At 63.3% G+C, this 461,373-nt stretch carries 356 protein-coding genes, 2 tRNA genes, 22 other RNA genes, 5 pseudogenes and 1 riboswitch (1 of these 386 running past the window's edge); of the genes and pseudogenes, 171 read left to right on the top strand and 214 right to left on the bottom strand.

Going from position 1 to position 461,373, the window contains the following annotated elements; translation table 11 throughout:
* From ABQU90_RS08360 to pilG, 5 genes are all read right to left on the bottom strand, one after another.
* On the bottom strand, positions 1-2,979 hold the 5' portion of the coding sequence (locus tag ABQU90_RS08360) for an Hpt domain-containing protein (protein ID WP_323521388.1). Its footprint begins 4,137 nt before the window's first position; only the first 2,979 of its 7,116 coding nucleotides appear in the window; its start codon is at positions 2,977-2,979; the stop codon falls past the left edge of the window.
* Between the two features lie 113 nt (positions 2,980-3,092).
* Positions 3,093-5,129, bottom strand: coding sequence for a methyl-accepting chemotaxis protein (locus ABQU90_RS08365; protein ID WP_115554354.1), 2,037 nt, complete (start codon positions 5,127-5,129; stop codon positions 3,093-3,095).
* A 39-nt stretch (positions 5,130-5,168) separates the two neighbouring features.
* Positions 5,169-5,699: a chemotaxis protein CheW gene (locus tag ABQU90_RS08370; protein ID WP_046962985.1), complete on the bottom strand. Its 531-nt coding sequence runs from the start codon at positions 5,697-5,699 to the stop codon at positions 5,169-5,171.
* The gene (locus ABQU90_RS08375; RefSeq protein ID WP_006450735.1) at positions 5,699-6,061 is read right to left on the bottom strand and encodes a response regulator; all 363 of its coding nucleotides are present in this window, start codon (positions 6,059-6,061) and stop codon (positions 5,699-5,701) included. Before ABQU90_RS08375 ends, ABQU90_RS08370 begins: the two co-directional genes overlap by 1 nt.
* A 17-nt stretch (positions 6,062-6,078) precedes the next feature.
* Entirely contained in the window at positions 6,079-6,480 is a 402-nt protein-coding gene (gene pilG, locus ABQU90_RS08380; RefSeq protein ID WP_005913706.1) for a twitching motility response regulator PilG, read from the bottom strand.
* Between the two features lie 237 nt (positions 6,481-6,717).
* On the opposite strand from pilG, the gene gshB reads away from it, so the two are divergent.
* Both gshB and ABQU90_RS08390 read left to right on the top strand, forming a co-directional pair.
* A complete protein-coding gene (gene gshB / locus ABQU90_RS08385; protein ID WP_055849199.1) occupies positions 6,718-7,668 on the top strand; it encodes a glutathione synthase in 951 nt (316 codons plus the stop codon).
* Positions 7,665-8,540, top strand: a complete 876-nt coding sequence (locus tag ABQU90_RS08390; RefSeq protein ID WP_323521389.1) for an energy transducer TonB family protein — start codon at positions 7,665-7,667, stop codon at positions 8,538-8,540. The genes gshB and ABQU90_RS08390 overlap by 4 nt, the downstream gene beginning before the upstream one ends.
* 220 nt (positions 8,541-8,760) lie before the next feature.
* Here the strand turns inward: ABQU90_RS08390 and ABQU90_RS08395 are convergent, their stop codons facing one another.
* The 5 genes from ABQU90_RS08395 to mrcB form a co-directional block, all read right to left on the bottom strand.
* Complete coding sequence (locus ABQU90_RS08395; RefSeq protein ID WP_323521390.1) at positions 8,761-9,678, bottom strand: ADP-ribosylglycohydrolase family protein; 918 nt, start codon at positions 9,676-9,678, stop codon at positions 8,761-8,763.
* Positions 9,675-10,394, bottom strand: coding sequence for a tRNA (adenosine(37)-N6)-threonylcarbamoyltransferase complex dimerization subunit type 1 TsaB (tsaB, locus tag ABQU90_RS08400; RefSeq protein WP_311240119.1), 720 nt, complete (start codon positions 10,392-10,394; stop codon positions 9,675-9,677). The genes ABQU90_RS08395 and tsaB overlap by 4 nt, the downstream gene beginning before the upstream one ends.
* 32 nt (positions 10,395-10,426) lie before the next feature.
* Complete coding sequence (yoaA, locus tag ABQU90_RS08405; RefSeq protein ID WP_055849187.1) at positions 10,427-12,436, bottom strand: DNA repair helicase YoaA; 2,010 nt, start codon at positions 12,434-12,436, stop codon at positions 10,427-10,429.
* Between the two features lie 597 nt (positions 12,437-13,033).
* Complete coding sequence (locus tag ABQU90_RS08410) at positions 13,034-13,558, bottom strand: tetratricopeptide repeat protein (RefSeq protein WP_323521391.1); 525 nt, start codon at positions 13,556-13,558, stop codon at positions 13,034-13,036.
* 13 nt (positions 13,559-13,571) lie between these two features.
* Complete coding sequence (gene mrcB, locus ABQU90_RS08415; protein ID WP_323521392.1) at positions 13,572-16,016, bottom strand: penicillin-binding protein 1B; 2,445 nt, start codon at positions 16,014-16,016, stop codon at positions 13,572-13,574.
* Between the two features lie 237 nt (positions 16,017-16,253).
* Between mrcB and ABQU90_RS08420 the strand changes: the two genes are divergently transcribed.
* Both ABQU90_RS08420 and ABQU90_RS08425 read left to right on the top strand, forming a co-directional pair.
* Positions 16,254-18,359 (top strand): glycosyltransferase, encoded by a 2,106-nt coding sequence (locus ABQU90_RS08420; RefSeq protein WP_323521393.1) that lies wholly within the window; start codon positions 16,254-16,256, stop codon positions 18,357-18,359.
* A gap of 301 nt (positions 18,360-18,660) precedes the next feature.
* Positions 18,661-18,737: non-coding RNA, sX9 sRNA (locus ABQU90_RS08425), on the top strand.
* A 212-nt stretch (positions 18,738-18,949) separates the two neighbouring features.
* Here ABQU90_RS08425 and ABQU90_RS08430 read toward each other — a convergent pair.
* Positions 18,950-20,464 carry a hypothetical protein gene (locus ABQU90_RS08430; protein WP_323521394.1) on the bottom strand — a complete coding sequence of 505 codons (1,515 nt, stop codon included), beginning with the start codon at positions 20,462-20,464 and terminating at the stop codon, positions 18,950-18,952.
* 359 nt (positions 20,465-20,823) lie between these two features.
* Positions 20,824-22,995 (bottom strand): RelA/SpoT family protein, encoded by a 2,172-nt coding sequence (locus tag ABQU90_RS08435; RefSeq protein WP_311240123.1) that lies wholly within the window; start codon positions 22,993-22,995, stop codon positions 20,824-20,826.
* A 304-nt stretch (positions 22,996-23,299) separates the two neighbouring features.
* Between ABQU90_RS08435 and pqqA the strand changes: the two genes are divergently transcribed.
* The 8 genes from pqqA to ABQU90_RS08475 all read left to right on the top strand — a co-directional run bounded on the left by pqqA (position 23,300) and on the right by ABQU90_RS08475 (position 30,544).
* On the top strand, positions 23,300-23,380 hold the full coding sequence (pqqA, locus tag ABQU90_RS08440; RefSeq protein ID WP_002812057.1) for a pyrroloquinoline quinone precursor peptide PqqA: 81 nt from the start codon (positions 23,300-23,302) through the stop codon (positions 23,378-23,380).
* A gap of 81 nt (positions 23,381-23,461) precedes the next feature.
* On the top strand, positions 23,462-24,361 hold the full coding sequence (pqqB, locus tag ABQU90_RS08445; protein WP_323521395.1) for a pyrroloquinoline quinone biosynthesis protein PqqB: 900 nt from the start codon (positions 23,462-23,464) through the stop codon (positions 24,359-24,361).
* Complete coding sequence (gene pqqC / locus ABQU90_RS08450; RefSeq protein ID WP_323521396.1) at positions 24,358-25,110, top strand: pyrroloquinoline-quinone synthase PqqC; 753 nt, start codon at positions 24,358-24,360, stop codon at positions 25,108-25,110. Before pqqB ends, pqqC begins: the two co-directional genes overlap by 4 nt.
* Positions 24,996-25,385 (top strand): pyrroloquinoline quinone biosynthesis peptide chaperone PqqD, encoded by a 390-nt coding sequence (pqqD, locus tag ABQU90_RS08455; protein ID WP_503064411.1) that lies wholly within the window; start codon positions 24,996-24,998, stop codon positions 25,383-25,385. The genes pqqC and pqqD overlap by 115 nt, the downstream gene beginning before the upstream one ends.
* Complete coding sequence (gene pqqE / locus ABQU90_RS08460; RefSeq protein WP_323521397.1) at positions 25,382-26,509, top strand: pyrroloquinoline quinone biosynthesis protein PqqE; 1,128 nt, start codon at positions 25,382-25,384, stop codon at positions 26,507-26,509. Before pqqD ends, pqqE begins: the two co-directional genes overlap by 4 nt.
* A gap of 63 nt (positions 26,510-26,572) precedes the next feature.
* Positions 26,573-27,085, top strand: coding sequence for a hypothetical protein (locus ABQU90_RS08465; protein ID WP_055849156.1), 513 nt, complete (start codon positions 26,573-26,575; stop codon positions 27,083-27,085).
* 479 nt (positions 27,086-27,564) lie between these two features.
* Positions 27,565-29,055, top strand: a complete 1,491-nt coding sequence (locus ABQU90_RS08470) for a PhoPQ-activated pathogenicity-related family protein (protein WP_323521398.1) — start codon at positions 27,565-27,567, stop codon at positions 29,053-29,055.
* Positions 29,056-29,509: 454 nt separating this feature from the next.
* Complete coding sequence (locus ABQU90_RS08475; RefSeq protein WP_323521399.1) at positions 29,510-30,544, top strand: glucokinase family protein; 1,035 nt, start codon at positions 29,510-29,512, stop codon at positions 30,542-30,544.
* A gap of 43 nt (positions 30,545-30,587) precedes the next feature.
* On the opposite strand, the gene ABQU90_RS08480 is transcribed toward ABQU90_RS08475, so the two are convergent.
* A non-coding RNA gene (locus ABQU90_RS08480) (sX9 sRNA) lies at positions 30,588-30,664 on the bottom strand.
* 126 nt (positions 30,665-30,790) lie between these two features.
* Here ABQU90_RS08480 and ABQU90_RS08485 point away from each other — a divergent pair.
* On the top strand, positions 30,791-33,427 hold the full coding sequence (locus ABQU90_RS08485) for a TonB-dependent receptor (protein WP_323521400.1): 2,637 nt from the start codon (positions 30,791-30,793) through the stop codon (positions 33,425-33,427).
* Positions 33,428-33,729: 302 nt separating this feature from the next.
* Here ABQU90_RS08485 and hrpA read toward each other — a convergent pair whose 3' ends face one another.
* Positions 33,730-37,842 (bottom strand): ATP-dependent RNA helicase HrpA, encoded by a 4,113-nt coding sequence (gene hrpA, locus ABQU90_RS08490; RefSeq protein ID WP_323521401.1) that lies wholly within the window; start codon positions 37,840-37,842, stop codon positions 33,730-33,732.
* A 105-nt stretch (positions 37,843-37,947) separates the two neighbouring features.
* On the opposite strand from hrpA, the gene ABQU90_RS08495 reads away from it, so the two are divergent.
* From ABQU90_RS08495 to ABQU90_RS08515, 5 genes are all read left to right on the top strand, one after another.
* Positions 37,948-38,496, top strand: coding sequence for a Dps family protein (locus ABQU90_RS08495; RefSeq protein ID WP_055849144.1), 549 nt, complete (start codon positions 37,948-37,950; stop codon positions 38,494-38,496).
* Between the two features lie 325 nt (positions 38,497-38,821).
* Positions 38,822-40,618: a DNA helicase RecQ gene (gene recQ, locus ABQU90_RS08500; RefSeq protein WP_055849142.1), complete on the top strand. Its 1,797-nt coding sequence runs from the start codon at positions 38,822-38,824 to the stop codon at positions 40,616-40,618.
* Between the two features lie 137 nt (positions 40,619-40,755).
* Positions 40,756-41,238, top strand: coding sequence for a hypothetical protein (locus ABQU90_RS08505; RefSeq protein WP_055849139.1), 483 nt, complete (start codon positions 40,756-40,758; stop codon positions 41,236-41,238).
* 78 nt (positions 41,239-41,316) lie between these two features.
* Positions 41,317-41,721, top strand: coding sequence for a response regulator (locus ABQU90_RS08510; RefSeq protein ID WP_055849136.1), 405 nt, complete (start codon positions 41,317-41,319; stop codon positions 41,719-41,721).
* A 156-nt stretch (positions 41,722-41,877) separates the two neighbouring features.
* The gene (locus ABQU90_RS08515; RefSeq protein WP_323521402.1) at positions 41,878-42,636 is read left to right on the top strand and encodes a hypothetical protein; all 759 of its coding nucleotides are present in this window, start codon (positions 41,878-41,880) and stop codon (positions 42,634-42,636) included.
* A gap of 1,216 nt (positions 42,637-43,852) precedes the next feature.
* Here the strand turns inward: ABQU90_RS08515 and ABQU90_RS08520 are convergent.
* Complete coding sequence (locus ABQU90_RS08520) at positions 43,853-44,563, bottom strand: rRNA pseudouridine synthase (RefSeq protein WP_055849133.1); 711 nt, start codon at positions 44,561-44,563, stop codon at positions 43,853-43,855.
* Positions 44,564-44,785: 222 nt separating this feature from the next.
* Here ABQU90_RS08520 and ABQU90_RS08525 point away from each other — a divergent pair, with 222 nt between their 5' ends.
* From ABQU90_RS08525 to ABQU90_RS08535, 3 genes are all read left to right on the top strand, one after another.
* Complete coding sequence (locus ABQU90_RS08525; protein WP_055849131.1) at positions 44,786-44,992, top strand: hypothetical protein; 207 nt, start codon at positions 44,786-44,788, stop codon at positions 44,990-44,992.
* Positions 44,993-45,629: 637 nt separating this feature from the next.
* The gene (locus tag ABQU90_RS08530) at positions 45,630-47,798 is read left to right on the top strand and encodes a methyl-accepting chemotaxis protein (protein WP_323521403.1); all 2,169 of its coding nucleotides are present in this window, start codon (positions 45,630-45,632) and stop codon (positions 47,796-47,798) included.
* Positions 47,799-48,463: 665 nt separating this feature from the next.
* Complete coding sequence (locus tag ABQU90_RS08535) at positions 48,464-49,720, top strand: lipase family protein (RefSeq protein WP_323521404.1); 1,257 nt, start codon at positions 48,464-48,466, stop codon at positions 49,718-49,720.
* A gap of 72 nt (positions 49,721-49,792) precedes the next feature.
* On the opposite strand, the gene ABQU90_RS08540 is transcribed toward ABQU90_RS08535, so the two are convergent.
* Positions 49,793-50,143, bottom strand: a complete 351-nt coding sequence (locus ABQU90_RS08540; protein WP_115513616.1) for a response regulator — start codon at positions 50,141-50,143, stop codon at positions 49,793-49,795.
* Positions 50,140-51,147 carry a sensor histidine kinase gene (locus ABQU90_RS08545; RefSeq protein WP_311240201.1) on the bottom strand — a complete coding sequence of 336 codons (1,008 nt, stop codon included), beginning with the start codon at positions 51,145-51,147 and terminating at the stop codon, positions 50,140-50,142. The genes ABQU90_RS08540 and ABQU90_RS08545 overlap by 4 nt, the downstream gene beginning before the upstream one ends.
* A gap of 448 nt (positions 51,148-51,595) precedes the next feature.
* Here ABQU90_RS08545 and ABQU90_RS08550 point away from each other — a divergent pair, with 448 nt between their 5' ends.
* Positions 51,596-51,907 carry a hypothetical protein gene (locus tag ABQU90_RS08550; protein ID WP_238692167.1) on the top strand — a complete coding sequence of 104 codons (312 nt, stop codon included), beginning with the start codon at positions 51,596-51,598 and terminating at the stop codon, positions 51,905-51,907.
* 1,339 nt (positions 51,908-53,246) lie between these two features.
* A complete protein-coding gene (locus ABQU90_RS08560; protein WP_323521405.1) occupies positions 53,247-54,149 on the top strand; it encodes a trypsin-like serine protease in 903 nt (300 codons plus the stop codon).
* Positions 54,150-54,307: 158 nt separating this feature from the next.
* Here the strand turns inward: ABQU90_RS08560 and ABQU90_RS08565 are convergent, their stop codons facing one another.
* Positions 54,308-55,015, bottom strand: coding sequence for a DNA-methyltransferase (locus ABQU90_RS08565; RefSeq protein WP_323521406.1), 708 nt, complete (start codon positions 55,013-55,015; stop codon positions 54,308-54,310).
* Complete coding sequence (locus tag ABQU90_RS08570) at positions 54,933-55,226, bottom strand: Com family DNA-binding transcriptional regulator (RefSeq protein ID WP_323521407.1); 294 nt, start codon at positions 55,224-55,226, stop codon at positions 54,933-54,935. Before ABQU90_RS08570 ends, ABQU90_RS08565 begins: the two co-directional genes overlap by 83 nt.
* Positions 55,227-55,271: 45 nt before the next feature.
* On the opposite strand from ABQU90_RS08570, the pseudogene ABQU90_RS08575 reads away from it, so the two are divergent.
* A pseudogene (locus ABQU90_RS08575) lies at positions 55,272-55,406 on the top strand (integrase); the annotation flags it as partial.
* A 122-nt stretch (positions 55,407-55,528) separates the two neighbouring features.
* On the opposite strand, the gene ABQU90_RS08580 reads toward ABQU90_RS08575, so the two are convergent.
* From ABQU90_RS08580 to aspS, 20 genes are all read right to left on the bottom strand, one after another.
* Positions 55,529-55,604: transfer RNA gene (locus ABQU90_RS08580), tRNA-Lys, on the bottom strand.
* A gap of 47 nt (positions 55,605-55,651) precedes the next feature.
* Entirely contained in the window at positions 55,652-56,326 is a 675-nt protein-coding gene (queC, locus tag ABQU90_RS08585) for a 7-cyano-7-deazaguanine synthase QueC (protein WP_323521408.1), read from the bottom strand.
* A 492-nt stretch (positions 56,327-56,818) separates the two neighbouring features.
* Positions 56,819-56,895, bottom strand: a non-coding RNA gene (locus ABQU90_RS08590) — sX9 sRNA.
* Between the two features lie 61 nt (positions 56,896-56,956).
* On the bottom strand, positions 56,957-57,640 hold the full coding sequence (queE, locus tag ABQU90_RS08595) for a 7-carboxy-7-deazaguanine synthase QueE (RefSeq protein WP_115528669.1): 684 nt from the start codon (positions 57,638-57,640) through the stop codon (positions 56,957-56,959).
* A 42-nt stretch (positions 57,641-57,682) separates the two neighbouring features.
* Positions 57,683-58,501 carry a tol-pal system protein YbgF gene (ybgF, locus tag ABQU90_RS08600; RefSeq protein WP_323521409.1) on the bottom strand — a complete coding sequence of 273 codons (819 nt, stop codon included), beginning with the start codon at positions 58,499-58,501 and terminating at the stop codon, positions 57,683-57,685.
* Positions 58,502-58,507: 6 nt separating this feature from the next.
* Positions 58,508-59,026 carry a peptidoglycan-associated lipoprotein Pal gene (gene pal / locus ABQU90_RS08605; RefSeq protein ID WP_039423449.1) on the bottom strand — a complete coding sequence of 173 codons (519 nt, stop codon included), beginning with the start codon at positions 59,024-59,026 and terminating at the stop codon, positions 58,508-58,510.
* Between the two features lie 57 nt (positions 59,027-59,083).
* Positions 59,084-60,403, bottom strand: a complete 1,320-nt coding sequence (gene tolB, locus ABQU90_RS08610) for a Tol-Pal system beta propeller repeat protein TolB (RefSeq protein WP_115513619.1) — start codon at positions 60,401-60,403, stop codon at positions 59,084-59,086.
* A 267-nt stretch (positions 60,404-60,670) separates the two neighbouring features.
* Positions 60,671-61,708, bottom strand: coding sequence for a cell envelope integrity protein TolA (tolA, locus tag ABQU90_RS08615; protein WP_323515486.1), 1,038 nt, complete (start codon positions 61,706-61,708; stop codon positions 60,671-60,673).
* On the bottom strand, positions 61,698-62,147 hold the full coding sequence (gene tolR, locus ABQU90_RS08620) for a protein TolR (RefSeq protein WP_323518468.1): 450 nt from the start codon (positions 62,145-62,147) through the stop codon (positions 61,698-61,700). Before tolR ends, tolA begins: the two co-directional genes overlap by 11 nt.
* A gap of 178 nt (positions 62,148-62,325) precedes the next feature.
* Positions 62,326-63,105: a protein TolQ gene (gene tolQ / locus ABQU90_RS08625; RefSeq protein ID WP_323521410.1), complete on the bottom strand. Its 780-nt coding sequence runs from the start codon at positions 63,103-63,105 to the stop codon at positions 62,326-62,328.
* 11 nt (positions 63,106-63,116) lie between these two features.
* Positions 63,117-63,575, bottom strand: coding sequence for a tol-pal system-associated acyl-CoA thioesterase (ybgC, locus tag ABQU90_RS08630; RefSeq protein ID WP_055849094.1), 459 nt, complete (start codon positions 63,573-63,575; stop codon positions 63,117-63,119).
* A 52-nt stretch (positions 63,576-63,627) separates the two neighbouring features.
* Positions 63,628-64,668 (bottom strand): Holliday junction branch migration DNA helicase RuvB, encoded by a 1,041-nt coding sequence (gene ruvB, locus ABQU90_RS08635; RefSeq protein WP_323521411.1) that lies wholly within the window; start codon positions 64,666-64,668, stop codon positions 63,628-63,630.
* Between the two features lie 39 nt (positions 64,669-64,707).
* Positions 64,708-65,829, bottom strand: coding sequence for an SMI1/KNR4 family protein (locus tag ABQU90_RS08640; RefSeq protein ID WP_323521412.1), 1,122 nt, complete (start codon positions 65,827-65,829; stop codon positions 64,708-64,710).
* A gap of 2 nt (positions 65,830-65,831) precedes the next feature.
* Entirely contained in the window at positions 65,832-67,739 is a 1,908-nt protein-coding gene (locus tag ABQU90_RS08645) for a potassium transporter Kup (protein ID WP_055849087.1), read from the bottom strand.
* A 54-nt stretch (positions 67,740-67,793) separates the two neighbouring features.
* Positions 67,794-68,378, bottom strand: a complete 585-nt coding sequence (ruvA, locus tag ABQU90_RS08650) for a Holliday junction branch migration protein RuvA (protein ID WP_055849084.1) — start codon at positions 68,376-68,378, stop codon at positions 67,794-67,796.
* A 157-nt stretch (positions 68,379-68,535) separates the two neighbouring features.
* Positions 68,536-69,060: a crossover junction endodeoxyribonuclease RuvC gene (ruvC, locus tag ABQU90_RS08655; RefSeq protein WP_115528674.1), complete on the bottom strand. Its 525-nt coding sequence runs from the start codon at positions 69,058-69,060 to the stop codon at positions 68,536-68,538.
* Positions 69,061-69,189: 129 nt separating this feature from the next.
* Positions 69,190-69,918, bottom strand: coding sequence for a YebC/PmpR family DNA-binding transcriptional regulator (locus ABQU90_RS08660; RefSeq protein ID WP_055849077.1), 729 nt, complete (start codon positions 69,916-69,918; stop codon positions 69,190-69,192).
* A gap of 89 nt (positions 69,919-70,007) precedes the next feature.
* The gene (locus ABQU90_RS08665) at positions 70,008-70,685 is read right to left on the bottom strand and encodes an alpha/beta fold hydrolase (RefSeq protein WP_323521413.1); all 678 of its coding nucleotides are present in this window, start codon (positions 70,683-70,685) and stop codon (positions 70,008-70,010) included.
* 322 nt (positions 70,686-71,007) lie between these two features.
* Complete coding sequence (locus ABQU90_RS08670) at positions 71,008-71,535, bottom strand: GNAT family N-acetyltransferase (protein ID WP_323521414.1); 528 nt, start codon at positions 71,533-71,535, stop codon at positions 71,008-71,010.
* A 425-nt stretch (positions 71,536-71,960) separates the two neighbouring features.
* Positions 71,961-73,712, bottom strand: coding sequence for an aspartate--tRNA ligase (gene aspS, locus ABQU90_RS08675; RefSeq protein ID WP_323521415.1), 1,752 nt, complete (start codon positions 73,710-73,712; stop codon positions 71,961-71,963).
* A 156-nt stretch (positions 73,713-73,868) separates the two neighbouring features.
* Here aspS and ABQU90_RS08680 point away from each other — a divergent pair, with 156 nt between their 5' ends.
* Positions 73,869-74,645, top strand: a complete 777-nt coding sequence (locus tag ABQU90_RS08680) for a DUF3011 domain-containing protein (RefSeq protein WP_115554379.1) — start codon at positions 73,869-73,871, stop codon at positions 74,643-74,645.
* Positions 74,646-74,857: 212 nt separating this feature from the next.
* On the opposite strand, the gene ABQU90_RS08685 is transcribed toward ABQU90_RS08680, so the two are convergent.
* The 3 genes from ABQU90_RS08685 to ABQU90_RS08695 all read right to left on the bottom strand — a co-directional run bounded on the left by ABQU90_RS08685 (position 74,858) and on the right by ABQU90_RS08695 (position 75,964).
* Positions 74,858-74,932, bottom strand: a non-coding RNA gene (locus ABQU90_RS08685) — sX9 sRNA.
* Between the two features lie 73 nt (positions 74,933-75,005).
* Entirely contained in the window at positions 75,006-75,614 is a 609-nt protein-coding gene (locus tag ABQU90_RS08690; RefSeq protein WP_407078771.1) for a hypothetical protein, read from the bottom strand.
* Between the two features lie 32 nt (positions 75,615-75,646).
* On the bottom strand, positions 75,647-75,964 hold the full coding sequence (locus ABQU90_RS08695; RefSeq protein WP_055849062.1) for an FmdB family zinc ribbon protein: 318 nt from the start codon (positions 75,962-75,964) through the stop codon (positions 75,647-75,649).
* A 116-nt stretch (positions 75,965-76,080) separates the two neighbouring features.
* Between ABQU90_RS08695 and ABQU90_RS08700 the strand changes: the two genes are divergently transcribed.
* From ABQU90_RS08700 to ABQU90_RS08720, 5 genes are all read left to right on the top strand, one after another.
* A complete protein-coding gene (locus ABQU90_RS08700; protein ID WP_323521416.1) occupies positions 76,081-76,416 on the top strand; it encodes a hypothetical protein in 336 nt (111 codons plus the stop codon).
* A 110-nt stretch (positions 76,417-76,526) separates the two neighbouring features.
* Positions 76,527-76,602, top strand: a non-coding RNA gene (locus ABQU90_RS08705) — sX9 sRNA.
* A gap of 192 nt (positions 76,603-76,794) precedes the next feature.
* Positions 76,795-78,039: an MFS transporter gene (locus ABQU90_RS08710; RefSeq protein ID WP_323521417.1), complete on the top strand. Its 1,245-nt coding sequence runs from the start codon at positions 76,795-76,797 to the stop codon at positions 78,037-78,039.
* A gap of 755 nt (positions 78,040-78,794) precedes the next feature.
* Positions 78,795-81,206, top strand: coding sequence for a TonB-dependent receptor (locus tag ABQU90_RS08715; RefSeq protein WP_323522388.1), 2,412 nt, complete (start codon positions 78,795-78,797; stop codon positions 81,204-81,206).
* A 163-nt stretch (positions 81,207-81,369) separates the two neighbouring features.
* The gene (locus tag ABQU90_RS08720; protein WP_323522387.1) at positions 81,370-83,517 is read left to right on the top strand and encodes a phosphocholine-specific phospholipase C; all 2,148 of its coding nucleotides are present in this window, start codon (positions 81,370-81,372) and stop codon (positions 83,515-83,517) included.
* Between the two features lie 86 nt (positions 83,518-83,603).
* Here the strand turns inward: ABQU90_RS08720 and ABQU90_RS08725 are convergent, their stop codons facing one another.
* Positions 83,604-84,551, bottom strand: coding sequence for an alpha/beta hydrolase (locus tag ABQU90_RS08725; RefSeq protein ID WP_323522386.1), 948 nt, complete (start codon positions 84,549-84,551; stop codon positions 83,604-83,606).
* A gap of 143 nt (positions 84,552-84,694) precedes the next feature.
* A complete protein-coding gene (bla, locus tag ABQU90_RS08730; RefSeq protein ID WP_323522385.1) occupies positions 84,695-85,606 on the bottom strand; it encodes a class A beta-lactamase in 912 nt (303 codons plus the stop codon).
* 100 nt (positions 85,607-85,706) lie between these two features.
* Between bla and ampR the strand changes: the two genes are divergently transcribed.
* Positions 85,707-86,582, top strand: coding sequence for a LysR family transcriptional regulator AmpR (ampR, locus tag ABQU90_RS08735; RefSeq protein WP_323522384.1), 876 nt, complete (start codon positions 85,707-85,709; stop codon positions 86,580-86,582).
* An 18-nt stretch (positions 86,583-86,600) separates the two neighbouring features.
* Here ampR and ABQU90_RS08740 read toward each other — a convergent pair whose 3' ends face one another.
* Complete coding sequence (locus ABQU90_RS08740) at positions 86,601-87,098, bottom strand: YcxB family protein (RefSeq protein ID WP_323522383.1); 498 nt, start codon at positions 87,096-87,098, stop codon at positions 86,601-86,603.
* A 50-nt stretch (positions 87,099-87,148) separates the two neighbouring features.
* Positions 87,149-89,008, bottom strand: a complete 1,860-nt coding sequence (locus ABQU90_RS08745; RefSeq protein ID WP_323522382.1) for an ABC-F family ATP-binding cassette domain-containing protein — start codon at positions 89,006-89,008, stop codon at positions 87,149-87,151.
* 181 nt (positions 89,009-89,189) lie between these two features.
* On the opposite strand from ABQU90_RS08745, the gene ABQU90_RS08750 reads away from it, so the two are divergent.
* The 4 genes from ABQU90_RS08750 to ABQU90_RS08765 all read left to right on the top strand — a co-directional run bounded on the left by ABQU90_RS08750 (position 89,190) and on the right by ABQU90_RS08765 (position 97,737).
* The gene (locus ABQU90_RS08750; RefSeq protein WP_323522381.1) at positions 89,190-91,568 is read left to right on the top strand and encodes a TonB-dependent receptor plug domain-containing protein; all 2,379 of its coding nucleotides are present in this window, start codon (positions 89,190-89,192) and stop codon (positions 91,566-91,568) included.
* Positions 91,569-91,917: 349 nt separating this feature from the next.
* Positions 91,918-92,343 carry a VOC family protein gene (locus ABQU90_RS08755; protein WP_161964717.1) on the top strand — a complete coding sequence of 142 codons (426 nt, stop codon included), beginning with the start codon at positions 91,918-91,920 and terminating at the stop codon, positions 92,341-92,343.
* Positions 92,344-92,618: 275 nt separating this feature from the next.
* Positions 92,619-95,006 (top strand): TonB-dependent receptor plug domain-containing protein, encoded by a 2,388-nt coding sequence (locus tag ABQU90_RS08760; protein ID WP_323522380.1) that lies wholly within the window; start codon positions 92,619-92,621, stop codon positions 95,004-95,006.
* A 325-nt stretch (positions 95,007-95,331) separates the two neighbouring features.
* Positions 95,332-97,737 (top strand): TonB-dependent receptor plug domain-containing protein, encoded by a 2,406-nt coding sequence (locus tag ABQU90_RS08765; RefSeq protein ID WP_323522379.1) that lies wholly within the window; start codon positions 95,332-95,334, stop codon positions 97,735-97,737.
* A gap of 166 nt (positions 97,738-97,903) precedes the next feature.
* Here ABQU90_RS08765 and ABQU90_RS08770 read toward each other — a convergent pair whose 3' ends face one another.
* Entirely contained in the window at positions 97,904-99,097 is a 1,194-nt protein-coding gene (locus ABQU90_RS08770; RefSeq protein ID WP_323522378.1) for a cytochrome P450, read from the bottom strand.
* A 769-nt stretch (positions 99,098-99,866) separates the two neighbouring features.
* Between ABQU90_RS08770 and ybaL the strand changes: the two genes are divergently transcribed.
* From ybaL to ABQU90_RS08815, 9 genes are all read left to right on the top strand, one after another.
* Positions 99,867-101,561, top strand: coding sequence for a YbaL family putative K(+) efflux transporter (ybaL, locus tag ABQU90_RS08775; protein WP_055849022.1), 1,695 nt, complete (start codon positions 99,867-99,869; stop codon positions 101,559-101,561).
* A gap of 346 nt (positions 101,562-101,907) precedes the next feature.
* A complete protein-coding gene (locus ABQU90_RS08780; protein WP_323522408.1) occupies positions 101,908-102,669 on the top strand; it encodes an HpcH/HpaI aldolase family protein in 762 nt (253 codons plus the stop codon).
* On the top strand, positions 102,670-104,811 hold the full coding sequence (locus tag ABQU90_RS08785; protein WP_323522377.1) for a TonB-dependent receptor family protein: 2,142 nt from the start codon (positions 102,670-102,672) through the stop codon (positions 104,809-104,811). It begins immediately after the preceding gene.
* A 341-nt stretch (positions 104,812-105,152) separates the two neighbouring features.
* Positions 105,153-106,379, top strand: a complete 1,227-nt coding sequence (locus ABQU90_RS08790) for a siderophore biosynthesis protein PvsA (RefSeq protein WP_323522376.1) — start codon at positions 105,153-105,155, stop codon at positions 106,377-106,379.
* Complete coding sequence (locus tag ABQU90_RS08795) at positions 106,376-108,178, top strand: IucA/IucC family protein (protein ID WP_323522375.1); 1,803 nt, start codon at positions 106,376-106,378, stop codon at positions 108,176-108,178. Before ABQU90_RS08790 ends, ABQU90_RS08795 begins: the two co-directional genes overlap by 4 nt.
* Complete coding sequence (locus tag ABQU90_RS08800) at positions 108,175-109,359, top strand: MFS transporter (protein WP_323522374.1); 1,185 nt, start codon at positions 108,175-108,177, stop codon at positions 109,357-109,359. The genes ABQU90_RS08795 and ABQU90_RS08800 overlap by 4 nt, the downstream gene beginning before the upstream one ends.
* On the top strand, positions 109,337-111,106 hold the full coding sequence (locus ABQU90_RS08805; RefSeq protein ID WP_323522373.1) for an IucA/IucC family protein: 1,770 nt from the start codon (positions 109,337-109,339) through the stop codon (positions 111,104-111,106). The genes ABQU90_RS08800 and ABQU90_RS08805 overlap by 23 nt, the downstream gene beginning before the upstream one ends.
* Positions 111,103-112,299, top strand: a complete 1,197-nt coding sequence (locus ABQU90_RS08810) for a type III PLP-dependent enzyme (RefSeq protein ID WP_323522372.1) — start codon at positions 111,103-111,105, stop codon at positions 112,297-112,299. Before ABQU90_RS08805 ends, ABQU90_RS08810 begins: the two co-directional genes overlap by 4 nt.
* A gap of 61 nt (positions 112,300-112,360) precedes the next feature.
* Positions 112,361-112,436, top strand: a non-coding RNA gene (locus ABQU90_RS08815) — sX9 sRNA.
* Positions 112,437-112,555: 119 nt separating this feature from the next.
* Here ABQU90_RS08815 and ABQU90_RS08820 read toward each other — a convergent pair.
* From ABQU90_RS08820 to ABQU90_RS08920, 21 genes are all read right to left on the bottom strand, one after another.
* On the bottom strand, positions 112,556-113,461 hold the full coding sequence (locus ABQU90_RS08820; RefSeq protein WP_323522371.1) for an AraC family transcriptional regulator: 906 nt from the start codon (positions 113,459-113,461) through the stop codon (positions 112,556-112,558).
* A gap of 103 nt (positions 113,462-113,564) precedes the next feature.
* The gene (locus ABQU90_RS08825) at positions 113,565-114,299 is read right to left on the bottom strand and encodes an adenosylcobinamide-GDP ribazoletransferase (protein ID WP_323522370.1); all 735 of its coding nucleotides are present in this window, start codon (positions 114,297-114,299) and stop codon (positions 113,565-113,567) included.
* Positions 114,296-114,910, bottom strand: coding sequence for a histidine phosphatase family protein (locus ABQU90_RS08830; protein ID WP_323522369.1), 615 nt, complete (start codon positions 114,908-114,910; stop codon positions 114,296-114,298). The genes ABQU90_RS08825 and ABQU90_RS08830 overlap by 4 nt, the downstream gene beginning before the upstream one ends.
* Positions 114,907-115,953: a nicotinate-nucleotide--dimethylbenzimidazole phosphoribosyltransferase gene (gene cobT / locus ABQU90_RS08835; protein WP_115562687.1), complete on the bottom strand. Its 1,047-nt coding sequence runs from the start codon at positions 115,951-115,953 to the stop codon at positions 114,907-114,909. The genes ABQU90_RS08830 and cobT overlap by 4 nt, the downstream gene beginning before the upstream one ends.
* Positions 115,950-116,471 carry a bifunctional adenosylcobinamide kinase/adenosylcobinamide-phosphate guanylyltransferase gene (gene cobU / locus ABQU90_RS08840; RefSeq protein ID WP_323522368.1) on the bottom strand — a complete coding sequence of 174 codons (522 nt, stop codon included), beginning with the start codon at positions 116,469-116,471 and terminating at the stop codon, positions 115,950-115,952. Before cobU ends, cobT begins: the two co-directional genes overlap by 4 nt.
* Positions 116,459-117,934, bottom strand: coding sequence for a cobyric acid synthase (locus tag ABQU90_RS08845; RefSeq protein WP_323522367.1), 1,476 nt, complete (start codon positions 117,932-117,934; stop codon positions 116,459-116,461). Before ABQU90_RS08845 ends, cobU begins: the two co-directional genes overlap by 13 nt.
* Complete coding sequence (gene cobD, locus ABQU90_RS08850) at positions 117,931-118,914, bottom strand: threonine-phosphate decarboxylase CobD (RefSeq protein WP_323522366.1); 984 nt, start codon at positions 118,912-118,914, stop codon at positions 117,931-117,933. Before cobD ends, ABQU90_RS08845 begins: the two co-directional genes overlap by 4 nt.
* Before the next feature lie 84 nt (positions 118,915-118,998).
* Entirely contained in the window at positions 118,999-119,913 is a 915-nt protein-coding gene (gene cbiB / locus ABQU90_RS08855) for an adenosylcobinamide-phosphate synthase CbiB (protein WP_323522365.1), read from the bottom strand.
* Between the two features lie 72 nt (positions 119,914-119,985).
* On the bottom strand, positions 119,986-120,597 hold the full coding sequence (cobO, locus tag ABQU90_RS08860) for a cob(I)yrinic acid a,c-diamide adenosyltransferase (RefSeq protein WP_323522364.1): 612 nt from the start codon (positions 120,595-120,597) through the stop codon (positions 119,986-119,988).
* The gene (locus ABQU90_RS08865; protein WP_323522363.1) at positions 120,594-121,205 is read right to left on the bottom strand and encodes a hypothetical protein; all 612 of its coding nucleotides are present in this window, start codon (positions 121,203-121,205) and stop codon (positions 120,594-120,596) included. Before ABQU90_RS08865 ends, cobO begins: the two co-directional genes overlap by 4 nt.
* Positions 121,202-121,795, bottom strand: coding sequence for a hypothetical protein (locus tag ABQU90_RS08870; protein ID WP_323522362.1), 594 nt, complete (start codon positions 121,793-121,795; stop codon positions 121,202-121,204). The genes ABQU90_RS08865 and ABQU90_RS08870 overlap by 4 nt, the downstream gene beginning before the upstream one ends.
* Positions 121,796-122,042: 247 nt before the next feature.
* The gene (btuB, locus tag ABQU90_RS08875) at positions 122,043-123,920 is read right to left on the bottom strand and encodes a TonB-dependent vitamin B12 receptor (protein WP_323522361.1); all 1,878 of its coding nucleotides are present in this window, start codon (positions 123,918-123,920) and stop codon (positions 122,043-122,045) included.
* A gap of 115 nt (positions 123,921-124,035) precedes the next feature.
* A riboswitch (cobalamin riboswitch) is annotated at positions 124,036-124,261 on the bottom strand.
* A 708-nt stretch (positions 124,262-124,969) separates the two neighbouring features.
* Positions 124,970-125,046: non-coding RNA, sX9 sRNA (locus ABQU90_RS08880), on the bottom strand.
* Between the two features lie 67 nt (positions 125,047-125,113).
* Complete coding sequence (locus tag ABQU90_RS08885; RefSeq protein WP_323522360.1) at positions 125,114-126,400, bottom strand: O-acetylhomoserine aminocarboxypropyltransferase/cysteine synthase family protein; 1,287 nt, start codon at positions 126,398-126,400, stop codon at positions 125,114-125,116.
* Between the two features lie 821 nt (positions 126,401-127,221).
* Positions 127,222-129,807, bottom strand: a complete 2,586-nt coding sequence (gene clpB / locus ABQU90_RS08890) for an ATP-dependent chaperone ClpB (protein WP_323522359.1) — start codon at positions 129,805-129,807, stop codon at positions 127,222-127,224.
* Between the two features lie 201 nt (positions 129,808-130,008).
* Entirely contained in the window at positions 130,009-130,842 is an 834-nt protein-coding gene (locus ABQU90_RS08895; protein WP_323522358.1) for an ATP-binding cassette domain-containing protein, read from the bottom strand.
* The gene (gene ssuC / locus ABQU90_RS08900) at positions 130,839-131,633 is read right to left on the bottom strand and encodes an aliphatic sulfonate ABC transporter permease SsuC (protein ID WP_323522357.1); all 795 of its coding nucleotides are present in this window, start codon (positions 131,631-131,633) and stop codon (positions 130,839-130,841) included. The genes ABQU90_RS08895 and ssuC overlap by 4 nt, the downstream gene beginning before the upstream one ends.
* 46 nt (positions 131,634-131,679) lie before the next feature.
* The gene (locus ABQU90_RS08905; protein WP_323522407.1) at positions 131,680-132,642 is read right to left on the bottom strand and encodes an aliphatic sulfonate ABC transporter substrate-binding protein; all 963 of its coding nucleotides are present in this window, start codon (positions 132,640-132,642) and stop codon (positions 131,680-131,682) included.
* A gap of 17 nt (positions 132,643-132,659) precedes the next feature.
* A complete protein-coding gene (gene mgrA, locus ABQU90_RS08910; RefSeq protein WP_055848948.1) occupies positions 132,660-133,700 on the bottom strand; it encodes an L-glyceraldehyde 3-phosphate reductase in 1,041 nt (346 codons plus the stop codon).
* Positions 133,701-133,716: 16 nt separating this feature from the next.
* A complete protein-coding gene (locus tag ABQU90_RS08915; RefSeq protein ID WP_323522356.1) occupies positions 133,717-135,045 on the bottom strand; it encodes an LLM class flavin-dependent oxidoreductase in 1,329 nt (442 codons plus the stop codon).
* Positions 135,046-135,112: 67 nt separating this feature from the next.
* A complete protein-coding gene (locus ABQU90_RS08920) occupies positions 135,113-137,368 on the bottom strand; it encodes a TonB-dependent receptor (RefSeq protein ID WP_323522355.1) in 2,256 nt (751 codons plus the stop codon).
* Between the two features lie 249 nt (positions 137,369-137,617).
* Between ABQU90_RS08920 and ABQU90_RS08925 the strand changes: the two genes are divergently transcribed.
* Together ABQU90_RS08925 and ABQU90_RS08930 are read left to right on the top strand one after the other, a co-directional pair.
* Positions 137,618-137,947: a GIY-YIG nuclease family protein gene (locus ABQU90_RS08925; RefSeq protein WP_323522406.1), complete on the top strand. Its 330-nt coding sequence runs from the start codon at positions 137,618-137,620 to the stop codon at positions 137,945-137,947.
* 47 nt (positions 137,948-137,994) lie between these two features.
* Positions 137,995-138,702 carry a glutathione S-transferase gene (locus ABQU90_RS08930; RefSeq protein WP_323522354.1) on the top strand — a complete coding sequence of 236 codons (708 nt, stop codon included), beginning with the start codon at positions 137,995-137,997 and terminating at the stop codon, positions 138,700-138,702.
* Between the two features lie 209 nt (positions 138,703-138,911).
* Here the strand turns inward: ABQU90_RS08930 and ABQU90_RS08935 are convergent, their stop codons facing one another.
* The 6 genes from ABQU90_RS08935 to ABQU90_RS08960 all read right to left on the bottom strand — a co-directional run bounded on the left by ABQU90_RS08935 (position 138,912) and on the right by ABQU90_RS08960 (position 144,609).
* Entirely contained in the window at positions 138,912-139,727 is an 816-nt protein-coding gene (locus tag ABQU90_RS08935) for a DUF3014 domain-containing protein (RefSeq protein ID WP_323522353.1), read from the bottom strand.
* Between the two features lie 256 nt (positions 139,728-139,983).
* Positions 139,984-141,153, bottom strand: coding sequence for a lysozyme inhibitor LprI family protein (locus ABQU90_RS08940; RefSeq protein ID WP_323522352.1), 1,170 nt, complete (start codon positions 141,151-141,153; stop codon positions 139,984-139,986).
* A complete protein-coding gene (locus ABQU90_RS08945; protein ID WP_323522351.1) occupies positions 141,150-142,751 on the bottom strand; it encodes a SulP family inorganic anion transporter in 1,602 nt (533 codons plus the stop codon). The genes ABQU90_RS08940 and ABQU90_RS08945 overlap by 4 nt, the downstream gene beginning before the upstream one ends.
* Before the next feature lie 240 nt (positions 142,752-142,991).
* A non-coding RNA gene (locus ABQU90_RS08950) (sX9 sRNA) lies at positions 142,992-143,070 on the bottom strand.
* A gap of 151 nt (positions 143,071-143,221) precedes the next feature.
* Complete coding sequence (locus ABQU90_RS08955; protein WP_407078772.1) at positions 143,222-144,067, bottom strand: XAC2610-related protein; 846 nt, start codon at positions 144,065-144,067, stop codon at positions 143,222-143,224.
* Between the two features lie 62 nt (positions 144,068-144,129).
* Positions 144,130-144,609, bottom strand: coding sequence for a DUF3574 domain-containing protein (locus ABQU90_RS08960; protein ID WP_055850323.1), 480 nt, complete (start codon positions 144,607-144,609; stop codon positions 144,130-144,132).
* 317 nt (positions 144,610-144,926) lie between these two features.
* Between ABQU90_RS08960 and ABQU90_RS08965 the strand changes: the two genes are divergently transcribed.
* The 6 genes from ABQU90_RS08965 to ABQU90_RS08990 all read left to right on the top strand — a co-directional run bounded on the left by ABQU90_RS08965 (position 144,927) and on the right by ABQU90_RS08990 (position 157,976).
* The gene (locus ABQU90_RS08965; protein ID WP_323522349.1) at positions 144,927-147,362 is read left to right on the top strand and encodes a TonB-dependent receptor plug domain-containing protein; all 2,436 of its coding nucleotides are present in this window, start codon (positions 144,927-144,929) and stop codon (positions 147,360-147,362) included.
* Positions 147,363-147,923: 561 nt separating this feature from the next.
* Positions 147,924-148,688 (top strand): trehalose-phosphatase, encoded by a 765-nt coding sequence (gene otsB / locus ABQU90_RS08970; protein ID WP_323522348.1) that lies wholly within the window; start codon positions 147,924-147,926, stop codon positions 148,686-148,688.
* A 40-nt stretch (positions 148,689-148,728) separates the two neighbouring features.
* A complete protein-coding gene (locus tag ABQU90_RS08975; protein ID WP_323522347.1) occupies positions 148,729-150,507 on the top strand; it encodes a glycoside hydrolase family 15 protein in 1,779 nt (592 codons plus the stop codon).
* Positions 150,504-151,871 carry an alpha,alpha-trehalose-phosphate synthase (UDP-forming) gene (gene otsA, locus ABQU90_RS08980; protein WP_055848926.1) on the top strand — a complete coding sequence of 456 codons (1,368 nt, stop codon included), beginning with the start codon at positions 150,504-150,506 and terminating at the stop codon, positions 151,869-151,871. The genes ABQU90_RS08975 and otsA overlap by 4 nt, the downstream gene beginning before the upstream one ends.
* Before the next feature lie 1,069 nt (positions 151,872-152,940).
* Complete coding sequence (locus tag ABQU90_RS08985) at positions 152,941-155,379, top strand: membrane-bound PQQ-dependent dehydrogenase, glucose/quinate/shikimate family (protein ID WP_323522405.1); 2,439 nt, start codon at positions 152,941-152,943, stop codon at positions 155,377-155,379.
* Between the two features lie 728 nt (positions 155,380-156,107).
* Positions 156,108-157,976, top strand: coding sequence for a methyl-accepting chemotaxis protein (locus ABQU90_RS08990; RefSeq protein ID WP_115528725.1), 1,869 nt, complete (start codon positions 156,108-156,110; stop codon positions 157,974-157,976).
* A 426-nt stretch (positions 157,977-158,402) separates the two neighbouring features.
* On the opposite strand, the gene ABQU90_RS08995 is transcribed toward ABQU90_RS08990, so the two are convergent.
* The 4 genes from ABQU90_RS08995 to rluD are packed head-to-tail and all read right to left on the bottom strand — an operon-like array spanning position 158,403 to position 161,163.
* Positions 158,403-158,837 carry a thiol-disulfide oxidoreductase DCC family protein gene (locus ABQU90_RS08995; protein WP_323522346.1) on the bottom strand — a complete coding sequence of 145 codons (435 nt, stop codon included), beginning with the start codon at positions 158,835-158,837 and terminating at the stop codon, positions 158,403-158,405.
* Positions 158,824-159,354 (bottom strand): DUF4166 domain-containing protein, encoded by a 531-nt coding sequence (locus ABQU90_RS09000; protein WP_055850321.1) that lies wholly within the window; start codon positions 159,352-159,354, stop codon positions 158,824-158,826. Before ABQU90_RS09000 ends, ABQU90_RS08995 begins: the two co-directional genes overlap by 14 nt.
* A complete protein-coding gene (gene pgeF / locus ABQU90_RS09005) occupies positions 159,351-160,160 on the bottom strand; it encodes a peptidoglycan editing factor PgeF (protein WP_407078763.1) in 810 nt (269 codons plus the stop codon). The genes ABQU90_RS09000 and pgeF overlap by 4 nt, the downstream gene beginning before the upstream one ends.
* A 7-nt stretch (positions 160,161-160,167) precedes the next feature.
* Positions 160,168-161,163, bottom strand: coding sequence for a 23S rRNA pseudouridine(1911/1915/1917) synthase RluD (gene rluD / locus ABQU90_RS09010; RefSeq protein ID WP_055848915.1), 996 nt, complete (start codon positions 161,161-161,163; stop codon positions 160,168-160,170).
* A 120-nt stretch (positions 161,164-161,283) separates the two neighbouring features.
* Between rluD and ABQU90_RS09015 the strand changes: the two genes are divergently transcribed.
* The 3 genes from ABQU90_RS09015 to ABQU90_RS09025 all read left to right on the top strand — a co-directional run bounded on the left by ABQU90_RS09015 (position 161,284) and on the right by ABQU90_RS09025 (position 163,551).
* Entirely contained in the window at positions 161,284-162,165 is an 882-nt protein-coding gene (locus ABQU90_RS09015; protein ID WP_323522345.1) for an outer membrane protein assembly factor BamD, read from the top strand.
* 284 nt (positions 162,166-162,449) lie between these two features.
* A non-coding RNA gene (locus ABQU90_RS09020) (sX9 sRNA) lies at positions 162,450-162,525 on the top strand.
* A 48-nt stretch (positions 162,526-162,573) separates the two neighbouring features.
* The gene (locus ABQU90_RS09025; protein ID WP_323522344.1) at positions 162,574-163,551 is read left to right on the top strand and encodes a glycoside hydrolase family protein; all 978 of its coding nucleotides are present in this window, start codon (positions 162,574-162,576) and stop codon (positions 163,549-163,551) included.
* Here ABQU90_RS09025 and ABQU90_RS09030 read toward each other — a convergent pair.
* The 5 genes from ABQU90_RS09030 to sucC form a co-directional block, all read right to left on the bottom strand.
* On the bottom strand, positions 163,545-165,185 hold the full coding sequence (locus ABQU90_RS09030; RefSeq protein ID WP_323522343.1) for an NAD+ synthase: 1,641 nt from the start codon (positions 165,183-165,185) through the stop codon (positions 163,545-163,547). The two genes, ABQU90_RS09025 and ABQU90_RS09030, sit on opposite strands and share 7 nt — an antisense overlap.
* A 21-nt stretch (positions 165,186-165,206) precedes the next feature.
* A complete protein-coding gene (locus tag ABQU90_RS09035) occupies positions 165,207-165,578 on the bottom strand; it encodes an endonuclease domain-containing protein (RefSeq protein ID WP_323522402.1) in 372 nt (123 codons plus the stop codon).
* 24 nt (positions 165,579-165,602) lie between these two features.
* Entirely contained in the window at positions 165,603-165,908 is a 306-nt protein-coding gene (locus tag ABQU90_RS09040; protein WP_323522342.1) for a hypothetical protein, read from the bottom strand.
* A gap of 139 nt (positions 165,909-166,047) precedes the next feature.
* Entirely contained in the window at positions 166,048-166,923 is an 876-nt protein-coding gene (gene sucD, locus ABQU90_RS09045) for a succinate--CoA ligase subunit alpha (protein ID WP_055848897.1), read from the bottom strand.
* A gap of 24 nt (positions 166,924-166,947) precedes the next feature.
* The gene (gene sucC / locus ABQU90_RS09050; protein ID WP_055848894.1) at positions 166,948-168,117 is read right to left on the bottom strand and encodes an ADP-forming succinate--CoA ligase subunit beta; all 1,170 of its coding nucleotides are present in this window, start codon (positions 168,115-168,117) and stop codon (positions 166,948-166,950) included.
* A gap of 232 nt (positions 168,118-168,349) precedes the next feature.
* Between sucC and ABQU90_RS09055 the strand changes: the two genes are divergently transcribed.
* Together ABQU90_RS09055 and ABQU90_RS09060 are read left to right on the top strand one after the other, a co-directional pair.
* The gene (locus ABQU90_RS09055; protein ID WP_055848891.1) at positions 168,350-169,966 is read left to right on the top strand and encodes a sensor histidine kinase; all 1,617 of its coding nucleotides are present in this window, start codon (positions 168,350-168,352) and stop codon (positions 169,964-169,966) included.
* A 496-nt stretch (positions 169,967-170,462) separates the two neighbouring features.
* Positions 170,463-171,857 carry a sigma-54-dependent transcriptional regulator gene (locus ABQU90_RS09060; protein WP_055848888.1) on the top strand — a complete coding sequence of 465 codons (1,395 nt, stop codon included), beginning with the start codon at positions 170,463-170,465 and terminating at the stop codon, positions 171,855-171,857.
* A 554-nt stretch (positions 171,858-172,411) separates the two neighbouring features.
* On the opposite strand, the gene pilB is transcribed toward ABQU90_RS09060, so the two are convergent.
* The 3 genes from pilB to ABQU90_RS09075 all read right to left on the bottom strand — a co-directional run bounded on the left by pilB (position 172,412) and on the right by ABQU90_RS09075 (position 175,155).
* Positions 172,412-174,145 (bottom strand): type IV-A pilus assembly ATPase PilB, encoded by a 1,734-nt coding sequence (pilB, locus tag ABQU90_RS09065; protein WP_323522341.1) that lies wholly within the window; start codon positions 174,143-174,145, stop codon positions 172,412-172,414.
* Between the two features lie 58 nt (positions 174,146-174,203).
* Positions 174,204-174,605 carry a pilin gene (locus tag ABQU90_RS09070; protein ID WP_407078773.1) on the bottom strand — a complete coding sequence of 134 codons (402 nt, stop codon included), beginning with the start codon at positions 174,603-174,605 and terminating at the stop codon, positions 174,204-174,206.
* Positions 174,606-174,717: 112 nt separating this feature from the next.
* A complete protein-coding gene (locus ABQU90_RS09075; protein WP_323514585.1) occupies positions 174,718-175,155 on the bottom strand; it encodes a pilin in 438 nt (145 codons plus the stop codon).
* Positions 175,156-175,481: 326 nt separating this feature from the next.
* Between ABQU90_RS09075 and ABQU90_RS09080 the strand changes: the two genes are divergently transcribed.
* From ABQU90_RS09080 to ABQU90_RS09135, 12 genes and pseudogenes are all read left to right on the top strand, one after another.
* A complete protein-coding gene (locus ABQU90_RS09080) occupies positions 175,482-176,738 on the top strand; it encodes a type II secretion system F family protein (protein ID WP_407078774.1) in 1,257 nt (418 codons plus the stop codon).
* Positions 176,739-176,744: 6 nt separating this feature from the next.
* Positions 176,745-177,608 carry a prepilin peptidase gene (locus ABQU90_RS09085; RefSeq protein WP_323522340.1) on the top strand — a complete coding sequence of 288 codons (864 nt, stop codon included), beginning with the start codon at positions 176,745-176,747 and terminating at the stop codon, positions 177,606-177,608.
* Between the two features lie 13 nt (positions 177,609-177,621).
* Entirely contained in the window at positions 177,622-178,260 is a 639-nt protein-coding gene (gene coaE / locus ABQU90_RS09090) for a dephospho-CoA kinase (protein WP_323522339.1), read from the top strand.
* Positions 178,261-178,423: 163 nt separating this feature from the next.
* Positions 178,424-183,109: an RHS repeat-associated core domain-containing protein gene (locus ABQU90_RS09095; RefSeq protein WP_323522338.1), complete on the top strand. Its 4,686-nt coding sequence runs from the start codon at positions 178,424-178,426 to the stop codon at positions 183,107-183,109.
* Positions 183,099-183,509: a hypothetical protein gene (locus ABQU90_RS09100; RefSeq protein WP_153066776.1), complete on the top strand. Its 411-nt coding sequence runs from the start codon at positions 183,099-183,101 to the stop codon at positions 183,507-183,509. The genes ABQU90_RS09095 and ABQU90_RS09100 overlap by 11 nt, the downstream gene beginning before the upstream one ends.
* Before the next feature lie 30 nt (positions 183,510-183,539).
* Positions 183,540-184,166, top strand: a pseudogene (locus ABQU90_RS09105) (RHS repeat-associated core domain-containing protein); the annotation flags it as partial.
* A 328-nt stretch (positions 184,167-184,494) separates the two neighbouring features.
* Positions 184,495-184,794 carry a hypothetical protein gene (locus ABQU90_RS09110; protein ID WP_115554434.1) on the top strand — a complete coding sequence of 100 codons (300 nt, stop codon included), beginning with the start codon at positions 184,495-184,497 and terminating at the stop codon, positions 184,792-184,794.
* Between the two features lie 233 nt (positions 184,795-185,027).
* Positions 185,028-185,264 (top strand): hypothetical protein, encoded by a 237-nt coding sequence (locus ABQU90_RS09115; RefSeq protein WP_153066777.1) that lies wholly within the window; start codon positions 185,028-185,030, stop codon positions 185,262-185,264.
* Positions 185,265-185,275: 11 nt separating this feature from the next.
* Positions 185,276-185,777 (top strand): annotated as a pseudogene (locus ABQU90_RS09120) (RHS repeat-associated core domain-containing protein); the annotation flags it as partial.
* A 460-nt stretch (positions 185,778-186,237) separates the two neighbouring features.
* Positions 186,238-186,564, top strand: coding sequence for a hypothetical protein (locus tag ABQU90_RS09125; protein ID WP_323522337.1), 327 nt, complete (start codon positions 186,238-186,240; stop codon positions 186,562-186,564).
* 17 nt (positions 186,565-186,581) lie between these two features.
* Positions 186,582-187,220, top strand: a pseudogene (locus tag ABQU90_RS09130) (RHS repeat-associated core domain-containing protein); the annotation flags it as partial.
* A 1,299-nt stretch (positions 187,221-188,519) separates the two neighbouring features.
* A complete protein-coding gene (locus ABQU90_RS09135; protein ID WP_115554435.1) occupies positions 188,520-188,915 on the top strand; it encodes a SymE family type I addiction module toxin in 396 nt (131 codons plus the stop codon).
* A gap of 99 nt (positions 188,916-189,014) precedes the next feature.
* Here ABQU90_RS09135 and ABQU90_RS09140 read toward each other — a convergent pair whose 3' ends face one another.
* The 4 genes from ABQU90_RS09140 to rimK all read right to left on the bottom strand — a co-directional run bounded on the left by ABQU90_RS09140 (position 189,015) and on the right by rimK (position 192,585).
* Positions 189,015-190,349, bottom strand: a complete 1,335-nt coding sequence (locus tag ABQU90_RS09140) for a sensor histidine kinase (RefSeq protein ID WP_323516394.1) — start codon at positions 190,347-190,349, stop codon at positions 189,015-189,017.
* The gene (locus tag ABQU90_RS09145; protein WP_003490678.1) at positions 190,342-191,019 is read right to left on the bottom strand and encodes a response regulator transcription factor; all 678 of its coding nucleotides are present in this window, start codon (positions 191,017-191,019) and stop codon (positions 190,342-190,344) included. The genes ABQU90_RS09140 and ABQU90_RS09145 overlap by 8 nt, the downstream gene beginning before the upstream one ends.
* 24 nt (positions 191,020-191,043) lie before the next feature.
* Entirely contained in the window at positions 191,044-191,484 is a 441-nt protein-coding gene (locus ABQU90_RS09150) for a hypothetical protein (RefSeq protein ID WP_323522336.1), read from the bottom strand.
* A 225-nt stretch (positions 191,485-191,709) separates the two neighbouring features.
* Positions 191,710-192,585, bottom strand: a complete 876-nt coding sequence (rimK, locus tag ABQU90_RS09155) for a 30S ribosomal protein S6--L-glutamate ligase (protein WP_055848862.1) — start codon at positions 192,583-192,585, stop codon at positions 191,710-191,712.
* A gap of 502 nt (positions 192,586-193,087) precedes the next feature.
* On the opposite strand from rimK, the gene glgX reads away from it, so the two are divergent.
* Positions 193,088-195,220, top strand: coding sequence for a glycogen debranching protein GlgX (gene glgX / locus ABQU90_RS09160; protein WP_323522335.1), 2,133 nt, complete (start codon positions 193,088-193,090; stop codon positions 195,218-195,220).
* Positions 195,221-195,778: 558 nt separating this feature from the next.
* Here the strand turns inward: glgX and ABQU90_RS09165 are convergent.
* The 4 genes from ABQU90_RS09165 to ABQU90_RS09180 form a co-directional block, all read right to left on the bottom strand.
* Positions 195,779-196,171: an H-NS histone family protein gene (locus ABQU90_RS09165; RefSeq protein ID WP_055848856.1), complete on the bottom strand. Its 393-nt coding sequence runs from the start codon at positions 196,169-196,171 to the stop codon at positions 195,779-195,781.
* An 88-nt stretch (positions 196,172-196,259) separates the two neighbouring features.
* Positions 196,260-196,652, bottom strand: a complete 393-nt coding sequence (locus ABQU90_RS09170) for a hypothetical protein (protein WP_055848853.1) — start codon at positions 196,650-196,652, stop codon at positions 196,260-196,262.
* A 544-nt stretch (positions 196,653-197,196) separates the two neighbouring features.
* On the bottom strand, positions 197,197-197,742 hold the full coding sequence (locus ABQU90_RS09175; RefSeq protein WP_323522334.1) for a hypothetical protein: 546 nt from the start codon (positions 197,740-197,742) through the stop codon (positions 197,197-197,199).
* Positions 197,743-198,222: 480 nt separating this feature from the next.
* Positions 198,223-199,386, bottom strand: coding sequence for an acetamidase/formamidase family protein (locus ABQU90_RS09180; RefSeq protein ID WP_323522333.1), 1,164 nt, complete (start codon positions 199,384-199,386; stop codon positions 198,223-198,225).
* Positions 199,387-199,679: 293 nt separating this feature from the next.
* Between ABQU90_RS09180 and ABQU90_RS09185 the strand changes: the two genes are divergently transcribed.
* On the top strand, positions 199,680-200,084 hold the full coding sequence (locus ABQU90_RS09185) for a hypothetical protein (RefSeq protein WP_323522332.1): 405 nt from the start codon (positions 199,680-199,682) through the stop codon (positions 200,082-200,084).
* A gap of 189 nt (positions 200,085-200,273) precedes the next feature.
* Here ABQU90_RS09185 and ABQU90_RS09195 read toward each other — a convergent pair whose 3' ends face one another.
* On the bottom strand, positions 200,274-201,455 hold the full coding sequence (locus ABQU90_RS09195) for an MFS transporter (RefSeq protein WP_323522330.1): 1,182 nt from the start codon (positions 201,453-201,455) through the stop codon (positions 200,274-200,276).
* Here ABQU90_RS09195 and ABQU90_RS09200 point away from each other — a divergent pair.
* The 6 genes from ABQU90_RS09200 to ABQU90_RS09225 all read left to right on the top strand — a co-directional run bounded on the left by ABQU90_RS09200 (position 201,454) and on the right by ABQU90_RS09225 (position 207,834).
* A complete protein-coding gene (locus ABQU90_RS09200) occupies positions 201,454-201,600 on the top strand; it encodes a hypothetical protein (protein WP_323522329.1) in 147 nt (48 codons plus the stop codon). The genes ABQU90_RS09195 and ABQU90_RS09200 overlap by 2 nt on opposite strands.
* Positions 201,601-201,628: 28 nt before the next feature.
* Positions 201,629-202,075: a winged helix-turn-helix transcriptional regulator gene (locus ABQU90_RS09205; RefSeq protein WP_323522328.1), complete on the top strand. Its 447-nt coding sequence runs from the start codon at positions 201,629-201,631 to the stop codon at positions 202,073-202,075.
* 940 nt (positions 202,076-203,015) lie between these two features.
* The gene (locus ABQU90_RS09210; RefSeq protein ID WP_154844503.1) at positions 203,016-203,609 is read left to right on the top strand and encodes a hypothetical protein; all 594 of its coding nucleotides are present in this window, start codon (positions 203,016-203,018) and stop codon (positions 203,607-203,609) included.
* A complete protein-coding gene (locus tag ABQU90_RS09215) occupies positions 203,593-204,957 on the top strand; it encodes a 7-cyano-7-deazaguanine synthase (RefSeq protein ID WP_154844502.1) in 1,365 nt (454 codons plus the stop codon). Before ABQU90_RS09210 ends, ABQU90_RS09215 begins: the two co-directional genes overlap by 17 nt.
* Entirely contained in the window at positions 204,954-206,162 is a 1,209-nt protein-coding gene (locus tag ABQU90_RS09220; protein WP_154844501.1) for a helix-turn-helix domain-containing protein, read from the top strand. The genes ABQU90_RS09215 and ABQU90_RS09220 overlap by 4 nt, the downstream gene beginning before the upstream one ends.
* Before the next feature lie 562 nt (positions 206,163-206,724).
* Positions 206,725-207,834 carry a hypothetical protein gene (locus ABQU90_RS09225; RefSeq protein ID WP_233363663.1) on the top strand — a complete coding sequence of 370 codons (1,110 nt, stop codon included), beginning with the start codon at positions 206,725-206,727 and terminating at the stop codon, positions 207,832-207,834.
* 328 nt (positions 207,835-208,162) lie between these two features.
* Here ABQU90_RS09225 and ABQU90_RS22765 read toward each other — a convergent pair whose 3' ends face one another.
* The 6 genes from ABQU90_RS22765 to ABQU90_RS09260 all read right to left on the bottom strand — a co-directional run bounded on the left by ABQU90_RS22765 (position 208,163) and on the right by ABQU90_RS09260 (position 217,265).
* Positions 208,163-209,806 carry a MobA/MobL family protein gene (locus tag ABQU90_RS22765; protein ID WP_407078764.1) on the bottom strand — a complete coding sequence of 548 codons (1,644 nt, stop codon included), beginning with the start codon at positions 209,804-209,806 and terminating at the stop codon, positions 208,163-208,165.
* A gap of 467 nt (positions 209,807-210,273) precedes the next feature.
* Complete coding sequence (locus tag ABQU90_RS09240) at positions 210,274-213,957, bottom strand: peptidoglycan-binding protein (RefSeq protein WP_323522326.1); 3,684 nt, start codon at positions 213,955-213,957, stop codon at positions 210,274-210,276.
* Complete coding sequence (locus ABQU90_RS09245; protein WP_084217866.1) at positions 213,954-214,412, bottom strand: hypothetical protein; 459 nt, start codon at positions 214,410-214,412, stop codon at positions 213,954-213,956. The genes ABQU90_RS09240 and ABQU90_RS09245 overlap by 4 nt, the downstream gene beginning before the upstream one ends.
* A gap of 25 nt (positions 214,413-214,437) precedes the next feature.
* Positions 214,438-214,899: a hypothetical protein gene (locus ABQU90_RS09250; protein WP_323522325.1), complete on the bottom strand. Its 462-nt coding sequence runs from the start codon at positions 214,897-214,899 to the stop codon at positions 214,438-214,440.
* Between the two features lie 45 nt (positions 214,900-214,944).
* Positions 214,945-216,648: a type IV secretory system conjugative DNA transfer family protein gene (locus ABQU90_RS09255; protein WP_323522324.1), complete on the bottom strand. Its 1,704-nt coding sequence runs from the start codon at positions 216,646-216,648 to the stop codon at positions 214,945-214,947.
* Between the two features lie 263 nt (positions 216,649-216,911).
* A complete protein-coding gene (locus tag ABQU90_RS09260) occupies positions 216,912-217,265 on the bottom strand; it encodes a helix-turn-helix domain-containing protein (RefSeq protein WP_226426463.1) in 354 nt (117 codons plus the stop codon).
* A gap of 190 nt (positions 217,266-217,455) precedes the next feature.
* Between ABQU90_RS09260 and ABQU90_RS09265 the strand changes: the two genes are divergently transcribed.
* From ABQU90_RS09265 to ABQU90_RS09275, 3 genes are all read left to right on the top strand, one after another.
* Complete coding sequence (locus tag ABQU90_RS09265; protein ID WP_023903641.1) at positions 217,456-217,767, top strand: hypothetical protein; 312 nt, start codon at positions 217,456-217,458, stop codon at positions 217,765-217,767.
* A 39-nt stretch (positions 217,768-217,806) separates the two neighbouring features.
* On the top strand, positions 217,807-218,199 hold the full coding sequence (locus ABQU90_RS09270; RefSeq protein WP_184518034.1) for a hypothetical protein: 393 nt from the start codon (positions 217,807-217,809) through the stop codon (positions 218,197-218,199).
* An 88-nt stretch (positions 218,200-218,287) separates the two neighbouring features.
* Positions 218,288-218,497, top strand: a complete 210-nt coding sequence (locus ABQU90_RS09275; RefSeq protein WP_323522323.1) for a hypothetical protein — start codon at positions 218,288-218,290, stop codon at positions 218,495-218,497.
* A gap of 133 nt (positions 218,498-218,630) precedes the next feature.
* On the opposite strand, the gene ABQU90_RS09280 is transcribed toward ABQU90_RS09275, so the two are convergent.
* Together ABQU90_RS09280 and ABQU90_RS09285 are read right to left on the bottom strand one after the other, a co-directional pair.
* Complete coding sequence (locus ABQU90_RS09280; protein WP_323522322.1) at positions 218,631-219,311, bottom strand: MobA/MobL family protein; 681 nt, start codon at positions 219,309-219,311, stop codon at positions 218,631-218,633.
* 337 nt (positions 219,312-219,648) lie between these two features.
* Positions 219,649-220,356: a hypothetical protein gene (locus ABQU90_RS09285; protein ID WP_323522321.1), complete on the bottom strand. Its 708-nt coding sequence runs from the start codon at positions 220,354-220,356 to the stop codon at positions 219,649-219,651.
* 214 nt (positions 220,357-220,570) lie between these two features.
* Between ABQU90_RS09285 and ABQU90_RS09290 the strand changes: the two genes are divergently transcribed.
* The 4 genes from ABQU90_RS09290 to ABQU90_RS09305 all read left to right on the top strand — a co-directional run bounded on the left by ABQU90_RS09290 (position 220,571) and on the right by ABQU90_RS09305 (position 228,450).
* A complete protein-coding gene (locus tag ABQU90_RS09290) occupies positions 220,571-223,534 on the top strand; it encodes a TrlF family AAA-like ATPase (protein ID WP_104613917.1) in 2,964 nt (987 codons plus the stop codon).
* A 222-nt stretch (positions 223,535-223,756) separates the two neighbouring features.
* Entirely contained in the window at positions 223,757-224,386 is a 630-nt protein-coding gene (locus ABQU90_RS09295; protein ID WP_104613918.1) for a hypothetical protein, read from the top strand.
* A gap of 119 nt (positions 224,387-224,505) precedes the next feature.
* Positions 224,506-226,527: a DEAD/DEAH box helicase family protein gene (locus ABQU90_RS09300; RefSeq protein WP_323522320.1), complete on the top strand. Its 2,022-nt coding sequence runs from the start codon at positions 224,506-224,508 to the stop codon at positions 226,525-226,527.
* A 747-nt stretch (positions 226,528-227,274) separates the two neighbouring features.
* Complete coding sequence (locus ABQU90_RS09305) at positions 227,275-228,450, top strand: site-specific integrase (RefSeq protein WP_407078775.1); 1,176 nt, start codon at positions 227,275-227,277, stop codon at positions 228,448-228,450.
* Positions 228,451-228,492: 42 nt separating this feature from the next.
* Here the strand turns inward: ABQU90_RS09305 and ABQU90_RS09310 are convergent, their stop codons facing one another.
* Positions 228,493-230,307 (bottom strand): hypothetical protein, encoded by a 1,815-nt coding sequence (locus ABQU90_RS09310; protein ID WP_323522318.1) that lies wholly within the window; start codon positions 230,305-230,307, stop codon positions 228,493-228,495.
* 228 nt (positions 230,308-230,535) lie between these two features.
* Positions 230,536-231,573, bottom strand: a complete 1,038-nt coding sequence (locus ABQU90_RS09315; RefSeq protein WP_323522317.1) for a hypothetical protein — start codon at positions 231,571-231,573, stop codon at positions 230,536-230,538.
* 591 nt (positions 231,574-232,164) lie between these two features.
* Between ABQU90_RS09315 and ABQU90_RS09320 the strand changes: the two genes are divergently transcribed.
* A complete protein-coding gene (locus ABQU90_RS09320) occupies positions 232,165-233,433 on the top strand; it encodes an HAD hydrolase-like protein (RefSeq protein WP_323522316.1) in 1,269 nt (422 codons plus the stop codon).
* Positions 233,430-234,419 carry a DNA-processing protein DprA gene (locus tag ABQU90_RS09325; RefSeq protein WP_323522315.1) on the top strand — a complete coding sequence of 330 codons (990 nt, stop codon included), beginning with the start codon at positions 233,430-233,432 and terminating at the stop codon, positions 234,417-234,419. Before ABQU90_RS09320 ends, ABQU90_RS09325 begins: the two co-directional genes overlap by 4 nt.
* Before the next feature lie 67 nt (positions 234,420-234,486).
* Here ABQU90_RS09325 and ABQU90_RS09330 read toward each other — a convergent pair whose 3' ends face one another.
* From ABQU90_RS09330 to ABQU90_RS09340, 3 genes are all read right to left on the bottom strand, one after another.
* A complete protein-coding gene (locus ABQU90_RS09330) occupies positions 234,487-235,341 on the bottom strand; it encodes a hypothetical protein (RefSeq protein WP_323522314.1) in 855 nt (284 codons plus the stop codon).
* Between the two features lie 1,181 nt (positions 235,342-236,522).
* On the bottom strand, positions 236,523-236,951 hold the full coding sequence (locus ABQU90_RS09335) for a hypothetical protein (protein ID WP_323522313.1): 429 nt from the start codon (positions 236,949-236,951) through the stop codon (positions 236,523-236,525).
* Between the two features lie 44 nt (positions 236,952-236,995).
* Positions 236,996-237,295: a hypothetical protein gene (locus ABQU90_RS09340; protein WP_323522312.1), complete on the bottom strand. Its 300-nt coding sequence runs from the start codon at positions 237,293-237,295 to the stop codon at positions 236,996-236,998.
* A gap of 701 nt (positions 237,296-237,996) precedes the next feature.
* Between ABQU90_RS09340 and ABQU90_RS09345 the strand changes: the two genes are divergently transcribed.
* The 4 genes from ABQU90_RS09345 to ABQU90_RS09360 are packed head-to-tail and all read left to right on the top strand — an operon-like array spanning position 237,997 to position 244,936.
* Positions 237,997-240,693 carry a tellurite resistance TerB family protein gene (locus tag ABQU90_RS09345; protein WP_349780879.1) on the top strand — a complete coding sequence of 899 codons (2,697 nt, stop codon included), beginning with the start codon at positions 237,997-237,999 and terminating at the stop codon, positions 240,691-240,693.
* Positions 240,690-241,988, top strand: a complete 1,299-nt coding sequence (locus tag ABQU90_RS09350; protein ID WP_323522310.1) for an ATP-binding protein — start codon at positions 240,690-240,692, stop codon at positions 241,986-241,988. The genes ABQU90_RS09345 and ABQU90_RS09350 overlap by 4 nt, the downstream gene beginning before the upstream one ends.
* A 3-nt stretch (positions 241,989-241,991) precedes the next feature.
* The gene (locus ABQU90_RS09355; protein ID WP_323522309.1) at positions 241,992-244,190 is read left to right on the top strand and encodes a DEAD/DEAH box helicase; all 2,199 of its coding nucleotides are present in this window, start codon (positions 241,992-241,994) and stop codon (positions 244,188-244,190) included.
* A gap of 14 nt (positions 244,191-244,204) precedes the next feature.
* Positions 244,205-244,936 carry a hypothetical protein gene (locus tag ABQU90_RS09360; protein WP_323522308.1) on the top strand — a complete coding sequence of 244 codons (732 nt, stop codon included), beginning with the start codon at positions 244,205-244,207 and terminating at the stop codon, positions 244,934-244,936.
* A 54-nt stretch (positions 244,937-244,990) separates the two neighbouring features.
* On the opposite strand, the gene ABQU90_RS09365 is transcribed toward ABQU90_RS09360, so the two are convergent.
* The 5 genes from ABQU90_RS09365 to ABQU90_RS09385 form a co-directional block, all read right to left on the bottom strand.
* Entirely contained in the window at positions 244,991-246,058 is a 1,068-nt protein-coding gene (locus ABQU90_RS09365) for an ankyrin repeat domain-containing protein (protein WP_323522307.1), read from the bottom strand.
* A gap of 93 nt (positions 246,059-246,151) precedes the next feature.
* A complete protein-coding gene (locus ABQU90_RS09370) occupies positions 246,152-246,385 on the bottom strand; it encodes a hypothetical protein (protein WP_057672860.1) in 234 nt (77 codons plus the stop codon).
* Between the two features lie 159 nt (positions 246,386-246,544).
* Complete coding sequence (locus ABQU90_RS09375; RefSeq protein ID WP_323522306.1) at positions 246,545-247,195, bottom strand: hypothetical protein; 651 nt, start codon at positions 247,193-247,195, stop codon at positions 246,545-246,547.
* Between the two features lie 102 nt (positions 247,196-247,297).
* On the bottom strand, positions 247,298-247,936 hold the full coding sequence (locus ABQU90_RS09380; RefSeq protein WP_323522305.1) for a DUF6988 family protein: 639 nt from the start codon (positions 247,934-247,936) through the stop codon (positions 247,298-247,300).
* 233 nt (positions 247,937-248,169) lie between these two features.
* Positions 248,170-248,649, bottom strand: a complete 480-nt coding sequence (locus tag ABQU90_RS09385) for a JAB domain-containing protein (RefSeq protein WP_323522304.1) — start codon at positions 248,647-248,649, stop codon at positions 248,170-248,172.
* 658 nt (positions 248,650-249,307) lie between these two features.
* Here ABQU90_RS09385 and ABQU90_RS09390 point away from each other — a divergent pair.
* Entirely contained in the window at positions 249,308-249,586 is a 279-nt protein-coding gene (locus tag ABQU90_RS09390; RefSeq protein WP_152025525.1) for a hypothetical protein, read from the top strand.
* A gap of 432 nt (positions 249,587-250,018) precedes the next feature.
* Here the strand turns inward: ABQU90_RS09390 and ABQU90_RS09395 are convergent, their stop codons facing one another.
* The 6 genes from ABQU90_RS09395 to ABQU90_RS09420 form a co-directional block, all read right to left on the bottom strand.
* Complete coding sequence (locus ABQU90_RS09395) at positions 250,019-250,243, bottom strand: hypothetical protein (protein WP_043889134.1); 225 nt, start codon at positions 250,241-250,243, stop codon at positions 250,019-250,021.
* A 601-nt stretch (positions 250,244-250,844) separates the two neighbouring features.
* Positions 250,845-251,240, bottom strand: coding sequence for an H-NS histone family protein (locus ABQU90_RS09400; RefSeq protein ID WP_233363314.1), 396 nt, complete (start codon positions 251,238-251,240; stop codon positions 250,845-250,847).
* A gap of 481 nt (positions 251,241-251,721) precedes the next feature.
* On the bottom strand, positions 251,722-252,144 hold the full coding sequence (locus tag ABQU90_RS09405) for a hypothetical protein (RefSeq protein WP_323522303.1): 423 nt from the start codon (positions 252,142-252,144) through the stop codon (positions 251,722-251,724).
* Between the two features lie 27 nt (positions 252,145-252,171).
* On the bottom strand, positions 252,172-253,518 hold the full coding sequence (locus ABQU90_RS09410; RefSeq protein WP_323522399.1) for a tyrosine-type recombinase/integrase: 1,347 nt from the start codon (positions 253,516-253,518) through the stop codon (positions 252,172-252,174).
* A 251-nt stretch (positions 253,519-253,769) separates the two neighbouring features.
* A tRNA-Gly gene (locus ABQU90_RS09415) sits at positions 253,770-253,843 on the bottom strand.
* Between the two features lie 116 nt (positions 253,844-253,959).
* The gene (locus ABQU90_RS09420; RefSeq protein WP_323522398.1) at positions 253,960-255,744 is read right to left on the bottom strand and encodes an autotransporter outer membrane beta-barrel domain-containing protein; all 1,785 of its coding nucleotides are present in this window, start codon (positions 255,742-255,744) and stop codon (positions 253,960-253,962) included.
* 188 nt (positions 255,745-255,932) lie between these two features.
* Between ABQU90_RS09420 and thiS the strand changes: the two genes are divergently transcribed.
* The 5 genes from thiS to ABQU90_RS09445 all read left to right on the top strand — a co-directional run bounded on the left by thiS (position 255,933) and on the right by ABQU90_RS09445 (position 260,256).
* Entirely contained in the window at positions 255,933-256,133 is a 201-nt protein-coding gene (gene thiS / locus ABQU90_RS09425) for a sulfur carrier protein ThiS (protein ID WP_055848833.1), read from the top strand.
* Positions 256,134-256,150: 17 nt separating this feature from the next.
* Entirely contained in the window at positions 256,151-256,432 is a 282-nt protein-coding gene (locus ABQU90_RS09430; RefSeq protein WP_153066276.1) for a hypothetical protein, read from the top strand.
* 61 nt (positions 256,433-256,493) lie between these two features.
* Entirely contained in the window at positions 256,494-257,288 is a 795-nt protein-coding gene (locus ABQU90_RS09435; RefSeq protein ID WP_055848831.1) for a thiazole synthase, read from the top strand.
* Between the two features lie 254 nt (positions 257,289-257,542).
* Positions 257,543-258,328 (top strand): tRNA (guanosine(46)-N7)-methyltransferase TrmB, encoded by a 786-nt coding sequence (gene trmB / locus ABQU90_RS09440; RefSeq protein ID WP_115513712.1) that lies wholly within the window; start codon positions 257,543-257,545, stop codon positions 258,326-258,328.
* 65 nt (positions 258,329-258,393) lie between these two features.
* The gene (locus ABQU90_RS09445; RefSeq protein ID WP_115513713.1) at positions 258,394-260,256 is read left to right on the top strand and encodes an SLC13 family permease; all 1,863 of its coding nucleotides are present in this window, start codon (positions 258,394-258,396) and stop codon (positions 260,254-260,256) included.
* Between the two features lie 162 nt (positions 260,257-260,418).
* On the opposite strand, the gene ABQU90_RS09450 is transcribed toward ABQU90_RS09445, so the two are convergent.
* The gene (locus ABQU90_RS09450; protein WP_323522302.1) at positions 260,419-260,760 is read right to left on the bottom strand and encodes a Rieske (2Fe-2S) protein; all 342 of its coding nucleotides are present in this window, start codon (positions 260,758-260,760) and stop codon (positions 260,419-260,421) included.
* A 263-nt stretch (positions 260,761-261,023) separates the two neighbouring features.
* Here ABQU90_RS09450 and ABQU90_RS09455 point away from each other — a divergent pair, with 263 nt between their 5' ends.
* The 4 genes from ABQU90_RS09455 to ABQU90_RS09470 all read left to right on the top strand — a co-directional run bounded on the left by ABQU90_RS09455 (position 261,024) and on the right by ABQU90_RS09470 (position 264,260).
* Positions 261,024-261,299: a hypothetical protein gene (locus tag ABQU90_RS09455; RefSeq protein WP_323522301.1), complete on the top strand. Its 276-nt coding sequence runs from the start codon at positions 261,024-261,026 to the stop codon at positions 261,297-261,299.
* Between the two features lie 226 nt (positions 261,300-261,525).
* The gene (locus tag ABQU90_RS09460; RefSeq protein ID WP_115513714.1) at positions 261,526-262,239 is read left to right on the top strand and encodes a fumarylacetoacetate hydrolase family protein; all 714 of its coding nucleotides are present in this window, start codon (positions 261,526-261,528) and stop codon (positions 262,237-262,239) included.
* 61 nt (positions 262,240-262,300) lie between these two features.
* Complete coding sequence (mscL, locus tag ABQU90_RS09465) at positions 262,301-262,732, top strand: large-conductance mechanosensitive channel protein MscL (protein WP_055848817.1); 432 nt, start codon at positions 262,301-262,303, stop codon at positions 262,730-262,732.
* A gap of 109 nt (positions 262,733-262,841) precedes the next feature.
* Positions 262,842-264,260: a M20/M25/M40 family metallo-hydrolase gene (locus tag ABQU90_RS09470; RefSeq protein ID WP_323522300.1), complete on the top strand. Its 1,419-nt coding sequence runs from the start codon at positions 262,842-262,844 to the stop codon at positions 264,258-264,260.
* Between the two features lie 37 nt (positions 264,261-264,297).
* On the opposite strand, the gene ABQU90_RS09475 is transcribed toward ABQU90_RS09470, so the two are convergent.
* A non-coding RNA gene (locus tag ABQU90_RS09475) (sX9 sRNA) lies at positions 264,298-264,373 on the bottom strand.
* 83 nt (positions 264,374-264,456) lie between these two features.
* Here ABQU90_RS09475 and ABQU90_RS09480 point away from each other — a divergent pair.
* Positions 264,457-265,509, top strand: a complete 1,053-nt coding sequence (locus tag ABQU90_RS09480) for a LacI family DNA-binding transcriptional regulator (protein WP_311238918.1) — start codon at positions 264,457-264,459, stop codon at positions 265,507-265,509.
* A 159-nt stretch (positions 265,510-265,668) separates the two neighbouring features.
* Here the strand turns inward: ABQU90_RS09480 and ABQU90_RS09485 are convergent, their stop codons facing one another.
* The 5 genes from ABQU90_RS09485 to ABQU90_RS09505 all read right to left on the bottom strand — a co-directional run bounded on the left by ABQU90_RS09485 (position 265,669) and on the right by ABQU90_RS09505 (position 276,189).
* A complete protein-coding gene (locus ABQU90_RS09485) occupies positions 265,669-266,709 on the bottom strand; it encodes a cytochrome P450 (protein WP_323522299.1) in 1,041 nt (346 codons plus the stop codon).
* Between the two features lie 117 nt (positions 266,710-266,826).
* Positions 266,827-266,916 carry a tryptorubin family RiPP precursor gene (locus ABQU90_RS09490; protein WP_064629343.1) on the bottom strand — a complete coding sequence of 30 codons (90 nt, stop codon included), beginning with the start codon at positions 266,914-266,916 and terminating at the stop codon, positions 266,827-266,829.
* A 331-nt stretch (positions 266,917-267,247) separates the two neighbouring features.
* Positions 267,248-268,891 (bottom strand): glycoside hydrolase family 6 protein, encoded by a 1,644-nt coding sequence (locus ABQU90_RS09495; RefSeq protein WP_323522397.1) that lies wholly within the window; start codon positions 268,889-268,891, stop codon positions 267,248-267,250.
* A 749-nt stretch (positions 268,892-269,640) separates the two neighbouring features.
* On the bottom strand, positions 269,641-272,577 hold the full coding sequence (locus tag ABQU90_RS09500; protein WP_323522298.1) for a TonB-dependent receptor: 2,937 nt from the start codon (positions 272,575-272,577) through the stop codon (positions 269,641-269,643).
* A gap of 141 nt (positions 272,578-272,718) precedes the next feature.
* The gene (locus ABQU90_RS09505) at positions 272,719-276,189 is read right to left on the bottom strand and encodes a glycosyl hydrolase 2 galactose-binding domain-containing protein (protein ID WP_323522297.1); all 3,471 of its coding nucleotides are present in this window, start codon (positions 276,187-276,189) and stop codon (positions 272,719-272,721) included.
* Positions 276,190-276,406: 217 nt separating this feature from the next.
* Between ABQU90_RS09505 and ABQU90_RS09510 the strand changes: the two genes are divergently transcribed.
* Together ABQU90_RS09510 and ABQU90_RS09515 are read left to right on the top strand one after the other, a co-directional pair.
* Complete coding sequence (locus ABQU90_RS09510) at positions 276,407-278,371, top strand: glycoside hydrolase family 97 protein (protein WP_323522296.1); 1,965 nt, start codon at positions 276,407-276,409, stop codon at positions 278,369-278,371.
* A gap of 451 nt (positions 278,372-278,822) precedes the next feature.
* On the top strand, positions 278,823-280,313 hold the full coding sequence (locus ABQU90_RS09515; RefSeq protein WP_323522295.1) for a neprosin family prolyl endopeptidase: 1,491 nt from the start codon (positions 278,823-278,825) through the stop codon (positions 280,311-280,313).
* A gap of 273 nt (positions 280,314-280,586) precedes the next feature.
* Here the strand turns inward: ABQU90_RS09515 and ABQU90_RS09520 are convergent, their stop codons facing one another.
* The 9 genes from ABQU90_RS09520 to cysD all read right to left on the bottom strand — a co-directional run bounded on the left by ABQU90_RS09520 (position 280,587) and on the right by cysD (position 295,340).
* Positions 280,587-282,098: a carboxylesterase/lipase family protein gene (locus ABQU90_RS09520; RefSeq protein ID WP_323522294.1), complete on the bottom strand. Its 1,512-nt coding sequence runs from the start codon at positions 282,096-282,098 to the stop codon at positions 280,587-280,589.
* The gene (locus tag ABQU90_RS09525; protein ID WP_323522293.1) at positions 282,098-283,003 is read right to left on the bottom strand and encodes a TrmH family RNA methyltransferase; all 906 of its coding nucleotides are present in this window, start codon (positions 283,001-283,003) and stop codon (positions 282,098-282,100) included. The genes ABQU90_RS09520 and ABQU90_RS09525 overlap by 1 nt, the downstream gene beginning before the upstream one ends.
* On the bottom strand, positions 283,000-284,493 hold the full coding sequence (locus ABQU90_RS09530) for an alanine/glycine:cation symporter family protein (protein ID WP_115554452.1): 1,494 nt from the start codon (positions 284,491-284,493) through the stop codon (positions 283,000-283,002). Before ABQU90_RS09530 ends, ABQU90_RS09525 begins: the two co-directional genes overlap by 4 nt.
* Before the next feature lie 216 nt (positions 284,494-284,709).
* Positions 284,710-284,792: non-coding RNA, sX9 sRNA (locus ABQU90_RS09535), on the bottom strand.
* 68 nt (positions 284,793-284,860) lie between these two features.
* Positions 284,861-287,536, bottom strand: a complete 2,676-nt coding sequence (locus ABQU90_RS09540; RefSeq protein ID WP_323522292.1) for a M1 family metallopeptidase — start codon at positions 287,534-287,536, stop codon at positions 284,861-284,863.
* Positions 287,537-288,009: 473 nt separating this feature from the next.
* Positions 288,010-291,135, bottom strand: a complete 3,126-nt coding sequence (locus ABQU90_RS09545; RefSeq protein ID WP_055848786.1) for an efflux RND transporter permease subunit — start codon at positions 291,133-291,135, stop codon at positions 288,010-288,012.
* On the bottom strand, positions 291,132-292,202 hold the full coding sequence (locus tag ABQU90_RS09550; RefSeq protein WP_055848782.1) for an efflux RND transporter periplasmic adaptor subunit: 1,071 nt from the start codon (positions 292,200-292,202) through the stop codon (positions 291,132-291,134). The genes ABQU90_RS09545 and ABQU90_RS09550 overlap by 4 nt, the downstream gene beginning before the upstream one ends.
* Positions 292,203-292,455: 253 nt before the next feature.
* On the bottom strand, positions 292,456-294,369 hold the full coding sequence (gene cysN, locus ABQU90_RS09555) for a sulfate adenylyltransferase subunit CysN (protein WP_323522396.1): 1,914 nt from the start codon (positions 294,367-294,369) through the stop codon (positions 292,456-292,458).
* A 62-nt stretch (positions 294,370-294,431) separates the two neighbouring features.
* Positions 294,432-295,340 carry a sulfate adenylyltransferase subunit CysD gene (gene cysD / locus ABQU90_RS09560; RefSeq protein WP_323522291.1) on the bottom strand — a complete coding sequence of 303 codons (909 nt, stop codon included), beginning with the start codon at positions 295,338-295,340 and terminating at the stop codon, positions 294,432-294,434.
* A 180-nt stretch (positions 295,341-295,520) separates the two neighbouring features.
* Here cysD and ABQU90_RS09565 point away from each other — a divergent pair, with 180 nt between their 5' ends.
* The 3 genes from ABQU90_RS09565 to ABQU90_RS09575 all read left to right on the top strand — a co-directional run bounded on the left by ABQU90_RS09565 (position 295,521) and on the right by ABQU90_RS09575 (position 299,905).
* A complete protein-coding gene (locus ABQU90_RS09565) occupies positions 295,521-297,368 on the top strand; it encodes an assimilatory sulfite reductase (NADPH) flavoprotein subunit (protein ID WP_323522290.1) in 1,848 nt (615 codons plus the stop codon).
* Between the two features lie 108 nt (positions 297,369-297,476).
* Complete coding sequence (gene cysI / locus ABQU90_RS09570) at positions 297,477-299,183, top strand: assimilatory sulfite reductase (NADPH) hemoprotein subunit (RefSeq protein WP_323522289.1); 1,707 nt, start codon at positions 297,477-297,479, stop codon at positions 299,181-299,183.
* Positions 299,180-299,905: a phosphoadenylyl-sulfate reductase gene (locus ABQU90_RS09575; protein WP_323522288.1), complete on the top strand. Its 726-nt coding sequence runs from the start codon at positions 299,180-299,182 to the stop codon at positions 299,903-299,905. The genes cysI and ABQU90_RS09575 overlap by 4 nt, the downstream gene beginning before the upstream one ends.
* A 321-nt stretch (positions 299,906-300,226) precedes the next feature.
* On the opposite strand, the gene ABQU90_RS09580 is transcribed toward ABQU90_RS09575, so the two are convergent.
* From ABQU90_RS09580 to ABQU90_RS09590, 3 genes are all read right to left on the bottom strand, one after another.
* The gene (locus ABQU90_RS09580; protein ID WP_323522287.1) at positions 300,227-301,966 is read right to left on the bottom strand and encodes a PepSY-associated TM helix domain-containing protein; all 1,740 of its coding nucleotides are present in this window, start codon (positions 301,964-301,966) and stop codon (positions 300,227-300,229) included.
* Positions 301,966-303,969, bottom strand: coding sequence for a TonB-dependent receptor (locus ABQU90_RS09585; RefSeq protein WP_323522286.1), 2,004 nt, complete (start codon positions 303,967-303,969; stop codon positions 301,966-301,968). Before ABQU90_RS09585 ends, ABQU90_RS09580 begins: the two co-directional genes overlap by 1 nt.
* 192 nt (positions 303,970-304,161) lie before the next feature.
* The gene (locus ABQU90_RS09590) at positions 304,162-304,596 is read right to left on the bottom strand and encodes a DUF2946 family protein (RefSeq protein WP_323522285.1); all 435 of its coding nucleotides are present in this window, start codon (positions 304,594-304,596) and stop codon (positions 304,162-304,164) included.
* A 304-nt stretch (positions 304,597-304,900) separates the two neighbouring features.
* On the opposite strand from ABQU90_RS09590, the gene ABQU90_RS09595 reads away from it, so the two are divergent.
* Entirely contained in the window at positions 304,901-306,097 is a 1,197-nt protein-coding gene (locus ABQU90_RS09595; RefSeq protein ID WP_161963934.1) for a sensor histidine kinase, read from the top strand.
* 670 nt (positions 306,098-306,767) lie between these two features.
* Here ABQU90_RS09595 and ABQU90_RS09600 read toward each other — a convergent pair.
* Both ABQU90_RS09600 and ABQU90_RS09605 read right to left on the bottom strand, forming a co-directional pair.
* Positions 306,768-307,052, bottom strand: coding sequence for a hypothetical protein (locus ABQU90_RS09600; RefSeq protein WP_323522284.1), 285 nt, complete (start codon positions 307,050-307,052; stop codon positions 306,768-306,770).
* A gap of 10 nt (positions 307,053-307,062) precedes the next feature.
* Positions 307,063-308,043 (bottom strand): LysR family transcriptional regulator, encoded by a 981-nt coding sequence (locus ABQU90_RS09605; protein ID WP_323522283.1) that lies wholly within the window; start codon positions 308,041-308,043, stop codon positions 307,063-307,065.
* Between the two features lie 163 nt (positions 308,044-308,206).
* Here ABQU90_RS09605 and cobA point away from each other — a divergent pair, with 163 nt between their 5' ends.
* The 4 genes from cobA to ABQU90_RS09625 all read left to right on the top strand — a co-directional run bounded on the left by cobA (position 308,207) and on the right by ABQU90_RS09625 (position 312,372).
* Positions 308,207-309,409 carry a uroporphyrinogen-III C-methyltransferase gene (cobA, locus tag ABQU90_RS09610; RefSeq protein ID WP_323522282.1) on the top strand — a complete coding sequence of 401 codons (1,203 nt, stop codon included), beginning with the start codon at positions 308,207-308,209 and terminating at the stop codon, positions 309,407-309,409.
* A 16-nt stretch (positions 309,410-309,425) separates the two neighbouring features.
* Positions 309,426-310,385 carry a cysteine synthase A gene (cysK, locus tag ABQU90_RS09615; protein ID WP_323522281.1) on the top strand — a complete coding sequence of 320 codons (960 nt, stop codon included), beginning with the start codon at positions 309,426-309,428 and terminating at the stop codon, positions 310,383-310,385.
* A gap of 671 nt (positions 310,386-311,056) precedes the next feature.
* Positions 311,057-311,563: a methyltransferase family protein gene (locus ABQU90_RS09620; RefSeq protein WP_055850303.1), complete on the top strand. Its 507-nt coding sequence runs from the start codon at positions 311,057-311,059 to the stop codon at positions 311,561-311,563.
* Positions 311,564-311,832: 269 nt separating this feature from the next.
* A complete protein-coding gene (locus tag ABQU90_RS09625; protein ID WP_055848754.1) occupies positions 311,833-312,372 on the top strand; it encodes an O-acetyl-ADP-ribose deacetylase in 540 nt (179 codons plus the stop codon).
* Between the two features lie 148 nt (positions 312,373-312,520).
* Here the strand turns inward: ABQU90_RS09625 and ABQU90_RS09630 are convergent.
* From ABQU90_RS09630 to gap, 8 genes are all read right to left on the bottom strand, one after another.
* A non-coding RNA gene (locus ABQU90_RS09630) (sX9 sRNA) lies at positions 312,521-312,592 on the bottom strand.
* A gap of 194 nt (positions 312,593-312,786) precedes the next feature.
* The gene (locus ABQU90_RS09635; protein ID WP_055848751.1) at positions 312,787-313,791 is read right to left on the bottom strand and encodes a class I fructose-bisphosphate aldolase; all 1,005 of its coding nucleotides are present in this window, start codon (positions 313,789-313,791) and stop codon (positions 312,787-312,789) included.
* Between the two features lie 695 nt (positions 313,792-314,486).
* A complete protein-coding gene (pyk, locus tag ABQU90_RS09640; RefSeq protein WP_055848745.1) occupies positions 314,487-315,953 on the bottom strand; it encodes a pyruvate kinase in 1,467 nt (488 codons plus the stop codon).
* Between the two features lie 256 nt (positions 315,954-316,209).
* Positions 316,210-316,857: an HAD family hydrolase gene (locus tag ABQU90_RS09645; RefSeq protein WP_323522280.1), complete on the bottom strand. Its 648-nt coding sequence runs from the start codon at positions 316,855-316,857 to the stop codon at positions 316,210-316,212.
* Positions 316,854-318,029, bottom strand: a complete 1,176-nt coding sequence (locus tag ABQU90_RS09650; RefSeq protein WP_323522279.1) for a phosphoglycerate kinase — start codon at positions 318,027-318,029, stop codon at positions 316,854-316,856. The genes ABQU90_RS09645 and ABQU90_RS09650 overlap by 4 nt, the downstream gene beginning before the upstream one ends.
* Positions 318,030-318,478: 449 nt before the next feature.
* On the bottom strand, positions 318,479-319,825 hold the full coding sequence (locus ABQU90_RS09655; RefSeq protein ID WP_323522278.1) for a DUF3999 domain-containing protein: 1,347 nt from the start codon (positions 319,823-319,825) through the stop codon (positions 318,479-318,481).
* Positions 319,822-322,635 (bottom strand): DUF2339 domain-containing protein, encoded by a 2,814-nt coding sequence (locus ABQU90_RS09660; RefSeq protein WP_323522277.1) that lies wholly within the window; start codon positions 322,633-322,635, stop codon positions 319,822-319,824. Before ABQU90_RS09660 ends, ABQU90_RS09655 begins: the two co-directional genes overlap by 4 nt.
* 327 nt (positions 322,636-322,962) lie before the next feature.
* Positions 322,963-323,964, bottom strand: a complete 1,002-nt coding sequence (gap, locus tag ABQU90_RS09665; protein WP_005988872.1) for a type I glyceraldehyde-3-phosphate dehydrogenase — start codon at positions 323,962-323,964, stop codon at positions 322,963-322,965.
* Positions 323,965-324,414: 450 nt separating this feature from the next.
* On the opposite strand from gap, the gene ABQU90_RS09670 reads away from it, so the two are divergent.
* The 9 genes from ABQU90_RS09670 (at position 324,415) to modC (ending at position 330,638) form a co-directional block, all read left to right on the top strand.
* On the top strand, positions 324,415-324,927 hold the full coding sequence (locus ABQU90_RS09670) for an SgcJ/EcaC family oxidoreductase (protein WP_311260603.1): 513 nt from the start codon (positions 324,415-324,417) through the stop codon (positions 324,925-324,927).
* 302 nt (positions 324,928-325,229) lie between these two features.
* Positions 325,230-325,853 (top strand): OmpW/AlkL family protein, encoded by a 624-nt coding sequence (locus ABQU90_RS09675; RefSeq protein WP_055848732.1) that lies wholly within the window; start codon positions 325,230-325,232, stop codon positions 325,851-325,853.
* 61 nt (positions 325,854-325,914) lie between these two features.
* Positions 325,915-325,991, top strand: a non-coding RNA gene (locus ABQU90_RS09680) — sX9 sRNA.
* Positions 325,992-326,117: 126 nt separating this feature from the next.
* A complete protein-coding gene (locus tag ABQU90_RS09685) occupies positions 326,118-326,732 on the top strand; it encodes an OmpW/AlkL family protein (protein ID WP_115513737.1) in 615 nt (204 codons plus the stop codon).
* A gap of 22 nt (positions 326,733-326,754) precedes the next feature.
* Positions 326,755-327,633 (top strand): S1/P1 nuclease, encoded by an 879-nt coding sequence (locus ABQU90_RS09690; protein WP_407078777.1) that lies wholly within the window; start codon positions 326,755-326,757, stop codon positions 327,631-327,633.
* A 13-nt stretch (positions 327,634-327,646) separates the two neighbouring features.
* Positions 327,647-328,471, top strand: coding sequence for an MBL fold metallo-hydrolase (locus tag ABQU90_RS09695; protein WP_323522275.1), 825 nt, complete (start codon positions 327,647-327,649; stop codon positions 328,469-328,471).
* A gap of 73 nt (positions 328,472-328,544) precedes the next feature.
* Complete coding sequence (gene modA / locus ABQU90_RS09700; RefSeq protein ID WP_323522274.1) at positions 328,545-329,321, top strand: molybdate ABC transporter substrate-binding protein; 777 nt, start codon at positions 328,545-328,547, stop codon at positions 329,319-329,321.
* Between the two features lie 16 nt (positions 329,322-329,337).
* Entirely contained in the window at positions 329,338-330,024 is a 687-nt protein-coding gene (gene modB, locus ABQU90_RS09705; protein ID WP_323522273.1) for a molybdate ABC transporter permease subunit, read from the top strand.
* Positions 330,024-330,638 carry a molybdenum ABC transporter ATP-binding protein gene (gene modC, locus ABQU90_RS09710; RefSeq protein ID WP_323522272.1) on the top strand — a complete coding sequence of 205 codons (615 nt, stop codon included), beginning with the start codon at positions 330,024-330,026 and terminating at the stop codon, positions 330,636-330,638. The genes modB and modC overlap by 1 nt, the downstream gene beginning before the upstream one ends.
* A 134-nt stretch (positions 330,639-330,772) precedes the next feature.
* Here modC and ABQU90_RS09715 read toward each other — a convergent pair.
* The 11 genes from ABQU90_RS09715 to ABQU90_RS09765 form a co-directional block, all read right to left on the bottom strand.
* Positions 330,773-330,848: non-coding RNA, sX9 sRNA (locus tag ABQU90_RS09715), on the bottom strand.
* A gap of 161 nt (positions 330,849-331,009) precedes the next feature.
* Positions 331,010-331,594 carry a hypothetical protein gene (locus ABQU90_RS09720; protein ID WP_323522271.1) on the bottom strand — a complete coding sequence of 195 codons (585 nt, stop codon included), beginning with the start codon at positions 331,592-331,594 and terminating at the stop codon, positions 331,010-331,012.
* Positions 331,591-332,880, bottom strand: a complete 1,290-nt coding sequence (locus ABQU90_RS09725; protein ID WP_323522270.1) for a TonB family protein — start codon at positions 332,878-332,880, stop codon at positions 331,591-331,593. Before ABQU90_RS09725 ends, ABQU90_RS09720 begins: the two co-directional genes overlap by 4 nt.
* A complete protein-coding gene (locus tag ABQU90_RS09730; RefSeq protein WP_115562764.1) occupies positions 332,870-333,235 on the bottom strand; it encodes a BlaI/MecI/CopY family transcriptional regulator in 366 nt (121 codons plus the stop codon). The genes ABQU90_RS09725 and ABQU90_RS09730 overlap by 11 nt, the downstream gene beginning before the upstream one ends.
* Before the next feature lie 273 nt (positions 333,236-333,508).
* Complete coding sequence (locus ABQU90_RS09735; protein ID WP_323522395.1) at positions 333,509-334,870, bottom strand: ATP-binding protein; 1,362 nt, start codon at positions 334,868-334,870, stop codon at positions 333,509-333,511.
* A 17-nt stretch (positions 334,871-334,887) separates the two neighbouring features.
* On the bottom strand, positions 334,888-335,577 hold the full coding sequence (locus tag ABQU90_RS09740) for a response regulator transcription factor (protein WP_323522269.1): 690 nt from the start codon (positions 335,575-335,577) through the stop codon (positions 334,888-334,890).
* 22 nt (positions 335,578-335,599) lie between these two features.
* Positions 335,600-336,262 carry a hypothetical protein gene (locus ABQU90_RS09745; RefSeq protein WP_323522268.1) on the bottom strand — a complete coding sequence of 221 codons (663 nt, stop codon included), beginning with the start codon at positions 336,260-336,262 and terminating at the stop codon, positions 335,600-335,602.
* Positions 336,249-337,082, bottom strand: a complete 834-nt coding sequence (locus ABQU90_RS09750) for an SDR family oxidoreductase (RefSeq protein WP_323522394.1) — start codon at positions 337,080-337,082, stop codon at positions 336,249-336,251. The genes ABQU90_RS09745 and ABQU90_RS09750 overlap by 14 nt, the downstream gene beginning before the upstream one ends.
* Positions 337,082-337,756, bottom strand: a complete 675-nt coding sequence (locus tag ABQU90_RS09755) for an iron-containing redox enzyme family protein (protein WP_323522267.1) — start codon at positions 337,754-337,756, stop codon at positions 337,082-337,084. Before ABQU90_RS09755 ends, ABQU90_RS09750 begins: the two co-directional genes overlap by 1 nt.
* Positions 337,753-339,249 carry an AMP-binding protein gene (locus tag ABQU90_RS09760; protein WP_323522266.1) on the bottom strand — a complete coding sequence of 499 codons (1,497 nt, stop codon included), beginning with the start codon at positions 339,247-339,249 and terminating at the stop codon, positions 337,753-337,755. Before ABQU90_RS09760 ends, ABQU90_RS09755 begins: the two co-directional genes overlap by 4 nt.
* The gene (locus ABQU90_RS09765) at positions 339,246-339,929 is read right to left on the bottom strand and encodes a thermostable hemolysin (protein ID WP_407078765.1); all 684 of its coding nucleotides are present in this window, start codon (positions 339,927-339,929) and stop codon (positions 339,246-339,248) included. Before ABQU90_RS09765 ends, ABQU90_RS09760 begins: the two co-directional genes overlap by 4 nt.
* A gap of 142 nt (positions 339,930-340,071) precedes the next feature.
* Here ABQU90_RS09765 and ABQU90_RS09770 point away from each other — a divergent pair, with 142 nt between their 5' ends.
* The 3 genes from ABQU90_RS09770 to ABQU90_RS09780 all read left to right on the top strand — a co-directional run bounded on the left by ABQU90_RS09770 (position 340,072) and on the right by ABQU90_RS09780 (position 343,484).
* Positions 340,072-342,030, top strand: a complete 1,959-nt coding sequence (locus ABQU90_RS09770) for an acetyl-CoA hydrolase/transferase C-terminal domain-containing protein (RefSeq protein WP_323522264.1) — start codon at positions 340,072-340,074, stop codon at positions 342,028-342,030.
* Between the two features lie 73 nt (positions 342,031-342,103).
* Positions 342,104-342,180: non-coding RNA, sX9 sRNA (locus ABQU90_RS09775), on the top strand.
* Positions 342,181-342,308: 128 nt separating this feature from the next.
* Positions 342,309-343,484, top strand: coding sequence for a phosphatidylinositol-specific phospholipase C1-like protein (locus ABQU90_RS09780; protein WP_323522263.1), 1,176 nt, complete (start codon positions 342,309-342,311; stop codon positions 343,482-343,484).
* Between the two features lie 118 nt (positions 343,485-343,602).
* Here ABQU90_RS09780 and ABQU90_RS09785 read toward each other — a convergent pair.
* Positions 343,603-343,678, bottom strand: a non-coding RNA gene (locus ABQU90_RS09785) — sX9 sRNA.
* Positions 343,679-343,754: 76 nt separating this feature from the next.
* Here ABQU90_RS09785 and ABQU90_RS09790 point away from each other — a divergent pair.
* The 3 genes from ABQU90_RS09790 (at position 343,755) to ABQU90_RS09800 (ending at position 348,486) form a co-directional block, all read left to right on the top strand.
* A complete protein-coding gene (locus ABQU90_RS09790) occupies positions 343,755-346,469 on the top strand; it encodes a TonB-dependent receptor (protein WP_323522262.1) in 2,715 nt (904 codons plus the stop codon).
* Between the two features lie 374 nt (positions 346,470-346,843).
* A complete protein-coding gene (locus ABQU90_RS09795; protein WP_323522393.1) occupies positions 346,844-347,773 on the top strand; it encodes a L,D-transpeptidase family protein in 930 nt (309 codons plus the stop codon).
* A 2-nt stretch (positions 347,774-347,775) separates the two neighbouring features.
* Entirely contained in the window at positions 347,776-348,486 is a 711-nt protein-coding gene (locus ABQU90_RS09800) for a M23 family metallopeptidase (protein ID WP_323522261.1), read from the top strand.
* 117 nt (positions 348,487-348,603) lie between these two features.
* On the opposite strand, the gene ABQU90_RS09805 is transcribed toward ABQU90_RS09800, so the two are convergent.
* Positions 348,604-349,368: an SDR family NAD(P)-dependent oxidoreductase gene (locus ABQU90_RS09805; protein WP_323522260.1), complete on the bottom strand. Its 765-nt coding sequence runs from the start codon at positions 349,366-349,368 to the stop codon at positions 348,604-348,606.
* A 33-nt stretch (positions 349,369-349,401) separates the two neighbouring features.
* On the opposite strand from ABQU90_RS09805, the gene ABQU90_RS09810 reads away from it, so the two are divergent.
* A complete protein-coding gene (locus ABQU90_RS09810) occupies positions 349,402-350,379 on the top strand; it encodes a LysR family transcriptional regulator (protein WP_323522392.1) in 978 nt (325 codons plus the stop codon).
* A 283-nt stretch (positions 350,380-350,662) separates the two neighbouring features.
* Here the strand turns inward: ABQU90_RS09810 and fhuE are convergent, their stop codons facing one another.
* Positions 350,663-352,846, bottom strand: coding sequence for a ferric-rhodotorulic acid/ferric-coprogen receptor FhuE (gene fhuE / locus ABQU90_RS09815; protein WP_323522259.1), 2,184 nt, complete (start codon positions 352,844-352,846; stop codon positions 350,663-350,665).
* A 738-nt stretch (positions 352,847-353,584) separates the two neighbouring features.
* Between fhuE and ABQU90_RS09820 the strand changes: the two genes are divergently transcribed.
* Positions 353,585-354,526: an alpha/beta fold hydrolase gene (locus ABQU90_RS09820; protein ID WP_407078778.1), complete on the top strand. Its 942-nt coding sequence runs from the start codon at positions 353,585-353,587 to the stop codon at positions 354,524-354,526.
* A 277-nt stretch (positions 354,527-354,803) separates the two neighbouring features.
* On the opposite strand, the gene tkt is transcribed toward ABQU90_RS09820, so the two are convergent.
* The 13 genes from tkt to ABQU90_RS09885 form a co-directional block, all read right to left on the bottom strand.
* Positions 354,804-356,804: a transketolase gene (tkt, locus tag ABQU90_RS09825; protein WP_055848685.1), complete on the bottom strand. Its 2,001-nt coding sequence runs from the start codon at positions 356,802-356,804 to the stop codon at positions 354,804-354,806.
* 242 nt (positions 356,805-357,046) lie between these two features.
* On the bottom strand, positions 357,047-358,327 hold the full coding sequence (locus tag ABQU90_RS09830; protein WP_323522257.1) for a dicarboxylate/amino acid:cation symporter: 1,281 nt from the start codon (positions 358,325-358,327) through the stop codon (positions 357,047-357,049).
* Between the two features lie 1,301 nt (positions 358,328-359,628).
* Positions 359,629-361,401 carry a BatD family protein gene (locus ABQU90_RS09835; protein WP_323522256.1) on the bottom strand — a complete coding sequence of 591 codons (1,773 nt, stop codon included), beginning with the start codon at positions 361,399-361,401 and terminating at the stop codon, positions 359,629-359,631.
* On the bottom strand, positions 361,398-363,227 hold the full coding sequence (locus ABQU90_RS09840; RefSeq protein WP_323522255.1) for a vWA domain-containing protein: 1,830 nt from the start codon (positions 363,225-363,227) through the stop codon (positions 361,398-361,400). Before ABQU90_RS09840 ends, ABQU90_RS09835 begins: the two co-directional genes overlap by 4 nt.
* Positions 363,224-364,231, bottom strand: coding sequence for a vWA domain-containing protein (locus ABQU90_RS09845; protein WP_323522254.1), 1,008 nt, complete (start codon positions 364,229-364,231; stop codon positions 363,224-363,226). Before ABQU90_RS09845 ends, ABQU90_RS09840 begins: the two co-directional genes overlap by 4 nt.
* Positions 364,228-364,689 carry a DUF4381 domain-containing protein gene (locus tag ABQU90_RS09850; RefSeq protein WP_323522391.1) on the bottom strand — a complete coding sequence of 154 codons (462 nt, stop codon included), beginning with the start codon at positions 364,687-364,689 and terminating at the stop codon, positions 364,228-364,230. Before ABQU90_RS09850 ends, ABQU90_RS09845 begins: the two co-directional genes overlap by 4 nt.
* 2 nt (positions 364,690-364,691) lie before the next feature.
* Positions 364,692-365,654, bottom strand: a complete 963-nt coding sequence (locus tag ABQU90_RS09855) for a DUF58 domain-containing protein (protein WP_323522253.1) — start codon at positions 365,652-365,654, stop codon at positions 364,692-364,694.
* A gap of 22 nt (positions 365,655-365,676) precedes the next feature.
* Complete coding sequence (locus ABQU90_RS09860; RefSeq protein WP_055848668.1) at positions 365,677-366,696, bottom strand: AAA family ATPase; 1,020 nt, start codon at positions 366,694-366,696, stop codon at positions 365,677-365,679.
* A gap of 372 nt (positions 366,697-367,068) precedes the next feature.
* Positions 367,069-369,018, bottom strand: coding sequence for a type IV pilus secretin PilQ (locus tag ABQU90_RS09865; RefSeq protein ID WP_323522252.1), 1,950 nt, complete (start codon positions 369,016-369,018; stop codon positions 367,069-367,071).
* Between the two features lie 19 nt (positions 369,019-369,037).
* On the bottom strand, positions 369,038-369,571 hold the full coding sequence (locus ABQU90_RS09870) for a pilus assembly protein PilP (protein WP_055848662.1): 534 nt from the start codon (positions 369,569-369,571) through the stop codon (positions 369,038-369,040).
* The gene (locus ABQU90_RS09875) at positions 369,568-370,233 is read right to left on the bottom strand and encodes a type IV pilus inner membrane component PilO (RefSeq protein WP_323522251.1); all 666 of its coding nucleotides are present in this window, start codon (positions 370,231-370,233) and stop codon (positions 369,568-369,570) included. The genes ABQU90_RS09870 and ABQU90_RS09875 overlap by 4 nt, the downstream gene beginning before the upstream one ends.
* Complete coding sequence (locus tag ABQU90_RS09880; protein ID WP_115513762.1) at positions 370,230-371,015, bottom strand: PilN domain-containing protein; 786 nt, start codon at positions 371,013-371,015, stop codon at positions 370,230-370,232. Before ABQU90_RS09880 ends, ABQU90_RS09875 begins: the two co-directional genes overlap by 4 nt.
* On the bottom strand, positions 371,015-372,073 hold the full coding sequence (locus ABQU90_RS09885; RefSeq protein ID WP_055848653.1) for a pilus assembly protein PilM: 1,059 nt from the start codon (positions 372,071-372,073) through the stop codon (positions 371,015-371,017). The genes ABQU90_RS09880 and ABQU90_RS09885 overlap by 1 nt, the downstream gene beginning before the upstream one ends.
* Before the next feature lie 215 nt (positions 372,074-372,288).
* Between ABQU90_RS09885 and ABQU90_RS09890 the strand changes: the two genes are divergently transcribed.
* Both ABQU90_RS09890 and ABQU90_RS09895 read left to right on the top strand, forming a co-directional pair.
* Positions 372,289-374,718: a penicillin-binding protein 1A gene (locus ABQU90_RS09890; RefSeq protein WP_503064412.1), complete on the top strand. Its 2,430-nt coding sequence runs from the start codon at positions 372,289-372,291 to the stop codon at positions 374,716-374,718.
* Positions 374,719-375,210: 492 nt separating this feature from the next.
* The gene (locus ABQU90_RS09895) at positions 375,211-375,858 is read left to right on the top strand and encodes a hypothetical protein (RefSeq protein WP_323522250.1); all 648 of its coding nucleotides are present in this window, start codon (positions 375,211-375,213) and stop codon (positions 375,856-375,858) included.
* 175 nt (positions 375,859-376,033) lie between these two features.
* Here the strand turns inward: ABQU90_RS09895 and ABQU90_RS09900 are convergent, their stop codons facing one another.
* The 11 genes from ABQU90_RS09900 to kdgD form a co-directional block, all read right to left on the bottom strand.
* Complete coding sequence (locus tag ABQU90_RS09900; protein ID WP_039409911.1) at positions 376,034-377,323, bottom strand: citrate synthase; 1,290 nt, start codon at positions 377,321-377,323, stop codon at positions 376,034-376,036.
* Between the two features lie 229 nt (positions 377,324-377,552).
* Positions 377,553-377,795, bottom strand: coding sequence for a type B 50S ribosomal protein L31 (locus ABQU90_RS09905; RefSeq protein WP_010364531.1), 243 nt, complete (start codon positions 377,793-377,795; stop codon positions 377,553-377,555).
* 71 nt (positions 377,796-377,866) lie between these two features.
* Positions 377,867-378,805 carry a nucleoside hydrolase gene (locus ABQU90_RS09910; RefSeq protein WP_323522249.1) on the bottom strand — a complete coding sequence of 313 codons (939 nt, stop codon included), beginning with the start codon at positions 378,803-378,805 and terminating at the stop codon, positions 377,867-377,869.
* Between the two features lie 146 nt (positions 378,806-378,951).
* Complete coding sequence (gene recG / locus ABQU90_RS09915) at positions 378,952-381,096, bottom strand: ATP-dependent DNA helicase RecG (RefSeq protein WP_323522248.1); 2,145 nt, start codon at positions 381,094-381,096, stop codon at positions 378,952-378,954.
* A 39-nt stretch (positions 381,097-381,135) separates the two neighbouring features.
* A complete protein-coding gene (locus ABQU90_RS09920) occupies positions 381,136-381,516 on the bottom strand; it encodes a RidA family protein (RefSeq protein ID WP_022972872.1) in 381 nt (126 codons plus the stop codon).
* Positions 381,517-382,122: 606 nt separating this feature from the next.
* A complete protein-coding gene (gene garD, locus ABQU90_RS09925; protein WP_323522247.1) occupies positions 382,123-383,664 on the bottom strand; it encodes a galactarate dehydratase in 1,542 nt (513 codons plus the stop codon).
* A gap of 35 nt (positions 383,665-383,699) precedes the next feature.
* Complete coding sequence (locus ABQU90_RS09930; RefSeq protein WP_323522246.1) at positions 383,700-384,971, bottom strand: OprD family porin; 1,272 nt, start codon at positions 384,969-384,971, stop codon at positions 383,700-383,702.
* Between the two features lie 76 nt (positions 384,972-385,047).
* Complete coding sequence (gudD, locus tag ABQU90_RS09935) at positions 385,048-386,403, bottom strand: glucarate dehydratase (protein ID WP_323522245.1); 1,356 nt, start codon at positions 386,401-386,403, stop codon at positions 385,048-385,050.
* Between the two features lie 19 nt (positions 386,404-386,422).
* Positions 386,423-387,802, bottom strand: coding sequence for an MFS transporter (locus ABQU90_RS09940; RefSeq protein ID WP_115513770.1), 1,380 nt, complete (start codon positions 387,800-387,802; stop codon positions 386,423-386,425).
* 116 nt (positions 387,803-387,918) lie between these two features.
* The gene (locus ABQU90_RS09945) at positions 387,919-389,499 is read right to left on the bottom strand and encodes an aldehyde dehydrogenase (NADP(+)) (protein WP_323522244.1); all 1,581 of its coding nucleotides are present in this window, start codon (positions 389,497-389,499) and stop codon (positions 387,919-387,921) included.
* Positions 389,499-390,416 carry a 5-dehydro-4-deoxyglucarate dehydratase gene (gene kdgD, locus ABQU90_RS09950; protein WP_055848625.1) on the bottom strand — a complete coding sequence of 306 codons (918 nt, stop codon included), beginning with the start codon at positions 390,414-390,416 and terminating at the stop codon, positions 389,499-389,501. The genes ABQU90_RS09945 and kdgD overlap by 1 nt, the downstream gene beginning before the upstream one ends.
* A 298-nt stretch (positions 390,417-390,714) precedes the next feature.
* On the opposite strand from kdgD, the gene ABQU90_RS09955 reads away from it, so the two are divergent.
* Positions 390,715-391,584 carry a LysR family transcriptional regulator gene (locus ABQU90_RS09955; protein WP_055848622.1) on the top strand — a complete coding sequence of 290 codons (870 nt, stop codon included), beginning with the start codon at positions 390,715-390,717 and terminating at the stop codon, positions 391,582-391,584.
* A 76-nt stretch (positions 391,585-391,660) separates the two neighbouring features.
* On the opposite strand, the gene ABQU90_RS09960 is transcribed toward ABQU90_RS09955, so the two are convergent.
* Together ABQU90_RS09960 and ABQU90_RS09965 are read right to left on the bottom strand one after the other, a co-directional pair.
* Positions 391,661-391,737, bottom strand: a non-coding RNA gene (locus ABQU90_RS09960) — sX9 sRNA.
* A 55-nt stretch (positions 391,738-391,792) separates the two neighbouring features.
* Entirely contained in the window at positions 391,793-393,964 is a 2,172-nt protein-coding gene (locus tag ABQU90_RS09965; protein WP_055848620.1) for a RelA/SpoT family protein, read from the bottom strand.
* A gap of 199 nt (positions 393,965-394,163) precedes the next feature.
* Here ABQU90_RS09965 and ABQU90_RS09970 point away from each other — a divergent pair, with 199 nt between their 5' ends.
* From ABQU90_RS09970 to ABQU90_RS10010, 9 genes are all read left to right on the top strand, one after another.
* The gene (locus tag ABQU90_RS09970; RefSeq protein WP_323522243.1) at positions 394,164-394,862 is read left to right on the top strand and encodes an HAD family hydrolase; all 699 of its coding nucleotides are present in this window, start codon (positions 394,164-394,166) and stop codon (positions 394,860-394,862) included.
* Between the two features lie 25 nt (positions 394,863-394,887).
* Positions 394,888-395,841, top strand: coding sequence for a sugar-binding transcriptional regulator (locus ABQU90_RS09975; protein ID WP_055848614.1), 954 nt, complete (start codon positions 394,888-394,890; stop codon positions 395,839-395,841).
* Between the two features lie 185 nt (positions 395,842-396,026).
* On the top strand, positions 396,027-397,370 hold the full coding sequence (locus tag ABQU90_RS09980; protein WP_082473468.1) for an ABC transporter substrate-binding protein: 1,344 nt from the start codon (positions 396,027-396,029) through the stop codon (positions 397,368-397,370).
* A 130-nt stretch (positions 397,371-397,500) separates the two neighbouring features.
* Positions 397,501-398,796, top strand: a complete 1,296-nt coding sequence (locus tag ABQU90_RS09985) for a carbohydrate porin (RefSeq protein WP_323522242.1) — start codon at positions 397,501-397,503, stop codon at positions 398,794-398,796.
* Positions 398,797-398,898: 102 nt separating this feature from the next.
* Positions 398,899-399,768, top strand: a complete 870-nt coding sequence (locus tag ABQU90_RS09990; RefSeq protein WP_055848611.1) for a carbohydrate ABC transporter permease — start codon at positions 398,899-398,901, stop codon at positions 399,766-399,768.
* A 1-nt stretch (position 399,769) separates the two neighbouring features.
* Positions 399,770-400,600, top strand: a complete 831-nt coding sequence (locus tag ABQU90_RS09995) for a carbohydrate ABC transporter permease (RefSeq protein WP_055848609.1) — start codon at positions 399,770-399,772, stop codon at positions 400,598-400,600.
* A gap of 25 nt (positions 400,601-400,625) precedes the next feature.
* On the top strand, positions 400,626-401,645 hold the full coding sequence (locus ABQU90_RS10000) for an ABC transporter ATP-binding protein (protein WP_055848606.1): 1,020 nt from the start codon (positions 400,626-400,628) through the stop codon (positions 401,643-401,645).
* 83 nt (positions 401,646-401,728) lie between these two features.
* On the top strand, positions 401,729-402,508 hold the full coding sequence (locus ABQU90_RS10005) for an SDR family NAD(P)-dependent oxidoreductase (protein WP_202974316.1): 780 nt from the start codon (positions 401,729-401,731) through the stop codon (positions 402,506-402,508).
* A 3-nt stretch (positions 402,509-402,511) separates the two neighbouring features.
* Positions 402,512-404,173: an FGGY-family carbohydrate kinase gene (locus ABQU90_RS10010; protein WP_323522241.1), complete on the top strand. Its 1,662-nt coding sequence runs from the start codon at positions 402,512-402,514 to the stop codon at positions 404,171-404,173.
* 559 nt (positions 404,174-404,732) lie between these two features.
* Here ABQU90_RS10010 and rpoZ read toward each other — a convergent pair.
* The 3 genes from rpoZ to ABQU90_RS10025 all read right to left on the bottom strand — a co-directional run bounded on the left by rpoZ (position 404,733) and on the right by ABQU90_RS10025 (position 406,924).
* Complete coding sequence (gene rpoZ / locus ABQU90_RS10015) at positions 404,733-405,032, bottom strand: DNA-directed RNA polymerase subunit omega (protein ID WP_002812428.1); 300 nt, start codon at positions 405,030-405,032, stop codon at positions 404,733-404,735.
* Between the two features lie 308 nt (positions 405,033-405,340).
* Positions 405,341-405,952 (bottom strand): guanylate kinase, encoded by a 612-nt coding sequence (gene gmk / locus ABQU90_RS10020; protein ID WP_055848600.1) that lies wholly within the window; start codon positions 405,950-405,952, stop codon positions 405,341-405,343.
* Between the two features lie 111 nt (positions 405,953-406,063).
* Complete coding sequence (locus ABQU90_RS10025; RefSeq protein WP_055848598.1) at positions 406,064-406,924, bottom strand: YicC/YloC family endoribonuclease; 861 nt, start codon at positions 406,922-406,924, stop codon at positions 406,064-406,066.
* A 113-nt stretch (positions 406,925-407,037) separates the two neighbouring features.
* Here ABQU90_RS10025 and rph point away from each other — a divergent pair, with 113 nt between their 5' ends.
* The 9 genes from rph (at position 407,038) to ABQU90_RS10070 (ending at position 414,840) form a co-directional block, all read left to right on the top strand.
* Entirely contained in the window at positions 407,038-407,763 is a 726-nt protein-coding gene (rph, locus tag ABQU90_RS10030; protein WP_055848595.1) for a ribonuclease PH, read from the top strand.
* Positions 407,760-408,152, top strand: a complete 393-nt coding sequence (locus tag ABQU90_RS10035) for a VOC family protein (protein WP_323522240.1) — start codon at positions 407,760-407,762, stop codon at positions 408,150-408,152. Before rph ends, ABQU90_RS10035 begins: the two co-directional genes overlap by 4 nt.
* Positions 408,149-408,748 (top strand): RdgB/HAM1 family non-canonical purine NTP pyrophosphatase, encoded by a 600-nt coding sequence (gene rdgB, locus ABQU90_RS10040; protein ID WP_161963132.1) that lies wholly within the window; start codon positions 408,149-408,151, stop codon positions 408,746-408,748. The genes ABQU90_RS10035 and rdgB overlap by 4 nt, the downstream gene beginning before the upstream one ends.
* Before the next feature lie 16 nt (positions 408,749-408,764).
* A complete protein-coding gene (gene hemW, locus ABQU90_RS10045) occupies positions 408,765-409,922 on the top strand; it encodes a radical SAM family heme chaperone HemW (protein ID WP_311240264.1) in 1,158 nt (385 codons plus the stop codon).
* Positions 409,923-410,117: 195 nt separating this feature from the next.
* Positions 410,118-412,544: a DUF1631 domain-containing protein gene (locus tag ABQU90_RS10050; RefSeq protein WP_323522239.1), complete on the top strand. Its 2,427-nt coding sequence runs from the start codon at positions 410,118-410,120 to the stop codon at positions 412,542-412,544.
* Entirely contained in the window at positions 412,541-412,888 is a 348-nt protein-coding gene (locus ABQU90_RS10055; protein ID WP_055848580.1) for a PilZ domain-containing protein, read from the top strand. The genes ABQU90_RS10050 and ABQU90_RS10055 overlap by 4 nt, the downstream gene beginning before the upstream one ends.
* Before the next feature lie 58 nt (positions 412,889-412,946).
* Complete coding sequence (pepQ, locus tag ABQU90_RS10060) at positions 412,947-414,272, top strand: Xaa-Pro dipeptidase (protein WP_323522238.1); 1,326 nt, start codon at positions 412,947-412,949, stop codon at positions 414,270-414,272.
* Positions 414,273-414,336: 64 nt separating this feature from the next.
* A non-coding RNA gene (locus tag ABQU90_RS10065) (sX9 sRNA) lies at positions 414,337-414,413 on the top strand.
* A gap of 31 nt (positions 414,414-414,444) precedes the next feature.
* Complete coding sequence (locus tag ABQU90_RS10070) at positions 414,445-414,840, top strand: XVIPCD domain-containing protein (RefSeq protein ID WP_323522237.1); 396 nt, start codon at positions 414,445-414,447, stop codon at positions 414,838-414,840.
* A 99-nt stretch (positions 414,841-414,939) separates the two neighbouring features.
* Here ABQU90_RS10070 and ABQU90_RS10075 read toward each other — a convergent pair.
* From ABQU90_RS10075 to ABQU90_RS10085, 3 genes are all read right to left on the bottom strand, one after another.
* Positions 414,940-415,016, bottom strand: a non-coding RNA gene (locus tag ABQU90_RS10075) — sX9 sRNA.
* A 211-nt stretch (positions 415,017-415,227) separates the two neighbouring features.
* Positions 415,228-416,559 carry an aminopeptidase P N-terminal domain-containing protein gene (locus ABQU90_RS10080; RefSeq protein ID WP_323522236.1) on the bottom strand — a complete coding sequence of 444 codons (1,332 nt, stop codon included), beginning with the start codon at positions 416,557-416,559 and terminating at the stop codon, positions 415,228-415,230.
* Positions 416,560-416,572: 13 nt separating this feature from the next.
* Positions 416,573-417,115, bottom strand: coding sequence for a YecA/YgfB family protein (locus ABQU90_RS10085; protein ID WP_115513786.1), 543 nt, complete (start codon positions 417,113-417,115; stop codon positions 416,573-416,575).
* A gap of 237 nt (positions 417,116-417,352) precedes the next feature.
* Between ABQU90_RS10085 and ABQU90_RS10090 the strand changes: the two genes are divergently transcribed.
* The 8 genes from ABQU90_RS10090 to ABQU90_RS10125 all read left to right on the top strand — a co-directional run bounded on the left by ABQU90_RS10090 (position 417,353) and on the right by ABQU90_RS10125 (position 422,428).
* Positions 417,353-417,574, top strand: coding sequence for a TIGR02449 family protein (locus ABQU90_RS10090; protein WP_055850286.1), 222 nt, complete (start codon positions 417,353-417,355; stop codon positions 417,572-417,574).
* Complete coding sequence (locus ABQU90_RS10095; RefSeq protein ID WP_055848567.1) at positions 417,571-417,870, top strand: cell division protein ZapA; 300 nt, start codon at positions 417,571-417,573, stop codon at positions 417,868-417,870. The genes ABQU90_RS10090 and ABQU90_RS10095 overlap by 4 nt, the downstream gene beginning before the upstream one ends.
* A gap of 96 nt (positions 417,871-417,966) precedes the next feature.
* Positions 417,967-418,150: non-coding RNA, 6S RNA (gene ssrS / locus ABQU90_RS10100), on the top strand.
* A gap of 846 nt (positions 418,151-418,996) precedes the next feature.
* Positions 418,997-419,587: a 5-formyltetrahydrofolate cyclo-ligase gene (locus tag ABQU90_RS10105; RefSeq protein ID WP_323522235.1), complete on the top strand. Its 591-nt coding sequence runs from the start codon at positions 418,997-418,999 to the stop codon at positions 419,585-419,587.
* The gene (locus tag ABQU90_RS10110) at positions 419,584-420,054 is read left to right on the top strand and encodes an EVE domain-containing protein (protein WP_323522234.1); all 471 of its coding nucleotides are present in this window, start codon (positions 419,584-419,586) and stop codon (positions 420,052-420,054) included. The genes ABQU90_RS10105 and ABQU90_RS10110 overlap by 4 nt, the downstream gene beginning before the upstream one ends.
* 106 nt (positions 420,055-420,160) lie before the next feature.
* A complete protein-coding gene (rpiA, locus tag ABQU90_RS10115; RefSeq protein WP_055848559.1) occupies positions 420,161-420,808 on the top strand; it encodes a ribose-5-phosphate isomerase RpiA in 648 nt (215 codons plus the stop codon).
* Positions 420,809-421,059: 251 nt separating this feature from the next.
* Positions 421,060-421,506 carry a DUF192 domain-containing protein gene (locus tag ABQU90_RS10120; protein ID WP_323522233.1) on the top strand — a complete coding sequence of 149 codons (447 nt, stop codon included), beginning with the start codon at positions 421,060-421,062 and terminating at the stop codon, positions 421,504-421,506.
* 40 nt (positions 421,507-421,546) lie between these two features.
* Positions 421,547-422,428 carry a SirB1 family protein gene (locus tag ABQU90_RS10125; protein WP_055848554.1) on the top strand — a complete coding sequence of 294 codons (882 nt, stop codon included), beginning with the start codon at positions 421,547-421,549 and terminating at the stop codon, positions 422,426-422,428.
* Between the two features lie 29 nt (positions 422,429-422,457).
* On the opposite strand, the gene ABQU90_RS10130 is transcribed toward ABQU90_RS10125, so the two are convergent.
* Positions 422,458-422,913, bottom strand: coding sequence for a hypothetical protein (locus tag ABQU90_RS10130; protein WP_323522232.1), 456 nt, complete (start codon positions 422,911-422,913; stop codon positions 422,458-422,460).
* A gap of 213 nt (positions 422,914-423,126) precedes the next feature.
* Positions 423,127-423,339 carry a rubredoxin gene (locus tag ABQU90_RS10135; RefSeq protein ID WP_372365861.1) on the bottom strand — a complete coding sequence of 71 codons (213 nt, stop codon included), beginning with the start codon at positions 423,337-423,339 and terminating at the stop codon, positions 423,127-423,129.
* Positions 423,340-423,390: 51 nt separating this feature from the next.
* Here ABQU90_RS10135 and thiE point away from each other — a divergent pair, with 51 nt between their 5' ends.
* Together thiE and ABQU90_RS10145 are read left to right on the top strand one after the other, a co-directional pair.
* Complete coding sequence (gene thiE / locus ABQU90_RS10140) at positions 423,391-424,014, top strand: thiamine phosphate synthase (RefSeq protein ID WP_323522231.1); 624 nt, start codon at positions 423,391-423,393, stop codon at positions 424,012-424,014.
* 1,042 nt (positions 424,015-425,056) lie between these two features.
* Positions 425,057-425,131: non-coding RNA, sX9 sRNA (locus ABQU90_RS10145), on the top strand.
* 4 nt (positions 425,132-425,135) lie between these two features.
* Here ABQU90_RS10145 and ABQU90_RS10150 read toward each other — a convergent pair.
* A complete protein-coding gene (locus tag ABQU90_RS10150; RefSeq protein WP_323522230.1) occupies positions 425,136-428,312 on the bottom strand; it encodes an outer membrane beta-barrel protein in 3,177 nt (1,058 codons plus the stop codon).
* A 305-nt stretch (positions 428,313-428,617) separates the two neighbouring features.
* Here ABQU90_RS10150 and hemL point away from each other — a divergent pair, with 305 nt between their 5' ends.
* The gene (hemL, locus tag ABQU90_RS10155; protein WP_323522229.1) at positions 428,618-429,907 is read left to right on the top strand and encodes a glutamate-1-semialdehyde 2,1-aminomutase; all 1,290 of its coding nucleotides are present in this window, start codon (positions 428,618-428,620) and stop codon (positions 429,905-429,907) included.
* Positions 429,908-430,549: 642 nt separating this feature from the next.
* Positions 430,550-433,318, top strand: a complete 2,769-nt coding sequence (locus ABQU90_RS10160) for a winged helix-turn-helix domain-containing protein (protein ID WP_323522228.1) — start codon at positions 430,550-430,552, stop codon at positions 433,316-433,318.
* Between the two features lie 152 nt (positions 433,319-433,470).
* On the opposite strand, the gene azu is transcribed toward ABQU90_RS10160, so the two are convergent.
* From azu to ABQU90_RS10195, 7 genes are all read right to left on the bottom strand, one after another.
* The gene (gene azu, locus ABQU90_RS10165; RefSeq protein ID WP_055848532.1) at positions 433,471-433,920 is read right to left on the bottom strand and encodes an azurin; all 450 of its coding nucleotides are present in this window, start codon (positions 433,918-433,920) and stop codon (positions 433,471-433,473) included.
* A gap of 160 nt (positions 433,921-434,080) precedes the next feature.
* A non-coding RNA gene (locus ABQU90_RS10170) (sX9 sRNA) lies at positions 434,081-434,157 on the bottom strand.
* Between the two features lie 130 nt (positions 434,158-434,287).
* Entirely contained in the window at positions 434,288-435,490 is a 1,203-nt protein-coding gene (locus ABQU90_RS10175) for a pyridoxal phosphate-dependent aminotransferase (RefSeq protein WP_323522227.1), read from the bottom strand.
* Positions 435,491-435,520: 30 nt separating this feature from the next.
* Positions 435,521-436,024, bottom strand: coding sequence for a RidA family protein (locus ABQU90_RS10180; RefSeq protein ID WP_323522226.1), 504 nt, complete (start codon positions 436,022-436,024; stop codon positions 435,521-435,523).
* Between the two features lie 22 nt (positions 436,025-436,046).
* Positions 436,047-436,472 carry a c-type cytochrome gene (locus ABQU90_RS10185; protein WP_323522225.1) on the bottom strand — a complete coding sequence of 142 codons (426 nt, stop codon included), beginning with the start codon at positions 436,470-436,472 and terminating at the stop codon, positions 436,047-436,049.
* Complete coding sequence (locus tag ABQU90_RS10190) at positions 436,469-438,076, bottom strand: NAD(P)/FAD-dependent oxidoreductase (RefSeq protein WP_323522224.1); 1,608 nt, start codon at positions 438,074-438,076, stop codon at positions 436,469-436,471. Before ABQU90_RS10190 ends, ABQU90_RS10185 begins: the two co-directional genes overlap by 4 nt.
* Before the next feature lie 55 nt (positions 438,077-438,131).
* Entirely contained in the window at positions 438,132-440,414 is a 2,283-nt protein-coding gene (locus ABQU90_RS10195) for a TonB-dependent receptor (RefSeq protein ID WP_323522389.1), read from the bottom strand.
* Between the two features lie 391 nt (positions 440,415-440,805).
* Here ABQU90_RS10195 and ABQU90_RS10200 point away from each other — a divergent pair, with 391 nt between their 5' ends.
* Positions 440,806-441,423, top strand: a complete 618-nt coding sequence (locus tag ABQU90_RS10200; protein ID WP_115555112.1) for an HAD-IA family hydrolase — start codon at positions 440,806-440,808, stop codon at positions 441,421-441,423.
* A gap of 238 nt (positions 441,424-441,661) precedes the next feature.
* Here the strand turns inward: ABQU90_RS10200 and ABQU90_RS10205 are convergent, their stop codons facing one another.
* Positions 441,662-442,888 carry an acetylornithine transaminase gene (locus ABQU90_RS10205; RefSeq protein ID WP_323522223.1) on the bottom strand — a complete coding sequence of 409 codons (1,227 nt, stop codon included), beginning with the start codon at positions 442,886-442,888 and terminating at the stop codon, positions 441,662-441,664.
* Positions 442,889-442,960: 72 nt separating this feature from the next.
* On the opposite strand from ABQU90_RS10205, the gene ABQU90_RS10210 reads away from it, so the two are divergent.
* Entirely contained in the window at positions 442,961-443,833 is an 873-nt protein-coding gene (locus ABQU90_RS10210; protein ID WP_115584534.1) for an ion transporter, read from the top strand.
* A gap of 276 nt (positions 443,834-444,109) precedes the next feature.
* Here the strand turns inward: ABQU90_RS10210 and ABQU90_RS10215 are convergent, their stop codons facing one another.
* From ABQU90_RS10215 to ABQU90_RS10235, 5 genes are all read right to left on the bottom strand, one after another.
* The gene (locus tag ABQU90_RS10215) at positions 444,110-445,051 is read right to left on the bottom strand and encodes a YiiG family protein (RefSeq protein WP_323522222.1); all 942 of its coding nucleotides are present in this window, start codon (positions 445,049-445,051) and stop codon (positions 444,110-444,112) included.
* Positions 445,052-445,186: 135 nt separating this feature from the next.
* Positions 445,187-446,173, bottom strand: a complete 987-nt coding sequence (locus ABQU90_RS10220) for a YiiG family protein (RefSeq protein WP_323522221.1) — start codon at positions 446,171-446,173, stop codon at positions 445,187-445,189.
* A 21-nt stretch (positions 446,174-446,194) separates the two neighbouring features.
* A complete protein-coding gene (locus tag ABQU90_RS10225; RefSeq protein ID WP_323522220.1) occupies positions 446,195-446,338 on the bottom strand; it encodes a hypothetical protein in 144 nt (47 codons plus the stop codon).
* Positions 446,339-446,511: 173 nt separating this feature from the next.
* Positions 446,512-447,327 carry an SDR family oxidoreductase gene (locus tag ABQU90_RS10230; protein ID WP_323522219.1) on the bottom strand — a complete coding sequence of 272 codons (816 nt, stop codon included), beginning with the start codon at positions 447,325-447,327 and terminating at the stop codon, positions 446,512-446,514.
* Positions 447,328-447,468: 141 nt separating this feature from the next.
* Positions 447,469-448,128, bottom strand: coding sequence for a serine/threonine-protein kinase (locus ABQU90_RS10235; protein ID WP_115562814.1), 660 nt, complete (start codon positions 448,126-448,128; stop codon positions 447,469-447,471).
* Positions 448,129-448,290: 162 nt separating this feature from the next.
* On the opposite strand from ABQU90_RS10235, the gene ABQU90_RS10240 reads away from it, so the two are divergent.
* On the top strand, positions 448,291-450,354 hold the full coding sequence (locus ABQU90_RS10240; RefSeq protein WP_311240361.1) for a bifunctional DedA family/phosphatase PAP2 family protein: 2,064 nt from the start codon (positions 448,291-448,293) through the stop codon (positions 450,352-450,354).
* Positions 450,355-451,018: 664 nt separating this feature from the next.
* Here the strand turns inward: ABQU90_RS10240 and ABQU90_RS10250 are convergent.
* The 4 genes from ABQU90_RS10250 to ABQU90_RS10265 form a co-directional block, all read right to left on the bottom strand.
* Positions 451,019-451,903 carry a bestrophin family protein gene (locus ABQU90_RS10250; protein WP_115562816.1) on the bottom strand — a complete coding sequence of 295 codons (885 nt, stop codon included), beginning with the start codon at positions 451,901-451,903 and terminating at the stop codon, positions 451,019-451,021.
* Positions 451,904-452,188: 285 nt separating this feature from the next.
* Positions 452,189-452,785, bottom strand: coding sequence for an LON peptidase substrate-binding domain-containing protein (locus ABQU90_RS10255; protein ID WP_323522218.1), 597 nt, complete (start codon positions 452,783-452,785; stop codon positions 452,189-452,191).
* Positions 452,785-454,152, bottom strand: coding sequence for a UDP-N-acetylmuramate:L-alanyl-gamma-D-glutamyl-meso-diaminopimelate ligase (gene mpl / locus ABQU90_RS10260; RefSeq protein WP_323522217.1), 1,368 nt, complete (start codon positions 454,150-454,152; stop codon positions 452,785-452,787). Before mpl ends, ABQU90_RS10255 begins: the two co-directional genes overlap by 1 nt.
* A gap of 339 nt (positions 454,153-454,491) precedes the next feature.
* The gene (locus tag ABQU90_RS10265; RefSeq protein WP_055848486.1) at positions 454,492-455,055 is read right to left on the bottom strand and encodes an adenylate kinase; all 564 of its coding nucleotides are present in this window, start codon (positions 455,053-455,055) and stop codon (positions 454,492-454,494) included.
* 159 nt (positions 455,056-455,214) lie between these two features.
* Here ABQU90_RS10265 and ABQU90_RS10270 point away from each other — a divergent pair, with 159 nt between their 5' ends.
* The 7 genes and pseudogenes from ABQU90_RS10270 to ABQU90_RS10295 all read left to right on the top strand — a co-directional run.
* Entirely contained in the window at positions 455,215-456,471 is a 1,257-nt protein-coding gene (locus tag ABQU90_RS10270; RefSeq protein ID WP_323522216.1) for a 6-phosphofructokinase, read from the top strand.
* A gap of 565 nt (positions 456,472-457,036) precedes the next feature.
* A complete protein-coding gene (locus ABQU90_RS10275; protein ID WP_323522215.1) occupies positions 457,037-457,798 on the top strand; it encodes a hypothetical protein in 762 nt (253 codons plus the stop codon).
* A gap of 50 nt (positions 457,799-457,848) precedes the next feature.
* Positions 457,849-458,973, top strand: a complete 1,125-nt coding sequence (locus ABQU90_RS10280; RefSeq protein WP_323522214.1) for a TrbL/VirB6 family protein — start codon at positions 457,849-457,851, stop codon at positions 458,971-458,973.
* A 45-nt stretch (positions 458,974-459,018) separates the two neighbouring features.
* Positions 459,019-459,540 carry a DUF4189 domain-containing protein gene (locus ABQU90_RS22770; RefSeq protein WP_407078766.1) on the top strand — a complete coding sequence of 174 codons (522 nt, stop codon included), beginning with the start codon at positions 459,019-459,021 and terminating at the stop codon, positions 459,538-459,540.
* 353 nt (positions 459,541-459,893) lie between these two features.
* On the top strand, positions 459,894-460,424 hold the full coding sequence (locus ABQU90_RS10285; RefSeq protein WP_323522213.1) for a hypothetical protein: 531 nt from the start codon (positions 459,894-459,896) through the stop codon (positions 460,422-460,424).
* Positions 460,421-461,080 carry a hypothetical protein gene (locus tag ABQU90_RS10290; protein ID WP_323522212.1) on the top strand — a complete coding sequence of 220 codons (660 nt, stop codon included), beginning with the start codon at positions 460,421-460,423 and terminating at the stop codon, positions 461,078-461,080. Before ABQU90_RS10285 ends, ABQU90_RS10290 begins: the two co-directional genes overlap by 4 nt.
* Before the next feature lie 26 nt (positions 461,081-461,106).
* Positions 461,107-461,292: pseudogene (locus ABQU90_RS10295) on the top strand (hypothetical protein); the annotation flags it as partial.
* Between the last annotated feature and the right edge of the window lie 81 nt (positions 461,293-461,373).

Genomic DNA, 461,373 nt, shown 5'->3' on the forward strand with positions numbered 1-461,373 from the left:
GATCGCTGCGGCCGTGGCCGTGATCGCATCGATCCCGTCCTGCGATGGCGTTTGCGACGCCCCCAGCAGACGCTTGACATAACTTTCGGCCGGCGAGGTCACCAAGGTGATTTCCGGCACATCGGTCATCGCGAACGCGCCACTCATGGTGTGCACGGCGCGCAACAATTCTTCGGTTGCCAGTTGCGGCTCGGCCTGGGTGGCCTGCAACCAGGCGTTGACCGTTTCCAGATGCGTGGCGACTTCGGCTTCGAGGATCTCGCGCAGCACGCTGTCCACCGATGCGGGGGTCCCGCCGCTGGCGACAAACGCACCGGCAATCGCAGGAATCGCAGGAATCGCAGCAGTCTCGTCAGCCACCGGCGTGACCGGGGCTGGCACGTAATAGATCTCTTCACCAGCGGCAACCCGCTCGGCGATTGCCTGGATTTCCGGCAGATCGGCACTGATGCGGCCCTGGTCGCGCAGCGCTGCATTGAATTGCGGCAGCACCTCGTAGGCAAGCTCGACCATCGCCACGACCGCCGGGCTGGCCGGGCGCGAGTTGTCGAGCACGCGGTTGAGCATGCTCTCGACCTTCCAGCTGAACTCGCCGAGCACATTGGCACCCACCAGACGCCCACTGCCCTTCAAGGTGTGGAAGACGCGGCGGATCGGGCGCAGATGTTCCGGGCTATTCGGCGCAGCGCGCCAGACCGGCAGCAACTGCCCGAGGTTGACCAGCTCTTCGTCGAATTCTTCGAGGAAGACATCGCGGATATCGTCGTCGATATCGCTGTCGCCAAAGCCGCCGAAAATGCCGGCATCGGCATCGGCAGCAGCCGGTTCGCTCACGGCCTGCACCGGCGTGGCGTCGGACGCTGCGTCGCTGCGTGCCGATGCATCCTGCGGACGCTCCACGTCGAATTGCGCGGCGGCAGCGTCGAGCTGTGCCAGGAAGGCAGACGATGCATCGTCCAGTTCGAACTCGCTGACGGTCGCCTGCTGCACACGCGCAGCGGTCTGCTCGGCAGTGGCGTCGGTCGGCGCATCCTGTGCGTCATCGGGCGCGGACTCGACGAACGGATCGTCCAGTTCCTGCGGCGGAGCCGGCGGCGGCGAGAACGCATCGTCGATGCTGATCTGCGCGCGGCGCGCTTCGTTCTCGGCAATGAAGTCCAGCGGCGCGTCGACCTGGTCCGCATCGCCGGGCAGATCGATCTGCTCGATATGCAGCGTCGTCTCGGCCACCGCAGGCGCAGCGGCCTGCTCCTGTTCCAGCGCGCTCAGATCCACGGTGTAGCTGACCTGCGCGGCCTCGCTCGGCGCGTGGCTGTCCTGCTCGGCCGATACCGGGTCGAACGCAGACGTGGCGATCGGTGTGGTCTGTTCGGTGGTTTGCAGCTGCCAGTCACCGGGCGCGTGCGCACCGTCGTCGGACAGATCCAGCGGCGCAACCGTAAACGGCACGTGCGCCTGCCCGGAGAGGGTTTCTTCTGCGGCCACCGGGTCGAACGAGAACACCGTATCGGTGGCCGCAGCGCCGGTGTCGTGCACCACGCTGGCCGCGAACGGCGTTTCGACCACGGTTTCGTTGGCCCATTCCAGCGACGCGACAGGCGCCGCATCGTTGGCCGCCGCTTCCGGCGTGCCGGCGTGCTGGGTGAGCGACGCAGCGACCGGCTGCGACTCTGCCACGTTGCCCGGCTGGTCGGCACCGACCGGCAATTCGGACGGCTGGCCCGACGGCAGCGGCCAATAACGCAGCGTTTCCAGGCTATTGCGGGTGATGTCCAGAATCTCTTCGCGGCCGGGACGGCGCTCGCGCAGGGCTTCCAGGTAGTACTCCAGGCTGGCCATCGCGTCGGCCAGCGTATCCAGCTGGCGGCCGCTGGGCACGCGCTGCTTACCGATCAACTCCAGATCGACGTAGCGACGCACACCTTCCAGATAATCGGCGGCCTGCGGCAGTTCGAGGATGCGCAAGGCACCACCGACTTCGCCGAGCAAATGCGGCACATCGGTCAGACGCGCGTGATCCCAATTGGTTTCGATGAAGGCGACGAAATGCTCGCGCGCCGCACCGAAATTGGCGATCGCTTCCTGCGCCAGCACATCCACGGTGCGGCGCACTTCTGCCGAGGTGGCGCTGTTGCCGGCCTCATTGCCGTCGCCGATGTCGGCACCAAGACTGGCGACCTGATCGTCCAGCGACGCATCCACGTACAACAGCGCGCCGGCGATATCCAGCAGCACGCCTTCGTCCATCTGCACCTGGCCATCGACCACGCGTGCCAGTGCATCGCGCTGCTGCACGACGACGTTGCGTGCCACGCCCAGACCCATCATGCCCAGGGTGTCGGCAACGCTGCCGAGGTCCTTGACCTGGGTCTGCAGCTCGGCGATGTCGCCGCCGGTGCGCAGGTGCAGGTCCAGCGCGTCTTTCACGCGCAGCAATTCTTCCTTGACCGCACTGCCGACGGTATCGAGCAGTTCGCGGTTGCGGCCAGACAGGCTGCCGCGCGCGTGATCCAGCTCGGCTTCGGTGGCAACACCGGCCTGCGGGTCGAATGCGAACAACACGCTCTCGTTGAGACCCGGCTGGCCACGGGTGGCGCGGATTTCATTGAGCAGCGGCAGCAGCACAATCGGAATATCGCGGTGGCCGTTCTGCAAGCGCTCCAGATAATCGGGCAGCAGCACGGTGCCACGCATCAGCATGGCGCAGGCTTCGTCGCGGTCGGCCACTTCGCCGGCCTGTACGGCCTGGGCGAGCAGCTCGAGCTCCTCGGCCACCATCGCCGGCGCGTACAGCTCGACCATGCGCAAGGTGCCCTGCACTTGGTGCAGGTAACCGGCGCAAAGCCGCATCCGACTGGTATCGGACGGTTCTTCGGCGAAGTATTCGATCTCGTTGCGCGCCTGGCGCAACGTTTCGTCCAGCTCCGGCTTGACCCAGCCCAGTGCGGCGTGGCTCATCGCATCGCGAAGCGCACTCATTGCAGCCCCCTGACAACGGCCGGCTCACCGCTTGCGCGGTCACCGGTCACTTCCTGCATCGACGTAATGCGACTACGCGCCATCTGCTGATCCTTTCCCGTTCCGCGTCGTGGTCACGCCGGCAGCTTGAAGTCGGCGACCGAACGGCGCAGATCGGCAGCGAGCTGAGCCAGGTTGCCGATCGAGTCGGCCGTCTGTTCCGCACCCTGCGATGTCTGGCTGGTGATCTGACGGATCACGCCCATGGTCTGTGTGATATCGGTCGCCGCCGCCGACTGCTGGTGTGCGGCGATGGAGATGTTCTTGATGAGGTTGTTCAGTGCGTTGGACACGCGCTCGATTTCGGTCAGCGCGGTGCCGGCGTCTTCGGCCAGGCGTGCACCGGACACCACTTCGGAGGTGGTCTGCTCCATCGAGCTGACCGCCTCGTTGGTATCGGCCTGAATGGTCTGCACCAGGCCTTCGATCCGGCGCGTCGCACCAGAGGTGCGTTCGGCCAGGCGTTGCACTTCGTCGGCCACCACGGCGAAACCGCGACCGGCCTCGCCTGCCGAGGCCGCCTGCACCGCGGCGTTGAGCGCCAGGATGTTGGTCTGCTCGGAAATGTCGTTGATCAGTTCCACGATCGAGCCGATTTCCTGGGTCGATTCGCCCAGGCGCTTGATGCGCTTGGAGGTTTCCTGGATCTGGTCGCGAATCTGGTCCATGCCCTGAATCGTTTCGCGCACCACGCCAGCACCTTCGGCAGCGATGACCACCGAGCGCTGCGCCACTTCGGCCGACTCGGTGGAGTTGCGCGACACCTGTTCGATGCTGGCAGCGATTTCGCTGATGCGCTCGGACGCGGTGGTGATCTGGTTGGCCTGCTGGCCGGCGGCTTCGGCCAGCTGCATCGCAGTGGCCTGGGTTTCCTGAGTCGACACGGCCACCTTGGCGGAGGTGTCGTTGATGGTGGTCACCAGGTGACGCAGCTCGTCCACGGCGTAGTTGATGGCGTCTGCGATGGCGCCGGTCATGTCTTCGGTCACCGAGGCCTTGACGGTCAGATCGCCTTCACCGAGCGAGCTGATTTCGTCCAGCAACCGCATAATCGCCTGCTGGTTGCGGCTGTTGAATTCCACCTGTGCCTGGTAGCGCACGTCCTGCTCGCGGGTCCGTACGCGCACCGAGCTCCACACGAAACCGACGATGGCCAGCAACGCGATCAGGCCGGAGACCACACCCAGCCAGAAGTTCGGAAACAAGCGCGTATCGCGCACCGAACCGAAGGCGGAGAACGCATCGAACAGCTTCTTGCTGTCGTCGAGCATCTTGTTGGAGCCGGCTGTCAGCGCGGCGGCCGACGACTGCGCGGCGAACAGGTTGCGCGAGGTGGCGAGGATGGCGTCGATGTCCTTCTTCATCGTCGTCCACTGCGCCTGCGACTGCTCCAGCGCCGACAACGCGGCCGGGTTGCGCACCGCGGCGATGCCCATTTCTTCGTTACCTGCGCGCAGGCCTTCCAGCATCTGCGTGAACACCACCGAGTCGCGTGCCAGCGCGTCGCCCGAGGCGGCGGCATTGGCGCCACCGGCGCGCATTTCGGTCACCCGACGCGCCATGGTGCCGGCAACCACGACCTGCTGCAGCGTGTTGTAGATCTGCGATGCGGGTGCGCCGCTGACCGTCATCGCGCGCACCACTTCATTCAACTGCGCCTGCAGCTGCGGCACGTTGCCGGAAAAGCGTTCGGCGTTGCCGGCCAGACCGAGCACCGCCGGTTCGCTGGCGATGACCTGGTCGGCGTTCTTGCTGAGCGGCACCCAGGTTGCCTTGAGCTGCGCCATCGAACTGGCCACCGAGCCTTCCTGGCCGTACCGGCCATCCAGTTCGCTCACCGTGCTGTCGATGCGGCCCTTGGTTTCCTTGAAGGCCGCAAACGCCTTGGCATCGCCGGACACCGCTTCGCGGCCGTAGTTGGCCAGCTGCTGCGAGAGCACCTGCAAGTCGGCCGCGCCGGTGCCGGCACCGGCAAGACGACTGCCTTGCCAGGTCGCGACGCCGGTATTGGCGCCAAACACGATCATCGACAACACCAGCAAGCCAAGCCAGAAGCTGGTGCTGACGCTGCCGAGCTTGTTGGTCTTGCGGGCGTCCGGGGCGGTACTCATGGTTCGACCTCGATCTGTATGACGTGGCGGGGTCGCGGCTTAGGCCGCGGCCTGCCGGAATTCAGGAGTGCGCGACAGCAACGCCAGGGAGAACACACCCCAGTCCTGCGTCTCGTTGCGGAAGGCACGGTCGATAAAGTGCGCGTAGCGGCCCTGGGCCAACTCGCCGGGCTCGACCGCCTGTGACTGTTCGAAGCTGCGTTGGCCGTACAGCTCATCGATGGTCAGCGCGACGTCGCCGCCGCTCTGCCGCATGATCAGCACACGCTGGCCTTCCTGCAGCACCGTGCGACGGCCCTCCAGGAACTGCTTCAGATCGATCACCGGAAACAGATTGCCGCGCAGGTTGCCCACGCCCAGCAACCAGGGCTGCCCGCCGGGCACCGGCGTCACCGGCGGCATCGGCACGATTTCCGCCACTTCGCGGAAATCCGACACCAGTCGCCGGGTACCGACCCGGTAGCCGACGCCACGCCAGATATCGACCGAGAACTGGCGTTCCGGCAGCGGCGTGGCATGCGCAAGACTACGACGCTCGTAGTCTTCAAGAATATCGAATGGAGAACGCATCAACGCACCAGTTGTTTGATGCGTGCGATCAAATCGTCTTCGCGCGGCGGCTTGACGATGTAGTCGCTGGCACCTTGTCGCAAACCCCATGCCTTGTCGGTTTCCATGCCCTTGGTGCTGACCAGCAACACGGGAATGTCCTTGGTGGCCTGGTCGCGTGCAAGTGCACGCGTTGCCTGGAAGCCGCTCATGCCGGGCAGCACCACATCCATCAACACCAAATCGGGCGCCTGGCTGCGAATCAGCTCAAGTCCCGCTTCGGCGTTGTCGGTGGCGACAACCGTATGGCCAGCTTTTTCCAGCCATTGACTGAAGACTGCCCGATCGGTGGGCGAGTCCTCGATCAATATAATTCGAGCCATGTTGCCTTTCCCCCTGGTCAGGCGTGGACGTACGTGCGGATCGCGCTCAGTAGTTCTTCACGGGTGAATGGCTTGGTCAGATATTGCTCGGAGCCGACGATGCGGCCGCGTGCCTTGTCGAACAGGCCATCCTTGGAAGACAACATGATCACCGGCGTCGACTTGAAGAGCTGGTTGCCCTTGATCAACGCACACGTCTGGTACCCATCCAGGCGCGGCATCATGATGTCGACGAAAATGATCTGAGGTTGCTGGTCCGCAATTTTGGCCAGTGCCTCGAAACCATCCGTCGCTGTCACTACTTCACAACCTTCCCGCTTCAGCAGCGTTTCGGCGGTGCGGCGAATGGTCTTCGAATCATCGATCACCATCACCTTCAGTCCTGCGAGTTCCCCACCCGCAGCAATGTTTTCACTCATGCAAATATCCCCGGACGCGCAACGCTTCATCCCTTCCGACGTCGCTACGAAACTGCATGTATATCCCAAGACCCGCATTGACTGTCAAGGGCGCATTGCCGGGCCCCCGCCAGGCGGACGTTCCGACCGCGTCTGGGTGCGTCCGGACCGGCAAGTCGCGCATTTGCGACCCGCCAGACACGCCATCGCCCACCGCTTGAAGTTACCATCGGCAGCTTGTTCGAAAGGTTTAGCCCCATGTTGCTCGACGTCGTTGTGGTGATGGATCCCATCGCCTCCATCAAGATCGCCAAAGACACCACCTTCGCCATGCTGCTGGAAGCCCAGCGCCGTGGTCATCGCTTGCATTACGTCCGTCCGGGCGGGCTCAGCCTGCGCGAGGGCCGCGCGGTGGCGCAGGTCGCGCCACTGAGCGTGCGTGAGGACAAGGCCGGCTGGTTCACCCTGGGCGAGTTCGCCGAACTGGCATTCGGGCCCGGCCAGGTGGTGCTGATGCGCAAGGATCCGCCGGTGGATGCCGAGTTCGTCTACGACACCCAGGTGTTGAGCGTGGCGCAGCGCGCCGGCGCGCAGATCGTCAACGACCCGCAGGGCCTGCGCGACTACAACGAGAAGCTGGCGGCGCTGCTGTTTCCGCAGTGCTGCCCACCGACCCTGGTCAGCCGCGATGCGGCGGCGCTGAAAGCCTTCGTGCTGGAACACGGTCAAGCGGTGCTCAAGCCGCTGGACGGCATGGGGGGGCGTTCGATCTTCCGCAGCGGCACCGGCGACCCCAACCTCAACGTGATCCTGGAGACGCTGACCGACGGCAACCGCAAGCTGACCCTGGCGCAGCGCTTCATTCCCGACATCACCGCCGGCGACAAGCGCATCCTGCTGGTGGATGGCGAGCCGGTGGACTACTGCCTGGCGCGGATTCCGCAGGGCGATGAATTCCGCGGCAATCTGGCCGCCGGCGGGCGTGGCGAAGGCCGGCCCTTGTCCGAGCGCGACCGCTGGATCGCCGCGCAGGTGGGCCCGGAAATGCGCCGGCGCGGCATGCGCTTTGTCGGCCTGGACGTGATCGGCGATTACCTGACCGAGGTCAACGTCACCAGCCCCACCTGCGTGCGCGAGTTGGACGCGCAGTTCGGCCTGAACATCGCCGGGCTGCTGTTCGACGCGATCGAGGCCGGCGCCGCGCAATGAGCACGGCCGCGGCGCAGCCTGCTGCGATGGATGAGCGCCAGCGCCTGAGTGCGATGCTGGTGATCTCGCTGTTGCTGCACGCCGCGCTGATCCTGGGCGTGGGTTTTACGATCAGCGAAGACGCGCCACTGGTACCGACGCTGGATGTGATCTTCAGCCAGACCAGCACGCCGTTGACGCCCAAGCAGGCCGACTTCCTGGCCCAGGCCAACCAGCAGGGCGGCGGCAACCACGACACCGCCCAGCGCCCGCGCGACAGCCAGCCTGGCGTGGTGCCGCAGGACCGTACCGGGCTTGCCCCACAGGCGCAGCGCGCGACCAGCGTGCAGGCCCCGGAGCCGACCCAGACCCGCGTGGTGAGCAGTCGTCGCGGCGAGCAGACGGTGCCGACGCCGCAACCCAATCCGCAGACCGACCCGCTCACCCCGGCCGATGCGCAACGCGTGCAGCGCGATGCGGAAATGGCCCGACTTGCGGCCGAAGTGCATCTGCGCTCGGAGCAATACGCCAAGCGCCCGAACCGCAAGTTCGTGTCAGCCAGCACCCGCGAATACGCTTACGCCAACTATCTGCGCGCTTGGGTGGATCGCGCCGAGCGCGTGGGCAATCTGAATTATCCGGACGACGCGCGTCGGCGCCGACTGGGCGGCAAGGTGGTCATCAGCGTGGGCGTACGCCGCGACGGCAGCGTGGAAAGCAGTCGCGTGCTGATCTCCAGCGGCGTGCCGGCGCTGGACGATGCCGCGCTGCGCGTGGTGCAGCTGGCCCAGCCCTTCCCGCCCCTGCCCAGGACCAAAGACGACGTGGACATTCTGGAAGTCACGCGCACCTGGTTGTTCCTGCCCGGCGGCGAGCTGCACGACGACCGCTGAAGGTGCGGTGGGGCGCGACCGATCTGCGCGCGACATGCGAAGTGTTGCGGTTCGGGCAAGACGCGGATTTTACCCTTGGGCTGGTGCGGCTTCCCTTCAGGCGGGTGCGACCTGCAGGCCGGCCCGATCGCCTTGCCCGCGCTGATTGAGCGGAGCATTGACAAGGATCGCAGCCGGCCGCGGCCGCCAGTGTGTTCAGCCAAGCGGTCGCCCGCGTAAGTCAGGCCACCTGCGCCGCGGCATGCAACTGGTCGGCCAATGCCACAATCTCGGCAGCATCCTGGACCCGCTCGCCCCAGGCCGCCGGAATGCCGTCGACGCCGTAGAACGCGCCGGCCAGCTGGCCGCAGATCGCAGCGGTGGTGTCGGCATCGTCGCCCAGGTTGGCCGCGCGTAGCACCGCATCGGCGAACGTCTCGGTGGTGGCGAAGCACCAGAGCGCGGCCGACAGCGAATCGACCACATAGCCGGTGCCGCGGATCTGCGCCGCGGGCACGGACGCGTGGTCGCGCGTGGCCAATGCGCGCACTGCCGGCGTCACCAGGGTGTCGCACTGCGTCTGCAGCACCGCATGACGCTCGCCACCGAGCAGCGCAGCACGCAGCTGCAACGCGAACAGCCGGCAGGCATCCAGCGCTTCGGCGGCGGCATGCGTGGTGCGCGAACTGTCGGCGGCACGCGCGCACAATTCATCGGGACGATGCGCGTAATACATCGGCACCGGGGCCAGCCGCATCAACGCGCCGTTACCGGCCGTGCGCGGGTCCTCGCTGCCGCTGAAGGCCGGGCCGCCATCCAGATACCGCTCCAGCGCCTGCCGCACGGTGCCGCCGATATCGAAACAGGTGCCGGTGCTGCTCAGGTAACCGTGCTGGTACCAGTTGCAGTAGCGATTCATCTGATCGGCGGCATCGAATCCGTGCCGATACAGCAGACTGTGCGCCAGGCACAGGGCCATCGAGGTGTCGTCGGTCCATTGGCCGGCACGCAGCGCGAACGGGCCACCGCCGCGCATGTCGTCGATCGGGGCAAAGCTGCCGGGCGCGCAAAATTCCAGCGTGGTGCCAAGCGCATCGCCGACCGCCAGACCCAGCAGACAGCCGCGAAACCGCGCACGCTCGCTATCGCCGCGTGTCATGGCGCGGCTGCGGCCGCCTTCGCTGCGCGTGCGGCCTGTTGCTCGACCAGCGTCAGCGCGACGTTATCGCGCAGATAGGCCGGTTCCACGCGTTCCGGCGCCACGCCTTCGCCGCGCTGCAACGCCGGTACCGCCAGCGTGAGCAGGTCGGCGGCGTGCGGCAAGGCGCTGGCATCGACGCTGCTCAACTGCGTTGCAAAACGCTGCTGCAGGAGACCATCGGCGGCAGCGAACCCGGTGCCCACTCCGGCGAAGCGGTGCAGTGTTTCAGGCACGACCAGCGTATCGGGCGTGCAAACCACTTCCGGCGCCAGTTCCAAAAACCCATTGCCATGACGCGCGAAGACGCCGGCATACACCTCGCCCATGCGCGCATCGATGCAGGCCAGCACATGCGTGGCATCGGCAGGCGCACGCAGCGCCAGTACCTGCAGCGTGGAGACCGCCAGCACCGGTCGATCCAGACCCAATGCAATGCCCTGCGCGATGCCGATGGACAGGCGCACGCCGGTAAACGCGCCGGGCCCACGACTGACCGCAATCGCATCGAGCTGACGCCGCGTGATGCCGGCTTCGGCCAGCAACTGCTCGGCCCACGGCAACGCCAGTTCCGCGTGGCGACGTGGCGCCAGTTCGAAACGCTCGATGACGCGCCCGCCTACGGACAGCGCGACGGAACAGGCTTCGGTAGAGGTTTCGAATGCGAGAACGTTCATGGCAGGACCGCAGCAGGAAGTAAGGAGAAAGATCAGCCGTCGCCGAACGGCAACGTCAATCCGGCATTGTCGCCCAGCGGCGCGGAGACGCCAAAAAACGCCCGCACATCGGCGATTTCACGCGTGCGCGCAAACGGTGGCAGCGACTTCATGAAAGTGCGTCCGTAGCTCTTGTTCACCAATCGCGGGTCGCACAGCACCAGCACGCCGCGGTCGGTCTCGCTGCGAATCAGCCGCCCAACACCCTGCTTGAGCGCGATGACCGCCTGCGGCAATTGCTCGTCGCGAAAGGGGTTGCCGCCCTCGCGGCGGATCGCATCCAGGCGCGCTTCGAACACCGGGTCGTCGGGCGCGGCAAACGGCAGTTTGTCGATCACCACCACGCTCAATGCATCGCCGACCACGTCCACGCCCTCGCGGAAACTGGCCGACCCCAGCAGCACGCCGTTGCCGGAATCGCGAAAGCGCTGCAGCAGCGTGGCGCGCGGCGCTTCGCCCTGTACGAACAACGGCCATGGCGCACCACGCAATGCTTCGGCCGCTTCGCGCAGCGCGCGGTGCGAGGCAAACAACAAGAACGCACGGCCGTTGGAGGCGTCCAGCACCGGGGTCAACGCCGCGATCAAGGCGGTACCGAAACCGCGCGCGGCCGGATCGGGCAGATTGGGTGGCAGGTAGCACAACGCCTGACGTTCCCAGTCGAAGGGACTCGGCTGCAGCAAGGTCACCGGGTCGCTCAAGCCCAATCGCAGCGCGATGTGGTCGAACTCGCCACCCACCGCCAGCGTGGCCGAGGTGAACACCCAGGCTGCCTGCGATTTTTCGCGGTGCTCGCGTAGCGGCCCGGACACGTCCAGCGGCGTGCGCTGGCAGCGGAATCCACGCGGGCTGAGCTCATACCAGAGCACATCGTTGTCGACGGCCTGTTCCGGCAGATCCTGGGCAAAATCCGCCACGGGCACGTCTTCGCCCAGCCAGCGCGACAAGCGGTTCAGCGCTTCCTGCGCACGTGCGGTGCAGCCATCGAATCCCGGTGAGGCCTCGCGCAACGGCAGCAGCGATTCGCCCAAGCGCGCCAATGCCGACAGCACCGCATCGAACCCTTCGCGCACCTGCGGTTTGGCCAGTGCACGCCATTGCGTGCCGCGCGGCGGCAGGCCTTCCATGCCGGCGCGCAGGCCGCGCAAGGCCTCGTCCAGGGCGAGGATCGGCTCTTGCAGACTGGCCTGCGCACCCGCGACCAGACGCGCTTCGACCATGCAATCGCGCGCCAGCTCCTGCCACGGCCGCATGCCGAAACTTTCGCCGAAGAAATTGGCTGCAAGCTCCGGCAGCTGGTGCGCTTCGTCGATGACAAAGGCCTGCGCGCCCGGCAGGATCTCACCGAAGCCTTCCTGCTTGAGCGCCAGATCGGCCAACAGCAGATGGTGATTGACCACCACCAGATCGGCGGCCTGCGCACGCTGGCGTGCCTGCACCACGAAGCACTCGCTGTAGAACGGGCACTCGGTGCCCAGGCAGTTGTCGACGGTGGAGGTCACCATCGGCAGCAGCGGCGAATCGTCCGGCAAGGCTTCCATCTCGGCCATGTCGCCGTACTGGGTGCGCCCGCTCCAAGCCACGATGCGCTGGAATTGCGACACCTGCTCGGGCGTGGCGAAGCGCGGCTCGCCGCGCGCCTGCTGGGTGCGGTATTTGCACAGGTAATTGGCGCGGCCTTTCAACAGCGCACTGCGCAACCCGATGCCCAACGCGGCGCGCACACGCGGCAGATCGCGATGGAATAGCTGATCCTGCAGCGCACGCGTGCCGGTCGAGACGATGGTCTTGAGCCCGGACAGCAATGCCGGCACCAGATACGCATAGGTCTTGCCGGTGCCAGTGCCGGCCTCGGCCAGCAGCACGTCGCGCTGTTCGAACGCCTCGGCGATGGCGCCGGTCAGGCGCAACTGCGCATCGCGCGGCGCAAACGCATCGAGCTGACGCGCAAGCGCCCCGCCCTCGCTGAGCGCCTCGATGCTGGCAGTGGCAAGTTGGGACATGAGACCGACGGATGCGGAAGAAGAAGCACGACAGCCTAGCGCGTGCGCGGTGATGCTGCCTGGATCGGGCCTGCAGCAGTCGGTAAACACTTCATCGCGGTAAGGCGACTGCGGCAGACGTGAGAGGGGGATGCATCGATTTTACAGCTGCGTTGTGCCATGCGCGGCTGATGCCGCTTGCCAGCGAGGATCAAGCGCCTTCGATGCAGTTGGCGCGCGGTGATCGCTGCGTCATCCGTGCGGTCCGATGCGCTGTTATGTTTTTGTCGCTAGAGATGCGCTGCCCCATCCGGACACAGATTGCATCCCGATCGGCGATGCAACCTTCGTCACCCAGCTGCTTGGTTGGCATGCATCGGCGACTTGCAGACAACAAGGCAGGTTACCCGTGCCACGCGCGTGGTCACACATCACCCATAAGCGGCCAAAGGCACGCAACCACGAACGCATACCACTCGAACACCAGACCTGCTGCGGACGAGGCAGAGGGTGCTGTTATCGAGTGACCTATGAGAGGCACGCTACTCGCTCAACCGCGCATGACGCAGCCAGCCCAACCGGTCGCGCTGCTGGCAGCGCAACCGGTGCCACCCGCACTCAGTACCGCTTCACGCCCGGCACGGTGCAGCCGGCGATCTGCGACTTGGCCGAGGCGGCATTTTCCTTTTCGCCACGCGCCAGCCGCGATTGTTCGATGGTGGCCCAATGGCGACGGCACAGCGGGCCGGTCTTGGAGCCAAGCTCCACCGCCTGGTTGGCAAAGCGTTCGGCGGCCGGCCAATCGGCCTGCAGCACGGCCACTTCGGCACGCTCCTGCAGGATCGCCGGGTCGCCGGACACCAGCCCCAGCGCCTGATCCAGTGCCGCCGCCGCGCCGGGCAGATCGCCGGCCTGGCGCTTGGCCTTGGCGCTCTCGCGCAGATCGTCCACCTGCGGGTCGCGCAGCGGCTGCACCGACAACTCGGTGTCGTCCACGCCGGCTTCGCGTTCGATCAGCAACAGCCGTTGTGTGGGCGTAGTCGGGTCCACCGGGGTCGGCGGCGGCGCGGGCGGCGCACTGACGCAGGCAGTGACTGCGGCGAGCACGCCGACCAGGACAACAAGGCGGTGCAATCGGATCATGGGGTCACTCCACTCAATGTGCAGGGGGCGCCGACGCAGGCGCCGGGGCGGGCTCTTCCGGCTTCTTTTCCAATCCGAAGAAACGCCGCCAGCCGCCGCCGCTGGATTGCTCGGCGGGTGCGGATCCATCGTCCGGCACGTCTTCGATGGAGGGCGCATTACCGGCACACGGCGCATAGGCCGGCGTGAAGCCGACCACGAACGGGAACTGGCGTGCGCCCGGGCAGCCAGCATCGGTGACGCCTGTGCCGGCCGCATCTACCGACTGCCAGTCCAGGCCCTTGCCACTGACCTTCAATGGTGCGCTGGGCAGGCGCGCGAAAATGCTCGACCACACCCGCATCGCGCCGGTCGCGCCGTACAGGCCGGTCTGCTCGTTCTGATCGTTACCCATCCAGATCACCGCCAGATGGTCGCCGGTGTAGCCGGCATACCAACTGTCGCGGCCGTCGTTGGAGGTGCCGGTCTTGCCGGCCGGCGACAGGCGCCCGAGGCCATCGCCCAGCAGCTGCCGCGCAGTACCGCCACTGACCACCTGCTGCAGAGCGACGCTGATCAGGTTGGCCGCCACCGAATCGCCTTCCTGCGCCGGCGCCGGGGTCTTGTCATAGCGCTTGAGCAACTTGCCCTGCGGGTCGAGCACGCCACGCACCGCATGCAGTGGCTGGATCTCGCCACCGGCGGCCAGGAACTGGTACAGCTGCGCCATGCCGTACGGACTCTGATCGGTGGCGCCCAGGATCAGCGATGGGTTCGGGTCGGCCTTGATGCCGGCCAGCACCTGGATCAATTGCGCCACGCGGTCGGCGCCGACCTGCATGCCCACCCGCACCGTGGCCTGGTTATAGGAATGCGCCAGCGCATCGATCAGGCGCACCGTGCCGTGGCTGCGGTTGTCGGAATTGCCCGGCGACCAGGTCTTGCCCCGACTGAGCTGCACCGTGACCGGCGCATCGTCGACCCAGCTGGACAACGCCCAGCGATCCGGCGAGGCCAGCGCCAGCAGATAGACGAACGGCTTGAGCAACGAGCCAACCTGCCGCTGCGCTTCGACTGCGCGATTGAAGCCCGGCTTGGCCACATCGCGGCTGCCGACCACTGCCAGCACATCGCCGTTGTGCACGTCGGTCATCACCAGGCCCGCCTGCAGCGGCGGGCGCTTTTTGTTGTCCAGCCGCTTGATGGTGCCGGTCACCGCGCCTTCGGCATAGGCCTGCGCGGACGGCGACATGCCGGTGAGCACGCTCATGCCGGCGCCTTGCAGCACGCCTTCGGGGTAATCGTGGGCCAGCTGCCGGCGCACCAGATCCACATAGGCCGGGAAGCGGTTGGCCGCGACCAGACCCGGCTCGGTAGGCACACCCAGCGGCGCGGCCAGCGCGCGCTTGTATTCGGCGTCGTCGATCAGCTGGTTCTCGTGCAGCTTGCCCAGCACGAAGTTGCGTCGATCCAGCGCGCGCTCCGGATTGCGCCGCGGGTCGTAATACGACGGCCCCTTGACCAACCCGATCAGCAGTGCGATCTGCTCGGTGGTCATCGAATTGAGCTCGCGGCCGAACCACAGCTCCGCACCCGATGACACGCCGTGGATGGCCTGCCCGCCGCGCTGACCCAGATAGACCTGGTTGAGGTAAGCCTCCAGGATGGTGCGCTTGTCGTAGCGCGCCTCCATGATCACCGCGTACATAATTTCGTTGAATTTGCGCGTGACCGTCTGTTCCTTGCCGATGCCGAGCAGCCCGCTGCGCGCCAGCTGCTGGGTCAAGGTGCTGGCGCCCTGACGGACCTGGCCGCCGGAGCGCACCATGATCCACGCCGCACGCACCATGCCGCTCAGATCGATGCCGTGGTGGCTATTGAAATCGCGGTCTTCTACGGCCTGCAAGCCGGTGACCAGCAGTTCCGGCACTTCTTCCATGCGCACCAGGCGGCGCTCTTCCTGCTTCTGGCCGTAGAGCGTGGCGATACGCGCCGGATCCAGGCGTGCGCTCTTGAGCGTCTTGCGATCGGCAGCATCGCGCAGGTTCGCCACGCGGCCGCCAGCCAGGCTGACCTCGATACGTCGGGCAGGCACGCGCCCGTCCACATCGTTATAGCCGCGGCTGGCGATGGTGAAGCGGCTGCCATCCTGCTGATAGGTGCCGGCCAGCTTGGCCTGGCCGTCGTCGCGGTAGGACGCCGCATCCAGCTCGGTCTTCAGCGTGGCCGCATCCAACGCATTGCCGGGCACCAGCACCAACGGGCGCCCGTACACACGGGTCGGGATCTGCCAACGCAGCTCGCCGAAGCGTTGCGTGACCTGCTTGTTCAGATACACCGTGTAAGGAATCAGGAAACCGAGCGCCAGCGCGATCGCGGCAAATCCCCAGACAATCAGTCTGCGTTGCCAGCGGGGGCCTTGCGCGTTGGAGTCGTCCTGAAAGTCGTCGGAATCGTCGTGGTCGTAGCGTCGGGGCACAGGGATGCGAGAATGTAGAGTCGGGCGAGTCTAGCGCAGCGCTGTCATGGTTGCGGCCCGCTGGCCCCGCCGACTTAAGCGCGGCTAACAAACGTCCACGCTCACCGCCGCGCCGCCGCGGCCGGTGCTCGGCGCGGCCAGTGCTCCTCGGTACACTGGCGGCGGTTGTCTGCCGGCTGCGCCATCGCACTCCCTGCTGACTCCATTCACCCGTCTCTCCGCTGGAGTTTCAACGCAATGTCGATGTCCCTGGCCGATGCGCGCTATCTGTTCAATCGCGTGCTCGGCCTGATCCACCGCAGCGTGGCCAGCATGCGTACACGCGGATGGCGGGCCACCTGGCAGCGCATTCGCGTACACACGCAGGCACCGCCGGTGGCGCTCGGCACACCGCTATGGCTGCCCGATACCGCGCCATTTGCTGCATTCGCAGTACCGCACAGCGCCGCGCCGCGCGTGACGGTGGTGATCCCGGTCTACAACCACATCGCCCATACGCTGGCCTGTCTGCGTGCGCTGGCTGCGCATCCACCAACGCTGGAGGTGGAGATCGTCGTGGTGGACGACGGCAGTAGCGATGCCACCGCCGTGCAGCTGCCGCAGATTGCCGGCCTGCACTACCACCTGCGCGCCAGCAACGGCGGCTTCATTGCTGCCTGCAACGACGGGATTGCGCTGGCGCTTGGCGAATACGTGGTGTTGCTCAACAACGACACCATTCCGCAACCCGGCTGGCTGGATCGACTGATCGGCACCTTCACAGCGCATCCGAACGCCGGCCTGGTCGGCGCGCAATTGGTGTATCCGGACGGGCGCCTGCAGGAATCTGGCGGTGTGGTCTTCGGCGACGGCAGCGCATGGAGCTACGGCCGCTTCGAGTCTGCCGACGACCCGCGCTATGCCTATGTGCGCGCGATGGACTACTGCTCGGGTGCGGCGATCGCGCTGCCACGGGCGCTGTTGCTGCAGACCCTGGGCGGGCTGGATCGCCGCTACATGCCGGCCTATTACGAAGACACCGACCTGGCCTTTGCAGTGCGCGCCGCCGGGCACCAGGTTCTGGTGCAGCCGGCCAGCGTGGTGGTGCATGACGAAGGCACCAGCAACGGCACCGACACGCGCACCGGAGTAAAGGCCTACCAGGTGCGCAATCAAGCCGTTTTCGCGGAAAAATGGCAGCAGGCGCTGGCGACGCAGTTGCCGGTCGGCACGGTGCCAGGGCCGGCGCAGCTGCATCGCGGGCAACGCCAGGTGCTGATTCTGGACGAAGGCGTGCCGCACCCGGATCGCGATTCCGGTTCGTTGCGGCAGTTCAATCTGATCCGGCTATTGCGCGAAGAAGGCGCCCATGTGGTGTTCGTGCCGACCCGGCGCGAACATGCAGGACGCCACACCCAGGCGCTGCAGCAACTAGGCGTGGAGGTCTGGTATGCGCCGTTCCTGGACGGCATCGGCAGCTGGTTGCGCGCGCACGGCCCGCGCTTTGCGGTGGTGCTGCTGGTGCGGCACCACGTTGCCCACGCCTGCCTGCCATTGTTGAAACAGTACGCGCCGCAGGCACGCACCTTGTTCGACACCGTCGACCTGCATTACCTGCGCGAACGCCGCGGCGCCGAGCTTGCCGGCGATGCCAATCTGCTGCGCAGCGCAGAACGCACCCGCGTACGCGAACTGGAAATCATGGCGGCCACCGACGTCACCCTGCTGGTGTCTGCCGCCGAACAGGCGCAATTGCGCGCGGATGCGCCGCAGATCCGCACTGCCCTGCTCTCCAACCTGCACGAGGTCGCCGGCAGCGGGCACAGCTTTGTGCAACGCCGCGACCTGGTGTTCGTGGGCGGCTTCCGCCATCCGCCCAATGTGGATGCGGTGCAGTGGTTCATCAGCGCGATCTTTCCGCAGGTGCGCGCGCAACTGCCCGACGTGGAGTTTCATTGCATCGGTGCGGATCTGCCGGCGGCGCTGAAGCTGCTTGCAGACGAATGCCCCGGTGTGCGACTGCATGGCCATGTGCCGGATTTGGTGCCGTTCATGGACAGCGCCCGCATTGCGGTCGCCCCGCTGCGCTTCGGCGCCGGCGTCAAAGGCAAGATCAATCTGAGCATGGCGCATGGTCAACCGGTGGTCGGCACCACCTGCGCGGTGGAAGGCATGCATCTGCGCGATGGCGACGATGTCTGCGTGGCCGACGAAGCCGATGCCTTTGCCAGCGCCATCGTGCGGCTGTATCAGGATGCAGCGCTATGGCAGAAGCTGGCCGACAACGGGCTGCGCAACGTGGCCGAGCACTTCTCGCTGGACGCAGCGCGCGCGACGGTCCGCGAGCTGTTTATCGCGGGGTGAGGTGGCGCCCCTGGTGACTCACGGGTGCTTTGCGGATCGGGTACTTGCCTTCGTACCACGCAGATCATTGCGGGCTGCATCGATGTCTTGGCGCGCAGGACGCGGGACTTTGCACAGTTCGCTTACCGCGACGACGGACGACGAACGCGCACATGCATCGCGACGCTTCGCTCGTGCCCTCATCCGCCCTTCGGGCACCTTCTCCCGGTGGGAGAACGGAGCAACAACCGGTACGGACTGCGGGCAACTAACAAAACTACTTTGCTGCGCCAGGCGAGCGCGTCCGGTACTCGGAATGCTCATGTACCACGCGCACGCTCCTGTTCTGAGCGCGCCGTCCATACCCACTTGATGACTGCGCACTACGTCTTGCTAGCCGCTCTGCGGTCATCTTCTGCGCGACAGGGGCAGTGCTGAGGGTGTGGCCAGCCGCCAGGGTTATCTCGCCCAGAGCAATCGCCTGATGCACCCAAGCTGGTCGGCCATTGCCTTCGGCGAAGATGACGTCGAAGCGCTCCTCGATGTCTCCGGTCGATCACCATCCACTACCGGCATGCACAGGCCAAACGCCGACCAAAACAGCGCACGCCTCAGCGCTGCTCGGCCACCGCCCTGACCCGGCGCGTGAATTCGGCCAGCTCCGGCAAGCCGGGATCTAGTTGATGGGCTTCGTCCTGGGCACGGCGCGCGAACGCCGCATCCTCCTGGCCCAGGCGCTCGCTGCCGACTGCGACCCAGCGCTGGGCCAAGCGTCGACGCGCGCCGGGCAACGCATCGCCATTCGGCGTCAGCGCCTGCCAGGCATCCAGGCAACCGCGCGCGGCGCGCAGCCGGTTATTGCGCAGCTCGTCTTCGAAACAGCGCTGGCTGGCCGGCACCACGCGTGCGGCGGCCTGCAGCACGCGTGGATCGCGCGGTGCCAGCGCTTGCGCCGCGCGCACCGCGTCGTACGCACTGGCGCCGGGCGGCGTCATCCATTGCTGCCGCGCTTCGGCATCGGCGACGCGTTGCAACAGCAGGCGCAAGCGGCGCTCGCGCACGCCACGCGACAGCCCGGTTTCCGGGCTGCGCTGGGCGTCGCGTGCGCGGGCAATAGCCTGCTCGGCCTGGGCGATGGATGCGGCGCCCGGTACCAGCGACTGCGCCTGTTGCAACGACTGCATCGCCGCGTCGAACTGAAAATCTGCGGCCTGCCGGCCTGCCTGCGCGGCGTATTCGTTGGCCACCCGTTCCAGCCCGCGCTGCGCGCCGACATCGGCCGGCTCGGCCGCCAGCACGGCGTTGAAATCGCGTGCAGCGGGGGCCAATCGACCGCGGCGCAGCAATGCCTCGGCACGTTGCCGGCGCTGGTCCAGCACACGGTGATAATGCCCTTCGGTCGACGGCACGTCGGCATGCCCGGCGTCGTAGCGTTTGGCCGCTGCCAGCAGGCGCGCCGCCTCGCCGAGTGCGTCGCGCGCCAGCGCGTGACGCGCCTGCGCCAAGAGATCGGTCAGGGCATCTTCGCGCCCCTCCAGCGCGTCGGTGCGGTCGGGCGCCAGGGTCAAAATGCGCTGATACAGCGGCAGCGCGCTATCGGGCGTGCCATCCAGGCGACCTTGCTGCTGAGCGGCAACGGCCTGCGCCAGCAAGGCATCCAGCCCGGCGCGGCGCGCCTGCAGTTGACGCAGCCGCAGCGCAACCGGCGCCACCTGTGCCTGCGGCACCTCCAATGCAGTTGCCAGTGCCAGCGTGCGCTGCGCGGCGTCCGCATCGCCGGCCGCGATGGCGGCGCGCGCCTGCACCACGGCAGCCACGCCGGTCCGGGCCAACCCGACCCGCGCCTCGCTACGATCGTTGTCCAACGCAAGCGCCGCGGTGAACAGTTCGCGCGCACCGCTGCCATCAGCGGCACTAAGCTTGCCGCGCGACAGCGCAACATCGCCACGTTGCAGCAGTTGCTGGATCCGGGTATCCGGCCACAGCACATCGCCCAGCGGCTTGCGCAGCGCGATGACGCTCAACAGCAGACAGGCGGCCAGCGCCAGCACCACGCGCCACAGCGCACGGCTGCGCAACGGCGCCCAGAGGCGCGGCGACCTGACCCAGCGCGGCAGCGGGAACATACGGTAGCGTCCATCCTTGGCGCGACCTGACGGGGGCGCGTTCACGTGCGTATGGTAGCTGGCCGTGTTGCGAAGACGGTGTAGGGGCGGGATTGGCGGATTCGGAATTGGTCAAGGCAAGCGCTGCGGGTGCGGGTGCGCTGTCCGGACTGCTCTGGTGAATCGATACGTCGTAAAGGCAGTTGCACGACGCCTGGGTTGGCTGACACGTGGGGCCCGCAGCACGGAGACCGCGCAAGCGACTCCCGAAGCGCAGCACACCGAGAGTCAGCCGATGCTCTGCGCCATCCCAAGATGATGTGCGCCACCCCAACCACCAGCAGCATTCGCCAGAAACACGCAACGCCGCTTGACCGCGCTCAGCCCAGTCGCCGCACCTCATTCACGCCGGGCAAGGCATCCAGTTTGCCAAGCAGCGCGGACAGCTGGTCGTAGTCGCTCACCTTGAGCCGCAACCGCAGCTGCGCCCTGCCGGTGTCGCGCACGTTGTCGCTGTTGATTTCCAGCACGTGGGCATCTTCCTGCGCGATCAGGTTGGTGATGTCCTTGAGCAGCCAGCGGCGGTCCACGGCACGCACCTGCACATCCACTTCGTACCCGCTGCCGGCCTTGCCCCATTCCACCGGCAACACGCGTTGCGGGTGGGCAGCCGCCAGGCGTGCCAATGCCGCGCAGTCGGTGCGGTGCACGGTGATGCCGCGCCCGCGGGTGAGGTAGCCGGCAATCGGTTCGCCGGCCACCGGTTGGCAGCACCGCGCCAGTTGCACCAGCAGATTCCCCACGCCCTGCACGGTGAATTTGGATTTCCCCAAGCTCTCGCGGCGCGCAGTCGGTCGCGGTGGCGCCGGCACCGCAGGTTGCGAGGCCGCGCGCTCGGCTTCCAGCAGCGCACGGCTGACCTGGTTTGGCCCGGTATCGCCCAGCGCCACCTGGATATACAAATCGTCGACATTTTCAGCATGGAACTTGCGCGTCGCCACGCTTAGATCGGCATGCTGCAGACCCAGACGCTTGAGCTCGCGATCGAGCAACTCCTTGCCCGCCTGCACATTGCGCGCACGGTCGAGCTTGTGGAACCAGGCGCGCACCTTGTCGCGCGAACGCCCGCTGGCCAGAAAGCCGTTGGACGCCAGCAGCCAGTCGCGACGCGGGTCGGCTTCCTTGGCGGTCATGATTTCCACGCGGTCGCCGCTGCGCAGCCGATAGGTCAGCGGCACGATGCGGTCGTTGACCCGCGCGCCACGGCAGCGGTGCCCCACCATGGTGTGCACGTGGTACGCAAAATCCAGCGGGGTGGCGCCCTGCGGCAGATCGATGACCTCGCCCTTGGGCGTCAGCGCATACACGCGGTCTTCGATCAGCTCGGCATCCAGCGCACCGGCCAACTCGCCGTGGTCGCCTTCCTGCACCTGTTCCAGCAACTGGCGCATCCACAGGATCTTGCGGTCGAACGCCTTTTCGGCACCCTTGCCGCCTTCCTTGTACTTCCAGTGAGCGGCCACGCCGAGCTCGGCCTGGGCATGCATCTCGTGGGTGCGGATCTGGATCTCGATCGTGCGCCCTTCCGGCCCAACCACCGCGGTATGCAGCGAGCGGTAGTCGTTGGCCTTGGGCCGGGCGATGTAATCGTCGAACTCGCTGGGCACCGGCGCCCACAGCGAATGCACCGCGCCTAACGCCGCATAGCAGGCCGCCACGTCGTCGACCATGACGCGCACCGCGCGCACGTCGTAGAGCTGGTCGAACGACAGCCGCTTTTTCTGCATCTTCCGCCAGATGCTGTAGATGTGCTTCGGCCGCCCACTCACCTCTGCGCGCAGGCCCTGCTCTGCCAATGCGCTCGACAAGGTGCGCTTGACCGCCTCGATGTAACGCTCGCGCGCCACCCGTGTTTCGTCCACTTCGCGCGCGATGCGGCGATAGGTATCAGGTTCCAGGTGCCGGAAGGCCAGGTCTTCCAGCTCCCACTTCACCTGCCAGATGCCCAGACGGTTGGCCAGCGGCGCATGGATGTCGCGGGTGAGCTGGGCCAGCGCGCGGCGCTGCTCCTCGCTGAGGCGGTCGCCCACGCGCATGCGCGTCAGCTGCCGCGCCAGCAGGATTGGCACCACGCGCAGGTCGTGGATGATGGACAACAGCAGGCGCCGCAAGCCCTCGCTGTTGCGCCCGGCCTCGCGTCCGGCATGCAGCGCCCAGACCTGATCGGCCGCATCCAGGCCATCCAGCAATCCTTCCACGACCACGCGCCGCTCCGCCGGTTGCCAGGGCAAGCCGGCCACCGCACCGCGTAATGCCGGCAGATCGAACAGCAAGGCCGCAATCAGCGTGGCCTCGTCGGCTGCCAGCGACGCCAGCACGTCTAACGTGTCGGCCAGCAGCGCCCACGGCACGCTGTCTGCCTGCGCGGGCGGCGCCTCCTGCCAGGCCTGCGCCAATGCATCGCGTAATGCCGGTGCGATCGACGCAACGGCCGGGCGCTGCAGCAAGGCATGCAGGCGTTCGAATGAGGAACTGGTCACAACGGTGGACACGGCGGCCGGCGATCACTGGGGTCTGACAGCTACGGTAACGTGCGCGTCACCTTCTCTACAACGCGCAATTTCGGCGCAAATGCCGGCCGGCGGCATGTTTGCGCTTATGGTCGGTTCACCCGCCAAGGTCTTGATTCGCAACCGCTCTGCGATGGATAGGCGCTCGCGCGGCGTGCCAATTGCGACGCAATGCCGGCTTTTTACAAGCTCTTTACAATTGGAATAAATCGGCTGCCTATGCTCGGCTCACGTCATCGCTGCATTACGCCGCGACGGCGTTTTTCCACCCACTGCGAGGTAGCCGATGAAGACCTGGAAGAAGCCTGTCGTTCGTGAAGTCAACTGTGGCGCCGAAATCAACTGCTACGTCTCTGGCGAGTTTTGATCCGGCACGTCTCAATCGCACCAGCCGCCCTTCCTTTTGATGCATGACCGGCAACTGCCGGCAGAGTAGGTAACAGTTTCCATGCGCATCATCGTTTTGGGATCGGCGGCCGGCGGTGGGCACCCGCAGTGGAATTGCCATACACCCGCAAGTCAGCGGGCCTGGCAACAAGCAGACGGTGCCCAACGTCGTACCCAAGCCAGCATCGCGGTCAGTGCCGACGGCGAGCGTTGGGTTCTGATCAATGCGTCCCCCGATTTCCGGCAGCAGATTCTCGCTACACCTGCGCTCTGGCCGCAGCACGGCCTGCGCCATTCGCCGATCGAAGCGGTGCTGCTGACCAGCGGCGAGATCGACCATATCGCCGGATTGTTGTCGATGCGCGAAAGCCAGGCCTTCTCGCTGCATGCCAGCAGTCGCGTGCTGGACCTGCTGGCGCAAAACCCCATCTTCGACGCGGTGAATCCAAACTACGTGACGCGCCAGCCATTTGCGCTGGACACGCCGGTGTCGCTGCTCGGCCTGCAGCTGACGCCCTTCTCGGTGCCGGGCAAGGTGCCGCTGTTCATGGAATCGCGCAGCGGCGGCGATCTGGCCGGCTCCAACGAAGAAACCCTCGGGCTCACCATCGACGATGGCCAGCACCGCGTGCACTACATTCCCGGCTGCGCGGCGATGACCGATGCACTGCGCGCGCGCCTGCGAGGAGCCGAATTGGTCTTTTTCGACGGAACACTGTGGCGAGACGACGAGATGGTGCAACTCGGCATCAGCCAGAAGACAGGCCAGCGCATGGGCCACATGAGTATCGATGGCGCCGACGGCACCATCGCTGCGTTCGCCCCGTTAAATGTAGCGCGCAAGATTTTCATCCATCTCAACACCACCAATCCCGTGCTCGACATCCACTCGCCGGAGTACGCCAGTGCGCGTGCCAGCGGCTGGGACGTTGCCCACGACGGCCTGGAGATCACGCTGTGACCGCCCTGCTCACCCCCGACCAACTGGAAGCGGACCTGCGCGCGATCGGCGCACGCCTGTATCACGATCAGCACCCGTTTCATGCGCTGCTGCACCACGGCAAGCTCGATCGTGGCCAGGTGCAGGCCTGGGCGCTGAATCGCTTCGAATACCAGCGCTGCATTCCGCTGAAAGACGCGGCGATCCTGGCGCGCATGGAAGACCCGGCGCTGCGGCGAATCTGGCGCCAGCGCATCCTCGACCACGACGGTAATAGCGCCACCGATGGCGGCATCGCACGTTGGCTGCATCTGACCGACGCGCTGGGCCTGGATCGCGGCCTGGTCGAATCCGGGAGCGCCTTGCTGCCCGGCACGCGGTTTGCGGTGCAGGCCTATCTGCACTTCGTCCGCGAAAAAAGCCTTCTTGAGGCGATTGCCTCCTCGCTCACCGAACTGTTCGCTCCCAACATCATCGGCCAGCGCGTGGCCGGCATGCTCAAGCACTACGACTTCGTCTCGTCCGAGGCGCTGGCGTACTTCGAGCATCGCCTGACCGAGGCGCCGCGCGATTCGGATTTCGCGCTCGATTACGTCAAGCAGCACGCCGATACGGTCGAAAAACAGCAGCTGGTCAAGGCCGCGCTGCATTTCAAATGTTCGGTGTTGTGGGCACAGCTGGATGCCTTGCACGTGGCCTATGTCACGCCGGGCATCGTGTGGCCGGACGCGTTCGTGCCCGACCGCGACGCCCGCCGGGCCGCTGCGTGAGCGACATTACCCGCGAGAGTCAGCCAGCACTGCGCGCAGGCGTGCGTCTGCAGCACGACCGCACACGCGACCAGTGGGTGCTGCTTGCGCCCGAACGCGTTGTCGAACTCGACGAGATCGCCCAGGTGGTGGCGCAGCGCTTCGATGGCGCGCGTTCGCTGGCGCAGATTGCGCAGGAATTGGCCGCAGAGTTCGATGCCGACGCCGCCGAGATCGAAGTGGATGTGATCGAACTGACCAACACACTGCACCAGAAACGTCTGTTGCGGCTATGAACACTGCACCGCCACCGCTGTCGGTCCTGCTGGAGCTGACCCATCGCTGCCCGCTGGCATGCCCGTATTGCTCCAACCCGATTGCACTGGCGGCACTACGCGAAGAAATGGATACCGCCGGCTGGCGCTCGCTGCTGCAGCAGGCCGCCGACATGGGGGTGCTGCAGGCGCATTTTTCCGGCGGCGAACCGATGTTGCGCAAGGATCTACCCGAGCTGGTGGCGCATGCGCGTGAGCTCGGGCTGTACAGCAACCTGATCACCTCCGGCGTGGCCGGCGGCGAACCGATGCTGGACCAACTGCAAGCCGCCGGACTGGAGCATGTGCAGCTGAGCGTGCAAGACGTCGACCCGGCCGGCGCCGACCGCATCGCAGGGTATCGCAATAGCCTGTCGAAAAAGCGCGACTTTGCCGCGGCTGTGCGTGCTCGCGGCCTGCCGCTCACGCTCAACGCGGTGCTGCACCGGCACAACGCCGAACGCGTGCCCGGCATGATTGCGCTGGCGCTGGAATGGCAGGCCGAGCGCATCGAAGTGGCGCACACCCAGTACTACGGCTGGGGCCTGCGCAATCGTGCTGCGCTGATGCCCAGCCGCGAGCAGCTGATGGCGACCATTACCGCGGTGGAAACCGCGCGGCGCGAGCTCGGCGACCGTCTGGCGATCGACTTTGTCACCCCCGACTACTACGCGCGCCTGCCAAAGCCCTGCATGGGGGGCTGGGGCCAGCGCTTCGTCAATATCTCTCCGCGCGGCGACGTGCTGCCCTGCCACGCGGCCGAAACCATCGACGGCATGCGCTTCGACAACCTGCGCGAGCGCTCGCTGGCCGATATCTGGAACAACGGCGAGGCGTTCGTGCGGTTTCGCGGCACCGCCTGGATGCCCGAGGTCTGCCAGGAGTGTCCCAAACGCGAGATCGATTGGGGCGGTTGCCGCTGCCAGGCGCTGGCGCTCAGCGGCGATGCCGCCACGCTGGACCCGGTCTGCGAACGCTCGCCCGACCATGCGCAGGTGCGCGCCATTGCCGACACCGAGGCGGCTGCGTCGGCGCCGGAGTTCATCTATCGCCGCCCCGCCCGCCCCGCGCAGGCACCATCGGCCACTGCCGACCGCGTGGACTGACCGGCGTCGGCTGGCACGGCACAGCGTCTACACTAGCCACCTCTTCCCTGTCGGATGGCTTCCATGTCGCTCGTGCGCCGCATTCCCCTGCTGGTCTGCCTGTCTCTTGCATTGACCGCCACCCCGGCCCTGGCGCAGCGCGCAGTCCACGGCGATCTGCAGTCGCAGATGAGCGCCGAACAGTTCAAGGCTGCTGGCCTGGACAAGCTCGATGCCAGCGAACTGGCTGCGCTCAACGACTGGCTGCAGGGCAAGGTCGCCAAGGAAGCCGCCGTCGTGGTCGAACAGGCAAAGGAAGCCGGCCGCCAGGAAATCATCGTCAAGAACCGTGGTTTCTTCGACTTCGGCAGCAAGGAGCCGATCGAGAGCAACATCGTCGGCGAGTTCAAGGGCTTCTCCAAAGGCCGCGTCTATACGCTGGCCAATGGTCAGGAATGGGAACAGACCGATGTGGCCAGCCTCTCCGGCGTGCGCAAGGAGGCTCCCAAGGTCAAGATCAAGCCAGGCCTGGTCGGCGTGTGGTATCTGCAGATCGAGGGGTACAACACCCCGGCCAAGGTGCGGCGGATCAAGTAAGCGCGGCCAACAAAACGACTGCGCTCGCCGTCAGGCGGGCGTAGCCGGTGCTCGGTGCGGCATGGGCCAGTCGTACGCTTCGGTGCTGAGTACGCCGTCAATGCATCGCTGACGACCGCTCGCTGCGTTTTTTACCCTTGCAAGTGTTAGCCCGTAAAAGCAGTGCCGATGGCGGAAAGGTGCTGCAGAAGCAGAGAAACGCTGCCCCTTGCCGGCGCGCGCGGATGTGCGATGAAGACTGGCCGGCACTGTCCGATCGCTTGTAAGCGCGCTTCTGCGAGAAGCTGGTAAGTCAATGTAGCTGCCTCTGTTTGCCGACAAGCTTGACTTCGTTTTCGCCGGCATCTGGTGTGGGCACTGCAAAGGATGGATGCGTCCTACGTGCCAGACTGGCCACCGACAACAGGCTTGATCTGCGCATCTGGCGCGGGCCAGGCCCTTGATCGCGCTGCCCCCAGCGCCGCTGACGGAGAATGCCGATGCGCCTGATGACACGCTGCGGGATTGCATTGCTGGCCTTGATCGCAGGGCCAGCACTGGCGTCCACTGCTACCGAACGCTGCGCCACCGCGCCCGAGGTCGGGTTTGATCAAGCTCTGATCTGCTATCGCGATGCAGTAGAACAGCAGCCGCTGGTCTACAGGCGAGGGGCCACCAGCCGCATCGCCGGTGTCGAGCGGCGCGACTACCTGTTGACCTCGCAGACATGGTCGCCTGAAGGGCTCGTCACCCCGGCCACCTGGCAGCATGACGTGGCGATGTATGTGCCCGCCGATGCGCTGCCGACGCGCGCATTATTGATCTCCACCAATGGCACGCGTCACCCGGTCGCCGGCAGTGCGGCGCAGCCGGCCAGCGAGTTGCCGCCTGAAGCGCTGGCGGCGCTGGCGCAACGCAGCCGCACCGTGGTCATCGCGCTGAGCGACATCCCCAATCAGGCGCTGCAGTATCAGGGCGATGCCGCCCCGCGCCGCGAGGACGACAGCGTCGCCTACAGCTGGTCGCTGTTTCTGCAATCGCCGCAGCAGCGCAAGACCATGCCGCTGCATGTACCGATGGCCGCGGCGATCGCGCGCACCATGAGTCTGGCCGAGCGCGAGTTGGCACCGCTGCAGATCCATCGCTTCATTCTTGCTGGCGCGTCCAAGCGCGGCTGGGCCAGCTGGCACGCCACCATCGCCGACCCACGCGTGGACGCTGTGGTGCCGTTCGTGATCGACATCCTCAACATGCCGGCCGTGCTGGACCACATGTATCGGGCATACGGCGGCAACTGGCCGATTGCATTCAACGCCTATGCGAAGCAGGGAATCACCGGGCAATTGCAGACCCCGGCGTTCGCGCAACTGGTGCAACTGCAGGACCCGCTGAGTTATCTGCACACGCCCTATCGCAAGCGCCTGAGAGTGCCCAAGTACATCGTCAACGCCAGCGGCGATGATTTTTTTCTGCCAGACAACACGCAGTTTTTCTATGACGCGCTGCCTGGCAGCAAGGCCTTGCGCATGGTGCCCAACAGCGCGCACAACGGCATCCGCGCATCGATCGTCGATAGCTTGGTGCCGTTCATTGCGCGGCTGCAGCAGCAACGCTCGCTCCCCAATGTGAGCGACACGTTGCGCGCAGGCGACGCACCGCACATTCGCTTCCGCTCGTCGGAACGACCGACGCAAGTGCGGCTGTGGGTGGCCACCAATCCGCAGGCGCGCGACTTCCGCTATGCCTGCGGCATCCGCTACCACGCCACCCCGATTGCGCTTGCACGCGGCAACACCGTTTCGGTGCCGGTGCAGACTCCAGATGCCGGTTGGAACGCCTATTTCGTCGAAGCCACCTATGCGGACGGATTCGTCGCCACCAGCCAGACCTATGTGCTTGGCAAGCAGCAATATCCCTCTACAGCACCTCCCACCGACAATGCCGCGTGCAGCACGTTGCCCGGCATTGCGAGTCGCGCTGCTGCGGGTTGAACGGTGATTGCTGTTGCAGGGAGCGCGGGCAACGCATCGCGCGGCGCGCCGTTCGGCATCTTGCATAGCCAACCTTGATCCGCAAACGGTAGTGACGCTGGGCCTGCCAATGGCTTTGGCTTCACCAGACAGTAGGTCGCGATGTCGCGTAGCGCTCCCAAATAAAGACAGGTGGTCGGTGGACTCGCACCTCACGGCCACCGCATGCATCCGCACCAGCTGAGCACGCCTGCACACCGTCACCGCGCCAACTGCAAACGCACCAACTGCACCGTCTTGTCCACGTTGCGCAATGAAGTCCGCATAGAACCGGTCCAAAGCGCGGTTTTTGCACTTGAGCCTGCCAACAAGATCGATCCAACCCGACTGGACCATTGACATCGTTGTCACCAACTTCTAAACAGGCCGCTACGCGCTGATGGCATCGGCTGATCAGACGGACTAAGGACTGCATGTGGCTGCGACTTCGCGTTCTGCTCACGCTTCTGCCACGCCTGCTGCTCCTGTCGCCGCCGGCTTTATTGCGGCCGATGTCGGCGGCACGCATGTGCGTCTTGGCCATGTGCTGCAAACAGAGCGCGCGGCGATTGCGCTTGCCCACTACCGCACCTATCGCTGCGGCGACTACGCCAGCCTGGACGCCATCCTGGCCGACTTCCTGCCGCAGGTGAGCCGTGTTGAAACGGTCGTGATCGCCAGCGCTGGCGTTGCGCTGGACGACGGCAGCTTCATCAGCAATAACCTGCCATGGAGTATCTCGCCCAGCCGCCTGCGCGCCGCGTTGGAACTGCGCAACGTGCATCTGGTCAACGACTTCGAAGCGGTCGCCTATGCGGCGCCGCAGATGGAAGCGCGTGCAGTGCTGCAACTGAGCGGGCCTACGCCGCGGCACGCACGCAGCGCTGGGCCGATCCTGGTGGTCGGTCCCGGTACCGGGTTGGGCGCGGCGGTGTGGATCGATGCCAAGCCGCGCCCCATCGTGCTGGCGACCGAAGCAGGCCAGGTTGCATTGGCCAGCACGCACGCGCACGAACAGCAGTTGCTGCGCATCCTGCTGCGCGACCAGCACTATCTGCCGCTCGAGCACGTGTTGTCCGGCCCTGGACTGTTGCGGCTGTATGCCGCGGTGTGTGCGCTGCACGGTTCGCCGCAACGTCATCAGCAGCCTGCGGCAATCACGCATGCGGCATTGCATGAAGACGACGCACTGGCGCGCGAAACCCTGCACGTGTTCTCCGCCCTGCTTGGCCACGCCGTCGGCGACATGGCGCTGGCCTACGGCGCTGCCGGCGGCATCTATCTGGCCGGCGGCATCCTGCCGACGGTCGGACACTTTCTGGCATCCAGCACGTTCGGCGCGCGTTTTCTGGACAAGGGCAACATGCGCGCGGTGCTCGAACGCATCCCGGTCAAGCTGGTCGAGCACGGGCAGCTGGGCGTGCTCGGTGCGGCCAATTGGTATCTGCAACACCACGCTGACGTGTCGTAAGCGTTCCACCGCGCGTTTTCCCGAACGTGCGGTTACTAAAAGTGGCTAACAAAACGTAGCGAGCAGTCGTCAGGTGGGTGTGGACGGCGCGCTCAGAACCGGAGTGTACGAGGGGTACATGAGGATTCCGAGCACCGGCCGCGCCCGCCTGGCGGCTGCACAGTAGTTTTGCTAGCTACTTTCAGCCCCCGCATCCGGCGAGCCACGGCCCGCCATCCATCCCTGTGCGTGATGAGGAGAGACATCATGAAATACAGCACCACCCTGCTGTGCAGTGCGATTGCGTTGTCGTTGGCGGTCACCGCGCAAGCCCAGGACAGCCCTGGCCAGCAAGCCACCGAGCTGGACGCCGTCCAGGTGGTCGGCATCCGTGCCAGCCTGGAAAAATCGCTGGATACCAAACGTAACAACACCGGCATTTCCGAAGCGATCACTGCCGAGGACATCGGCAAGTTTCCCAGCACCAATGTGGCCGAAGCGCTATCGCAGATTCCCGGCGTCACCTTGGACCGACGCTTCGGCCAGGGCGAGCGCGTAAGCATCGACGGCACCGACCCCAGCTTGAATCTGTCGTTCCTGGATGGCCACCCGGTGGCACAGGCGATCTGGCTGTACGGCGAGCAGCCCAGCCGCGGATTCGATTACACCTTGCTGGCGCCGCAGATCCTGGGCCGCGTGGAGATCCTCAAGTCCTCCGAAGCGCGGCTGACCGAAGGCAGCCTCGGCGGCACGGTGCTGATGCACACGCGCCAACCGCTGGATCTGAAAGCCAACGAGATCGCCGGCTCCATCGGCTACAGCTACAGCGACCAGGCCAGCAAGGGCAATCCCAATGCGGCCCTGCTCTATAGCTGGAAAAATCCCGCAGAAACCTTCGGCATTGCCGTGTCCGCGCAGCACTATGAAGAACGCGTGGACCGCCGCGGCATGGAAGTATTCGGCTATGCGCCTGCCAGCACCTTCGCCAACGCCGCAGGCACGGTTCCGGCCGATGCAGACGTGCCCAACTCGATCAACGCTGCGTGGTTTCAGCAGGACCGCGAGCGCGACAGCGCAGTGGTCAACCTGCAACTCAAACCCAGCGACGCGTTGGAATTCAATCTGAGCGGCGTGTACATCAACGAGAAGTTCGACAACTACAACCAGTCGATGTACAGCTTTTTGACCTGGAATGCCGGCACGGTGGCCGCGGTGGACCAGCTAGGCGATGTGCGCAACGGCGTGGTGACCAGCGGCCATTCCAGCGCCAATACCGATCCGCTTGGCGGCACGGTGATCTACGACAACAACGTGCGCGAATCGGAAGTCACCACCAAAGGCCTGGATCTGCGCGGCGCGTTCCGCGGCGATGGCTGGGGTGTGAAGGGACAGATGGGACAGAGCAAATCCGAAAACAAGGATCTGTCGCAATACTTCATCGAGCCGTTCTACAACGGCGGCTTCCGTTGGGACACGCACCGCGGCATCCAGTTCGATGACCCTGCGCGCGCACGCGACCCGGTCAATTGGGGCTCGGCCGGCGGCTGGTTCGGCAACAACGGCATCTTCTCCACCGAGAGCAAGGACACCTACGGCCAACTGGATCTGGATGTGCAGTTCGATAGCGTGTTCAACCAGTTACTGCTGGGCGTGCGTCATGGCAAACATGAGGAACGTTTCGAGCTCAACGTCTACGGCGGAGTGACCCCTGGCACATTGGCCGATGTTGGCACGATCGGTCTGACCGACCTGCAGGATTTTTATCCCGACCACGGCCAGCACGTGCAGGCCGGGCGCAACAATGTGCTGAACTGGATCCGCAACAGCCCGGTCGATTACAACGCGCCGGATCCTGCCAGTTATCTCAACAACAGCTGGGCGCTGGAGCAGACCAATAACGCGGCCTACGCGCAGCTGAATTTCTCCGGCGGCGGTCTGCGCGGCAATCTGGGCGTGCGCTATGTGGACTCCAAGACCGAGGGCAGCGGCTTTGTCTATAGCGGCACACCGTCGCTGGCCAACGCCGACAGCCTGTGGCAGACGCGCACCCGCAAAGAGGACTTTCTGCTGCCGTCGCTGACCGTGTCCTACGACACCAACGAGGACTGGGTGTTCCGCTTTGCCGCGGCCAAGGTGATCGCCTGGGCACCCTACAACCAGATGGTCAACAATACCTTCCTCAACGACACCACGCTGACCGGCAGCGGCGGCAACGCCGAGTTGTCACCGTACGAATCGTGGAATTTCAATCTCTCGGCAGAGTATTACTTCGCACAGCAATCGGTGGTGGCGTGGTCGGTGTTCTACAAAAAGATCGACAACTACATCGACACCAGCACCAGCGTGGAGCGTCAGTACAACGCGCTGCGCGATACCGCACCGCAGAGTTGGGCGCAATTGCTCGGCAGCAACGGCTGCACCGCCGACGGCTACTGCGACTACAGCGTGCAGCGGCCGCGCAATGCCGGCGACGGCAAGGTCAAGGGCTTCAACCTCTCGTTCCAGCAACCCTTCGGCGACAGCGGCTTTGGCCTGACCGCCAACTACACCTACGCCAACGGCGAAAACAACACCGGCGATGCGCTGCCGTACCAGTCACGCAACAGCGTGGCCTTCAGCCCGTACTTTGAGAAAGGCCCGCTCAACGCGCGACTGACCTACAACTGGCGCGACAGCTATCTCGCCGGCGGCTATGTGGCCGGTGCGGCACCGGCCAGCGTGGACGACTACGCCGAACTCGGCGCCAGCATCGGCTATGCATTCAGCCCGAACTGGTCGCTGCAGATCGATGGGCAGAACCTGCTGGATAAAGAGTATCTGCAGTATCTGGGGGACAAGGACCATCTGGCCGGCCGCTACAAAAGCGGGCGGCGCTATATGGCGAGCCTGCACGTGAAGTTCTGAGGCTGCGACGTTCTGAGGCTGGCGTCTTCGTGGGTGCGGCCACTGCCATGTGGCCGCACCGCGCGGGGTGCGTTGGAAGCCTGCATCGGCCAGTACCGCTGGGCCATGCGTGGCGGACGCCACGCATGGCTCGTCCAAGCAATATGATCTACACGTCACGTCACGTCACGCATGGCACGGCAGGCGACCGACATGCCCTTGCGGCGGCCAAGCGCATGGCCCATCACTCGTCGCCAGGTAAGTGCGAACGGATCACGCTACAGCGGGCTGCAAGCAGCCGTACGCAATCCGCCGACAACTCATCAGCGCAACGCCGCCACCCGCTGCGACAATTTCTTCGCCGACACGCCGGACCTGGCACCGAGCTCCTGCGCGAACACCGACACCCGCAGTTCTTCCAGATCCCAGCGCAGCGCCTGCCAGTCGGCACGTTGCTGCAAGCCACGCGCAGCCGCATCGCCCAACGCATCCACAAACGGCTTGAGCTCGAGCATGCGCGACTGATCGCGCGCCGGGTCGCGCTTGGCACGCTCGGTCCGCAGGATCATCGCCTTGAGATAGCGCGGATAATTGGCCAGCGCCTCGGCAGGTGTGTCACGCAGGAAGCCGGCATGCACCAGCGCGCGCAACTGCTGCTCCATGTCGTCAAGATTGCCGCGTGCCCAGCCCATCAGTGGCGCTTCCAGCAACGGTTTGAGCTCGGCCACGGCGCCCAGGATGCTCTCGGCCAATTTGAGCCGTTCCATCGCTTCGCCGAACAGGCGCTTGGTCGCATCGTCGCGGCGTTGCGCAAACGCACCCGGGTCGCGGATCGCGCCCAGCCCGTCGGCCAGCACCGCATTGAGCGCGGCATCGACCAGATCGCCACGCAGCCGCTCTTGCGATTCGATCGCTGCATACAGCAGACCGGTTTTGGGCGAGACCGGCAACTGTTTGCGCGCGTGTTTGATCTTGTCGGCCAACGCGATTTCCAGCAGGCGACGCACGCCGCGCGGATGCGCCTGCGCGGCGTCGTTGCGGTCAGCAAAGATGCGTAAGGCAGCATCGTCGCCCTGATCCACCAAGGCCGGGTACGCCGGCACGCCAGCCTCGCCGGCGACCTGTTCGGGAATCGGCGTGGCGGGGAAATCGCGCAATCCTTCCGCAGCCAACGCGCGCCCGGCACGCGCAGCAAACGCCTGCCCGGCGCGTTCGCCGAAGCGCGCACGCAGCCCGTCCAGATCGCGCGATTCGGCCAGCACCTTGCCATCGTCGTCGCGCAGACGCAGGTTCATCAGTAGATGCGTGTCCAGCGATTCTTCATCGAAATCCAGCGCCGCGACCTGCACCCCGGTGGCTTTGGACAGAAAGCGCGCCAGCTCGCCACGGATATCGTCGGCAGACGGCAGGCTGTAGGCCTCGTAGAACGCACGCCCGAAATCCGGCGCTGGCACAAAATTGCGCCGCTGCACCTTGGGCAGGCTGCGGATCAGCGCCGATGCCTTGTCGGCGACAAAGCCGGGCGCCAGCCATGACAGGCGCGCCGGGTCCAGCGCATTGAGCAGGTGCAGCGGCACGTCCAGGGTGACGCCGTCATCGATCGCACCCGGCTCGAAGCGGTACTGCAACGGCAGCCGCGCATCGCCCAGCGGGAAATACTTGGGAAAGCGATCGGCCTCGCTGCCTTCGCCGGGCAGCAGATCGTTCAAGGTCCAGTGCAGGCCGCGGCGCTTGTCTGGCGGCAAGGTTTTCCACCATGCATCCAGGCCGCTGGCCGAATGCAGCTCGGCCGGAATGCGGTCCAGATACCAGCGCGCCTGCCAGCCTTCGTCGGCCACGATGCCGGCACGGCGCAGCTTGGCCTCTTCCTCGCGCGCCTGTTCCAGCACCTTGAGGTTGTCGGCCACAAACGCCGCGCGCGTATTGATTTCGCCGGTCACCAGGGCTTGCCGCACGAACAGATCGTGCGCGGCGGCCGGGTCGATCTTGCCGAAATGCACCGGCTTCTTCGGCGCCAGCACCAGCCCGAACAGGCTGATCTGCTCCGAGGCCACCACCTGCCCTTGCGCGCGCGACCAATGCGGGTCGAAATGCTTGCGTGCCAGCAGATGCGGCAGCTCAGCGATGGCCCAATCCGGCTCGATCGCGGCGTTGGTCATGCCCCACACTTTTTGCGTGTCCAGCAAGGTCGCCGCAAGAATCCACGGCGGTGGCTTGCGTGCCAATGCCGAACCCGGGAACGGCACGAACCGGCGTTGCCGCGCCGCCAAAAAGTCGCCCTTTTCGGTGCGATGGCCGATCTGCGTAGGCAGGCCCGCCAGCAGCGCGCGGTGCAGCGATTGGTACGCGGCAGCGCGTTCGCGCTCGCTCGCGCGCGCCGAGCCTTCAGCGGCCTCGGCTTGTTTGTTCGATGCCGCCGCAGCGGATTGCGTCGGTGGCGCAGTCGGATCGGGTTTGCCTTCGCGCGCAAGACGCGCGGCGCGATGCAGCTGCCCGCGCGTCGGCCGGTTGGCGTTATGTCCATCCTCGCGCGCAGGCGCGCTGGCGCCCGCCAGCAGCGGCGCCAGCATCACGTTGGCCGGCTCTTCGCTCCAGCCAAGTTCTTCGCACAACAGGCGCAACTGCCGATGCAGCTCGCGCCACTCGCGCATGCGCAAAAAGCCCAGAAAATGCCGGTTGCACCAATCGCGCAACTTGGACTGGGTGAGGTCTTCGTGCACCTGCCGGTACGCATCCCACAGGCGCAGGATGCCGACGAATTCCGAGCGCGCATCGGCAAACAATGCATGCGCATTGTCGGCCGCCTCGCGCGCTTCCGGCGGTCGTTCGCGCGGGTCCTGGATGCCCAAAAACGCGGCGATGATGATCATCTCGCGCAGGCAGCCGTGCTGCTGCGCGGCCACCAGCATGCGCGCCAGCTTGACGTCCACCGGCAGGCGCGCCATCTGCCGACCGATGGCGGTCAGACGGCGCTCGGCGTCGATCGCGCCCAGCTCCAGCAACTGCTGCCACCCATCGGCCACCGCACGCTCGTCGGGCGCTTCCAGAAATGGAAAGTCTTCGATCCGTCCCAGCCCGAGTTGCAGCATGCGCAGAATCACGCCCGACAACGACGCGCGCCGGATTTCCGGATCGGTAAACGCCGGCCGCGCGGCAAAGTCCGCTTCGGCATATAGCCGGTAGCAAATGCCTTCGGCGATCCGCCCGCAACGGCCCATGCGCTGATTGGCGCTGGCCTGCGAGATCGGCTCGATATGCAGGCGGTCCAGCTTCTGCCGCGGGCTGTAGCGCTTGACGCGCGCAAAGCCCGGGTCCACCACATAGCGGATGCGTGGCACCGTCAACGAGGTTTCGGCCACGTTGGTGGCCAGCACCAGACGCCGGCGCGGGCCAGGATTGAACACGCGGTCCTGGTCGGCCGCCGATAGCCGCGCATACAGCGGCACCACTTCGGTCTCGCGGTATTTGCGCCGTTCCAGCGAATGATGCGCATCGCGAATCTCGCGCTCGCCCGGCAGGAACATCAGCACATCGCCACGTGGATCGATGCGAGTGATCTCGTCAATTGCCGCCACGATCGCATCGTTGACGCTGCGCTCGCCGTCGCGGCCGGCATCCTGCGCATCGTCGCCGCCGCTTTCGCCTTCGAGCGGGCGATAGCGCACTTCGACCGGAAAGGTCCGCCCTTCCACATTGATCACCGGCGCATTGTCGAAATGCTGCGCAAAGCGCTCGGTATCGATGGTCGCCGAGGTCACGATCAACTTGAGATCAGGGCGTTTCTTCAGCAGCTGCTTGAGGTAGCCGAGCAGGAAGTCGATGTTGAGGCTACGCTCGTGCGCCTCATCCACGATGATGGTGTCGTAGGCCGACAACCAGCGGTCGCTGGCGATCTCCGCCAATAGGATGCCGTCGGTCATGAACTTGATGCGCGACTGCTCGCTCACCCGGTCGGTGAAGCGCACCTGGAAGCCCACCACGGTGCCCAACGGCGTCTTCAGCTCGTCGGCCACCCGCGCGGCCACCGCACGCGCGGCGATCCGGCGCGGCTGGGTGCAGCCGATCATGCCTGCGGCACCGCGCCCGGCGGCCAGACACAGCTTGGGCAGCTGGGTGGTCTTGCCGGAGCCGGTTTCGCCAGCGATGACCACCACCTGGTGGTCGCGGATCAACCCGATGATGTGCTCGGCTTCGCGTGCGATCGGCAGTTGCGTGTCGAGCGTGATTGCCGGCTGCTGCTCGGCGCGCGCCTGCCGCTGCGTCAGCGACGCCGCCAACGCCTGCTCGAACGCGTCGCGCAGCTGCGGGTTGCCGGGTTTGCCCTGCCAGCGCGACCATAGGCCAAGCAGGCGGCCCCGGTCTCGGCTCATTGCGCCATCCACGGCGTGGCGGCGCTCACGCAGCAGCGTGGCAAGGTCGGTGTCGATAGCGCTCATTGATGGAAAAATGTGAAAGATTGAATGACGTTTGATCCTTTAGCCTGTCTATTGTGACGCCATATCTGTTCCATCAGACATCCACTTCCTCAGAAGGGCCATCCCATGTCCAAGAAAAAGAACGCCAACAAGCCCGTCGTCATCAACGATGCCCTGCCGGTCGCTGCCGCGTCGGCGCCGCATATCGATATCGGGATCAAGGACGGCGATCGCAAGAAGATCTCCGACGGTCTGGCCCGCTACATGGCTGACGCCTTCACTTTGTATCTGAAGACCCACAACTTCCATTGGAACGTCACCGGGTCGATGTTCAACTCGCTGCACACCATGTTCGAAACCCAGTACACCGAGCAGTGGGCCGCGCTGGACGAAGTGGCCGAGCGCATCCGCGCCCTGGGCTATAACGCACCGGGCTCCTACAGCGAGTTCGTCGCATTGACCTCGATTCCGGAAGAGCCGGGCCTGAGCGACAGCGCCGACTGGCGGGAGATGGTGCGCCAGCTGGTCAGCGGCAACGAAGCGCTCTGCCGCACCGCGCGCAAGGTACTGGGCACCGCCGACGATGCCGGCGACGACCCGACCGTGGACCTGCTGACCCAGCGTCTGCAGACCCACGAAAAGTACGCCTGGATGCTGCGCTCGCTGCTGCAGTAACCCCTTGGGCTTGGCCCCTGCGGGTTTGCCCAAGGTTTCGCCGCGCCGAAACCTTGGGCGCCTGCTCACTGCCTGCCATACCCAGCGCCTTCGGCGCGCCCCCTGAGTCAGGGGGTGCTTTGTGCTGTCAGTTGTTGAGCCCCTCTCCCTCCGGGAGAGGGGTTGGGGTGAGGGTACGGTGCGAAGCTTCATCCAGCTCAACCTCACAAGACCTCACACACCGCTGATCAACCGCCATCACCTCGCGGCGTTCCCCGACCAGCCAGTACGCAACACTGCCGGCATGACACCGACCAGAGCTTGACCCGCACGGTATCCTAGGCGGATGTCTTCCCCCGCCCACGAACTGCTCAGCCGCGTCTTCGGTTACGACGACTTCCGCGGCCCGCAACAAGCCATTGTCGAACACGTCGCTGCCGGCAACGACGCCCTGGTACTGATGCCCACCGGCGGCGGCAAGTCGCTGTGCTACCAGGTGCCAGCGCTGTTGCGCGACGGCATCGGCATCGTGGTGTCGCCATTGATCGCGCTGATGCAGGACCAGGTCGAAGCCCTGCGCCAGCTGGGTGTGCGCGCCGAATTCCTCAATTCCACGCTGGATGCGGAAAACGCGCAACGGGTCGAACGCGCCCTGCTGTCAGGCGATCTGGATCTGCTCTACGTCGCACCGGAGCGCCTGCTCACCCAGCGCTTCCTGTCGTTGCTGGAACGCAGCCGCATCGCGCTGTTCGCCATCGACGAAGCGCATTGCGTATCGCAATGGGGCCACGACTTCCGCCCCGAATATCGCCAGCTCACCGTGCTGCACGAGCGCTGGCCGCACATCCCGCGCATGGCCTTGACCGCCACCGCCGACCCGCCCACCCAGCGCGAAATCGCCGAGCGTCTGGATCTGGTGGACGCACGCCACTTCGTCAGCTCCTTCGACCGCCCCAACATCCGCTACACCGTGGTGCAGAAGGACAACGCGCGCAAGCAGCTGCAGGAATTTCTCACCCGCCATCGCGGCTCGGCCGGCATCGTCTATGCGATGTCGCGGCGCAAGGTCGAAGAAACCGCCCAGCAGCTGTGCGCGCAAGGCTTCAACGCGCTGCCCTATCACGCCGGCCTGCCCGCCGAAGTGCGTGCGCAGAATCAGCGCCGTTTCCTGCGCGAGGACGGCATCATCATGACCGCCACGATTGCTTTTGGCATGGGGATCGACAAGCCGGACGTGCGCTTCGTGGCGCATGTGGACCTGCCCAAATCGCTGGAGGGCTACTACCAGGAAACCGGCCGCGCCGGCCGCGATGGCGACCCGGCCGAAGCCTGGCTCTGCTACGGCCTGGGCGATGTAGTGCTGCTCAAGCAGATGATCGAACAGGGCGAAGCGGCCGAGGAGCGCAAGCGCCTGGAACGCGCCAAGCTCGATCACCTGCTCGGCTACTGCGAATCCATGCAGTGCCGCCGCCAGGTACTGCTGGCCGGCTTCGGCGAGACCTATCCCAAACCCTGTGGCAACTGCGACAACTGCCTGACCCCGGCAGCGGCGTGGGATGCCACGGTGGCCTCGCAGAAAGCGCTGAGCTGCGTGTACCGCAGCGGGCAGCGCTTCGGTGTCGGTCACCTGCTCGACATCCTGCGCGGCAGCGAGAACGAGCGCATCAAACAGCTTGGCCACGATCAACTGAGCACCTACGGCATCGGCCGCGACCTGGACGAGCGCACCTGGCGCGGCGTGTTCCGCCAGCTGGTGGCGGCCAGCCTGCTGGAAGTCGACAGCGAAGGCCACGGCGGCCTGCGCCTGACCGACGCCAGCCGCCAGGTGCTCAAGGGCGAGCGCCAGGTGATGATGCGCCGCGAGAATCCGGCCGCCGGACGGGATCGCGGCGCGCAGCGCACCGGCCTGCCGGTGCAGCCGCAGGATCTGGTGTTGTTCAACGCGCTGCGCGGTTTGCGCGCGGAACTGGCCAAGGAACAGAACGTGCCGGCCTTCGTGATCTTCCACGACAGCACGCTGCGCAATATCGCCGAGCAACGGCCCACCAGCATCGATGCGTTATCGCGGGTCGGCGGCATCGGTGGCGGCAAACTGGCCCGCTATGGTGCGCAGCTGATCGAGATCGTGCGCGAGCAAGGCTGATGCAACAGCGTGTGTCAGCGCCATGCCTGTCTCGACACAACAATCGGCCGAATCGACAGCGCGCATTCAATCAGCCGTTGCTAGTTTCACAAGGCGAGCTGGCACGCGCTGCCAGTCATTCCTATAGAGTCCAACCGATGAAACGCAGCCTGCTTCTCCTGGCCACTCTATTTGCCGCCGGTGGCGCGCTCGCCCAGACCGGCGATGTCAGCGCCGAACCGGCCACCGCCCGCTCGCTGGACCTGAGCGTCCCCCAGGCACCGCTGCAATACCGCTCCGACCCGGAGTACAGCACCGACCCGCCCGGCACGTTTTACGGCGACAAGAGCGGCCCCCGCCCGGCGCTGGCACGCCCCAGCGCCGCATCGATCGCGGCCGAACGCGCCGAGCAATGCCAGGGCAAGCTGCATGGTGCGGTCGAGACCGGCATGGGCTATTCCAACCGCGGCGGCAACAGCAACTGGCAGGCGGTCAATCTGAACTCCTGCAAGACCTATTACGACGACGACGGCAAGGCGCATCAGATCGGCGTCAGCATCAGCGTCGGCCGCGGCGAAGGCCCAGTGTTCGGCCCACGCTACGCACCCGGCGGTTATGGCCCGGGCCCGTTCGGCTGGTAACCATACGGCTGCGTCTGCGTTGACGGGGGGTTCACTGCCGCATCGCTGAAAATGTGGCTTGCCTTACGAGACGTGCTCATGTCACAGAACAAGGAACGGCCAGTTGTATTCGTCGTTGAAGACGGCGACGGCACCCGACAACTCAGCTGCCTTGTCCTGGAAAGTTACGGCTTTACCTGCCGCAGCGCCGGATCGGTCGAAGAAGCCCTGACCCTGATCGACAGCGACCCGCGCGTCGATGTGTTGTTTTCCGATATCCACTTCCCCGGCGGCCTGACCGGCGTGGATCTTGCGTTGAAGACTGCGTATGCGCCATACAACCTGCCCGTGCTGCTGACCTCCGGCCTGGCGGTCGAGTACGTGGAAGAGATACTGCCTGACGGCGTGGCCTTCCTGGAAAAGCCCTACACCCCCGAACAACTGCTCACCGCGATCCGCAGCGTGATGGCGAAACGCCGCGTGCTCGCCACCCCGGGCGTGTAACGCGGACGCCGCAGCTGGACGGCGGCCCACAATCCCGGTATGAAATGCCAGCCGTCGCGCGATGCGGCGGCAACGGGGATTGATCACGACATAGCTGTGCCAAGGCCGCGGTGCAATGCCCGCCTGGTGCCGCTGTGCTTTACGCCAGGGGACAACATGAAACAGCTAGTGACCGCAGCCATTGCCATGGCTGCGTTGAGTGGTTGCGCAACGGTGATGAACGACGCGACCCAGCCGATACGCGTCGATACCAAGACCGCCGACGGACAAACCGTCACCGGCGCCGACTGCGCCATCGGCAACGACAAGGGGCGCGTCACCCTGAAGTCCGGCCAGACCGCACAGGTGCGCCGGTCCGCGCACGATCTGGAGGTCACCTGCGTGCTGCCCGGTCAGCGCGATGCGGCGGGCCGCTCCATCTCGCGTGCCAACATGGGCATCTGGGGCAACATCCTGATCGGCGGCGCGATCGGCGCCATCGTCGACCACAATAAGGGCACCGGCTATACCTACCCGAGCTGGATCCAGCTGGTGTTCGGGCAGACGCTGAGCTTCGACCGCCGTCGCGAGGAACGTGGGCAGCCACTGCAAGGCGAGACCGCGCAAGGCGGTGTGGTGGCGGCAAGCGGCCGCACGCACAACGAAGCGGTGACAACGCCACTGGCAACCGATGCCCCCACCGTCGCGCCTGCCCGCGTTGCGGCATCGCCCGTCGTCGCTGCGGCTCCGACGACGCCTGCAGGCCCGGCGATGTCGAGCGAATCGTCCATGGCACGCGCTCAAAGCATCAGCAGCGGTTTGAACTGTGGCCCGGTGCAAGCGGCTGGCCCCACCCGCTTCACTGCGACCTGCCAGAGTGGCAGCACGGTGCAGATCGATTGCGCCGGCTTCCGCTGCACGCCCGCGTTTCAGTGACCTTCGGCGACTGCGCTCCGCTGCGAGCGCAGTCGCACCAGCATGGTTGTCGGGAACACCCCGACAGCCTGTAGGCGCGCCCCCGATTTACGTGATGCGCGTCTCATTTAAACTGCAACCTCCGGACGCGAGGCCTGTTGGGCCGCTCAACTCGCGGGGCGCTGAGCACGCCCCTGCCGGTACATTGCTGGTGCAGACCTGCCGTGGCGCAGTGCTGTCTTGCATCGGCCAACGCGCTCGTCAGAACGTTGCGACGCGATGAGCGCGCTCCGTTGGCTTTTCATCTGTGTGCCTGCGCGCGTCGTTTCCGTGTGCCAACAGTTGCGTCTGCTGATGGAAACCTGCACTTCACTTGATGTCGCGAAGCGCGTCCAGCGATGCGAACGGCATCGTTGCTGCAGTCGACACACGTGGCGACCATCGCTGATCTGCTGACTGATCCAATCGATCTCGTCTGCTGGCTGATCTCATTGGTGCAGTACGCATCCTGCTCGCGCCTGCGTCGCACGGTTCGAATATCGCTGGCTGCTGGTCGCAGTACCGCAGTTGCTGACACGTCTGTCTGAAGTTGGTTGACCTGCGATGGCTCTGACTGCGCACGTGGCCTCCGTGCTAGTTGCACCAAACGCCGCAGAGCAAGCGCCTCCACTGCAGCAATGCACTCCTAGCCGCACGACAGTGCTCCTGGCCTTCGAGCTAAGTAAGCGTGCGTCGATGCATGCGTGCTTGCATTGATGCGTGCTTGCAAGCAAGCAAGCGCATTTCACGCGATCACGCAGACCGCTCGCTAGGCTAACGTCAGTGCAGCGCTTCGCTGCAATGACTTTCAGGAGATTCTCATGGGCGACAACGCGTTTCTGACACCGGCATTCGCCATCTTGGTCATCGGGATCATCGCCGTGGTGTTCTGGCTGGTGACCCGCGCCAAGAAAAGGCGCAACAAGAAGTAAGCGAACCAAGCGTCAGCCTGCGACGTCCTTGCGCGGTACGCATCGCTCCGTGCGATGCGGCCGGTCGGGCGTCGGCCGACGTGAGTCGGCGCGTGCTTGGTACACGCCTCATGATGTTAGATGTCGACATCGCGAAGGCCGCAGCAAAGACGCTTGGTTGCCGTACAGCAATCCGCGTTTGCCGAAACGCATCGCTGTGTCGGTGCGGCCACCGTAGTCAAGTGCGCTACGTGCAGACACCGTACGCACACTGGCCAACACGTCTCTTAGAAACGTTCGCCCGACGGCAGATAACGCCACTGGCCGATGGCCAGCTTGCCCAGCGACACGCGGCCCACGCGCAGCCGGCGGATGCTCACCACGTCCAGCCCCACCTCGCCGCACATGTAGCGCAGTTGGCCGGGCTGCACGTGCTTGATCGCAAAGCGCAGCCGCTCTTCGTTCTGCCAGCTCACCTTGCACGGCGGCAGGCTGCGCTGCTGATACACCAGACCGTGCGCCAGACGCGCCATGCCATACGGGCGCAGCTCGCCGCGCACTTCCACCAAAAATTCCTGCTCGATCGAGCTGGCGTCGGCCGTCAGCCTGCGCAGTACGCGGCCGTCCTGGCTCAACACCAGCAAGCCGCTGGCGTCGTCTTCCAGCGGCAGCGGCGCGCTGAGGCGCAGAAAATGCCGCTTGAGCACGCGCAACTCGGCGTTGTCCAGCTCGCTCCGGCTTGCCGGGTTGGCCAGCGCCAGCGCAGCGTCGGCGGTCATGCCTGCCGGCTTGTGCAAGAGCAAGGTGGCAGGCTCGGCAGGTTCAAGCACTGCATCCGGTGCAAGCGTCACCTGCACGGCGGTTGCCAGGGCCTGCGGCTCTTCGACAACGACCCCGTCCACGCTGACCCAGCCACCCTCGATGTACTGCTGCGCCTCGCCACGCGAGCAGCCAAACTGCGCGGCAACGCATTTATCGAGACGAATGGGATCGGACATCGGGCAAGCTCAGCATCAGGGCACGGCAGTGTACGTGCTGGGTCGCCGAATGCGTGAGGCGAGCGCCTTTCCAGTCACCCGCTCCACAGGTGGCCACGCCACGAAAAGCGCAAGGACGCTGCGGCACTGCCTGGCGTCACCCCACCGACGCGCTTTCATCCGTGCATGCTTCTGCCCAGCAGCACAAAGTGGGAAACTCAGCGCTCACACAGGAGCTCGCAGATGTTCATCAAGTTCGGCACCACCCGGGTCCGCGTCACCCATATCTCCGTCATCAGCGATCCGTTCAACGCCGGCGAAAGCTTCGGCTCGTATTGCCACTCGGTCCGGGTCGGCATGATCTCTGGCGAAGAGGTCTTCGCGCGGTTCAACAGCGAGTCCGATGCACGACAGTTGCACGCCGACGTACTGGCTGCGCTGGAAGCCTGATGCCGGTTGGTAGCGCGGCGCGCGTGCTCGGCTGCTGAGGTTCGCCTCGTCACCAGATGCAGTGCGCGCTGCCGACAGTGCTTCACGCTCGCACGCAGTGCCCTGCACTGCGGGGCACTGGCGCAACATCGATCGACGCAGGTTGACAGCATCCCTCGCTGACGCTCCAACGAATCTGCGCAAGGTCCATTGCAGGTGGTGGGCAAGACGCAATCCGACGCGCGTACCAGCGTGTCACGCGCGGCAGAACGAGCGTTCTGCAGGTGACACGCATCGATCCAGTCAGACGTTACAAGTGCGACTAACAAATGGCGCGCGCGATCAGTGATCGATGCGGATTCCTGCACATACGCTGCGACGACATGCGTATTGCGAGCACTATTTCCAGCATCGGCAACATCTATTTAACGTGCACGCAAAAGCGGCGTTAGCTGCGCTCCATGCCTCTGACGCCATCAAGATGTCAGGCGCCGATGGACAGCTGTCGGGGAATCTCTTCCGCGCAATGAATCCGCTGTAACTATTACAGAACGGAAGGCTTTAGCACACCCGTCTCCAGCCGCTAGCTGGGCAAGAGGCTTGAGTGGATGCACCCCGCATCCACTGGCCCCTTCAGCTGCGCTAACTGGATGCGGTTATGAACAATTATTTGCAACGCTTCAATGTCGGTCGTCGCTTGGGCATGGCCTTCGGCATTTTGATTCTCTTGTCGGGTCTGCTTGTGGCGACCGGCCTGATCACCATGTCCAACGCCCGCTATGAGCTGGACACCATCGTCAACAACAACATGGAGCGCATCCGGCTCTCGAACGACATGCTCGACGCCAATACCAACGTGGCGATCGGCCTGCGCGACATCGTGATGGTGTCGGGCGATGCAGCAAACCGCAGCGCAATGGAGATGGTCCAAGACAATCGCGCGCGTTACAAGGAGTCTCAGGCTGCACTGGCGGCCATGCCCAGCAGCGACGTAGAAAAGGCTGCGCTCAAGCTGGTGCAGGAAAAACGCGACATCTCGGTCAAGTTCAACAACCAGATTCTCGACTACGGCATCCACGACCAGAACCAGGAGGCCATGGGCTTGTTGCAAGGTGCGGCCGCCACTGCGATGAATGAGCAGCAGGCCGCCATTCGCGACAACGCCGCGTTGGAGCGGCGCCTGAGCAAGGAAGCATATGCCGCGGCTGTGCAATCCATGCATCGCGGCAAGGTCATCCTGGCAAGTGGCGGCATCGCGGCGCTGGTCATCAGCACCTTGCTGGCGTGGTTGATCACGCGCAGCCTGACAACACCATTGAGTCAGGCCACACGCACCGCTGAAGCCATCGCCGCCGGCAACCTGCACAACGACGTCCACACCACCGCCACCGACGAAACCGGCCGCCTGCTGCAGGCCATGGACAAGATGCAACTGCAGGTGCGCAACCTGATCGCTGCACAGACCGATATGGCCAGGCATCACGACGCCGGCACGATCAGCTTCCGCATCGATGCTTCGGCATTCCCCGGCGACTACGGCCGCATGGCCAACGACACCAATCTGCTGGTGGCCTCGCACGTTGCCGTGCAGACCGATCTGGCACGCATCATGGGCCGCTATGCGGTTGGCGAACTATCCGAAGACATGCAGCCGTTGCCCGGTGAAAAAGCGGTGTTCAGCGACACCATGTCCCAAGTCAAGCTCAACCTCTCGGCGATGAATCACGAGATCAAGCATCTGGCGCAGTCGGCCGCCAACGGCGACTTCAGCGCGCGCGGCGATGTCGAGCGTTTTCAATTCGACTTCCGCATCATGGTCGAAAGCCTCAATCATCTGATGTCCACCGCCGACGGCAATCTGCAGTCGTTGTCGTCGTTGCTGCAATCGATCGCCGCCGGCGATCTCACCGCGCGCATGAGCGGCGACTTCCGTGGCGTGTTTGCGCAAATGCGCGACGACGCCAATGCCACCGCCAGCCAGCTGGCGCAGATCGTCGGCAACATCCAGCAGTCGGCGGTATCCATCAACGCGGCTGCCAGCGAGATCGCGGCCGGCAACCAGGATCTGTCGCAACGCACCGAGCAACAGGCGGCCAATCTCGAAGAGACCGCAGCGTCGATGGAAGAACTGACGTCCACCGTCAAACAGAATGCCGAGGGCGCACGCCAAGCCAATCAACTGGCGATCGGTGCCGCACGCGTTGCCTCGCAAGGTGGCGAGGTTGTGGGCAAGGTCGTCGACACCATGAGCGGTATCGAAGCCTCCTCGAAGAAGATCGCCGACATCATCAGCGTCATCGATGGCATTGCGTTCCAGACCAACATCCTCGCGCTGAACGCAGCGGTGGAAGCCGCACGTGCCGGCGAACAAGGCCGTGGCTTTGCCGTGGTCGCCTCCGAAGTGCGGACGCTCGCACAACGCTCCTCCGCTGCGGCCAAGCAGATCAAGGATCTCATCGACGACTCGGTGCAGCGCGTGGCCGATGGCTCGGCGCTGGTCCACAGCGCCGGCAAGACCATGAGCGAAGTGGTCGCGAGTGTGCAACGCGTCACCGACATCATGGGCGAGATCTCCGCCGCATCGCAGGAACAATCGGCCGGCATCGAACAGGTCAACCAGACCATCACTCACATGGACGAAACCACGCAACAAAATGCAGCGCTGGTGGAAGAAGCCACCGCCGCCGCACGCTCGATGGAAGAGCAGGCAGCGCAGCTCACCGATGCGGTGGCCATCTTCAGAATCGATGCACGACAGGCGCATGACGCCAACACGCGCACGGCCGCTCCGGTCGCACGGCTGCTCCACAAAGTCGCCAACGCCTGATCGATCCACGGCGGCAAGTTCGCCGCGATATCTCCAGCACCGCCGCGTGCAACATGTCAGCAAAAGAGCGCCGCCTGGCGCTCTTTTGCTTTGGCTATTCACGCATCACGCCATCGGCAAGCGCTTGCGCGTGACACGGGTGCGCGAGCGCGAGCGAACCTTCGCTATGGCGCATCTGCTCGACCAAGCACGCGCGCGATAGGCACTGCCTAACAACTTCGCAGTGCCGCAACCGTCGACGCAACCACTACTCCCGCTACCGACACATGGCATCGCCCTCACCCCAGCGCGCTTCACCGGCGCGTCGTATCGCGCTTCGCTTATGACTTCACAAGTTCGCACTCTGGTGCGCCTGCGGTACAGATGTGACCCATCATCATTACTTCATCAGTTGACCTTCGAGAAGTGGTTATTTATTTCCTATCACTGTGAACAGTCATTGCATTACAGATAGGTATTACCTAACACGCATGACTGGGACGAATGCCGTGCAGCAGAAGCCGCTGGATTGCAGGCTCCGACGCTCTCCGCCGATGGCTGCACACCCCGCACGATGACCGGCTGATAGTGCTGCGCGCGCGACGTTCCCACCCATGCTCATTCCGACGGCCCCGACCGTCATCCCCCTGCCGCTTGCCCAGGGCGTCATGTAGCGAGGTCTTTACATGGAATTGCGAGTCAACATCGGCACGGCATTGGGCATCGCCCTGCTGGCCACCGCCGGCGCTTCGCAGGCGTCCCCCTTCGGCACCCATCCGGCCCGTGGCACGGTCTTGTCGAGCAACGTTCTGACCAGCTACACCCGCGATGCCATTGCGAACATGCTGCGCGACGACCCATCGCATGAGCAGCCCAGTTGCAACGTTCGCGTAGCGGAATTCACCTACGCCACCATCGGCGTCGAAGGCGAACCGGCCACCGCCTCGGCCGCGCTACTGGTGCCGGGCGGTCCACAGTGCCAAGGCCCATATCCCCTGCTGGCATGGGGCGAAGGCACCCAGACGTTGCGCAGCACGGAACAGGCCAAGGACATCCGCGACGCGCGCGGGAACGACCCGTTGGTCACCCGACTTGCCAGCCAGGGCTACGTCGTCGTCGCCACCGACTATCTCGGCCTTGGCAAATCGAATTACCCCTATCACCCCTACATGCACAGCGCCTCGCAAGCCAGCGCCATGATCGATGCGATGCGCGCCGCGCGCAGCGTCCTGCGCCGTTTGAACACGCCGCTGTCGGGCAAGGTGATGCTCTCCGGCAACTCGGCCGGCGCCCACGCCGCGCTGGCAACACAACGCGAGATCGAAGCGCACCTATCGCAGGAATTCAACCTGGCGGCCAGCTCGGGGATCTCCGGACCTTACGCGCTGAGCGAATCGGTATTGGACGATCTGACTGGGCGTAACACCGTGGCCGAAAGCACCTTTGCCTTGGTCTTTTTGAGCTACGCAATCACCTCCATGCAGCGCACTTACCACAACGTCTATCTGGCGCCCTCGCAAACGTATCAAGACCCCTGGGCCGCACAGGTGGAAGCGTTTTTCCCCGGTACGCGTAGCGTGGGCGATCTGGTCACCACGTTGCCGCCGGTCGGCAAGATCAAGGACTACTTCACCGCGGCCTTTCTTCAGGACGTCGCAAACAATCCGTTCAACCCGTTGCGGCAAGACTTGCAACGCAACGACCTGCTCGATTGGCGCCCGCGCACCCGCACCCTGCTGTGCGGCTCATCCAACGATGCGAGCGTGCCGTTCAAGAACGCCACCAGAGCGATCGACACGTTCAAGCGCAATGGAAGCAACCAGGTGACAGCGCTCGATCTCGGCACGGGCAAGCGGGAAGACAATAGCGCCTTCGTGCATCTGGCAGTCGAGGAAAGCTGCATCGTGGCCGTGCGTCAGCAGTTGCTGGACCACAGCCGCTGACCGTTGCGAACACGCGCGTCTGCGCCTTGCCACCATCCCGCAGGCAGCTGCGGGATGGTCGATCATGATTGCTTACTCAGGCCGCAGCTGCGCCAGCGCATCCTTCAGGTCGCGAAACTGAAAGGGTTTTTGCAACCCATGCCGATGGCGGAACTTCTCCGGAATTCCGCTTTTCGCATATCCGGTGACGAAGATGTAAGGCACTCCGCGCGCATCGAGTTCCTCTGCGATCGGAAAGGACAACGTTCCACCCAGGTTGACGTCGAGCACGGCCAGATCCAGGTTGCCCTGCTGTACCACCGCAAGCGCGGTATCGACATCGCCTACCGTCGCGGCAATTTCATACCCCAGCTCGGACAGACAATCTTCCAGCAGCATGGCAACCAGCGATTCGTCCTCGACCAACAACACACGCATGGTCACGGACGCACCTCGGCGAGTTCAATCGGCAGCGGAATGGAAACGCAAAAACGCACGCCCGTCGGCTCGAACGAAAGCTCTACATCGCCCTTGAGGTCGTGCTTCAAACCGCGTTCCAACATGCGCGACCCAAAACCCTTGCGCGTGGGCGGTTGCACAGCGGGGCCACCCGACTCCTGCCAGATCAGCTCAAGCATCTCTTGGCCGTCTTGGGTGTGGCGTTTCCACGCAATCTGCACAGCCCCCTCGGCCGACGACAGCGCGCCATATTTGAGAGCATTGGTGCACAGCTCATGTAGCGCCATCGAGAGCGCCAACGCGCGCCGCGGATCGAGACGGCAGGAATCGCCCAGCAGCGTAAAGCGCTCACTGTCGCGCGGTGCGTGCAGCGCCGCCGCATCGCGGGTCAGCTCCAGAATATCTGCACTGACCCAGTTCTCCCGGGTCAGCGTGTCGTGCGCACGCGACAGCGCGAGCAAGCGCGCATCGATTTTTTCCTGCGCATCGGCAAGGCTATCGGCATTGTTGAACGACTGACGCGCCAACGACTGCACCATCACCAACGAATTCTTGACCCGATGGTTGAGCTCGTTGATCAACAACTGCAGATGCTGCTCGTGCTGTTTGTGCTCGGTAATGTCGCGCGTGGCGCCGGCGATTGCCTCGACGTTGCCATCCGGCCCGAACACCGGCGTAAAGATGTAATCGTAGACCCGCAATCCCTTGACCGCATGCGGAAACGGCACCTCGCCCCGAATCGGCTGACGCGTGGCAATAACGCGCTCGATCTCCTCGTCATGCATCGCGGCATGCCACGGCTCATAGCCCAGCTCCAGGCACGTCTTGCCGCACGCGTCTTCCCAGCGCATGCCCCACATCGTCAATAGCGCATGGTTGGCGTAGACGAAGCGATGCTGGGTGTCGAACACGTATAGAAGGTCCGGCGTGGCCTGTAGCAAAGCCTCGTAAATACGCGACTTTGCGGCGTCTTCCTGATACTCGGCCATTCCCGTCATGGTCCTGAAGTTGGGTCGCACAATAGAACGATTGCCGTGAACGCTCGATCATGCCGGCACCGGGATCTTGACCGCCTAGAAATGCATACCTGCCGCGCGCCTTATGCCCGGCGAATCAGACAGACACGCCAACTGCTGCGAAGCGGCCCCGACCAATGCATGCGCCGGCACCGCTGTGCCAGAGGTTGCCCGCACTGAGGTTTGGCGCGACCTCCACGCCACCTTCGCCCTGCCATCCAGGTAGTTGAAAGGTCTGACGGATCAGCACCTGGACGCCCGGGCGCGGCGGCTTGCGCTGCGATCGCCGTCGGGCGATGAACCCCGGAATAACCCATTCGATTCGCAAACCCACGGTCACCGGGGCGTCTTATGTGCACCGTAGCCTCCCGCCGAAAGTGACCAACATCCCCACCCTTCCATCACTCGAATCGGCCAGACCATGTCTTCGTTCTCGCGCAAAAACTCCCGTCACACCTCGATGCTGGCGTTCGCAATCATCCTCTGCTCCAGCGTGGCCACGACTGCCGCCGCAACATCGCTGCATGTCGTCTCCCGCACCGAGCAGATGACATCGTTCACCCACACCGGGCCGAGCAGGACCGAGGTGTTCAATCAGCAATGGGCAGACAGCGCCGCGCAATGCCGCGACACGTTTCCGCAGACCACCTCGGTGCAACTCGGCCAGGTCAATACACGTGCGATCAACGCAAAGACCTTCAAGGTCACCGGCAAGTGGATCTGCAGGGGCTGATCGCCGCGGCAGGCGAGCAGTGCTGATTGAAGAGTCAGCCTGCTTCAGGCGTAATCCCCAGTCGGGAAAAAACATCGCGGCGACTGAGCATTCCATGCTTAGGCGCACGTCACGAGAACGCACGCCAGCCCGCTAATCGCGGGGCGGATGAGAGATTGCAGCGCGGGGAGTTTGGTTAAAGCGTTGATGTAGATGGTGGGCCGTGATGGATTCGAACCATCGACCAAAAGATGAAAAGTTAGCTTTGCTGAGCTTAAGAATCAGCAACTTGCATGGCTTACTTTTCCTGACGGCTAGCGCCGGAGGCCTAGTGCGCGCTGGGGCGTCCTGCAAATTTTCCCGATCCTTGCGGGCACTTACCTCGCGCTATATGGATCGAACACTCGGCCTCCGGGTGGTAACTGCAGCTCGGATCCTCACCTCGTGCCGCGCGGCCCACATGGCGGAGGCCTCACAGCGGAAATCGGAAATCGCCTGTCTGGATCGGGTCGCGCGCGCCAATCTGATTCCATGTGGCGAAGACAGGCTGTGCGCAGAGCTGGAGAAGAAAGGACCACGCTATGGTGATAGCGCGCAATATCGGGCCATCATCTTGCGCCCGTCCACCCCGCAATAAGAACCGCGCCGCCACATGGGACGGCGCGGTGACTTCGACCACAGGGCAGTCAACCGGTCACGGGTAACGGGTAACGGGTAACGGGTAACGGGTAACGGCGGCATATTGATCGGTCTTCTTGATGCCGACCGCCTCCAAGCCTGCTAATTGAGCCACCACCAAAGTGGTGCGCCCCGGCACACGGATCGAGCACCTGTGCACCTGATTCGCAGATCCGCACTGAGAGCTTACGTCAGCTTACTGCGCTGGTTCAGAGGGCAACAAAAACCTTGGAGCCTCACAGCTAGGTCGCAGCTGCCCATGTGTTGCTGAGCTCCTGTAGGTAGACGATGCCCGCAAGCAGGCACTGAACGCACAGCGGCCACATCGCAGCCTCGCCCCAACTTGATCGTCGCTGCATCAATTGTGACAGTGCGGTACTTGCCACGTTGCGCCGAAGCCGACGTCGCACTAGTCGCCGCCTTCGTTGCACGACCCCACAGTTCGTAGGCAAGCAGCGCGGGCCAGGCGATGACGCAGATGATTTGGTTCTTAGAACAACGACCAAGAAGTTGAGGCTGGGAATGCCGATCATCTTGTGCGTTGGCGGCACCAAGGATGGCGATATGGGGCACCGTTTCGATCCTGCTACTGCAAGGACGCAACCTATCTAAAGTTCGCGCATGGGACTCGCGTAACACCACTTTCCCAATCCCGACACCCCTGAGAAAAACTCGATACCTGATGAAGAATCTATTGCTGCAAAAGCATGCGGCAGCCCTGGCAATTGGCATTGCAACCATCCTTGCATCCTCCCTCGCCACCGCTCAAACCCCCGGCATCGTGGCGCCTCGAAATCCCGATCGCGCGGTCCTCCCGGTTATCTCCGGCTCAAAAGTCAGCGTTCCCTTTGGGTCATGCACCGTAGGTGCGGTACTGGTGCCCACGAGCATCTTTCACAGACTGACGCCTTACCAACGTGCAACGCGATGGATCGTACTGGCTAAGCACTGCGCGCCCATGTACGCGAGCATCCACGTGGGTACGGATTCCATCGGTAACGTCGTGTGGCAGTCGGCTACCTCTGACATTGAGCTTGTACGAGTTTCTCCCCAGCCGGATCAGGCGGCGGTACTGTACTGCGCTTCCCATCGCAGCGTGGCGTTCTGCAATCCAATCCAGTCCTACACTCCTCGGGCGAACAACCAAGTCTTCATGCCGCGCGCCGGGCGGGAGGCACGGCTTGCTGTTACCGGGTGGTCGAACGCACCGGATGGGCAGTTCTGCACAAGCGGATGGCGCACTGGCGTCCGCTGCGTGTGGCAAGGATTCTCGCTCGTACCGGGAATTTGGAGACCGGCTTATGAGCACATCAGTACGGCCCACTCGTCCGAGCTCAATAGCATTGACAACGGCGACTCCGGCGGACCAGTCGTCACCTATGACCGGCATCTAGTCGGGATTATTTCCTCCGGTGAACCTGAGGGCCGTTCGATCGTCTACTACACGCCGATGCAACAGGTGCTGCACGAGCTGTATAGCTACACCCTCGCTCCGGCCAACCTGCCTACCGCTGCCGGCGACGACAACCCGCTCTCTCCGGGTGGCGAAAACGCTGGGTGGGAACTGGCACCGGCCGACGGCTGAGGCGAGCGGTTGACGTCTAATGCGGAATGGAGTGGCACAGGTCAGCAATCAGGAAATCGCCTGTACCGTCAGCATCCCGTGTGGCATTCGGGGTAGCTCTTCAGATAGCACGGCGCCGCCTCCGTGCGGCGCTTTGCTATGAGGTGCCTGCAAGGCCCTCAGTTGCTAAGCCGCGCCCTTGCAATATCAGCGTAAGGCGAAGTCATCTCCATACCTGTAAAACCGTATACCTCCACCTGCGCCGCCACCAGGGTCGTTCCGCTTCCGGCGAACGGATCTAGCACCCGTCCTCCGGACTCACAGATCCGGACCAACTGCCGCATCAACTCCGTTGGTTTGCCTGTTAAGTGATGCTTGTCAGTCTTGCGCACTGGCTCGCGGATCACTCCCGGCAGCACGGGCGCGCGACGGTCTAGCGGCATGTTGCCCTTGCTGCCCCACACGATGTATTCGGCCTGGTTGCGGAAGCGGCCCAACTGCGGGCGCACGCCTTCGGTCTTGTCCCAAACAGTGATGCCGCGCCAGGTGAAGCCGGCGATCTGCAGCGCGTCGGTGGCCAGCGGCACCTGCCGCCAGTCGGTGAACAGCAATACCGGCGCGCCATCCCTGAGCACGCCCGCGCACTCGGACAACCACAAGTGCATCCATTTCAGGTGCCAGCGTTGCTCGCGTTCGTCGCCAACAAAGTCGGCATGCAGTTGCGCGCCACCGCCCTGGACGTACTTCTGCGATGGTGGCTTGGCCCGTGCCGCAGCGGTGAGGCCACCGCTCGCATAGGGCGGATCAGTGATCAGCGCGTCGAACGAATTCGCTTCGAGCGTGGGCAGGATGGTCAGGGCGTCGCCCTGGAGCAGCTGGTTTTTCATGGTGAGAGCCTTGTTGGATTCGCTCGCGGCGATCGGAGGTGAGGCTCTCGGCCTTCAGGTGATTGAGCGTGCCGCAACGCGGGCACTTGATCTGGATTTCATCGAAGGCGCCGGCCTTGCACAGCAGGCGGGCGCCTTCGCCACAACGGAGGTTCTTGAGCATTGCGTGGTCTTGCAGTGGGAAAGGATTACGCGGCCGCTGGCGGCGCATAGGCGGCGAAGGCGATCACCTCATCGCCCACTCAATCGTTATGAACTGAAGCACCGGGGCATCACGGATACCGAGGGCACGCGTGCCGACAAGCAGGAAGCTGCCGGTCACAGAACGCAGAGAATGACGCAACATTATTCCCACGATGTGCCAGCAGTGAAGCCGCCTCGCCGGCCTTGATCGGCCGTGGTCTTCGACACAATTGCGGCCGAGGAACGCATCTCCGCTCAATTATTTTCCCGGCAATTTTCCCGGAGACACAAAAAAGGCGCCTACGGCGCCTTCTAAGCTGCTGATTTAGTTGGTGGGCCGTGATGGATTCGAACCATCGACCAAAAGATTAAAAGTCTTCTGCTCTACCGACTGAGCTAACGGCCCACTGACCCGACTTTGCGTCGGGGTGCGCATTCTACCCTACACAGGCGTCAAGACGAAATCGCGTAATGCGTGGGGTCCTGAACGCCGGCGTCGGCAAAGCCGGCGGCGCGCAGCCGGCAGGCGTCGCAGTGCCCGCAGGCGCGTCCGTCGGGGTCGGCGCGGTAGCAGGACACGGTGAGGCCGAAGTCCACGCCCAGGCGTACGCCTTCGCGCACGATGTCGGCCTTGCTGAGGAATTGCAGCGGTGCGTGGACGCGCAAGCCGGCGCCTTCCACGCCGGCCTTGGTGGCCAGGTTGGCCAGTACTTCGAAGGCGCGCACGAATTCGGGGCGGCAGTCCGGATAACCGGAGTAGTCCACCGCATTGACGCCGCAGAATAGGTCGTTGGCGCCGACCACTTCGGCCCAGCCGAGCGCCAGCGACAGCATGATGGTGTTGCGCGCGGGCACGTAGGTGACCGGGATGCCGTCGCCGCCGGCCTCCGGCACCTCGATGTCGTCGGTGAGCGCCGAGCCGCCGATGCTGCGCAGATCCACGTCGACCACCTTGTGCGCGACGACGCCCTGCGCCGCGGCAACGCGTGCGGCCGCATCCAGTTCGGAGGTATGACGTTGACCGTAGCGCACGCTCAGCGCGTACACGGCAAAGCCCTGCTCCTGCGCGAGCGCAATGACAGCGGCGGAGTCCATGCCTCCGGACAACAGAACGACAGCTTTTTTCATTTCAGGGCAGCATCGACAACAGAAGACGCAAAGGCTAGCAGGGTCGGCGCCGGGCCGCGATGGCGAGCGGTCTGTTTGGCACACACATCCGCCGAGACGACATGGCGCAGGCGCTGGAGACTGCTTGGTAGCCGAGGTCAGAATGCAGACGCTAGTGCATCAACAGCACACCGCTGGCGATGACCAATCGCGCCTCGCCTGCTTGCAGCGCCATCGCGTTGATCGACCAGCACTATCCGTCACGACGACCATGCACGTGCGTCCCTTCGGCATGCCGTTTTCCAGGCAGATTGCAGGCCGTCTGTGCGGACCACTGTCAGCTACCGATACGACTCAAAGCATCACCTCGCCATTGCTTCTGACGGCACGCAAGCTGATTGGTGCCGCGCGAGCACGGCAGACGTCGGACGTTGCCGCCGCGGCGGATACAGTCTCCTTCTTCCGGCCACACCCGCGCCAACGCGTCTGCAACGCAACCGGCGTACTCAGGACGGCCGACAAAACGGAGCGAGCAGCCGTCAGGTGGGGGTTGGCGGCGCACTCAGAGCAGGCATGGAAGCGTGGTCGATGCCGCCCCGAGCGCCGGCCGCGCCCGCCTGGCGGTGCGCGCAGTCGTTTTACTAGCCGCTCTTAGCGGCCCGGCTCGTCATCCCAGAGAATCTTGTGCAGCTGCATCTGGAAGCGGACCGGCAGGCGGTCGGCCACGATCCAGTCGGCGAGCTGGCGCGGCGTGACTTCGCTCTTGCTGGGCGAAAACCACACCGTGCAACGGCGGTCGAGCGCGTGCGTCGCAACGATCTCGCGCGACCACTCGTAATCGGCGCGGCTGCAGATCACGAACTTGATCTGGTCGCGTGCGGTCAGCAATGCCAGATTGTCCCAGCGGTTGCGCAGTTCTTCGCCGGAGGCAGGCGTCTTGATGTCGACTACACGCGAGACGCGGGCATCGACCTCGGAAACATCCAGTGCGCCGGAGGTTTCCAGCGACACATCGAAACCGGCATCGCACAGCTTCTGCAGCAGTACCAGGCAGCGCTTTTGCGCCAGCGGCTCACCGCCGGTCACGCAGACATGCCGCACACCATGACTGGCGACCTCGGCCACGATCGCGTCGATGTCATGCCACTGGCCGCCGTGGAAGGCGTAGGCGGTGTCGCAGTAGTTGCACCGCAACGGGCAGCCGGTCAGGCGCACAAACACGGTTGGCCAGCCAGCCGCTTCGGCTTCGCCTTGCAGGGACAGGAAGATTTCGGTGATCTTCAATCGCGGCAACGGCGACTGGACGATCTCGCTGGGGACGGCGGCGGCGTTCATGGGCAAAGTATGCGCCGCGCCAACAGGCGACGACGCGCGGGCTCAGCGCAGTTGCTGGCCGAGACGGATGGACTGCAGGCGTTCCTGGGCGACACGTGCTGCGTCCGAGCCCTGGTACTGCGAGACGACCTGCTGCAAGGTTTGCTGGGCTTCGTTGTTCTTGCCTTCGCCGTACTGCGACAGGCCGAGCTTCAACAGACCGCCAGCGGCCTTGTCATGCGTGGGATAGCGGCTGACGAGATCGCGGAACTGCGCCTCGGCAAGCTGGAAATTGCGGGTGGCGTAATAACTCTCACCCAGCCAATACAGCGCATTGGGGGTGTAGACACCATTGGGATAGAGCTCGAGAAAGCTCAAGAACAGCTGCGACGCGTCGTCGTATTTGCCGTTCTTCAATGCATCGAACGCGACGTTGTAGGCAGTGCGCTCATCGTTACTGACAGCCAGGGTGCCTGCGTCGCCATGAACGGACGGCGGCTTCTCGGAAGTGGCCGCCGCTGCAGGCCGCGCGGCCGGAGCCGGGGCTGGGGTGACGCTGCCGGTGGCAGAAGGCAGCGGAGGCGTTGCGCCACCTGCACCCTCCAACCGGTTCAGACGTCCGTCCAGGTCCAGATACTGGTCCTTGGACTGTTGCTTGAGTTGCTCGTTGTCGTGCTGCAGCTGTTCAACGGTCGCTCGCAAGCCCTGCAGGTCCGAACGCGCCTGCTGCAACTGGTTGAGAAGATCGTTGTTGGCCTGACTATTGGCCTGCTGCTGCTCAAGCACCGCCAAACGATCAGCGAGACTGGCTCGCTGGGCGTATGCCGGCGCGGCGACCACAAGGGCCGCCGCGACGAACAGAGATGTCACTCGAAAGCGCATCGTTTCTTACTGAGCCGTGTACACGATTTCGACGCGACGGTTCTGCGACCAGCAGCTTTCGCTGGTTTCGGTGCAGACCGGACGCTCTTCACCGTAGCTGACGACGGTCAGCTGGCTGGCCGAACCACCGGCAGCCTGCAGCGACGACGACACTGCGTTGCCGCGGCGCTCGCCCAGGCCCATGTTGTACTCGCGCGAACCGCGCTCGTCAGCATTGCCCTGCAGGGTGATGCGCGAGGACGGACGGTCGCGCAGGTACTTGGCGTGGCACGCCATGATGGCCTGGAATTCCGGCTTCAGGGAGTCCTGATCCAGATCGAAGTAGACAACGCGCTGGCGCAGGCAAGCATCGGTATCCAGGTCGCCCGGGCCGTACAGGCCAGAGGTGGCCGGGCCGGTGGGAACGGAGGAACCGGCGGTGGTGTCGGTTGCAGGAGGCGGAGTTTCCTTCACCTTCTTCGAGCAACCAGCCAGCACGGCAACGGACAACAGGGAGACAAGCAAGACGCGGGTGGACTTGTTCATGGGATACCTATGGAGGCTCTGGGCCAATGAGTGGTTTAACGCAGCGAAATATTAACATTAATGCGCGGTTCGGTAAGGCCCCCAAGCGGGTTCTCTCACATCACCATCGGCCAGAACCAGACGCTGGCGAACCCGAGCGTCGGCGGATACGGCGTAAAGCACGCCCCGGCCACCCTCACGTGCGGCGTACAACACCATGCTGGCGTTGGGCGCAAAGCTCGGCGATTCGTCCAGCGAACCCGGCGAGAGCGTGCTCCAGCTGGGCGAACCCAGGCTGCGATCCATCATGGCGATGCGGTAGCTATTGCCACTGCCCTGCGCCACGGCAATCTTCTTGCCGTCGAACGACACGCTGGCGGTCGCGTTGTAATTGCCCTGGAAGGTCACGCGGTTGGCGCTGCCGCCGCTGGCAGCCACCTGGTAGATCTGCGGACGACCGCCGCGATCGGAGGTGAAATAGATGCTGCTGCCATCCGGCGCCCAGGTCGGCTCGGTATCGATGCCGAAGTGGTTGGTCAGCTGGGTCAGCTGCTTGCTGCCCAGATCCATCACGTAGATCTCCGGATTGCCGCTGCGCGACAGCGCCAGCGCCAGGCGACGGCCGTCCGGCGAGAACGACGGTGCGCCATTGATGCCGCGGAAGCTGGAGACCAGCTCACGTGCGCCGGTGGCGATGTCCTGCAGGTAGATCGAGGAATTGCCACGCTCGAAGCTCACGTAGGCCAGCTTCTTGCCATCCGGGCTCCAGTTCGGCGACAGCAACGGCTCGGCCGAGCGCACGATGGTCTGCGGGTTGTAGCCATCCGAATCGGCCACCATCAGCGCGTAGCGCATGGCGCCACCCTTGCCGCTGGCGGTCACGTAGGCGATACGGGTCCAGAACGCGCCGCGCACGCCGGTGATTTTTTCGTAGATCGCATCGGCCATCTGGTGCGACACGTCACGCATCGCATTGGCGCGCGCGGTCATCGCCAGGCCGAGCATGCGCTCGCCCTTGGCCACGTCGAACAGTTCGTACTCCACGCGATATGCGCCCTCGCCCGCATCCATCACGCGGCCGACGACGATGTAGTTCTGCTTGAGGGTGCGCCAGGTCTGGAACTGCACCTCGGTGCCGCGGGTCGGCTTTTCGACGATCTGCGCTGCCGGCAACGTGCGGAACTGGCCGGAACGATCCAGGTCGGCGCCGACGACGGCAGACACATCGGTCTGCGGTGCGGTGCCGGAGCCTTGGTAGGGCATGGGGATGACAGTGATCGGCGTCGCCGAGGCGCTACCGCCCACGATGTCGATGGTGAGCCCTTGCTGTTGCGCGAGTGCGCTCAGCGGCAACAACAGGGCGGTCAAGGCAGCTAGCCAACGCAGCGGTTTTTTCATGGACGGCTCGGATCGGGCAGGAAAAGTGTGCAAGGGATACCAATCAGCGAGTGAACATACTCGCAATCATGAACGAGACAACGTGAAAATGGAGCGAGCGGTCGAGCGGCGAGGCAACTTCGTCAGGCCTGAATCTGGTCAGGCGCTACCAAGCCGCAATCGACGCCGGCAAGACATGAGACGACAACGCATTGACCCGGTTGTCATCAAACGCCTCGTCCCCCGGTGCAGCGCTCGCAAGCTGCCGCACCGCGATCCACCCAACGATTACTGATCCTGCGCGGTGAATACGAAGGTCAGATTGCGCTGGAACACCGATTCGAACCCGCGATACGGCAGCGGCTGTGCGCTCAACACGGCAGCCTCGATCGAGCGCTGGCCGGCCTCGTCGTACGGGCAACCCGGCGCGACCTTGGCTTCCATCACGCTGCCACCAGGCAACTGACGGATGTTGATGGTGCACTTCTGCCCCGGCGGCACCGATGGCGGGCGCACCCACTGGGCAAGCACCTTCTGCTGGATCGCAGCAGCGTACTTGGCCGACAGGTCGGTACTGGTGCCGCCCTGCCCTGCAGTTGGCTGCGCACTGGTCGCTGCTGCGGCAGAAGCCTGCTGCGCGCGCGCAGCCGCAACCTGACGCAGCTTCTGCTCGGCCAGCGTAGCTTCCTTGGTGGCCTGCTCGCGCTGGCGGCGGATGTCGGCGATCTTCTTCTGGCGCTCGGCGTCGGCCGCCTGCTCGGCAGCCGCCTGCTTCTTCTTGGCGTCGGCCTCTTCCTGCTGCTTGGCCAGGCGCAGTTTCTGCTCGGCCTCTTCCTGACGCTTACGTTCGGTCAGGTCGATCTGCTCCTGGCGGCGCTTGGCTTCCTGTTCCTGCTTGGCCTTCTCTTCGGAAATGGCCAACGCATCGACCTTGTCCTGGTCGACCTTGTCCGGCTGGGCAACGCGTTCCTGCGCCTGTGCCTGCTGCTGCGTAGGCGCATCCTGCGGGCGCAGCTCCGGGATCGGCTGCGGCGGCGGCACACTTTCTTCCGGCGCGGGCTCGGGCAACGGTGCCGGCGGCGGGGGTGCTTCCACCGGCGTGGCCTTCAGCGCCTGACGCGCGACGCGTGCCTCGGCGGCGGAGACATCCAGCGAGGCTTCCATGCTGGGGTCGCCCGCAGCCGGTTCGACCGAGCGTTCGGGCGACCACAGCCAGCCGGCGATGAACACCAGCGCGACCAGAATATGCACGACCAAGGCCAGCATGACCGGTCGCAGCCAGCCATCCTCGCGCGCGCCCTGGGTGGGGAGTGCGTCAGCGTGCATCGCTGCCTGCAGTGCCGCCGGAGTCGGAGATCAGGCCGACTTTCTCGACCTTGGCCTGCTTGAGCACGTCGATGGCGTCCATGATCTTTTGATATGGCGCGGCGCGATCGCCAGCCACCACCACGCGTGCATCCTTGTCCTGCGCCACGATGGCGGCCAGCTGCGCTTGCAGCGCAGTGACGTCCATGGCCTGCGGCTTGCCCTTGGGCAGCTGCAATGCCAGTTGGCCATCGGCGGCAACCACCACCACGATCGGGTCCTGCTTGCTTTCCAGCGCCTTGGCGCGCGAGCTCGGCAGGCTGACGTCGGTGCTCAGGGTCAACAGCGGCGCGGTCACCATGAAGATGATCAGCAGCACCAGCATCACGTCGATGTATGGCACAACGTTGATGTCGGATTTGAGCTTGCGCTTCTTACGGCGGGAAATACCGGAAATCATCGCGAAACGTTCCTAATTAATCCCTCGCACAGACGTGTGCGATCTGTCGCCAGTGGCTCGCCTGTCCAGGTGCTGCAGACCAGTGCGTGCGCATTGGCGGTGGACGTATCCAGCTGCCGCGCTGTGCAGGTTCCTGCAACGCGCGCGCGCAGGCCAGAGAGCTTGCGAGAGAGGCGCATTACTCGTCCGCGCCAGCCTGGCGCTGCAGGATGGAGCTGAACTCGTCGGCGAAGGTTTCGTAGCGCACCGACAGCCGTTCCACGCGGGTGGTGAAGCGGTTGTAGGCCCACACCGCCGGGATCGCCACGAACAGGCCGATGGCGGTGGCGAACAAGGCTTCGGAAATACCCGGTGCCACGGCCGCGATACCGGCCTGCTCGCCGCTGCTGACCATGTCGTGCATGGTCACCATGATGCCGAACACGGTACCGACCAGGCCGACGTACGGCGCAGTGGAGCCGATGTTGGCCAGCAATTCGAGATTGCGCTCCAGCTGATCGACCTCACGGGTGAAGGCGGTCCGCATGGCGCGCTGTGCGCCTTCGAGCTGCACGCGCGCATCCAGGCGGCGGCGATCGCGCAGCCGCGAAAATTCGCGAAACCCGCTTTCGAACATCGATTCCAGACCGCCGACGGTGCGGTTGCGGTCGGTTGCCGAAGAGTAGAGCTTGGCAAGATCGGCGCCGGACCAGAAGCGGTTTTCGAACTCATCCGCCTCGCGGTTGGCCTGCTTGAACGCACGCGCCTTGCGGAAAATGATCACCCAACTGATGAACGAGCCGATCAACAGCAACAGCACGATGATCTTCACCGGGATGCTGGCGCGCAGGATCAGATCAACATAGTTGATGCTGCTGTTATGCGCCGCCGTGGCGGTTTGCGCCGCGGCCGCGGTGACTTCCTGCGGTAGTGCTTCCACTACCGTGTCCTGCAGGGCCAGGAGCAATGCAATCGACATCCGTTGGTTCCTCAGTAATCTGATTCTGGGGTTTCTAAAGCTTTCAACACGTCATACAGCGCATCGTCCATGCCGCGCGGGCGGAAGTCGCTGGTGCCGAGTGCGGCGATGCGCACCTCGGCAGTCAACAGCACCTCGCCTTCGCGACGGACCGACTGCGCAAACAGCAGGCTGGCCCGTTTGCATTTCAGCAATACCGCCGACACAGACAGCGCGTCGTCGAGCCGGGCCGGCTTGAGGAAATCCAGTTGCATCGAGCGGACCGCAAACACCAGACCGTGGTCCTGGCGCATCAGATCCTGCCCGTAACCGACCGCGCGCATCCACTCGGTGCGCGCGCGTTCCATGAAAGCAACGTAGCGCGCGTGGTAGACCACCCCGCCGGCGTCGGTATCTTCCCAGTAGACGCGTGTCGGCCAACTGAATACAGGCGGGGAATCGGGAGACGGGAATCGGGAATCGGTGGTCATGGGGACGGATTATTGGTCGAGACGGCCTGAGCAAGCGACAAGCGGAGCGTCATCAGAACAGGTCTCCCGGCTCGCAGATGGCTGGTGCGCGGTCGCGCGGCGGCTTCAGGCCCAGGTGCAGATAGGCCTTGGTGGTGACCATGCGGCCGCGCGCGGTGCGGATCAGAAAACCCTGCTGGATCAGGTAGGGCTCGATCACGTCTTCCAGCGTGCCGCGCTCTTCCGACAACGAGGCGGCCAAGGATTCCACGCCCACCGGGCCGCCGTCGAAATGTTCGACGATGGTGCGCAACATGCGGCGATCGAGCTCGTCGAAGCCTTCCGGGTCGACCTTGAGCATCTGCATGGCGGCCTGCGCCACCGGCAGATCGATATGGCCGGCGGCCTTGACCTGGGCGAAATCGCGCACGCGGCGCAGCAGACGGTTGGCGATACGCGGGGTGCCACGTGCGCGACGCGCGATCTCGGCGGCGCCGTCGGGCGTGCAGTCGATGCCCAGAATCGCGGCCGAGCGGATCACGATGCGGGTGAGCTCTGCCGGCGAATAGAACTCCAGCCGCTGCACGATGCCGAAGCGGTCGCGCAACGGCGCGGTGAGCAGGCCGGCGCGGGTGGTGGCGCCAATCAGCGTGAACGGCGGCAGATCGATCTTGATCGAGCGTGCGGCCGGGCCGTCGCCGATCATGATGTCGATCTGGAAATCTTCCATCGCCGGGTACAGCACTTCTTCCACCACGGGCGACAGCCGATGGATTTCGTCGATGAACAACACATCGTGCGGCTGCAGGTTGGTCAGCAACGCGGCCAGATCGCCGGCCTTTTCGATCACCGGCCCGGAGGTGGAGCGCAGGTTGACGCCCAACTCATTGGCGATGACGTGACTGAGCGTGGTCTTGCCCAGGCCGGGCGGGCCGAAGATCAGCACGTGATCCATCGCCTCGCCACGCGCCTTAGCAGCCTGGATGTAGATCTCCATCTGCTCGCGCACCGGCTGCTGGCCGAGGTAATCGGCCAGGCGTTTGGGGCGGATGCTCGCATCGGCGGCATCGTCTTCGCGGGTGGCGCTGCTGGCGATGATGCGCTGTTCGGTCATCCCGCCATCTTCGCATGCCGCGCGCGGGCGGCGCAGCTTCTAGAAATCAAGATCGGCCTGCCGCAGCACGCTGAAGAACGCATCGAAGCTGGGCGCGCGCCAGGTCGGGACCAGCCCCTCCCATTTCTCGAAATAGACGACTTCCGGCTCGCACTGCGGGCCGCGCGCGCGATAGTCCAGGCACAGCAGGCAATCGACGTTGTGGCACGACAGCACCAGCACCTGGTCCAGGCCGGCATGCAGGCACGCCGCCGCACTGAAGTCGTCCGGGTCTTCGAAGGCCGCGGCCAGGTCCAGCACGCTGCCGATCTGCGCAAGTGGCGATAGATACCGATCCACCAGCACGCATTCCCAATCCACGTGATGCGCGGAAGCAAAGCGCGTGCGCGGCACCCAGCACCAGCCCGTGTCGCCGCCGTCCTGGACGCTGTAAAGCCGCTTGAACAACGCCGGCAAGCGCACGCCCAGCCGCGCTTCGGCAGCGGCCAGCGCACCGGCATCTGCGGCCGCTGCGGTGTCGTTCCAATGCCCGGGGCCTTTCCAGAAGGTGCGCAATGCCGGTGGCTGAGGCTGCCAGTGCACCAGCTCGTTCTCATCGTGCTTGGCTTGCAATGCAGGTGACCAGTACACGACATCGACCAGCTGCGACAGCAAAGCGTCCACGTTATCGAACACGATCAGCCGGCGGTTTGCACCGACGTCGACATAGACGATGGCGGGCTCGGCGCCGGGCACGGAATCATCCAGACACAAGGCCCGGCTGGGTGAGCGGTGGTCGGCGGCGATGACGATCAGGCGGCGGTCGTCGCCACCGGCGGCCAGACCGGCAAATGCGTCATCGCGGTAGTCCTCGCGGGCACGCACCTGCGCGAAGGAAAACAGCTCCGCGCTGCCAAGCAGGCGTGCACGCGGGATCAGCCATTCGGCCTTGAGCCAGTTGTCAGGCTCATCGAGCGACTGACCACGCGCCATCTGCACCGCGCCGCCGTCATAGCGCGCATACAACGTGCGTAGCCATGTCGGCAGATGCACCTTGAGCCGCGCTTGCGCGGAGGCGATGGCGGCCTCGCTGGCCGGTGTGCGCCCGAGATTCAGCGCTTCGTCCCAGAAGGTGTCCAGGCTCGGCGAACGGCCGTAGACCATCCACTGCAGACCAGCCACGCTCAGATCTCCACTTGCGCGCCCAACTCGACCAGGCGGTTACCGGGAATGCGGAAGAAGCCGGTGGCCGGGGCGGCGTTGCGATGCATCAGCGCGAACAGCTTGTCGCGCCAGATCGGCATGCCGCGGTTGGCGCTGGCCACGATGGTTTCGCGGCTGGCGAAGAAGGTGGTGTCCATCGGGTCGAAATGGATGCCGCCCTGGTCGCAGGAGCGCATCAGCGCCAGCGGCACGTCGGGCGTTTCCATGAAGCCGAAGCGCACGTAGACGCGGTAGAACTCGTCGCCGATCGATTCGATCTGCAGGCGCTTGTCCACCGGCGCATACGGGATCGGCAAGGTATCGACGTTGAGGAAGATGTTGCGTTCGTGCAGCACCTTGTTGTGCTTGAGGTTGTGCATCAGCGCATGCGGCACGACCATCGGGTCGGCGGTCAAGAACACCGCCATGCCCGGCACGCGCGCCGGCGGGGCCAGCATCAGGCCAGGCAGGAAGCTGTCGATGCGGATGCCGTCCTTGCGGATCTCTTCACGCAGCAGCGCGCGGCCACGCCGCCAGGTGCGCATCAGGGTAAACACCACGATGCCCAGCGCCAGCGGGAACCACGCACCCTGCAGCAGCTTGGCGCCGTTGGCGATGACAAACGCCAGCTCGATGATGAAGAACACCACGCACAGCGGCAGCACCCAGTTGCGCCAGCGCGGCCACAACGAACGCGCCACCAGGGCCAGCAGCAAGGTGTCGATCAGCATCGTCATCGAGACCGAGATGCCGTACGCCACGGCCAGATTGGTGGAGCTGCGGAAGATCAGCACCAGCGCGATCACCATCACCATCAACAGCCAGTTGATGCCTGGCACGTAGATCTGGCCGATGGTGGTGCGCGAGGTGTGCTTGATCTGCATGCGCGGGATGTAGCCCAGCTGCATGGCCTGGCGGGCCACCGAATACGCACCGGTGATCACCGCCTGCGAGGCGATCACCGCCGCCAGCGTGGCCAGGATGATCATCGGGTACAGCGCCCAGCTGGGCACCGCTTCGAAGAACGGGTTTTTCAGTGCGGCAGGGTGATTGAGCACCAGTGCGCCCTGGCCCAGGTAATTGAGCAGCAGCATCGGCAGCACGAAGAAGTACCAGCCATGCCGGATCGGGCGTGCGCCGAAGTGGCCCATGTCTGCATACAGCGCTTCACCGCCGGTCACCGCCAGCACCACCGCGCCGAGGATGAACACCCCGTGCCAGCCGTGCTCCATGAAGAAGCGGATCGCCCACCACGGATTGAAGGCTTTCATCACTTCCGGCGCATCGACGATGTTCCAGATGCCGATCGCGCCCAGCGACAGAAACCACAGGCAGGTGATCGGGCCGAACACCTTGCCGACCGTTTCGGTGCCGAAGCGCTGCACCATGAACACGATCAGCAGCACCACCACGGTGATCGGCACGATGAAGGGATGCAGGCTGGGCGCGGCGATTTCCAGGCCTTCCACCGCGCCCATCACCGAGATGGCCGGCGTGATCACGCCGTCGCCGAAGAACAGCGAGGCGCCGAAGATCCCGAGGATGCCAACCACGTACGCCGATCGCGAGCCCTGTTTGAGGGTGCGCTGGGTCAGCGCCATCAGCGCCATGATGCCGCCCTCGCCCTCGTTGTCGGCACGCATGATGATGGTGACGTACTTGAGCGTGACGGTGATCATCAGCGCCCAGAACGCCAGTGACAGCACGCCCAGCACGGTGTCGTGATCGCTGGTCAACCCGTAGTGCGGCGAAAACGCCTCCTTGAGGGTGTACAGCGGACTGGTGCCGATATCGCCGAAGACGACGCCGATGGCGCCGACGACCAAGGCCATATGGCTGTTGGCAGGCGCGTGGCCGTGGCCAGCTGCGGGAGTGGAGGTCTGTGACATTGAGTGGGCAGGTTATCGCTGAAGGGCGTGAAGAATGAGAAAGGCCGAGCTCGCTTAACGCAGCGCGGCCTGGAGTGCCTTGCGAATGACCGTGGCGACTTCGTCGCCTTCTGCCCCGGCCTCGCGTGCCATGCGTGCAGCCTCGGCCGGCTTGTAACCCAGTTGCTGCAAGGCGACCGTGGCTTCGGACACCGCATCCGGACCCAGCTGGCCGGTGATCGGCGCGCCGCTGCTGAAGTCGGCGGCGCGGTCGCGCAGCTCAACCACCATGCGCTCGGCGGTCTTCTTGCCAATGCCCGGAATGCGCGTCAGCGCGGTGATGTCGCCGCCGGTAACCAGGCGCGCGAACTCGTCCACGCTAACCCCGGAGAGCACCGCCAGCGCGATCTTGGCGCCGATCCCGGTGACTTTTTGCACGTCGCGAAACAGCCGCCGCTCGCCCTCGCGCAGGAAGCCATACAGCGCGACGCTATCTTCCTTTTGCGCGTAATGGGTGAACAGGATGACGTCGCGACCGACATCGGGCAGATCGTAGAAGGTGCTCATCGGCGCCTCCAGCTCGTACCCCACCCCGCCCACGTCGATCACCAGCCACGGCGGCTGCTTGTAGGCCAAAATCCCGCGCAGACGGCCGATCACGCGGCACCGCCGCTGCGGTGCCGGGATTGGGCATTGGGGATTTGGGATTGGCTGGATCCCTCGCTGCCGTTAACCACGGCCGCGCACCGCCGCATCGGCACAGCACGCGCGGACCCGCCTTTGCGAATCCCCAATCCCGACTCCCAAATCCCTGCTCTCATTTCTTCCGGCTCCAGGCCTGTTGGGTAGTGACGCCCAGACGCTGCGCGGTGGCGCGGACGTGGGCGTGGGTGATGGCAACCGCCAGTGCATCGGCGGCGTCGGCCTGCAGCTTGCCTTTCAGGTTGAGCATGATGCCGACCATGTGCTGCACCTGCACCTTGTCCGCGCCGCCCTTGCCAACTAGCGCGAGCTTGATTTCAGTGGCAGCGTACTCGTGCACCGGCAGATCGCGCATGACGACCGCGCAGATCGCCGCGCCACGTGCATGGCCGAGCTTGAGCGCCGAATCGGCACTTTTGCCCATGAAGACCTTTTCGATCGCCACTTCATCCGGCCGGTAGGTCTCGATCAACTCGCCCAACCCGTGCAGCAGGCGCTTGAGCCGCTGCGCAAAGTCGCCCTCGCCCAGCAGCACCAGCGGCGCGTGATGCACATGCCGGCTGCGACCGCCCTCGTCGATGTCGATGATGCCGACCCCGGTGCGCTGGGAGCCGGGATCGATGCCCAGGATGCGGGTCATCGAGGGGCCGGGAATCGGGAGTCGGGAATCGGGAATGGGTAAAGCGGCCTACTGGCGTGCTCGACGTCGCCGAGCACCGCAGGATGCAGTCGTTTCGATTCCCGATTCTCCATTCTCAATTCCCGGCGCCTACGCGCCGAAACTTGATTGATCGACGTTCGAATACACGTCCTGCACGTCGTCCAGGTCTTCGAGCAGGTCGAGCAGCTTGCGGACCTGCAGCGCGGTGTCACCATCGACGGCGATGTCGTTTTCGGCGCGGAAGGTGACTTCGGCGTGGGCCGGTTCCAGGCCGGCCGCGGCCAGAGCGTCCTTGACCTGGGCGAAGGCATCCGGGGCGGTCAGCACGTCGATGGCGCCGTCTTCCGGGTACACCACCACGTCGTCGGCGCCGGCTTCGATGGCCGCGTCGGTGAGGGTGTCTTCATCGATGCCGGCGGCAAAACTGAGCACGCCCAGGCGCTTGAACATGAAAGCCACCGAGCCATCGGTGCCCATGTTGCCGCCGCATTTGCTGAAGGCATGGCGCACGTCGGCCACGGTGCGCACGCGGTTGTCGGTCAGGCAGTCCACGATCACCGCCACGCCGCCGGGCGCGTAGCCCTCGTAGCGCACTTCTTCGTATTCCACGCCTTCCAGCTCGCCGGTGGACTTCTTGATGGCGCGTTCGATCACGTCCTTGGACATGTTCGCCGACAGGCCCTTGTCCATGGCGGTGCGCAGGCGCGGATTATTGGACACATCGCCGCCGCCGGCGCGCGCAGCGACGCTGATCTCGCGGATGATCTTGGTGAACATCTTGCCGCGTTTGGCGTCGGAGGCGTTCTTGCGGCCTTCGATCGAGGGGCCTCTACCCATGGGTGATTCCAGACTGGCTTGGATGACAGGGCGCGGATTTTACCTGATTGCTTGCACTCACCGGGGGTGCGACATCCGCCAGCGGATGTTCAAGACGAAAAGCGGCCGCTGCGCAGGAAGGCCAACGCCAGCCGGGCGGCCTCGGGCGAGCGCAACAGCCCGCTGTGGCTGGCGTGCACCACGCAGTGGTCGCGCAGCCCCGGCAGACGGGTTTCGGCCAGCGCCACGGTGCCGTCCGAGCCCTCGGCCAGCGGCGCCAGCCAGCGGCCGACCCCGCGCGGCACGCACCCGGCGATCTGGCCGATCTCGACCGGCCCGTCCCAGCGCGCAAACCCTTGCTGCAGCAGGGCGGCGCTGCGCCCCATCGCCCAGACGCCCCCGCGCCGCGCCAGCCCGCGCGCAGCGGCGCTGCCGCACAGGGGCGAGCCCAGGCAGACCACGCGGCGCACCGGCAGGTCGGGGGCATCGCACAAGGCCTGCAGGGCCATCAGCCCACCCAGGCTGTGACAGACCAGCAATTGCGCGCGGCTGGTGCGCAGGCGTTCGATCAAGCGCGGCACCGCCTGCGCCGGCCCGCCGAGCACGCTGGCATAGCCGAACAGCGCGGGTGCCAGCCCATCGGCGCGCATCCGGCGCGCAAGCGGCAACAGCCAGTGCGCGGTATTCCAGATGCCGTGCACCAGCAGCACATCGGCGGTGGCGGCGGCCGCGTGCTTGCGCGGACTGCGCCGACGGATGACAGGGATGGCCGACGATGCGTTGGACAAGGACGTGGTTACCGGAAGGGGAGGTGAGCGTCAGGCGAATGTCTGACGCGCATGGGGTCTGCAGCACCGACTACGCGATTGCGGTCGCAGGCTCGCTGCGCCGATTTTGCGGCAAGCGCAGCCGCGCCGGAGAAGGACAGAATGCCTTGCCTTGCCGCAGCGGCAAGGCAGGCCTGGCTTGGAGCGGCGAATACACCGTAGCGAGCGGCTGCCAGGCGGGTGTGCACGGCGCACGGGAGACGGCCTGCCCGAGCGATCCATGCCGATTCCGCGGCACCGGCCGCGCTGGTGCGATGCGCGTACAGTCGTTTGGTCGTCGCGCTTAGTCGGCCGCCAGCACCGGCTTGCGGCGCAGGATGAACTCGCGGTCGACGATCTTGCCCACCGGGAAATCGTATTCGCCGATTTTTTCGAAACCGTAGCGGGCGTAGAAGCGCTGCGCACCGAAATTCTCCGACCACACACCGATCCACAAGGTGTGTGGGCCGTCGCGTTCGAGCCATTCCAAGGCGGTTTCGAACAGCCGGCTGCCCCAGCCGCTGCTCTGGTAGCCCTTCAATAGATACAGGCGCTTGAGTTCCCTGTCGCCGGGGCGCACCTCGTCGTGCGGCAAACCGCATGGGCCGGCGGCGGCGTGGCCGACCAGCAGGTTGTCCAGCTCCAGCAACCAGATCGCATAGTCCGGATGCGCCAGCACGATGCGCGCACGCTCCACCGCATAGGTCTCTTCCAGAAAACCGCGCAGGTCTTCTTCCGGATACAGATGTCCGAAGGTTTCGGTAAACGTCTGCGCAGCCAGAAGCGACAGCGCTTCGGCATCGTCCGGCGTGGCGCGGCGGATGCGGGTCATGCGGGCCTCTCGTGCCGGGTGGACGTGGCAGCTTCTCGCATGCGGCGGCGGTTCTGCAAGTTGGGGAATCGGGAATCGGGAATCGGGAATCGGACAAGCATCTGCGGTGCGTGGATTACCCGTGTGCAGGATTCGGTGTGGGCGCTGATGGTTTTGGCAAAGCGCGCGACGCTTGCTGCATCGGCGGCACGTCGGAAAGATAACCACCATGTGCGAGGCACGGCCATGTACTAGCGCAACTCGGGACGGTTTGAAACGGGCCTGCAGGCGCACCGCCGCCGATTGATCGGCGGCGATTGGATGGCTGTGATACATGCACAGCCTCCGGCCCTGGCGCTGACGGTTCCGCCAAAGTGCGCAGCGCTGGCTGCGCCGGGCGACTTGTACAGATGACCACGCATACCGCGGCCATCTGCTCGCGCAGGTCAGACCTGCTTGGGGCGCACCTGCACGTGCACTTCGGCCAGCTGCTCGGCGGCGATCGGCGATGGGGCGTCGGTCATCAGATCCTGCGCGCCGGTGGTCTTGGGGAACGGGATCACGTCGCGGATCGATTCGGTGCCGGCCATCAGCGCGGCGATACGGTCGATACCGAAGGCGATGCCGCCGTGCGGCGGGGCGCCGTAGTTCAACGCATCCAGCAGGAAGCCGAACTTGGCGCGCGCTTCTTCCGCGCCGATGCCGAGCAATTCAAACACGGCGCTCTGCATGTCCGGGCGGTGGATACGGATCGAGCCGCCGCCGATTTCATTGCCGTTGAGCACCATGTCGTAACCGCGCGACACCGCAGTGCGGGCATTGGCGCGCAGGTCGGCGATATCGTCCACCGCCGGTGCGGTGAAGGGGTGATGCAGGGCGACGTACCGCTGTGCTTCGTCGTCCCACTCGAACATCGGGAAATCAGTGACCCACAGCGGCGCCCAGGTATCGGCGACCAGCTTGAAATCCTTGCCGGCTTTCAGGCGCAGCGCACCCATGAAATCGGACACCTTGTTGTAGCCGCCGGCGCCGAAAAACACGATGTCGCCGCTGCTTGCACCCACGTGCTTGAGCAGCGCGGCAAACGCCTCTTCGGAAAAGAACTTTGCGATCGGCGAGCTGACTTCGCCGGTTTCCGACAGCTTGATGTAGGCCAGCCCCTTGGCGCCGTATTTGGCGGCATGCGCGGCATAGTCGTCGATCTGCTTGCGCGACAGCGCTGCGCCACCGGGAATACGCAGCGCGGCCACGCGGCCGTCGGCATCGTTGGCGGCGGCGGTGAACACCGGGAATTCGCTGGATTTGACCAGCTCGGCCACATCGATCAGTTCCAGCGCGATACGCAGGTCCGGCTTGTCCGAGCCATAGCGACGCATCGCCTCGGCCCAGGTCATGCGCGGGAACTGCGCGGCCAACTCGACGTCCACCACTTCCTTGAAGATGGCGCGGATCATGTCTTCGACGAAATCCTGCACGTCGCGCTCGCGCACGAAGGCAAACTCCATGTCCAGCTGAGTGAATTCCAGCTGGCGATCGGCGCGCAGCGCTTCGTCGCGGAAGCAGCGCGCGATCTGGTAGTAACGGTCGAAGCCGGCCACCATCAAAATCTGCTTGAACAGCTGCGGGCTCTGCGGCAAGGCGTAGAACTCGCCCGGATGCATGCGCGCCGGCACCAGGAAGTCGCGTGCGCCTTCCGGGGTGGCCTTGGTCAGGATCGGGGTTTCGATATCCAGGAAATCGCGCGCATCCAGGTGGCGGCGCAGCGCCTGCACCAGCTTGATGCGGGTGCGCTGCATGCGCTGCATTTCCGGACGGCGCAGATCGAGATAGCGGTACTTCAGGCGGGTTTCTTCGCCCGGATTTTCGTGCGCATGGAACGGTAGCGGCGCCGCCTTGTTGAGGATGGTGATGCGGGTGGCGATCACTTCGACCTTGCCGCTGCGCAGCTTGTCGTTGACCGCATGCCGCGCACGCACCACGCCTTCGACCTGCAACACGTCTTCGTAGCCCAGGCTGGCGGCCACCGGGAACACTTCGGCGTTCTCCGGTTCCACCGTCACCTGCACGATGCCTTCGTGGTCGCGCAGGTCGATGAAGCACACGCCGCCCAGGTTGCGGGCCACGTCGGTCCAGCCGGCGAGAGTGACGGTTTGGCCGATCATGGTCTCGTCGACCAGGCCGCAGAAGTGGGTACGCATCGAAAGCTCCGCTGAAAACCCGACGCAGGCAGCGCCGGAAAGCCGGATATTCTGGGGCCGGCGGGCGGCAGGAGCAAATGCGGCGACGGTCACCGGCGCTTAAGTCAGCGCCCGGCTGAATAGGCGCCACGCCCCTCCCGTACCAAGGACGTCACGATGCTGCGAACCGCCCTGCTGATCTCCGGCTTCAGTCTTGTCGCCCTCGCCGGCGCCCTGGTCAGCCGCCCCGCCGCCGCGCAGGACCGCGGCTTCAATGGCCCCAGCATCACCTGCTCCAGCAACGATAACCGCCGCCGCGAGTGCGACACCCCGTTCCGGGGGCGCGCCGCGCTGGTGGAAAACATCTCCGGCACCCGCTGCATTGAAGGCCGCAACTGGGGCAGCGACCGTGGCCGCGTCTGGGTGGACAACGGCTGCCGCGGCCGCTTCGTCGAGGCCCGCGGTGGCTGGGGCGGTGGCGGCTGGAATGGCGGCGACGACCGCCCCGGCAACGCAGCCGCCGGCACCGTGCGTTGCGAAAGCCGCGACCAGCGCCAGGCGATCTGCAACACCGGCTGGCGGCGCGCGACGATCGTGCGTCAGCTCTCCGGCACGCCCTGCGTGGAGGGCCGCAACTGGCACCAGGAAAACGGCCGGATCTGGGTGGATGACGGCTGCCGCGCCGACTTTGCGCAGGCCCGTGGCGGCGGTTGGGATCGCGATGACGGCTATGGCGGCCGTGACGATCGCCCGCGTGGCGACTACTCGGTGACCTGCAGCAGCGACGACCGTCGCCTGCGCAGCTGCGACTGGGACGTGCGCGCCGGTCGCCCGGTGCTGACCCGCCAGTTGTCGAACACCCGTTGCGAAGAAGGTCGCACCTGGGGCTTCGATCCGCGCCGCTCGGCGGTGTGGGTCAACGATGGCTGCCGCGCGCGGTTCGACGCGCGCTGAGGTTTCCAGGCTTGGCGTCTTTTGTGTTTGTCGCAACAGGCCGGTTCGTGATGAGCCGGCCTGTTTGCGTTGGTGCTTTGCGGTTTTGCAACAAGATGGGCGGCCGCGCTACCTGAGCGACAGGTTGGCGGTGACAGGACCGAGGACCTATTTGCTGCCGGCCGGGCGGCTCAGTCACGCGCAACCAAGCGTCGCTATCCACTCTTGCGATCGGCCGACCAAACGTAGCGCGCCGTTGTCAGGTGCGCGTGGACGGCTTACAGGAGCCAAAGTCTGCGCGTGGCAATAAGGATACCGGGCAACTGCCGCGCCCGCATGGCGGTCAGCGCCGTCGTTTTGTAAGCCGCTTTTGGCCGGCTCTCAACTTCCCCACGGCGCCGGAGGCAAGGGCACCGGCCGGGTGAGATCGAACTCCACCCGAAACAACCGCCCGCCCGGGCGACTCAGCTCATACACCACGCTGCGCCCGGGCTGGACCTCCATCGCCCAGGTGTTCTGCAGCGAGGCGGTGGCGCCCAATCGCTTGAACAAGGCAATCGACTCGGCATCCACCGGGAATTCCTGACGCGTGGCACTGCCCGCGCCACGGCTATCGCCGCCGTACTGGGTCAATGCATCCGCATTGCCATCGGCATGCCGGTGATCGTGTTTGAGGCGTAAACCGGCCTGCGTGCGGGTCAGCACCCAGGTGCGCGAGTGGTCGTCGCCCACATGGAACGGCACCCGCAGCTCGCGGCGCGGGTGGGCGCAACCGCGCACATGCATCACCAGCGCCTTGCCAGCGAACGGACTCGGCGTTGTCGATGCGGGCGTGTCGACCAGGACACGACCGGCAAACGCCTGCCCGCAGTGCGCCGCAAGCGCGGAAAGAAAGCGGTCGACTGGCACGACGGCGGTGCTGGGCGGCGGGACGGAGCTGGCGCAGCCGCTGATCGCGATGGCCAGCAGCCACGGGGCCAAGCGCGACATCGTGCTGACGACGCTGCCGCGCATATCGACCATCACGCCGCGCCGGATGCCGGCTTTGCGGCAGGCGCGGCCGGTGCGGCTGCCGGCTTGCTGTCGCTGGCCGCCGCCGGCTTGGCATCGCCGCCGCCTGCGCTGCTGCTCTCGGTGAGGTTCTTCTTCTTTTCGCCAGCCGACTTGAAATCGGTCTCGTACCAGCCGCTGCCGGACAAGCGGAATGACGGCGCGGTGACCTGGCGCTTGATGGTGGCCGCCGCGCAGGACGGGCAGGTCTGCGGATCGGGGTCGGCCATCTTCTGCAGGCGGTCGAACGAGTGGCCGCAGGTGGTGCACTGAAACGCGTAGATGGGCATGACAGATTCGCTGAAGACGATGCAAGGGCGCCGATTCTAGACGGATGCGGGTATGTCGGCGCAATGATCGAATCGCGCGCTGGCGCATGGCCGGGCTGGCGGGAGAGTGCTGGGCAGTGACCGACGCATTGCGGATGCACGTGCGGCGCGTCGGGCCTCTTTGCACGCTGGGGCGTCTCGCGGGCTGGACGCTTGAGGCTGCTGGCTGCTGGCTGTTGGCTGTTGGCTTCTGGCTTCTGGCTTCTGGCGTCTGGCTTCTGGCTGTTGGCTTCTGGCTTCTGGCTGTTGGCGGTTGGCTTCTGGCTGTTGGCGGTTGGCGGTTGGCGGTTGGCGGCGGCATCGAGACGAGTAGCGGATTCGCTGCGTCAACGAAGACGCTTTCGGCCTGCTCGTCAGTTACGGCCTGGAACGCTTTCCTCTCTGTAGAAAGCGGCTTGACCACGCCATTTTGATCTTGCACTTCCGGCGGCGCTCTTTCACCAGCGCGGACCTGGCACTCAGAGCAGCCAACAAAACTCCTTCGCTCACCGCCAGGCGGGCGCGGCCTGTCCGCGGAATTCTCATCTGCCACTAGTACACACCGGTTCCTGCGTGCCGTTCGCAACCACCTGACGACTGCTCGCCACGTCTTGTTGGCCGCTCTAAATGCACGCCGGCGTGCGTCTCCGCCAACACATGGTGATAGCGCAACCCCATTCCATCGGCAGCGAGCTGCTCAGCCATCGCCACATGATCGCGTTATGCGAGCCACATCGATCGAGTCGCAGCAGCGCGGCTGCTACACTCGATCACGTGATCGACGCGCCTTTCCCCCCACGAGGGCCGCATCCATGTTGCGGCTGACTGCCCTGTTGCTGGGCGTTGCCCTGCTGCTGACCGGCAGCGGGCTGCTCGGTACGTTGCTTGCCGTGCGCGGCGGTCAGGCCGGGTTCGATGCGCGTGCGCTGGGCCTGATCATGTCCGGCTACTTCGCCGGCTTTTTTCTCGGCACGTTTTTCGCGCCGCCGTTGATTCGACGCATCGGGCATATCCGCGCATTTGCGTTCTACGCATCGCTGGCGGCCATTGCCGTGTTGTTGCATCCGATCTGGCTCGATCCCTGGGGTTGGGGTGTGTTGCGCTTGTTCACCGGCGCTGCCCTGGTGGGCTTGTACACGGTGATCGAAAGCTGGCTCAACGCCGAGCCGGATGCACGCCGACGCAGCCGGGTTTTCTCGGTGTACATGGCGATCAATCTGTCGGCGCTGGCGCTGGGCCAGATTCTGCTGACCGCCGGAGACGCGCGAGCACCGGCCATGTTTACGCTGACCGCCATCCTGATCTGCGCGGCGGTGATGCCGGTCGTCACCACGCGCTTGATTCCGCCGGAGGTGCCGCAGGTGTCGCGCCTGCGCCTGAAAACGCTGTATGCGCTGGCGCCGGTCGCCACCGTCGGCGCCGGGTTGTCGGGCTTGGCGATGGGTGCGTTCTGGGGCTTATTGCCGGTGTATGCCAACCGCATCGGACTGGATGCCGATGGCGTGGCGATGTTCATGCTCACCGCAATCGTGGGCGGTGCCATGCTGCAATGGCCGATCGGGCGCATCAGCGACGGGCACGACCGACGCATCGGCCTGGTCACGGTGAGCGTCCTGGCCGCCGCCATCGCCATCGCTGGCGCCGTGCCGATGGTGCAGTCGCAGACCACCGTCTTGTTTATGCTGTTTTTCGTGTACGGCGGGCTGGCGTTTTCGCTGTACCCGTTTGCGGTGGCGCACATGCTCGATTACCTGCCACGCGAAGACCTGCTATCAGGCTGCAGCAGTCTGTTGCTGGTGCATGGCGTGGGCGCGGCCATCGGCCCGGCGCTGGCGGGCGGGGCGATGCAGAAGTTTGGCCCTGCGGCGCTCCCGGTCTATTTCGCAGTGATGTTGTTGGCGCTGGCAGGTTTCACGCTGTCGCGCTTGCTGCGGTTTGCACGTCGTCGCACGCATCCCATCGCGTTCCGGCCGATGCTGCGCACCACGCCATCGGCACTGGAATTGATGCCGGAAACCCAACAGATCGAAGCAGCGCCAAACGCCAAGAAGCGCTGAGAACGCGATGTCTGGGTCGTAAGCTACCGACGCTGGTGCGATACGCGGGATACAGCTCGCAGCGGCATGTATCTTTCGCACAGATCTGGGCTGCGTGAGCTGCCTACACGCCCTACCGGTTGCTCGCGATGTTTTGTCAGCCGCTTCAAGACTTGGAGCAGGCGTTGTGGTGCGGCTGGACGCTTTGCATGCGTCGAGTGCAGAGCGTGGATCTGCGCTTTGCTGCAGGGCCCTTGCCCGCCCACCATCGCAGGACACGCTGCAAGTACGTCCATGTAAGCTCTTTGGCGGCATCCATGCCGCCAAAGGTCCCGCGACGGTGGGCGGGCAAGGGCCAGTGAAGAGGGTCGGTGTGCGCGGCTTTCAATAAAGCGAGCAGCACACTTTCTGGTGCGGTGTCCTTACCGCTTGCGGGACCCTGTGGCGGCATGGATGCCGCCACGGAGCGTCCATGGATGGATTCACAGCGTGTCCCGCAAGCGGTAAGGACATCGCGCCCTCGACCAACCGACAAAGCAGCTTGCGCATCTCCCAAACAGTGTTGAATCGCGCGCGGTAAAGACACCGCCCCCCCCCCCCCCCGACCAACCGACCACACTGCTTACGCACTCCAAATAGCGCTAAATCGCACTCGGCCTAGAGGCAGAGAAGCTGCGCACATCCACCCAGTGATCGCAGCCCATCTGTAGCGCGGTCATCATCACGCAATGCAAGCACGGCAGTCTGCGGCCACCTCCCCCGCTCGTTGGATTGCAATGGATTTGACCACCTGCCCGCGCGTGCGACATCCGGCCACGCTTGCCCTGCTGCTGGTTCCATTCGCCCTGCCCGCTTACGCGCAGCAGGCACCGGATGGCGCCACGCCGGCAGCGCCAAGTTCAGAAGTGCTTGCCAGCGGCGAGCAGGTGTCCACGCTCGATCAGGTACAGGTGGTCGGGCAGGCAATGACGTACTCCAAGACCACCGTGAGCAAGGAGATGCTCGACCGTCAATTCGTGCTGGGCAGCGTCAACGACGCGCTCAACGAACTCCCCGGTGTGGTGGTCACCGAAGCCGATGCATTCGGCTCGTCCGATTGGGGCACGCAGATCAGCATGCGTGGCTTTGTCAGCAACCGCGACACGCAGCAGATCGGCACCACTATCGATGGCGTGCCCAACGGTGGCTCGGCGTATGGCGGCGGCTCCAAGGCCAACCGCTTTATCGACATGCCGGACCTGGAAACGGTGGAAGTGAGCCAGGGCACCGCCGATATCGCATCGCGCTCGAACGAAGCGCTGGGCGGCACACTGAATTACCTCACCGGCGAGCCGCTCGAAGAACAGCGTGTGCGCGTGATCGGTGGCATCGGCGACAACCAGGCGCGCAAGTATTACGCGCGCTACGACACCGGCCTGCTGGGTGGCAACACGCGTGCCTGGATCAGCGGTTCGTCGGCGCGCAACGACGACTGGATCGACGGCAGCGGCCACACGAGCCGCGACCACCTGGCCGGCAAGTTCGTCAGCGCGTTGAACAAGTGGACGCTCAGCGGCTACGCGTCCTACGACGATGCCGACGAATCCGAATACACCAGCGTGACGCCTGAGCAGTTCGCGCGCGACCCGGAACACGATTTGTTGACCGGCACGCTCACCGGCATTCCGTATCTGGATCAGAACTACCGCTCCGGCTCGCGCGCCCTGCGCAAGAACACCTTCGGTTATTTGCGCGGCGCCTTCGATGGCGGCAATGGGTTCAAGGCCACGCTTACCGGCTACGCGCATCGCATGCAAGGCCGCGGCGACTGGATTCCGCCGTATCTGGTGGACGTCACCAACGATGGTACCGGCGCGCCGGAATCGGAGGCGCGCGGCGGCAACACCGTGTATGCCGGCAGCGACCTGGGCAAGCTGTATTACCTGACACCAGGCGGTGCGGCGGCGACGCTGCTGGCCGGTTGCGCCGGCAGTGCGGCGGTACCAGCCGAATCCAATCCGGCCTGCTATCCGGCAGGTTCGGTGCCGGTGCAGTCGTATCGCCACAGCCATTACGACAATCACCGCGCCGGTGCGATGGCCGATGTGGAATGGCGCCACGATCTGGGCCCGATCGAAAACACCGTGCGTGCCGGCGCCTGGCTGGAGCGCGTTGAGCGCAGCGTCACCCGCGACTGGCATCGCCTGCTCAACGTCGGCACCAACATCAGCTTTGACCATCAGCCGTACTGGGTGCAATTCAAGGACAACTACCAGACCGACGAGCAGATGTATTACGTCGAAGATGTGATGCGTTACGGCGCCTTCGCCTGGCGCGTGGGTGTGAAGCAGTTCTTCCTCGACCAGACCCGCGACCGCCGCATCGGCGATGCGCAGCATGTGGAGTCGGATGCGCACTCCGACCCGCTGCTGTCGGCGGGCCTGACCTGGACCACGCCGGTGCAGGGGCTGGAAGCCTTCGCCGGGTATTCACAGAATTTTGCCGCGATTCCGTCCGGCGTGCTGGGCGAAACCGACCCGGTCGCACTCAGCCGCGTGCAACCGGAAACTGCCGACAATATCGAGCTCGGCCTGCGCATCAGCCGCTGGCCGTTGACCGGCAGCGTGACGCTCTACGACATCCGCTTCGACAATCGCATCGTGTATGTGCCAGCCAACTTCGTCAGCGGCATCGACTATCTGGGCGAGACCGACGGCGTGTATGAAAACTTCGGCGGCGTGCATGCGCGCGGCGTGGAAGCGGCGCTGGGCTACGGCTGGGACAACGGCTGGCGCCTCAATGGCGCCTACACCTACAACAAGGCCGATTACCTGGGCAGCGGCGATGCCGCGCGCGATACCGCCCTGGATATCACGCCCGGCGCGCAGGTGATCGGCCAGCCGCGCAACACCTTGGTGGTCTCGGCCGACTGGCGTGGGGAAGCATGGCGCTTCGGTGTGTCCGGCCGGTATCTGGGCAAGCGCTATCTGGATGCGTCCAACCGCGCCGCGCTCGATGGGGTGACCACCTTCAATGCGAATCTGGGCGTGGAGCTGTCGCAGCTGTCGGCGCAACTCAAGGGCCTGCAACTGGCGCTCAATGTCAGTAACCTCACCGACAAGCGCTATCTAGAAGGCGTGGACGGCAGCGATAGCGCCTTCATCGCCGCGCCGCGCACGCTGGGGCTGACGCTGACGCTGGATCTGTAACGGCCACCTGCCATGCTGACGTGCACGCCGGGACTGTCTTCCTCTCCCGCTGTGCGGGAGAGGGCTGGGATGAGAGCACAGCTCCCCCATCCGCCCTTCGGGCACCTTCCCCCGCAGGCGGGGGAAGGGAATCGGACGGGTTCAGCCACTCAGAGGTGACACGATGATCGACCTGCCCCGCCGCCGTTTGCTGCAAGCCGGCCTGACCAGCGGTGCGGCCGCACTGTTGCCCAGCATCGCGCGTGCCGCCGCCATCGCGCCGGACCGCCGCAGCGGCACACTGGACGACCTGCAGCACGTAGTGATCCTGATGCAGGAAAACCGCGCGTTCGATCATTACTTCGGTTCGCTGCCCGGCGTGCGCGGGTTCGGCGATCGCTTTCCAATCCCGGCCCCACCGCTGCCGGGTGCGCCCTCGCGCACGGTGTGGTTGCAGCCCAGCGAAGACGGCATGCAATGGCTCACGCCGTTTGCATTGGATACCGCAGCGCAATTCGGCTTCATGCGCGTCAAGGGCACGCCGCATAGCTGGCCGGATGCACAACAGGCCTGGGATCACGGCCGGCTCGGGCAATGGGCGGCAGCCAAGCACAATCACGCGCTGGGCTACTACGGGCGGGCGGATATTCCCTTCCAATACGCGCTCGCCGATGCGTTCACCATTTGCGATGCGTACCACGCCTCGATCCAGACCGGCACCAATTCCAACCGCGTGTTCCTGTGGACCGGCAGCAACGATCCGCAGGGTCGCCATGGCGGGCCGGTGATCGGTAACTCGCACGACAACTTTCCGGAGCTGGGCGGGTTTGCCGAGCCGTATCGATGGACCAGCTATGTGGAACAGCTGCAGCGCGCGGGTGTGAGCTGGCAGATCTACCAGGACATGGCTGATAACTTCACCGACAACCCGCTGGCCGGGTTCGAGGCGTTTCGGCAGGCTTACAGCAACGCGCCCGGTCACGATGCACAGCTGCGTGCGCGCGGCATCAGCACGCGGGGCGTGGAGCAGTTGCGCGCAGACGTGATGGCCGATCGGCTGCCGTCGGTGAGTTTTGTCATTGCCGATGCGGCCGGCAGCGAACATCCGGACCCGTCCAGCCCGGCGCAAGGCGCGGCCTACACCGCACGCGTGCTGGATGCACTCACCGCCAATCCGGCGGTGTGGAGCCGCACTGCATTGCTGCTGATGTTCGATGAGAACGATGGATTTTTCGATCACATGCCGCCGCCGGCACCGCCATCGCCGGACCCGCGCGCAACCAGCGGGTTTGCCGGCGCCTCCACCGTCGCCACCGACGACGACTACCATCGCCAGCCTGCACCCGGTGAGCAAAAAGTGGATCTGCCCGCACTGCACGGCCGCCCCTACGGGCTTGGTCCGCGCGTGCCGCTGTATGTGATTTCGCCGTGGAGTCGCGGTGGCTGGGTGGATTCGCAGGTATACGACCACACCTCGGTGCTGCGCCTGCTGGAACGACGATTTGGCGTACAGGCGTCGGAGATCACGCCATGGCGGCGCGCGGTGTGTGGCGACCTGACCAATGCGTTCGATTTCCGCAATGCCGATGCACGCCCATTCGTCGCATCGCTACCCGATGTGGGCGATGCGGCAGCGCGCGCAGCAGCCTTGCGCGAGCACACGCTGCCGCCGCTGCCGGCCACGTTGCAAGCGCCCGAGCAACCGTTCGGCGTGCGCCGTTCGCGCGCTGTGCCGTATCGCCCGAGCGTGCAACTGGCGCATGTGCAAGCGCGCGGCGAGGTGCAGCTACGCCTGCGCAACAACGGCGCAGCGGCGGTGCTGCATGTCTACGACCGCTACGACCTGGCGGCGATCCCGCGCCGCTACACGGTGGGCAACGGTGCCACGCTGGACGGCGACTGGACCACCTACGATGGCCGCTACGATCTGTGGCTGATCGGCCCCAATGGATTCCATCGCCACTATCGCGGCGACCTGAGCGCTGCATTGCTGGTAGCCGACATCACCCAGGCAGCGGACGACCCGGCGGCGCTGTCGTTGTCGTTGCACAACACCGGCACCACGCCGATCCAGATCGCACTGCAACCGGCCGCGTATGCGCAGGCGCAACCGCGCGAGCAACTGCAGCTTGCGGGCGGCCAGACCTGGCAACGCAGCTGGAAGGCGGCAGCCAGCGGCGGATGGTACGACCTGTGGATCGAATACGACGGCGCAAGCCAACGCCTGGCAGGTCGCATCGAAACCGGCGCAGACAGCGTCAGCGATCCGGCGATGGGTGGGCCGGCGCGGCTGCAGCAGGACAAGCCTATCGTGATTGGCCCACTGGGCTGAGCCGTGCGGCCTTGCGCCGTGCGAAGGCTGCGCGCAAGTGCGGGATCGCGAGCGAAGGTCACTCCGTGCAAGCAGGGGAGCGGCGGTCAGTGCACTGCGGCCGGGGCCAACACGCCGATAGTCCCCAGCCACGTCTCCACCAGACTTGGCCAGTGCGCGATCGGCAGCCCCTTGGCGCGCAGACCGAAGGCATGCCCGCCCTGCGCGTAGAGATGCATTTCTGTCGGCACGCCGGCCTGCTTCAGTGCAACGTAGTAGGCCAGCGACTGCGTTACCCCATCCACCTCGTCGTCCTCGGCCTGCAGCAGAAAGGTCGGCGGGGTATCGGCGCTCACGGTGATGTCTGGACGCAGCTGTAGGTGGGTTGGATCGCGCTTGGCATGATCCTCATCTTCGTGCGCCCACAGATGGCCCGGATAGACCGCGATGGCAAAATCGGGACGGCAACTTTCCGCATCCGCCGCGTCCACCGGCTGATAGGTGCGCTTTGCGAAATGCGTGCTGGCCGCGGCGACCAGATGCCCGCCGGCGGAAAACCCGATCACCCCGACCTTGTGCGGATCGATCCGCCACTCCACCGCATGCAGGCGCACCAGTCCCAGCGTGCGCTGCGCGTCCTGCAGCGCGGTCTGTATCTTCGGATAGTAGCGGCCGCCGTTGACCCAGGTCGGCCCCGAGTTGGGTACGCGGTACTTCAGCAACACAAAAGTGATGCCGCGCCCGGTCAGCCAATCACAGATCTCCGTCCCTTCCAGATCCATGGCCAGGACTTGATAGCCACCACCGGGGAACACCAGCACCGCCGCACCGGTGTTGCGATTTTTTGGCAGATACACCGTCATCGTTGGGCGGCTGACATCGCTCACCTTGGTCCACGGAAATCGCCCTTCACCGGTGCCCACCATTTCGGGCTTTGGATTGCGCAAGGCATCAGGCACCGCCTGCGGCCAGAGCGGTATCTCTACCTGGCCAGGCGCCGGTTGCCAGGCACGTGCCGGCACAGACCCATGAACAAGTAGCAGCGCAACTGCCATACACCAATGACTCAACTTTGTTTGCACCCTCGAACCTCAAGAGTGGAAGCGGAATAGGAAGAACATTGCGGACTGACACGCGAAATAAAGCCGGTAAACGCTGGGGCGTTGCGATCCGATGGCGAGCACCGCCACGCCGGCCGTCATCGCGCGAATAGGTCCACCGCAGTGACAGCGCCCGCGACGGCGGCTGCGACCGCCTTCAACGCTGCATCGCGCCCAGCGTCGTCGACCTTGGCGCCGTTCAAATACGTCGTCAGCAACAGCGGCGCCCTGCCCTTTGGCGGCCACAGGATCGCGATGTCGTTGCGGGTGTCGGTGCCGTTGCTGCCGGTCTTGTCGCCGATCTTCCAGTCGCGCGTGAGCCCTGCCCGCAGGCAGGCGTCGCCGGTGCGGTTGTCGATCATCCAGTCGGCCAGCCGCTTGCGCGAGGCAGGTTGCAGGGCATCGCCGAGCAGCAGCGTGCGCAGCGTGGACGCCATTGCCGCAGGCGTGGTGGTGTCGCGCGGGTCGCCTTCGGCATAGCGGTTCATTTCCGGCTCGTGGCGGTCGCTGCGGGTGCGCGTATCGCCGATGCCACGCAAAAACGCAGTCAGCCCGGCCGGCTCGCCAACCAGCGGAAACAGTAGATTGGCGGCCGGGTTGTCGCTGTAGATCATGGTGGCCCGGCACAGCTCGCCCACGCTCAGCGACCCGCCGACATGGCGCTCGGTGACCGGCGCATGCGAAAGCATGTCGGAGGCGCGGATATTGACCCGCTGCGCCAGCGTCAGTTCCCCCTTGTCCACCCGCTGCAGCACCGCCGCAGCTAATACAAATTTGAAGGTACTGCACATTGGGAAGCGCTCGTCCTCACGCTGGCCGATGCGTTTGCCGGTGGCGCTGTCGAGCAGACCGATGCCCAGGCGGCCGCCACTGCGACGTTCGATCCGGGCCCATTCGTCCCGCAACTCAGCGACCGGGGTCGCCACCAGACTGACCGCCTGACTGGGCCTGGACGCTGCTAACAGCACGCTCGCGCCGGTTGCGCACAAGAATTGTCGACGGTTCAACATAGGCCAGCCTCCTCGGGAGAGCCCGCAGTATCGGCGCAGGCCGGCAGCCGGAGAATTGCGATGTTTCGATCCCTGGCATGAATTGAACTAATCTCTGCGCATGCCCCGCCCTCGCCTTCCACTCAATGCCCTGCGCGCCTTCGAGGCGGCCGCACGTCATCAGAACCTGACCCGCGCAGCCGGCGAGTTGTGCGTGAGCCAGGCCGCGCTCAGCCACCAGATCAAGGCATTGGAACAGCAGCTGGGCACCAGCCTGTTTCACCGCCTGCCACGCGGCGTGGCGCTCACCGACGAAGGTGCGGCGCTGGCACCGGTGCTCGGCGAGGCCTTCGACCGCATCGCCGCCACCCTGGAGCGCTTTGCCGATGGGCGCTATCGCGAAGTGCTCAGCGTGGGCGTGGTGGGCACCTTCGCCACCGGCTGGCTGCTGCCGCGATTGCCGGCGTTTCATGCCGCGCATCCGGATATCGAATTGCGCCTGTCCACCCACAACAACCGGGTCGATCTGGCCGGCGAAGGACTGGATCTGGCAATCCGTTTCGGCGACGGCGACTGGCAGGGCCAGATCGCGCAGGCGCTGATGGAGGCACCGTTTGCACCGGTATGTGCGCCCAGCATGGCGCGTGGCTTGCGTACGCCGGCCGATCTGGCGCAGCTGCCGTTATTGCGCTCGTATCGTCTGGACGAATGGCCGCAGTGGTTTCGCGCGGCGGGCGTGGCCGAGGTCGCCGCACGCGGGGCGATGTTCGATTCGTCGTTGACCCTGGCCAGCGCGGCGGCGGCCGGGAGCGGTGTGGCGTTGCTGCCGTTGCCGATGTTTCGCCAGGATCTCGACGCGGGGCGCCTGGTGTGCCCGTTCCCGATCCAGATCGACGCCGGGCGCTACTGGCTCACCCGGCTGCGCTCGCGCCCGGAGAGCGATGCCGATGCCCGATTGCGCGCTTGGCTGGTGGCGGAGCAACAGCGCTCCGGTTAAGCGAGCTCAAGGTGCCGCTCAGCGGCGCGCCGCCTCGATCCCCTGCACCGCCACGCGGCGAAACGCCTCGTAGTGCGCCTGGTCGGCGAACCAGTGCGGGGCGAACAGCTCGAACAAGCGGTCGTTGTGATACAGCAACAGCACGCGCTCGTTCTCGCGGTAGCGGATGTAATCGGACCAGGGCCGGCGCAGCCGCCCGTCCACCCAGGTGATCTCCAGCCCGGTCTCGTCCCACGCAAACGTATAGGCATACCGCAGCGAGGCCTGCTGGGCGTGTAGGCGTTTGATCTTTCGCGGCAAGCCCCACGCGTACAACGCCGCCAGGCCGATCAAGCCGCCGCCACCGCCGCCGAGCAGCACCGACCCGATAATTTCGCTGGCCCCGATCAGTTGCAGCATGCCTGCCCCGATCAGCAGCAGGACCACTAGGATCACGATCAACAGCTTGCCCGTCTGCCGCGCATGCAGGCGCTGTGCGGCCAGGTGGTCTTCCAGACTGATGGTGGCGCTGATCATGTTCGCTCCTTCCTTGTGCTTGGCCCGACGCGCATCGTAACGCCTGCGCGTTACGCGCCCTCGATCAACTCCATCCACGCCGCTTCCGCTGCGGCCAGCTGCTGCGCCGTCGCCTCACGGTCGCGGCCCAGCACCGCCATCTTGTCGGTGTCGGCATAGTTGCCCGGGTTGGCCAGTTCGCGGTCGAGCTCTGCCAGCAGCGCTTCCAGCTCGCCCACACGCTTTTCGGCGCTGGCCAGCTTGTGCGGGTTGACGGCTTTTTTCGGCGGCAGTGGTTTGGTCGGCGGCGGCGGGGTCGGTGCCACTTCGGCCATCTTCTGCTTGGTGCCTTGCGCGGCCGGGCGGCTGCGCAGCCAGGCGGCGTATTCGTCCAGATCGCCATCGAACGGCTCGACCACGCCATCGGCCACCCGCCAGAAACTGTCGCAGACCAGGCCGATCAGATGGCGGTCGTGCGAGACCATCACGATGGCGCCTTCGAAGTCGCTCAGCGCCTCGGCCAGGGCCTCGCGCATTTCCAGGTCCAAATGGTTGGTCGGTTCGTCGAGCAGCAGCACGTTGGGCTGTTGCCAGGCGATCAAGGCCAATGCCAGACGCGCACGCTCGCCACCGGAGAAGCCATCCACTACTTCGAACGCGCGGTCGCCGGCGAAATTCCATTTACCCAGGAAATCGCGGAACGCCTGATTGGAACCATCCGGCGACAGATCGCGGAAATGATCCATCGGCGACTGGCCTTCGTGCAGCGACTCCACCGTGTGCTGGGCGAAGTAGCCGATGCGCAAGTCCGGATGCGCGTTGCGCTCGCCCGCCAGCGGCGCCAGCTCGCCGACCAGGGTCTTGACCAGCGTGGTCTTGCCCGCTCCGTTGGGACCGAGCAGACCGATGCGGTCGCCGGCCTCCAGGCCGAATCCGACGTCGTGCAGAACCACCGAATCGGCGCCGTAGCCGGCTTCGATATGGTTCAACCGAATCAGCGAAAACGGCAGCCGATTGGGCTGCGCGAACTGGATGCGGAATTCGCGCTCGGCGCGCACCGCCTCGGTGCCGGCCATCTTGGCCAGGCGCTTCATGCGGCTCTGCGCCTGCGTCGCCTTGCTTGCCTGCGCCTTGAAGCGGTCGATGAAGCTCTGCAAATGCGCGCGCTCGGTCTGTTCCTTGTCGTGCGCGATCTGCTGCTGGCGCAGGTGTTCGATGCGCTGGCGCTCGAAATCGGTATAGCCGCCGACGTACAGCTTGGCGGTGCCGCCATGCAGATGCAGCGTGTGGGTGGCCACGTTGTCCAGAAACTCGCGGTCATGGCTGATCAACAGCAAGGTGCCCGGGTACTTGAGCAGCCATTGCTCCAGCCACAGCACCGCGTCCATGTCCAAGTGGTTGGTCGGCTCGTCCAGCAGCAGCAGGTCGCTGGGCATCATCAGCGCGCGCGCCAGGTTCAACCGCACCCGCCAGCCGCCGGAGAACGACGACACCGCGCGGTGGTGCGTGTCGGCCGGAAAGCCCAGGCCGTGCAGCAGCTTGCCGGCACGCGCTTCGGCATCGTAAGCGCCGAGTTCGGCCATCTTCTGGTGCGCATTGGCGACCGCTTCCCAGTCTTCGCGCGCGGTGGCTGCCGCTTCTTCCTGCAGCACCGCGGACACCTCGATATCGCCGCCGAGCACGAACGACAGCGCCGGGTCCGGCAACGACGGGGTTTCCTGCGAGACGCTGGCGGTGCGCACCTTGCCGGGCAGATCCACATCGCCCTTGTCGGCCTCCAGTTCGCCCTTCACCGCGGCGAACAGGCTCGACTTACCGGTACCGTTCCGCCCCACCACGCCGACGCGGTAGCCGGCATGCATGGTCAGGTCGACGTTGGACAACAGCAGACGCTCGCCGCGTCGCATGGAGAAGTTGCGCAGGGAAATCATTGATGGACAGTCCGATAGAACGAAAAGGAATGAGCAGATGAGCAGCATTCCTGCGACGCCATTCTAGCGTTAACGAATAATTAGCGCCTTCAGGTTGGACGACACGTGCGCTTCGCACGGCCGTGATCGCCACCCGCCCAGTCTAGTTGGCCCCGCTTGGGCTGCCGTTTTCGGAGTTGTCATGAACCACCCCCTGTCCTTGCTTGCGACCGCCGTGGTCGCTGCACTGCTTGCTTCTCCCGCCCTGGCGCAAGACGCCGCGCCGGCCACCGCCAATACCCTGGATACGGTGATCGTCACCGGCACCCGCGTGGCCGACCGCACCGTGGCCGAGTCGCAATCGCCGATCGACATCATCAGCGCCGAGTCACTGCAGGCCACCGGCACCCCGGAACTGGCCACCGCGCTGGCGCGCGCGTTGCCGTCGCTGAACTTCCCGCGCCCGGCGCTGAGCGACGGCACCAGCGCGATCCGCCCGGCCCAGCTGCGCGGCCTGTCGCCCGACCAGGTGCTGGTGCTGGTCAATGGCAAGCGCCGCCATACCTCGTCGCTGCTCAATCTCAACGGCACCATCGGCCGCGGCGCGGCGGCGGTGGATCTGAACACCATCCCGGTGGCGGCGATCGCGCGGGTGGAAGTGCTGCGCGACGGCGCGTCGGCGCAATACGGCTCCGATGCCATCGCCGGCGTGGTCAACATCGTGCTCAAGGGCGCGGAAAAAGGCGGCAGCCTGCAGGCCGGGTTCGGCCAGTATTCGGCCGGCGACGGCAACAACTACGAGCTGTCCGGCGACACTGGCGTGGCCTACGGCGGCGACCGCGGCTGGCTGCATGTGGCCGCCCAGCTCAATCAGCAGGACCCGACCGACCGCGCCCGCGGCTATGCCGGCGCGCCCAGCGTGTCGCAGCCGGCCGTGGGCCAGAAGGCATTCAAGATCGGCGACCCCGACGTCAACGCGCAGGCCGCCTCGCTCAATACCGAATACCAGTTCAGCGACAGCATCACCGGCTATGCGTTTGCCACCGCCAGCAACCGCGATATCACCTCGTTCGCGTTCTTCCGCGCGACAGGCAGCAGCCAGAACATCCTGTCGATCTACCCGCAAGGCTTTTTGCCGGAGATCCAGAGCTATGCCAAGGACCGCTCGCTGGTGGCCGGCGTGCGCGGCTCCACCGCCAGCGGGTGGGACTGGGACGCCAGCTACAACTACGGCTATAACCGCATCGATTTCCACACCCGCAACACGCTCAACGTGAGCCTGGGGCCGACCTCGCCGACGTCGTTCTACGACGGCGCGTTGGAAACCACGCAGAACATCGTCAACCTGGACGTCAAGCGCGGTTTCGACTGGGGCCTGGCATATCCGGTGACAGTGGCCTTCGGCGCCGAATACCGCAACGAAAAATGGAACCAGTCGCCGGGCGAAGTGGGTTCGTACCTGCAGAACGGCACCTTGGCTGGTGGCGCGCAGGGCTTCGGCGGATTCGCACCCAGCGTGTCGGGCCAGTATTCGCGCAACAGCTATGCGCTGTACGCCGACCTGGAAGCCGACTTCACCGACAAGTTCTCCGCAGGGCTGGCCGGCCGCTACGAAGACTATGACGACTTCGGCAGCCAGGCCTCGGGCAAGTTGTCGGGGCGCTATGCGTTCACCGACAAGATCGCGTTGCGCGGCACGGTGGCCTCGGGCTTCCGCGCACCGTCGCTGGCGCAGCAGTATTTCCAGTCCACCAGCACCACCTTCCTGGCCGGCAATCCCAATCCGTTCGAAATCCGCACCTTCCCGGCCGACAGCAACGTGGCGCGTGCCTTCGGTGCGGAACCGCTGGATGCGGAAACCTCGCTGTCCTACAGCCTGGGCCTGGTGTTGCAGCCCACCGATGCGCTCTACCTCACCATCGATGCCTACCAGATCGACGTGGACGACCGCATCGTGCTGTCGTCCAACCTCACCGGTGCCGGCGTGCGCAGCCTGCTGGAAGCGCAGGGCATCTTCGGCATCAACGGTGGGCGTTACTTCACCAACGCTGTAGATACGCGCACCCGTGGTGTGGACGTGGTCGGCAGCTACCGCTGGCAGCTGGCCGCCAGCAGCGTGGACCTGACCGCCGGTTACAACTACTCCGAAACGGAAGTGCGCAATGTGGCGGCCAATCCGGCGGCGTTGTCGGCCAACGGGCTGAGCCTGGAGCGCATCGACCGCACCGAGCGTGGGCGCATCGAAGAAGGCTTCCCGCGCGACAAGTTCCTGGTCAACGGCAGCTGGAACTCCGAGCACTGGACGCTCGCGCTGGGCGCCACGCGCTACGGCGAATACAGCACGCGCCCGGCGGCGGCGATCAACGACCAGACCTTCGGCGCCAAGTGGGTGGTGGATGCCTCGGCCAGCTACAAGGTCGATCGCTGGACGCTCACGTTGGGCGCAGACAACCTGCTGGACGAGTATCCGGACGAGAACAACTTCGCCAACTCCACCAGCGGGCAGTTTGCGTACAGCAATCTGTCGCCGTTCGGCTTCAACGGTGCCTATGTCTACGGGCGGATCAACTACCGCTGGTAAACACGGCCAACGCCGCTAGCGACAGCTGACGATGGAACGCGGCTGCACGTTGATGCTGTGGGGCACTGCAGTACCGACATCGATGTTTGACCACACGCCCCGGCCAGCCCGGGGCGTGTGCGTTTTTGCGGTTGTGCGCTTGTGACAGAAGCGCAAGCAGGCGCAACCGCTCGCCGGATGCCGCTCTGCGTTGCGTGACATGTGCACAGCACGCGCACCACAGGCCTGCCATCAAGCTGCGGTGCGCTGGCTGGCTGCCATGCGTCCACACAGCTCAGGCAACGCAATGACGAGACGTACGCCCGATGCGTGCTAAGACCGGTGCTCCTGTCATTGCCGGAGCACGCCAATGGAAGCATCGCAGCTGTGTCGCGGCCGCTTGATCGATCACCTGCATCTGGTGGTGCACGACCTGCCGGCAAGCCGCCGCTTCTATCAAGCCGTGCTCGAAGTCCTGGGCATTCCCATCGGCGGCGACGGCGATGGCTACTTCTGGGCCGACGAACTATTCGTTTCCAACCGCGACACGGTGGCGCAAGGCGTGTTGACCGGCCGCCATCATCTGGCCTTCCAGGCGCGCGACGCTGCGATGGTGCAGGCGTTCCATGACGCCGCGCTGGCCAACGGTGGGCGCGACAACGGCGCGCCGGGTTTGCGCCCTTATCACCCGAGTTATTACGCGGCGTTTGTGCTCGACCCGGATGGCAACAACATCGAGGTGGTCTTCCACGGTCCTGCGCAACGCAGTGCCGATGCGGTGCAGATCACGTTTTGATGCACAAGTTTCATAACAGGTATCGATGCCCAAAATGGGGCAACGCAATCCGTTGCCCAGCGTAGGGAACTGCAATCGACGCCTCACTTTGGTGCACGATGACAACGTTGGCACAAGCATACGTTCGATGACAGTTGCATGCGGAACGTAACCAAAATTTGACATGTGGTTACGCGTGGTTAATGGTTGAGAACGTACCGCAGCTGCCGCAACGGACGCGGCCTGGGAGGGGGCCCACTGCGCTGCATCCGTTCCCCACTCGGAGTTGTTACCGCATGAATTGCAAGTCCAGTCCACTCGCAGTCGCTGTCGTTGTTGCCTTGTCGTTTTCCGCTTCAACCGCAGTTGCGCAGTCGCAAGCTCCCACCCAGAAAACCCTCGACACGCTGATCGTGACCGGCACGCGCGTGGCCGACCGCACCGTGGCCGAATCGGCATCGCCGATCGACATCATCTCGCCACAGGCACTGGAATCGACCGGTACCACCGAGTTGGCTACCGCGCTGTCACGCGCGATCCCCTCGCTCAATTTCCCCCGGCCCGCCATCTCCGATGGCTCGGATGCGGTGCGTCCGGCACAGCTGCGCGGCCTGTCGCCTGATCAGGTGCTGGTGCTGGTCAACGGCAAGCGCCATCACAGCACCGCGCTGATCAATCTCAACGACACCCAGGGCCGTGGCTCGTCGCCGGCCGATCTCAACACCATCCCGATCGCGGCGGTGGAGCGCATCGAAGTGCTGCGCGACGGTGCGTCGGCGCAATACGGCTCCGATGCGATTGCCGGCGTGATCAACATCGTGCTCAAGGGCAGCGGTGAAGGCGGCAGCGTCAATGGCCGCTACGGCAAGTACAGCGCTGGCGACGGCGAGCAGTATCAGCTGTCCGGCGACGCCGGTTTCAGCTTCGCCGGCACCGGCAAGGTGCATCTGGCGGCGCAAGCCGGGCATTCGGATCAGACCAACCGCGCGTTGCCGTTCGGCGGCCGCGTGGAGCAGCGCTACGGCGACCCGGAAATCGACCAGGGCGCCATCTCATTCAATGGCCAATACAGCCCCACCGATTACCTGACCTTCTACTCGTTCGGCATGGTCAGCCGGCGCGAAGTGCTGTCCAACGGCTATTTTCGCTTTGCCGGCGACAACCGCAATCGCCCGGAAATCTATCCGGACGGCTTCCTGCCGCAGATCTACAACGTCAGCAAGGACGTGTCGTGGGTCGGCGGCTTGAAGACCTCCACCGAAGGCGGCTTGAACATCGATCTGAGCTACAACTACGGCCAGAACAATCTCACCTTCGATGTGCGCAACAGCTTGAACAACAGCCTGGGCGTGACCAGCCCGACCGACTTCCATGCCGGTACGCTGGAAGTCACCCAGAACGTGCTCAACGCCGACTTCACCAAGACCCTCGATTGGGGCCTGGCCTACCCGGTCACGCTGGCCTTCGGTGCGGAATGGCGCGGCGAGAAGTTCAACCAGTCGCCTGGCGATGCGGCCTCGTCGGCCAACGGCGGTATTCCGTCTGCAAACGGCGCGTTGATTCCTGGCGCGCAGGTGTTTCCGGGCTTCAAGCTCTCCGATGCCGGCTACTACAACCGCAACAGCCATTCGGCGTATGTGGATCTGGAAGCGGATCTGACCGAGAAGTTCTCGGCCGGCCTGGCCGGGCGCTACGAGAAGTACAGCGACTTCGGCGACACCGCTACCGGCAAGCTGTCGCTGCGCTACGCGTTCACCGACAAGGTGGCGCTGCGTGCTACCGCCTCCACCGGCTTCCGTGCGCCGTCGCTGCAGCAGCAGAACTTCCAGTCGATCGCCACGCAGTTTCTCAACGTGGCCCAGCCCAACGGCTCGGTGACGGCGATTCCGTTCGAGATCGGCACCTTCCGCACCGACAACCCGGCCGCCATCGCGCTCGGCGCCGAACCGCTGAAGGCCGAGGAATCCAAGAACTACGGCTTGGGCGTGGTGTTGCAGCCGGTCGAAAACCTGTACATCACCATCGATGCCTATCGCATCGATATCGACGACCGCATCGTGCTGTCGGAAAACCTGACCTCGGTCGCGGCACGCAACTATCTGCAGGCCAATGGCTTCCCGGGCATCGGCGGCGGGCGCTACTTCACCAATGCGGTGGACACCAAGACCCAGGGCGTGGATGCGGTCGGCACCTACCGTTGGAACCTGGATGGCGGTAGCGTGGAGCTGACCACCGGCTACAACTACAACAAGACCGACGTGGAGAAGATCGCCGACAACCCGGCAGCGCTGGTGGCGATCGACCCGAATGCGGTACGCATCGGCCGCGCGGAACTGGGCCGTATCACCGAAGGCACGCCGCGCGACAAGTTCTTCCTGGGCGGCACCTGGGCGCCAGGCAACTGGTCGTTCACCGGCACCGCGACGCGCTGGGGCGAGTTCAGCACCTTCGGCACCAACGCCGGCAGCGATCAGACCTACGCGGCCAAGTGGACGCTGGATCTGGCTGCTTCCTACAAGCTGGGCGCCTGGAACTTCACCGTCGGTGGCGACAACGTACTCAACGAGTATCCGGACCGTCAGGAAGCCGGGCTGGGCACGCGCACCTACCTGCCCTACAGCAGCGCCTCGCCGTTCGGTTTCAACGGTGCGTTGGTGTACGCCAACGTGAACTACAAGTGGTAATCGCAGGCGTCGGTCGCTAGCGACCGATGCTTCCCTTGCACGGCAGCGCAGTACAGCGCGTTGCCGACTGCAGCGGTCTTGCGCCTGCACTCTCGCGACTGGGAGTGCGGGCAATCGAATCTTCGTTTCGCCGCTTTCGCAAGGACGCCCCGCAAGGATGCACAACGCGCTGCATGGCGCGTTGCAGATCGCCGGTATTGCCACGCCTGCCGCTTTGCATCTGCAAAGACCCAACGTGCATGCCCGATCGCCCCACGCAGTTGTCTTCTCCCGGTTACACGCACTTCACCGCTGCGTCCTTCATCCCCTTTGAGCCTTGATTCCCATGCACACCTCCAACGCACTCTCGCTGGCGATTTCAGTCGCACTCACCGTCTGTTCGTTCGCTGCCAGTGCGCAGTCGCAATCGACCCCGCCGCAGAAAACCCTGGACACCCTGATCGTCACCGGTACCCGCGTCAGCGACCGCACGGTGGCCGAATCCGAATCGCCGATCGACATCATCACCGAGCAATCGCTGCAGGCTACCGGCGCCACCGACATCGCCACGGCGCTGGGCAAGCTGCTGCCGTCGCTGAACTTCCCGCGCCCGGCGATCTCCGATGGCAATGACGCCTCGCGCCCGGCCACCCTGCGCGGGCTGTCGCCGGATGCGGTGCTGGTGCTGGTCGATGGCAAGCGCTATCACACCTCTTCGCTGATCAACTACAACCCGTATGTCGGTCGCGGCTCGGCGCCGGCCGATCTGAACTCGCTGCCGATGTCGGCGATTGCGCGGATCGAAGTGCTGCGCGATGGCGCATCGGCGCAGTACGGCTCCGATGCCATCGCCGGCGTGGTCAACATCGTGCTCAAACACGGTGCCGCTGCGGGCAGCAACAGCATCTCGGTCAACGGCGGCATCATGGACAAGGGCGATGGCGAGCAGAACGGCATCGACGGTTCGGTGGGTCTGGCCTTCGGCGGCAGCGGCAGCGGCGGCGACACCGCGCCGGGCTGGGTGCGGCTGTCGTGGAACTACCAGAACACCATGAGCACCAATCGCGGCGAAAACACCAACCGCGCCACCACCGTGCCGGGGACGCCCAATCCGGGCGGTGTGCCGTATCAGCGCCATGGCGACCCGGCGTCCAACTTCTATCAGGGCCTGGCCGCATTCGGCTATGAGTTCTCGCCCAATGTGGAGCTGTACGGCCATTTGAGCATGAGCCGTCGCGAAGTCACTTCCAACGGCTATTACCGCGCCGCCGACAACACCGCGCGCAATGTGCAGGCGATCTATCCCAACGGCTTTCTGCCGCAGATCTACAACCCCACCAACGACCGCTCGGCCGTGTTGGGTCTGAAGGGCAGCACCGAGAACGAATGGAATTGGGACGTGTCGGCCACCTACGGCAAGAACGACATGACCTTCAACATCCTCAACAGCATCAACACCAATCTGTACTACACCACCGGCGCCTCGCCGACCAACTTCAACTCCGGCGGCTTCGAAACCGAGCAGGGTACGGTCAATGTCGACGTCAACAAGTCCTTCGACTGGGGCCTGGCGTATCCGGTCAATGTGGCCTTCGGTGCCGAGCACCGTCAGGACCGCTATGAGATCACCGCTGGCTCGCCGGCTTCGTACTTCTTCGATCCCAACACCATCAATCCCGACACCGGCGCGCCCTACCCCGGTGGCGCGCAGGTGTTCTCCGGCCTGGAGCCCTCGGTAGCCGGCCGCTTCGGTCGTCATAGCAATGCGGTCTACGCCAACCTGGAAGCGGACATCACCGACAAGCTCTCCGGCGGCATTGCCGGGCGCTTCGAAAACTACAGCGACGCCGGCTCCACGCGCTCGGGCAAGCTGTCGGCGCGCTACGCCTTCAGCGATACGTTCTCGTTGCGCGGCACCATCTCCAACGGCTTCCGCGCCCCGTCGCTGGCGCAACAGAACTACGCTTCGGTGGTCACGCTGATCCAGAACGGCGAGCTGGTGCAGGTCGGCACCTATCGCACCTCCGACCCGGTGGCTGTCGCATTGGGCGCCAGCCCGCTGAGCCCGGAAAAATCCACCAACTACGGCCTGGGCGGCGTGTGGCAGCCCACCGCCAACTTCACCTCCAGCCTGGACGTCTACCAGATCCGCATCTGGGACCAGATCCTGTATTCGGATCAGCTGCAGCTTGCGCAGCCGATCGGCCAGGTGGCGGCGGTGCAGTTCTTCGTCAACGGCGCCACCAGCCGCACCCGCGGTGTGGACTGGATCAACAGCTACCTCGCCGATCTGGGCAACTACGGCAAGCTCAATCTCAGCGCCAGCGCCAACTACAACAAGACCACCATCCTGGAGCTGTCCAACCCCAACTTCGGCCGCGCCAGCCAGGGCCTGCTCACCGATGCCACGCCGCGCACCAAGTACATGGCCGCCGCGGACTGGTCGATCGGCGGATTCGCGCTGAACTTCAACGCCACCCGCTACGGATCGATCAAGCGCATCAGCGACCCGGCCGATGGCAGCCAGGACCAGACCTATGACGCGCGCTGGTTGCTGAATCTGGCCGCCAGCCAGACCTGGGACGCGTTCACCTTCACCGTGGGTGCGGACAACATCACCAACCAGTACCCGACCAAGGCGCAGCTCACCACCGCCTACGACGACCGTGCCGGCGGCCTGCAGTATTCGTCGCTGTCGCCGTTCGGCTTCAACGGCCGCTACTGGTATGGCCGGGTCACCTATCGGTTCTGATTGGGGACGTGTATTGGCTGTTTAGCGCCCGCACTGATCGCAGACTGCGATCAGTGCGGGCGTGGTGCAGGCATCGCCGATCGCTTGGCGATGCCTGTCGCTGTCATCGCATCCACGCGTGTGCCAGTTCCTAACGCGCGGCTCGTGCAAGGCAACACGCGTTGCTTCACCACGACGCCGGCAAGGCATCCACGCCACGCAAATTGGCGCGGTCATTCCATGTCAGCGTCTCAGGTTGCTCCAGGCGCAACGCCGGCAACTGCTCCAGCAGTGCAGCAAGCGCTGCCTCCATTTCGATCAAGGCCAGCCGGTTGCCCAGGCAGTGGTGAATACCGCCGCCGAACGACAGCGCACGCCCTTGCTGTCGGCGGATATCCAGCACCTGCGGGTCGCTGAATTGCACCGGGTCGTGATTGGCCGCGCCCAGCATCAGATACACCATCTCACCTTCGCGCAACGCGCTCCCAGCGATCTCGAAATCCTGCAATACCGTGCGCGTAGCCATCTGCACCGAGCTGTCGTAACGCAGGCATTCGAGTACAGCATTGGGCAGCAAGGCCGGGTTCTGCTGTAGCAGCGCCAGCTGCTCGGGATGCCGATGCAGGGCGACCAGTGCATTGCAGATCATGTTGGACGTGGTTTCGTGGCCGGCGAAAAACAGCAGGATCACATTGGAGACGATCTCGTCGCTGCTCAGCCGCTGACCCTGATCCTCTGCACGAATGAAGCGTGAGATCAGATCGTCGCCATCGCTGCTTCGACGCGCTTCGATCACCGCATGAAAGTAGCTTTCCAACTGCAGATACGCCGCGCTGGTGGCTTCCAGCTCTTTGGGCGTCATCAACGGGTCGAACACCTTGGCCAGTGCGCTGGTGGCCTGCCCGACCGTGATGGCGTCGGCAGGATCGATGTCGAGCATGCGGCAGATGATGCTGATGGGCAGCGGAAACGCGAAGTCGCGCAACACATCGCACTGGCCCTGTGCGCGGAAGCCAGCAATCAACGCCGCAGCGGTATCGCTGGCCACCTGACGCATCGACTCCATCTGCCGCGCATTGAATGCCTGGGTCATCAGCCCGCGCAGACGCGTGTGCACCGGTGGATTGACCATCAGGAACATGCGGCTCATGCCCTGAAACAGCGGCATCTCCACAGCGGCCTCGCCATAGCGCAGACGGATACTCTGCAGATAATCGCGGCCGACGCGTCGGTCGCTGAGCAGGCTGTCGACCACCGCGTAGTGGCCGGTCATCAGGCGGCGTTCTGCCACCTCCACCAGCGGCCCTTCCGCGCGCAGGCGTGCATAGGTCGGATACGGGTCCTGACGAAATTGTTCTGTTGCGAAGTCGCTGAGATGCATGACCTGGGCTCGTGAGGCCTGATCGCGGGGGAAGCGATTGAGGCGTGGCATGGGGAGGGAGTGCAGACCGCTTGCGCGAAGCGACGCCTGGATTGTCAGCCGTCGTTGCGCATCTGCCTGACACAGGCGCGAAGCCGTGTCGTCAAACTTCAAACCCTGTGCGGCGGCGTCGTTGCGTCATCGCGCGTGCGCATCGATGACAGCGCGCAACCCTCTCCACGATTGCCGCGTTGCATGCGCAACGTCGCACGCGTTGCGCGTTGCGAGACACGCGCGTAGCCGCGTAGCGATCGATTCGCGCCTGTTGCAGCCGAGGGCCAGCGATGACGTACACAGGCAAACCACTGCCTGTGCCGGTCACCTGGGGACGTGCAATCGGCCATGGTTACGCGGCGCGTCGTCACGACGCTATTCAGCGCTGCGGCACAGTCGCAGTGCGCTGTCGATGGTGGCCGATGTCGATGGATGTGCTGTCCGGCGACGCCGCGGCCGCAGCGGTCCGTCGGTTGGCAGTGCTGGCATCGGTTCGAGCGACCCGCATCACCGTCACCAACGGATCGCCCCTCGCGGCCGCATGCGCTACGTGTCGCATCGCGTTAATCATGCGCTGTGTACTATGGGCGTCCGGCCAACCGGACCGCTCTGCGGCTCTGGTCCCCCGCGCCGGATTCCAGCACTTCATTCGCGATGCCCGCAGGCGCTGCCCGGCGCAGTTCGTTTGGCTGGTCACGCCGTTTCATCACTTCGGACACTCTCACAACGGATTGGAATGCACCACGACACCAGCCTCATCGACATCATCGCCGTCGGCCTCGCGGTCGCCTTCATCCTGGGCACGCTCGCGCAGAAGATGAAGCTCTCGCCGCTGGTCGGCTACTTGTTGGCTGGCGTCTGCGTTGGACCGTTTACACCGGGATTCGTGGCCGATCAGACCATGGCCAACCAGCTGTCCGAGCTGGGCGTGATGTTGCTGATGTTCGGGGTGGGCCTGCACTTCTCGCTCGAAGACCTGATGGAAGTGAAGTGGATCGCGGTGCCCGGTGCGCTGGCGCAGATCGTGGTGGCCACGCTGCTCGGCTGGGCGCTGGCCTGGAGCATGGGCTGGCCGTTGATTCATGGCCTGGTGTTCGGCCTGGCGCTGTCGGTGGCCAGTACCGTGGTGCTGTTGCGCGCGCTGGAAGAACGCCGCCTGCTGGACACCCAGCGCGGCCGCATCGCGGTGGGCTGGCTGATCGTCGAAGACCTGGTGATGGTGCTGGCCCTGGTGTTGTTGCCGGCGCTGGCGGATGCGCTCGGGACCGGTACGCCAGCTGCGCACGACGGCGCGTCCAGCTCGCTGCTGGCCGCGCTCGGGCTGACCTTGCTCAAGATGGTGGCGTTTGTCGCGGCGATGCTGGTGATCGGTCGTCGGGTGATTCCCTGGTCGCTGGAAAAAGTGGCTGCGACCGGCTCGCGCGAGCTGTTTACCCTGGCCGTGCTCGGTATCGCGCTGGGTGTGGCGTTCGTGTCGGCCACGTTGTTCGGTGTGTCGTTTGCACTGGGCGCGTTCTTCGCCGGCATGCTGCTCAAGGAATCCGAGCTCAGCCATAAGGCCGCCAGCGATTCGCTGCCGTTACGCGACGCGTTTGCGGTGCTGTTCTTCGTGTCGGTGGGCATGTTGTTCGACCCGATGATTCTGATCGCGCACCCGTGGCAGGTGCTGGCCACCTTCCTGACCATCACCGTGGGCAAGTCGCTGGCGGCGTTTGTGATCGTGCGCGCGTTCGGCCATCCCACCGGCACGGCGCTGACCATTTCCACCAGCCTGGCGCAGATCGGCGAATTTTCTTTCATCCTGGCCGGGCTGGGCGTGCAACTGGCGATCCTGCCGGAGACCGGGCGCGATCTGATCCTGGCCGGCGCGTTGTTGTCGATCGTGGCCAACCCGTTCCTGTTCTCGTGGCTGGACCGTTGGCAGGCCAAGCAGGCGCAGGATGCACCGGCCAAGGTGGAGCCGGAACTGCCGCCCGGCCCGCCATTGCCGGCCGACGGGCATGCCATCGTCATCGGCTACGGCCGCGTGGGCAGCGCGCTGGCGCAGCTGCTGCGCAGCCGTGGCGTGCCGGTACTGGTGATCGACGACAACGGCGACCATGTGGCCAAGGCGCATGCAGCCGGTATCCCCGGCATCCGTGGCAGCGCAGCGGCCGACCGCGTCCTGGCCGAAGCGCGCCCGGAGAACGCAAAAATCGCGATTCTGGCGATCCCGCAACCGCTGGAAGCCGGCGAAGCGCTGGCCAAGCTGCGCGCGATCAACCCGTCGCTGACTTTGCTGGCGCGCGCGCATAGCGATGCCGAGGTCAAGCATCTGCTCGAACACGGCGCCGACGGCGCAGTGCTGGCCGAACGCGAACTGGCCTACTCGCTTGCCGAAATGGTGATGTCCACGCCGCCGTACCGTGCGTTGAACGTGCCGGCGTCGTAAGCCACAACAATCCGGTGCTGGCTGGCACCTGCAGTCAGCGCGCCATGGCAATCCTGAGTTCGGGCTGCACGCATACGCATGGCGCGCCACTGTGCGATGCGGTTCCTGCGCCATCGTGCAGCTGCGTGAACCTTTGCGCCGCCTCGCAGACACCGCCTCCCCTAGGTCCCTGCCGCAGGCGACGGTCGGCGGGCGCGACAGCGTGCGCCTTATTCAGACCTGAAACATCCAGCGCGACCTGCCTTCGGAGCGCGACCGGGGAACGGAAAACTGCCGCACCCAACACACTTGATAATCATTCCCATCAAGAGCAGGATGAGCGCCCGTTTCCTTGGCAGCCTCTTCCATGGCGTATGCGGTTGGCATTCTGAATGCATTGCCCAGCGTGCAGCTGTGCGAGCTGCTGGGCCGCATTGGCTATGGGTTTGTGGTGCTGGATCTGGAGCACGTGCTGCGCGCGCCGGACGAGCTGGAACACGCGATCCGCGCCTGTGAGCTGTCCGGCTGCGAGGCGTGGGTGCGGGTGCCGGAGGTGGACGACAAGCTGATCGGCCGGGTGCTGGATGCCGGCGCGCGCGGCATCGTGGTGCCGCGTGCCGAATCGGCGCAGCAGATGGCACGCGCCGTCGCCGCGGCGCGGTTCCCGCCGCTGGGCCAGCGCGGGATCACCGGCGGCCGCGTCACCGGCTTCGGCAACGTCGATCTGCCCACGTATATCGCCCAGGCCAACCGCGATATCCGCATCGTGCCGATGATCGAAAGCGCCGCCGGCGTTGCCGCGCTTCCCGAGATTCTCGCTGTGCCCGGCGTGGCCCTGGTGATGGAAGGCGCGCTCGATCTTGCACTGGACCTGGGCCTGGGACCGCAGCCCACGCATGCACAGGTGTGGGACTTGCTGCTGCAGCTGCACGCGCACTGCCGCGCCGCCGATGTGCCGTTTTGCCCCAATCCACGCACCGATGCGCAACGCGCGCACTGGCTGCAACAACCGGATCTGCGCTGGCTACTCGCCGGCGAAGATCGCGCCCTGATTCAACGCGCGCTGCGCGGCCATCTGGCCACCTTCGACGCGCCCGCCTCCCTACCCGCTTGCAGGAGCACGCCGTAGATGTCGCCGATCCGTTTGCACACCCTGACCCTCGCCATCGCGGCGGCCTGCTGCGGTCTGCCGCAGGTGGCGCTTGCCACTGATGCGCCGGCTGCCAATGAAGCCACTGTCGTCGATGGTCAGACACCGATCCGCGCACTGGACGCGATCCAGGTGCAGGGCAGCCTGCTCGGCCGTTCGAAGCCGGATGACGTGCAACGTTACGCGGGCAGCCGCCAGGTGATCGATCGCGAGCAGCTACGCACTGGCGGCAATCGTTCGCTCGACGATGCACTGCAACGTGTGCCGGGCATCAAGATCTTCGACGAAACCGGCACCGGCGCACTGCCGCAGATCATGTTGCGCGGGCTGTACGAAAGTCGCAGCGGCCGCGTGCAGGTACTCGAAGACGGCATCCCGCTGGCGCTGGCGCCGTATGGGCAGACCAGCTTGTCGTTGTTTCCGGTGGGTCTGAATCAGATCGATCGCATCGACATCGTGCGCGGCGGCGCAGCCGTGCAGTACGGGCCGAACAATGTGGGCGGGGTGATCAATCTGGTCAGCAAGGAGATTCCCAGCGAGTGGAGCACCACGCTGGCGCACAAGGTCACTGCCGGCGGCCAGGGCCAGTTTCTGCAGGACAGCGCGCTGAGCAGCGGCGGCTATCTCACCGACAATTTCGGTCTGCAGGTCGATGCCAATCGCACCTGGGGCGAGTATTGGCGTGCGCATAGCGATACCGACATCAGCAATCTGCGCGTGCGTGCGGAGTGGTGGCTGGACGACACCAAGTTGATCAAGGCCAGCGTGCAGCGGTATCTGGTGGACATGGATCTGGCCGGTGCGCTCAGCCCGGACGATTATCGGCGCGACCCGCGCAAGTCCACGCGCCCGCTGGATAGCTTCAACGGACGCACCACGCGTGCATCGTTGAGCTATGAGCAACTCTTGGGCGATTGGGGGCCGATGAGGGACGTTCGGTTGTCCTGGACCAATTTCAGCGCGCGCAGCAGCCGTAATTTCATCGTCGGCATGCGTCAGGCCGCCACCGAAACCTGGCGCTCGGACCTGCCGCCGCAACTGCGCCAGACCGCGCCGCGCGACTTCCGCGTGGTGGGCAGCGAGCCACGGCTGAACTGGAGCATGGGCGAGGCCGGCGGCGTGCGTCAGCAGTGGACCGCCGGCGTGCGCGCGGTACGCGAGGACATCGATTTCCTGGTTGGCAACCTGCGCTTGCGCGATGGCCTGTTCACCAGCGTGCGCGATTGGCAGTTCGAAGACCGTGCGTTGGCCGCCTATGTGAGCAATGCGATCACGCTGCCGGACGAGCGCATCACCATCACCCCCGGATTGCGCTACGAGCGCCTGGATTCGCGCTATTTCAACCGCACCACCGGGGTGAGCACGCTCAACCAGACCCGCGACGTGCTGCCCGGCCTGACGGTCGGTTTCCAGGCCAACGCGCAATGGTTCTTCTATGCGGACGGGCAGCGCTCGATGCGCGCGCCGCAGGTCACCCAGATCATCTTCGGCAACAATCTGGATGCCGAGCTGGCGTGGAATTACGAAGCCGGCACACGCTATCAACCCAATGACCGTACCCGCATCCAGGTCGGTGGCTACCTGATCGACTTCGATCAACAGATCCAACTGGACAACACCACCCGCGTGTTCCGCAATCTGGGCAAGACCCGCCATCAAGGTGGCGAGGTGGAACTGCAATGGAGCCCGGAACAGCTGCGTGCGCTCACCCTCAACGCAGGCTACGCGTACCTGGATGCCAGCCAGGAATCGGGGGCGTTCCGCGGTTTCCGTGTGCCCTACACCTCGCGCAATCAGATCACCCTGGGCGGCAACTACGCGCTCGGTCATACCACTGTCGCGCTCTCCGGCTACTACTTCAGCAAGGCCTTCAGCGATGCGGCCAACACCGTGCAGGAGAACGCTATCGCCTCGGTGGGCCAGTTGCCCGCCTACATGGTCTGGAACACGCAGGTGAGCCATACCTTGTTCGAACGCGATGGACAAAAATTCAGCGCGTCGCTGGCGATCAACAATCTGTTCGACCGGCAGTACTGGTTCCGCGGCGTGGACACCAGCCCATGGGGCCGTCAGGCCGCACCCGCACGCACGTTCACTGCAGGTCTGGAGTACACGTTCTAACCGCGGTGCGCGCGGTAGGCGGTAGCAACCAGCAAGTGCTACTCGCGCAGTTGCTCGTCGCCGCCACGCGCACCTGATCGAGGGTTGCACCGTTTTATCAGCGTCACGCTGCACGGAGCAGCAGCACCATACGACCGATGTACAGGGGCATCGGTCGCACACGACGGCAACGGCGATCCCGCTGTGGCCGTCGCCGGAATATGGCGTGCACGAAGCACGCTTAAGCGCCGCAGCACGCGGCATTGCGATCACTGCATCGCAGGCCACCCAACGCCGATCATGGCGCCAGGCAGCCCGTTTCAGTACCGGTTTTCCCACCGCCCTGTCGAACGAGAACTGCCATGACTGCGACATCCGCTGCACCGTTGGTGATCCTCACCCATGTCTGCCACCCGGCCATCACCGACGGCTTTTTGCCGGCCGCGCACGCGCAAGGCGTTCCGGTGTGGTTGCTGACCGACCATCGCCTCGATCACCTGGCCCATTTCCGCGACCACCCTGCGCAAGCGCCGCAGCGGGTGATCGAATGCGATGTCTTCAATCCGCTGGGCGTGCTGGATGTTCTGCATGACGCCGGCATTGCGCCGCGCGCGGTCTTCAGCAACAGCGATCATCTGCAGACCAGCACCGCACTGGTGGCCGCCGGCTTTGGGCTGCCGGGCAAGGACTGGCAGGTGTGTTACGCCGCCAAGAACAAGGCGGAGATGCGGCAACGCCTGCGTGCACGCGGCCTGCCCTGCCCGTGGTTCTGCACGCTGACGTCGGGCGCCGCAGTGCCAACGGATATCCCCTGGCCGGTAGTGGCCAAGCCGCGCGAAGGCGTGGCCAGCCTGGATGTACGCCACTGCGCCGATGCTGCGCAATTGCAAAGCTATCTGGACGATCTGTGGCAACGCCACCCGCAGCGCACCGTGTTGCTGGAAGGCATGTTGCACGGACCGCTGTTCACGCTGGAAACGCTGGGCGATGGGCACACGCTGCACGCCATCGGCGGTTTCAAGGTGCGGCTGTCGCCACCGCCGCATTTTGTCGAATGCGAAGCCCAGTGGGATGCGCATGTACAAACGCCGGTGATTGCGCAGGCACTGCAGCAGCTGCGCGCCTTCGGCGTCGGATTTGGGCTATGCCATAGCGAATTCATCCTCACCGCCGATGGCCCGGTGCTGGTGGAGATCAACTACCGCAGCATCGGCGACCGCCGCGAGTTTCTGCTCGACGGCATGTTCGGCGGGCAATGGTTCAACGCTGCGCTGGCGCCGCATCTGGGCCAACCGTTGCCGCAGCTGCGCAGCGACCGCGCGCATGCCTTGCTGCGCTATTACGTGGCCGAGCGCGACGGCGAGCTGGTCACCGCCAGCGAAGACCGCCGTCATCACGATGCGCACAGCGACGTGCAGTACCGGCGCATGCGTGCACCGGGCGAACGCATCCAGCTGAGCCATTCCAACAAGGATTACCTGGGCGTGTTGAGCGCCGTGGCCAGCGATGCACAGGCGCTGCAACAGGCCGTGGTGCATGCCGAAGCGGGCCTGCATTGGCGCATCGATAACGCGCAGGTGCGCGCATGAGCAGCACCGCCGACCAGCGCTACATCGCCACCCGCATCATCGATGCCTGCCTGCGCGAGGACCTGCGCGCGATCGTCAGCCGTGGCACGCCAGCCACGCCCGACGCGAGCGTATTGGCCGCGTGGACCGACCCCAGCCCGGTGGACGGCTGGTGGCGCATCGCGCATCTGCCCAACGGCACGCTGTGGTTGCCGATCCATCGCCACGGCGTGCTGCAGGACATCAGCGCCTGCGGCGATCGCTGGATCGTGCAGGGTTCCGAGGCTGCGTATGTCGAACAGGGCGCGCGCGCATGGCTGCAACGCATGAGTGCCGAACTGGATGTGGAAACGCAGGAACTGCACCGTGCCTACGCCGACGAAGCCGAGTGCGCCGCCGCGCACCGTGGTCTTGCGCAACAGGCCTATGCCGCGCAGGCGCCCGCATTGGCCAAGGCGCTGCAGCATGACGATGCCGCCGAACGCGCGTACCGCTGCGACCAGCTGGCCAGCTACCGCGATCATCCGTTCTACCCCACCGCACGTGCCAAAGCCGGCCTGGACGCAGACGAACTGCGCCACTACGCACCGGAGTTTGCGCCTACCTTCGCGCTGCGCTGGCTGGCGATTCCGCGTGCACTGGCCAGTTGCACCAGCGCGCCGCCAGAGGCGTTATGGCCGGACTTCGCTACCCTGGGCCTGCCGCCCGCGCTCGCCGCGACGCACATCGCCTGGCCGGTGCATCCGCTGGTTTGGGAGCGTCTGGAACAGCCGGGCTTCGCGCTTCCACCCGGGACGTTGCGCGCACCGCAGGCCTGGCTGGAAGTGCGCCCCACCCTGTCGGTGCGCACGCTGGTGCCGCTGCAGCATCCGCATCTGCATCTCAAGCTGCCGATCCCGATGCGCACGCTGGGCGCATTGAATCTGCGCCTGATCAAACCTTCTACGCTATACGACGGGCACTGGCTGGAGCGCGCGCTACGCCGTATCGACGCGCACGACCCCGCATTGCAGGGACGTTGCGTGTTCGTCGACGAGTCCCATGGCGGGCATGTCGGCGACACCCGGCATCTGGCCTATCTGGTGCGGCGTTATCCGCCGCTGGACGCCGCCACGCTGGTCCCGGTGGCCGCGCTATGCGCGCCGATGCCCGATGGCCGGCCGCTGGCACTGCATCTGGCCGACCGGTTCGCGCACGGCGACGTGCAGGCCTGGTGGCGCGAATACACCGAACTGTTGCTGGCAGTGCATCTGCGTCTGTGGCTGCGCTACGGCATAGCGCTGGAAGCCAATCAACAGAACAGCGTGCTGGTCTATGCGCACGGCCAGCCCACGCGCCTGTTGATGAAGGACAACGACGCCGCGCGGATCGCCATGCCGCAATTGCGCGCGCAGCTGCCGGACATCGAGACCCTGGGCGCGCTGCAGGACGCACGGATCGCGGTGAACGAGACACACGCGCTGGCGCAGATGTTTTGCACCATCGTGCTGCAACTGGATCTGCAGGCGATCCTCGAAGGTCTGGCCGACTGGCAGCCGGCTTTGCGCGCGCCGCTGGCTGCGCAACTGCAGGACCAGGTTGTGCAGACGCTGTCAACGCTGGATGCCGATGGCATCGACACCGCGCCCGCGCGGCGCCTGCTGGCCGCACCACGGTTGCCGGTGAAGTACCTGCTCAGCGCCGGCAGCCTGCTCAGCAAGCAGCTCACCGGTGCGACCGATATCAACAAGTTCTACGGCGACAGCGCGCCCAATCCGTTCGGCACCACGTTTGCGCACACACAGCCGCAGCCGCGTCGCCATGCCGGTGGTCAGCGATGAAACGCATCCTCGCCCCGGTGCTGGCGGCCCACTATCTGGCGGCCTTCACCGCCCTGGGTATGCCGCTGTTTCTGCCGCAAGTTCTGGCCGAATTGGCGCCCACCGCGGCGGTGGGCTGGAGCGGCGTGCTGTATGTGTTGCCCACCTTGTGCACAGCGTTGACGGCGAGTACCTGGGGGCGACTGGCCGACCGCTACGGACGCAAACGCTCGTTGCTGCGCGCGCAACTGGGGCTGGCATTGGGCTTTGCGATTGCCGGCTTCGCACCCTCGCTGACCTGGCTGGTGATCGGCCTGATCGTGCAAGGCACCTGCGGGGGCTCGCTGGCGGCAGCCAATGCATATCTGGCCAGCCAACCGCAGGCCGGCCCCTTGGCGCGCGCACTGGACTGGACGCAGTATTCGGCGCGGCTGGCGATGGTCAGCGCACCGGCGTTGCTGGGGCTGGCCCTCGCCTTGGGTCCGGCGCAGTCGCTCTACCGCGCGCTCGCGTTGCTGCCATTGCTTGCCTTTGCATTGACCTGGCGGTTGCCGGCGGATCAGCCCAACGCGCGTCCACGTGCATCTGCGACGACGTCATCAGCTACCGAACCTGCAACACGCCCTCTGCCCACCACAGCATCGTTGTGGCCGGCCTTGTTGCTCGCGCAGTTTCTGTTCTGCTTCGCGATGGTGGTGACGTTTCCGTATTTCATTCCCTACGCGCTTGCACGCGGCGCCGGTCACGACGCGCTTGCCGGCCTGCTCTACAGCCTGCCGCATCTGGTCTATCTGGTCGTGTTGCCGTGGTGGCGGCGCGGCGATGGCGAGGCATGGCTGATCCCGGGGCTGCTGCTGTTTGCGCTGGCCTGCCTATGGCAGGCGCTGTTGCACGACGCCGTCGCGCTGGCGGTGGCGCGGCTGCTGTTCGGCGTTGGCATGTTGTTCGGCCTGCGCGGGCTCAATCGCAGCCTGGCGCTGGTCGCCAGCGGCCACGGCGCTGGCCGCCTGTTCGGCCGTTTCGATGCCTGTGGCAAGTGGGCCGGCGTGGCCGCTGGCGCCGCAGCCGGTGCGCTGGCCCAGGCCGCCGGCCCCGCTCTTCCTTTCCTGGCCGCTGCCGTGGCTGCGGCTGGCGCTGCGCTCACCGTTGCGGTGCGCTTTCCTTCAAGGAGAACTGCCGATGTCGCTGCACACGATGCATGACCCCTGGTACGACAGCATGGCCGATGCACAGGCCTGCAGTTGCTGGTTGAACTGCTACCTGCGCGAGTTTGCCATCCCGCAACGCGCAGCCGATTTCGATTACCGCGGGCTGGATCGCCCTGGGCCGCGCATGGCCGAGCAACGTTGGCTGCGCATCGACCTGGGCGATAGCGGCGCGGTGTGCGTGCGCATTGCCTACGCAGACCGTTTGGGCCGCTGCCGCTTCGCGTCCACACCGTTTCTCAAAAGTGCCGGCCAACCGTGGCACGCGCTCGACGCGCATGCGTTGGCGCGCTGCCTGCTGCAATCGCTGGGCAGCACGCAGGCGGTCAATCCGGAGCTGCTTGCGCAAAGCGCCAACAGCGTGGCGATCACTGCGGCGATGTTGCGCCAGGCACACCGCACCGCACCCACCGGCGATGCGATGATCGATGCCGAGCAATCAATGCTGTGGGGACACGCGCTGCATCCCACACCGAAAAGCCGCGAAGGCGTGGCGCTTGACCACGTGCTCGCCTGTGCACCGGAAGCGCGTGCGGAATTTCAGTTGTTCTGGTTCCGTATCGACTCACGCCTGCTGCGCGTGCAAGGCAAGGACGTGCGCGCCAGCCTGAGGCAGCTGTCCGGCAGCGACGATCTCTACCCCTGCCATCCGTGGGAGGCGCAACGCCTGCTCGACGACCCGTTACTGCGCACCTTGCAAGCGCGCGGATGGATCACGCCGGTCGGCCTGCACGGCGACGCACTACGGCCAACGTCATCGGTGCGGACGCTGTATCACCCGCAGCTGGATTACTTTCTCAAGTGCTCGGTGCATGTGCGGCTGACCAATTGCGTCCGCAAGAATGCGTGGTACGAACTGGAAAGTGCGGTCGCGCTGACCGACCTGCTGGCGCCCAGCTGGCAGGCACTGGCGGCGCAGGTACCGGGCTTCGACGTGATGCTGGAGCCCGCGGCCACGTCGCTGGATGTCGCGCAGATCGACCGCGCCCTGCACGATGCCGACCCGCAGGCCGCACGTGCGTTGTCCGAAAGTTTCGGCATCCTGTATCGCAAGACCATTCCTGCTGCGCAACGCGCACGTTGGCAGCCGCAGGTGGCCGCCGCCCTGTTTACCTGCGATGCGCAGGGCAACAGCGCGTGTGCCCAGCGCTTGCAGGCGCTGAGCAGCGCACAGAGGGACCGCCACGCCGCCACGCTGCTGTGGTTCCGCGCCTATGCAGCCCTGTTGTTGGATGGCGTGTGGAGCGCGCTGTTCCAGCATGGCATCGCGCTGGAACCGCATCTGCAGAACACCGTGATCGGCTTTGCCGACGGCTGGCCGACGCGCGTGTGGATTCGCGACCTGGAAGGCACCAAGCTGCTGGCCCACCATTGGCCGGAAAGCCGCTTGCAGGGTGTGGGCGAACGTGCGCGGCAATCGCTGTACTACACGCCGGAACAAGGCTGGAACCGCGTTGCCTACTGCGCGCTGGTGAACAATCTGGCGGAAGCCATCTTCCATCTGACCGAAGGCGATGGCGTGCTGGAAGTGCGGCTGTGGCAGTGCGTGGGCGAGCTCGCCGCACGCTGGCAACAACGCCATGGCGCGCAGCCGGCGCTGCAAGGCCTGATCGACGGCGCCCCACTGCCGGGCAAGAACAATCTCGGCACGCGCCTGCTGCAACGGGCCGATCGTCAGTCCGACTACACCCCATTACCCAACCCGATTGCACACATCGCCACCGCGCGGCAGGTGGCCGCATGAGCCTGCGCATCGACACCGCCGCAGTGATCCACGCGCTGCCGCAGCTACGGGCGAGCAGCGATGGCCCGCTTTGCGCGTACCTGTACGATTTGGCCGCACTGCACGCGCATGCGGCCTGGATGCGCGCGCAGCTGCCGGCGCAGTGCGAGCTGTTCTATGCGGCAAAAGCCAATGCAGAACCGCAGATCCTGCAGACGCTCGCTCCGCATGTGGATGGCTTTGAAGCCGCGTCCGGTGGCGAACTGGCCTGGCTGCACGCGCAGCAACCGCGGGCAGCGCTGCTGTTTGGCGGGCCGGGGAAACTCGACAGCGAGCTGGCCCAGGCCGCTGCCCTGCCCGACTGCACCGTGCACGTGGAAAGCATCGGCGAGCTGCAACGGCTGGCCGCCATCGCGGCAAACGCCGGCCGCTGCGTCCCGGTGTTTCTGCGCATGAACATCGCCGTGCCCGGCGCCCAGAGCACGCGGTTGATGATGGGCGGGCAGCCCTCGCCATTCGGCCTGGACCCGCAGGACCTGGACGCTGCCATGCAGCTACTAAGTGTCAGTCCGTCGCTGCGACTGGAGGGCTTTCATTTCCATCTGATGTCGCATCAACGCGATGCCGGCGCGCAACTGCATCTGGTTGCTGCGTACTTGCGCACCGTGCAGCAATGGCGGCAGACCTATGCGCTCGGGCCGTTGCGGGTCAATGCAGGCGGCGGCTTCGGCGTGGATTATCTGGCGCCGGAGTCCTCCTTCGACTGGGCCGGTTTCTGCGCCGGGCTGCCCGCGTTGCTGCACGAACACGGCAGTGCGCTGCGTCTGCGCCTGGAACCGGGCCGCTACGTCAGCGCCAGCTGCGGTTGGTACCTGATGGAGGTGCTGGATCTCAAGCGCAGCCACGGCGATTGGTTTGCGATCGCCCGCGGCGGCACCCATCACTTCCGCACACCGGCCGCGCAAGCGCACGACCACCCATTCCGCGTACTGCGCGGGACGCACGCGCCGGTCATCAGCGACACCCCGGTGACCTTGGTCGGCCAGCTCTGCACGCCCAAGGACGTGCTGGCGCGCAACCAACCCGTCGCCGCACTGGCCCCGGGCGACTGCCTCGCGTTTCCGCTGGCCGGCGCGTACGCCTGGAATATTTCGCACCAGCAGTTCCTGATGCATCCGCCGCCGCAGCGGGTGTTTTTGCCGTCGATCGACTGAAAGCACCTAACAAAAGGACTGTGCTCACCGCCGGGCGGGCGCGGCCGATGATCGGTGCAGCATGGACCACGCGTACACTCCGGTTCCTCCGCACCGTCCACACCCATCTGACGACTGCTCGCTCCGTTTTGTTGGCCGCTCTGAAGGCGACTCAGCGAGTATGTAGGCCCTGCGCGTGCAGATGTTTCGCGCGCAGGCAACAGCTTGCACAATCGCTCCGCAACTCAGCTACGCGTGCGGCACTGCGTCCGTCACTTCAACCACGCTTTTCGATCGCCGCCACCGGCACCCGAATATCGGCGCGCAGAATCGCTTCGGGTGTTTCTTCCGGATCGTCCAGATACAGGTAATGCAGCGGTGCATCGCGCAGCAGGTAGCCGCTGCCGGGCAGCCAGGCGGCCAATAGCTGGTCCAGCGCATCTTCCAGCGCGGCATACGAACCCACGTGGCGTAGGACAGCGTGCGGTCCACCATCAAGACGGCGCAACTGCAGCGGCGCTGCTGGCATGACCACTGCGTCGAAGCCCACACCGCATTCGAACAGATGCGCGTGCGCCGGAACGTCGCGGTGATCGCTCAGCGGCAATCCCACCAGACACTGCAGGCTGTCGACGATGCCGGCGCGCGCCGCCCAGGCCACAATCCGGCCGAAGCCGCGATCCAGGTCGTCGAACGCGCCGCGCTTGCGTAGCACCACCAATTCGAATGGCTCCAGCGTCTGCACGCTAACCTGCAGCGGTGCTGACGGGCTGTTTGCCAACGTTGCCGGCGTCGATAACTGCTGCAGCTTGCTGGCACGCAATGCGGGCGCCGAGCGCAAGACGGTGGGACTGGCCTGCAGTGCGCTGCGGCAGGCACGCGCCAGCGCCTGAGGTGTCTGGTAACCGACTGCGAGCGCGACCTCGGTCACCGACGCATCGTCGCTGCCCAACAGATGCAGGGCTTGACTCAACCGCAAGCGTGCCACGGTGTGGCCCACGGCCTCACCGGTCAGGGCGCGATAGACCCGATGGAAGTGATACGGCGACTGGTGCGCGATGCCTGCCAATTCGGCCAGATCCGGCAATGCGGCGCCGTTGCGAATGCTGGCCTGCAGATGCGCGATGACGCGCTCCACGCAGCGTTGCCAACTGCTAACTGCTAACTGCTGAGTCTGCTGCATGCATGGTGTTGGCTCCCTGGTGACGGCATCAGCATCGACTGCATCGCGTGCCGGCGCGGTCCCGATCTTGCGGAATGTTGCACCCCATTGGACAGCGTGCGGCTCAACCCAGCCACACCGCCAGCATCACCAGCACCGCGGTTTCGGTCAGTTCCACCAGCGCGCCGCAGGTATCGCCCGTCATGCCGTCCAGGCGCTGCATGCAGGCGCGGCGCCATAGAACGAAGACCACTGCGGCAGTGCCGAGGCACAGAGCCGCGATCGCCATACCGGCAGCGATGCAGACCATGGTCGCCAGTATCAACGCCAGCCACAAGCTTGTGCGTGGTGCGGCGACCAGCGCACTGCCAATGCCGACAGCGCGCACATATGGCGTGGTCAAGAACGCCGCCACTACCGCGGCACGTGACAGCAACGGCGCCAGCCACAGCGCACCCGGTGCGTGCGGCAGCAATGTGGCCAGTGCGGCGCATTTGAGCAGCAAGACCAGCACCACGGCGGTCACTGCCATCGGTCCGCTGGTGGGGTCTTTCATGATCGCCAGCGTGCGTGCGCGGTCGCCCATGCCGCCGACCCAGGCGTCGGTCATGTCGGCCAGCCCGTCCAGGTGCAGGGCGCCGGTCAGCCAGGTCCATGCGCTCAACAGCAATGCCGCGCCCAGCAGTGGCGCGACATCGCGCAGGCACCACGCCAGGCCACACAGCACCCCACCGAGCAGCAGACCGACCGCCGGATACCACGGCAACGAACGTGTCTGCACGCCCGCCCGGGCGAACACCGCACCGGGCACCGGAATGCGGGTCAGGAATCCGATCGCCGCGAGCAGCCCATCGATCATCCGGCGTCGTGTGCAGACTGCGGTGCTGCTGCCGGCACAGATGGCAGCGCTGCGGCAACGCCGTTGGCCGGTGGCCAGGCCAGCGGATGCAGCGAGGCGTGCGGCACCGCCAGCTCGGTCATGCGGCCGAATCCGTTGCCGGCCACCATGCAGTGCACTGCACGGATGGCACCGCCATGGGTGACCACCAGCACGCGACGCGCCGGGTAGGTGGCGACCACCGCATCCAGCGCCGCGGCGAGCCGCGCACAGAACGCCTCGAACGGTTCTGCCTGCGGCGGCGGGTGGCGCAGCGGGTCGGCCCAGAAGCGGCCAAGCGCTTCGCCTTCGTCGCGATCGATCTCGGCCACCGGCACGCCTTGCCAGCGGCCAAAGTGATACTCACGCAGCCGTGCGTCCAGCTGCAGCGGCAAGCCGCGCGCGTCGGCCAGTTCAGTAGCGAAGGCTGCGCAGCGCTGCAAGGTGGACGACACCACCACCTCCCATTCGCCCTCGGCGGTGGCCGCGCGCAATTGCTGCCAACCCAGCTCGGTGAGCGGGTCGTCGAGCTGGCCGCGATAGCTGCGCTGCCCGGTGTCGCCGTGCCGCAGCAAGGTGATCTGCGTGCTCATGCGTCTGACACTCCCGCTTCGGCAAAAGTGGCCATGCCGTTGTGCAAGGCGCAGGCACTGCGCAGCAGTGGAATCGCCACCGCTGCGCCGCTGGCTTCGCCCAGACGCAGGTCCAGTTGCAGCAACGGCTCGGCATCCAGGGCGCGTAGCAAGGCGGCGTGGCCGCGCTCCTGTGAGCGATGTCCGAACAGCAGCCATTCGCGCACACCGGGATTCAGACGAGTGGCCACCAGCGCCGCAGCGGTGGTGATGAAGCCATCTACCAGCACCGGAATGCCGGCCTGCGCGGCGGCGATATACGCGCCGACCAGGGCGGCGATCTCGAACCCGCCGAGCCGGCGCAACCGTTCCAGCGGCGTGGCGGCGTCGGCGTGCAAGGCCAATGCGCGGCTGATCACCGTTGCCTTGTGCGCGATGCCTTCGGCATCCAGGCCGGTGCCGGCGCCGGCCATCGCCTGCGGAAACTGCGACAACAGCGCGCAGCCTAATGCGGCAGCGGCGGTGGTGTTGCCGATGCCCATTTCACCGCCGACAAACAACTGCGTGTCGCAACTTTTGGCCTGCGCGATGCTCTCCGCACCGGCGGCCAGCGCGTCGCGCAACTGGCTGGGCGTCATTGCCGGTTGCTCGCAGATGTTGGCGCTGGAGGGTGCGATCCAGGCGCGACGTACGCGCGGCAACTCGCCGGGGTCGTTGACCACGCCCAGGTTCACCACTTCCAGACGCGCACCGAGTTCGCGCGCCAACACCGCAATGGCCGCACCGCCGCGTGCGAAATTGCGCACCATCTCGCCGGTGACCGCCTGCGGAAACGCCGACACGCCTTCGGCGGCAACGCCATGGTCGGCCGCGTACACCGCAATCCACACGCGCTGCACGGTCGGCTGCGCGTTGCGCTGCCAGGCCGCCAACTGCACGGCCAGTTGCTCCAGCCGGCCCAATGCGCCGGGCGGTTTGGTCAGTTGTTCCTGCCGTTCCAGCGCAGCCGCGCGCACGCGCGCATCCGGCACTGCGCATGCGGCAAAGATCCAGTCGCTACTCACAGCTGTTCTCCCTTCAACACCATCGGCAAACCCGCCACGACAAACACCACACGCTCGCACTGTAGCGCCAATGCCTGATGCAGCCGGCCGGCTTCGTCGACGAAACGACGCGTGAGTTCGCCCAGTGGCACGATGCCCTGCCCCACTTCGTTGCTGACCAGTACGATCTGCCCAGGCAACTGCGGCAGCGTTGCGAGCAGTGCGTCGCGTTCGCGCGCAAACGCGCCCGCATCCGGGTGGCCCAGCAAGTTGCTCAGCCACAGCGTCAGGCAATCGACCAACACGCAGCGATCGGGTGCGGCCAGCGCCTGCAGCGTCGCGGCCAATGCAATGGGTTCTTCCACGCACTGCCAATGCGGCGGGCGCTGGCTGCGGTGATGGGCGATGCGTTGCTGCATTTCGTCATCGAATGCCTGCGCGGTGGCCACATAGCACACGTGCTCGGCCGCGCTGGCGGCGAGGCGTTCGGCCAGTGCGCTCTTGCCCGAGCGCGCGCCACCCAGAATCAATTGCCGCATGCCGGCTCCTTGCTGGTGAGCCGCGTCAGCACGGCGGTGTCTAAATGCGTGTGCACCGCATCGGCAAGACGGTCGAGCGTGGCCTCGCGCAACGCAGCCAGATCCAGCGGCGTTGCCTGCGCCAGGCCGGCCCATGCGAGTAACGCGGCCAGTGCCTGCGGGTGATCGAAGATGCCGTGCAGATAGGTGCCCAGCACCTGGCCGTCGTCGGAGATGGCGCCATCGCTGCGGCCATCGTCCAGTTGCACCAGCGGCCGCGCCAACGCAGCGCCGGTGCTGATTCCGCAGTGAATTTCATAGCCGCTGGCAGCCGCATCGCCCAGCGCCAGCCGCCCGTGTACGCGATGCAAGTGCTTGTGCTGGTGCAACTGCGTGTCCAGTGCCAGCCAGCCCAACCCGGCACTGCTGCCGGCCGGGCCTTCGATGCCATCGGGGTCGTGGATCTGCTCGCCCAGCATCTGCAGGCCGCCGCAGATCCCGAGCAGCTTGCCGCCATAACGCAGGTGGCGTGCGATGGCGGTGTCCCAGCCATGCGCGCGTAGCCACTGCAGATCCTGGCAGGTCGCCTTGCTGCCCGGCAGCACGATCAGGTCGCAGGGCGGTGGCATCTGGCCCGGGCCGACCAGTTGAACATCCACCTGCGGATGCGCCAGCAAGGCATCGAAATCGGTGTGGTTGCTGATCCGCGGCAGCACCGGCACCACCACGCGCAGCTGCGCGTGCGGCTTGTGCAGCGCCTGCCGTGGCAGCGCATCTTCGGCCTCCAGCTGCAGGCCGTGCAGATACGGCAACACGCCGAGCACTGGCTTGCCGGTCTCGCGCTCCAGCCAGTCCAGACCCGGTTGCAACAGCGCCAGATCGCCACGAAAGCGGTTGATGACAAACCCGGCAACGCGTGCGCGTTCGCTCTCCGCCAGCAAGGCCAAGGTGCCGACCAGATGCGCGAACACGCCGCCACGGTCGATGTCGGCAATCAGGATCACTGCGCAATCCACTGCCTCGGCATAGCCCATGTTGGCGATATCGTTGGCGCGCAGATTGATCTCCGCCGGGCTGCCGGCGCCTTCCACCAGCACCACCTCGAAACGCTCGACCAGCCGTGCGTGCGAGGCCAACACCGCGGCAAGCGCGGTGGCCTTGTAAGCGTGGTAGCCCACCGCATCCAGCGTGGCGACCGGGTGCCCATGCACGATCACCTGCGCCCCGGTGTCGCTATTGGGTTTGAGCAACACCGGGTTGAAGTCGGTGTGCGGCTCCAGCCCGCAGGCTTGCGCCTGCACCGCTTGCGCGCGACCGATCTCGCCACCATCGACGGTGACCGCCGAGTTCAGCGCCATGTTCTGCGGCTTGAACGGTGCCACCGCCACACCCTGGCGATGCAACCAGCGGCATAGCGCGGCCACCAGCGTGCTCTTGCCGGCATCGGAGGTGCAGCCCTGCACCATCAACACGCGTGCGCTCACGCCAACACCTCGCCCAGTGCCGCATCCAGGCGTGCTTCGGCGGCCGCATCGGGCGGCAGGCCGAAGCGCAGGCTGGCCGGGGTATCGAACAGGCGGGTCAGGATGCCGCGTTGCGCCAGCGCCGCATGCAACACCACCGCATCGTCGCGCCGACACCATTGGAAAAACGCAGTGCCTGCGGTGGGTGTGATCGCGTGGCCGCGCAGCAGCTGCGCAAGCCGTTGCGATGCCCCATGCAGGCGTTCGCGGGCCTGCGCGTGCCACTGGGTATCTGCCAACGCCTGCTGCAGCGCCCAGCGGGTGGGGCCGCTCACCGTCCATGGCCCCAACTGCTCGCGCAGTGCATCCAGCAGCTGCGGCTGCGCGCACACAAACCCGGCCCGCGCACCGGCCATGCCGAAGAACTTGCCGACCGAGCGCAGCACGATCAAGCCAGGCTGCGGCGTCTGCGCGCACACGCTGTCGTGCGGCGTGGCATCCATGAAAGCTTCGTCGATCACCAACCAACCGCCGCGTGCTGCCAGACGCGCATGCAGCTGCAACAGCACTTCGCGATCGAAGGTCTCTGCGCCTGGGTTATTGGGATGGATCAGCACCACCACATCGAAGGTCTCCGCCGTCTGCAGCAACGGCCCCGCCGGCAGCGGCACGACGGTGTGGCCGGCGCGTCGCCACGCGTGCGTATGTTCGGCATACCCCGGCGCCAGCACGCCCACCCGGCTGCGGCTGCGCAACAGCGGCAAGGCCTGAATCGCCGCCTGCGAACCGGCGACCGGCAATACGTGCGGCGCGCCGTAATAGGCTGCGGCGCTCTCGGCCAGACCATCGTCGTCTTCCGGCAGGCGCTGCCACGCCTGCTCCGGGATGGCAGGCACGGGCCAAGCGAACGGACTCACCCCGGTGGACAGATCCAGCCAGTGCGACAACGCAATCCCGTAGGTCTGCGCGGCGCGGCGCAACCGGCCTCCGTGTTCAAGCATGAGCGACTCCACGAGATGGTGCGTGACTGCACAGAGATTGCTGATGGTCGACGCAGCGCCTGCGCGCAAGGGAGTTGTGGCCGGTCATGGCGTCACCAGCGCCAACGCCAGTGCACCGAGCAACAACCACAGCAGCACCCCGGCACGCACCAGCAGCAGCGCACGGCGCACGCTGCCGGCGCTGGCCGGCATGCCCTCGCCCAGCTGCGGCCGTGTTTGCCAGTGGCCGTGGTACGGCGCTGGCCCACCCAGTTGCACCTGCAGCGCGCCGGCACCTGCCGCCATCACCGGGCCGGCATTGGGGCTCTTCCAGCCGCGCCCCTGCTGCCAGGCGCAGCGCATGCCGGTATGGCTGCGGCCGAGCAGCGCGTACGTCACGGCGGTGAGGCGCGCGGGCAGCCAATTGAGCACATCGTCGATACGCGCCGCAGTGCAGCCGAAGTTGGCGTAGCGCGGCGTGCGATAGCCCCACATCGCATCCAGCGTATTGGACAGCCGATACAGCACTGCGCCCGGCGCGCCGAGCAAGACACCCCAAAACAGCGCGGCAAACACCGCATCGCTGCCGTTTTCCAGCACCGACTCGGTCGCCGCGGCGGCAACCTGCGTGGCATCGAGCGCGGCGGTGTCGCGGCTGACGATGCGGCCCACGGCCAGACGTGCCGCTGCCAGGTCGTCGGCCTGCAATGCGTCGATCACCGGCTGCGCATGTTCGCCCAGGCTGCGCAATCCCAGCGCCAGGTACAGCATGACGGCGGCAAAGACAGTTGCCGCCCACGCCGACCACCACCACAGCAGCGCTTGCAACGCGGCTGCCAGGAGCGTCCATGGCAGCACCGTCGTGCACCAGGCGAGCACGCCTGCACCGCGACGATCGCGGTACAGGCGTGCTTCCACGCGCTGTGCCCAGTGGCCGAACAGCACCAGCGGATGCGCGCGCCGCGGTTCGCCTAGCAGCAGGTCCAGCAGCACGGCGGCCGTGGCAATCACCAGCGCCATGGTGGGCCGCCCTGCGTCATGACAGGACACACGCCGATGCAGCTGCAGGCAATTGCACGCGCGCGGTCATGTCTACAACTCGATGCCGAGCTGCGCCTTGATGCCGGCGTTGAAGGCATGCTTGATCAGGCGCATCTCGGTGACAGTGTCGGCAACCTCGATCAACCCGGCCGGCGCACCGCGCCCGGTGATCACCACATGCTGTCCGGGCGGGCGCGCGGCCACGGCCGTGAGCACCTCGTCCAGCGCGATGTAGTCCTTGACCAGGGCGATATTGAGTTCGTCCAGCAGCACAAAGTCGTAGCGCGGGTCGGCCAGCATGCCGCGCGCCAGTTGCCAGGCGGCCTGCGCAGCGGCGATATCGAGTGCACGGTCCTGGGTTTCCCAGGTAAAGCCTTCGCCCATCACGTGGTAGTCGAGCAGATCCGGAAAGCGGCGGAAAAACGCTTCTTCGCCGGTGGAAAACGTGCCCTTGATGAATTGCACCACGCCGCAGTACAGGCCATGCCCGAGCGAACGCGCCAGCATGCCGAAGCCGGACGAACTCTTGCCCTTGCCGTTGCCGGTATTGACCAGCAACACGCCACGGTCGATGACCGCGCGTGCGATGCGTCGGTCTACCAGCTCCTTCTTGCGCTGTGCGCGTTCGCGGTAATGCGCGTCGTCGTGTTCGGGGGTGCTCATGCGCTTGCTCCAATCGGGTGACGTGTGGCGATGCCACGTAGTACAGCCAGCAGCGCGAAAGCGGCGCCGACATAGCCTGCCAGCGTGCCGAGTGCGTGCGGATAATAGTCAGGCACGCGCGCGAAAAAACCGCCCAGCGTGGCCTGCGGATAACGGCCGGACAAAAAGTAGAAGCCGCCCTTGGAGAGCAGATACGCCAGGCTGCCGCTGAGCAGCACTACGCACAGCAGGCGGGCCGCATCGCGCCACACGTCGCGGTGCAGCTGCAAGGCATACACGCGCCCACCCAACCACAATGCCGCATACGCCAACGCCAGCGCCCAATAGGCCGGCGACAGACACCAATCGCTGATGCTGCCGGAGACCAGGCCGATCAGATCCAGCGCAGACGCCACTCCGAACAGCAGTGGCAGCATCCACCGCGGGCGCAGCAAGGCACCGGCCAGAAAAAACACCGCCCACGATGCGCTGGGCAATGCATCCACGCTGGCGAAATGCTCGCCGCGCGTGCACACCATCAACAGCACCAGCGCGCTACCGCACATCCATGCGGCGGTGCCTTGCAGTGGCGCGCGTGCCGGCGTGCGCGTTTGCCGCGCAATCGTCATGACCGCTCCAGCGGGGCCGATAACGGCGCCGCGGTGCGCGCGGCACGCCAGCGCAATACACACCACGCACCGGCAAGCGCAACCGCCAGATACAGCGCGGTGGTGCGCACGAACAACGGGCCCCACTGCGCTACGCGCTGCAGATACTGCGTCCAATGCGGCTCGGCATAGCGCCCGCCCCACCAGTAGAACGCGCCGTTGGAGATCAGGAACGACACCACAGCGGCCAAGGTGCCCAGCGCCCAGGCAATACACATCGACCTTGCATCCGGGCGAAGGCGCCCGTGATAGGCCCGGCCGGCGTACCACAGCACCCCGTACGCCAGCGGCAGCGCCGCGTAGGCGGCGGTGATGCAGAAGTCGCTGACACCGGCCACGGTGACCGCGGCCCAATCGATCGCCACCGACAACACCAGCAGGGCGACAAAAAAAGCATGCCGTCGCACTGCCAGACCACCCAGAAAGAACACCGCCATCGACGCATCCGGCAGATGCAGCCAGTCGCTGACGTGATGGAAGCGGGTGGCAGTCATCACCAGCATCAAGCTGATGAAGACAGCGCGTTCGGCAGGACGGGAGAGCGGGGTCATCGGTGTTCCTTCGAGTACAGACGCAGATGCGCTAGCAGTGGAGACAGGCAAACGGGAGATGCTGCAGTGTACGAGTGGCACATTGCTGCTGATGCTGCCGGGTCACTGGCGGTCCGGCTGCAGCCGATTGCTCAGTGGTGCGTTGGAGCGACGCACTGCCACCAGTGCGAAGAGTTGCGCGATGCTGCGGCCGGTCGCTATCGGCCGCATGCATCCCGCCATCGCACATGCCATCGGCTGCCGCGCGTTACTGCGCCGCCTGGTAGCGGAAGGTGAGCAGATAATTGCGCCCCGGCTGCGCATACCAGCGTGCGGTCTCGTACTGGCGGTCGAAGACATTGTTTGCGGTGAACTGCACCTTCCAGTCCGCGTCGATCGCATAGCTCACGCGCAGATCCAGCAGGCCGTAGCCGGCCAGCCGCTCGGTGTTGGCCAGATCGTCGTAACGCTTGCCGGAACCGAACAGGCTGGTGCCGATGCTGAAGGCACCGAAGCTGCGGTCGGCATCGATGCGCCCGCTCTGCCGCGCACGCCGCGGCAACCAGTTGCCGTGATTGACATCGCCATCGGCCTGCGGCTGTAGCCAGGTCAGCGCGCTGCGCACGGTCCAGCCAGCCAGCTGGGTGTCGTAGCCCGCTTCCACGCCGCGAATGCGCGCCTGGTCGATGTTGTTCGGCTGCCCGAACGGATGGCTGGCATCCACCAGCGAGGCGTCGTAAGCGATCAGATCGTCGATGCGGGTCTGGAAGGCATTGAGCGTCCAGGTGCCCCAGTCGTAGTTGCCGCGCAGCCCCAGCTCGGCGCTCTTGGAGGTCTCCGGCCCCAGCAACGGATTGCCGTAATCCGGGTAGTACAACTCGTTGAAGGTGGGCGCCTTGAACGCAGTGCCGTAGCTGGCGGTCACGCGCAAATGCTCGGCGAAGTCCCAGCCCCACAACAGGCTGCCTGTGGTCTTGCCACCGAACTGGCTGTTGTCGTTGCGACGCAGGCTGGCCTGCAGCGACTGGCTGCCGAAGCTCTGCTGCCACTGCGCAAATGCGGCGCGGTCGATGCGGCTATCGGCGTCGTAGGTGTCGCTGCTGGCGATGGCGTCGCGCTGCCAGTCGAAACCGACCGTGAGCAGGCCCGGCCCGGTGTTGACATCGGCCTGCAGCGAGCCCTGCTTGCGGCGTGTGTCGTAGGTCGACAGATACGCACCCTCGTAATACGCGTCGCTGAAATCGGCGCTGCTGCCCAGGCTGGCGGTGAACGTCAGCGCATCGCTGGGCGCATAGCGCACGCGCCCGCCCACGGCCTGCTGCACGCCCTTGGACAGATTGCCGCCGAAAGCCGAGCCGTCGTATTCGTTGCGACTTTGCGCGCGCAAGGCGTGCACGTCCGCATCCCACTGCCGATTGAAGCGCCAGCCGCCCTGCGCGCTCAGCGAATCGTTGCGGTAACCGTCGCGGTCCGGATCGTAAGCACTGGAGCGGGTGTCCAGATACGCATTGATGCCATCGGTTTCGTCATGCACGGCGTTGACCGAATACCAGCCGCCGGTTTCGCTCAGATCGCCCTGGCTGCGTCCGGCGACACCGGCGCCATAACGGCGCGCATTGTCGCTGCCGGCCGCCACGCTCAGCGTCGGCACGAAGCGGCCTTGCGGGCGACGGGTAAAGATCTGGATCACGCCGCCCAATGCTTCGGAGCCATACAGGCTGGAAAACGGCCCGCGCACGATCTCGATGCGCTCGATCTGCTCGATCGGCAGATCCTGTAACGCCGCACCGCCGGCGGTGGCCGAGCCGATGCGCACGCCGTCGATCAGCACCACCAGATGATCCGATTCGGTGCCGCGCAGGAACAACGAGGTCGCCTTACCCGGACCGCCGTTATTGGCCAGCGACACCCCGGCTTCGCCACGCAGCAGGTCCTGCAGCGAATTGATCTGGCGGCGCTCGATCTGCGCGCGGTCGATCACCGTGACCGGCGCCAGCGTCTGGTCCTGGGTCTGCGCGGTCCGCGAAGCGGTGACCACCACTTCGTCGAGATCGATGGCGGCTTCGGCCTGGGCGAGATTGATCACGCACAGCGACAACCCCGCGGCCAACACGGCGCGACGCGGCAAAACGGAAGAAAGGGACATCTACTGCTGCTCCTGAAACCGCGCCGACCCGCGCGGGGGCAATGGGGCGACACGCAGCAACGGGCCAGCCGCCCGACGCAGCAGCATCGGACGCGCAAGGCCACGCCCACCGCGTGCCGGGTCAATCCCTCAGGCCGGTCTCCGGGCTTGCGAGCGGAAGCGGATGCTTCCCGGGTCTGCGCCTTCCCATGCAAAGCACAGTGGCGTGACGTGCAGACCCTTGTCTCGCCCACCGTTGCGGGGGCAGCTCCGGAATTGCGACTCGCCCAAGGCGATGCGCGCACCGGATTCCCGTTTAAACCACCGGCCAGCCGGCAGTCACCTCAGGGGCGCGCATGGTAGCAGGATTGGCTGGCGCCTCAGCGGTCTGGTGCGACCGGCCAAGCGCAGCGCGTCGCCACGCGCCGGGATGGTGTGACTACTGATTGCTTCTCCCATCGGGAGAAGGTGGCGCGCAGCGCTGGATGAGGGGACGGAGCGCAGCCTCATGCCATGTGTGGAAGCAGCATGCTGGGATTACTTGTATGTCCGCCACCGAGCTTGATCTCGCACATATGCGTGGGCTTCGCCCCCGTAATTGAGCCCGCGATCCCTCCCCCCGCTCCGCGCCCCAGCCCACGCTTGCGCTTGCGGCGCGTGCGCTCCAAGGCCACCCGCGCCCATCGCGCGCAAGCTGTTCCTCCTCGCCCCGACGGGAGAGGGGCGAGCCGTTCCGGGCGGCAGAAGGGCTTCAAGCCAAGCGTCATTGGCGTGTTCAAGATGTCCGGGTCATGGAAGCGACGTCACGAGGCGGCAGCGCGGCTGGGGATTGGCGGAGAGCGGCACAAGGATGTGCCGCGGCGGCGAGTCAGACAGGATGTCTGACCGAGCCGAAGAGCCGATCCCCAGCCGCGCTGCCGCCCTTACCGAAGCCAGTACCGGCGGGCACCGTGCTTTGCCATACCCAGCCCAACCCCGCTCCGCGCTAGCAGTACGAGCGCCCCAAGACACGTGCGACGGTGGCGCGCACGCCGCGCCTTGGTATCCGACGGGAGCGCTGTTCCAAGAGTGGCCAACAAAACGTAGCGAGCAGTCGTCAGGTGAGTGCGGATGGCGCGCTCAGAACCGGAGTGTATGAGTGGACCATGCCGCACCGAGTACCGGCCGCGCTCGCCTTGCGGTGAGCACAGTCGGCTTGTTGGCTGCGCTAAACCTCACGCTCCCTGTAGCGCCTGCTCCAGATCCGCCAGCAGGTCGTCGATATGTTCGATGCCGATCGACAGGCGTACGGTGTCTTCGCTGACGCCGGCATGTTCCAGTTCGGCTGGATCGAGCTGACGGTGCGTGGTGGATGCAGGATGCGTCGCCAGCGATTTGGCATCGCCGATGTTGACCAGCCGCGTGAACAACTGCAGCGCATCCAGAAACCGCGCACCCGCCGCACGCCCACCGGGCAGGCCGAAGGTCAGCACACCCGAGCCGTGCCCGCCCAGATACTTCTGCGCCAGCGCATGCTCGGGATGATCCGGCAACGCCGCGTAATTGACCCAGGCCACCCGCGCGTGTTGCTGCAGATATGTCGCAATCGCCAATGTGTTCGCATTGATGCGCTCCATGCGCAACGGCAGGGTTTCGATGCCTTGCAGGATCAAAAACGCATTGAAAGGCGACAACGCCGCCCCGGTATTGCGCAGCGGCACCACGCGCGCGCGGCCGATGTAAGCGGCCTCGCCCAACGCCTCGGTATACACCACGCCGTGGTAGCTCACGTCCGGCTCGTTGAGACGCGGAAACCGCGCCTTGTGCTCCGCCCACGGAAAGCGCCCGCTGTCCACGATCGCACCACCGATACTGTTGCCATGCCCGCCGAGATACTTGGTCAGCGAATGCACCACGATGTCCGCGCCGAAGTCGATCGGCCGCAGCAACGACGGAGTGGCCACGGTGTTGTCCACGATCAGCGGTACGCCGTGCGCATGCGCCACGGCCGCCACCGCTTCAATATCGGTGATGTTGCCGCGCGGATTGCCGATCGACTCGACGAACACCGCCTTGGTACGGTCGTCGATCAGGCCGGCAAACGCCTGCGGATCGCGATAGTCGGCAAACCGCGTGCTGATGCCGAACTGCGGCAGCGTATGCGCGAACAGATTATAGGTACCGCCATACAGCGCACTGGACGACACGATGTTGTCGCCCACTTCGGCGATGGTCTGGATGGCGTAGGTCACCGCCGCCTGCCCCGACGCCAGCGCCAGTGCGCCGATGCCGCCTTCCAGCGCCGCGACGCGCTGTTCCAGCACATCGTTGGTCGGGTTCATGATGCGGCTATAGATATTGCCCTGCACCTTCAGATCGAACAAATCCGCGCCGTGCTGGGTATTGTCGAAGGCGTAGGCAACGGTCTGGTAGATCGGCACCGCCACCGCGCGCGTGATCGGGTCGGGGCGATACCCGCCATGTACGGCGATGGTTTCGGGCTTCCACTGCGGGTCGGTCATGGTGCGGCTCGCTCTCGGAAAGAATGCCGACCATAGCCGGGACCGCACGTCTGTTTGCAAACGCGCGGTGATGAACTCATGCCGCCCGGTTGTAAGCACAGCCGTGCACCGCCTGCGCCATCCACCTAATGCAACCTGATGAGCCTGGCCCTGCTTGCCGATCGGCGACGGCGAACAGCGCAAGCGTGGTGGCGTATCCGGGGGCGGGACCGTGTGGCGGCATGGATGCCGCCACCGAGCCTCCATGGACGGATTCACGGCGTGTCCCGACACCGGATGCGACACCGCGCACCGACCAACCCAACACGCGCAACGCCTGCAGGTTTCGTGCGAACGCTTCGGTCACTGAGGGCGCTTGCACGCGTATCGGCGGTTGTGGTCGGTGGCTGAGGCACCCGCGATGGCTGATTTTCCGATCGTTTGTTGCAACGTGGCCGGAGCTGACGCATTGCTTGCAACGCCATGGAGTAAGCCGATGCGCGCTACGCCTTGCCCAGCTTTCAGACCTTGGGTCGAAGACGGCGCACTCTGACCGAGGCATTCCGTCGTTGCAGCCGCAGGCCTGCGAAAGCTGCCGGCGCAACCTGCCGCAGCCTGGATGCGCTGGCAGTCTTACTGCCTGGTGGTTTGTAGAAAGACACGGCATGTCCGCAGCTAAGGCTCAGGGATAACCCACTAACGCAAACGGGCACTGCCTGCGCAGTGCCCGCTATTGCGTCAACCGTTGTCGCCGGTGCGTGGAGATAACCACAGACGATGCTTCGTCAGTGTATGGCTCCGATGCGATTGGCGTTGCGACACGCACCCATCGCCTAACCTCATCAGCCCTTCGTAAACGCCAGACGCCCGCCCTCGACCCGCACGCGCACGGTGTCGCCGCTGATGTAATGCCCGGAGAGGATCTGCTGGGCCAGCGGGTTTTCCACATGCGACTGGATCGCGCGCTTGAGCGGTCGCGCGCCATACACCGGGTCGAAGCCGACGTTGCCGAGCAGATCCAGCGCGGGATCGTCCAGATCCAGCTTGAGTCCGCGTTCGGCCAGGCGTTTTTCCAGGCCATGCAACTGGATGCGCGCGATCGACTTGATCTGCGCCTTGTCCAGCGGATGGAACACCACGATGTCGTCCAGCCGGTTGATGAACTCCGGGCGGAAATGCGCCTGCACCACGCCCATCACCGCGGCCTTCATTTGCGTGTAGGCCTCGGCACTGTCGTCGCCGGAGAGCTCCTGGATCTGATGCGAACCCAGGTTGGAGGTCATCACGATCACCGTGTTGCGGAAGTCCACGGTGCGTCCCTGACCATCGGTCAGGCGGCCATCGTCGAGCACCTGCAACAGGATGTTGAAGACATCGGCATGCGCTTTTTCGACCTCGTCGAGCAGGATCAGCGAGTACGGGCGACGGCGCACCGCTTCGGTGAGATAGCCGCCTTCTTCATAGCCCACGTAGCCCGGAGGCGCACCGATCAGGCGCGACACCGAATGTTTCTCCATGAACTCGCTCATGTCGATGCGGATCATCGCTTCGGTGCTGTCGAACAGGAAGTCCGCCAACGCCTTGCACAACTCGGTCTTGCCCACGCCGGTCGGCCCCAGGAACAGGAACGAACCGCTCGGACGATTGGGGTCGGACAAGCCGGCACGCGAGCGACGCACCGCATCGGACACCACCTTGATCGCCTCGTTCTGCCCGACCACGCGGTGATGCAGTTCGTCTTCCATGCGCAGCAATTTGTCGCGCTCGCCTTCGAGCATCTTGTTGACCGGAATGCCGGTCCAACGCGACACCACTTCGGCGATTTCTTCGGCGGTCACGCGGTCCTGCACCAGCTTGAAGTCGTGATGCTCCACTTCGTTGGCCAGCAGCATCTGCTTTTCCAGCTGCGGTAATACGCCGTACTGGATCTCGCTCATCTTGGCGTAGTCCTGGCGACGCTGCGCCGCTTCCAGCTCCAGCTTGGCGTGCTCGATCTGCTCCTTGACCTTGGTGGTGCCCTGCAGAGCAGCCTTCTCCGACTTCCACAGCTCGTTGAGGTCGTAGAACTCGCGTTCGAGCTTGTCGATATCGGTTTCCAGATCGGCCAAGCGCTGACGCGAGGCGTCGTCCTTTTCCTTCTTCAACATCTCACGCTGGATCTTGAGCTGGATCAGCCGGCGCTCCAGGCGGTCGAGCTCTTCCGGCTTGGAGTCGATCTCCATGCGGATGCGCGATGCGGCCTCGTCCATCAGGTCGATGGCTTTATCCGGCAACTGGCGGTCGGTGATGTAGCGGTTGGACAAGGTGGCCGCCGCCACGATCGCCGGGTCGGTTATCTCTACACCGTGGTGCACGGCGTAGCGTTCCTTCAAGCCACGCAGGATGGCGATGGTGTCTTCCACCGTCGGCTCGCCCACAAACACTTTCTGGAAGCGACGCTCCAATGCCGCATCTTTTTCGATGTATTTGCGGTATTCGTCCAGCGTGGTGGCGCCGATGCAATGCAGCTCGCCGCGCGCCAACGCCGGCTTGAGCATGTTGCCGGCGTCCATCGCGCCATCGGCCTTGCCTGCGCCCACCATGGTGTGCAACTCATCGATAAACAGGATGATCTGGCCTTCGTTCTTCGACAGGTCGCTGAGCACCGCCTTCAAGCGCTCTTCGAATTCGCCGCGGAATTTGGCACCGGCAATCAGCGCGCCCATGTCCAGCGACAGCACCCGCTTACCGCGCAGGCCTTCGGGCACTTCGCCATTGATGATGCGCTGGGCCAGGCCTTCGACAATCGCGGTCTTGCCCACGCCGGGTTCGCCGATCAGTACCGGGTTGTTCTTGGTCCGGCGCTGCAACACCTGGATGGTGCGGCGGATTTCTTCGTCGCGGCCGATGACCGGATCCAGCTTGCCGCTCTCCGCACGCGCGGTGAGATCGATGGTGTATTTCTCCAGCGCCTGGCGCTGCTCTTCGGCATTTTCCGATTGCACGGTTTCGCCGCCGCGCAGTTTGTCGATGGCCGCTTCGATCTTTTTCTTGTCGCCGCCGGCCGCGCGCAGTGCCACGCCCAGCGGGCTGGCATCGTCGGCGGCGGCCAGCACAAACCACTCGCTGGCGATGAAGGCATCGGCATGTTGCTGAGCGAGCTTGTCGGTCTGGTTGAGCAGGCGATTGAGATCGTTACCGATCGACAGGTTGCCTTCCTGCCCGGAGACCTTGGGCAAGGTATCCAGCGCCTCGCCGAGACGCTCGCGCAGCGACGGCACGTTGACCCCGGCCTGCGACAGCAGCGGGCGCGTACTGCCACCGCTCTGGTCGAGCAGCGCGGCCAGCACGTGCACCGGCTCGATGATGTTGTGGTCGCGGCCCACGGCCAGCGACTGTGCGTCGGCCAGTGCCTGCTGGAACCGCGAGGTGAGCTTGTCCATCCGCATGGGAAATCCTCTGAACGGGTGGCCGGCAACGCCGGCGATACCGTGCAGATGCGGCTGCCGAGCGGGGTTTCAAGGTTTGATCGGCACGGAACGAACCGAGACCAAGGCCCCCGAGAACGCCTTATCCGGCCCCAGAGTGTCGTTGCAAGCTGCGGGCAGCGCGGTCTGGCATCGGCCACGGGGCCGACCAACGGACGATTGCTACACGATCCGTCGCAACGGCACTGCCGCATGCAAAGCGCTGCCACCGCCAGCGAGGCCCTGCCCCGCATCGCCCTGCGCGGGAGTTGCCGCCGCACCTGCCTGCGCAGCGCCCAGCAGACGCGACAGCACCTGCGCCTGGATCGCGGCAAGCGCCGGCAAGCCAGGCGCGCGCGGATGCGCCACCGGCACGGCCACATCCAGGCCGACCTGGCCCTGCTCGATCACCACGATGCGGTCGGCCAGCGCGCTGGCTTCGGCCACATCATGGGTCACCAGCACCAGGGTGAAGCCGTACTGCCGCCACAGCTGCACGATCAGCTGCTGCATCTCGATCCGCGTCAACGCATCCAGCGCGCCCAGCGGCTCGTCCAGCAGCAACAACCGCGGCCGATGCACCAATGCGCGCGCCAGCGCCACGCGTTGCCGCTGCCCACCGGACAACGCCGCCGGCCAGTCGCCGCCGCGCGTGCCCAGCCCCACCGCATCCAGTGCGGCCTGTGCCTGTGCGCGCCCGGCACGGCCCAGGCCGAGCGCCACGTTGTCGATCACCCGCTTCCAGGGCAGCAGCCGCGCATCCTGAAACATCAGCCGCACCGCATCGCGCCGACGCGCCAACGGTGCATCGTCACTATCCACGCGACCGGCATCGGCGCGCTCCAGACCGGCGATCACGCGCAGCAGCGTGCTCTTGCCGCAGCCACTGCGGCCGACCACCGCCACACAACTGCCGGCTGCAATCTCCAGATCGATGCCGCGCAACACATCGCTGCCGCCATAGCGCTTGCCGATGCCGCGCAGGCTCAGCGGCAAGCCATTGCCTGCCACCGTCATCGCGGCACCTGCGCGCGCCGTTGTTGCGCCGGATGCCAGCCCAGCCACCAGGCTTCGAGCCCGCGTGCAGCCAGATCGGCCAGCTTGCCAAGCAGCGCATACAGCACGATCGCCACCACCACGATGTCGGTCTGCAAGAACTCGCGCGCATTGGTTGCCAGGTAGCCAATGCCGGAGCTGGCCGAGATGGTTTCGGCCACGATCAAGGTCAGCCACATCAGTCCCAATGCAAAGCGCAGCCCCACCAGAATCGACGGCAGCGCGCCGGGCAGCAGCACATCGATAAACAATTGCGGCCCGCGCAAGCCGTAGTTGCGTGCCATCTCGATCAACGCCGGGTCCACGCTGCGGATGCCGTGATAGGTGTTGAGATAGATCGGAAAGAAGGTGCCCAGCGCCACCAGAAACAACTTGGCGCCCTCATCGATACCAAACCACAGGATCACCAGCGGAATCAGCGCCAGATGCGGCACGTTGCGCAGCATCTGCAGGCTGCTGTCGAGCAGGCGCTCGGCCAAGCGCGACACACCGGTCAACAGGCCCAGCGCCAGGCCAAGACTGCCGCCGATGGCCAGGCCCACGGCGGCGCGCCAACTGCTGATCGCCAGGTGCTGCCACAGCTCGCCGCTTTGCACGAGCGTGGCCGCCGCACGCAGCACTGCGTCCGGCGCCGGCAGGATGCGCTGCGGCAACCAGCCAACCGATGCAGCGCCCTGCCAAGCCGCCAGCACCGTCAATGGCAATACCCACGGCAACAGACGGTTGCCCCACCGCCACCCACGCGCGCTCATTGCATCGCCTTCGCGTTGCCGGTGTGCAGCGATGCAGCCGTGCGCATCACTTGCCTGCCGCTTGCGCGGCAACCGTGGCCGGTGCGCGCCACACCGCCGGTGCCACCAGCACGCGCTTGGGCAATAAGCGCTGCGCGTAGAACAGGTCGGCAGTGGCCTGCTGCGCCTTGATGACCTCGGCGCTGAGCGGTTGCACGCTGGCCGGCGGGCGGTGCGCCAAGGTGCGCTCCACCACCGCAGGCGACAGCCCACTCACCTGCGCCAGCACCTTGATACTGCCGGCGCGGTCGCTTTCCAGCAGGCCGTCGGCCTGATTGAGCGTGCCCATCACCTGCTGCACGAACGGGCCCCATGCCGTGGCATAGCGGCGCGACGACAGAAAGAACCCGCCGGCCAACCCCAACCCTTCGCCATTGGCGAGCAAGCGCGCACTGCCATCCAGCGTCAACGCCGAATACCACGGGTCCCAGATCGCCCAGGCATCCACCTGCCCGGCCGCAAACGCGGCACGCGCATTGGCTGGCGACAGATACAGCGGAGTGATATCGCGCAAGCTCAAGCCGGACTTGGCCAACAACCGCAGCAGCAGGTTATGCGCGCTGGACCCTTTTTGAAACGCAACCCGCTTGCCCTTGAGATCGGCCACGCTACGCAGCGTGCTCTTGACCGGCACCAGAATGGTTTCGGCCTTCGGCGTCGGCGGCACCCAGCCCACGTACAACAGATCGGCACCGGCTGCTTGCGCGAACAGCGGCGGAATATCGCCGGCCCCGCCCAGATCGACGCTACCCACGTTCAAGGCTTCCAGCAATTGCGGCCCCGCTGGAAATTCCACCCAGGTAATGTTGGTGCGCGGGAAGCGCTGCTCCAGCAAACGGTGCTGTTTGGCCAGCACCAGGCTCGACACCGCTTTTTGATAGCCGATACGCAGCTGTGCAGGGTCGGCCGCAGACGCGCACGGCAACCACGCGGCACTTATCAACAACATCACGGCCCAGGCCACACGCATGCGCATCGACGATCTCCTCATTGCCAATCGGTTGACGGTTTTTCCCACAGGTTGATGCCGCCCTCGACCGCAAAACGATCGATCTCGGCCAACTCTTCCGCGCTGAAGTTCAGGTTCTGCAATGCCGCAACGTTTTCGATCAACTGCTCCGGCCGGCTGGCACCCAACAACGCCGAACTCACGCGCGCATCGCGCAGCACCCAGGCCAGTGCCAGCTGCGCAAGGCTTTGTCCGCGCTTTTGCGCAATCGCATTCAATCCACGTGCGCGTTGCAGGTTGTCGTCGGACAGATGCTCCGGCCGCAGCGATTGCCCACCGGGGCGATTGACGCGCGCATCGGCCGGCACGCCATCGAGATACTTGCCGGTGAGCAGACCTTGCGCCAGCGGCGTGAATGCAATCACCCCGGCACCGATGTCTGCGGTGGCATCCAGCAGCTCGTGCTCAAGCCACCGGTTGAACAGGTTGTAGGCCGGTTGATGGATCAGCAACGGCACCTTCCACTCGCGCAGCAATGCGGCGATCTCGCGCGTGCGCGCCGCCGAATACGACGACACGCCCACGTACAGCGCCTTGCCTTGTTGCACGGCGCTGGCCAATGCGCCGGCGGTTTCTTCCAGCGGCGTGTCCGCATCGAAACGGTGCGAATAGAAGATGTCCACATAGTCCACGCCCAGCCGTTGCAGGCTCTGATCCAGGCTGGACAGCAGATACTTGCGCGAACTCCCGCCCTGCCCGTAGGGGCCGGGCCACATGTCCCAGCCGGCCTTGGTGGAGAGGATCAATTCATCGCGGTACGGCTTGAAGTCTTCGCGCAGCAAACGGCCGAAGTTGCGCTCCGCGCTGCCATACGGCGGGCCGTAGTTGTTGGCCAGATCGAAATGGGTGATGCCCAGATCGAAGGCGGTGCGCAGTAGCTGCCGCTGGGTGTCGATCGGCGTGCTGTCGCCGAAGTTGTGCCACAGCCCCAGCGACAATGCGGGCAAGACAAGGCCGCTGCGGCCGACACGGCGGTAGGCGATGCGGTCGTAACGATCGGGATGTGCGAGATAGGTCATGGGTGTGTCCGGTAGATCAGCGGGCGCTGAAGCGATTGACGGGGCGTGTCAGCCCCAGATGATCGCGCAAGGTGCGCCCTGCATATTCACGCCGGAACAGCCCACGTCGTTGCAGCTCCGGTACCACGTGCGTGGCCACATCGGCCAAACCACCGGGCAGGTGCGGCACCAACACGTTGAAGCCATCGGCTGCGCCTTGCTCGAACCACGCCTGCAACTCGTCGGCAATCTGCGTTGGCGTGCCGATCAGACTGTAATGCCCGCGCCCACCGGCGATACGCCGACCAAGCTGGGCAATGCTCAACTGCTCCTGCCCGGCCAGTTCGGTGAACAACTGCTGGCGGCTGCGCTGGCCGGTTTCGGTGAGCGGCAATTCCGGCAACGGGCCGTCCGGCGGATAGCCGGACAGATCGAAGTTGCCCAGCATGCGCGACAGCAGCGCGATGCCCACCTCAGGCTCAACCAGCTCCTGGAACTGCTCGAATTTTTCCTGCGCTTCGGCCTGGCTTTGTCCCACCACGATGAACACGCCCGGCAGCACCTTCAATGCATCGCGCGTGCGGCCAAACTGTTCCAGCCGCCCTTTGATATCCGCATAGAACGCCTGTGCCTTGGCCAGCGACGATTGCGCGGTAAACACCACCTCGGCGGTTTCTGCCGCCAGCGCGCGCCCGGGCTCGGACGAACCGGCCTGCACCAGCACCGGATGCCCTTGCGGCGCGCGCGCGATGTTGAGCGGGCCGCGCACCTGAAAGTGCGTGCCGCGATGATCGAGCACATGCGCACGCGCGGGGTCGTGATGCAGGCCGGCAGCCTTGTCGGCAATGAACGCGTCATCGTCCCAGCTGTCCCACAGGCCAGCGACTACCTGCTGAAATTCGCGCGCCCGCGCATAGCGCTCGGCGTGCACGTAATGCGCATCGCGATTGAAGTTGAGCGCCTCATCGGCGGCGTCGGAGGTGACTAGATTCCACCCGGCCCGTCCGCCAGACAGATGGTCCAGCGAGGCGAACTTGCGCGCCACGTGATACGGCTCGTTGTAGCTGGTGGTCATGGTGGCGATCAAGCCGATGCGCTCGCTCACCGCGGCCAGTGCGCTGAGCAGCGTGAGCGGCTCGAACAGGCTGGAACGCGCCATCCGCGGCGCGATCGGCCCGCCGGCTGCGGCCAGGCTGTCGGCCACGAACACCGCGTCGAACTTGGCGGCCTCGGCGATGCGCACCATCTCGCGGTACTGCGCAAAATCCAGCGTGTCTGCACTCGCCTGCGGGTGCCGCCAGGCCGCGACGTGGTGGCCGGTCGCCATCAGGAAGGCACCCAGCGACAGCTGCCGTGACGCGCTCATCGCCGACCACCCAGCAGGACGCGCTGTGCGTGCTTGATCTCACTGTGTAAACCCATCGATTGCATCCTCAAAAATCCTTGTGCACTTGCACGCCGACGTAGCGCCGATCGTCGCGCGGGACCAGGCGGTAGACATTGCCGGTGGCATTGGCCAACAGCGGCGCATACGCGCGATCGCCCAGGTTGCGGCCCAGCACCGCCACCCGCCAGCCATGCGCGTCGTCGGCCAGCGCAATGCTGGCGTTCCAGATCGCATACGGGCCCTGCAGGGTTTGCGCGGTCTGGCTGAGGTCGTACTGCACGCTGTCCTGCCAGCTCACATCACCGTTGAACTCCACGGCCAGGCTGCCACGCAGCGGCACGCGGTAGCCGGCACGCAGATTGCCCTTCCAGTCCGGCGAAAACGGCAGCGGTTTGCCGTCGACATTGCAGTTGGCTGCCGCTGCCGCCGGGCACGCAAAGCGCTGGATACGCGCCTGCGTATACGCCAGCGATGCGGCCAGGCTGAGCCGCTCGGTAGGCCGGTAGTCCAGATCCAGCTCCAGGCCTTGCGTGCGCACCTGCCCGGCATTGATCAACCGCGTCACCACCTGCCCGGCCACGGTGTCGAAGAAGTTGGCCTGATAATCGGCATAGTCGGTGTGAAACAACGCCAGGTTCGCACTGAGCCGGTCGTCCAGCGCGCGTGTCTTCAACCCCAACTCCCAGGCGTTGGAGGTCTCCGGCTTCAGCGCCGGCGTGTCGCGCGGTTGCATGTTGAAGAACACGTTGTAGGCCGGGCCCTTGTAGCCACGCGAATAGGTGAGGTAGCCGGTTGTCTGCTCGTTAATGTCGTACTGCAGGCCGGCGCGCCCGGACACGCCATTTTCGGAGGTGCTGCCGGCGCTGGCCGTGGACGGCTGAATCCCGGTGACCGCTGTTGCCGCGCTGGACACGCGCTGATGCTGATACTCGAGCGTGTCGCGGGTGACGCGCGCGCCCAGCAAGGCGCGCAGGTCCGGGCGCCAATGCCAGGTAGCCTCGCCGAACAACGCATAGGTCTGCGCGCGGGTATCGTAATCGGCCACACCCACATTGCTGGCGGTGGGCGTGGTCACGCTGCGGCGGTAGGTTTCGTCGCTACGAGCGTGCAGGTAGTACAGCCCGGCCACCGCTTCCACTGTACGGTCGCGCGGGGTCTGCACGCGCAACTCCTGCGAATACTGCGTGTAACCCAGCTCGCCACGATCGTGCGATGCCGGAAACGCCGCACTGCGCTGAGCAGTGCGGTCGCCATCCTGGAACTGCGTATTATCCCATTGCCGCCATGCGCTGATCGAGGTCAGCACCACCTCGCCGATATGCCGGTCCAGTTGCAGCGACGCACCCTTGTTGATGTCGTCCAGAAAGGTGGGGTAATCGCTGTTGATCTGGCGGTTGTCGGCACTGCCACGCACCGGCGCAAGCGCAGCGGCAAAGTCGGCGCGTGTGCTGGCAACGACGACGCCGCTGGGCGCATCGCTATGCGATTTCAGGTAATCGGCGAGCAAGGTCGCACTGAAGTCCGGGCTCGGCGTAAGGTCCAGCCGCACGCGTGCGCCGGCGCGCCGGTAGCCATTGACGGTCTGCCCGTCGGCCACATTGCGCACGTTGCCGCCGTATTCGGCCCACACCGCCGACACGCTGGCCTTGAGCACCTCCGGCACCAGCGCACCGCCGATGCTGGCACGCACGCGGTCTTCGCCGCCGCCGCCGAAGTGGGAATAATCCACATAGCCGCCAAACACCTCCGGCGCCGGCTTGCTGACGATATTGAGCACGCCGGCCGAGGCGTTCTTGCCGAACAAGGTGCCCTGCGGCCCACGCAGCACTTCGATGCGTTCGACATCGAGCAGGTCCAATGTGGCCTGTCCCGGGCGGCCCAGCACTACGCCATCGATCACCGTGGCCACGCTGGGCTCCACGCCCGGCGAGGTGGAAATGGTGCCCACGCCACGCAGGAACAACGAGGTGTCCTTGTTGGATGCACCGCTGCGAAAGGTCAGGCTGGGCACCAGCGCCGGCAGGTCCGCCACGCTGTTGCGGTTCTCGCGCTCCAGGGTCTGGCCCTGCACCACCGATACCGCCACCGGCACCTGCTGCAAGGTCGTTTCGCGGCGGGTGGCGGTCACTGTCACCGCGCCCAGCGTCTGTGCCGCGCTCTCCGGCGCTGCTGCTGCTTCGCTCGACGCGTTGGCCAGCGTCGGTGCGCATGCCACTGCAAGACTCCACGCCAGCAACTGCGGTGTTCCCAACAACCTCGAAGCAGGAGCGATCCCCGCAGGGATCCGGTGTTGCACAGGCATGGAGGTCCTTCGTGTGGACTGGAGCGATCGATGTGGAGGGTGGTGTCGCGGCGATTCGGGTGGGTTGCACGCTGTGCAACCGCGCGTTGGCCACGAAGCCGCCTCGACCGCCAATGGCGATACGGCATGCTGTTTGCCAGCGCCATGAGCGTCAAATAACCAATGTTTAGGTGGTTATTCACTCATGCGCGGTCTCGCCTGCACGGGCCGGCGATGCGACCTTGCGACAGCGCGCTGCACAAGCGCGGCATCCACGGCGATAATGCGCAGATGGATGCGCCCAAGCCCTGGTATCTCTACTTGCTGCAGTGTCGCAACGGCAGCTATTACGCCGGGATCACCAACGATCTGGAGCGGCGCTTCCAGGCGCATGTGCGTGGCACCGGGGCGCGCTACACGCGGGCCAATCCACCGCTGCACATCCTCGCCAGCCACCCCTACCCCGACCGCGCCAGCGCCTCGCGTGCGGAGTGCGCAATCAAGCGGCAACCGCGTGCGCGCAAGCTGGCCTGGCTGCTGGCGCAGCCGCCATGCAACGCCGGGTCACACGCTACTGACATCCCGATCACGCCCGCCTAGCCGTCCGCTCCCTACGCTGCAGCGCCAATCCGATACCGGAGCAGCGCATGCACTATCAGCTCTATTACTGGACCGGCCTGCAAGGCCGCGGCGAATTCGTCCGCCTGGCATTGGAAGATGCCGGCGCCAGCTACACCGACGTAGCACGCATCGACGGCGACGAGGTCATGACCGATTTCCTGGAAGGCAAGCACGCTGGTGCATACCCATTCGCACCGCCGTTTCTGCGTGCGGGCGAGGTGGTGGTTTCGCAGGTGGCAGCCATCCTGCATGTCATTGGCCCGCAATTGCAGCTGGTCCCAGAGTCAGAGGCGCAGCGCCTGCAGGCATTGCAGTTACAGATGACCATTGCCGACCTGGTGGCTGAAGTGCACGACACCCATCATCCCATCGGCGTCGGGCTGTACTACGAAGATCAACAAGCCGAAGCGGCCAAACGCGCCCAGGATCTGCGTGACAACCGGCTGCCCAAGTTCCTCGGTTATTTCGAGCAAGTGCTGCAACAGGCAGGCGGCACGCATGTGCTTGGCACCCATTCGTACGTGGATCTATCGCTGTTTCAGCTGATCAGCGGCCTGGAGTACATGTTCCCCAAGCGCATGGCGACGTTGTCGAAGACGTTGCCGGGGCTAAAAGCCCTGCAGCAGCGCGTGGCCGAGCGCCCGCGCATTGCCGCGTATCTCGCATCCGAGCGCCGCGTGGCGTTCAACACCAACGGCATCTTCCGCCACTATCCGGAACTGGACGCGGCATAAGCGATGCCACCGGCATCACGCAGCGCGCGTGTGCCGGTCAGCTTCAATTTCGGTCAATTCACGGCTGACGCGCGCAAGTCGCTTTCGCTGCGCGTTAGGTGCCACCGCGATTTGCCCGCGTCATTGCGCACCGTTACGCGTTCCCAGATATCGCCCATCCAAGGCGCACAAATGCGGCCTTGGATTTCGACGCACCCGAACCGCCAGCCTCAACGTCCCTGCAACAACGCTGTGCGAATGGCCTGCAACTGCACCTTCACTGCGGCAGCATGGGTTGGCCCCAGCCGCAGCAGTGCCTTCTGCCCGACCGACGCAGATTCCAGCGCGGGATCCAAAAAGAGATAGCGGCCACGCGCATCGCGCACGACCGCAATTGGCTGGCGCGGCTCCGGCGTGCGCAGCAGATGATCGATCACATCGATCACGCGGTCGTTGAAGTAACGGTCCGGCGCGCCCAGGTTGGCATAGGCCTGCTGAAACAATGGATAGAAGCGCACATAACTCCCCACCAGCGCCTGCGCATCCACGCTGGTAAACGCGGCGACATACGGCGCATAGCGTGCTGCGTTGGCCTGGTCGATCACGCTGCGATCGGCTGCGCTGGCGACCTGCAGTTCGCCCGGCACCGGCTGCAACACCGAGGCGCGACGGCTGATACTGGGCTGGGTGAGGTTGTCGACCATCACCACCACGCGTTCGATCAGATGCCCGCGCAGCACGATCGACAGCGCGTCGTCCTGCTGCACCAGGTCCAACAGCGCTTGCCATGCGGCAGCGTCGCTCTGCGCCAATGCCGGAATCGCCGCATCTGCGGCATCGGGCGATGGCGTCTGCACCGGGTGGCGCGGCACGGCGGGTGCAGGCGGGGACGGCGCGACGGCGGCAGCCACCGCGCTGGCGGTCTGGCTGATGGGCGCGGGCATCGCACCAGATGGATCGGACGGCCCGCGGAACAGCCACCAGGCGGCGCCGGCAACGAGCGGCACCGCCAACAGCCACGGCCAGCGCGAGGACTTGGTTTGCATCATGGAACTCCTGACATCGACAACATCAGGGTGTGACCATGAGATGGTGCGGTGGTTCCATCAATGTGGGGCCGCAGCGCATTCATCGACCGTGCGGGCGCATGCCGAGGCGAGACAGCGTCACGCACGCGAGGCAGCAAGCGCCTGATCGGCGCGCAGGCATCAGGCAGCCACGCGCCCGCCGCAGATCCGGCTCAAACCACACACGACGCAGCGCTAACGCCAAAAACGACGCGCCACGTACGGCAAACCGCGCTCAATTGGCGAAGTCCAAGCGCGCATTCACCCAGGCCGCCACGATCGCGGCGGCAGCCTGATCGGCCTGTTTTGCAGGCAGCTTTTTTTCGCGCACCAGCCACGCTGCGGTATCCGCGCGCACCTTGGGCAACAGCGCGCGCACCGCCTTGCGGTCTGCTGCCGGCCACTCGCTGTCATCGCCGTCCCAGGAGGCGATGGCCTGGTCCGGATCATCGCCATAGCGCTTGCGCAAAGCCGGTTGCAGGTACAACAGCGGCGACACCGATGCGCGCAGCGCAATCACGCCCCACTCGGCGTAGCTGGCATAGCGGATGGTGCCGGCGTCCTTGCTCAAGGCTTCGATCAAGGAGTCGAACCCATCGTCCAGCTGCTTCCAGCTGGCCAGCGCAAACAACCCACCCGGCGGCTCGCACACCGGGGCAAACGAGTCGCGCGTGGAGCCATACAGCGGCCCGAATGCCTCGTACGCAGGCTCACCCACCGCCGCGAAAATGAAGCAGTGCACATAGGGCCGATTTCCGCTGCCGTCTTGCTCGATCCACATGCGCAATAGCGTGAGCACGCGTTCGGGCTGTGGCGTTGCCGGCGTGCCGGCAGCGTCATCCAGCAACGACGCCGCAAAGTCATCGATCTTGCGCAGGGCCTTGCGCGCACTTTCAAAGCGCGCGTTCGCCAACGCGGCGTCCACACCGGCGGCGGGGACGAACTGATGCAGATATGCCAGCCATGCCGAAGCCAACGGCGCATCGTAGGCCTGCAACTGCCGCGCGGCCTCGGCAGGATTGCCGGGGATGCTGGCGATGATGCGGTCCAGCGCCTGTTGCTGCGCGGTGAGCGCTTTGGCCAGCACATCGGCTCTGGCGCTGAGGCTACGCTGCAGGCAGCCGTCCGGCTTGGCGTCCTGCGCGCAGGCGTTGCGCTGCCGCAGCCAGGCGCGCTGTTGCTCGCGCACACCGGCCACCGCAGCGCGCGGCGTCGTTTGCATCAGCGCCTGGTAGCTTTCATCCAGTTGATCGTCCAGCAGACCGAGTGCAGGCACCGCGCAGATACGTTTTTCTACCGGCGTACTGGCCTGTTTGCAGTCGAACGAGGCCGCCCACGTAGTGCTGGCGCTGAGCACCAGCGCGCCGCCAAGCAGCAGTCGACCGACACGCGCGTGATGCTTCATTGCACTGCCTCCTTGCGTGCCGGCAGCAGCGACAGCAGCAGCAACGTCACCGACAGCGCGACGTAGGCGCCGACAAATTGCCAACTGATCGCCCGGGCCAGACCCTGCAGCGACCAGGGCAGATAGATGCCGCCACGTGGGTCCACCGAATGGATGAGGCCGAACAGCGTCAAGCCCGCAGCGACCAGCAGAAACACCGCAGCGCGGCGTAGCCGGCCATCGATCATCGCCGCCACCGTGGCGATCCACAGCATCGCAGTGATGATGAACCCATTGCCCAGCGCGAAGATTACCGCCAGCTCCGGCAGGCCATGGCCATCCACCTTCGTGGTCAACACCACCAGTTGCTCCGGCGCGATCCAGCCCGGCGCCTTGATGGTCAGCAGGTACGCCACCGACGGCAGAAACCCCAGCACCATCGCGCCGGCGTGGTGCCTGGGCGTGGCCTGAAACGCCTGTGTGGTGATGTCGATGGACACGTACACGATGATCGGTGCCAGTACCGCCAGCGGCAGCCATTGCACCAGCCCGCTGATCACCCCGAGCATGCCGCCGATGCCGACAAACAGGCCGGTGAGCAAGGTGTAGCCGGTGCGCGCGCCCATGTTTTTATACGCAGGCTGGCCGATATACGGCGTGGTCTGCGCCACGCCGCCGCACACGCCGGCCACCAATGTGGCCAGCGCCTCCACCAGCAGGATGTCGCGGGTGCGGTAGTCGTCGCCGGCCGCGCGCGCGCTTTCGCTGACATTGATGCCGCCCACCACCATCAACAGGCCGAACGGCAGCAGCAACGGCAGGTAGGTCACCGTCGCCGGCAGTCCTTCGATAAAGCCCAGATTCGGCAGCGGCAGCACGATCTGCGGCGCGGTCCACGCAGGCACCGCAAAACCCGGCGCACCCAGGCCCGTCAGTCCCAGCCCGTAATACAGAGCCGTGCCGATCACGAACGCCACCAGCACGCCCGGCAGTTTGGTCGGCAGGCGGCCCTTGGCCAACAGCACGTACAGCAGCAGTCCCAGGGTGACGAAGCCGGCCACCGGCGAACGCAACGTCTCCAGCAACGGCAACAGGCCCATCAGCACCAGCGCGATGCCGGCAATCGACCCGAGCAAGGCTGCGCGCGGCAGCGCACGCGTCACCGCCTCGCCAACGAACGACAGCACCAGCTTGAGCAGGCCCATCACCACCAGTGCGGCCATGCCCAGTTTCCAGGTGGCGATTGCCGCCGCCTGCGGGTCCAGCCCTTGCGCCTTGAAGCCGGCAAACGCCGGGCCCAGCACCAGCAACGCCATGCCGATGCTGGTGGGCGCATCCAGGCCCAGCGGCATCGCGGTAACGTCGTCGCGCCCGGTGCGTGCGGCCAGCCGCCGCGCCATCAAGGTGTAGAGCAGGTTGCCCACCAACACCCCGAACGCAGTGCCGGGAAACATGCGCCCGAACACCACCTCGGCCGGAAACTGAAATATCCCGATCAGCGCCGCCGAGATGAAGCCAAGAATGGAGAGGTTGTCGACGACCAGGCCGAAGAAGCCGTTGAGGTCGCCGGCGACGAACCAGCGCGGCGAGGCCGCAGGACGCGAAGAGGGAGCGGACATGGAGGTCTGCAAGACGTGGGGACAGGCGATGGTAGCCGCTGCCCGGCACCGGTGACAGCGGACCGGTGGAACGGGGTGTTGGCGCGCATGGGATGGGGAACACGGCCATCGGCAAGCGCCTACGCATGCCGATGGAGCACCGCGACATGCGACACGGCAGCGCGCGCGTCTCGCGTGCGCGCAGTTCGACGCGCGCGCAAGCAATGCGATCCGACCTCACCAACAACGGCTCTTAGCAGCGGCCAACAAAACGTAGCGAGCAGTCGTCAGGCGGATATGGACGGCGCACTCGGAGCCGCAGTGTACGAGTGCCGGGCACTCGCTGCGCCCGGCTGGCGACTGCGTAACAGTGCTGTTGGCCGCTCTTAGCAGCGCTCAGGCGACCACGCACAGCATGCCGGCGGCGACACAGAACGGATGCCACAACCGATTCAAGATGCCGACCGCGCCCACATGGCATCCGGCGCCGGTTATTGCCCGCTGCCAGCGGAAGCGGCATCCACCGCCACCCAGCCCACCACCTCGCCCGCCGTGGCGCTGCGGTAACGCAGCTTGATGCGCATGCCATCCGCGCTGACATCCAGCGCATCGGCGCGATCGCCCTGCACCAGATACCGCCGCGTACTGGACGCGGTTGGCGTGGCATACAAGGGCAGCCGGGCCACCTGCACCCGCAGTTGCACCGGCATCGGCGACTCCAGCGTTTCGCCGATGGCGGTAGCGACCACACCGCCACGCGCGTCGAAGATGGACCACACCGACAGCGGATAGGCGTCGTCGCCATCGCGCCCCAGCAGCGACTGGATGTCTGGCGATTCGATCGGTTGCTGCGAGCGATACACATACAGCCGGCCATCGCTGGCATAGCGATACTGGTCGCTGTACCACATCGGCCCACTGCGGCAGGCGCTGGTCAGACTGCGGTCCTTGGCGTCGGGGGTCAGATTCCACAACCCGTCGCACTGCACCGCCGGGCGCGTGGGCGCCGCCAGTGGCCGGAAGCGCCGTTGCACCGGGTCGAAGAGGAACACCAACGTCGCCTCGTTGACCTGGCCCAGCATCGCGGTGACCGCAAGATCGCGGTGCCCATCGAAGTTGTAGTCGTCGCTTCGGACGCTACCGCCGCCCTCGCCGTCATCCACATTGGCGTCCAGCCACTGCTCGCTGCCGCCCGGCGACAGCACCACGTGCAGGCGCGCACCCACCAGGCTGGCGGTTGCGTGCGTCGTCGCATCGATCGCCACCTGCACCTGGCCGTCGTCTGCCGCCGCGGCAAACCCCAGCAGGCCGAGCGCTGCGCCCAGTGCCACGCGCATGGCCGCGCTATCGGGACGCAGCCCGTCGCGCCCTTGCATCTCGCGCATGCGCACCGCGCGGCTCAGAACGACACATCCACCGCCTGCCGCGACCACAACACCGACTGATGCCCGGTGGCCTGCTTCCAGGCCAGCCGAATCGCTTCGATGTCGTTGCGCCGCTGCGGGGTGTCTTCATGCAGGATCACCAGCACCTTGGTGCCGAGCCGGTTCGGCTCCTTGGCGCCGCGGAACAGCCACTGGCCGTAGGCATCGAACACCGTCAGCCCATCCGGGAAGCGTGGGGTTACTTCCTTGTCCAGGAACGCGCGCCACTGCGTCTCGTCGATGGTGCGGGTCTGCGGACGATCGGCGGGGCCGGTCTCTTCGCCCACGCCAAAGTAGAGCTCGCTGCGAATCCAGCCACGCGCATCGCCGGGACGTTGCGCATCGCCCTGCATGCTGGCGGTGGTAGTCGCCGCAGCGGGCGTCTTGCCCGGCATGGTGGCGCAACCAGACAACGCCAGCACGGCGGCGATCAACACGGACGGCAGCAACTTCATCGAGTTCTCCAACGGTTTCAGGGGGACTAAAAAAACAGCGATACACAGGTGGCACGCCGCAGTCGGCGCGCGCAGTGGCGGGCGTCATGCAACCAGTGTACGAGCGGCACTGCTGCGGGCGTTACGCCAGTGGCGCTGGCGCTCATGCGGCCGCGCTATCAGCACATGCAGGGGCGCGCACCGCGCTATCTCGCGCAGGCCTGAACAACGCGATAACATCTCTCCATCCGGATGAATGTGGAACAGTCCGACCCCTTGCGCACCAGTCCGGCCGGACGCCGGCCCTGCGGCGCGTTTGCAGTTGCAGGAGAGAGAGCATGACCCGCCCCACCCTTTCGATGATCGGCCTGGCTGTGGCCGCTGCATTGAGCGCCAACGCGCAGGCTCAGCAGGCCGATACCGGCGCCACCACCCTGGACACGGTAATCGTCACCGGCACCCGCGCCAGCGACCGCACCGTGCTGGAATCGACGGTTCCGGTGGACGTGCTCACAGCCGAAGACATCCGCAAGGCCGGCGTGGTCAACGGCGAGCTGGGCAGCGCGCTGCAGGCGCTGCTGCCGTCGTTCAATTTCCCGCGTCAGTCCAATTCCGGCGGCGCTGACCACATCCGCGCCGCGCAGCTGCGCGGGCTCTCGCCCGATCAGGTGCTGGTGCTGGTCAACGGCAAGCGCCGCCACACCTCGGCACTGGTCAATACCGACAGCAAGATCGGCAAGGGCACCACGCCGGTGGATTTCAACTCCATCCCGATCAACGCAATCAAGCGCATCGAAGTGCTGCGCGACGGTGCCGGCGCGCAGTACGGCTCCGATGCCATTGCCGGTGTCATCAACGTGATCCTGGACGACAACCCTGAGCGCGGCGAACTGGAAGCCAGCTTCGGCGCCTACAACACCGATGTGGCGCCGATCGATCGCCGCGTCACCGACGGCCAGACCAGTTACGCCAGCGCCAAGGTCGGCTCGCTGCTGGGCGATGACGGCGGCTTCTTCAAGGTCGGCCTGGAATTGAAGAATCGCGAAGCCACCAACCGCGCCGGCTTCGATCAGATCCCGTCGTTCGAAGAGCAGACCTCGGACAACCTGGCCCTGGCCGGCCGGCGCAATTACGTGCTCGGCGACGGCGCCACCAAGGGCCTGAACGCCTGGCTCAACACCAAGATTCCCTTCAGCGCCAGCGGCGAGTTCTACGCCTTCGGTACGTACAACCAGCGCGACACCGAAGGCGCCAATTACTTCCGTTACCCCGACAGCAGCGCCAACTGGCGCGAGATCTACCCCGACGGCTACCGGCCGATTTCCGAAGGCGAAAATCGCGATCTGCAACTTGTCGCCGGCGCACGTGGGCAGTGGGGCAACTGGGATTACGACGCCAGCGTCAACTACGGCCGTAACGACTTCACCTACCGCCTGCGCAACTCGCTCAACGCCTCGCTCGGCCCGGGCAGTACCACTGCGTTCAAGACCGGTGATTTTGCGTTTGCGCAGACCGTGGGGAATTTCGATCTGACCCGCGTGTTCGACATTGCCGGCGCCACCCATACCTTCGGCACCGGCGCCGAATTCCGCCGCGAGCAATACCGCACCCATGCCGGCGACCCGGCCAGCTATGCCGCCGGCCCGTTCACCGATCGCCCCACCGGCTCGCAGGCCGGCGGCGGGCTCACCCCGCAGGACGAAGCCGATCTGTCGCGCAATGTCGCCAGCGCCTATGCCAACGTCTCCAGCCAGTTCGGTGAAAAGTTCTCCACCGACCTGGCCGGTCGCTACGAGCATTACCAGGATTTCGGCAGCCAATGGACCGGTAAACTGGCCGCGCGCTATGCGTTCGCCCCGGCATTCGCGCTGCGTGGCGCCATCTCCAACAACGTGCGCGCGCCATCGCTCAGCCAGATCGGTTACGAAGCCACTTCCACCGGTTACGACGCCGCCGGCCGGCTGACCCAGGGCCGCTTGCTGTCGGTCAATAACCCGATCGCCCGCGCCCTCGGCGCCACCGATCTCAAGCCGGAAAAGTCGGTCAACTACAGCCTGGGCTTCACCAGCAAGCTGGGCGATCACTTCGACCTGTCGCTGGATTTTTTCCAGATCGATATCGACGACCGCATCGCGCTGTCCGAAGACATCACCGGCGACGCCTTGACCAGCTTCGTGCAGCAGAACTTCGGCGTTACCGGCGTGCAGAGCGCCAGCTATTTCCTCAACGCCGCCGACACTCGCACCCGCGGCGCCGAGCTGGTCGCCAACTGGCGCCAGTACGCCTTTGGCGGCGACCTGCTGCTGACCGGCACCTACAGCTATGCCAAGACCGAGCTGGAAAACATCATCGCAACGCCCGCGCAATTGCTGGCATTGAACCCGGACTACGTGCTGTTTGGCGTGGAAGAAAGCAACACGCTCACTGATGCGGCACCACGCACGCGTGCCGCGCTGGCCGCCAACTGGAGCAACCAACACTGGAACCTGCAGACGCGCGTGAACCGCTATGGCAGCGCCACACGCGTGTTCGACTTCGGAGGCGGTTTCGTCCCACGCCAGACCTATGGCGCCGAATGGCAGCTGGATCTGGAAGCCGAATATCACCTGGGCACACAGTGGACGCTGGCCATCGGCGGGCAGAACATCCTGGACAACTATTCGGACCGCTCCATCGACGATATCGCCTACTTCGGCAACCTGCCCTACGACGTGCTCTCGCCGATCGGCAGCAATGGCGCGTACTGGTATGGGCGGGTGCGGTATACCTTCTGAGCAACAGCGCAGGCTGCAAACCCTCTTTCCCCTCAGGAGCGTGCTCTAGCCCCTCTCCTGCGGGAGAGGGGTTGGGGTGAGGGTACGGGCGAAGCTCCCGTGTCCTTCCAACTGCACGACGCTTCGCACGTCGCCTCATCCAGCGCTACGCGCCACCTTCTCCCGAAGGGAGAAGGGAAGAACACTTCGGCTACCGCTTTATCCCCTCTCCTGCGGGAGAGGGGTTGGGGTGAGGGTACGGGCGAAGCTCCCGTGCCCTTCCAACTACACGAGGCTTCGCACGTACCCTCATCCGGCGCTACGCGCCACCTTCTCCCGAGGGAGAAGGGAAGAACACTGCGGCTACCGCTTTAGCCCCTCTCCTGCTGGAGAGGGGTTGGAGTAAGGGTACGGGCGAAGCTCCCGTGTCCTTCCAACTGCACGAGGCTTCGCACGTCGCCTCAGCCGGCGCTACGCGCCACCTTCTCCCGAGGGGAGAAGGATAGGCAGTTGCATGTGTCTACCAACACTCACCGCCGTTCCATAACCTGAATCTCACACCGATTTGCGCACACTAGCGTAATGGCAGACGCGCACTCCCCCCTTCCGTCGCCGCCATTGCTGGACGATGCCTGCGCATTGTTTCTGGACGTGGATGGCACCCTGATCGACTTTGCCGACAGCCCCGAGGCCGTGCGGCTATTGCCCGAGGTACGCGAAGCAATTGTCCAGCTGAGCGAGCGCCTCAAAGGCGCCATCGCCTTGGTCAGCGGTCGTCCGCTCGCACAGCTCGATGCCTTGTTCGCACCACTGCTGCTGCCGGCCGCCGGCCTGCATGGGCATGAGTTGCGCAGCGATGTTGCCGCACGTGCCGCCATGCCGCAGGACACTTCTGCATTCCTGCATGGCCTGCATCAACGCGCTGCGGCGCTGACACATAAACACGCAGGCGTGCTGGTCGAAGACAAAGGCGTCAGCGTTGCGCTGCATTGGCGCGCGCAACCGGACGCCGGCCCTGATGTGTTGGCCTTTGCGCAGGACGAAATCGCCCAGCTCTCCGGCTATCGCCTGCAGCCGGGCGACCACGTGGTGGAATTCGTACCCGAAGGCAGCAACAAGGGCCTGGCCGTCGAACAACTGATGCAGACCGCCGCATTTGCAGGCCGCACGCCGGTGTTCGTCGGCGACGACCTCACCGACGAATTCGGCTTCGAAGCGGCCAATCGCTTAGGCGGCTGGAGCATTCTGGTCGGCGATCGCGCACAGACCAGCGCGCGTTTTCGCGTCGACGGCACTGCCGCTGTGCATGCGTGGCTGCACCACAACGCGCGCCACGCATCACCGTAGGCGCGCTTCCTTTCGCTACTTACAGGATCGTTTGCACCTCATGACCGAGCCAAACCTGGATCTGGGCGTCATCGGCAATTGCAGCTTTGGCGCATTGGTCGATCGGCAGGCACGCGTGGTGTGGAGCTGCCTGCCCGCCTTCGACGGCGACCCGGCCTTTTGCAGCTTGCTGTCGCCCAAGACCGAAGGCGGCGATTTTGCGGTGGAGCTGGAAGACTTCGTCAGCAGTGAGCAGCACTACCTGCCCAACACTGCCGTGCTGCGCACCGTCTTGCGCGATAGCCACGGTGGCGAAGTGGAAGTCATCGACTTCGCACCGCGCTGGCGCAATAACGGCCGTTTTTACCGGCCTGTCAGCATCATTCGGCAGATTCGCCCGCTCGCTGGTAACCCGCGCATCGTGGTGCGCGCACGCCCGCTCGCCGACTGGGGTGGCCGTACGCCCGATACCACCTGGGGCAGCAACCATATCCGCTGGGTGTTGCCGGAATTCACCTTGCGCCTGACCACCGACGTGCCGGTGCGCTTCGTGCGCGACGGCTTGCCGTTCGTGCTCAGCCACCCGGTGAGTCTGGTGCTGGGCGTGGACGAATCGCTGACCCGCTCGCTCACCGGCTATGTGCAGGAAGCGCAGGAACGCACCGAAGAATATTGGCGCGAATGGGTGCGCTATCTGTCCATTCCGCTGGACTGGCAGGAAGCGGTGATCCGTAGCGCGATCACGCTCAAGCTGTGCCAGTACGAAGATAGCGGCGCCATCATCGCCGCGATGACCACGTCCATTCCGGAAGCGCCGAATACCCCGCGCAACTGGGATTACCGGTATTGCTGGCTGCGCGACGCCGCGTTCGTGGTGCGCTCGCTCAACCGGCTGGGCGCCACGCGCACGATGGAGCAGTTCATCGGCTACATCTTCAACATCGCCACCGCCGACGGCACCCTGCAGCCGCTGTACGGCATCGGCTTCGAATCGCAGCTGGAAGAGCATGAAGTCGACACGATGGATGGCTACCGTGGCATGGGCCCGGTGCGGCGCGGCAACCTGGCGTGGATCCAGCAACAGCACGATGTCTATGGCAGCGTGGTGTTGGCCTCGACGCAATTGTTCTTCGATCTGCGCCTGAAGGATCAAGGCGACGCCGACACCTTCCGCCGGCTCGAACCGCTGGGCGAGCGCGCCTATGCGCTGCACAACGTGCCCGACGCCGGCCTGTGGGAATTCCGCGGTCGTGCCGAAGTGCACACCTACACCGCCGCGATGTGCTGGGCCGCGTGCGATCGCTTGTCGAAGATCGCTGACCGACTGGCGTTGCCCGAGCGCAGCGTGTATTGGCAGCAGCGCGCAGACAGCATTCGCGAGCGCGTGTTGTCCGAAGCCTGGAGCGAAGAACGCGGTCATTTCACCGACACGTTCGGTGGCCATCGTCTGGATGCGTCGCTGCTGTTGCTGGCCGACATCGGCATCGTGGATGCCGATGACAGCCGCTTCGTGCGCACGGTCGAAGCGGTCGGCCGGGTGCTCAAACATGGCGATGCGCTGTATCGCTACATCGCGCCCGACGACTTCGGCGAGCCGGAAACCAGCTTCACCATCTGCACGTTCTGGTACATCGATGCGCTGGCCTCCATCGGCCGCAAGGACGAGGCACGTGAATTGTTCGAGCGCATTCTGTCGCGCCGCAATCACCTCGGCTTGCTCTCGGAAGACCTATCGTTCGAAGATGGCGAAGCCTGGGGCAACTTCCCTCAGACCTATTCGCATGTCGGTTTGATCATCGCAGCGATGCGCTTGTCGCGGAGCTGGCAGGAGGCGTCATGAGTCGTTTGGTGGTGGTATCCAATCGTGTTGCAGTGCCCGGCGAAAACCGTGCCGGCGGCCTTGCAGTCGGGTTGTTGGCAGCGCTCAAGGAGCGCGGCGGCATGTGGTTCGGCTGGAGCGGCAAGACCGCGCGTGGCGACAGCGGCGGCATGCACGAGCAAACCGAAGGCGACATCACCTTCGTCACCATGGACCTCAACAAGCGCGACATCGACTCGTACTACAACGGCTTTGCCAATCGCACGTTGTGGCCGTTGCTGCACTTCCGGCTGGACCTGGTCGATTACGACCGCGCCAAGCGCGAAGGCTACCTGCGCGTCAATCGCCTGTTCGCGGAAAAACTCGCGCCGCTGCTGAAAGACAGCGACACCTTGTGGATTCACGATTACCACATGATCCCGCTGGGCGCGATGCTGCGCGAGCTGGGGGTGGGCTGCAAGATGGGCTTCTTCCTGCATGTGCCGATGCCATCGGCCGATTTGATGCAGGCGATGCCCGATCACGCACGCTTGTTCAGTACCTTTTATGCCTACGATCTGGTCGGCTTCCAGACCCAACGCGATGCCGAGCGCTTCAAGGCCTATGTGCGCCTGTTCGGTGGCGGCCGCATTCTGGACGGCGATCTGGTCGAAGGCCCGGGCGGGCGGCGCTTCACTGCCTCGTCGTTCCCCATCGGTATCGACACCGATCTGATTGCCAATCAGGCAAAAGCATCCGTCAGCAAGCAAGCCGTGCGCGATCTGCGCGAGAGTCTACGCGGGCGGCAGCTGGCCATCGGCGTGGACCGGTTGGATTACTCCAAAGGTCTGCCGGAACGCTTCCAGGGCTTCGAGCGTTATCTGGAGCGCTACCCGGATCAATCCGGCAGCCTGACCTATCTGCAGATCGCACCGGTATCGCGCGGCGATGTCACCGAATATCGTCAATTACGCGGGCAGCTGGAACAGATCGCCGGCCACATCAATGGTGGACATGCGGGGCCGGACTGGACGCCGCTGCGCTACGTCAACCAGAACTTCAGCCATGCAACATTGACTGGTTTCTATCGGGCCGCATCGGTGGGCCTGGTAACGCCATTGCGCGATGGCATGAATCTGGTCGCCAAAGAATTTGTGGCCGCGCAGGACCCTGAAAATCCCGGTGTCCTGGTGCTGTCGTTGCTGGCCGGCGCGGCGGACGAAATGAAGGAAGCGCTGCTGGTCAACCCGCACGATCTGGACGGTGTGGCAGATGCCATTGCGACGGCAGCCAGCATGCCGTTGGCAACACGTATCGAGCGGTGGCGGGCGATGATGGATCATCTGCGCAAGAACAACATCAACCACTGGCGCCAGCGCTACCTGCAGGCGCTGGCAGACGCCTAACCCCTCTCCCTGCCGGAGACGGTGCCCAAACGCGCTGTATGCATGCCCTTTTCCCTGCGGAAGTAAGTGCCCGAACTCGCCGCCTGCATTTCCTTCTCCCTCCGGGAGAAGGTGCCCGAAGGGCGGATGAGGGTACGTCAGTCACGCGAGCAATCCGACATTGTGCTCGATGGACTGTCGCAGCCCTGGCTTGAGCGCTGTGCTTTGGAGCGAGCGACGTACTCTGGATTGAGCACTGTGCTCTGGATTCACCGTGGTGCTGAAGTGCCCGCATTTTTTTGCCAATCCCAAATCCCAAATCCCGGCTTCAAACGCCGTCGCCTGACGCAATCCGGCGCGATACGGCCGCACCGGTGCCCTGCGCTCTTCGCCATGCGCGGCACGGCGCTCAAACTCTCCGCATGCATTCCCTTCTCCCTCCGGGAGAAGGTGCCCGAAGGGCGGATGAGGGTACGGTTACAAGGGATTTCCGGCAGGTGCACTTGTAGCCATGCGGGAATTTCAAGCACAGCTTTAAGCCACAGCGCTCTAGGGCACAGCGAAGTCAAAGGCTTCCACGCCCTTCAGGCGCGGGTGGCCTCTTCGGCCACGCATGACTGCGGTGCTCGGCTTGCTTTAAGGCGACTGGGTGAGTCAAGAGCAAAAAACTGAGCTAAGCAAAGCAACGGCAAGGCCAATGCAGAGCAAGCCGAACAAAAAAAGCAATTCGAAAGCGACAGCGCCTCTCGCGTGCATCACTCGTCAGGCGCCACCGCGCATCAACCGAAAATGTCAGCGTCCTTCGCTGCACTGCTCAAATTCCACGCAAATTCAGTACATCCGAGCTGCAGGTTGGAACGGTGGTTCCTATTCCGTCACGGACAGGCGGCGCTCAGGGGTCTAAAATATTCACATGATTAGCGCTGAGGACCCTGGGAGGGGCTGCGCGTTCATATCCAAGGTCGTCGGCAGCCTTTGCCAACGGACGACCTCTCTCCCTCCACGACTTGTCGCCGGTGCATGCCGCCCAAGTCCTTCCTGATATCTCAAAATGACTGATCAATCCTCAAAACGTGGGCTAGGCACCTGGTTGCTGGTGGCCTATGCAGTGGTGATCGCCGTGCTCGGTGCGGTGCTCGCCTACGAAGGCGGCCGTCTGGTCGCTGTCGGCGGTTCCTGGTACTACCTGCTCGCGGGCATTGCGCTGCTGCTGGCCGGCGTGTTGCTGGCGCTGGGCAAGCGTGCCGGCCTGTGGCTGTTTGGCGCCACGCTGGCCGCCACCATCGCGTGGGCGCTGTGGGAAGTGGGTCTGGATGGCTGGGGCCTGGTTCCGCGTCTGGCCTGGATGTCGGTGCTGGGCCTGGTACTGCTGCCGTTCTGGGGCGTGGCGCGTCGGCGCATGCAGCCGTTGTCCGGCGCAGGCTATGTCGTGGTGACCGGCGTGCTGCCGATCCTGGGCGCAGCGCTGATTCTGTGGCCGCTGTTTATGCCGCGCAATGTGGAGCTGGCCGACGCATCCAAGCAGCCGGCCGACAACGCCACCGCCTTCAGTCGCGGCAGCGTGCCCAGCCCGGACGGCAATGTCGCGGCCAATCACGACGCCAGCAACTGGACCGCGTATGCCGGTTCCAACCTGTCCAATCACTACACCCCCGGCGCGCAGATCACCCCGGACAACGTGAAGAACCTCAAGGTGGCCTGGGAATTCCATACCGGCGATCTGAAGCCGAAGGATTCCAAGCTGGGCTACGCCTTCCAGAACACCCCGCTCAAGATCGGCGACCTGCTGTACATCTGCACCCCGACCCAGAAGGTGATTGCGGTGAAAGCGGCCAACGGCAAGGAGCGCTGGCGCTTCGACCCGCAGACCAACCCCAAGGCGATGGCCGGTGTGGCCGCCACCACCTGCCGTGGCGTGTCGTACTACCAGGCGCCGGAAGGCACTGCCGACTGCCCGACGCGAATCTTCTGGCCGATGGTCGATGGTCGCCTCGGCGCGCTGGACGCGCAGACCGGCAAGCTGTGCACCAGCTTCGGCAACAACGGCTATGTGGACCTCAATGCCGGCACCGGCAATACCAAGCCGGGCTTCGTCGGCCCGACCTCGCCGCCGGTGGTGATGCGCGGCGTGGTGATCCAGCCGACCGGCCAGGTGCGTGACGGTCAGGAAGGCGATGCGCCGTCCGGCGTGGTGCGTGGCTTCGATGCCCTCACCGGCCAGCTGCGCTGGGCCTGGGATCTGGGCAACCCGGCGATCACCGCCGAACCGCCCGCTGGCCAGACCTATACGCGTTCGACCCCGAACGTGTGGTCGCTGATGGCGGCCGACGACGAGCTGGGCCTGGTGTATCTGCCCACCGGCAATGCGTCCGGCGACTTCTTCGGCAAGGGCCGTACCCCGCAGGATGAGGAATACACCGCCTCGTTGGTCGCCGTGGACGCGGCCACCGGCAAGGAGCGCTGGCATTTCCGTACCGTCAACCACGATCTGTGGGATTACGACATCGGCCCGCAGCCGAACCTGGTCGATTGGCCGGTCGCTGGCGGCGGCACCCGTCCCGCAGTGATCCAGGCCACCAAGTCCGGCCAGGTGTTCGTGCTGGATCGTGCCACCGGTGCGCCGTTGATGCCGGTCAAGCAGATGGCCGTGCCGCAAGGCACCGACCATGGCGACTGGACCGCTGCCACCCAGCCGATCTCGCCGGGCATGCCCAACACCGTGGGTGCACCCAGCCGCGAGGTCGAAACCATCATCGAATCCGATGCCTGGGGCATGACGCCGTTCGATCAGCTCGCCTGCCGTATCCAGTTCAAGCAGCTGCGTTACGAAGGCATGTTCACCCCGCCGACGCTGCAAGGCTCGCTGGCGTTCACCGGCAACCACGGCGGCATCAACTGGGGCGGCGTCTCGGTCGATCTGCAGCGCGGCATCATGGTGATGAACAGCAATCGCCTGCCCTACACCTTGCAGGTCTATACCCGCGAGAAAATGAACGAACTCGGCGTCGTGTCGGTGTTCGACGGCAAGAGCAAGACCCCTGGCTACATGGCGCAGAAGGGCCTGGCCTATGGCGCCCGCAAGGAGCCGTGGATGTCGCCGCTCAACACCCCGTGCGTGGCCCCGCCGTGGGGCTACATCTCCGGTGTGGATCTGCGCACCCAGCAAGTGCTGTGGCGCCGTCCGCTGGGCACCGGCTACGACCAGGGCCCGATGGGCATCCCGTCCAAGACCAAGTTCGAGATCGGCACGCCTAACAACAGCGGCTCGCTGGCCACCGCCGGCGGCGTGACCTTCATCGGCGCAACCCTGGACGACTTCATGCGCGGCTTCGACACCCGCACTGGCAAGCAGGTCTGGGAGACGCGCGTCCCAGCCGGCCCGCAGGCTGCCCCGCTGAGCTACACCATCGACGGCAAGCAGTACATCGTGGCCGCCGTGGGTGGACACGACCGCATGGAAACCAAGTCCGGCGACAGCGTCATCGCCTGGGCATTGCCGGACGCTGCACCAGCGGCACCGGCGAAGTAATCGCCAGACCTTTTGGGCAGCGACACAACAGACCGGCCGTCGCGAGACGGCCGGTTTTTTTATGGGCGCGGCCTGTCGATTGGGTGGATCGTCGTTGCCCAGAAGGGTGGAGCATGTGGTGTGCGGTCGGAATCCGTGGTTCCGGCAGCACGCCTGAATTGCACGGTGTTGCATCCGCTCATGACAGGTGTGCCGGAACTGCGGTTTGACCGACGGGCCATCGGCGTCGCACCGAGCCGTGTCGGAGTGAGGTCTTTCCGAAGTTCTTCGGGTCGCTGCCTTTCAAGTTCTCCTGCTGCGATTTCCCGACACCCGGTGCACTGCCATGGCGGTGGTTTGTGCTCGCTCCGATTTCAGCGCGATGTCGGACTACCGGCAACAGTGCAAAGCGCGCTAGTCGCCGCTGCCTGATCAGAGAGAAGCAAACCGCCCACCTGCATTCCATCGGAGCGCGGAATTGCGCGACGTCACGACAGCCTAATTTCACTTGGAATTTACAACCAGGAACACCGATTCCGGGCAGCCGAGAGCTGCTCAAAACATACGCACCGCAACTGAAAACGCTTCCAAATCAACCACATCAGCTTTTTACGTGGTCCGCAGCACGCATTCCGACAAACGGTCCTTTCACACCATCATGATTCGGGCTCGGCCGCCGATACCCCATTGCAGCCCACTCCTGCCGCACACCGTTCCCCCTTTCCCAGAACACTAGTCGGACTCAGCCTATGTTGCCTTCACACGATGCCGCACCCGTTTCCCGCCCACCGGCGGACGCAAACGTTGCGCGTACCACCTGGACTGCATGGATGCCCGCTGCCGCACACCTCGCGCTGCTGGCGTTGCTGACGCTCTATGCCGCCACGCTGGTGCCCGGCGGCGTCGGTAGTGCTTTCGCGAAGCTGTTCCCGGCGCTGCTGGTGCTCGGCGCGGCCAGCGTCGGCCTGTGGTGGTGGACGCGTCGTCGCAGCAGTGCGCAGCTGCAGCAGGCAGTGAGTGCCGTCGCTGCGCTGGGCGAAGGCCGCTTTCAGCGCCTGGACGCGCGTACCGCCTCCGGTGAACTGGCACCGCTGCTGCGCACGTTGCAGGCGACCCAGGACAAGCTGGCCATCCGCATCGACGTGATGGAACAAGGCCTGCGCCACGGGCAGTTCGTGATCAAGGCACTCGACGATCTGGACACCATGATCCGCATCGCCGACGACGACGGCCAGGTGCTGTTCGCCAACCGCAAGCTGCTCGCGATGCTCAAGCTGATCGAGCCGGATGTGCAGAGCTTCCGCCCCAGCTTCCATGCCGAAGGATTCGTCGGCGGCAGCATCGGCGACATCTACCCGGACAGCCAGGCCGCCATCGACCGCATGCGCGCGTTGAACGCGTCCAAGGCCGTGCGCGCCCCGTTCTTCGGGCGCCAGATCGACTTTGTGTACAGCCCGATCATCGCCGCCGACGGCACCAAGCTGGGCACCATCGCGCAGTGGATGGACGTCACCGCGCAGGTCAACGCCGAGCAGGCGCTGATCCAGATCATCGATGCGGCATCGGCCGGCGATTTCAGTCGCCGCATGCAGGTCGACGGCATGGATGGCGTGCTGCTGTCGCTGGCGCAAGGCATCAACCGCATCTACGACTCGGTGGAAACCCACCTGGCCGCGTTGGCACGCGTCATCAGCGCGATGGCCGAAGGCGATCTCACCCAGCGCGTGGACGGCGATGCGCACGGCATCTTTGCGCGTCTGCGCGACGACACCAACCAGACCGTCGCCCGTCTGACCGAAATCATCGGCGGCATCCAGACTGCATCGGACACCATCCGCCAGGCTGCGGTGGAAATCGCCGCCGGCAATACCGATCTGTCCGAACGCACCGAGCAGCAGGCGGCGAATCTGGAAGAAACCGCAAGCTCGATGGAAGAACTCACCTCGACCGTGAAGCAGAATGCCGAAAGCGCGCTGCAGGCCAACCGCCTGGTGGTGGGCACCGGTGAAGTGGCGCAAAGCGGCGGCCAGGTGATGGACGATGTGGTCGCCACCATGAGTCAGATCAGCACCGCCTCGCGCAAGATCGGGGAGATCATCGGCGTCATCGACGGCATCGCGTTTCAGACCAATATCCTGGCGCTCAATGCCGCAGTGGAAGCAGCACGTGCCGGCGAACAGGGCCGCGGTTTTGCGGTCGTCGCCTCCGAAGTGCGCGCACTAGCGCGGCGCTCGGCTGATGCCGCAAAAGAGATCAAAACGCTGATCGCCGACTCCACCGACAAGGTGGAGCTGGGCTCGGGGCTGGTGCATCGTGCCGGCGCGACCATGCGCGAGATCGTCGGCTCGGTCAAACACGTCACCGACATCATGAGCGAGATCACCTCGGCCAGCGCCGAGCAGTCCAGCGGCATCGAACAGGTCAATCGCACCGTCGCACAACTGGATGAGGTCACCCAACGCAACGCCGCGTTGGTGGAAGAAGCCACCGCCGCCGCACGTAGCCTGGAAGAACAGGCGGTGGAACTGGCCGATGCGGTCTCGATCTTCCGCCTGCAGCCTGCGCACAGTGGCAACTCGAATGTAGTGCGCGCAAGTTTCGGAAACGCGGCGGCCTAAATCGTAGGAGCGTACCCGGGCGCGACGAAGCATCACCGGTAACGCCCCATCGCGCCCGGGTGCGCTCCTACGCAAAGCAAGCGTGCGTGTCTTCCATCCTCGATCCGGCACGCGCAGCCGCAAACAACACGCCAAATCGAAGCGCCACCCCACAGATGAACCAATCTTCGTAGGAGCGCACCTGGGCGCGACGAAGCTTTATCGGTAACGCGCCATCGCGCCCAGGTGCGCTCCTACGCAAAGCAAGCGTGTCTTCCATCCTCGATCAGACACGCACCGCCGCAAACAACACGCTAAATCGTGGAGCCATCGCACAGATGAGCGAATCTTCGTAGGAGCGCACCAGGGCGCGACCAAGCTTTATCGGTAACGCGCCATCGCGCCCAGGTGCGCTCCTACGCGGAGATGGCTTCGCAGCGGAGAGGGCTAATCCAGGAACCGCGCACGCTGCTCAGGTGTGGGCAGCATGCAGTGCTCGGTACGCCCGAACCAGCGATAGCGATTGCGCGCGATCAGGCGATAACCGATGTCGCGCAAGCCACGTGGGACAATGCGCAACACTGCAAACAAGCGCCAAACGCCACCCAAACCGGCCAGAACGCGCACGATCGCATCGCTGTCGGTCCATGCACCGGTGTCGTCCACCAGCAAAAACGACAGCGGATCATCGGGGTCCAGCCCGTGCTGCTGCAACAGCGCGCGCCCGGCGTGCCCCTGCATCGCGGCAAAGCGATAACGCCCACGTCGATCGTGGCGCAGCAGCAACGTGACCCAGCCATTGCACAGCAGACACACGCCATCGAACACGATGGTTGCCGGCGCACTGCGCGCATCAACCTGCGGCGATTCAACCTGGCGCAAGCCAACCCTCGTAGCGAATGAACGGCCCGACCAGCGGCAGGTGCACGTCGACGAAAAATCCATAGCGGCCAGCGTCGGCATGCTCGCGGCAACGCACCTGCTCGAACCAGCGCGCAGGCAGCGGGATCCAGCCGAATGCCCACACGCGCGTGGCCTGCCAGTACAACGCGTCGGCATCGGCACGCAGCGCGAATTCGAAGCGCACCGCGCCCAGGTGCTCGCGCAGTGCGCCGCCCTGCCGCCACAACCGCGAATACATCGGCAACCCGGCAAAACGCCGATGCCAACGCTCGCCGTGCGCATCGACCAGAAACTCCACTTCGACATCCACCTCGCCAGTGCGCGGCAACCGGCTCAGCAACGCCAGCAACGGCACCAAGGCATGACGACCGCGCTGAATCTGCGCCCTTCCGCCAAAGGTCTGCCGCTGCTGCACCGAGTGCAGCGCACGCACCGGCGCAGGCAGCTGCGCGAATGCATCCTGGCCGAGTACCTGCGCGAACAATGGCGTGTTCAGGGCGCGATCCAGGCCAGCGTGGCCATGCGTCCGCTGCGACGGTCGCGGCGGTGCGAGAAGAAGCGTTGCGGATCGGAAATGGTGCACAGCCCGCCGCCATGGATCGCGCTGGCCGGCACGCCGGCACGCTGCAAGCGCTGGCGCGCCAGTGCATACAGATCCACCCGCCAATGCCCCGGCCGCGTGGCGATGAAGGCGTCCTGCGCCTGCGCATCGTCGGCGACGAATGCGTCGAAGACGTCATCGCCGATTTCATATGTCTGCGGTCCCGCGGCCGGCCCCAGCCATGCGATCAACCGCGACGCAGGCGTACGCATGGCGGCCACGCTGCGCTCCAGCATGCCGTCGGCCAGCCCGCGCCAACCGGCATGTGCGGCCGCCACTTCGCTGCCATCGACCGCCGCCAGCACCACGGGCAGGCAATCGGCAGTGAGGATCGCCAGCACCACGCCAGGCACAGCGGTGACAGCCGCATCGGCAATGGGTTCAGACACAGCTGGCGCGAGATCGCCCGCGCCATCCGACCGCGCATCGGATGCAAATGGCGGCGCTTCGACGCGCACCACCTCTACACCGTGCACCTGCCGCAACCAGTGCGGTGCGCTCGGCAACGCCAGCGCTTCGACCAGCAGCGCCCGGTTGCGCTCCACCTGCTTGGGCGTATCGCCCTCGGGGCTGTTGCGGTTGCCCAGATTGAGCGTGTCGAACGGCGGCAGCGAGCCGCCCAGCCCGTAGCGCAATGTAGTCAGCGCCTGGATGCGTGGCGGCGCAGGCCAGTCGGCCGGCAGGATGCAAGGCGCGACCACTGTCACTTCAGCGGCGCGCCAGCTCGGCGGCACGTGCGCTGTCTTCGCGCAGCGCGGTCATCAGCCGCTGCAGGTCGGCCGGCACCGGTGCGGTGGCGCGCACCGGCTCGCCGCTGACCGGATGCAGGAACTCCAGCGTTTCGGCATGCAGCGCCTGGCGCTTGAAGGTGCGCAGCTCGTGCACCAGCTCGTCGGTGGCGCCCTTGGGCAGCTTGAGCGCGCCGCCGTACAGCGGGTCGCCAACGATCGGCGACTTCAGATGCGCCATATGCACGCGAATCTGATGGGTGCGCCCGGTTTCCAGGCGGCATTCCAGCGCGGTATGCGCACGGAAGCGTTCGCGCAGCCGGTAATGGGTGACCGCGTCGCGGCCGTCGTCGCGCACCGCCATCTTCAGGCGATCGCGTGGATGGCGGTCGATCGGCGCATTGGCGGTGCCGCCGGACACCAGCGCACCGACCACCACCGCCAGATACTGGCGATGCACATCGCGCGCGGACAGCTGTTCCACCAGCGCCGTCTGCGCCTGCACGGTCCGCGCAACCACCATGACGCCGCTGGTTTCCTTGTCCAGACGATGCACCACGCCGGCGCGCGGCACCGCCGACAACGCGGGGTCGCGGAACAGCAGTGCATTGACCAGGGTGCCGTCCGGGTTGCCCGCGCCTGGGTGTACGACCAAGCCGGCAGGCTTGTCGATCACCAGCACCTGGTCGTCTTCGTACAACACGTTCAGCGGGATGTCCTGCGGGGCGGCATGGGTCTGGGTTTCCAGCACCACCTGCAGCTGCACGCTCTCGCCGCCGCGCAAGGTGTCGCGCGGACGCGCCATTTCGCCATCCAGCAGCGCATCGCCGGACTTGATCCATTCCGACAGCCGCGAGCGCGAGAATTCGGGGAATAGCTCGGCCAGCACCGCGTCGAAACGGCGCCCTGCGGCGTTATCGGGCACGATGGCCTGACGGATGGACGGGTCGATGGGGTCGGCAGATGGGTCGGACATGGACACTGGCACTCAGGCAAAAACGGGAATTTAGGGGTCCGGGAGGCAGGAGTCAGTCGCCGGACAGGCCACTAGGCTATCATCGCGCTTTCGTTTTCCTGACGCGTCCTTCCCAGACCCATGATCCGACGGTCCACGTTTTCCGCGCCTGCGCGCCTGATTGCCCTCATGCTGGTCATGGCGTTCGTCGTCACCGGCTGCCACCGCGGCGCCAAGGACAAGAATCCCGATGAGGGCATGCCGGTCGAGCAGCTCTATGGCAAAGGCCACGGCCTGATGGAGAAAGGCAACTGGGCTGGCGCCGAAGCCAGCTACAAGCGCCTGATCGCCCAGTACCCGTATGGTCCGTACACCGAGCAGGCGATGATCGAAAGCGCCTACGCCCAGTACAAGGCCGGCAAGCACGACGACACGGTGTCCAGCGTCGACCGCTTCATCCGGACCTATCCCACGCACCGCAACATCTCGTACCTGTACTACCTGCGCGGGCTGGCCAACAGCAACCGCGACACGGTGTTCCTGCGCCGGGTGTGGTCGCTGGACCCAAGCCGCCGCGATCTGTCGTCGCCGCAGCAGGCCTACAACGACTTCAATACGGTCACCGACCGCTATCCCAACAGCCGCTACGCGCCCGATGCGCGCAAGCGGATGATCGAGCTGCGCGATGTGTTCGCCCAGCACGAGCTGGATAACGCGCTGTACTACCTGCGCCGCGACGCCTGGGTGTCCGCAGCCGGCCGCGCCAACTACCTGCTGGAAACCTACCCGCAGAGCGCCTATCAGTACGACGCCGTTGCCGTGCTGGCGGAGGCTTACACACACCTTGGCAACAAGACCCTGGCCGCAGACGCGCGCCGCGTGCTCGAACTCAACAGCCCGCAGCACCCGTGGCTGACCGGCAATTGGCCGAAGTACCCCTGGGCGATCCGCAAGCTCAACCCGTTTGCCGGCGAGAAGTCCGCCGCTACCGGTCAGCGCAATGCACAGATGAGCCGCGACTGAGACTTGCAGTCACTGCCGAATACATAAGGGGCCGAAAGGCCCCTTTTTCATGCCTGAGAGGTCGGTGCGGCAAGCCGCCGCAGCAGTGAGCGCTCCCCACTGCGGTCGCGTCTGTGCGCGCGTGCTCGCTCCCTGTGCCGGCGTATCGCAAGCCCGCGCGCGTCCCGTAACCGGCGCCAGATCACCGAACCGGCGGGCTGGCCTGCCTATACTCAAGCCTTAGAGCAGCTAACAAAACGACTGTGCTCATCGCCAGGCGGGCGCGGCCGGTTCTCGGAGTCGGCATGTACCACGCATACACTCCGGTTCCTGCGCGCCGTCCACACCCACCTGACGACTGCTCGCGACGGTTTGTTAGCCGCTCTTAGGAAGATCCGACTCCCCGCCGGCGCCAGCCAAGGAGGCCGCATGTCTCGTCTCATCGCCCTATTTTTGCTCGCGGTGTCGCTGGCAACACTGAGCACGGTCTCAGTCGCGGCCCCGATCGTCTACGGCGTCAACGCCCACGACAATCGCCCCGGCTACCCCATGACCCAGGCCGAGGCACGCTTCAAACTGCTGGCCGCGCGCAATCTGCGCAGCTACCGCTTCGATGTGGATCCGCGCGATTACGCAACGCTGGATGCCCTGGTGCCACTGGCGCGTCAGTACGGCATCACGCTACGCCCGATGGTCTACCCGATGTCGCGCGAGATCGGTTACCAACTGGCACGTCGCTACGCGGCCGACATCAAGGTCTGGGAGATCGGCAACGAACAGGACCTGGTGCGCGCCGAAGCCGATGCCCGCATTGCCGCGATGACCACCATGTATCTGGGGATGCGCCAGGCCTCCAACGAACTGGGCGCGGGCCTGCGTTTCACCATCAACATCACCGCCTGCAACAGCGATGACCGCAGCGCCAACGCGCGTTGCCCGGGCGACCGCAATGGCTCGCTATGGTTTCTTGCCAAGGCCAAGGCCGCCGGTTTCGACTTCGACCACATCAGCTTCCACTACTACGCCTTCCACCACGATGCCGGCTACTGGACAGACTTGTACCTGGGCCAGCTACGCACCGCCGCGCAGACCTACAACACGCCGGTGTTCTTCAACGAGCTGAACTGCGCCGAGGTCTACACCGGCAACACCACCGGCGGCGCGGAAGGCGACCGCGGCTGCTTCGACAGCCTGGCGCAGCTGCTGCGCAACGTGCGCGCCAACTATGCCGACGTGGTCGCCGAGATCAATGTCTACGAGTTGCTGGACCAGACCACCATCCAGGGCGCAGAAGGCCATTTCGGCCTGATGTACGACCTGACGCGACCCAAGCCGACTCTTGATTTGCTAACCCGCTTCGCGCAACCGCCGGCCACCGCAGCGATGGCCGACTCGCCGGGTTACTGACCGGAATACCCGTTGGTGATCGGGTAACGCCGCTCGCGACCGAACGCGCGTCGCGAGATCTTCGGCCCGGGCGCGGCCTGATGGCGCTTCCATTCGTTGATCCGCACCAGGCGCAGCACGTGTTCGACAGTATCGGTCGCATAACCGGCGGCAACGATCTCGTCGCGCGACTGCTCCTGGTCGACATAGCGATACAGGATGCCGTCCAGCACATCGTAGGGCGGCAGCGAATCCTGGTCGGTCTGGTTGTCGCGCAGCTCGGCCGATGGCGGGCGCGAGATCACCGCCGGTGGAATGACCGGCGCACCGCCGACGGTATTGCGCCATTTCGCCAGGCCGAACACTTCGGTCTTATAGAGATCCTTCAGCGGCGCGTAGCCACCGCACATGTCGCCGTAAATGGTGGCGTAGCCCACTGCGTATTCGCTCTTGTTGCCAGTGGTCAGCAGCAACCCGCCGAACTTGTTGGACAGCGCCATCAAGATCACGCCACGGCTGCGCGACTGCAGATTCTCTTCGGTGATATCCGGCTGGGTACCTTCGAACATCGGCCCCAACGCGGCGAGCAAACCTTCGAAGGCCGGCTCGATTGCAATGGTTTCCAGCTTTACGCCCATCGCACGGCATTGTTCCTCGGCCAGATCGTTGGACAGACCGGCGGTGTAGCGCGACGGCAGCCGCACCGCGGTGACGTTATCGCCGCCCAGCGCGTCGACCGCCATCGCCAGCACCAGCGCCGAATCGATGCCGCCGGACAGGCCCAGCCACACCTTGCTGAAGCCGTTCTTGCGGCAGTAATCCTGCAGGCCACGCACCACCGCGCGCCAGGCGAGCGCGTCCATGCTCTCGTCGCCATCGTCCACCCAGACCACCGGGGTGAAGCGGCGTTCGCCAGCGGCGTAGTCCACCACCAGCCATTGATCGACAAAGGCGGCGGCGGCCGGATGAACGGTGCCGTCGCCATCGGCTACCACCGAGGCGCCGTCGAACACCAGCGCGTCCTGGCCGCCAACCACGTTGAGATACGCAATCGCCGCCCCGCTCTCGCGCGTGCGCTCGGCCAATAGCGCATCGCGCTGCGCGTGCTTGCCGCGCTCGTACGGCGAGGCATTGGGGACCAGCACCAGCTCGGCGCCGGCGTGCACGGTTTTGGCCAGCGGCTCGGCGAACCACAGGTCTTCGCAGATCACCACACCCACCTGCACGCCCTTGACCGTGACCACGCAATTGTCGCCATCCGGGTCCACATCGAAATAACGACGCTCGTCGAACACCGCGTAGTTGGGCAGCTCGCGCTTGCGGTAGGTCGCTTCGATGCGGCCATCGCGCAACACGCTGGCCGCGTTGTAGACCACGCTACCGGCGCTCTGCGGCCAGCCGACCACGGCGACAATGCCGCGCGTACTCGCCGCAATGCGCGTCAATGCTTGTTCGCAGTGCGCCAAGAACCCCGGACGCAGCAGCAGATCTTCCGGCGGGTAGCCGCTGATCGCCAGTTCGGGAAACAGCACGATGTCCGCCTCGAACTCATCGCGTGCCGTGGCAATGAACTCGATGATGCGATCGGTATTTTTTGCCACCGCCCCAACCGGGAAGTCGAACTGGGCCATGGCGATGCGGAGGATCTGGGACATATCGGCAGCCTTTTGCGGTTCCTACCGAACGCCGGAAGGAGGGAAAGAAGAACGGGCAACGCACAAGCCTTGCGCAATCGCGTCGCACACATCGTCAGTGCGCGCCAGCACCGCATTATTCCAGAAGCGCAGCAGCTGGAAGCCCTCGCGCTGCAGGAAGGCGTCGCGTACTGCATCGGAGCAGGCGTTCAGATGCTGGCTGCCATCAAGTTCGATGATCAATGCGCAGTCCAGACAGGCGAAATCGGCGATGTACGGCCCGACCGGACACTGCCTGCGAAACTTGAAGCCCAGCAAGCGCCGATCACGCAGGCGGTACCAAAGCGCGCGCTCGGCGTTGGTCATCTCGCGTCGCAAGATTTTCGCAAATCGAATTTTTTCGCCAGCGCGCATTGGATGCATCAGGTTTTTGTCAGATCACAGCGTGTTATGGAACTGCCGGTGCCAGCTATCGGTTGCGATCGATTTGGGGGGTAGGGGAAAGCTGCCCTCACCCCTACCCCTCTCCCGCAAGCGGGAGAGGGGAAATCCAAGGCACGAAGCTAAAACAGTCCGCTCCTGCTGCAACTCCTGCTGCAACTGCTCCTGCTCCAGCACCTGCTCCAGCACCTGCTCCAGCACCTGCTCCTGCTCCTGCTCCTGCACCTGCTCCTGCTCCTGCACCTGCACCTGCTCCTGCTCCTGCTCCTGCTCCCGCTCCCGCTCCCGCCATCTATCAGCCACGCAACTGCCTGCGTCACTCCCTTCTCCCGCATGCGGGAGAAGGTGCCCGAAGGGCGGATGAGGGAAGCACTACCGAGCCATAAAAAAGGCCACCCGAAGGTGGCCTCTCTCAACTCGCAGGCTTGCGCGCAGCGAGTACTTACTTCACCAGCGCAGCAATCGCCGCACCCAGATCGCCCGGCGAACGGACGGTCTTGACGCCAGCGGCTTCCATCGCCGCGAACTTGCCTTCGGCGGTGCCCTTGCCGCCCGATGCGATCGCACCGGCGTGGCCCATGCGCTTGCCGGCCGGAGCCGACGCACCAGCGATGAAGCCGACCACCGGCTTCTTCACGAACTGCTTGATGTACTCGGCACCGGCTTCCTCGGCGTCGCCGCCGATCTCGCCGACCATGATGATGCCTTCGGTCTGCGGGTCTTCGTTGAACAGCTTGAGGCAGTCGACGAAGTTCAGGCCGTTGATCGGGTCGCCGCCGATACCGATGCAGGTGCTCTGGCCCAGGCCCACTTCGGTGGTCTGCTTGACCGCTTCATAGGTCAGGGTGCCCGAACGCGACACGATGCCGATCTTGCCCGGCTTGTGGATGTGGCCCGGCATGATGCCGATCTTGCACTCGCCCGGGGTGATCACGCCGGGGCAGTTCGGCCCGATCAGCACGGTGTCCGGATGCGAGCGGGTCAGCACATTCTTGACGCGCAGCATGTCCAGCACCGGGATGCCTTCGGTGATGCAGACGATGACCTTGATGCCGGCCGCAGCCGCTTCCAGGATCGCGTCGGCCGCATACGGCGGCGGCACGTAGATCACCGACGCATCGGCGCCGGTATTCTGCACGGCGTCGGCCACGGTGTTGAACACCGGCAGATCGATATGCGTGGTGCCGCCCTTGCCGGGGGTCACGCCGCCGACGACCTGGGTGCCGTACTCGATCATCTGAGTGGCGTGGAAGGTGCCCTGCTGGCCGGTGAAGCCCTGCACAATCACCTTGGTGTTCTTGTTAATCAAAACGGACATGGATAGTTCCTTCGGTGTCGTGAATCAGGCGGCGTTCTTGACAGCTTCAACGACCTTCTTGGCACCGTCGTTGATGTTGTCGGCCGGGATGATGGCCATGCCGCTGTCGCGCAGCAGCTGCTTGCCTTCTTCCACGTTGGTGCCTTCCAGGCGCACCACGACCGGAACCTTGACGCCCACTTCCTTGACCGCAGCGATGATGCCTTCGGCAATCATGTCGCAGCGGACGATGCCGCCGAAGATGTTGACGAAGATGCCTTCGACCTTGGCCGAGGACAGGATCAGCTTGAACGCCTCGATGACGCGCTGCTTGTTCGCACCGCCGCCCACGTCCAGGAAGTTCGCCGGCTCGCCGCCATTGAGCTTGATGACGTCCATGGTGGCCATGGCCAGGCCTGCGCCGTTGACCATGCAACCGATGTTGCCGTCCATGGTGACGTAGTTGATGTCCAGCTCCGAAGCGGTCACTTCGGTCTCGTCTTCCTGCGTCTTGTCGCGCATGGCGATGAGCTGCTTCTGACGGAATGCGGCGTTGTCGTCGCTGTCGAACTTGCCGTCCAGCGCGTACAGGTTGCCGTCGTCCAGGATCGCCAGCGGGTTGATTTCAACCAGCGCCAGGTCCTTTTCGTTGAACAGGCGGTACAGGTTCACCATGATGCTGGCGAACTGGCCGGCCTGCTTGGCGTTCAGGCCGAGCTTGAAGCCGAAATCGCGACCGTGGTAGCCCTGCACGCCTTCGACGAAATCGACGTTGAGCGAGTGGATCAGCTCCGGCGTTTCGGCAGCGACCTGCTCGATCTCCACGCCGCCTTCGGACGAGGCGATGTAGGTGATGGTCTTGGTGCCGCGGTCGACCAGGATCGACAGATACAGCTCCTTGACGATCTCGCCGGCTGTGGTCACCAGCACCAGGTTGATCGGCAGCTCGACGCCGGCGGTCTGGTAGGTCGACATCTTGGTGCCGAGCATCTTGGCCGCTGCGGCCTTCACATCGTCGGTGGTCTTGCAGAACTTGACGCCGCCAGCCTTGCCGCGGCCGCCCGCGTGGATCTGCGCTTTCACCATCCAGGGGCCCTTGCCCAGGGAATTGGCGACTTCAACCGCTTCGTCCGGGGTCGCTGCGACCTTGCCGGCCGGAACGGGGATGCCGTACTCGGCAAGCAGCTGTTTTGACTGGTATTCGTGGAAATTCATGCGTCACCGTGGGAAAAGGAAACGACCGCTGCGTGCAACGCAGACCGCCGGGGCGGCACGTCGAAAGACGCGAACGGGCCGCCTATTGTGGCCGACCACGCCGTGCGGCGCAAAATTCGCCGGCATTGCCCGTCCGGTCGCCGCGCTTGCGCGCCGGCCGACAATGTGCGCACGCGCTGTGCCCAGGACCGCACCTGCCTATACTCGCGGCTTGTTACGGCGGGGAATCGGCTTGACCTCCATTGCATCGCTCATCGCCCGGGTGCAGTCCGCGCCGCAGCGCGAGCTGTACTTCTTTTCGTTGTACCGGGTGCTGGTGGCCGGGCTGATCGCCGCACTGGTGTTCAGTCCCTTGTCCGACGCCATTCCCGAGCCGCGCTACCCGCGTCTGGCTGCCGGAGTGGCGATCGGCTACCTGTGCATGGCCATCCCGCTGTTGTTCTGGGGCCGCAGCGAACGCCGGCTGACCGCCACCGTGTTGTGCGCGGTGGTGGCCGACATCCTCGCCGCCACCCTGGCCACCCACGCCCTGCCCGGCGCCAGCGCCGGCATCGCGATGATGCTGCTATTCAATGTCGCAGCCGCCTCGATTCTGCTGCGGCTGCGCTACGGCATGAGCGTGGCGGTGCTCGCCAGCATCGCCATCGTGCTCGAATATCTATGGACGCTGCTCGAAGGCGGTGCCACCCGCCCGCTGGCCGAGCTGGCGATGTTTGCCACCAGCTACGTGGCGGTGGCCTATATCTGCCAGCAGATCGCCGCGCGCGCGCGCAGCAACCAGGTGCTGGCCGAAGAACGCGGCGCGCAGGTCGCCAATCTTTACGAGATCAACGAGCTGATCATCCGGCGCATGCGCACCGGCGTACTGGTGGTCGACACGCATAACCGCATCACCCTGGCCAACGAAGCGGCACTGGCACTGCTTGGCGATGGCGACCAACGCAATGCGCCGGCGGATCTGTCGCTGGCCGCGCTCACCCCGGAACTGGCACGCAGGCTGCAGCGCTGGCGCAGCGGCTGGCGACAGGAAGAAGCGCCGCTGCAACTCGGTGCCGACCGTCCGGAAGTGCAGCCGCGCTTCGTGCGCCTGCTCGCCGACAGCGACCTGGTGCTGGTGTTTCTGGACGATGCCACGGTGGTCTCGCGCCGCGCCGAATCGCTGACCTTGTCGGCCATGGGGCGGTTTTCGGCCAGCCTGGCCCACGAGATCCGCAACCCGCTGGCCGCGATCAGCTACGCCTCGCAATTGCTGGAAGAATCCCCCGACATCGGCGATGCAGACCGCCGCTTGCTGCAGATCATCCATCAGCAATGCCAGCGCACCAACGGCATCGTCGAAAGCGTGCTCGGACTAGCCCGTCGCGAACGCGCCAGCCCGGAAAACCTGGATCTAGCCGCGTTCGTGCGCCGCTTCGTGGTCGAATACCGGCAGACCCTGTCGATGGAAACCGACATCCTGGAGGCCAGCATCCAGGGCAGCTCGGTACATGCCCTGGTCGACCCCAAGCACCTGTATCAAATTCTCACCGCCCTGGTCCATAACGCGCTCAAGTACGGCCGCGTCATGGACGAACCGGCTCGGGTAAAACTGCGCGTGGAGCGGCAGGAGCGCATGGCGGTGATCGATGTCGTCGATCGTGGCCCCGGCATCCCGGAGACGGTGGCCGCGCAACTGTTCCGCCCGTTCTACACCACCTCCGAACACGGCACCGGGCTCGGCCTGTACATCGCCCAGGAGCTGTGCCGCGCCAACCAGGCGCAACTGGACTATGTCCCGGTTCCCGGTGGTGGGGCGTGTTTCCGGATTGCCTTGCAGGGGCCCAATAACTTGCAGGGCAAGAGCAACTAACAGAAGGACTGCGCATCCACCGGGCGGGCGCGGCCGGTGCTCGAAGTCGGCATGAACACCAGTACGCCCCGTTTTCCTCCGCGCCTTCCGCGCCCCACCTGACGTGCTCGCTATGTTTTGTGAGCTGCTCTAAGTGAGTTTGCCGATTCGGGCGTTTCGCGATTGCGTGTGTGGGCAGCATTGGTTCGCCGCTGCTGTATTGCGCGTGGGCATGCGTCCGATGTGCGGCGACGTCCACGCTGTAGTTGGTCTATGGGCGATGCTTTCGAGAACAGCATGCCGATGATCAAACGCTTGAAAACGGCTGAAAAAGCAGCTGCCACTCGAACAAAGGGCCGCGTGTGAATCAGATCGCATGTGCCCGGGAAGCGCGCCGAGGCCTTGATGGCCGTCCGACACCTCTGGCCCGCGTCCCGCCCGATCCGTTGAGCCACCCTGCCGCGCCATCGTTGCAGGTAATTGTCGATTGTCATCACGCTGGGCTATCGTGCGCACCATGAGCGAACCCAAAAGTGCCCTGGTTGTCGATGACGAGCGTGATATCCGCGAGTTGCTTGTTCTCACCCTGGGCCGCATGGGCCTGCGCATCAGCACCGCCGCCAACCTGGCCGAGGCCCGCGAGCTGCTGGCCAGCAACCCCTACGACCTGTGCCTGACCGACATGCGGCTGCCCGACGGCAACGGCATCGAACTGGTCACCGAAATCGCAAAGCACTATCCGCAAACCCCGGTCGCCATGATCACCGCGTTCGGCAGCATGGATCTGGCGGTGGAGGCCTTGAAGGCCGGCGCCTTCGACTTCGTCAGCAAGCCGGTGGACATCAGTGTGCTGCGCGGTCTGGTCAAGCACGCGCTGGAACTGAACAACCGCGACCGCCCTGCACCGCCCCCGCCGCCGCCCGAACAGGCCAGCCGCCTGCTTGGCGATTCGACCGCGATGGAGAGCCTGCGCGCCACCATCGGCAAGGTCGCGCGCAGCCAGGCGCCGGTGTATATCGTCGGCGAATCCGGCGTGGGCAAGGAGCTGGTCGCACGCACCATCCACGAGCAAGGCGCACGCGCCGCCGGCCCGTTCGTGCCGGTGAACTGCGGCGCCATTCCCGCCGAACTGATGGAAAGCGAGTTCTTCGGCCACAAGAAGGGCAGCTTCACCGGCGCGCATGCCGACAAACCCGGCCTGTTCCAGGCCGCGCACGGCGGCACGCTATTCCTGGACGAAGTGGCCGAGCTGCCGCTGCAGATGCAGGTCAAGTTGCTGCGCGCGATCCAGGAAAAATCGGTGCGCCCGGTCGGCGCCTCCGGCGAAACGCTGGTGGACGTGCGCATCCTCTCGGCCACGCATAAGGACCTCGGCGATCTGGTCTCCGACGGCCGCTTCCGCCACGACCTCTACTACCGCATCAACGTGATCGAACTGCGTGTGCCGCCGCTGCGGGAGCGCAGCGGCGACCTGCCGCAACTGGCCGCGGCCATCATTGCGCGCCTGGCGCGCAGCCACGGCCGGCCAATTCCGCTGCTGACCCAATCGGCCCTGGACGCGCTGGACACGTACGGTTTTCCGGGCAACGTCCGCGAGCTGGAAAACATCCTCGAGCGCGCCCTGGCCTTGGCCGAAGACGACCAGATCAGTGCCACCGACCTGCGTCTACCCGCTCACGGCGGCCACCGTCTGGCCGCGACGCCGGGCAGCGCAGCGGTCGAACCGCGCGAAGCCGTGGTGGATATCGACCCCGCCTCCTCCGCGCTGCCCTCCTACATCGAGCAGCTCGAGCGCGCCGCGATCCAGAAGGCACTGGAAGAAAACCGCTGGAACAAAACCAAGACCGCCGCGCAGCTGGGCATCACGTTTCGTGCGCTGCGCTATAAGCTGAAGAAGTTAGGGATGGAGTAGCTGAAAGGCCGGGATTGGGGATTCGGCATTGGGGATTCGTAAAAGCGGGCAGCCGGCTTCGATCATGCTTGCCGGCGAGGTCGCGGTGACTGAAGCGTCGCAAGCCCCGCATTCGAGCCTGATCGCTGCTAGTGGTGGCTACGACAGAAAGCCTGGAATGTGTAGGCCCCATGCTGTTCCAGTTACCCAACCTGATTTTCGGTCCTTGGCCATAAGGTTGATCTCGGCCTGGGTCGTTACACAATGCGCGGGCTTCCTCACTGCCGGCAAGCACAAGCACCGGTAACAATCTAGGGCTCGCATCTAGCCTCCCATTGAGCGGTTAGCGGTAGCGGGTGGCGTGCAGCGCTTGGCGCTTCTGCGAATTCCTAATGCTGACTCCCGAATTCCCGCTCAATCAGCCCTTGGTCACCAGACTAAAATCAACCAAACTGGTCACATGACGCGAAGCCTTCAATGCCAGCTGACTCAGACAGAAGAAGCAGATCTGGGGCTATCCGCGAAGATCGGGGTTCTTGCGAATCCCCAATCCCAACTCCCGAATCCCCACTCACTCAGTCCTTCGTCACACGATTGATCTCGGCCAGGCTGGTCACGCCATGCGACGCCTTCATCAACGCCGACTGGCGCAGATCGCGGATGCCAACCCTCTGTGCGGCCTCGGCAATCTGCATCGCATTGCCGCCTTCCAGCACGATCGCGCCGATCTCGTCAGTCATCGGCATGACCTGATAGATACCGGTACGACCCTTGTACCCCTCGGTACACTCATCGCAGCCCACCGCCTCATACAGCTCGATGTTCGCGATCTGCTCGGGCGTGAAGCCTTCCGCCTGCAGCGCATGCTCCGGCAGCGTCGACTTACGCTTGCAGTTGTTGCACAGCCGCCGCGCCAAACGCTGCGCGATGACCAGCGTGACCGACGAGGTGATGTTGTACGGCGCAATGCCCATATTCATCAGACGCGCGATGGTCTGCGGCGCATCGTTGGTATGCAGCGTCGACAGCACCATATGGCCGGTCTGCGCCGCCTTGATCGCGATCTCGGCTGTCTCAAGGTCGCGGATTTCGCCGACCATGATGATGTCCGGATCCTGGCGCAGGAACGAGCGCAGCGCCGCCGCAAACGTCATGCCGCGCTTGACGTTCTGCTGTACCTGATTCACGCCGGGCAAGCGGATTTCGACCGGATCCTCGGCCGTGGAAATATTGCGTGTCTCGTCGTTGAGGATGCCTAGCGCCGTATACAACGACACCGTCTTGCCCGAACCGGTCGGCCCGGTCACCAGCACCATGCCGTAGGGCTTGTGGATCGCATCCAGGAACAGCTTCTGCTGGTCCGCCTCGTAGCCCAGCTTCTCGATTCCCAGCTTGGCTGCACTGGCGTCCAAAATACGCAGCACCACCTTCTCGCCGAACAGCGTCGGCAAGGTACTCACACGGAAGTCGATCTGCTTGGTCTTGGACAGGTTGAGCTTGATTCGCCCGTCCTGCGGCACCCGCTTTTCGGCGATATCCAGCTGCGACATCACCTTCAGGCGCGCCGCAATGCGCTGACTCAACTTCACCGGCGCCTTGGCCACGTTCTTCAGCAAGCCGTCGATGCGCAAACGCACCCGATAGTCGTCTTCATACGGCTCGAAATGGATGTCGGAGGCTCCCCGCCTGATCGCATCCACCAGCACCTTGTTGACGAACTTCACCACCGGCGTGTCGTCACCCTTGGCATCGACCCCGGAATCCCCGCCGGCGCCCATGTCCTCGTCCCCGGACGACACGTCCAGGTCACCGATGTCGTCATCGTCATTGCCGAGCGATGAACCTAGCGACGCATTGCTTGCCTGCCACTGCTCAAGCGTCCGGCGGATCTGGTCCTCATCGACAAGGATCGGCTCGACCACCAGATTGGTGTGAAACTTGATGTCGTCCAGCGCCCTGGTCTGGGTCGGGTTGCTCACCCCCACGAACAACCGGTTGCCGCGCTTGAACAGCGGCAGCACCTGGTACTTCTGGAGCAACTCCTCGCTGACCAGCTTGACCGCGTTCTGGTTGGCATCGAAAACAGACACGTCCATCAAGGGCATGCCAAACTCGACCGCATTTGCGGCCGCCAACTGCGAGGCAGAAACGAGCCTTTTTTCCGAGAACCATTGAGGCAATGGGACCTTTGCAAGAGCAGCCTGGTCCATCGCGCTTCGAGCAGCGCCCTCCTCCAGGGCGCCATCCTGCACCAGCCTACGAGCAATTCCGGTAATTCCTACAAGATTTGCAGTCAATGGGATGCTCATCGTTCACCTCAACATCAGTACAGCACTTATAAATCCAACCGCGGCGTGATCAAGCCCATCATCTGCAGGCTTGAGGCAAATACTTTGCCTGAAGTGTAGTGCCGGACCCATCACACCGCCACACTGTTGAGCCTGCGCCAGACCAGTCAGGTATCAGCTGCAACTGTGAGCTGCGAATGGATTGGCTGGCGCTCTGATTAGCAAACGCCACTGTTATGACACCACCAGCACCGACAGTGACGGACGACACATATTTGCCCTTGATGGTGTCAGCATTCCCTAACCCAGCCTGAGAGTTCGACGTCGGCGAAACGCTTTGAGCCCAGTGAAACTCCTCCACCGCCACCTTGGCACCTGAGGCGAGACTTAAACCTTCCGCCACCTGGGCTCTTATTAGATAATCCTGATATGCGGGCAATGCAATTGCAGCAAGAATGGCGATGATGGCGACCACAATCATCAATTCAATCAAAGTGAATCCGCGAACCCTCACTTTGCCCCCTTTGAGCTTTACACTCAAGCAGAAGTAAAAAAGCCCCGGACGAGCCGGGGCCTTTCAAAACAACCCGATGTTACGGGGCCGCAGTGCGGCAAGAAGTAGGCAGGTACTTCTGATCAATCGTGGTACCGGCGGTGCAGCCCCAGCTGATCGAACCGTTGTTGTCAGTCGGGGTTAGGACAAGATTCTTGCCACTCAGCTTTGCATTCGTAGCGTTGAACGCTGCAGTGATGATCCCACCCGCTCCCACCGTCACAGACGTCACGTACTTTCCCTTGATGTTCGCGGCTGCTTCAAGACCAGCGGCAGCATTGTTGGCCGGGAATGCGCCAGTGTTAGCGAAAGTTTCAGCCACAGCGGTCTTCGCGCCTGAAGCAAGCGAAAGTCCTTCCGACACCTGCGAGCGAGCCAAGTAATCCTGGTAAGCCGGCAAAGCAATAGCTGCCAGGATCGCGATGATCGCTACGACGATCATGAGTTCGATCAAAGTGAAACCATTTTGCTTCTTCATTGTAATACGTCCCCTAGAGAGTTGAATGATTCATTTTTGAGTGATAGCTGACTAACGTCACATCTTTTGGCCACACGCGCATCAAAGGCAAGCACAATTCATGCCAACTTGCTCTACCGAAGCACGCCCCGAAGCAATGGTTGCAGACAAAGCCATTCCAGGAAAGCGCCTTATTTGACAAATGCGAGTCCGTGACAGAAGTGACGCTGCGGGTCAGATTTTGCCCTTGCCAAGGTCCCAAACAGACCACCGCGCAGCATGCCGAGACAGAGCAAACAAGCTACTATTGCAAAGTGCCGGCCTGGGGATGGCCGTGGGGAAGGCTTATGTCAGTCGCTCGTAGCAACATCAAGAAACAGCCCATTGACCGAAACGTAAACGAGATGGTGCCTTTTGTCTGGGAAGGTACAGACAAACGTGGCATCAAGATGAAGGGGGAGCAGACTGCGCGCAACGCAAACATGTTGCGCGCAGAGCTGAGGCGGCAAGGAATCACGCCGATAGTTGTGAAGACAAAACCTAAGCCGCTTTTTGGCGCAGCTGGCAAAAAGATATCGTCCAAAGATATCGCGTTTTTTAGCCGCCAAATGGCAACAATGATGAAGTCCGGTGTGCCTATCGTCGGCTCGCTAGAGATCATCGGCGAAGGACACAAGAATCCTCGCATGAAAAAAATGGTTGGCCAGGTCCGAAGCGATATCGAAGGCGGATCATCACTTTATGAAGCGATCTCGAGACACCCTGTTCAATTCGATGATCTTTATCGAAACTTGGTGCGCGCTGGCGAAGGAGCAGGCGTCCTTGAAACAGTTCTAGACACTGTTGCAAACTACAAGGAAAACATTGAAGCACTTAAAGGAAAGATAAAAAAAGCCTTATTCTATCCTGCAATGGTGATGGCAGTAGCAATTATTGTTAGCGGCATACTGCTTGTCTTTGTCGTACCTCAGTTCGAAGACGTATTCAAAGGATTTGGAGCAGAACTACCAGCATTTACTCAGATGATCGTTGCAGCTTCACGCTTCATGGTTTCTTATTGGTGGCTTATGCTACTCGTTAGCGCCGCAGCGATTGCAGGATTCATCTTCTCATACAAACGCTCTCCGCGCATGCGACATGGAATGGACAGGCTAGTTTTAAAGGTGCCGATTATTGGGCAGATTATGCATAACAGCTCAATCGCACGCTTTGCTAGAACAACCGCAGTTACGTTCAAGGCAGGCGTCCCGTTAGTTGAAGCGCTAAGCATTGTCGCTGGCGCAACTGGCAATAAAGTTTATGAAGAAGCAGTATTACGCATGCGCGACGATGTTTCTGTGGGATACCCTGTAAACATGGCAATGAAACAAGTCAATCTTTTTCCACACATGGTGGTTCAGATGACGTCTATTGGCGAAGAAGCCGGCGCACTTGATGCTATGCTATTTAAAGTAGCAGAGTATTTTGAGCAGGAAGTAAACAATGCCGTGGACGCATTGAGCAGCCTACTTGAGCCATTAATCATGGTGTTCATCGGCACCATAGTTGGCGGCATGGTGATCGGCATGTATCTTCCAATTTTCAAGCTTGGCTCGGTGGTATAAAGAAGCATGGCATTTCTCGACCAGCATCCCGGTCTCGGCTTTCCTGCCGCGGCCGGACTGGGACTGCTGATCGGCAGTTTCCTGAACGTGGTGATCCTGCGCTTGCCCAAGCGCATGGAGTGGCAGTGGCGGCGCGATGCGCGCGAAATCCTCGAACTACCGGAGCTATACGAGCCGCCACCGCCGGGGATCGTGGTGGAGCCGTCCCATGATCCGGTCACCGGCGACAAGCTCAAGTGGTGGGAAAACATCCCGCTCGTCAGCTGGTTGATGCTGCGCGGTAAGTCGCGTTACAGCGGCAAGCCGATTTCCATTCAGTACCCGCTGGTCGAGTTGCTCACCTCCATCCTGTGCGTAGCCAGCGTCTGGCGCTTCGGCTTCGGCTGGCAGGGCTTCGGCGCGATCGTGCTGAGCTGCTTTTTGGTGGCGATGTCCGGCATCGACATGCGCCACAAGCTGCTGCCGGACCAGCTGACCCTGCCGTTGATGTGGCTGGGGTTGGTCGGCTCGATGGATAACCTCTATATGCCGGCCAAGCCCGCCCTGCTGGGTGCGGCGGTCGGTTATGTGTCGCTGTGGACCGTGTGGTGGCTGTTCAAGCAGCTCACTGGCAAGGAAGGCATGGGCCACGGGGATTTCAAGCTGCTCGCTGCGCTCGGCGCCTGGTGCGGGTTGAAAGGCATCCTGCCGATCATCCTGATCTCTTCGCTGGTCGGCGCCATCCTCGGCTCGATCTGGCTGGCGGCCAAGGGTCGCGACCGCGCCACGCCGATCCCGTTCGGCCCCTACCTGGCCATCGCCGGCTGGGTGGTGTTCTTCTGGGGCAATGATCTAGTGGATGGCTACCTGCACTTCGCAGGCCTGCGTTGACCGGAGCACGACGATGAGCGACTTCATCGTCGGCCTCACCGGTGGCATTGCCTCTGGTAAAAGCGCGCTGGCCGCCGAGTTCGAGAAGCTGGCTGTGCCGGTCATTGATGCCGATGTCGTAGCGCGGCAAGTGGTGGCGCCCGGATCGATACTCGACGCTATCTCAAATCGCTTCGGTCGAGGCATCCTGCTTCCGGAGGGAACGCTAGATCGCCAGGCCTTGCGCCGAATTGTCTTCGCCGATCCAATCCAACGGAGAGCGCTAGAAGACATCACCCATCCCGCTATTCGCGCAGAATTGAAGCGCGCGGCCAAGACCGCTGAAGGTGCTTATGCCATCGTCGCCATCCCCTTGCTTACCGAAGCAGGCGGCCGTGCTACATACCCTTGGCTGGATCGTATCCTTGTCATCGATGCACCGGTCGCGCTGCAGCATACTCGCCTGGTGAAGCGCGACAGAGCTACATTTGAACTAGCAGAACGGATGATTACCTCGCAAGTATCACGCGAAGAACGACTTGCAATTGCCGACGACATTGTGAAAAACGACGGCAAGCTAGAGCAACTAAGACAAGAGGCGATTGCCCTGGATTGGGCCTACCGCGAACAGGCAGTTACAAAGAGGACGGAAGGCAAGACCGCTGGCGTATAAGATCATCCATAGCTTTAGCTTTACCGGCATAAAACTGCGCATTAAATATCCAATTATCCTGCCAAATATTCCTAATCAACGCATAGAAGACGAATGATTGGATTTCACTCGAAATTCTTGCTTCTGGCATAAGTGCGCTCCGAATCGCTCATGAAACAATGCAATGGAGATCAATAAGATGAAGGATCAATCTCAGAAATTAGCGACAGCTCCTGCTGGCACAATATGGAGTTGGTTAATGAGGATCACCTCGCTGCTAAAATTTTTTCACACACCAATTATACTGCTCAAATTGATTTTCACCCCCCCTATAGGGAATTCGAATCGAAAGTTTAAGCGCATCTCGCTTTTTGCATTTTTAGCGATTGCAACCAATGCAAACGCAGCCTCGCCGCAATCCTGGACCACTAATGTAGTCCCGGGCGTTTTTCCCAGTGAAAATTCAGCGCTAGCTGCAGTGCGCTCCAAAGGTGATGAGTATTCCTATGCAGAAGAGCTACAGTACCTCCAACAAGAATTTGAAACCACACGGTATGTTTATCGGGCCAGGCCTCGACAGCTAGAAACGGGGACTTGGCTATATACCGGAAATGGCGTTGCAGAACCTGGAGTAGCTTCTGAGGATTTGGCCAACTCCACCACTCTGGCGACTTACAACTCGCAATATCCAAGCTGTCATTTCAAAAATTTTATTCCTACCGAAGGCTGGCAGGACCAAGGTGGCTTAGGCGGGGTTCCCTCAACTCAGTCGCGAATATTCCACATGATTGCTAGTGACACGAGCAGTTGCTCTGAACTATGGACGGTGCAACAGTGGAGACGCAGGCCTGTGCAGTGCGCTAAGCACCTTGCTTGGGACGGGTCAAAATGCATACGAGACAATATCGCAACCTTGTATTCAAGACCTTTTTCCTGCTCCCCCTGTGATCTGCGAGACAATCCGATTAGCTTGACCACGGGCAACAAATTTCAGAAAGAAGTCGACCTTAATGTCTCATGGACTGATTTCTATAGAACTTACAATTCTTCTTTCAAAACCTTGGGGGGATTTGGAGGGCAGCACTGGACGCACAACTTCAACGTTCGCTTTGCTCAAGGCAACGGCGCCAATACTATCACCTATCCGAACGGCTCCCTGGTTGTATTTCAGAGTGGAGAGGCAATTGACGGCTCCGGCGACAAACTTACTTACGCCAATGGCGAATATAAACTTGAGACAGGGGATGCGCGGTATCAATTTAATAGTTATGGGCAAGCCTATTTAATTGAGCGCTCGACTGGCGACAGCATATCAATCTCTTTTGACAGCCAACGAAGAATACTTCGCGCCACCCACTCATCAGGCCGCTATGTATACTTTACCTATAACCCACCCACCGGCGATGACAACTCAGAGATCGCTACAGTTGGAGATTCGGGCGGAAATACAGCCACCTATTCTTACGATACAGCAGGACGGCTAATTAACACCACTTACTCTGATGGCATGTCTAAAAATTACCACTATGAGACAGCCCACTTCCCTGATGGACTGACAGGAATTCGAGATGAATCAGGTTTAATTTACGCAAATTATGATTATAACACCGATGGCCTGGCGACTCTTTCAGAACACGCAGGCGGCGTTAGAAGTGGAAAATTCGAGTATTTGACTGATGATCTAATCAGACACACGGATGCCAACGGTGCAATTGAAGAAATCAAGCTATCCGCGCCCGAGCCTTATAGAAAAATATTAACCATTTCTTCGGCACAAGGCCTAATCTCAACCAAGTATAACGAATATTCCGCCGACTTCCGAAGGAGAATTTCGTCGCGAACAGAAAAATCAGGAAATATCGAATCCTTCTCTTACCAAGAGCGCAACGACGTTGCCTTTGGAAGTGTAGTGGTGAGCCAGCACACACAAGCCAGTGGGACTTCCCAGCAACGCACAACAGAAATTTGGCGAAATAGAGACACTAACAGAATAGTTAAGCAAATTTCGGGGAATGTCTCGATCAACTACTTATTCAATCCACGCGGCCAAGTATTGAGTACTACGACAGAAGATCGAGTTTCTGGGACGGCCAGGAGTTCGAAATCTATCTATTGCGAGCAGGCAGATGTTGAGGCAATGACATGCCCACGCGTAGGACTAGTGATGAGTACGAACGGCCCACTCTCAGGAGACCAAGATACAATTATTTTTTCGTATTTTACTGCTGACAGTGCGGGATGTAATGCGCAATCTGCTACCTGTAGGTATCGTCGCGGCGACCTGCAAAAGATCACAGATGCCCTAGGCCAGACCACCGAGTACCTCGCCTACGACGGCGCAGGCCGCCCGCTGTCCATCAGGGATGCCAATGGCATCGTCACCGACTACAGCTACCACCCGCGCGGTTGGCTGACCGCCACCAAGCTGCGCGGAAGCGACGCCTCCAGCGAGGCCGATGACCGCATCACCCGCATCGACTACTGGCCCATCGGCTTGGTCAAGCAGGTCACCCAGCCCGATGGTGCGTTCACTGCCTTTACCTACGATGCGGCGCATCGGCTGACCGACATTACCGACAACGCGGGCAACACCGTGCATTACACGCTGGACAATGCCGGCAATCGCATCAAGGAAGACACCAAAGATGCGGCAGGCACGTTGAAGCGCACGCTCTCGCGCGTCTACAACCAGCTTGGCCAGCTCAAAACGCAGGCCACCGCGGCCAGCGACCCCACCGACTTCGAGTACGACGCCAACGGTAACGCCACCAAGGTCACCGATGCGCTGGCAACCGCCACGCAGAGCGAGTACGACCCGCTCAACCGGCTGTCGCGCACCCTGCAGGATGTGGCCGGCATCAAGGCCGACACCACATTCGACTACGACGCGCTCGACAACCTCACCAAGGTCACCGACCCCAAGGGCCTGGACACCAAGTACGAGTACAACGGCTTCGGCGATCTGGTGAAACTCACCAGCCCGGACACCGGCGTCACCAGCTACAGCTACGACAGCGCCGGCAACCGCGCCACCCAGACCGACGCGCGCGGCACCACCACCGCTTACAGCTACGACGCGCTCAATCGCCTGACCAAGGTCACTTACCCCACCACCAGCCTCAATGTCGCCTATACCTTTGACGTGACGCAGGCAGCCTGCACCAGTGGGGAGACCTTCTCCATCGGTCGCCTCACCAAAATGCAGGACGGTGGCGCCATCACCCAGTACTGCTACAACCGCTTCGGCGATCTGGTGCGCAAGGTGCAGACCAGCAACGGCAAGGCGCTGGTGGTGCGCTACGACTACACCGTCGGCGGCCAGCTGCGGCGCATGACCTACCCGGATGGCGCAGTGGTCGATTACGTGCGCAACGCGCAAGGCCAGACCACGGAAGTGGGCGTCACCCCGGCTGGTGGCAGCCGCCAAGTGGTGCTGGGCAACGCCAGCTATTACCCGTTCGGCCCGGCTGCTGGCTGGACCTATGGCAACGGCCGCACCCTCGCCCGCCAGTACGACCTGGACTACCGCCCGCAGGCGATCCAGGACACTCGCCCCGGCGGGCTGGAAGTGGGCTTCGGCTTCGACCCGGCTGGCAACCTCACCGCGCTGACGCCCGCGGGCAATCCCACGCCGGAGATCGGCCTGGGCTACGACGCCCTGGGCCGCCTGACCGGCCTGAAGGACGGTAGCACCGGCACCCTGATCGATGGCTACAGCTACGACGCTACCGGCAACCGTCTCAGCGCAAAGGTCGGCGCGGCTACGCAGATCTATAGCTATCCGACAGACAGCCATCGCCTCAGCGCCGTCGCTGGTGTGGCCCGCAGTTACGATGCCACCGGCAACACCACCGCCATCGGCGGCACCGCGCGCCAATACACCTACGACACCACCGGCCGCATGACCCAGGCCCGCCGCGCTGGCGCGGTGACCATGAACTACCGCTACAACGGCCGTGGCGAGCAGGTGCGCCGCTTCCTGGGCACCACCAACACCTACACGCTCTACGACGAAGCCGGCCGCTGGCTAGGCGACTACGACAGCAACGGCGCGCCCAAGCAGCAGGCGATCTGGCTGGACGACCTACCGGTCGGCCTGCTCGCCAACGCGAACAAACTGCACTACATCGAACCCGATCACCTGGGCAGCCCGCGCGTGGTCATCGACCCCACCCGCGACGTGGCGGTGTGGACGTGGAGCTTGAAGGGTGAAGCCTTCGGCAACACCGCGCCGAATCAGGATCCTGATGGCGATGGTGCGGCGCTGGTGTTGGATATGCGCTTCCCGGGGCAGCGATTCGATGCGGCGAGTGGGTTGAATCAGAACTACTTCCGGGATTATGAGGCAGCGACTGGGCGGTATGGGCAGAGTGATCCGATTGGATTAGGCGGTGGAGTTTCAACATATAACTATGTTTATGGGTCCCCTTTAAACTCGACAGATCCGCTGGGATTGCAAACCACAGTTGATACTTGGTGCAGGCAGCACCCAGTAGAGTGTGCAGCCATTTTCGCCATGGGCGCCATCACCGTAACTCCCAAAACCGGGACTATCGCCTCTCCTAAAACAGATACACAAGATAAATGTAAAACCTGCTCCGATATGTACCCCGAATATGACGAATGCTCAGAAATGTCAAGATACTATCCGTACTCGTCATCCGCCCATTCCCTCCTTGACTTTCCAAGAGGCAGCAGAGCCAGGACCGCTACACCTGCTATGGGCGGGATATGCTCCGTGAAGGGAGTGCACCAGACAGTATTCCTTAATGGCGCTTACATGGGATCCATATTCTCTTGCCAGTGCTGCACAAACACCGGCGGCGGCCCAGTAATCAGTGAAATATGGGGAAATAATCGTGGACGCTAAAAATTTATTCAACGAAATCGAAAAAATTACAACCAAACTATTGCCAAGTGTAAAACTATTTAGAATTAGAAAGGCCAATGGCATTTTACAACTTGGATTTAGTAACCCCAGTGATTTTTCAGCTGCCGTCGTGGCTGCAAGCGGAACAAACATTAAAGCAGGAGTTACCGGAACTTTCTTAAGAGGCGCTACCTTTCCTTCAATCGACGCTTGCGTACTAGAACTAAATTTAGATCATGAATGTAAAGACACTAGGTTAATATTTTTTTTACACGAACTAGTCCAAATTAACTTCGAGAAAAATTTAATTACACCCGCTCAACTAGAGGAATATAAAGAAATAATAAATTTTTTTGAACCCGTATTAGATACCAAGTCCAAAGATTCTTTTGATCAATGACAGCGCTAACACGGCCACCAACGCTACAAATACGATGCCACCGGCAACACCACCGCCATCGGCGGCACCGCCCGCCAATACACCTACGACACCACCGGCCGCATGACCCAGGCCCGCCGCGCTGGCGCGGTGACCATGAACTACCGCTACAACGGCCGTGGCGAGCAGGTGCGCCGTTTCCTCGGCACCACCAACACCTATACGCTCTACGATGAAGCCGGCCATTGGCTCGGCGACTACGACAGCAACGGCGCGGTCAAGCAGCAGGCAATCTGGCTGGACGACCTACCGGTGGGCCTGCTCGCCAACGCGAACAAACTGCACTACATCGAACCCGATCACCTGGGCAGCCCACGCGTGGTGATCGACCCCACCCGCGACGTGGCGGTATGGACGTGGAGTTTGAAGGGCGAGGCCTTCGGCAACACCGCCCCGAATCAGGATCCGGATGGCGATGGCGCGGCGCTGGTGTTGGATATGCGCTTCCCGGGGCAGCGATTTGATGCGGCGAGTGGGTTGAATCAGAACTACTTCCGGGATTATGACACTACGACTGGGCGGTATTTGCAGAGTGATCCAGCTGGATTATTAGCCGGGATAAGCACTTTCGCATATGTTGGAGGAGCGCCTCTTAACTGGACCGACTCCAAAGGGTTAGCGAAGGATAAATTGATCGAGCGTTGGTCAGCCTGTAACACAAATGATTTGAGAATTTGCGAAGGGCGCTGCTCACCTCGCCCACTAGAAAGTTGCCGACGCAGGTGGATCGTCGGCACTTCGATAGTCGGTGGAACCCCAGTTCAAGGCTGGATTCCTAAAGAATTGAGCTGTAGCTGCCAGGAAAACTTCTGTCAAAGCAACCCTGACGCCTGTGCTGCAGCGAGATTAGTAGGACTGACTTTATTTGTTTGTGGCGCAGCCGCATACACTATTTCTGGCACGCCAGGCCTAAACCCAATCGCCAATTAGGTTCCAAGGAGACGAAATGTACGAGCTAGAAGTCAACAAATTTTATTACACAATCACATTTCTTGATAACGAGCTTCGAATTCCAGTTATCCAAACCTTGAAATATCTAGGGGAAAAATCAAACAGCGAGAAGGAATCAATTCTTCTGTTCAATTCAATTGATGCCATGCAGGGCGAAAAGCCCGTCTTTATAGCCAGAGAGCACGTACATAGCTTGGTGACAGACAGCGAAGGACTGTTGGAAATCCTTAGGTTAAGCATTTCAGGGGAGCTACCTTCGAAGGGATTACCCGACCAATCGAACTTCAACCTTTAAAATTCCAGCAAGCACGGCTAGGAAGCGGTTGACGGACATGGTGCACGAAGAGCGGGCTCAAGGAAACACTATGCCAGTTGCTCGCAGGACCAGCGTGTCCTGGAGACCTCGAAACAGGCAATTACCATTTGCAAATCAGCAGCTTTGCGGAAATATGCGAAGTGTTTAGCGGAAAACCAGAATCGCAGTGGCCTCCACTAACTGGCGTAGACACCCCCATCTGAGGAATAACCATGAACAAAGAATCAGTCCTAACAAATGAATTTTATTTGCATTTTGACGAAAAAGAAGAAAGTATTTTTATTCACACAATTCACAATGGATCCAAAGATGATCCAATACGCATTCGATTGGAAACCCTGAAGGGGATGTCCCCTGAAGATGCCTCAAAGTGGTTTGGCGAAAGAATACTCCTTCTCATCCCAGAAGTAAGAAAAACCATTTTTCTTATTGAAGACGATGGCTGTTAAACATGCAAAATCAGGGCCAGCAAGTGCGCCGCTTCCTTGGCACCACCAACACCTACACGCTCTACGATGAAGCCCGCCACTGGCTGGGCGACTACGACAGCAACGGCGCGCCCAAGCAGCAAGCGATCTGGCTGGACGACCTACCGGTGGGCCTGCTCGCTAACGCCAACAAACTGCACTACATCGAACCCGACCACTTGGGCAGCCCGCGCGTGGTGATCGACCCCACCCGCGATGTGGCGGTATGGACGTGGAGCTTGAAGGGCGAAGCCTTCGGCAACACCGCACCGAATCAGGATCCTGATGGCGATGGAGCATCGCTGTTGTTGGATATGCGCTTCCCGGGGCAGCGGTACGATGCGGCGAGTGGGTTGAATTACAACTACTTCCGTGACTACGACACTTCTGTCGGAAGGTATGTGGAGAGTGATCCGATTGGACTAAACGGCGGCCTTTCTACGTATTCATATGTTGAAGCTAGCCCTTTAAGCAATTTCGACTCCTATGGCTTAGCTAGTACGACTGTAGATGCCTGCATCGCAAGGCATGGCCCCACCGGTTGTGGGGTAGTAATTCCCAGCGGGTCGAAGTTTGCGCCAGGCGCTTTGGGTGGTGGTTTAACTGCTACCATTTGGCGCATGCTTGCTGGCTGCATTGTGCCGGGCGGCAGACCCGAAAATATGACAAACCTCGAAGAGCGCCATTATGATCGCCATTGCAACGGAAAAGACGATCCATGTGCAGAATTGAAAAAAGCCACCAACAAGCGATTACCATGGCCCGCCTAAAAATGAACAACATGCCGTCAGATAATGGAAAGCTTTTCGGCAGCCGCGGCTGGATAACTCATACCGAAGATATGAAAGGAAGAATTGCAGGAATTAATGCAATGATCTCTTTAGGTTAAAAATAGGATGCGACATGAGTGAAGAGCGCGCATTGGCAAATGGCTTAACCATTCCTGGAGCCTCCTATGAAAGTAAAAGTTGATTTCTCAGTAAGTACTAAAAATGGAGAAGCAATCGGCTCCGTAGATGGCGAACTGGAACTGACGACCACCCCCTTGCTCGGCGATACAATTTCGATGATTTCCACTCAAAATGGAATTGCCGCCCCCTTAGGACATGATTTGGGGGGGCAGCTCAAAGTAATTGATAGAATTATTTCACCCAATCAAGACGAATATGGACTCACCATCGTGCTTTCCGATTTGATTGTGAGCACAAAAGATCAGGCTTTAGCCTTCATGGATTACTTTAAGTCTGGCTATGGTTTGCATGCAAATCTTTATACTGAATAAAGCACGATAACCCGTATGCACGCACCTATAATGCGATCGGCAACACCACCTCCATCGGCGGCACCGCGCGCCAATACACCTACGACACCACCGGCCGCATGACCCAGGCCCGCCGCGGCGGCGCGGTGACCATGAACTACCGCTACAACGGCCGTGGCGAGCAGGTGCGCCGCTTCCTGGGCACCACCAACACCTACACGCTCTACGACGAAGCCGGCCATTGGCTCGGCGACTACGACAGCAACGGCGCGCCCAAGCAGCAAGCGATCTGGCTGGACGACCTACCGGTGGGCCTGCTCGCTAACGCCAACAAACTGCACTACATCGAACCCGACCACCTGGGCAGCCCGCGCGTGGTGATCGACCCCACCCGCGATGTGGCGGTGTGGACGTGGAGCTTGAAGGGTGAAGCCTTCGGCAACACCGCGCCGAATCAGGATCCTGATGGCGATGGTGCGGCGCTGGTGCTGGATATGCGGTTTCCGGGGCAGCGGTACGATGCAGCGAGTGGGTTGAATCAGAATTACTCCCGGGACGGCTACGATGCATCTACAGGTCGCTATACACAAAGTGATCCAGTTGGGCTCATGGCTGGAGTCAGCACTTACGGATATGTTAGTGGCTCGCCTATGACGTGGTTCGACATGTATGGACTACTACAGTGGACAACAAATCCAATCGTATGGAATCCGACACTGGCACCAGGGCTCCAGACACGCACATTTCCTGGCGATGGCGTATCAACAGTCGCTGGAAGCAGTCTTGCTAGAACAACCTTGGATTGGTCGATATCGTCGGCATGCACCTGCGCTGCTGGCGGCTTCTCTTTAGATGAATATAAAGTCGATTTCACACCGATCGTTTTTCTCCGACAGCGATATGACAGCCTTGACCAAAAACGCGACTCGCCACGCGCCGAGCTGGACCACATCCGTGACTTCAATGGATGGATAGGCGGCGCAAGAAACTCGGCTCAAGCCCTAGAAGATTCGATGCAAGGACAAAGCTTTTCCTCCAATTCAGAGTGCGAGAATTCAGCGAGACAAGCAATGCAACAACTCCTGCAGTCTGGCGCCAGACAAGCAGCTATCGATTCGCACAATCGATGGGATATCAGTGGACGGCATACACAATTTTTCCGGGACCATGATGAAAAACACCATCTTACTTACACTTTTAATATTTCCACTCGCGCACTCATCTGTCCTGGCGCGTCCCAGTTGCGAAGGCGCCTTGTCTATAGAATACAAAGGCATTCAAAAACTGAAGGCATGGAACAAAGAAAATTCATTTGGCTCATTCGACCTCTCGAACAAATCACACAAAGATATAAAAATACCGCTGGATAGCACTGATTACCCAGCCATTGTTCACGGACGAAGCATTAAAGTGCAAAGCCAACAGAATGCATCCGACACCACTTGGGAGTTGGATAGAGTTGTTCTTGAGGAGTTCCGCCCGCCAGGCAAATGGATAATTATTGCACCTGGCAATGGTGCAAGGATCTTCGTGGATATCGCTGATCCAATTAGCGATAGCGAATGGAGCAACTCTCGCGAGTACCGCGTCGTTCTGAAAGACGTCTTGGGCTGCGAGTATGTTTCGCCACCATTTCACGTCAACTGAGTTGACATCTCGAACAGCCAGTAGCAACCCCTGCCTCAAAGAGCGTAGAAACTCCGCGCATAGCGGTACCCACTCCCGCCAAACCGGTGGGTTTTTTGTGCCTGTTCGCAGGCGCAAGCCGACGCGATGCCTGCGTCGGGAAGGCGGCTAATACAACACTCCTTCGGGAGGAATACGCCCGCCGGCTATGAGCGGTTTCTAACCTCCCGACATCCCGTCGCCGGCTGGCGACGGTGCCTGTTCTTGGAAGAAGGCGTTGTCATGGCAGATGTATCGATAGTGCAGATGGGTGAGCGTCGTCGCTCCATAGTGCTGGCGGAAGTGAGGCGATGAGCAGGGCGCCGTCTTCAACCGCCAAACGGTCCAAACCAAACACCAAGCGCGCCGCTACCGCCAAGCGAGCAGCCACGCCGGTAAAGGACGCGCAGCCCGTGCGGCTGGTGCCCTCGCCCACGTTCGATGTGGACAATCTCGACTTCGACCGTCACACCAGACCTCGCGCGGACGATTTACCGCAGCGCCCACCGCGCAGGGCGCGCACGCCCACGCGCTGCACGGTGGGTTATGCGTTCTACGAAGCCGAACCCGGCCGGCCGCATAGCCAGCGGATTCCCAGCGTGCGCTTGCGCGGGCTTTGGCTGGAGCAATTGGGGTTTGGGGTTGGCTGCAAGCTGCAGATCACTGCGCGCGAAGGCGAGTTGGTGGTGACGGTAGTAGAGCGCTGAGCTGGGTTTTGGCTGCGGTTATTGGCTGGAGGCCCTGCTGTGGGAGGGCGCTATGGGTAAGGCCGTCGCGCCCGGGTGCGCTCCTACGAAAGTGCGTGGTTAGCGATGGAACGCCAGCGTTGCGATGACGCCGCGCTCCTGGCCTGGGCGTACGCTCACGCGCCAGCCGTACAGGTCGCATAGCCGGCTGACGATCGACAGGCCGATGCCGCCGCCTTGCGAGTGGCCGGCGTGGGTGCCGCGGTAGCCGCGTTGGAAGAGCTTGGCCGCGTCTTCTTCGCTCAAACCAGGGCCGGAGTCGATGACTTCCACGCAGTCGCCGCGCACGCGCACGCGCACCTGGCCGTCCTGGGTGTACTTGACGGCATTGCCGATGAGGTTGCCTAGCGCCACCGACAGTGCGGATTCCGGTGCGTCGATGACCAGGTCGCGCTCGCCTTCCAGCAATAGCTCCAGCGGTTTGCCGCCGAGCTGGGCGCGATGCGAATCAATCAGTTGTTCGGCGACCTTGGCTACATTGCTGCTGCCCTGCCCGCGTTCGTTGCGCGAGAGCAGCAGCAGCGAGCCGATCAGATCGCTGCACTGCAGTTCGGCGCGCTGGATGCGCTGCAGCCGCTGCAGCACCTTCTCATCCAGATTGGGCTTGGTCAGCAGTAGTTCGGTGGCACCGCGGATCACTGCCAGCGGGGTGCGTAGCTCATGGCTGACGTCGGCGTTGAATTCGCGGTCGCGCTGCACGACTTCGGTCAGGCGCGCCGAGTAGTCGTCCAATGCTTCGGCGAGCTGGCCGACCTCATCGTCCGGAAAGTGCGCTGCCAACGGCTTGGGCTCGCTGGTGCCGCCACGGTAGGCGCGCAGGCGGGCCGCCAGATCCGATACCGGGCGCATGACCTTGGACGCCGACCACCAGCCGATCACCAACGAAAACCCGCTGAAGACGAGCACCGACAACATCAAGGTGCGCTTGAGTTGAATCTCGCCGCGCAGCGTCTGCGTCATGTCGTAAGCGAGGAAGAACCACTCGCTGGGCGTCTTGCGCACCGCCAGTTTGTACGAGTACGCATTGCCACTTTCGTCCACGCCGGAGATGGTGTGGATGCCATCCGGAAACTGGTACCACTCCGGCTGCTCAAGACGCAGCGCTTCGAACTTGTCGCTTTTGACCACACGGCCGCGCATCTGCTGCACGGGCAGATCGGGATTGCGCAACGGGTCGGAATAGAACCGCTGCGCAAAAGCGTCGATGTTGCGATTCATCACGTCTTCGACCAACTGGTTTTCCACGCGCGCGCGTGCCCAGTTGGTGGCGAAGGCGAACAGTGTTGTCAGGCAAAAGCCCAACAGCACGAACGACAGAATGATGCGGCTGCGCAGGCGCCGCCGATAGCGGCCACGCCTACGGGCAGGCCGCGCGCTGCTGTTGCTTTCAGGCATCAGGCGAAGCGATGCGATAACCGATGCCGTGACGGGTCTGGATCATCGGCACGTCGAACGGCTTGTCGACCACTGCACGCAGGCCATGGATATGCACGCGCAGCGAGTCGGAATCGGGCAGTTCTTCGCCCCAGACACGGGTTTCCAGCTCTTGCCGCGTCACCACCGCCGGGGAGGCTTCCATCAGCGCCTGCAGGATCTTCAGCGCGGTCGGGTTGAGCTGCAGCAGCTTGCCGCGGCGACGCACTTCCAGCGTGTCCAGGTTGTATTCCAGATCGCCGGTTTCCAGTACGCGGGTGTGCACACCCTTGCCGCGACGCGACAGCGCGTTGAGGCGCACTTCCACTTCCTGCAGCGCGAACGGCTTGATCAGGTAGTCGTCGGCACCGGAGTCGAAGCCGGCCAGCTTGTTGTCCAGCGAGTCGCGGGCGGTCAGCATCAGCACCGGCGTCTGCTTGCGCGCTTCGTTGCGCAGCTTGCGACACACCTCGATGCCGTCCATGCCGGGCAGGTTGAGGTCGAGCACGATGGCGTCGAACTCGTGCACCACCGCCAAATGCAGCCCGGTCACACCGTCGGCTGCGAAGTCCACGGTGTGACCCCGGTCTTCAAGATAGTCGCCCAGATTGGCGGCGATATCGCTGTTGTCTTCAATTACTAGAATTCGCACTGGAACCTCGTTGGTAAGCTATTTTTAGCGCTGGCGCCGAGAAATTTGGTCTTGACTCACAGTCGTCTGACGGCGGCGCTCGGCGGCTGTCATGCACTGCTTCGTACTCATCTGCGAACCAGTTGCGCGCTCGCGCCGAAAGATCAGCCGGCTATCTTCGCCCGCCCGGGTCAAAATTCTGGTGACAAGCTCTTGATCGTTACGCACGGCCGCCTGTTGGTCTGGCTGCAATGCTCGGACGTCAGGCTGCGCGTCGAGCGCCCTGTCCATCCGATCAAGTGCCGCAAACACCTTAGCGCGCTCTTCCTGACTGATCTCGGAGTACTTGTCGCCCTTTTCGAGATCAGAGCGCACTTGCGTGGCCTGTGGCTTGAAAGGCTTTTCGGCATCGATCACTGCTGCCGATGCAGAACTGCAAGCACAGATGGCGAGAAGCAACACTAGAACGCCTAATTGCCTTGCCATGCGGACGCTTCCTTATGTCTGACCCGATTTAACATTTAACAAATGTAGACGTGAACCTCAAAAGCGGCAAGCCATCCATAAAAAGGCCCAAGTGCGACACCGCACTTGGGCCAAAAGTTCATCCCGATCACCGTCACTGCCGAGAGCGGAGCTACGGTCGACAGAGGCTAGCGAGCAAAGGATTAGAGTTTCGTTAATTTTTCGCTAAAAACAGTTGATCTCCGATCAACGGGCTGATTCCTCGAGATGCTGGATGATGCTGGCGGCCACATCCACGCCGCAAACGCCTTCCACGCCCTCGAGTCCAGGGGTCGAATTGACCTCCAGGACCAGCGGCCCGCGCTTGGAGCGGATGAGGTCGACGCCCGCCACCGCCAGGCCCAGCGCGCGCGCCGAACGGACCGCCACCTGCTGCTCCTGCTCGGTGGCCTGGGCCACCGCAGCGGTGCCGCCAAGATGCAGGTTGGAACGGAAATCGCCTTCGGCTGCCTGGCGCCGCATCGCTGCGACGACGCGGTCGCCGACCACGAAGCAGCGCAGGTCTGCGCCTTCGGCTTCGCCAATGAATTCCTGCACGATGAAATTGGCATACAGTCCGCGCAGTGCCTCGACCACACCGCGCGACGCGCTGGCCTTCTCGGTCAGGATCACCCCGGCGCCTTGCGCCCCCTCGTTCAACTTCACCACATGCGGTGGCGGGCCGAGCATGGAGAGCAGGTCCTGCGTGTCGTCGGGGTTATCGCCGAACACGGTGACCGGCATGTCGATGCCCTGCGCCGCCAGCAGTTGATGCGCACGTAGTTTGTCGCGCGAACGCAGGATGGCGTCCGAGGGATTGGGCGTATAGGTGCCCATGAACTCGAGCTGGCGCAGCACGGCGGTGGCATAGCGGGTGACCGAGGCGCCGATGCGTGGAATCACCGCATCGAAGCCGGTGATCGGCTTGCCCTTGTAGTGCAGGCTGAAGCCATCGGCGGCGATGCGCATATAGCACCGCAGCGGATCGAGGATACGTACGGTGTGGCCACGCTTGCGTCCAGCTTCGATAAGCCGCCGGGTCGAATACAGCTTGCTGTTGCGCGAAAGAATCGCGATTTTCATCGCAGCAGGGACACGGCGCGGCTTGGACATGGTCGGAGTCTGATGACGAAGTGAGCCAAGTCCGTGCGTCTGCCGGCCGACCGCGCGTGCGAGCACATTGTGCCCTGCTCGCAACGGTTGAACTGGTGTGCGACGGCCCCGAGGATGGAGACGCGATAGCGCCTCGGCATGTGTTGCAACCACGCATGGGCGCGCAGCTCCAACCGGATCGATGCTAGCAGGGCGCACGCGCAGCGCTCAAGCTGCGGGAAGCCGCGTTGGATCCACCACTGCACATTGTCGTGCTGACGCGGCATCGCAGTACTCGTCCATGATCGATAGGGGCCACGGTCGCCACAAGCGAACGCCGCCGCTGCGCCAGATCACAGCGCGCTGCATGGTGCGAAGCCTCGGCGGCGCGCCATCACGCCATACCCGTGTCGCCGTAACGCGTTTTGCACAGCAACAACCGCAATGCTTGAGTCCCCTCAATGCCGGCATGCCGGCGCACCCGAGACTCTCCATGCGACGTCCAGCAAGCGCGGCCTATGCCAACCCCTCCCGCATCCGCCAGGGACGCCCGTTTCCCCGCGGCGCCGTCTTCGATGGCAAAGGCATCAATTTCGCGCTGTTTTCCGCGCATGCCACACGGGTGGAACTGTGCCTGTTCGACGAACAGGGCAACGAAACCCGCGTCGACCTCCCCGAATACACCAACGAAATCTGGCACGGCTATTTGCCCGATGCCAAGCCGGGCCAGCGCTATGGTTACCGTGTGCACGGCCCCTACGCGCCGACCGAAGGTCACCGCTTCAATCACAACAAGCTGCTGCTGGACCCGTATGCCCGCGAGCTCGAAGGCGATTTGATCTGGGCCGACGAACTGTATGGCTACACCGTCGGCCATCCGGATGGCGACCTGAGCTTCGACGAGCGCGACAGTGCGCCGTTCATGCCCAAGTGTGTGGTGGTCGAAGACACCTACGACTGGGGCGACGATGCGCGCCTGCTCAAGCCGTGGAACGAGACAGTCATCTACGAAACCCATGTGCGCGGCTACACCATGCGCAACCCGCAGGTGCCCGAAGCGGTGCGCGGCACCTTCGCAGCTCTCGCCCAGCCGCAGGTACTGCAGTACATCAAGGACCTGGGCATCACTGCCGTCGAACTATTGCCGGTGCATGCGTATCTGGATGATCAGCATCTGCTGGACAAGGGCCTGCGCAATTACTGGGGCTACAACACCATCGGCTTTTTTGCATTGAAGTCGCGTTACCTCTCCAGCGGCCACCGCGATGAGTTCCGCGACATGGTCAAGGCCATGCACAAGCAGGGTCTGGAAGTGATTCTGGACGTGGTCTACAACCATACCGCCGAAGGCAGCGAGCTGGGCCCGACTCTGTCGTTCAAGGGCATCGACAACACCAGTTATTACCGGCTTGCCGAAGACAAGCGCTATTACATCAACGACACCGGCACCGGTAATACGCTGAACCTGAGCAATTCGCGGGTGATCCAGTTCGTCAACGATTCGCTGCGCTACTGGGCCGGCGAAATGCACGTGGACGGTTTCCGCTTCGACCTGGCGACGATTCTTGGCCGCGAGCCGAGCGGTTTCGACCAGCGTGGCGGCTTCCTGGATGCGTGCAATCAGGATCCGCTGCTATCGGAAGTCAAACTCATCGCCGAGCCGTGGGACTGCGGCCCGGGCGGCTATCAGGTGGGGCATTTCCCGCCGGGCTGGTCGGAATGGAACGACAAGTTCCGCGACAACGCGCGCGAGTTCTGGAAGGGCGAGGATGGCAAGCTTGCAGAGTTCGCAACCCGGTTCACCGGCTCGGCCGATCTGTTCGATCGCCGCGGCCGCCGTCCGTGGGCTTCGGTCAACTTCATCACCGCGCATGACGGTTTCACCCTGCGCGATCTGGTGAGCTACAACGAAAAGCACAACATCGACAACGGCGAAGACAACCGCGACGGATCGTCCAACGATGGCTCCTGCAACTACGGCGAAGAAGGCGAGACCGACAACGCCGACATCCTGCAACTTCGCGAGCGGCAAATGAAGAATCTGCTTGCGACGCTGCTGCTGTCGCAAGGCACGCCGATGATGCTCAGCGGCGACGAACGTGCGCAATCCCAGGGCGGCAACAACAACACCTATTGTCAGGACAACGAGATCACCTGGCTGGATTGGGAAAACGACCCGACCGATGGCCGGCTCACCGATTTCGTCAAGGCATTGACCGCGCTGCGCAAGCGCTACCCGATTCTGTCGCGTGGCCGCTTCCTCAATGGGCAATACAACGAAGAGGCTGGCCTGCGCGATCTCACCTGGCTAAATCCAGGCGGCACCGAAATGGAAGACGCGCATTGGACCGATGCGGGTGCGCGCTCGGTTGGCCTGCTGCTCGAAGGCAAGGCGCAGACCTCCGGCGTCAAGGAGCTGGCCAACGACGACACCTTGCTGATCGTCATCAACGCCTACCACGAGGGTGTGACCTTCACCCTGCCGGCCGCTGATGAACCGGTGCATTGGAAGCTGGTGCTGTCGACCGATGAAGCGCTGGAGGTAGACATGATGCCGGCTGGCGCCAGCGAATTCCTTGCCCCGCCGCGCAGCGTGTCGGTCTTCGAGTGCAAGAGCGATCAGTAACGATTGAGCAGTAATCAGGCTCGCTTTCCGCCGGCATGGTGGGTGGCGAGCTTTTTGGTGTGCTGCGGTGTTTCGTTCGCGAGGCAAGAGGAGGTGGGACGTGTCGGCGAGCAGCCGTGTCATGCCAGCCGTGATCGCGCTGGCACCAACTCGCGGGCGCGCTTGCAATCTTGCTGCGCGACATACGTCGACTCGGCGATGCCTTGTCTTGTCTGAATCCGGGTATTTCCGCAGAAGCCTGCAGATCTCCGGCGATCAGCACAACGATCTACAGCGCATGACCCATGCGGTGATTGGCGCTTAGCGATTGATACATCGAACGCGCCGTCTCACTCCCGGCCAACATCCGCTGACATTCTGATTGCGTCACCCGCTCGCGCCCACAGCGATGCTTGTCGCAAGCCGGTCAGCGCACACATTCACTGCAACGGCTCAAACGAAAGGCCGAATCGGCAGCCACCCCCAGCGCAACACTGCACGCATCGAGTAGGTAAGCACGCAGCTAACCGACGCGGCTCGCATTGAGAACGCCACAACAACGCCAAATCCGCGAAAAACTCACCCCGGATAGAGCGGGAAACGCTTGTCCGGATGCTTGGACTTCCATTCCTTGTAGGAACTGGTGCCTTCCCAGGCCTTGAAGACACGCGGTGTGCGGCCACGGCCGGACCAGGTCTCACCAGAATGCGGAATCCAGTATTTGGCCACCACCTCGCCAGTGGACGACAGCGGTCCCTTGGACTTGCCGGTCATGGCGAGCGAGGCGATCTGGGATTTCTGCTTTGCGTTGAATCGGCCGCCGAACTGGGTCAGGACCTCGACGACCTGGTCGAAGGCTTCCAGGGTCTGGGCATATTTGAGCTGCGCCTCTTCCTGCTCAAGCTTGCGCAGCTCTTCCAGCAATTGGGCTTTGGCGGCGGCAGAGGGTGAAGCGGGCGGAACCTGGCGCATTGACGAAACTAAGGTTGGACGGGTCAGCGAGTATTGCCCCTACGCCGTCTAGCGTAAAGCGCCCAGCCCACACCGGGTCTGCTGGCGCTCAGCGATGACGCAGCAAGGCGTGCTCCCGGGCCATGGTCAGCACCGGCCCAATGCGGCCTGCCCGGATCAGCTCGCTGCAGTGTTTGCCGACAAATTCCACCCTGGGGGCGGTGAACCACTGCACCACCCGGTCTAGCTGCCCGGCGTTGATCGACCACGCGTGACAGACCGCCTCGCCCAGCTCCTCGACCCCAACCAGTCCGATCTGGCGGACCTGGTCGGCATCGAGCTTGAACATCTCAATCACCTTGCTGGCATCGTCCGGCGTACCACACACATGCGTCTGATCCGCCCCCCCGGTGCGATAGGCAATCGAGGCGACACGCGCAGATTCGGCGCGACGCATGCCTTTGATCAAAGCACCAACCAGCTGGGAGTGAGTAGTCTTCATGGTGTCCGCTCAATGATGCAGTCACTATGGTCGTCATGGGACGCGTTCTCAATCAGGAGGTTCCTGACCCTGCGGAAGAAAAAGACGAAGCTGTGGCGCACTTTTTCTATCGATTGCGAGTCTGCAATCGATGTCATTGACACCACATATCGAAGCGATAGGGAAGAACTGCCTGGGATCACCCGCAGCGCGGCACGCCTACGACACGGGTTGAAAAGGTCCCATCAGGGTGCGCCGAACCGATCGCCACCCATCTTGAAATCAGGCTGGATCCGCCATCGTGCTGGCAGAGACTGCGCCTGCACATGCAATAGGTCACACCCATCTTTGAATCAAAGATGCGACGAATCGGCCCGACGAAAGCCGCCACATCACACCTCATCGTTGCAATGAATCACCGCACCAAGCAACCTCTGAACAACTCTTCAATGCGCGTTCGACCAACAACCTAGGCCACCGTGACTAAGCGGAAGTGGTTGATTTTCAGCAGGGCAAGCGCCTGGATCCAGCGAAGTTTCATTTCACTCGCAACGCCGTAAGTTGTTCACACCTTCTCTAACGACTGCTCCACATCTTTCAGCATGCGCGCATAAGAGGCCCGCTCTGCCGCACTGAGAAAGCCTTGCTCGCGTATAAGCTTAGGAACGTCCGCAGCAATCTTCGACAGGTACGCCGTCATTTTTTTCGCGCGTACGGGCGTCATCGACTTGCTCTTGCGCGCATCCGCAATCGCGCTGCGCAAGGTCTCCACCCGCTCGGCAAAATACAGTTGCTGCGCCTGATTGACCCGCCAATGGTCATCGGCCGGCCCGGCTTCGAGGCCGCTGCCACGCACCGATTCAATGAAGGCCTGATCGGCGGTCAAGGACCCGGTCAATACAGCGGCACGCTTGCCTTGCAACAGTGACGGATCCACTTCCACCGCGCATCCGGTGACGTGGGCCAACTCCTGCAAACGCTCGTCGAGCCGCTGCGCAGGCAGCGAGACAGCAAACGGCCCGGGCTGGCAGGCCCCAAATACCGGCGCCGCACAAATGATGGCACCAAGTGCAACGATGATCGAAGGCAAACGATTGCGTGCGACAGACATGACAGCATCCGGAATACACGGACATCCGTGCGCTACGAACGCTAGACCGCCGATCCCGAACGGCACTGAAATCGGCGTCGGGCGGCGCCCTTATCGCCAACGCGTCCGCGTCAAGACATCGGAATAGCGCCAAGCACCTATCTGGCGATCTCCATCAGCACATCCTGAAATGCAACGACGCCGTCGGCCTGCGCTGTCGCAACTAAACCGAACCACATGCATGCCGCGGCCCGTGCGCGATGACGTTGCGAGGCCCCGATACACACAACGCGCAGCGCAACCAACAGCGCAGCGCGACCATCTCAGCTGAGTGTGTTCAGTGGGGACGGAACTCCACCCTGCCCCATCGGTTCATGGTTTGGCCGGCAACAGGGCCTTGTCGATCTTTGCCGCTACTCCCACGCTGCGGCCGGCCAGGTTGGGGATGCTGTAGTGCATCGCTGTGCCCAGCACCTGCGCGCTCTGCGAGAGCGTCAGCCCTTAATCCTGCTGGAGCCACTGGACCATGCCGGTACTAGCGGACTTCAGCGCCTCGTCGAGCGATCCTGCCTGACCCAGCACCATGATCTGGGTTGGCGACTCGACCCGTGGCATCGACACGCTGCGTCCCTTGATAAGGTCAACCGTGACAGTCACGTCCATCGACGTTTCTAGCGCATGTTGCGTCGTCTCGCCGTCCCCCTGAAGCGCATGGGCGTCGCCGAAATAAAGCAGCGCGCCGGGTTGCTGCACGGGCAGGTAGACGGTGTTGCCTTCCACCACTTCGTTGAAGTCCATATTCCCTCCGAAGCGTCCGGTGTCTCCGGTCGAGATTGCCGGCATCCCGAAGCCCGGCGCGACCGCCATGCCGCCGAGCATCGGCTTCACCGGCACCAAGTAGCCGGCGAGCGGGCCGGTCGCGTTTTCAGGACGTGCACGCCCCGTCTCGCGATCGAGCCGCCACTTGATCGGCTTACCGAGGGCAGCGGCTTCCGGCACCAACGCTGCACCGAGCGCACGCCCAACGATCGAGTCGAGGCTGTCGGCCCAGTCGCGGTTGAGCTTCAGCCGGCGGATATGCACCGCCAGCGTATCGCCGGGCTGTGCGCCTGCGACGAAGAACGGGCCGGTCTGCGGATTGCCGAACAGCGCCCTGGTTTTGCCCTGCGCGTCGACTCCGCCGGAATCAACCGTCGTCGTGTGGATCGTATCTCCCGGCCAGACGATCAGCGCCGGTTTGCGATCAGCATTCCACGTGTTGGAATAGTCGGTCGGGCTGAACTCCACCGTGCGCGGTCCGCCATCGCGATCGGGCACACGCCAGCCCGTCACCGCATGGGTGGCGCGCGCGGCGGGATCGTTCGTGTCCGGCCCTTCTGTCGTGCCGGTCAGTTCCTTGCCCTTGAGGCGCAGGACGTAGCGCGACGTGCGCTGCTGACGATCGGTCGCAGTCAGCGTCAATCGATCGCCGCTAGCGCCACCGTCGATCGTGTCACCGTCCAGGTCGCCGCTGATCCGGTTTCCCGTTCGATCGATCGACAGGGTCGAAAACACGGGATTTCCCCACAGATCGGTGCGGACGATCCACGTCTCTGCGTGCGTCGTGCCCGCTATCGCAGCGGTCGATGCGGCGAGGAACACAGCGGTAAGACGGGAGATCGGCATGAGATGTTTTCAGTGGACGAGACATCGCGATACTAGCGGACACCGTGCCTGGTAACTCGATAACAACGTGTCCCTGAACTTGGGCACCCTGCAAAGCGACCAAACCCTTGAGGTCAACGCGCAGCTTGCAACATTGAACACGCCTGGCGGACGATGAGTTCAAGCACTCCACGCATGCGATGCCCCTACTGATTCCGAGCGGCGCGCTAACTGGAGTTCTATTGCCCTACCCCGCAGATGACGATCCAGGGCAGGCGTCTGCGCCTCCAAGCCACGTGAGCAGGAACATCGCCATGAAACATAGTCGCCCCCTCCGCGCTTTGACGCTTGCACCACTGCTTGTCCTCTCACTTGCTGGGTGCATGGCGTCGGGCGCCGGTACTAATCACCCCATTGAAGGGCCTGTGCGGCTGGGAGAGATTGCCGCCGTCGATGGTCCCAGGGTGCGCCCCGACCGCGTCATTGAGGACAGCCGTTGCCCTGCCAACGTTCAATGCATCCACGCTGGACGGATGATTGTCAGGGCGACCGTGTTTGGCGGCGGCTGGTCCACGCAAGTCGACCTTACGTTGGGTATTCCGGTCCCTATGGCCGATGGCATGCTGACGCTGGTGGACGCAACACCTGTGCCCATCAGTGGGAAGGCCGTCCCAGCATCCGCTGCTCGTTTCACATTCAAATTTCAGGGCGGCCGTTAGACAAGCGTACTCAACTGTCAACGCCTTGTACGTTTTCGCTTTTAGCTTGATTCGTCAGTGCTGATGAGCCCGTGCCAAGCCAAGATCACGTCGAGACATCGTCCGGCGAACCCAGCATCTTTCGACATGCGTGCTCCCGATTCAATGCGCTGCTTCATGCCCGCGAACGCGCGCGAGAAATGGGCCCCATCAGGACTCGACGCCCGCAATGTTGGTATCGCCCTGCCTTGTCGCCCACCAGAACAGCAGTGCAAAAAGACTGACTGCCGCGCCTAGTACGCACACACCCTGCCAACCTGCTCGGGCATAGGTGACCGTCGCGCCGATTGCACCCAGTCCGCTGCCGACGGCATAGAACAGCATGTAGAGGCCAACCAACCGACTGTGCGCCTCTGGCCTGGTGCGGAAGATCAAGCTTTGGTTCGTGACATGTAGCGCTTGCCCGCCCATGTCGAGCAGCACGATGCCAATGACCAGCGCCCACAATGACCACTCCATCAGCGACAGCGGCCACCAAGCCAGCAGCAGCACTGTGAGCGCTACTGCACTGGTGCGCTGCGCATGGCCCTGGTCCGCCCATTGTCCAGCGCGCGCAGCGACCAAGGCACCTGCCACACCAACCAGACCGAATGCACCGATGACCGTATGAGAGAAACGGTAAGGCGGCATGCTCAACGGCAGCACCAGCGCGCTCCAGAAGATGTTGAATGCGGCGAACATCAACAGCGCCAGCATGCCGCGCACTTGCAAGATCTTTTCCCGACGCAGCAGCGTCAGCATCGAAGCGATCAAACGCGGGTACGTCATCGTCTGGGACGTCGACGGCAAATCTGGCAGCGACCGCCACAACGGAAATGCAATCGCAACCATCAGCAAAGCAGCGCAGAAATACACCCCGCGCCAGCCGGCCAAATCGCTTACACCACCGGCAAACACCCGCGCCAACAACAGGCCAATGAACACACCGCCTTGCGCTGCGCCGACCACGCGGCCCCGCTCATGGGGCGCGGCGGCAGTGGCCGCATAGGCAATCAGTCCCTGCGTCATCGCTGTGCCCAATAAACCTACGACGAGCATGCCTACCAGCAGTGCAGGCGCAGATCGCGCCATGCTCACAACGGCAAGTGCGATCACCAGCGCCAGGAGCTGCATCGACATCAGGCGACGACGATTCACCAAGTCGCCTAGCGGCACCAGCAGCAACAATGCCAGCGCACAACCGATTTGAGTGGCTGTAATGACCCCGCCAATCGCCGCATAGCTGATGCCAAAATCTCTGGCCAGCGCGTCAAGCAGCGGCTGAGCGTAATAGACATTTGCCACGCTCAGTCCGCTTGCGACAGCAAACAGCCAAACCAAGTGGCGGGACATGTTCGCAGACGGAACCGTTGAACAGCCAAGTGACGGTGGCGGTGATGCAGAAGAAATCCCCTTGGTTTCAGCCACATTCAATCCAGTTGCAAATCAAGACTACTTGAATGCTAGAAAATCCGGTTTTAAAGTGCAACTTGATTGATCCACTGTTGACCGGCCGCGGAGACGCTATGCCCCCCCGAAAACGCTTTGGTGACGAGCACTGCCCGGTCGCGCGTTCGGTTGATCTCATCGGAGATCGATGGGCGCTACTGATCGTGCGCGATGCCTTCGATGGCGTTTGCCGCTTCGGCGATTTCCAGCGCAACTTGGGTGCGGCCCGCAATATCCTGTCTGATCGGCTGCGCAAGCTGGTCGATGCGGGCATCCTTGAAATGCAAGATGCATCTGACGGCACGGCTTATCAGGAATACGTGCTAACAGCACAGGGAGAAAACCTGTTCCCCGTCGTGGTGGCACTGCGACAGTGGGGCGAAGACCACCTGTTTGAGCAAGGCGAACGTCATTCGGTGCTGATCGACAAGCGCACGGGCAAGAAGGTTCCACGCATGACGCTCCAGGCAAAAGACGGCTCTACGCTGCTGCCTGTTTCTACCCAGGTTCGTAAGATAATCTGAGGAAGAATTTTGATTGCCAAAACTTTCTTCGATGATGATGAAGTATTCGCCCCATGTATCCGACGTTAAAAAGTCCGGATTTCTCAGGACTTTTAAATGCCACGTTCAAGCGCCAATCATCGCGCCTGGAGGCACGATTACTCGTTCGGCAGTCATCTATCCGGGGCGCTTGCGCCTGCGATGGCTTCCCAACGGGCGGACAAGATAGCGCGAGCCAATCAGGGCTCGAACATCGGTAGGAATAAAGAAGCGCGCATACGGACCGGCCGAGCGCGAGATCATCAGAGGCTTGGGCAAGGTTGATACCTTGAATGGCATCGCCCGGAATCATCAATCGCCCGAAGTATCCAACCCAGTCAGGCACTTAGAGACTTGGCGGAAGCAGTTGGAGCGGGCGAAGGGAACAGAATCCAACTCACCCTAGCCCATTGATTCAATTAGCTTTTTAACAAACCAAGGAATCAGAAGAACATACCTCAAACGATACCCGACACTACCAGATTCTATCAAACCCAAGCAAGCGAATTTCCGGCCCGGGCAATCCAACAATAATTTGACCAGCATTCAGCTCAGAGCACTCGTTGGCGCCATCTGGAAAAAAGCATCCTGGCCTGATGCCGGGACTGCAACGAGAACCACCCACGATCTGCCTGATAAAAGTGCGCCAGATTCAGTCACGCTCCTTCTTTGTTTCGGCGATCCCTGCTGATGGAACTGCCCTGAGACAACGATCACCCGTTGTCGGCACCCCGCCCTCAGCACCCTGGAGCGCTGCTAGCGTTAACCCGGGCTTCACAAACATTGCCATTTCGCCCATAGGCAAGTCATAGCGCTCCAATTGGGATGCCCAGCGCAGACTTTACAATTTTAAAAATAGTCACAAATTTATTTGACAATTGACACTGAGACCCTCTACCTTGCAGCCAACAGGAGAGGGATCATGGCCGAGAACGAAATCCTTGATTTGGGTCACCGTAGCCATTGGAAGGTGGTGCGCGCGTTGCTCGGTGACCCCACGGTCCCGATGCCTGAGGTTGTTAAGAAAGCAGGTGAGGACTTTGAAGGCATGTTAAGTAAGCTCATACGCGCCTTGCGAAGCGGGGAGCCGCTCCTTCATTTGCTTCGCGCTGCTAAGCAGTCGCCAATCGCCCAACAGGCGGTCATTGCTGGCTTTACTGAGAAGCGTTTAGCCAAAATCGTGCTCAATGCAAGCCTGACGGCTCAGGGCCGAAGCGTGGCAATCGTTGCCGAGCACGCGACCCAATCGCTGATGCAGGTGATGGTGGACCAAATGTGCAACCGGGCACTCCGAAACGGGCGCTTCGTATCGCACAACGAGCAAAACGCGCTTCGTAGCTCCCTAGCCAATGAATTTGCGCAACACCGCTCGGCGGTCAGGGCAGCACTGGAAGCTTCCATGACTGGCATGAAGGTGACCCCGATGAAGGTCCGGCCCAAAGCAAGTGCGCACGACATCGCCTACACCTCGCTTGTCATGATGCCTCCGGGAGACAGCCATGCACCCAGCCCTTGAACTGATCCAGGCTCGTTACGCCGATGGCAATGCAGAACTGACGGGCCACATTGAGCAGCGCCTTAGCATCAAAGCAGAGGAGCTACTACACAATTTGCCTGGCACACTGAGTCAGCGGGCGATGGATTTGCTCGGCGTCGCGGCGTGCGTCTACACCATTGATCGCACTTTTAAGCGCGTAGCCACGCCTTACAATGATGGCGGTGTGCGCACAATAAATGTGGCGTTTGAAGTGTCTGATTTTAGGTTTTGGAAGAAAGCCAAGACGATCAATGCGCTCACTAAATTGCTTTGCCTCCTCACGGATGACATATGGCTGCTGGGCTTTGTCAAACGCAAAGCCAAATATGCCACCGCCTCACACCAAAGCCCTCTCCCCTTTGATGGAAGTTATCCAGATCATCTCGCGCTTTACAGCGGTGGACTGGACTCAGCAGCGGGGCTTGCGAACTGGCTGATGGATGGCAAGAAGCCGCCCTTGCTTCTGACCGTCGATCATCAGAAATCCATCCCGTGGAGCACCCAGTCGCAAATCAAAGCGCTCGAAACGATCCTGGAAGTTGACTCACCGATCCCGCACGCGATGGTTACTGTGAACCTGGAAGGTGGCGCAACTGAGCGCATGCGCGACCAAGAGCAAAGCCAGCGGGCACGAGGCTTTTTGTTCTGTGCCATGGCAGCGCTTGTTGCGCATGGCTCCGACATCGGTTCGATTGTGTTGTTTGAAAATGGAGTGGGCGCGATCAACTTACCCCTGAGCGAAGGCGGCTTGATGGATGGCCTTTCCACACGCGGCGCGAGCCCAGGTTTTCTTGCTCAGGCTTCAAAGCTTTTTTCTCGGGTCTTGGATCGAGAGTTGCAGTTCAGTCTGCCTTACTTGGCACAAACAAAAGCAGAAATGGTTCGACGCCTGACGAGTAACGCTCGCCTGGCTGATTGGGCACAGCAATCTCGCTCTTGCGTTCACACCTCCCTGCGTGAAAGCGGCAAATTCCATTGCGGGGTTTGCGCAGCATGTTTGGAGCGGCGACAAGCCTTTAAAGACGCAGGGGTGAACGAAAAAATTGATGAATACATCCATGACATCTTTGTCGGCCACGCCCCCAAAGACGCAAGCTACTTTTATGCCTATATCGACAACGCGCAAAGCTGGGCCAACTCGGATTCACGCGTGACTGATCGCCTGATGCGGCACGCAACGCTGACGCAGGCCGACATCCCCATTCGATTGATGCAGGCGCTTTACGCCCGCCATGCTCAGGAAGTGCTGCGAACCTACAACAATTTGGTTCTCAGCGCCCCTTTGCGTGTCCCGCCCAAGGCGGTTCCCCAGTTGGGACTTTTATGAATAACCTTAGTCAACGCCTCATGCTGGCGCGAAAATCGGCCGGGTTGTCGCAAGAAACGGCGGCAAGCCACCTTGGCATGAGTCGGCCGACCTTTATCGCGATGGAAAAAGGCACGCGAAACGCAAAGCCCGATGAGCTAACCACGCTGGCAGCACTTTATGGCACCACCTTAAATCGCCTGCTGCGCGAAAGCGCTCCGCCGCCGGAAATTGCTCCTCATCTTCGTGCTGTCATTGATAAGGAGGGCGACGAGGCAGGATTAGAAAGTGCCGTAGCCAAGCTCACGGAATTTGTGGACGACTATTTGTTCTTGCAAAGCAAAGTCCCAGCTCATGCCAACCCCGTGCCGCCTGCGCAACCCACTCGATCACTGGGGAGTGTGGAGCGCTTCGCTGAGCATTGCGCGATCGAGCAACGCAGGCTCTTGGGCTTTGGCGACAGCGAGCCGATTGGATCACTACGCGACACCCTTGACGAAATTGGCATCCACATATTCATCGATGGACTTAACTCTAAGCTTGCAGGACTTTACGCCTTTGTTGAGAATTTTGGCTATTGCGTTCTGATCAATCGCAAGCATCCACTGGCAAGACAGCGGTGGACGATTGCCCATGAGTATGGCCACTACCTCTTCGACCATGATCGGCGAGGCGTGGACTATGTGCAGCCCATGAAGCGAAAGCCTGAAAATGAGCGCTTTTGCGATACGTTTGCAAGTCACTTCTTGATGCCAACGACCGGCGTGCAAAAGCGCTTTCATGACACTTTCCAGAGGAAAGGCGATGTCAATGTCGGGGATGTGATCCGAATTTCCGACTATTACGGCGTGTCGCTCATGGCCATGATGCTCCGCCTGGAGACTATCGGGCTGATCCGCAAAGGAAGCTGGGATGCCATTAAAGCGTCAGGGCGAAGTGTCAAAGAGATCCGCCAAGCCGCTTTGGACGAAAACGCCTTGGACGATCAACCGGTGTTTGCCCCAAACAACGATATCTTCCCTGAACGCTATCTCCTGCTGGCCATTTCCGCCTGGTCCAATGAGGAAATTACCACGAGTCAGTTTGCCAAGCTGGTGAGACGCTCAGTGCCCGAAGCACGCGACCTGGCACAAAGTCGCTCCCAGCTACTTGGCGACAACGATGACTCCTTAATTGAACTCAACTTGGGAAGCTCTGTGGTCTTTCGGGAGAGCCATAGCGCATGACGCATTACTGCTTGGATTGTTGCTCACTCATCAATTTATATTGCGGCTGGGGCGGGATCCAAGAGCTTCGCCACTTAGGTCAAATGTGGTCCATTAGCCAAACTGCAATGAACGAATTTACGCGCACTCGAATCCAAGCTGAGGACGGATCCGTTGATTGGGAAGAGGTTGACCACACTGCACTCCTAGCCCAAGGCCCGCTTGCCGTCCTCTCACTTCGAAGTGAGGCAGAACAAGCAACATGGATGCTGCTTACCCAACACATCGACGATGGCGAGGCTGCATCACTGAGCCTTGCTAAGCATCACCACATGACCTTTGTTTCAGACGACAAGCTCGCCATTAATGCTGCCCTCGCACATGGGGTGCCAAGTGCATCTTGCTTGGATCTTCTTCGGACTTGGCAAGCACTCAGCCCAGAGCACGCGTTGAAGATCCCGCAAGTCCTCCGTCGCATCGCAACCCTTGCCCGCTTTACCCCGTCCAATAGCCATCCCCACCTTGCGTGGTGGCGGGACCACTTTGCGCCTTGACACCATGAACCCATCGACGGAGCCCTGATATGCCGATCACTGCTTTTTCAAAGCAACTCGAAGGCGAGTTTGATGTCATGCAGCTCCTGTCAAAGTTGAGCCCTCAGCATGACGGCGAGCCTGACCCGACAGTCATTCCACAATCCACACGTGAAGCCATTGCGCGTGATGTTGTCTGCCCAGGCTGTGGCGCGGGGAATGCCAAGGTGGTTGTAGCAGGACAAGCTAGGCGAGGCGCCAAGCGCACCGTGAGTCAATCGCATTTTCGCTTCGATGACCACAAGCTATTCTGTGAGTTCGAAGACAACGCCACTCCATCAACCTTACCAGACCACCTGGTGGATTTCCGCGCATCAAGATCCGCGCAGACCCGCCTCATTGGCAAGCGTGTTTCACAAGGAATTGAACTGGGTATTTTTTCTCAGGGCGATATGCGCCGGATGCGGCAGTGGTTCCTCGAACTTCGCATCACGCATTCTTACCGCTGCGAGGTCGACGAGGCCTTTATGCTCGATTTCCTTGCGCTCCCCTATCGTGGATTCGCCTCTTGGCACCCGAGGTTCCACCCATCCATGCGGCAGCTTCCGAACTTCAATTCCTCGGAGGTGGCAAGCACACAGTTCATCGAAGAAAATCCGGAGATATTTGATCTTTTGGAGCAGCATCACCCGCTTCACATCGGAGATCGGGATTCACAAGCGCGCGTGATCAGCACCGTGCGCCGAAACTTGAATCAGCTCATCTACGACCCCTCTGCCGCTAAAGATCAATTTTCACAAGTGAGGCAACTTGCCAACCTTGTTGCCGGCAATGAGGTGGATGCTAAGTGGCGACAGCATGTGTCGCTTCGCGAGAGAACGCCCCAGGTCAGTTCGCTTACCGCCTTCTGTGCGCTGTTGCTGTTTAGCCACAACTGGGACATGGACAAAGCCGTCGATGCGTATGTCCGGATTCGCATAAGTGGAGAGCCCGCGACCATCAACAGCGGGAACATTATTGGGCTCAACCCCTTTTACGACTACGACGCTTGGCGCCTCATCGCTATTGCTCATCAAGTGAAGCAACTTCGACCGAGCGGACTCAACACACGATCCCGAATAGAAAAGGTTCGCCAAGAGTTCAAAGCCATCTCACCCTAGGCATTGTCTTTTATAGAAACCGTGAAGCACTGCCCCAGACATCCGTTGAAGCTCTGCACGAAGGTATTATCAGTTGGCGTTCCAAATCGTGAGAAGTCCAACTCCATCCCGTTGGCACACCCCAAACCCCTAATGAAAAAAGAGCCCCGCATGCGGGGCTCCTGTGTCGCTGGCGTTGAAGCCTCAGTCTCGGCGCTGGGTGCCAACGGCGGGCGGCGTTGTTCCGATCATTTGGCGGGAACCTTCTGCGACAACCCCAGCTTCCAGCCAAATCCCTAGGCGCACCATCAGTCTGCAGCGCGGTCAACGGTCAGAGTTATCTGAGCCGTCATAGACCTGGCTTGGGCGGACGGAATTTCAACTCCCAATGCCCTGCCTCACCCTCGGCCTGCGGTGGAAGTGCGTCCTCTCCAGATGCCTCAGGCGTCAGCACCTCAATCGGCTGCGTAGCGAAGTTCTTCTCCAAGGCCTCAGCCGCCTCCACCATCGCTTTTCGAGCCCGCTTGATCCGCCCCTGCTGGATCGCTTGGATGCGCGGGGAGACATGCCTCTTCGTTCGCGCCAAGCGCCGCTGTGCTCTGGCCACCACTTTTGTATCGGGATCGTATTCTTGCTCATAGAGCTTGGCTTGCGCATCTAGCACGGCCACGCGCGCCTTGTAGGGTCGCACCAGCGCATGGGCATACTTGCTGATTGAGCGAGCAAGCATCTCGGTATCTTCAAAGAAAAATGGCTTGGTGGCGTAGCTATCCGCTCGCCGGCAAACGAGTGTGGAGTGCGCCCGCTGGAACTCGGGTTCAATCTGGATACCCGGGATCTGCCGCAAGACTTCGAGAGACTGCTGAGCCACCTCTCGCTGGGCTTCGAGCCAATCTTCGATCAGCTGCGCCTGCGCATTGAGCAACTCAGCGTCTTGTCGGCCCGAGGAACGAGCCAAACGCGTCACGCGACTAAGATGTCGGGTCTGACCGCTGTAAGGCGTGTAGAGACCCGGGCGAGGCGCTGGCGCACGCGCCAAGCGCTCTTTGATCTGCCGCACCCGCTCTGCGCCTGACAATCGTGTCTGCCCAACCGCTGTGCGTCCGTCCAATCCAGAAGCCTGTACGTTGGCCCGATCCCGAAGTGCTGTCGCATGGCTGTGGGACGGTGGCACTTCGTGCACGATGCCGCCACTTTTGGTCATGTGCTCAGCGACAATCTTTGAAAGCGCCAAGGCCGCAGCTTGACCGCCCCTACCTCTGACTTCTGCTGTGAACTTCGTTTTGCGCATCACCGCCACTTTGGCTTTGCCCAAGTGCTTGCCAGGCCGGCGCGTGAGTTCGCGGGCGCGTTCAAACTCTCCATTACGCGCGGCTTCGTGTGCTTGTGCTCGGAGACTGCGATGATCTACCCGAGCCGGGGCGCCCGCATTCTTCAAGTGCGCATTGATGACCATTGCAATGTCTTTGCGGATTTGCCGCAGCGCTCGTGTGCCGCCGCCTTGTCGCGCATCAAACTCAGCGCAGGCGCGCTCCCCCAGTCCTCCCGGTCCGACTTGTCGCGCTGACATCAGCAAATGCACATGATGATTGCGCTGATCACCATATTTGCTTGGTGTGTGCACAGCGACCAATACGGCGACTTTGAACCGATTGACCAGCAATTGGCCAAGCGCTAAAGCGAGCGCTCTCCGTTGGTGTTGATCGAGTTGATGCGGAAGCGACACCTCGACTTCTCGGCAAACGCGTGCGTTCTTGCGCGTCTCGGCCGCTTCGTTCGCGTTCCAAAAATACTGCGCATCGAAACACCACTCGGGCGCTCCTTTCGGCGCAAGCATCTGATGGAAATCGACACCGCCTCGGTGGGAATAATTGTGACCAAGCCCTGTGCTCATATCGAGCAGATCAAACCCTGCGCGGTAAGCAGCTGCTGCGACCGAAGAGTCGCCGTTGCCTCGGCTGAAAGACTTCATTGTTGCGTGATAAATCGCCATTTGTGAAACTCCTGTTTGTGGAGCACACAAAGAAGCGGCAGAACATCTGCCCGTCGAGAGAAAAGCGAACTCGACAGCACAGAGACATCGGTCACGAGGTTTTGAAGTGGCTGTGTTGCCTAGCGAAGCATAGGCAACGAGGTGGCGAAAGCCACCGCACCGACGCGCAGCGTTGGCGCACGGTTTCTGCAAAGCAGAAACCATAAGTGCGCTCTTGCTTGTTGTTTGAAATAAGCTGTCCGCGCCAAGAAATTCCGATTTCGCGAGCCCTCCATCGATATACCTGAACGGGCATATTTAAATATTAATGAAACCTGTACAAAGCCAATTCATAAACCCGCGACTGTCCGTCAGCATCGCGTCCAACGACTCTCTTCTTAGCTCTCATATATCTCTTAGGACATAAAGAAAGATCAGGGCATTCTGCTTGCAAACTCGGCAATCCTGCGACGAAGGCAATCTTTGCCTCAACCGCCCCCATCACCACCACCGCCGCCAGACATCGCCTGCTGCTGAGAGTGGGCAGCAAGCGTCATGACGGGGCCTGTTGGGTTCTTGTCGATCTCTTCGCGCTCCCGCTGGAACTGCAACATCTCCTGCGCCCGTTGCTGATCCATTGCCTCTGTCTTCTGCAAGGTTTCATTGATGCCAGGCGATGGCGTGTTGAGCGAGGTTGCCGAGTGAAAGCCGGGCGTTTTGCCAAAGACAAAGGCGACATCATCTTGGATGATCACTTTGCGGAGTTCAGCCGCACGTTCGATCCCTGACTCTTTGACGGCATGCAATACCTCAGCGGTCTTCTCATCGGAGGTGCCTTTCGGGAGCTGCGCCTGGATGGCAGAAAACAACGCGTAATCCCGATGATCAGAGGGAAACGCCTGCTGAGCGGCATCTTGGAGGGGCCTTGCTTGCTCAACCCGATCCTCATCGTGTTCGTGTGCGTTAGAGCGGGCAGTTGTCCCACCAAAACCTGGCGACGACGCATAGGCAGCGGGTTGGCGCTCCGGCAATACGATCTGCGCCGGCACTTCGCTTTGCGTTGGAATTGCCGGCGACGGCGCTCGCACCGCCTCTTGCTGCTCTGCCTGCAATGGAACAGCCGATGGCGCATCGTTCTGTGGCGTGCCTACTCTGGCTTGCTGCTCACCGCCCTGCTCCATCGCTGCATTGGCCGATGATGGCTCTATGGGTTTCAGAGCTTCTCGGCGCGCGTGTTGTGTCTGGGACAATGCAGCATCCAGGTCTGGGCCGGCAACGCCTGTTGCCGGCAAACCTTGGTCTTGCTGGAACTGCCTCACAGCATGTTCGGTCTCCGGACCATAGTGCCCGTCTTGCGGCACGGCTTGACCGTTTGGACCACGGGCATCCACTTGCTGCAAGCGATACTGCAAGAACTCGACCTCCTGCCCTCGGTCGCCGAGGCGCAGCCCTTCCACCTCACTTGATGCCGGCGGCGGCGTCGGCACAGTGGCCTGAGTAGGCGCTTGATCGGCAGAGGTCGAAGCGGATGATGCGGGCCCGACACTCGGCGCAGACGCGCTCGCCGCCGTTGGAACCGATGCCTCCGCCTTAGGCTGGACTGCGCCGGCTGTCGGGGGTGCGGCAACCTCAGGTGTTCGGGTTTCTTGGGGTTCGCGTTGCGGGACAGGTTCGGGCTTCGGTTCGGCAGGCTTGGCGACCGGGCGCACGTCTTCGGGCAGCGGCGCGCTGACGGATTCAGGCATCACGACCGGAGCAGGCGTTGCCGTCTCCGCAACGGCAGGCGCGTCGGGTGTGCGTGCAACGTCTCGATCCCGCTGCGCATCAATGGCTGCCTGAGGCGCTTGGGTTTCATCCACATGCGCAGCGGTGACGGTCGTTGCTGCGAAGCTTGCGACTTGTTGTGCTTCTTGCGTGGAAACGCCCTGCCGATTGGCCTCCCGCAACGCTTGCTCGTAGGCATCGCGCTCTTGGGGCGACTGCGCGTCAATACGCAGCTCCGGTGCACCGGCAGAAGGCGGTTGCTCCTGCCGAAGCGATTGCACTTCGCCAAGCGCCTGATGGATCTCATCAGTGCTGGTGGTTGCTGCGACGCGCACCAGACCATCAGCACCACGGCTCAGATGCTGGATGGGGCTGTCTACCGAATATTGGCCGGTCGCATCACGCTCCAATGCCAAAGAGCTGGTCGCTGCATCGATTCCGTTCGCCTCACGTGTCCGTTGCACCGCCAGCTGGATCGCGCCTGCAGTCTGGGCATTGGGCGCAACGCCATAGGCGGCATAGGTCGCTTCGGTATTGGCCTGGTCTTGCTGCTGTGGCGTTGGCGTTTGCCGCGCGGGCATCTGTGCCAATGCCTGCGCGTGCTGCTCCAATGCCGGTTGCAAGCGTTCGCGCGTTGCGTTGAGTTCCAACGGGACATTGCCTTCGGCAGCAACGCCGTCATGGCGCCACTGGCCTTGCGTATCGCGCTGATACTGCTTGCCGTCCGAGGCTTGCAACGAGTCCGGGTTCAAGGCTGTTTGCACGGCCGCTGGCACGGGGCCGAAGTCCCCCCAACCATTGCGCTGATACGCAGCTTGATAGGTTGCTGCAATTGCGGCCGGACCTCGGGCGATGTTGGCGTGAACCACCTGGGCTGCTTGCTGGTCCAACGCGGCATTACGCTCAGGGCTTGCTGGATCCACCGTCCAGATGGGCCGATCGTTCCGATCGACTTCGTCGGCGACCATCCGAGACCACTGGCCACTTGCCGGATCATGCCGCCAATCCCGTGCGTAAAGATGCGCAGCATCTGTCTCACTGGATGGCTGCACATAAGGATTACTGGGTTGCACCTTGCCAAGCGCCTGCTCGGTCGCTTCGCCACTGGCGTGATAGTTCAGCTCGCGCGCTTTTTCGGGCAGCGCGAACATGCCCTGCTTCTGTGGCGTATCCACGCCATCGTCTTGCAAGTCGGCTTTTTCTTGGCGAAGCCACTGGCTGCCGTTGAACTCCCAGCTCACGCCCTGCTTATCGGTCTGTGTGTAGATCTGGCGGTTGTCCCACAAGGTCGCGGCCTTGTCGGCAGCGGCACTGAACAGATAACCATCGGCAACTACCAACGCGACAGGGCCTGCACCGGTTGTGCCAACAACGGCAGCGGCAGCGGCGCCTCCCGCCCAGCCGCCCGCGCCTCGCGCAGCAAAGTGCAACGCTTCTGAGCGTGCAGCGGTGAGGTTGTCTTGTGCCAACAGCGTGCCAACACGCTCTCCGGCTTGCGACGCATCGTAGGCGGTAGCGGCAACACCCAAACCCGCAAGCCCTGCTGTCATCCCGGCGCGACGCAAGCCTGGGATTTCAGGTTCCGGCGTGGTTTGGATGTTGCGTCCCTGCCACTCATCCCAACGCGCCTGACCCGCCTGGGCATGCTCGGTTGGCGGTTTCATACGCTGACTGAGCGGAAGCGTGCTCTGGTCTAACGCCTTTGACGTTCCCTCAATTGCTGTTCCACGAAAATACTCTCTGTTATCGAGCCTCAGAACTTTGTTCTCGCGGAGCGCATCATCACTGGCCGGGATGCGCAGCATGCCTTCGTGTTCACGCGCACGGGCCACGATCAGCTCAAAGGCTGCTTGCTGACCGAGCCGATCTTTCACACCGACCAGCGCTTCACGCGGAAGCCCCTCAATCGAGGTGACGTTTGGATTGGCAAGAATGCGAGGCACTTCAATTTCGCCAAAGACGCGGCTTGGCTGAGCGTCGCCCACGATGGCATGAACTTCACCTACGGTTGCATCGGCAAACCTTCCGGAAGCATCTGCCCAAGGACCTTGCGTAGGGTGGTAAAGCCACTCTGTGGCGGGTCCTCTGTGGGTCCCATCAATCAGTTGATCAATATCGATATCGTAAGCGTCGGCCAGCGCGCTATAGAAATCTTTTGACTCCAAAAATTTCGCTGCCTCACTTCCATTGATGACTCTAACGTCTTCGCCCATTTCAACCATCGCGGTGATGACATCTGTTGACCAGATCCCCTTCGCTGCCGGACCGCTATAAAGAACAGTCACACGGCCTGGTGCATTTGCATCTACCTGTGCTGCAAGTGTGCGCAGATCTTCGCCTGAACGATACGCATCCGGTCGCTCCCTCAGTAAAGTAATGGCATCTTCCGCACTCAATGCATTTTTCATATCACACAGCCTTCCGATATCTCAATCTTGGCGTTGTAGTCGGTATACTTTGAGTGAACCCCTCCAAATCCTTTATGTGCCGTCAGCGCCACTCCTAAGTCTTGAACAAATTGTGGTGCATCTGACTTGAGATGAGCCGGGAGGCCTTTCCCGCCATTGATCCAAATTAACATCCAACGAGACCAGCCAGCCCCTTTTTTTTCTCCTCCACTTTCAAGCATATCAAGTCGCAATGTCAGCAATTCACCGCGCCAATAAAATGTCCACTGTGTTTGATTGCGGATTTCAGGCTCACTCCCCCCACCATGCGCCACATTTCGCAAATAGATTTCACGCTCACGATCAATGACCCAATCTCTGGCATTGGTTCCTCCAATCAGAAATTTACGGTCAATCGATAAAATATCGTATCTGGCAACATCATCTGGGGAAATAAACTCGCTTACGAATGCCATGGTGACACCCTACCTTATGGATGAATTATATTTTAGAAGATAAATTATCATCGATTTCAAAAACGATGTGGTAGTCCGTGTTTCTGGAGTGGACGCCAAAATCCTTGTATGCGAGCAAGGCCTCTTTGAGGTCAGCTATGAATTGCTCCTTGTCAGCCTTGAGATGCTCAGGCAGTCCATCTCCACCATTGATCCACATTAGTCTCCAATGGGACCAACCGGGCTGACCTCGCGCGCCTCCACCGTCGACCAAATCCAGTCTCAGCGTCAGGAGCTCGCCATGCCAATAAAATGAAAACTTCGTTTGGTTTCTGACCTCGATTTCGGTGCCGCCACCATTTGCGACATTGCGCAAATAAAGGTCGCGATCACGATCTATTGTCCAGTCTCTTGCATTGGTGCCACCGACTACAAAGTCTCTGTCGATTGCTTCCAAGCCGCATTTCACAACATCCGGCTCCGGAATAAATTCATTTACAAACGGCATCTTCGTTTCCCGGCATGGCTTAAATTTGTGGTCGAGAGCTATTTTTTATGAGCCCGAGACGGCGGCAGACAGCTTCTTCACCTCGGCTTTTGGTAGCAGCCGTTTGGTGAAATAGGCATCTTCGTAATACTTGATCTTCTCGCAAAGCACCGGGCTTGGGATGCCTTCATAGAGAAAGACTTCCTTGTCAAACCCCATCGCCTTCAACTCTTGCGGCAGCATCAAGGCGCGGCGTTGCTCGGTCTCGGAGTAGGACACGCTGCTTTGCTTGCCATTGGTTTGCGACTTGTTCTTCTTGCGCACCGTGGTGTAGCCGAGCATGTCCGAATAGTCGTTGGCGTCCTGCTGCTCGCGCGGGGCGTAGACGATTTGCAAGGCATGGTTGGTGATGATGGTGCGCGAGACATCCTTGCCATAGGTCGCATCCAGCTGCGCCATGCTCTGGATGATCGGCAGCAAGCGGATGTTGTAGCCAGCCATGTAGCTCACCGCGCTTGCGATGATGTCGACCCGGCCGATGGCTGTGAATTCGTCCATCAGCAGCAAGCACTGGTGTTTGAGCGCCGGGTTGTTCTGCGGTAGCTCTTTGGTGTTGAGGTTGATGAGCTGACTAAAGAGCAGATTGATCAGCAAGCGACTTTCGGCCAGCTTGTTCGGTTGGATGCCGATGTAGATGCTCATCTTCTTTTTGCGCACATCAGTCAGCAAAAAGTCATTGCCGCTGGTTGCCGCATCGAGAATCGGATTGATGAACTGGTTGAGCGGCTCCTTGAACGTGCCCATGATCGACGCGAAGGTCTCTTCGGCTTGCGAGAGCAAGTTGTCGAACGCCGTCTTGGCGTCGCGGCCCAGGAACTCGCGCTGCGAGAGCTTTTTGAGGTAGTCCTTCAAGTCGCTTCCGTCCCCAGACGACACGCGATAGAGCATCCCAAGCGTTGGGAACATCCAGGTGTCTTTCGGGTGCTTGCGCTTGATCTGGTCATCGAGGCTATCGAACAAATAGAGCGTAAACGCCATGAAGGCATTGCGCGCCTGGCTCACCCAGAACTTCTGGGCGTCGGAGCCATCTGGGTAGAGCATGGCCGCGACACTCATCAGATCCGAGACGCGAAATGCGGGATCCGGTGAGATGTAGCTGAGTGGATTCCAGCGGTGGGTGCGCCCGTCTTCCGCGAAGGGGTTGAACAAGAACACCTCTTGACCCTGGCTCTTGCGCCAGCCAGACGTGAGGTCGAAATTTTCTTGCTTGATGTCCAGAACCACCACCGAGCCCTGGTAGTCGAGCAGATTGGGAATGACGACGCCCACGCCCTTGCCCGAACGCGTGGGTGCGGCCAGGATCACAAACTGTTGCCCAGGTAGGCGCACCAGCTTGCCACGGTGCTTGCCGACCACGATGCCGGTCGGCGACGGTTTGAGCATGTCCTTCTTGGCGAGATCACTGCCCGAGGCAAAGCGCGCGTCGCCATGCAAGGCGGCCGCCTTTGGCTTGAACAGCGGGATCAGCAGTGCGAACCAGGCCAGGAGCGGCACGCCGAAGCCAATGGCGCCAGCCAGCTTGATCTTGGTGGCATAGGGAGCGAATTGCGGGAGGTCGAGGGCTTTGAGGTAAGACCAGTAGGTGCCAGCGTCAAGCGGCACGGCCACCTTCAACAGCATCAGGATCAACTGACCGGAGAGGTAGATGCCTGCGGTGAGGGCAAGAAGCAAGAACACGATGGCGACGCTGAGCTTGGTCTTGCCGGTCATGACGCGCTGCCTTCCATCTGTGATCCCTGGCTTGTTTGAAAACGACCGTCCGCTCTCAAGATTACAGGATCATGCAACCCGCTCAGATCGGATGCGCATTGGCACCTGTGTAGGAATTGTCTGATCTGCACGCATGCCAAGACAGCAACCGGACCTTTCGCACCATGGACTAGCCGGGCCGCTGCGCTGGGCTGAGCCGCAATTTTGCGACGTCCTTCGCTTCTCCCCGAGTGAGGGCTTGCCCCTCGCCTAGGTTGTTCGGCCTACTCTTTTTCGGCGTTCAAAGGAGACGATGCGGCAAGTGCCGACAGTTGTTTCACAAGCTCTTCCTGCTGACCCTCGGGTAGTTGGCGCACCAGCTCGATGATCTGACCAAGTCGATCAGACTCGGCGACCAGGGAACTGAGGGACACACCAAGTGCATCAGCCAGATCCAAGGCAGTCTTGAGATCTGGGACATGCGTGCCCGTTTCATAGCGGCTGATGCGAGCCTGAGCGATGCGACTCTCCAGTCCAAGAGCGACACCCAAGTCCTGTTGCACAAGGCCAATTGCTAGGCGGCGCGCTTTAAGTCGCGCAGCGAACAACGACAGGATGTCAGGTTGGGGGGTGCTCATCCTTACAAGGATGAACGTGAGTTACGCGCCTTGCAAAAATTCGTTGAACGAATCATTCGTTGAACGCATACTGACGTTGCCCCGGCACGCTGTCAACTGCAATGGGGCCGATGCCTGAGGCGGCCATGCCGGCCTTACACGGCCATGCATCTGTGCCAATCCGTTTGCTCTCGCTTATCAGGGGATTCTTATGTCCAAAGCTCGCTTTGCCGTCATCGGCACGTTGATCGTCTCTCTGGTGGCTTGCTCGGGTGGTGGCCCGTCCCAGGACGACCGTCAGAGCGCGTTCTTGCTCTACGTTCAAGACAACAGCAATGACAAGGCCAAGATCGAGGATTTCGAGAGCGGCAAGTGCGTCAAGGCTGAGGGCGCGCCGAGCTACACGTGCGATGTCAGCGCCAAGGTGGAAGCACTCGGACAGGATTTCGGCAGTCAGATGGATGGCGTCTACACGTTCACTGAGATCGGCGGGAAATGGAAGATCACCGGCCGCGTCCAGTAAACGCTCGTTCCTATATCCATCTTCTCACAAGGAACTCAAATGACGGTCGGCACTTTTCTTCTCTTGGTCTTTTTCGCTGGCTGTGCCGCGATCTTCTTGATGCTTGCTAAAACGGTGAAAGCGCGCAGTGACAACGCAACCTTTGACCATGACTTCCAGCGGTTTTATGGCTACAAGAACACGCGCATTGCCGTATCGACGGCACGCGCCATGATCAAGTTCAAGGCGGGAAGTCGCATCAAGGCGTATGCACTGAGCGATGTACGGTCCTGGGAAAAGCACTGGCACAACTACAATCGCGAAGGCACGCTGACGCTCAATGTCAAAGACATCGATCATCCGGTATGGACCATCAAGTTTGGCAATGAGACGGAGATGAACCGTTGGTATGAGTTGGTCAGTCAGGCGGTCAACGAAAAATTGAAGCTCTGACCGAGCGACCATTGGGCTAAGCGACTGGGCTTGACGGCGAAGACTTCTCTGCTACGAATCGAAGAACCTCAACACTGGATTCGTCATTATGCCTTCTGCCGTGCACTCCTTCACTACGCTCCTCGACCATCAAGAGCATCAACTCCGCCAGACCCATGTTGAAGCCTGGATTGCCCAACAGCATGCGGCTGGCTTTGGCGTTGATCAGCACATGACCGACGCCCTCAATGCGTATCTTGATGGCCGCTTCGATCTACTTGCATTGTTGACAGAGCTTCGTCGTCCCTACTTGAACTGAGTCTGCCAACGGATGTCGGCATAGGCATCTGCGCCACCGAAGCCTGATCAACAGAAGTATCCATGCCTGGCCCAGGGCGCTCTCGCTGGGCCTGTTCCGCCGTATGGCCATCCGGCACGCTCAACAGTCGCCCCTATTGGCGGTAGCGGGACAGAAGCTGCTCAAAGCTTGCTTGTCCTTGGACAAAGATCCCGTTGCCTTGCATCGCTTCCAAGCGTTCCGTCAAGCTTCGATGCTCAACCGCCTTGCCGATGCCAGCCTGTTCAAGGTGTGCATTGATACGCTCAGCGATCATCACGCGAATCCACTGGATCTCAGCCAGGCCGTTGATACGACCATCGAGCACCCGCGTCTTCTGGGTCAAGCCAGAGGCTTGCATGCGCCTGGTTGTTGAAAGCAGATGGGCGTAAAAGTAGCGAGGATCGTCTTTGGTCGGGCGATGGTGACTCGCTTGCAGGGCAAAGCCATATCGCTCAATCAGGCGATGTGCGATATCCAGGGTAAGGTCCCAGCGCTTTGGGTCATCAAGCTCGTGCGGCAGCGCGATGGCGAAGTCTCGGCACACAGTGCTGTTGCAGCGTCGCTCTGCCGCTTCTGCAGCGGCCCAGAGGCGCTGTGGGTCATCGGCCCATGCTGGCGAACCAAGTGGTGCCAAGCAACGCGATTGGATGATGCCTGCCCTACCCCGGTAGTCGTGGCGAGCACCTGTGTTGGGATCGGTGAGCAGATAACCACCGCGATATGCCGCTGCGGCAATTGCGGAATGGCCTTTTGCTCGGCTGTAAGTTTTGATGCGGGTGTGGTAGATGGCCATGCGTTTCTCCTGATGTTGGAGAAACACTTTCTCTAGATTTCGAGAAGCGCAAGGCCTTTGGGATCACTATTTTTTGCTGATTTTCGTTGCCTAATTGATGGAATCAGTGTGGATTTCGATCGACTTCGAAGAGACGTCCCAAGCTGACGAAAGGGTGTGCCGGATGCCAAGCTTCGGAGGCCATTTTTACATAGTCCTAGCCCTTACCCTCAAGGCACATGCGGTTACAAGCACGGGCAACTCGCGAAGCCGCAATGCGACCACGTCCACACTGACCCTAACCACGGCTGTTCTTTAACTGGATCTCCTGAGATTCTTTGGCGCACTCTTCGAGCGCTTATCGCGGGGAGGGATCGGCAGTAGATATACCCCGTCCTCCCACAAAAGAAGGACTGCACTCGCGCAGCACAGCGCCAGCCGCTGAAACGAGCGTCACGGCATCGTCCAGTTCTGCACCAGGCTTTGGCAAGGCCTTGATGATCAGGTTATCTCGGTAGACCCCGACTACTAATGATCCGTTTTGACAAATTCGGTCTCCTGCCATTCGTTCGTTCCAGAACCCGAACCCGCTAATCAGCCACGATGTCAGAAGCACTCCGAACGCGAGAAACAGAGCATCTGGCAACCAAGGAAGCACTTTCCGATTTTCCGTATTCGTCGTGACCTTTTTCTCCATCTCGCTAACCCCCGATAGTGCGAAACAGACCGGAACGATTAGCGAGGACAGTGCCCCCTTCAATGTCGTTGCATAGAGGAGGAGCGGGAGACCGAGGAAGATGTAAAAAACCACGAACATCGTCAGGAACCGCGCAAACCAAGAGCGGCCAACCATCCATTTGAGCAGCACTCCAATGGCCATCAGCAAGAGAGTGACGAGCACTGCGATCGCCACGCCGCCCATCAGCAGCCGGTTGATCGGCAAATCGATCAGCAGCGACGGGACTTTAAGGAACCGATAACGACCTGACTCATACGCATACACACCGAGCATGCCCAAGGCCGGCGCCAACGCCAGCAGCACAGCTTCTCTCTTCAGCAACTGCATCCCTAAGTCCCTCAAGGCCCCCGATCTGAGAGCGGCTCGGTCAGCTTAGGTTGTTACAGGCTCAAGTGGCGACACCCCGGTTGGGGTTATCGGTTTTTAACGGCGGCATGTGGCTAGCGGCTAGATAGCCTCCTCAACCATCTGAGTTCCGTGGTCGCCGAGCAAGGGATATGATTCCCACAGGGGCCCGGATCGGCCAAATAGGGGAAGAGAGATGGAACGAGGTTCTGAATGGCGCAGGTGGGATCCGCACGTCCACACGCCGGGCACGGTGCTTAACGATCAGTTCGGCACAGGATCGTGGAATGACTACTTGGATGCCTTAGAGACCTCCTCTCCTCCTATTGAGGCCGTGGGCGTTACCAACTACTACTTGCTGGACAGCTATGAGTCCGTGCTTGGCGCAAAGGCGAAGGGCAGGCTCGCGAACATTCCCCTCGTCTTTCCGAACGTTGAAATCCGGCTGGACGTGCATGCCAAGTCAGGCTACGTCAATGCCCATCTGTTGATCAGCCCTTTCGATCCAAACCATGTCCATGAGGCTGGTCGCTTCTTGGAGCGCCTTACTTTTTCTGCGTACGGCGACCGCTTCAGCTGCAACCGGCAAGATCTGATCCGACTGGGCAGGAAGGCTGACCCAGGTATCTTGGACGACTCGGCCGCCTTGCGCTACGGCGCCACTCAATTTCGGGTGAGCTTCGTTGAACTTCGACAGTCGTACGTCGACAGCACCTGGGCCAAGGACAACATCTTGATTGCCGTCGCCGGGGCCTCAGGTGACGGGACTAGTGGCCTGAACCAAGCGTCCGACGTCACCGTTCGGCGGGAAATAGAGAGGTTCGCCCACATCATCTTCTCAAGTAGTCCCTCTCAGCGCGAGTTCTGGCTCGGCCAGAAGTCACTGAGCAAAGACGAAATCATCACCACTTACGGCGCATGCAAACCGTGCCTCCATGGCAGCGATGCCCACGCATTGAATACCGTTGGTCAGCCTGTGGGCAAACGCTACTCTTGGATCAAGGGTGCAGCATCGTTTGATGCCCTTCGCCAAGCCTGCATCAATCCCGAAGGCCGTGCGTACGTTGGGGAGACGCCGCCCAAGTCAGCCATGCCTTCGCATGTAATCACGCAAGTCAGCATCAAGGGCGCCCCTGGGTTCCAGACGCCTGAACTGCCCTTGAACCCGGGGCTGGTAGCGATCATCGGCTCGCGCGGCTCCGGGAAGACGGCCTTGGCCGATATCATCGCAGCGGGCTGCGATTCGATTCCCGTGGATGGATGGAACGCCAATGAGAATGCAAGCGCCTCCTTTCTCGTGCGGGCCAGGAGCCTGCTGGGCGGTGCATCGGTCAACTTGACGTGGGGAGGCGAATCCAATGATCAACGGCCTCTCGCCTACCGGCCTGATGCTGTGTCGTTTTCAAAGGCGCGCTACCTGTCTCAGCAGTTCGTCGACGAACTCTGCTCAGCCTCTGGGGCCTCAGATGGCTTGATTGAAGAGATCGAGCGCGTGGTATTCCAGTCACATAAGCCCAGCGAAACTAACTTCGCGAGTGATTTCGCAGAGCTTCGAGACCAAAAGACACAGCTCTTCAAACAAGCACGAGATCGAGAAGAGTTGGCGATTTCTCAGATCTCCGACGCGGTTGCGATAGAGCTGGAAAAGGAAGCTACCGTTGCTAGCCTGACTGCACAGGTTGAGCAGAAGAAGCAAGTCATTGCCGGCTACTTGGCGGACCGGAGCAAGCTCACCCTGCAAGACACCCAGGCACAGCTTCAAAGGCACACGCAACTGAGCGAGGTCGCTCAGTCGTTAAGAACTAAGATCCAAAACTTCAACAACCAGCGCCGGTCGTTCGCCTCGCTTCAGGACGAGGTGGCGTCCACACGCGCCACGGGCTCGCCTGAGCTGCTCCGGCAGCTTCGCGCGCGCCACCTTGCCAATGGTATGGGAGACGCTCAGTGGGATGCTTTCCTTCTCGTTTATAAGGGCAATGTCGATCAAGATTTGCAAGGCTACATTGCATGGGCCGACGGCGAAATCGCGAAACTGACCGGCGTGCTGCCAACACCGCACGACCCAAGCATCCCTTACATCGCCGAAGATGCTCCGCTCGATAGCGTCCCACTTGCTCCGCTGGAAGCAGAGTTGTCCAGGCTTGCAGCCTTTTTTACCGCCGATCAAATGACGCAGAGGCAATATACCGCCTTGACCGATCGCATCAGTAAAGAGCAAACGGCGCTCAACGGGATTGAGCAGCGACTAGAAGATGCAAAAGGTGCCGCTGATCGCCGAAAGCTTCTTCAGACCGAAAGAGAGAACGCTTACGAGCGAGCGTTCAAGGCCGTTATCCATGAGCAGCAGGCTTTGGAACAGCTCTACTCGCCGCTCTTGAACCGCCTCGCTGCGTCCTCCGGCACCTTAGCCAAACTCGGACTGGTCGTCCGCCGTATCGCTGATGTCGATGCATGGGCGGCCGAAGCAGAAGAAGACTTATTGGACCGCCGAAAGGCCGGGAACTTCCAGGGTATCGGCGCCTTCACTAAAACCGCCCGGGAAGTATTCTTAGATGTGTGGGAAAAGGGATCTGCGGCAGACATCCGTGAAGCCATGACCACGTTCGTCACGACTCACTGGAAGAACCTGCTTGCGCATGCTCCCTATAATCCGCAGGCACCAGAGGAGATCCGGGCGTGGCTGAAGCGGTTTGCCCGATGGCTTTTTAGCACCAACCACCTGCGGGTTCGTTACGAGATCACCTACGACGGCATTGATATTCGCAAGCTCTCCCCAGGGACACGAGGCATAGTCCTGCTCTTGCTCTATCTTGCATTGGACGAGGCCGATGATCGCCCACTCATCATCGACCAACCCGAAGAGAACCTGGACCCCAAGTCAGTGTTTGACGAGCTTGTGTCGCTATTCGTCCAGGCTAAGACCACCCGGCAGGTGATCATGGTCACCCATAACGCCAACTTGGTCATCAACACTGACGCCGACCAAGTGATCATCGCAGATTCTCAACATGATGGCTCGGGAGGGCTTCCTCAAATCACTTACACCACTGGCGGCCTTGAGTCCGCAGTCATCCGAAAAGCCGTATGCGACATCCTTGAAGGCGGTGAAGCCGCGTTCAAGGAGCGAGCCAGGAGATTGCGCGTGCGGTTAGAGAGGTAGCAAAAGCCCGATGGCGCCCCCTGCCCGACAACGGAGATAGCTAATCGATTCGTCTCAAAGCCCATGGCGAGCTGAGCTAGTCTTCACAAGATCACGCGGGATTTCTTGAAACGGAGCGCGCCTTTCAGCCTGCGGCAAAAGAAGATCTAAGGCAGTACAGTATTTTTCTATATCCCTGGCACTTCCCAAGATAAGACTTCACCTGAACAAGGAAAGCCCTTCATGGCAACCATCATCAGCTTCGCCGTTCTGGGTGTGCTTTGTCTCCTCGTGCCGACCTACTTCTATCTCTCGGCGTCCGGCTCAGTGAGCATTGATAAGTTCGGCGCCTTCTTTGGTAGCACAACGGGTCCTTTGCTTAGCTTTCTGGCGCTGCTGGCCGTTGTCGCGAACCTTAGAAACCAGACTAAGGCCATCGAGCAAGACGTATCCGCGAGGATGGCGGGTGAACATCTGCGCTGGCTCGACGCAATTTACAGTGACCTAAACGAATTGCTGGACCGCGAGATCAAAGGCAATCACGGAAGCGAATTGACGTTTCGCGCCATGCTCAATAGCAAAGCGCTGTCGGCGGGATCCTCGGGACCGGAATTGCAGCAAGCTCTCGAAGATTTTGCACTACTCCTTGGCCAATACTGCGAGGCAATCGCCATCTATCGCGATAACTGCGAGCCCCTCTTTGATGTGAAGATCTATGTTGACCGAGGAGCGCGCTTACTCGACCTGCTTAAGCATCATACGGCTAAGCTTGGCGGTATGAGCCCGATCATGATCGAGATCATGGACATGCAATTGCGTGGTGAAAAGGAGCGTGCAAGACCTGAGGCGATGAGCCGACGCAACAGAAACTAGACGCAACGACTAATTAGCTTTTTGAGAAGGTTGCACAGGCCAAGTCAGCTTCATTTTACCGACCTAAGCATCGCTTCATCGAAAGCTCTTACGCTGATTAGCGCCGTTAGAGACTACTAATGTCCGTCAAGCCTAACTACTTCCTCCCTGCTTCTCGGGCCACTCTGAGCAGCTTTCTCGATGCCCACCAGGTGCCCAACTCCCCACTTGGCATGGCGGCCCTTCTTGTTGCCATCACTGGCGCCACCCCGTCTACGCCGCCATCCAAATTGACCCGAATGATTGATGAGGCGTGCCGACTTTTTGGGACGGATCCAGAAAGGGGGCGTTTGTATCTTCTGCGACTAGCTTTTGAGGTCCCGCGAAATATTGACGATTGGGAACGCCAACTGTCGCTTCAAGGGATTGCGCTGGCTGATGAGAACACAGCAGATGGCTTCTGCGCTATGTCACCCGATGCATTTCCCGTAGATCAATTCCAAGCAGCGTGTCGGACGACCCTTGGTCCGCACACTGTTCGCTTCTACGGAGAAGGTGCACTCGTTGAGCAGGAAGATAGCGAAGAGGACGACATCGACGACGGTGAAACGGGTAAGCGTATTTCAGCTTATGTTGAGCGCACGACCGACTACACCGTAGATCAAGTTAGAGCCATCCGGTCCCTGATCGCTAACGCCGATGAGCACATCGACCTACACGCATATGCCGGCACCGGCAAGACGCACATTGTCAGCGAACTGCTGGCGCACGATGCGCGACACTTTACGTTCGTCACGCCTAGTGCAGCCCAAGCTCAGGCTCTCAGGAGCCGCCTAGGCGCAGGCAAGCTTCGTGTGCTGACGATGATCCGCTTTGCAAACCTGGTGGCAGCTCGCGCTTTTGAGCAGCTTGCGCTCTCCACGGATTTTAAGCCCGTATGGCAAAAGTCCACCGCATCGCTTGCTGACATCGCCAGCGTTATAGGCGTGCAGCGTATCGGAGGCTATTCGCCTACTGCAGTGTTACGAATTGCTTTTGAGGGTATCAACCGCTGGTGCCGCTCATCCAGCATAGATCTGCAACCTTACCACTTTAGCCGTATCGTCATGGGTGCGATGATTGACGCAACGGCTTACATTGCAGCCGCTGAGCACGTTTGGCGTTGTATGTTCAGTGCCAAAGTTCAGAAACAAATCAAGATTGTCATCAATGTCGATCATATCGGCAAATGGCTTGCGCAGCACCGCGTTAAACTGCCGATTCACTGGGGCACAATAGTCGTAGACGAAGGACACGATATGAGTGCTGCTTGGAAGAGCTTGCTGTCTGACTATGCAGGTGGCGTTATTAGTCTGGGCGATCCCAACCAGCGCCTGATCGGAACAGCCCCACGCTTTCTGCAAGGAAAGTCATTGGAAATGACGCAGTCTGTGCGCCAAGGTCAAGCCGTAGAGTTGCTGGTAAATGGCGCTATTAGCCTGGATTCTACGGGCGTATACAGCTCTCTTTTCGCTGGGGCGGCTGACCATGCTACCGTCACGAGCTTCTATGAAGCATGGAGCGATGTTCCGCAGGTTGGAACGCGACTTTTTGGCAGTCCGTTCACCTTGCTTGAAGAGGCTCTCCGGCTTATCGACGCTGGTGCACAAGTAGGCGTTCATAACTTTTCTGTCGAACTGATCCAACGCGAAGTCGGCCTCATTGAGGATGCGTTTCGTGCTTATGACCATGGAGTGTCAGGCGACTATCGCTGGCGGGATTTTCATAAGGAGTGTTCGCGATTGGGGAAACCTCAAATTACGCGACTCTTTGAGAGAGGTTTCGGATCCACTCAGTTTAAGGAACTGGTTGGCAAGCTTTCCCCATTTGAGTCAGCACGCACGAAGCTTGCGCTCGTTGAACATGTTAAAAACTCGGAGCATCCCATCGTCAGCATGGCGCGGTGCTGCTTCGAAAGCATCTATACCCCTCAACGGGCTCATAATCCGGTCCGAGCTGTCTACACGGCTCTCACTCGCGGCAGCCAGCAGCTCTGGGTTCCCCCCAACGCCTTAGATGTATTACGCGTAAGTAATGAACACTTCCATGAGCAACGCCAACAGCGCAAAGCTAAAAGAATTGTCCGCCCCGACCTTCGTTATCAGAAGCCAATCCAACGTTGACCCAAATTTAGGGACCTATCAACACGAGGTCCCTGTATCCGCTTGAAATAAACCAGTCCCCGCCTTTAAGGTTCTAGGAGCCTCTAACGGTCACTTTCCGGAGACTAATTTGAGACCAGTTTTATATTAAACCCCTCACCCCCCTCCAACCGACCATATGCGATCTTGGCCGGTAAAGATTTGATTGCCTAACTGTCTTCTTAAGATTGATTGGATTAGGCAAAACCACCTCATTTATCTGGCGTTCATTTTATTTGCGCGAGATATCTCTCGCTTTCCGCCCTTTTGTTAATTTTAAACACTACAAGCGCATTGATGGTTTCAAGCCCATTTACACAGCTACAATCATTGAAATATATAGCCTTGCGATAAAATCTTTTATAAAAGCAAAGCTAAAAATATAGCTATTTAAACGACAATTAGCGAGACCACCTTAGACAATCATTGACGCTAAATTTCTGTCCTATTTTATCATTGACAGAAAATCCCCTCCCCTTATCAAACGTCTACCTCCTCATAATTGGATCGTAGATGCACTTTAAACACTCCCAACTTCATCAATATTTGCAACAGCCCAAAGGTCAGTTATCCATCCGAAGCATTCGCATCGGCAAAGTCGAATTTACAGATATGGTCGTTCAAGACCGAGCCGGCGCGCTTCACCTTCAAGACTTGGTCCAAGCGACCTACGACCATCATGAAAAGCTGCGACGACTTCGCCGATCCGGAACTCGTTATCCAGAACCTCTGCCCCTTGCCACCCCGGCGCGACTCCTCTCTGAAGAGGTCGACGACTTCCTCAAAGACAAGGAGCGGCAGAACCTTCGCACCACCACGATCGAGGCCTATCGTCGAACGCTTGCCATCTTGCAGCGTGTGAGTGGCAACACGTCCGTTGCCCGGATTGATCACACGCATATCTACCAGATGTGGGATCTGCTGCGATGGGCACCCGAAGACTTCATGACCAACCCCAAGCATCAGTGGTTGAGCGTCGAAGCCTTGATCGCCAAAGGTCAACGTATGGGCCGGGCGCAGCCTGCCAATGCCACATTAGAACTGCACCGGCGCTTCCTCGCGTCCTTCTTCAACACCTTAGTCAAAGCACGTGCCATCCCGCACTCGCCGATGGATGCGTTCAAGCCGGCCAGAGGAGAGCTACTGGCTGATCAGGACGAACCCGAGCGGCTGCTTTCCCAAGAAGAAATTCAGAAGATCTTCAACCCGGCGACCTTCCTGCCTTGGGCCAAGAAGTATCCGCACCGTTGGTGGTGCCCGCTCATTGCCCTTTTCACGGGTGCTCGGATCAACGAGATCGCCCAACTCAAAGTGGCCGACATCGTCCAAGATCAAGGAGTTTGGTGCTTCTCAATCCAGAAGACCGTGGACGAAGATCTCGCACAAAGCGCAGGCAAACGCAGCCGGCAAAGCCTCAAAGGTAAGAGCGCGATCCGCAAAGTGCCGATCCACCCAAGCCTCATCCAGGCGGGCTTCCTCGACTTCTTGGCCGACATCAAAGCGTCCGGCCACCCGCGCCTCTTCCCCAATTTGTCGGCCGGCACCTGCCGCAAGACAGGCGAGCCAAACGGACGCTACAGCCAGGGCTTTGTGAACCAGTTTGCGAAGTATTTGAAGGAGCTTGGCTTTGGCAAAGGCATCGGATCGCATGCGTTCCGGCATACGCTTGCAACCGAACTAGACACCAAGGGCGTGCGGGTAGAGCACATCGCATTGATCACAGGCCACTCTCTGAGCAAGAAGGCGCCTGTGCTCCAAGACAACTATGTCCACAAGTCGTCAGGAAATGTTCGGAAGATCCAGATCGAGGCGCTGGATCAGTATCAGCCGTCTGTGACACTTCCAGGCTATGTGCGCGGGCAATTCAAGGAACGACTCAGCAGAGATGCAAAGATGTACCCATGATTTTTGCTGTATATTTTTGGTCCACCCTACCCAGTCGATAGATCAACCGGAAGGTGCTACTGGCTGCGCAGGAGGACGACCAAATCTCGACTCTTCTCCCCAAAGTGGGACATTCTCGGCCCGCTTCGTAAGGTGAATGAGAAGGTCCATTGTCTTAAGTGGCAGATTTTTTTTCGTCTTTAAAGCATCGCAAACACGTTCAAAATTCTGCCTTTCGAATTCCAAGGCCGTATCGATCGTCCAGCTCACATGCTGGCTCATATCGTCAAGCAGCCGGCCTGCTGCGAAAGAAATGTAGGATTGAGCATTCTCAAGAAGCCGCCACGCCAAATCATCACGCTCACCTTGATGGACAAACACATTACGGGCCCGATATATGCGCATGATCTGCCACTTTACACGCTGCTCTGACCGAGACAGCGCTTTTCCAAGCGCCTGAGGATCATGACTTTCCTCCCAAGCGTTTTGAAGGTGGTAGCAAAGAAGTGGATTGACGCCGCCGATACGCAGCAGAGCTAGTATCCCCGGGTTGTCTTTGAGGCCTGTAATGCAGCTTAGAACATCCTCTCTCGCGACGTGCCCCTTCGTTGAGGCTGGCATTAAAGCAAAGTCAAGCGCACTCTCAGTGAGCCGCTTAACATCCAAAATACACAAAGCAAGATAAGTCACAGTCTTATGAATGCGCCGAGACGTAACTACTGGCGCGATGAGGTGCATGACGCGCTCGCCGATGTTAGGTGGTCCTTTCGGGCCGACCATCGCTTCGAGCGATGTCCAAAAGTGACTCAAAGCTGCTGGCGGATCATTACTATCCAATCCGAGCGCGTGTGCGCTCAACATATTCTCAAGTCTGCCGCTCAGCCGTCCCCCTAACTCATTAAATCTCTGCCTTGTAGTCCGAGCAAAGTCATTACGTGCAAAAAGACCGTAATGCGCCGCTGCCGAAACGTCGACCGCATGCATGCCACTGTCGGTTTCAACAAGCACCTGATGACTGAGTCGATGATGATTGCCATTGGCATATAGCGATAAGACGTTCAGCAATAGCTGGAAGCGCAGCCTCGCGCGCTCTGCTGCAAGACGCGGCGTCATCGCAGTTAAAGAAATCTCAGCCAAATAAAGCTCTGAGTGCACATGATGCCAAGCCAGTGCCACCTCACTTGTTCCGAGGCGTGACACACCAATACGCGAGAAATCTCCGCCAGCCAGAAGTGCATCGATCTTGCTGACATCCCCGCTTACAGCGATGAAGCAACTTTGATTTTGCTCTGGCGTGGTAAGTCTTTGATAAATTTTATCAAGCCACGCAGCAGGTTCGATAGACAGATCGACTAAATTTTCATCTGACAAAAATTCATCGCGCCGACCGAGTTGGTGAGCACGCGTCGCCATCATCCCAAGGCTACGTAAAAGAAAAGACTTCTGTTTGAGTTCTGGCTCAATTAGCGATAAAGCGTGCTGGTAAAAGACAGCTAAAGGATTGCCACTGAGATCTAATACCAGCCGTGCACTCTCTGCGACTCGATGGATATCGTCATGCTTGACCGTCGTAAAAGCCGAAAGAGTCTGCACCGCATGCTTGGCAGCACTTGCTAACGGCAAACGCATAATCGCAGAAGCTTCGTCTCGGATCTCTTCGCAAATGAGATGAACATGCGCAAGCCACTTCGAGTCCACTCGTGCCAGCTCACACACACGGTAAAGCTCGCTCAACAGCGAGAACGGATCAAGTGCTCTGGCCCGATAACTATCTGGCGACTGAGGGTCGAGTAACTCGCGCCAAGCCTGCTCCAAGAAGAGCGTGTCGCGATTGACAGAATTGTCCTGCAACACCCATTCGGGCAGCCAAATAGCCATGCCCAGACCCCGTAAAAGGACACGGGCCGCACCACACTTGGTGGATTGGCCCGGTCTGAATAGAAGGTTGTCTCGCGACGTGTGAACATAGTAACGCAAATGTGACAAAACGCAAGAGGGGCAGCGCCTTCCTGAGAACGAGGATGGCATCAGAGCGGGAGCAACTTTTCAGAGGCGAGACACACGGGGGCACGTGGCAACTCACAGCGGCTAGGATCTCTGCGTCACCTACAAGCGATGCGCGGCATTTCCGATCATCTCGCGCAAGCGTTCTCTCATGACGCCATAGAAGGCCTTTTTGAGATCGAAATCCGACGCTTGTTCGACGCCCGAGCGCCCGGGATGGAAGTAGAGATCACAAGCCCAAAAGCCATCATGGAAGCGTCCACTTGGTTCATCAGGCACTTCGTTCAAACCAGCATACCAATGTGGATGGATGACCTGGGCCCGCCAGCCACCGATCTGTGGAACCTTAAAAATTAGGTCCACCCCATGGAGCTGAGCGAGGATTGATGGATCCAAAAACATCTCAACACGTCTCGCGCGTTGATCATACTGATTGGGTCGGTAGACGCGACAACGAAAGCCCGGTAACACCGATGCGAGCACTGCACGAGACAGTGCCGCGTGAGCGTTCTTACGAACGTTGCGATCGTCCTTCTGATCTTCTGGGTCGTAGACGAACAGGCCTCCCTGCCACTCATTGTCTATCAAACGCGCAGTGACGATGTTGCGCCCAAATGCTTGCCCTTTCTCCTGGTGTAGCTCGTTATCTGGGAAGCTCCGATGCTGCCAAGAAGAATCGACCCGAAACTTCTCTCTACGGAAAGCATCGCCGGGCTTCCCGCTGAAAAATTCAGGCAGCACCACGACAGGCGGGCGTGCCCAAACATGTCCATCCAGCCCGCTAAGGGCAGCATGAACCTCATAGGTCGTGTTTGTGTAACGGGGATGCTGACGACTGGGATCAAACGCAATGTTTAAGTCCAGTCGAACACCGGAGGCCAACGCACCCACAGCCTCAGCAGTCGGCCAAGAATTGGTCATTTGCGCTAGTTTCATGACGAAGGTAAGCATATCGAAATTAATCCCTATCCAGTCGGGCTTTTGATCGATGTGAGCAAGCCATGCAGCCTCGCTATTGAAGCCAAAGGCGCGAATCGTGGCTTCGCGAATTCGATGCGGACTGATACTAAAGTGCTCACTACAAGCACGATGAAGCGTTTCGGACAGGCGCAGCACGGCCTGCCGGTCAAAGCTGGTCATAAGATATTCCTCAATTTGGGCACAGCGAGCTATTGCGATGCACCAATGGCGCATGCAGCTGGTCATTTGCAATGGACGGGGCTAGAAAAGCCCTAGCAGCCTCAGCTGCGGAATCTTGATGTCATCTCTGGCTCCTATGTGTTTTGACGGTAGTTCTGGACCTTGACTGCGGTTTCCCCAAGGCCCCCCGTTCAAAACAAGGAGCATCAGATCGTAATGAGCCCGCAGCAACTCGGGGTATGGACCCCTGGCTATTGCCAATGTCGAGAGTTGCACATGCCAAATGGGCCGTCAAGAACCAGAGAGGACTTGCAAGCCGCAATACGCTCACGCTGGTCAAGCGCCTGGCAGTGCATTGGCATGGGAAAACCGAGATGCGTTGTGTAGGCAACTTACGACTGCGGCCCGCATGGCTTCTCTTGGCTGCTTGATCTCTTCATCACGCTCTGCCCCCCGGACCCTCGGAAGTCTTACTAAGGGCCAGAAGCTTTCGTCTGCGATTACCCCCTCCCAGAACCTCCTCACTGCTGTTGTCATGCGCCAGACCTTTGAGATAGTGTCTTCGGGCAAATGGACTTACAGGGGAATAGGATGATCCGGCTTTGTTTGTTTGATCTCGACCAGACGCTGGTCGATACCGAGGACATGAAAGAACTCCGTGAGGCTGGCAAGCATCGTGACGACGCAGCCTATGCGGCCGAGGTCGGTGCTGCTTTCAGGAGCCGTCAGCGAAACATCATTGATGAAGTCACATTACTCAGACTGCGCTCAGAATTTTCCGAATTGAAGCTCGGCATATTTACGAGATCACCCAGGCGCTATGTCGATGTGGTGCTCACCAAGGCCTACTCCCAGATCAACTGGGATGTCGTAATCGCTTACGAAGACGTGCGGCGTTGCAAGCCTAATGGTGAGGGCATTCATAACGCCATGATTGCATTAGACATGAACGACACAAATCAGCTCCCTTATGTTCTCCTCGTGGGTGACGGAGACGTAGACATTAAGGCGGCTTACAACGCGGGGTGCCGCGTGGCATTGTTTAAGAAGGGTTGGCCGCGCAGCTATCAGAAGACTCATTGGCGTAGTCTTTCATTGCTCCCGGACGTGATATTAGGAGATCAGGAAGAACTTCGGACCTGTCTAGAAGATCCCTTGCCCGGGCTGCCCTGCTTGGAACGCTTACTGGACGCCGGAATGCCGGCCACTGCAAAGCCACGTTTTGATGAGATTGGCAAATTCTTTCCGGGTGAGAACGCACGGCATGTCGTGCATGTAGCCGGGCGCTACTTCACCTTCTGCGAAGCCTTGAAGTATCGAAGAGACTGGCATCGCCTATCTCAGGCCATCCAAGACAACAAAGATGCGGTGATCTTTCCCTCGGAATGGATCGAAACAATCCGGAGCTTTATCGCTTTCCACTACCTCATCCTTACTTCTGTATTGCCCTTCAGCGGAACCGGTCCAGAATTGGTCATTACGGTCATCCCTGCCAGGCCTGACCGGTCGCACCGGCTTGCACATCTGTTAGCACAGCTACAGGCGTCGTATGGCACCAACCCCAGACTCAACCATTTGCGATTGACATTCAACCCCAATGTGCTCGGCTACCGGCCGGGGGTGCAGTCTCAAAGCCACGATCATCTAAAGCAGGAGGCGCGCTTCGCCAACGTTCGTGATCACCTCTACGTTGCCAATCCAGCGGAAGTGCAAGGCAAGAGGTTCCTAGTCATCGATGACGTGACAACCACCGGATCAACCCTGTTGTATGCCAAAAAATACCTCACCGACGCAGGTGCTAGTTCCGTAGACTGTTTCAGCCTGGCCCAGACCGTATCAGACCCCTTGAAATATCAATGAGCGAGATCTCACCAACCACCGGCAAATTGCTGGCGCTGTCCATGCTCAAAGGCATCGGGCCTGTCACGCTGCGCAAGATGGCAAGCATGGCAAATTTCGAAACCGCCACACCCGAGAGCATGTCCTACCAGTTCCCGGCAAACGCCGCCACCTTGCGCGACAGCGTGGCCTGGAAGCACGCATTAGACGGAGCAGAGAAGCAGGTCGAACAGGCAGAGCGACATGGCGCTCGAATTCTTTCGCCCCTCGACCCGGACTATCCCACCTTGCTTGCAGCGACGAAAGACGATCCATTTTTGCTGTTTGTGCGCGGCACGCTCGCACCTGAGGCAGCTAAGTCAGTGGCAGTCATTGGCACACGTGAGCCTACTAAGCATGGCGCTCTCATCGCCGAAAGAATTGCTCAATATCTGGCTGAGCAAGGTTGGAGCGTGGTCAGCGGACTAGCTAAGGGCTGTGATGCCATCGCGCACCGGGCGGCGCTCGACCATGACGGGCATACAGTCGCTGTCTTGGCCCATGGCCTGCATACCGTAGCACCCAAGACCAATGCACGGTTGGCAGAGGATATTCTCAACAAGGGCGGGGCCTTGGTCTCCGAATACCGGTTTGGCGTAGAGCCTCGTCCTGAGTTCTTTGTCAAACGAGATCGAACTCAGGCAGGCCTTGCCCAAGGCGTCGTCATGGTTCAATCAGACCTTAAAGGTGGAAGCCTGCACGCTTCACGCGCGGCGCTAGACTATGGTCGTTGGCTGGCCGCGCCCTACCCTACAGAGTTGGATCGGATAAATAGCGAGCCGAAGGTCCAAGCAAACCTTACATTTGCTGATGGGTCGAAACAGGATCGGATGGATCTGCTGCGTTGCCCAGCAACTGCGCTGGATCATCTTATCGTCCTGCGCAGCCGTGAGGATTATAGCAAGATGCTCCTGAGCGATTCGACGGAGAAAATATTTTTAGATCCTATGCAAGGCGGATTGATCTAATCTATCCCTCGCAGGGTAGATGCTACATTTGCTATTTCAGCAAAATTGATGCCGCAAGAAAGTGAGATTAGGCACTTTCGAGCTTTGGCAGCACGTGCTCGTCCCAGAAGCTTGCGCGCGCAATAAGGCATGGAATATAGCCTTCATAGGCTCGGTCAAGGATGGCCTTGAAGCGTGCGTGATAGCCATCCAAGTAATTACACCAGGAAGCTAACTCTTCCGTAGCTTCATCGATCCCTCTCAACGGAATCTCGTCAATTTCTTTGAGCGCCTGCAAGTAGTCAGCGAACTTGCCTGCGGCGACCTCATAGCTGTTGAGTTCCTGCACGACTGGCACATCCTTATAGGTCCTCTCGATCATCGAGTGTGCTCGAACGGACGCCTCAAGCAAGTTCTTATTTAGCAACTGAGCGATAGCTAAGCATCGCTGCGACGTCGCACGGAAATCGCTTTCATCTTCCATGACTTCAAGCAACTTCTGCAGTTGAGTCAGCCAGCGAAACGCATCGCCAAACCTAAAGCGAGGTATCCCAGTCCGATTAAGCAGCAGCTTACTTGTCTGGTCATACACGCAGGAACGCTCAAGCTGCGCAAAAGCGCCCACCACTAAATTCGCCCAGTCCTTGACACGGGAACACGTTTGCCAAGCAGACGTGTATTTACTCTTATAGTCATCGCGAATGACTGCCAGCTGGGCGTCGAGCGAGTGATAGTCGATAGCCGACATGCAGTAGTGCAGTATCGCTGCTTCATCGGAGACATGCGCCAGCGCCACTGGGTCGGACAGACCACTGGCCTGCGAGTCTCGTGATACCTGATCCACAATTTTTAGCGCATGCTCGATGGTGCCTCCATCAATCAAATACTCACGGAGGAACAAATAATCGCTGAACGGAGTGATTTGCGAGAAATTGCTTTGCACGTCAACCTGCCTTGGATGGGTGCCGCGTTTACTTGGAAGCCCGGCAGCGTGCCGCGCCGGGCTTACTACACTGCCTTAATAGTCAGGCTGACACTTTTGGCCTCAGTGCTCAGTCGCGTAGAGACAAACGGACGCCACAAATGTAAAGCAACGTCCAATAAATTGGCGCGGAGAGAAGGACTCGAACCTTCTAGCCTCCCCTTGGTCACGATCGTCAAAGTTAAGCGCATTCGTCCTTCAACTTGGGTTGTAGCTCTTCCCCAACTGGGCTCCGCGAGAGGCACGCCACCAACCAACCAGACCACAGTGCACTCTTGAACCACCCGCGAATGGACAAACCGAGGCGCAATCCATGCGTCTCGCTCCTTACCCTAGCTTGCTGCCCATTCAAGACCACTTCGGCACTCTTACGAGCACCCATGCATCCTTCGTCTACAGCGTGTGGAACAACGTATTCAATGTGTGTGTTTGAAGTCATATTCAGCTCCTTAGTGATGACAGATGCTTTGACCACCAGGGAAGTCTGCAACCCAAACTGGGACTCGAACTGCGCCTCCCTATGCGCCGCGTTTGGCACCAAGAAGGTAGGGGGCTAAGGACCCCTTGATCACATCATAACCCTAAAAAGACGGCACTAGCAAGTTAACTCGCATAAGTTTTGCGCGTTACGCACCGTCCTGCAACATTCATCTTTCTAAAGAAGCTTTTACCGATGATTATTTCAAGAATTTATATACTAGCCACCTCAGCTTGCAGGCACTAATAAAACAGTCGCTACGTCACGAACTTCAACGAACTGCTTAACAACCCTCAATGCACCGCATCGTCTGTTTTATTATATTACCAATAAATAAAAAGGCAATGTAATCGCAACCTGCCAATTATGTATCGATAACATGCTAAGAATACAAAATTAGCCACGCACTGAGTCACCGCATTAGCCACGGCTGTTAATTTCCATAAAATCCGTGGCGGATCTAAAAATTAGAATAACAACTAAGACAAATCAGAACAAGCATCAAAATCCACCCAACCTTTTCTTATACATAGCCCAACTAGCCATCAAATGGACCAGTAAAATCAGAGAAGCAACAAAAATTTGCCATTGATTCGCACTAAATTCCGCAAATACCTTTTCCAGAAAGTTTTCAGCATCTCTCAACGCTGCAGCCTCCACATCTTCAAGATGCTGTCATATCTAACTGCAACGCCTCATATGCTTTATTTTTCACAAGCTCAATTACTCGCTCCGAACTTTCGTAACGCCCCATGACATTCTTATAACGCCACACTGCCTCGTTGCAATAAAAATTCGCATTCACACTTTTCTTCTCTTTTTCTTTTGAACAAATACTTACCGCATCTATAGCCCGGTCAATTCTCGACTTCTCCATCTTACTGGCATAGACCTTGTTTGGCTGAGCAGACTCCTGATCGACATACCAAATCAAACCGTTAAACGAAAACACTGAAATTATGGCTACTGCTACACCAGCCAGCGCTATAAAAAATAGCCGCCTTGCTGCCGTTAGACGGGAGCGGCTGGCAAATTTTCTTATGGCGCGATACAGCGCCAGAAGATATTTTTCTATCACCTCTGAATTTGGCATGTGAATCAATTCTTTGTCGGAGTGTTCAAAAAAGGGCGGCCGAACTATTTAATTATCAACCAAATTTCTTCGCGCAACTCTGTAATCTTCTCAGCAAGACCTACATCATATTCCTTTTCCTCCGGAGCAAACTCATCCTCGGAAATTGAATTCATCTCTACCTCTAAGGACTCAAGCGCATCATCCATGGAAATCAGCTCTCGCCGATGCCTTTCACGGATGTCATTCTTTATTAGAAAATCGAGATCACTAACTCCTCCGCTGATCCTTTCTTTAGCAACTCGCTCTTTGGCTTCAGCGTTCCACTCGTCAAGTAAAGCTCTAACCTCATCAAGATCAATCATCGAAGCTCCTTTGGACCGATTTCGACCTACCCAAGCTTGAGCATATATTTTGCTATGACCTTCGTATACCCATCTTCTAACTGAGCCAAAAGTTCATATCCATCTAGCATGATGTCCGGTTAACATCCCTAAGAGGAGTGCTAGAGGCAGGGGGCCACGTGACGAGACGCAGAAAGAAACAAGGCTCAGGCCTCACCGTGATCGTGATCGCCTTGGCGATCATCGCGATGGTGCCGAGACAGGTGTGGATTGCCCTCGGCATTACTGTTGTGGTCGCTTTCGGGCTCTACCTCTTCGTGAAGTGGCAGGCCCAAAAGAAGCCGCTTGCCCCCATTGTGCGTGAGCCGACGCTCGCCGAACTTACTGGGTTGAAGTCAACTCCAAGCAAACCTCGCAGCTCTACAGCGCCGGCTCCCGCCAGCGCCAATCGGAAGATCCTGTCTTCCATGCTAGAGGCCGCTCAACCACCGATCGCTCCATCGCCCTCGCAGAGTAACCGGGTTGCCAGCGAGCGCGTTGCGGAACCGACTGCAGCGTTGAGCCAATCAGTTCCCCCTTCTCAGGTGGCGCCTCCACAGAACCCAGCTCTTGCTGCAAAGGACCGCCCTGGGAACTTGCGGACCGCGATGGCGCACATTGCCGAGCACGGCCCGACGACACCAGTAGCACCACCGACTCCTGCCCCTCCCGGGCAGGCGGAAATGTCTCCGATCATTCTGTCAAGCACACGTGCCGCACTGGAACCGAGCGCCACCGGAAATCCTCAAGATCGTCCCGTCCCTCAGCAGCCCAACGGCAATTTGCTTGAAGCAATGCGCGCTGTGGCTGAGCAACCATCAATCAGTCGGCAAGCGAACTCTGCCATTGACGCCGCATCAGACGCTCCGCGCATCATCGTGCCCACCCCGAGCCGCCCACGCCCAACTGCTTCGCCTAGTCCAAGCGATCTAGGAACAACCAAGACACCAGACGCGCAAACCATCGCCTCGGCACCTACGGAAGCCCCGTCATCGCCGCAGCAACTGAACAGCAATCTTCTCGACGCCATGCGTGCAGTCGCTGCTAAAGCGGCCATACCTCGGCAGGCTCAACCTACGGCCGGCGCCGAACTCGAAGATCAACGCGGGATCGTGCCGATTGCAAGCCAGCCAACGCCAACTGCTGAAAGAGTTGAGACGATCCCAACACTGCCACCTGCATTGCCGCCTACTCCCATTCCGACGAGCGAGACACAGGTGTCATCCATTCAGCCACCGTTGCCTGCGGCCTCCCGCACGGAACCGGCGAACGCCACGGACGAACTTCATCGCACCAGCATCGCCGGCAGTGCACCCGCCAAAGAATTCTTGGTGCCCAAGCCTCCTGCGGGCTGGGAGAAGACGCGTTGGGTGCAGCCGGGCGAGATCATCGAAATTCGTGAGGTAGAAATCTCAGGTGGGCTGTTCTACGCGGGGATCAATCTCGCTACGCCAACAGGCGGAGACGAACCGAGCTTGGTCAATGGCCGCCTTTCTGTTGCAGCAACTGGCGACTATCGCGAGCCAAGTGGCTATTGGGGAAGCTACGCTGACCTATCTGCCACTGAACGCCGCGCTTACATCAATTGGCTGGCTTCTGATCGATCCGATCCCGAATGCAACAGCACATATGTGCTCCGGTTCCTGTATGGCCTCGAAAGGCGGGTTGTGCTCGATGGCGTCAGAGAGCCCGATTCGAAGCAGGACTGGCCGGTCATCAAAGCAACGCTCAGGCAGCTCGATGCCGTTTACGGCAAAGCCGATGGACGAATTCGAAGCTACACCAACAGCTTGCTCGACTGGATGGAACTCGATGACATTGAGGACAAACTTTACACCAAGCCGCTTCCCCGCTTTCAGCGCACCCATGAGCTTCCGTTTTACCTCCGCCTAGCCTTGGGTCAATGCTCCTTGGATCGTGCCCCGGTTCCCGCACCCTTGGCCCTTGCCTGGGCGCGCCTCAGCCCAGAAGTCTCCATGCGCACTCCTACTGTCCGCTGCGCTGAAGAATTCGATCAGCTCTTCGTTGAGCGCTACCGGGAGCTTTTTGACGCGGGGTTGGTCCTGCCCAAGAACCGCACCAAGCTTAAATTTTCGAGGCAGACCTTTTCTCCTGCTTTTTATGGCACCAGCTTCAAGCCCAAGACGTTTGGCGAGACACCCGATGTCACAGCGCTCACCGGGCCCATCAAGAAGCTCAACGAAATCGTCCAGCAATGCACGGATGAACTCGGCCCGCTGAGTCGCCTTATCAACAAGAACCCCGACGCTCGGAATACGCTGGATGGCTTGCTACACCTGCCAACCAGCATTTGGCCTGCCCCGCGCAAAGCAGCGCTCCAATTGCTGGTGGACGAGGTTCAAGGTCGTGCGATCACCCTGCCCCTGAGCGAGCTTGCCGATCGCTTCGGCAATGGTGGAGCATCGCTCAACCGAGAAAAGATCCGAGACCTTGCCAGGACGCTTGAGGCAGCTCACATCGGAATGGAACCCAACGTGCTCGAAGGCGCGCGGGCGCCTGGCGATGCTGATCCTGTGGTCCTCTTCGCGTTGTTGCCCGGCCAAACCCATCAAGCCCAAAGCAGCGCGTATCAAATCGCACTGTTGACCTTGCAACTTGCTTCCACGGTTGCACAAGCCGATGGCGATTTCAGTGCACACGAAATCGAACATCTTGGCCGAGAGATTGATGCATGGAGTCACCTCAGTCCCGCCGACCACAAGCGCCTTCGTGCGCATCTTGTGTGGCTGAGCCAAGCACCAATCACTCTGGCCTCGCTCAAGAAAAAGCTTGATCCATTGGATCAACCCACCAAGGAAACAATCGCAGCCTCAATGGCAAGCCTTGCGCAAAGCGACGGTACGGTCTCGCCAGACGAAATGCGCTTCTTGGAGAAGGTTTACAAGACGCTCGGCGTGGAGACCAAGCGTGTCTTTAGTGACGTCCATGCCGTGAGCGCGGGAAGAAGCACCACCAAGGTAGAGCCAGCAAAGCAGTTTCGCCTGGACCCCAAACGTATTGCCGAACTCCAACACGATACCGCCAAGGTCTCTGCCCTCTTGGCTGGCATCTTTACCGAGGATGTGCCTGAGCCCATCATCGAGCCCCAAGCACTGCCGCTCCCCAGTCAAGAAGCTGCTTCTACTCCTGGCCTGTTGGGTTTGGATGAAGCGCATAGCGCACTGCTGCGCCTCATGCTCTCCCGACCCAACTGGACGCGCTCCGAACTGGAAGATGGCGCTTCGGATCTGGAGCTGATGCTCGACGGCGCACTTGAACACATCAATGATGCATCGTTTGATGCTTATGACATCCCATTCTCTGAAGGAGACGATCCGGTGGAGATCAACCCAGAGTTCATCGAGAAAATAGAGCAATGAGCAACCCTATTCGTGCCAAGGATCGTGATGCGGTCATCCAGTCATTGCGTGCAGGTGTCGTGCCTCGTGCGGGCCAGCACCTGATCCAGGTTGGGCGCATTCGCGAAGTCGAAACGTTGGTCAGCGACATTGATCGCTTGGCCGATGGCGGCTCCTCGTTCCGACTGGTCGTTGGCGAATACGGTGCTGGCAAGACCTTCTTCCTCAACCTCGTGCGTGCCATCGCGATGGAGCGCAAGCTCGTCGTCGCCAGCGCTGACCTCAATCCCGATCGGCGCTTGCATGCCTCCGGTGGCCAGGCCCGTTCGCTTTACGCAGAGCTGATGCGCAACTTGGCCACGCGCACCAAGCCGGACGGTGGCGCGCTGCCAGGGGTCGTTGAGAAATTCATCGCGACCGCCAAGACCGAAGCCAAAGCAAAGGATGTTCCCACCGAACAAGTCATCCGCGCCAAGCTTGAGCAGCTGACGGAACTCGTTAACGGCTATGACTTCGCTGATGTCATTGCGGCTTATTGCAAGGGCTTTGAACAAGGCAATGAGCAACTCAAATCCGATGCCATTCGCTGGCTACGTGGCGAGTTCTCCACCAAGACCGACGCCAAAGCTGCGCTGGGTGTGCGCTCGATTGTCGATGATGCCTCGGTCTACGATCAGCTCAAACTGATGGGGCGCTTTGTGCGACTGGCCGGCTTTAGCGGCCTTCTGGTTTGCCTGGACGAGCTCGTCAATCTCTATAAGCTTGCTAATGCCCAAGCGCGCAACTCGAACTACGAGCAGATCTTGCGCATGCTCAATGACTCCTTCCAAGGCACGGCAGTGGGTCTTGGCTTCGTGTTGGGTGGCACGCCTGAATTCTTGATGGATCCCCGGCGCGGTGTTTACAGCTACCAAGCGCTTCAAAGTCGCTTGGCCCAAAACACCTTTGCCAAGGAAGGGCTAGTCGACTTCTCCGGACCTGTGGTGCGACTTTCGAGCCTCACTGCGGAAGACTTCTATGTGCTTTTGACCAAGATCCGTCATGTCTACGCAAGCGGCGATGCGGACAAGTATTTGCTGCCTGACGAAGCGATCCAGCAATTCATGGAGCACTGCGCTAATCGGATTGGTGACAGCTTCTTCCGCACGCCTCGCACCACGATCACGGCTTTCATCAATCTGTTAGCGGTCTTGGAGCAAAACCCTGGCACGGCCTGGCAAACGTTGATCGGCGAGGTTGAGGTTAAAGAAGACCATGGTGGCAACGAAGATCTTGCGGTTCAAGGCGACGATGAATTGGCTTCGTTCAAGCTCTGATCGATGAGCCAGTCAAGCGCCTTCTCGCTTCTTTCGCCAGGCATCCAGCGCTACTTGTGGGCAGAGCAATGGGAAGCCTTGCGGGATGTGCAGGAAATGGCCATCCCACTGATCCTGCCTGCCGATCAAGATGTGATCGTGGCTGCTAGCACCGCCTCGGGCAAGACGGAAGCGGCCTTCCTCCCAGCGCTGACCTATCTCGAACAGCAAACTCCAGCAGGTTTGATCGTTTACATCAGCCCCTTGAAGGCCTTGATCAATGATCAGTTCGGTCGATTGGAGCGGTTGTGCGAAGACCTCGACATTCCGGTGTGGCCGTGGCATGGCGACATCAGCAGCACAAGCAAACAACGCTTCTTCAAGAAACCACATGGCGTCGTTCTGATCACACCAGAGTCGCTGGAAGCGATGCTATGCAATCGAGGCACCTCGGTTGCCGGCATCTTCAAGCACCTTGCCTACTTTGTGATCGATGAGCTGCATGCCTTCATCGGCAGCGAGCGCGGCAAGCAACTTCAATCCTTGCTGCACCGGATCGATACCGTCGTTGGACGCAAGGCGCCTCGCATTGGGCTATCGGCAACACTGGGTGACATGCAGGCTGCGGCGCGCTTCCTGCGTCCAGCGGGCACCGCTGCGATTGTCGACGCCCCTTCCGATGCGCCAGAACTTCTCCTTATCATCAAGGGCTTTGAAGAACCTGTTCCTCAAAAGGGCGAAGGTGATGACAAGAAGGAGAAGCAAGAACTAGCACCATTGGCTGTGGCCGAGCATTTGTTCAAAACCATTCGCGGTAGCAACAATCTGGTCTTTCCCAACAGCCGCCGTGAGGTCGAGCGCTATACACACCTGCTCAATGAGCTTTGCGAGAAAGGCGGCGTTTCGCGCGAGTTCTGGCCGCACCATGGCAGTCTTTCCAAAGAAATCCGTTACGACACTGAGGCTGCGCTCAAACAAAAGGATCAGCCAGCGACTGCCGTATGCACCAACACATTGGAACTCGGCATCGATATCGGCGCGGTCAAGAGCGTTGCCCAGATTGGCACGCCCCCTACCGTTGCCAGTCTTCGTCAACGCATGGGCAGATCCGGAAGACGCAAAGGTGAAGCTGCGATCTTGCGCGGCTATGTGATTGAAGACGCCATCGACTCGCAAGCGGATCTTCGAACACGCCTGAGGCTCGACACCTTCCAGACTTTGGCCGTGGTCATGCTGCTCACCGAAAAATGGTATGAGCCGCCTGTGGTCAAAGGCGCGCATCTTTCCACCTTCATCCAGCAGCTCCTTTCCGCCATTGCGCAGTATGGCGGCCTGACTGCACCTCAGGCATTCCAGTTGCTGTGCGCCCCCAGTGCCCCTTTCAATCAAGTGTCTCGTGATGCGTTTGTCGAGCTGTTGCGCCATTTGGGGCAGCACGACATCTTGATTCAAGATGGATCTGGGCTCTTGTTGCACGGATCTGTCGGCGACCGGATCGTCAACCACTACTCGTTCTATGCAGCGTTCACAGTCGACGAGGAATTCCGGATTGTCGCTGCTGGCAAACCGCTTGGCACTCTGCCCATTTCCCAGATGCTCACGACCGGCCAGCGTATCTTGTTTGGCGGGCGCACCTGGCTGGTCGAGCAAATCGACGAAGGCCAGAAGACGATCTACGTGTCTGCCACCAAGAGTGGCGCGCCACCGTTGTTCAGCGGCGGCGGCGGACGCGTGCATACCAAAGTGCGTCAAACTATGCGAGCGATCTATAAGGGAACACTGACGCCGACGTTTGTGGATGCGTGTGCGCAGCGCTTCATCGACGAAGGACGGACCAGCTACCAGCAACACAGCTTGGATGATCAATTCTTTCTGGATAGGGGAAGCGACATCCTGCTTCTCACTTGGCTGGGCGATGCGGCCAACGATGCAATCGCTTGCTTGCTCAATGCCAGGAACTTCAAGGCTCAGGGTAGCAGACTGGGGGTCGAGATCACGCGGGGTCCGAATGCCCTTGAGAACATCGAGACAGCGCTCAAGGCGATTGCCGCTGCACCAACCCCATCCATTGAAGTGCTATTGGCAGGTGCGAAAAATCTGGCCAGCCAAAAATGGGACAGTTTGCTGTCGCCTCACTTGCTTCAAGTGTCCTATGCCAGCTCGAACCTCGATCTCGATGAAGCAATCGATTGGCTACGGAAAACCTTCTTGTCCAGCAATTGACGACTACGAGAACCATGCGCCATATCCAGATTGTCCGATCAAAGCGTCGTATCCCGCGACAAGAAGAGCAAGGCAAGTTGCTATCTAAGCAATCGTGGTCCATCACTCGTTTCGTCGGCAGCCTCGCTGCCATGACAACGCTAGCTGGAATCGTGCTTCACGGATGCGGTCATGTCGCATACACCACCTATCTCGATGCCTGGGGTGTTCAAGCTGATCTCTTCCCGCAATCTACCGATTGGAAAATTGTGAATGGATACTATGCCATTGTGCTTCAAGGCGTTGGCATTCTCCGATCTGTCCCGTGGCGCGTTCCGATCACGTTTTTTCTCATGCTCTGGTTCGCGATCTGGCTCTACCGTCTACCTACCAGACCAGCAATCAACAATCGCATCACTTTATTCATTCGGGAACGGCCATGGCTAAGCGGCATCGTGTCCTCAGCCGGCATGGCCGCATCTGTCGTTTATTTAGGGGTGATGCTTTACTTGGTTGGCCTGCTTGTTGCAATCATGCCAGGCTTGGTCGGAGAGAGAGCCGGGAAAGAGAAAGCAACCAAAGAGAGGCAACGCCTCCTCGGCCCAGTGTCGACAAGCGATTCAGAACTCTGGGAAAAGGGTGAGCGCAAGGTGCGAGGTCACATTATTGCCAGCAGCTCTGAACTGATCGCCATCTACGACACTGACCTCCATCAGGTCCGAACCCTATCGCGTGGCGATTGGGAGATACGAAGAGTAAGTCCTTAGAAGCAGAGGCATGAAGATGCTGGCGACATCGGGTCTTATTTCGACAACATCCGCTTACAAGCGCGCGCTACGAGATGAGTCCATCATCACCGGCCCTGCCGTATCACTCTGCGCCACCCTTTTGCGCTCGTTGGATTGAAGCTCTCTGCGCTGCTTGGCTGTATCAACTCTGGCAATCGCCTCATCAAGCTTCGCTTCAATCGCTTCGTCTGTGATCAGGTCCCGCACGTGATCTAAGTTCACTCGGCGAACCAGAACATCCGCCACTTCATCATGGCCATTTTGGAGTGCAGCAAACAAGCCTGCCTCCGGATAAGCGGTCTTATGGGCGAACTCCAAGAGTGACTTGACCATTCCTGCATCGCCCTTCGTTGCTGCAGCGAACAGTGCTTTCTCGCCAAAGTCGCGTGGCGCATGGCCTGTTCTGACGATCGCCCAAAGCAGACTCCCCACCAACGTTGCATGTCCTTTGGCAGCAGCGACGTTAAGTCCTAATGCGTAGGTGTCCTCGGGATCAGGAAGACCAGCTTCGATCAAGAACTCAACGACCTCGGCATGGTTGTTCTCGGCTGCCGCTGCCAAGCCATGCAGCGCACATTGGATCTTCGATGAAAAAGGCAACAAATGCTTGACCGCTTCCAAGTGGCCTTCCCGACAAGCCGCGATCAGCGCTCGACTGCCCTGCGCCTTGGCATCTGAGAACAGGACCAATTGAAAGACCACATCCGCATGACCATGACGTGCTGCCTCATACAGCGCAAGTGAGTCGTGTTGCAGAGGGCTGCACTCTTTGAGCAGGCGTTTGACGCACTCGGTGTGCCCGTGCCTGGCAGCAAGCACGAGGGCTTCGTCATCCTCAGCCTCGCAAAACGCCATGAGCTGCTCAACTGCCCGCACCGAACCCGCCTTGACAGCCACATCAAGCGGATAGACCGCAAAAGACTTCGACAATAGTGGCACCAGTTGATCAACCAAGCTTTCTTTGCCGCTCGTGATCGCCACATCAATGGCGTAGCGTGCTGCAGCATCGATGTCACCCTGAGCCTGACAAAGCGACTGCACATATGCCTCGCTTCCCCGCTTCACTGCCTGTCTAATACTCTTTCTAATTGCCTGTTCCATTTCGTCTCCTTTCCATTCAATCTAAGGCCATCACGCCTTTCGTCAAGATCAACGCGTGATGGCACCCATCGATTAGATAGGCCGAAACTGAACTCACAAATCGTCGATGTCAGGAACATGGTCCTCGTAGTCACACGCAATGAGCGTGCCGGCTTCGTCCTCGATACGTTCGATCGCAAGGTCACTGACCCATTGTTCGAACTCGAAGTCACTCTCGGCCACCGCATCGATATCGCACTTGGAAAGTGCTTCTTGGGGCGAATTCGCTTCAATCGTTGCCCAGTGGACGACTTGGACGGTGCCGTTGATCTCGATGGTGTATTTCATCTTGCTCTCCGTGCTTGGCGACGTGCCAAGCTTCGGAACGCAATCTATGCATCGCAGCCGCATCGCTAAAGGACGAAATCGCCAAGATCCCTGAACATCCATTCATCCGCCGCCGATAACGCCAGCGCCTGGATGCACCAGGCAGCCAATACGTAGGCGCTAAACGGGCTTCGTGTCTTCTTCTAACTCTTGGCGATCCAGCCATGCCATCTTGGATGCATAGACCGTCATCAGATGAGAGCGGTAGGCATTTCGCCAATGCTTTTTCTCGGCATTTGACCGCCAAGGCAGCGCCAAGGCTTGATCGATGGTCAGGGCCAAGATCGTTGCGCCTTGCTGGAAAGCTTCTTCGATCACACTCATGTCGAGCACCGTGATGCCCGCATGTGAGATCACGCTCTTGATCTTGCCGGCCGACGCGCGGATCACAATGAAGGGGATGCCCTTCCGCGTTCGACCGAAGTTGCCCGAAATCGGTTCTCGGATCTGTTCTTGAGCTTTGGTGACTTGGGCATACCACGTCAAGAGTTCTACCTTAGCAATCGAGCGTGGCGTGCTCTTGCCGATCAGAAACGGATTGCCGTGCTCACGCTTGAATTGGTCGAATTGGCGTCTCGGGATGCCGAGGTAGAACTCCGCCATGGCTTGCGTGAAGCGCGTTGTGCCCGGGGATTGATCAAGTATCTTTCGTAGACTGACGAAGTCTCTTGAATCGATGATGGCCTTGCGCTCATCACTCGTCGCGATGACTTCAAGTGCTGCACGGAAAAATCCGTCTTCGAAACTTTCCGCCTTGCTGATATTGGTCATCCAAACCGTCCTTCGTTCAAGTCTCACTGCAAGCAACTTGCACCGCAAGCTTGCCACTCATCAGCCTGACAGCCTGTGGGCGATGGCACTTGCCTGAAAATCCTAACGTATTCGTGGAGGAAGCACAGCGGGAAATCCGTCCGAAGTCTTGGCAACCCAGCGCACCGCCTCTTGGCTACCTGCGGTGATTGCGAGTTGCATGTGAGCCATCACGACCAACGCGTTGCTTTGTTTGACCACAACTTCAACGAGTTCAAGCGGGAAGCCCGTTCGCAACCGATGAAGCGCGTGTGCACCCGCGTGGACAAACGAGTTGAGTGCCGCCCAAGAGTATTTCTTGAACTCCAAAAACACCCGCAGTGGCTCGGCTGCTTGCTTCACTGCTTCAAGATCGATCAGCATCTTGGATAGCATGGGCAAACGAGCCGCTAGTGATTCACTTGTCGGTGTCAGCTCTTCTTGTAAGCAGGCCACCTCGGTATCGCTTGCGCAGTAAAGGACCCACACGGCGCGCACCAGCGCTTCGAACTGCGCTCGATGAACGACCAAGGTGGACGGCTCAGAACCGACTACGAGTAAGCAGCGACTCGCAACAGCGTGCTCAATCGAAAGCAGGCATAGCGCGCGACAAACTTGCAGTCGATCACTTTGATCAAACGGCGGAGCCGCTGTAATGGGCGCCAACGCTTCCAATAGCTCATCAGAACCTTCAAAGAGCTTCTGAACCCGCTCAGACATCATGTTTCCCCAAGCATCGGATCAGTTGGATCGCATCTTGGCTCATCAACAATCCCCTCCTTCGATGTTTGTCGATGCCGTAAAAATTTTCAGCTGTCTCTCTTTCCCTTGGATCTTGCCGTAATGGCGTCAGCGGCGAAAGAGCGTGATGACCGAACTCAAGCTTAGCGCCATATCTTTTGCAAGATCAGGCGCACTGGTGCCCTATGCCAACAGCCGATGAGAGAGAGGGAGGGCTACGCCCACCCTCTTGCTGCAAGGCTGGTGTGCTGACGCCCGCCGATCACCAGGTGGTCCAGCACCCGGATGTCGAGGAGGCCCAGAGCCTGCTGCAGGCGCTCGGTGACCTTGCGGTCGGCTTCGCTTGGCTCCGGATTGCCGCTTGGGTGATTGTGGAAAAGGATGACGGCAGCGGCGTTCAAATCCAGGGCGCGCTTGGCGACTACTCGGGGATGAATATCGCAGCCGTCGATAGTGCCGAAGAAGAGATGTTCGGTTGCCAGGATCTGGTGCTTGATGTCCAGGAAGACGACCCCGAAGACTTCGTGCGGCAGGTGAGCGCAGCGGGCAATGAGGTAGTCGCCAGCTTGCTCGGGGCTGTGGATGCGGCCTTGGCGGTGAAGGCGTTGTTCCAGGATGGTGGCTGCTGCGAGCAAGATGCCCTCCTCGTCCATCTGCAGTTGGTATTGGGCCTTGATGTCTTGGGTGCGCTTCATCGGTTCTTCTCCACCAGCGCGTTGTGCGCCTCGTGGGAACCGACAGGCGGAGCGTTCGGCCCTACCGCACCCGAGAGCGAGCACCGCGCAAGCGGCGCACAGCGAAGGGCCGCAACAAAGCGCCAGCGACGAGAAGGAGGCCTGTCCTTGCGGTCGGGACAGCGAAGCTAAGGTCCCTTTCAGAGGCCCAGCACTGGTGGAGATAAAAACCGTTTAGACCCATCCCAGCTGGCAAATGCCTACCTGAGTGGATAGGAAGCAGCAGGTGTTATCGGCCATTTGGTTGATAGATGAAAGCATCGTGCCCGACCGGGACTTCCCCTTTGCGCATTGGCGTGCGTATCTGACGCAAACTGGTCCGCGTGGATACGATTCGGGCCTACCGCCCTCACTACTTCGACGCATGCATGGCTGTCTTCGATGTCAACGTGCCGGCGTTGGAAAGCTCATCTTGACCGAGGTTGTGATGCCACGCTCGATCAGGAGATAAGACATTCGGGGACTTTCAAACTTCAAAGACGCAGCGAGCTTGGATTGGTCAAAATTTTGCTTCGCGCGGCGTAGCTGCTAGGACATTGAAGCAGGCACCCACGATGAAATCGACCTGAGAACGAGCCTGCCCAGGCATAATGCGCAAACTGAGCAAAAGGAGTTGTGCGTGCCGACATACATGGTGAGTTTCGAGTGCAAGAGTAGCGACAAGGACTACACAGGGTTCTTCTCAAAGATCAAAGAAATTGGCCACCCTTGGTCTAACGATGTGGGTTCGACCTGGCTCATCGGCCATCTGGGTAACGCCAGCACCATACGCGACATATTAAAGCGGCACCTTGATAAAGAAGATCGTCTTCTGGTGGCCAAGCTGGCAAGGAAGGACGCCGCGTGGTCCGGCTTTTCAACGATGAGTTCCGAATGGCTGATGCGACACCTGAGCTAGACCGCGACCTCGTCGATTCGAACCTGGCTAGGAAAATACCCACAGTCCAGCCCGTCTTTCGCCGACAGTGCTTTGAGCCATTTTCCGCCATGATGACGTGTCGCCAGGGCGGGTCCTGGCGGTCGGTTGTCTGACGATGGTGTCAGACAAGCAGAGGCGTATAGCACCATCAAGGAGGATCAGTCTTGGGCGTTACCGCTATTCGGCACGTGGGCGATTACTTGCTCACGGCTCATATCATCCCGTCTGACGGGAAGTTCCTGCCGGAGCTCCTGATTTCCAAGCACGGGGGCATCACGCTTCACCGCTGTCCAGTCCCCGGTGTTGCCTTCCCTGATAGAAGTGCTGCGTATGACTACGCCAAACACTGGATGGCCGCGTGCTATGTGTCGAGCACAGGCTCGGTAAGCGCAACCTAACCACCGCCTGACCTCAATCCTCGCCTTCTGCGTCTGTTAGCCCATGCCAAGCCAAAATCTCGTCGATGCGTCGTTCGACGAACTCAGCATCTTTCGACGTAAGTGCCTTCGCCTCAATGACCTGCGCCATGCCCACAAACGCGCGCAAGAAATGGCGGCGGTCAGGACTCGACGCCCTTAGTGCCGGCACCGCATCGTCCAAGTGATCAAGGTGGGTTCGCAACTCGGCTCTGTCCATAACCCAGAGTATCGGCAGCACTGTCGCATCGTCTGAGACACATGGCTGCGTCCTCAAGCGACCGAAGCTCGGTGTCTCGCTTCTCAAATCCCTGCAGCCACCAACGTGAAGAGCTTTCCACCTAATGAGAACCACCAGCACGCCGAACTGTCGAAACCAGAAGGGGTGCTTAGTTAGCACCCTCTCTGGATTTTCAAGCCGCCTCAACTGCCCTTTTTATGTTTGTGAGGTTTGAGATCAGGTGTATTACCGGGCGTTTCTTTGTTGTCCCGTCGACGTTGATCCGGCTTCCCGGTTGATGGGGCGATCGGCTTCGGGCCAGGCTTAATCGGCATAATTGACTCCTACAGGAAGGGGTCCAGCTGAATTAATTTGCACCGCCACCTTGCTCCTGTCAACTCAAAAGAATCTAAAATATATCTTATTTATTCTAAGTTCACTTGCGGAAATCTGCCCAGCCGGACGTTACTTCTAAACAGCCTGATTCACTTCAATTTTGCATAGCGGAAGCGAGCCGGAGAGATACAAGCGTTCTCTACTGCCCTCATGCCTATACTCGTTTACTCGGACAAAGGCCTCGCACAGCGAGGCCTTTTCAAATTCAACCTGGATATTTGGGAAACTTCTCATCTGGATGCTTGGCTTTCCACTCTTTGTAAGACGCGCTTCCCTGCCAAATGGTGAAGGCCTTGGGCGGGCGGCCACGCCCTGACCACGTTTCTTGGTTGTGTGGCAGCCAATACTTGGGCGCTACTTCCTTTCTTGTGGAAGCAGCCTTTTTCGGCTTGGCGACATCAGCGCCGATCAGAGCCGCAATCTCCGACTTCTGCTTTAAACTGAAATGCTCGGTGTATTCGTCGAGCAGCTTGACGATCTCCAAATAGGCTTCGGACGACTGCTGCTGGCGTAGCTGAGCTTCCTGCTCTTCCAACTTCCGAATTTCTTCTGCCAATTTTTCCTTGGCAGCGGCAAGGGCACTCAAAGACGCGGTTTTCATTCGAAATTTATCAAGTCAATTGATTAGTAAATTATTAGCGAAAAGTCGAGCCCAGTAAAGCCCTTTTCCGATCACCAAGCTCAGCTTGCGCTCTCGATAATTAAAATTTTTACGCAAGCCTTACGCCGGTTGACACTTTTTCTAGGCGAAATGACATTACATGCCCGTCGTCGCTGAGACATCTAATATATAAAGCCAGCGACTTGACATGCTCCATTATTCGATTACAAAAAGCAAGCAGCCCTCATCGACAAAAAGCATATGAAAGTTGAACAATTTTGGAATAAAGCCTTTCTCGCAGCACTCACCCGCCTACCTGCTGAAGAGGCCAAAGCAGAAGCCGACAAAGCAACCGAACTATGTATTAGACGGTGGCAGAGCAATACCCAATGCTGGATGCCGTCTCATATCCATCGGTGGCAAAATTTTAAAATATCAGCCATGCCCCCTACAACTCAAGGCGAGGAGCGCAAGAGGCCATCTAAAAGATCGTTTGTGCTCCCAAAAAATTGGCAACTTGCTCTTTTAAAACTTCGAGGTTTGAGCTTACGCTCACGACACTTCCAGTAGCCGGATGCAAAACCCACAAATTCTCCTCGGGCTGGAACTTACTTTCAGCCACCCCCGCAGCACCCCATGCAATAACAAAAGCTATTTTAACAGGATATCCCGGGTTCCAATTTTGGACTAAATTGCTTCCTGTCGGCCAAGCCGACTTCGGTGTAGAAGCCCCCCAATTTTTTTCATTCTGCAGTCCATTTTCTCGCATAAATGATTGCAAGCCGTCTGTCCCAGATACAGAACTACACATGCCAAGCAGTGGCGTGTGGACGTCTTTAAAGTAACTGAACCATGATAATTTTTCACTCTTAAGTGAAAGATCTATAAGCTGCACAATCGCCATAAGCCATCTCCCTGGGTGTTATTTTTATCAGCCAACCATACCCACCGCATCTAAATTAAAAATACCCTTGCAATAACTAGGCAGCGTTACGCCAAGTGTAAATCGACCCAAGGTCGCCACACGATCCGGGAGTGTCCGCCGATCAATATAAAATTTCTCTAACACCCCCTGCCCTCGCGCATGACCGGTGATTGCGGAGATGGCTGAAGCCGACACCCCCGCCTCATCCAAACGCGACGCAATGGTGTGGCGAAAGCCATGAAATCCTTGCCCCTTAGCTGTGATCCCTTGACGTTTAATGTAGACCGAAAACTGTCGGCTCAACTGTCGACCAAAGCCCAGTCCGGTGCTATTGGGTAGATGCGGGAAGATTTGCGTGTGTCCCGCTTGGCGGACCTCGTCGATGTAGACCAGAAAACCGGCATCGATGACCGGCTTGGCCAACGGCACAAAACGGCGACTGTTCTTGTTCTTGACGCTCTGCCCCTTCCCACCCTGTCGCACGAAGAAGCCCGGCACACCATCGATCGTGTCGATGTCCTCCACCCGAAGCTGCGCGATCTCATTCACCCGTGCCCCTGAGTAAAGCCCAAGCATCGGGCCAAACCATCTGTGCGGATACTTTTTGGCCCAAGTAGGGAAGGCCACCGGATCGAAGATGGCATTCAACTCAGCATCGGTGAAGGGCTCACCCGTGTCGTCTGCATCGGGTGTCGAGATCGCCCGGATACCCGCCAACGGATTGCTCGCCAGAAGCCCTGCTGCCGCCAGCGACACCAAGAACACCGACAAGCGCTGTCGATGCTTGGCAACCGTCCAGGCGGCAGGCTCGGGAACTTGATTGGCTTGGGCAAGCGTCACTACATCCATGACGGCAAGGCCCCTGTAGGGCGCGCGCTTGGTCGCATTCGACGGCCACCACCGCACGACATCGAAAAATGCGCGCACATGGTCTGCCGTCAATTCGGACACCGCCAGGTCTTGTCCTACGGCGCCCGCAAACAAGCGCAGCGAGTGGCGACTTTCAAGCACTGTCTTGCTGTGGAGCTTGGCGCGACCCAAGTCCCCCAAGTGATCAGCAATCGCTTTGGACAACAGCGGGCCAGACGCCTTGGCCTTCCCGGTGCGCCAACCGCTTGGCTTGGCGGGCGGGACAACCTCGGCGGCAGGCTCGCGCAACAACTCAGCAAACAGCGCTGCGTCTTCAGGGGTATCGATCTGGGCCTTGCCCAGCCGCGTGCCGTTAGGCAGCGTCACATCGGTCAATGTGAGTTCGCGCAGTCCTTGTTCTCGAATGCGGCGCAGCACTTCGTCCAGATCCACCGGCTTCCCCTGCCTCAATGCTTGGAACGCGTTCGATAGTGCCATCCCCATATAGGCAGACACCAGACGCGCAGCGTCGCCGGGGCGAAGATTGAGAGGACGAACAAGAAAACGCGAGCCGACTTGCCCCCGCAAATCAACAGGAACCAAGAAGCGCACATAGAGGCCTGAAGGCCGATGCAGCAAGAGGGGTTTTGGCAAAACGATACCTCAAACGATACCTTGGGAGGTCGTTCGAGGCGGTCTTCAGTCAGGCGAAATAGTCCGCACGGTCAACAACTTAGCATTGAACTTCGCAAGACTGGAGCGGGCGAAGGGAATCGAACCCTCGTCAGTAGCTTGGGAAGCTACAGCTCTACCATTGAGCTACGCCCGCTTGGCGTGGGGAGAGTTTAGGCGGGTGCAGGTGTCGGGCGCAATGCGCAGACGTGACGAAGGCCGGCTGCCCGGCCCTCGTCTCTTACCTCAGTGCTACCAAGCCAGTCGGCGCAATCAGAAATTGCCGCTGAAGTTCACGAACAAGGTGGCATCGCGGGCGCTGCGCTGAGCAGTGGTGGTGCTCAGGCCCACGTTGCTCTGCAAGCCCCACAGGCCGGTACGCGCGCCCAGCACCACGGTGGCGTAGTTGCGGTCGAAGTTCTGGCCCGGCACGGTGTACATGCCCACTTCCGGCATCGACTGCAGCCAGGCGCTGGCTTCGCCGCCGTCCTTGAACTCGTGGTCGTAGGTCGCCTGCACGTACGGCTTGACCGCCGCGCCATCCAGGCGCACCTGGAAGCCGATGCGGCCGACCAGCGAGTCGATATCCTGGTCGGCATACCCCAGTGCGGTGGAGCTCTCGTTGCTTTCGGTGTAGCCGTCGAGCTTGAGCTTCTGCCAGGTCAGGCCGACCACCGGGCCGTACTTGACGTTGCCTTCGCCCAGCGAATAGCCGGCGTTGACGGCGGCGGTCAGGTTGCTGCCGTCCGGCGAGCCGCTGTGCACGCGCGTGGCTGGCCCGAGCTGCACTTCGCGGTCGACGTCGTAGCTCAGCCAGCTGTAGCTGACCTGCGCGTTGACCCACACCGGACCGGTGTACCAGCCGAAGAAGCCACCCAGGGTGGTGTCGTCCTGCTTGAAGCTGCCGTTACGGTTGCCAAAGTCGGCGTCCATGCGGCCGAAGCCGGCAAAGCCGCCGAACACCATGTCGCCAGCGCTCCAATCCACGCCGAACAGGCCGGCCGGCGCCATGCCGTCATACAGATCGGCGTGGTCGTAGCGCTGCATGTCGCCACGCACGCTGCCCCACCAGCGCAGACCATCCGCGTCCGGCTTGCCGTCCAGATGCCAAGCCACCTGGTCGGCACGCGCGCGGCCGCCGGCCTGCGCCGAATGGGTCAGCACCTGCTGCAGACGCGGCGCTTCCAGCAGCGAGATCGCGTACTGGCCCAGGATCTGATGGACCGCGGTGGTCGGGTGGATGCCGTCGGCGAACACATAGGTGTTCTGCGCGTTGGCCGCGACCAGGCTGGTCGGGTTGCACGCAGGCAGCGGCACGGCCGGGTTGCAGGCGGTGTTGGTGACGTTGGTGAAGCCGAAGGTGCCCGGTGCGGCGACGATTTCCTGCAGCATGTGGAAGGTGTCGACCGGGATCACACGCAGGCCGGCCGACTGCAGGCCGTTGAACAGCGCGGTGTTGTATGCGGTCGCAGCGCCAGTGCCCTGGGCCATTGCGACGGCGCCGCCAGCGCGGAAGCGCGGGGTGATACCGACGTCCGGAATGGTCGGCACCATGACGTAACGCGCGCCGGCATTCTGCAAGGTCGCCACGGCGCCGACCTGAGCGGTCACCGCGCTGCCGATGATGGCCTGCGCCTGTGCCGGCGCGGCGGCGGCGGCGAGCAGATCGTTGGCACCGCCCCACACGGTGTAGAGCGCATTCGGGTTGGCGCGGCCGCCGTTGGCGGTGAGGTAGGTGTTGATCTGGCTGGTCACCGACGGGGCGGCGCCGAGCGCGCTGACCGAACTGGCCTGGATGCGTGCGCCACCGGCAGCGTAGTTGTCGCCGGTCTGGCCATTGCCGTTGGGCGCAGCGTTGGTGCCGAAGTGGTCGCCGACATACTCGGCCCACACCCAACCCGGGTTGGTGGTGAACTTGCCGGTGACTGCGCGCGAGGCGGCCGGCAGCAGCGGGTTGTAGTAGCCGCTGTCGGTGAGGCTGTCGCCGAAGAAGACGGTCTGGTCGAAGGCCGACTCGGCCATGGCCGGGGTGGCCGCGATAGCGATGGCAACGGCCATCAGGGAGCGGATCGGGCGAAGTGTTGAAGCCATGGGAGTGCCTGCTTGAAAGTGGATGGGACCGGACCGGGCTGCATACGTACGCCGGCGAATGGCAATGGTTTCACCCTCGCCGCCTGCGCTCACGCTGCACCGCCGCATAACGCAAAAACGCGCGCCCTGACGGCGCGCGATGCCACAATGATGACATGAACATTCAACTCAACGGCAGCCCGCGCACGCTTCCCGATCACCTGCCGCTTGCGGCCCTGCTGGACCAGGAGGGCTTGGCACAGCGACGTGTGGCAGTGGAGGTCAATGGCGAAATCGTGTCGCGCGGACGGCATGCCGAACATGCGTTGCGCGAGGGCGATGTGGTGGAGATCGTGCACGCCTTGGGTGGCGGTTGACCTCCAGGTCAACCGCCTTGCACATGCCACTTTTCACGCTCACTGTCCGCTACGAGCTCGGCTGGTTCTCAACCCAGCTCACCGCGCCGAACGCACAAGCGGGCGTGGTGCAGTTTTTCGACAAGACCTACCCGTCGATTCGTGAGGATGCCTTCGGGGCATTGGCGCCCGATGTCAGAGCGGCGGACCTTGTTCTTTTTATTCCGATGGAAGGGCTCACCAACGTCTGGGCAGCAACAGCCGGGAGCCACGGCAAGTACGTCGAAGTCGTGTGTTGCAGGACCATCGGTGACAATTGAGCGTGACGACTCACTCACGTGGCAGCAAACGCACCCACGCGTGATGGGTGATAATTGCCGGATGACGAATCCCGCCCCCTCTGATGCGCTAGTCATCGCCGGCAAACGCTACCGTTCGCGCCTGCTGACCGGCACCGGAAAGTTCAAGGATCTGGACGAAACCCGCCTGGCCACCGAGGCCGCTGCCGCCGAGATCGTGACCGTGGCGATCCGCCGCGTGAACATCGGCCAGGACCCGAATGCGCCCAGCCTGCTCGACGTGCTGCCGCCTGATCGCTACACGCTGTTGCCCAACACCGCCGGCTGCTACACCGCCGAAGACGCGGTGCGCACCTGCCGGCTGGCCCGCGAGCTGCTCGACGGCCACAACCTCACCAAGCTGGAAGTGCTGGGCGACGCGCGCACGCTGTACCCGGACGTGGTGCAGACGCTCAAGGCCGCCGAGCAATTGGTGGCCGATGGCTTCGAGGTGATGGTCTATACCTCCGACGACCCGATCCTGGCCAAGCGCCTGGAAGAGATCGGTTGCGTGGCGGTGATGCCGCTGGCGGCGCCGATCGGCTCGGGCCTGGGCATTCAAAACAAGTACAACCTGCTGGAAATCATCGAAAACGCCAAGGTGCCGATCATTGTCGATGCCGGCGTGGGCACGGCATCGGACGCGGCGATTGCGATGGAGCTGGGCTGCGACGGCGTGTTGATGAATACCGCCATTGCCGGTGCGCGCGATCCGATCCTGATGGCCAGCGCGATGCGCAAGGCGATCGAGGCCGGGCGCGAGGCGTTTCTGGCAGGGCGGATTCCGCGCAAGCGCTACGCCTCGGCGTCGAGCCCGGTCGATGGTGTGATCGGATGAGTGGGTGTGCTGCGTTGATATTGCAGTCGATGCGCAGTGATTGGCCGTGTGACGTTCCGGATGTTGCCGCTGCTAAATCGCGCGTTGCTGCGAGTGCCCTCGGCACGCCGTACCCTCACCCCAACCCCCGCTCCGCGCCCCGGCCCGCGCCTGCGTCGCGGGCGCTCCTATGCACGCGCGCCTACGGCGCGCAAGCTGTGCCTCCTCGCCCCGACGGGAGAGGGGCTTTTGTTTTCCGATGTGACTGACATTTCATGACCGACCCGTTTACCAGCGACGGCGCCAAGATGCCGCCCAAGCCCTTCACCATCGAAGAAGGGCGCCGCCAGGTGCGTAGCTTCGTGCTGCGCCAGGGCCGCTTCACGCCCGCGCAGCAGCGCGCCTTCGACGAGTTGTGGCCGCGCTTCGGGCTGGATTACACCGGGGAGCGTCGCGACCTGGATGCCGCGTTCGGCCGTCCCGCGCCCAAGGTGCTGGAAATCGGCTTCGGCAACGGCGCCGCGTTGCGCTTTGCCGCGCAGCACGACCCCAGCCGCGACTACATCGGTATCGAAGTGCATGCGCCAGGCGTCGGCCGGCTGCTCAATGCGCTGCACGATGACGGCGGCACGCATGTGCGTCTGTATCACCACGATGCGGTGGAAGTGCTCGAGCACGAGATTGCCGATGGCGCGCTGGATGAAGTGCGCATCTACTTCCCCGATCCGTGGCACAAAAAACGCCACAACAAGCGTCGCCTGATCCAGCCGGCCTTCGCACAATTATTGGTGCGCAAGCTGCGAGAGGGCGGCCGTTTGCATGCCGCCACCGATTGGGCCGACTACGCCGAACAGATGTGGGACGTCCTCGATGCCACACCGGGTCTGGTCAACCGCGCGGGTCCGCGCGGCCACGTCGAACGCCCCGCCTGGCGCCCGCAAACCCACTTCGAAACCCGCGGTCAGAAACTCGGCCACGGCGTCTGGGATCTGCTCTACGACCGGGAATCGGGAATAGGGAATGGGGAATCGCCAGGGCACACGCCAGCGGCGCCCGGATAACTTGCCAGCGTCAGCGCCTCCGCTTTTTCCATTCCCCATTCCCGACTCCCCATTCCCGGCCCCCAATGGATACCGCGCTGACACTGACCAACGATATGAAGCTCGTCCTCGGGCTGGTCGGTTTCACGATGGCGATGTTTCTGTTCGAGCGCATCCGCGCCGATGTGGTGGCCTTGATCGTGCTGGTGGTGCTGGGCGTCACCGGGCTGGTGGCGCCGGAAGAACTGTTCGGCGGCTTTTCCGGTAATGCGGTGATGAGCATCATCGCCACCACCATTCTTGGCGCGGGGCTGGAACGCACCGGCGCCTTGAACCGGTTGGCGACCTGGCTGCTGCGGCGTTCGCACGGCAGCGAGCAGCGCTTGATGATGATGACGCTGGCCATCTCCGGCTTGAACTCATCGTTCATGCAGAACCCCTCGGTGATGGCCTTGTATCTGCCGGTGGCTTCGCGGTTGGCGGCGCGCACCGGGCTGACCCTGCAACGCATGTTGTTGCCCATCGCTGCAGCCATCGTGATGGGCGGCGCGCTCACCATGGTGGGCAATTCGCCGTTGATTCTGCTCAACGATCTGTTGGTCTCGGCCAACAACAACCTGCCCTCGGGCATGGCCAGCATCGAGCCGTTGACGATGTTCGCGCCCTTGCCGATCGGCCTGGCCTTGCTGGTCGCCGCATTGCTGTACTTCCGCTTCTACGGCGATCGCAAGCTGATCGAAGAGGAACGCCTGATCAACGAAGGCGTCACGCCGTCGCGCACCGAAAGCTATTTCGCCAAGACCTACGGCATCGATGGCGACGTGTTCGAGCTCACCGTGACCGCCGAGAGCCCATTGGTCGGCATGACCCTGGGCGAAGCCGAAGCCATTCACGACGCGCCGCTGTTGCTTGCCTTGAAGACCGGCAACGACACCCGCCTGGCGCCGCCGGCGGACATGCGCATCTGGGTCGGCAGCGTGCTGGGTGCGATGGGCCAACGCCAGGAGGTCGCCGATTTTGCGCAGAACCACTTCCTGCGCATGTCCTCGCGGCTGCGCAACCTGGGCGATCTGTTCAACCCCAGCCTTGCGGGTATTTCCGAAGCGGTGATTCCGCCCAACTCGCGCCTGATCGGCAAGAGCGCCGGCGAGCTGCGCTTGCGCAAGCAGAGCGGCATCAGCCTGCTGGCGATCAACCGCGACAAGCAGGTGATCCGCGAAGACGTGCGCAACGTGCCGCTGCGTGCCGGCGACATGCTGGTGTTCCACAGCATCTGGCAGGACCTGGCGCAGGCGGCGGAAAGCCGCGACTTCGTACCGGTCACCGACTTTCCCAAGGGCGAGCAGCGTCCGCACAAGTTCAAGATCGCGATGGCGATCTTCGCCTTCACCATCCTGATTGCGCTGACCTCGCGCCTGCCGGTGGCGCTGACGTTGATGACCGGTGTGGCCTGCATGCTGGTCAGCGGCGTGTTGCGCATGGACGAGGCCTATGCCTCGATCAACTGGAAGACCATCTTCATGATGGCCGGCTTGATTCCGCTCGGCTGGGCGATGGACAGCAGCGGCACCGCCGCCTGGGTGGCCGGCCACACCATCGACCGTCTGCCCGAAGGTGTGCCGGTGTGGGCGCTGGAAATCAGCCTGGCGTTGCTGACCACGGCATTTTCGTTGGTGATCAGCCACGTCGGCGCAACCATCGTGATGGTGCCGATCGCGGTCAATCTGGCGCTGGCAGCCAACGGCAACCCCACTGCGTTCGCATTGATCGTGGCGTTGTCGGCGTCCAACAATCTGATGACCGCCTCCAACCCGGTGATCTCGATGGTGGCCGGCCCGGCCAACTATCAACCGCGCGAGTTGTGGCGCGTGGGCGCACCGCTGTCGCTGATCTACATTGTGGTGATGGTGTCGATGATCAATCTGATGTTCTGGTGGGCGGCGCGCTGAGGGACGGCGCGTTGCGGGTTAACGATCTAAGCGCGTGTGCCGGCATCGACTGCCACGCTGCGCACACACCAACCTGCCTGCAATGGCACGTCGTCGATCTGCATCGCAGCAGGCACCGGCCGCGCCCGCTATCGGGCTGCGGCGCGGCCGCGTTGTCGGCCGTTATCCGAGCAGCACGTGCTCGCCGTCGATGCGTACCGGCACTGCCACCAACGATTGACCACGACAGGGGCCGCTGATGCATTCGCCCGCGACGAGCTCGAACGCGGCGCCGTGCGCAGCGCAGACCAGATAGCCGTCCTTGGTCTTGAGGAACTGACCCGGCGCCCAATCCAGCCTGCGTCCGGCATGCGGGCAGACGTTCAACCACGCACGCACCTGCGCACCTTCGCGATACAGCACCAGCGACTCCAGGCCGTCTTCCCACGCTGCTTCCACTTCCAGAAATCCGGCATCAGGAATCTGCGCCAAGCTGGCGAGCGTGGTCGGTGAGGACGATGGCATGGGCAACGACTGCGCAAGAACGATCACCGATTGTGGCATGCGCCCGCACCGCCGCTGCGCGAGGTACAACGCCTTGTCGATGACCGCCCCATCTGCGAGCTGACCAGGTAGCGACGGCGATCCGGGCACGACCGCAGACCCCGTCCAGCACATACAACGTGATGGATTTAACAAAACGCCCATCGAATTAACGAACTTTTCACTCAATGACATGAAACCGCAACGATACTGCGCGCTTGTTTCCTGCCCGGCAGCCCACCGCCATGCCTGCACGCTTCTTCCAATTCGGCAACCTCCATCACCTGTTTGCGCCACGCAAGCCGCGCCACCCGTTGGTGCGCGTTGCGGCGGGTCTCGCCGGCCTGGTGATCCTTGCGGTGCTGATCTTCTTCAGTGTGTTCGTCGGCGCGGCGATGATTCTGGGCGGCGTCGCCTGGAAACTGTTGAGCAAGTCGAACCGACGCACCACGCAGCAAGCGCGCGTGGTCGAGGCCGAATACCGCGTGGTGCGCAAACCCGCGCTGCCGATGTCGCACTGAGCGCGTCGCGCTCGTGCGGCACACCCGACGCACCTCGCAGCGGGTTCTACATCGTCGACACATTCAATCGGCATGCCTGCAAGCATGCCGATGTGCGTTTTGGGTCGCCGATCGGCCGACGATATTGAGCTGCGAACGGGTGCCCTGCCGCTCACTTCAGCACTGAAGGTTCCGTCGTACACGGCCAAGCGGCTAGACTCACGTGTCCCGTTCCGAGGATGCGTGCATGACTGACGATGTGATTCCCGCTGCCGATGTTCCGCGCATTCCGGTGGTGGGTGGCGGCAACTTTCCGGTGCACCGCATCTACTGCGTGGGCCGTAACTTTGCCGATCACGCGCGCGAGATGGGCGCCACCGCGCCAGCGTCCAAGGCCGAGCGTGGCCAGCCAACCTTTTTCATGAAGCCTGCCGACGCCATCGTGGTTGGTCACGGCGACCAGATCCCCTACCCGCCCGGCACCAAGGAGCTGCACCACGAAGTGGAGCTGGTGGTGGCGCTGGGGAGCGATGCACCAGCTGGTGAGTTGCCCGTGGATCAAGCCGAAGGCCTGATCTATGGCTATGGCGTGGGTCTGGATCTGACCCGTCGCGATCTGCAGGCCGCGGCCAAGGCCAAGGGCCTGCCGTGGGACACCGCCAAGGGCTTCGATCATTCCGCACCGATCAGCGAGTTGGTGCACGCCGGCGAAGTGGGTGCACTGGATGCGTTGAACCTGTCGCTGGAAGTCAACGGACAGGTACGTCAGCAATCGTTGCTGGATCAGATGATCTGGAACGTGCCGGAAATTCTGCATGAGCTATCCAAGCTGTATGCACTGCGCGCAGGCGATCTGATCTTCATGGGTACACCGGCTGGCGTCGGTCCGTTGCTGCCGGGCGATCAGTTCAGTGCGCGCCTGGAAAATGTGGCCGAACGCCACGGCATCATCGCGGGCTGACATCGGCCGGGCTAGGATCGGCGCAGCGGCAGTCGGTCCGCGTCCGCCTCTGGAGTGCGTTATGGGAATGGTCAGCGAATTCAAGCAATTCGCAATGCGCGGCAACGTCGTCGATCTTGCGGTCGGTGTGGTCATCGGCGCGGCGTTCGGCAAGATCGTCACCGCGCTGGTGGAAAAAATCATCATGCCGCCGATCGGCTGGGCCATCGGCAATGTGGATTTTTCGAGGTTGGCGTGGGTGCTCAAACCCGCCGGCGTCGATGCCACCGGCAAGGACATTCCGGCCGTGGCGATCGGCTATGGCGACTTCATCAACACCGTCGTGCAGTTCGTGATCATTGCCTTCGCGATCTTTCTGGTGGTCAAGCTGATCAATCGCCTCACCCAGCGCAAGCCGGACGCTCCCAAAGGCCCGAGCGAAGAAGTGCTGTTGCTGCGCGAGATTCGCGACTCGCTGAAAAACGACACGCTCAAGCCGCCGAGCACGCTGTAAGCGGACACATCCAGCGTGCGCTTCGCGCACAAGGATGACTTTTCGCACGCAGACGGGGGACCTGCCGCTGATAAGCTCGGGGTCCCCCTTGTCGTTGGAGCCGCCCTGCATGCGTCGCCTCGCTGTTGCCATCTCCGCCCTGCTCGCCTGTTCCCCCGCGCTTGCCGCACAGACCACCCTTGCCGACAGCGCGCTGCGCACCGCTGCGCAGTTGCGCGAGCAGGCCCTGGCCGACACCACCGGCTTTGCAGTGGTGGAATCGCTCACCACCGAAGTGGGTCCGCGCATTGCCGGTGGCGACGCCGATCCGCGCGCGGTCGCGTGGGCCAAAGCCAAATTCCAGTCGCTGGGCTTCGACAAGGTGTGGACCGAGCCGGTGACCTTTCCCAAGTGGGAACGTCGTAGCGAACACGCTGCGGTGCTGGGTGCACACGCGCAACCGTTGACCATCACCGCATTGGGCGGCAGCCCGGGTGGCAGCGTCGAAGGTGAGGTAGTGCGCTTCGACACCCTGGCCGCGTTGCAGGCAGCGCCTGCAGGATCGCTGACCGGCAAGATCGCGTTTGTCGATTATCAGATGGTCAAGGCGCGCGATGGCAAGGACTATGGCAATGGCGGCGCGGTGCGCAGCAAGGGTCCGTCCGAAGCGATTCGCAAGGGCGCGATCGGCTTTGTAATGCGCTCGGCCGGCACCGATTCGCATCGCGTGCCGCATACCGGCATCACCCGGTTCGATGAGGGCCTGACACCGGTGCCCGCCGCCGCCTTGTCGGTACCCGATGCCAACCAGCTGGCACGTCTTGCCGCGTTGGGCACCACCCGTATCCGGCTGGCGCTGGATTGCGGTTGGGACGGCACCGCGACCTCGTACAACGTGATCGGCGAGATCACCGGGCGCAGCAAGCCCAAAGAAGTGGTGGTGATCGGCGGGCATCTGGATTCCTGGGATCTGGGCACCGGTGCGATCGACGATGGCGCAGGCGTGGCCATCACCATGGCCGCTGGGCATTTGATCGGGCAGCTCAAGCAGGCGCCCAAGCGCAGCATCCGCGTGGTGGCCTTCGCCAACGAAGAACAAGGGCTTTACGGCGGCAAGGCCTATGCGGCCGCGCACGGCAAGAATGCCAAGGACATGGCGCTGCATCAGATCGGCGCGGAGAGCGACTTCGGTGCCGGGCGCATCTATGCATTCAACACCGGCTCGGCTGCGCCGGAAGCGTCGCGCGCAGCAACCAAGCAGATTTCCGAGGTGCTGGCTCCGCTCGGCATCGCGTATGAGCCTAGCAAGGGCGGCCCCGGCCCCGATGTCGGCCCGATCTCTGCCAAGGGTGGCGCATGGGCATGGCTGGCGCAGGATGGCACCGACTACTTCGACCTGCACCACACCGCCGACGACACGCTGGACAAGATCGACCCGAAGGCGCTCGCGCAGAATGTTGCCGCCTACACCGTCTTTGCGTATCTGGCGGCCGAAGCCGATGGCGATTTCGGCAGCCGCGCGAAAGTTGTGCAACCGCCGAACGAGTAATCTGGCAACGCAGCGCTGCGAACGCGTTTTTTAAAGCGGCTAGCAAAACGTAGCGAGCGGTGGTCAGGTGGGTGTGGGCGGCGCGGAGGAACCGGTGTGTACAAGTGGTACATGCCGCACCGAGCACCGGTCGCGCCCGTCTGCTAGCCGCGCAGTCCTTTTGTTAGCTGCTCTTACTCCAGGACGAGCACACACGATGGCGGTCAAGCGGCAACTTAGTGCGAACACCGCGGCGACGTTGCTGGATGTCGCCAAACATGCCGGCGTCTCGCCGATGACTGCCTCGCGCGTCATCAACCGGCACCCGCATGTCGGGCAGGACATGCGGGTGCGCGTGGAAGCCTCGGTGCAGGCCTTGGGCTATCGCCCCAATCTTGCCGGCCGCTCGCTGCGCACCAGCGGGCTATTGCGTATCGGCGTGCTGTACAGCAACCCCAGCGCTGCGTATCTCAATCAATTCATGCTCGGGCTGCTGGAGCAAAGCAGTCTCAACGGCAGCCAGGTGCTGGTGGAAAAATGCGGCGCCATCCGTAGCCAGCGCGCAGCCACCGAGCGTTTGCTCGCGGCCGGTGTTGACGGCGTGATCCTGCCGCCACCGTTGTGCGATTCGCGCCAGACCATCAGCGAACTGGATGCACGCGGCATCCCTGTGGTGGCGGTGGCCAGCGGCGCGCCGATGGCGCAAATCAGCTCGGTGCGCATCGATGACTATCAGGCCGCGCGCGCTATCGTCGCGCATCTGATCGAACTCGGGCACCGCCGCATCGCGCTGATCAAGGGCGATCCCAAACACACACCGAGCGCGCTGCGCGCGAACGGCTATCTCGACAGTTTGCAGGCTGCAGGATTGGAGATTACAGAGACCCTGATCGCCGACGGATTGTTTACCTATCACTCGGGATTGCTCGCCGCGCGCAGCCTGCTGGCACACCCCAAACCACCGACGGCGATTTTCTGCAGCAACGACGACATGGCGGCTGCCGCGGTTGCGGTCGCGCACGGACTGGGCCTGCGTGTACCGGAAGATGTTTCGGTGGCCGGTTTCGACGACACGCCGGTGGCAACCACCATATGGCCAGAACTCACCACCGTGCATCAACCGGTGACCGCGATGGGACGCGCGGCAGTGTCCTTGCTTGCAGATGCGATTCGTCAGCGGCGCAAGGGCGATGCCGCGCAGGGCGTGCATCAGGTGATGAAGTACACCCTGGTCAAGCGCGGCTCGACGGCTGGGCCGCCCCGGGAATGACACGCTAGCGCGCGAATGTGGAGCGGTTGGGATGACGCTGGACGCTGCGAGTGTGGCGTGTGCGTGTGCGCGCTATCGGCAGCACCTTTCGGGTGTCTGAGCCGTACCGCTGCAATGCGCTCGCTGCGGCGTGCATGCAGGCAAGCGAGTTGCGTAACGCTAGCAACGCACGACATCGACCTCAGACACACCGAGCAGCCCCGCCAACGGCACCTGCGCCTGGCGCTGCCGCGGGCTGACGGCCAATCCCTGACGGCGCACGCTGTCCAATAACTGCTCGGCCAGGGGCATCACCATGTGCCTGCCCCAACAGCGTTCCGACGCGTGCCCGAACGGGAGATAGCCGGGCTGCTGATCGGGATCCAGCTGGTCCCAGCGCTCCGGACGAAATTCATCGGGTGCATCCCACAGCGCAGGATCGCGGTGGCTTAGGAGTGGCAATACCAACACATCGTCTTGCACACCGATGCGGGGATCGAGTAGCGGATATTCCGGCGATGCGTTGCGCAAGATGTTCCAGGAGGGCGGCAACAGACGCAGCGATTCGTAGATGATGTTTCGGCTTGAACTGGCAGGATCGAAGGGCGATCCCAGCCACAGTGCGTTGGCGACCAACGTGGAAATAGTGAAGCACACCGGCGCGGCGGTTCGTCGATACAAGCCCATGGCGAAGCGGCGCGCATCGTAGCCGTCTGCGGCAGCAGTCACTGTCGCAAGCGCCGACGCGTTGGCCTGCAGTGTGAGCGGCCTGATTGCGCTTGCCGCGATAAGCGCCCAGGTCAACTTGGGTGTCAGCTCCAGGCTGCGGTCCATCAACAGACGCAGGCGCAGCGGGTCGCCACCCAGCAGCAGATCGCGCAGATACACGTGCCCTACATGCGGCCATGGGCCGGACAGATCCACGTCTACGTCGATGGGGCGCTTCAATGCCTCGCGTACATCGCGCCCGATGGCCTGCATCAGTTTGGAAGCATGCGTGCGTGCGATCGATTGCCCTTGCAGCGGCTTGAAGGTCGGCCGCTCACCTTCGGTTGCCAGACGTGCAGCCAGCAACCGATGCGTCAACAGCGGCCCGGCAACACCGACGGTATCCCCATCCAGCCGAAATACCTCCTTGCCCATGTGCTCACGCAGCAGCGCCAGCAACCGCGGCGCGAACACGGTCGTCCTGTCCAAACCTGCGTTACTGACTGAAGACATGACGATCGCCTTGCTATCGTTGACGCCCGCGTCCGGCAAAACGCTTACCTCGCGCGGGCGAGCATGACCAACATCACACTGAGAACACGGCGACTTTTACCGCGCTTGTCAGTGCGCTCAGTACCAGATGTACCAAGCGTAGGACTTCAGACTTTTCTTGGAAGCCAACAGGTTTTTGAGCGAGAACAGCATCTTCATGAGCGACATCCTGTTTGGGGAGTGGTTTGCCCTGATGGGCGTTCGCACAATCGGTCAAGCGTGACGCGAGCGACCATGGTAACGCTCGCCACACCAAGCTACGCCCCGAGATCAGGGAAGAACATTGCGTGCGCGCACAGATTCCTCACCCTGCAGCAACGCATTGCCGCACTGCACGCTTTGACGTACATGACTTCGCATTTCGCACAAACGACCATGGCGGCCAGATGGCCGCCATGGGTTCACCACATCATCAGGTCACCACAGCGATGCTGTCATCGCGGCCACGCGTGCCGTCCATGACGGGTGGACACCGGCGTACCGGTGTCCACCGCGCACATCACCTGGTCGGCTTGGCACGCACCACAGCCGATGGCGCACTGGTCCCGGCCGCGCTATTTGCGGTGACCACGTAGTCGTAGTCCGCGCCATTGGCGACGGACTGATCGACATACGAGGCCGCTGCAACATTGGAACCGACCGTGGTGAACGCACCCGCGGCACCTGCGCGACGCAGCACCGTGTAGCTGGTTGCTCCCAGCACCGGCGACCAGCTCAGCTTGACCCGGCTGTCGCCGACGGTGGCGGTGAGGCCGCGCGTTGCGCTCGGCGCCGCGATCGGTGCAAAGGTAGCCACCGCGGTGCTGGCGGTTGCGATCACCGGGTAGGCGTTGTTCACCAGCTCGACGAACTGGTTATGGAACCACGCGCCGGAGATCGGCGCGCCGGCGAGTGAGCCGGTCAACACGCCATCGGCCGTGGTGTAGGTCGGGTCGCACATCCGATCGAAGCCCTTGCCCTCGTTATTCGAAATGAGGGTACTGGAGCCATCGGACTCACCCGGCGGCTTGACCCACGCATACGCATCCAGATGCGGCCCAGGCGCTGCGACGGGGAGCACCCCGATCCCTGCTCCGCTTTGATTGCACCAGTTGCCGCGATGGAGGCGACGATCGATGCGACCGGTATTGACGTACGTGTTGATGTCGCTGCCGGACGCGCTGGCAGGACGATTCGGACCGCCCCACCCATTCCGGCCGGTATCGACGATAAAACCGATCGTGCTGGGCCAACCCGCGCCGACAAAACCGTTGTACAGCGCCTGGGTGAAATCGGCCTCGTCGAAATACGGATTCCATTCGTAGTATTTCGACGACCTGATCGGCTGCCCATTCACGCTCAAATCGGGATTGGGTAAATTGGGTTCGTTCAATGGCGTGGTATTGGCGGTATTGGTGACAAAACCGTCGACGCTTGCCAGCCCGGCGTTCGTTCCCTGGACCACACGGGTATATAGCGAAATCGACGGACCGCGGTTGCTATCCCAGCCCAACCAACCCGAGTGACCGATATCCAGGTAGTTGTAGGTATTGGGAACGGCGTGCAGCTTGTTGAGTGCGTACTTGATGCCCTCTTCGTAAATTCCCGTGGAATTGGCCAGCGCGCAACGCATGTCATTAAAGTTGGTGACCAGATTGGGCAGGCTATCGGGCTCGATCACATTGACGATGCGGATATCCTTGTATTTCGGATCCGCAAAGATCGCTGCAATGACGTCGATATATTCTTTCTTGTAGCGTTCCAGCGCCGCCGGGGTCAGCGGCAATTCGCCGTTGGACGCCAATGCGTGACAATCGCGGCCTGGCAAATCGTAGATGACAAAGCTGGCAGTAATCGGCGTGTTGGCTTTCTTCTGTGCCAATGCGGCATCCAGATGCCCCCTCAAGCCAAGCCGACCGGCATTCTGCGATCCGCCGGCAATCGCGGCAATGCGATCCAGCCAGACTGCGGTGGGAACGGCCTTCACCACGCCCATCTTGGCTTTCAGCGGCGCGCCTTTCACCTTCGCGATCGATGCATCGACTTTCTTGGCGTAATCGGGATTCACATAACCGCTCGCGCCGACGAAGGGATTATCGACATGCACCTGCGCGCAGACGCTGGCGACAAATAACGGATTTAACGCCAACAGCGATAACGCCATCGAGCGCGTGAGGTTACGACGGATGCCCTGACTGGATTTCATGAGATTCACCTTATTTTTATCGGATGGTGTTTATTCGAAAATCAATGAAGCACTGCCTTTTTTGGCCTGCTTTGTTCCTCTTCAGGGCACCCATCAGAGATGTCTAGAGCCACTCAAACACGCTCCGTCGGCGTCCCGCCGAAGAGCATTTGCATAGCATGACGTCGGTAATGTCCACACAAAGACACTCAAGCCAATGGCTCGCTTGTGTCCCGAGACATTACCTAAGACCTCGAATTCGTTGGAAGCTAACGCGCTCGCATCGATATTCTCGTTGCGACAGTTGCCTCCGTGATTTGCGGAGTATCTCCAGGGAGCGAATGAGCGATCAGCATGGGATGCTGTGCCTGCGAACGGGGTGGTGAGTTCGCCATGCGGAAACTACGCTGCATATCCGGTAGACGCAATCGCCAAACATTGCGTTTGGGCACAGATCCAGATAATGCCCGCACTCATATTTCGACTGCAGGCATTACTACACAAATGTATGTGCCATCACGCACAAAAAAAACGGCCGCATCGCTTCCCGACGATGCAGCCGAATGGGAGGGTGCTCGACGTTGCCGTCGGGCGTCTTGCAGCACCGGCACGCCGGTGACGGGAAGAAAGCGAAATGACCGCTTGGAGAGGGACAACAGAAGATCATGTGCGACACGACGCGGGGGTGCGCCGTGTCGCACATCGAGACATCACATCAGGACATCACATCAAAAGCGCAGACGCAGACCTGCGTAGTAACGACGCTCGAAGATGTTTTGATCGTAGTAGTGGTTGGTCCACTGCGCGTAACGCCGCTCGCTTTCGCCGGTGAGGTTGGTGGCCTGGGCGTACAGCGTCAGATGATCGTTGACGTCGTAGCTGAGGGATGCATCCAGATAGCCGACATCGTCGTTCCAGATCGCCAGCTCGTCGCCCCACGCCCCGCTGTTGACCTGACTGAACCGCTTGCTGCGCCAGTTGTAGGCCACCCGCGCCTGCAACTTGTCCTTCTGATACCACAGCACCGCGTTGGCCTGATGCTTGGAGTTGTCGCCGATCGGAAGCGTATTGCCTTCGATATCGGTGTTGTCGGTATCTGCATCGGAGAAGGTGTAGTTGATGTTGGTACCGAAACCGCTCAACCAACCCGGCAGAAAATCGAAAGCCTGTTGATAGCCGATTTCGAAGCCCTTGATCTTGCCGCCACCGCCATTGACGATGCGCTCCACCGGGCCGCCAAGCCGCGCCACGCCATCGGCGTCGGGCAACAGTTCGATGTTGGTCACCGTGGTGGGGAACGACTTCACGTCGATCAGGAACGCGCCCACGCTGAGCAACGACGCATCGGAGAAATACCATTCCCACGATGCGTTGTAGTTGGTGGCGCGATACGGATCCAGATCCGGATTACCCGAACGGCCATTGAGGAACAGCACCGCATCGGAAGGCAGCGCAGGGTTACGCGGCGGCGTGCCATTGACGGCGTAGAAGCTCACCAGGCCGCGGCCAAGGTCGGGCAGATCCTGACGCGCCACCGCCTTGTTGTAGGCAAAGCGCAGTTTCTGCGCGTCGGTGATATCCAGCGACAGGTTGGCGGTAGGCAATACATCGGTGTACTGACGATTCAGACGATTGGTACCGATCGCCGGGCTGACGCCATTCCATTCGACATTGCCGATAAACACATTGCCGCTGCTCAGATACTGATCGATGGCGAGTTTGGTCTGCACGATGCGTGCGCCGATATTGGCCGTCCACGGCACCGCACTGCCGGTGCCGCCCTCCAGATTCGCCAGAAAATACGCTGCGGTGCTTTTTTCGGTCACCTTGTACGAATCGGCAGCCTGCTGATAGGCCACGTTGCCCGGATACAGGCTGTTGAGATAGGCCACCGGGTCTTTCATGACCTGTGGGTTGATCGCCGGCAGGCCCTGGCTGCCCAGGCCGGTGACCTTGAGCGGATCGAAGTCGTTGAAGTACGCCCAGTAGCCGGGGATCGAATTGAACGGCAGCAGACGTGCTTCGGACACGCCGCTGCAGGTGTCGACGATCAGCGGGTCCTTGAAGTAGTACAGCGAACGGTTGGGGTCTGCACAGGTAGTCGACACCGGCGACAAGTAGCGATAGGTGTCCAGCTTGACCTCGCGCTCGCCATAGCGAATGCCGAACTGGAAGCCGCGCACCACGCCTTCGTCGAACTCGAAGGTGCCATCGGCGCGGAATGCATCCATCGTGGCTTCGATCTTGTTGCCCTGCGCCCAGGTGGACATCAGCTGCCAGTTGTCCGGGTTGGACACATCGGTGCCGAGGTTGACCGCCGGGTAGCTGCCGCGGAAATCCACCGAAGCATCGACCACCGGCAAGCCGTTCGCGTTCGCCCATTGGGTGACGCCGCCGGCACGCGTGATCTGATCGCCACGTGTCACCACCGCATCGGCGCGCGCTTCGTCGTAGGTGCGCTGCGCATCGCCATGCACCCAGCGGAACGACGCACGGAACGGGCCGCCGTCATCGAAGCGCAGCTCCAGGTTGGTGTTGAGCGAATCCGAATCGGCGACGCCCGCCATCGAGTGTGCCTGGAAGCGGTTGTAGCGGAACTGGCCGTATTCGAGCACGCCATTGGAATCGACCACCGATCCCGGCTGCAACTGATTGGTTGCCCAGCCGGTGTGCAGCTGCGCGGCCACCGACGTGTCGTGGTCTTCGAGCTTGGTGTAGGCCGCATCGGCCAGCACCGTCCAGGAGTCGTTGATGTTGAACTGGAACGAGCCGTTGACGCCGGTGCGCTGGCGGTCGGTGCTGCGGTTATCCAGTTCGGTGGCGACCCAGTTGTAGAAGTAGTCGCGCGGCAGGTTGGACGGATCGGTATTGCTGCCGATGCGGCCGTCGCCGTTGAAGTCGAAGCCTACATTCTGCTCGGTCGATTTCTGCGCGCCGTTGGAATACACGCTGGGGTGCTTGTTTTCCAGCGTGGCATCCGAGTACGACACCGCCAGCAACGCACCCCAGCGCTCGGTGCGGAAGCTGGCCAACCCCGAGTACAACTCGTTGAGTTCCTGCACGCGATCGCCGTAGGACCCTTCGGCCTGGCCGCTGAAGGTCCAGCCTTCGGGCAGATCGAACGGGCGGCGTGTCTTGAGCGACACCGTGCCGCTGATGCCGCCATCCAGATCGGCGGCGGTGGGCGACTTGATCACATCCACGCCGCTGAACAACGTCGGTGGGATGTCGACAAAATCCGGTTGGGCGCGGCCGATATTCGGTTGGCCGAACTGGTCGCCGCCACCGGCGCTCAGATATAGTTCGCCGTTCATCGTGGTCTGCACCTGCGGCATGCCGCGGATGTTGAGCTGCGAACCCTCGCCGGCCGAGCGACGGATCTGTACGCCGGGCACGCGCTGCAGCGAATCGGTGATGGTGACGTCGGGCAGCTTGCCGATATCTTCGGCCGAGATCGAGTCGATGATCTGCGCGGCGGTGCGCTTGTTTTCGATGGCCTCGGCCTGCGCACCGCGCACGCCCTTGACCATGACCTTGTCCAACTCGGTGACGCCGGCGGTGCTGCCGGCTTCCTGCGCCGCGGCAGTTGCCGCGACCAAAGTGAGTGCAGCCGCCAGCGCGGCGGCCAGCGGGGTGTGACGCGTACTGCGATGCAGTTTGTTCATGGTCCCCTCCCAGGGATGACGACAATCCACGAGCGTTTCGAATGGCAATGCCGGGGGGCACTGCAGTGTTGGATGACGCGCCGATCGGCGCGTCAGTGCAGACGCCGTGCACGTGCACGGCGTGGCAACGTGCTGGCGCTGCTACGGAAGCCCGTTGGCAGCGCCGGTTGATGGTTCGAAATTCCAGCCACGCACTTGCAGCGTGGCGTTGCGCAAGGTGTCCGCAGACGGGCCACGGATTTCCACCTCGCGCTGCTCGCCCGGCACCAGGCTCAGGTAGTTGTCGCTGTAGTACGCCGGCAGGATGCGTTGGCCTTGCGCATCCACCAGGGTCAACTTGGTGTTGAGTGCCACCTGTTGCGATGCATTGCGCACGCTGGCGCGCAACACCGGCTCGGCCGCGTCGCGTACTTGCGTGGTCAGCTGCAGCGGCACCTTGGCCAGCGCATCCAGCCCGCGCATGGCGGCAGCATCGCGCGCCACCCAATAGAAGTTGCGCGAGCGCACCACCGCGTCGCGGTCGAGCAATTGCAGGCGCACAAACCCCAGGCCATTGGTGTCCTTGAGCAACGGTGCCAATTGCAGCACCGGCGCAGAGACCGCAACTGCGGCCGCATCCAGTGCCTGTTCGCGCTGCTGCAGCAGTTTGCCGTCGCTGCCGTAGACCTCTGCACGCACGCGCAAGCCGCGCACCGGCTCGGCCGCGTTGTTGACCACCACTACCTCGTGACCAGGCAGATTCATCTGCACATGCAAGGTTTCCGCGGCGTTGCGCACACCGTAGTACGCGGCATGGGTGTCGTAATCGTGGCTATAGATTTGCCACATGTTGCTGGGCCACGCCGGGTGACTCATCCACAACAGGCGCCCACTGTTCTTGGTCCACAGCTGCGCATTGAAGCCTTCGAAGATGGCGCGGTGGGTGTCGTAGTTGAGCAGCTGCGCCTTACGTTCGAAATCCTCCAGGCTGGTCGGCGCGCCCAGCTTGTCGGTCAGCGACCGCATGAAACTGGCGGTGTCGCCATTCCCGGACTGATGCCAGTCGTGATACGCCCAGGCATCGCTGATCGGCCACTGGTCGCCGACTGCAGGCACCGAGGCCTTGAACGACTCCAGCGTGGAGAACGACGGCGTGCCCACTTCCACCGAAAAGCCCTGTGCCAACGCAGTGAAGTAGGCAACCGGCTCGCGATAGTTATACGGCCCGCTGCCCTGCAGATTCACCTCGTTGGAACTGCCCGTATACCAGCGCGTGCCATCGAGGTCGGCAACCAGTTTGTCCAAGCCTTCGTTGAGGATGGGCGCAGGCACGCCCTCGTTGCGCCCGAACCACAACACGATGGACGGATGATTGCGGAAGCGTTTGATCACCTCAGCAGCGTTGTCCAGGAACAATGCCGCATCGGCCGGCTCCATGTTGTAGTTCTGGGTGGACTGCCAGAAGTCGTTGAGCACCAACATGCCGTATTCGTCGGCCAGATCGAAGAAGCTGGCTTCGGTGTTCTGCCCCACCCAATTGCGCACCACGTTGAAATGCGCGTCGCGCTGCAGGCGGAAGTACGGCTCCAGCCGCTCGCGCGAGACGCGCTTGCGCCAGTCGTCCATGCCCCAGTTGCCGCCCTTGACTGCAATACGCACCCCGTTGATGCGCAGCACCAGATGCGGCGCCAGCGTGGTGTCTTGCAGTTGCTGCACTGCCGGCGACGCCAGTGCGCCCGGATACAACGATTGCGCCTTGCCGCCTGGTACCGCGCGGATCGCCTCATGCCGTATATCGACGATGCGCTCGCCACGTTGGCGTGCCTGGTTGAGATCGACCAGCACCCGGCGCAGCGCGCCGTCTTCGTCGAACAGGGACAGTTCGTAGGTCACCTCGCGAATGCCGAAGCGCAGCTGCTGTGCGTCCGATCGCGCACCGGCCACATCGACGCCAACCTGCAGCGAATACAGCGCCGGCTCGCCATAACCGTTGGGCCACCACAAGCGCGGATTGGCGATGACCAGCTGCGGCGTGTCGGCTGCGGTGAACTTGAGCGTACTGCCGCCAGCGGGCACGTTGACCTGACGCTGGATGCGCACATCGCCGATGGCCAACTGCACATTGCTTTGCACGGCAGCGCCGCTCTCGTTGCGCAGCGGCACAGTGACTTCGAGTTCGGCACGACGATGATCCGGTGCCAGGCGCGCCGTCACTACCTGGGTGTCGCCGATGGTCACCGGCCCGCTGGCGTGCAGTTGCACGTCCTGCCACAGACCGGCATTGCGATCGCGCACTGCAGGAATCCAGTCCCAGCCTTCGCTGGCGATAAACGTTGGCCCGTCCAGCGCCTGCATACCGCCGTTTTCGCCAACGCCCGCCGTCATCGATTGTTCGTGTGCGATACCCGGATGCGGCGGTGGCGAGACGCGCACCGCAATGACATTGCGGCCGGCTCTGAGCTGCTTGCTGACATCGAAGCGACCGCGTGCAAATGCACCGCGGGTGCGCCCGACCCGGGTGCCGTTGACCCAGATTTCGCCGGCATAGTTGATGCCGTTGAACAGCAACTCCAGCCGCTTGCCTTGTGCGGCTGCAGGCAGATCGAAACTGCTGCGGTACCACCAGTCGTGGCGGCTCAGCGATTCGGGAATGGCCATGTTATTGAGGCCGATATCCGGGTCCGGATACACGCCGCGATCGACCAACGTGGTGAGCACCGTGCCCGGCACCGTCGCCACACGCCAGGCGGCATTGCCGGCGTCCGCATCGCTGCGTGACAGCGTCGCACCCGTGGCCTGGCCAAGCTCCGGCGCAGCGGCCAACTGCCACGCACCGACGCGCCAGGCTGCATCCTCCAGCGGCTGCAATGCAGGCGCGGCCTGCGTCGGCTTGGCAACCGGTGCAGAAAACGCAGCGGTGCTGCGCGGCAAGGTGGATGCGGCCTGCGGCGCCAACTGGCCGGCCATCTGCTTGACCTGCACCGGCCATGCCGGCGATGCATCTTCAAACCGTTGCAGCGCCGGGTCGGGCGCATGCGCTGCAAGCTGCGCAATGGCTGCTGTCTCCAACGCGCCAGATCGCGCGACGAAGTCGGCAATCTCACCACCAAAGTGTTGCGTGTACGCCGCAGGTTGCTCGCGCGGACCAAACATCAGCACCGGTGTAACCACCGCTTGACGCACTGCACCACTGGCGACCTGTCGCCCATTGGCATACAGCGTCAAACGGCCGCCTTGTGCCACCGCAGTCACCTGCGTCCACGTGCCGGAAGCCAGCGCCTGCTTGCTCCGCAGCACGGTGTCGGCGCCCTGCACAAAGCCAAGCGTGCCGTTGTCGATCGCAAAGTAACGGCCCGCACCATGCGGATCGCCGATGCCGGCAATCAACGCTGCGCCGGTCATTGCACGCGATGGGCGCACCCAGCCCGACATGCTCCAGTCCGCGTTGGCGGCGAGCAATGGCGTATCGGCGGCGAACTTCTTTGCCAACCCCATCCCGCCCGCAAGCACGCGGACATCGTAAGGACCTGGCGGGGCCATCTCGGCAGGGGCAGCCTCCACTGCGGTCCAACCAATGCACCCACACAACAGCCACAGCGCTCCGCGGCGGAACGCCTTGCAAACCATCAGCATTAGAGGCCTCTCCCAAGCTCTACTGCCACACAACGGTGCACACCACATCTGTGCAACCGGCATACATCCAATCGACGTAGCGCAGTTGTATCCAGTGATGCCGCCCGTGGCTGCCGCCCCTGTTTCAGCGACCATGGTGCGAGGTAACGTTACCCCAAGGCGATATCGACGACAACACTTTCTGCGTTAGGGTTGGCGTTCCCAGGAGGAGGGACTTATGCGAAACCTGATCCAGTCCGCACTACCGGCGGCATGCGCATTGCTGTGTGTGATCGCAACGCCAGCAACCGCGCAGAGCCTGCGTGTGCAATCGCCCGATGCACGTACCGAAGTGGAATTCACGCTACGCGACGGTGGCGTCCCCAGCTATCGTGTGCTGTACCGCAACACGTTAGTGCTCGACGACGCACCGCTCGGACTGGATCTTGGCAAGGCCGGCAAACTCGGCCGCAACATGACCGTGCAGGGCAGCAGCACCGACACGCACGACAGCAAATTCACGTTATCGGTTGGCAAGACCCAACAGGTGCGCGATCACTATCGTCAATTGCGCGTGCAGTTGACCGATCAACAACAACGCCGACTCACCGTGGAACTGCGCGCGTACGACGATGGCGTGGCACTGCGCTATGTGTTGCCCGATGCCGGCGAGGTACGCATCCGCGACGAACTCACCAGCTTTGCGTTTCCGCGCGACTACCCATGCTGGACCTTGAACCTGGGCCGGTTCGGAACCAGCCACGAGGGCGAGTACGACGCCATCGCCGCGTCCAAATTGCGCCCGCACAATCTGCTTGAGTTACCGCTGGTGTGCCAGACCGATGCACGCGGCACCACGCTGGCGATCGGCGAGGCGAATCTGCGCGACTACGCAGGCCTGTATCTCACCGGCCGCGCCGATGGCGGATTGGGCGTGTCGGCAAAGTTGTCGCCGCGCCTGGACGAACCGAAGCTGGCGGTCACGTTCGACGCGAAGGGACGCGATTTCGCAACGCCGTGGCGCGTGATCATGCTGGGCGACAGCCCGGCGAGCCTGATCGAATCCAACCTGATTTCTGCGCTCAACCCGCCGCCGGCCTTCGATGCGCGCTGGGTGCGCGCGGGTAAATCGGCGTGGGATTGGTGGTCGGGCAACCTTGCCGGCGGGGTGGAACACCCTGGCATGAATACTGCCACGATCCAGCGTTACATCGATCACGCGCAGCAGCTGAAGCTGCAATACATGTTGATCGACGACGGCTGGTACTACGGCAGCACCGGCGACGGGCAATACAACAGCGATGCCGATATCCGTCGCCCCGTAGAGCAACTCGACCTGCAGGGTCTGGTGACCTATGCGCGTAAACGCGATGTCGGGTTGTGGTTATGGGCGCACTGGCGTGCACTCGATGCGCACATGGACGAAGCACTGGCGTGGTACCAGCAACTCGGCATCAAGGGCATCAAGGTCGACTTCATGGACCGCGACGACCAGCAGATGGTGGACTTCTATCACCGCCTGCTGAGCAAGGCCGCCGAACACAAACTGCTGGTGGACCTGCATGGTGCGTATCACCCGACCGGCCTGACCCGCACCTATCCCAATTATTTGACGCAAGAAGGCGTGCTTGGCGCCGAATACAACAAGTGGACCACGCGCATCACCGCCACGCATAACCTCACGCTGCCTTTTACCCGCATGTTGCTCGGGCCGATGGACTACACGCCGGGCGGCTTCCGCAATGTGCGCCCGGCCGAGTTCAAGATGCAGCACATCGCACCGCAAGTGATGACCACACGTGCGCAGCAGCTGGCGATGTATGTGGTGTATGAGAGTCCGTTCGCAGTGGTGGCAGATAGCCCCGAGCAATACGAAAACGTGCCCGCAGCGCAGTTTCTGCGCGATGTCCCGGCAAGCTGGGACGAAACACGTGCACTGGAAGGTGCGATCGGCGAGCACATCGCGCTTGCACGACGCAGCGGCAAGGACTGGTACGTGGGCGCGATGACCAACGAGCAAGCACGCACGTTGCGCTTGCCGTTGTCGTTCCTGGGCAAGGGTAGCTGGACCGCAACGATCTACGTCGACGGCCAGGCGCCGACCGAGGTCCGCATCGAGACCCGCAAGCTCACCCGTGAGGACAGCCTGCAACTGGAACTGGCTGCAAGCGGCGGCGCAGCGGTGCGGCTGCAGAAGAAGTAAGCGCAGCGCTCGGGGCGCGATGCAACACCCCCCTCTCTCATCTGGAGAGGGGGTGAGTGGGGATACGACGACGCTGTGCAGTGACGATTCCCGCAAGTGCGCTCGACCTGTGGGATGACAGATCGATAGCAGCCGGGCATTGCTGCAACACCACAGCTCCATACCCGTGACCGTGACGGTGGGCACTGTTGCGCAGCGGCACTGCGCCGCACATCGCCAAGCACACGTGTGTACCGGACATCCGCTTAGCGCATTGCGCTTGCCGTGTGCCTGGCGTCACGCAATCAATATCTTCGAATACTTTCGCAAAGCATACGTTTTAGGATGCGCGCACCTTCACCGCAGGTGTGCGCTGCCGGCTATTTCCCGGCTCGCCCTGTGACGTGATGGCGCGGCCTGCATGGTTCGCCGCATGCGGGGCCGTTTCATTCCGGCGCCAGGAAATACTCCCATGACGTTTCGTTCCAAGCGACCGATGTCGATCGGCCGCGCCGTTGTTGCGCTTGCCATTTGCACCGCTGCGCCCGCGAGCCTTGCAGGCACATTGCTATCGCCCTCCATCTCGGCTGCAGATGATCAACGTATCGATGCGCTGATGCCGCCGCTACTGCGCACACCCGCCACCGCACGTGTTGCGCCCGAGCAGCGTGCCGGCATGCAGCACAGCACTGCCGCGGTATCGCGTGCATTTCCGTTGGTTACACAGGAATTCAAGCAATTTCTGGATGCGCAGGCACAGCGCAGCTACGCCACGCGCGAGGTCACCGCCAAGGTCCGCGACCCATCTGCCTTCGCGCAGATGCAGCGTTATCTGTTCAACCGCTACAACGGCCTGACCGTGCTGCGCAGCGTGCATCAGCGCGGCAAGGTGTTCGACTGCATCCCGCTCGCGCAGCAGCCCGCGTTGCGCGATGGCGGCGCGCTTGCCATGCCGCCCAGCATTGCCGCCGGTGTCAGCAGCAGCGCCCCACTCGATGCGGCGCAACGCTGCGATGCTGGCAGTGTGCCGTTGCAGCGTATCGGTCTGGCTGACATCAGCCAACACGCAACGCTGCGAGCGTTCTTGCGCGGCACCACACCGCAGGCGACGGCACCCGACCGCCCCACTCTGCTAGCCGCCGCGGAGGATGCCGCGTCGGTGGTGCATTACTACTCCACCATTTACCTGGACACCGCCGGCTCGCCAGTGACCGGCGCCGGTGCCGATCTCAATACCTGGGTGCCGGCCGTGCGCGCCAACGATGCGCAGTCGATCAGCCAGATCTGGCTGGCTGGATACACGGCGCAACGGCAGATCCAGACCCTGGAAGCCGGCTGGCAAACCCAACCTGGCGCAGGCTGGGGCAACACGCCGATCCTGTTTATCTATTCCACGCAGGACGGCTATATCAACACCGGCTGCCATAATCTGGATTGCGCCGACTTCGTGCAGACCAGCACGGCGAATGTGCTCGGCGCAGCGCCCGCCGTCGGCTTCAGCACGGCGGGCGGCAAGCAGGCCATGTTGCATGTGGAATTCCAACGCAATGCCGACGGCTATTGGTGGTTCGGCTTGAATGGCGAATGGATCGGCTACTACAAGGCCGAGCTGTATGCCGGCGACATTGCCGAAGGCAGCGCCAACATCTTCATCTCGGCCGGTGGCGAAATTTCCACCTGGGATGGTCGCCCCAGCACACCAATGGGCAGCGGGCGGTTCGCATCGGCCGGCTACCGGCAGGCCGCGTTCCAGGCCAACCACTTTTATCGCGATGCGGCCATGGCCACCTGGCCTGCACAACGGTTGTCATCGATGAGTGTGGAGCAGCCGTCGTGCTACACGTTGGCGATTGCCGGCTACAGCTACCCGTATGCGTTGGGAGCCGGCGTCTCCCGCACCAGCCTGTCGCCGGAGATGCAGAACGGCGGCATCTACTTCGGTGGGCCGGGCTGCGCCCGCTGAGTCGCTGCGAACGCGCGCACTGCTGCAGCGCGCGCGTTCGCTTGTTGGCCACGACACGAGCCCGCATGCGGTTGCGCAGTTGTGCGGTGCATGCTGAAACGTCAGAACTGCCAGCACCACTGCAGCGTGCGGCCAAGTGGTGGTGGTTTATCGGCGTGCCCAATGCAGAGTGCTCATCACGACAGGCGCGCCCACCCTGTCTGGTGGTCCTTGCACGCTACACACAGCCAGCAAGGACTCACCACGCCACTCGCCGTGGCAATGGATGCCGGCTTACGGCAAATCCACGCCTGCGCACACGGCCGGGCGCGCATCCTTGATCTGCTGCACGCCACTGGCATCGAACTGCAGCGCCGCATGTTTCGGCGCGAATGCCGGCCATGCGGGCAAGCCCTTGGCGTTGGGATTGCCGCGCTGCACGAATGCCGCCCAATATTTTTGCAGGCTCACCGGTGGCTGGCCGATGGGCAGGTCCTTGAACAGGAACGGCAATTCGGCGCTGTGAGTCACCTGCCCATCCGGCGCTGCGGTGTCGAACACGTAATGCCACACCGGCACGCCGAGCGCGGCCTGGCGCTGCGCTACAGTCACCGCCGGGCAGCGAAAAGTGAGATCGGTGGACAGCTGCATCGCGGCATTGCCCTGGCGCTCGGTACGTTGCGCCGCATGCTTACGCTGCGCCTGCAACACCGCCTCGGCGCGGTCGGGATAATCGCGACGCAGACGCGCCTGTGCGCCCTGGTCGCCGCCGTAAGTGAGCTCCTGCACCACGTAGCCGATCAACAGCGGCACCTTGGCCTGTGCGCCGCTGGCCAGCAGCTCGGCCGGTGCGCGCGGCAGCACGCGGCCATCGACAACGGCTTGCAACCAGATGTAGCCATCGTCATCCAACGCTGGCACATCCACGCCCTGCCCGGCCTTGAGCAACTGTTCCACCGGCAATGCGCGTAATTGGCTCAGGCGCGTTGCGGCATCGTCGATACCCGCACGTTTGGCGATGGCAACGCCCAACGCGCGATTGTCTTCCAGGCTGCGCGCCGGCAGCCCGAAACCGGCGGTGCCGCTTTGTTCGATCGCTGCAGAAAACAGCCCGCGCGCGAGTGGGCTGAGCATCAGCAAGCCCACATCCTGGCCACCGGCCGACTGCCCGGCGATGGTGACTCGCGCAGGGTCGCCGCCGAACTGCGCGATGTTATCGCGCACCCAGCGCAGCGCGGCGATCTGGTCGAGCAACGCGTAGTTGCCGGCCGCTTGGTTGTCGCCATCGCGCAGTTCCGGCAGCGACAGGAAGCCCAACGCGCCCAGCCGGTACTGCAGCGTCACCACCAGCATGTTCTGCGCGACAAGATTGGTGGGCAGATGCCCATCCGCACCGCCGGCGACATTGGCGCCGCCATGGATCCACACAAACACCGGCAACGGGGTTGCCGGCTTCAGCGTGGGTGTCTGCACTTCGACGTAGAGGCAGTCTTCGCTGCCGCGCCTGGCCATCGCATCGTTCCAGCCCAGCGCTGGCTGCACGCACGGCGTGGCCGGCTGCGTGGCGTCACGCACCTGCGTCCATGCGGCAACCGGTTGCGGCGGGCGCCAGCGCAACGCGCCCAGCGGCGGCGCAGCGAAGGGGATGCCACGAAACACCGCACTGCCGTCGGCCTGCCATTGCCCACGCACCACACCGTGATCGGTGCGCGCTTCCGGCGGCGTCGCAGGAAGCGCGGACGCGGCAGCAAACGCGCTACCGCTCAGCGTGCAAAGGGCAGCAAGCAACCAGACCGATGGACGCATCACAGCGCTCCGGTGTCGACGCGGGCGCGCCAGGCCGCCTGAAACACGGCGGTGGCCGACGCCACATTGAGGCTTTCGACCTTGCCGCTGCCGCGGATGGATAACTGCAGATCGCACTCGCGTGCGAACTGGCGATCCATGCCTGCGCTTTCTGCACCCATCACATACACCAGACGCTGCGGCAACGCGGCGGCAAAGACATCGTGCCCACCGTCGACCAGCGTGGCCGCGATCGCGAAGCCGGCCTGGCGCAGCTGCGTCAGCGCCACTGCGGTCTCGGGCAATTGCACCAGCGGCACGGCTTCGGCACCGCCTTCGGCCACGCGCGCGGCGGCGCCGGACAGGCCCAGCGTGGAGCCGGCCGACAGCAGCAAACCGGCCACGCCGAAATGCGCCGACGAGCGCAAGATCGCACCGAAGTTGTGCGGGTTGCCCACGCCATCCAGCCACAGCGCCAGCACCGGGCCAGGCGGCAATGCCGCCAGCCACTCCTGCAACGGCTGCGGCGATACCCGCAACACCTCGGCCACGATGCCTTCGTGATGCGTACTGGACGCCAGCTTGGTGAGGTCGGCCTCCTCCACCACGCGGTAACCGATGCGCTGGGTGACGCACCAGGCCAGCAAAGCCTTGAACTGCGGAATGCGCGCCTCGGTCAGGTAGAGCTTGCGCAGCGCCTGCGGACGCGCGTCGAACACCGCCTGGATGGCATTGATACCGTACAGGCGCAGCTCGCGCGCGGTGTTGGCGTTGGCAGCGGCCGGTGCGGCGGCGGCGGTGCGTACCGCAGGCGCAGCCGGTGCCGGCGCACGTGGCGCCGCACGGCCCCAGGGGTTGAGCGGCGCAGCGCCGCTGCCGGTGTTGTCGCGTGGCGGCCGTGCGCCACGTCCATCATGCTGTTTCATCGTTGTGTCCAGAAATCCGCGTTCTTGATGCCGAGCGACACCGGATCGAAGACCGGATCCAGCCCCTGGCGTTTTTGCCGTTCGTAATCCTTCAAGGCCAGCATGGCCGGCTTGTGCAGGATCAGGATGGCGATGATGTTGAGCCAGGCCATGACGCCGACGCCGATGTCGCCCAGCGCCCAGGCCAGCTGCGCATTGTGGAACGCGCCGAAGATCACCATGCCCATGATGCCCAGGCGCAGCAGCAGCACGGTGAGCGGCCGGCGGCGGCTGCCATTGATGTAGCTCAGGTTGGTTTCGGCCATGTAGTAATAGGCCATGATGGTGGTGAAGGCGAAGAAGAACAGCGCCACCGCCACAAAGCCCGCGCCCCAGCCCGGCAGCACCGATTCCACTGCCGCCTGCGCATAACCGGGGCCTTCTTCCACCCCGCTCAGGCCGGCGTACAGGCCCGGCTTGGCACCATCGGGCGCGTACACGTTGTACTTGCCGGTGGTGAGGATCAGGAACGCGGTGGCGGTGCACACCATCATCGTGTCGAAGTAGATCGCAAACGCCTGCACGTAGCCCTGCTTGGCCGGATGCGACACCTCTGCCGCTGCCGCAGCATGCGGCCCGGTGCCCTGCCCGGCTTCGTTGGCGTAGATGCCGCGCTTGACGCCCCATTCCACCGCCAGCCCCAGCAAGGCGCCGAACGCGGCATGGCTGCCGAATGCACTGCTGAAGATGGTGACGAACATGTCCGGCACGCGCTCGGCGTTGAGCACCATTATGACCAGCGCCATCAGGATGTAGCCCATCGCCATGAACGGCACCACGATTTCGGCGAAGTTGGCGATGCGCTTGACGCCGCCGAAGATGATCACCGCCAGCATGCATGCCACCAGGATGCCGATGCCCAGCTTGGCCGCATCGCGCATCGGCAGGCCCATCCACTGCCCGTCCATCGCACCGCACAGGCTGGTGCCCCGGCAGGCGTTGATGGCGCTGTCGGCAATCGCATTGGCCTGGACGCCCGGCATCAGAAAGCCGGTGGCGATGATGGTGGCCACCGCGAAGGTGAGCGCGTACCACTTCAGACCCATCGCCTTTTCGATGTAGTACGCCGGGCCGCCGCGATAGCGGCCATCGGCATCCTTGATCTTGTAGATCTGCGCCAGCGTCGATTCCACGTACGACGTGGACGCGCCGAGAAAGCCCATCACCCACATCCAGAAGATCGCGCCCGGCCCACCGAAGGCGATGGCGGTGGCGACGCCGGCGATGTTGCCGATACCGATACGCCCGGCCATCGACATCGCCAATGCCTGGAACGAAGACACCCCGGCATCGGACTTCTGCCCGCCCACGGTGAGGCGAATCATTTCCACGAACCCGCGCACCTGCATGAAACGGGTGCGGATGGTGAAGTAAACGCCTGCGCCCAGACACATGAAAATCAGTGCCTTGCTCCAGACGATGCCGTTGATGCCATTGATGAGTGCTTCCACGCAATCTCCCCGAGTGCTGGATCGTGAACCCCAGCGCCGTGGGGAGTGGGTCGATTCTGGCCGAAAGCGCCGCTCGATGCGACGTGCGTGCGAGTTGCGCCGTCAGCGCATGACAACGTGCCGGCGGCGCATGTACAGATCGTGTGCACCATCGTGGGGCATCGGCGCTGCACGCCGCATGCCCTGTGCAACGACGCCAGTGGTATGCAGGAGCTTGGCCGAGACCGGATGCACGTCGCGAGCGGTCATCGGATAGCGGTGGACGGTGCGCTCGGAACCGGCGTGTGTGCAGGGCACATGCCGGTTCCGAGCAGCGACCGCAGCCGCCTGGCTGTCGCGCAGTCGCGTTGTTGGCCGCTTCTGGCGCTCAGCGCTTGGCGGTCTGCGCCTGCTTGAGCGCGGCGCACAGGCGGATGGTTTCGCCGGTCTGCGCCAGGCCACGGTCGGCGCCGCTGAGTTTGGCCAGGCGTGGCTGGAAGAAGGCATCCAGGCGGTCGGCCTCTTCCACGCTGCAGCCACCGGATGCGCCGAGCGCCGGCAGACCGCCGCCGTCGAACGACCCGCTGCGCTGCACGATGCGGTCGAAGTTGGCGGTGAACCACGGCCACATCGACGCATGCGAAGCCTCATAGCTGTTCCCACGCGTCAGCATGCTCTTCATCTCGCCGACCTTGATGGCATCGGTCAACGCAAAATCGCGCACCTGCTTGAGCAACGCCGGGTCCTGCACCGCACCCAGTGCAGCGATCATGGCGTTGCGCTGTGCGGGGTCGGCGTGCGTGCGCAATGCCGCGATCAGGGTCTGCACCGCGGGGGCGCCGCGTTCCTGCGCGGTGACCGCCAGCACGGTGCCGAGCAGATCCGGGTTGGCCGCAGAAAAGTCCAGCGCCCCGTTGCCACCGGCCAGCACCGCATCGCCCTGGGCAAGCAGCGCCTTGCGCACTTCCGCGTTCTGCAGGCGTAACCCAAACAGCCCGGCCAGCGACGACCGCAGCGCGGTGTCGTCGACCGATTCGCCGCTACGCCGCACGTAACCCAGCTGGCGCAGACGCGGCAAATACGCCTGTTCGGCGGCCTTGCGCAACGCGCCGCGCTGCGCCTCGGTGCTGGCCTGGTAGCGCCAGATCCACCCGAAGCGATCCACCAGCGCGGTCGAGACATCGGCCGATGCGGACGGCGCCAGCTGCTTGAGCGCCATCAACACCGCATCGCTGTCGGCATCGCCGTGGCGGTAGGCCGCATCGATGGCATCGGCGTAGGCCAACTGCTCGTTATCGTCGAGCTGAGCGACCTGCTTGCCGAGTGCGGCCAGCTGCTTCTTCGGCAGGCTGAAACGGTAATAGCCGGCGCCATGCGCGTTCGGGAACACCCAGGTGTTCTTGCCGGCGCCGTCCAGCACGATGCTGCCGCTGCCGTCTTCCAGCAGCTGGCAGGCGGTACCGACCTGGTTCTTGCCCTTGCCGTACTTCACGCACACCGGCACGCCCCACTGCTGCGCGGTGGAGCCGGTCGAACCCAGCGGCAAATACCGCTGCTGCTGCAGCTTGACCACAGTCTTGCCGCCTTCGCGCGCCACCTGGGTCTGCAGGTACGGCACACCCGGCTGATTCAAGAAGCTGCGGAATGCCGCCTTGAAGTCTTCGCCCTTGCCGGCGGCTTCGGCGATCGCATCGACCAGATCGTCGGCGGTGGCGCTGCCGAACTGATGCTTGGCGATGTAGGCGCGCATGCCTTCGCGGAACACGTCCTCGCCAACGAAGGCTTCGAACATCGCCAGCACCGCCGCACCCTTCTGATAGGTGATGCCGTCGAAAGCGGTTTCGATATCGCCGTTACCGGTGATCGGCTGGCGGATCTTGCGTGCGCTGACCAGGCTGTCGTTATTCATCGCGTATTGCGCGCCGCCGATGCGATCCAGGTTGGCGTGATATTCCGGGTGCAGCTGCATGGTGATTTTCTGCTGCATCCAGGTGGCGAAGGCTTCGTTGAGCCACAGGTCGTCCCACCATTCCATGGTCACGGTGTCGCCGGTCCACTGATGCGCCAGCTCGTGCGCGTTGGTGTTGAAGGAGCGCTGCACGTTTTCGGCCGGCGAATCCTTGTCCAGCAACAGCAGCCAGTCGCGGAAGGTCACGAACCCGGGGTTTTCCATCGCGCCAGCGCTGAAATCCGGGGCGGCGACCAGATCGAGCTTGTCGAACGGATAACCGAAGGCGTAGTAGTCCTCCAGCGCGGCGATGATCGCCGGGGTCTGGTCCAGCGCCGGAGTGATACGCGGGCCCTGACCCTGGGCGGCGATGCCGCGCAGCGGCGTGGCGTTGGGGCGCTGCGGGGTGGCCGGCATGGGCGGCACGTCCACCACATCCCACGGGCCGGCGGCGTAGGCGACCAGGTAGGTCGGCAACGGCACGGTCGGCGCGAAGGTCACCGTCTTCCAGCCCTTGCCGGCCGGCTTGGTCGAGGTGGCGATGGTATTGGCCAGCGCCTGATCGTCGCTGGGCACGGTCAGGCTGAGGTCGAACGGGGTCTTGAACGCCGGCTCATCGAAGCCCGGGAACGCGTAGCGCGCACTGATCGGCTCCATCTGCGTCATCGCATACGCCTTGCCCTGGTATTTCACCTGATACAGGCCCTGCAGCTGCTGGTTGAGCGGCGCGCTGTAGGTGATATCCACGGTGAGCGTCTGCGGCTTGAGCGTGCGCCCGAACTCCAGGCGAACCACACCGGTCTGCGCATCGGCATCCACATAGCGCGCGGTGAGCGCCTTGCCCTTGGCCGGCTTGACCGTGGCCTTGCTGACCTTCAGCTCCTTGCCGTGCAGCCACAGATGGTCGGACGCCTGCTTGAGCTGCACGCGGATAGTGGTGCGGCCACTGAACTGCGCCTGCTCGGGGTCGACCTTGATCGCCAGGCTATAGCGCTCGGGCACCGCCCAGGTCGGCAACCGGCCATTGGGTACCGGCTCGCCGGACGTCTGCGCGAGTGCGTTACCGCAGCACAGCGCAAGGAGGGAAGGAGCAAGCAGGCAGGCAAGACGACGCATGGGCAATTCCGGTCAGGGTAACCGCCGAAGTCGACCACAGCCGGGGATGACTGTCATGTGACCTTAGTCACTGCACCAGCGCAGCGAAGGCTGTCGATGCCGACGCTGGCGGCTGCGATAAACGCAGTGGCCATACCAGGCACAGTTGCGCTACAGGCGTGACCGTGACTGGCACGCATGCGCCGCGTGCAGCCATCCGCACGCTCGCACACCGTAGCTGCGCCCGGCATCCGGGTGCTGCACCCAACATCGCCAACCAGCGGAACTGCGGGATACCCATCACTCGCGCAGGCGCATTGCTGCAACCGCGCACGCGTGTCGAGCAGCGCTTAGAGCGGCTAAAACGCCTGGCGCGCAGTCGTCAGGTAGGCGTGGACGACGCGCTCAAAACCAGAGTGCATTAGTCACACATGCCACGCCGGGCACCGGCCACGCCCGCCTGGCGGCGAGCGTGATCGTTTTGACGGCCGCGCTTACGCGTGCCCGCCCACCGATGGCGTGGTTGCCTCCAGGGTTTCCAGCTCGCGTGCGACCGCTTCCGGCGACTTGGTGTACGGGGCGATCAGGCTGTAGAACGCCGGCACCACGTACAGCGACAGCAGCGTGGACAGCGACACACCGAAGATCACTACCACGCCGATAGTGGCGCGGCTGGCCGAGCCGGGCCCGCCGGCCACCACCAGCGGAATCGCGCCGACCACCGTGGCGATCGAAGTCATCAGGATGGGGCGCAACCGCACCGAGGCCGATTCCACGATGGCCTGATGCACGCTGCGGCCTTCGTCGCGCAACTGATTGGCGAACTCCACGATCAAAATGCCGTTCTTCGCCGCCAGGCCCACCAGCATCACGATGCCGATCTGACTGAACAGGTTGAGCGTGCCACCGGTGAGCCACAGTCCGACCAATGCACCCAGCACCGCCAGCGGCACGGTGAGCATGATCACCAACGGATGCGCAAAACTTTCGAACTGCGCAGCCAGCACCAGATACACCACCAGCAGGGCCATGCCGAAGGTCAGCAACACCGCGCTACCGGATTGCTGGTATTCGCGCGATTCGCCCTTCCAGTCCAGCTGCGCGTATTCCGGCAGTTCTTCCTGCGCGGCCTGCTGCGCCCAGGCGATGGCATCGCCCAACGGGTAGCCCGGCGCCAGACCGGCGGTGATGGTGATCGCGCGCAGGCGATTGAAGCGGTTCAAGGTGCCGGCTTCGGCCACTTCGCTCAAGCTCACCAGGTTGGACAGCGGAATCAGCTCGCCACGGGTGGAGCGCACGCGGATGGCGGTAAGGTCCTCCGGCGACATGCGACCTTCGCGCCCGGCCTGCAACATCACGTCGTATTCCTCGCCGTTGTCGACGAAAGTGGTGACGCGGCGCGAGCCCATCATCGCCTCAAGCGCGCCACCGATGGCGGTGACCGGTACGCCCAGATCGGCCGCGCGCAGGCGGTCGATGTTGACGCGCATCTGCGGGCGGGTTTCCTTGTAATCCGAGTCCGGGCCGACCAGACCGGGATTGGCTTCCATGCGCTGCAGGATGCGGTCGCGCCACTGCGCGATCTCGGCATAGTCCGGGCCACCGAGCACCAGTTGGAATGGTTGGCCGCGGCTGCGCACCAGGCCGCCACTGACCTGCGTGCGTGCGCGCACGCCGCTAAGCACGCTGAGCTTTTGTTGCAGCTCATCGGCCACTTCGGTAGTGGGGCGTGTGCGTTTTTCCCAGTCCTGCAAGAACACGCTGACGCGGCCGGTGTGCATTTCCTCGCTGCTGCCGAAGCCGCCGGGCACGCGCGGGTTGGCGCGCACGATGGGTTTGTCCGGGCCCACGTACGGGCGCAGGATGTCTTCGACCTGATGCATCTGCCCGACGGTGTAATCGAAGCCGGCGCCTTCGGGCCCGTCGATCATGATCTGGAAATTACCGCGATCTTCCGCCGGCGCCAGTTCGGATGGAATGCGGCTCATCAACCAGGCGCTCGCGCCCAAGGCCAGCAGCATGAGCAGCGCGAAGATCCAGGTGCGGTGCACGTGACGCTCCAGCGAGCGCCCGTACGCGCCGGACACCGCCTGCATGCGCCCGTTGAACCAATGATGGAACCGATTGGGTTTGGCCACGCTGTGCGAGCGCAGCAGCTTGGACGACATCATCGGCGTCAGCGTCAGCGCCACGAAAGCCGAGATCGCCACCGCCGCGGCCAGTGCCACCGCCAACTCGCGGAACAAGCGCCCGGTATTGCCTTCCAGAAATCCCACCGGCAGGAACACCGCCACCAGTACGGCGGTGGTCGCGATCACCGCGAATGCCACCTGGCCGGTACCGCGCCTGGCGGCCACCAAAGGCGGCTCGCCCAGATCGATACGGCGCTGGATGTTTTCCACCACCACGATGGCGTCGTCCACCACCAGGCCGATACACAGCACCAGCGCCAGCAAGGTGAGCAGGTTGATCGAGAAATCGAACGCGTACAGCGCAATGAACGCAGCGATCAGACACACCGGCACGGTGACCGCCGGAATCAGCGCCGCACGTGCGCTACCCAGAAACACCCAGATCACCACCAGCACCAGCACCACCGCTTCGACCAGTGTGTGATAGACGCGCTCCACCGCCGCATCGATGAAGGTGGTGGTGTCGAAGGCGACAAAGATGTTGGTGCCCTGCGGCAGCGACTTCTGCACTTCTTCGGCCTGCGCGCGCGCTTCGCGCGCCACATCCAGCGCGTTGGCGGTGGAATTGCGCACGATGCCCAGGCCCACGTTGGGCACGCCATTGCTCTGGAAATAGGCGCGCCGTTCGGCCGAGGTCAACTCCACCTTGGCCACATCGCCCAAGCGCACCACATAGCCGCCCTCGCCCTTGCTCAACGGCAACTTGGCGAAGTCTTCCGGCTTGAGGTAGCTGCGCTCCACACGCAAGGTGAAATCGCGCTGCGCCGATTCGATGCTGCCGGCCGGCAACTCCACGTTTTCGTTCTGCAGCGCCGTTTCGACATCGGCCACGGTGAGTGCGCGTGCGGCCAGTTGGTCGCGGTCCAGCCAGATGCGCATCGCATAGCGCTGGCGTCCGCCGATGCGCACCTGCGCCACGCCATCCAGGCTGGAAAAGCGGTCCACCACATAGCGCTCGGCGTAGTCGGATAGCTGCAGCGTGTCCATCGTGCTGGAGCTCATGTTGAGCCACAGGATGGGATCGGCGTCGGCTTCGACCTTGGAGATTTCCGGCGGGCGCGCCTGGTCGGGCATACGGTCGGAGACGCGGCTCACCGCATCGCGCACATCGTTGGCGGCCGCTTCCACATCGCGCGACTGCACGAACTCGATACTGATGTCGGACGAGCCATTGCGACTGCGCGCTTCGATGGTGGCAATGCCCTCGATACCGGCCAGCGCGTCTTCCAGCACCTGGGTGATGCGGCTTTCCACCACCGCTGCCGAGGCGCCGGTGTATTCCACATCCACCGAAACGATGGGCGGGTCGATCGCCGGCAGTTCGCGCAGCGTGAGGCGGGTGAACGACATCACCCCCAACACGATCAGCAACAGGCTCATCACCACCGCCATCACCGGGCGGGTAATGGACAGGTCGGAGAGCTTCATTGTGCTGCGGCCTGCGGACGCGTCGACGCGGGCGCGGCCTGGTCGACCACCTTCAGGCCCGGACGCAGCTTGCCGGTGCCATCCACCACGATGCGCTCACCAGCCTTGACGCCCTCCAGAATCTCCACCTTGCCATCGCGCCGTTCGCCCAGGCGCACATCGGCACGCTCCACGCTGCTGTCGGGTTTGACCCGGAACACGTACGACTCGCGCCCCACCTGCACCACCGCAATCTCCGGGATCACCACCGCCTGCCGCGCCGGCTGCAGCAGCCGCACATCCAGCAGCATGCCCGGGCGCAGGCGGCGATCGTCGTTGGGGAAGTCCGCACGCACGGTCACCGAGCGGGTGGTCTCGTCGATGCGCGAATCGATCGCGGCAACGATGCCGTCGAAGCGCGCACCCGGATACGCCGCCGCGGTGCCATTGACGGTATTGCCGAGCTGCACCAGACCGAACTGCGATTCCGGCACCTGAAAATCCACGTACATGCGCGCCACATCGTCCAGCGTGGCGATCACGGTGCTCGAGGTGATCAACGACCCGGGGCTGATCTGGCGGATGCCCAGCACGCCGGAAAACGGCGCGCGCACTTCGCGGTCGGTGATTTCCGCGCGCATCTGCTGCACCCGCGCCTGCGCTGCGTCGCGCAGGGCGCGCTGGGTGTCGACTGTGGACTTGGCGACCAATTGCTGCCCAACCAGGCTCAACTGGCGACGATAGAGCTGGTCGGTTTCCTCGAAGGTGGCTTGCGCGGCGGTCAACGCGGCCTGCTGCGAATTGCCGCGCAGCCGCAGCAGCAACTGCCCGGCCTTGACCTCATCGCCGCTGTCGAAATTGACCTGCTCGACCACATCGCTGACCGCCGCAGTGAGCGCGACCGATTCGCGCGCACGTACGGTGGCGATCGATTGCACGGTGGAGTTCCAGGGCTGCACCGCAACCGGCTGCACGACCACCGGGATGGGCTTGGCAGCGGCCGGCGCGCTGGCCTGACGGGCACAACCGGACAGCCACACGGCCAACAAGAGCGCGGCGCAATTGCGCGCGCTGGGCAGAACAAGCATCAGAACATCCTGGCGGGGTACCGCGAAAGTTTACCGACCTCACCGCCAAGCGTTGACAGAAAGGGCGCGCTTTGCACCATGACCAAAGACCCTTGCCGTCGTCGTCATGATGCGCTGGTCGGCGCGGCCCTCGACATTGCATACCAGCGCCCGGGCAAGCCCGATGGCGCAAACCCGCGCGGTCACTCCACGATGGGGTCTGCCGCCACGCGCACTACGCGGGAGACTGGATGCCACGTCCTGATGCCTGCGCTCAGCGTTCCAGCCCCAGAAACTCGAGCACGTGGCGCGCCAGCGCCTCTACATTCTCACCATCGGCGTGAAGATGGATCTCCGGCGTCTCGGGCGCCTCGTACGGCGAGTCGATCCCGGTGAAATTGGGGATCTGCCCGGCCCGCGCCTTGCGGTACAACCCCTTCACGTCGCGCGCTTCTGCCACCGCCAGCGGCACATCCACAAACACTTCGACAAACTCGCCCGTATCGAAACGCTCGCGCGCCAGTTGCCGCTCGGCGCGGAACGGCGAAATAAAACTGACCAGCACGATCAGGCCGGCATCGGCCATCAGGCGCGCCACTTCGGCCACGCGGCGGATGTTTTCCACGCGGTCTTCGTCGGTGAAACCCAGATCGCGGTTGAGCCCATGGCGCACGTTGTCGCCATCCAGGATGAAGGTGTGATAGCCCAAGGCATGCAGGCGCTTGTCAACCAGGTTGGCGACGGTGGATTTGCCCGCCCCCGACAGGCCGGTGAACCACAGCACGCGCGGCGCCTGGCCCTTGATGCGCGCACGAGCACCGCGGTCCACGTCCAGATGCTGCCAATGCACGTTACCGGCGCGGCGCAACGCAAACTCCAGCGTGCCCGCGGCCACGGTGGCATTGCTCTGCCGGTCGATCAGGATGAACCCGCCGAGCACGCGGTTGCGGGCGTACGGCGCGAAGGCGATGGGTTCGTCCAAGGCGAGATTGCAGTAGCCCACTTCGTTGAGCTCCAGCCGCTTGGCCGCCAGCCGCTCTTGCGTATTCACATCGACTTTGTGCTTGATCTCGCTGACGCTCACGGTGACCGTGCGCGTGCCGATCTTGAGCCAGTACGGGCGGCCGGGCAGCAGCGCGGCATCGTCCATCCACAGCAAATGTGCAGCGAACTGGTCGGCCACTTCCGGCGGGTCGTCGATGGCGGCGATGATGTCGCCACGGCTGATATCGATCTCATCGCGTAGCGTCAGCGTCACCGCCTGCCCTGCGCGTGCGCTGGCCACCGCGCCGTTGGCATCCAGCACCGCAGCCACATGCGAACGCCGGCCCGATGGCACCACCACCACGGCATCGCCCACGCGCACCTGCCCCGCCGCGATGGTGCCGGCATAGCCGCGGAACTGTGAGTTGGGGCGGTTGACCCACTGCACCGGCAGGCGCAGGCCGCTATCGGCGTCGGGCGGCTCCAGTTGCACGCTATCCAGATGCTGCAGCAGATGCGGGCCGCTGTACCACGGCATGCGGGTGGAGCCGCTGGACAGGTTTTCGCCGGCCAGCGCCGACAACGGGATGCACTGCACATCGGCAATACCCAGCTGCGTCGCCAGTGCGCGGTAGCTCTCGGCGATGGCGCTGAAGACGTCGGCGTCGTAGTCCACCAGATCCATCTTGTTGACCGCCAGCACCACGTGGCGGATGCCCAGCAACGACACGATGTAGCTGTGGCGGCGCGTCTGCACGAGCAAGCCCTTGCGCGCATCCACCAGCACCACCGCCACATCGGCGCTGGACGCACCGGTGGCCATGTTGCGTGTGTACTGCTCGTGGCCCGGGCAGTCGGCGACGATGAATTTGCGTTGGTCGGTATCGAAATAGCGATACGCCACATCGATGGTGATGCCCTGCTCGCGCTCGGCTGCCAGCCCGTCCATCAACAACGCGTAATCGATACCCTCGCCTTGCGTGCCATGCCGCCGGCTATCGCTTTCCAGAGCCGCCAGCTGATCGTCGAACAAGCGCTTGCTGTCGTACAGCAACCGTCCAATCAAGGTGCTCTTGCCATCGTCCACGCTGCCGCAGGTGATGAAGCGCAGCAGCGGTTTGGATTCGTGCTGCTGCAGGTAAGTGTCGATGGTGCCGGGAATCGGGAGTGGGAAATCGGGAATGGCACAAGCCGCCTCCTCGATCGATGTAGACGCAGCGAACCGCTGTTGCGATTCCCCATTCCCGCTTCCCCATTCACTGCCCATCAGAAATACCCCTCAAGCTTTTTCTGTTCCATCGATGCGCCGGGTGCGTGGTCGATCATGCGGCCCTGACGCTCGGAGCTGGTGCTGACCAGCATTTCGGCGATCACCGCTTCCAGGGTGTCGGCGGTGGAGTCGATCGCGCCGGTCAGCGGGTAGCAGCCCAGCGTGCGGAAGCGCACCGAGCGCAGCTGCGGGGTTTCGCCCGGCTGCAGCGGCAGGCGGGCGTCGTCGACCATGATCAACGCACCGTCGCGCTCCACCACCGGGCGCGCTGCCGCGAAATACAGCGGCACCACCGGGATCTTTTCGCGGTAGATGTACAGCCAGATATCCAGCTCGGTCCAGTTGGACAACGGAAACACGCGCACGCTCTCGCCGGGTTTGGTGCGGGCGTTGTAGAGGTTCCACAGTTCCGGACGCTGGTTTTTCGGGTCCCAGCGATGGCGTGCATTGCGGAACGAAAACACCCGCTCCTTGGCGCGCGACTTTTCTTCGTCGCGCCTTGCCCCGCCGATCGCCGCATCGAACGCGCCGTGTTCCAACGCCTGCTTCAGGCCCTGGGTCTTCATGATGTCGGTGTGCACCGCGGCGCCGTGGCTGATCGGGCCGATGTCCTGCGCGATGCCATCGGGATTGATGTGCACGCGCAGATCCACCCCGGTTTCGGCCGCGCGGCGGTCGCGGAAGGCGATCATCTCGCGGAATTTCCAGCGCGTGTCCACATGCAGCAGCGGGATCGGCGGGGGCGACGGCGCAAACGCCTTGAGCAGCAGATGCAGCAGCACCGAGCTGTCCTTGCCGACCGAATACAGCATCACCGGTGCCCGGAACTCGGCGGCGACCTCGCGCAGGATGTGGATGCTTTCGGCTTCGAGCCGGTCGAGATGGGACAGCGGGGGCAGGGTCATCAGGATGTCGGGAGCGGCGGCAGGCAAGACCAGCCGATGGTAGGCCAAGGCAGCGCAGTGTGTGGCGGGCAGATGTCTGCTTGAAATAAGCGGCCGGCATAAGGCGATAACCGGTGATCCTTTCTGGACCAGCGAACGCTTCCCTAACATCGTTCATCCAATCCCCGCCCCTGGATCCGAATGACCGCCGCCAGTTCCGCGCTACCGCCCAGCCCCTTGCCCGACGAGCGCAAGGCGCTGCTGGAACGGTTGGTCGACGGCCTGGATACTGCCGCGCTGTGGTGGCTGTCCGGCTACACCGCCGGGCTGGCACAGGGTCATCCGCCGCGCTCGCTGGCGGTGCTGCCAGGCGGGCAACCGCAGGCCGCCGCGCAGGACAGCCAGCGCCTGACCGTGGTGTACGGCAGCCAGACCGGCAATGCGCGCCGCCAGGCCGAGCAGCTGGCCGCCGATGCCGAGGCCGCCGGGCTGAGCGTGCGGTTGCTGCGCGCCGATGCCTACCCCACCCGCGAACTGGCTAACGAACGCCTGTTGTACGTGGTGATCAGCACCCAGGGCGAAGGCGACCCGCCGGACGATGCGATCGGCCTGGTCGAATTCCTGACCGGCCGCCGCGCGCCCAAGCTGCCCGAACTCAAGTACGCGGTGCTGGGCCTGGGCGATTCCAGTTATGCGGAGTTTTGCGGCATTGCGCGGCGCATCGACGACCGCCTGGCCGAGCTCGGCGCCAGCCGTGTGCAGCCGCGCGGCGAAGCCGACCTGGACATCGACAGCATCGCCGACCCGTGGCGCGCGCAAGCGCTCAAGCATGCGCGCGAGCAGCTCAAGAGCGCTCCCCACTCGGCCACGGTCACGCCGCTGCGCAGCAATCCGGTGGCGCCGGTGTGGTCGCACCAGCATCCGTTTGCTGCCGAGTTGCTGGCCAACCAGATCATCAGCGGGCGCGACTTCAAGGGCCCGGGCTTTCGCGTCTATGCGCAGCCCGGCAAGCGCGTGCGGCATCTGGAATTTTCGCTGGAAGGCAGCGGCCTGAGTTACGAACCCGGCGATGCCCTGGGCATCCGTCATCGCAATCCGCCCGCGCTGGTGGATGCGGTACTGCAGACCTTGCAGCTGGATGGTCATGCCGCGGTCACCGTCGGCGAAGAAACTCTGGCCTTGAACGAGTGGCTGACCACCCGGCGCGAACTGACCAAGCTGTCGCGGCCGTTCCTCACCGCCCATGCCGAGCGCGCACGCGCAGACGACCTGCAGGCGCTGCTCACCCCCACCCAGACTGCCGGCCTGGCGTCGTTGCTCTCCGATCATCAAGTGATCGACGTGCTGCGACGCTGGCCGGCGGATTGGGACCACGCCAGCCTGCTGGACACGCTGCGCCCGCTCACTCCGCGGCTGTATTCGATCGCCTCCAGCCGCAAGCGCGTGGGCGATGAAGTGCATCTGGCGGTGGATGAACTCAACTATCAGGCGCACGGGCATGCGCACCTGGGTTCGGCCAGCGGCTTTCTCGCCGCGCTTGCCGAAGGCGATACCGCCCCGGTCTACATCGAACCTAACACCCGCTTCCGCGTGCCCGCCGACGCGGACCGCGACATCCTGATGATCGGCCCGGGCACCGGCGTGGCGCCGTTCCGCGGCTTTGTGCAGGAACGCGCCGAAACCGGCGCCAAAGGCCGTAACTGGCTGTTCTTCGGCGCCCAGCATTTCAATACCGATTTCCTGTATCAGGCCGAGTGGCAGCAGGCCTTGCAACGCGGCGAGTTGCACGCGCTGGACCTGGCGTTCTCGCGCGACCATGCCGAAAAAATCTACGTGCAACACCGCCTGCGCGAACGCGGCGCCGAGGTCTACGCCTGGCTGCAGGGCGGCGCGCATCTCTATGTCTGTGGCGCCATCGGCATGGGCAAGGATGTGCACGCCGTATTGCTGGACATCGTCACCACCCACGGCGCCCGCAGCGCCGAAAACGCCGCCGCATATCTCACTCAGCTGCAGGTGGAGGGACGGTATGCGCGCGATGTTTATTAGTGCCGGGAATCGGGAGTGGGGAATCGGGAATTGGTACAGCCCTCACCTGACTTTTCCTGGCAGACCAAGCCGCTTTTTACCATTCCCTATTCCCCATTCCCGATTCCCATGAGCCACTCTGTCGAAGACATCAAATCCGAAAGCCGCCGTCTGCGCGGGTCGCTGGAGCAGAGCCTGGCCGATCCGATCACCGGGGCGCTGCGCGAGGACGATCAGACGCTGATCAAGTACCACGGCAGCTACCAGCAGGACGATCGCGATATCCGTGATGAGCGGCGTCGGCAGAAGCTCGAGCCGGCGTATCAGTTCATGATCCGCACGCGCACGCCGGGCGGGGTGATTTCGCCCAGCCAATGGCTGGCGCTGGATGGCATCGCCACCCGGTACGCCAACCATTCGCTGCGCATCACCACGCGCCAGGCGTTCCAGTTCCATGGCGTGATCAAGCGCGAACTCAAGGCGACCATGCAGGCGATCAACGCCACCTTGGTCGATACGCTGGCGGCGTGCGGCGACGTCAATCGCAATGTGCAGGTGGCGGCGAACCCCTTGTTGTCGCAGGCGCATGCCACGTTGTACGCCGATGCCGCGCGCGTGTCCGAGCATCTGCTACCCAACACGCGTGCGTACTACGAAATCTGGCTGGACGAAGAACGCGTATCCGGTTCCGGCAGCGAAGACGAGCCGATCTACGGCGACCGGTATCTGCCGCGCAAGTTCAAGATCGGCTTCGCCGCACCGCCGCTCAACGACGTAGACGTGTTTGCCAATGATCTGGGCTTCATCGCCATCCTGCGCGACGGCGAGCTGCTCGGCTACAACGTCAGCATCGGCGGCGGCATGGGCGCCAGCCATGGCGATGCGGAGACCTGGCCGCGCGTGGCCAACGTCATCGGGTTTATCACCCGCGATCAGTTGCTGGAGCTCGCAACCGCCGTGGTCACCACGCAGCGCGACTTCGGCAATCGCGCAGTGCGCAAGCGCGCGCGCTTCAAGTACACCATCGACGATCACGGTCTGGACACCATCGTGGCCGAGATCCAACGCCGTGCCGGTTTTTCGTTGCAGCCTGCACGGCAGTTCGCCTTCGACCACAACGGCGACCGCTATGGCTGGGTCGCAGGCGAAGACGGCCTGTGGCATCTGACCCTGTCGCTGCCTGCCGGCCGCATTGCCGACACCGACACCGCCGCGCATTTGAGCGGGCTGCGCGCGATTGCGCAGTTGAACGTGGGCGAGTTCCGGATGACGCCTAACCAGAACCTGGTCATCGCCGGCGTACCTGCAGAGCAGCGCGCGCAGATCGATGCGCTGGCTGCGCAGTACGCGCTGGATGCGGGCAACCATGCCGGCACCGCCTTGGCACGCGGCGCGATGGCCTGCGTGGCACTGCCGACCTGCGGTCTGGCGATGGCCGAAGCCGAGCGCTATCTGCCCGATTTCAGCGCTGCGCTGCAGCCGTTGTTGCAGCAGCACGGCCTGGCCGACACCCCGATCGTGCTGCGCCTGTCCGGTTGCCCCAATGGATGTTCGCGTCCATATCTGGCGGAGATCGCACTGGTGGGTAAGGCGCCTGGTCGCTACAACCTGATGCTGGGCGGCGACCGTCGCGGCCAGCGGCTCAACACCTTGTATCGCGAAAACATCACTGAAGCAGAGATCCTGGCCGCGCTGGAGCCACTACTGGCCCGTTACGCCGCAGAACGCGACCAAACCAGCGATGAAGGCTTTGGCGATTTCCTGCACCGCAGCGGCCTGATCGCCCTGCCGCCCTACCCCACGCACCGTCACCTCGACCTGGAATTGCTCGCATGACCGCGCTGCCTGTCGCATCGATCACCTTTTCCGCGTTGGACGATCTGGACGCGCTCAACGCACACCTGGAAACCCTGCGTGCCGACGAACGCGTGGCGTGGGCCCTAGAACATGGCCCGCAGGACGTCGCGCTGTCGTCCAGCTTCGGCGCGCAATCGGCGGTGACGCTACATCTGCTCACCCGGCAGCGCCCGGACATTCCGGTGATCCTGATCGACACCGGGTATCTGTTTCCGGAAACCTATCGCTTTGCCGACGCGTTGACCGATCGGCTCAAACTCAATCTCAAGGTGTATCGCCCGCTGGTCAGCCGCGCCTGGATGGAAGCGCGCCATGGCCGGTTGTGGGAACAGGGCATGGTCGGCATCGACCAGTACAACAACCTGCGCAAGGTCGAGCCGATGCGCCGAGCACTGGACGAGCTCGACGTCGGCACCTGGTTCACCGGCCTGCGCCGTAGCCAATCCGGCGGACGCGCACAGACGCCAATCGTGCAGAAGCGTGGCGACCGCTACAAGATCAGCCCGATCGCCGACTGGACCGACCGCGATGTGTGGCAATACCTGCAGGCGCACGACCTGCCCTATCACCCACTGTGGGAACAGGGCTACGTCTCGATCGGCGACTTCCACACCACCCGCCGCTGGGAACCGGGCATGCGCGAAGAAGACACCCGCTTCTTCGGCCTCAAGCGCGAGTGCGGGATTCACGAGGACATCTGAGTTGAGCTGCGCATCGCGCGCTTTGTAAAGCGTCGCGATGCAACATGTCTTGTTTCAGCGTGCTGTGAGCGTGGCAGACAGCGCAACGCCTGGCGATCTTTCTGGTGGGCTGTGGTGGCCGTAACACGTGCGGCGCATCGCGCCGTCGTTGCAGCAAGATCGCAGGATCTAGACAGGCGTGCTCTTTACCGAAGAGCGCGGCCATGCTGGTCCCAGCGCCGCGAACACAGACGACATCGACGTGAGCTGTAGCTACAGCTACAGCGGCTGAGAGATGCAATCGCTACATGTGCAGCGATAGCGACACGCGCAGCCATCGCATCACGCCACGGCATTCGCTTGCACGCGCTGCATCCAATAACGATCGAACAACCACATCAGCAACAACGACAGCCCGACCAGCGGAAAGAGTAATCCGCACAGCACCAGCAGCACTAGCAACCCGCGCAGGGTGCGTGGGTCGGCGGGCAACGGCGGCACGCCCAAGCCACCCACCGGCCGCCGCTTCCACCACATCACCACGGCACTGACGCACAACAGCACGATCAACGCGCACGCCAGCAGCAGGATCAGCTGATTGGCGGTGCCGTATTGCTGCCCCAGGTGCACATTGATGCCCCATTCCAGCGTCTTGGCCACCGGCCCGTAATCGCGGTATCCCATGTCCAGCAGCACCGCACCGCTGTACTGATCCAGATGGATCACCCGCTGCTGCTGCAGATCGGCCGGATACACCGTCGCGGTATAGACACCGCGCACGCCACGCGGCGGCGACACGCTATAGCCCGACGCAATACCGAGCGCATCGAACCGCGCCATCGCCGCATCCAGACCAATCGCGCCCATCCCCGGCGCAGCGACACTGCCGACGCCACCGTGCGCTGAATGGACTGAATATTCTGACTGGCTTGAATGTTCTGAGTGCGCCGAATGCTGTGAGTGTTCCGAATGCTCTGAGTGAGCTGAATGTTCTGAGTGATCCGAATGCTGCGAGTGATCCGAATGTTCCGAATGTTCCGAATGCTGTGCATGAGCATGGTCGAAGTTAGCCCCTCTCTCCTCGGGGCGAGAAAGCACTGTTTGTGCGCCACTGGCGCGCGTGCCTTGGAGCGCCCACGCTGCTAGCGCGGGTCGGGGGTTGGGGTGCGGGTGGGCCGCACGCACTGCAGCCGCGTGCGGCCCACCCGATTGTCCGTCATGCAATCGCTCATCCAGCGCAGCAGGCACAGGCACAGCAGATTCCGGCAACCGCGCCTGCCGCAGCGACCACGCGGGCTCGCCACTGTCGGTCAGGCGCTGCTCCGACATCGGCTGCTGCACACGCAGCCCGGCCGGATACCCAAAATCATGCCCGTTGGCCCAGCGATTGACCTGCGCGCCCCACAGCCACGACCACGGCATGCCGCTCAGCGCCAGAAACAACAGGATCGCACCCACACCGGCGCCGGTCACCGCGTGCAGGTCGCGCCAGAACAGCCGCTGCGTCGGCGTGCCACGGACGTTGAGCACACCACCACGCCGCCCGCGCGGCCACCACAGGTACACACCCGTAAGCACCAGCACGATCGCCCACCCCGCCGCCATTTCGATCAGCCCCTGTGCAAACGGGCCGATCAACTCCAGACTGTGCAGTCGGCGAATCGTCCAGGCCAGCGTGCCGTGCTCGGGCAAGCGACCCAGCACACGCACGCGATACGGGTCCACATACACCACCGTGCGGGTGCCATGCGCGTCCACCAGGCCGATCTCGGCACTGGCATCGGCACGTTTGGGCGTGGTGTAGCGGAACAACGTCCCACCCTCCTCGCGCTGCGCCACCTCCACCAGTTGCTGTGCGGACGCGCGCGCCGCACCCACCGGCACCACTTTCAAGCCGTGGTGCACGGTGCGATCGATGGCGTCCTGATACAGAAACGCCGCGCCGGTCAGCGCCAGCCAGATGATGAAAGGCAGCACCAGCAGCCCGGCATAGAAATGCCAGCGCCACACGGCCCGATAGAACCGCCAGCGGCCATCCGGCTGCGGTACGTCGACGCTGGTAGTGCTTGTGCGTGTCCGCATCAGAAACTCCAATCCCAGGACACCGACAGCGCGCGGCCATCGCCTGGCGAATAGCCGGAACTACCGCTGTCGTACCACGCGTACACATAGGCGCGATCGGTGACATTGCGCAATTGCACGCTGAGCGCATTACGCGCATCCACGTTCCAGCGCGCGCCAAGATTGAGCAAGGCATAGCCGCCGGTGCGACCCAGGGTATTGCTGCGCTCCAGGTAGTAATCGCCCTGCGCATTGCCCCAGGCGCTGAGCTGCACGGCTGCACTCACCTGCCACTCCAGACCCGCCGTGGCCAACCAGTGCGGCACGTTCTCGATCTCCTTGCCACGCGTGGCCGGCGCGCTGGGATCGGGCGTGGCGATGCTGGCCTTCTGCCGCGAATACGACATCCAGGCACGCCAATGCTCGGCAGGCTGCAGGTTCAGTTGCGCATCCCACCCACGCCGCAGCGTCCGGCCGACGTTGGCCACATCGCCGATGCCGGCCACGCCATTGACACCGAGAATGGTGGCCACCTCGCCGGAGGCACGTTGTTCCCAATACGCCACCCGCCCATCCAGCAGTGCCGACGGGGCGAATTTGAAACCGGCTTCCCAGCCATCGTTGATCGATGGCCCGAGATTGCCCGGCTGGCGACGGTAGGCACCATCGCCACTGCCGATCTGGAAGGTGCGTCCCCAGTTGGCGTACACGCTGCTCTGTTCGCCCACACGGTAGCTGGCACTGAACTTGGGTTGCTTGATGGTGCCGTAGTCGTAGGTCGGCGCCCAGACACCGGCCAGCAGGTCGTGCAAGGTGCCATCGACACGATCGATGCGATATCCCGGCACCAGTTGCAAACGGTCGACCGGGCTCAGCACCGCCTGCACATAGGCACCTTGGGTGTGCAGATCGTAGTTCCAGTCGCGCAGTTGCGCGCCGCGCACGCGTGCGACGGTGCGGTAGCGCTGCGACCGGTTGTCCTGCCACTGCGCATCCGCACCGGCTTCCAGCGCCGCATTCCACACGCCCCAGTCGGGCTGCCAGTTGCCACGCAGCAGCACGCCGCGATGGGTTTCATCGGTATCGCGCTCCTGCTGCAGGCCGGCGGCGGAAAAACGGACCCAGCGTTGATTGCGGTAGTCGTTCTGATAAGCCTTTGCGCTCCACTGCGCATCCGCGCCCAGCGTGCCATCGGCATGCAATGCGGTCTGACGCACACGGCGCTCGCTGCGATCGTCCTGCGCATAGGCCGGCGAACTGCGCGGCGCCGCTCGCGCACTGGCCGCATCCAGATACCCCGCCTCCAGCGCGCGATTGTCGTAGTAGCGCGTGGTCAGCCCGGCACGGAAGGCGCCATCCGGGTCGGTATAGAACCACTTGCCGGCGACGCTGCGTTTGCGCGCATCGGCGTGCGCGCGATAGCCATCGGAATCGCGCCAGGCCAGCACATAGTTCTGGCTCCACGGGCCCCGCTCGACACCCTTGCCCAGCTGCACTTCGCGCGCACCGAAACTGCCCGCGGTGACGCTGAGGCGGCCATCGTTGCCACCGGTGCGGGTCAGCACATCCACGCTGCCGGCGATGGCGTTCAAGCCATACCGCGCATCGTTGGTGCCGCGCACGATTTCGATCGCACTGATGTCCTGCGGAAACACCGCATCCAGATAGGGCATGCCACCGGCGTTGTCGTTGCTGGGGATACCGTCGATCAGCAGCTTGACCGCGTTGATCCGCCCCTCGCCGTTGAAGCCACGGAACGAAAACCGCCCTGCATCGGTGCCCATGCGGAATTGGGTCACCTGCACGCCGGGCGCGCGCATCAGCAGTTCCCAGCTGTAATCCACGTGCTGATCGTGCAGCAGCGCACCACCGATCACGTCCACCGAACTCAGCACGCGCGCGGTACTTGGCGTGCGCTGCACGTGCTCGCTCACCTGCACCTTGCCCAGCGTCAATGCCGCATCCTGCGCCTGCACCTGGCAGGCTTGACCGCACACCAGCGCCAACGAAGGCGCGTACCACATCGTTTTCAACAACCGTAACCGCATGACCAACCCTTTGCCGCGACACCACGGCAATGCCGCCGTGCGCCGCCCCCAAAGGGCAAGCACCGGCTTCATTCAAAGAATGCGTCGTCCATCGAGTGCGCACAGGCACGCCAACGCATCAGGCGCAGACAGGCTGCAGCAGAACGGACGCCCGCAACGGGGCAAGGCTCAGGCGTACAACGGTGGCCCACGCGCTCCAAGGGCGGTCCAGCGCAAGGCCGACCATGCCCGCACCGCGGCGGGCAGCGGCATCGGCACCGGGCGTCGCTGCAACAGACACAGCACCAGCAGTGCCAGCCAGGGCAGCAGGCGCGCGGCCAACATGCAGTAGTCGCAGGCTTCGCCATGCAGCGCGGCGTCATGGTCGCCGGCGCGTTGCGGGGCGCCGGGCATGCCGTGATCCCGAGGCACTGCGCTGTGCGCTTGCGCAGGCGCGTGGCTCGCATGCACTGCAGCGCTGGTGCTAAGCGCCGGGCCGCTCATGCACATCGGCTCGAGCATGCGCGCCTGGCTCCAGCGGCTGATCAACGGCGCCAACAGCATCAGCGCCACTGCCAGGCAGGCGAGCAGGTGCAATAGACGATGGCGATGAAGCGCGTGCATCGCCGCAGTGTAAGCCGCCATGTCGGCAGGAGCGATGGGAGCGGCCAATGCGCGACCGGATGTCGCACCCAAACCCGTGCAGGCGTCCGGGCGGACCGGCATCGCACGCTGACGCCTGTCGACCTGCGCCCCATCAGCCATCGCCACGGCCGAGTCGATGAAGCGCAGCCCATCACCTGAATATCACTGCCGCCCCATTGTCCAGGCCGGCAGTCACAGTTCTACCGGTGCGTATAAGACCGCGCGCGTGGGAGGCGTCGCCATGCCCTATGCTTGGACGTCATCCCATTCATCCAGCGCGCGCATGAGTACTGTCCTGTCCGATCCAGCGGCTGAGCCACTTCCCTGCGCGCCCAAACCGCCCAGCGAGGCGCTGCGCCTCCAGGCCCTGCGCAGCTACGGCATCCTCGATACGCCGCGCGAGGCCGCCTTCGAAGACATCACCCGGCTGGCGTCGATCATCTGCCAGACCCCGATCGCCCTGATCAGTCTGGTGGACGCCGACCGCCAGTGGTTCAAGAGCGAGCTCGGCATGGGCGAGCGCGAGACGCCGCTGTTCAAGTCGATGTGCGCGCATGCGCTGCTCGACAGCGACGTGCTGGTGGTGCCCGACACGCGCGAAGACATCCGTTTTTCGCGCAACCCGCTGGTGACCGGCGAAGCGCCGCTGTACTTCTATGCCGGTGCGCTGTTGAAGACGCCGGACGGCCTGCCGTTAGGCACCGTCTGCGTCCTCGACCGGCAGCCGCGCAAGCTCACCGACGAACAGGTCGAGGCGCTGCGCGCGCTCGCGCGCCAGACCATGGCGCAGCTGGAATTGCGCCGTGCGCTGCTGATCGCGGAAGAATCCGACCGCTATCGCAGCCGGCTGATGGCCATTGCCGGGCACGATCTGAAGACTCCGCTGCGCACCGCTGCCTACGCCATCGACAAGATGCGTCGGCATGCCAACGTCGATTCCATCCCGACCTTGGTGACTGCGCGCGACGCGATCAGCCTGGTCGGTCGCAGCCTGGACGAACTGGCCACGCTGGCCGCCGCAAGCAAGTCCGCCATGCCGGATCTGCAGCCGCTGCAGCTGGAAGACGTGCTGCATTCGGTGCTCGGCGTCTGGCGCCAGCCGGCCATCGACAAGTGCCTGTCGCTGCGCCACGTACCGACCTCGCTGCGCGTGCGCAGCCACCCGACGTTGTTGACCACCTTGATCGGCAATCTGGTCGGCAACGCGATCAAATACACCGAGCGTGGACGCGTGCTGGTCGGCACCCGCCGCCGGCCCGGCTATGCGGTGGTTGAAATCATCGACAGCGGCATCGGCCTGAATCTCGAGCAGCCCGAGCAGGTCTTCCAGGCGTTTCGCCAGGCCGACCCGCGCAGCGACGGCCTGGGCATCGGGCTATGGATCGTGCACCGCACCGCCGAGACGCTAGGGTGCGAGGTGAAGGTACGGCCACGTTCGGAAGGCGGGACCTGTTTTTCGGTTCGCATTCCGTTGGCCTGACGCAGTCGCGCGCAACTGCGTGGCGATGTGCGACCGCGCAGCTGTGCAGCAGGCTTGGCGCACGTCGCTTCACAGGCGTTGATTCGAGTATCCGGCGCTCGCCAAGAGCGGCCAACCCAGCTCGGCCGCCGACGCGTGCTGCGATTGTTTCGGCGAAAAATCGGCAAAAAAAAGGCGGACCCGAGCTCCCGACCCGGATCCGCCGCCAAACACGCCAGGCCTCTCCCCAGGGACCCGGGTGCGCCAGCCGCGCTGTGTGCGCAGCCTCGCGCAACAGTGATGCGACAGCGCTAGCAACCTTTCGACGACACCACTGATCACACCGGTGAAGCGATACCTGCATCGCCGGTCCTGCGCCGTCCACCCCTAGACGTCCGAAGTGTCGCGTCATGGTTGCTATAAGGGTTTACGACAGCGCCGCGCCCAACTTGATGGGTGCCGACAACGCGGCTAAGGCGGCCCTGACACGTGTAGGGAGAATCACCGACAGCAACACGCGCAGCGCATCGACCAGCGCTTGCATGGCATTGATTGCAAAGAGGATTTGCGGGCCACTCTACGCTGCAGTGCAACATGCAATTCGCATTAGCGGACACGACAACAACAGCACGCAACACACCCAGCGCACCACGACGACGTGGCAGAAACCGCTGTTACGAATTCCGACTGCCTAATCTCCAATCCCGGCCTCATCCCCCTGCTGCGCAAACCACGCCGCCGAATGCACGTCCTCGGCCGCCACTTCCAGCAGCTGACGCAACACGGCCAGCGGAATCTGCACCGGCGTTGCGCCGGCCTGCAGCGCTACCCACAGCGATTCGTCGTGCGGGTCGGCCAGCACCGTCAGCATGGCGTGCTCGCGTCCGTCGATGTTTGCCGACAGTTGCAACGACATGCCGCCATCGGGTTCGGGCGACCACAGTCTGCTGAGCGACGGGCGTACTGGCTTTGTCATCGTCTAGCGCTCAACTGGTGATGGTCTGGGTCAGCGATTCCCAGGTCGGCGGCAGCGGCCAGTTCGGCGCCTGATTGCCGTCCAGTACACGGCGCAGGTCGCGCTTGTCGATCTGCGGCGCCAGCACATGCACCAAATCCAGCGCGTAGTCGCGCAGCACGCGGTCGCGCGGCAGCACCGCCCAGGCGATGCACTCGGCGATCGGCGGCGGCGCCGGCCAGGAACGCAGATCTTCGTCCTGAGCGTTGACCGCCATCTCGGCCACCAACCCCACACCGAGCCCGGCGCGCACATAGGTCTTGATCAGGTCCGCATCCAGCGCAGTTAGCGCGATGCTCGGCTCCAGCCCGACCTGCGCAAACGCCCGCTGCAGCGACGAGCCCGGTCGGGTGGACGATTCGTAGCTGATCAGCGGGTGCTCGGATAGCGCCTGCATGTCCGGTGCCACCCGCGTGTCCAGCGCATGCCCGCGCGGCACCACCACCAGCCGCCGCCAGCGGTACAGCGGCACCGCAATGCCGGCACTCGGCTCGCCGCCGGCGGTGCTGACCACGGCAATATCCGCATCGCCCTGGCTGAGCAGATCCAGCGCCGCACTTTCGGCGGCCTGCTGCAGATGCACGCTCACCTGCGGGTAGGCGTGCTTGATCTGCGCCACCGCCGGCGGCAGCACGAAGCGCGCCTGGGTGTGGGTGGTGGTCAGGGTCAGCTGGCCCTGACTTTCGCGGCGCTGGTTGGCGGCGTAGGTGCGGATGTTGTTGGCTTCCGACAGCACCGCGCGTGCCCGCTCGATCACTTCCACCCCGGCCGGCGTCACCGCGTCCAGGCTGCGTCCCTTGCGCACGAACAACAGAAAGCCCAGCTCGTCTTCCAGCTGCTTGAGCTGCTTGGACAGGCCGGGCTGGGTCGCGTGCACACGCGCTGCCGCCAGCGTGATGTTCAGCTCGGCATCGGCGATGGCCACCAGGTAGCGAAGTTGGGTCAGCGTCATGGGCTTATGTCCAAAAAAGCGCGAGGCGCCACAAGGACTTGGACTGTAGAGGAGTTCTGCGGCCCAGCTTATAACCGAACGCTATTTTTAGGGCGCATGAAGTCATTTCCGACGGCTATAAGCCGGCGTTACGGTCTGGCCCTCCCTTTCGATGCCCCGGTCCGTGACTTCTGCGTTCCCGCTCCTTGCCGACCTGCGTGGCCGTGCCGTCCTGGTGGTCGGTGGCGGTGCCGATGCCGAACGCGCCACCGCCAACCTGCTGCAGGCCGGGGCGCTGCCGCTGGTTGGCGCCCCGCAACTGACCCCACAGTTGCAGCAGTGGGCGCGGGCTGGCCGGCTTCGATGGCTGCCCGGCTACTTCGACCCCGCCTGGCTAGCGCTGCCCGATACCCCCGTCTGGCTCACCATCGCCGCCAGCGAGCAGCCGGAACACAACGATGCGCTGCGCGCCGCAGCGAGCAGCCAGCGCTTGCTGACCCACAGCGCAGCGCCGGCCGCATCCGCAACTGCGCCAGCGCCCTCCCCCGCGCCGCAGGTAGGTGTCGCGCCGCTCTCCCCCGGCAGCGTGACCCTGGTCGGTGCCGGCCCTGGCGATCCCGGCCTCCTCACGCGCCACGCGGTGCGCGCGCTCCGGCAGGCCGAGGTGGTGCTGTACGACCGTCTGGTCAGCCCGCAGATCCTGCAACTGGCCCGCCGCGGCGCAGTGCGTGTGGAAGTCGGCAAGGCCGCGCAAGGCCATAGCACCCGCCAGGAACAGATCCATGCGCTGATGCTGGAACACGCCCGCGCCGGGCGCCGGGTGGTTCGGCTGAAGGGCGGCGACCCGTTCGTGTTCGGCCGTGGCGGCGAAGAACTGGAATTCCTGCGCGCACACGGCATCGGCTTTCAGGTGGTCCCCGGCATCACCGCCGCGGTCGCCTGCGCGGCCTATGCCGGCATCCCGCTCACCCATCGCGATCACGCGCAATCGCTGCGCCTGATCACCGCGCACTGCAAGGATTCGCTGGACACGCTGGACTGGCACGCGCTGGGCCAGGAGCGCCAGACGCTGGCCTTTTACATGGGCGTGGCGGGCCTGGACGGTATCCAGCAGCGCCTGCTGCAGGCCGGCCGCGCGCCCACCACGCCATTCGCCCTGGTGGAAAACGGCTCGCGCCCGCAGCAGCGGGTGATTACCGGCACGCTCGCCACCCTGGCCAGCAGCGCACGGCAGTTCAAGGTGCAGGCGCCCGCTCTGCTGATCCTGGGCGAAGTGACCGCGCTCGCGCCGACACTGCATTGGTTCGGCGCTGCACCGCTCAGCGCGCCGCTGCCACACTCACCCATCGCAACGCCCGACACGCCCACACTCGCCCACGCAGCCTGAATTCGACGGAGACCCCATGGCCCTGTACGACAACATCCTCGACACCATCGGCCGCACCCCGGTGGTCAAACTTCACCGCCTCGCCCCGGACAACGTCACCTTGTACGTCAAGGTCGAGGCGTTCAATCCGGGCGGCTCGGTCAAGGACCGCCTGGCGCTGGCGATCATCCTCGACGCCGAGCAGCGTGGCCTGCTCAAACCCGGCGATACCATCGTCGAAGCCACCTCCGGCAACACCGGCGTGGCACTGGCGATGGTGGCGGCCGCGCGCGGCTACAAGTTCGTCGCCACCATGGTGGAAACCTTCTCCATCGAGCGCCGCAAGCTGATGCGCGCGTATGGCGCCAAGGTCATCCTGACCCCGGCCGCCGAGCGCGGCAGCGGCATGGTGCGCAAGGCCAAGGAACTGGCCGAGCAGCATGGCTGGTTCCTGGCCAGCCAGTTCGCCAATCCGGCCAACCCGGCCTATCACCGCAACACCACCGCTGCCGAAATCCTGCGCGACTTCGCCGGCCACCGGCTGGACCATTTCGTCACCGGCTGGGGCACCGGCGGCACGCTCACCGGCGTGGGCGAAGTGCTACGCGTTGCCCGCCCGGAAGTGCGCATCACCACCAGCGAACCAGCCGGCGCCGCGCTGTTGCAAGGCCAGGACTGGAAGCCGCACAAGATCCAGGGCTGGACCCCGGACTTCATCCCCGAGGTGCTCAATCGCGAGGTCGCACACGAAGTCCTGAGCGTGGAAGACAGCGATGCGATCACCATCGCGCGCCGCCTGGCCGCCGAAGAAGGCATCTTCACCGGCATCTCCGGCGGTGCCACCGTCTCCACGGCGCTGCGCGTGGCCGAGTCTGCCGCACCCGGCGCGGTCATCCTGGCGATGCTGCCCGATACGGGCGAGCGCTACTTCTCCACCCCGCTGTTCGCCGACATCAATGAAGGCTCGGATGACGATTGGCTGGCTGGCCTGCCCTGAGCAGACGGTTGGTTGGCACGGAAAGGCCGCGCGTTTAGCGCGGCCTTCTTTGTTCTGGGACCGGGGGAAGCGAAGTCGATCGACAGACCCCCGCATCACCGCTTGTTTTATCGCGGCATCGGACTGAGCACAACCGGATCGCCATTGCGATCGAGCACCCTGCAGTGCATTGCGGAACCCATGCTGGGCGGCACGGTTGCCGAAGCAATCGCACCATGGCAATAGCGCCCAGCGCACCTGATTGCGTGCGCTTTTCGGCAAAGACAATCACAGCCGAACCGGGAAAAACACATCAGGCAAGCACCGCAGTGCGTTCGCGTCGCCGCCAGCCACACGCAGCCCGCCGCATCGGCGGCCGTACCGCGAGTGCCCGCCGCCACACCCTGATGGCGGGCACGCAATCGAAAACGGCGACGCGCCCGCTGATAGATCGCCGCAACATGGCCTCGCCTGATGAAAGACGCCGCATTGCGCATGCACGTCATACGAGCAGCGCTCAACGCCTTGTAAAGAGCACACAACCGTACCGAGCCGCGACGGAAACGCCCTTTCCGGCTACCCAAGTCTCCGGCCCTACCCAGTTCCCCCGCGACACATTGCATTGCGATGGATGCACTCCCCTCCTTGTCAAGGAAACGTTAGGATGTCCGCCGTTCTGCAGGGAGAGTGTGGTGAGCAAGCAATCGTATGGGCACGGCGGCACACGCAGCGCACGCGCGCCGTGGCTGGTGAAGATCACGTCGCCCGTGCACTTCGCTGCGACGCTGGCCCTGGGCGCCTGGCTGCAACGGCGGTTCGATCTGCCCTTGCCGCCGCCCGACCTGTTGGCCTGGATCGAACTGCTTGGCGGCATCGTCGCCTGCCTGGGCTTGGCCCTGGCCATCAATTGCTTTGTGCTGTTCGCGCGCCGTCGCACCACCATCCTGCCGAGCGGCCATCCCTCGCAGCTGGTCCTGACCGGGCCGTACCGCTTTACCCGTAATCCGATGTATCTGGCCCTGATCCTGAGCTATCTGGGCCTGACCGTGCAGATGGGCTATCTGTGGGGCGTGCTGCTGCTGCCGCTGCCGTGGCTGGCGCTGCAGTTCTACCTGATCCCGTTCGAAGAAGGCCGCCTGCGCGCCGAATTCGGCCGCGCCTACACCGCGTACTGCACGCGCGTCCGCCGCTGGCTCTGACGCGCAACGCGCGGGTCGCGCCGCGTCGCGCAATGCGGCGGCGGTTTGGCAGGCAGGGCCGCCGGTAACTCCCTGGCGCCAGCGATAAATTCTTCCAATCGTTGCCGCGACTGTTTCGTCCGAAAACGCGATTCTGGCTGATCTTTTGCTGCGCCTCCGGCACCGTCGTGGGCTGTCGCAGCGTGTGAGATGAATGGGCCCTAGCGTGGGGCTCCGCAACGCCTGACCCCATCACGCGTTCATCATTCAAATCCCATAACTATCGCGCTATGAGAATCGAAGTCTGGCAAGGCGACATCACCGAACTCGACGTTGACGTCATCGTCAACGCCGCAAACGAATCACTGCTGGGTGGCGGCGGCGTCGATGGCGCCATCCATCGTGCTGCCGGCCCACGTCTGCTGCACGCTTGTGAAGCGCTGCCGCAGGTGCGCCCGGGCGTACGCTGCCCCACCGGCGAAATCCGCATCACTGAAGGCTTCGATCTGAAGGCGCGCCATGTGTTTCATACCGTGGGCCCGGTGTGGCGCGACGGCAAGCACAACGAGCCGGAGCAACTGGCCAACTGTTATTGGCAGTCGCTCAAACTTGCCGAGCAAATGATGCTGCATTCGATCGCGTTCCCGGCCATCAGCTGCGGCATCTATGGTTACCCGCTGTACCAGGCCGCACGGATTGCCGTGACCGAAACCCGTGACTGGCAGCGTTCGCACAAGGTGCCCAAGCACATCGTGCTGGTGGCCTATAACGAGGCGACCTACAAGGCGTATCAGCAGGCACTGGCAACGCAGGACACCGCAGCCGCCTGATCGCTACGCAATGCAGGTTGCACTGACGAGCGCCGCAAGGCGCTCGTTGCGTTTCGGTCAGTGGAATCACATCGTCGTCTTTCAACCGCGCCACTACCGTGCAGCAGTCCTGATGCACGGCCTCAGCTCGCCCGATCGCACCAGGAGCGGCTGACAAACGGAGCGAGCGTCAGGCGAGTGCGCACAGCGCCGAGGAACTACGGTGCCCGCACCGGTGCATGCCGATCCAGGCACCCGCCCGCCATACCCGCCCGGCGAAGGCGCAGTGTTTTGTGCGTTGCGGCTGCGTTGCGCAGAGCTGGCCCGCACCTGGGCGCAGTCAACCCGCACGTCGACACCCAATAAAAAACGCCGGCATCGCTACCGGCGTTCTGGTCTTACCGGCGATGCAGCCTTGCGGCCGCCATCACTCGATCAGCCCTTCCACTTGCCCAGTGCGGCCAGGCCGTTTTCCTTGGCGCGCTCATAGATGATCTGCTGCGCCTTGGCGAAGTTGCCGGTCATGTCCTTGGCCCACAGCTTCAGTGCGGCCTGCTGCATCGCGCGGCCGTAGGAGAAGCTCAGCGGCCACGGCAGGTTGCCGAGCTGGTGCATTTCGTTGAGGTGCGCGGTGGACTGCTCGTCGGTCTGGCCGCCGGACAGGAACACGATGCCCGGCAGGATCGCCGGCACGGTCGACTTCAGGCACATCACGGTGGACTCGGCCACTTCCTCGACGCTGGCCTGCTCTTCGCAGCCCTTGCCGGAAATGACCATAGAGGCCTTCAGGATGGTGCCTTCGAGCACGACGTTCTGCTCATACAGCGCGCCAAACAGCGAGCGCAGCGTGGCTTCGGTGACTTCGTAGCAGGTCTCGATGTCGTGGCTGCCGTCCATGATCACTTCCGGCTCCACCATCGGCACCAGGCCCTGCTCCTGGCACAGCGCGGCGTAACGCGCCAGCGCATGCGAATTGGCCTCGATGCAGGTGCCGGAGGGGATGTCTTCGCCGATGTTGATGACCGCACGCCACTTGGCGAACCGCGCGCCCAGCGTGTAGTACTCCTCCAGACGTGCACGCAGGCCGTCCAGACCTTCGGTGACCAGTTCGCCCGGCATGCCGGCCAGCGGCTGCGCGCCCTTGTCGACCTTGATGCCCGGGATGATGCCGTGCTCGGCCATGTACTTGGCGAACGGCACGCCGTCCTTGGTCTTCTGACGGATGGTCTCGTCGAACAGGATGGCGCCGGAGATGTAATCGCTCAGCTTGGGCGTGGTCAGCAGCAGTTCGCGGTAAGCGCGGCGGTTTTCTTCGATGTTCTCGATGCCGACGCTGGCAAAACGCTTTGCGATTGTGCTGGTCGACTCGTCGATGGCGATGATGCCCTTGCCCGGGGCAACCATGGCCTGGGCGGTTTCGGCAAGCTGTTCGATGCTCATGTAGTTCCTGTGGCAGCTGCGGGGGAGAACGAAAGTATAGCGACGAAAGTCGTACACATTCCTTCACGGAATGCCTGCAACCGATTACACCTTGCCTGCGTGACAGGATGTGTGGCGTCGCTCGCATCGCGCTGCACAAGGCGCCATCGCTGTGGTGTGTGGTTGCCGACGCTTGCACAAGCGCATGCGGCCATCGCGTCGGCATGCATCACCGCTGTGTTGCAGGCAGCGCTGCACTTGCGCCGCGATCACCGCAGCAGCGTGCGTAGAACATCCGATCTGCATGCACAATCGTGTGCGTCGAACGTGCTGGCATCGCGGTTGCCACGTTGATCGATTACGCCCATACGTGGACAGGCGCAGGTCGTGTCCCTACGAAGACGTGCCGCGCGACAGCCGTTTTGTCGGCAGCATCTCCGCATCTGGAGCGCGATGGCCGCCAAGCAGATGCCGCCGATGATCCAGGCCTGCTGAATCAAGCCACGCACGATGGAATCCGTGTGCGATCAGCGACATGCAACGCACCCGCGGTGCGTACGCCACACGGCGCGCAGACCGGTGCATGACACGCCACCACACCTGACTCATCAAACCTCACACAGCACAACGGCGACCCGAAGGCCGCCGCGTACAGGATGCTTGCTGTTCAACACACCGCGGACGTCAATCGACGTCCGCGGCGGGTCGGCAGTGCGTTACAGCTCGCCCAGACCGGTGGCGCGGCCGTCTTCGCCCACTTCCAGCAGGCGCAACGTGTTCGTGGCGCCGTGCATTTCCATGTGCTCGCCGCTGGTGAACACCACGCGGTCGCCCGGGCCCATGCGCTCGTTTTCCACCAGCAGGCGGATGGCCGCACGTGCGGCTTCGCGCGGGGTCAGGCCGCGGCTGTCGAAGCTGATCGGGAACACACCGCGCATCATCGCCATCTGGCGACGCGCGCCATCGTGACGGGTGAAGGCGTAGATCGGCATATTGGAGCGGAAGCGCGACAGGAAGCGCGGCGTGCCGCCGGATTCGGTCAACGCCACCACGCCGCCCAGGCCGATGTGCTCGGACAGGAACATGGTCGCCATGGCGATCGCCTGATCGGCGCGCTGCAGGTTGCGTTGCGCCGCTTCAAAGTCGGTATCGAATTCGAACTGGTGCTCGGCACCCAGGCAGATGCGTGCCATCGCTTCCACCGCGCGCACCGGATAGGCGCCGGCGGCGGTTTCGGCCGACAACATCACCGCGTCGGTGCCGTCGATGACCGCGTTGGCCACGTCCAGCACTTCGGCGCGGGTCGGGATCGGGCTTTCGACCATCGACTGCAGCATCTGCGTGGCAGTGATCACCACCTTGTTCTGCGCCAGCGACTCGCGAATGATCTTCTTCTGCAGACCCGGCAATTCGGCATCGCCGATTTCCACGCCCAGATCGCCGCGCGCCACCATCACCACGTCAGAGGCTTCGACGATTTCGACCAGATTTTCGATCGCTTCGGTGCGCTCGATCTTGGACACCAGCTGCGCATCGCAGCCGTGCTGCTGGGCGATCTGACGCGCGTCGTGCATGTCCTGCGCATTGCGGCAGAACGACACCGCGATGAAGTCCACGCCGATCTTGGCGACGATGCCGATCAGCTCCTTGTCGCGCTCGGTCAGCGCGCCCAGCGACAGACCGCCGCCCTGCTTGTTCAAGCCCTTGCGGTCGGACAGCACACCATCGTTGAGCACGGTGGTGACGATGCGCGCGCCCTGCACGTCGGTGACCTGCAACTGCACCAGGCCGTCGTCGAGCAGCAGCACGTCGCCGGCCACCACGTCCTGCGGCAGACCCAGGTAGCTCACGCCCACCTGATTCTGGTCGCCGGCCGGCGCATTGACATCGGCCACCAGGTCGAAGCGCGCGCCCATGGTCAGCTTGATCTTGCCTTCGGCAAAGCGTTCGATACGGATCTTCGGGCCCGGCAGGTCGGCCAGGATGCCCACTTCGGCACCGGCGCGCGCAGCGGCGGCACGCACTTCGGCGGCGCGCTTGGCTTGGCCCGACGGGTCGCCGTGGCTGAAGTTGAGGCGCACCACGTTGACGCCCGCCTTGAACAAAGCGTCCAGCACACCGGGCGCGTCCGTTGCCGGTCCGAGGGTGGCGAGGATCTTGGTGCGGCGTTGACGTTCTTTCATGATGGCCTCCCTGTAAAAGCCGCGAAACTTAACACACACGTCACGTACCGAGGATGGCATTGCGGCATAGCCACCCTCTTATTCCGGCATGTCTTACAGACAGTGCGGGACAGTACGTCCGTTTACGCACGCGTTGCACTGGGCAACGCGATGCGGTCGCCACCCTAACCCGGTGGCAGTGAAGAGCGTTCTGCGGCATTACGCTGCGCAACGCGCAGGCATCGACCAAACGAGCGCCACCGCCGATGCGTAGCGCTCACGCGTGGATCAACTGGGTCAATTGCGCCGGCGTGTGTGCAATGGCGCCGGCACCTGCGGTGCGCAGTTCGGCCTCGTCGCCAAAGCCCCACAACACACCGATGCTGTGGATGCCGTGGTGATTGGCGCCATCGATATCCATGCGACGGTCGCCGATCATCACGCAGCCGGTCTTGTCGATCTCAAGGCGGCGCAGTGCTTCGGCGATCAGGTCCGGCTTGAAGCGGCGTTCGCCATCTTCGCTGGCACCGATCACATTCTCGAAGCACGCACCAAACGGCAGGTGCTCGACGATGCGGCGTGCGTACCGCTCGTTCTTGGAGGTGACCACGGCCAGGCGATGGCCGGCGCGTTGCAGGCCGGTGACCACCTCGCCGATGCCATCGAACACGCTGAGTTCGGTCCAGCCCACCGCGTCGTAGCGCTCGCGGTAGAGGCCCAACGCGCGCTGCACCAGCTCCGGATCCTGCGGAAAACACTCGGTAAAGCTGTCGCGCAACGGCGGGCCGATCCAGGCACGCAAGGTCTGCGCCGATGGACGCGGCTGGCCCACGGCATCGAAGGCATGCACGATGCTGGCGACGATACCCGGTTCCGAATCCACCAGCGTGCCGTCCAGATCGAAGAACAGCGTGGCTGCACTCACTTGCCGCGGGCCTCGAGTGCGGCCACGGCCGGCAAGGTTTTGCCTTCCAGAAATTCCAGGAACGCGCCGCCACCGGTGGAGATGTAGGTCACGTCCTTGGCGATGTCGTACTTGTCCACCGCAGCCAGCGTGTCGCCGCCACCGGCGATGGAAAACGCCTTGGATGCAGCGATCGCGCGTGCCAGGGTTTCGGTGCCGTGGCTGAAGGGCTCGAATTCGAACACACCGACCGGCCCGTTCCACACCACCGTGCCGGCATTGGCGATCATCTCGGCATAGTGCTGCGCGGTCTGCGGGCCGATGTCGAGAATCAGGTCGTCCGCCTCGACGGCATCGAGCGACTTCACCGTGGCTTGCGCATCGGGCAGGAACTGCTTGGCGACGACCACGTCGGTGGGCAGCGGAATCTCTGCGCCGCGCGTTTTGGCATCGGCCACGATCTGGTTGGCGGTCGGAATCAGATCCGGCTCGTTCAAGGACTTGCCCACCGCATACCCGGCAGCGGCGATAAAGGTGTTGGCGATACCGCCACCGACGATCAGCTGGTCGACCTTGTTGACCAGGTTGGAGAGTAGCTCCAGCTTGGTCGAGACCTTGCTGCCGGCCACGATCGCCAGCAGCGGCTTGGCCGGGTTATCCAGCGCCTTGGCCAGCGCATCGAGTTCGGCCATCAGCAGCGGGCCACCGGCGGCCACCGGCGCGAAGCGGATCACCCCATGCGTGGACGCCTGCGCACGATGCGCGGTGCCAAAGGCATCCATGACAAACACATCGCACAGCGCGGCATATTTGCGTGCCAGGGTCTCGTCGTCCTTGCCCTCGCCAACATTCATGCGGCAATTTTCCAACAGCACCACCTGGCCCGGCGCGACCTCCACACCGTCCACCCAATCGCGCACCAGGCTGACTTCGACACCGAGCAAAGTGGTCAGCCGCGCGGCGACCGGCGCCAGCGAATCTTCTTCGCTCCAGCTGCCTTCCTTCGGGCGACCCAGGTGCGAGGTGACCATCACCGCCGCGCCTTTTTCCAACGCCAGCTTGAGGGTGGGCACCGAGGCGGTGATGCGCTGCTCGGAGGTGATCTGGCCGTTGTCGATCGGCACGTTGAGATCCTGGCGGATCAGCACGCGCTTGCCGGAAAGATCGAGGTCGGTCATACGGACAACTGACATGGGCTTGGCTCGCTAAGTCTGGGGATTAGGGAATCGGGATTAGGGATTGGTACACGGCGCCGCGCCTGCGTTGGACGCGTGCGTGCACGCTCTGTGGGCGGAGGAAATCACGCTACTGCGCCGCCTTGACGGGGCAGCGCCTTGCAAAGATGCCGCCATTGCAACTGCGGCCGACACCAACGGCAGCCGATTAGAGACGCAGTGCAATGCGACCGCCTTGGCGGCGGGGATTGGGTCATCAGGAGTCGGGATGGGCGCGCCGTACCGCAACGAGGCAGTGCGCTGGACGGGCGCTGCCGCACATGCGGATGGCGCCAACTGTGATCGGTCGAACACGACGGGCAATGCGGCTGCCTCGGCGACGGGGGATACCCATTGTCCGGCCTTCGCAGCAAAGCGGCAAACCCGCATCGCCCGCACACCGCTGGCGACAGCGCGACAGCGCGGCGTTAAAGCGGCCGCTCCGTACCGGATTTGCGCAGCAGACTGGCCGCAAAACCGCCGACCAGCAAGGCGCCACCGACCAGCAGCGCCCAGAGCAGCCATTGTTTCCAGTCGCGCGGCGTGGCGGCCGGCTGCAGTGCCGCATCGCCGGCAAGCGGCTGTGCCTGCGCGGCCATGCTGGCCTGCACGGGCTGCCACTGCATCCCGCGCTGCTGCCGCAGCGCCTGCAGCATCGAGGCCAATGGCGCGTCGCCACGTTGCACGCGCGCGCTGCCAGCGACGAGCGCATACGGCGGCTGCCCCTGCGCAAGAAACATCAATCGCTCCGGTTGATACCCCGCGCGCAAGGTCGGCACCGCGGTGCTGCGGCCCTGGGCAGCCACCAATCGCCACTGGCGATCGCGCACGGGCGCGGACAACAGCTGCGGTGGCGAGGCGCCATTGCCAAGCCGATACGCCAACCATGGCCCGGCGCGACGCGACCATGGCGCATCGTCGGCATCGCGGCTTTCCACGATCCATTCCACCGCCTCGGCCACACCGCCGCCCACATCCAGCTGCGTGATCGGAAAGCGACCTGGCACGACATAGGTCACGCCGGTGTCCTGGGCAGTGCCCTGCAAGTCCAGCCAGGACAGTTGGGTGGGCGCAACCGCACCATCCACTTCCGCATCGACCGCGCGCAACGGCGGCAAGCTGCCCGATACCGGCACGATGCGCAGGTATTTTGCGCCGTCGTCCAGCGCAATGCGGCGTTGCTGCAGCCGCTGCGCCTGATTGTCCAAGGCCATGACTGTTGCATCGGAAGCGAGCACACGCCAGTCGCGCAGATCGTCGCTGCCCTCTACACGCAGCTGCGCCTGCACCGGCGTATTGCCCTCCCAGTCCAGCAACAACGCACGCGGGCGATCGCGCAATGCGCTGGCGTCGATCAACCAGCTGCCACCGACGCCGGGCGCTGCTGGCGTACCGGTTGCAAAGCGGCCTTCCAGCCGCCGCACCGCCCCGCTGGCATCGCGCTCGGCGATCAACTGCAGATCGCCGTTGGCCGGCGCAGCGCCTTCGGGCAATGCGAACAACGGCAACCGCTGCCGACGCGATGCGGATGGCACAGCGGCGACGGGCAGCGGCGCGGTGGGCATCTCTTCGCCACGCGCGTCGATCACCGTGACATCGCCTAATTCCGCATCGACTGCGCTGCGATAGACCGCTTCGTTCAAGGTCAGCTGATACATACCGGCGTCGGAGCCGGCCACCTGCAGCGGCCACTGCTGCCGATAGTCCTGCCGCACATCGGCCGCCTGCGCCATCAGCGGCACCAGCAGCACCCATCCCCAATGTTTCGTACTCATGCCTGATCCTTTGCCGCGCCATCGTCGTCGACAGCGCGCTCTTCAATCGCCGGACGCGGCGGCGCCGGCGCCAGATACCCCACCACCGTACACAACAGGCCGTAGGCCATGAACGAGCCGATGCCGAGCAGATTGCCCAGATGCTGGCGATCGACCAGCACCAACTTGGCCAGCACCAGGCCCATCAGCAAGGCACCGCCCAGCCACAGTCCGCGCTGCCCGCGACGCGAGCCGACCACCCAACCCAGCACACCCAGCACGCTCCAGACGATGGTCAGGCTGGTCTGCGACACCGTCGCGCCCACCAGCGCGGCATTCCACGGCACACCGCCCCAGTGATGCACGCTGTGCAAGGTGCTGCCGGTGATCAACACCCAGCCCAGCACACCGAGCGCAGTGACGCGCCGACCTTGCAGGATCGCCGGCGCGTGCGTCGACCACGCCCAGCGCGCGACCAAGGCAAGCACCGCCAGCTGCGCCAGTTCGGCCGGATTGAGCAAGGGCACCCAGGGCAATGGCGCGGCGCTGACCGGATCCAGCAATGCGAGTAGCCAACCGATACCCAATACCGCGAACACGCAGCTCAGCAACCCGGTGCGCGCAGGATCGAAGCGCGCCCCCTGCGGCCAGGTCAGCCACGGCCAGCGCAGCAAGCCCACGGTCGCCACGGCAAGCCACGGCACCGCCAGCAAGGCGCAGCGCCAGCCGTTGGCAAGCGCAAACGCATCGGCCAGCCAGGCCGCACCCAACGACACCACCGACGGCCACAACAGCCACCAGATGAACTGCGCGACCACGGCGCCTGCACCAGGCTGCATCCGCAGGCACCACAACGCCCGCGTGCCTGCCAGCGCAAACGCCAGCCAGGCCAGGGCACCCCAATGCGCGAAGGGCTGCGTATGCGCATGGTTCTGCCACAGCGCCAACGGCGCGGCCAGCGCCAGACCCGCCATGACCGTCCACACCAATGCAGGTGCAGGACGACGACGGTGCACCTCGGCCGCCAGCCATACGCTGAACGCGACGAAGCCCAGCAGCAGATCCGGCTCGCTGCGCAGATCACCGGCAAAGCGCAGGATTTCGTGCACCCCGCACATGGTCCACCAGCCCAGCCCCCACAGATACGCCACCAGCGCGCTCCGCCGATAACCCGCATCGCGCAGGAACCAGGCACTGGCCCAGCCGGCAATGGCGATCAGCAAGCTGCTCGTGCAGGTGGCATTGGCCACCGCCACGCTGTCGTAGCGCCACGCATCCACACCGAAGGCCACGCCCACCGCCGCAAGCAGCTGCAAGGCCACACCGCTGATCTGCGAGATGCGTCGCTGCTGACGCAGGCCCAGCCACAACAACCCCACGCCTTCCAGCGCGAACACGCTGGCGGTGGCACGCGCCGACAACGCCAACGGCACTGCCAGCGTCGCAAAGCCGACGGCCAGCATCGCGTGCGCCTGGCCCAGCAAGCGTGTGGAGACACGCCGCAGCAACCAGCTCGCAAGACCTGCATACAACGCCGCCACGGCGACGGCGCACAACGCCAACGGCAGTCGATCGCCTTCCAGCAAACGCGCCTGCAACGCAAAGGCGACCAACGGCGTGCCGAACAACAGGCTGCCATCGATGAGCTTGCCCGCACTGCCGTCGCCGCGCCGCGCATGCAGCACCGGAATCGCGACATACATGGCGAAGAACAGCAACAAGAACGGCTCGGTGCTGGCGAATTTTGCAGGGGTGTACTGCAGCGCGCCCCACAGCGTGCCGATGCCGAACGTAAAGGCAAATCCAAGCAGGTTGAGCACGCGCCATGGCCGCGTCCACGCAATCGCCACAATGCCGGCGTTGAGCACGGCGTAATACGAAAACAGCCCGACATGATTGCCGCTACCGGTGGACAGCCAGATTGGCGCAAGAAACCCGGCCAGCACGCCCAATACCGCCAACGTACGCGAGTCCTGCACCACCGCCAGCACGCACATGCCGGCAATCAGCACCACGCTGATGCCCATCGCCAGCCCGGCGCCCAGCAAGCTGTACAACTTGAATGCCGCAAACACCGTCAGCAACAAGCCGCCGATCGCACCGCCCTGCAACGCCAACGCAAACCCGGGCCGCTGCAGCCGCTGCTTCCAGCCGAATACCAGACCGGCCAGCGCCAGCACGCTGATGCCGGCCAACCGCAGCTCGACCGGCATGCGCATCCAGCCCTGATCGCTGGCGTACTTCAACAACGACGCCACGCCGGCCAGCAACACCAGCATGCCGACCTTGACCGGCACATTGCCTTCGGTAAACCAGCGCTTCACCGCGCCGATGGCGCGCGTGATCGGGTCCGGTTGCGCTGGCAGCGCAGGCAATTCCTGCGCTTGCTGTGGCAGTCCTTGTGGCTCCGACGGCGACGATTGCGCTTGCCAGCTGGACGCAGGCGCATCTTCCGCTGTTGGACCGGTTACCGACGCTGCAGGCGCGTCTGCTGGCAGTGTTGGCGGCGCCTGCATCACAGGCGCAGACGGCGAAATGCGACTCGACGCACTCGGCAAATCGAATGCGTCAGGTACTGCCGCGTCGGAACTGGAGGTGTTCAATGCGGACGTGTCGCCCGGCTGCGCCCATGCGTCTGTCGGCGCAGAAGCCTGCCTCTCGGCCGCACGCGCTGCCGCATCCGCAGGCACATTCCCCGCCTGCCAGTACGCAAGCCGCTGCTCCAGCGCATCCACCCGCCGCCGCAGCCCGGCAATCCACACCAGCGCGATCACCACGCCCACCGGCACTGCGAGCAGCACCAGGGCCACCAGCACGATTATCGTTTCCAACGCCTATCCCCTAGCCGGCATCCGGCCGACTCTAGCGCCGCCATGCTACTCGGCGTACGCACGAAAGTCGGCATCGCCGCGCATAAGCGCCCGACAAGACGCTGCACCCAAGACGACCTGGACGGTAAAGCAGATGGCTCGCGTACCGGGTGCCTGCGTCTTGCAGTAAAGCCAGCCGCGCAGCTTGCGCATGCCATGGGGCGGACAATACGTCTCGGGGACACCCGCGGCGTTACATCCACGCCTCACCGGGCCTGCCACCGGAACGAGCGAAACGCCCATAAAAAAACCCCGGACTAGCCGGGGTTTTTTGCACGACTTCAGAACTTACTTCGCAACAACGCGCACCATTTCCAGGCACTTGTTGGAGTAGCCCCACTCGTTGTCGTACCAGGACACCAGCTTGACGAACGTCGAGTCCAGCGCGATGCCGGCGTCGGCGTCGAACACCGAGGTGCAGGTCTCGCCGCGGAAATCGGTGGCCACGACCTTGTCTTCGGTATAGCCCAGGATGCCCTTCAGCGCGCCTTCGCTCTGTGCCTTCACTTCGGCGCAGATCTCGGCGTAGGTGGCCGGCTTTTCCAGTTCGACCGTGAGGTCGACCACCGAGACGTCCGAGGTCGGCACGCGGAAGCTCATGCCGGTGAGCTTCTTGTTGAGCTCGGGAATCACCACGCCCACGGCCTTGGCAGCGCCAGTGGAGGACGGAATGATGTTTTCCAGAATGCCGCGACCACCGCGCCAGTCTTTGTTCGACGGGCCGTCCACGGTCTTCTGCGTGGCCGTGGCCGCGTGCACGGTGGTCATCAGGCCGCGCTTGATGCCCCACTTGTCGTTGATGACCTTGGCCAACGGCGCCAGACAGTTGGTGGTGCACGAGGCGTTGGAGACGATCGCCTCGCCCTTGTAGGTCTTGTCGTTGACGCCGTAGACGAACATCGGTGTGTCGTCCTTGGACGGAGCCGACAGGATCACCTTCTTGGCGCCCGCGTCGATATGCTTCTGCGCGGTTTCCTTGGTCAGGAACAGGCCGGTGGATTCGATCACCACGTCGGCGCCCACGGCATCCCACTTGAGGTTGGCCGGGTCGCGCTCCTGGGTCAGGCGGATCTTCTTGCCGTTGACGATCAGGGTGTTGCCGTCGACCGACACCTCGGCCTTGAAGCGGCCGTGCACCGAGTCGTACTGCAGCATGTAGGCCAGGTAGTCGGGCTCGAGCAGGTCATTGATGGCCACGATCTCGATGTCATTGGCGAAGTTCTGCACCGCAGAGCGCAGCACGTTGCGTCCGATGCGACCGAATCCGTTGATGCCAACCTTGATTGCCATGTTCACTAGCTCCTGCGGCCGCGACAGCGCGGCGGATGGAAAGGGGCTGACATTCTAACAGCGTCCTCCCTGGACGGCCGTGCTGTTGCGTGTGGGCGGGGGCTCGGGATCGGTCATTGCCTGACTTCAACCCGTCCGCGGTGCCCCTTGTCCAGTTCGGCGGACGCCGGTGCACGGCGTTCTGCGTTGCGCTTGATGTCGCGACTCGCTTGCCGACCTTGTCCACTGATCCCCCTGCAGCGTCCCGCGCGCAAATCGCGTCATCGGGGCCAAGCGTCATCCAACGCACCGAATCAACGCATACGCTTTATTTTCCAAATACTTACAATTCAACTAACTACGCCGAAAAGCGTATTCATGCATATGCCGAACAGCAGCATTTCGGCGCTCCGTGGATTTCGATACTGGCTCTGCCTGCTGAGGCACCCAATCAACTACACGGAGATTCCCATGCGTCGCACCCTGTTCTCTCTGGCTTTGGCTCTGGCTGCCACCCCGGCGCTGGCCGCTGGCGTGATGCATTACACCGAAAAGGCAGCGCTGCCCGTCGACGGTGAAGCACGTGAAGTCGCCGCGCTGTTCGACACCTGGAACGCTGCACTGGCGACAGGCAACCCGCACAAGGTGGCCGATCTGTATGCACCGGACGGCGTGCTGCTGCCGACGGTCTCCAACGAAGTGCGCGCCTCGCGCGAGCAGATCGAAAACTACTTCGAAATGTTCCTGACCAAAAAGCCCAAGGGCGTGATCAATTACCGCACCGTGCGTGTGCTCGATGACGACAGCGCGGTGGATGCCGGCGTCTACACCTTCACGCTGACCGACAAGAGCGGCAAGAAGAGCGATGTGCAGGCGCGCTACACCTTCGTCTACGAAAAGCGCGACGGCAAGTGGCTGATCATCAACCACCACAGCTCGGCGATGCCGGAAGTGGATGCGCCTCAGGTCGCCAAGGCCAAGTAAATGCGGGCGCCTCGGAGTACGCCGCCCGCTGTCTGCGGCCTCCCGCGCGCCACCGTCGGCACACCTCCCCCGCCGACGGTGGCGCGGCCCGCAGCGCATTGCACATCCGACCTGCGACCTGCATGCGATGACCGCCACGGCGCGCAGCGCTGCTGCCATTGCGCAGCGACGCTGCAGTCCACGCATGACCACCCGCATCGCGATGCCCCGGCGCGTAGTGGCCTTGGTTTGATCAGGATCAAGGCGGCAGCCGCGCAAACCTACAAGACTTCGTCCAACCCCTGCACACAACGAGAATCTCTATGCGTATGCGCTCTACCCTTCTGCTCGCCGGCCTGGCCGCCAGCCTTGCCAGCGTCCCCGCACTGGCTCAATCCAAAGGCGACTGGACCGTTGCCGTCGGCGCGCACCAGGTTGCTCCTAAATCCGACAATGGCCGCCTGGTCGGCGGCACGCTCGAAGCGGACGTGGGCAAGGACATCAAACCGACCTTTACCGCGGAGTACTTCATCGCCGACAACCTGGGCATCGAGGTACTGGCAGCGCTGCCGTTCGAGCACGACATCGCTCTGCGTGGGCTGGGCCGCGTCGGTAGCACCAAGCATCTGCCGCCGGTAGTGTCGCTGCAGTACCACTTCAACAGCCAGGGCAAGGTGTCGCCGTTCGTCGGCGCCGGCATCAATTACACGCGGTTCTTCAGCACCGACACCCGCGGCGCATTGGCCGGCAGCCAGCTGGAACTGGACGATTCGTGGGGCCTGGCCCTGCACGCCGGGTTGGACTTCAAGCTCAGCGAGCGCGGCGCGCTGCGCGTCAACGCGCGCTGGATCGACATCGACAGCGAAGCACGCCTCAACGGCACCCGCATCGGCACGGTCAACATCGACCCGCTGGTCTATGGCGCGGCGTACGTCTACCGGTTCTAAGAGCAACTAACAAAAGGGCTGTGCTCACCGCCAGGCGGGTGCGGCCGGTGCTCGGTGCGGCATGTACCACGCGTACACGCTGCTTCCGAGCGCGCCGTCCACACCCACCTGACGACTACTCACTAGGTTCTGTTAGCCACTCTAAGTCACAGCAGCAAGCCCGGTGCATCTCTGGCACACTTGACGTCCAGGGACGTGCATCCACCGCCGGAGTTGCGGACAGGTCAGTCACGTCGAACGCCTGTCCGACCTACCGGGGATTCCATGAGCATGTTCATCCGTACCGCCCTCGCCATCGCATTGGCCGCTTCGGCCACTCCCGTGCTTGCACAGTCGGCCGGCCACTGGACGACCGGCTACGGCGCGGGCTACGTTTCGCCCAAGTCCGACAGCGGCAACTTCGGCGGCGCTCGCGCCGAGATCAAGGGCGCGCCCGCGCTGTCGTTCACCTACGAATACTTCATCCGCAACAATCTCGGTATCGAGGTGCATGCCGCCGTGGCAGGCAAGCACGATCTCGAGCTGGAAGGCGTCGGCAAGGTGGGCAGCTATTGGTCGGTGCCGCCCAGCGTGTTGTTGCAGTACCACATCAATGGCTACGGCACGGTGTCGCCTTTCGTGGGCGTGGGCATCAACTACACCACCTTCCTGGGCGAAGACACCGAGCAAGCGTTCGGCAATAGCGAGCTGCGGTTTGGCGACTCGGTCGGCGCCACCGCGCATGTCGGTGTGGACTTCATATTCAACGACCGCAGCGGGCTGCGCGTGGATGCACGCTGGACCGATTCGCGCAGCAATGTCGATTTCAACGGCGTGCGGCTTGGCAAGGCGCGGGTCGATCCGTTGACCTATGGCATCTCGTACCTGGTCTATTACTGATCGCGCTGCCACCGTCGCGTTGATGCGCGGCGACGTGGCAACAACAGCCATCAAACCGTCCCGGACGGTTGCGTACAATCGGGGGATGAAGACGTTCTCCCCCTCTCTTGTTGTGCTTGCCGTGGCGCTGACCGCGGCCACCCAGCCCGTCACCGCATTCGCCTGGGGCCCGCAGGGCCACCGTCTGGTGGCGCGCGTTGCCGAAACCGAATTGAGCCCGCAGGCGCGCGCGCAAGTGGCGCAATTGCTTGCCGGCGAGCCGGACCCGACATTGCATGGGGTCGCGAGCTGGGCCGATGAATTGCGCGAACACGATCCTGATCTGGGCAAGCGCTCGGGGCCGTGGCATTACGTCAACCTCGCCGAACACGACTGCGGCTATGCGCCGCCGCGCGATTGCCCGGATGGCAACTGCGTGATCGCCGCACTCGACCGCCAGACCGCCGTGCTTGCCGACCGTCGCCAGTCGCTGGACGCGCGTCGTCAGGCGTTGAAGTTTGTGGTGCATTTTGTCGGCGATATCCATCAGCCGATGCACGCCGGTTATGCGCACGACAAGGGCGGCAACGATTTCCAGCTGCAGGTCGACGGCAAGGGCAGCAACCTGCATGCGTTGTGGGATAGCGGCATGCTCAACGATCGCCACCTCAGCGACGATGCCTACCTGCAACGCCTGCTGGCGCTGCCTGCGGCCACGGCGGTCTCTCCCGTGCTGCCGCCGCCTGCTGCGGCCTGGGCGCAGGCGTCGTGCAAGATCGCCGTTACGCCGGGCGTGTATCCGGCAGCGCACGTGTTGCCGGCCAGCTACATCGCCACCTATCGTCCGATTGCCGAGACGCAGTTGCGGCTGGCGGGCGACCGCCTGGCCGCCGTCCTCAACGCCGCGTTGGCCACTCCCTAACGTGGATACAGCGATGCAGCCCGAGGTTCTTGCGTTCTTCCATGCCGACAGCAGCACCTTCACCTACGTGGTCGCCGATACGGCGTCCGGCGCGGCGGCGGTGATCGACCCGGCCCTGGACTATGCAGCGGACACCGGCGCCATCAGGACCCACACCGCGCAGGCCATCGTCGATGCCATCCGGCAACGCGGCTGGCACGTGCACTGGTTGCTGGAAACCCACGCGCATGCCGATCATCTGTCGGCCGCGCAGTGGTTGAAGCAACAGTGGCCCCAGGCGCGGGTCGGGATCGGCGAAGGAATTCGCCAGGTGCAGCAGACGCTGGCGTCGCGTTATGCGTTGCCGCAGCACTTTCGCCCAGATGGTTCGCAGTTCGACCATCTGTTTGCCGATGACGAACACTTTCTGCTCGGCGGCATCGAGGTGCGCGTTATCGCGGTACCCGGGCACACCAGCGACAGCATTGCGTATCTGATCGGCGATGCGCTGTTTCCCGGCGATTCGTTGTTCATGCCCGACGCGGGCACGGCGCGTTGCGACTTTCCCGGCGGCGATGCGCGGCAACTGTACGCATCGATCCAGCGCCTGTACGCACTTGCCGACGACACCCGCGTATTCGTCTGCCATGACTACGGCCCCGGTGGCCGGGCAGTGGCGCATCAGACCACCATTGGCGAGCAGCGGCGCAGCAATGTCCATGTGCGCGATGGCGTCGATGTCGAAGCATTCGTCGCCCAACGGCAGGCACGCGACGCCACCCTGCCCGAGCCGAAACTGATCCGGCCCGCATTACAGGCAAACCTTCAGGCGGGCCGCTGCGAGGACGTGGCTCCGTAGCGCCCGTTGGCGTTCGCCACGCCGGTCGGGCGCAGCCGCTATGATCGGTGCCTTCCCTCGGTTGGACATTCCCATGCGAACGATCGGTTTCTGGCAGAGCGCCCTGTGTGCGTTGATACTCGCTTTGCCCGTCCTGGCCGCTGCGCAGACCCCGCCGGTCACCGTATTCGCCGCCGCCAGCCTCAAAGAGTCGATGGACGAGGCCGCCGCCGCTTACGAAAAAGCCTCCGGTACGCCGGTGCGGGTGTCGTATGCGGCGAGTTCCGCATTGGCGCGGCAGATCGAACAAGGCGCACCGGCGGATGTGTTTTTCTCGGCCGACCTGGAATGGATGGACTACCTGCAGCAGCGCGGCCTGGTCGTGCCGGCGCAGCGCCGCAACCTGCTGGGCAATACGCTGGTGCTGATCGCACCGGCCACCAGTAAGGTGCGGGTGGATCCACGCACACCCGGCGGCATCGTCAAGGCGCTTGGCGAGAATGGACGCCTGGCAGTGGGCCAGACCAACAGCGTGCCGGCCGGCAAGTACGCCGCCGCCTCGCTGCGCAAACTGGGCCAGTGGGATGGGCTGAGCAACCGCCTGGCCGAATCGGAGAGCGTGCGTGCCGCGCTGATGCTGGTCTCGCGCGGCGAAGCGCCGCTGGGCATCGTCTATGGCTCGGACGCACGCGCCGACCCCAAGGTGCGCGTGGTCGCCACCTTTCCCGCAGACAGCCACGACGCCATCGTGTATCCGGTGGCGGTTCTGAAAAACAGCAGCACGCCCGATGCCGCCAAGTTCGTGCAGTGGCTGAGCAGCAAGCCGGCCAAGGCGATCTTCGTGCGTCGCGGCTTTTCGTTGACGGATTGAGGCACGCCGCCTGTCGATGTTCACCGCTGAAGAAGTCACCGCGATCGGCCTGAGCCTGAAGGTCGCGCTGGTTGCCGCCATCGCCAGCCTGCCGCCGGGCATCGCCTGCGGCTGGCTGCTGGCGCGGCGCCGCTTTCCGGGCAAGGCGCTGCTGGACGCATTGCTGCATCTGCCGCTGGTGATGCCGCCGGTGGTCACCGGGTATGCGTTGCTGGTGATGCTGGGCACACAGGGGCCGATCGGCAGCTGGCTGCTGGAACACCTCGGTGTGCAGTTTGCGTTTCGCTGGACCGGTGCGGCATTGGCCTGCGCGGTGATGGGATTTCCGTTGATGGTGCGCGCGATCCGGCTGTCGATCGAAGCCACCGACCGCCGCCTGGAAGCGGCCGCCGCAACCCTTGGCGCTGGCCCGTGGCGGGTATTTTTCAGCATCACCCTGCCGCTGGCGTGGCCGGGTCTGGTGGCCGGCATGGTGCTGGCGTTCGCCAAGGCGCTTGGCGAATTCGGCGCCACAATCACCTTCGTGTCGAATATCCCCGGCGAGACGCAGACGCTGTCGGCGGCCATCTACGGCTTGATGCAGGTGCCGGGCATGGAATCGGGCGTATGGCGCCTGGCCGGCGTGGCGCTGGCGATCTCGCTGGCGGCGCTGTTGTTGTCCGAGTGGTTGGTGCGCAGACAGTACCGACGCGAGGACGAGTGATGCTGGATCTGGATCTGCAGCTGCAACGCGGCCATTTTCAGCGGCGTATCCGTATCCAGGACGACGCACGCGTGGTGGCATTGGTGGGCCCCTCCGGCGCCGGCAAGACCACCGTGCTCAATGCGATTGCCGGCCTAATGCGTCCGCAGGCCGGGCATATCCGCATCGATGGGCGCTGTCTGTTCGATCACGCGCTGGGCGTGGACGTGCCGACGCATCGACGCAGCATTGGCTATGTATTTCAGGATGCGCGGCTGTTCCCGCATCTGGATGTGCGGCGCAACCTGCACTACGGTCGGCATGCGCGCGGTGCGGCGCCGTTCGGATTCGACGACGTGGTGGCCTTGCTCGGCATCGGCCCGCTGCTGCATCGCCGCCCGCGCAACCTGTCCGGTGGTGAGGCGCAGCGTGTGGCCATCGGCCGCGCCTTGTTGTCGCAACCGGCCATCCTGTTGTTCGACGAACCGTTGTCCGCACTGGACCAGGCGCGCCGCGAAGAATTGATCCCTTACCTGCAGCGCGTGCGCGACGAGATCCGTCTGCCGATGCTGTACGTCAGCCACAACCCGGATGAAGTGCAGCGCATTGCCGACAGCGTGCATGTGTTGGAGTGAGACGTTGATGGGCAATACGGCGGCGGTGCGGGCTGTCCGCTGTATGCGGCAAGCACTCGTGTTGAGCCGACACCCATCACGCTGATCCGCGAGTTATCGTCTGCACGTTTTGGATGATTGCCGCGCCATAGAGCGGCTTATAAAACGTAGCGAGCAGTCGTCAGGTAGGTGTGGACGGCGCGGAGGAACTGGAGTGTACGCATGGTAAATACCGCACCTAGCACCGGAAGCGCTCGCATGGTGGTAAGCACAGTCTTTTTTGTTAGCTGCTCTTGGCCAAACCAGCGCCTACAGGATGACCGCTTGAACGTCACTGCTGCGCGACAGCTGTCACCACGCACGCCGAGATCAAGCGTCGCAATCACGCCCCTTCATTGCGCAACCTTGCCGGTACGCACGCTCACCTTGCCCTGCCGCACTTCGAAGGTAAACGCGAACGACAACGTCACAGGTACGGGTTCTTCATGCGTCGCGCCGCTGCAATCATCCAACGCCGCAGGCTGTGCGACACCCGGTGCATACGTGCACAGTGCGGCCGGCACGAATTGCCAGTGCTGCACGGTCGTGCGCACAGCCTGCAGCAGGTCGGCGTTCTCCGGCAGTCGCCCGGCCACGCACTCGTCGCGATCGGACAGGGGGTCCACGCGCTGCACTGCGCCGTCGGCGGCAAGAATCACATGCGCGCATACCGTGGTTGCCGGCAAGGTCTGACGTGGCGAATCGGCCGGCAGCACCGGCGCCTCGCTGCGCAAGGCGCGCGGCATGCGAAACCGCTGCGTTTCCGCCAGCGTGTACGAGGCTATCGCAGCAGCGCCACCACCACCCGGTTGCGGCGACAGCATGCGTTGATCCACCGAATCCTCACGCTGGCTACGCTCCTGCTCTGCCATGCGCTGCGTTGCACATCCGCACAGGCTCAGAGCGACGACGCTGCACCATGCCAGACCGTACTTCATTGCGGTGCTCCTTGTTTTGCGCATCCTGCGGATGCCACGCAGTCATCGGTGCGACTGGATTGCGAGGCAAGGCGCTGGTCGCCGCCAAGATCGCTGGATGCACCCGCCTGTTCCGGCGGATCCAGCTCGAACCGGACCGGCACACGTACCCGGGAAGCTACTGGCTTGCCATCTGCAATCGCGGGCTTGAAGCGCCAGTGACGCGCTGCCTCTAGCACGGCCTGATCGAACACTCCGGCTGGCTGGCTGTGCACGATCACGACGTGGCCGGGTGCGCCGTTCGGGCTGACGTCGATCTGCAACTCGACAAGGCCTGCAAGGTTTGCAGCGATCGCTTCGGCTGGATAGCGGGGCGGCGGCATCGTGCTGAAATCCACTGCATTGCCTGGCGTCGGTGTCGCGCTCAGACGCGCAGGCTGGATGACCCAACTGGCAAGAGTGGCGACGGCTGCAACCAACATCACCATGCGCACGTTCCACCGTGCACGCCGCACCTCCAGCGCAGGCGCACGTAGCGCGGCAATGCGTTGCGTCAACGGATGCGTCGTGGCCCAGTGGCACGCCAACGGCGACCATCTGTCGCCCAGCTGGCATTTGAGCATCGCGCCGGCATAGCTGCGACGCTTGTCCGGATGGCGCGCAAGCACGGCGGCATCGCACGCCAACTCCTGATCCAGCCGGAATGCACGCCATGCCACATGCAGGAACGGATTGAACCAGCCGATGCACAGCAGCACGGTCGCCAGCAGGTTGGCATGCAGATCGCCACGGCGCAGATGCAAGCGCTCGTGGGCCAAAATCAACGCACGCTCGTCGGCGCTATAGCGCGTGGTGAAATCCATCGGCAGCACAATCCGCGGACGCCAAAGTCCGAGCGAGGCCGGCAGACCGACATCATGCGTGGCCAGCCACAGCGTCTTGTCCAACGCATGCAGCGCACCGAGACTGTGCATAAAGCGCCGCTGGCCACGCCACATGATGACCGCGCTCAGTACGGCGCCCGCCAGCCAAACCGCGACAAGCCACTGCTGCACGCCTGCCGCGCCAGTGCCGGCATCTGATGCGAACGGGATAGCAGCCAGCGCCGGCAGCTGCACTACCACCGCACCCACTGACGGGCCAGGCAGCACCGCCGCCAGCAACGCGAGCGGCACGCTGGCCCAGAGTGCATAGGCTGCCGTGGCGCCCAGCCAGGTACGCAGCGGACGGCGCAGCAGTAGGCACGCCAGCAACGCAATCGTGGTGTAGAGCGTGGCGCGCAGCCACATCAGCGCATCAGGGCTCATCGTCCAGTTCCTTGAGCAGACGCTTCAATTCGGCAACGTCGGAGGCGCTGAGCTTTCCGCGTTCGCTGAAGTGCGCCACCAGCGGCGCAACCCGCCCACCGAACAGACGTTGCAGCAGCCCTTCGCTTTGTTGCTGCACCCAGTGATCGCGCTGCAACAGCGGCGTGTAGAGGTATTTGCGCCCCTCTTTTTGCGCTGCGATGGCGCCCTTGTTGAGCAACCGGTTGAGCAAGGTCTTGACGGTTGGCTCGGCCCAATGGGTCTGCGCCAACGCAGCAACCACCTCGTCGGCCGTGCGCGGCGCATGGTCCCAGAGCACCTGCATCACCACCGCTTCCGCATCGCTGATCGTCATGCGATTACATCCGTAATTTTTATCGATTACAGCTGTGAACGAACGTCTTGTCAAGCGCGACTCGTACGTTTTGCGGTATCCACCAGCGCCGGCTTTGCCTGCACTGCAATCTTTTGGCATGCCTGTGTACAGGTATCTGCGTATGCGCCTCGACGCTCCGCAGCATGCCCACCACATGGCTGCGCCGGGCCGCTATTTCGGCACTCTCTGCGAAACGCACGGGGCACCGGCCGTGGATCCCGAGCCAGACGCACGGCCCAACACCCGGATACTTCAGTCGGCGGAACTGTCCACAAATCGCACACTGACACGCAAGCCGCCGAGCGTTGGCGCGTCGTCCAGATGGACCTGTGCTGCGTGCGCCTGGGCAATGTCCTGCACGATCGAAAGACCCAGGCCGCTGCCTTCCACGCCGGTACCCAGCTCTCGATGGAAGCGGTCGAAGACACGTCCGCGCGCAGCTTCCGGGATACCCGGTCCGGAATCTTCCACGACCAACGTCGGCACCGGTTCGGCGTGTGTGCTGATCCGGATGCGGCCACCCGGCGGTGTGTAGCGCACCGCGTTTTCCAGCAGGTTGCGCAATAGAAGCGACAGTGCGAATTCGTCTGCGAGCACCAGCACCGGCTGCAGTGCCAATTCCACTTCTTGCTGTCGCTGCAACGCAACCGCCAACACGTCTTCGGATTCGCTGCGCACCAAGGTGTCCAGGCTCACGCTGCGACGTGGCAAGGCAGTGACTGCTTCGACCCGACTCAAGGCAAGCAATTGCGCCACCATGCGCTCGATGCGGAGCACATTGGCATCGAGTTGCTGTTGCGATTCGTCACGTTCCTGCGCGTCGGCGGCCAGGCGCAGATTGGCCGCATGTACTTTCAACGCCGCAATCGGTGTGCGCAGTTCGTGCGCAGCATCGGCGATAAAGCGACGTTCGCGCTCCAACCCTTCCTGCACGCGGTCCATCAACCCGTTGACCGCACGTACCAAGCCATGCACTTCGCGCGGCATGTGCTGCGGCTGCAGCGGCTGCAGGCGCTTCGGGTCGCGTTCGCCAATCTCGTCGGAGACCCGTACCAGCGAGCGCGTGGCCCAGTTCACCACGGCCCAGATCAACAGCGCCATCAACGGCAATGCCATCAGCAACGGCAATAACGTGCCCAGCGCAATATCTTCGGCAAGCTCTTCGCGGATGTCGGCGCGTTCGGCCGATTGAAACCAACGCCCACCCGCCGAGTGCAACGTAAACGTACGCCATTGCCCATCGGGCAGTTGCACATCTGCATAGCCGGGGTGCAGCGGCGCCATTGCCTGCGCGGGCGCACTGTCAGAGCGCAACAGCAACGCGCCGCCCGCATTGCGCACCTGAAACGCCAGTTTGGTTTCGTAGGCATGGCCATCCTTGAACGCCAGCGCTTCACCCACGCCTTGCGCCTGCCCGTGCCATCCACGGATCACGATCGGCTCGCCCTGCGGCAGATCGCCCAAGGGCTCATCGACCAATGACACCAGCACGCGCGCCGATTGCACCAGGCGTGCATCGAACATTTCGCCAGCTTCCTGCAGGCCGGCGCGATAGCTGAAACCAGCTGCAGCCAACATCAGCAACGACAAAACGCCGAGCAAGGCCAGCAACAGCACGCGACGGATCGAATTCATTGCGGCGGCACGGCGGCGGCCTGGGCGGCCTGTTCGTCGAGCGCGTAACCGATGCCGCGCACGGTACGGATCAGCGCTGGCGAGAGTTTTCGACGCAGCTGATGCACGTGCACGTCCACTGCATTGCTTGCGACGTCTTCGTCCCATCCATAGAGATGTTGCTGGATGCGTTCGCGTCCGATCGGCCGACCGTGCTGCTCCATCAGCAGCCAAAGCAGGGCGAATTCGCGTCGGGTCAGATCCAGATCGCGGCCGTGCCAGCGCACCGACATCGCGGCCGGATCCAGCCGCAGCGCGCCGGCCTGCAAGGTGGGTTGCGCACGCCCGGCTGCACGTCGCAGCAGTGCGCGCGTTCGCGCCAGCAGCTCGTTGATATCAAAGGGCTTGCCAAGGTAATCGTCGGCGCCCACATCCAGGCCCAGCGCACGATCGGCGGCGCGCTCGCGCGCGCTGAGCACCAGGATCGGCGTATCCAGCGCGCGGGCGCGGGCGGTGCGAATGACCTCGATCCCATCCATGCGCGGCAACCCCAGGTCCAGGATCACCAGGTCCAGGGTGTCTTCCTGCAAGGCCATCAACGCACTGACACCGTCATGTACCCAGTCCACCGCATAGGCGGCGCGCCGCAAGGCGGTGCGGATGCCTTCGCCCAGCGAAAGATCGTCTTCAACCAACAAGATACGCATGTGAAGCAGTCTGTAAGGCGGCTCAGTGCTTGGCAAGCTGCGCGCGCACATCTGCCAACTTGGCGGCCAGCTCCTTGCGGCGGCCGGCATCGGCAATCTGCCTGCCTGGTCTGGGCGCCGCAGCAGCGGCTTTCTCGAAGGCCTTTGCGGCACCGGCCCAATCCTTTTGATCACGCAGAAAATCGCCGACAAAATAATTGCTATCGAGTCCGTCCGGATCGATCGCCAGACCCTGATACAACAAGGTGCGCGCCTTGGCGTCGTCGCCGAATCCGATCGGCCAACCAGGCACCTGGTAATACAGCGCACCCAGGCTGGTGTAGGCCGCGCCATCGAGCGCGCGCGGTGCGCGCTTGATCGCCTCCTCGAAATCCGTGCGTGCGAGTTTGACCTGCGCCAATGCGCCCAGACCGCCTTTTTCGCCTGCCAGACTGGAGCGCACGATGCCGTCCCAGATCAAGGCATCGGCATCGTCCGGCAAGGCATGACGGACCTGCTCGGCTTGCTGCGCAAGCGCTTCCAGCGCCGCAACCCGCTCTGGTTTGGAAGTTTGGTAGGCGATCACCGCCCAGCGTTCCTGTAGCTGCGCCACCTGCGGCGCCAGACCGGCCGCCCAACTGGCACCGGTCGTCACCCACATCGCCAGTGCGGCCAAGATGCGCAGCTGACAGTCATTGCGATTCATGCGAAAGCTCCTGTGTGGCCGCCACGCTGCCGGGCTGCGCATGGCCGCGGATGAGGGGAAGTTGTTTGCGCAACGCACGGTCCACCAATTCGGGCAGCACACCGTTGAGCCGGGCAAATAGTTTTTCCGGCCAGCCCAACTGCCGACGCGCATCGCCACGCACAATCGACTGCAACAGCGCTGCCGCAACATCCTCCGCCCGGTCCACGGCCGTACCCAACGCCACGTTGAGCGCATCGACAGCGGCAGGATTGAAGCTGGTAGCAGTGGCACGCGGCGCCAGATACTGAAAGCGCACCTGCGTATCTGCATGTTCGCGGGCCAAGGCCTCGAACAGCCCGCGCAAACCGAATTTGCTAGCACTATAGGCGGCGAAACCGGCAAAACCGATGCTGCCGAACGTGGAACCGACCGCCACCATCGCCGCTTCCGGCTGCCTCAGGAAGACTGGCAGCAGCGCCTGCACCAGCAGCATGGGCGCGGTGAGGTTCAAATGCACCAACGCCTCCAGGGCGGCCGGATCCTGCTCCTGCAACAGCCCGAAGTGGCTTTGCGCATGCGCAAGGACCAGCACCGAGGGTGCGGGCTGCAGCGCTTGTATCCGCGTCAGCAGCAACGCACGGCCCGCTGCGCTGGCGAGATCCGCCGCTACCGGCAGCACGCGACCAGCCGGCTGCATGTCGGCCAGGCGCTGCAAGGTCGCCGGCGTGCGCCCGACCGCCACCACCATCGCACCCGCCTCGACCAGCTGCGCGCACAACGCGCTGCCGATACCGCCACTGGCCCCGGTGAGGATCACGCACCTGCCCCGAAGATCCATCACGCCGCCTCCGCCAGACGCACGCCATCGGCGCGCAAGGTGCGAAACAGGTCGCCGTACAACACGTAGAAGCGCTTGGCCGCATACACGACTGCTTGCTGGTCGAGCGGGTCGTCGAGGCGATTCATCAGGCCTTCGAAGAAACCGGCGTGCTCGATATCCAGATCGCCATGCGAGAGCAGGTAGCTGAAGGCGTTGCGCGGCAATTCCAGCGACTGGGCAATCTGATTGGCCGCGCGCGTAGCCAATGCCACGCTGGTGCCTTCCAGCACCAGCACCATGCCGAAGAAACCGACCGGGTTACCGCGCTGGATGGTGTCGTAGGCGTAGCTGACCATCAGTTCGGTTGCCAGCGACGGCCCGGCGAGCACGGTCGCCTCACGCGCCTGGCCGCACGCCACCAGATCGTCCAGGATCCACTCCTGATGGCCCATCTCTTCTTCGATGTATTCGCCGATGGCTTCGCGTAGCCATTCCAGCCGCGCCGGCAATCGCGCGCCGCAGGCCATCAGCAGCGGCACGGTATGCCGCACGTGGTGGTAGGCCTGCGCGAGAAACGTCACATAATCCTCGCGCGCAATCTGCCCGACGAGTGCGGCCTGGATGATCGGCACCTGCGTCATGCGTTCGCGCTCGGCCTGGGTCTGCGCCAGCAGGGATGTGTAGAAGGTCATGGTGAAACTCCGAGAGAAACAGTGGCCGGCCATCGATAGCTGCGATCGACGTCGGATTGGTAGCGCGCCAGGATTGCGTCGCGCCGGGGACGGCCGTTGGCCGTGAGCAGGCCGTCATGTGCGCTGAAAGGAGCATCGGCGCGCACAAAACGCGCCACGCGTGCGTAGTCGGGCAAGCCGGCGTTGACCTCGGCCAGCGCCCGGGCGAGCGCCGCATCATTGGTATCGGGACGACGCGGCCACAGCACCGCGACGTTGTCGGCCTGCGCTTCGCCCCAGACGACGGCCTGGGCGAGCAACGGATGCTGCAGCAATTCGCTTTCCACCCACTCTGGCGAGACGTTACGACCGAACGCGGTGATAAAGACATGTTTGCGCCGCCCCGTGATATGGACGAACCCATCGCTGTCCACCCGCCCGAGATCGCCCGTGCGCACCGGTCCCGACGGCATCGGCTGTTCGCCCAGATAGCCCAGCGCACGCACGCCGGCGACGTGAATCTCGCCATCGACGATCTGCACCTGGGCGTGCGCCAGCGGCTGCCCGACGCTGCCTGGACGCAGCGCGCCGGGACGGTTGAGACAGACCACCGAGCCGCATTCGGTCAGCCCATAGCCTTCGAACACCGGCAGGCCCAACGCAGCGGCGCGCGCCAGCAGACTCGGGCCGATGTGGCCGCCGCCAACGGCGATATAGCGCAACGATGCAGGCAGCGCCACGTCCTGCTCCGCCGCACTGACCAATGCCAACAACAACTGCGGAACCAGGATCACGCTCTCCGGTTGATAACGTTGCAGGCACCGCAGCAGCGTCGGCACATCCAGCCCGCTGGAGCCGCTGTAGCCGATTTCCGCCAGCGACGGCAGCGCGACCTGCGCCCCGGACAGCAAGGTTGCGTAGAGCCCGGCGACGTTTTCCAGCAAGGTGGACAACGGCATCAGGCACAGATGCCGACGCGGCGAGATCGCGGCCGATGCATCCACCAACGCGCCGGCCACCGTCAACAGGCTGTCGGCCGACAGACACACGCCCTTGGGACGGCCGGTGGTGCCTGAGGTGTAGGTGATGCAGGCGGTGTCGGCCGGCAGCACGATGGTCTGCGCGAGCGCTTCCACCCGCCAGGCGCGCAGTGCATCGAACTGCAGCGCCGCCATCGCGCCATGGGTGCCTGGAGGCGCGGCGGCTGCCGCGTCGGTCACGACGCATTGCGCGCCGCTGGACATCAACGCGTGCACCACCTGCGCATCTGAGAAGAACGTCGGCAACGGTACGTGCACCGCATCGATCAGGCGCAGCGCAAGATCCAGGATCAACCAGCCCGGGCCGTTGTCCAGACGGCTGGCGACACATGTCAGCCCCGCTGTCTGCAGGCGTGCGGCCAGCCCCACCACGGCATCGGACAGGTCCTGCGCATCCAGGCTGCCTGCGGCGGTCAGCACCCGCGGCGTATGGCCATGCAGGGCGCCGAGCAGCGCGGCGAACCGCGCGCTCATGCGCCTACTCCGGCCTGGCAAAGCGTCGTCTCGACACCCCAGCGCGCAGCCTGCGGATGCAGCGCCTGCCGCGCAAGCAGGAACGCATGACCGGCGGCGACATCGCCGCACAGGACCTGTGGATGGGTGGCGTAGTAACTGCCCCACTCGGTGCCGTCGTCTTTCACACGCGACTGCAACGCTGGCGCCAGGGCCACCGGCTGCAGCTGCAGCCGATCGAAGGTATTGCGCAAGGTCCGGGTTGCGGTAAACAACACCCAACGTACGCCCGCGTGATGCAGCGCATGGGTCATCTGCGGGATCAGCGCGCGCGCACTGCCGGAGCTGATCGCGGCGAAGTTGCCGACTTCGGCCAGGCCTGAGCGCGCGACAGGCACCGCCATCCGCCCAGCCAGCGCCGACTCGGCCGGGCCATCCAGATATTGCTCCACAAACAGGCGACCGGCACTGCCAAGCCGCACGCCTACCGCCGCCAGCAGCACTCCATTGGTATCGCGATAGGCCAGCAGCTGCGGCAAGAAGCTGCGCAGCTGCGCGCCATAGCGACGCAGATAGACCCCAGCGATAAACTGTTCCACCTCCTGGCGCTGTGCGTGCGTGGCCTCGACCAGGCTGGCACTGGCAAATCCATGGCGGGAGCAAAAACCAGCGGGGGTGGTTGAAGTGATCATGTTGCGCATCCTGGGCGCGCTCGATTACGTCACCATGAGCCAGTTGTTACCCAGTTGTAATTTCTGCAGAAGCGATTCGTTGCTTACTGTCGGGAGTCGCCCGACGCCTGTCGGTGTCGCCACCACAGCGCTTTCGGCTACGCTCTCGCGCATGCCTACATACGTCACTGATCTGGACACTGCCGTCGCGCACATCCTGCAACGCATCGACGGCCCGTTGCGGGTGGGTGCACCGCTGGGCATCGGCAAGCCGCATCGGCTGTTGAATGCCTTGTACACGCAGATCGAGAACACGCCCGCGCGGCCGCTGGCGTTGTATACCGCGCTGTCGCTCAATCCGCCCAGACCCGGCAAGGGGCTTGAGGCGCGCTTTGCGGCTGGGTTTATCGCACGTCACTTCGGCGAGGACTTCCCGCGCCTGGCGTATGTCGATGCCATGTTGCGCGATGCCTTGCCGGCGCATGTGCAGGTGGAAGAGTTCTACATGCAGTCCGGCGGTCTGCTGCAGTCCACGCAGGCGCAGGCCGATTACACCAGCTTGAATTACACGCATGCCGCGGCCGCAGTGGCGCAGCGCGCGCCGAATCTGATCGTGCAGAAAGTTGCGCGCGAACCCGGTGGTACGCGGCTGTCGCTGTCGTGCAACAACGACATCACCCAGGACACGCTGGACGCCGTGCAGGCATTGGGCCTGCCACGCCCGCTGCTGGTGGCCGAAGTGGACCCGCAGCTGCCGTGGATGGGTGGCGCTGCCGCGGTGGATGCAGCGTTCTTCGATCTGATCATCGACCTGCCCGGCCCTTCGCCGCGTCTGTTCGGCCTGCCGCGGCAACCGGTGACGACCGTCGATTACGCCATCGGCCTGTATGCAAGCACGCTGGTGCGCGATGGCGGCACCTTGCAGATCGGCATCGGCACGCTGGCCGACGCATTGAGTCATGCCTTGGTACTGCGGCATACCGACAATGCAACCTATCGCCGCGTGCTGCAAGCGCTGGATCCAAGCCTGGAGGCGCACCCCAGCGTGCGTGCCAGCGGCGGCCTGCAGCCGTTTGCGATTGGCTTGTATGGCTGCAGCGAAATGCTCAACGAAGGCTTCAAGCAATTGGTGGACAGCGGCGTGATCCGTCGCAAGGTGCACGACGATCTACCGCTGATGCAGCGCATCGCCGATGGCAGCGCGGATGCCGCCGACCAAGCGCGCCTGGCAAACGAAGGCGAGTTCCTGCACGGCGCGTTCTATCTCGGCTCGCCGGACTTCTATCAATGGCTGCGCGATCTGGATGCCGACACCCGCAATGCCATCTGCATGCGCCGCATCAGCGAGATCAATCAGCTGTATGGCGGCAATGAAGCACTGGAGCGGCTGCAGCGCCGCGATGCACGCTTCTTCAATTCCTGCATGATGGCCACCGCACTCGGTACGGCGGTCTCCGATGGCCTGGAAGATGGCCGCGTGGTCTCCGGCGTCGGCGGGCAATACAACTTTGTCGCAATGGCGCACGCCTTGCCGCAGGCACGTAGCACCTTGATGCTGCGCGCCACCCGCGATGCCGGCGCAGACGCCGCCAGCAATGTGCGCTGGAGTTACGGCCACACCACGATTCCCCGCCATCTGCGCGACATCTACATCACCGAGTACGGCATCGCCGATCTGCGCCACAAGACCGATCAGGATTGCGTGGTGGAAATGGCCGGCATCTGCGATGCGCGCTTTCAGGACGCGCTGCTTGCGCAAGCCGCCCAGTCACGCAAGCTGCGCACGGCACCCGTGTTACCTGCGCGCGCACAACGCAACACGCCCGACGTGCTTGAACAGGCGCTGGCGCCATTCCGGCGCGATGGCAGCCTGCCCGATTATCCGCTTGGCAGCGATTTCACCGCGGTCGAACAACGCTTGCTACGCGCACTGACATGGCTCAAACGTGCCACCGCCAGCAAGGGCGCAATGCTGGCGACGCTGGCGCGTGCAGTGACATCGCGCGCTAGCGACACGGCTGACGACGCGGCCTGCCTGCAGCGCATGGCATTGGACACACCGCGCACGATTGGGGAGCGTCTCCAGGCACGATTGCTGGCCTATGCGCTGCGCCAAACAACACCACGATGAAACTAATCATTTAGAGCAGCTAACAGAACTACTGTGCGGCCGCCAGGCGGGCGCGGTCGGTGCTCGGTGCGGCATGTACCACTCGTACCCTGCGGCTCTGCGCGCGCCGTCCGCACCCACCTGATGACTGCTCGCTACGTTGTGTCAGCCACTCTAGTGATTCACTGGATTCGCCTGCACGTATCGAAGCGACTGACGCACGACGGCAACACTGCGGAAAGATGCGCGTCAAGCTGCGCCCGGATGATGGCGACCACCTTGTTTCCTGGCATCGCCGCATGGGTTTTGTCCCGGTTTTTCCCGCACGTTGTTCAGCCATTCACCGTAAAGCGAAGCAGTCGCGCATCGAACGAAGCAAGCTGCCGCACGCTGCATTGTTTGCCGCCTTGATCATCAGCAATCTTGCGCTAGCTGCTGCGCCGCGCCTTACCGATCTGCAATACGTCGGGAGCCACAACAGCTACCACGCCGGGTTTGCACCCAGCGAGGCCACGCTGCTGAAACAGCTCAATCCCGCGTTGTTCGCGGCACTGGATTACCGCCATCCGCCGCTGACGCAACAACTGGACGATGGTGTCAGGCAACTGGAACTGGACGTGTTTTCCGATGCCCAGGGTGGTCGCTACGCACACCCGGCGATCGCCGCGCAGATTGCCAAGGCCGGGCTGCCGCCAGCACCGGCCAGCGCACCCGCCGGCGTGATGGACACACCCGGCTTCAAGGTCATGCACGTGCAGGACGTTGACCAACGCAGCACGTGCCAGCCGCTGATCGCCTGCCTGCAGCAGGTGCGCGACTGGTCCAGGCAACACCCCGGGCACGTGCCAATCTTCATCCTGCTGGAAACCAAGCAGGCGCCTGTGCAGCTGGGCTTTCCCAGCGTGCAGCCTGAGCCGTTCGATGCAACGGCCATGGATGCATTGGATGCAGAACTGCGCTCGGTCTTTCGACCGGGCGAATACGTCAGCCCCGACCAGGTGCGTGGTAGCGCGCGCACGCTCAACGCGGCGGTGCTTGCGCATGGTTGGCCCTCGTTGGCCGAGACGCGCGGCAAGGTGGTGTTTCTGCTCGACCAACGTACCGCCGGTGCGAGCTATCTGCCGGGGCATCCATCGCTGCGTGGCCGGGTCTGTTTCACCAATGCCGTGCCTGGCGAAGACGATGCCGCATTCACCGAACTCAACGACGGACCTGCCGACACGATCACGCAGCTGGTGAAAGCCGGCTACCTGGTGCGCACGCGAACCGATGCAGACCTCAAAGAAGCACAGCAACACGACACCACCCGCCGCGACAGCATGCTGGCCAGTGGTGCGCAGTTGCTGAGCACCGACTTTCCCGCGCACGAGCCGGCCAATACCGGTTACGAGGTGCGCCTGGATGGCGATGCGGTGGCGCGCTGCAATCCGCAGCGGCCGCCAACGCACTGCAAGGGCGTCGATCTGAGTCACTGATCGGCGCCACTGGCGTTGGCGCACATCGCATAGATGCACACAGACCCGCCGCAATGGAAGGCATCGGCACTGCACGCCTGCGCCCGCGTCACGGCCAGGCGTTCCTTTCACTTGGAGCGGCTAACAAAACGTAGCGAGCTGTCGTCAGATGGGTGTGGACGGCGCGGAGGAACCGGCGTGTACGCGTGGTACATGCCGCACCGAGCACCGGACGCGCCCGTCTGACGACTGCACAGTAGGTTTATTAGCTGCTCTCACACGAGCCCCCGCATGCACACTCCCCGCACCCTCCATCGCCTGAGCTGCGCCATCGCACTGGTGCTGTCTGCACCCGTATTGGCCGAGACGCCCGAGCTGGCCACCACCACGCTGGATTCGGTGAACGTGCAGGCCAAGCATGCCGCCACGCCCGGCTCGCTCAACGAGCAACGCCTGTCCAGCAGCGTCAACAGCGTGATGAGCAAGCAGCAGATCGACGCCATCCCTTCGGGCGGCATCGCCGATGTCGTGGCGCATCTGCCGGGTCTGTCGTCGTACAGCGACATGCATCTGGGCCAGGCCACCACCGGCGAGAACGCCTACGTCAGCATCCGCGGCATGGACGCCAGCTACAACGCGTACACGCTCAACGGCTTCGGCATGCCGGAAACCGATGCGTCGACGCGCGCGATCTCCTTGAACATGCTGGCGCCGTTCGGCATCCAGTCGGTACAGGTGTCCAAGTCGCCCACACCCGACATGCCCGGCGATGCGATTGGCGGTGCGATCGACATGCGCACGCCCAATGCGTTTGATTTCGGCCAGGACGTGTATGCCAAGAGCACCGCGCAAGGGCAGCTCAACGCGCTGACCTCGCACCTGGGCGGCAAGCACACCGGCGGTACGTTCCAGCAGGAAATCGCCTGGAAATTCGGTAGCGATCATGCGTTTGGCGTCTACGCATCGGCCTATTACGGCAAGAACAACAACATGGCGCAGGCACCGGCGCCCAACAGCAAATACGTGCCGGCCGATCCCGCACTGGCCAATGCAACCGATCTGCGCGCTGTCGGCCCGTTGATCAGCACGCGCTACAAATACAGCGTGTACACCAGCCAGATCGAACGCTATGGCGGCAACCTGTCGCTCGATTGGCAAGGCGACAGCAGTGCGCTCTATGCGCGCGCCATCTACGGCAGCTACGGCGTCACCGGGCAGCAGGATCAATCCAGCGCACGCCTGGAAACCTATCTCAATCAACCCACGGCGGTGCGCGGCGGCTATTTCAATACCCACGACATCGACGAGAAGCTGGCGACCTTGCAGCTTGGCGGGCAGACCACGCTGGACCGTTTGCGCTTCGACTACGGCGCTTCGGTGGGGCGTGGTACGCGCAGCCGGCCGGATTATGTGTCGGCCAGTCTGTATGGCTTTACCCCGGGCAGCTTCGCCTTCGACCTCAGCGACCCGACCTACCCCGGCATCGGCCCCAGTTCGGCGGCGTTGAAGGACTTCTTCTACAACCTGGATTCGTCGCTGCTGTGGAAAGTGCAAGGCCACGATGCCGGCAGTCACGACAACCGCATCAACGCGCATACCGATATCACCTACCAGGTCGATGGCGATGTGCTGGACAGCGTCAAGGTCGGCCTGTCTGCCGATCACTCCGACCGCGGCGCCTACGATCACCCGTTCTTCCACAAGGACGGCAACTTCGTCAGCAACGGGCCGTACTTCGGCGGCCCCAATTACGCCTTCCCCACCGCTGGCGGACCGCCGCTGAGCGCCATTCCCGGCCGTCTTACCTACAACGCCTTCGATGGGCATTACGCAGGTCCGTTCAAGCTGCTGGACCGCAACTGGATGCGCGCGCAAGCACTGCCCTACAAATACATCGACGACCCGAACGGCGCGGGCGTCTATACCGCCAACGACTACAACGCAAACACCACCTCCAGCACCGAAGCAATCTATTCGGGCTACGCGATGGCCGCGCTGCATATCGGCCAGGTCAGCATCCTGCCCGGCGTGCGCTATGAGTTGACCCGCTACTCGGCCGATTCCTGGCAATCCAGCGGCGACGGCAACAGCGGCAATGTCGTTGGCACCGGCAGCACCTATGGGCAAGTGTTGCCCGGCATCAGCATCAACTATCGGCCCGACGATCTCACCGTCTACCGCGCCTCGCTGCGACGCAGGTTCAGCCGCCCGGCCTTTGGCCTGATTTCCGGCGAGACGGTGTACACCATCGACGACACCCAGCGCGTGGTCGGGATTTCCAAACCCAACCCCGATCTGCAGCCGAGCAAGGCCGACAACGCCGACCTGTCGGCCGAGTTCTACGACCACAACGGCGGCGTGCTCAGCGCCTCGACCTACTACAAGCGCATCACCGGCTTCATCTACACCTCGCAGTCGGCCACCAGCAACGACAACACACTCGGCGGATTGGTGCCCACCGGCACCACCTTCGAAAACGGCGTACCGGTGACCATGCCTCAGAACGGCGGCACCGCCACGCTGTACGGGCTGGAGCTGGCCGGTAGCAAGCGTTTGCAGGACTTGCCGGGCATCTGGAGCAAGCTTGGCGTCACCGCCAACCTCACCCTGCAGCGCAGCGAAGCGGACAGCAAACGGGCCGATCAGCCGGAAAAAACCTGGTTGCCGCGTGCACCCGAGCGCATCTACAACCTGGATCTGTTCTACGACGATGCGCACCTGCGCGCAGACCTGAGCTACCACTACACCGGCCTGCAATTACTGGGGCTGACCAGCGACCGGCTCAATTACTACCTGCAGCCGGTCAAGTCGTTGGATTTCAGCGCCACCTATCACCTGCCGCACCACGTCGACGTGGGCGTATCGGCCAAGAACTTGCTCAACGCCGCCACGTTCTACGAAACCCAGGGCAAGTCTGACCGCTACATGGCCTACGACCCCGGCGCCGATGGCGCCTACGTGCAGACCGGACGGGCATACCTGCTGACACTGGCCTATACCTACTGACGACCAAGCGTGTGCGGCACGCGGCCAGATGCGTGCGCTCGCACGTGGGCGCACAGGTCATCGGCCGATTATCTGCGCATGAGGCAGGCGGTCGATTTCCGGCAGATGGAGCGGACTCGCAGATGCGCACCTATCCGCGACACCGCGCGCAACGTGACGGTGTCGCGCGGGCGGTCGCGCAACGCAGCACCGTATCGTCGTGATTGGCCACTGGCCGCAGCGATACCACGTCTCAAGTCAGTCAACGTGCAGCCATTTCACGCAGAAAGCGCAGCCCGGTCGGGCAAGGTGCGCGCATGCCTTTCCCGGATCTGCACATGCCATCACGCTCTTACGCTCGCGTTTGTTTGCTCGCTCTGTCGTTGAGCGTTTCGCTGTCTGCGCTGGCACAGGCACAGCAACCCGCGCCTGATACCGCATCTGCGCCGACGGCTACGCCTGCCGCAAAGGCCGTCGCGACCGGCGCACGCTCGGATCTGCATGCGCAGGTGCTGCTGGACCGCGCGCATTTTTCGCCGGGCCAGATCGATGGCGAACGTGGCTCGAATCAAAAGCGCGCGGTGTCCGGGTTTCAGGCCGCGCACAACATCAAGGTGACCGGCGAACTGGACGACGCCACCTGGCAGGCACTGCAGGCCGACAGCACGCCGGCGCTGGTGCAATACACACTCACCGATGCCGACGTTGCCGGCCCGTTCCAGCCAATTCCCAAGGGTCCCGCAGAGCAAGCCAAGCTGCCTTCGCTCGGCTATACCTCGGTGGATGAGTCACTGGGCGAGCGCTTCCACGCCGACCCGGCGCTGCTACGCCAGCTCAACCCCGGCGTAGATCTCGGCAAGGCCGGCGGCGTGATCCAGGTTCCCAACATCGACGGCGTTGCGCCGCTGGCCAAACCGGCCAAGCTGATCGTGGACAAATCCGACTCGACGCTGCGCCTGTTCGATGCCGACGGTAAGGTCTACGCACAGTTCCCGGTGTCGTCGGGCAGCAAGCATGATCCATTGCCGATCGGGCGCTGGAAGATCCTGGGCATCTCGCGCGAACCGGTGTTCAAGTACAACCCCAAGCTGTTCTGGGACGCGAAAAAAGGCGATCAAAAAGCCACGTTGCCGGCAGGTCCGAACAATCCGGTTGGCCGGGTGTGGATCGACCTGTCCAAACCGCATTACGGTCTGCACGGTACGCCGGAGCCCGGCCATGTCGGCAAGACCGAATCGCACGGCTGCGTGCGCCTGACCAATTGGGACGTGGTCAATCTGGCCAGCGTGGTCGGCCCGTCGGTCCCGGTGGTGATGCAGGAGTAAGCATGAAACTGCTGGTGATTCTGGTTGCAGGCGTGGCAATCGGTGCAGGCGGCTATTGGTGGCTGGAACGCGGTGCGCCGGAGGCAACAGTCACGCCGTCGGCGAGTGCGCCGACGGTGGTTGCGCAGCCCACCGACACTGCAGTGGTTGCTGCACCTGCTGCGCAACCCGCACCGACATCGCTGCCATCGGATGCTGTGCCTGCACAGCAAAGTCCGGCCGCGCCCGCACCGCCTGCTTCTACTCCGGCAGCCAGTACGACATCAGCGGGCACCGGTCTGCTGATCCCGGTACAGGGCATCGACCGCAGCACATTGCAGGACACCTTCACCGACGCGCGCAGCGAAGGCCGCGTGCATGACGCCATCGATATCCTGGCGCCGGCCGGCACGCCGGTACTTGCGGTGGCAGATGGCACGGTCGAAAAACTGTTCGACAGCGAACGCGGTGGGCTGACGGTGTACCAGTTCGAGCCCGGCGGCACGTACTGCTACTACTACGCGCATCTGGAACGCTACGCCGATGGTTTGGCCGAAAAACAGTCCATCAAACGTGGCCAGGTCATCGGCTATGTCGGCAGCACCGGCAATGCCAATCCGGCCGCACCGCATCTGCACTTCGAGATCCATCGCCTGGGACCGGAAAAGCAGTGGTGGAAGGGAGAGGCGTTGAATCCCTATCCCGTATTGCATGGCGATCAGCCCCTGCAGTGAGGCAACGACGCAACGCCCGGCATACATCGCCGCGCATCGTCATCGCGCTCACCAATGCACTGGCTTGCAAGCGGCGATGCCGTCGAATGGCATCGCCGCACTGTCTGACTCATCAAATCAGATCAACATCCCGCCCGAAACCTCGATGCGCTGTGCATTGATCCATCCGGTGCCGGGTGCGAGCAACGCCGCCACCACCGGCCCGATGTCGTCCGGCAGACCGGGCCGGCCCAGTGCTGTGACCGAGGACACCATCGCGTTGACCTGCGCGTTGTCGCGCACGCTACCGCCATTGAAGTCGGTTTCGATGGCGCCCGGCGCCAGCGTATTTGCGCGAATGCCGCGTGCGCCCAACTCTTTTGCAAGATAGCGGGTGAACACTTCCACCCCGCCCTTCATCATCGCGTAGGCGGACGAACCCGGCAGCGCGAAGCGCGCGAGGCCGCTCGACACATTGAGGATGCGCCCGCCATCGGCGATCAGCGGTAGCAGCGTCTGGGTGAGAAAGTACGGCCCCTTGAGATGGATATCCACCAGCGCATCGAACTGCGCGGGCGTGGTATCGGCAATGGCCGCATGCAATCCGGTGCCGGCATTGTTGACCAGCGCATCGAACTGCGTGCGCCCCCAATCGGCGAGCACGTCCTTCAGCTGCGCGGCGAATGCGCTGAAGGTCTCGGCCTGCGCAACATCCAGCGGCAACGCCTGCGCGCGCCGGCCCAGTGCCTGGATCTCTGCTACCACGGCGGCGGCTTCGTCGGCCTGGCTGCGGTAGGTCAGCACGATATCGTTGCCTGCGGCAGCGAGCGCAAGCGCGGCATTGCGGCCAAGGCCGCGACTGCCGCCAGTGATCAAGGTGATGGGTGGGGTGGTGGTCGACATCGGCACGCTCCGTAGTGGGTGTGGCCCAGGCTATTGCGCTTGCTGCGCTACATAAATCGGCTCACGCTGATTGCACCGTTCAAGATAATCGACCAATCGATGGACACCATGGAATCGTTGCGCGCCTTTCTGCGCGTTGCCGAGCTGGGCAGTTTCACCCGCGCCGCCGACACCCTTGGCCTGCCCAAGGCCAGCGTCTCGACCGCCGTGCAGCGGCTGGAGGCATCTCTCGGCACACAGCTTTTGCATCGCACCACACGCCGTGTGCAACTCACCGGCGACGGCGCGGCGTTCTATCAGCGCAGCCGCGACCTGCTCGACGACATGGACGAATTGCACAGCATGTTTCAGCGCGAGCATGGGCAGCTGCGCGGGCGTCTGCGGGTGGATATGTCGGCGGGCATCGCGCGTCATTTCGTGATCCCCGCCTTGCCCGCGTTCCTGGCACGGCACCCACAACTGGAAGTGGAAATCAGCGGCACCGACCGCCGCGTGGATGTGGTGCGCGAGGGGTTCGACTGCGTGCTGCGTGTGGGCACGCTGGAAGACACCAGTCTGGTCGCGCGCCCGCTGGGCGCGTTCCGCATCGTCAGCTGCGCCAGCGCCGAGTATCTTGCGCGCCGCGGCATGCCAACGTGCCTGGACGATCTGGCGCAGCACGATCTGGTGCATTACGTGCCGACGCTCGGGCAGCGCTCGCCCGGCTTCGAGTATCACGATGGGCAGCGCTACCAACTGCTGCCCATGCGCGGCCCGGTGACGGTCAACAATGGCGATGCGTATCTGGCTGCTGCGTTGGCGGGGCTGGGCATCATCCAGGCGCCGGCCAGCCCGTTGCGCCCGCATCTGGACAGCGGCGCACTGATCGAAGTGCTGGCCGATCTGGCACCCGAGCCGATGCCGGTCACGTTGCTCTACGCGCAACGCCGCCATCTGCCGCAGCGCGTACGCGCTTTCATGGACTGGGTAGCCGAAGTGATGGCACAGCAGTTGCAGCCGTTGTTGCCTTGAGAGAGTGCGATTGCAGTTGCGATCGCGATCGCGTGGAGACGATGCTGCGTTTCGATCCAACGATGAAACTCGCGCATCACTCCTGCAGCGCTGTCACTGCATTCCTGGCAACAGCTGTAAACAGCCTTTGCGGCAAGCCGCGCGAATTTGTTCCACCGCCACCACAAGCTCCGCGATACGTCGGCACAGAGCGACCCGACACACACAAAAACACAGGCACCCTTGCAGGTGCCTGTGTCACTTCAGCAGGATCGAACGTCGAACCAGCTGACGTCGCCCTCGATCAGAAGTTGTAGTTGAAGGTCAGCATGCCGTTGCGCGATGCGCCCCATGCGCCGTAGCCGCCATTGAATTGCGCGTAATAGCGCTTGTCGAGCAGGTTATCGACGTTGAGCTGCACCGAGAACTGTGGCGACAGACGGTAACGTGCGAATGCGCTGACCAGGGTGTAGGCACTCTGCTGGAACGTGCCGTACACCGGGTCCACGTAGTACGAACGGTTCTGCCAATTGATACCGCCGCCCACGGTCAGGTCGCTCCACGCACCTTGCGGGGTGTAGCTGTTGAATAACTTGATGGTGGTGCGCGGCAGGTGCGTATTGATCGACGTGCCGCTGTCATCGCGGGCGGTGTAGTGCGAGGCACCGAAGGTCGCATTCCAGCCAGTGGCCAGACGGCCGGACAGCTCGAAGTCGAAACCTTCGCTGACCACGCCACTGGCCGCCTCATAAGCAGACTCGCTGCTGCCCGGCACAAAGCCGCCGGTGGCCACGCCCAGGTTGTCCTGCTCGATGCGGAACAGCGCCAGCGAGGCGTTGAGCTGGTCGTCGAACCAGGCGGCTTTGACGCCGGCTTCGTAGCCCTTGCCGCTCAGCGGATCGAGGTAGCCGCCGTTGGCATCGCGCAAGGTCTGCGGGTTGAAGATCTCGGTGTAGCTGACGTAGGTCGACCATACGTCGTTGATGTCGTAGACCAGACCGGCGTACGGGGTGACTTCGGTCTGGCTATCGGAGAACGGCACCAGCCCCTGCGCCGCATCGGCGTTGCCGCCATCGATTTGCCAATCGGTATAGCGCGCGCCCACCAGCAGCGTCAGCGGCTCGGCCAGCGAAAAGCGTGCGGCCACGTAAGCGGCCTTCTGCTTGATGGTGCCTTCGCTTTGCACCGTGCGCGGGCTCCAGTTGGGTTCCGGATACGCGCCGTTCCAGCCGAGGTAGCTGTCCAACGGCGCCGGGAAATCGAAGGTGCCGTTGTTGACGTACTCGCGGCGGTTGTAGCTGGCGCCGGCCACCAGATGATGCTCGCGGCCGAACAACTGGAACGGGCCTTCGGCGTAGACGTCGGCGCCATCGGCCTTGCGCTCGGTCTGGTAGTTGCCCGAATACGGCACCACGCCACCGCCGGTGGCGCGGTCGAAGCCGAAGATCGTATAGAATGGATAGAACAGGTGATTGGACGCTTCGGTCTTCTCGTGGCTCACATTGGCCTTGAGGGTCCAACCGTTGTCGAAGCTCTGTTGCAGGCTGGCGAAGGTACGCTGCAGACGCGTGTCCCAGAACGTCCAGTCGGCGGCGGGATTGAACGAGCGGTCGTAGTTGGTGCGGGTGCCATCGCTGTAGAACAGCGGAAAACCGCCCCAGGTGACGTCGTCGGATTCCTTCTTCTGGTATTCGTAGCCCACGCTCAGCAAGGTGCTGTCGGTGAGGTCGGCATCGATGATCGCCGAGCCGATCTTCTTGCGCAGGTTATAACGATCCATATCGGATTCGCCGTCCTGATACACGCCGACCACGCGTGCGCGCACGGTGCCTTCGGGGCTCAGCGGCACGGTGACATCGGCCACGCTGCGGGTCTTGTTGAAGTCGCCACCGCCTACCGACACGGTGCCGGTGAAGTCGCGGCTCACCGCATGCTTGCGCACCAGATTGATCGACGCCGACGGGTTGCCCGAGCCGGTCAGCAGGCCGGTGGCGCCACGCACCACTTCCACCCGGTCGTACAACGCCACGTCCAACGCCGAATCGCCATAGCTCCAGGCCTGCTCCATGTACGCCGGAATGCCATCGAACTGATAGTTGTCGATGTAGAAACCGCGCGCGTAGAACTCCAGCCGCTCGCTATCGCTCTGGGCCACCGAGATGCCGGAGACGTTGTTGAGCACATCGGTGATGCTCTGCAAGTTCTGGTCGTCCATGCGGTCGCGCGTGATCACGCTGACCGACTGCGGAATCTCGCGCAGCGACAGGTTCATGCGCGTGCCGGCGGTGGTCTTTTCCACCGTATAGCCCTTGACCAGCTCACCCTGCACGTTGAGCCGGTCCAGCGTGGTGACCTCGGCGTCGCCGGCCGGCGTTTCGGCCATGGCCTGACCTGCCGACACTGTGCACAGCGCGGCGAACACTGCATGCGAAAGCGCGCGCGGGCGCGCTCCAATGAGAAGAAGACGCATTACGGTAAGACGGTTCATCACAGCTCCGGCGCAGACAGTCGAGGGCAAGCCGCCACGCGAAGGCGGCGGTATACAGGGGGAGGACGCACCGCGAAATCGCGGCAGTGCAACATTTTAATGGGAATGATTCACATTTTAAATAGGCGACGCCAGGGTCGGCCGGCAGAAAGGCCGGCTCAAGCGAACGCCACAGCAAGGTTTTGCGCCTGCCAGCGGCCTCGACCGGTACACGCTCCTCGGCCAAGCGGACAGCACATCGAGGCGTCGCTCGCATGCAGCACGCACACATCGGCGCACTGCACCGGGTGCATAGCTAGCGCGCGAAAGCGGTGCACTGGTCCGCGACGCATACGGAGCACGATCACAACGGTCTGGTCGGCACGGCCATCACCACCGCTGACACCTGCGCCTGCATCGCCTTGCCATCGCAGACCCCAGCCCCACGCGACTCGCGAACTGATCAGCGTAGTGGCGTGTAGGTACAAGCGAGTACCAGCGATCAACCGATAGATCGCGCACTGCTGCGATCTGCATTGCAGCCGGACTCACGCTACGGTGATACTCGGCTGAGCGCCGCAGGACTGGCTTTACGTAGCGCAAACACGCAGCACCACGAGGGATCGCATGAAGAAGACTTGGAAGAGTGGCGCGCTGTTGCTGCTTTGCACCTCTGCTGTCGTCGACGCACACGCGGAAGAAGTCGCAGTGAGCGCTGCCTGCCAGCAGCCGGGTACCAGCGTTGCGGAATCCGGCCTTGTGCAGATCGGCGGCATCGCGCAATGGGTCACCATCGACGGGCAGGATTGCCGCAACCCGGTCGTGCTGATCGTGCACGGCGGGCCGGGCAATCCCAATACGCCCTTTGCACAGCAGTTGTTCGGCAGCTGGACGCAGCACTTCACCATCGTGCAATGGGATCAGCGCGGTGCAGGCAAAACCTATGCTGCCAGCACGCCGGCCGATGGCGACACGTTGACCGTGCAGCGGCTGACAGACGATGGCGTGGCGATCGCCCGCTATGCCACGCAACGGCTAGGCAAGCGCACCCTGATCCTCATGGGTGGCTCGTGGGGATCGGCGCTGGCGGTCAACATCGCCATGGCGCAACCGGCCCTGTTTCAGGCCTATGTCGGCACCGCGCAACTGGCCAACTACCAGGACGACATGGCGGCGAGTTACGCAAAGACATTGCAGCTGGCGCGCGCGGCCAGCGATACCGAGGCCATCGGCAAGCTGGAAAAGATAGGCCCTCCGCCGTGGACCAACCCACGCAACTTCGGCATCCTGCGGCGTCTGACACGCACCTACGAAGCGCTGCAGACCGAGCCTGCGCCCGCAGGCTGGTTCACCTTCGCGCCGGACTACGACACGCCGGAGTACCGCGCCGCGTACGAGGCAGGAGAGGATTATTCGTTCCTGCAGTTTGTCGGTCTGCACGGCGACGGCATGGGCCCGGGCATCGATCTGCGCACACTGGGCACCCGCTTCGCCATGCCGGTCTATCTGTTGCAGGGCGACCAGGACCTGGTCACGCCAGCAGAGGTCAGCAAAGCCTATTTCGATGCGATTTCTGCCCCGAGCAAATCGTTTTTGCCGCTACCGCGCACCGGGCACGACCCCAACCCGACCATGATGGATGCGCAGTTGAAGGTACTGGAACAGATTCGTGCAGAGACGCTGGCGAAGCACGCGCGCTAGGAGCGGCAGACGCCACTACTGCACAGCCATCCGGCGGCCTGGTGCTGCGTGTGCTGCACTTTTGCATCACCGGCATGCCGCGACTGCTTGCCCCGCGCGCAGACGCGTTCTGCAACGCAGACCGGCCACTTAAGCATTACGCCCTCTCACCATCACGAGGGCCGAGAGCCGCAATTGATTCCGCAGCAATGCGCGCATCCAACGATGACGTCACTGGCAGCCACAACAAAAAACGCCGGCATTGGCCGGCGTTTTTCTTATCCGCAACGCTGCGCGCTTACAGCGCCTTCGCCGCCTGCACGACGTGCTCGGCGGTGATCTTGAAGTACGCGTACAGCTGATCGGCCGGGGCCGAGGCGCCGAAGGTGTCGATACCGACCACATCGCCATCCAGGCCGACGTACTTGCGCCAGAAGCCGGTCACGCCCGCTTCAACCGCCACGCGCTTGCGCACTGCATTGGGCAACACCGATTCGCGATACGCCGCATCCTGGCGATCGAATACATCGGTGGACGGCATCGACACCACGCGTGTCTTCAAACCGGCCGCATCCAGCGTCTTCTTGGCTTCCACCGCCAGGCCCACTTCCGAACCGGTACCGATCAGGATCACGTCCGGCGTGCCGCCTTCGGCATCGGCCAGCACGTAGCCACCGCGTTCGATCAGCTTGATCTGCTCGGCGCTGCGCGGCTGGTGCTGCAGATTCTGGCGGCTGAAGATCAGGCAGCTCGGGCCGTCCTTACGGGTGATTGCGGCCTTCCAGCTCACCGCCGACTCCACCGCATCGCCCGGCCGCCACACGTCGTTGTTGGGGATGTAGCGCAGCGATGCCAGGTGCTCCACTGGCTGATGGGTCGGGCCGTCTTCGCCCAGGCCGATCGAGTCGTGCGTGTACACGTGGATGGCATGCGCCGGATTCAACGCGCTCATACGCACGCCATTACGCGCGTAGTCGCTGAACACCAGGAAGGTGGCGTCGAACGGAATGAAGCCGCCATGCAGCGCCAGACCATTGGCAATGGCGGTCATGCCGAACTCGCGCACGCCGTAATACACGTAGTTGGCATCCGGGTCGTCGGTAGCCACCGACTTGCTGGCCTTCCACAGGGTCAGGTTGGAATGCGCCAGATCGGCCGAGCCGCCGATCAACTCGGGCAGCAACGGCGCAAACGCTTCGATCGCCAGCTGCGAGGCCTTGCGCGAGGCGATGGTCTGGCCGTCTTCCTGCGCCTTGGCGATGTAGGCATCGGCCTGGGCGATGAAGTCGGCCGGCAGCTCGGCGTGCGAGCGACGGGTCAGTTCGGCAGCTTCGGCCGCGTACTGCTTGCCGTACTTGTCGAACAACTGCTCCCACTCGGCCTGACGCAGCGTGCCGGTGCCACCTGCGCGCCAGCCGGCGTAGATTTCTTCGGGAATTTCGAACGGACCATACGGCCATTCCAGCGCCTTGCGGGCACCTTCCAGCTCTTCCTTGCCCAGCGGCGCGCCGTGCGAGGATTCCTTGCCGGCTTTGGTGGGCGCACCGAAGCCGATCTTGGTGCGGCAGCAAATCAGGGTTGGCTTGTCGCTGTTTTCCAGCGCCGCTTCAATCGCCGCCTTGATCTTGTCGGCATCATGCCCGTCCACATCGCGGATCACGTGCCAGCCGTACGCTTCGAAACGTGCCGGTGTGTTGTCGTTGAACCAGCCATCGGTGTTGCCGTCGATGGAGATATGGTTGTTGTCCCAGAACGCGACCAGCTTGCCCAGGCCCCAGGTACCGGCCAGCGAGGCGGCTTCGTGCGAGATGCCTTCCATCAGGCAACCGTCGCCCATGAACACCCAGGTCCGGTGGTCGACGATCTGCAGCTCCGGGCGGTTATAGCGCTGCGCCAGCAACTTCTCGGCCAGCGCAAAGCCCACTGCATTGGCGAACCCCTGCCCCAGCGGACCGGTGGTGGTTTCCACGCCGGGCGTTTCGCTGCGCTCGGGGTGGCCGGCCGTCTTGCTGTGCAACTGGCGGAACTGCTTGAGCTGCTCGATCGGCAGGTCATAGCCGGTCAGGTGCAGCAACGCGTACTGCAGCATCGAGCCGTGGCCGTTGGACAGCACGAAGCGGTCGCGGTTGAACCACTGCGGGTTGTTCGGGTTGTGCCGGAAATAATCGTTCCACAGCACTTCGGCGATATCGGCCATGCCCATGGGCATGCCGGGATGACCAGACTTGGCGGCTTCGACCGCATCTGCGGCGAGAAAACGGATGGCGTTGGCCAGCTGGCGGCGGGTGGGCTGGGTCATGGGCGTCTATGGAAGCGGAGGGGAACACCGCTGGAAGCGGAGACCCCTATTCTCCCACAGAGCGTGTTAGCGGGGCCGGGATTGGGGGTGCGGGAATGGAGAATTGAGAATGGGGAATCGGATGCAGTGTTGCAGCTTGGCGGCTAACGCCCCTCGCACCGCAGCCACCGCTGCGACAGAACCTCACATCACCCGTACCGATCGCACCAGCCCGCTCTTACCCATTCTCGATTCCCGATTCCCTATTCCTCGCCCTTGGCCACCAAGGTCGTCAACGCCAGATCGCCGGTGACATTGAGTGCGGTGCGGCACATGTCCAGGAAATGGTTCACGCCCAGGATCATGCCGATGCCGACCGGGTTGACCCCGACCATGGCGCAGATCAGCGCCACCACCGGCAGCGAGCCCGACGGCACGCCGGCGGTGCCGATCCCGCCCAGGATGCACACCAGCATCACCATGAACTGCTGGCCGATGCTCAGGTCGACATTGAAGAACTGCGCCAGGAAGATCACCGTGACGCCCTCGAACAGCGCGGTGCCGTTCTGGTTTGCGGTGGCGCCGACGGTCAGCACAAAGCGCGACACGCGCGGCGGCAGGCCCATTTCATCGGCCACGCGCAGGGCGGTGGGCAGGGTTGCGTTACTGGAGGCGGTGGAGAACGCCATCATCGTGGCCTCCTGGGTCTGCTTGAAGAAGCCCAGCGGCGAGCGCCCGGCAAACTTCACCGCCAGCCCGTAGCTGACCACCATGTGCAGGCCCAACGCCAACACCACCACGCCCACGTAAGCGCCCAGGCGGATCAGCAGATCGAACCCGAACAGCGCGGCCAGGTTGAACATGAAGCAGGCCACCGCATACGGGGCCAGACGGATCACCAACCCGATCAAGGTCATCGAAATTTCGAAGATGCCTTCGATGCAGCGCTTGAGCGTGGCGACCTTTTCGTCGGCGGTCAGCACCATGCCGACGCCGAACATCACTGCAAAGAACATCAGCGACAGGATCGCGCCATTGCTCGAGGCGGCCGCGACCACGTTGTTGGGCACGATCGACAACAGCATGTCCATGCCCTGCGGCTGGGTGCCGGAGCTGGAGATGATCTCGCGGGTGCGTTCGGCGTTTTCCTGGATCAGCTGATTGGCCAGCTGCGGGTCCACGCCCGCACCGGGCTTGAGCACATTGACCAGCACCAGACCGAGCAGCACCGCGATGCCGGACAGCACGACGGTGTAGCCCAGCGTGCGCCAGCCCACGCGGCCCAGCGCGCGGATGTCGCCCATCTCGGAGATGCCCATCACCAGTGCCGAAAACAACAGCGGCACGATCAGCATGAAGATCAGATTGAGGAAGATCTGCGAGAACGGCGTGGTCACGTACTTGGTCGCCAGCCGCACCCACTCGGCATCGCTGCCGGCCAGATAGTAGACGGCCAGACCCAGCAATAGGCCGACGGCGAACCCAATGCCCATCTTCCAATGCAGGGGCAGGCCCGGGCGGCGTGCGGCTGGGGATGCAGTCATCTGGTGGGCCTTGATCTGGACACAAAGACCGGAGCTTAACAAACGCCATCGAGGCAGCCACGCCGCGCTGCACCTGGCCGAGGGTAGGTGTACCTCTCAAGGGCAGTTGCTGCGAGCGTTGCGACGGCAACACACGCATCGCGCGCAAGGCCTGTCAGGTACGGCCAGTGACCGGCTCGGCTTGAATCAGGAAGCGATTCCCTTACTGCAGCACGCGCTTGTACTGCAGCACGCGCTCGTGGGTTGCTTTGTCGAATGCTCGCACTTGGATGCTCGTGTCGATGCAGGCTGCCATTGCGCTTGGCGCCGGGGCCTGGGACTTTGGGCTTGGCATCAACTCATTTCACTGCGGCTGAGGCCTTGAGCTTTGAGGCCGGATGACTCTTCTAAAGCCAAGCGGTTCGAGGGCGCGGTGCCCTCACCACTTCCGGGACACGCCGTAAATCCGTCCTTGGAGGCTCGGTGGCGGCATCCATGCCGCCACACGGTCCCGCAAGCGGCGAGGACACCGCACCATGACGTTGATCGGTGTTTGCCTGAAAAAGCTGATCGCAGCGCGTGGCACGCTAGTTTGCCGATGCAAGTGGCTGCGTTATCGACTTCAACAAACGTAGGCGCAAAAAGGTAGCGCTAGCGAGCGCCATGGATCGCAGAGCGAACTTACGCATTGCTCGCCCATGCACACCGACCATCGTGACCGGCCCTTGCCCGCTTACCGTCGCGGGACCTTAGGCGGCATGGATGCCGCCAAAGAGCCTAAACGGACGTACTTGCGGCGTGTCCCGCGATGGTGGGTGGGCAAGGGCCCTGCAGCGAAGTGGCCGTTGATCTGCTTGCGTTGGAAGGATGACAAAACGCGCCGTTATCCGAACGCAGGCGTCATGCCTTGCTTGCACCATGCACACCGACACTATTGATTGGTCCTTGCCCGCTCACCGTCGCGGGACCTTACGCGGCATGGATGCCGCGTAAGAGCTTACAAGGACGTACTTGCAGCGTGTCCCGCGATGGTGGGCGGGCAAGGGCCTCGCAGCCAAATCGCAGCCGCAATACCGTGTTTTCGGCAACGCAGCTGATCTCCGGAACTAGAAGCTACGAACACAACCTAGAAAACAATGTTCAGGCGCATGAGTCGACGACGCGCTTAGAACCGAAGTGTCCGAACGAGACCTGAGTTCAGAGCGCCAGCCGCGCCGACTGGCGACTACACACGCGTTGTTAGCTGCTCTGAGAGCCACAGCGATGCACAACTAAGCCGCTGCTTCATGACCTGTCGGCCTGCGCCGATGCCGCGCAGGCGATCAAGTCGCTGGCGGATACAACGGCGCCAGCACCTCAGGTTCTGCCGCGCTCGCGTGCCGCCAGCGCGGTCCCTTCGCAAAGGCCTCGCGCAATGCCGCACGCGCGCCCGCCACATCGCCATCGCCGCCCCAGCGGGCGCGCTGCATGCGTGCCACCGCAGCGCGTTGGGCCGGATCCGCCAGCGCCGCCAGCACGCTGTCGATATCGGCCACGCCAGCCATGCCGCACAGCACGGTGGCCACATCGTCCATGCCACCGCTATCCAGCGCGCGGCGCAACTCGGCCACGCCATGCGTCACGCGCCGGCCAGGCGCAGGCGCAGGCGCATCACTGCCGTTGGCACTGGGAGCACTGTGCAAGCCACCGCGCTTACGCAACAACGCCCACACGAGCGTAATGACCCATAGCAACGCAAAACCCACCGACGCAGCGATCCAGCCCCATGGCCGTTGCGCGGGCGGTGGTGTCTGCAAACTCAGCGTGCCAGCCGTGGGCGCAGGCGCTGCGGCAGTGCTCGACGGGCTTGCGGCGGGTGCAGGCGCAGGCGCCGCGAAAGCGCCACTCCCCGCGGCCACATCCAAGGTCAGATCCGGCACCGAGGCCGTCTTTGCCGCGCCCGCGCCGACGTCCCACCACGCCACCTGCAGACCGGGCACGACCAACGGGCCGGCGCGGTTGGGCACGATCGAATAGCGACGGGTCAGCCGCAGCTGCGGCGAGCCATCCACAAAACGTTCTTCGTATTGCGGCGGCTCGGCGAACACCTGCGCATCGGGCACGCTCGGCGTGGGCAACTCGGGGAACTGTGCCTGGGTGGCGCCACGCGCGCTCGCTTCCACCACGAACTGCGTCGCTTCCCCGGCGGTTGCGCGTTGCGGCGTGGCCGTATAACGCAGCTGCAGGCTACGCAGCGGCAGCCACGGCTGCGGCGCAGTGGCCGGCTGCGCGCGCACCTGCAGCGGAATGCTGGCGCTGCGCGCACTCAGTTCGCCATTGCCACGACCGAAATAATCATCGAAGAAACCGCCCGCCGAGCGGCCATTGAAGCGCGCCGACGGCAACAGCAAGCGGCCGCTGCGCTCGGGCACCAGCAGATAGCGCCGCTCCACCACGTTGTACTGCCGTCCGTTGACCAACTTGACCGAACTGACGTCATCGCCGATGCGTTGCAGCGATGCGCCATCGGGCGCTTCCAGATCGAGCTCGCCGGAGGCCAGCTGATTGGCGAAGTACAACCGCACCACCACGCCCACACTTTGCTGCACGTAGGGCTGCGGGTCGTCCACCTGCGTCTGGACGAAGACCTCTTCATTGCCCTGCGCCTCGCTTGGCCCGCTGGCAGCGGCGCTGCCACCACCACTGCGATTTCCAGTGCTATTGCTTGCCGGATCGTTCGCCGAGGCCACCACCTGCAGTCGCAGCGGCTCGGTGCGTTCGTTGCCGACCCGGATCGCGGGCACGATCAGCTCGCCGCTCTTGCGCGGCGTCAACACCACGCCGAATAACGCGCGCACCGTCACCGACCCATTGGTCACCTGCATCTGCTGATTGGCGCTCTTGGCGCCCAGCGCAAAATCGTTGCGCAACGGCGTGTAATCCGGATCGACGCCGCGCTGGTCGGTTTCGATATTCAACATGACCACGTCGCCCGCATTGGCGCTGTCGCGGTCCAGCCAGGCGCGCGTGACCGCCCCCACCGGTGTGCAGACGAACAACATCATGCTCGCCAGCATGCCGATCGCACCGCGGCGCAAGTGGTGTGTGCCGATCATCGTCCGTCCCGTTGTCTGCGTTCGTATTCCAGCCTGAATTTGGTGCGCAGCAGGCTGCCCGGATCGTCCGGCACCCGCCGTAACCACGCATCCACTGCCTGACGTTGCTCGCGCTGCTCCGCTGTCTCGCTTGCCATCGCGGCCTCCGGCTTGCCCTTCGCATCGGCGCCCTTGTCGCCGGCCTGCGCCATGGCTTGCTGCATCTTGCGACGCTGCGCCTCGTCGGCCTGCTGCTGCGCCTTTGCATCGGCCGATTGCGGTGGCGTGTCCTGCTTGCTTTGCTCGCCCTTGCCGTCCTTGGAGGGTTGCTGCTGCGACTTGCCGTCCTGCGGTGTCTGCGCGTCGGACGGTGGATCCTTGCCGTCCTGCTTGCCTTGCTCACCTGGGGTGTTCTGCCCATCTTTGCCGGCGTTTTTAGCGTTCTGCTGGTCTTGCCCGGACGACTCCTGACCGGGCTTGTTCTTGCCCGACTGGTTCTGATCCTTGGACTGGCCTTTGCCATCCTTGTCGTTCTGCTGCTGGCGCTTGCGCGCTGCATCGACCGCCGCGCGATTGGCGATCGCATCGGCCTGCTTGGGATGTTGCTTGAGCGCACGATCGTAAGCCGCAATCGCCTCGTCGTACTGGCCTTGTCGCGCCAGCGCATTGCCCAGGTTGTACCGGCCCTCGTCGGTCGGCACGCCTTCGAATGCCTTTTGCGCAGCGGCAAAGTCGCCCTTGCGGTACGCCTGCACGCCGGCATCCAGGCGCTGCTGCTGCACCTGATCGGCGCGCTGCCACAAGGTGCCGTCGGCCGCCTGTGCAGGCTGCGCCAGCGGCAACACGCACATCAACGCGACCATTGCCACGACTGCGCGGCGTCGAAACGCCAACAGCGAAAACAGCATCACCGGCAGCACCAGCCAGTAGCCTTCGTCGAGCCAGGTCTTGCCGCCGTTGCCTTCTGAGGTTTCATCGGCCAGCGGCTGTTGCGCGGGATCGAGCACCCCCAGCGCTTGCAGGTCAGCGTCGCCTGGCGCGATGCGCGCGTAGCGCCCGCCGCCCTGCCCGGCCAGGTCGCGCAGGCTTGCCTCGTCCAGTTTTGCCTGCGCGATCTCGCCGCTGCCGGTGCGGTAGGCGGCGCCACGTGGGCTGCCTAGGCCGAGTGCGGAAACATGGAACCCACCTGCGCGCGCGGTGCGTGCGGCGCTTTCCGCCGAGCCGTCGGCACTATCGCTGACCAGCAGGATATCGCCCTGTTTGAAGCCCGCCTGCTGCAACAGCCGGGCGGCCGCATCGATGGCCCTGTCGGCACGTTTGCCGTCCACCGGCATCACCGATGGCGACAGCGCATCCAGAAACAGCGCCACGTTGGCCGCGTCTTCGGTCAATGGCGCAACGGTAAAGCTTTCGCCGGCATAGACCAGCAGCGCCACGTCGCCGCCAGCGCGCTTGCGCAGCAGCGTGGCCAGTTTGGCGCGGGCCTGCAGCAGGCGCGATGGCGGCAGATCGGTCGCATTGCTACTGGACGACAGATCCAGCACCACCACCAACGGCATACTCGATTGAAACACCGGGCGCTCGATCTGCCGCCAGCTCGGCCCGCTCATCGCAACCACCGCAAGCGCATAGGTCAGCGCGGCCAGCACGAAGCCCCACCAGCCCCGCCGGCCACCGGCAACCAACAAGGCCGGCAACAGATGCGCGTCCACGCTGTTGCGCCACACATTGGCGCTGCGTCGACGCAGGTGCCACAGCAGCGCTGCCGGCACGATCAGCAACAGCGCCCACAGCCAATCCGGGCGCAGCAGATACAGTGCGGCCAATCCTTCCGACAGCGCGTTCATCGCCATCTCCGCGGCAGTACGTAAGCAAGCAAGGCAATCAGCATGGCTGCGCCCAACGGCCAGTAATAGCGTTCCACGCGCGGCTGCACGGATGGGCCGACCGCCTTGACCGGCTCCAACCGATCCAGCTCGGCATAGATGCCGGCCAGCTCTTCGGTATCGCGGGCGCGGAAGAAGCGCCCACCGGTCTGCTCGGCAATCTTGCGCAAGCCCGCCTCATCGATATCGTCGTTGCCGCCGGCCGGAATCGGCACACCGAACAACGAATAACCGCCGCTGCCGCCGAAAGCGATGGTGTGCACTCGCACGCCCTCTGCCTTGGCGAGTTCGGCCGCCTTCAACGGATTAAGCACACCGGCGGTATTGACGCCATCGGTGAGCAACACCACCACGCGCTGGCCCTGTTTCTGTTCGCGCAGCCGTTTGACCGACAACGCGATCGCATCGCCAATGGCGGTCTCGCGCCCGGCCAGCCCCACCACGCTGTCGGCCAGCTGGTCGCGTACCGAAGTGAGGTCGGCAGTGAGCGGTGTGAGCGCATAGGCGCGCTGGCCGAAGACCAGCAGGCCGACGCGGTCGCCGTCGCGCCGATCCAGAAAGTCCGACAACACCGCCTTGGCGGCGGTGAGGCGGTCGACCACATTGCCGCCGAGCACCATGTCCGGCTCGCTCATGCTGCCGGACAGATCCACCGCCAGCATCATCTGCCGCGCCTCGCGCGGCGGCTGGATCACTTCACCCAATTGCTGCGGACGCGCCAGCGCGGCGCACAACAGAAACCAGCCCAGCCACGCCAGCCAGCGCGGCATGCGCAAGGCGGGCACGCGCCGTACCTGGGCGACTGCATGCAATTGATCGGCATACTGCACACGTAGCGCGGCCGTGTCGGCACGGCGCTGCGGCCAGAACCACATCAGCAGCGGCAGCGGCATCAACCACCACGCCCATGGCCACGCGCAATGCGCCAACGCGTCCTGCCATTGCGACCACTGCAGCCAGTTCATCGCTGGCCCCGCATCAACCGCAAGAAACGTTGCCGCGCCAACGCCTGCACGGCATCCAGATCGGTTACCGCCGGTGCGCGTTGAAACCCACCTTCGAGCAAGGCCCGCCCTGATCCCTGCGAGAACGCCTGCGTCTTGCTCTTGCGCCCGTCCAGAAACTGCAACCATGCCTCGCCCTGCAAGCGGTCGGCCTGCGTATCCACCGTGCGCGCCGCGCGGCGCAACAGCATCGACAAGGTGGCCAAGCGCTGCGCAGGCGTCGTTGCACGCTGCAGCTCGGCATCAAAGGCAGCCAACCAGCCGCGCTGCTGCCGACGACGACGCCACCACCAGAACCACGCACCAACCAGCATCAGCACGACCACAGCGATCACCAGCCACCACCCCGGCGCCAACGGCCACCACGACGGCGACGGCGGCAGATGGACATCGCGCAGCGGAAGCGATTGCGGTGCCATCGTCATGCGCCCCGCATCAGCGTACTGCCGCTCAACCACGCATCGCTGGCATCGTCGGTAGACAGGCGATGCAAGCGCACGCCACGCGATCGCAGCGTCGTGGCCAGCTGTTCCAGCGGCGCGACGAACTCGGCCTGCCAGCGCGCGCGCGCGGCCTGGCTTCCGAGGTCCACCGCAATGCGCTCGCCTCGCACATCAAAGCTCAGCGCCCGCGCCGGCGGCGACAGTTCCAGGGGATCGACCAGCACGATCACCACCACCTCGTGATGCAATGCCAGGCCAGACCAGCGCGTCGCAGAAATCTTGATGGCACTTCGCGCATCGGCCAGCACCGTCAGGCGCGCACCGGGACGCAGCAGGCGCGCCGCATGGTCCAACGCAACCTCCAGCCCGGCATCGCCAGACGGCGGCTGCGCATACCAGCGCGCCAATGCATCCAGTACCGGCAGCACACCGCGCTGACCCGACCGCGGTGCAATAGGCGCTTCGCTGGCGGTACCGCGCAACGCGGCAATCCGGTCGCCCTGCCGCTGCGCCAGCCATGCTGCCACCGCGCCAGCGCGCGCCGCCTGCACCGACTTGTAGCGCACCCGCGTCCCGAAAAAGAGCGCAGGCGAGGTATCGGCAACGATCAGACTCAAGCGTTCGCGCTCGGCCTGAAACAATTTGGTATGCGCACGCCCGGTCCGTGCGGTGACGCGCCAATCGATATGCCGCGCATCGTCGCCGGCGACATATTCGCGCGACTCGGCGTACTCCATGCCACGCCCGCGGGTGGCGGCCGGCACTGGCCCCACCAACCCATGTCGGCCACGCCCCGGCTGCCCGCGATGCAACGCAGTGCCGCGCAATGCAATCAACTCGGCAAGGCTCGGGCGCAGGCCATCGCCGGCAACGGACGAGGCAGGATTGGCGGGGGAGGAAGACGGCATCGAAGACATCGGAGTCGGGCGAGAGGGCAGCATCCCTCGGCAACCCGCTGCCCGATCAGGGCAGCGGAATCTTGTCCAGCAACGCAGCGACCAGGCGTTCGCCATCCCAGCCTTCCGCGGTGGCCTCGTAACTGGGCAACACGCGGTGGCGCAGCACGTCCGGCGCAATGGCGCGAATGTCGTCCGGGGTCACGTAGTCGCGCCCGGCCAGCCACGCACGCGCACGCGCACAGCGCTCCAGCGCAATCGAACCACGCGGGCTCGCGCCCCAGGCAATTCGCCGCGCCAATGCAGGGTCGTAACGTTGCGGATCACGCGAGGCCAGCACGATCTCGATCAGATAGCGCTCGAGCTGTGGCGCCAGATGCACATCCAGCACCACACGTCGTGCGGCGAAGACGTCTTCCAGCGGAATCTTGTCCGGCACGGTCTCGTGCTTTTCCAGCGTGTCGCGCGCCGCTTCGCGTGCCAGACGCAGAATTTCCGCCTCCGCATCGGCCTGCGGATAACCGATGCGCACATGCATCAGGAACCGATCCAGTTGCGCCTCGGGCAGCGGGAACGTGCCTTCCTGCTCGATCGGGTTCTGTGTCGCCATCACCAGGAACAGCTGCGGCAGCGCATAGGTATGACGACCGACAGTGACCTGTCGCTCCCCCATCGCTTCCAGCAACGCAGACTGCACTTTGGCGGGCGCGCGATTTATCTCGTCGGCCAGCAGGATGGGATGGAAGATCGGCCCTGGCATGAACTCGAAACGGCTGTCCTGCGGACGCCAGATCTCGGTACCTGTCAGATCGGAGGGCAACAGGTCCGGGGTGAACTGCACCCGCGCGAAGTCGGCTTCCAGTCGCGAGGCCAGCGCACGGATCGCGGTGGTTTTGGCCAACCCTGGCGCGCCCTCGACCAGCAAATGGCCATCGGCCAGCAAGGCGATCAGCAGCCGCTCGACCAGCGCAGACTGACCGACGATGCGCTGCGCCAATGACTCGCGCAGAGAAGTGAATTGACGATGCAGCCGGTCCTCGGCGGGCGCGGCAGCGGCTTCGGGGGGCAATAGCGGCGGTGCGTTCATAGGACCAGTGTGACCGATTCGAACGCGATTGGTTCACTTGCCGATGGCGAGAGGTTCAGTGAGTGACGAACCTTTGCCCTGTGTCACGAAGACCGAAGCTTTCAGAACGCTGCACTAGTCTCTGCACTAGCCTCTGCATAAGTTCTGCCAACTCTTCGAGGACCAATGACCTATGAGCACAAGACAACTCACTCGCAATACGGATATTTTACTTTGATGACTGGCGATATCCACAGCCCATGTCGCCAAGTTCCGAATCGATTCCGAACTCATTAGATGAGGGCACTTCGCATCTTCATCTTCACTAACGACATCCATTTATTCGCGTACGAAAAAGGCCGCTTGCGCGGCCTTTTTCCAGATCAGTCCAACTTACGGATTCGCGCTTGCAACACGCAATACCTTCGGCGTCACAAATACCAGGAGCTCCGCTTTCTCCTTACTACGACCGCGTTTCTTGAACAAATTTCCAAGAAAGGGAATATCACCCAGGAATGGAACTTTGGAGACGCTTTCCCGATCGGTAAACTCGTAAACGCCGCCGATAACCACCGTCTCACCATCGCCAACCAACACGGCCGTGTTGACTTCTCGACGATTGATTTCAGGCACAGTTCCGTAGCCTTCCAAAATAATGAACCGCGCCACCTCGTCCTTCTTGACATTCATATTCAAGAAAACGCGATTGTCGTTGGTGATGGTTGGCGTAACTTTCAACTCAAGCAGCACTTCTTTGAACTGCACATTGGCCTGCGCAGCAGAACCTGCCGCGCCGCCACCGCTGATCGTCACATAGCCAATTTCACGCCCTTGTTTGATGACACCTTCTCGCTGATTCGCAGTCACAATCCGCGGATTGGAGACAACTTCACCGCGCCCCTCTTCCTGCATTGCGGAAAGTTCGAGGTCAAGATTGAAATTAGAGCCCAGCAGGGTGTACGCCAGACCAGCCGCCCGGCTATTAGTAAAACCGCTGGCGCCAAGGTCCACATTCAGCCCGGACGGGAACAGATGCGAGGCCAGGGTCGTACTAGTGCCAGTGTTGAGAAGTTCATTGGCGCGCTGGGCAGAAGTGTTCTGGAAATTAACATTACTTCCTAGCGAACCACTCAAAATCCCTCGACCAGTAGCTCCCGTGATACCAAAACGCGCACCCAAGTCACGCGCAAACGTGTCGGTTGCAATGACGATACGGCTCTCGATCAACACCTGGTCTACTGGACGATCAATATGCGAGATCAACTCGCGCATCTGCGCGACCTTCTTCGGAATATCGCTAATCATCAGCGTATTGGTGCGCTCATCGGCCACCAAACGGCCGCGTGGCGAGAGGAAACCGTTGTCCTGCTGACCTGCACCGCCTTGTCCGCCCTGACCGCCACCACCACCACCACCACCACCAATGCCCTTCGCCTCGGTCAGCGCTTTAAAGATCACAGCAGCATTGTGGTAATTGATCTGCACGTAGTCGGTGATCAAATCCTCACGGTTTTCGATCGCGATGCGGGCGTCTTCCTTGTCCTGCTCGAACTTGGCCAGCTCCGGCTGCGGGGCGACCCACACCACACCACCGTCGCGGCGCTTGTCCAGGCCCTTGGCCCGCAGCACGATGTCCAGCGCCTGATCCCACGGCACGTTCATCAAGCGCAGCGTGACATTGCCCTGCACGGTGTCGGAGGCGACGATGTTGAGATTGGATTCCTCGGCGATCAGCTGCAGCACGGTGCGCACCGGCACGTCCTGGAAGTTGAACGTCACCGGGCGACCGCTGTAGCCGCGCGCTGCAATCTGCGCAGCAGCCTGGGTCACCGCTGCCGAACTCACGCCGCCGACGGCCGGCTGGCCCTTGCGCGGGGTGATCTCGACCACGTACTCGTTACCGGTCTGATAGGCCAGCGAGTCGAACGCACCCTTGGTCGACAGCACCAGTTGCGAGCCCGAGCCAGATGGCTTGACCTCCACACGCTGTACCGGCGTTGCAAAGTCGGTGACGTTGAGCGGGCGCTGCAGTTCCGGCGGAAGCTTGGCGTTGCTGATATCCACCAGCACGCTGTCGCCCTGGGTGCGCAGGTCCGGGCTGGCGCCCTGACCGTCGAACTTCAGGATCAGACGGCCAGCGCCATCTTCGCCGCGTTTGAAATCGATCTTGGACACCGTCAGGCTCGCCGGAGCGGCCTTGGCCGGGTCCTGCGCAGGCTGGGTCAGCGCGGCGGCTGCGAACGAGCTGCCACTGGCCAGCGCCAGCGCTAATCCCAACGCGCAAGCCTGGAGCATCGCGTGGCGTCGAACCGGACGCAGCCGCTGTGCATTGGAAAACGTCATCGTGCTATCCCCTATCACTTTATTGATCATCCAATGCGAGTGCGGCCGGCCGTTCAAGCCATCCACCCGCACCGTCCGGCACAAGTTCAATCAGCTCGATGCGGTCTTCGTAGACCCCGGTTACCCGGCCATCGCTCTGTCCCAGATACACACCCGGCCGCACCCGGTACGTCACCTTGTCCGGTGCCATCACCAGCGCGATCAGACCCGAGCCGCCTCCAATGGTCCCCACCATGTCGAGGGCGTCGAGCGGGAAGGCTTCCAACGGTTCCTTGCGCCGGTTCGGATCGGGCCGCGTGCCATTGCTGCCTTCCGCAGTCACCCACGCATCGCTGAACGGGTCGCGCATCACTTGTGCTGCGTATTCGAATGTCTCGAACTGCTGCATCACCGGCAGCGGCTCCAGCGGTGGCGCAGGACGCGCACGCACTTCGGCCACCCAGGCATCTAGATTCGGCGCATCGCCGGGCGTGCTGGTCACGCCACGCGTACACGCCGGCAATACTGCAATTAGCGCCACGCAGGACAATATCTTGAGCAATTTCATGGTCATTGGCCGCCCTTCTTCGCAGCGTCGGCCGCAGCCTTCTCCTGCTCGGCCATTTCCTCATCGTCCAGATAACGATAGGTCTTGACCGTGCCGGACAGCTCCAGTGCACCGCGCGGCGTGATGCCGGCCTTGGCATCCCTGGGCTTGAGGTTGATGTCGTGCATGGTCAGGATCACCACGCGCGGCAGCGAGGCCACGCCGCTGACGAAGGCACCGAACTGGTGGTAGCTGCCCACCATGCGCAGAGCGATTGGCTTCTCGGCGTAGAACTCCTTCGGCGATTCCGGACCAGGCTGGAACAACTCGTTCGACAAGCCGCTGGACAGCGCGGTCTGCGAAATGTCGATGATCAGATCCGGCATTTCGGTCTTGCTGGGCAGCTGACGCAGCATCTGCTGAAGCACCTGTTCCATCTGCGCGAGCTGCTGCTTGAGCGGCTCCAGATTCACCGCACGCCCCTGTTGGGTCTCGAACTCCGTACGCAGCGAGGATTCGGTGCCTTCCAGTCCTTCCAGTTCGTCGCGTTTGCTGCTGATCAACAGGAACCAGGCCAACACCATGATGAACAGGCCGACCAGCACACAGAACACGATGCGCGCCTGCTGCGGCCAACCGCCGATGTTGTTGAAGTCCAGATCGCTGAGCTTGAATGATTTCTTACTCATGACGCCGCCCCCTCCTGCGGCCGATTGGCAGGCGCCGGCGCTGCCTGCGGTGCAGCTGCAGGTGCGCTCGGCGGCGTTGCTGGCGCAGGCGCCGCTGCCGGAGCAGCAGGCGTCGTACCGGCCGGCGTTGCACCTGGTGCGGCAGTACCCGGCGCAGCCGGATCCACCACCGCGGGCGCGGCGCCGTTCTTGTCAGTCTCGTTCGGATTGGCTAGCTTGACCTTCAGCGTGAACACGTACGGCAACGCCTTGGTGTCCATCGACGAGGCCGCAGGCTGGCCGGCGGCCTTGTCCTGGCTCTTGGCCTCGATGATCGACAGGTCCGGATTTGTCATCCAGCCCGAGCCTTCCAGGTTGCGCATGTATGCACTGACGCGCGCATTGGACTGCGAGCGGCCTTCCAGGGTCAGGATGTCGCCGTCCTGCTTGATGTTGGTCAGCGCCACGCCATCGGGAATGGTGCGGACCAGCGAATCGAACAGATGCACCATCTGCGAGCGGTTGGCCTGCAGTTCTTCGATCACCTTCTTGCGGGCGAGCAGACGGTCCTTTTTCTTGTCGAGTTCCTTGATCTCTTCGTTCTGCGCCTTGACCTTGTCGATCTCGGCGGTCAGGAACGCATTGCGTTCGGTCTGGCCGCTGATCTGCGCGTCGTAGTAGAACCAGATGAGTAGCGACAGCAGCACGCCACCGAGCGCGGCAAAGCCGAGCATCGAATAGAACTCACGCTCGCGCGCCTTCCGGCGCTCGGCGCGCCAGGGCAATAGATTGATTCTTGCCATCAGTCAAAGCTCCTCAGGGCCAGGCCGGTGGCGATCATCAATGCAGGCGCATCCAGCGCCAGCGCGTGGGCCTGAACCTTCGGACCCAGCGTCATCTGCGCAAGCGGGTTGGCGACCACGGTGGTCACGCCCAGCTGCTCTTCCACCATCTCCGGCAGGCGCGACAGCGCGGCGCAACCGCCGGCCAGCACGATGCAGTCGACGCGATTGAACTCGCTGCCCGCATAGAAGAACTGCAGCAAACGGCTGATCTGCTGCACCGTCGCTTCCTTGAACGGCTCCAGCACTTCGACCTCGTAGCTCTCCGGCAACCCGCCCTGACGCTTGGCCAGGCCGGCTTCTTCGTAGGTCAGGCCATAGCGGCGCATCACTTCGTCGGTGAGCTGCTTGCCGCCGAACACCTGTTCGCGGCTATACAGGCTACGACCGGAGCGCAGCACGCTCAGCGTGGTCATGGTGGCGCCGATGTCGACCAGGGCGACCACCGCATCGGCGGCCACCGGCAGTTCGCTGGCGACCAGGGCAAAGGCGTTTTCGACCGCGAAGGCCTCCACGTCCATCACCTTGGCGGTCAGACCACCGAGTTCCAGCGCCGATTGGCGCAGCTCCACATTCTCCGAGCGCGAGGCGGCCAGCAGCACCTGGACCATGTCCGGGCTGTTGGGCATCGGGCCGAGCACCTCGAAGTCGAGATTCACTTCCTCGATCGGGTACGGAATGTAATTGGTGGCTTCCAGTTCGACCTGGGCCTCCAGATCGCTGTCGTCCAGATCGGCCGGCATCGGGATCAACTTGGTGATCACCGCCGACCCGGCCACGGCCGCAGCGGCATTCTTGGCCTTGCTGCCGGAGCGGTTGATGGCGCGACGAATAGCTTCGCCCACCGCCTCCACTTCGACGATGTTCTTTTCCACCACCGCATTCGGCGGCAATGGTTCCACCGCGTAATGTTCCACGCGATAACGGTTCCCGCTGCGCGACAGCTGCAAGAGCTTCACGGCAGTAGAACTAATGTCGACACCAATGAGTGGCGACTGACTCTTGGGTAAAAGCCCCACGGTAACTCCCCTGCCGACGGGCACTTGGACGCATGTCTGCGCCCTCGTATTAATAATCAAATTTTAACAGTTGACAAGCCCTTCACGCGCAAGGCAATGACCTCGCGAACGTGACCCCAGTGCTGTCTTCTGCGATCCCCAGAGTTCGGCCCCAGCCAAACTCGGCGTCATCTATACTCTGTGGCCAAGAAATCTGCAATCGGAATCTCTCTTACATGCCCCGTATTCGCCGTTGGCTGGGCTGGATCCTGGCCACGCTCGTTGTGCTCGCACTGCTCGGCGCTATTGCTGCCGGCGGCCTGTATTACGCCATTTCCTCGAAGTTGCCGGACGTGCAGTCGCTCAAGCAGGTCGAGCTGCAGGAGCCGATGTACGTCTATTCCAGCGACGGCCGGCTGATGGCCGTCTATGGCGAGACCCGGCGCTACCCGATCCAGATGAAGGACGTGCCGCTGCGCTTGAAGCAGGCCTTCCTGGCGACCGAGGACGCGCGTTTCTACGAGCACGGAGGCGTGGACTACAAGGGCATCGCCCGCGCGGTGTGGCTGCTGGCCAGCACCGACGCCAAGCGCGTACCGGGCGGCTCGACCATCACCCAGCAGGTGGCGCGGCAGTTCTTCCTCAGCTCCGAATACAGCTACACCCGCAAGTTCGCCGAGATCCTGCTGGCGCGCAAGATCGAGAGCGAGCTGAGCAAGGACGAGATCTTCGAGCTGTATCTCAACAAGAGCTTCTTCGGCAACCGCGCCTATGGCGTCGGTGCCGCCGCCGAGTACTACTACGGCAAGAAGATGAGCGAGTTGAGCCTGGACGAGATGGCGTCGCTGGCCGGCATCCCCAAGTTCCCGTCCAGCGGCAACCCGATCAGCAACCCTGAGCGCGCGCGCGAACGCCGCGACTACTACGTGCTGCAGCGCATGGCCGACCTGGGCTTCGTGACCCAGGCCGAGTCCGACGCCGCCAAGGCGGTGCCGATGCACGCCAAGCCGCACGAGCCGCCTGTCGAGGTGTACGCCCCGTATGTGGCCGAGCTGGTGCGCCAGGAGATGATCGCCAAATACGGCGGCGATGTGCTCAACAAGGGTTACCACGTCACCACCACCATCGATTCCACCTTGCAGACCGGTGCCGATGCTGCGATCAGCGAAGGCCTGCGTCTGTACGACCACCGCCACGGCTGGCACGGTGTGGAGCAGCATTTCGATGTTGCCGCCGATGCGGATGCGCCGGCATTGGCCAAGCATCTGTCGGGCGTGTTTACTCAGGGCGGCCTGCGCGCAGTGATCGTGGCGCGCACCAATGCCGACGGCGGCGTCACCGTCGTGCAGAGCGACAAGACCGAGCTGACCCTGCCGGCCAGCGCCAGCCGCTGGACCAACAAGACCCCGGCCAAGTTGCTGACGCGCGGCGACCTGACCCGCATCCGTGCCGGCGAGAAGGACGGCGAATGGATCATCGACCAGCTGCCGCGCGGCCAGGCGGCGCTGGTGTCGCTGGATGCGAATAGCGGCGCACTGCGCGCGCTGGTTGGCGGCTTCAGCTTTGCCGGCAACAAGTTCAATCGCGCCACCCAGGCACGCCGCCAGCCAGGTTCCAGCTTCAAGCCGTTCGTGTATGCCTCGGCGTTCGAGAAGGGCTTCAACCCGGCCTCGATCGTGCTGGATGCGCCGGTGGTGTTCCGCGATCGTCGCGGCAAGACCTGGTCGCCGCAGAATGACGGCGGCGGTTTCCGCGGCCCGATGCGCCTGCGCGAGGCGCTGGTGCAATCGCGCAACCTGGTGTCGGTGCGCCTGCTGGATGCGATCGGCGTCGATTTCGCACGTAAATACATCAGCCAGTTCGGTTTCCAGGAAGCCGAGTTGCCGCCCAACCTGTCGATGTCGCTGGGCACCGCGTCGCTGACGCCGCTGTCGGTGGCGCGCGGCTACGCAGTGTTCGCCAATGGTGGATCGCGCGTGGACACCTGGATCGTGGACGAGGTGAAAGATCGCGACGGCAATGTGGTGTTCAAGGAAGTGCCCGCGGTAGCCTGCCGCACCTGCGCGTTGCAGGGCGGCACCGCCGCGCCGGTGAGCCAGGTGGTGGACGGGTTCAACTTCGGCACCCAGGCGCCGGCCACGCCGCCCGCGGCTCCGGCTGCCGATGCAGCGCCGACACCAGCAGAAACCGCGCCAGCGGCAATCGCCGAAACCAAGATCGCACCGCGCGCCATCGATGCGCGTACCGCTTACCAGTTGGTGTCGATGATGCGCGATGTGGTTCAGCGCGGCACCGGCACGGCGGCCAAGGTGCTGGGACGCGAAGACGTAGGCGGCAAGACCGGCTCGACCAACGATCACCGCGATGCCTGGTTCTCCGGCTTCGGCGGTCCGTATGCCACCACCGTGTGGGTCGGCCGCGACGACTTCCGTTCATTGGGCTATCGCGAGTACGGCGGCAAGGCCGCACTGCCGATCTGGATCGACTACATGCGCGTGGCATTGAAGGACAAGCCGATCGCCGCCAACGACCCGCCCGAGGGCATGACCCAGGCCACCATCAATGGTGCGGTCGAATGGGTGAAGAACGAAGATCTGGATCGCCTGCAGGATTACGACTACGGCCTGCAGGAACAGCAGGACGAGAAGGCTTTCGATATCTTCTGACGGCCGGAATCGGGAATCGTGAGTGGGGAATCGTGACGGCGTGGCTGTCCGGTTCCCCATTTTTTTGGGCGCGTTTTTTGGCAACTGCACGAGTCACCCTTGGGTGGCGCTGGAGCCGGGCGCGACGCGCTGCTTACTGACCAGCCCTGGCTGGGCGGACATAGCCGGCGACGCGACTCGCTGTCCCTTGCTACGCACCAGCCCGGTCGCCAACGCACTGCCCGGACCGACCTTTTGCGCGAGCCGGCAAGCCCAGCAGCTGTTCGACCACGCACTATCGCGACTCGCTGCTGACCTGGTTGCCGGCGCGGCAGCGCCTGCATCTCACCGGTTGATGCGCTCCTCCCGAAGCTGCGGCCATGCCCTCCGACACGCAAGGTATCGGCATCGCGCTCCTACGCGATCGCTTCCTCGGAGTGGCCGGGAAGCATTCGCCACGTTTTCATGCGGCTGTTGTAGAGTCGAGCTCAGGTTCATCAGGGGAGCCCGGTCATGCATCACGCACGCCAACACGCCGATACGCGCACCCGAGAACGCCGTCATCGGCTCGCCCACGAGGCCGCCAGATTGATGGCAGAAGGCGGTATCCGCGATTTCCACCAGGCAAAGCTCAAGGCTGCCAGCCGGCTCGGCATCCATGACGACGCATCGCTGCCGCGCAATCGCGAGATCGAAGACGCACTGCGCGAATACCAGCGCCTGTTCGCCGGGCCTGACCACGCAGCGCGGTTGCGTCAACGCCGCGAAGCCGCCTTGCGTGCGCTGGATTTTCTCCGCCCATTCCAGCCGCGGCTGACCGGCCCGGTCCTGGATGGCACCGCCGATGCAAACGCCCCGGTACAACTGCAGCTGCACAGCGACGACCCGGACGCGGTGCAGCGGTTTCTGGAAGAACACCGCGTCCCTGCCGAGGCGCGCACGCGCCGTCTGCGACTGGACCGCGAGCGTAACGGCGACTTCCCGGTCTGGCTGTTCAGTGCCGAGGAACTGACCTTCGACCTGACCGTGCTGCCTTACGACGCCCTGCGCCAGGCGCCGCTGTCGCAGCTGGACGAAAAACCGATGCCACGCGCCTCGGCTGCACAGCTGCGGCAGTTGCTTGCCGAACAGGAGAGTGTCGCCTACCAGCAACGGGAGTGAGCGCACGCGTGCACTCCATTGCTGAGCGCGCCATCAGCACTCACCCGAAAGATTGCGCGCTACGTTTTGCCAGCCACTCTTGGCAAGCGCGCCCTGTTCCACTAAACGCACCAAGCCACAACGAAAACGCCCCGCAAGTGCGGGGCGTTCGTTTACGCAGACGACTTTGAGCCGATTAACGCTTGGCGCTGTCGGTGTAATCGCGCTTGTCGTAGCCGGTGTAGATCTGGCGCGGACGGCCGATCTTCATTTCCGGGTCGACCTGCTGCTCCAGCCAATGCGACACCCAACCGGCGGTGCGCGCGATGGCAAACATCACGGTGAACATTTCCACCGGGATATTGAGCGCCTTGTAGATCAGGCCCGAATAGAAGTCGACGTTCGGATACAGCTTGCGCTGCACGAAGTAGTCGTCCTTCAACGCGGCTTCTTCCAGCTTCAACGCCACTTCCAGCAGCGGATCGTTGACGCCCAGCTCGCCCAGCACCTTGTGGGTCATCTCGCGGATGATCTTGGCGCGCGGGTCGAAGTTCTTGTAGACGCGGTGACCGAAGCCCATCAGACGGAACGAGGAGTTCTTGTCCTTGGCCTTGGCCACGGCCGACTCGACGTTATCGGCAGTGCCGATCTCTTCGAGCATCTTCAGCACCGCTTCGTTGGCGCCGCCGTGTGCCGGGCCCCACAGTGCGGTGATGCCGGCAGCGACCGACGCATACGGATTGGCACCGGTCGAACCGACCAGACGCACGGTCGAGGTCGAGGCATTCTGCTCGTGATCGGCGTGCAGAATGAACAGCAGGTCCAGCGCCTTGGCGACAACCGGGTTGATCTCCAGCGGCTCGCTCGGCACTTCGAACATCATGTGCAGGAAGCGGTCGACGTAGTTCAGGTTGTTGCGCGGATAGCGGATCGGCCAGCCGATCGAGTAACGATACGCCGCAGCCGCCAGGGTCGGCACCTTGGCGATCAGACGGATGGCGGCCTGACGGCGCTGCTCCGGATCGTTGAGGTCCAGGGTGTCGTGGTAGAACGCCGACAGCGAGGCGACCGAACCGGCCAGCATGGCCATCGGGTGCGCATCGTGGCGGAAACCGCCGAGGAAGTTCTTCAGCGACTCGTGCATCATCGTGTGATGCGTCACTTCGTGGTCGAACTTCTTGAATTCGTCCGCCGTGGGCAGTTCGCCGTTCATCAGCAGGTACGAAACTTCCAGGAAGCTGGACTTCTCGGCGAGCTGTTCGATCGGATAGCCGCGGTACAACAACACGCCGTTGTCGCCATCGATATAGGTGATGGCCGACTTGCAACTGGCGGTGGCGGTAAAGCCCGAGTCGTAGGTGAACAGACCGGTTTCTTTGGTCAGCTTGGAAATATCGACGCAATCATTGCCCAACGTGGGCTTGAGAACCGGCAGAACAACCGACTTGTCGCCGGCGTTGAGCGTGACCTGATCAAGATCGGACACTGTGTACGCTCCTTCAGTGGAAGGCGCCTGATCCCACATGGGCAGGCACGTGATGGAAGTCCAAGGCATCGCCTCGGATCACGTCATTATCGCACAGCAGCATTTTGGCCGTCGCTTGGACAGAAGTCGTAGACGCACCTGTCGGGACCACGCAAACGAAGCGCTCACGCCCCAAAAAACAACGGCCGCGCAATGCGCGGCCGTTGTCGGTACAGCCCGTCCTGCAAGTTCAGCGCGCGTAGCGCTTCTGGAACTTGTCGATACGGCCGCCGGTGTCGATCACCTTGTGCTTGCCGGTATAGAACGGGTGCGACGCGGAGGAAATTTCCACCTTGATCAGCGGATATTCCTGGCCGTCTTCCCACTTCACGGTCTCTTTCGAGCCCATGGTGGAACGGGTCAGAATCTTGAAATCGGACGTCACGTCGTGAAAGACGACGTCTTTGTAGTTGGGATGCACGTTATCTTTCATGGACTTGGCGCCGGGCTGCCTGGATAAGTCGGTCATTATAGCGGCCTCCACTCGCCCGGCGCAAGGTGACCCTAGCCGGCCGCCAATGCCGCCCCGACCAGGCCGTAGAACCGCTGGCGGTCGTACTCCAGCAGCAGGTTGGCATTGTCGGGCGCGCCGCCCTGCCGGTTCCAGTCCACCAGGGTCATGCCGCGGGTGTGCGTGCCGGACAATTCGATATGCACCGGGCGCTGCTCCAGACGCTGGGCGCCTTCCGGGTGCAGGGCGAACGCCATCGCCAGTGCGTCGGCGGCGTACCAGTACTCGCCACGGCTGTCTTCGGACCACAGGCGGGTCTTGCGCGAGATTTCTTCGTAGAAGCGGGCGCGGTCGCTATCGGCGGCCAGCCACTGCTCGACATCGCGATGCAGCAGGCCGTGCGCGATGGTGGCTTCCCAGTCGGCCACGTCGAAGTGCGGGAAGCCACGGAACACGATGTGCGCGGCCTCCGGGTCGAAGCCGATATTGAATTCAGCGGCAGGCGTGATGTTGCCGTGCCCGGTCAATGCTCCGCCCATCACCACCAGCCGGCCGACGCGCTGCGGCAGGGTCGGGTCCAGGGTCAGCGCCAGGGCCAGATTGGTCAGGGGCCCCAGGGCGACCAGCAACAGCTCGCCAGCGTAGTCGTGCGACAGGCGCAGGATGGCGAGCGCGGCATGCTCGGCCTCGGCGCTGCGCTTGGCCGCCGGCAGGCCGACATCGCCGAAGCCATCGATGCCGTGCACGTGTGCCGCATCGACCGAGGGGTGCAACAGCGGCTGCGGGCAGCCGGCGTACACCGGCACATCCGCGCGGCCGGCGATCTCGCAGACCTTCAAGGCGTTGCGCACGGTGTGCTCCAGCCCCACGTTGCCGGCCGCGATGGTCAGGCCAACCACCTCGTGACGGGTGTCGTTGAAGGCCATCAGCAGCGCCAGCGCGTCATCCACGCCTGGGTCGGTGTCGATCAGCAGCGGTATCTTTTTTGTCATGGGAGTCGGGATTGGGCATTCGGGATTCGTTGCAGCATCTTCGCAAGGATCGGCCGGTCACGCGAACGCCCAGGATGTACAGGCGGCAGCAGCCCTTAGCTTTTACGATTCCCGATTCCCGATTCCCGATTCCGACTCCCCGCCACTCAAGCGGCGGCATACCGCACTGCGCTGCCGATCCAGCGTGCGACGACACGGTCGGCGATCTCCGGCGCTTCGGCCAGCAACCGCTCGGCCAGCACCTGCACGCGCGGCAGCAACCCGGCGTCGCGGGCCAGGTCGGCGATGCGGAAGCTGGCCAGACCGGTCTGCCGGGTACCGAGCAATTCGCCGGGACCGCGCAATTCCAGATCCTTTTCTGCAATCACAAACCCATCGTTGGTCTGGCGCATGGTTTCCAGGCGTTGGCGCGCCATCATCGACAGCGGCGCCTGATACAGCAGCACGCAACTGGACGCTGCGGCGCCGCGGCCGACGCGGCCACGCAGCTGATGCAGCTGCGCCAAGCCAAGACGCTCGGCGTTTTCGATGATCATCAGCGAGGCGTTGGGCACGTCCACGCCGACTTCGATCACCGTGGTGGCGACCAGCAGATCGCTGCGGCGCTGCTTGAAATCGAGCATGGCCTTCTGTTTTTCGGCGGGCTTCATGCGGCCATGCACGAGCGCGACGCGCACGCCGGGCAACTGCGCCGACAAGGCCTCGAAGGTGACCTCGGCGGCCTGCGCTTCGATGCGCGGCGGGCCAGCCGGTGCGGCCTTGCCGGGGTCTTCGCTTTCTTCGATGAGCGTGCACACCCAATACGCCTGCCGCCCTTCGGCGCAGGCGGCGCGGATGCGTTCGACCAGATCGGGGCGCCGTTCTGCGCTCAGGACAATGGTCTGCACCGGCGTGCGGCCGGGTGGCAACTCGTCGATGGCCGACACGTCCAGATCGGCGTAGGTCGACATCGCCAGGGTGCGCGGGATCGGCGTGGCGGTCATCACCAGTTGGTGCGGCACGCTGCCGGCAGCCGCGCCCTTGTCGCGCAGCGCCAGACGCTGATGCACGCCGAAGCGGTGCTGCTCGTCGATGATGGCGAGCGCCAGGTCGTGGAAGACCACCGCTTCCTGCATCAAGGCATGCGTGCCGACCACCACCTGGGCCTGGCCGGAGGCGACCTCTGCCATCGCTGCAGCGCGCGCCTTGCCGGTGACCTTGCCGGCCAGCCAGACGATGCGCACACCTAGCGGCTCGAGCCAGCCGCGCAGGTTGGTGAGATGTTGCTCGGCCAGCAGTTCGGTGGGCGCCGCCAGTGCGACCTGCTTGCCCTGCTCCACCGCCAGCATCGCCGCCAGGGCCGCGACCACGGTCTTGCCGCTGCCGACATCGCCCTGCACCAGCCGCAGCATCGGCGAGGGCTGCGCCAGGTCGTGCGCGATCTGTTCGAACACGCGTTGCTGCGCACCGGTGAGCTGGAACGGCAATGCGGCGCGCAAGCGCTGCACCAGCGTGCCGTTGCCGGGCAACACGGGCGCATGGAACCGCTGCAGGGCGATGCGTTGGCGACGCAGGCTGAGTTGGTGCGCAAGCAGTTCTTCGAGCGCCAACCGCTGTTGTGCCGGGTGCCCGCCGGCGAGCAGCTGTTGCGGGTCGGTGTTCACCGGTGGGCGGTGCATGGTCAGTAAGGCAGTGCGCAGCGAAGGCAGGTGTTCGTCCTGCAGCCAATGCGGCGGCAGCAACTCCAGTGCGGCCTCTGGAGGCAACCGCTCGAGCGCCTGGCCGATGAATTTGCGCAGCGTGGCCGGGCCGACGCCTTCGAGCACCGGATAGACCGGGTCCAGGCAGTCGCCCAGTTGTGCGTCTTCATCCGCCGCGAGCACGCGGTAACTGGGATGGACAATTTCCCAACCGTTCTGGCCGGGCTTGGGCGTGCCGAACACGCGCACGCGCGTGCCGACCGCAAACTGCGCGACCTGCGCGGCGCGAAAATGAAAGAAACGCAGCACCACGCTGCCGTGCGACGCGTCCGAGATTGCCACGCGCAGCACCGGACGGAAGCGGAAGCCGCGCTCCACCGCCTCCACGCGTCCTTCGATCTGCGCCGGCACGCCGCTTTGCAACTGCGCGATCGTGGTCAGCCGGGTACGGTCTTCATACCGCAGCGGCAGATGCAGCCACAGGTCCTGCACGCTCAGGATGCCGCGCGCGGCGAACTTGTCGGCCACTTTCGGGCCGACGCCAGGCAGGCTAGACAGCGGAGCCTGGCCGGCGACGGCCAGGCTCGGCGTGGCGACGCGCGCGCGCGGCACGGCGGGTCGGATCAGTCGCGCCGGATCACCCGAGCACCATCACTCGAGCACCATCACCGCATCGACTTCGAAACCGGCGCCCTTCGGCAGGCCAGAGACTTCGATGGTGGAACGCGCCGGGAACGGGGCCTGGAAATAGTCCTGCATCACTGCATTGACGGCGGCAAACTGGCCCAGGTCGGTGAGATACAGCCCCAGACGCACGATCTTGTCGAGCGAGCCACCGGCGGCTTCGGCCACGGCCTTGAGGTTGTCGAACGCGCGGCGCGCCTGCGCACCGATGTCACCCGGCACGATCTCGCCAGTGGCCGGATCCAGCGGGATCTGCCCGGAGAAATACACGGTGTTGCCGGCGCGCACTGCCTGCGAGTAAGGGCCGATGGCGGCAGGCGCCTGGTCTGTATGGATGATCTGGGACATGGCGACTCCGTCAACACTGAAAACGAACGCACATTGTATCGGCGCATGCCGTTGACGGGCGAATAGGAGGATGTGCGGTGACGGCGCGAGGGCGTTGGCTGGTGGCGTAGCGGCCCGTTGCATGGTGGGTTGGGCATCTTGCGGTGATGGTGGCTACTTGTTTTTGCTTGCGCGCGATGGTTTTGGTGCGGCTGTACGTGTGCGTTGTTGGCGGCTGCGTGAGAGAGCACGAGGCTGCGCACGTACCCTCATCCGCCCCTGCGGGGCACCTTCTCCCGGCGGGAGAAGGGAACGCTATGCCCTCTTGTGCGGGAGAGGGTTGGGGTGAGGGTCCGGGCGAAGCCACGCCAAGTGAGTGGCGCCATGCCGCGGCAAGCGCTGCGTCGCCGCGATGCTGCAGGGATGCGAGAGATGGCGCGCAGTCGTCACGACGCGCGGATGCGCTCACGACACCGAGGACGCGCAGCCCCACACCGTTCACACCGACTCTGCACAGTCCACACCGACTCAGAAAAACCGACCACGCCTGCGCGGCGGCGGAACAGTCGCGCCAAGAGTTGTGTCGTGCCGCCGCCCGGGAACGCAGAGACGCGCAAACCAGCAGGATTAGGTAATCGGCGCCGGATTGAACAAGGCCAGATCGTTATGCAGGCGGTGATGCTCGGTCCAGGTGCGCTGGCCGCTGGCCACGTCCAGATAGCGTTGGAACAACTCCCAGCCCAATTGCTCCAGCGTCTTGGCGCCGGTCGCCACGCCGCCGGCGTCGATGTCCATCAGGTCGGACCAGCGCTGCGCCAGTTCGCTGCGGGTGGCGACCTTGATCACCGGCACCATGGCCAGGCCGTACGGCGTGCCGCGCCCGGTGGTGAAGACATGCAGGTTCATGCCGGCCGCCACCTGCAACGTGCCGCAAACGAAATCGCTGGCCGGGGTGGCGCAGTACTGCAGCCCGCGTCCTTTGACGCGCTCGCCGGGCGGCACCACGCCATTGATCGGCGAGGCGCCGGATTTGGCGATCGAGCCCATTGCCTTTTCAACGATGTTGGCCAAGCCGCCCTTCTTGTTGCCGGGCGTGGTGTTGGCGCTGCGGTCGGCCTGGCCGCGCGCCAGGTAGGCGTCGTACCAGGCCATTTCGCGCACCAGCGCCTTGGCCACGTCGGCAGTGGCGGCGCGCGGCACCAGCAGGTGGATGCCGTCGCGCACTTCGGTATTTTCCGAGAACATCACCGTGGCACCGGCGCGCACCAGCAGGTCGGCAGCCACGCCCAGACCCGGATTGGCGGTGACGCCGGAAAACGCATCGCTGCCGCCGCATTGCATGCCCACCACCAGTTCGCTGGCCGGCACGGTTTCGCGGCGACGCAGGTCCAGATGGCGTAGGCGTTCTTCGGCCATGGCCATGATCGAGCCCACCATGTCGGCAAACCCCAGACTGGCTTCCTGCAGGCGGTAAACGGCGCTGTCGTCGGCGCTGGCATCGTCCGGCAGCAGGCGCTCGGGTGCGAGTTTTTCGCAGCCCAGGCCCACGATCAGCGCCTGCCCGCCGAAGTTGGGGCTGCGCGCAATGTTGCGCAACGTGCGGATGGGGATGATGGCTTCGGGCGCGGTGATCGCCACGCCACAACCGTAGACGTGATTGACCGCCACCACGTCGTCGACATTGGGATACTTGGGCAGCAACTCGGTGCGAATGCGCTCCACCGCGTGACCGAGCACACCCACCACGCATTGCACGCTGGTCATGATGCCCAGGATGTTGCGCGTGCCGACGCTGCCATCGCGGTTGCGATAACCCTGGAAGGTGTAACCCTCCAAGGGCTCGGGTGCGGGCGCCGCTTGCAGCGACAGATCCAGCGCAGCCAGATCGGGCGCTTCGGGCATGTCCAGCAGGTGTTCGCTCACCCAGGCGCCGCGCGCGATGTCGGCATTGGCGGTGCCGATCACTGCGCCCAGGCGGATCACCGGCGTGCCGGCGGGCAGGTCGAGCAGCGCCATCTTGTGGCCCTGCGGAATGTGTTCGATGGCGGTGAGCCCGTCCGGAAAAGTGGCACCGGCCGGCGCGCCGTCATCGTTGACGACGATGGCGACGTTGTCGCGCGAATGGGCGCGAATGCTGAGCCAACGAGTGGGTTGCTGGGTTGCGGACATCGTGGGCCTACCTTGCAAGACGGGGATGGAGTGCATTACCGGTCGGGGCTGTCGAACTGACGGCGGTACTGCAGGATCAAACGGTTTTCATCGACATTGCGCTGGTAATTGGAGCGGAAGGTGCCGTTGAACCAGATCACGCTCACATGCTTGAAGCGCTCGCTCTGGAATTGATAGGTGGTCAAGACATCCCGGGCCCATTCGCGGCCTTCGCCGGAATAGGTTGCCGGCTGTGCATGGTCGCCGCTGATGTAGCGCGCCATGACGCTGAGCCCGGGGATGCCGATGCTCTTGCCATCGATGCTGTAACGCAGCTGCCAGCTGCGCTCGCCGCGTTCGAGAAAGTCGTTGATGAAGGTCCAGTTGAAGACATTGCCGTCGGTGCCGCCCGGCCAGGGCATGGCGCTGGGGCCTGACAGGCGTTGATAGCCGGCACCGAATTCCTGCCCACCCGTGCGCCAGGACAGCATGCTGCTGAACATGCGGTTGTCGATCGGCCCGGCACGCGATTGGCCGATGTCATCGGTGCGGAAATAGCGCAGGTCCACACGCAACTGATCCTTGCCGAATTTATGCGTCTGGATGACGTTGTAGAGCTGCTGCCGGTAGATGTCTTCCATCACCGCGCCCTGATAGCGCAGCTGCGTGCCGGGTGCAACGCTGTAGGTAGCCGACACCAGATTCAACGCATCCGAATCCGGCGTGCCCAGAAAGCGACGGTTCTTGTTGGTCAAGGTGATCGGCACACGCGAATCGCCATCGCGGTACCAGGCGCTGGTGAAGCGGGCCAGCAGCAGATCGAGCTTGGGCACGTCCTTGGATTCCAGCGTCACGCCTTGAAACGTCTCCGGCATGATGCGGGTGATGCTGGCGCGTACCAGCGGCTCGTTGGGAATGAAGCTGCCCCACTTCAATTCGGTCTGCGAGGCGCGCAGTTTGAGCGTCGGCGCCACTCGCGTCAGTGCATGTTGCGCGGTGCCGTCGTCGTTATTGGGCAGCAGGCCGGTGCCGCCTTCGGCTCGGACGCCATCGAGCTTCAAATCACCGATGCCGAGCAGATCCAGCCCTACCCCGATCGGGCCTTGCGTGTAGCCGCTCTTGGCATCCACCACGACGCCCTGCGCCCATTCGGCACGCTTGCCCTGCCCTTCGCCGCTGCGGAAATCGCGGTTGTAATAGAAGTTGAGCGCGGTGACCTCGGCCGTTGCGCCATTCCAGAATCCTGCGTCCGGTTCCTGCGCACGCGCGCGTCCGCCCGCACCGACCGCCAGCAGCGCCGCGCTGCCGAGTGCCATTACATGTTTCATCGACCAGCTCTCCACCTGCCAGACCTCTTCGACGCAGCCGCTGCATGCCGTGCATTCGGCTGCAGCCACCGCACGGTTAGCGCACCAGGCACGGCCGCTTGTTATCGAAGGTCCAGTTGGGAATCAAGGCCTGCATCGCGGCAGCATCATCGCGCGCGCCCAGGCTCAGATTTTGGTAAGTGCGATGCGCCGCTTCCAGCGCATCCATATCGAGTTCGACACCCAAACCGGGCTTTGCCGGCACCTGGATCTGGCCGCCGACGATCTGCAACGGGTAATGGGTCAGGCGTTGGCCGTCCTGCCAGATCCAGTGCGTGTCGATCGCGGTCACCTGCCCCGGCGCTGCGGCGGCCACGTGGGTGAACATCGCCAGCGAAATATCGAAGTGGTTGTTGGAATGCGAGCCCCAGGTCAGGCCCCAGTCGCGGCACAGTTGCGCCACCCGCACCGAGCCTTGCAACGTCCAGAAATGCGGGTCGGCCAGCGGGATATCCACCGACTGCAACTGGATGGCGTGGCCCATCTGCCGCCAGTCGGTGGCGATCATGTTGGTGGCGGTCGGCAAGCCAGTGGCGCGACGGAACTCGGCCATGATCTCGCGGCCGGAATACCCCTCCTGCGCACCGCACGGGTCTTCGGCATAGGCCATCACGCCGTGCATGTCGCGGCACAGGGCGATGGCCTGATCCAGGGACCACGCGCCATTGGGGTCCAGCGTGATGCGCGCCTGCGGAAAACGTTCGTGCAACGCGACAATGGCCTCGATTTCGTCTTCGCCACGCAGTACGCCGCCTTTGAGCTTGAAGTCGCGAAAGCCGTATTTTTCGTAGGCCGCTTCGGCCAGGCGCACGACCGATGCCGGCGTCAAGGCTTCCTGGTCGCGCACCGCCTCCCAGTCATCGCGGGCACCGCTGCCGTCGCGATAGTCGAATCCGGTCTTGCGTCGGTCGCCAATGAAAAAGAGGTAGCCCAGCACGTCCACCGCGTCGCGTTGCTGGCCTTCGCCGAGCAACGCAGCGACCGGTTGATCGAGGAATTGCCCCAGCAGATCCAGCAACGCCGATTCGATGGCGATCACTGCGTGAATGGTGATGCGCAGATCGAAGGTCTGCAGACCACGTCCGGCGCTGTCACGGTCGGCAAACGCGGTGCGCACCTGATTGAGGATGCGTTGATACTCGGCGATGGAGCGGTCGCGAATGAGCGGCGCTGCCTCGTGCAGCAAGCCGGCGATGGCCGCGCCGCCAGGCACTTCGCCCACGCCGGTGCGGCCGGACGAATCGCGCAGCACCAGCACATTGCGGGTGAAGTAAGGCGCGTGCGCGCCACTGAGGTTCAGCAGCATGCTGTCCTGGCCGGCGACCGGCACCACGCGGATGTCGGTGATGCGCGGCGTGGCGCCGATGCTTGCAGGTGCGGTGTGGATATTCATCGAAAGTCTCCGAAGACGGTCACAGCGGTGCGGGCACGGGCATGGACGGGCCGCCGGGCGGGGCCTTGAGTTCCACGCGCTTGATTTCACCCACCACCACCAGATAGGACACCACCGCCAGCAAGGCATTGAGCCCGACGAACACCAGCGCCCATTCGAAGGTGCCGGTGGTGGACACGATGTAGCCGATCACGATCGGCGTGGTGATGCCGGCGATGTTGCCGAAGGTATTGAACAGGCCACCGGACAAGCCGGCGATTTCCTTGGGCGAGGTGTCGGCCACCACCGCCCAGCCGAGTGCACCGATGCCCTTGCCGAAGAAGGCCAGCGCCATCAGCCCCACCACCATCCATTCGGCCTGCACGTAGTTGCAGCCGATCATCGTCACCGACATCAACATGCCGACCACGATCGGCGTCTTGCGCGAAACGGTGAGCGAATAGCCACGCCGTACCATGCGGTCGGACACATAGCCGCCCAGCACGCCGCCGATAAACCCGCACACCGCCGGCAACGAGGCCACAAAGCCGGCTTCCAGGATCGACATGCCGCGCTCCTTGACCAGATACACCGGAAACCAGGTCAGGAAGAAGTACGTCAGCGTGGTGATGCAGTACTGGCCGATGTACACGCCCAGCAACATGCGGTTGCACAACAGCTGTTTGGCGTAATGCCATTGCGTGCCCTTGGGCTGGCTACCGGGCTTGTTGCCCTGCTCCATGTCCACCAGCGCGCCGTTGCGCTGGATATAGTCCAGCTCCTGCGCGCTCAAACGCGGATGTTCGCGCGGGGCATAGATGGTCTTGCGCCATACCAGCGCCAGCAACACGCCCGCCGCACCCATCACCAGAAACACGTGTTCCCAGCCCCAGGCGTGCACCAGCCAGCCCATCAGCGGCGCGAAGGCCACGGTGGCGAAGTACTGCGCGGAATTGAAGATCGACGCGGCTAGGCCACGCTCGGCGGTAGGGAACCACGCCGCCACGATGCGGCTATTGCCCGGAAAGGACGGCGCTTCGGCAATGCCGACCAGAAAGCGCAGCACGAACAGCGTGGTGACCGCCCAGGTCACCGGCACCCAATCGATAAAGCCCTGCAAGGCGGTGAACAGCGACCAGATCAGCAGCGACAGGCCATACACGCGCCGCGAGCCGAAGCGATCGAGCAACCAGCCGCCGGGAATCTGCCCGGCCACATACGCCCAACCGAATGCAGAAAAAATGAAGCCCATCTGCAGCGCGTCGATGCCCAGCGCATCCTGGACCGCGGAACCGGCGATGGACAAGGTGGCGCGATCTGCATAGTTGATCGTGGTCACCACGAACAACATCAGCAAGATCAGGTAGCGCCTGCGCGGAACCGTCGTTGAACCGACTGTCTTTGAATCGATAGCCATCATCGTTCCTCACCTATGACGATGGAAGCGCACTGCGCTCCGGTACTCCAAGTGGCGCCTGCAGATGGCGCACCGGACCCTCCTCCGGCACGCCTCAGGCATCGTTGCCGCCGCCGCTGTCAGTCGTGTCCCAGCGCGCCATCGACGCGTCGCCACAGTCCGAGTGGGTTGCCGTGCGCCACTGCAGCGGGCAACAGCGCGGCCGGCAGATCCTGGTAGCAGACCGGGCGCAGGAAGCGATCGATCGCCAGCGTGCCCACCGAGGTGCTGCGGCTGTCGGAGGTGGCCGGGAACGGGCCGCCATGCACCATCGCGTGGCAGACCTCCACACCGGTGGGCCAGTCGTTGACCAGGATGCGCCCGGCCTTGCGTTCCAGCACCGGCAGCAACGCGGCGGCCAGGTCGGTATCGGCTGCATCCATGTGCAAGGTGGCGGTGAGCTGGCCTTCCAGGTGCTCGCTCAGCGCGCGCAGCTGAGCGATGTCCCTGCAACGCACCAGCAGCGAGGAGGCACCGAAGACTTCGGCCTGCAGCGCTTCGTCTGCCAGAAAGGCATCGGCGTCGGTGCTGAACAATGCGGCCGGGCAGCGACCCGCTTCCGGTGCGGCGCCACGTGCCAGTGTGCTGACCTGCGGATGCGCGGCCAGACGCTGCACACCCTGCGCATAGGCCTGGCCAATGCCTGCGGTGAGCATTGCTGCCGGCGATACCGCTTGCAGCGTTTGCGTGGCCGACGCGATAAACGCATCCAGCGCCGGTGAATCGATCGCCAGCAGCAAGCCGGGGTTGGTGCAGAACTGCCCCGTGCCCAAGGTCAGCGAGCCGACGAACGCTTTGCCCAGATCGGATGCACGCGCCTGTAGCGCCTGCGGCAACAGATACACCGGATTGATCGCACTCATCTCCGCATACACCGGAATCGGCTCGCGGCGTGCGGAAGCGATCTTGACCAACGCCATGCCGCCAGCGCGCGAGCCGGTGAAACCCACCGCCTTGATGCGCGCGTCGGCCACCAGCTGCGCACCGATCTCGATGCCGGCGTCGAACAGCAGCGAGAACACGCCTTCGGGCAGCCCGCACTGCGCCATCGCCGCCTGGATCGCACGGCCCACCAATTCCGACGTGCCCGGATGCGCGCTGTGCGCCTTGACCACCACCGGGCAACCGGCCGCCAATGCCGACGCGGTATCGCCACCGGCCACCGAAAATGCGAGCGGGAAATTACTGGCGCCGAACACCGCCACCGGCCCCAGTGGGATATGCCGCTGGCGCAGATCCGCGCGCGGCAACGGCGTGCGTTGCGGCAGCGCGGGGTCGATGCGGGCCTGCAACCAGCTGCCTTCGCGCACCACGTTGGCGAACAGACGTAGTTGCCCCACGGTGCGTCCGCGCTCACCTTCCAGACGCGGGCGCGGCAGGCCGCTTTCGCACATGGCGCGTTCGATCAAGGCATCGCCCAACGCCAGAATCTGCTCGGCGATGGTTTCCAGAAAGACCGCGCGCGCTTCCAGCGGCGTTTCGCGATAGGTGTCGAACGCCGCCTGCGCCAGCGCGCAGGCCTGCTGCAGATCCTGTGCGCTCACCGAGCCGAACGTCGGCTGCAATGCCGCGCCGCTGGCCGCATCCACCGCATGAAATTCCGCCCCGGCGCCGCGCACGCCGCGCTGCCCGATCAGCGATTCGCCCTTGATGGTGTGCATCAGCGGCGGCCTCCGATCAGTTGTTTGAGCTGCGCGAACTCATCTTCGTTGAGGTCAGCCAATGGCGTGCGTACCGGACCGGCCGGGCGGCCGACCGCGCGCATGCCGGCCTTGACGATAGACACCGCGTAACCCGCGCGACGATTGCGCAGCACCGTGTACGGCAACACGAAGTCGTTGAGCTCGCGGTAGATGGTGGCGTGGTCGCGCGCGCGCACCGCCGCATAGAACGCCAGCGCCCACTCGGGCAGGAAATTGAAGATGGCCGACGAATACGTGGTCACGCCCATTTCCAGATACGGCAGCGCGAAGGTTTCGGCGGTGGGCAGGCCGCCCACGTACAACAGCCGGTCGCCCAGCCGCGCATAGATGCGGGTCATGCGATCCACATCGCCGATGCCGTCCTTGTAGCCCACCAGGTTGGGGCACCGCTCGGCCACACGCGCCAGCGTTACATCGTCGAGCTTGGCATTGGCGCGGCCGTAGACGATCACGCCCAGGCTGGTCGCCTTGCAGACGCGCTCGACATGGTCGGCCACGCCGTCGGCATCGCACTCGGTGAGGTACGGCGGAAACAGCAGGATGCCGTCGGCATCGTTGCGCTCGGCGGCCTGCGCCATCTCGATCGCAATCGCAGTGCCATAGCCGGCCGGGGCGATCACCGGCATGCGGCCGGCAGTCTCGGTGACGGCTGCGCGCACGGCGCGGTTCACTTCGTCCAGCGTCAGCGAAAACAGCTCGCCGGTGCCGCCCGCTGCAAACAGGCCGGCGGCCGGATGCGAGGACAGCCAGTCCAGATTGCTGCGATAGGCGGGTTCGTCGAAGGCCAGGTCGGCATCGAAATGGGTCACCGGAAACGACAACAGCCCGGCGCCAAGCGCTTGGGCCATTTCGGACGGGGTGTATCTGCTGCTCATCGGACAAACGCTCCTGGGCGGGGGATGCGGTTGATCCTAGAAACGCAGATCGTTGCTGGTCCAAACCAAAGGACGTATTGTTTGATACATAAGTTGAATAAATCGCATCACAAACTGACGTAGTGCGCCGCAAATGGCTGCTTTGCAACGCTTTTTCGACGCGACGTAATTATGGTTGGTTGCGTCCGCCAGCGTCCTTTCTGGCCGAGCGTCGCCTATTCATTCGTGCTGGCCGCGCCGGGATGTTGCGGGTGCAGCATCCGATTCGTGTGTTTTTGCAACGCGAGGCCCGCCCGCCATGTTCGATCTGCAACAACTGCGTTGCTTTGTCGCCGTCGCCGACGAACTGCACTTCCGGCGCGCGGCCGAGCGCCTGAACATGACCCAGCCGCCGCTCAGCCGGCAGATTCAGCTGCTGGAGCACAGCGTCGGCACCGCGCTGCTGGAGCGCAACAGCCGGCATGTACGGCTGACCCAGGCTGGCCGCAGCCTGCTGGCCGAAGCGCGCGCGATCTTGCGCATGGCTGAGAATGCCGGGCTACGTGCGCGCCGGATCGGCACCGGCGATGCCGGCAGCGTGTCGGTGGGCTTCACCGCCGGTGCCAGTTACCGCTTCCTGCCCGAGGCCATCGCGCGGTGGCGCAGGCAAGCGCCCGATGTGGATCTGCAACTCAAGGAGATGGTCAGTCTGGCGCAACTGGACGCGCTGGACGCCGGCCGGCTGGATATCGGCCTGCTGCGCCCACCGATCCAGCGCCAGGGTCTGCACAGCCGCTGCGTAGCACGCGAACCGCTGATCGCCGCGCTACCGGAAGACTCGCCGCTGGCGCAACACGACAGCCTGCGCCTGCAGGATTTCGACGGGCAGCCGCTGGTCAATTACGCACCCGATGAAGCGCGCTATTTCTACGATCTGCTGGCGCAGTTGTTCGGTGCGCGCGGCATCGCGCCGCGCTCGGTGCAGTACGTCAGCCAGATCCACTCGGTGTTGGCGCTGGTGCGCGGCGGCATGGGCATGGCACTGGTGCCCGAAGGCGCCAGCGGCCTGCGTTACGCCGGCATCGTGTACCTGCCGCTGCGCGATGAAACCCCTGCCACGCCGGTGGAACTGCATCTGGTGTGGAAGCAGGACAACGACAACCCTGCGCTGCGTCGCTTGATCGCCTGAGCCAGGCAACGCGCTCGAGCTGTCACACGCTCACTGCAGCGCAGCCACTGCCCAACGCGTCGATCCGGTTTAGAGCGGCTAACACCACGTACCGAGCAGTCGTCACATGGTTGTGGACGGCGCGCTCAGAACCGGAACAGACGCGTGGTACATGCCGCGCCGATCACCGCCCGTCTGGCGGTGAGCACAGGCCTTTTGCTAGATGCTCTTACTGGCGACCCACGCTCTGCACCACATGCAGGCGCCGCAGCCGGCGCATCACCTCGGCCAGATGGCGGCGGTCGCGCACCTGGATATTGAAGCGCAACACCGCCGCATTGAAGTCGCGGTCCAGGTAGTCCACACGTTCGATATTGGATTTGCTTTGCGCGATCGCCGCGGCCAACTGCGCCAGCACGCCGGTGCGGTTTTCCACTTCCACCACCAGCGCGGTGTCGTAGTCGCCGGTGACGTTGGAATCCCAATCGATCGGTACCCAGCGCTCGGGCGATTTGCGCAGCTCGGCCAGGTTGGGGCAATCCAGGCGGTGCACCACGATGCCCTTGCCGGCGGTGTGGTAGCCCATGATTTCGTCGCCGGGGATCGGCTGACAACAGTTGGCGAAACTGATTACGCCGCGCTCGCTGCCGTCGATCAGGATCTTTTCGTGCGAGTGCTTGGAGTGCCCGCCACCGCGCAATTCCGCGTACGCCATCAAGGCCTGTGCGGCCTGGGTGGGCATCCAGTTGCCCAATGCGACATCGGCGAGCAAGGCTTCCAGGCGCGGGTAACGGTGTTCGTTGAGGAAGGCATCCAGCCGGCCCTTGGGCAGGCGTTCCAGCGAAGAGTCCATCGCTTCGAGCGCGCGATCGAGCATGCGATGGCCCAGCTGCACGGCATCTTCGTGTTCGAGCTGCTTGAGCTGGTGGCGGATCGCGGTGCGCGCCTTGCTGCTGACCACAAATTCCAGCCACTGCGGCTTGGGCGTGGCCGAACGCGCGGTGATGATTTCCACTGCCTGCCCGCTGACCAGCTTTGTGCGCAAGGGCACCAGCTTCTTGTCCACGCGCGAGGCCACCGCGCGGTTGCCCACGTCGGTATGCACGGCGTAGGCAAAATCCAGCGCGGTGGAATTGCGTGGCAGCGCCAGGATCTTGCCCTTGGGCGTGAACAGATAGACCTCGTCCGGGAACAGGTCCACCTTGACGTTGTCCAGGAACTCCAGCGACGAGCCGGCAGCGCGCTGCGAGTCGATCAGCTCCACGATCCAGTCGTGCGCGCGGCTCTGCGCACTATTGGGCGAGGCCGAGCCCACCTTGTAGGTCCAGTGCGCAGCCACGCCGCGCTCGGCGATCAGGTCCATTTCTTCGGTCCGGATCTGTACCTCGATCGGCGAGCCGTAGGGACCGAACAGCACCGTGTGCAGCGACTGATAGCCGTTGGCCTTGGGGATCGCGATGAAATCGCGGAAGCGCCCGTCCAGCGGCTTGAAGGTGGCATGCACCGCACCGAGTGCGTGATAGCAATCGGCCACGGTGCGCACCACCAGCCGGAAGCCGAACACGTCCATCACCTGGTCGAAGGATTTGTTCTCTTCGTGCATCTTGGAATAGATGCTCCAGGGCGTCTTGATGCGGCTGACCAGCCGGTGTTCCAGCCCTTCCTTGGCCAACCGCTGCGACAGCTGCACTTCCACCTGCGCCATCGATTCGCGCCGCACCACCGGCTGGCTGCGGATATGTTTTTCGATGATGGCGTGACGCCACGGATACAGCGCGCGGAAGCCCAGATTCTGCAACTCGGACTTGATCAGACTCATGCCCAGGCGCTGTGCGATGGGCGCGTAGATTTCCAGGGTTTCGCGCGCGATGCGGCCGCGTGCCTCGGTGCTCTGCGCGCCGAGCGTGCGCATGTTGTGCAGGCGGTCGGCCAGCTTGATCATGATCACGCGCAGATCGCGCGACATCGCCAGCAACATCTTGCGGAAGCTTTCCGCCGCCGCTTCCTGGCGGTCGCGGAACTTGAGCTTGTCCAGCTTGGTGACGCCATCGACCAGCTCGGCCACCGCTTCGCCGAATTCGGACGCCAGCTCTTCGCGCGTCAGCGGCGTGTCTTCGATGGTGTCGTGCAGGATCGCGGCGATCAGCGATTCCATGTCCAGGCCCAGCTCGGCAAGCACGCCGGCCACGGCCACCGGATGGGTGATGTAGGGCTCGCCGGACTTGCGGGTCTGGCCGGCATGCGCCATGGCGCCGACTTCCCAGGCACGGCGCAGGATCGGCAGCTGCTCCTTGGGAAGGTAGCTGGCAGCGCGTTCGAGGTGCAGGACGTAGTCGGGGATAGCCGGGTCGGAAGACGGGGACGTCGCCACGGTCGCCTGGGCAGTGGGGCCTGGGTTCATGCGCGAAGACTATGCCAGTGGCCGGTTTGCGGCAACGCGGCATGCGCGCCGCACGCGCCGGCGGCCGGCGATCGGTCGCTGCGTGGCCGCTTCACGCCGGCCGCAGCGGCCACCGACGCGCCATCTGCAACTTTGCCCAGCGAGGCGACATTTGCCCGACTGCTACACTCGGGCCCGCGTTAGTCCAGGGACCTTACTCATGCTCGCTCCGCCCGACCTGCTGATCTTCGACTGCGACGGCGTGCTGGTCGACAGCGAGCCGTTGGCGTGCGCGGTACTGGCCCAGGCACTGCAACAAAACAGCGTGGACATCGACATCGACGGGGTCCAGCAGCACTTCCTCGGGCGCAGCCTGGGCAGCGTGCGCGCGCATGTGCAGACGCTGGGGCGCACCCTGCCGGACACCTTCGAGCGCGACCTCAATACCGCGTTGCTGGCCCGCTTTGGCACCGAATTGCAGCCGATCCCGGGCGTGGCCGCGCTGCTGGACGCAGTGCAGACACCGCGGTGCGTGGCCTCGTCCAGCCATCTTGAGCGGGTGCGCCTGTGCCTGCAGGTCACCGGCCTGGCGGGGCATGTCGGAGCGCACATCTACACCGCCGAGCTGGTCGCCCGCGGCAAGCCTGCGCCGGACCTATTCCTGCTCGCCGCCGACCGCATGCAGGTGGCACCCGCGGCCTGCCTGGTGATCGAAGACAGTCCCAGCGGCGTGCAAGCCGCATGCGCGGCCGGGATGCAGGTGTGGGGATTCACCGGCGGCGGCCATCACCGCGCAAGCGCTGCGGCCACCGCGCTGCTCGCTGCAGCAGGCGCATCGCAGGTGTTTGCAGACATGCCGGCCATCGCCACCGCACTGGGCGCCATCGGCACCAAGCGCCTGGGCACTACGTTAGGCTGAGACTTCCACGCAGACAGATGTGACGATGGCCAACCCCGATAACGACACCAGCCGACTCGATGCCGCAGCCAGAGCGGGCTGGCTGTACTACATCGCCGGCAACACCCAGGACGAGATCGCGCGCAAGCTCAAGGTCTCGCGCGCCACCGCGCAGCGCCTGGTGTCGTTGTGCCTGAGCCAGCGCTTGATCACCTTCCGGCTGGAACATCCGATTGCCGCCTGCATGGATCTGGCCGCACAGCTGCAGGACCGCTTCGGCATGCGCTATTGCGAGGTCGCGCCCACCGATCCGGCCGACCCGCACCTGGTCACCGGTGTCGCCGAACGCGCGGCAGCGCTGCTGGAATCCACCTTGCGCAGCGATAGCCCGAGCATCATCGGCATCGGCACCGGCCGTGCCATGCGCGCGGCGGTGGAGCGCATTCCTGCGATGCAAACGCGAAATCATCAGCTGGTTTCGCTGGTCGGCAACATTTCCCCGGATGGCTCGGCCAGCCCGTTCGACGCAGTGGCGCGCCTGGCCGATCTGACCGGCGCGCAGCACTACCCGATGCCGCTGCCGGTGTTTCTGTCCTCGCAAGAAGAACGCGAAACGCTGCTGGGGATCGAAGCGGTGCGCCGGGTCCGCGCGATCGCCGCAAAGGCCGATCTGCGCCTGGTCGGTGTTGGCCAGCTCGATCAGACCGCGCCGCTGCATGTGGACGGCTTCATCAGCCGCAACGAACTGCTGGACCTGATTCGGCTGGGCGCGGTGGGCGAAGTGATCGGCTGGGCGCTTACCGCAGCCGGCGACATCATCGATGCAGGCACCAACCTGCGTTTGACCAGCGTGCCGCATCCGGTGCCGGCCACCAGCCTTTCGATCGGCGTGGCCGTGGGCAACGCCAAGGTGGGCCCGATCAAGGCCGCGCTGAAGGGCCGCATCCTCAACGGCCTGATCACCGACGAGCACACCGCCAAGGCCTTGCTCGCCAGCTGAGCTGAGCGCATCGCAGCGGGCGTAATGGCAGTTCATTGCTGAAATTTCCCGGCATGCGCGGGCGCCTTGGCGTGCGCCGCGATGCTGCGCTGCAAGATCGAAAGTGCTTTACAGCGTGGCGACGGCGTGGGCATATGCGCATCACACGGGCATTTGCTCAACCAACCTCAAGCTGAGGCACCGGTATGAACACTTCGATCAAGACCCTGATCTGCGCGGCACTGAGCGCATCACTGGCGGCATGCGGCGGAGGCGCGAACAACAGCGACGCTGCGTCCAAGCAGGACACCCTGGTCATCGCCACCGTCAACAACGGCGACATGATCCGCATGCAGAAGCTGACCTCGGATTTCACCGCCACCCATCCGCAGATCAAGCTCGAGTGGGTCACCCTGGAAGAGAACGTGCTGCGCCAGCGCGTCACCACCGACATCGCGACCAAGGGCGGCCAGTTCGATGTGCTGACCATCGGCACCTACGAGGTGCCGATCTGGGCCGAGCGCGGCTGGCTCAAACCGCTGACGTTCGATGCCGACTATCAGGTGGACGATCTGATCCCGCAGATCCGCGATGCAGTCAGTCACAAGGGCCAGCTGTATGCAGCGCCGTTCTACGCCGAAGGCTCGATGCTGATGTACCGCACCGACCTGCTGCAAAAGGCCGGCCTGAGCATGCCGGCGCAGCCCTCGTGGAGCTTCGTGGCCGAGGCCGCCCGCAAGATGACCGACAAGCAGGCCGGCATCTACGGCATCTGCCTGCGCGGCAAGGCCGGCTGGGGCGAGAACATGGCCTTGATCAGCTCGATGGGCAATGCCTTCGGTGCGCGCTGGTTCGACGAACAATGGAAACCGCAGTTCGACCAGCCGGAATGGAAGGCCGCACTGCAGACCTATGTGGATGTCATGAAAGACGCCGGCCCGCCAGGTGCCGCGTCCAATGGCTTCAACGAGAACCTTGCGCTGTTCACCGCAGGCAAGTGCGCGATGTGGGTCGATGCCACGGTGGCCGCATCGTTCATCAGCAATCCGAGCGAATCCAAGGTGTCGGACAAGGTCGGTTTTGCCGCGGCGCCGGATGCCGGCAAGGGCAAGACCACCGGCTGGCTGTGGGCCTGGAATCTGGCCATCCCGGCCAGTTCGAAAAAGGCCGACAAGGCGCAGGCATTCATCGCCTGGGCCACCAGCAAGCACTACACCGAACTGGTGGCCGGCAAGGAGGGCTGGGGCAATGTGCCGCCGGGCACGCGCCAGTCGCTGTACGCCACGGCCGAGTACCTGAAAGCCGCACCCTTCGCCAAGCAGACGCTGGCCGCCATCCAGGGCGCCGACACGCATCACCCCACGGTCAAGCCGGTGCCTTACGTCGGCGTGCAGTACGCGGCCATCCCCGAGTTCCAGTCGATCGGCACCACGGTGGGCCAGCAGTTTTCCGCAGCGCTTACCGGCTCGATCAGCGTGGATGAGGCATTGAAGAACGCGCAGGCCGCCACCGAGCGCGAGATGCAGCGGGCCGGCTACCCCAAGCGCTAAGCGCAGCGCTCGCTACGTTTTATCAGCTGCTCCAAGTACAGGTCCGCTGGGCCGGGCACCCTGCCCGGCCCGCCCCTGGCCACAGCCATGCTCCGGCGTTACGGCGCCGCACCTTCCCACGAGGCAATCGATGAAGATCAGGCACACCACACCTGCGCTGACGATGTTGCTCGCTAGCCTGGCCTGCACACAGGCCAGCGCCCAGGCATTCGATCCGGACAAACACATCGGCGGCGACTGGGGCGGCCTGCGCAGCAAGCTGGCCGATGACGGTATCCAGTTCAAACTGGCGCACTTCAGCCAGACCGCCCACAACACCTCCGGCGGGCTCCGCGAGCGCACCGCCTATGCCGACCAATTCTTCCTGGGCGGGTACTTCGATCTGGAACGGCTGTGGGGCTGGTCCGGCGCCGATTTCAAACTGGAGATCACCAATCGCAACGGCGAGTTGATCAACAACACCGCCGGCATCCCCACGCTGTTGCAATCACAGCAGATTTTTGGACGCGGCGATGTGACGCGCCTGACCCAGTTCTCGCTGACCCAGCGCCTGTTCGACGACAGGCTGTCGCTGAAAGCCGGCCGCCTGTATCCCAGCGCCGATTTCTTCGCGCTCAATTGCAACTACCAGCACCTGACCTTCTGCAGCGGCGGCTCGTCCAACTACATCAGCAACAACTGGTATGGCGACCCGCTCAGCGCCTGGGGCGGCGTGGTCACTTTCAGCCCGGACAAACGCTGGTTTTTCCGCGTGGGCGGCTACGATGCCAACCCGCAAAACCGATCCACCGACCAAGGCCTGAAGCTCGGCACCTCCGGCGACGACCACGGCACCATGTTGGTGGCCGAAGTGGAGTACAAGCCCGACTACGGCAATGGCATCGATGGCGACTACCGCATCGGTGCGACCCGCAACAGCAACGATCAACTGCGCGTCTACACCCGCTCGGGCGTGCCGACCAGCCTCGGCACCGATCCGGCCGCGCTGCAGGACACCGATCGCGCGTTCTACGCCAATTTCGAACAACAGGTCACCAGCAATGGCGCCGGGGGCGGCTTGCGGCTGTTCGCAAGCGTCATCGATGCCGACGACGAGGTCAGCACCGTGGGCCAGGTGCTGGCGATCGGCGGGTTCTGGAAAGGACTTTTCGCTGCGCGACCGAACGACCGCATCGGCGTGGCCGTCGGCCGCAATGCGCTCAGCGAGCGTTTGCGTGCGGCGCAAACCCGCTACAACCAGCGCTTGCCCGCGGGCACAGCGGCCATTGGCGTGCAGCGCTACGAATACCCCATCGAGCTCAATTACAACATCGCCGTCAGCCGCGGGATCGAAGTCATGCCCAGCGTGCAGTACATCCGTCATCCGGGTGGACTGGATGGCGACAACGCCACCATTGTCGGCCTGCAGGTCAGCCTGAATTTCTGACGCCCACCCGGCCGTGCGTTCGACGCCTATCCCGGCGTCGACGCATCCGGCCGCTGCCATGCATTGCAGGCGCGCTGCCTGCCTCCACCCTGGACCTTGCCGATGGCCACCCATCAAACGCAAAAACTCGCACGGTTCCTGATCGCGCCGTCGATCGTGCTGTTGCTGGCCTGGATGATCGTGCCGCTGGCGATGACGGTGTGGTTTTCCACGTTGAACTACAACCTGCTCAACCCGGAACAGACCTTTGTCGGACTGGGCAATTACCGCTACTTCCTGAGCAACCCGGCGTTTCTCTCTTCGCTGGGCAATACCTTGTTGCTGGTCGGCTCGGTACTGGCGATCACGGCCGTCTTCGGCGTGCTGATCGCGCTGCTGCTGGACCAGGTATTCGTGGGGCGCCGCATCGTGCGCTTGATGCTGATCGCACCATTCTTCGTGATGCCGACGGTGAGCGCGCTGATCTGGAAGAACCTGCTGATGCATCCGGTGTCCGGGCTATTGGCATGGCTATGGCAAAGCGTTGGCCTGACCCCGATCGACTGGTTCACCCAGTACCCGATGTTCTCGATCATCGTCATCGTGGCCTGGCAATGGTTGCCGTTTGCGGTACTGATCCTGCTGACCGCACTGCAGTCGCTGGATGAAGAACAACAGGAAGCCGCGCTGATGGATGGCGCCGGTGCATTCGATCGCTTCTTCCATCTGACCCTGCCGCATCTGGCGCGCCCGCTGACCATCGTGGTGCTGATCGAAACCATCTTCCTGCTCACCGTGTTCGTGGAGATCTACGTCACTACCGGCGGCGGGCCCGGCCTGCAAACCACCAATCTGGCGTACCTGATCTATTCGCAGGCACTGCTACAGTACGACGTGGGCGCCGCATCGGCAGGCGGATTGATCGCCGTGGTGCTGGCCAATATCGCGGCCATCTTCCTGGTGCGCATCGTCGGCAAGAACCTGGAGACCTGAGATGGCACGTCGTACGTCCACGTTGCAAATCCTCGTCACCACGGTTGCCGCATGGGTGGTCGGCGGCGTGATCTTCTTCCCGATCCTGTGGATGCTGCTGACCAGCTTCAAGACCGAGGTCGATGCATTTTCCAGCCCGCCCAGCTTCGTGTTCTTCCATTGGACGCTGGAAAACTACGTCGCCGTGCAGGGACGCAGCGACTACTTCGCGCATGCCTGGAATTCGGTGGCGGTATCGCTGGGGTCCACCCTGATCGCGCTGGTCATCGCCATCCCTGCCGCGTGGTCGATGGCGTTCTCGCCCACCAAGCGCACACGCGGGATTCTGCTGTGGATGCTATCCACCAAGATGCTGCCGCCGGTGGGCGTGCTGGTGCCGATCTATCTGCTGTACCGCGACTCCGGGCTGCTGGATACCCAGCTGGGCCTGATCATCGTGCTGTGCCTGAGCAACCTGCCGATCATGGTCTGGATGCTGTTCAACTACTTCAAGGACATCCCCAAGGACATCCTGGAAGCGGCGCGCATGGACGGCGCCACCATCGGCAAGGAAATCCTCTACATCCTGGCGCCGATGGCGGTTCCCGGCATTGCGTCTTCGCTGTTGCTCAACGTGATCCTGGCCTGGAACGAGGCGTTCTGGTCGTTGAATCTTTCCTCGTCCAAGGCCGCACCGTTGACCGCGTTCATTGCGTCGTATTCGAGCCCGGAAGGCCTGTTCTGGGCCAAGTTGTCGGCCGCCTCGACGATGGCCATCGCGCCGATTCTGGTGCTGGGCTGGTTCTGCCAGAAGCAGCTCGTGCGCGGGCTCACCTTCGGCGCGGTGAAGTAGCTCACTCAACTTTGATAGGTGGTTCATGGGACGCATCACACTGCAAGGTGTCAGCAAATCCTTCGACGACACACAGGTCATCCACGGCGCGGATCTGGAGATCGACGACGGCAAATTCGTGGTCTTCGTCGGCCCCTCCGGCTGCGGCAAGACCACGCTATTGCGCCTGATCGCCGGGCTGGAAGATGTGAGCGGCGGGCGCATCCTCATCGACGGCCAGGACGTGACCGGCCTGGCGCCGGCCAAGCGTGGCTTGTCGATGGTATTTCAGTCGTATGCGCTGTATCCGCACATGAGCGTGCGTAAGAACATCGCCTTCGGCCTGAAAATGGCGCGCGTGCCCAGTGCCGAGATCGAGCGTCGCGTGGCGCAGGCCGCCACGGTGCTCAACCTCACCGATTATCTCGACCGCAAGCCTGGGCAGTTGTCCGGCGGCCAGCGCCAGCGCGTGGCGATCGGCCGCGCCATCGTGCGCGAGCCCAAGGGCTTTCTGTTCGACGAACCGCTCTCCAATCTGGACGCGGCCTTGCGCGTGCAGATGCGCCTGGAAGTCACCCGCCTGCAGAAGCAGCTCAAGACCACCGCTGTGTATGTCACCCACGACCAGGTCGAAGCGATGACCATGGCCGACGAGATCGTGGTGCTGCAGGCCGGACGCATCGAACAGGTCGGCACGCCACTGGAGTTGTACGAGCGCCCTGCCAATGTATTCGTGGCCGGCTTCATCGGCTCGCCGCGCATGAATCTGCTGCAGGGCGAGGTAGCCGCGCGCCATGGTGCGGTCACGCTCGGGGTGCGCCCGGAGCACATCGCCGTGCAGCGCGGCAGCCCCGCAACTGGCACCGGCGATGCCTGGCAAGGCAGCGTGATCCAGGCCGAGCATCTGGGCAGCGACACCTTCGTGTACGTGGAGATCCCCGGCGTAGGCACGGTCGATGCGCGTTGCACCGGCGATCTGCGCGTGCACGTCGGCGAGACGGTGACCCTGGTCCCCGACCCGCAGCACCTGCACCGCTTCGACGCGCAGCAACAGGCCATGCGCTGAGCGCGCGCTCCACCCCAAACCTCCCTCCCCCTCGTTCCTCCCCCGTTTTCGTTCCTCCCCCACGATCAAGACCAGCAGGAGACATGCCGATGTATCTGGACAAGTTCAAACTCGATGGCCGCGTGGCGGTCGTCACCGGCGGCGGCCGCGCGATCGGCCTGGCGATTTGCGAGGCGCTGGCCGAAGCCGGCGCCAAAGTGGTCATTGCCGATCACGATGGCGCTGTGGCCGAGCAAGGCCTGGCCACCCTGCGCAGCAAGGGCCTGGATGCAGAGTTCGTGCAGATGGACGTCACCGATTCGGCACGCGTCACCAGCGTTGCCGATACATTGAACGCGCAGTTCGGCAAGGTCGACATCCTGGTCAACAACGCCGGCATCGCCCGTAGCCAGACCCCGGCCGAAACGGTCACCGACGAGCACTGGCTCAACGTCATCGACGTCAACCTCAATGGCACGTTCTGGTGCTGCCGCGCGTTCGGCAAGCACATGCTGCAAAGTGGCGATGGCGTGATCGTCAACGTCGGCTCGATGTCCGGCTTCATCGTCAACAAACCGCAGGCGCAGGCCTACTACAACGCCTCCAAGGCAGCGGTGCATCACCTGACCAAATCGCTGGCCGCCGAGTGGGGCGCACGCGGCGTGCGCGTCAATGCCGTCGCGCCGACCTATATCGCCACGCCACTCAATGCCTTCGTCAAGGAAGACCCGGCGATGTACGACGCCTGGATCGGCGGCACGCCGATGGGACGGCTGGGCGAAGTGGAAGAAATCGCCTCGGTGGCGCTGTTTCTGGCCTCCCCTGCCGCCAGCCTGATGACCGGCAGTATCGTGCTGGCCGACGGCGGCTATACCTGCTGGTAAGCCATGCAACCGACCAACGAGGCGATCTATATCGGCGTGGACGTGGGCACCGGCAGCGCCCGCGCCGGGCTGTTCGACGCGCGCGGCCAGTTGCTCGGCACCGCGCGCCATGCCATCCAGACCTGGTACCTGCCCGGCGAGATGGTCGAGCAATCTTCCGCAGACATCTGGCAGGCCTGCGTGCAGGCGATCCGCGCCGCGCTGGCGCACACCGGCGTGGACGTCGCTCGGGTAGCGGGCATCGGCTTCGATGCCACCTGCTCGCTGGTGGCGGTGGCCGCCGACGGCGGGCCGGTGTGCATCAGCCCCAGCGACCAGGCCGACCGCGATGTGATCGTGTGGATGGACCACCGCGCCATCGCCCAGGCCGCGCACATCAACGCCACCGACGAGCCGGTGCTGCGCTATGTCGGCGGGCAGATCTCGCCGGAAATGCAGACCCCCAAGCTGCTATGGCTCAAGCAGCACCTGCCCGACAGCTACGCACGCGCGGCGCATTTCTTCGACCTGGCCGACTGGCTGAGCTGGCGCGCCACCGGTAGCACCGCACGCTCGCTCTGCACGGTGACCTGCAAGTGGACCTACGTGCAGCACGAAGGCGGCTGGAGCCGACGTTACTTCGAACGCATCGGCCTGGCCGACCTGCTGGACGATGCGGCCGCGCGGATCGGCAGCGAGGTGGTGCCGCCCGGCACGGCGCTGGGCGAGGGGCTTTCGGCGCAGGCTGCCGACGAATTGGGCTTGCGTGCCGGCATCGCGGTAGGCGCGGCGTTGATCGACGCGCATGCCGGTGCCATCGGTACGCTTGCCAGCCCGTCCGCAGATGGCCAGCCAATGCCGCTCACCGCGCGGCTGGCCTATATCTTCGGCACCTCGGCCTGCGTGCTGGCCAGCACCCAGACGCCCTGCTTCACGCCCGGGGTCTGGGGGCCTTACGGCTCCGCACTGGTCCCGGGGCTATGGCTCAACGAGGGTGGCCAATCCGCCGCCGGCGTGGCAATCGACACCCTGGTGCGCTCGCATCCGGGCTATGCCGACGCCAACGCACAGGCCACCGCCGCAGGCCAGGATGTGCTGCAGTGGCTGGAAGAACGCGTGCTGGCGCGCGTCGGCAGCGCGTCCCAGGCCGCCGTGCTGGCGCGCGGGCTGCATGTGCTGCCGGACTATCTGGGCAACCGCTCGCCCGATGCCGACCCCAACGCCCGCGCCATGATCGCCGGGCTGACCATCGACCACGATCTGCAAGGTCTGGAAGCGCTGTACGTGGCCGGTGTCTGCGGTCTGGGCTACGGGCTGGCCGACATCATCGATGCGCTGCGCGCGCAGGGGGTGAGGTTCGACAGCGTGATCATGAGTGGCGGCGCCAGCCACAGCCGCCTGGTCCGCCAATTGATGGCCGATGCCTGCGGCGTGCCGGTGCAGGTTGCCGCCACCGCCGAACCGGTGCTGCTGGGCAGCGCAATGCTGGCCGCAGTGGCCAGCGGCGGCTTTGCCGATCTGCCGGCAGCGATGTCGGCGATGAGCGGCCTGGGCGCGAGCACCACCGCGACGCCGGTGCACATCGCGCGCCTGCATGCCGCAAAGCGACGTGGCTACCAGGCCATGCAGGCGCTGGACCGGAACCTGCGTGATGAGATGGCGCAGCTGCCGGCGGACGACGACTGATGCCTGCGATGCGCGATTAACCAGCGCCTGCCGGCAGCTGGTGCAGGCAGGCCCACCAGCGCGCCGGCCGGGGGCGCTGCACCATCGCCCGCGACGCGAGATGGCGCAGGTGTTGGCAGACAACTCCTGACGCGTGCGTCGCGTGATCGGCGAAGCGTGCAGCGGTGGGCGAAGGCATGGCGACCAGCGCGCCGATTGAGCGCACTGGACCGATAGCTGCGCTGCTGGGACGGCGCCGCTGCCGGGAGACGACGCCTGAAGCGCGCGTCATGCGATCGGCGAGCGTATGCGGCGCACCCACGTCGATGAAAACTGCCGACGCACTGCGGCGAGCAGCCGTCGGGCAGCGCATGCGATGCGCGGGAACCGGAGGGCATGCATGGCACACGGCGATGCAGCGCATGACGGCCAGACACGCGGCGACGTAGCGCGCTACGGCCAGACACGCGTCATCGAAGCGCCGTGATTCTGCTGATCGCGCCACAGGCCTCAAAACGCAAACAGCCCGCACAAGGCGGGCTGTCTGGACATCGTCGGCCACCGCAGTGGCGGGTGACGATCAGTCGTCGTTCTTCGACATGTCTTCGTCGGCGACCACTTCGGCGGCGGCCCATTCCAGCGCTTCGCGCTCGGCACGCTCGCGTTCGGCCTTCTCGACTTCATCGATCAGGGCGTTGTCGATCCGGCGGGCAGCGATCTCGCGCAGCGCCATCACGGTGGGCTTGTCGCTGGCGTCTGCGTTTTCGATCAACGGCTGCACGCCGTTGGCGAGCTGACGGGCGCGCTTGGAGGCCATCATGACCAGCTCGAAACGGTTGTTCACGACTTCCAGGCAATCTTCTACGGTAATGCGGGCCATGCGGGCTCCCGGCGACCAGCAACGGCCGCGCATCGAATGAGGGAAAGGGGGCGGAGTGTACGCCGGCGTCGCTGGGCGGGCAACCGGCGGCCATTCAGTTTGCTTTGGAATCAGCCACTTGGACCACATCGACCAACCTGCACCAGCGCCCCGGTGCGCAGAACACCCCTGCAAGTCCGGCCGGTCAGCCGCCATCCCAGGTCATACATCGCGGCACCCATGCCGGTCGTCGACCTGCCGCGTTTGGCGTCGGAGCAAGCGCTGCGGGCAGCGTGCATCACGCGCGTGCAAGCGCCCACCCGGCGGGCTCAGTCCAGCAATGCCTGGATGAGGCCGGCATGCCGCTGCTGCTGCGCCTGCCGACGCAACCGGCTGGCGGTGAAGATGGCGCACATCTCCGAGACCGCGGTGTCGAAGGTCTCGTTGATGATCACGTAATCGAACTCTTCGAAATGCAGCATTTCTTCGCGTGCGGCAGCCAGCCGCTGCGCCATCACGTCTTCGCTGTCCTGCCCGCGCTTGCGCATGCGCTCGTCCAGCGCCTGGCGTGACGGCGGCAGGATGAACACGCTCACTGCATCGGGCACCTTCTGGCGGACCTGGCGCGCGCCCTGCCAATCGATCTCCAGCAGCACATCGTGGCCGGCGGCCAACTGCGGCTCCACCGACTGCCGTGCGGTGCCCTTCCAGTCGCCATGCACCCGCGCATATTCGAAAAAGTCGCCCGCTTCGATCATGCCCTGGAACTCGTCTGCCGACACAAAATGGTAGTGCTCGGCATGCCGCTCGCCCGGCCGCGGCGCGCGCGAGGTGAACGAGATCGACAAGGCGATCTTCGGGTCGCGCGCCAAGGTGGCGTTGACGATGCTGCTCTTGCCGGCGCCCGAGGGGGCCGCAACGATATAGAGGGTGCCGCGCATTTTAGGGAATAGGGAGTCGAGAATAGGGAATGGGGCACCGCGCGGAGCAAGCAGGCCGTGGGGAATCGTACCTGCTTTGACGATTCCCCATTCCCGATTGCCTATTCACGGCTATTCGATGTTCTGCACCTGCTCGCGGATCTGGTCGATCAGCACCTTCAGATCCACCGCGGCGTTGGAGGTGCGGCTGTCCACCGACTTGGAGCCCAGCGTATTGGCTTCGCGGTTGAACTCCTGCAGCAGAAAGTCCAGCCGGCGGCCGACCGGTTCGCGCTGCTTGAGCACGCGGCGGATTTCGGAAATGTGGCTGGACAGACGGTCCAGTTCCTCGTCCACATCGAGCTTCTGCAGCCACAGCACCAGTTCCTGCTCGGCGCGGCCCGGGTCCACCGGATGCGGCAGATCGGCCAGGCGTGCAGCCAGCTTGGCGCGCTGCCCCTCGCGAATTGCCGGGATCAAAACGCGCACCTCGGCGGCGATGCGTTCGATCGCATCCACACGCTCGCTGATCGCCTCGGCCAGCTTGCCGCCTTCGCGCTCGCGCGCAACCACAAAACTGTCGACCACTTCGTCGAGCAAGGCCAGCGCCTGGGCCTGCAGCGCGGGCGCATCCACGTCCTGCACCTGCAACACGCCGGGCAGCTGCAGCAGATCGGTAAAGCCCACCTGCAACTTGGGAAACAGCCCGTCCAGCCGCGTGGCCAGCGCACCCAGTTCCTGCAGCAGCGATTCGTTGACCGCCAGCGTCTGTGCGTTGTCCGGCGCACGCAAGCGCAGCGTCAGGTCCAGCTTGCCGCGGCTGTTCTTGGCTGCCACGCGTTCGCGCAGCAGCGGCTCCAGCGCACGCAATTCTTCGGGCAGGCGCACGCCCACTTCCAGAAAGCGGTGGTTGACCGAGCGCAGCTCGCAACCAAGCGTGCCCCAGGGCGTGATGCGTTCGCCGCCAGCAAACGCGGTCATGCTTCGGATCATCGTGAATCCCGTGCCGTCAAAGCGCGAATGGTACCCTAGCCGCCCACACCGGCCGGCTGCTGCCCGCCGTGCATTGGCGCCAAGACCCACCTCCCGACTTCCGGACTCATCGCATGACCTTTTCCCGTCCCAGCGGCCGCATGGCCGATCAGCTGCGCCCGGTGCGCATCGAACGCTCCTTCACCCGCCATGCCGAAGGCTCGGTGCTGGTGAGCTTCGGCGACACCCGCGTGCTGTGCACCGCCAGCGTGGAAAACCGCGTGCCGAACTTCCTGCGCGGCAAGGGCGAAGGCTGGGTCACCGCCGAATACGGCATGTTGCCGCGCTCCACCCACACCCGCTCCGACCGCGAAGCCGCACGCGGCAAGCAGGGCGGGCGCACGCTGGAAATCCAGCGGCTGATCGGCCGCGCCTTGCGCGCCTGCGTGGATCGCAACGCACTGGGCGAGCGCACCATCACCCTGGACTGCGACGTGCTGCAGGCCGACGGCGGCACCCGTACTGCCGCGATCACCGGCGCCTACGTGGCGCTGGCCGATGCGGTGAACCTGCTGCTCAAGCGCGGCGACATCAAGAAGCATCCGTTGATCGGCGCCGTCGCTGCGGTGTCGGTGGGCATCTATCGCGGCGAGCCGGTGCTGGATCTGGACTACCCGGAAGACAGCGACTGCGACACCGACATGAATGTGGTGATGAACGATGGCGGCGGCTTCATCGAGCTGCAGGGCACCGCCGAAGGTCACGCGTTCCGCCGCGAAGAACTCAATGCGCTGCTCGCCCTGGCCGAAAAGGGCATGGGCGAATTGTTCGCACTGCAACGCGCTGCGCTGGCCGGATGAGCCGGCGCATTGCCCTGACCACGCTGCTGGTCGCCGATTACGATGCGGCCATTGCCTGGTACAGCGGCGCGCTGGGCTTCCAGGTGCTGGAAGATCGCGCGTTGGGCGACGGCAAACGCTGGGTGGTGATCGGCCCGGGCAGCGCGCAGGATGCCGGCTTGCTGCTTGCGCAGCCGGCCGACGTCGCGCAGCAGGCGCGCATCGGCGACCAGACCGGTGGGCGGGTGGATCATTTTCTCTACACCGAAGACTTCTGGCGCGACCACGCGGCGATGCAGGCGTTTGGCGTGGAATTTCTGGAAACCCCGCGCGAAGAACCGTACGGCACGGTCGTGGTGTTCCGCGATCTGTACGGCACCAAGTGGGATTTGCTGGAGCCCAAGCAATGAAACAACTGGTCCTGGCCAGCGGCAACGCCGGCAAGCTGGAAGAACTGCGCGCGATGCTGGCCGCATTGCCGCTGCGCATCGTCGCGCAAGGCGAACTCGGAGTGGACGACGTGCCGGAAACCGGCCTGACCTTCGTCGAGAACGCGCTGATCAAGGCACGCCATGCCAGCGCCGTCACCGGCCTGCCCGCGCTGGCCGATGACTCCGGTCTGATCGTCGATGCGCTTGGCGGTGCGCCCGGTTTGTACAGCGCGCGCTATGCCGGCAGCCCGACCAATGCACAGGCCAACAACGCCAAGTTGCTCGATGCCATGCGCGATGTGCCCGCCGAACGCCGCAGCGCGCGTTTTTACGCGGTGATCGTGCTGCTGCGTCACCCGGAAGATCCGCAGCCGCTGATCGCCGAAGGCAGCTGGGAAGGCGTGATCACCACGCAACCGCGCGGCGATGGCGGCTTTGGTTACAACCCGGTGTTCCTGGACCCGGTGTACGGCCTGACCGCAGCGGAAATGGACAGCGAGCTGAAGAACCGCCTGAGCCACCGCGCAGTGGCGCTGGCCACGCTGCAGCACAAACTGCACGCGCTCGCGCTGTAACGGACGATCTCACGCAGTGCCCGACCTGATCCCGCCCCCGCTCTCGCTCTACGTGCACCTGCCCTGGTGCGTACGCAAATGCCCGTATTGCGACTTCAACTCGCATGCGGCCAAGGGCGTGCTGCCGTTCGAGGACTATGTGGATGCATTGATCCGCGACCTGGATGCAGATCTGCCGCTGGTATGGGGACGCGTGGTGCATTCGGTGTTCTTCGGTGGGGGCACGCCCAGCCTGTTTCCGGCCGAGGCGATCGACCGCTTTTTGCAGGCCGCAGCGGCGCGGCTGCGGTTTGCGCCGAACCTTGAAATCACCCTGGAAACCAACCCGGGCACGGCCGAACATGGCCGCTTCGAGCACTACCGCGCGGCCGGCGTGAACCGGCTGAGCTTCGGGGTGCAGACCTTCGATGATGTGGCATTGCAGCGGCTGGGTCGCATCCATGACAGCGCCGACGCCGAGCGTGCGATCAAGCTTGCGCAGGATGCCGGCTACGACAATTTCAACATCGACCTGATGTATGCGTTGCCCGAGCAGACGCTACTGCAGGCCGAGCACGATCTTGAGCGCGCTTTCGCGCTGCAGCCCACGCACATGTCGCATTACCAGCTCACGCTGGAACCGAATACGGTGTTCTTCGCGCGGCCGCCCAAGGGCATTCCCGACGACGATGCGGCCTGGGATATCCAGGAACATTGCCAAGCGTTGCTCGCCGACGCCGGCTACGCGCAGTACGAAGTCAGCGCCTACGCCAAACCCGGGCGGCAGTGCGCGCACAACCTCAATTACTGGCGCTTTGGCGATTACCTGGGCATCGGCGCCGGCGCGCACGGCAAGATCAGTTCCGGCGCCGAGCAGCACGTGCTGCGTCGCTGGAAGCACAAGCACCCGCAAACCTATCTGGCCAGCGCCGGCACCGCCGCGTCGATCGGCGGCGATGAAGTCGTGCCGCGCGAGCGCTTGCCGTTCGAATACATGCTCAATCTGTTGCGGCTGCACGAAGGGTTTCGCCTGAGCGATTTCGAGGCATCGACCGGCCTGGCTGCCGCGACCATCGCTGCGCCGGTGGCGCGTGCGGTGGCACAGGGGTGGCTGATCGAGCAGCAAGGACGTGTGGTGCCCACCGAACTGGGCCGCCGCTTTACCAACGATGTGGTCGAACTGTTCCTGAGCTGACCGCGCACGTCGCTCTGCAGGCGTTGTCGGCAACACGTTGATACGACGGCTGGCAACTCTGCAGCTACTGGCGCACGCTCCTGCCGACGTACACGCACAGACAGCGACGCATCGACTGCCTGCACCCACAGGGTCGCTGGGCAGTGGGAAAACATGCTACATAGCTCACGCTTCGCATCGAGCCCACCCTCCCGGATGTCCACGCCCGTTTCTTCCCTGCAGCCCACACTCAGCGGCCCGATCGCCGAGGCACCCGTGTCCGCGCGTGGCCGTCGCCTGCTGGGCATGCTGCATGCGCACTGCGTGCAGGCGCTCAACGGCTCACTGCGCTTGACCATCGTCGAGCTGGAGCGCGAACTGCTGCACCGGGCCGAACATGCGCGCAACAGCCAGATTCAGGCCGATACCTACGCGCAGATGCGTGGGCTACGCGATCACATCGACCAATTCCCGCAGCTGTTCCTGCAGCACCTGGCGCAGGATCTGGCCATGTTGCGCGAACGCCCCGCGCTGGTGCCGCCCGCCGAGACAACGGCCCAGCCGCAGATGCTGACCCTGGTGGAAGACACCGATATCGACCGCGATATCGTGCTCAGCGAGATCGCCCGCCGCGAAACGGCACGGCGTGCCGACGCGCTGCAATTGCTGGCACAGCGGCTGGCGGTGATCGGCGCGGTGCCGGAGTTCGAGCTGGACGCCTTGCCGCTTGGCCCCTACGCGCTCTGCCGGATCCTGCGCGAGTGCGGCCAGCTGCTGGGCCTCAACCTGGATGGTCAACTGGCGCTGTACAAGGTGTTCGAGCACCAGGTGATGGACCGCTTGGGCGACCTGTACGAGAGCGCCAACGCCGCGCTGGCGCAGGAAGGCATTCTGCCGGGGCTGATCTACCACCCGTATCTGGTCAGACCCACGCAGGTGCAGACACGCCGCACCTTGCCGGACAGCGCAGGCGCGCCCAGGAACGCTGCAACCTCCGGCACGCCCGGCGCCGCGCACCCGGGCGCGCGCCCGGCCACCGCATGGGCCGGCCAATCCGCGCCAACCGCATGGCAGAGCGCGCTGCTCGATGCGCACGGCACGTCCGCGATTGCGCCCCCCGCAGCAACAACTGCGCAAGCGACCTCACCCGCGCTGGACGACGCCGCACACGCGCTGGACAGCCTGATGTCCTCGGCCCGCCAGTCGCAGGCAGCAGCCAGCGCTGGCATGCATCAGCGCGGCGCGCCGGGCAGCCTGGTGCAGGCCGCCGCTGCACAACCGTCTGTACAGTCCTCTGCGCAGCCCTCCGGCCCTGCCCCGGTCAGCGTGCCCAAGGCCGCGCTCGGCGAGGCGCTGGCCAGCCTGCAAGGCGCGCTGGGCGCGCAGCCGGCTGCAGCATCGCAGGGGTCCGGTATCGATGCGGTGCAACGTCAGGTGCTGGCGCTGTTACGCGCCGAGCACGGCGCAGATGCCGCGCTCTCGCCGCAGGACAACGACACCTTCGACCTGCTCGGTCTGCTCTACGCGCAGATGCAACGCGAAGTGCGCGAGCACACGCCCGCGCAGGCCCTGCTCGCCAAGCTGCAGGTGCCGGTGGTGCGCGCCGCGTTGGCCGACACGCATTTCTTCGTGCGTGACCAGCACCCGGTGCGCGAGTTGCTCAATACCGTGGCCGAGTCCGGGGCGGTGTGGCTGGGTGACGACGACGTCGACCCGCAGCTGTTGCACAAGCTGGGCAGCGCAGTCGACACCATCGTCAACGACTACCAGGGCGACGAGGCGGTGTTTGCAACCGCCAACGACGATATCCAGACGCATCTGCGCAACCTCGCGCGCAAGGCCGAAGTGGCCGAACGCCGGCATGTGGATGCCGCACGCGGCAAGGAACGGCTGGAATCGGCCAAGCAGCAGGCGCAGGCGCGCATCGAGCAACTCTGCGAAGACAGCGCGCCGCCGCGCTTCGTGCAATCGCTGCTGCGCCAGGCGTGGTCGGACGTCCTCACGCTCACCCTGCTGCGGCAAGGCGAGCAATCGCCCGAATGGGACGAGCGCCAGGCCCTGACCGCGCGCATCGCCGAAGTCACCTGCCGCAGCAAGGGACTGCCAACCGACATCGCGCTGGGCACCGACGTCGAAACCGCGTTGCTGCAGGTCGGCTATCACCACGACGAAGCGGCTGCGATCGCGCGGCGCCTGTCCACGCCCGGTGGCGACGATGCGCTCACCTCGCGCACCGAGCTCACCGCCAAACTCAAGGCGCGCGCGCGGCTGGGCGACCAGGGCGACACCGCTGCGCGCAAGCCGGCCATCACACCGCGAACGCCGGACGAGGAAGCCTGCTACGTGCAGCTGCGCAGCCTGCCTTTCGGCACCTGGTTCGAATTTGTGATCAATCAACAAGGCGACCTGCGTCGGCAGCGCCTGTCCTGGTACAGCCCGATGACCGGCAACGCGCTGTTCGTCAATCAGCGCGGGCAAAAGCTCGGCGAGCAATCGCTGGATGGTCTGTCGCGGCTGATGGCCAGCGGCCAGGCACGCTTGCTGGTGGAAGAAAAATCGCGGCTGATCGATCGCGCCTGGCATGCCACCGTGCGCACGCTACGCAGCCTGGCTGGCCACTCCCCCACCGAGGCCTCCACATGATCCAGGACACCCGCCGCGCCCCGCGCCGCCAGCCCAGCGACATGGTGCCGGTCGTCGACATGCTCAGCGACGCGCAGATCGGCCGGGTCGGCAATGTCTCCGAAACCGGCATGTTACTGCTGGCCTCGGTTCCATTGCACGACGACGCGCTGTATCAGTTGCGTTTCAGCCTGCCCGAGCGCATCGGCCGCGCCACCGAAATCGATGTCGGCGTGCACTTGCTGTGGTCCGAGGCCGCACATGCGCCGGGACAGGCCTGGGCGGGCTTTCGTTTTCTGAGCATGTCCGAGCCTCATCGCCTGCGCCTGCGCGCCTGGATCGCCGAAGAACACATGGTCGGCTGACCGATCACAGGCTTTGCGGCAAACTTGCGCCCTGCCTTGCATCGCGACCGAGTTCCGCATGACCCAGCCTTCCATGAGCCGCCTGTATTCCGACCACCTGCGCACGCTCACCGCGCGCACGGATGAAGCGCTGCAGCGCGGCGGCTTCGATCACCTGGTGGTGCCCAGCGGCACCACGCACTACCAGCTGTTCGACGACCGCGATTACCCGTTCGCGGTCAACCCGCAGTTCAAGACCTGGGTGCCGCTGACGCGCATCCCCAACAGCTGGCTGATCTACACCCCGGGCCAGCGCCCGACGGTGCTCTTCTATCAGCCGTTCGACTACTGGCATGTGGTGCCCGACGCCCCCAGCGGCTGGTGGGTGGAGCATTGCGACATCCACATCATCCGCACCCCGGACGAGGCCTTGAAGCTGCTGCCCGCGCGCAGCGAACGCTGCGCCATCCTCGGTGAAGCGCAGAGCGCGTTGGGCGCCTATGTGCCGAACAACCCGCAGCCGGTCATCGATTACCTGGACTATCAGCGCGCCTTCAAGACGCCGTACGAACTGGCGCTGATGCGCGTCGCCCAGCAATTGGCGGTGCGTGGGCATCGCGCGGCCGAAGCGGCGTTTCGCGCAGGCCAGAGCGAATTCGGCATCCACATGGCCTACTGCGCAGCAGTGGGCCAGGACGCCAACACGCTTCCGTACGGCAACATCATCGCGCTCAACGAACATGGCGCAGTGCTGCATTACACCGAGCTGGGCCAACACGCGCCGCAACCGCTGCGCAGCTTTCTGATCGATGCCGGCGCGTCGGCAGACGGTTACGCAAGCGACATCACCCGTACCTACGCCGCCGACATCGGCAGCGAGTTTCAGGCGCTGATCGACGCCGTCGATGCCGCACAGGTGCGCATGGGCCAAAGCGTGCGTGCCGGGGTGGATTACAAGCAACTGCATGTGGACGCGCATCTGGCCCTGATGGGCATCCTCAAGGATTTCGGCATCCTCACCGTGTCGGCCGAGGCCGCACTGGCCACCGGCGTCAGCGCCGCGTTCTTCCCGCACGGCCTGGGCCACCTGATCGGCCTGCAGGTGCACGATGTGGCCGGCTTCGCCGCCAGCGACCGCGGCGGCCGCATCGAACGCCCGGCAGGCCATCCGGCTCTGCGTCTGACCCGCGTCCTGGAACCTGGCATGGTGGTGACCATCGAACCCGGCGTGTACTTCATCGACATGCTGCTGGACGAAGTGAAAAAGAACGGCCACGCCGCCAGCGTCGACTGGCAGCGCGTGGAGCAGTTCAAGCCCTACGGCGGCATTCGCATCGAAGACGAAGTGGTGTGCACCGATGACGCACCGGAAAACCTGACCCGGCCGGTGTTTGCCGCATCTTGATTTAGAGCGGCTAACAAACCGACTGCGCAGCCGCCAGGCGGGCGCGGCCGGTGCTCGATGCGGCATGTACCACTCGTACACTCCGGTTCTGGGCGCGCCGTCCACACCCACCTGACGACTGCTCGCTACGGTTTGTTAGCCACTCTTACACTGCACAGCACGGAGCATCGCCATGAACGATCCACGCCAGACCTCGCACCCCGACCACCCGATGTATCAGCAGATCGAACGCGGCGTGCATGCGATCGACGCCGCGCATGGGCGCGACCCAGACCAGACCAGCGCGCGACTCACTGCCGCCTTGCTGCCATTGGCGAAGGAAGGCGGGCTGTCGCGCGTGGATCACGTGCTGATGAGCGAAGCGAACAAGACCGGCGTGCACGGCGGCGAAAACGTGTTCGTGGTGCAGGGCGATCCCGCTAATCCGACACATCTGCGCGCGCACATGAAAACCGAGCAGGCACTGGCAACGCCCGAAGAACAGTCATTCGAGCGTGCGCGGCAGATCGCTGCACCTGGCGAGACGCTGCAACAGCCAGAGCGCACGCAGACACCGCAGCTGGGCTAGTGACACTGCTGGCGCGTTGTGGCGACGGCGCGTCAAGCAAGGTCACATCGACGGCGCACGCGCTGGTTGGAAGCACGCTCGGCGCGAATCATTAAGATCAGCTCATACAACGTAGCGAGTCGTCGTCAGGTGGATCAGGACGACGCACTCAGAAACGAAGTGCACGCGCGGTACATGCCGCACCGAGCACCAGCCAAGCCTGCCTGGCGACTACACAGTCGTCTTGTTAGCTGATCCAAGTCCGTCGCGCATCTTGAGTTGCGTGTGCGGTTGCGCCGGCTGATCAGCCGATTGCGGTGACGCATCGCAATGCCAAGCGTCCAGCGTCTGTGTGGAAGGTACTGACGGCAACGCGACTGACGATCCAGACGCTCCACCTGTCAGCAACTACACACTGACGCCGGCCATCTCCGCTTCGATCTCATCGGCGCTGCGCGCCAGCGCATCGGTGAGCACGCGATGGCCATCGGCGGTGATCAGCACATTGTCTTCGGTGCGGATGCCGATGCCGCGCCACTTGGCGTCCACGCTGGTATCGTCGGCGGAGACGTACAGCCCAGGCTCGATGGTGAACACCATGCCGGGCTCCAGCAGGCGCGAGTCGCCGGCCAAGCGGTAATCGCCGACGTCGTGCACATCCAGGCCCAGCCAATGCCCGGTCTTGTGCCGATAGAACCGCTTGTACTGCTCCTCGGCGATGTTGCGCTCCAACTTGCCCTTGAGCAGGCCCAGGCGCAGCAGCCCCTCGGTCAAGGTCTCCACCGCAGCCAGGTGGCCGGCCTCGTACGCCACGCCGGGCTCGGCCTGCGCGAGCGCAGCCGCCTGCGCCGCACCGACCAGCGCGTGCAGCGCGCGCTGCGCGGGCGTGAAGCGGCCGTTGACCGGGAAAGTACGGGTGATATCGGCTGCATAACCGCGGTATTCGGCACCGGCATCGATCAGCACCAGCTCGCCTTCGCGGCTACGCGCATTGTTGGCGCGGTAATGCAGCACACACGCGTTGCTGCCGGTGCCGACGATGCTGCCGTACGCCGGCCATGCATCGGCAGCGCGGAATTCGCGCTCCACCTCGGCCTGCAGTTCGTACTCGTGCACGCCCGGGCGCGCCAGCCGCATCGCCGCACGGTGCGCACGCACGCTGATGTCGGCGGCCTGCTGCATCAAGGCGATTTCGTCGCGCGATTTGAACAGGCGCTGCTCGTGCAGCAGATGGCCAAGCTCCAGAAATTCGTGCGGCGGCTGCGCGCCATGACGCACCTGCTCGCGCACCCGCTTGAGCCAGCCGATCAACTTGAGATCGAAATCGACATCGCGCCCGAAGTGGTAATAGACCCGGGTGCGGCCTTCCAGCAACCCGGGCAGGATCTCGTCCACGTCGTCGATGGGGTACGCATCGTCCATGCCGTAGCGTTCCACCGCCCCTTCCTGGCCCTCGCGTGGGCCATCCCAGGCTTCGCGCTCGGCATCGCGCTCGCGGCAGAACAGGATCGCTTCGCCATGCTTGCGCCCGGGCACCAACACCAGCACTGCTTCCGGCTCGGGAAACCCGCTCAGATACCAAAAGTCCGAATCCTGCCGATACGGGTAATGGGTGTCGTGGCTGCGGATGCGCTCGGGCGCAGCCGGCAGGATCAGGATGGCCTGCTCGCCGGCCATCTGCATGAGCTGCTTGCGCCGGCGCGCGTATTCGGCCGCGCCGATCCCGGTGAGCTTTTTCATATCGGCGCGGCGATCAGTTCAAGCGTTGACGGAAACGCGGCCCCATCACGCAGTCGCCATGCAGCAACAGCACTGCCACGCGCACGAACTCTTCGATCTCGGCCAGCGCGGTGTCGTCTTCTTCGCCGGCATCGAAGTCGTCGCTGGAGGCCTGCGCCAGACGCGCCAGATCCTGCAACGCTTCCTCGCCCTCTTCGCTCAGCGCCGGGCGCTGCTGCGCGGCCAGCCCGAAACCGCCCAGAAACGCGCGGCACCAGTCGAACAAGGCATCGGTGCGCGCTGGCAGCGGCGCACCGTCTTCGACCAGCAGCAGCTCGAACGCGAAATCGCGATCTTCCAGCTGCGCCACCGTGACCTGGCGCATCTGATCCAGCGCGCCACCCTGTTTGGGCGACACCTGCGCGGTGTCGGCCAGGATGCGCGCCAGCCAGTCGCCGCTGTCGGCACCACCGCCTGACAGCCATCCACATAGCCCGCCATGCAACTCCGCCGCAGAGGACGCCAGCGCGAGCTGACGACTTTCAGTTTGCACAGCGGTTACGTCAGGCAGATCCATCGACTCATCCAGGCTAAGGGCAGAAGGCGCCCACGCATGCGCGGGCGATCAGACTTCCCAGTGTATCAAGGCACCCCGTATCGGCTGCTACCGCGACGTTCCATGCAGCGTTCCACGCGCGCTACGCCGGACTGGCGCGATCTGGCCAAAGGCCTTGGCGGGCTTGGCCTGACGGCACGTAAGCCACCGGTCGTCCGGCGCTTGACCGCCGCGCGCACCCGCCCCTATCGTGAGCGCATGGATAACGCTGCCGCCCTCGCTCAACTCCGCGCACTTGCCGCCCGCGTGGAGGCGCTGGTCGAGCGAACTCAACGGCTGACCGACGAAAACCGCAGCCTGCGGCACCAACAGGAACAGCTGATCGGCGAGCGCTCGCAGCTGCTGACCAAGAACGAGCAGGCCCGTTCACGGGTGGAAGCCATGATCGTACGGTTGAAGTCATTGGAGCAGCACACGTGAGTACCACCGAGCCGGTCAGCGTGCGTATTCTGGATCGTGAATACACGGTTGGCGTGACCGCAGAAGAGCGCGAGAGTCTCACCGCCGCAGCGCGGCTGCTGGATCTGCGCATGCGCGAGATTCGCGGCAGCAACCGTATGGCGGCGGTGGATCGCGTCGCGGTGCTGGCCGCACTCAATCTTGCGCACGAACTGCAGCAGGTGCGCGATCAGCAGGCGCTCTACGATCGCGAACTGGCCAACACGCTCGACACCTTGAATCGTCGTCTGGACAGCGTTGCCGACACGCCGCGTTGAGGCCTACGTCGCAGTGTCGTCGCAAAGATGAACTTTGCAGGGCGCGCGCCGACGAATGGGCTAGCCATCGCGCAGCAGAGGTCTATAATTCGATTGCGTTCTCTGCTGTAAACGACAGCGTGCAAAACATTCGCCTTGTCCCTTAATTACGACCATGGGGGCGCGACGAAGCCGGGTGTGCAAGTCCGCCTTGTAGCGGGAAGCCCGATGGCCTCACAACGTCCCCACTTGAACCCCGGGTTCAAGGTCGTTTCGCCCGCATCGTCACGGCGGAGAATGCAAATCTGAAACGGCGCCTTCGGGCGTCGTTTCTTTTTGTGTGTTCGTCTTTTTGTGCGCTCGAAGCCTGTCTGTTTGTGCATCCACCGCTTGCAACTGAGGTCTGAGCATGAGCTTGCGGCAATGATGCCATGTGCGTTCGCACGCTATCTGCGCTCGCGCAGCTATGCCCTGGCGCGTTTACGCCGATTGACACCGCACTGGTGCGACGCGTCGCCGGATTGCCGCGACCATGCCACTACCCACCGACTCCGTACTGGGATCGTCGATGCGCGAATCCGAACCCAACACCACCGAATCGGCACCGTACGCCGATTGACACCGCACTGGTGCGACGCGTCGCCGGATGCCGCGACCATGCCACTGCCCACCGACTCCGTGCTGGGATCGCCGGTGCGCGAACCCGAACCCAACACCGCCGAATCGGCACCGAAGGCGATGCGTGCGCCTTGCACCGCTGCACTTAGGCCTGATCGCACCTGAACTCATCTCCTTTCGTCGGTTCGATTTCCAATAAAGCCCAGTTGGTGGATCCGCAGCGCCTGCTCTTCCAGTGACGAAGCCAGATCCCTGCCGCGCGCAGCCTTCGCACCTATCGCTGCACGCGCTCCTGCGAGCACGGTCCACGTACCGATGGCGCGGCCGCGTGTATGACCAACCGCGCATGACGTCGCGCACGCGATGCAATCAGGTTGCATGGCATGAGAGTGATCCATACGACGACACCGCCAAAAAGATCGGCTTGCGTGAAACCCGACGGACCGCCAGCGCGCCATTCCGGACACACCGCTAGGCACGTGGACGCCTGCCGCCGACAATGTGTCTCCCTCACCGCCGCGAGACCCCAATGACCGAGGACCGAGAGGCGTTGCGCCAGCAGCTACGCGCGCAGCGGCGCAGCCTGCCGGCGGCGCAGCGTCTGGCCGCTGCCGATGCACTGGCCGAGCAGTTGCTGGCGCTGCCGTTTGCGCCGCAGACCGGCGCGGTGGCCGGGTATTGGGCGATGGATGGCGAGATCGCCTTGCATCGCTGGCAACTGAGCTTGCCAGCGGGGGTGCGCTATTGCCTGCCGGTGCTGGACGGCCGCGCGCTGCGCTTTGCGCCGTGGCGGCCGGGCCAGGGCCTGGTCAGCAATCGCTACGGCATTCCCGAGCCGGACGTGGAGCGCACCGAGCTGCTTGCACCCGAAGAGATGGCGCTGGTGGTGACCCCGCTCACCGGTTTCGACGCCGCGTGTCGGCGGCTGGGCATGGGAGGTGGCTGGTATGATCGCAGCTTCGCGTTCCGGCATCGCCAGGCGCCACCGCCCTGGCTGGTCGGCGTCGGCTTCGCTGCGCAACAGGTACCTGCGTTGCCGACCGAATCCTGGGACGTGGCGATGGATGCCATCTGTACCGAACACGCCACTTTCCTGAAAGACGACACCCTCTCTGTATGACTGCCCGCAAGCGCTATTGGTTGATGAAGTCCGAGCCGGACACGTTTTCCATCGATGATCTGGAGCGCGTCGGCACCGAGCCGTGGAACGGCGTACGCAATTACCAGGCGCGCAATTTCATGCGCGACAGCATGCAGGTCGGCGATGGCGTGTTTTTTTATCACTCCAACTGCAAGGTGCCCGGCATCGTCGGCATCGCCAAGGTGGCGAGCGCGGCGTACCCGGACGACACCCAGTTCGACCCCAGGTCCGATTACCACGACCCCAAGGCCAGCCGCGAAGACCCGCGCTGGATGCTGGTGGACGTGGCGTTCGAGCGCAAACTCAAACACACGATTTCGCTGGACGAGATCAAGCAGCACGCCGATGCGTTGGGTGAAGGCTTCCCGCTGATTGCGCGCGGCAACCGCCTATCGATCCTGCCGGTGACCGCCGCGCAATGGAAATTGTTGCTGGCGATGGAGTAGCCGGGAGTAGGGATTCGGGATTTGCGAGTTGCAAATCCCGGCCCAGCCCAGCCGCTCTTGCGATTCCCGATTCCCGATTCCCGACTTCCTAATCCCGAGCCCAAACATGTCCGAAGCAAAACGCCTGGCCGCCGAGAAGGCAATCGATTACGTGGAAGACGGCATGATCGTCGGTGTCGGCACCGGTTCGACGGTGGCCTACTTCATCGATGCGCTGGGGCGTATCGGCCATCGCATCAAGGGGGCGGTGTCCAGCTCCGAGCAGAGCACCGCGCGCCTGCGCCAGCACGGCATCGAGGTGCTGGATCTCAACCACACCGGCACGCTGTCGCTGTATGTGGACGGCGCCGACGAGTGCGACCCGAACCGCTGTCTGATCAAGGGCGGCGGTGCGGCGCTGACGCGCGAGAAGATCATTGCCGAAGCCAGCGAGCGCTTCATCTGCATCGTCGACCCCAGCAAGCAGGTGCCGGTGCTGGGTACGTTTCCGCTGCCGGTGGAAGTGATTCCGATGGCGCGCAGCCTGGTCGCCCGCCAGATTCTGGCAATGACCGGCGGCCAGCCGGTGTGGCGCGATGGCGTGGTCACCGACAACGGCAACGTGGTGCTGGACGTGCATAACCTGCAGATCACCGATCCGGTGGCGCTGGAGCGCAGCTTGAACCAGATTCCCGGTGTGGTCTGCGTAGGTTTGTTCGCGCGCCGCCCGGCCGATGTGGTAATCGTCGGCGGCGAGCCGCCGCGCGTGCTCTGACGCGACTGGCCGTTGCCCGCCTACCGCACGGGACCTTCTGCGGCATGGATGCCGCATACGCGCCTTCCTGGATGGATTCACGGCGTGTCCCGTGCCGGTAGGCGGGCAGCGGCGCAGCAGCCAAGCCGCAGATCAACCGCCGAATCGATCTCGACGCGTGCACAACCAACACGCACGTACCCATGCACCGGCTTGACGCACGCCGGTGCATGGCAGAAGGTGCGCCATCCCTCGCCCCGTCGGTATGCCGCATGCGCCCTGCCCGCTTCCTCGTTCTTGCGTGTCTGATCCTGCTCGGCGGCTGCGCCAGCAGCGGTCCCTGGGTGGAACTGGCCGGCGCACGCTATCAGGTGGAGCTGGCGCAGAACGATGCCGACCGCACCAAGGGGCTGATGTTCCGCGATGCCATGGATGAAGATCGCGGCATGCTGTTCATCCACGACCGCCAGGAGCCGATGGCGTACTGGATGAAGAACACCAAGATCGCGCTGGACATCCTGTATTTCGACGACCAGCGCCGGCTGGTGTCGCAGCAGCGCAATGTGCCGCCCTGTTCGGCCGGCGATGCCTGCCCGCCTTATCCCAGCAAGGCGCCGGCCCGCTATGTGCTGGAGCTCAATGCCGGCCAGGCGGCCAAGCTCAACCTGCAGGACGGGGCGGAACTTGGTTTCAGTCCGGATATTCCCAAGCTGAAGTGATTCACAGCGATGCGGTGTCTCCTGTCAGGAAGTACCGGACTTGAACCCCGCGCCGCTTGCCGACACTCTTGTCGGCATGGTCGACATGCTCCCACTTCCCCATTGGACCGCGCTCGCCAGCCTGGACGACGATGCGGTGCCGTTGATGTCCACCGCGCTGCTGATCGCGCGCGACGAATATCCGCAGCTGGACGCCGAGCTATACGACACGCTGGTGCAGAGCCACGTCGAGCATCTGCGCCGCGAAGTGGATGCGATCGATCTGTGGCCGTTGAAGATGGCCGCGGTCAATCGCTACCTGTTCGATGAGCTGGGCTACTCGGGCAATCACGACGAGTACTACGACCCGCGCAACAGCTATCTCAACCAGGTATTCGAGCGCCGGCTGGGCAATCCGATCTCGCTGGCGATGGTGCAGATCGAAGTGGCCCGGCGCCTGGGCATCCCGCTGGCGGGCGTGTCGTTCCCGGGACATTTCCTGGTGCGGCTGCCGGTGGACGACGGCGTGCTGGTGATGGACCCGTTCAATGGCGGTCGCCCGTTGGGCGTGGACGAGCTACGCGAACGCGCGCGCCCGCACCTGGGGGGCGAAATTCCCGACGACCGCGCTTTGGCGCAGATTCTCGACCCCGCCCCACACCGGGCGATCCTGATCCGCATCCTGCGCAATCTGCACGGCGTCTACGCCGATGCCGAACACTGGGACCGCGCCGCACGCAGCGCCGACCGCATCCTGAAGCTGGTGCCCGACCAACCCGAAGCGCTGCGCGACCGCGGCATGGCCTACCTGCATCTGGGCCACCGCAACGGTGCGCGGCATGACCTGACGCGTTATCTGCTGCTCAACCCCAGCGCGCAGGATGCTGCAAACCTGCACGAGCATCTGGTGGAATTGAACAGCCAGCGCGCTCGCTCGCACTGACTATTGCCGTCGGGAAACAGCCCCATCCACTAGTGGGGCTTGCCTTGAGCCGACCGTGGCAGCTGATACGCGGTTATATACTCGCCGTTCGCGCCATATATAACGATATTATTATAATTGGCATCACTGTAAACCATGTGCGCATGGCAAGGACAGTTTGCCTGGGCTGTCAGCGTTCCATTCGATTGCAGAGTGGCGTCTTGCGCACTCGTTGCTATGGGCAGTCGGGATGCTGCGCCTGGCACAAGCGATAGCACCGCCAGCACATCGTCATTCAGCGCGTTGATCTGAAGAAATTTAAGCCCAGCCTTTTCGAAAACATAGGCTTTGAAGCGCGGTGACAGGCTCAGATTCGCCTTACCCGCCGGCAACCGCTCACCCAAGCCCTGAATCAGGGACGGTTGGTCGGCCGTGGACGCACTCGCCCCGAATGGAGCTGCAAGGGCCAAGGCCAAGAACACCGTACGCGGCGATATCTTCAACATAAAAATCCTTTTTAGTATTGAAGCGATTTCGGAACCTTGCCCAGCACAGGTACCAGCCGAAAAGCAACGGAGGTTATTGCAGCGACTGCTGGCTACCCAGCAAGGCTACTCTTGTGAAATTCAGATTTCCAATTCCGCACAGCTCTTATCCAGCGAGATCATTCCATTAGTCTCCAAAGATAAGATCAATAAGATTTATCTGTCAGCGTCTCTTCAATCGATCTCCACCATCTCGAAGTCGTCCTTGGTCACGCCGCAGTCCGGGCAGGTCCAGGTGTCGGGCACGTCTTGCCAGGCCGTGCCGGGGGCGATGCCTTCTTCGGGGATGCCGTCGGCCTCGTGATAGAGAAATCCGCAGACGACGCACATCCAGGTGCGGTAGGTGGTGGTGGATGTGTCGCTCATTGGATAATCGCGGTCACGCAACGGTGGGACCTGCATTGTCCCATCCCACCTATCGCTTTCGGAAGCGCTGCCATGCCCCAGCTGCAAGACGCCCGCGGCGTCTACCTGATCACCCCCGATGACGCCGATACGCCGCGCCTGCTTGCGCGTACAGCGCCGCTGTTATCGGGCATCACCTGGCTGCAGTACCGCAACAAGCAGGCGGACGCGGCACTACGGCTGCAGCAGGCCAGCGCCCTGCGCGAGGCCTGCGCCGCCCACGGCGTGCCGCTGGTCATCAACGACGATGCGCAGCTGGCAGCGCAGGTCGGCGCGCACGGCGTGCACCTGGGCGAAGACGATGGCGATGTGGCGGCGGCACGCGCGCTGCTAGGGCCGCAGGCGATCATCGGGGTGTCGTGTTACGACGAGATCGATCACGCGCACGTCGCGGCTGCCGCAGGCGCCAGCTACGTGGCGTTCGGCGCGTTTTTCCCCACCACTACCAAACAAACGACCCGTCGCGCCACGCCCGCGCTGCTGCAACAGGCGGCCAACCTCGGCTTGCCGCGGGTGGCCATCGGCGGGATCGCGCCACCGCAGGTCGGTGAGCTGGTCGCTGCAGGCGCCGAGTTGATTGCCGTGGTCAGCGGCATCTATGCCGCACCAGACCCAGTTGCTGCATTGCAGGCGTATCGAGCCGGGTTTGCGCAATAGCGTCGCTGGCAGATGACAGCGTTACGGGCGGCCCGCGCCACTCCAGATAGAAGAACGTCTGGAATACGCGTGCGACCGCGCTTGCGAAGCGTCGCTTTGTCTGGATGCGATCGAATGTCGGTGTAATACCGCAGGATCGAGGACACGGTGCCCTCGCCGCTTGCGGGACACGCCGTGAACCCATCCCTGGGGCTCCTTGGCGAGATCCATGCCGCCAAGGGTCACGCAAGCAGCGAGGACACCGCGCAAGGACGATGGTCGGTGCCTGGATGGGAAGCTGATTGCAGCATGTCGCGCCGGCTGCCCCCTGTGGGTCACATCGTCATCGCATTCAACAGACGCTGGCGCAGAGAGGCCTGAAGCTGGCACCCATCGCATACGCATAGCAACGCAGTGCACCGCTCGCACCACGCACACCGACCCTCTCGACAGGTCCTTGCCCGCCCGCCCTCGCGGGACCTTTGGCGGCATGGATGCCGCCAAAGAGCCTACAGGGACGTACTTGCGGCGTGTCCCGCGAGGGCGGGCGGGCAAGGACCCTGCAGACAAGCCGCAGATGTATCTGCTCTACCATTGATCTCTCTGCGCAACCAAACCACGCGCTATCAAGACAATCGCAAGTCGCATCGTGCGTCGTTCAGATGCAATCCATCGCCGAATCAACAATGCAGCGAGTCGAGCGCGCGGCGCCTCGCCGCTTACCGGACACGCAGTGCTCCATCCGTGAAGCCCCCGTAGCCGCATCCGTACCACCACAGAGTTCCGCGAGCGTCGAGGACAGCGTCGAAGACACCGCACCGTGGAGTTGATCGGTGACTGGTTGGAAAGCCAATTGTTGTGCAGACCGTGTCGAGCTGCTGCGGCGAGTCGCTAGTCAACCCGGAAGATCGAACCCACTGAACACACTATCGCCCCAACGAAAAACAGCGACGCGTACAAAACGCGTCGCTGCCAGAACACAGTTCTTCGAAGCTATCGCTACGAGCCGCTAACAACACTACTGCGTTGCTACCAGGCGTGTGCAGCCGGTACTCGGAGCGGTATGTACTGCGCGTACACCCGCTTCTGAGTGCGCCGTCCACACCCGCCTGGCAACTGCTCGCTAGGTTTTCTAGCAGCGCTTAGAAGTCGTAGCTCAACGTCACCCGGCCCGAGCGCGGCGCCTGGTAAGCCACCACCTGGTTCCACAGCGGGTTGGTGGTGTTGTCGGGCAATTGCGAGAACGGGTAGATGTTGGTTGCAGTCTGCTCGTTGGTGATGTTGAACACATCGAAGCGTAGCGCCAGCTTGCCGTCTGCAAACGCCGGCTTGTAGGTCACGCCCATGTCGAGCTGGGCGATCCAGCCCAGGCGGCCCTGCGAACCGGGGGGCGAAGCACTGCCGGTGCCGGTTTCCGGGTTGTAGCAGTAGTGGTACGGCCCGCCAGTGATCGCACTGCCGCCGTAGCCGGCCGGATCGCGGCCGCTGTACTCGGTGCCGTAGTAGTTGCCCAGGCAGTTATGCGGCGCCCCGGAGATCAGGCTGAAGTTGGCCGAAGCGCCCCACTGCGGATTGAACTGGTAGAAGCCGAACAACTTGAGCTGATGACGGTGGTCGTTGGATTGATCGCCGTTGAAGTGCTCCATCAACGCCGCATGGTCCCAGCTCTGCGTGGTCGACACCGAGGCCTGGCCCTGGTAGCTGCCCAACGCTCCGCCGGTGCGCCACAGGTCCGAACGCACCTGGCCTTCGGTGGTGCCGTAGCTATGCGACCAGACATAGTTGACCTTGGCGTACCACTGGCCGTCGAACGGACGCTCCAGATTGAATTCCACCGCCGAATAGTTGCGCTTGAACTTCGGGAAGCCCGCCGCCTCGCGGCTCACCGATACTTCGTGGAACTGGCCGTCGGTGCCGATCACGCCCCAGGTATTGGTCTGGCCAGGATTGATCAGCGATGCACCGGCAACTTGCGAGAAGTCGATGGTGACGCCTTGCGCCGCCGCCGCGTTGATCAGCGCCGTGTTGGAGACGTCGTAATTCTGGTCGTCGATGCCGGCATTGAGACGACGATGCGTGCCGCGCACGCCCAGCACCCAGCCACTTTCGAGTTGCTTGGTAAAGCCGAGAATGACCTCGTCCTGATTCTCGCCTTCGATATCCTTGGCCACCGCGGTGCGCACATCGGCAATGCGGCCGAAACGCGAGTTGGCCGAGACCGCAGAGCCCAATTGCTGTGCCAACACCGGCGTGCCATCGGCATTGATGCCGCTGTAGGTGAAGTAGGTGTCGGTAGTGGTGGCCGGGGTGAACAGGCTCACCGCCGACAGCGGCAGACCGAGGTAGTAACGGCCGAGGTTACCGAACACCTTCAGGCTGGAATCGCCGTTGACGTCCCAGCTGAAGCCAAACCGCGGCGCCCAGGCATTGTCCACTTCGATATAGGGATCGCCGAACGGGGTGTAGTTGGTGAATTCATCCTTGCGCAGGCCGATGCTCAACAGCAGGTTGTCAGTGACCTGCCACTTGTCTTCGATGTAGTAAGCGCGTTGCTTGGCCTCGTACGAGTACAGGCTGGTGTTGATGTTGCGCACCGCGTAATAGCCGCTGGAGCCGTTGACCGGATCGACCAGGCCGGGGCTTGGTGCGCCGATGCCGCCGGCTTCGTTGGCCGACTGGCTGACCAATCCGCCGGTCGCCAGTCCGTTGGGATCGTTGGTCTGGCCGTAGGTCCACGCAAAGCCGGGGCCGGACAGCACCGAGCCGACATCGATGCCTTCGGACTTCTGGTTGTCGATACCGAAGTTGAGCGTGTGGTGGCCGAGACGCCATTCCAGATTCAGGCGCTGATTGTCTTTTTTGTACTCGCGGTCGGGCGAACTGACCGAGGTCACCAGCTGATTGCCGATGCGCGGGGTGCCGCCGGTATACGCCGGATTCTGCAGTGCGGCGCTGTTGATGACAGGGCCACCAGCCGCGTCGTAGTTGAACGGGGTCAGTTCGTCGGGCGTTGTCATCTTGCCGTACAGCGCGGTCACGGTGAGGTTGTCGCCGAGGTAGCCGGTGTACTTGCCGGTGAACAGCGTGGGGCCGGTTTTCCAGGTGGATTCGTCGGTGAAATAGCTGCCGCGCTGGCGGTCGACATAGTTGTAGCGATAGATCGAGCCGTTGGTCTCTGCCTTGTCGCTGGCACCGGTCACCTCGATCAGGTGGTTGTCGGTGATGTTCCAGTCCACCTTGGCGTACCAGCGCTTTTGCTTGTAATCGTAGTCGGTCAGGCCGCCGGTGCGGCCGTTGTCGGTGTCGCGATTGGTGCCCACGCGCACGCCGTCCGAATCCACCTGCTCGGCGGCCAGGAAGAAGAACAATTTGTCCTGGATGATCGGCCCGCCGACGTAGGCGCTGTAGGTGGTCTGGTTGGCTTCGGCCTCGCTGGCCGGCTGGTACAGGCCGTTGGCTGCTCGCGCGTAGCGGTAAGCGGCGTTGTTGACGGTGCTGCCCTGGCTGTCCGGGCGCCAGTAGATATCGCGCTGATTGGCGCGCAAGCCGTTCGGCTCCCAGATGACCGCTGCGCCGAACTTCCATTCGTTGGTGCCGCGCTTGCCGATCTGGTTTATCACGCCACCATTGGCGCGACCGTATTGCGCGCCATAGCCGCCGGTAAAGATTTCCTGCTGGTCGATGGCGCCGTACGGCAGGGTCAGACCACCCAGGTTGTTGCTGATGGTGGTGGTGTTGAAGCCGTTGAGGTAATACGCGTTTTCGCTGGCGGCCGAGCCGCCGAAGCTGGGCAACGAACCACCGAGCGGGCCGTTGTCGAAGCCACCGCTGTTGACCACCACGCCCGGCGCCAGCAGCGCGATCGCTTCGGCGGTGCGGCCCAGCGGTAGTTGCTGCAGCTGTTCGGCGGTGATCACGGTGCGCGTGTCCACGCTGCTGACGTCGATGGTGGTCAGGCCGGCGGCGGTAACGGTGACGCTGTCCATGGTCTGCACGCCGCTCCCCGCGGCGGCAGCGAACGAGACATCGGTGTTGGCGCCGACGGTGATGCTGACGTTCTCGCGGGTTTCCACCACCGCGCCATCGCGCTTGACCGTCACCTTGTAGGTGCCCAGCGGCAGGTTGCCGGCGGTGTAGCGGCCGCGCGCATCCACCGGCACTTCGCGACTGAGGCCGCTGTTGTTTTCCACCACCACGCTGGTGCCATTGCCCTGCCCCACGCTGCCGACGATGCTGCCGGTGGTCGACTGCGCGTGTGCACTGCCGATGGCCACAACCAGCGCCAACGCCAAAGCACGCTTCTGGATACTACGGTTCATGCGTTCTCCCCAAGATGGAAACTGCCGGCAACGCGGCTAAATGAACGGGGCCAACGGCCACCGCAATCACACTTTCTGAACATCGGCAGCGGGGCGCCAATGACCGCACGCCATCAGCTCATACCCAAACTGTCGATACCGTCGCGTTCGATCATAGGCAGCCAAGTTCCCCTACCCGGCGGCTCCGACGGGTAGGCGGGCCTCTGCCGGGTAGGCGCGCGAGGCCGCAGGCCTGACAATGGCGGACGCGATGCCCGTTGCCGGGCGTCGACGCCCCCATCGGTATTCCTCAAGGATCTGCGCGCATGAATCACACCCGCTCCCACGCCCTGTTCGCCAAGGCGCAGACCCTGTTGCCCGGGGGCGTCAATTCACCCGTGCGGGCGTTCAAGTCGGTCGGCGGCGAGCCGTTCTTCGTGGCGCGCGCCGATGGTCCGTATCTGTATGACGTCGACGACAACCGCTACATCGATTACGTGGGCTCGTGGGGCCCGATGATCGCCGGCCACAACCACCCCGCCGTGCGCGACGCGGTGGAACGGGCGATCCGTGATGGGCTGTCGTTCGGTGCGCCGTGCGCGGCCGAGGTCACCATGGCCGAAACCATCACCCGGCTGGTGCCGTCGTGCGAGATGGTGCGCATGGTCAACTCCGGCACCGAAGCCACGTTGTCGGCGGTGCGGCTGGCGCGCGGCGCCACCGGGCGCAATCGCATCATCAAGTTCGAAGGCTGCTATCACGGCCACGGCGACTCGTTCCTGGTCAAGGCCGGCAGCGGCATGCTGACCTTGGGCGTGCCCACCTCGCCAGGCGTGCCGGCGGGCTTGAGCGAGCTGACCGCCACGCTCAGTTTCAACGACTTCGAAGGCGCCACCGCGCTGTTCGACGAGATCGGCGCCGACGTGGCGGCAGTGATCATCGAACCGGTGGTGGGCAACGCCAACTGCATTCCGCCGCTGGCCGGCTACCTGCAGCATCTGCGCACGCTGTGCACGCGTCATGGCGCGCTGCTGATCTTCGACGAAGTGATGACCGGCTTCCGCGTCGCACTGGGGGGCGCGCAGGCGCTGTACGGGGTGACGCCGGACCTGACCACCTTCGGCAAGATCATCGGCGGCGGCATGCCGGTGGGCGCGTATGGCGGCCGTCGCGACCTGATGGAGCAGATCGCGCCCTCCGGGCCGATCTATCAGGCCGGCACCTTGTCGGGCAATCCGGTGGCGATGGCGGCGGGCCTGGCGATGCTGGAGCTGGTGCAGGAGCCTGGCTTCCACGCTCGTCTGAGCGAGGCCACCAGCGCGCTGTGCGAAGGCCTGGAAGATGCCGCCCACGCCGCCGGAATCGCAGTCACCACCAATCAGGTCGGCGGCATGTTCGGGCTGTTCTTCACCGACGAAATCGTGGACAGCTACGCGCAGGCCATTGCGTGCGACACCACCAGCTTCAATCGCTTCTTCCACGCGATGCTGCAGCGGGGCGTGTATCTGGCGCCGTCTGCGTATGAAGCGGGCTTCATGTCCAGCGCGCACGATGCGGCGGTGATCGACGCCACGCTTGCGGCGGCACGCGAGGCGTTTGCGGACGTGGCGCGCTAAGCGCGCCTGCGCCGACACGCGTGGCCAGCATGATCGCCGGCCGTGGCCAGCCCACGCCGGCGATCGACCAGGGCATCGACGCCGCACGGGCAGTTGCAAGCGTTGAGGCGCCGCTGCAGGCCCGGCAATGCGCCTGCGCGGCTAGCGATGCATCTGCACGCGGTGCGCCTGTACTGCCCGTTCGCTGCAGCCGCTTTACGCGAACGTGCCTGGTTGCCTAATGGCACCGGAGGCAACTGACAAGGCTCCGCAGCGCCCGCGCAGCGATGCGAATCGCAGTGACCGGCCTGCGCTCGCGGAGCCGCCGACGCACGCTGGCTGCGATGAATAGGCGCTGCCACTCTCCCGCCCCTCCGCACGGAACAGCCCAGCGGGGCGAGCAGTGCTTGACCCGGCGCACAGCCTGCATGGTTGCCTGCGACGGCGACCGCAGTTAGCCCCAGCACACTTTGCTTTTGTCTTACGGCTGTCATACCTTTCTGAAAGGTGCTCACGGACGGGCATGGGTGGGGACCCTCGAAGCAGCCGATCTGTCGTTGTCGCCGTTGTGGCGACAGGCTGGCCGTCGCCGCTGTTTCACTCTGGTTGTGCAGCGTGTCGAGCCGGCGCGCTGCTGACGCTTGTCAGGGCCGCCCTCGCCTCATGTTCAAGCCTGTTGCGTTGCTCACCCCGCGCCCGTCGCCATCGCGCGACCATGCGCTTCCCGATTGGCTGCTTGCCAGCAAGCTGGAACCGCCATTGCCGCGCCCGGGTGCGGTGGTGCGCGCGGTCTTGCTGACGGCACTGGATCAGGCGCAGCTGCGGCCACTCACACTGCTGCTGGCCCCGCCGGGGTTCGGCAAGACCACCTTGCTTGCGCAATGGCATGCGCGCAGACGTGCGCACGACGATGCGGTGGCGTGGCTGTCGCTGGATGAAGAAGATGCCGATGCGGCACGTTTTCTCGGCCACCTTGCGCTGGCGCTGCAGGGCGCGGGTGCAGATCCGGCGCTGTGTGCCGGCGTGATGCATAACCGCGACCAGGACCCGCGCGATGCGGCCACCGTGTTGATCCGCGCGGTGCGCAGCGCACCGAGAAGGATAAGCGTGATCCTCGACGACTACGACCGGCTTGGGAATGGCCCGGTCGATGAGCTGGTGTTGCGACTGGTCGAACACAGTGGCGGGCGCCTGCATCTGTTGCTCGCCACGCGTCGCGTGCCGGCGTTGCCGCTGGCGCGGCTGGATCTGCAGGCGCACCTCAGTCGCATCGGTAGCGCGCAACTGGCACTGGACAACGACGAAGCGCGCGCACTGCTGGGACCGCATATCCCGGCACCGGTGGTCGACGAGCTGTTGCGCTACACCGAAGGCTGGCCGGTCGCCTTGCATCTGGCGCGACTGTGGCTGGAAGGCAATGCGCAACGTCAGCAGGAAGTCGCCGCACGTTTTTCCGGGCGCAGCACGCAGATTGCCGCGTATCTGGCCGAACAGGTCGTCAACGATCTCGATGCCGACACGCGCGATCTGCTGTTGCGCACCAGCCTGCTCGATCGCGTCAACGCCGCTCTCGCCGATGCGGTGCGCCAACGCGACGACAGCGGCCGGCTGTTGGCGCGGCTGGACCATTTTCATGGCCTGCTGGTGCCGCTGGATGGCGAGCGCGAATGGTTCCGCTATCACCCGTTGTTTGCCGACTTCCTGCAGCAATTACTCGATCGCGACCATCCCGGTCACGCCGTGCAACTACATCAGCGCGCGGCGCGCTGGTTCGGCGAGCACCAGCATCTGGCCGACGCCGTGCGCCATGCCGCACGTGGCGAGTGCGGCGACCTGGCCGCCAGTTACATCGCGCGCGCCGGCACCTGGCAATTACTGCTGACCCACGGCATGCATGAAGTGCGCGCGTTGCTGCGCCATTTCGAGCACCGCAGCATCCGCGACACGCCTGCACTGAATCTCACCCAGGCGTATCTGCACATGAAACTGGGCGAGTTCAGTCATGCGCGCCTGTTGCTGGAACGCTTCCGCGATTTCCCGGCCGCTGTGCGCGAGCCGCTGCAGCGCGACTACACCGTGGTGGTGGCATTGCTGCGCGACCGCCTGGACGAGATCTGCGGCAATCCGCATGGCCTGACCCAGATTGCCGCGCAGGCGAGCGCATTGGACGAAGACGATCATCTGGGCCGCGGCACCTTGCTGTGCATCTGTGCCACGACCGCGCTGGCACAGGGCGGGTTTGCCGTGGCCGAGCGCTATGCCCTGGCCGCGCGCGATGCGATGCACCGCGGCGGCAGCGATCTGGGCGCCAGTCAGGCGTTGCTCTCGCTCGGCCAGAGCTTTTTCTACCGCGGGCGGCTCGGCGACGCCGAAGCCTGTTATCGGCAAGCGCTGAGCTGGTGCGCACGCACGCCGCAACTGGACCGCGTGCTGGAAGCGGCCGGCAGCTGTCTGCTCGCGCAAGTGCACTACGAGCGCGGCCACCACGACGATGCCGCCGACCTGCTGCATCCGGCATTGGAACTGCTGGAGCAGCACGATGGCGGCGTGGACGTGCTGGCGGCCGCGTACGACACCGCGCTGGGTCTGGAACGCGTGCGTGATCACAGCGGGCGCAGTGCGCTGGTGCTGCTTGAGCATGTCGAACAGATCGCGCATGGGCGCAAGCTGGCGCGACTGTCCGAGCTGGCGTCGGCATGGCGCTTGATGTTGCTGCTGGAGCATCCCGGCAATGCCGCCATCGATGTCGTAATCGCGCGCACTGGCGGCGAGTCCGGGCTGGCGCATACCCTGCGCTCGGCGCATCGCTGGCGCGATCGTGCGGCGATGGGCTTTGCGTTGGCACGTTGGCATCGCCTGGCCGGGCGTAGCCATGCGGCGCTGACCATTCTCGGCCAGATCGAGCAGGCCTGTCTGAGCAGCGATAACGCCTGCCATCTCGCGCGCACCCGCGCCCGCATCGCACTGGTGCTGCAGCAGCGCGGCGAACTGCTCGCTGCCCTGCCGCATTTGTACAGTGCGCTGGACCACGTGGCGCTGACGCAGAGCTGGCAAGCGATCATGGAGCTTGGGTTGCCGGCAAAAGCGATGTTGCGCTCGCTGCGCCAACACGACCCGCAAACGGTTGGCGGCACCACGCGTGCATTGACCATCCAGGCGCTGCTCGAACGCCTCAGTGGTGATGACGATCCCGCCAGCGATGTATTCAGCGAACGCGAACTGGAAGTGCTGGCGCAACTGGCGCGCGGTTATTCCAACAAGCAGATCGCCCGCCACCTGCATTTGTCGGAAAACACGGTCAAATTCCATCTCAAGAATCTGTATCGCAAACTCGACGCACGCAGCCGCGAGAGTGCGTTGGCGCAGGCGCTGCAGCGCGGAGTGTTGCGCGGCAAGGACACGCAGCAGACATCGGATACGCCGCCGCGCTGAGCGGCGTGCACATCATCATGCATCGCGGATGCGCACGCCTGTGATCGTGAAGACACTTGCGCATGCGTGGCGATGCGGTGGCTGTCGCCTGATCGATGCGTCTGCGTCAACGCGGCGAAGGGCGCTGGAGACAGGCTCCAAGCGCCCCACCATCACCCAAACTTCAACGTGCCTTTCATCATCGCCCAGTGCCCGGGGAACGAGCAAAAGAACGTATAGGCGCCGCCCTTAGTGAGTTTGCTGGTTGCAAAGCTGACCGTGGTGCTTTCGCCGCCACCGACCACCTTGGTATGCGCGATCACACGCGCATCGGCCTTGGGCAGATAGCTGTCGGCAATGGTCGAGCGCATGCCGTCATTGGCAACCGCCTGGAAATCGGCGGACTTGGTCAGCACCCAGTTGTGCCCCATCACCGTGGCGGCCATCTTGCCGGCGTGCTTGAGCGTCACGTCCACTTGGGTGCAATCGGGTGCAATCGTGATGGCGCTTTGATCGAACTTCATCTGGTCGTTGCCGGTGATGGTCACCGCGCAGGTCCGCGCCCAGGCCGAGGGCGCCATCGCTATCAGGCCAAGCACAGCAATCGTCGAAAACAGCTTCAAAGGCAGTCCTCCTGCAATAAGAAAGCGCGGTGTGTGCAAGCGACCGACGCTCGCGCCTGCGCCAGTGCGGTCAGAGTAGCGCCTTGCCGTTGCCAATGCAGTGCTGCGCCGCCGCACAATCCAATGTGCGCGGCGATCGAGATGCGCCGACGCTAAGAGCGGCTAACAAAACGTAGCGAGCAGTCGTCAGGTGGGTATGGACGGTTCGCTCAGAACCGGAGTGTACGCGTGGTACATGCCCGATCCCGAGCACCGGCCGCGCCCGCCTGGCGGCTGCACAGTCGTTTTACTAGCTGCTCTAAATATCCAGCGCATCAGGCGAGAACCACACCGGCAGGATCACTGCGCGGCAGTCGCGCAGACGACGCTACGCATAGCGGAAGAAGTCCCGCATTGGGTCGTGCACATCGGCTGTGGCCTGCGGCAGCGGCAGCGGGCCGCGCTTGCCGGCCATCACCTGCACGAACGCCTGCTTGAAGCGCGCCATCTCCGCCTCGGTCCCCACGGTAATCCGCGACCAGGTGGGCCACACCGGCCAACTGCGGCCGATGAACACGCCGAAGGTCGCCATGTCGTCCTTGAAACCTGCTGCCGGCCGCTTCACATCGACCATGAAGCAGTTGCTCTCCGACGCCGTACACGCATAGCCCTGCTGACTGAGGAAATCGATGACGTCCTGCCGCGTGGCTGCAGTGCGTGCACGGCGCTGTGGCACCAGATCGGGATCGCGCAAGCTGGCCAGACCCGCGGCGGCCGCCGTCACCGGCAGGCTGTTGACGCTGTAGAACATCAGCTTGGCAAGCAGCTCCGGGCGCGCGGCCGCGTACCCCAGCCGGATGCCGGCCATGCCGTAGAGCTTGGAGAAGGTGCGCAACACCACCACGTCCTCGCCGGCAGCCACCATGTCCACCACGCTGCGGGTGCTGCGCGCGAAGTGGATATAGGCCTCATCCACCACCAGCACGCTGCCCTTGGGCTTGTGCGCCAATGCGTAGTCCAGATCCTTGCGTGCGGTGACCGAGCCGGTGGGATTGTTGGGGTTGCAGATGTAGATCACGCCGGCATTGGCGTCGGCGGCGCACATCGCCTGCACGTCGTGCGAAAAATCCTTGCGCAATGGCACCTTGATCAACGTGGCGCCATTGCGCGTGGCAGCGCGCCACCCCGATTCGTATGTCGGGTCGGCAGTGACCAGCGCGGCACTGGGCGAGGTGAAGGCCAGCATCGTGTAATCCAGCGGCTCGGTGGAGCCGGCGTAGGCCATCAGATGGTTCACCGGCAACTTGAGCTCGGCCGCCAGCGTGGTCATCAGCTCCATCTGGACCTCGCGCAGATAGCGTCCGCCCTGCGGTGCAATCTGCGCAATGGCCCTGACCGCTGCTGCAGACGGGCCATCCGGGAACTCGTTGGAGCCGATCATCACCGGCGACAGCATGCTGGCGGTGATTGGCACAACGGCAGCGGTGCGTTCGGCGGCGCTGGCAAACAGCGGCAATGCACCGGTCCCGGCGGCGCCGGCAAACAGGGCGGAATCACGCAGAAATCTGCGGCGCGACAGCGGGGTATTCATGGTGACCTCCTGCAGGGCGGTGAGGTGAACTCAAGGACGCACGGCGACCACTTCGATCTCCACCCGATACAGCGGATTGCCCAGCGCAGCGATCTGGAAGGCCGAGCGTGCCGGCAGATTGGGCTGTTCCTTGGTGCCGAAGAACTGGCGGTAGCCTTCCATGAATCCGTTGAAATCCATCTTGCCGCCCATCGCCGGGTCGCCCACCAGAAACACCTGCATCTTCACCACATCGCCCATGCCCAGGCCGAGCGATTTGAGCTGGTCCTGGATCTGCTTCAAGACGCTCACCGTCTGCGCCTTGGTGTCGCCGTAGGCGGCCGCAGAATCCTTCGGCACGCTGGTATCCACCACTGCCGGCACCTTGCCGCTGACATACACGGTGGCCTTGCCGGCGGGAACTTCCACCGCCGCGGCAATGGGGAAATCGCTGTTGGGAATCTTGTGGCGGATCACCTCGGCAGCAGTTGCAGGGCTGAGGCCTGCAGATAACACGACGGTGGCAACGAGGGCATTGACGGCGGGACGGAACATGGCAACTCCTTGGAAGAGAGAATCAGTGGCGCAGCAGCTTGACGTCGTCGGCGGTGACACGCTCGGCATGGTCATTGCCGAAATGGGTGCGCACATAGCTCACCACTTCGGCCACCTGACGATCTGTGAGCATGTCGCCAAATCCCGGCATGCCGGCGTTGCCGTCGAGCACCATCATGGTGACGTAGGGCGCAGCCGCCAGCTTGGGATTTCCCGCAAGCGCCGGGTATTCACCGGCGCCTTGCGCACCGCGGCCGGCCGGCATGTGGCAGCCCTGGCAGACCGCGCGGTAGACATGCTCGCCGGAGGCGGTGGCGAACCCCTTTTGTGGATACAGCGCGGTGGCGTCGGAACTTTGCGCCTGCGCATCGCGCAGACCGGGCGGAAACAGCGCAGCGCCGATGACCAGCGCAACGGCCCCAGCACACACACGTGGCAACAGACTCATGCGCGACCTCCGCCGGCAATGACCTTGCGATGCAGGCGGCCGACGACATCGTGTGCCGACAGGATCGCGCCCTCCTGCCAGGCCGGGATATAGGACACATGCTCGCCCGCCAGCGCCAGGCGGCCATCGATCTGGCAGAGCGGCTCGTAATGTTCGGCACGCGCCTGCTCGCTCCACATGCCGAAGCAGCCATGCGTGAACGGCACGCGGTGCCAACCGACCGCAATGCCGTTTTCGAATTCGCGCGGATATTGCGGGTGCAATTGCGTGCCGTATTCGACGGCCTTGCGCACCCGCTGCTCGGGACTCATCGAAGTGAATTGATAGGCATCCAGCCCCCACACGTAGGCACCGAGCAGCACCCCCTTGCCGGCGCTGTGATAACCGGTGCTGGGATAGCTGATCAAGGTGATCGGCAGATCGGTGTAGCTGATGCCGCCGTAGATGGCCTCGTCCTCTTCCCAGAAACGTCGTTTGAATTGCAGGCCCACCTTGACCGACGCGGCATACGGCACCTTGCCGATCGCGGTGGTCATCGCGTCGCTGGCGGTGGTGGGAATCCGGCTGAGCACCGACAACGGAATCGTGCAGATGCACCAGTCCGCACTGTCCACGCGTTCTTCGCCGCCGCGGGTAGCGTCCTGCCAGGACACGCGCACGCCGCTGCCGTCCTGATCGATCTTGGTGACCTTGGCGTTGTAGGTGATGGCATCGCCGAGCTGGCGCGCGAACGCCTTGCCGATCTGGTCCATGCCGCCCACCGGCTGAAACATGGTGGTCTGCATTTCGTAGTTGTTGCCGGCCGCCAGCGTGGTCCATAGCCGCGAACGCAGCACGTCCTGCACGCTGAAGGGGGCTGAAAATTCCGGTTTGCCCGACAAGCCGCCACCGGGGTAGCGCGCAAAGCCACGCCGCTCGCTGCTGTCCTTGCCTTTGACGTAGCCGAAGTTGCGATCGAGCGCGCCCCAGCTGCGTAGCGATTCCAGCAGCACTTCCTGATCTTCGCGGCTGACTGCCGTATCCAGTGCGTGCTGCTGTGTGCACTTGGCCAGCAACTCGGAGACATGGCCCTTGTAATCGGCATCGATCGCGCGGAACCGCTGCGGTTTGCCATTGAAGCCTTTCTGGCTATGCAGTAGCGCGTTGTAGTTGACCTGGTTGAACGCTTCCAACGCCACACCGAACTGCTTGCAGTAACTCAACACCGCCTTGTGGTGATGCGGAATGCGCCACGGCCCCGGATTGAGATACAACCCTTCGTCGAACTGACAATGCTGGGTTGCACCGCCGAGTTCGGTGTAACGATCGCCACCACGCAACGTCCAGTTACGGCCACCGGGGCGGCCGTTGTATTCCAGCACCTGCACGCGGTAGCCGGCCTTGCGCAGTTCGAAGGCCGCGGTCATCCCGGCCAGGCCCGCGCCCAGAATCAGTACCGATGCGCCCTTCGGGTCGCCATCCAGCTGCATTGGCCCCGTAAAGCGCGATTCGGCCGCCATGCCCAGGCTGCTCATCGCCTGATACATCATCGCGCCGCCAGCGGTCATGCCGATGCGCGCCAGCAATTGCCGCCGCGTCATCGCCCCAGTGTGATTGCCTTGCATCAACGCACATCCCCTGCATGTCATGGACAGTCGCGCGGCCGGCCGCGTCGATCACTCAGAATCGGTAAGACAGGCTTGCGAACAGCTGGCGTGGTGCGATCAGCTGGTATGAGCCAGAGCTTTCGTTGGGAAAGACCGCGCCGATCGCATCGTCTTTGTCGAACAGGTTGTAGGCCGACAATTGCAAGCGGCCACCGGCAAGAAACCCGGCATCGCCGCCTTGATACCCAACGCTGCCATTGACGATGAAGGTGGCATCCACCTGGTCGGTATTGAGCGTGTCGCCGTAGCGCTTGCCGGTGTATTTGGTATCGAGGTTGGCGAAGAAGTGCTCGCCTTCCCAACCGCCGTTGACGCTGAACATCAGCTTGGGCGCATCGGGTACGTCATTGCCTTCCACCTGCACCAGCGCGCCGCTGACCGGGCCGAAGTAGTTGTCCTGGAACTCGGAGGTGTTCCAGGTCAGCGATGCACCCAGCCGCCAGCCCGGCGCCGGCTTCCACATGCCGGACAGTTCCGCACCATAGGTCTGCACGTCGCCGACGTTGGCGTACACGGTGGGCGCCACCACCAGCGGGTCCGGGTCGGTCAGCGCGATGATGCGGTTGGAATAATCGATCTTGTAGGCGGCCAGATAACCACTCCACTGCGTGGATTCGGCACGGATGCCGATATCGATGTTGGTGGATTCTTCCGGCGCGATATCCGGATTGAATGCACCGGAGGTCAGCGCCAGCCGCGGCGCGGAACTGAAGTTTTCCGCGTAGTTGGCAAACACCTGCACGCCATCGGCCAGCTGGAAGCTTGCACCGACCTGCGGCTGAAACCAGTCGCTGTTCTTGATGGTCACCGCGCGACGCACACCGACGTTGAAGTCATCCAGATTGGCGATCCCGTTATAGTCGCGTTTGACATCCAGCCCCTTGGCACCGAATTCCATCGTCAACCGATCATCCAGCAGACGCAGCGTGTCCTTGACGTAGAGCTGCTTCACCTCGGTGGAGAAGTGGTTGTCGTAATAGATGACGATGGGCAGAGCGTTCTTGAGCAAGGCGCCGGTGGCCGGGTCCAGGTTGTACAGCGGGCGCACCTGATCGAAGTCGTAACTCTCGTACCACGCGCCCACTTCCAGCTTGTTGTGCTCGGTCTCCCACGCCACGGCCGTGGTCAAACCGTAGCGATCGCCGCCCATGATTTCTTCGCGCCGCGTCATCGCACCGACGCGAGTGACATTGCCAGTGGCATCGACAATCTGCGGGTCGTTGATGGCGATATCGGTGCGCCCGGGGGTGCCGGCAATCGCATCGTTGTACAACCCGGTGGCAGTACTCGGCGGCGTACCGCCGACGCCGTAGCCGTGCTTGTTTTCGTAGTAGCCGGTGAAAGTGACGCCGATGGCGTCGTTGAACATGAAATCGCCGTGCAGGCTGAGCAGCGAATCGCGGCGGCCGTTCTGCCATTCGCTGTAATGCTCGGCATCCACTTCCGGATTGCCGGTGATGCGTTCGTGCAGATCCCACGACACCGAACCGTCGGAGTTGTACGACTGCACGTCGTAATCCTTGCGGTTGTTGTAGATCCAGCCCAACGTCAGGCTGCCGGCATCCCAGGCCTGACGCACCTTGGCTTCGAAGTGATCGCTCTTCTGCGTAGCCGGTTCCATGTCCCACACACCGCCCTGCGTGCGCGATGCGGAGAGGTAGGCACTCGGCCCGCCGTCCCACCACTCCGGCGTATCCAGACGCACAAAACTGCGTACCAGATCGTCCGAGCCGATGGTCTGGGTGAGATTGCCGCTCCAGCTATCGCCGCCCTTGGGTGGCAGACTGGTGTAGCGGATCGCACCACCGAGTGCGTGATAGGAGGGCTGGGTGACATCGCCCGAGCCGGCGGACACCGTGACATCGAGCAGGTTTTCGCTGGAAACGTAGCGCGTGATCGGCCCGCCTTCGCGGGTGTCGAAGGTTTCGATCGGAATGCCGTCCAGTGTCACGCCGATCTGGTTGGCGGAAAATCCGCGAATGGTCATCGAGTCGCCGAACTCGTACAGCCCGAACGGGTCGGTGGTCTGCACGTTGACGCCGGGCAGGCTGGCCAGCAGCTGTTGCGGTGCCACGCCCGGTACCTGGGCCTGGATCTCGTCCATCGAAATGGAGGCGGTGGTGCGCGTGGAGCCGGTGCCGACCACGCTGACCGCATCCAGAGTGCGTGCGTCCTGCGCCAGTGCCGGCAGGCTGTGCGCGCCGGACATCAGCAGGGTCATCGAGGCGAGCGTGTGGCGACGCGTGGCGGCGGTGAGAATGGCGGCCATCGCGGTCGCCAACTGATCGGTGTTCAAGCGCTTAGGCATGCAATCGACCCCTGGAAAGTGCTGCGTGCTGAGTGACCGGACCCGCTCCCCAAGACCGGCTGATACCGCACATGCGGCATGGATCGACCATACCCAGCGAGGTTGCGCCGCAGACGCGGTGCGGAGGGTAGGGTCTGCGCGTGCGGGTAGGTTCTTACCGAGCTAGAACGTTTGAATCCATAGCGCAGATGCTCAGGTTGGCGTGCCCGTGGACGCGCAGGGCTTTCGCGATAAGGCGTGCGCGACCGCCGTACGCGGGTGTGAGACCTCGCGCGCCACGCGCCTAACCGTTCGCGCGTATCCGGGCATAGGAGATCCCGCATGCTTGCGATGCGGCGGCAGATCGACAACGCTGCGTGCCCACCTCATGAGCACGCCCATGCCGTCTGTACGCCCGTCCTTGCTGCTGCTGGATTTCGATGGCGTGTTGGCCAGCTATTCGCGTCCGCGCCGGCTGGCCGCATTGGCAACTGCAGCTGCATGTCCGCCGCAGCGCGTGCAGCAGGTCCTGTTCGAACAGGGACTGGAGCGTGCCTACGATACCGGTGAGCTCGACACGCAGGCCTATCTGACGCAATTGAGCGACGGGCTGGGACATCCGATCAACCGTGCCACCTGGATCGCGGCACGCGTTGCAGCGTGCCGCGCAGATCCCGCGGTGGTAGCGCAGGTGCTGGCGGTGTCGGCGACGACCGCGGTGGCGGTGCTCACCAACAACGGCCCGTTGATGGCGGAAGCGATCGCGCAACTCGTGCCGTCGCTGTTTCCGTTATTGCAGGGCCGCGTACTGTGCAGCGGTGCGCTAGGCGGCAGAAAACCGCAGCTGCAGGTGTATCAGCGCGCGCTTGCGCAGCTGGGTGCGGAACCGGCTCGCACCTTGTTCGTCGATGACCTATTCGTCAACGTCCGCGGCGCCCGCGCCGCCGGATTGCATGCCGATACCGTGCGCGATGCCCGTGCATTGCGACGTGTGTTGAAGCGGTATGGGTTGGGGTGAAATTGGGAATACGGTCAATCGTGCACAAATACGCAACCAGACCAGTCGCAGTAAAACCCAACTGCACCAACTAGCCCCTCTCCCGTCGGGAGAGGGGTTGGGGTGAGGGTACGGTGTTGCGATACAGGGCCGTCACCTAGACCCCGCCTTACACAATCCACAAACGCACCCGCTCACGCGTAACACGCCTCACCAATCAGCGCCCTACCAGCCACCAACACGCAACCGACCAAACCCATCACCGCTGCGCGGCGTACTCGGCAATCGCCAGGCGCAGACGCGCCAGGCCGTCGGCCAGCTCGGCGTCGGTCAGATTGAGTGCCGGCACAAAACGCAGCACATCCGGGCCGGCCTGCAATACCAACAAACCATGCTTGGCTGCCAGATCCAGCAGCGCACCGGCCTGGCCGGCATGCGCCGATGCCAGCACCGCGCCGAGCATCAACCCACGCCCGCGCACCTGTGCGAACAGGTCGAACTCGGCATTGAGCGCTTCCAGGCCCGCACGCAACGCCGCCGACTGCCGCTCCACATTTTCGGCAATCTGCGGCGAAGCGAGCTTGCGCAGCGCCACGCGCGCCACCGCAGCAGCCAGCGGATTGCCGCCGAAGGTGGTGCCATGCGCACCGAACTGCATGGTCTCGGCGACCTTGGGGCCGGCCAGCATCGCGCCGATAGGGAAACCGCCACCCAGCGCCTTGGCCAGCGTCACGATGTCCGGCGTCACCTGCTCCTGCCAATGCGCGAACAACGTTCCGGTGCGGCCCATGCCGCATTGAATTTCGTCCAGCACTAGCAAGGCATCGTGTCGATCGCACAGTGCACGCACCTGCGCCAGGAAGCCCGGCGCCGCCGGCATCACCCCGCCCTCGCCCTGGATCGGCTCCAGCATCACCGCGGCTACGTCGCCGCTGGCCATCGCCGCTTCCAGCGCCGCCACATCGTTGAAATCCACATAGCGGAATCCGCCTGGCAGCGGCTCGTAGCCTTCCTGATATTTCGGCTGCGCGGTGGCGGTGACCGAGGCCAGCGTGCGGCCGTGGAAGCTGCCACGGAACGTCACGATGACGCGCTTGTCGGCTGGGCGGCCCTGATTGCTGGCCCACTTGCGCACCAGCTTGATGGCCGCCTCGTTGGCTTCGGTGCCGGAGTTGCACAGAAAGACTTTCTCGGCAAAACGCGACGCGCCGACCAGTTCCTCGGCCAACCGCAGCGGCGGCTCGCTGTAGAAGATGTTGCTGGTGTGCCACAGCTTGCCCGCCTGTTCGGTGAGCGCGGCGACCAGATCGGCATCGTTATGGCCCAGCCCGCTCACCGCGATGCCGGAGGACAGATCCAGATATTCGCGCCCCGCGTCATCCCATACGCGACTGCCCTGACCGCGCTCCAGCACCACCTGGCGCGGGCGATACACCGGCAGGTAGTAGTGCGCGAGGGACAGGGGCGAATCGGCAGCGGTGCTCATGATGGTGGGTCGCAGAAGCGGAGGGAGAACCCGCATTCTCGCGCATTCGCCGGCCTGCGGCACAATGTGCGCATGCGCCCTTTCTCCGATCCTCAGCTCACTCCCGCCACCGCCGACGGCTGGCGCCGGCAGTGGTTCGACATCATCTACCGCCACGACACGCGCCCATCGCGCAATTTCGACCTGATGCTGGTGGTGGCGATCCTGACCAGCGTGATCGTGATCATGATCGACAGCGTGCCGCGCATCCATGCGCATTCGGCGCACTGGCTGGTGCCGCTGGAATGGGCATTCACGGTCCTGTTCACCATCGAATACGTGGCGCGCCTGGCGGTGGTGCGGCGCCCGCTGCACTACGCGCTCAGCGTGTGGGGCGTGATCGACCTGTTGTCGATCCTGCCCAGCTATCTGTCGTTCTTCGTGCCGGGCGCGCAGACCCTGCTGGTCGTGCGCGTGCTGCGCATCCTGCGCCTGTTCCGCATCCTCAAACTCACCCGCTATATCCAGGAAAGCGGGCAATTGGTGGACGCGCTATGGCGCAGCCGCCGCAAGGTGCTGGTGTTCCTGTTCACCGTTCTCACCATCACCGTGATCGCCGGCGCCACGATGTACGTCATCGAAGGCCCGCAACACGGCTTTACCAGCATCCCGACCAGCATGTACTGGGCCATCGTCACCATGGCCACGGTGGGCTTTGGCGATCTGGTGCCGCAAACCACGCTGGGCCGCTTTGTCACCTCGGCACTGATTCTGATCGGCTATAGCATCATCGCCGTGCCCACCGGCATCTACACCGCCGAACTTGCCACCACGCTGCGCGAAGGCGGCCACACTGGTCGGCGCGACGTTCGCAACTGCGCCCGTTGTGGGCTGGAAGGCCACGCATCGGACGCGCGCTATTGCCGGCAATGCGCCGAGCCGCTGCCGGATATCGCCAACGGCTGATGCAAGGCGGCAGCCCGCAAGCATCGACGGGAGGCAAATCACGTGGTGGGCATCACCACCGTAAGCTGCGTGACCGGTGCGCAGGCAATCGCCGCTCACACTGCCGCAGCACGAGGTTGGCGCAGCCGTCTCGCAGCACAGTGGCCAACCGACAACCGGCGCGCCATCGCCGGCACGTTGCGGACCGCATGACCGAAGCAACCCACGTCCTGCCAATGCAGCCCTGGCACCCGAAAGAGCGCGCCAGGTGTTGAGCGCAGCCGCTGCAGGTCGCGCTTACTGCGACATGCGGTTACTCATGTCGATCAGATCGTTGTAGCTGGCCAGCACTGCCTGGCGCGTGCCGCCCGGTGGGATCGAGCCGCTTTCCAGCAGCATCTGCTCGCTCTTGCTTAGCGGGGTGTTGGTGCGGATGCGCTCGACCAGACGTCCGGACTCGCGCGCCAGCTTATCGGCAGCGCGTTCCATGTGTCCCCACATCGCATCGCCCTGGCCCACCTTGGCTTTCTGCGCCTCTTCCAGAATGCTCTGGTAACGCGCGAGCTGGCTTTGCGCTGCCGCAAGATCCGGTGCATTGCTATCCAACACCTGCACCAGATGCTTGCCTTCGCCGGTGATCTTCAAGTGATACCACGACGCGCTGCGGCCTTCTTCCTTCTCGATCGCATCGATCCGCGCCTGACGCCGGGTGTCTTCGTTGCGGTCAAGCGCCGCATTCATCGCGTCGCCCGCATCGAAGAACGCTGTGTAGGCCTGCATCAACGGCGCATGCAGCGCACGCATGCCCTTGCCGTCGTCGCGCAGATAATCCTCGCGATCGTAATACCGTACCGCTTCGCCGATGCGCTCATTGAGCGTGGCAAACCGCTGCTGATAGGTCTTTGCTACCGGGTCGAGTTCGGCATTGGCCGGTTGCTGCGCCAATGCGGCAGTCATCGGTGCGCCGCAAGCCTCGACCCGATGCGACAGCACCGTTCCCGGTGCACGGATATTCTCTTCCTTGCCCGTTGGTCCAGCCTGCGGGTCCTTCATCCAGCCGGTGTAGGTCTGGTAACTCTCATGCAGCGGCTGCTGGACACCGTTGAAACAGGCGATGTAGGCATTGATCTTGTCGGCATCGGGCGCAGCCGCAACCGGCGCATCTTTCTGGCAGCCGGCGAGCAGTGCGGCAAGTGCAACCGCTGCGCTGAGCGGTGCGTAACGACGTGGATGGCGCATGCGGTGGTTCCTGTGCAGTGGTGAAGAAATGAGGTGAGGTGAGGTGAGGTGAGGTGAGCAACGGTCGATCGCGTGCGTTGTCGTCAGCGCCGGGCGTATGGCCGCACGCGCTGCATCGTGCGATGACGCTGGCAACTACTGTCGATTGCTCTCGGACACCAACGCGTTGTAAGTATTGAGCAACTTGCGCGGCGATCCTTCCGGCGCCAGCGAGGGGCTATCGAGCCAGCCCTGTTCGATGCGGCTGTAGGGCGTCTTGTCGACCACGCGTTTTACCCGCGCCTTGGCCTGCCTGCGAAAGTCTTCCGCAGCGGTTTCGAAGCTGTTCCATTTGAGTTTGTCCGGCTCCTGGTCGGCCACCTTGGCATGCGCCTCGTCGGAGAGGCGGTTGAAGCCGTCCAGCAGCGTGTTTGCACGCGCGGTGTCAAACTGATCTTCCTGCAGTACGTCGGTCAGTTGCTTGGCATCGAGCATCATCGACAGCCGGTAATACTCGCGCGTGCGTCCCTCCTCGCGCTCCAGCGTCTTGAGCGTTTCGCGATGCGCTGCATCGTTCTGCGCTTCCAGCTCGGTACCGAATGCGCTGCTGGCCTCGGCATAACGCTCCAGCGCCGCCATCAACGGCGCGTGCAGTTGCTTGCCCTTGGCGAACTGGTCGTCTTCATCATCCTGACGCGCGTAGTAATCGGCCACCTGGTGACTGATCGGCCGCAGCGCCTGCAATGCCGCGTGATACTCCCGAGCCGCAGCATCCAGTGCCGGCAGCGACGGTTGCCCCGCAGCCGCCGCGCTGACAGGCGCATCGCACGCCTTCATGTCGACGTCGCTGATGTCGTAGGGGCCGGCCACGCGCGTTTCGCGCCCGCTAGGGCCGGCGGCTGCATCGTCGATCGAACCGTTGTAATGCTTGGCACCGGTATGCACCGGCAGATCGACGCGGTTGAAGCAATCGATATACGCACCCAGTTTGGCGTTGAGCGCATGCTGCGCATCGCTCGGCGCATCGGCGCTCTTACTGGCCGCCGCGTTGCCGGTCGGCGTGGTCTGTTTGCTGCAGCCGGCGCAGAGCGCAAGCACGAACAGGGCGGGCGCAAACGCGCCGGGCTTCAGGAACACGGGCAAACGTCCTTGTTGGAAACGATTTCAGCCGCGAACGATAGCAAACTGCGGCGTGAAATCATCGTGCTCGGCAGCGAAGTGGACGAAGGCGTTCGTCTGCGCGGCAGGCGGTGATGCGCACAAGGTCAATCCGTCTTTTTGTGGACGAATGACTTGCAGCGTCTGCATCGATGGATCGGCGCGCGGCCACCTGCACCGCGCTTGGAGCTATAAAAACCAGAGCGAGCAGTCGTCGGGCAAATGTGGACGGCGCACCCGGCACCGCAGCGTATGCGTCGTACACGCCGCGCCGAGCACCGGCCGCGCCCGCCTGTCGGCTACGCAGGCGTTCTGTCAGCCACTCAGTCGAGAAACAGATCCGGCAACAGGCTCCGTGACGGATCGAACGCATAACCGCTGAAGTCGGTGACGCCGGCCTGCGTCAGCACCGCTTCGTCGATCAGAAACTGCCCGTGGAAACCGGCCGCAGTGCGGGTCAGCACCGCATGCGCCGCATCTGCCACGATCTCCGGGCGACGGCAGGCAGCGGCGTCCACGCCAGGCAGCATGTTGACCGCATCGGTGGCAATCACCGTACGCGGCCACAACGCATTGACCGCCACGCCCTGCGGGCCGAACTCAGCGGCCAGCCCCAGTGTCACCAGACTCATCCCCATCTTGGCCAGCGTGTAGCCGGTATGCGCACCCCACCACGCCGGATTCAACGATGGCGGCGGGGCAAGGCTGAGGATGTGCGGATTGGGCGCCTTCAACAGATGCGGCAGGCAGGCTTGCGCGCACACAAAGCTGCCGCGCGCGTTGACCTGTTGCATCAGGTCGAAGCGCTTCATCGGCGTGTCCAAGGTGCCGCGCAACCAGATCGCGCTGGCGTTGTTGACCAGGATATCGATGCCGCCAAACGCCTCCACGGTGGCGGCAACGGCGGCGTGCACCTGCGCTTCGTCGCGGATATCGCATTTGAGCGCCAGCGCCTTTCCACCTGCCGCAACCACTGCTGAGGCAGCGCTGTGAATGGTGCCGGGCAACTTGGGATTGGCCACCGCCGATTTGGCCGCGATGACCACATTCGCCCCATCGCGCGCCGCCCGCAACGCAATCGCCAAGCCAATCCCACGCGAGGCACCGGTGATGAAGAGCGTTTTGTCTTTTAGCGTCATGGGAATCGGGAATCGGGAATCGGGATCGGCAATCGCAAGAGCTTAGCGCCTTGAACGTCCAGCAGCCGACAAACAATCAACTCACGCGATTCGCTTTTGCGAATCCCCAATCCCTAATGCCTAATGCCCAATCCCGGCTACTCAGGGCTTCGGCCCCTGCCCTTCGTTGTCTTCCCAGTGCAGAATGCGCCGGGTCACAAAGCGGTAGACCGGTTTGCCGGTGGCGAACCACAGCTCGCGCACCCATGACCTGCGCTTGAGCACGCGACGTTCCACTGGCGTGATCGCGGCCGGGCAATACATGCGCTTGTGCTTGAGCAGGTGGCGCAGATCCTCGCGTGCAAGCAGACGCATCCAGCGCGCGCGAGGGTGGCCGCGCACCGCCAGCTGGAAATCGATCACCGCCGGGCTGCCATCGTCCTGCACCAGCCAGTTGGCTTCCTTGGCCAGATCGTTGTGGGCAACGCCACACCGATGCAGCTGCTGCAACAGCCTGCGCGCCTGCCTGAAATACGCCAGATCACCGCGTGGCGGACGCTGGTACATCGCATCGCCGGCCAGATAGCTGCGGTCCAGATGGCGCCCGTCCCAATGCAACAAGCGTGGCGTGTGCGGCAGGCCATCCAGCTGCCGCAGCGCCAGCGCTTCGCGACGTGCCAGCCACCAGGCCACCCCACGCAGAAGCCATGGCGCCACGCTCAGGTCGCGCCGCACGAACACCCGGCCAGCGTCGCGGATCAACAAAATGCGCCCGAACGTATCGGACTTCAGCGGGAGATTGTCGGCGGGCTCGTGACTCATTCCCCATTGTAGGCGGGCAGCCCGCATCGCCGTACTGCCGTTGCAGCGCGTGCCGATGACACACGCCCGCACCTGGGCCTGGTTGCAACCTCAGGTGAAGCCAACCGGCCGATGTGAGCATGGCGCAAGTCAGTCGTCGCCCTGCCCACTTATAATTCGGGAATGAACTCATGGATCGACGCCACGCTGGAGTGGATCGGACACCACCCCACCTTGGCTGGCGTGGTGATCTTTGCCATCGCATTCTGTGATGCGGTGATCGTGCTCGGTGCCATCGTGCCCGCGCTGCCGTTGCTGTTCGCCATCGGCGTGCTGATCGGGCTCGGCCAGATCAACGGCCCGTACGCAGTGGTGTGCGCCACCCTGGGGGCGTTTATCGGCGATGCGTTGAGCTTCTGGGTGGGCCATCGCTGGGGCCACCAGCTGCACACGTATTGGCCGTTTCGGCGCTATCCCCAGTTGCTGGAACGCGGTGAGCTGCTGTTCCGACGCAACGCCTTCAAGAGCATTCTGATCGCGCGCTATGTCGGCGCGGTGCGGCCGTTCGTGCCCGCCATCGCCGGCATGTCGCACATGCCGTTCAAGCGCTATCTGTTCGCCAGCGGGCTGGCATGCGTGTCGTGGGCGCTGCTGTTTCTGGTGCCGGGCTGGGTGTTGGGCACCGCCTACGACGCGGTCGCTGCAGTCGCCGGGCGCCTGTTCGTGGTGGTCACCCTGCTGGCTGCGGTGATCGGCCTGGCCTGGGCGGTGGTGTTGTATTCGTACCGCTGGTCGGCAGGCCATCTGGATGCACTGCTGGCGCGGTTGCTGGAGTGGTCGCATCGGCACCCGGTGCTGGGCAACTGGTCGGTCAGCGTGTTCGACCCGCGCCGGCGCGAATCGGTCCCGCTGGCGATGATGGCGCTGATGCTGTTGCTGCTTGGCTGGGGTTGGTTCGTGTTGCTGATGGTGGTGCTGGCGCATGGCGAACCGCTGCGCGTGGACCTGGCCGTGCACGATTTGATGCTGGCGCTGCGCAACCCGCTGGCCGACTACCCGATGGTGGCGCTGGCCTCACTGGGCGATTGGCAGGTGTTGTTACCGGCGATCGCCGCAGCGATGGGTTACCTGGCCTGGCGTCGGCGCTGGATGGCGGTGGCGCATTGGGTGATCGCACTGGCGTTTGGCCTGGCCCTGACGCAGTTGCTGGGCGCCACCGTGCAGGTGGTGCGCCCGCCGGCCGCCAGCAGCGGGTTCGGATTTCCGTCGGTGGCGGTCACCATGGCCACGATCGGGTTCGGGTTTTTCGCGCTGCTGATCGCACGCGAACTGCCCGGCCGCCGCCGCGTGTGGCCGTATCTGGTCAGTGGCGCCATCGTCTCGCTGATCGGCTTCGCACGCCTGTACCTGGGCGCGCATTGGCTCAGCGACGTGGTCGGCGGCATGTTGTTCGGCATCTTCTGGCTGCTGGTGCTGGGCATTGCGTATCGCCGCCGCGCCACCCGCGCGTTCTGGGTCAAGCCGGTGTCGTGGATCTTCTACGGCGTGTTCGTGAGCTGCGCGATCTTTTTTGCGCCGCGTAATCTCGGCACCAAGCTGGCCAAGTTCGAACCGCCACCGCCGCTGCTGATGGACCTGCCGGCCAGCGACTGGTGGGAGGGCCAATGGCGGCTGCTGCCGGCACGTCGCAATGAATTCGACGACGACCAGCGCTGGCCGCTGGACGTGCAGGTGGCCGGCCCGCTCGCGCCGCTACAACGCCAGCTCGAAGCGCGCGGCTGGCGGACACAACCGCAGGCCGGCTGGGAGCAGGCATTGCACCTGCTGGATGTCAGCGGCCGCCCGGACGAAGTGCCGATTCTGCCGGCCACGCTGGACACCCAGGTCGAGGCCCTGCTGATGGTGCGTCACGCCGCGCCCGGGCACGTGCATGTGCTGCGTCTGTGGCCTGCAGCCGCGCGACTGCAGCCCAGCGCACAACCGCTGTGGGTAGGCAGCACGCAGACCTTACGCTACAGCCGCCACTTCAGCCTGATCGGCCTGTGGTACCCATTACGCGGCGTGGACCCTGCACTCAGCGCGTTGCGCGACGCACTCGGCCCGCTGCCGCATCGTGTGGAGCAGCGCCGCCGCTCGCAGGTACCGGTGATCTTGATCGACAGTACGTCGGGCAACGCGGTGCGTGGCGAGAACAAAGACAACGCTGCATCGCATACGGAAACCACTGCGTCCGACCCGGCTGCATAGGATCAGCTACAACAGCGCCGTTGATCGATCGGGTAACGGCGGCGATTGTCTGGCGAACGCGCAGTCCTGTAGATAAGAACTGCTAATAAAAATTTTTAAACGCTGCCTCGATGGGGGCAACGCGTTGCGTCGCTTAGATGCAGCCGGATGTTTAGGGCAACAGCCTTGGTGAGTAGAGGGCGCGGTGCCCTCGCCGCTCGCGGGACACGCCGTGAATCCGTCCGTGGAGGCTCGGTGGCGGCATCCATGCCGCCACACGGTCCCGCAAGCGGCGAGGACACCGCACCAGGAAGTTGGTCGGCGGTTTCTTTGAACGCCTGCCTGTTGCTCGGCTTGCGTTAGGAAGCTGATCGGACCCAGCGTCATCCAAACAACGCACATCATGTCCTGCTCGCAACCATGCACACCGACCATCTCGACCGGTCCTTGCCCGCCCACCGTCGCGGGACCTTACGCGGCATGGATGCCGCGTAAGAGCCTCCAGGGACGGATTCACGGCGTGTCCCGTGATGTGGGCGGGCAAGGGCCCTGCACCCAAGCCGCAAATCTGCCGCTCTACAACCAATGCATCCGTACCGTTCCATTACCTCTCAAGGTGACCGAGAGCTTGTGCTTCAGCGCCGTTTGGATGGGCACAAGCCGCATTGGTCAAGCGCGCAACGCCTCACCACAACACCCCATCCACCGGCTGCATCGGCTCCGGTGCGGGTTCGCCAATCGCCTGCAGGGCATCGATCTCCACCGTGCGGCACATGGTGTCCAGCGGCAGATCGTGGATGGTGTTGGCGAACGGGTCGACCAGCTCATCGCCGATCTTCAGCACCGCCAAAAACATCAAGCCAGCGACCGTCGATCCTACCGGCGTGGCGTATTGCAACGTTTCCACCAGACCGATCGGCAACAGTACGCAAAACAGACGTGTAAACAGGTTCGGATAGAAGCGGTACTGATACGGCAGCGGCGTATTTTTCAGCCGCTCCATGCCACCTTGCGCGTTGGCGATATCCACCAGAATGCGCTCGACGCTGGCCTGCTGGATGCTGTCGATCCAGCCATCGCGGCGTGCCTGTTCCACGGCGCGGCCGGTCGTGTCGAGCAAGCCATTGGCCACGTTCGTACGCGTGATCACCGCTGCCACTTCGTCGGCATCCAGCCGCGACTGCAAGGCCATCGCCACCGGCAACCGCCGCAGCTGGCAGCGCAATGCATTGACATAGGCGATCTGCCGTAGCGCGATCGTGCGCCCCAGCGCTGCGGCTTCCGGCGCAGACAGAATGCTGACGCTCAAGCGCACCAGGTTGCGCGATGCATTGATCATCTGGCCCCATAGCACGCGGCCTTCCCACCAGCGCTGATAGGTGGAATTGGCGCGAAAGCCCAGGAATAACGCCAATGCCGAACCGAAAATGGTCAGCGGCAATGCTGGCGCGCGGAACGGCAGCACGTAATAGATGATCGTGATCAACACGTCCCAGACAAACAACACCGCCAGGGTCCGCCAGACCTGACTGAACACATCCGCCACACGCGGTTTCACATCGATGATCAAGGCACACTCCCTCACTAAAAACGCGTATCGCCCTTGCGCGCATCCAGTGCATGGATGCCATCGCTAGCGCACTCAAGCGCAAGAAGTCTGCCGCCACGGCGGTGCAAGTGCGGTGATGGGGGCGATAAAAGCAGTGCCTCGCGAGCGCAAAACACTTCTGCGCGATCATTGACTAGGTGCGGCCGATGCCCGGAAGCGGCATGCAGTGCCTATCCACATTCGCTTCCTTCGCATCCGATGCGCAGCGGCGCCTGCTGATTGGCCGCGCTACGTGATTGCCCGCGCTCAGGGCATCCAGGCCAGCAACTGCTCCAGACGCTGATGCGGGTCGTCCTGCTGCAACAACGACAAGCGTTGCTGCTCGGTCAATGGCAACAACTCGGCCAGCCGCCACCCCACCCACGCGGACTGATCCAGCAACCCCGGACCGACCGAGGCAAATTCGCCGCCCACCTGTTCGAGCATGCGCTCGAGCACGGTTGCCAACAGGCTGTGCTCGGGGCGCAATTCGTCGTCGGGGTCGGGCTCGCACCAGTTCACCTCGCCCACCAATAGCCCGTTGTCGCGAATACGCGAGCGCTGCACATGAAAGCGACGCGTGCCGCGTAGACGCAGCACCAGCACGCCATCGGCGCCGACATCGAAATCCTCGATCCGCACTTCGGTGCCGAACGCCGCCGGCGTTGCCGGTACGCCTACCTCATTGCCATCCAGGATCAGGCACACGCCGAAGCTGGTGCCATTGCGCCCGCATTCGCGCACCAGATCCAGATAGCGGCGCTCGAATACGCGCAGCCCCATCGCCGCGCCCGGCAACAACACGCTGTGCAACGGAAACAGCGGCAAGGCGCTGGTGTCGGCAGTGTCCGCGATCGATGCCATCACGACAGCTGCGCCAGGAAGCGACGCGGCGCGCCGTCGAACCCACCATTGGACATGAACACCACATGGTCGCCCGGCTGCACGATGTCGCCCAGCGTCTGCAGCAACGCCTCCACGTCATGCGCCACGTGCGCCTGCCCGCGCACCTGCGCGATGATCGGTGCCGCATCCCATGGCAACTCGGGACGATGCAGGAACACCACCGCGTCGGCATCGTGCAGCGACGGCGCCAGCGCCTGCGCATGCGCGCCCAACCGCATCGAATTGCTGCGCGGCTCCATCGCCACCAGCACACGCGCCGCGCCCACCTTCGCACGCAGCCCCTGTAAGGTGGTCGCAATGGCGGTGGGGTGATGCGCGAAGTCGTCGTAGACGGTGATGCCGCGCGCCTGCCCCAACACTTCCAGTCGGCGTTTGACACTCTGAAAGTGCGCAAGCGCCGGCATCACCGTTGCCGGATCCACGCCCACCGCATGCACAGCCGCCAGTGCAGCCAATCCGTTGAGCACGTTGTGCCGGCCCACCAGCGGCCACTGCACCTGGCCGATCTCCACGCCGCGATGCGCGACCGTAAACACGCTGCCATCGGCGGCAATCAAGCGCGCGCTCCACTCCAGCGCCGCATCGAAACCGAAGCGCTCCACCGGCGTCCAGCAGCCCATCGCCAACACCTCGGCAAGCCGCGCGTCTTCGCCATTGACGATCAGCCGCCCGCGCGCCGGCACGGTGCGGACCAGGTGATGGAACTGCCGTTGGATGGCGGCCACGTCAGGAAAAATATCGGCGTGGTCGTATTCGAGGTTGTTGAGGATCGCCACCAGCGGCCGGTAGTGCACGAACTTGCTGCGCTTGTCGAAGAATGCGGTGTCGTATTCGTCGGCTTCCACCACGAACGCGCGCCCCTGCCCCAGCCGCGCCGACACGCCGAAATCCTCGGCCACGCCGCCGATCAAAAAGCCCGGCGCGCGCCCGGCCGCCTCCAGCAGATAGCTCAGGATGGTGGTGGTGGTGGTCTTGCCATGGGTACCGGCGACCGCCAGCGTGTCGCGGCCCGGCAGCACCTGCTCGGCCAGCCATTGGGCGCCGGAGCTATAGCGGCGGCCTGCATCGAGCACCGCTTCCACAGCCGGATTGCCGCGCGACAAGGCATTGCCGATGACCACCTCGGTGGCGTCGGCGGAAATATTGGAAGGCGCGTAGCCCTGGGCCAGCGAAATCCCGAGCGTTTCCAGCTGGGTGGACATCGGTGGATAGATGGCCTGGTCGCTGCCTTCTACCTGCCAGCCCAGCTCGCGTGCCAGGGCGGCCACACCGCCCATGAAAGTCCCGGCGATGCCGAGGATGTGGAGTTTGCTCATGGAGCACATTGTCGCCGATCACCGGAGTTGCAGGACATTCCGATCCGCACCCGGCGCCGCTGTCAGGAAACTCCTACCGTACTGTCGGGAATTTCCCGATATGCGAACTGCGTCACATCCCTCACTATGCTGAACGCCAGTCGCAGCACCCTTTGGTTCTACTCCCCAAGAGACCAAATCCCCAGGGAGCTCATGCTGTTGGGGCTCTGAGCAAGCTCATTACTGGCGTTATTCTGCCCCGGTCATCTTGTATGGCCGGGGTTTTTCTTTTCCAGGGTCTTAATCTGCAGACGCGGCCAACAGGCACGCGGTAAACACAGACCGGGCGTTGCGCCCGGTCCGGGTGACTCAGCGGCCGAGCGCCTTGCTGATGCGTTCCAGCACTTCGTCCAGCGACCCAACGCCATCCACACGCGCCAACTTGCCGCGCTGCTCGTAGAAGCCGATCACCGGCGCGGTGGAATCGGTATAGACCTGCAGACGCTTGCGCACCGATTCCGGGTTGTCGTCCTCACGGCCTTCGGCCTTGGCACGTCCGGCGATGCGCTCGACCAGCAACTCGCTGGCGACGTCCAGCTGCACCACCGCATCCAGTGGCTGACCGATCTTGCTGAGCAGGTTGTCCAGCGCATTGGCCTGCGCCACATTGCGCGGATAACCATCGAGGATGAACCCCTTGGCGACATCGGCCTGACCAAGCCGCGACTCCAGCATGCCGAGCAGGATGTCGTCGGACACCAGATCGCCGCGTGCCATGACTTCCTTGGCCTTCAGGCCGAGCGGCGAGCCGGCGGCCACTTCGGCACGCAGCAGGTCGCCGGTGGAAATGTGCGGGATCTCAAACGAATCTTTGAGACGTGTCGCCTGGGTGCCCTTGCCCGAACCGGGCGGTCCCAACAGAACCAATCGCATCAGTGGACTCCACTTTCGAATAAAAACGCGTTGCGGTTGGCGGCGTTAGACTCAAGCCTTCGCCGGCGCTGACCGTATGGTCGTGCAGCTTACCCCATCCGGGGAATGTCCCGGCACTGTCCCCTGCGCCATGTTTCCATGTGAGGAGTCCGTCCCCCTATGTCCACTGGCAACTTGTTGTATGCCCAATCCGGCGGCGTCACCGCCGTCATCAACGCCACCGCTGCCGGCGTTATCACCGAAGCGCGCGTGCGCAAGATCAAGGTATTGGCCGCCCGCAACGGCATCCTGGGCGCGCTGCGCGAGGAGTTGATCGACACCTCCAAGGAATCGGCGTCCGCGATCGCCGCACTGGCGCAGACACCCGGCGGCGCGTTCGGCTCGTGCCGCTACAAGCTCAAGTCGCTCGAACAGGACAGCGCCAAGTACGAACGCCTGCTCGACGTGCTGCGCGCACATGACGTGCGCTGGTTCCTCTACAACGGCGGCAACGATTCGGCCGACACCGCATGGAAGGTCTCGCAGCTGGCCAAGGCCTACGGCTACCCGCTGCACTGCATCGGCGTGCCCAAGACCATCGACAACGATCTTGCGGTGACCGATACCTGCCCCGGCTTCGGCTCGGCGGCCAAATACACCGCGGTGTCGGTGCGCGAAGCCGCACTGGATGTCGCCGCGATGGCCGACACCTCCACCAAGGTCTTCATCTACGAAGCGATGGGCCGCCACGCCGGCTGGCTTGCGGCCGCAGCGGGGCTCGCAGGTCAGGGCCCGGACGATGCACCGCAGATCATCCTGCTGCCCGAGCGCGCCTACGACCAAGCCGCGTTCCTGGCCAAGGTGAAACAGGTCGTCGAAAAGGTCGGCTGGTGCGTGGTGGTCGCCAGCGAAGGCATCCAGGACGCACACGGCAACTTCGTCGCCGATGCCGGTGGCGCAGCCGACTCATTCGGCCACGCGCAACTGGGCGGTGTCGCCGCATTCCTGGCCGCACAGGTCAAACAGGAACTGGGCTACAAGGTGCACTGGACCCTGCCGGATTACCTGCAGCGTTCCGCGCGCCACCTCGCCTCCAAGACCGACTGGGAACAGGCCCAGGCCGTCGGCAAGGCCGCCGTGCAATACGCACTCAAAGGCATGAACGCGGTGATCCCGGTGATCGAACGCGTCAGCGACGCCCCTTATCGCTGGAAGATCGTGCCCGCCCCGCTGCACAAGGTGGCCAATCACGAAAAGAAGATGCCACCCAGCTTCCTGCGCAAGGACGGCTTCGGCATCACCGACCGTGCCCGTCGCTATTTCGCCCCACTGATCAAGGGCGAAGCCCCGCTGGCCTACGGTAACGACGGCCTGCCGAAGTATGTGACGTTGAAGAATGTGGCGGTGGCGAAGAAATTGCCGGTGTGGGAGGGGTGAGACGAGCTGCCAACCTGAACGTCTGCGACGGCATCAGTGGCTGACTGCGCAGGAAAGGAGCCCGTTGCGGCCGCCGAAACCGGGATTGCTGTGACGGACTGTCTTCATGGCGGCCGGCAGGTGCCGTTTTGCACCTGCCGTGTGTCGGCTGGAGCCTAAACTGACAAAGAGGACGCTCCACAGGCAAATGCCGCGATCGGCTGTAGGGATTTCCTTACAAAAAGCTGGCAGACCAAGCCAGGCGGCGCCTGGGCGGCGACCCCGCGGGTAAGGCAATACCTCATTAGTAGAAATTTGGTTAAGTGTGTGCCACAGTTCGCACCAAACCTGCCTCATCGCGCATAAGGATCATGGCCCAGCAGGCAATCATCTCCAGTCTTCCCCGGTGGTCAGCCAGTGCCGCCGGGGAGTCTGTGTCTGGACGAAACGGCCTCACTCACCCGCGACGAGCGCATGATTTATACAGCCGGACCGTCCTGCTGAACGCGCATCTGGCATTCACCGCTGTTTTTGCTGCCGCTGTTCCCGCCACTCATCTATACCGAAAAGATCGACGAGACTCGCCATGACCGCACGTTCCTGCCGCCTCCGCCATCCGATTTCCCGCCTTGCCGCCGGCCTGCTGCTAAGCATCGGGCTGTGTGCAGGACCTGCCAACGCGCAAGTGATCATCACGAACCCGACGGGAATGGCAAAGGACCTCAAGGAATATGCGGAACAAGCCAAGCGATGGACCGAGACGATCAAGCAGTATCAACAGCAGCTGCAGCATTATCAGCAGCAGCTCATCAAGTTGCAGCGCCTGCAGTTCAACATGCCCCAGCTGGAAAACCAGTTCGTTCTGCGCGATGCAAGTTACGGGTTGGACGCGTACTGCCCCGGCGCGTCGGGTATTGCGGGCCTCATGGACCAGATCAAATCCATTCCGTTGAGCCTGACTGGCGGGGCCAATATTCAGGAACAGCAGCAACGTGTCTGCGCCAGTATCGTGCAAGCACAAAACGCCCAATACAACGAGGCAGTGGAGATCATCCAGCGCATGGTGGTGCGCAGTGCCGACTTCGAGAGGCTGGAGCGTCAGCGCGATAATGTAGGAACGAAGGAGGGCGCGCTGGCCGCAAACAACAATGAAGTGCAGCGCTATGTGGCGCGCAATGCATTGGAGCTGAGTCATTGGGAAGCCAAGATGAAGGCCTACGACATCTACATCGCCGGCCTCAAGGACGACCAGAGCCTGCTCGCCAAGCGCGCGCTTGAAGGCGACAAGGGCAATATTTTGGGGCAGATCGTCCAAGCAGCCGCACTGAAGATTGCGCTGTCTAAATAAATAATCAGCGGGCAACCAAAGCCCCCATTACGGTACATAGGCAGGCAACAATGGATGTTTTCTTTCATGGTGGGATGAACTGGTTGCAGCCTTTGGCGGACGCCACCCTCGGCGACTTCGTTTTCTTCAAGCTGGTCAACGACTACTTCAACCAGGAAATCCAGGAATTCGGCATGGAGCTGATGGGGCGGGCCATGAAGTGGGTCAGCACCATCGCGCTGACGGTGACCACGCTATGGATCTTGATCCTGGGCTACCGTATCGCCACCGGGCAGTCGCGTGAGAGTGCGATGGCCACCATGATCAAGGCAGCCAAGGTCGCCGTCATCATCAGCTTGGCGTCAGCCCTGGGTGCCAATGGCGCCATGCTGCACCAGACCATGACCCAAAACCTGGACAAGGAAATCCATGAGCTGTTCACCGGCGAGGAGGGCAGCTCCGCCGATGCGATCGACGAGAACCTGGCCTATACCCAGATTGCGCTGGCCGCGCTGGATGCGGTGCGGGTGGAGTCTAGTCAGCCGGAAATGCTGGAGAAAAAGGGGCGCGCCGTGCTGCTGGCCGGCTTCGGCACCGCCAGCCCGCCGATGGCGGCCGGTGCAATGCTGCTGCTGTTCAAGTTCACCATGGCCTTCTTGATCGGCATCGGGCCGATTTTCATCCTGGCGCTGATCTTCGACCAGACCAAGGACCTGTTCAAAAAGTGGTTGTTCTACATCATCGGCACGCTGTTCTCGATGGCCATGCTGTCCGTGGTCACCGCCATGGTGCTCAAGTTCACCGCCAAGGTCGCTGGCGCCTACTGGGTAATGAAGTTCATCTCTCTGAATACAGAAGGCCTCTCCAGCCAAGCCCTGCAGCAGGGCGGCATCGGTCTGATCATGACTATGCTCATCGTCACAGTACCCACCATCGCCGCCGCACTATGGCAGGGCAACATGGGCACGTTTATGGCGTATTCGGCATTTGGCGCTGCGTCGAGTCCTGGGCCGCAAGGACAGCCGGCTGGGTCGTATATGCCGCAACACGTGGCGAAGGGAGAAGGACAGCAAGCTGGCGGATCTGAGATGACTACAAATCAAACAGCTAGAATTGCAGGTCAGACTCAATCACAAGCGGCACCGTTAATCGGCTCACGCGGGCAAGCTGGGCAAGGCTCTAATCACCAAATTTAAATTACCCCTTGCAAACTAGATATTTTATCCATTCAAAGGTGTAATATGAATCCACGTCTCTTCCTCATACTTATTTTATTTCCAATCTGTGAAAGCGCGTTAGCGCAAGGCTGCCCCGTCGGGCAATACCAAATTGGTGGGCAAGGAGCCGTTGCATGCGCTCCGATTCCAGCAGGAGACCCCATTCAACGGCAACCGCGACCTAGCGGAGAATGGATTAAAACTTGGGGCGCCATCGCAGGCGACGCTGGCAATAATTTAGGCGTCTCTATTGGGAAACGCAAAAAATCTGAGGCAGAACGAGACGCTATCGATAAGTGCGAAGGCATAAGTGAGGCGAAGTGCCACACACTTTATGTTTATGAAAATCGATGCGCAGCAGTCTCTGAACCTACGGGACTTGGCTCTTCTGACCAAGCGAAGCGCGTAACGAGAAGCTATTCTGCCGGGCCTTCTATAAAATTTGCAAGCGAAAGTGCTATCGCTTATTGCAAGGAGCATAACTCAGGCAGCGACTGCAAGGTGATATACACAGCATGCTCCGAGCCAATATTCAAATCCTATTGAGTCTCCATCTTTCACGAAGAAGGATATCTCATAAAAATGCCTAGACTGGCATCGGTGTTATTACTAAAAACTTCAACTCTTTCGCACAGACACTGCAGGAGGTCATTAAGAAGTGACCCCTACTAAAAACTAACGATCCCCTTACCTTCTGCACGCTGGGCGTCCCTACGTGCTGTTGGCTGCCGGTAGATCCCGCCATCGGCACCTTCACTTCCACCAAACCTTACTGCTTCAACGCAGCGTCGGCACGGATTTTTGCACGGGCCTACCCCATCGCATACGGCTACGACACCGCTAAAGATGATTAGGGTTCTGCACAGTTAGGTAAGTCGCACTTCATTAGGAGCGATGCAGTGGATAGAAGGCTATTCCCCCATAATGCTCATTGGTATCGGTCAGCCGAGAGCCTGCGCAATCTCCTGATCGTCGTTATCTTGACGCTAGCGCTCACTACCAGCCTGCTTGTGCTGGCTTACCGCACAACATTTACCGCCTTGCTTGGGCTTACACACTTTGTGGCCATTGTCGGTGCTGTGCTGCACGTTGCTGTTGTCCTGCTCCTGACAATGCGGATTGCACATGCCGCGAACATCTGGAAGAACCTACGCAGCCAGGATAAACAGACTACCGAATTGCGACAGCTGCGCCAGACGATTTTCAACACGGCCGGCATGACCGCATTGATGCTGCTATTGACCGTTGGTGCGGCGTGTACTCCCTTGGTGATGCCACTGGTGATGCAACTGCCCGAACTCGGGTTGGTGTTCTGCGTCCTGCTCGTTACGCTGGTATTGCACAGCGCCAACATCAACCGCAGCGCTAGCCAGCTGCGTGATGCGATCACCGCCGCCGAGTGGTCTGCACAGTGCACAATGGCGACATGAACGCTCATCTGAAGCTAAAGATTGCTGGCTGTCTTTTCCTCACGCTCATGGCAGGGTGCAACCCCATGAACACTGCTTCTGAAATGCACGACACCAATGCGAATACCGCCGCCGGCGATCCGGTCTACCGGGAAAACCCGAATCCGACGCAGGCATACCGGATCACGATGACCATCGAGGATGCTCCAGGGCCATTTGCGTGGATCTCGGGTACGGCTTTCTACCAGATGACTAACCACAAGCAATGCACGCCAATCGAGCCCATTGCCGGTGTATGGAGCAAGTCTGATGAAGATGGCATCCCCATCCACTTTGAGAGGCTAGATGCATCCACATACACTGGGACGATTTATGCCGATGGCATGGTTGATGCCGACTACTATGCCAAGGGCGTCTGCCGATGGGAACTCACTAGCGTAGATGTTTCGCTAAAGGCTACCGGCAAACACGAAGAAACAAGATTTCAGCCAGGCCTATATAAAGATAAATTGTTGAGCGGCACTCCGTCTGCGACCTATTTTTGGTCGGGCGGATATCCAAACGATGAAATGAGCAACTATCCCGACTCAGGCCATTCAGACCCAAGTCAATTCAAGGAAGAGTTGCGCAAACAGTTGTTCAAAGTGACTCTGATTGCTAGAAAGGACTCACCATGACTCTCACCGCACAATAATATGCTGAGCTGGCAAGCGATGTTTATAAAAAGCCAGATGAAAAGGGCGAGAATAGTCGAAATGTAAATATCGGCGGCGTGCCCTATAAGCGTCTTGAATACATTGATACTCCTGCTGGCTATCAAGGCATCATCTATCAGCGAGCAGATACAGGCGAAATTGTCGTCGCCCATCGCGGCACAGAGCCCGAACGAGGGCACGTCCGATGCGGTGGTCATGTTAGAACGCGCTCTGCATGCTGCAGCGATTCACCAAAGACCAGCACCATAGAGTCA

It is taken from the genome of Xanthomonas sp. WHRI 10207 (assembly GCF_040202975.1).
GTDB lineage: Bacteria > Pseudomonadota > Gammaproteobacteria > Xanthomonadales > Xanthomonadaceae > Xanthomonas.

Coding starts and splice junctions, on each gene's coding strand:
- ABQU90_RS09920 (WP_022972872.1), bottom strand. CDS start 381,516: ATGTCCCAGATCATCCATACAGACCAGGCGCCTGCCGCCATCGGCCCT.
- ABQU90_RS09140 (WP_323516394.1), bottom strand. CDS start 190,349: ATGCCTGAAAGCAACAGCAGCGCGCGGCCTGCCCGTAGGCGTGGCCGC.
- ABQU90_RS09550 (WP_055848782.1), bottom strand. CDS start 292,202: ATGCTTGTTCTGCCCAGCGCGCGCAATTGCGCCGCGCTCTTGTTGGCC.
- otsB (WP_323522348.1), top strand. CDS start 147,924: ATGGCAGACGCGCACTCCCCCCTTCCGTCGCCGCCATTGCTGGACGAT.
- ABQU90_RS08695 (WP_055849062.1), bottom strand. CDS start 75,964: ATGCCCATCTACGCGTTTCAGTGCACCACCTGCGGCCACTCGTTCGAC.
- ABQU90_RS09410 (WP_323522399.1), bottom strand. CDS start 253,518: ATGGGGATGGCACTATCGAACGCGTTCCAAGCATTGAGGCAGGGGAAG.
- mgrA (WP_055848948.1), bottom strand. CDS start 133,700: ATGACCTATCTCGCACATCCCGATCGTTACGACCGCATCGCCTACCGC.
- ABQU90_RS09940 (WP_115513770.1), bottom strand. CDS start 387,802: ATGATGGCTATCGATTCAAAGACAGTCGGTTCAACGACGGTTCCGCGC.
- coaE (WP_323522339.1), top strand. CDS start 177,622: ATGAGCGACTTCATCGTCGGCCTCACCGGTGGCATTGCCTCTGGTAAA.
- ABQU90_RS08820 (WP_323522371.1), bottom strand. CDS start 113,461: ATGCAGCAGACTCAGCAGTTAGCAGTTAGCAGTTGGCAACGCTGCGTG.
- ABQU90_RS09400 (WP_233363314.1), bottom strand. CDS start 251,240: ATGAAAACCGCGTCTTTGAGTGCCCTTGCCGCTGCCAAGGAAAAATTG.
- ABQU90_RS09375 (WP_323522306.1), bottom strand. CDS start 247,195: ATGACCAATATCAGCAAGGCGGAAAGTTTCGAAGACGGATTTTTCCGT.
- ABQU90_RS08905 (WP_323522407.1), bottom strand. CDS start 132,642: ATGCGTGTGGCCTGGGCCGTGATGTTGTTGATAAGTGCCGCGTGGTTG.
- fhuE (WP_323522259.1), bottom strand. CDS start 352,846: ATGAACCGTCTTACCGTAATGCGTCTTCTTCTCATTGGAGCGCGCCCG.
- ABQU90_RS08510 (WP_055849136.1), top strand. CDS start 41,317: ATGTCACAGAACAAGGAACGGCCAGTTGTATTCGTCGTTGAAGACGGC.
- ABQU90_RS09380 (WP_323522305.1), bottom strand. CDS start 247,936: ATGATGTCTGAGCGGGTTCAGAAGCTCTTTGAAGGTTCTGATGAGCTA.
- ABQU90_RS08760 (WP_323522380.1), top strand. CDS start 92,619: ATGAATTGCAAGTCCAGTCCACTCGCAGTCGCTGTCGTTGTTGCCTTG.
- ABQU90_RS09115 (WP_153066777.1), top strand. CDS start 185,028: ATGAACAAAGAATCAGTCCTAACAAATGAATTTTATTTGCATTTTGAC.
- ABQU90_RS08720 (WP_323522387.1), top strand. CDS start 81,370: ATGATCGACCTGCCCCGCCGCCGTTTGCTGCAAGCCGGCCTGACCAGC.
- ABQU90_RS09315 (WP_323522317.1), bottom strand. CDS start 231,573: ATGACCAGCTTTGACCGGCAGGCCGTGCTGCGCCTGTCCGAAACGCTT.
- ABQU90_RS09840 (WP_323522255.1), bottom strand. CDS start 363,227: ATGAACGCGCTGTCGGAAGGATTGGCCGCACTGTATCTGCTGCGCCCG.
- ABQU90_RS10070 (WP_323522237.1), top strand. CDS start 414,445: ATGAACGATCCACGCCAGACCTCGCACCCCGACCACCCGATGTATCAG.
- ABQU90_RS08865 (WP_323522363.1), bottom strand. CDS start 121,205: ATGACGATTGCGCGGCAAACGCGCACGCCGGCACGCGCGCCACTGCAA.
- ABQU90_RS08690 (WP_407078771.1), bottom strand. CDS start 75,614: ATGTCGCGCTTGGCCCCGTGGCTGCTGGCCATCGCGATCAGCGGCTGC.
- otsA (WP_055848926.1), top strand. CDS start 150,504: ATGAGTCGTTTGGTGGTGGTATCCAATCGTGTTGCAGTGCCCGGCGAA.
- modC (WP_323522272.1), top strand. CDS start 330,024: ATGCTGGATCTGGATCTGCAGCTGCAACGCGGCCATTTTCAGCGGCGT.
- ABQU90_RS08375 (WP_006450735.1), bottom strand. CDS start 6,061: ATGGCTCGAATTATATTGATCGAGGACTCGCCCACCGATCGGGCAGTC.
- ABQU90_RS09980 (WP_082473468.1), top strand. CDS start 396,027: ATGAACACTTCGATCAAGACCCTGATCTGCGCGGCACTGAGCGCATCA.
- modB (WP_323522273.1), top strand. CDS start 329,338: ATGTTCACCGCTGAAGAAGTCACCGCGATCGGCCTGAGCCTGAAGGTC.
- pilG (WP_005913706.1), bottom strand. CDS start 6,480: ATGAGTGAAAACATTGCTGCGGGTGGGGAACTCGCAGGACTGAAGGTG.
- ABQU90_RS08800 (WP_323522374.1), top strand. CDS start 108,175: ATGAAACGCATCCTCGCCCCGGTGCTGGCGGCCCACTATCTGGCGGCC.
- ABQU90_RS09945 (WP_323522244.1), bottom strand. CDS start 389,499: ATGCACACCATCAAGGGCGAATCGCTGATCGGGCAGCGCGGCGTGCGC.
- ABQU90_RS08930 (WP_323522354.1), top strand. CDS start 137,995: ATGCACTATCAGCTCTATTACTGGACCGGCCTGCAAGGCCGCGGCGAA.
- ABQU90_RS08825 (WP_323522370.1), bottom strand. CDS start 114,299: ATGATCGATGGGCTGCTCGCGGCGATCGGATTCCTGACCCGCATTCCG.
- ABQU90_RS10110 (WP_323522234.1), top strand. CDS start 419,584: ATGACTGCCCGCAAGCGCTATTGGTTGATGAAGTCCGAGCCGGACACG.
- pilB (WP_323522341.1), bottom strand. CDS start 174,145: ATGAGCATCCCATTGACTGCAAATCTTGTAGGAATTACCGGAATTGCT.
- mpl (WP_323522217.1), bottom strand. CDS start 454,152: ATGTGCTCCATGAGCAAACTCCACATCCTCGGCATCGCCGGGACTTTC.
- ABQU90_RS09275 (WP_323522323.1), top strand. CDS start 218,288: ATGCCTTCTGCCGTGCACTCCTTCACTACGCTCCTCGACCATCAAGAG.
- ABQU90_RS10090 (WP_055850286.1), top strand. CDS start 417,353: ATGGATAACGCTGCCGCCCTCGCTCAACTCCGCGCACTTGCCGCCCGC.
- ABQU90_RS09510 (WP_323522296.1), top strand. CDS start 276,407: ATGCGAAACCTGATCCAGTCCGCACTACCGGCGGCATGCGCATTGCTG.
- ABQU90_RS08990 (WP_115528725.1), top strand. CDS start 156,108: ATGTTGCCTTCACACGATGCCGCACCCGTTTCCCGCCCACCGGCGGAC.
- ABQU90_RS09760 (WP_323522266.1), bottom strand. CDS start 339,249: ATGAGCGCGCGGTTCGCCGCGCTGCTCGGCGCCCTGCATGGCCATACG.
- ABQU90_RS08965 (WP_323522349.1), top strand. CDS start 144,927: ATGACCCGCCCCACCCTTTCGATGATCGGCCTGGCTGTGGCCGCTGCA.
- queC (WP_323521408.1), bottom strand. CDS start 56,326: ATGAAAAAAGCTGTCGTTCTGTTGTCCGGAGGCATGGACTCCGCCGCT.
- ABQU90_RS09910 (WP_323522249.1), bottom strand. CDS start 378,805: ATGACAAAAAAGATACCGCTGCTGATCGACACCGACCCAGGCGTGGAT.
- ABQU90_RS09740 (WP_323522269.1), bottom strand. CDS start 335,577: ATGCGTATCTTGTTGGTTGAAGACGATCTTTCGCTGGGCGAAGGCATC.
- cobO (WP_323522364.1), bottom strand. CDS start 120,597: ATGAGCACCCCCGAACACGACGACGCGCATTACCGCGAACGCGCACAG.
- ABQU90_RS08780 (WP_323522408.1), top strand. CDS start 101,908: ATGGCGTATGCGGTTGGCATTCTGAATGCATTGCCCAGCGTGCAGCTG.
- pqqE (WP_323521397.1), top strand. CDS start 25,382: ATGAACACTGCACCGCCACCGCTGTCGGTCCTGCTGGAGCTGACCCAT.
- ssuC (WP_323522357.1), bottom strand. CDS start 131,633: ATGAGCGCGCGTGGGTGGCGGTGGGGCAACCGTCTGTTGCCGTGGGTA.
- ABQU90_RS09085 (WP_323522340.1), top strand. CDS start 176,745: ATGGCATTTCTCGACCAGCATCCCGGTCTCGGCTTTCCTGCCGCGGCC.
- sucD (WP_055848897.1), bottom strand. CDS start 166,923: ATGTCCGTTTTGATTAACAAGAACACCAAGGTGATTGTGCAGGGCTTC.
- ABQU90_RS09095 (WP_323522338.1), top strand. CDS start 178,424: ATGGAGATCAATAAGATGAAGGATCAATCTCAGAAATTAGCGACAGCT.
- ABQU90_RS09110 (WP_115554434.1), top strand. CDS start 184,495: ATGTACGAGCTAGAAGTCAACAAATTTTATTACACAATCACATTTCTT.
- ABQU90_RS10275 (WP_323522215.1), top strand. CDS start 457,037: ATGACCGCACGTTCCTGCCGCCTCCGCCATCCGATTTCCCGCCTTGCC.
- ABQU90_RS09600 (WP_323522284.1), bottom strand. CDS start 307,052: ATGACAAAGCCAGTACGCCCGTCGCTCAGCAGACTGTGGTCGCCCGAA.
- tolQ (WP_323521410.1), bottom strand. CDS start 63,105: ATGTCGATTGCATTGCTCCTGGCCCTGCAGGACACGGTAGTGGAAGCA.
- ABQU90_RS09725 (WP_323522270.1), bottom strand. CDS start 332,880: ATGAGCCCTGATGCGCTGATGTGGCTGCGCGCCACGCTCTACACCACG.
- ABQU90_RS09255 (WP_323522324.1), bottom strand. CDS start 216,648: ATGACCGGCAAGACCAAGCTCAGCGTCGCCATCGTGTTCTTGCTTCTT.
- ABQU90_RS08390 (WP_323521389.1), top strand. CDS start 7,665: ATGAGCACGGCCGCGGCGCAGCCTGCTGCGATGGATGAGCGCCAGCGC.
- ABQU90_RS10120 (WP_323522233.1), top strand. CDS start 421,060: ATGCGCCCTGCCCGCTTCCTCGTTCTTGCGTGTCTGATCCTGCTCGGC.
- mscL (WP_055848817.1), top strand. CDS start 262,301: ATGGGAATGGTCAGCGAATTCAAGCAATTCGCAATGCGCGGCAACGTC.
- ybaL (WP_055849022.1), top strand. CDS start 99,867: ATGCACCACGACACCAGCCTCATCGACATCATCGCCGTCGGCCTCGCG.
- ABQU90_RS08710 (WP_323521417.1), top strand. CDS start 76,795: ATGTTGCGGCTGACTGCCCTGTTGCTGGGCGTTGCCCTGCTGCTGACC.
- ABQU90_RS10270 (WP_323522216.1), top strand. CDS start 455,215: ATGTCCACTGGCAACTTGTTGTATGCCCAATCCGGCGGCGTCACCGCC.
- ABQU90_RS10055 (WP_055848580.1), top strand. CDS start 412,541: ATGATCCAGGACACCCGCCGCGCCCCGCGCCGCCAGCCCAGCGACATG.
- ABQU90_RS09455 (WP_323522301.1), top strand. CDS start 261,024: ATGCCTGCACGCTTCTTCCAATTCGGCAACCTCCATCACCTGTTTGCG.
- yoaA (WP_055849187.1), bottom strand. CDS start 12,436: ATGTCCCAACTTGCCACTGCCAGCATCGAGGCGCTCAGCGAGGGCGGG.
- ABQU90_RS09685 (WP_115513737.1), top strand. CDS start 326,118: ATGAGCATGTTCATCCGTACCGCCCTCGCCATCGCATTGGCCGCTTCG.
- cysI (WP_323522289.1), top strand. CDS start 297,477: ATGAGCCACTCTGTCGAAGACATCAAATCCGAAAGCCGCCGTCTGCGC.
- ABQU90_RS08770 (WP_323522378.1), bottom strand. CDS start 99,097: ATGCATCTCAGCGACTTCGCAACAGAACAATTTCGTCAGGACCCGTAT.
- ABQU90_RS09335 (WP_323522313.1), bottom strand. CDS start 236,951: ATGCCAAATTCAGAGGTGATAGAAAAATATCTTCTGGCGCTGTATCGC.
- hrpA (WP_323521401.1), bottom strand. CDS start 37,842: ATGAGCGCTATCGACACCGACCTTGCCACGCTGCTGCGTGAGCGCCGC.
- ABQU90_RS08940 (WP_323522352.1), bottom strand. CDS start 141,153: ATGAAGCATCACGCGCGTGTCGGTCGACTGCTGCTTGGCGGCGCGCTG.
- ABQU90_RS08550 (WP_238692167.1), top strand. CDS start 51,596: ATGTCTTCGTTCTCGCGCAAAAACTCCCGTCACACCTCGATGCTGGCG.
- ABQU90_RS08935 (WP_323522353.1), bottom strand. CDS start 139,727: ATGCAAACCAAGTCCTCGCGCTGGCCGTGGCTGTTGGCGGTGCCGCTC.
- ABQU90_RS08660 (WP_055849077.1), bottom strand. CDS start 69,918: ATGGGTAGAGGCCCCTCGATCGAAGGCCGCAAGAACGCCTCCGACGCC.
- gmk (WP_055848600.1), bottom strand. CDS start 405,952: ATGCGCGGCACCCTCTATATCGTTGCGGCCCCCTCGGGCGCCGGCAAG.
- ABQU90_RS08530 (WP_323521403.1), top strand. CDS start 45,630: ATGAACAATTATTTGCAACGCTTCAATGTCGGTCGTCGCTTGGGCATG.
- rdgB (WP_161963132.1), top strand. CDS start 408,149: ATGAAACAACTGGTCCTGGCCAGCGGCAACGCCGGCAAGCTGGAAGAA.
- ABQU90_RS09025 (WP_323522344.1), top strand. CDS start 162,574: ATGTCTCGTCTCATCGCCCTATTTTTGCTCGCGGTGTCGCTGGCAACA.
- ABQU90_RS09325 (WP_323522315.1), top strand. CDS start 233,430: ATGAGCGAGATCTCACCAACCACCGGCAAATTGCTGGCGCTGTCCATG.
- ABQU90_RS10130 (WP_323522232.1), bottom strand. CDS start 422,913: ATGTTGAAGATATCGCCGCGTACGGTGTTCTTGGCCTTGGCCCTTGCA.
- ABQU90_RS09880 (WP_115513762.1), bottom strand. CDS start 371,015: ATGGCAAGAATCAATCTATTGCCCTGGCGCGCCGAGCGCCGGAAGGCG.
- ABQU90_RS10000 (WP_055848606.1), top strand. CDS start 400,626: ATGGGACGCATCACACTGCAAGGTGTCAGCAAATCCTTCGACGACACA.
- ABQU90_RS09360 (WP_323522308.1), top strand. CDS start 244,205: ATGCGCCATATCCAGATTGTCCGATCAAAGCGTCGTATCCCGCGACAA.
- ABQU90_RS09875 (WP_323522251.1), bottom strand. CDS start 370,233: ATGAGTAAGAAATCATTCAAGCTCAGCGATCTGGACTTCAACAACATC.
- ABQU90_RS10200 (WP_115555112.1), top strand. CDS start 440,806: ATGCCGTCTGTACGCCCGTCCTTGCTGCTGCTGGATTTCGATGGCGTG.
- ABQU90_RS08370 (WP_046962985.1), bottom strand. CDS start 5,699: ATGCGTTCTCCATTCGATATTCTTGAAGACTACGAGCGTCGTAGTCTT.
- ABQU90_RS09420 (WP_323522398.1), bottom strand. CDS start 255,744: ATGGCCGTTGCCATCGCTATCGCGGCCACCCCGGCCATGGCCGAGTCG.
- ABQU90_RS10290 (WP_323522212.1), top strand. CDS start 460,421: ATGAACGCTCATCTGAAGCTAAAGATTGCTGGCTGTCTTTTCCTCACG.
- ABQU90_RS10240 (WP_311240361.1), top strand. CDS start 448,291: ATGAACTCATGGATCGACGCCACGCTGGAGTGGATCGGACACCACCCC.
- ABQU90_RS09930 (WP_323522246.1), bottom strand. CDS start 384,971: ATGAAACATGTAATGGCACTCGGCAGCGCGGCGCTGCTGGCGGTCGGT.
- ABQU90_RS08565 (WP_323521406.1), bottom strand. CDS start 55,015: ATGAAAAACCAGCTGCTCCAGGGCGACGCCCTGACCATCCTGCCCACG.
- ABQU90_RS10035 (WP_323522240.1), top strand. CDS start 407,760: ATGAGCCGGCGCATTGCCCTGACCACGCTGCTGGTCGCCGATTACGAT.
- rpiA (WP_055848559.1), top strand. CDS start 420,161: ATGTCCGAAGCAAAACGCCTGGCCGCCGAGAAGGCAATCGATTACGTG.
- pyk (WP_055848745.1), bottom strand. CDS start 315,953: ATGAAAGAACGTCAACGCCGCACCAAGATCCTCGCCACCCTCGGACCG.
- ABQU90_RS09780 (WP_323522263.1), top strand. CDS start 342,309: ATGGGTTTTGTCCCGGTTTTTCCCGCACGTTGTTCAGCCATTCACCGT.
- tolB (WP_115513619.1), bottom strand. CDS start 60,403: ATGAAAAAACCGCTGCGTTGGCTAGCTGCCTTGACCGCCCTGTTGTTG.
- ABQU90_RS09460 (WP_115513714.1), top strand. CDS start 261,526: ATGACTGACGATGTGATTCCCGCTGCCGATGTTCCGCGCATTCCGGTG.
- ABQU90_RS08810 (WP_323522372.1), top strand. CDS start 111,103: ATGAGCCTGCGCATCGACACCGCCGCAGTGATCCACGCGCTGCCGCAG.
- ABQU90_RS08960 (WP_055850323.1), bottom strand. CDS start 144,609: ATGAAGTTGCTGCCGTCCGTGTTGATCGCCGCCGTGCTGGCGTTGTCT.
- ABQU90_RS09520 (WP_323522294.1), bottom strand. CDS start 282,098: ATGCGTCCATCGGTCTGGTTGCTTGCTGCCCTTTGCACGCTGAGCGGT.
- ABQU90_RS09280 (WP_323522322.1), bottom strand. CDS start 219,311: ATGGCCATCTACCACACCCGCATCAAAACTTACAGCCGAGCAAAAGGC.
- ABQU90_RS09495 (WP_323522397.1), bottom strand. CDS start 268,891: ATGGCGTTATCGCTGTTGGCGTTAAATCCGTTATTTGTCGCCAGCGTC.
- ABQU90_RS09075 (WP_323514585.1), bottom strand. CDS start 175,155: ATGAAGAAGCAAAATGGTTTCACTTTGATCGAACTCATGATCGTCGTA.
- ABQU90_RS08470 (WP_323521398.1), top strand. CDS start 27,565: ATGCGCCTGATGACACGCTGCGGGATTGCATTGCTGGCCTTGATCGCA.
- ABQU90_RS10150 (WP_323522230.1), bottom strand. CDS start 428,312: ATGAACCGTAGTATCCAGAAGCGTGCTTTGGCGTTGGCGCTGGTTGTG.
- ABQU90_RS09215 (WP_154844502.1), top strand. CDS start 203,593: ATGCACCCAGCCCTTGAACTGATCCAGGCTCGTTACGCCGATGGCAAT.
- ABQU90_RS09290 (WP_104613917.1), top strand. CDS start 220,571: ATGGAACGAGGTTCTGAATGGCGCAGGTGGGATCCGCACGTCCACACG.
- ABQU90_RS09285 (WP_323522321.1), bottom strand. CDS start 220,356: ATGCAGTTGCTGAAGAGAGAAGCTGTGCTGCTGGCGTTGGCGCCGGCC.
- ABQU90_RS08715 (WP_323522388.1), top strand. CDS start 78,795: ATGGATTTGACCACCTGCCCGCGCGTGCGACATCCGGCCACGCTTGCC.
- sucC (WP_055848894.1), bottom strand. CDS start 168,117: ATGAATTTCCACGAATACCAGTCAAAACAGCTGCTTGCCGAGTACGGC.
- ABQU90_RS10190 (WP_323522224.1), bottom strand. CDS start 438,076: ATGCAAGGCAATCACACTGGGGCGATGACGCGGCGGCAATTGCTGGCG.
- ABQU90_RS08745 (WP_323522382.1), bottom strand. CDS start 89,008: ATGATTTCCCTGCGCAACTTCTCCATGCGACGCGGCGAGCGTCTGCTG.
- ABQU90_RS08545 (WP_311240201.1), bottom strand. CDS start 51,147: ATGGCCGAGTATCAGGAAGACGCCGCAAAGTCGCGTATTTACGAGGCT.
- ABQU90_RS09995 (WP_055848609.1), top strand. CDS start 399,770: ATGGCACGTCGTACGTCCACGTTGCAAATCCTCGTCACCACGGTTGCC.
- ABQU90_RS09485 (WP_323522299.1), bottom strand. CDS start 266,709: ATGTCTTCAGTCAGTAACGCAGGTTTGGACAGGACGACCGTGTTCGCG.
- ABQU90_RS09545 (WP_055848786.1), bottom strand. CDS start 291,135: ATGAAGCTCTCCGACCTGTCCATTACCCGCCCGGTGATGGCGGTGGTG.
- ABQU90_RS09345 (WP_349780879.1), top strand. CDS start 237,997: ATGTCTCCGATCATTCTGTCAAGCACACGTGCCGCACTGGAACCGAGC.
- ABQU90_RS09830 (WP_323522257.1), bottom strand. CDS start 358,327: ATGACTGCATCCCCAGCCGCACGCCGCCCGGGCCTGCCCCTGCATTGG.
- recQ (WP_055849142.1), top strand. CDS start 38,822: ATGTCTTCCCCCGCCCACGAACTGCTCAGCCGCGTCTTCGGTTACGAC.
- ABQU90_RS09175 (WP_323522334.1), bottom strand. CDS start 197,742: ATGTCTGTCGCACGCAATCGTTTGCCTTCGATCATCGTTGCACTTGGT.
- ABQU90_RS10215 (WP_323522222.1), bottom strand. CDS start 445,051: ATGCGCCATCCACGTCGTTACGCACCGCTCAGCGCAGCGGTTGCACTT.
- ABQU90_RS08945 (WP_323522351.1), bottom strand. CDS start 142,751: ATGTCCGCTCCCTCTTCGCGTCCTGCGGCCTCGCCGCGCTGGTTCGTC.
- ABQU90_RS10265 (WP_055848486.1), bottom strand. CDS start 455,055: ATGCGATTGGTTCTGTTGGGACCGCCCGGTTCGGGCAAGGGCACCCAG.
- ABQU90_RS10280 (WP_323522214.1), top strand. CDS start 457,849: ATGGATGTTTTCTTTCATGGTGGGATGAACTGGTTGCAGCCTTTGGCG.
- ABQU90_RS08505 (WP_055849139.1), top strand. CDS start 40,756: ATGAAACGCAGCCTGCTTCTCCTGGCCACTCTATTTGCCGCCGGTGGC.
- ABQU90_RS10010 (WP_323522241.1), top strand. CDS start 402,512: ATGCAACCGACCAACGAGGCGATCTATATCGGCGTGGACGTGGGCACC.
- ABQU90_RS10205 (WP_323522223.1), bottom strand. CDS start 442,888: ATGAGCACCGCTGCCGATTCGCCCCTGTCCCTCGCGCACTACTACCTG.
- kdgD (WP_055848625.1), bottom strand. CDS start 390,416: ATGAGCAGCAGATACACCCCGTCCGAAATGGCCCAAGCGCTTGGCGCC.
- ABQU90_RS09855 (WP_323522253.1), bottom strand. CDS start 365,654: ATGCTGCCCTCTCGCCCGACTCCGATGTCTTCGATGCCGTCTTCCTCC.
- ABQU90_RS09745 (WP_323522268.1), bottom strand. CDS start 336,262: ATGAATCGCAATGACTGTCAGCTGCGCATCTTGGCCGCACTGGCGATG.
- garD (WP_323522247.1), bottom strand. CDS start 383,664: ATGTCCGCAACCCAGCAACCCACTCGTTGGCTCAGCATTCGCGCCCAT.
- ABQU90_RS09540 (WP_323522292.1), bottom strand. CDS start 287,536: ATGCGTCGTCTTGCCTGCCTGCTTGCTCCTTCCCTCCTTGCGCTGTGC.
- ABQU90_RS09435 (WP_055848831.1), top strand. CDS start 256,494: ATGACGAATCCCGCCCCCTCTGATGCGCTAGTCATCGCCGGCAAACGC.
- ABQU90_RS09515 (WP_323522295.1), top strand. CDS start 278,823: ATGACGTTTCGTTCCAAGCGACCGATGTCGATCGGCCGCGCCGTTGTT.
- ABQU90_RS09525 (WP_323522293.1), bottom strand. CDS start 283,003: ATGAAACAGCATGATGGACGTGGCGCACGGCCGCCACGCGACAACACC.
- ABQU90_RS09170 (WP_055848853.1), bottom strand. CDS start 196,652: ATGAAGACTACTCACTCCCAGCTGGTTGGTGCTTTGATCAAAGGCATG.
- ABQU90_RS09690 (WP_407078777.1), top strand. CDS start 326,755: ATGCGCGGCGACGTGGCAACAACAGCCATCAAACCGTCCCGGACGGTT.
- ABQU90_RS09060 (WP_055848888.1), top strand. CDS start 170,463: ATGAGCGAACCCAAAAGTGCCCTGGTTGTCGATGACGAGCGTGATATC.
- ybgC (WP_055849094.1), bottom strand. CDS start 63,575: ATGACCACCGATTCCCGATTCCCGTCTCCCGATTCCCCGCCTGTATTC.
- rimK (WP_055848862.1), bottom strand. CDS start 192,585: ATGAAAATCGCGATTCTTTCGCGCAACAGCAAGCTGTATTCGACCCGG.
- ABQU90_RS09260 (WP_226426463.1), bottom strand. CDS start 217,265: ATGAGCACCCCCCAACCTGACATCCTGTCGTTGTTCGCTGCGCGACTT.
- cobU (WP_323522368.1), bottom strand. CDS start 116,471: ATGCGGCAATTGATTCTGGGTGGCGCGCGCTCGGGCAAGAGCGCACTG.
- pqqA (WP_002812057.1), top strand. CDS start 23,300: ATGAAGACCTGGAAGAAGCCTGTCGTTCGTGAAGTCAACTGTGGCGCC.
- ABQU90_RS08495 (WP_055849144.1), top strand. CDS start 37,948: ATGTCCAAGAAAAAGAACGCCAACAAGCCCGTCGTCATCAACGATGCC.
- ABQU90_RS09860 (WP_055848668.1), bottom strand. CDS start 366,696: ATGAACGCACCGCCGCTATTGCCCCCCGAAGCCGCTGCCGCGCCCGCC.
- ABQU90_RS09250 (WP_323522325.1), bottom strand. CDS start 214,899: ATGCCGTTTGTAAATGAATTTATTCCGGAGCCGGATGTTGTGAAATGC.
- ABQU90_RS09370 (WP_057672860.1), bottom strand. CDS start 246,385: ATGAAATACACCATCGAGATCAACGGCACCGTCCAAGTCGTCCACTGG.
- cbiB (WP_323522365.1), bottom strand. CDS start 119,913: ATGGCGCTGGTGATTGCCACGGCCGCCGTGCTGCTGGACCTGCTGCTA.
- ABQU90_RS08420 (WP_323521393.1), top strand. CDS start 16,254: ATGTCGATGTCCCTGGCCGATGCGCGCTATCTGTTCAATCGCGTGCTC.
- ABQU90_RS09385 (WP_323522304.1), bottom strand. CDS start 248,649: ATGAAGCGCACCCAAGACATCAAGGCCCAATACCAACTGCAGATGGAC.
- ruvC (WP_115528674.1), bottom strand. CDS start 69,060: ATGACCCGCATCCTGGGCATCGATCCCGGCTCCCAGCGCACCGGGGTC.
- ABQU90_RS08920 (WP_323522355.1), bottom strand. CDS start 137,368: ATGCCTGTGCAACACCGGATCCCTGCGGGGATCGCTCCTGCTTCGAGG.
- ABQU90_RS10235 (WP_115562814.1), bottom strand. CDS start 448,128: ATGAGTCACGAGCCCGCCGACAATCTCCCGCTGAAGTCCGATACGTTC.
- ABQU90_RS10185 (WP_323522225.1), bottom strand. CDS start 436,472: ATGAGTCTGTTGCCACGTGTGTGTGCTGGGGCCGTTGCGCTGGTCATC.
- pqqB (WP_323521395.1), top strand. CDS start 23,462: ATGCGCATCATCGTTTTGGGATCGGCGGCCGGCGGTGGGCACCCGCAG.
- rluD (WP_055848915.1), bottom strand. CDS start 161,163: ATGTCCGACCCATCTGCCGACCCCATCGACCCGTCCATCCGTCAGGCC.
- gudD (WP_323522245.1), bottom strand. CDS start 386,403: ATGAATATCCACACCGCACCTGCAAGCATCGGCGCCACGCCGCGCATC.
- ABQU90_RS09270 (WP_184518034.1), top strand. CDS start 217,807: ATGACGGTCGGCACTTTTCTTCTCTTGGTCTTTTTCGCTGGCTGTGCC.
- ABQU90_RS08830 (WP_323522369.1), bottom strand. CDS start 114,910: ATGAGCACGCAGATCACCTTGCTGCGGCACGGCGACACCGGGCAGCGC.
- ruvB (WP_323521411.1), bottom strand. CDS start 64,668: ATGACCGAACAGCGCATCATCGCCAGCAGCGCCACCCGCGAAGACGAT.
- ABQU90_RS09220 (WP_154844501.1), top strand. CDS start 204,954: ATGAATAACCTTAGTCAACGCCTCATGCTGGCGCGAAAATCGGCCGGG.
- ABQU90_RS09480 (WP_311238918.1), top strand. CDS start 264,457: ATGGCGGTCAAGCGGCAACTTAGTGCGAACACCGCGGCGACGTTGCTG.
- ABQU90_RS08740 (WP_323522383.1), bottom strand. CDS start 87,098: ATGATCAGCGCCACCATCAGTCTGGAAGACCACCTGGCCGCACAGCGC.
- ABQU90_RS09970 (WP_323522243.1), top strand. CDS start 394,164: ATGCTCGCTCCGCCCGACCTGCTGATCTTCGACTGCGACGGCGTGCTG.
- pqqD (WP_503064411.1), top strand. CDS start 24,996: ATGTTCGGTGTTGTGGGCACAGCTGGATGCCTTGCACGTGGCCTATGT.
- ABQU90_RS09015 (WP_323522345.1), top strand. CDS start 161,284: ATGATCCGACGGTCCACGTTTTCCGCGCCTGCGCGCCTGATTGCCCTC.
- ABQU90_RS09730 (WP_115562764.1), bottom strand. CDS start 333,235: ATGACGATCAGCGATGCGGAAGCGGTGGTGATGCAGGTGCTCTGGGAC.
- ABQU90_RS10025 (WP_055848598.1), bottom strand. CDS start 406,924: ATGATCCGAAGCATGACCGCGTTTGCTGGCGGCGAACGCATCACGCCC.
- ABQU90_RS09655 (WP_323522278.1), bottom strand. CDS start 319,825: ATGAGTACGAAACATTGGGGATGGGTGCTGCTGGTGCCGCTGATGGCG.
- ABQU90_RS09365 (WP_323522307.1), bottom strand. CDS start 246,058: ATGGAACAGGCAATTAGAAAGAGTATTAGACAGGCAGTGAAGCGGGGA.
- ampR (WP_323522384.1), top strand. CDS start 85,707: ATGCCCCGCCCTCGCCTTCCACTCAATGCCCTGCGCGCCTTCGAGGCG.
- glgX (WP_323522335.1), top strand. CDS start 193,088: ATGCGACGTCCAGCAAGCGCGGCCTATGCCAACCCCTCCCGCATCCGC.
- ABQU90_RS09585 (WP_323522286.1), bottom strand. CDS start 303,969: ATGTGGTACGCGCCTTCGTTGGCGCTGGTGTGCGGTCAAGCCTGCCAG.
- ABQU90_RS10255 (WP_323522218.1), bottom strand. CDS start 452,785: ATGGCATCGATCGCGGACACTGCCGACACCAGCGCCTTGCCGCTGTTT.
- ABQU90_RS09180 (WP_323522333.1), bottom strand. CDS start 199,386: ATGCCGATCTCCCGTCTTACCGCTGTGTTCCTCGCCGCATCGACCGCT.
- queE (WP_115528669.1), bottom strand. CDS start 57,640: ATGAACGCCGCCGCCGTCCCCAGCGAGATCGTCCAGTCGCCGTTGCCG.
- gshB (WP_055849199.1), top strand. CDS start 6,718: ATGTTGCTCGACGTCGTTGTGGTGATGGATCCCATCGCCTCCATCAAG.
- ABQU90_RS09575 (WP_323522288.1), top strand. CDS start 299,180: ATGACCGCGCTGCCTGTCGCATCGATCACCTTTTCCGCGTTGGACGAT.
- ABQU90_RS10175 (WP_323522227.1), bottom strand. CDS start 435,490: ATGAATACCCCGCTGTCGCGCCGCAGATTTCTGCGTGATTCCGCCCTG.
- ABQU90_RS10230 (WP_323522219.1), bottom strand. CDS start 447,327: ATGACGCTAAAAGACAAAACGCTCTTCATCACCGGTGCCTCGCGTGGG.
- ABQU90_RS09240 (WP_323522326.1), bottom strand. CDS start 213,957: ATGAAAAATGCATTGAGTGCGGAAGATGCCATTACTTTACTGAGGGAG.
- ABQU90_RS09225 (WP_233363663.1), top strand. CDS start 206,725: ATGCCGATCACTGCTTTTTCAAAGCAACTCGAAGGCGAGTTTGATGTC.
- ABQU90_RS09625 (WP_055848754.1), top strand. CDS start 311,833: ATGAGAATCGAAGTCTGGCAAGGCGACATCACCGAACTCGACGTTGAC.
- ABQU90_RS09080 (WP_407078774.1), top strand. CDS start 175,482: ATGTCAGTCGCTCGTAGCAACATCAAGAAACAGCCCATTGACCGAAAC.
- ABQU90_RS08465 (WP_055849156.1), top strand. CDS start 26,573: ATGTCGCTCGTGCGCCGCATTCCCCTGCTGGTCTGCCTGTCTCTTGCA.
- ABQU90_RS09790 (WP_323522262.1), top strand. CDS start 343,755: ATGCACACTCCCCGCACCCTCCATCGCCTGAGCTGCGCCATCGCACTG.
- ABQU90_RS09210 (WP_154844503.1), top strand. CDS start 203,016: ATGGCCGAGAACGAAATCCTTGATTTGGGTCACCGTAGCCATTGGAAG.
- thiE (WP_323522231.1), top strand. CDS start 423,391: ATGCCCCAGCTGCAAGACGCCCGCGGCGTCTACCTGATCACCCCCGAT.
- ABQU90_RS09310 (WP_323522318.1), bottom strand. CDS start 230,307: ATGGCTATTTGGCTGCCCGAATGGGTGTTGCAGGACAATTCTGTCAAT.
- ABQU90_RS08520 (WP_055849133.1), bottom strand. CDS start 44,563: ATGTCCGATCCCATTCGTCTCGATAAATGCGTTGCCGCGCAGTTTGGC.
- ABQU90_RS10050 (WP_323522239.1), top strand. CDS start 410,118: ATGTCCACGCCCGTTTCTTCCCTGCAGCCCACACTCAGCGGCCCGATC.
- ABQU90_RS09200 (WP_323522329.1), top strand. CDS start 201,454: ATGTTCGCAGACGGAACCGTTGAACAGCCAAGTGACGGTGGCGGTGAT.
- ABQU90_RS09350 (WP_323522310.1), top strand. CDS start 240,690: ATGAGCAACCCTATTCGTGCCAAGGATCGTGATGCGGTCATCCAGTCA.
- trmB (WP_115513712.1), top strand. CDS start 257,543: ATGACCGACCCGTTTACCAGCGACGGCGCCAAGATGCCGCCCAAGCCC.
- ABQU90_RS08395 (WP_323521390.1), bottom strand. CDS start 9,678: ATGACACGCGGCGATAGCGAGCGTGCGCGGTTTCGCGGCTGTCTGCTG.
- ABQU90_RS08535 (WP_323521404.1), top strand. CDS start 48,464: ATGGAATTGCGAGTCAACATCGGCACGGCATTGGGCATCGCCCTGCTG.
- ABQU90_RS08955 (WP_407078772.1), bottom strand. CDS start 144,067: ATGCGCGTGGCACTGGGCGCAGCGCTCGGCCTGCTGGGGTTTGCCGCG.
- ABQU90_RS09805 (WP_323522260.1), bottom strand. CDS start 349,368: ATGTCGACCACCACCCCACCCATCACCTTGATCACTGGCGGCAGTCGC.
- ABQU90_RS09470 (WP_323522300.1), top strand. CDS start 262,842: ATGCGTCGCCTCGCTGTTGCCATCTCCGCCCTGCTCGCCTGTTCCCCC.
- ABQU90_RS09165 (WP_055848856.1), bottom strand. CDS start 196,171: ATGCGCCAGGTTCCGCCCGCTTCACCCTCTGCCGCCGCCAAAGCCCAA.
- ABQU90_RS09590 (WP_323522285.1), bottom strand. CDS start 304,596: ATGCACGCGCTTCATCGCCATCGTCTATTGCACCTGCTCGCCTGCCTG.
- ABQU90_RS09595 (WP_161963934.1), top strand. CDS start 304,901: ATGAGTACTGTCCTGTCCGATCCAGCGGCTGAGCCACTTCCCTGCGCG.
- ABQU90_RS09245 (WP_084217866.1), bottom strand. CDS start 214,412: ATGGCATTCGTAAGCGAGTTTATTTCCCCAGATGATGTTGCCAGATAC.
- ABQU90_RS09395 (WP_043889134.1), bottom strand. CDS start 250,243: ATGGACAGAGCCGAGTTGCGAACCCACCTTGATCACTTGGACGATGCG.
- ABQU90_RS09195 (WP_323522330.1), bottom strand. CDS start 201,455: ATGTCCCGCCACTTGGTTTGGCTGTTTGCTGTCGCAAGCGGACTGAGC.
- ABQU90_RS10085 (WP_115513786.1), bottom strand. CDS start 417,115: ATGGATCTGCCTGACGTAACCGCTGTGCAAACTGAAAGTCGTCAGCTC.
- ABQU90_RS08515 (WP_323521402.1), top strand. CDS start 41,878: ATGAAACAGCTAGTGACCGCAGCCATTGCCATGGCTGCGTTGAGTGGT.
- ABQU90_RS09490 (WP_064629343.1), bottom strand. CDS start 266,916: ATGTCGCTCATGAAGATGCTGTTCTCGCTCAAAAACCTGTTGGCTTCC.
- modA (WP_323522274.1), top strand. CDS start 328,545: ATGCGAACGATCGGTTTCTGGCAGAGCGCCCTGTGTGCGTTGATACTC.
- ABQU90_RS09990 (WP_055848611.1), top strand. CDS start 398,899: ATGGCCACCCATCAAACGCAAAAACTCGCACGGTTCCTGATCGCGCCG.
- ABQU90_RS08785 (WP_323522377.1), top strand. CDS start 102,670: ATGTCGCCGATCCGTTTGCACACCCTGACCCTCGCCATCGCGGCGGCC.
- ABQU90_RS09870 (WP_055848662.1), bottom strand. CDS start 369,571: ATGACCATGAAATTGCTCAAGATATTGTCCTGCGTGGCGCTAATTGCA.
- ABQU90_RS09340 (WP_323522312.1), bottom strand. CDS start 237,295: ATGATTGATCTTGATGAGGTTAGAGCTTTACTTGACGAGTGGAACGCT.
- cysK (WP_323522281.1), top strand. CDS start 309,426: ATGGCCCTGTACGACAACATCCTCGACACCATCGGCCGCACCCCGGTG.
- ABQU90_RS09445 (WP_115513713.1), top strand. CDS start 258,394: ATGGATACCGCGCTGACACTGACCAACGATATGAAGCTCGTCCTCGGG.
- ABQU90_RS09580 (WP_323522287.1), bottom strand. CDS start 301,966: ATGCGGACACGCACAAGCACTACCAGCGTCGACGTACCGCAGCCGGAT.
- ABQU90_RS08725 (WP_323522386.1), bottom strand. CDS start 84,551: ATGGCAGTTGCGCTGCTACTTGTTCATGGGTCTGTGCCGGCACGTGCC.
- ABQU90_RS09605 (WP_323522283.1), bottom strand. CDS start 308,043: ATGACGCTGACCCAACTTCGCTACCTGGTGGCCATCGCCGATGCCGAG.
- ABQU90_RS10180 (WP_323522226.1), bottom strand. CDS start 436,024: ATGTTCCGTCCCGCCGTCAATGCCCTCGTTGCCACCGTCGTGTTATCT.
- ABQU90_RS09865 (WP_323522252.1), bottom strand. CDS start 369,018: ATGACGTTTTCCAATGCACAGCGGCTGCGTCCGGTTCGACGCCACGCG.
- cysD (WP_323522291.1), bottom strand. CDS start 295,340: ATGACCCTGCCCCCGCTGTCCCATCTCGACCGGCTCGAAGCCGAAAGC.
- ABQU90_RS10225 (WP_323522220.1), bottom strand. CDS start 446,338: ATGCAGACGCTGCAAGTCATTCGTCCACAAAAAGACGGATTGACCTTG.
- aspS (WP_323521415.1), bottom strand. CDS start 73,712: ATGCGTACCCACTTCTGCGGCCTGGTCGACGAGACCATGATCGGCCAA.
- ABQU90_RS09070 (WP_407078773.1), bottom strand. CDS start 174,605: ATGATTGTGGTCGCCATCATCGCCATTCTTGCTGCAATTGCATTGCCC.
- ABQU90_RS08750 (WP_323522381.1), top strand. CDS start 89,190: ATGAACCACCCCCTGTCCTTGCTTGCGACCGCCGTGGTCGCTGCACTG.
- tolA (WP_323515486.1), bottom strand. CDS start 61,708: ATGCACGCTGACGCACTCCCCACCCAGGGCGCGCGCGAGGATGGCTGG.
- ABQU90_RS09355 (WP_323522309.1), top strand. CDS start 241,992: ATGAGCCAGTCAAGCGCCTTCTCGCTTCTTTCGCCAGGCATCCAGCGC.
- ABQU90_RS09845 (WP_323522254.1), bottom strand. CDS start 364,231: ATGAACTGGCTGCAGTGGTCGCAATGGCAGGACGCGTTGGCGCATTGC.
- tsaB (WP_311240119.1), bottom strand. CDS start 10,394: ATGAACGTTCTCGCATTCGAAACCTCTACCGAAGCCTGTTCCGTCGCG.
- ABQU90_RS22765 (WP_407078764.1), bottom strand. CDS start 209,806: ATGGCGATTTATCACGCAACAATGAAGTCTTTCAGCCGAGGCAACGGC.
- ABQU90_RS08790 (WP_323522376.1), top strand. CDS start 105,153: ATGACTGCGACATCCGCTGCACCGTTGGTGATCCTCACCCATGTCTGC.
- ABQU90_RS08915 (WP_323522356.1), bottom strand. CDS start 135,045: ATGAGCGCGTCACGGCAGCTGTCGCTGGGTGCCTTCCTGATGGCGACC.
- ABQU90_RS09750 (WP_323522394.1), bottom strand. CDS start 337,082: ATGGATCTTCGGGGCAGGTGCGTGATCCTCACCGGGGCCAGTGGCGGT.
- ABQU90_RS08365 (WP_115554354.1), bottom strand. CDS start 5,129: ATGAGTACCGCCCCGGACGCCCGCAAGACCAACAAGCTCGGCAGCGTC.
- ABQU90_RS09975 (WP_055848614.1), top strand. CDS start 394,888: ATGGCCAACCCCGATAACGACACCAGCCGACTCGATGCCGCAGCCAGA.
- ABQU90_RS09505 (WP_323522297.1), bottom strand. CDS start 276,189: ATGCTGATGGTTTGCAAGGCGTTCCGCCGCGGAGCGCTGTGGCTGTTG.
- ABQU90_RS09650 (WP_323522279.1), bottom strand. CDS start 318,029: ATGTCAGTTGTCCGTATGACCGACCTCGATCTTTCCGGCAAGCGCGTG.
- ABQU90_RS08975 (WP_323522347.1), top strand. CDS start 148,729: ATGACCGAGCCAAACCTGGATCTGGGCGTCATCGGCAATTGCAGCTTT.
- bla (WP_323522385.1), bottom strand. CDS start 85,606: ATGTTGAACCGTCGACAATTCTTGTGCGCAACCGGCGCGAGCGTGCTG.
- ABQU90_RS08885 (WP_323522360.1), bottom strand. CDS start 126,400: ATGACCGACCCGCAGTGGAAGCCCGAAACCATCGCCGTACATGGCGGG.
- tolR (WP_323518468.1), bottom strand. CDS start 62,147: ATGATTTCCGGTATTTCCCGCCGTAAGAAGCGCAAGCTCAAATCCGAC.
- ABQU90_RS09835 (WP_323522256.1), bottom strand. CDS start 361,401: ATGATCGGCACACACCACTTGCGCCGCGGTGCGATCGGCATGCTGGCG.
- ABQU90_RS09695 (WP_323522275.1), top strand. CDS start 327,647: ATGCAGCCCGAGGTTCTTGCGTTCTTCCATGCCGACAGCAGCACCTTC.
- rpoZ (WP_002812428.1), bottom strand. CDS start 405,032: ATGGCCCGCATTACCGTAGAAGATTGCCTGGAAGTCGTGAACAACCGT.
- ABQU90_RS09890 (WP_503064412.1), top strand. CDS start 372,289: ATGCCCCGTATTCGCCGTTGGCTGGGCTGGATCCTGGCCACGCTCGTT.
- ABQU90_RS08560 (WP_323521405.1), top strand. CDS start 53,247: ATGAAGAATCTATTGCTGCAAAAGCATGCGGCAGCCCTGGCAATTGGC.
- ABQU90_RS08525 (WP_055849131.1), top strand. CDS start 44,786: ATGTTCATCAAGTTCGGCACCACCCGGGTCCGCGTCACCCATATCTCC.
- cobD (WP_323522366.1), bottom strand. CDS start 118,914: ATGCTTGAACACGGAGGCCGGTTGCGCCGCGCCGCGCAGACCTACGGG.
- ABQU90_RS09205 (WP_323522328.1), top strand. CDS start 201,629: ATGCCCCCCCGAAAACGCTTTGGTGACGAGCACTGCCCGGTCGCGCGT.
- ABQU90_RS09565 (WP_323522290.1), top strand. CDS start 295,521: ATGACCGCCGCCAGTTCCGCGCTACCGCCCAGCCCCTTGCCCGACGAG.
- ABQU90_RS09850 (WP_323522391.1), bottom strand. CDS start 364,689: ATGGCACCGCAATCGCTTCCGCTGCGCGATGTCCATCTGCCGCCGTCG.
- ABQU90_RS10105 (WP_323522235.1), top strand. CDS start 418,997: ATGACCGAGGACCGAGAGGCGTTGCGCCAGCAGCTACGCGCGCAGCGG.
- btuB (WP_323522361.1), bottom strand. CDS start 123,920: ATGTCCCTTTCTTCCGTTTTGCCGCGTCGCGCCGTGTTGGCCGCGGGG.
- thiS (WP_055848833.1), top strand. CDS start 255,933: ATGAACATTCAACTCAACGGCAGCCCGCGCACGCTTCCCGATCACCTG.
- ABQU90_RS08410 (WP_323521391.1), bottom strand. CDS start 13,558: ATGATCCGATTGCACCGCCTTGTTGTCCTGGTCGGCGTGCTCGCCGCA.
- ABQU90_RS09955 (WP_055848622.1), top strand. CDS start 390,715: ATGTTCGATCTGCAACAACTGCGTTGCTTTGTCGCCGTCGCCGACGAA.
- ABQU90_RS08670 (WP_323521414.1), bottom strand. CDS start 71,535: ATGACCCGCATCCGCCGCGCCACGCCGGACGATGCCGAAGCGCTGTCG.
- ABQU90_RS09450 (WP_323522302.1), bottom strand. CDS start 260,760: ATGCCATCGTCCTCACCGACCACGCTCGCCAGCTTGGCGCAGATTCCT.
- ABQU90_RS22770 (WP_407078766.1), top strand. CDS start 459,019: ATGAATCCACGTCTCTTCCTCATACTTATTTTATTTCCAATCTGTGAA.
- ABQU90_RS09635 (WP_055848751.1), bottom strand. CDS start 313,791: ATGAGCATCGAACAGCTTGCCGAAACCGCCCAGGCCATGGTTGCCCCG.
- ABQU90_RS08755 (WP_161964717.1), top strand. CDS start 91,918: ATGGAAGCATCGCAGCTGTGTCGCGGCCGCTTGATCGATCACCTGCAT.
- ABQU90_RS09755 (WP_323522267.1), bottom strand. CDS start 337,756: ATGACCTTCTACACATCCCTGCTGGCGCAGACCCAGGCCGAGCGCGAA.
- ABQU90_RS09265 (WP_023903641.1), top strand. CDS start 217,456: ATGTCCAAAGCTCGCTTTGCCGTCATCGGCACGTTGATCGTCTCTCTG.
- ABQU90_RS08485 (WP_323521400.1), top strand. CDS start 30,791: ATGAAATACAGCACCACCCTGCTGTGCAGTGCGATTGCGTTGTCGTTG.
- pal (WP_039423449.1), bottom strand. CDS start 59,026: ATGAACAAGTCCACCCGCGTCTTGCTTGTCTCCCTGTTGTCCGTTGCC.
- ABQU90_RS10080 (WP_323522236.1), bottom strand. CDS start 416,559: ATGAAAAAGCTCACCGGGATCGGCGCGGCCGAATACGCGCGCCGGCGC.
- ABQU90_RS09125 (WP_323522337.1), top strand. CDS start 186,238: ATGAAAGTAAAAGTTGATTTCTCAGTAAGTACTAAAAATGGAGAAGCA.
- ABQU90_RS09030 (WP_323522343.1), bottom strand. CDS start 165,185: ATGTCCCAGATCCTCCGCATCGCCATGGCCCAGTTCGACTTCCCGGTT.
- ABQU90_RS09800 (WP_323522261.1), top strand. CDS start 347,776: ATGAAACTGCTGGTGATTCTGGTTGCAGGCGTGGCAATCGGTGCAGGC.
- ABQU90_RS09320 (WP_323522316.1), top strand. CDS start 232,165: ATGATCCGGCTTTGTTTGTTTGATCTCGACCAGACGCTGGTCGATACC.
- ABQU90_RS08765 (WP_323522379.1), top strand. CDS start 95,332: ATGCACACCTCCAACGCACTCTCGCTGGCGATTTCAGTCGCACTCACC.
- gap (WP_005988872.1), bottom strand. CDS start 323,964: ATGGCAATCAAGGTTGGCATCAACGGATTCGGTCGCATCGGACGCAAC.
- rph (WP_055848595.1), top strand. CDS start 407,038: ATGACCTTTTCCCGTCCCAGCGGCCGCATGGCCGATCAGCTGCGCCCG.
- ABQU90_RS08680 (WP_115554379.1), top strand. CDS start 73,869: ATGCTGCGAACCGCCCTGCTGATCTCCGGCTTCAGTCTTGTCGCCCTC.
- ABQU90_RS09965 (WP_055848620.1), bottom strand. CDS start 393,964: ATGAACCCAGGCCCCACTGCCCAGGCGACCGTGGCGACGTCCCCGTCT.
- ABQU90_RS09765 (WP_407078765.1), bottom strand. CDS start 339,929: ATGCGCAACATGATCACTTCAACCACCCCCGCTGGTTTTTGCTCCCGC.
- ABQU90_RS08430 (WP_323521394.1), bottom strand. CDS start 20,464: ATGTTCCCGCTGCCGCGCTGGGTCAGGTCGCCGCGCCTCTGGGCGCCG.
- ABQU90_RS09295 (WP_104613918.1), top strand. CDS start 223,757: ATGGCAACCATCATCAGCTTCGCCGTTCTGGGTGTGCTTTGTCTCCTC.
- ABQU90_RS09770 (WP_323522264.1), top strand. CDS start 340,072: ATGCCTACATACGTCACTGATCTGGACACTGCCGTCGCGCACATCCTG.
- ABQU90_RS10160 (WP_323522228.1), top strand. CDS start 430,550: ATGTTCAAGCCTGTTGCGTTGCTCACCCCGCGCCCGTCGCCATCGCGC.
- ABQU90_RS10210 (WP_115584534.1), top strand. CDS start 442,961: ATGCGCCCTTTCTCCGATCCTCAGCTCACTCCCGCCACCGCCGACGGC.
- ABQU90_RS08570 (WP_323521407.1), bottom strand. CDS start 55,226: ATGCGCCGCCAGCGGCCGCGTAATCCTTTCCCACTGCAAGACCACGCA.
- ABQU90_RS09185 (WP_323522332.1), top strand. CDS start 199,680: ATGAAACATAGTCGCCCCCTCCGCGCTTTGACGCTTGCACCACTGCTT.
- tkt (WP_055848685.1), bottom strand. CDS start 356,804: ATGACCCAGCCCACCCGCCGCCAGCTGGCCAACGCCATCCGTTTTCTC.
- ABQU90_RS08805 (WP_323522373.1), top strand. CDS start 109,337: ATGTCGCTGCACACGATGCATGACCCCTGGTACGACAGCATGGCCGAT.
- ABQU90_RS09035 (WP_323522402.1), bottom strand. CDS start 165,578: ATGCGCGCTGGCGAAAAAATTCGATTTGCGAAAATCTTGCGACGCGAG.
- ABQU90_RS10005 (WP_202974316.1), top strand. CDS start 401,729: ATGCCGATGTATCTGGACAAGTTCAAACTCGATGGCCGCGTGGCGGTC.
- ABQU90_RS09300 (WP_323522320.1), top strand. CDS start 224,506: ATGTCCGTCAAGCCTAACTACTTCCTCCCTGCTTCTCGGGCCACTCTG.
- ABQU90_RS09150 (WP_323522336.1), bottom strand. CDS start 191,484: ATGGCAAGGCAATTAGGCGTTCTAGTGTTGCTTCTCGCCATCTGTGCT.
- ABQU90_RS09675 (WP_055848732.1), top strand. CDS start 325,230: ATGCGTATGCGCTCTACCCTTCTGCTCGCCGGCCTGGCCGCCAGCCTT.
- ABQU90_RS08870 (WP_323522362.1), bottom strand. CDS start 121,795: ATGACCCCGCTCTCCCGTCCTGCCGAACGCGCTGTCTTCATCAGCTTG.
- pepQ (WP_323522238.1), top strand. CDS start 412,947: ATGACCCAGCCTTCCATGAGCCGCCTGTATTCCGACCACCTGCGCACG.
- clpB (WP_323522359.1), bottom strand. CDS start 129,807: ATGCGGATGGACAAGCTCACCTCGCGGTTCCAGCAGGCACTGGCCGAC.
- ABQU90_RS09720 (WP_323522271.1), bottom strand. CDS start 331,594: ATGAAGTACGGTCTGGCATGGTGCAGCGTCGTCGCTCTGAGCCTGTGC.
- ABQU90_RS09405 (WP_323522303.1), bottom strand. CDS start 252,144: ATGGCGATTGTGCAGCTTATAGATCTTTCACTTAAGAGTGAAAAATTA.
- ABQU90_RS08895 (WP_323522358.1), bottom strand. CDS start 130,842: ATGACGGTGGCAGGCAATGGCTTGCCGCTGAGCCTGCGCGGCATCGGC.
- ABQU90_RS09905 (WP_010364531.1), bottom strand. CDS start 377,795: ATGAAAGATAACGTGCATCCCAACTACAAAGACGTCGTCTTTCACGAC.
- ABQU90_RS09500 (WP_323522298.1), bottom strand. CDS start 272,577: ATGAACAAACTGCATCGCAGTACGCGTCACACCCCGCTGGCCGCCGCG.
- ABQU90_RS08795 (WP_323522375.1), top strand. CDS start 106,376: ATGAGCAGCACCGCCGACCAGCGCTACATCGCCACCCGCATCATCGAT.
- hemL (WP_323522229.1), top strand. CDS start 428,618: ATGAATCACACCCGCTCCCACGCCCTGTTCGCCAAGGCGCAGACCCTG.
- ABQU90_RS09985 (WP_323522242.1), top strand. CDS start 397,501: ATGAAGATCAGGCACACCACACCTGCGCTGACGATGTTGCTCGCTAGC.
- ABQU90_RS08645 (WP_055849087.1), bottom strand. CDS start 67,739: ATGTCACAGACCTCCACTCCCGCAGCTGGCCACGGCCACGCGCCTGCC.
- ABQU90_RS09895 (WP_323522250.1), top strand. CDS start 375,211: ATGCATCACGCACGCCAACACGCCGATACGCGCACCCGAGAACGCCGT.
- ABQU90_RS09135 (WP_115554435.1), top strand. CDS start 188,520: ATGAGCAGGGCGCCGTCTTCAACCGCCAAACGGTCCAAACCAAACACC.
- ABQU90_RS09670 (WP_311260603.1), top strand. CDS start 324,415: ATGCGTCGCACCCTGTTCTCTCTGGCTTTGGCTCTGGCTGCCACCCCG.
- ybgF (WP_323521409.1), bottom strand. CDS start 58,501: ATGCGCTTTCGAGTGACATCTCTGTTCGTCGCGGCGGCCCTTGTGGTC.